The sequence below is a fragment of the Pseudomonas spelaei genome, from assembly GCF_009724245.1.
Classification (GTDB): Bacteria; Pseudomonadota; Gammaproteobacteria; order Pseudomonadales; family Pseudomonadaceae; genus Aquipseudomonas; species Aquipseudomonas spelaei.
The window spans coordinates 1-445,375 of the sequence record NZ_WNNK01000002.1; the positions used below are offsets into that span (position 1 = coordinate 1).

Consider the following 445,375-nt stretch of genomic DNA (forward strand, 5'->3'; position numbering starts at 1 on the left):
GATGGCCCATTGCGGCGGCCCACGGAGCAATGCCGGAGAGAAGGCATGCCGAGCCTAGGCGAGGCACCGAGTGGTGGGGCAAGAGCCTTTTGGTTACTTTTGGGCTCTTTTCAAAAGTGACCCGCTGTAAGAGCGGAACCCATAGCAGCCGTAACCGCAGCAACAGATATGTACTCCTCCTTGCCAGCTACCCCCCACCAAATCCCAAACAAAAAAAGGGCGACCGAAGTCGCCCAAAATGCCTTGCGTGCTCATGTAACCCGGAAAGACCTAAGGCTTCTTACGCTTGTTAGCGTCCTTCCAGATAAAAATTCCAAACCCTACAAAGAACATCACCATGAGGCCAACCGTCAGCACTCCGGCAAATACCACATTATCGAAAAACATGACCGGCCTCCTGCTCTTGCCCTGTTGCGATAGGGCTAAGTTAACCAAGAAGACGAGAGGAGAAATTGACAAGGATCAATGTCGCCCGCAACGGGGCGTAAAGAAGGGAAATAACTGACCTGCATCAATAGATGCAGACCATTTCAACGCTTTTTCGGTTTGTTTTTCGACTTTTTCTTGGCTTTTCCCAACGGCATCGCCTGTTCAAACGCCTGGCGTACTTCATTCAGGCGCTTGTCATTGAGGTCATGCACACGTTTGGCCCGTTCGGCATTCAGGTCAATCAGCTTGTCATCGTCACTCATGGCTCGGCTTACACAGTGGCTGGAATATCTCAATAATGCGGCCTGACCCGCCGTGCCGCAAATAACCCGTCAACAAAATCCATGTCATCGGCCCGATTTGCCTGCAAAATCGAATGCCTCCACTGACCAAACGGACCCTCAACGTGTCACTGCACAAGGATCTTCCGCCCTTGCTGGCCCTGCGCGCCTTTGAAGCCGTGGCCCGCCATTTAAGTTTTATCAAAGCGGCGAACGAATTGTCGGTGACCCAAAGCGCCCTCAGCCATCAGGTGCAAAAGCTCGAGCAGCACCTGGGCAAATCGTTATTTGTCCGACGTACCCGCGCCATTGATCTGACCGAGGACGGTCAACACTACTACGACGAAATCCGTCCCGCGCTCCACGCCATTGCCGCTGCCACCCGAAAACAGCAGGCACCTTGCACCACAACCGTATTACGAATCGGCCTGCTTGCCTCCTTCGCCACCTTATGGCTCGCGCCGCGCCTGGCCGGCTTTATCAGCCGCTACCCGCAGATCCAGGTAGAACTGCGACCGGCCATTCAACTGGCGGACGTGGCCGGCGACGAGGTTGACCTGGCGATTCGTTATGGCAAGGGCGACTGGCCCGATGTCCAGGCCACATGCCTGATGCGGGAAAAAATCTCACCGGTATGCAGCCCCGAGTTCAAGGCCAGCAGGCTGGATAATGGCCCATTGCTGATGGCCACCTCACACCGGCCATTCGAGTGGACCGACTGGTCCCATCATTACCAAGTGGATATCGAGCACAATCCCCGCATCTTGTTGCACGACTACAACATCGTGGTTGAGGCCGCAGTCGCCGGCCAAGGCATCGCCATGGGCCGCCACCGTTTGATCGAGCGCAGGCTAAAGGATGGGTCCTTAGTAGAAGCCTTCGACTGGCCACCCTATCAAAGCCAGATCGGTTACTGGCTGATCGCCCCGAACGGCCCCACCAGCGCCGCCACCACCTGTTTCAGTCAATGGCTACAAGAACTCTGTGCCGACGCGTGAGTTATTTAGATACGTCGAATGAAATCTATCCGTTTGTCGGTAATCACCCCACCTCACATGCTCAACCCTCTTTCCCCGAGGATTCGACATGAGCCACTCCCTCTCCCAACGCGTGCAAGCCCTGGGTTTGATCTTGCCAGTACCCAGCCAGCCGATTGCCAACTACGTCAATTACGTCGTCAGCCAGAATCAACTGTTCATCTCCGGACAAATCCCCCTGCTGGACGGAAAACCGGCCTATATCGGCCGGCTGGGCGAATCCCTCGGCGAGGACGAAGGCGCTCAGGCCGCCGAGCTGGCGGCATTGGGTTTACTGGCACAACTGAGTGATGCCTTGGGCGATGACCTGTCGCGACTGGTGAGAATCGTCCGGCTGGGGGTATTTATCGCGAGTAGCAGCGACTTTCAACGCCAGGGAGTGGTGGCCAATGGCGCGTCGAACCTGTTAGTCAATGCTCTCGGCGACAAGGGCCGGCATGCACGCACCGCGGTGGGTGTCTCCAGTTTGCCGGGCGGCGTAGCAGTGGAGATCGACGGGATTTTCGAGCTGCAGCCGTGACTGCGTTAACCCTGGCAGAAGTCCAGCAACTGCGGGACGAAACACCCGGCTGCCTGTCCGGCATTATCCACTTCAACCACGCCGGCGCGTCGCTGCCCAGCCAGAGCACCCTCGACGCGATCATTGATCAATTGCAACGTGAAGCCCGCGATGGCCCGATGGAGGCTGGGGAACAGGGTGCAATTCTGGCGGAAAACGCCCGCAGCGCTGCCGCCCAGTTGCTCAACGCGCCCACCTCATCCATTGCCTTTGCCAGCAGTGGTTCGACCGCCTGGAGCATGGCGTTCCAGGCCTTGGGCCCATGGCAACCAGGCGACCGCATTCTAGTCGGCCGCCACGAATGGGGTGGCAACCTGGCGAGCATGCAGACAGCAGTGCAAGCAGGTGCGCAGGTGGAAGTCATTCCCTGTGATGAAACCGGTGCTGTGTCCCTCGCCGGCCTGGAATCCATGATCGACAAAAAGGTGCGGCTGATCGACCTGAACTGGCTCCCCGCCAACAGCGGCCTGATCAACCCTGCCCAGGCCATAGGCCAATTGGCCAAGCGTCACGCCATCCCATACTTCATCGACGCCGGACAAGCCCTCGGCCAGTTGCCGGTGGATGTGCAAGCGCTGGGGTGCGATGTGCTTAAAGGCTCCGGACGCAAACATCTACGCGGGCCGCGAGGCACAGCCCTGCTGTATGTGCGCCCGGGCTTTCTCAAGCACCTCAACCCCGCCCAACGCGATGTATTTTCTGCGCCCTGGAGCCCTGATGGTTTCGACCTGCGCAACGACGCCCGGCGCTTTGAAACCAGCGAAGTGTCATTCGCCTTGCTGGCAGGACTGGGTAATGCGTTGCAGGAAATCAATCGTTTGGGGGTTGAACGAGTACGTCAGAGGATCCAGCTATTAAGCCGCATCGTTCGTGATGAGCTGCACCAGATCGACGGGATTACCCTGCACGAGCTTGGCATTGCGGAGCATCAATCAGGCCTGATTGCCTTCAACCTCGCAGGCGTCGATGCCTTTGAGCTCAAGCGCCGCCTGGGGCTCAAGCGGATCAATATTGGCGCCAACGGCGTGCCTTATACCCCGCTGGATATGCAAGCGCGGGGCCTTGAGAGCATTGCGCGAATCTCCGTCAGCTACTTCAATACAATCGAAGAAATCGAGCATTTGGTAGAGACGTTGCAACTACTGGCCAAAGAACCATGACGCTGTAGCCGCTGCCGAATGCGCGTCCGCAGGACCGCCCTCAGGGTCTGCTACGCAGCCCATCGCAGCCTCGTGCCTCGGCAGCGGCTACAACAGTTACACCTCGACATCCACCCACAGCCCTTGCCGGGGCGCATCCTCAATCAGCGGCGCCACCGGCACCGTGTTGTCGGCATTGAGTTCATCTCCAGGAATGGCCAGGTGCTGTTCCGGACCTTCGCTGGCCTCACGCCGACGCTTCTGCTGTTCCTGCTGACGTCGCTGTTCCTCGCGCAGCAGCAAAGTCGACTGCTCGGCATCGCCTTTTTTCAAGTCGATGGTGCTTTGGTTGGAGCCCGGCTGGACCGGCACCACGGGCGGGATATCAGGTTTCTGGCGTGCCGGATCGAGTTGCGATGTCACGGGCACAACACTCAAGGGCAGCATGGGTGGCAGCATAATTATCGGTCTCCTGTCAGCAAGCTGTCGGCTGGCGAGGTAGCGACTTGAGTCTACGCTCGTCAACTTGTGAACCAATCGTCATCTATCTGACGAACGCACCGCCCTTTTTCTTGCCGCTTACCGCTTAAAGCTCGAAGCTGCACCTATTCCTTTTGGTCTGGAAGCCGTGTTCCGTTAGAATAGTCGGCTTTTTCACGGCGGGAGTCAGGCAGCATGGCGCAGCAGTATCAACCGGGGCAACGCTGGATTAGTGACAGCGAAGCAGAGCTGGGGTTAGGCACCGTTCTCGCACAGGACGGCCGCTTGTTAACCGTGCTCTATCCGGCCACTGGCGACACCCGCCAGTATGCGCTACGGAATGCGCCCCTCACTCGTGTGAGGTTCTCGCCGGGTGACACCATCACCCATTTCGAAGGCTGGAAAATGACCGTGCGCGAGGTCGACGATGTCGACGGACTGCTGGTCTACCACGGCCTCAATGGGCAGAACGAGCAGGTCACCCTGCCAGAAACCCAACTGTCGAACTTCATCCAGTTCCGTCTGGCCAGCGACCGTCTGTTCGCCGGGCAGATCGACCCGCTGGCCTGGTTTTCCCTGCGCTACCACACCCTGGAACACACCAGCCGCCAGTTGCAATCCTCGCTCTGGGGCTTGGGTGGCGTACGCGCGCAGCCTATTGCGCACCAACTGCACATTGCCCGTGAAGTCGCCGACCGTATCGCGCCACGGGTTTTGCTGGCGGATGAAGTGGGCCTGGGCAAGACCATCGAAGCCGGCCTGGTGATCCATCGCCAGTTGCTGTCGGGTCGTGCCAGCCGCGTGCTGATCCTGGTCCCGGAAAACCTGCAACACCAATGGCTGGTAGAGATGCGTCGCCGTTTCAACCTGCAGGTTGCACTGTTCGATGAAGAACGCTTTATCGAAAGCGATGCCGCCAACCCGTTCGAAGATACCCAGCTCGCGCTGGTGGCCCTGGAATGGCTGGTGGACGACGAAAAAGCCCAGGACGCGCTGTTCGCAGCCGGCTGGGACTTGCTGGTGGTCGACGAAGCCCACCACCTGGTTTGGCATGAAGAAAAAGCCAGCCCTGAATATTCGCTGGTCGAACAACTGGCCGAGGTCATTCCCGGTGTGCTGCTGCTGACCGCTACCCCGGAGCAACTGGGCCAGGACAGTCACTTCGCGCGTCTGCGCCTGCTGGACCCGAACCGCTTCCACGACCTGCACGCCTTCCGCGCCGAGAGCGAAAACTATCGCCCGGTGGCCGAGGCCGTCCAGGAGCTGTTGGACAAGGGCCGTCTGTCCCCGGCTGCACATAAAACCATCCAGGGTTTCCTCGGTAACGAAGGCGAAGCACTGTTGGCCGCCGTCAACGATGGCGACGCCGAAGCCAGCGCCCGTCTGGTGCGCGAACTGCTGGACCGCCACGGCACCGGCCGCGTGCTGTTCCGCAACACCCGCGCCGCCGTGCAGGGTTTCCCGGAGCGCAAACTGCACGCCTACCCGCTGCCATGCCCGGACGAATACCTCGAACTGCCGCTGGGCGAACACGCCGAGCTGTACCCGGAAGTCAGCTTCCAGTCGCAGCCAGATGTCGATGAAGAACAACGCTGGTGGCGCTTCGACCCTCGCGTCGAGTGGCTGATCGACCAGTTGAAAATGCTCAAGCGCACCAAGGTCCTGGTGATCTGCGCCCACGCCGAAACCGCGATGGACCTGGAAGACGCCCTGCGCGTACGTTCCGGCATCCCGGCCACGGTATTCCACGAAGGCATGAACATCCTCGAGCGAGACCGCGCGGCGGCTTACTTTGCCGATGAAGAGTTCGGTGCCCAAGTGCTGATCTGCTCGGAAATCGGCAGTGAAGGCCGCAACTTCCAGTTCTCTCACCACCTGGTGCTGTTCGACCTGCCGTCCCACCCGGACCTGTTGGAACAGCGGATCGGCCGTCTGGACCGGATCGGCCAGAAGCATGTGATCGAACTGCATGTGCCGTACCTGGAAACGAGCCCGCAAGAACGGTTGTTCCAGTGGTACCACGAAGCGCTGAACGCCTTCCTCAACACCTGCCCGACCGGCAACGCCCTGCAGCATCAGTTCGGCCCACGCCTGCTGCCGCTGCTGGAAAACGCCGATGACGGCGAGTGGCAAGCGCTGATCGATGAAGCCCGCACCGAGCGCGAGCGTCTGGAAGCCGAACTGCACACCGGTCGCGACCGTCTGCTGGAGCTCAACTCCGGTGGTGCCGGCGAAGGGGATGCACTGGTAGAAGACATCCTTGAGCAAGACGATCAGTTCGCCCTGCCGATCTACATGGAAACCCTGTTCGACGCCTTCGGCATCGACAGCGAAGACCATTCGGAAAACGCGCTGATCCTCAAGCCCAGCGAAAAAATGCTCGACGCCAGTTTCCCGCTGGGCGACGACGAAGGCGTGACCATCACTTACGACCGTAACCAGGCGCTGTCTCGCGAAGACATGCAGTTCATCACCTGGGAACACCCGATGGTGCAGGGTGGCATGGACTTGGTGCTGTCCGGCTCCATGGGCAACACCGCCGTGGCGCTGATCAAAAACAAGGCGCTCAAGCCCGGCACCGTGTTGCTGGAACTGCTCTACGTCAGTGAAGTGGTTGCCCCGCGTTCGCTGCAACTGGGCCGCTACCTGCCGCCGGCAGCGCTGCGTTGCCTGCTGGATGCCAATGGTAATGACTTGTCGGGCCGTGTCTCGTTCGAGACGTTGAACGACCAGTTGGAAAGCGTGCCGCGTGCCAGCGCCAACAAGTTCGTCCAGGCCCAGCGCGACCAACTGACGCCACGGATCAACGCCGGCGAAGAGAAAATCTTCCCGCGCCACGCCGAGCGTGTGGCCGAGGCCCAACGTCGCCTGGCAGCGGACACCGACGAAGAACTGGCCCGCCTGACCGCCCTGCAAGCGGTCAACCCGACCGTGCGTGACAGCGAACTGGTTGCCCTGCGCCAACAACGCGAGCAAGGCCTGGCCATGCTCGACAAGGCGGCGCTGCGACTGGAAGCAATTCGGGTGCTGGTGGCGGGTTGATTACAGCCCTGCCCTGCTGAATAGAAAGGCCCGCACAATGCGGTAATGCCGATCAGTTAAGGAGTGGGGATCCAGCAACCGAAGCAGATTCAGTGTGGGAGCTGGCTTGCCTGCGATGCAGACACCTCGATACTTCAGGTATATCGAGTTGATCCAATCGCAGGCAAGCCAGCTCCCACATTCGTTCTTCTCTGCCTTGAGCACCGCGTTCGCTTAACTGACTGGCATTACGCACAATGCGGGCCTTTTTTATTCACTTAATTCCAGCGCTGGCCTTGATGGCCTCATCGCGGGCAAGCCCGGCTCCCACAGTTGACCGAATTGCCCCAGTTATCCTCGGTCAACTGTGGGAGCTGGCTTGCCTGCGATAGCCTCACCTCGGTCTCAAGCCGTAACTGCCGGGCTCGGCACCTCCTGCGCCACCAACCCGTCCTTCATCCGCTTGGCATCCTTTACAAAACACCGCGACGCCTGGAACAGAAACAGCATGGTCAAAAACAACGCCACCGGGATCAGGTACATGGCGTCATGCAACCCCACAGCTTTAAATGCCTCGGTCATCTGCTCGGCACCCGCCGCGTACATCGCCGAGTGAGCGAAGTGGTCAGACAAACCACCCACCACCACCGGCCCCAAACCACCCCCCAACAAATACAACCCGGCAAAATACAGCGCCATGGCCGTAGCCCGCAGGCGCGGCTCCACCACATCCTGGATAGCGGTGTAGACGCAGGTGTAAAAGTTGTAGGCAAACAACCAGCCGACGCTGAACAGCGCCACAAACACCCCGATTTCAATCCGCCCGGCATGTAATGCCCAGGCAGTGGTGACGGTAGAGATAACCAAGCTGCATGCCGCGAACAACAGTCGACCATTAGCCACGCGCTGATGGATCTTGTCAGCAATCCATCCGCCCAGGGTCAGCCCCACCAAACCCGTCACGCCAACAATGACTCCGGTCGCGACAGCCGCTTCCTGCAACGGCATCAGAAAGTAACGCTGCAACATCGGCACCAGAAACGAGTTGCAGGCATACGTGGCAAAGTTGAAGCACAGCCCGGCCAACACCAGCCAGAGAAAGGTTGGGATGGCCAACACCCGGCGAACCGGGCGGTCCACCTGCTCCTGGGAAACCTGCACGGTTTCCGCCGCACCGCGCTTGGGCTCTTTGATAAAGAACATGAACACCGCAAGAATCAGCCCCGGCACGGCGGCAATAAAGAATGGCGCGCGCCAGCTGTCGAACGCCTTGACCATCGCGCCGATGGTAAAGAACGCCAGCAACAGACCCAAGGGCAGGCCCAACATGAAAATGCCCATGGCCCTGGCCCGACGGTGGGCCGGGAACAGGTCGCCAATCAGCGAGTTGGCCGCTGGCGCATAGCTGGCTTCACCGATACCGATACCCATGCGTACCAACAGGAAGGTCCAGAAACTGCCCACCAGGCCATTGACCGCCGTCAGCCCGCTCCAGGCCGCCAGGCCCCACCCCATCAGTTTGCTGCGCGAGCCGGTATCGGCCATGCGCCCCAGGGGCAAGCCGGCAATGGCATAGACGATGGTAAAGGCGGTACCGATGATACCCAGCTGGAAGTCGCTGAGGTGCCACTCCATACGGATCGGTTCGATGATGATCGCCGGGATGGTGCGATCGAAGAAGTTAAACAGGTTGGCCAGGAACAACAGGAACAGAATGCGCCAGGCATTCGCCGCTTGGGTCGAGTTCTGCATGGGTCCGTCTCTTTTATTGTTATAGAGCTGCGATGCCCGACGCATCCTGCCCGGAACCTGCAATCTAGTCAGCCACGCCCCGCTTGTCTGTAATGATTCGTAAGGCTGATAGGGCGTAATTTCATTCCCGCAGACAAGGCTTCGTCCCACAGAAATATAAGCGCTTGCCCCCCTTCCCAAGGCTTGCAACACGATTAGAATGGCGAGCCTTCCGTTTCCCCCCTCCCTTGCCTTTCTTATTGAAGACGCCCATGTCCGAAGCCAGTCCGTGTCTGAGTTGCGGTGCCTGCTGTTCACACTTTCGCGTGTCTTTCTTTTGGGGCGAATGCGCCTCATCGGGTGGAACGGTGCCCGATGACCTGGTGGTACAGATCAACCCCAGTCGGGTAGCAATGATCGGTACCGACAGCAAACCCGCGCGTTGCTGCAGTCTCGAGGGAGAAGTGGGCAAAAGCACGAGTTGCTCGATCTATCACCAGCGCTCCAGTGTCTGCCGCGAGTTCGAGTCGTCCTGGAGTCAGGGCGAGGCCAATATCGATTGTGATGCGGCTCGAGCGGCATTCGGGTTGCCACCGCTTCTGGAGCCCATCTACGCGTTCGAGCTGCCCATCAGCGCTTAGCACTAAACGTTATCGCCAGCATGCCAAAATAATTGCAATCAAAATGCCATCATCCCCCTTGCGATTCGCCCGAGGCTTCTATACTGGACGTCATAGGTCATAGCCGCTGGCAGTGACACGAGATGATTCTGTAACGGGACATGCTATGGAATGGCTTGGTTTGCATTTTTTTACCGACCTTCCAGAGAACGGGCATTTATTACTCAATTGCAGTCATAACCCCTTTCTGGTGCTACTGGCGTATCTGGTGGCCTGCGCGGCGAGTTTTGGCACCCTCGACATGGCCGAACGGGTCGGCCATGTCGACAACCCTACGGCACAGCGGCGTTGGCGCTGGCTGGGTGCGGCGTGCCTGGCAGGCGGCATCTGGTCCACCCATTTCATCAGCATGCTGGCCTTCCAGACGCCCGTTGCCATTCACTACGAATTGACCATGACGTTCGCCTCGTTGCTGATCGCCCTGGTCGCGTCGTTGTTCGCCATGCAAACCCTCAGTCATGCGCAACTGCATTGGCACCAATACCTGCTGGCTTCGGTATGGATGGGACTGGGCATTGCGCTGATGCACTACGTCGGTATGGGTGCCATGCGTTCCGAGGCCGTGCCGTACTTCGAGACCGGATTACTTGTGTTGTCCATTGTGATCGCAATGGGCGCCAGCCTGGCGGCGCTCTTGCTGTCGCGCTATTTGCGCAACGGCAGCGGCATGTTCCATCAGTGGCTCAAATACGCCGCCTGCCTGGTACTCGGCGCCGGTATTCTCACGATGCACTTTACCGGCATGGCCGCGATGAAGCTGATGCTCCCCACTGGCGTAGCCCCCACGGTGCCTCTGGATAACAACCCTATGCAATTGGGACTGATGATGGCCGTGATCACCCTGCTGGTGATCGGCAGCAGCATCAGCGCGGCCTTGGCCGACAAGAAGCTGCAACACAAGGAAACTGACCTGCGACGAGTCAATGCGCTACTCAGCGAACTGGACCAGGCCCGTGTTTCCCTGCAACAAGTGGCGCATTACGATGCGTTGACCAGCTTGCTCAACCGTCGCGGCTTCAATCAGATCTTCGCCGAGAAGCTCGCTGAAAAAACACAGAATGAAGGCATGCTCGCGGTAATCTTCCTCGATATCGATCACTTCAAACGCATCAACGACAGCCTCGGCCATGACGCCGGTGATCAACTGCTCACCGTCCTCGCCAACCATATCAAATGCTCAGTGCGCAGCCACGATGACGTGGTCGCCCGTTTTGGCGGCGACGAATTCTGCATCCTGATCAGCATTCACCATCGCGACGAAGCGCGGCATATGGCTCAGCGCATCATGCAGAAAATGAAAGACCCCATTGAATTGGCAGGCCGGCGCATGGTGATGACCACCAGCATCGGTATCAGCCTGTTCCCCGAAGACGGCAAAACCAGTGAAGAGCTGCTGAAAACCGCTGACCTTGCGCTCTACCAGTCCAAGGAGACCGGCCGGAACAGCCTGAACTTCTTCAGCTCAAACCTGAAAACCCGGGCCTTTCTTGAACTGCAACTGGAAGAAGAACTGCGCAGCGCCCTGCGCGGCAGGAACGAGCTGGTGCTGTACTACCAACCCATCCTTGATCTGCAAAAAGGCAAGATCACCCGGCTCGAAGCCCTGGTACGCTGGCAACATCCGCAACATGGGTTACTGGCACCCGATCGATTTATCAGCATCGCCGAAAACAACGGGTTGATCGGTGAACTGGACAACTGGGTACTCCGCCAGGCCTGTGCCGACTTGAGCCTGCTCTCCGAGCGGGGCTACCCCGAATTGACCATGGCCGTGAACTGCTCGGCGCTCAACCTGGCCCGGGATGAGCTGGCCGATGAAATCGAAAGCGCCCTGCGCAGTAGCGGAGTCGCCGCCAATCGCCTGGAACTGGAAGTAACCGAGAACGCGCTGATGGGCAATATCAGCAGCACGCTGGTGCTGCTGCGGCAAATCCGCGCCTTGGGCGTCTCACTGTCCATCGATGACTTCGGCACCGGTTATTCATCCCTTGCGTATTTGAAACGCCTGCCGCTGAACACCTTGAAAATCGATCGTTCGTTCATCCAGGACATTCCCAAATCCACTGCGGACATTGAGATTGTCCAAGCGATCATCGGCATGGCCCACACGCTGCACCTGCAGGTGGTCACCGAAGGTGTGGAAACCGTGCAACAGCTGGAGGTATTACAAAAACACGGCTGCGACTTCGTCCAGGGTTACCTGCTCAGTGCTGCGGTGCCGATCAGTGAAATCGCCGCGGTTATCGCAGGCCTGGATCAGCGCAACCTGTTCAACCCGTTAAGCCTGGCGGGAGGTAAAGATGTCACGTTGCCGAAGGACCCCGTGCCCGGTCGTTCAGGTCCAACCTCTGTGGTAAGGACAATTCGCTGATTGCCTGGTTAGCCATTCGCCTGCTGCCGATCGACTGGGAAGGCCAAGGTGATTTCGTTGAATAGCCATACCGGGAAGACTGCCTGGACCACGTCGCGACCTTCGACTTGCAGCCTGGTAGACACCCGATATCCAGATCGTCGCCACACCAGGGAAACAATTCCCACAGCCCTCGGCCACAGCCGGAACTGTTCCCATGACGCGCACGTCACCCTGGGCTGTGACCTTTCTTCACGGGCAAGATGCCATCACTGTGAAAGCGGTTACTCCGCTACACACTTGCTGCCGGAAAATTAGCGCACTGTTTTTGTGCGGGCATTTCTTACGACGCCCTTTCCTGGATCAGAATCCACGGCGAAACCACCACCGCCCACAGTGCCGGATCACGCTCAACCAGATCCAATGCCCGCGTCGCAGACACTTCGCCAAAGATCTCTGAAGCCAGCCAGCCCGTGACTTTCTCACGATTATCTTCAGCCATCGCCTCGGCGGCCTCGATCAAATCCAGGCTGGCATCGACCCACAATAGGGCACCCTTGGCAAAGAACGGTTCAAGCTCCTTCCAGGAGATTTCGGCGGTCTCACCGAGCAGCTTGGCATAGAGGGTGCTAGGTTCTTGAGTCATGGGAGTCCACCTGAGGAAAAAATCGGCGCAATCATACCGTCGTGCGTCAGGTAGAAAAACCCAGTTGCAAATGAGGTCCCGATAGAAAGTGCCAGGAAAGCCAAGGATTGCCCGAAACGCTGGCATGACCACGCCGCAATTCTGTCTCTTTCTTTCATTTAAGCGACATCCCCGGGTTTTGCCCCCAGCAGCTAGCTTTTCAAGCGATCAACCGGCGCTCTACACTGTACCGGTACAGTTGCCAGGCCGCTGCCGGGGGATATCCAAGATATCTGATCCGGTTCTGTAGCCCACAAGGCCGCTAGAACTATAAAAAATACAACAGTAAGAGTGGAGCACTATGAATAAGGCTACTAAGCAGATTTCCAAACTGTTTGCCGCTATGGTTCTGGCCGGGGTTGCCAGCCATTCGTTCGCAGCTGACACCATCAAGATCGGTATCGCCGGCCCCAAAACCGGCCCGGTAACCCAGTACGGCGACATGCAGTTCATGGGTGCCAAGCAAGCCATCGCCGATATCAACGCCAAGGGCGGCGTAGATGGCAAGATGCTCGAAGCCAAGGAATACGACGATGCCTGCGACCCTAAACAGGCCGTTGCCGTAGCCAACAAAGTGGTCAACGACGGCGTCAAGTTTGTCGTCGGTCACCTCTGCTCCAGCTCCACTCAGCCAGCGTCCGATATTTACGAAGACGAAGGCGTCATCATGATTACCCCGGCGGCCACCAGCCCGGAAATCACTTCCCGTGGCTACAAGCTGGTCTTCCGTACCATCGGCCTGGACAGCGCCCAGGGCCCTGCCGCCGGCAACTACATCGCCGACCACGTGAAGCCCAAAGTCGTTGCCGTGATCCACGACAAGCAGCAGTACGGTGAAGGCATCGCCACCGCCGTTAAACAGACCCTCGAGAAGAAAGGCGTGAAGGTTGCCCTCTTCGAAGGCATCAACGCTGGTGACAAAGACTTCGGCTCGCTCATTCAGAAGCTCAAGCAAGCCAACGTCGACTTTGTCTACTACGGCGGCTACCACCCTGAGCTGGGTCTGATCCTGCGCCAAGCCAAGGAAAAAGGCGTGAACGCCAAATTCATGGGCCCTGAAGGCGTCGGCAACGACTCCATCTCGCAAATCGCCCAAGGCGCTTCCGAAGGCCTGCTGGTCACCCTGCCGAAGTCTTTCGACACCGATCCGGCCAACAAGGCAATCGTTGAAGAGTTCACCAAGAACAAGCAGGACCCAACCGGTCCGTTCGTGTTCCCGGCCTACTCGGCTGTTGAAGTGATCGCCGGTGGTATCGCTGCCGCGAAGAGCGAAGACACCGCCAAGGTGGCAGCTGCCATCCACGCCGGTACCTTCAAGACCCCGACCGGCGACCTGAGCTTCGACGCCAAGGGCGACCTGAAGGACTTCAAATTCGTCGTCTACGAATGGCACTTCGGCAAACCAAAAACCGAAGTCTCCCCTCAGTAAGCCAGGCGTTACTGGTCAACAAGCCCACTGTGCAAGCAGTGGGCTTTGTTTTACGAGGTTTATGGGCCTGTCACCCGTGATCCGGGCGCTGGCTCACCTGAAAATCTTAAAACCGTCACCAGCGGTTCGCTGGCAAACGCTTCGTGCAACCTGATCACAGAACAGGGCACCGAGCCGGAAATTGACTCCACCAGTGAAATGCGTATCGGGTTTTTAGGAGCGCTGTAATGCCTGAGATCTATCATTTTTTCCAAACGCTGGTTAACGGCATGACCGTTGGCAGCACCTATGCCTTGATAGCCATTGGCTACACAATGGTTTACGGCATCATTGGAATGATTAACTTCGCCCATGGCGAGGTGTACATGATTGGTTCCTACGTGGCCTTCATCGCCCTTGCCGGGCTGGCCATGATGGGTATCCATTCTCTGCCGCTGTTGATGACCGCCGCGTTCATCGCGTCGATCGTCGTGACCAGTGCCTATGGCTACAGTATCGAACGCGTCGCTTACCGTCCCTTGCGCGGTAGTAACCGTTTGATCCCGCTGATCTCTGCGATCGGCATGTCGATTTTCCTGCAGAACACCGTATTGCTGTCCCAGGACTCCAAGGACAAGTCCATTCCCAACCTGATCCCGGGGAGCATCTCCTTTGGTCCAGGTGGTGCACAAGAAGTGCTGATTTCCTACATGCAGATCCTGGTCTTCGTCGTCACCCTGGTGGCGATGCTGGGCTTGACCCTGTTCATCTCCCGCTCCCGACTGGGGCGCGCCTGCCGTGCCTGTGCCGAAGACATCAAGATGGCCAACCTGCTGGGGATCAACACCAACAATATCATCGCCCTGACCTTCGTCATTGGTGCCGCACTGGCCGCCGTCGCTGCCGTGTTGTTGAGCATGCAGTATGGCGTGATCAACCCCAACGCCGGTTTCCTGGTAGGCCTGAAGGCCTTTACAGCGGCGGTATTGGGCGGCATCGGCAGCATTCCGGGCGCCATGCTCGGTGGGCTGGTGCTGGGAGTGGCCGAAGCCTTTGGCGCCGATGTGTTCGGCGACCAGTACAAGGATGTAGTGGCGTTCGGTCTTTTGGTTCTGGTGCTGTTGTTCCGGCCGACCGGCATCCTGGGCCGTCCGGAGGTTGAGAAAGTATGAGTAAATATCTTAAACAGGCGCTGTTCAGCGCCTTGCTGGTGTGGGCCGTAGCCTTCCCGGTACTCGGGCTGAAACTGAGCATTGTCGGGATCAACCTTGAAGTGCATGGCACCGGTCCTCTGACCCTGTCCATCATTGCCCTGTGCTCGGTGCTGATGTTCCTGAGAGTGCTGTTCAGCCAGCAGGTCGGTACTTTGTTCAAGTCCAACCGTGGCCCGCTGGTCTCGCCCAAGGTTGGCCAGTTCCTGACCCTGCCCCGCACCCAGCGCTGGATCATCATCGGCTTGATCGTGGCGGCACTGGTCTGGCCATTCTTTGGCTCCCGGGGCGCCGTCGACATCGCGACCCTGATCCTGATCTACGTACTGCTCGGCCTGGGCCTGAACATCGTAGTCGGCCTCGCCGGCTTGCTGGACCTGGGTTATGTGGGCTTCTACGCCGTGGGTGCCTACACCTACGCGCTGCTGTCGCACTACTTCGGCTGGAGCTTCTGGGTCTGCCTGCCACTCGCCGGCCTGATGGCGGCCACGTTCGGCTTTCTGCTGGGTTTCCCGGTGTTGCGCTTGCGGGGTGATTACCTGGCGATCGTGACCCTGGGTTTCGGTGAAATCATCCGCCTGTTCCTGCGTAACCTCACCGACCTCACGGGCGGCCCCAACGGTATCAGCAGCATTCCCAAACCGACGTTTTTCGGGCTGTCGTTTGACCGTACAGCCGCAGAGGGCATGCAGACGTTCCATGAATACTTCGGGCTGGATTACAACCCGGTGAGCAAAGTGGTGTTCCTGTACCTCGTGGCCCTGTTGCTGGCCCTGGCGGCGCTGTTCGTGATCAACCGCTTGCTGCGCATGCCTATCGGGCGTGCCTGGGAAGCACTTCGTGAAGACGAAATCGCCTGCCGCGCCTTGGGTCTGAACCCTACCATCATCAAGCTCTCGGCCTTCACCCTCGGCGCCGCGTTCGCGGGTTTTGCCGGCAGCTTCTTTGCCGCACGCCAGGGTTTGGTGACACCGGAGTCGTTCACCTTCATCGAGTCGGCGATCATCCTCGCCATTGTGGTGCTGGGCGGCATGGGCTCGCAGTTGGGCGTGATCCTGGCGGCGATCGTGATGATCCTGCTGCCGGAAATGATGCGTGAGTTCAGTGAATACCGCATGTTGATGTTCGGCGCCATGATGGTGCTGATGATGATCTGGCGACCTCAAGGCTTGCTGCCCATGCAACGTCCACACATGGAGCTGCGCAAATGAGCCGCGATATCCTGAAAGTCGAAAACTTGAGCATGCGCTTCGGCGGCTTGCTGGCGGTCAACGGCGTGGCCCTGACCGTAAAAGAAAAACAGGTCGTGGCGCTGATCGGCCCCAACGGCGCCGGCAAGACCACGGTCTTCAACTGCCTGACCGGCTTCTACAAACCCAGCGGTGGCAGCATCCTGTTGGACGGCCAGCCGATCCAGGGCCTGGCCGGCCATCAAATCGCCCGTAAGGGTGTGGTGCGTACCTTCCAGAACGTGCGGTTGTTCAAGGACATGACGGCGGTCGAAAACCTGTTGATCGCCCAGCATCGTCACCTGAACACCAACTTCTTTGCAGGCCTGTTCAAGACTCCATCGTTTCGCAAGAGCGAGCGCGAGGCCATGGAATATGCCGAGTACTGGCTGGACAAGGTCAACCTCACCGAGTTTGCCAACCGCCCTGCCGGGACCCTGGCCTATGGTCAGCAACGTCGCCTGGAAATCGCCCGTTGCATGATGACCCGCCCGCGGATCCTCATGCTCGACGAACCGGCTGCCGGCCTGAACCCTCGCGAAACCGAGGACCTCAAGGCACTGATCGGTGTGCTGCGCGAAGAAAACAACGCCACCGTGCTGCTGATCGAACACGACATGAAATTGGTCATGAGCATTTCCGACCATATCGTGGTGATCAACCAGGGCACACCGCTGGCCGACGGGACACCGGAACAGATCCGCGACAATCCGCAAGTGATCAAAGCCTATTTGGGGGAAGCGTAAATGCTGCAATTCGAAAACGTTTCCACTTTCTACGGCAAGATCCAGGCCCTGCACGACGTCAACGTCGAAGTACGCCAGGGCGAGATCGTCACGCTGATCGGTGCCAACGGTGCCGGCAAGTCCACCTTGCTGATGACCCTGTGCGGTTCGCCCCAGGCTTACAGCGGCAGCATCCGCTACCTGGGCGAAGAACTGGTGGGCCAACACTCCTCGGACATCATGCGCAAGAGCATCGCCGTGGTGCCGGAAGGGCGTCGCGTGTTTGCCCGCCTGACCGTGGAAGAAAACCTGGCCATGGGTGGTTTCTTCACCGACAAGGGTGACTATCAGGAGCAGATGGACAAGGTGTTGCACCTGTTCCCGCGGCTCAAGGAGCGCTTCAACCAGCGCGGCGGCACCATGTCCGGCGGGGAGCAGCAAATGCTCGCCATCGGCCGGGCGCTGATGAGCAAGCCCAAGCTGTTGCTATTGGACGAGCCATCCTTGGGCCTGGCACCGATCATCATTCAGCAGATCTTCGACATCATCGAGCAACTGCGCAAGGACGGTGTCACGGTGTTTTTGGTGGAGCAGAACGCCAACCAGGCGCTGAAAATCGCCGACCGTGCCTACGTGCTGGAAAACGGTCGGGTGGTGATGCAAGGCAGTGGTGAACAACTGCTGACTGATCCGAAGGTGCGTGAGGCGTACCTGGGCGGTTAATACTGCTCGGGAGTAAAAGCAGGCTTGTGTGGGAGCTGGCTTGCCTGCAATAGCATCGCCTCGGTATTTCAGATACACCGAGGCGCTGCTATTGCAGGCAAGCCAGCTCCCACATTTGTTTTATGTGAACCAAAAAATTTTACGAAACCCAAAATTATTTTCGCCTGGTTTGTAACGAGCCCCTTCCCCCCTTCTCTAGTGGTGTAAGCAAGCACAAACGCTTCCTTACTCAACCCCACTGCTGGAGAAACACCATGACTACCACCACTCGCTCCCTGTCCGCTGCCACCCTCGTCCTGGCCCTGGGCTCCGCCCTGAGCCTGTCGGCCCTGACCACCACCGCCCACGCTGCCGACGACATGCAGAAATGCTTCGGCGTTGCCGAAGCCGGCAAAAACGATTGCGCGGCGGGTGCAGGTACTTCCTGCGCGGGCACCTCGAAAACCAAGGATCAGGCGAATGCCTGGAAACTGGTTCCGGCCGGCACCTGCCTCAAAACTCCAAGCACCACCTCGCCGACAGGTTTCGGCCAGGAAGCCGCCTTCACCGCCAAGTCCTGAAACAGCCCTTCGCCTGAGTACTGATGATGACACTTTCATCCCCACACTCCGCCTCCCAGACTCAGGCGCCCGGTCTTCCCCGCCGGGCAGGGTTGGGCCTCAAGAACCAGCACTTCACGCAAGTGCTCAAAACCTTGCCCGATGTGGGTTTCTTTGAAGTCCACGCCGAAAACTACATGGTGGCCGGCGGGCCTTTTCACCACTACCTGGGTTTGATTCGCGAGCAGTACCCGCTGTCGCTGCACGGTGTCGGCCTGTCCATTGGCGGCGAAGGTCCGCTGAACCGCGAACACCTGGCACGCCTGGCGATGCTGATCGAACGTTATCAACCCCACTCTTTTTCCGAACACCTGGCCTGGTCCAGTCATGGCCCGGTGTTCCTCAACGACTTGTTGCCCCTGGCCTATGACCATGAAACCCTGATCCGTGTGTGCGAGCACATCGACCAAGTGCAAACCGCCCTCAAACGGCCAATGCTGCTGGAAAACCCGTCGACTTATCTGCAATTCCAATCCTCCACCCTGGATGAAACGGTCTTCATCAGTGAGGTCATCCGACGCACCGGTTGCGGCCTGTTGCTGGACGTCAATAACGTCTACGTCTCCTGCATCAACCACCAGCGTGATCCGATGGGCTACATCGACGCCTTGCCACTTCACGCGGTGGGTGAGATTCATCTGGCAGGTTTTGCTGAAGACACCGATAGCCTTGGTGACCGCCTGCTGATCGATGACCACGGCGCGCCCATCGACAACGCCGTATGGCACCTGTACCAGCAAGTGCTGGAACGGACTGGACCGGTGGCCACACTGATCGAGCGGGATAATCAAGTGCCGGCTTTCAGCGTGCTGCATGCAGAAGCACGCCAGGCCGACCGGCATCTGATGGAGGTGTGCTCATGAGCCATCAAGATGAGTTTGCCAATGCGCTGCTGGCACTCGACGAGCCCTGCCCCGACGGCCTGTTCAGCAGCAACGGCGCCGATCCGGCCAGCCGTTTTGCGGTCTATCGCAACAACGTTCACAGCTCATTGATCAACGCCTTGGCCACCAGTTACCCGGTGACCTTGCAACTGGTGGGAGAAGCGTTTTTCCAGGCCATGGCGGGGCTCTACGTCCAGGCGTTTGCGCCAGGCAGCCCACTGATCAATGAGTACGGCGGTGATTTCGCCGACTTTATCCAGGGCTTTGCACCCGCCGCGAATGTGCCGTACCTGGCCGATGTAGCGCGGTTGGAGCGTCTGCGGGTGAAGGCCTATCACGCGTCTGATGCGTTGTCCCTGGATCAGCAGGCCGTTATCACCGCCTTGCAACAACAGTCCACTCTGGGCGAGTTGCGCCTGCAACTGCATCCCAGCGTTGCGACCCTGAACTCGGCCTACGCCGTGGTGGGGTTGTGGGCGGCGCACCAGACAGGAGAGTCCCTGGCCACGCTCAATCCTCTGCACGCCCAAAGTGCTCTGGTTTTGCGCAACGGCCTGGAGGTCAAAGTGTTCGTCATCGACAGCGGTTCGGTGGCCTTTATCAACAGCCTCAACAACGACTGGCCATTGGAAATGTCATTGGCCTACGCCCTGGACGCTGCCGCCGAATTCGACCTGCACCAATGCCTGGCCCTGCTGATCGGCCACGGCGCCATCACTCATTTACACACCGAACAAAAGGTATCGCCATGAACACTGCCCGACCGTGCCTGATCCAAAGGGTCATCCAGCGTTTCGAAAAAATCCCCTACAGCCTGATTGCCTTCATCGCACGCTTTTCGATTGCGGCCGTGTTCTGGAAATCCGGCCAAACCAAGGTTGAAGGCTTTGCAGTGGACCTGATCAACGGCACCTTTGAACTGGGAGTGCCACGCCTGGCCAATTCCACCCTGCCACTGTTTCGCAGCGAATATCACGTGCCGTTGTTATCGCCGGAAGTGGCGGCTCATATGGCGGCCTTCGCCGAGCACTTTTTCCCGATCCTGATCCTGGTGGGTTTCGCCACCCGTTTTTCGGCACTGGCATTGCTGGGCATGACGCTGACCATTCAACTGTTCGTCTACCCGGACGCCTACCCCACCCACGGCACCTGGATTGCCCTGCTGCTGCTCTTGATGGCCAAGGGGCCGGGCCGCCTGTCCGTTGATCACTGGATTGCCCGGCATTATCGCTAAAGCCGATCCAGCGCTTCGCCGCTGCGCTTGAACCAGTGCACCAGATAATCCGCCAGCACTTGAGTTCGGCGCGGCAGGCCCCCTTGGTAAGGGTGAACGAGGTACATCGGCATACTCCGGGTCTGATAGTCACGCAGGAGCCAGCGTAGCCGGCCGTCAGCCAACTCTGCCTGCAACACGTAGGACGGCAGTCGTGCAATGCCAGCACCCACCAAGGCAGCCTTTTTCAGCAGGTTGTAGTGGTTGGAAGCAAACGTCCCGCAAACCCGGACCCGCAACAGTTCGTGCTGTTGGTGATACAGCCACTCTTCGCGGCCGCTGTAATGGCTGTTGAGCAAGCAGCGATGCCCCGCCAATTCCGCTGGCGTCGCCGGCTCGCCGTACTGTTCCAGATAGGCCGGGCTGGCGCACGTCATTTCATGCCAGGCCAGAAGTGGCTTGGCCACCAGCCGCTCGTCGTCAGCGGCCCCAGAGCGTACCGCCAGATCAAAGCCATCCCGGGCCAGGTCTCGATAACCATTGTTGAGCTCCAGCTCGATCTGCACCTGCGGGTACTGTTTAGAAAACTCTAGCAACAGGCCATCGAAGAAGGTCTCACCCAGGGAAACCGGAACGGTCATACGCACCGGCCCAGCCAAGTCATCCTTGAGCCGGGCCAGTGCCTGACGAGCTCGTTCGACCTGGGCTACCAACGCCTGAGCCTGAGGTAACAAGGCCGCACCCGCCGCGGTCAGGCTGATCCGCCGGGTAGTACGGTGCAGTAACACCACGCAATACTGCGCCTCCAACTGGCTGATGCGCTTGGACAGCTGCCCCTTGCTGCACCCCAGTTGCTCGGCCGCCAAGGTAAAGCTGCCCGCTTCGATCAATACGGCAAAGGCTGCCAGGTCATCCATTTCGCTCATGGATTGTTTCCATTTGAAAACCAAAGGTTGCCTATTAGCACGTTTATCCAACGAAAAAACCACTCTAGACTGAAATCTCACCTACATCTCTGGAGGAACGGCACGATGAAAATCCTATTGATTGGCGCCAGCGGCACCGTGGGTTCGGCGATCAAGGCAGAACTGTCCCAGCGCCATGAAGTCATCGCCATCGGTCGCAAGAGCGGCGACTTCCAGGTCGACATCAGCAGCAGCGCCTCAATCCGCAAGCTCTTCGAGCAAACTGGCAAATTCGACGCCCTGGTCTGCGCGGCCGGCAGCGTCAACTTCGTGCCCCTGGCGGACATGAGCGAAACCGACTTCGACCTTGGCCTGCAAGACAAGCTGATGGGCCAGGTCAACTTGCTGCTGATCGGCCGTGAATTCGCCAATGATGGCGCATCATTCACGTTCACCAGCGGCATCCTCAACCGTGACCCGATTCGCACCGGCGCCTCGGCCGCGCTGGTCAATGGCGCCCTTGATGCCTTTGTGAAAGCGGCCGCGATTGAACTGCCACGGGGGCTGCGCATCAACTCGGTGAGCCCGACCGTACTGTTGGAGGCCATGGGCAGCTACGCGCCATACTTCCGTGGTTTCAAACCGGTTCCGGGAGCGGATGTGGGGTTGGCCTACGCGAAAAGCGTGGAAGGCCTGCAAACCGGGCAGACCTATATCGTTGGGTAACGGGCTTGTGATGCACCGCCAGCCTGCGTAACGTGGCGGCACTTATCAGGAGACCCGATAATGCGTGCCGCCCGTTCCCTACTGCTGATTGCCCTGCTCCCCCTGTTCACCGCCTGCCAGATGCTCGAAAGCGAGCCGGCCAAGCCGTCCCTTGCAAGCCTGACCCGTATGCAGGGTGAGCTGACAGCCGTCGGTGGCAAGCTGCTGTTTCAGCCCTGCCATGACCAACGCAACTATGTGGTCAACGACACCGGCGGCACCAGTATTCTGCAGGAAGCGGCCTCCCTCGCTGGCCAGCAAGGTGCCCTGTTTGCCGACTTGCGCGGCAAATTCTCCGGTGTCGCCAGTGGCACCCAAGGCCAGGTTGACCTGCAACAGCTCTACCGTGTCGAACGCTCGACCTCCGCCTGCGATGACCCCGACTTCAAGCGCATGATTCTGCGAGCCAACGGCCACAAGCCGGCCTGGGCAATGAATGTCACCGCCAAGGGCATGGTCCTGGAACGTGAAGGCCAACCTCCGCTGGCCGTGCCTTATGTAGAAGAGCAGTCGGGTGATGGCCGCTTCAACCTCATGACCGAAGCCAATAACCAGCACATCGAACTGTGGGTTGCCCCGCAACGATGTGTCGACAGCGTCAGCGGCAGCCTGCAACACATGAGCGCCGAGTTGCGGGTCAACGGTCAGGTACAACGTGGTTGCGCGGCGTTCGGCGGCTCCCGGGACGACTGATTCAGTCCAAGACTGTTTTAACATGACCGGAAACCGCTATTGGGGCTTATAATCGCCGGTTTGCAAAACCGCCGGCCGCAACCAACGCCGCATACCGGATCCTGTCATGTTACGAATCACCGAACTCAAGCTGCCCATCGACCATCCCGAAGAAGACCTGCGGCCTGCCATCGTGCAGCGCCTGGGCATCGCCAGTGATGACCTGCTCGATTTCACTTTGTTCAAACGCAGCTACGACGCCCGCAAGAAATCGTCGGAGCTGTGCTTCATCTACACCGTCGACCTGAACGTCAAAGGTGAAGCGGCCCTGCTGCTCAAGTTCGCCGATGACCGCAACATCAATCCGGCACCGGACGTCAGCTACAAGGTGGTCGGTCAGGCGCCGGAAGGCTTGACTGAACGGCCAATCGTGGTGGGTTTCGGTCCTTGCGGGATTTTCGCCGGGCTTCTGCTCGCGCAGATGGGCTTCAAGCCGATCATCCTCGAACGCGGCAAAGAAGTGCGCCAACGTACCAAGGACACCTGGGGCCTGTGGCGCAAAAGCGTGCTCAACCCGGAGTCCAACGTGCAGTTCGGCGAAGGCGGTGCCGGGACCTTCTCCGACGGCAAGCTGTACAGCCAGATCAAGGATCCGAAGTTTCACGGGCGTAAAGTCCTGCACGAGTTCGTCAACGCCGGAGCCCCGGAAGAAATCCTCTACGTCAGCAAGCCACACATCGGTACGTTCCGGCTGACGGGCGTGGTGGAAAACATGCGCCAGCAAATCATCGCCCTCGGTGGTGAAGTCCGTTTTGAACAACGGGTGACTGACGTGCTGATCGAAGACGGCCAACTGAATGGCGTGGTCATCGATGGCGGCGAACAGATTCTGTCCAGACACGTGATCCTCGCCCTCGGCCACAGCGCTCGCGACACGTTCCGCATGCTGCATGGCCGCGGTGTGTACATGGAAGCCAAACCGTTCTCGGTGGGGTTTCGCATCGAGCACCCGCAATCGCTGATCGACGCCGCACGCCTGGGCAAATACGCCGGGCACCCAAAGCTCGGTGCCGCCGACTACAAACTGGTACACCACGCCAAGAACGGGCGTTCGGTCTACAGCTTCTGCATGTGCCCGGGCGGTACGGTGGTAGCGGCGACCTCCGAGCCAAACCGTGTCGTGACCAACGGTATGAGCCAATACTCGCGTAACGAACGTAACGCCAACTCCGGGATCGTGGTGGGCATCACCCCGCAAGTGGATTATCCGGGCGGCCCGCTGGCCGGGATCGAGTTGCAGGAGCGCCTGGAGTCCCACGCGTTCATCCTCGGTGGCAGTAACTACGAGGCCCCGGCGCAGCTGGTGGGTGACTTCATCGCCGGCAAGCCGTCCACCGCCATCGGGACTGTCGAACCGTCTTACAAGCCAGGGGTAGCCCTGGGTGACCTGGCCCTGGCCCTGCCGGACTTCGCCATCGAAGCCATCCGTGAAGCCTTGCCCGCGTTCGAGAAGCAGATCAAGGGCTACTCGTTGCACGACGCGGTATTGACCGGCATCGAGACCCGCACTTCATCGCCGCTGCGGATTACGCGCAACGAAACGATGCAGAGTTTGAATGTGAAGGGCCTGTTTCCAGCCGGTGAAGGTGCCGGTTATGCCGGTGGGATTCTGTCGGCGGGTGTCGATGGGATTCGGATTGCCGAGGCCGTGGCACGGGATATGTTGGGCATCGAGGCCTGACGCTGCGTTTGCAGGAGCTGGCTTGCCAGCTCCTGCAAAGGTTCAGATATTCGCGCGCAACACATTGTCCGGCAGTGCTTCTCCTCGCTCCACGCTGGCCGCCACAGCCGCCATCAATCCGTCCAGTTCATACCCCTGCGCCGCCAGCCACGCTGGATCGTAATAAGTGGTGGCATACCGCTCACCGCCATCACACAAGATCGCCACGATCGACCCACTCTCCCCAGCCGACTTCATCTGCTGCGCCGCCATCAAGGCACCAATCAGGTTGGTCCCGCTGGAACCGCCCACACGCCGCCCTAAACGCTGCGCCAGGTAGTGCATGGCTGCCAGCGACAACGCATCCGGCACCTTGACCATGGCATCGATCACCTTGGGCAAGAACGACGCCTCAACCCGTGGCCGGCCAATACCCTCGATACGCGAGCCACAGTCCAGGCGCAACGTCGCGTCCCCGCTCAGGTAATAGTCAAAGAACACTGAGCGCTCGGCATCCGCGCACAACACACGGGTGCAATGTTGGCGATAACGCACATAACGCCCCAGGGTTGCCGTGGTGCCCCCGGTGCCTGGACTGGAAATCAACCAGCTAGGTTCCGGGTACCGTTCGAAGCGCAACTGCTGGAAGATCGACTCGGCGATATTGTTGTTCGCCCGCCAGTCGGTGGCGCGTTCGGCGTAGGTGAACTGGTCCATGAAGTGACCGCCGCTTTCCCGGGCCAGGCGTTCGGACTCGGCGTAAATCTGCGTCGGGTCCTGTACCAGGTGGCTCTTGCCGCCGTAAAAGGCAATCTGGGCAATCTTTTCCTGGGAGGTGGTTGCCGGCATCACCGCAATAAACGGCAACCCCAGCAGACGGGCAAAATACGCCTCGGAAATCGCCGTGGAACCGCTGGACGCCTCGATCACCGGCGCACCGGGTTTGAGCCAGCCATTACACAGTGCATAGAGAAACAACGAACGGGCCAGCCGATGTTTGAGGCTGCCAGTGGGGTGACTCGACTCATCCTTGAAGTACAACTCGATACCCGGCAGGCCTGGTAATGGCAATGGGATCAGGTGAGTGTCGGCGCTGCGCTGGAAGTCCGCTTCAATAATGCGAATGGCTTCGCGGGCCCAAGGTCGGTTGTCGCTCATGGTTGGCTTCTCTAAGGTTTTCAATCTCGATCTTAGGATGTTTCCTATGCTTCACACAGATACAGTCCAGACTCAATTGGACACACAATTGCCGGGCTGTGGTGGAACGCTCACTCAATCTTCTTCTTATAACAAAAAAGAATATAACTTTTGTTTTAACAACTAACGGTACGGGTTAGGGTACCCATCTATTGAACCTTGATTGGAGAGCATCCCTTGCCTCTGCGTAGCACTGTCACCCGTTTCTTCCAGCTGGAAGCCGCCAGCGGTCTGTTATTGATCGCCGCTGCGGCGCTGGCCCTGATCATCAATAACTCACCGTTGTCGCACCTGTACGCCGGTTTCCTCGATGTGCCGGTAGTGGCACAGATTGGCGCGCTGAAAATCGCCAAGCCGGCGCTGTTATGGATCAACGATGGCCTGATGGCCCTGTTTTTCCTGCTGATCGGCCTGGAGGTCAAGCGCGAGTTGCTCGACGGCCACCTGTCCAAGCCCTCGCAGATCGTACTGCCGGGCGCAGCCGCTATCGGCGGCATGGTCGTTCCGGCGCTGATCTACTGGGCGTTGAACAAGGACAACCCGGCGGCTCTCGGTGGCTGGGCGATCCCCATGGCCACCGATATCGCCTTTGCCCTGGGCGTTCTTGCCCTGCTGGGCAAGCGGGTACCCGTATCGCTGAAGCTGTTCCTGATGACCCTGGCCATCATCGATGACCTCGGTGCAATCATCGTCATCGCGATCTTCTACTCCAGCGACCTGTCCGGAGCCTCGTTGGCTGGCGCAGGAGCTTGCCTGATCGCCTTGATTGCGATGAACCGGCTGGGAGTGGTCAAGCTCGGGCCCTACATGATCATCGGCCTGATCCTGTGGGTGTGTGTGCTCAAGAGCGGCGTTCACGCCACATTGGCGGGTGTCACCCTGGCGTTCTGCATTCCGCTGCGCACCAAAAATGCCGAACCCTCGCCGCTGCTGAACCTGGAGCACGCCCTGCATCCCTGGGTGGCCTACGGCATCCTGCCTTTGTTCGCTTTCGCCAACGCCGGCGTATCGCTGGCCGGGGTCAACCTGGAAAGCTTCACCCACCATGTGCCAATGGGCATTGCTGCCGGCTTGCTGGTGGGCAAGACCGTCGGCGTCTTTGGCCTGACCTGGCTCGCCGTGAAAGCCGGCCTCGCAGCCCTGCCCAGCGGCGCCAACTGGGGCCAGGTGCTGGGGGTCGCGATCCTGTGTGGTATCGGCTTCACCATGAGCCTGTTTGTCGGCTCCCTGGCGTTCATACCAGGCAGCAGTGAATACGCCGGCATGGACCGCATGGGTATTCTTACCGGCTCCATCCTGGCTGCACTGATCGGTTATGCAGTGACCGCGATGGCCAGTCGCAAACAGGCAGTGGTTCAGCCTTAAACCCGTTCCGGTGTGGGCGCACTTGCGTTCACACCGGAGCACTTACCTTTTCAGCCAGTTCACCACCTCCTCGCAGAACCCTCCTACATCCCTCTCCCTGTACCTCCAATAACGTCGTGCTCCCGGCATTGAGCCCGGATTTCGTTATGAAGCCAGGAGGGCGCGATGGCAAACAACAAGGATGTACCCCAGGTCTGGCGATCCTATGGAACCGGGACCGGGGGCTATCGACGCCTCGAACACATGAACGCGCGCGAACTGGCGGACAGTGAGGACAGGCAAAACGCATACGACGCCATGCTTGCCCGCCAGGAGGCTTACGAGACTCGTATCAAGGTTGAGCCACAACCTACCCTGCCACCTATTGTGGGTTGCGTATTCGCCAAGTCCTGCAACCTGCCGAACGCGATCATCAACTACAGCAACCCTTCCGGTTTCATACCTACTGATCGTTTGGCGGACTACGGTGAGCATGTCCTGCTTGGCGGCCGCGAAACGGATGACGCAGGGCTACTGCATCTCAAGAAAGTAAGTGGCAGCACACTACCAGCCGGTCTGGGAACCCTCGCCCTGAGCGGTTCGAGTATTACCTCCGCTGCCGGAGCAGCAGGGGCTGTCGCAACAGGGTTGATGGTGGGCCTGGTGGCGCTGATCTGGCCTTCCAGCCTCGGTGACGGTGCTCTTTATAACGATGAACAACTTCGCGCCCTGCCTCGGGCCCGCACACGGGTTCGTTTGCATATCGAGCAACAGGCCGGAGGGCGTATCAAAGGCTACGCGTTCTACACCGGGAAGAACCCCGATTGGGAAATGGTCGATGTTGTGCAGTTTGGCCTGCGTGGCACGCAATACGTGGCCGATCTGGGCGAGGGCGTTGAGCTGATCTGGACACCCGCTCTTGATCCTGCTGACACCCTCGGCATGCCTGCGCTGGAGTCTGCGCCGCAGTCTCCTCATATCTGGGTCTATCCCCCGAATGAGGCGGCTGCCAACATCATCGTCGATCCGGTCTATCCGCCGGAGTACCGAGATTTCATTCTGGTGTTTCCGGCGGATTCAGGAGTTCGGCCGCTATATATCGTCGTAAGCCTGAGGTATGAGGATGCTCCCTATCATGGAACAAAAGATAACTCCGTTAAAAGCAAAAGACCGACTAACGGCCTGGAAGCTCTTAACAACTCTGTACAGGTGAAGCCTACCGCTCCACGTCGAATCGGTATCGACCCGCAAACGCAAGAGTTCGTAGTCATTGATTTCACAGAAGATGGCATTTATCACGGTCATGTACGGCCATGGGAGGCGCTTCATCAGGATATGAAGAATGCTTTAATAAAAGCTAATAAAACCAACCGAAAAGGAAAAGTCTTAGGAGCGAAAAAATGAACATGCGTTACCACGACCCCCTTATGAGTCACGATGAAGCAGCAAGCGATCTCACCACCGGGGATCAGAGCAAAATCACAACAGCACTGATTTCAGTTGGCCTTAACGAAACAGATAGCATCTGGGCGCAAGAAGTTTGCCTACAACATATGAACGACAACAACCCGGCAATCGCCTCGGCGGGAATAGTTGCCATAGGTCATATTGCACGTCGGTTCGGAGCTCTGGATATGGCGAGAGTTTCTCCGGCGCTACAACAGGTGCAGAGAAAATTTCCATCGCTGAGTGGTGTCGTAGAGAGCGCGCTTGACGATATCGAGATGTTCACCTGACACGCCCAGAATAGCGGCCAACAAAAAACCCCAACCAGTCACCCGGTTGGGGTTTTCTTTTCCCGCTGCTTTTACCCTTAACGAGTAACGCGGCTGGTCCCGTCAACGGTCATGATGCGAACACGATCACCGATACGGAAGATTTCATTTTCCTGAACGGCCTGAACGTAGGCGCGCATGCTGCCATCGTCTTCGCGAACAGTGATTTCCACGCCTTGGGTGCGGGTCAGGCCTTCTTCGGTAGCCGAACCAATCAGCCCGCCTGCTACGGCACCGATGACTGCAGTGACGATGCTGCCACGACCGCCGCCGATGGCGCTGCCGCCAACACCACCGATGACTGCGCCAGCAGCGCCGCCGATTGGGGTCTTGGTGCCTTCGATTTTCACCGGACGCAGGGCTTGGATGGTACCCATGCGTACGGTTTGCACACGACGCGCTTCGTCACGGGAGTAGGAGTCGCCCGTCAGACTCGAGGCGCAGCCACCCAGCAGCAACGACATGGTGGTAAAGCAGGCAACCAGTAAAACAGACTTACGCATAGCATCAACTCCAAAGGACAAGTGGCCATTAAACTCCGCAGCTTGACGCCTGTCACGGCCAGCCCGGCATAAAATTGCTTTCATTCAGCCCTAGTACAGACTGCCTGTACCGCAAAACTCGACGAACGGTAGCACGTTGCGCCGCCTGCAGACAGTTGGCCAAGGTTTGGGATGAGAAGGTCAAACGCAACGATTTGCCGCCATGACTGCAGGACGCAGCACATGATTATGAGGTCCCGTAGCCGCAAACGGCCACGGGCGATGCAAGTATTACGGTGCCAAACGCTCACGGGTCCAGTCGGCGCCCTGCAAGCGGTAGTTCAAGCGATCATGCAGACGGCTCGCGCGGCCCTGCCAGAACTCGATGCGCTCCGGCAACAGGCGATAACCGCCCCAATGTTCGGGGCAGTCCGGCTGGGTGTCACTGAATCGCTGCTCGGTGGCCTTGAGCAAGTCTTGCAACTCCTCGCGATCCTTGATCACCCGGCTCTGCGGGGACGCCCAAGCGCCCAGGCGGCTACCCAGCGGGCGGACCTGATAATAAGCATCCGACTCCTGCGGCGTAACTTTGACCACCCGCCCCTCGATCCGCACCTGACGTTCCAGGGTTGGCCAAAAGAAGGTCATGGCAGCAAAGGGCCGTGCCGCAAGCTGTTCGCCCTTGGCACTCTGATAATTGGTGAAGAAGGTAAAGCCCTGTGCATCCAGCCCCTTGAGCAGCAGGATCCGGCAGTGCGGGCGACCGTCCTGGTCGACCGTGGCCAGAGTCATGGCATTGGCCTCCACCGGTGGCTGCTCGGTTTTCAGCGCATCGCTGAACCACTGGTGGAACAAGGCAAACGGTTCGGCCGGGGCCTGAGCCTCGCTCAAACCGTCCCGTGTGTAGTCACGGCGCATATCGGCCAGTGCCTGGGTCATGCGGCTTTATCCTTCTCGCTCAGCAGATCAGTTTTTTGCCTGGTCGTTCGAAACCGCTGGCGCAGCAGCCTTGGCCGGTGCTGGCTTTTTCGCGGCGGTTTTTTTGGCTGGAGCTTTTTTAGCTGCAGTCTTGGCGGCAGCCTTCTTGGCCGGTGCCTTTTTCGCTGTAGCCGCTTTTTTCGCAGCCGGAGCAACAGGTGCCGGAACGTCCTGCACAGCCACCATTTCAGCCTTCGGCGGGTTCGCCGAGTTGTACTTGCTGAGCAAGGCCAACATGGTGGTGCGCTGGGTGAACATGATTTCCATACGACGGTTCAAGGCACGGCCCTGGGTGCTGTCGTTGGCGGCACGCGGCATCAGGTCACCCATGCCACGCAACATCAGGCGATCCTGTTTCAAGCCGCTCAGGCTGAAAATCGAAGCGATGGATTGTGCGCGCTCTTTAGTCAGGGCCTGGCTCTGAGGGCCAGTACCGGTGCCATCAACATGGCCCAGGACCAAAACAGCAGTCTTCGGATCGCTTTCAACCGCCTTGGCTACACGGGTGAACGGACCAAGGGTCACTGGCAGCAACATGGCTGGACGCTTCGGGTTGTAGGAACCATCAACCGGGGCAATCACCACCAGAACGTTGTCGCGACGTTCAAGTACCAGATTGGTGCCCTTGATGGCCGTGCGTAGACGCGGCTCATAGTCGTCCAGCCAGGCCTGGGTGATTTTCGGGTCCGGCATCGGGACGTTGGTCACGTCTACCTTGGCCAACGGCTTTGGCTTGCTTTCGAACGGCCACCACCAGCGAGGCTCGGCATCGGTCTTGGCAACCGGCGCGGCAGTCGATGCCGGGGTTGCAGCCGCGAGATCGGCTTTCAGATCAGCTTTGGCATCAGCAGCTTTTTCGTCAGCGCTTTTCGCGGAGAAAGGCCACCAGCTGTAGCTGGTGTCCGCCTTGGCAACCGGCGCAGCAGCGTCGGCTTTTACAGGAGCATCAGCCTTGGCTGTAACGCTAGGCTTGGCATCTGGTTTGGCATCCGGCTTAGCGCCGGCTACGACTGAGTCGTCCTTGGAAGCAGTCTTGTCGGAACCGAATGACCACCAATGCCCACCTTGCGCATCATTCTGCGGAGTTTGTGCGCAACCGGTAATAGTGAGGCAGAGCGCCAATGCCAAGGACTTGTTCGATAACATGAGATTTCCACAAAATGAGAAAAAACCAAGGGTCTAGATGACCCGTTAAACAGACGCTTCTAGAACATTAAAGTTACAGCATTTCGTCCGGCGTCTTTTTGAGCAACGCTTTATAGACGCCTTTGTAACAAAAAACCACGTAACAGCAAGCTATTTACAGACAACCGGCCAATATTCTTACTAACTTTTGCGCTCTTGGGTCCATCAATACATAAGGTCCCAGGGTATTAGTCACAAAACCGAAGGCTACATCATGTTCCGGATCCGCAAACCCCACTGAGCCGCCCGCCCCCGGATGGCCGAACGCCCGTGGGCCAAGGCCGAAAGTCGCATTCGGCACCTGGGGTTGATCCAACATGCAGCCCAGGCCAAACCGGGTTTGAGTCAATAAGGTCTTATCCGGGCCAAGACTGTGTTCGCGGGTCAACTCTTCGAGCATATCCGCCTCCAGCAAACTACCGTCCAGTAACCCGCTATAAAAGCCCGCCAGGCTACGGGCATTACCGTGACCATTTGCCGCTGGCTGCTGCATGCGTCGCCATTCGGGTTTATTAGTGCTGGTGAGAATAGACGGTGGATTGGTAAATGCACGCGTAGTCATCGCCTGGGGCTCACGCATTGTTACTTGCAGTAAACGCTGCGCCGCCTCATCACCCATATTGCCCTTGCCCCGAGCAATATGCGCGACTCTATAAAACTCCTCATCGGCCAGCCCGACATGAAAGTCCAGGCCCAATGGCCGAGCAACCCTGGCCACGATGGACTCTCCCGGCCCGCGACCGTCGGCCCGGCGCAACAGCTCCCCAACCAACCAGCCATAGGTAATCGCGGCATAACCATGGCCCTCACCCAGTTTCCACCACGGAGCTTCGGCGGCCAGAGCATCGACCATCATCTGCCAGTCGTACAGGGCTTCGGCAGGAAGCGTCTCACGCAGCGCTGGCAACCCGGCCTGATGGCAGAGCAGATGGCGCAGGGTGATGGATTCCTTGCCGGCCGCAGCGAACTCCGGCCAATACCTGGCCACCGGCGCGTCGAGTTGCAACTTCCCCTCAGCCACCAGTTGCAGGGCGGTGACGGCGGTAAAGGTCTTGGTGCAGGAGAACAGATTGGCAATGGTGTCGCTGTGCCAGGCCTCACTGCCATCCTTGTCGGCAGTGCCCGCCCACAGGTCAACGACAGTCTCACCGCCGATTTGGATACACAACGCGGCGCCACGCTCCTGAGGGTCATCGAACAGCGCGGCAAAGGCTTCACGCACCGCTTCGAACTTAAGCTCGTAATGACCCTGAATCTGCACCGAAGCCCCCTGGAAAAAGTACCGCATAAAGTGGCCGACATTGTTCCAGCGATTGTGGGATTTGGAAACCCGTTACCGATGAATCAATGACCATTTCCCGAATGCCCGCCAGCATGTCCAGCCCCCTGCCCTGCGCCTTTACCTTCATGCCCAGGCTTGCCACCGTCACCGGCGTGGGCGGCGCTGACCGCCTTGGCTTTTTCGGCTTCCTTGCCCAACTGGTCGACTGCTGCCAGGTTGCTTTTGCGCACACTGTCGACAAAGCCCTGGAACGGCACATCGGTGATGCCCACCAGGCCAAAGTGGCCGTTTTCACCGTCCAGCAGCCGACCGGTGACAGGCTGGTCGAGGTACTGGAACCAGTGCACACCCACAATCGACGGTTCGACCATGGCCTGCTTGAGGAAGTTGGCGTACGCCGGGCCACGGTCTTCTTCCCGGGCCAATTGGGTCACGCCGCCCCAGAACGGGCCACGATCGTTCGAGCCGAAGTTGAATTCGGTAATCAGCACGGGTTTGTCCAGCGCGCGCAAGGCGGCAAAGTCATAACCATCCTGGGGTTTGAGGGTGTACATGTTAAAGCTCAACACGTCGCAATACTGTACGCAGGACGCCACGGCCTCCGGCGTGCTCACGGCAAAGCGGCCGCCCAGCAACAGCTGGTTGGGTGCATGCCATTTCAGCGCGTCGGAGATGGTCTTGAAATAAGCATCGGCGAAGGTCTTCTGGAAGTATTTGAAATCCGCTTCGATTTCCGGGTGTTCAGGACTCGGCATTGGCGGCACGAAACCCGGGTCTTCCATCAGCTCCCAAGCCGGCAAGTCAATGCCCCACGCCCGCGACAAGCCTTCCTGGTTGCGATACTTGTCCCGCAGTTGCTTGAGAAAGGCCCGCTTGGCCGGTACGTCGGTGGTCATGCGCAAGGTGCCATAGGCCAGGGCGTAACGGGACTTTGCGTCGTCTCCAGGACCCGCCCAGGCCAGTTCGTTATCGGCAAAAAAGCCGATCAGCCATGGATCGTCACGATGGTCGCGGGCAGCAATCGCCACCGCACGTTCGGTAGCCATGGCAAAGCGCGGATCGAAGGGATCAGGCATTCCACCCCACCAATCGGTACCAGTGCTGATGCTGGCGTAATCGCCGACGATCGACAGCGGCAAGGTGTACGGCACACGGCCAGCGGTTGCCAGTTCAGGAGAGCTCCAGTTGCCAACCGTGTTGAATCCCCAGGCTTGCAGGCGGTCCAGGGTGTGATTGACCCAGCGTTTCTGGTCGAAACCTTCTGGCGTGCAAGGCGCAGCCGCCTCGGCTTTCGCTTCACCGGCCTGGTGTACGGCGGGCACGCAAGGCTGGCCGTAAGTGCGCTGCAAGTTAGCACCATAGAAGTCGTACCAGCGGCCGGCGTTGAAGCCGCGCCCTTGATCGGCGCCGTTGCCGCTACGGTTGTCGCCACTGCCGTAGTACTTGTCGAACGGCTCACCGGCCTTGGGCAGTGCGGCAAACATCCATTCGCGTCCTGCCACATAGGTCTGGTTGTTATCCGGAGCGACGGTATTGACCCCCAGGGAGTAGAACGGATGACCTTCCGGGGTCACCAAATACCAGCGACCATCACGCTTCTCGGTGCGGAAAAAACCACTGGCCTCGAAGGCCGGGCCTTTGTTCCAGCCACCAAACTTGTCCAGGGAGGAACGATCACGCTCAGCGAGCCACCCCTTGAGTTGTTGCTGCTCCTTGGTCGCGGCGGCTTTCAACTGCTCATCGCTGCTGATTTTTTCAGGCCACCTGCCACGACTGGACTGCCCATAGGCATCAACCAAGTCGCTGTAGACGGCCTTGAGCACCGGTTCGCTGTCCTGCACGCCGAAGCGTTCCAGCAGGATGCTTTGGGCCACGTTGGGCTGGATCATCGACAGCGTCACCGACACGACCTGGCTGCGATCGACCTCCCCTGCACTGCTGGCCAACAACACACGCTGGCCCTCCACCGTCATCGGCATCAAAGGCCCCGCTTTCATCCCCTGACTCAGGGGCGAGTTGGCTTGCAGCGGGATCAACAGGGTCTGCGCCGGGCCTGCCGGCAAGTCGATACGGCTGACCAGGGTCTTGCCATCATTGCTCTGGACTTTGACGTATAGGGTCAACGCCCAATCCATCGCGCTTTGGATACGCAAGCTCATGGCGCTGGACTGGGACCAGTCCCAGACGCCGCTCTGCGGGCTGAGCACCAGGCTCGGCTCTGCCGCCGGGTTGAAGGTGATACGGCGCAGCACTTCGCCTTCCGGGGTTTGTTCTGCGTTGTATTGCGGCAGGCTGGCGTCCTGGGTCGCCACTTTGACCACGTCGGCAGGCCGGACAAAGTTGAACAGTGTTTGCTGTCCGGCAGGCGCAGCCAGCAACGGCGCGGCGAACAACAAGGCAAAAAGAGCGGGCAGCGTGCGAATCATACGAACAAGGTTCTCCCAAACGGCCGATGAATGGCCTGATGACATAAATCAATAATAACGGTGAGATAGACCACGAAGTGGGCGGTTTCGCCCACGGTGGTTCAAGATATTTCGCGACGGAACGGCGGCAACGCGTTCAGGATCGCTTTGCCGTAACGCTGGGTGACCAGGCGTCGGTCAAGCAAGGTGATGGTGCCGCGATCCTGTTCGGTACGCAGCAGGCGACCGCAGGCCTGAACCAATTTCAAGGACGCGTCCGGCACCGAGATCTCCATGAACGGGTTACCTCCCCGAGCCTCGATCCACTCGGCCAATGCAGCTTCCACAGGATCATCCGGTACCGAGAACGGGATCTTGGCGATCACCACGTGCTCACAGTAGGCACCGGGCAAGTCCACACCTTCGGCGAAACTCGCCAGGCCGAACAACACGCTGGAGTCACCGCCATCAACCCGCGCCTTGTGCTTGTTCAGGGTTTCCTGTTTCGACAGGTTGCCCTGGATAAACACCTGCTTGCGCCAATCGCGATCGAGGCCGTCGAACACATCCTGCATCTGCTTGCGGGACGAGAACAGCACCAAGGTACCTTTGGAACCTTCGACCAATGACGGCAGATCACGGATGATCGCCGCCGTGTGGGCCGGTGCGTCCCGTGGGTCGGCCTTGAGGTCAGGGACACGGAGTACGCCGGCATCGGCATGATGGAATGGGCTCGGCACCACCGCAGTGACGGCCGTTTTTGGCAGGCCGGCGCGCATACGGAAGCGGTCGAAGGTACCCAGCGCCGTCAGCGTTGCCGAGGTGACCAACGCTCCGTAAGCCACGTTCCACAAGTTACGCCGCAGCATTTCCGCCGCAAGGATCGGGCTGGCGTTGACCTCGATGTCGAACAATGCACCGCTTTCCGACAAGGTCAACCAGCGGGCCATGGGCGGGTTGTCTTCCGGGTCTTCGGCAGTGAAGGCGGTCCACAGCTCCCAGTTGCCCTGGGAACGGGACAACAGGCTGCCGAACAGCGGGTACCACTCTTCGGCCTGATTGCTGGCGATGCCGATGTTGACCTCACCATCCATGCCTTCCTTGAGCAGATCGGTCAGGCGGGTGAACAGGTCGGTCAGCCGGGAAAAGCCCTTCTTCAGTTCAATGCCCATTTCCCGCATATGTTCGGGAATCATTCCACCCACGAAACGGTGACGCGGGCGCTCGCGGCCTTCCACATCTTCGCCGGGCTTGAAGTCCGCCACCTGCTCACAGGCGCTGAACATGAACTGTTGCTGGGTCTTGATCTCTCGCGCCAGTTCCGGGACTTGCTCGATGAACTTGCCGAGGTCGCCGGGCAGCGGATGCTGGGCCAGCAACTTGGTGAGGTTCTTGGCGGTGGTTTCCAGCCAGTCGGCAGTGGAACGCAGCCGGGTGTAGTGGGCAAAGTGGCCGATGGCCTTGTCTGGCAAGTGGTGACCTTCGTCGAATACGTAAAGCGTGTCGCGCGGGTCCGGCAGCACGGCGCCGCCGCCCAGGGCCAGGTCCGCCAGGACCATGTCATGGTTGGTGACGATAACGTCGACCTTGCCCATGCCTTCACGCGCCTTGTAGAAGGCGCACTGGCCGAAGTTGGGGCAGTGACGGTTGGTGCATTGGCTGTGGTCGGTGGTCAGGCGTGCCCAGTCGGAATCTTCCAGGGCATTGGGCCAGCTGTCACGATCGCCGTCCCATTTATTACCGGCAAGTTTCTCGATCATGCTGGTAAACAGCTTCTGACTGGCCTCATCCACCTCGATCTTGAAGCCTTCTTCTTCGAACAGCGACGCCGTGGCGGTTTGCGCGTGACCTTCCTGCAACAACACGTCGAGCTTGGACAGGCACATATAACGGCCACGGCCCTTGGCCAGGGCGAAGGTGAAGTTCAGACCGCTGTTGCGCATCAAGTCGGGAAGGTCTTTGTAGACGATCTGCTCTTGCAGGGCCACGGTGGCCGTGGCAATCACCAGGCGCTTGCCCGCGGCCTTGGCGGTGGGGATCGCAGCCAGGCTGTAGGCCACGGTTTTCCCGGTACCGGTGCCGGCCTCGACGGCCACCACCGCCGGGTCGCCACTGCGCCGGCCTTCGTCGTCGGTGTCGATATCCCCGAGGACCTTGGCGACTTCAGCGATCATCAGGCGCTGACCGTAGCGCGGTTTCAAGCTCTTGGCTTCGAGAAAACGCGTGTAGGCGCCCTGGATCGTGGTTTTGAGTTCAGTGCTGATCATGGATAGTCGGGCGCAAAAAACGCTGGATAAATTTTCAGTGGTTCGGATCGGCCGCTATCATACCCCGCTAATTAATCCCGCGCAGAACGGAGTACCCCAATGACCGTCTTTAGCCTCGCTTACACCCTGCATGTACTGGCCGCCCTGATCTGGGTCGGCGGTATGTTTTTCGCCTGGATGATCCTGCGCCCGGCCGCCGTGGCCGCGCTTGAGGGCCCTGCCCGGCTGAAACTGTGGGTGAATGTGTTTCAACGTTTTTTCGTGTGGGTCTGGGTGGCAGTGCTGATATTGCCGATCAGCGGCGTCGGCCTGCTGCAATTGCGCTTCAACGGGTTTGAGACCGCGCCGCGTTATGTGCAGATCATGATGGGTTTGTATCTGGTGATGACGGCGCTGTTTATCCGCATCCAGGCGCTGAAATTGCCGGAACTGCGCACGGCAGTGGCGGCTGAGGATTGGCCGGCAGGCGCAGCTGCCCTGGGGCAAATCCGCAAGTTGGTGGGGATCAATCTGATTGTCGGGTTGGTGCTGGTGGCAGTGGCGTCGGCACGGCCGATGTTCTGAGGCGCCCCATACACCGCCTTCGCGGGCTTGCTCGCGAAGGCGTCAGATCATTCGATTCACAACCGCTGAACGGTCACAGAACCCGCAGGCCCCGCCACACCCGGTTGCCCTTCAAGCCCCGGCCGGCCTTTCTCGCCGCCATCGGCGCGATACACCAGGCAACCCTTGGACTGCCCGCCTTTCCCCGGCTTGCCCGCGGTGCCCGCCAAGCCACCGGCACCACCCTCCACCCAGACCTTGATCTGCTCGCTCGGATAATCCTGAGGCAATTCGACCCGCACTTGCGCGCCCGCCGCACCTGCCAGCCCGTCACCGCCATTGTCGCCATTGGCACCGCGTCCGGCAGAGCCCCAGGTGCAACCCGGGTCTTCGCCGTTGGCTCCGTCGAGGCCAGAATAACCCTGGGCTCCAGCGCCGCCACGGGCGTCCACCGACAGTTCATTGGCATTCAGGGATTCGATACGCAAGCTCAGGTCACGCCCCGGCTTGGCCGGTTTCTCGTGGGTCCCGGGGGCGCCGCGAGAGGTGATCTGGCTGCCGTGCTCCAGTTGTGCATGACGCACCTGCAGTTGCAGGCCAACAGTGCTGGGCACGATGGCGATTCGCGCTTCGCGGCCCAGATGCAATTCGTCGACATTGACCTGAGTAACCGTGGAAGGAATCAGCAAAGTGCCGTAGTCAGCCACGTCCAGCCGTTCCAGTTGCAACACGCTGCTGCTATTGGGCAGGCGCATCAATGAGTTGGTCTCGACACTGACGCTCTGGGCCATGGCCATGGGGCTGGCCAGCAGGGCCAATAGAAAAACCTTACGCATGATTGGCCTCCTCATTTACATCAGCAACGGGTGCGGGCGCCGGAAGGCTCTGCAAATGGAACATACCCACCAGCAAAATCTGCAAACGGTCACGCCAGGGATGGGCACGGTTTTTCACGCTGCCGTTGAATAACAGCAACTCCAACAGATGGGTCACAAGCAAAAGACTGCCGGCCAGGTTGACCAACAGATGAAACGGATTGATCAGTGGCTTGAACAAGTTGATCACCACCACAACCCAGAACAACAACGTCAGGAACTTCCCCAACCCCCAAAACACCTTCATCCCGCACGCTCCCCTTGCACATTATTCTTTGGGCGCACAGTAACGACTTCTACAGGCGATTTGCCAGTGAAGGATAAAAAAACTTGATGGCAGGTCGTCGCCAGCAAAGCCCCTGTGGAGCCCACAGGGGCAATGGATCTGTCAGCGGTTGATCTGAATCTCAACCCGACGATTGAGGGCGCGACCTTCGGCGGTTTTGTTGTCCGCCACCGGATGGCTTTCACCCGCACCGGTTACCGAAACGAAGCTGCTGCGGGGCACACCGGAACTGACCAGATAATCAGTCACTGAATGGGCGCGCTTTTCCGAGAGTTTCTGGTTATAGGCATCTTTGCCGACGCTGTCGGTATGTCCGCTAACCCGCAGTTGTGCACTCGGGGCTTCTTTTTTCAGACGAGTGGCGATGATGTCGAGCTTGGTTTTATCTGCCGCAGTGAGTTTGGCCGAGTCGAACTGGAAGTGAACATCGCGAATCACGATGGTTTCTTCCTTGACCACCACCACTTCCTCGACCACCGCTACAGGTACCGGTGGGCAGCCATTGGCATCCACCTGCACGCCTTTGGGAGTACCGGGGCACTTGTCGCGGCTGTCCGGCACGCCGTCGCCGTCTTCATCACCATCGCCATGAACCCAGCACCAGGCGCCAGCCATACCACCAATCAACAGTGCGCCACCGCCGGCCCATGATGAGCTTTCGGTCGCGCCGAGGGCGGCGCCGGTCACACCGCCCACCGCGGCGCAGGTGGGCCAATCGGTTTTCTGCAAGCCTGCGCAACCTGTCAATACTCCGGTTAGCAGAACCAAGGGGAGAGCTGTCCGCATGATGCTCATCTGATTTCTCCTGAGGGGATCGGCCGGGAGCCGATGGCTGGAGTAAAGACCGCTCCTTTCATCTGCGCCAGCGTGTCACACCCCTGTATTCATTGGCCGAAGTTGCTTTTCTCAGACTTTATCCAGCGCCCCGCTCTAGGCCCGCACGCTCAGGCAGGCTAGTCTCTACGGTCCAGATGTGAGGATCTTCGATGACCGCCGGTATTTCTTCCCGTACACCTCAGCAAGCGCTCGCCGCCTTGCTCGATCTGCATGCCCCAAAACGCCTGCTGCTATTGGGTGCGAGCCAATTCGGGGCCCTTGATGCGTTCAAGGAGGCACATCCCGATACCGTCGTGTCGTTCGCCGAGCCTGAACCTTTGCCTGAAACATTGGCGGCCCAGCGCTTTGACCTGGCACTGGTGGTCGATTGCCTGGAGCACCTGTCAAAACCTGCGGGTCTGACGCTGCTGGGTGGCATCCGCAACCTCAATGCCAGCCGCATCGCGGTACTGGTCGACCTCGGCGCCTGCGACTGGAAAGACACCGATTTTTTCTCCCTGGCCCTGCAAGCCAGCGAGCGTTTTCAGCGCGATGATCAGGTATTGACGCTGTTTACCTACGATCTGCTTGACTATAAACAGGTGCCGGACTGGCTGAACGCCCGCTTCTGGGCCAACCCGGAAAATTTCGGAAAGTATTGGTGGTAACCCGATGAGTACATCCATTTGCCCATGCGGCAGCGGCAACCTGCTGGATGCCTGCTGCGGTCATTATCACGCTGGCCACCCCGCGCCTTGCGCCAGCGCTCTGATGCGTTCGCGCTACAGCGCCTATGTATTGGGGCTGGTGGACTACCTGGTGGCCACGACACTGCCTGCGCAACAGGCCGGCCTGGACCGGGAGGCCATCAGTGCCTGGAGTGCCCAAAGCACTTGGCTGGGTCTTGAGGTGGAAAGCTCGGAGGTATTCGGTGGGCAACCCGAGCACGCCTTCGTCACCTTTACCGCCCGCTGGCATGACAGCACCGGCGAACACAGCCACAGAGAACAGTCATCCTTCGTACAAAATGACGGGCGCTGGTACTTCATCGATCCAACGGTGGAAGCAAAGGCTGGACGTAATGATGCTTGCTTGTGCGGCAGTGGGCAGAAATTCAAGAAGTGCTGCTCAAGCTACCTCTGAACAGCCTCGCAGAAATTTCGTCGATACCCTGCAGGCTCGCCCTTGCTATGCTGAAACTTCTCACGGAGTAACGGCATGGTTTCTCAGGCACGGATATTCAGGACTTTCAGCCTTCTGCTGGTGATCACCTTCGGGCTTGGCGGTTGCGCGTCGTGGTTCGCCGATGACGCACCAGAGCCCCAGGTGCAGTTGGTCAAGGTCGAGCTGGTCCGGGCCAAGTTGCTCGAGCAGAAGTTCAAGCTGTACTTTCGCGTCGATAACCGCGACGACTCGGACCTGACGGTTCGGGGCCTGATCTACAAAATCACCCTGGACGACCTGTTGCTGACCGAAGGTGAGTCCAACGAATGGCTCACCGTACCGCCCCGCGGCCACAAGTTTTTCAAGATATCGGTACGAACCAACCTGTGGCCTCAGGTCCGCGAAGTCGTGGCCATGCTGAAGAATCCCAGCCAGCCCATCCCCTACCGCCTGGAAGGCGAGTTGAAAACCGGATTATTCATCGGTAACGACGTGCACGTGCTGCGTAATGGCGAGATAATCCCCGGCGATTTTATTCCGGAGCGACATCAATGACTCAGCAACCCCATGTCCATGGTCCTGACTGCAACCACGATCACGATCACCATGATCACGACCACGGCCATGTCCACGGCCCGAACTGCGGCCACGCTCACCAGGAGCCAGTGCGCAACACGTTGAAAGACGTGGGCCGCAACGATCCATGCCCGTGCGGCAGCGCGAAAAAATTCAAGAAGTGCCACGGGGCGTGATGCCTCGGCGGCGAGGGAGTCAGCGCCCTCGCCGCCCCCACTGCGGGGCCTGTGTTCAACCCAAGAAACTGCGCTAAGCCAACAGTTGCCCGGACGAGATAACCGTCGCGTATTCACCGTGCAGGTTACCCAGGGACATGGCATGCACCGTCTCGGCGGAACGCAGTTCGCCAAAGAAATCCGCCTTGTCAAAGGTGTAGCAAGCGTCCTCAATCACCCAGGTCTCGAATCCCAGGTTGCCGGCAGTACGGGCAGTGGACTCCACCGAGTTGTTCGTCGCCACCCCCACCAGCACGAGTTGCCCGATATCGGCATCGCGCAAACTCGTCTCCAACTCTGTACTGCAGAACGCATCGGGCACACGCTTCTGAATAAGCCTCTCACCTGCCCGGGGAACAAACGCGTCCTGAAACTCCACCCCCGACTGCTCAGGCCAGAACACCGACTCCGGTGAATGGGACAAATGCTGAACGTGAATCACCGGCCAACCGTTGCGGCGCCAATGGGCCAGCAGCGCGCGCATCCGTTCCTCAGCATGAGGGTTATTACGCCGCCCCAACTTGGGATGATGGATACCTTTTTGCTGATCAATGATGACCAGCGCTGCTCCGGCTCGAACTTCCATATCGATAGATCCAAATGTTTCATTGAATTTTCGATACTTGAACATCACCTATTCCTACAGGCAAGTCATCGGGAGTAAAACAGCCCACTCATCTGTTTGCTATCCGCTCAAGTGTTACCACCCCTGGAGAGCTTCATGATCGACCTGTACTACTGGACCACCCCCAACGGCCACAAGATTTCGTTGTTCCTGGAAGAAGCCGGCCTGCCTTACGAGGTGCACCCCATCAATATTGGCCAGGGCGATCAGTTCAAACCTGACTTCCTGAAAATCGCGCCTAACAATCGTATCCCGGCCATCGTCGATCAAAACCCGACCGACGGCGGCGCTCCGATTTCGCTGTTTGAATCCGGTGCGATCCTGCTGTACCTGGCGGAAAAAACCGGCCAGTTCCTGCCCAAAGACCTGCGCACTCGCCAGGAAGTCCTGCAATGGCTGTTCTGGCAAATGGGTGGACTGGGGCCGATGGCTGGACAGAATCACCACTTCAGCCAGTTCGCACCGGAAAAAATCCCCTACGCAATCAAGCGGTACATCGACGAAACCGCCCGTTTATATGGCGTGCTGGATCGGCGCCTGGCCGACCGCGCGTTTGTAGCCGGTGAGGACTACAGCATCGCCGACATGGCGATTTACCCGTGGATTGTTTCCCACAAGTGGCAGAGTCAGAAGCTGGAAGACTTCCCACATGTGCAACGCTGGTTCAACCACATCAAGGAACGGCCGGCGACGGTCAGGGCTTATGAACTGGTGGCAAAAGTGAATCCGCCGAAATCCTGATGCTTTGTAGCCGCTGCCGAGGCACGAGGCTGCGATGCGTGTCCGCAGGACCGCCCTCGAGGGTCGCTTCGCTACCCATCGCAGCCTCGTGCCTCGGCAGCGGCTACAAGATCAAACTGCAAATAAGCACTGCCTCCCGCTTGCGTCGTTTCGCCGCGCTCACTAACGTAGCGCCTTTACTGACGCTACCCCCCGCAGGAGCTTTGCCATGGCCTCGCCAGCCCTCTCACATTTTCTTCCCCGGTTCGGCGTTGCCGCGGCAGTGGTCAGTGCCTTGGGCCTGGCCGGTTGCCAGTCACTGAACACCCAGGACACCCTGCCCCCGGTATCCGGCGTGCAGCCGCTCAAGGGCCTGGCACAAAACGTTTCCGTGCGCCGCAACAGCCAGGGCATGCCGCTGATCGAAAGCAGCACCTTCCATGACGCACTGTTCACCCTCGGTTACGTACACGCCAGCGACCGCATCAACCAGATGGTCACCCTGCGCCTGCTGGCCCAGGGCCGCCTGGCGGAGATGTCCGGGCCCCAGGCGCTGGATGTCGACCGCTTCATGCGGGCGGTCAACCTGAAGAAAAGCGCCGGCGAGCTGTATAACGCCTCGTCGCCGCGTCTCAAGCGCTTCTTTGAAGTCTATGCGCGCGGGGTCAACGCTTACCTGTTCCGTTACCGCGACAAGCTGCCGCCGGACCTGGCCCAGACTGGCTACAAGCCGGAATACTGGAAGCCGGAAGATTCGGCGCTGTTGTTCTGCCTGCTGAATTTCAGCGAGTCGACCAACTTGCAGGAAGAACTGTCATCGCTGGTACTGGCGCAAAAAGTCGGCGCCGACAAACTCGCCTGGCTGATCCCAAGTACTCCCGACGAGCCGCTGCCCCTGGGCGAGACCGAGAAACTCAAGGGTGTGAACCTGAGCCAGATTGCCGGCCTGGCCGCACTGGACATCGTCACCCAGCAAGTGAGCGCCCTCAATAGCCTCGGCGTAACCACCTCCAGCAACTGGGCCGTCGGCCCTCAACGCAGCCGCAGCGGCAAAAGCCTGCTGGCCAATGACCTGTCGGCCAAGCCTCAAGCCCCATCACCGTGGAACTACGTGCAAATCCGCGCCCCCAAATACCAGGCCGCCGGCGTCTCGATTGCCGGCTTGCCGACACTGTTTTCCGGCTTCAACGGCAAAGTGGCCTGGAGCATGAGTGCGGTCAAAGGTGACACCCAGGACCTGTTCCTGGAAAAGGTCAAACGCCAGGGCAGTGCGCTGTACTACGAAAACAACGGAAAATGGCTACCCGCAGTGGTGCGTAACGAAACCTTTTTCGCCAAAGGTCAGCGCCCGATTCGCGAGGTGGTGTACGAAACCCGTCATGGTGCCCTGCTCAACAGCAGCCAATCCCTGAACACTGGCTACGGCGTGGCCCTGCAAACAGCAGACTTCAAGGACGACAAGAGCCTGGATGCGTTCTTCGACCTGTCCCGGGCGCAAAACGCCGGCAAGGCCTCGGACGCGACCCGAGAGATCCGCGCCATTGCCCTGAACATGATCTTCGCCGACGCCAGCAATATTGGCTGGCAAGTCACCGGCCGCTTTCCCAACCGCCGCGAAGGCGAAGGCCTGCTGCCATCGCCAGGATGGGATGCGCGTTTTGACTGGGACGGTTACGCCGACGCGATGCTGCACCCCTACGACCAGGACCCGGCCCAAGGCTGGCTCGGCACCGCCAACCAACGCACCGCCCCACGGGGCTACGGCATGCAGCTGTCCAACTCCTGGGACGCCCCGGAACGCAGCGAACGCCTGGCGCAACTGGCCGGTGCCGGCAAGCACGACACCCGCAGCATGATCGCCATGCAGTACGACCAGACCACCACATTTGCCGCCAAGCTCAAGGTGATGTTCAAGGCTCCAGGCATGGCCCAGCCACTGAAACAGGCCATCGACGCCCTGCCTGCTGCCGAACGGGCCAAGGCTCAAGAAGCGTTCAATCGCCTGATGGCGTTCGATGGGCGCCTGGCCCCCACGTCCAGCGACGCAGCGATTTATGAGCTGTTTCTGCAGGAAAGTGCCAAGCAGATCTTCCTCGACGAGTTGGGCCCGGAAAACAGTGCTACCTGGAAAGCCTTCGTCGCCAACGCCAGCCTGTCGTATTCGGCCCAGGCCGATCACTTGCTGGGGCGCGAAGACAGCCCGTTCTGGGATGACGTGCGCACTGCGCAAAAAGAAGACAAACCGGCGATCCTCGCCCGTAGCCTTGCCGCCGCGATGACTGCGGGCGACAGTCAATTGGGCGCGGACCACAAGGGCTGGCAGTGGGGCAAGCTCCACAGCTATACCTGGAAAAACGCCAACGGCCAGACCATCCGCGGGCCACTGGCGGCGGGCGGGGATCACAACACGCTCAACAGCTCACCGTACAACTGGGGCCAAAGTTTCGACACGACCCAAACTCCTGCTCTAAGGATGATCGTCGACTTCGGCCAAGTGGAGCCGATGATGGGTCAGAACGGCATTGGCCAATCCGGCAACCCTGCCAGCCCGAACTACGCAAACGGCATCGACCCTTGGCTCAAGGCGCAATACCTGAGCTTCCCGATGCAACCGCAGAACTTTGACAAGGTATACGGCAAGACGCGGTTGACCTTGGTGCCCGGCAAGTAAAACGGTTTCGCTGTAGAAACCGAATCGAAATGTGGGAGCAACCCCGCTCCCACATTTTTTCTCCGCCCGCCCCAAGATGACGCACTCAACAATCGACGCCCGATTTCGGGCATTTCTGACGTACTCCCTTCCCAGATCCCACCTTTTAAAACGACCATCCGGAACTATGGTGCAGAAATTGCTACCGGGGTTACGTCTGACACCGTTCAGTAACAGTCCTAAACGCGCCACAAGCGCTTATCTTGGTTTCCAGGGAATACATAATGAAAAAAGCATTGCTGACCCTTTCTGCACTGGCTCTGTGCATGGCCGCAGGTTCCGCGTTGGCCAAGGAATACAAAGAATTGCGTTTTGGTGTCGACCCGTCCTACGCGCCGTTTGAATCCAAAGCCGCCGACGGCAGCCTGGTGGGCTTCGATATCGACCTGGGCAATGCCATCTGCGCTGAGCTGAAGGTCAAGTGCAAGTGGGTGGAAAGTGACTTCGACGGCATGATTCCAGGCCTCAACGCCAACAAGTTTGATGGCGTGATTTCCTCCATGACCGTCACCGCAGCCCGTGAAAAGGCGATCGACTTCTCCAACGAGCTGTTCTCCGGCCCTACCTCCCTGGTGTTCAAAAAAGGCGCTGGCTACTCGACCCCTGAATCCCTCAAGGGCAAATCCGTCGGCTACGAACAAGGCACCATCCAGGAAGCCTACGCCAAGGCCGTACTGGACAAAGCCGGTGTCACCACCAAGGCCTACGCCAACCAGGACCAGGTTTACGCCGACCTGACCTCGGGCCGTCTGGACGCTTCGGTGCAGGACATGCTGCAAGCCGAACTGGGCTTTTTGAAGTCGCCAGCAGGCGCTGACTACGAAGTCAGCAAGGCCATTGACGATCCTTTGCTACCGTCCAAAACTGCAGTCGGTATCAAAAAAGGTAACAAAGACCTGAAGGCCTTGTTGGATAAAGGTATCAAAGCGTTACACGATGATGGCACCTACGCCACCATCCAGAAGAAACACTTCGGTGACCTGAACCTGTACAGCGGTAAATAACACACTGGCGCCCATCTTCCGGATGGGCGCTTTTTTATCGTCATAGGTCCTGAATTCATGTTCGAAGATCTTTTGCAAACCCTGGGGCTCAGTGCCTTCAGTCTGAAGGGGTTCGGCCCACTGTTGCTGCAAGGCACCTGGATGACCGTCAAGTTGTCAGTCGCATCCCTGGCCGTCAGCGTGTTACTGGGCCTGCTCGGCGCCACCGCCAAATTGTCCAGCCTGCCGTTCCTGCGTATTCCCGCCCAGCTCTACACCACGTTGATCCGCGGCGTGCCGGACCTGGTGCTGATGCTGCTGATTTTCTACAGCCTGCAAATCTGGCTGACCGGCTTTACCGACTTCATGGAATGGGAATACATCGAGATCGACCCATTCAGCGCCGGGGTCATCACCCTGGGTTTTATCTACGGTGCCTACTTCACCGAAACCTTTCGCGGCGCGATCCTCGCCGTGCCTCGTGGCCAACTGGAGGCCGCCACAGCCTACGGACTCAAGCGCGGGCAGCGCTTTCGCTACGTGACCTTCCCGCAGATGATGCGCTTTGCCTTGCCGGGCATCGGTAATAACTGGATGGTGATGCTCAAGGCCACTGCGCTGGTGTCAATCATCGGTCTGGCGGACTTGGTGAAGGCGGCTCAGGACGCGGGCAAGAGCACCTATCAACTGTTCTACTTCCTGGTACTCGCCGCCTTGATCTACCTGCTGATCACCAGTGCGTCCAACTTCGTTTTGCGCAGGCTTGAACGCCGCTACTCCACCGGCGTACGGGAGGCCGTGCGATGATCGAACTTCTCCAGCAATACTGGCGGCCCTTCCTCTATAGCGACGGCCAGCACATCACCGGCCTGGCCATGACCATGTGGTTGCTCAGCGCCTCGATCTTCATCGGGTTTCTGGTGTCGATTCCCTTGTCTATCGCCAGGGTTTCGCGCAATCGCTGGGTGCGCTGGCCAGTACAGTTTTATACCTACCTGTTTCGCGGCACGCCGCTGTATATCCAGTTGCTGATTTGCTACACCGGGATCTACAGCATTGCGGCAGTTCGGGCACAACCGGTGCTGGATGCGTTTTTTCGCGATGCGATGAACTGCACCATCCTGGCCTTCGCCCTCAACACCTGCGCCTACACCACCGAGATCTTTGCCGGGGCAATCCGCAGCATGGCCCACGGTGAAGTCGAAGCGGCCAAAGCCTACGGTCTGAGCGGGTGGAAGTTGTATGCCTATGTGATCATGCCGTCGGCACTGCGCCGTTCATTGCCGTACTACAGTAATGAAGTGATCCTGATGCTGCACTCAACCACAGTGGCCTTTACCGCAACGATCCCGGACATTCTGAAAGTCGCCCGGGACGCCAACTCGGCCACCTATATGACCTTTCAATCATTCGGCATCGCTGCGCTGATCTACTTGACCGTGACCTTTGCCCTGGTCGGTCTGTTTCGTCTGGCGGAGCGCCGCTGGCTGGCCTTTCTCGGGCCCAGCCACTAAGGAGCTTCCATGCGTCATCAGATTCATCCCTTACTGGCGCCGGTGCCTGGCACCGCGCGGCAGATCCACAGCTTTCACTTCGGCCCCGAACAGGCCGAAGGCAAGATCTACATCCAGTCCTCGCTGCACGCCGACGAACTGCCCGGCATGCTGGTGGCCTGGCACCTGAAAGCCCGCCTGGCCGAGCTGGCCGCCGCCGGGCGCCTGCGCAGTGAAATCGTGCTGGTGCCGATCGCCAACCCGGCGGGCCTGGAACAGGTCTTGATGGACATCCCCCTGGGCCGCTATGAGCTGGAAAGCGGGCAGAACTTCAATCGGCTGTTTGTCGACCTCAGTGAAGAGGTCGGCAATCAGGTCGAAGACTTGCTGGGGGAAGATCCACAGCACAACCTTGAACTGATCCGCGACGCGCTGGCCCTGGCGTTGGCTGCACAAACACCCGCCACTCAGCTGCAATCTCAGCGCCTGGTGCTGCAACGCCTGGCGTGTGATGCCGACATGGTGCTGGACCTGCATTGCGACTTCGAAGCCGTGGCCCACCTGTACACCACACCCGAGGCGTGGCCACAGGTCGAGTCGTTGGCCCGCTATATCGGCGCCGAAGCCAGTCTGCTGGCCACCGACTCCGGTGGGCAGTCTTTCGATGAGTGTTTCACGCTGGTGTGGTGGCAATTGCAGCAACGTTTCGGCGATCGTTTCGCGATTCCCATGGGCAGCTTTTCCGTGACCGTCGAGCTACGCGGTCAAGGTGACGTCAACCACGGCCTGGCGAGCCTCGACTGCCAGGCGATCATTGATTACCTGATTCGCTTCGGGGCGATTACCGGTGAGCCTGCACCGCTGCCGGAACTGTCCTACCCCGCCACACCCTTGGCGGGCGTTGAACCGGTGGCCACGCCCGTAGGTGGCTTGCTGGTGTTCTGCGTGCTACCGGGGGAGTACATGGAAGCCGGGCAGTTGATCGCCGAAATCATTGACCCCATTCACGACCGCGTAACGCCTGTGCATTGCCGCAATGCCGGCCTGCTTTACGCCCGCTCAGTACGTCGCATGGCCACTGCCGGGATGGTCATCGCCCATGTCGCAGGCCATGAGGCCTATCGCAGCGGTTATCTACTTTCGCCTTGAGGATGCATGCCCCATGTACAAATTGACCGTTGAAGGCCTGCATAAATGTTATGGCGACAATGAAGTGCTCAAAGGTGTTTCGCTCAAGGCCAAGACGGGCGATGTGATCAGCCTGATCGGCGCCAGCGGCTCGGGCAAAAGCACCTTTTTGCGCTGCATCAACTTTCTCGAACAACCCGATGACGGCGCCATGACCCTGGATGGCCAGCAAATCCGCATGGTCAGCGACCGCCATGGTATGCGCGTGGCTGATGAGGCCGAGCTACAGCGCATCCGCACACGATTAGCGATGGTGTTCCAGCACTTCAACCTGTGGAGCCACATGAGCGTGCTGGAAAACATCACCATGGCGCCACGCCGGGTGCTCGGCTGCAGCAAGAAGGACGCCGAGGACCGTGCCCGTCGCTACCTGGACAAAGTAGGTCTACCGGCGCGCGTCGCCGATCAATACCCCGCGTTTCTCTCGGGCGGCCAGCAACAGCGGGTGGCGATTGCCCGGGCGCTGGCGATGGAACCGGAGGTGATGCTGTTCGATGAGCCCACCTCGGCCCTTGACCCGGAGCTGGTAGGCGAAGTCTTGAAGGTGATTCAGGGCCTGGCGGAGGAAGGTCGGACCATGATCATGGTCACCCACGAAATGAGCTTCGCCCGCAAGGTGTCGAGCCAGGTGCTGTTCTTGCACAAGGGACTGGTAGAAGAGGAAGGCACGCCGGAGGACGTACTGGGAAATCCCAAGAGCGAACGCCTCCAGCAGTTCCTCAGTGGCAATCTGAAGTAACGCCCCCTTGCTGCACGCCCACTACTTATCGAGCACTCAGAAGCGCCCTGGGTGGCTCAGGCGACTGGGGCTGGTGGTGGTTCATCTGGCAGGGTTGGCTCGCCGGGTTCGGCGGGCTGGGGGTAATCTTCGTCAGGCTGGCCGGGAATACCGCCGTCGCTGACGGACGGATGCGCCATCAAGGACCAGGCCATGACACCAATCTGGTTGGGTTCAAGCCGGGCAAGTTCGGCGCAGATTCGCGGATCGAGCTTCATAGGGGACTCCTCAAGCGTGGCCCGGAGCGTTTTGCACGATCCGGGGCAGTACACTCAATAGAGTGTCTGCCCGCTGACAAATTCCCTTAGCGTGTAAGACGTTTCGATCAGGTACGTGGCAGCGTGACGCCGCGCTGGCCCTGATACTTGCCGCCACGGTCCTTATAGGACACTTCGCACTCTTCGTCGGATTCGAAGAACAGCATCTGTGCCACGCCTTCGTTGGCGTAGATCTTCGCCGGCAAGGTGGTGGTGTTGGAGAATTCCAGGGTTACGTGACCTTCCCACTCGGGTTCCAGCGGCGTCACGTTGACGATGATGCCGCAGCGCGCGTAGGTGCTTTTGCCCAGGCAAATGGTCAGGACATTACGCGGAATGCGGAAGAACTCGACGGTACGCGCCAGGGCGAAGGAGTTCGGCGGGATGATGCACACGTCACTCTTGACGTCGACGAAGCTTTTTTCATCGAAGTTTTTCGGATCAACGGTGGCCGAGTTGATATTGGTGAAAACCTTGAACTCATCGGCGCAACGTACGTCGTAACCGTAGCTGGAAACCCCGAACGAAATCAGCCGCTCGGTGCCTTCGCCGCGCATCTGGCGCTCTACGAAGGGCTCGATCATGCCGTGCTCTTGCGCCATGCGGCGAATCCACTTGTCCGATTTGATGCTCATGGCGGGTGTCCTGAATAGCGAGGTGGAAAAATTCTGTTGGGCATCTTACCGGGGCCAGCCCTGCGGTTCAAAGGGCCACAGGTTTTTCTTGCAGGCTGTCAGGCCACAGCCCGTGGGGCGAGGCTTGAATTGAGGCGGCCAAAACCCTTACAGACCACCGCCAGTCACGAAAATAGAGAAACCTTCGGAAATATCATTGGCACGTCCCGGAAAAAGGGTTAAGGTGGCGCCACTGTGCTGCTTGTGTCACTGAGAATCTCTACACGATGTTGAATTTCGATCCAACCATCTCCAAGAATTTTTCCTGCTCTTTGCACTCAGTCTCGGCCAGGGCTTTTCCTGAGTCGCAGTTAACTTTGTCCAAGGAGATACACCATGTCTAATCGCCAAACTGGTACCGTTAAGTGGTTCAACGATGAAAAAGGCTTCGGCTTCATCACTCCACAATCCGGTGACGACCTGTTCGTTCACTTCAAAGCTATCCAATCCGACGGCTTCAAAAGCCTGAAAGAAGGCCAACAGGTTTCTTTCATCGCTACCCGCGGTCAGAAAGGCATGCAAGCTGAAGAAGTTCAAGTTATCTAACTTGTACTGATCCAGTCAAAAAGCCCCGCCCTTAAAAGCGGGGCTTTTTTACGCCTGGCGTTTGGGGATACCCAAATGCCAGGCATAAAAAATGTGGGACTTGCTCATGTGGGAGCCGGGCTTGCCCGCGATAGCATCACCTCGGTCTGTCAGTTACACCGAGGTGATGCTATCGCGGGCAAGCCCGGCTCCCACACAGGCCTGCTCCCACATTTTGTCTTGCGTCGTTACTGGAACAACGACTCACTCGACAAGCCATTCTTCTCCAGGATCTCCCGCAAGCGCTTGAGGCCCTCCACCTGGATCTGCCGCACTCGTTCACGGGTCAGGCCGATCTCCAGGCCAACATCCTCCAGGGTGCTGCTTTCATGGCCACGCAGCCCGAAGCGGCGTATTACCACCTCACGCTGCTTGTCTGTCAGCTCTGACAGCCACTGGTCAATGCTTTGTGACAGGTCATCGTCCTGCAACAGCTCACAAGGATCCGTAGGACGATCATCAGTCAGGGTGTCCAGCAGGGTTTTATCCGAATCCGGACCCAGCGAGACATCGACCGAAGACACCCGCTCATTCAGGCCGAGCATGCGCTTGACCTCACCTACCGGTTTTTCCAGCAGGTTGGCGATTTCTTCAGGCGAAGGTTCATGATCGAGTTTCTGTGTCAGCTCACGCGCCGCCCGCAGGTAGACGTTGAGCTCCTTGACCACATGGATCGGCAACCGGATGGTGCGGGTCTGATTCATGATCGCCCGCTCGATGGTCTGACGAATCCACCAGGTGGCGTAGGTCGAAAAGCGGAACCCCCGCTCCGGGTCGAACTTCTCCACCGCCCGGATCAAGCCGAGGTTACCCTCCTCGATCAGGTCCAACAGCGACAGCCCACGATTGACATAGCGTCGGGCGATTTTCACCACCAGTCGCAAGTTACTTTCAATCATGCGCTTGCGCCCAGCCGGATCGCCTTTTTGCGACAAGCGCGCAAAATGGACTTCTTCTTCGGGGGTAAGTAATGGGGAAAAGCCGATTTCATTGAGATACAACTGGGTCGCATCAAGCGCCCGCGTGTAATCAATGTATTTGTGCTGTTTTAACGCGGTGGAGTTCTTGGATTTGGTACGAACTGAAGGTGTAGCGGATCCCTCATCATTCGACATCGAATCCATAGCGATGCCGGTCTCCATAAGGAGAACCTCATCGTCGATGTCAAACTCCGGCGCTTCTTTACTGAGAGCCATTGTTATAGTCCTTTGGTGAGTTCGACCTCAAGCTCAAGCGACGCCTTTATCCTTGGCAACGCTGGAGCCTGTTCCTTCTACGTGAGGGAACAGGCTGGCAACACATCAACGCCGGGGAAGGAATTGCAGTGGATCAACAGGTTTACCTTGGCGGCGAATCTCAAAGTGAAGTTTCACCCGGTCTGTACCAGTCGACCCCATTTCGGCAATTGTCTGTCCGACTTTGACCTGCTGCCCCTCCCGAACCAACAGCCTGCGGTTATGACCGTAAGCACTGACGTAGGTATCGCTGTGTTTGATGATGACCAGCTCGCCGTAGCCCCGTAAACCACTCCCGGCGTACACCACTGTCCCATCAGACGCAGCTAAAACAGGCTGTCCCAAATCCCCGGCGATATCAATGCCTTTATTCAAACTACCGTTTGAAGAGAATTTTCCAATAAGAATGCCATTTGAAGGCCACCCCCAACCGGTCGGTGCAGGCCCTGGGGGAGGCAGCGGTGCAGGTGCCGGTTTACTCGCAACCGCAGGCGCAGCGGTGCCTGCAGGCCGAGTGATGATGGTGGTTTTGCTCGAGGATGACGCTGAAGAACCGGAATACTTGACGACTGCAGTTGGTGTTGAACCGGTGCGCCCATCGAAACGAATGGTCTGACCCGGATGTATCGTATATGGCACAGGAATGTTGTTACGCGCGGCCAGTGCCTTGTAATCCCAACCATAACGGAAGGCAATCGAGAACAGCGTATCGCCCTTGCGCACGACATATTGCCCGGTGGTGACCGTCGGCTTTTGTGGAACCGCATTATTGCGATCAACAACCCGCGCACCGCCACTTGGCGTGCTGGAACAAGCCGTCAATAAGGAACCCAAGACAAGGCCAATCACCAGTCGCTGAATGCTTGTTTTACTCATACGCTGCGCAATGACCGTGAGACTCACCCGCCGCTCCCTTTGTGGTGGCTGAAACTGAATGCCTGTATCAGGCTTGAAATATGTCGCAAGTATAACGGGCAGTAGAACTTTTACCGAAAACACGACCTTAAAGAAAAATTCATCATGTTTAACACCCATTACCAATCATGTTTACTTAATACACCCCGCTGTAAGACACATACCCAGCAATAGAATTCAGTGCCCTACTCATAAATGATCAGGCCAGCGGACCATTAAGTAGCGGGACAAAGCGTACGGCACCCAATACATGCCGAGAAAAGCCTTCCTCCTCACGAATGATCAACATCAATTGCTGCACTTCGCCTGACCCGACGGGAATCACCAGGCGCCCGCCTGGTGCCAGTTGATCCAGTAATGCCTGGGGGACATCCGTGGCAACGGCCGTCACGATAATCCCGTTGTAGGGTGCCAACGCCGGCCATCCCTCCCAACCATCCCCCCAGCGGAACACCACGTTACGCAGGTTCAATTCCACCAGACGTTCCTTGGCGCGGTCCTGCAATACTTTGATCCGCTCGACGGAAAACACCCGCTCCACCAACTGCGAGAGCACGGCGGTCTGGTAGCCGGAACCCGTGCCGATCTCCAGCACCTTGTCCAACGGCCCCGCCGCCAGCAGCAACTCGCTCATCCGCGCCACCATGTAAGGCTGGGAGATGGTCTGGTTGTGGCCAATCGGCAACGCCGTGTCTTCATAAGCGCGGTGTGCCAGGGCCTCATCGACAAACAGGTGTCGCGGAGTACGTCGGATGACTTCCAGCACCTGGGCGTTGGACAAGCCTTCTTCATAGAGCCGCTGAATCAGACGCTCGCGGGTGCGCTGGGAGGTCATCCCGATGCCCCGGCGCAGCAGGTCGTCTTGTTCACGAGCCATCAGCGCAGCCCCTCCAGCCAGCCATCGAGACTACTGAAGGCATCACTGAAGGTGCGATCAAGTTGCAACGGAGTAATCGATACATAACCTTGCATCACCGCATGAAAGTCAGTGCCCGGCCCGCCGTCTTCGGCGTCGCCTGCTGCAGCAATCCAATACCCTTCCTTGCCACGGGGATCGACCACCTTCAGCGGCGCTGCCGCACGGGCACGGTGGCCCAGGCGCGTCAGCTGAATCCCACGAATGTGGTCCAGGGGCAAGTTGGGAATATTGACGTTGAGCACCGTACGTGGCGGCAGGACCAGGGATTCATGGGCCTCCACCAACTTGCGGGCGAAATGGGCCGCCGTCGGCAGGTTGTCCAACTGACGGGAGGCAAACGAAAAGGCGAACGACGTTCGACCCAGGAATCGCCCCTCAAGGGCGGCCGCGACCGTACCGGAGTACAACACGTCATCCCCCAGATTGGCACCCAGGTTGATACCGGACACCACAAGATCCGGCTCCCGGTCCAACAGGCTGTTAATAGCCAGGTGTACGCAGTCGGTGGGGGTGCCGTTCAGGCTGATAAAGCCATTGGCCAAAGTCTGCGGGTGCAACGGACGGTCGAGCGTCAGCGAACTGCTGGCGCCACTTTTGTCCTGGTCAGGGGCAACCACCACGCACTCGGCGTAATCCGCCAGCGCAGCATAAAGCGCGGCAAGGCCGGGGGCGGTGACCCCGTCGTCATTAGATATCAGAATACGCATGGGCTGTCCGTCTGCCCCACCGGCACCAGATCTACAAGCTCGCGCACCAATACAGTGGCGAAGCATCCGGCCGGCAGGACGAATTCCAATTGCAGAATGTCCAACGAGGGATAATGCCACGTCAACCCGCCAATGGGCAGTCGCAGAATGCGACGTTCCTGGCTCATGCCGGCATTGACCAGCCAATCCCGCAGGTCCGCTTCACTGGCCGCGACTGCCTGCTCCAGAGCCTGAGTGGCACCCGAGGCCGGAGAGTCACCCTCGCCCCACTGTGGGCCTGTAGGGTGCAAATCCAGGATTGCCAGACGTGGGTCGCTGCATTCAGCCTCCCCTGCCGGGAAAAAGCTGCGGCTGTCGGTGAACGCCAGCAAATCGCCAACCTGGGCGCGCTGCCATGAACCATCAGCCACCCGCGCCGCCAGCACTTTATTGAACAGAAAGCTACGAGCAGTGGACAGCAGGCGCGAACGCACATTGCGCTGCTCCGGCAGGGCCTTGCGGGCCGCCCAATCCCGAGCATCGACGACATTGCCGCCGTTATGACCAAAACGCTGGGCACCGAAATAGTTGGGAATGCCCTGCTTGGCGATCAGTTGCAGACGGGCGTCGATGGCCGCGCTGTCGCCGGCAAACTGGGTCAGCCGCAAGGTGAAACCGTTGGCCGAATGCGCGCCACGCTGCAGCTTGCGCTTGTGGCGGGCACTCTTGAGGATCTTCAGGGTGTCGTTTTCTGCTGCGCTCAAGTCAGGATCGGCCTTGCCCGGTAGCTGCACGCTGAACCACTGGCGAGTCAGTGCCTGACGATCCTTGAGCCCGGCATAGCTGACCGTGCGCAACGGCACGCCGGCCGCCTTGGCGATGCGTCGCGCCGCCTCTTCGGTGTTCAAACCGCGCTTTTCCACCCAAAGCCACAGATGTTCACCCTCGCCGGTCAGCGGGATGTCCAGCACTTCATCCACCTGGAAATCTTCGGCAGTGGCCTTTAGTACCGCACTGCCCAAGGCCTCGCCATAGGCACGCGGGCCCAGTAGTTGCAGATCATTCATGCGCGCAGCAACAAGGCAACGGAGTGCACCGCAATGCCCTCTTCGCGACCGGTAAAGCCGAGTTTTTCGGTGGTGGTGGCTTTTACGTTCACTTGATCCAACTCAACTTGAAGATCCGCGGCAATCAGTGCGCGCATCGATTCGATATGCGGGGCCATTTTCGGCGCCTGGGCCACGATGGTGTTGTCGACATTACCGACCTTCCAGCCCTTGGCATGGATCAACCCAACCACGTGACGCAGCAGAACGCGACTGTCCGCACCCTTGAAGGTCGGGTCGGTGTCCGGAAAGTGCTTGCCGATATCCCCCAACGCTACCGCGCCGAGCAAGGCATCGCTCAAGGCATGCAAGACAACGTCGCCGTCAGAATGAGCCAGCAACCCATGGTGGTGCGCGATCTGCACGCCGCCCAGGGTGATGAAGTCGCCTTCGGCGAAACGGTGAACATCATAGCCGTGGCCAATACGCATAAAAAAACGCCCCGATTTAATTCAGGGCGTGATTCTACCTACTTTTGCCGGACATTAACCGAGCAAAGCGCGTCCATGGTGTCGCAAATGGTCTTCAATGAAGCTGGCGATAAAGAAGTAGCTGTGGTCATAGCCTGGTTGCAGCCGCAGCTCCAGCGGATGGTTGGCCGCCTTCGCCGCCTGTATCAGGGCCTCAGGCTTAAGCTGCACGGCGAGAAAATCGTCGCGGTCGCCCTGATCCACCAATAACGGAAGCTTTTGCGTCGCTTCGCTGATCAGCACACAAGCGTCCCACTCGCGCCACTTCGAACGCTCATCCCCCAGATAACGGGAAAACGCCTTCTGCCCCCATGGGCAATCCATCGGGTTATTGATCGGCGAGAACGCCGACACCGACAGGTACCGCCCGGGGTTGCGCAAGGCGCAGACCAGCGCACCGTGTCCGCCCATGGAGTGGCCACTGATACCGCGCTTATCTGACGCAGGGAAATGCGCTTCGACCAATGCCGGCAATTCCTGCACCACATAGTCATGCATCCGATAATGCTTGGCCCAGGGTTCCTGGCTGGCATTCAGATAAAACCCGGCGCCAAGACCGAAATCCCACGCACCGTCAGGGTCACCCGGCACACCCGGCCCGCGCGGGCTGGTGTCCGGCGCCACAATAATCAACCCCAACTCAGCCGCCATACGCTGGGCACCGGCCTTTTGCATGAAGTTCTCATCGGTGCAGGTCAGCCCCGACAGCCAGTACACCACCGGCAGCTTGCCGCCCTGCTCCGCTTGCGGTGGCAGGTACACGGCGAACGTCATGTCGCAGCCCAGCACATCGGAATAGTGTTTATAGCGCTTGTGCCAGCCGCCGAAGCTTTTCTGGCAGGACAGGTTTTCCAGACTCATGGCCGACCTCAGAAGTGAATGACGGTACGAATGCTCTTACCTTCATGCATCAGCTCAAACGCTTTGTTGATATCTTCCAGACCCATGGTGTGGGTGATGAAGGTATCCAGCGGGATTTCGCCGGTCTGGGCCATTTCGACATAGCTTGGCAGTTCGCTGCGACCGCGCACGCCACCGAAGGCCGAACCGCGCCAGACGCGACCCGTCACCAGCTGGAACGGACGGGTGGCAATTTCCTGGCCGGCACCGGCAACACCGATGATCACCGACTCACCCCAACCCTTGTGGCAGCACTCGAGCGCCGCACGCATCAGGTGGACATTGCCGATGCATTCGAAGGAAAAGTCCACGCCGCCGTCGGTCAGATCAACAATCACGTCCTGGATCGGGCGGTCGTAGTCTTTCGGGTTGATGCAATCAGTTGCCCCCAGTTGTTTAGCAATTTCGAACTTGGCCGGATTGATGTCGATGGCAATGATTCGGCCAGCCTTGGCCTTCACCGCACCGATCACTGCTGACAAGCCGATACCACCCAGGCCGAAGATGGCTACCGTGTCCCCCGGCTTGACCTTGGCGGTGTTGATCACCGCACCAATCCCGGTAGTAACACCACAGCCCAGCAGGCAGACTTTTTCCAGCGGCGCGTCTTTAGGAATCTTGGCCACGGAGATTTCCGGGAGCACGGTGTATTCGGAAAAGGTCGAGGTGCCCATGTAGTGGAAAATAGGCTGGCCTTTGTAGGAGAAACGCGTAGTGCCGTCCGGCATCAGGCCCTTACCCTGGGTGGCGCGAATGGCCTGGCACAGGTTGGTCTTGCCCGACAGGCAGAATTTGCACTTGCCGCATTCCGGGGTGTACAGCGGAATCACATGGTCGCCAACGGCTACCGAGGTCACGCCTTCGCCAATGGCCTCAACCACCGCACCGCCTTCATGACCAAGGATCGACGGGAAAATGCCTTCCGGATCTGCACCCGACAAGGTGTAGGCATCGGTATGGCATACGCCGGAGGCAACCACCCGCAGCAGCACTTCGCCGGCCTTTGGCATGGCGACATCCACTTCAACAATCTCAAGGGGCTTCTTGGCTTCAAAGGCTACGGCAGCGCGGGACTTGATCATCCGGTTTCTCCATGGAGTAAAAAACTGAGGATGGCAGTGTAAAACATGCCTGATTGATTAATAATCCAGCGAAAAGCAAAACTTTATTGCTGTATAGGGATAATCACCGTGCAGGAAAACCGCTGGGAAGGCATCGACGAATTCGTCGCCGTGGCTGAATGCAGTCAATTTACGGCGGCCGCCGAACGCCTCGGCGTTTCGTCATCCCATATCAGCCGCCAAGTGGCGCGACTGGAAGACCGATTGCAAACCCGCCTGCTCTATCGCAGCACCCGCCGCGTGACCCTGACCGAGGCAGGCCAGACCTTCCTTCAGCACTGCCAACGCTTGCAGGATGGCCGCGAAGAGGCCTTGCGAGCAGTGGGCGATCTCACCAGCGAACCCAAAGGCATGCTACGCATGACGTGTGCGGTGGCCTACGGCGAACGTTTTATCGTGCCGTTGGTGACGCGCTTCATGGGGCTTTATCCACAACTGCGGATAGACATCGAGCTGACCAACCGCCAACTGGACCTGGTCCACGAAGGCCTGGACCTGGCGATTCGCCTGGGACGCCTGCAAGACTCACGGATGGTTGCCAGCCGCCTGGCACCACGACGCATGTACCTGTGCGCATCACCTTCCTACCTTGAACGTTATGGTCGGCCACACAGCTTGTCGGAATTGACTCGGCATAACTGCCTGATTGGCAGCTCCGACATTTGGCAACTCGCTCAGGACGGACGAGAGTTTTCCCAGCGAGTGCAGGGAAATTGGCGCTGCAACAGCGGGCAAGCCGTGCTCGATGCCGCGCTGCAAGGGGTGGGATTGTGCCAGTTGCCGGACTATTACGTGCTGGAGCATTTGCACAACGGGGCGCTGGTGTCACTGCTGGAAGCGCATCAACCGCCGAATACTGCGGTGTGGGCGCTGTATCCGCAGCAGCGGCATTTGTCGCCCAAGGTTCGCAAGCTGGTGGATTTTTTGAAGGAAGGTTTGGCCGAGCGGCCGGAGTACAGGGGTTGATTGAGTCTTTTGTACCTCGGCAGCGGCTACAACCGGTTAGCCCAGCGCAACCGGAGCCACTCCAAGTCCTCAGGCCGAGTCACCTTGATATTGTCCGAGCGCCCTTCAATCAGGCGCGGTGCCTGGCCGGACCATTCCATGGCGGATGCTTCGTCGGTGATCACGGCATCGGCTACCAGACTGTCAGCCAAGGCCCGGTGCAAGGCGCCCAGGCGGAACATCTGTGGCGTGTAGGCCTGCCAGATCAGGCTGCGATCAACAGTTTCCACCACACGCCCATGTTTATCGACCCGCTTGAGAGTGTCGCGGGCCGGCACCGCCAGCAAGCCACCCACCGGATCATCCGCGAGTTCCGCCAGCAGTTTGTCCAGGTCGTCGCGACTCAAATTGGGACGCGCCGCATCATGCACCAGCACCCAGTCCTCATCACTGGCGCCTTGCTCATGCAAGTGCAGCAGCGCATTGAGCACCGAGCCGGAACGCTCCGCGCCGCCCTCCACTCGCTGGATGCGAGGGTCGCCAGCACACGCCAGGCGTGGCCAATACGGATCATCAATAGCAAGACTGACCACCAACCCCTTGAGGTCAGGATGGTCGAGAAAACAGCCAAGGCTGTGTTCGAGAATAGTGCGCCCGCCCAGTTGCAAATATTGCTTGGGACGGTCCGCAGCCATACGGGCACCGACGCCCGCGGCAGGAATCACGGCCCAGAAGGCCGGCAAGCGGCTGCTCATTGGGCCAACTGGTAGAGGGTCTCGCCCTCCTTGACCATGCCCAGCTCATGACGAGCCCGTTCTTCAACGGTCTCCGTGCCCTTTTTCAACTCAAGCACTTCCGCATCGAGCACGCGGTTGCGCTCCAGCAGACGCTCGTTTTCGGCGTGCTGGTCAGCAATTTGCTGGGTCAGGTCCTTTACCTGCGCCATGCTGCCATTCCCCACCCATAGGCGGTATTGCAGGCCAGCCAGCAGCAAGAGCAAGACGAGGAACAACCAATTGGGACTGCGCATCGAATATCGGGTATCCAGTGAAAAAAGACAGCCAAGCAAACACTTTTGGAGCAACTGATAGCACGAAGCCTGGAAGAACCAGGCTTGTGCTTGATAGGCATCAGATTAGTGGGAAAATTCACCGCATAGTAAATTTTCCGACACGACCTGCTGTCTTTTTATCATCAACTGTTCAGCCGCGAAACTCGCTACGACCGTTGTACTTGGCTTTACCGCCCAGTTGCTCTTCGATACGCAGCAATTGGTTGTACTTGGATACGCGGTCGGAGCGGCACAGGGAACCGGTCTTGATCTGGCCAGCCGAAGTGCCCACGGCCAGGTCGGCAATGGTCGAATCTTCGGTTTCGCCGGAGCGGTGGGAGATCACGGCAGTGTAACCCGCGGCCTTGGCCATCTGGATCGCTTCCAGGGTTTCGGTCAGGGTGCCGATCTGGTTGAACTTGATCAGGATCGAGTTGGCGATCTTTTTGTCGATGCCTTCTTTCAGGATCTTGGTGTTGGTCACGAACAGGTCGTCGCCTACCAGTTGGATTTTCTCGCCGATCTTGTCGGTGAGAACTTTCCAGCCAGCCCAGTCGGACTCGTCCAGGCCATCTTCAACGGAGATGATCGGGTAGCGTTCGCACAAGCCTTTCAGGTAGTCGGCAAACCCTTCGGAGGTGAACACGTGGCCTTCACCGGACAGGTTGTACTTGCCGTCTTCGTAAAATTCGCTGGCCGCGCAATCCAGGGCCAGGGTCACGTCGGTGCCCAGCTTGTAGCCAGCGTTGGCCACGGCTTCGGAGATCACTTTCAGTGCATCTTCGTTGGACGCCAGGTTCGGTGCAAAACCACCTTCGTCACCCACCGCAGTGCTCAGGCCACGCGCCTTCAGCACAGCCTTGAGGTGATGGAAAATCTCGGTACCCATACGCAAGCCTTCGGAGAAGGTCTTGGCGCCCACCGGCTGCACCATGAATTCCTGGATGTCGACGTTGTTATCAGCGTGCTCGCCACCATTGATGATGTTCATCATCGGAACCGGCATCGAGTACACACCCGGAGTGCCGTTCAAATTGGCGATATGCGCGTACAGCGGCAGGTCCTGGTCCTGTGCGGCAGCCTTGGCAGCCGCCAGGGACACGGCGAGGATCGCGTTGGCGCCCAGGGTCGCTTTGTTTTCGGTACCGTCGAGCTTGATCATCGCGTGATCGAGGGCTTTCTGGTCCAGCGGATCCTTGCCCAGCAGCAGGTCACGGATCGGCCCGTTGATGTTGGCTACAGCCTTGAGCACGCCCTTGCCCAGGTAACGGCTCTTGTCGCCATCACGCAGTTCCAGTGCTTCACGGGAACCGGTGGAAGCACCGGACGGCGCGCAAGCGCTGCCGATGATGCCGTTATCGAGAAGCACGTCGGCTTCGACGGTGGGGTTGCCACGGGAGTCGAGAACTTCACGACCTTTGATGTCGACGATTTTTGCCATTGTTGTAAACACTCCAAAGTTGACGAAAACGACGCAGCTGTAGGAAATCTTTTGACCGACCGCAAGGGTGGAACAACGGGGCAGGCTTGCAGGCGACAAGGCTCAGGCCCGGGGGCCTGAGCATTAAGCGTGGGATACTTTACCGGAGAAATCGCTGTTACGCGGTCTCTACTGTCGGAAAACTCTTGACCAGTTCGTCCAGTTGCTTGAGCTGGGCCAGGAATGGCTCCAGCTTGTCCAGGCGCAGGGCGCACGGACCGTCGCATTTGGCGTTGTCCGGGTCCGGATGAGCTTCCAGGAACAGGCCGGCCAGAGACTGGCTGATGCCGGCCTTGGCCAAGTCCAATACCTGGGCACGACGCCCTCCGGCGGAATCGGCGCGACCACCGGGCATTTGCAGCGCGTGAGTCACGTCGAAGAACACCGGGTATTCGAACTGTTTCATGATGCCGAAACCGAGCATGTCCACCACAAGGTTGTTGTAGCCGAAGCTCGAACCACGCTCGCAGAGGATCAACTGGTCGTTACCCGCTTCCACGCACTTGCTCAGGATGTGTTTCATTTCCTGGGGGGCGAGGAACTGGGCTTTCTTGATATTGATCACTGCGCCGGTCTTGGCCATTGCGACGACCAGATCGGTCTGGCGCGACAGGAAGGCCGGCAACTGGATGATGTCACACACCTCGGCGACCACGGCAGCCTGCTCAGGCTCGTGGACGTCGGTGATGATCGGCACGCCAAAGGCTTGCTTGATGTCCTGGAAGATCCGCATGCCTTCTTCAAGGCCTGGGCCGCGATAGGAAGTCACCGACGAACGGTTGGCCTTGTCGAAGCTGGCCTTGAACACGTAAGGGATACCCAGTTTCTGGGTGACCCGCACATACTCTTCACAGACCTGCATCGCCATGTCGCGGCTTTCCAGCACGTTCATGCCGCCGAACAGCACCATGGGCTTGTCGTTGGCAATCTCGATATCGCCTACGCGAATGATCTTCTGGGCCATCAGGTTTACGCCTTCTTCTGATGTTGCGTCAGTGCAGCTTTGACGAAGCCGCTGAACAACGGGTGACCGTCGCGCGGGGTCGAGGTGAACTCAGGGTGGAACTGGCAAGCGACGAACCATGGATGATCCGGAGCTTCAACCACTTCAACCAATGCACCGTCACCGGAACGACCGGAGATTTTCAGGCCGGCTTCCATGATTTTCGGCAGCAGGTTGTTGTTCACTTCGTAGCGATGACGGTGACGCTCGACGATTACGTCCTTGCCGTAGCAATCGTGAACCAGCGACCCCGGCGACAGCAGGCAATCCTGCGCGCCAAGGCGCATGGTGCCGCCCAGGTCGGAGGTTTCAGTACGGGTCTCGACTGCGCCGGTAGCATCTTCCCACTCGGTGATCAGGCCCACGACCGGGTGACCGCTGGTGTGGTCGAATTCGGTGGAGTTGGCGTCTTTCCAGCCCATCACGTTACGGGCGAACTCGATGACCGCCACTTGCATGCCCAGGCAGATACCCAGGTACGGCACCTTGTTTTCCCGAGCGTACTGAACCGCGGTGATCTTGCCTTCCACGCCACGCAGACCGAAGCCGCCTGGCACCAGGATCGCATCCACACCTTCGAGCAGAGCAGTGCCCTGGTTCTCGATGTCTTCGGAGTCGATGTAGCGCAGGTTGACCTTGGTACGGTTGCTGATGCCGGCATGACTCATTGCTTCGATCAGCGACTTGTAGGCGTCCAGCAGTTCCATGTACTTGCCGACCATGGCGATGGTGACTTCATGCTCAGGGTTGAGCTTGGCGTCGACCACGGCTTCCCACTCGGACAGATCGGCACCGCCACACTGCAGGCCGAAACGCTCGACAACAAAATCATCCAGACCCTGGGAATGCAGGATGCCCGGAATCTTGTAGATGGTGTCGGCATCTTCCAGGGCGATCACCGCACGCTCTTCAACGTTGGTGAACTGGGCGATCTTGCGACGCGAGGAGATATCGATCGGGTGATCGGAGCGGCACACCAGTACATCCGGCTGCAGGCCGATGGAACGCAGTTCCTTGACCGAGTGCTGGGTAGGCTTGGTTTTGGTTTCGCCCGCGGTGGCGATGTACGGCACCAGGGTCAGGTGCATCAGCATCGCGCGCTTGGCGCCGACCTCGAAGCGCAACTGACGGATGGCTTCAAGGAACGGTTGGGATTCGATGTCACCCACGGTGCCACCGATCTCGACCATGGCCACGTCGGCATCGCCGGCGCCCTTGATGATCCGGCGCTTGATTTCGTCGGTGATGTGCGGGATCACCTGGATGGTTGCCCCCAGGTAGTCACCACGGCGCTCCTTGCGCAGCACGTGCTCGTAGACACGGCCAGTGGTGAAGTTGTTGTTCTGGGTCATGGTCGTGCGGATGAACCGCTCGTAGTGGCCCAGGTCCAGGTCAGTTTCGGCGCCGTCGTGGGTGACGAACACCTCACCGTGCTGGAACGGGCTCATGGTGCCCGGGTCAACGTTGATGTACGGGTCCAGCTTGAGCATGGTGACCTTAAGTCCCCGCGCCTCCAGGATGGCCGCCAATGAAGCGGAGGCAATGCCTTTCCCCAATGAAGAAACAACACCGCCCGTGACGAATATGTAGCGCGTCATGAAAAACCCTAGAAGTCTGCGTTAAAGCGGTCCGAGCCGCCGGGGAAAGCGAAGGAAGGCCGAAGCCCCCGATCACCTGCATTAATCACAGTGCACCTTTCAAAAAAACCGCCGCGTTGTGACAGACCAGCAATGGAACACCGGTACGTTGATCGCTACACATTTTTTGGAATCGCCCAGCAAAGACTGCTTGGTAATCGGCAACTGCTGCGATTCAGGCGAATCCACAGAAGTTGTATCAAGAAGGGAGCGTAGTCTACCGGAAAGGCGCTATCAGCTCAAACCTTGATCGCAGGTTGGTGGCATCCAATGCAATTGCCAGTCGCCACGGGCATCTGCCGCCAGCCCCGGCAGGTTGGGCACCGCCAGCAATTGCTGGCCCTGGTACAGCAGCGGCAATCTGCCACGGACAAAGCCTGGCAAACCACTTTCGTTAAGCAAACGCTTAAGGTCGCGCCGACCTCGGCCTGGGACTTCCATGACTTCGCCGCCCTGACGGTAGCGGATGCTCAGTAAACCTGCGGGCGGGTTGCCGCTGAAATGCAGATGGCCGTTGCCGGGTAACTGTAGTGGGTTTTCGGGTTGTGGCCAGCTCGAGGGAGCGTGGGAAAAATCCGACCAACTGGCAGGCAACCACCAAATATACCCGCTGCAACGGTGCAATTGGCCGTCGGCCAGACACCACAGTGGCTGCGCATCGCTCTTGGCATCACGCAATGTGTTCCAACCCGCCCAGTGATCGCTGTCGGGCAAACGCGTCAGTGGTGCGAGCCAGTACCGTAAGGCGTTGCGTTGACGGGCCTCAGAGAGCACACAGAGCGCTGCAAGGGATAAGGATGGCAGCGGCAGCCAGGGAAACGCCGAAGGCTGGCTGGCGGCCATCAGGTCCATCCGGGCCAACTCATCGAGCAAGCCCTGGGCCTCACTCAGATGCTCGGCGCTGCGGGCCAGGGTGCCAACGGCCTGAGGCCAGCGATCGGTCAGCAGCGGAAGCACATGATGGCGCAAGAAATTGCGGGAGAAGCGCGAATCAGTGTTGGAAGGGTCTTCAATCCAGGCCAACTGATGCTCGCGGGCGTAGGCTTCCAGTTCGGCCCGCGAGATATCCAGCAGAGGCCGGAGCAAATGCCCGCCACCCAGTGGACGCTGCGCGGGCATGGCGCCCAGCCCGCGCACGCCGGCTCCACGCAACAAGCGAAACAGCAAGGTTTCAGCCTGGTCGTCACGGTGCTGAGCGGTTAGTAGCAACTCCCCGGCCCCAGTGAGCTGGGCGAACGCCTGATACCGCGCTTCACGGGCCGCACGCTCGATGCTGGCGCCAGGCTGAACCTGCACACGCACGATCTTCAGCGGCACATCCAAGCTGTCACAGATGGCCTGACAATGGACCGGCCACGCATCAGCCGCAGCCTGAAGACCATGATGAACGTGGATAGCGCTGAGTGGTGGGAGCGGTTCGGTCTTGGCCAGAGTGGCCAGGAGATGCAGCAGGACGGTGGAATCGAGGCCGCCAGAGAAAGCGATATGCCAGGCTGGGGCGTTGCGCCAGGGGGGCAGGGTTTGCAGGAGTTTGGCGGGTAGAGTTGGTTTGAAGGGTTTCATCGAACAGTACCGCCCGAACTGAATCACTGCCTTGAAGCTTATGAAGATCAAATGTGGGAGCGGGCTTGCCCGCGATAGCGCAGTATCAGACAACAGCCTCGTTGCCTGTCAGCACCTCATCGCGAGCAAGCCCGCTCCCACATTTTAGTACTGCGTCGACTTACAGACCGTAGCTCATCAAGCGCTCATAACGACGAGCCAGCAGCGCATCGTTGTCGAACTTCTTGAGCATTGCCAGTTGCGCGCTCAGCTCCGCACGGATTGTCGCGGAAGCCGCTGCCGGGTCACGATGGGCGCCGCCCAGTGGCTCGGCGATCACTTTGTCAACGATACCCAGGCCTTTCAGGCGATCAGCGGTGATGCCCATCGCTTCAGCTGCATCCGGGGCCTTCTCGGCGGTTTTCCACAGGATCGAGGCGCAACCTTCCGGCGAGATCACTGCGTAGGTCGAATACTGCAGCATGTTCAGTTGGTCGCAAACGCCGATGGCCAATGCACCGCCGGAACCACCCTCACCGATCACGGTGGCGATGATCGGGGTTTTCAGGCGCGACATGACCCGCAGGTTCCAGGCAATCGCTTCACTCTGGTTACGCTCTTCAGCATCGATACCCGGATAAGCACCCGGGGTGTCGATGAAGGTCAGGATCGGCATCTTGAAGCGCTCGGCCATTTCCATCAGGCGGCAGGCCTTGCGGTAGCCCTCTGGACGAGGCATACCGAAGTTGCGGCGAACTTTCTCGCGCACTTCACGGCCTTTCTGGTGACCGATGATCATCACTGGCTGGTCATCCAGACGAGCAATACCGCCGACGATGGCAGCGTCATCGGAGAAGTGACGGTCGCCGTGCAACTCGTCGAACTCGGTGAAGATGTGCTGAATGTAGTCCAGGGTGTACGGACGGCGCGGATGGCGAGCCAGGCGCGCGATCTGCCAACTGGTCAGTTTGCCGAAGATATCTTCGGTCAGCGTCTTGCTCTTGTCTTGCAGGCGGGAGATTTCATCGCCGATGTTCAGCGAATTGTCATTGCCGACCAGGCGCAGCTCTTCGATCTTGGCTTGCAGGTCAGCAATCGGCTGTTCGAAATCAAGAAAATTCGGGTTCATAAGCGTCCGTCTTGGGTCGACGGCCAAGGGAATGCCTGGCCAGCCGGTTGTCTATTCGCGCCCACCTTAAGGGAGAGGCGCGTCAAGGTCGAGATTAAATGTTTAGTCGAGATCAGGGCATTGTCCATGCCCCTGACCGTCAACGGTATTGGAGGAAGACGTTGTCACGCCCGAACTGGTCACGCAATGCTTGAATCAAGCCATCCGCCGGGTCAATGCGCCATGTCTCGCCGAACTGCAGCATGGCCTTGGCATCGTTGCCGGTGTACTCCATGGTCACCGGGCAGGCGCCACGATGGCGCTTGAGCAGATCCCCCAACCAGCGTAGCTGATCGCCTTTAAGTGCTTCAGTGCGCACTTTCAGACGCAGGCTTTCCGCCAGGTTGGTACGCGCATCCTCCATGCTCATCACCCGCTTGATCCGCAAGCGCAGCCCGCCGGAGAAGTCATCATTGCTGACCTCCCCTTCCACCACCACCATGGCATCGGTCTGCAACAGCGACTGTGCGGAATGGAACGCATCGGCAAACAGCGACGCCTCAATGCGGCCGGAGCGATCGTCGAGGGTGATAAAGCCCATCTTATCGCCCTTTTTGTTCTTCATGACCCGTAGGGCGATGATCATGCCGGCGACGGTTTGAGTATCCCGCGCAGGCTTCAGGTCGATGATGCGCTGACGGGCAAAACGACGGATTTCCCCTTCGTACTCGTCAATCGGGTGCCCCGTGAGGTACAGGCCCAGGGTATCTTTCTCGCCCTTGAGGCGTTCCTTGAGGGTCAGCTCCTTGGCCTTGCGATGATTGGCATAGACATCGGCGTCTTCTTCGACGAACAAGCCACCAAACAGGTCGGCGTGGCCACTGTCATGGGTGCGGGCGGTTTGCTCCGCAGCCTTGATCGCTTCTTCCATGGCCGTCAGCAACACCGCACGGTTACGGTCGATGTTGGCCTGGTAAGCCTTCGGCTCATCATGGAAGTACGGGCCCAGACGATCCAGGGCACCGCTACGAATCAGGCCATCGAGGGTGCGTTTGTTGATGCGCTTGAGGTCGACCCGGGCACAGAAGTCGAACAGATCCTTGAACGGGCCGTCCTGTCGCGCTTCGGTAATTGCCTCCACCGGGCCCTCGCCCACCCCCTTGATCGCGCCGAGACCATAGATGATGCGCCCTTCGTCGTTCACCGTGAACTTGAACTCGGATGTGTTCACATCCGGCGCGTCGAGGCGCAGCTTCATGGTCCGCACTTCCTCGATCAAGGTCACGACCTTGTCGGTGTTGTGCATGTCCGCCGACAGTACCGCGGCCATGAACGGCGCCGGGTAGTGGGCTTTCAGCCAGGCAGTCTGGTACGACACCAGGCCGTAGGCGGCGGAGTGGGATTTGTTGAAGCCGTAACCGGCGAATTTCTCCACCAGGTCGAAGATGTTACCCGCCAGGTCGGCGTCGATATTGTTGGTGGCGCAACCCTCAATGAAACCGCCACGCTGCTTGGCCATTTCCTCGGGTTTTTTCTTACCCATGGCCCGACGCAGCATGTCCGCACCACCCAGGGTATAACCAGCCATGACCTGGGCAATCTGCATCACCTGTTCCTGATACAGGATGATGCCGTAGGTCGGCGCCAGTACGGGCTTGAGGCCCTCGTACTGGTAATCGGAGTGCGGGTACGCCAGCTCGGCGCGACCGTGCTTACGGTTGATGAAGTCATCCACCATGCCTGATTGCAGAGGCCCCGGACGGAACAGGGCCACCAGTGCGATCAAGTCTTCCAGGCAGTCGGGCTTGAGCTTTTTGATCAGCTCTTTCATACCGCGCGACTCAAGCTGGAATACGGCCGTGGTTTCGGCTTTTTGCAGCAACTGGTACGTCGGTTTGTCGTCCAGCGGGATAAAGGCGATGTCCAGCGGCGCCTCATCAACCTTGGCGCGCTCGCGGTTGATGGTCTTCAGGGCCCAGTCGATGATCGTCAGGGTACGCAGGCCGAGGAAGTCGAACTTCACCAGGCCGGCCGCCTCCACGTCGTCCTTGTCGAACTGGGTTACCAGGCCGTCGCCTTCTTCATCGCAGTAGATCGGCGAAAAGTCAGTCAGCTTGGTCGGCGCGATAACCACACCACCGGCGTGTTTACCGACGTTACGCACCACACCTTCGAGCTTGCGCGCCATGTCCCAGATTTCGGCCGCTTCTTCATCGACCTTGATGAAGTCCCGCAGGATTTCTTCCTGCTCGTAGGCTTTTTCCAGAGTCATGCCGACTTCGAAAGGAATCATCTTCGACAAGCGGTCAGCCAGGCCATAAGACTTACCCTGGACTCGGGCCACGTCGCGGATTACCGCTTTCGCCGCCATGGAACCGAAGGTGATGATCTGGCTTACAGCGTTGCGGCCGTACTTCTCAGCTACGTATTCAATGACTCGGTCGCGACCGTCCATACAGAAGTCGACGTCGAAGTCGGGCATGGATACCCGTTCCGGGTTCAGGAATCGCTCGAACAGCAGGTCATATTCCAGCGGGTCGAGGTCGGTGATCTTCTGCACATAGGCCACCAGTGACCCCGCACCCGACCCCCGGCCAGGCCCTACCGGCACGCCATTGCTTTTGGCCCACTGGATAAAGTCCATTACGATGAGGAAGTAACCGGGGAACCCCATCTGGATAATGATATCCAGCTCGAAATTCAGCCGGTCGACATAGACCTGACGCTTGGCCTCGTAATCTTCAGTGGTGTCCTTGGGCAGCAGAACGGTCAGGCGCTCTTCCAGCCCATCGAAAGAAACCTTGCGGAAATACTCATCGATGGTCATGCCATCGGGAATCGGGAAGTTGGGCAGGAAGTGCTTGCCCAGCTTCACTTCAATGTTGCAGCGCTTGGCGATTTCGACGGTGTTTTCCAACGCCTCGGGCAAGTCACTGAACAGCTCGGCCATTTCCTCGGCGGTCTTGAGGTATTGCTCTTCGCTGTAGTTCTTCGATCGACGCGGATCATCGAGGGCCCGGCCCTCACCGATGCACACACGAGTTTCGTGAGCCTCGAAGTCTTCCCTCTTGATAAAGCGCACGTCGTTGGTCGCCACCAGCGGCGCACCCAGCTTCTCGGCCAGGGCGACTGCGGCGTGCAACTGTTCTTCGTCATTAGGGCGATTGGTGCGCTGGATTTCCAGGTAGAAGCGGTCGGGGAAGACGTCCATCCATTCACGGGCGAGGACTTCAGCCTCGTGAGGGTTGCCGCCCAACAGCGCAATGCCGATTTCACCTTCCTTGGCTGCCGAGAGCATGATCAGCCCGTCGCTGGCTTCGGCCACCCACTCGCGCTCGATGATGATCGAGCCATTGCGCTGACCGTCGATAAAGCCACGGGAAATCAATTCGGTGAGGTTGCGATAACCGACCGCATTCATCGCCAGCAGGCTGATGCGACTCAGGGGGTTATCCGGGTCCTTGTTCGACAGCCACAGGTCGGCACCGCAGATCGGCTTGATGCCGGCACCCATGGAGGCCTTGTAGAACTTGACCAGGGAACACATGTTGTTCTGATCGGTGACCGCCACGGCCGGCATATTCATGCCCACCAGGGTTTTGACCAGCGGTTTGATCCGTACCAGGCCGTCGACCAGGGAGTATTCAGTGTGCAGGCGCAGGTGAACGAATGAAGCCGGCATAGTGATCCTGTCTAATACGTGGAAACAACAAGGCCCGGATTGTACCGGGCCTTGAGCAAAACATCAGCCTCGCGACTAAACCTCGCCAAGACTCTCCCGCGCCTCGTAAGCCAGGCGTACCGGGGCAAACGAGCGGCGATGAATCGGGGTCGGGCCCAGTCGAGCCAAGGCTTCCAGATGAACGGGCGTCGGGTAACCCTTGTGCCCGCCGATGCCATAACCGGGGTAGATCAATTCAAAAGCGGCCATTTCACGGTCGCGGCTGACCTTGGCCAGGATCGACGCAGCAGCGATCGCCGGCACCTTGCTGTCGCCCTTGACCACGGCCTCAGACGGCATTGCCAGTTTCGGGCAACGGTTGCCGTCGATCATCGCCATTTTTGGGGTGATGTGCAGGCCCTCGACGGCGCGCTGCATGGCCAGCATGGTGGCGTGGAGAATGTTCAACTCGTCGATTTCTTCGACTTCGGCTCGGGCGATATGCCAACTCAGGGCCTTCTCGCAGATTTCGTCAAAGAGTTTCTCACGACGGGCTTCGGTGAGTTTCTTCGAATCGTTGAGACCGAGAATCGGGCGGTTCGGATCAAGAATCACCGCTGCCGTGACGACAGCCCCACACAGCGGGCCACGACCGACTTCATCAACACCGGCAACCAGTTCATGAGCTTCGGCGACCAGGCTGAAATCCAGGCCCATTTGCGTCTTCATAGGGCTTCCTGTTTTTGGCCAATCAGGCTCAGAACCGCATCGGCAGCCTGGTTTGACGCATCGCGGCGCAAGGTCCGGTGAATTTCGTCAAAACCACGCGTTTGCTCTTCGCCGCCGTCAATCAAGGGGAGCATGGTCTGCGCCAAGGCCTCAGGCGTCGCATCATCCTGTAGCAACTCAGGCACCAGCAGACGCTGGGCCAACAAATTAGGCAAGGAGATGTAAGGGCTTTTGACCATACGCTTGAGAATCCAGTAGGTCAGCGGTGCCAGGCGATAAGCCACGACCATCGGGCGCTTATAGAGCAAGGCTTCAAGGGTCGCTGTGCCGGAGGCGATCAGTACCGCATCGCAAGCCGCCAAGGCCAGGTGTGAACCACCGTCGAGCAGGGTCAACGGCAGGTTACGCCCCACCAGCAACGCCTCGATTTGCGCACGACGCTGGGGGCTGGCACACGGCAACACGAAGCGCACACCGGGCTTCAAGGCTTGCAGGCGCTCGGCGGCATCGAAGAACAACGCACCGAGACGACCGACTTCACCACCACGGCTGCCAGGCATCAGCGCCACCAGCGGACCGTCAGGCAACCCCAGCTCGGCACGAGCGCCGGCCCGGTCAGCTTGCAGCGGGATGGTGTCAGCCAGGGTATGACCGACGAACCGTACCGGCACGCCCTTCTCTTCGTAAAACCTGGCCTCGAAAGGCAGCAGAGTCAACATCAGGTCGCAGCCTTCACGGATCTTCAGCACACGCTTCTGCCGCCACGCCCAAACGGACGGGCTGACGTAATGCACGGTCTTGATCCCGGCCTGTCGTAGCTTCAGTTCGATATTAAGCGTGAAGTCCGGAGCGTCGATTCCGATAAAGACGTCGGGCTTTTCTTCGATCAGGGTCTGGATCAGCTTTTTGCGGCGAGCCAGCAGCTCACGCAAACGCCCCAGCACCTCCACCAACCCCATGACCGACAGGCGCTCCATGGGGAAGTAGGACGTCAAGCCTTCGGCCTGCATCAGCGGACCGCCAACCCCAATAAACTCGACAGCTGGGTGCTGAAGCTTGAGTGCTCGCATCAGGCCCGCACCCAGGATATCGCCGGAAGCCTCCCCGGCCACCAGCGCAATACGTAACCTGGCCATGATTAGCGGGTGATGCCGCGAGTCGAGGACTGGATGGAGTCACGAAACACCGCGACTTCCGGGTACAGCGACGCCGGCTCTGCCAACTCTGCCAAGGCCTGGTCGACTGTCAGCCCCTGACGATAAACCACCTTGTAGGCGCGGCGCAGGGCGTGAATCGCATCCTCGCTGAAACCACGGCGACGCATGCCTTCGAAGTTCATGCTGCGAGCTTCCGCAGGATTACCGAATACCGTAACGAATGCCGGGACATCCTTGCCAATAGCGGTGCCCATGCCGGAGAAGCTGTGAGCGCCAATATGGCAGTACTGATGAACCAACGTGAAGCCGGACAGGATCGCCCAATCATCAACGTGCACATGGCCAGCCAATGCGGTGTTGTTGACCAGGATGCAGTGATTGCCGATAACACTGTCATGCCCGATATGGGCGTAGGCCATCACCAGGTTGTGGTCACCCAATGTGGTTTCCGCGCGATCCTGGACAGTACCCCGGTGAATGGTCACGCCTTCACGGATGATGTTGTGATCACCGATTACCAGGCGTGTCTCTTCACCCTTGTACTTCATGTCAGGCGTGTCTTCGCCTACCGAGGAAAACTGGTAGATGCGATTGTGTTTGCCAATCCGCGTCGGGCCTTTGAGGATCACGTGCGGCCCGATGACTGTTCCTTCGCCGATTTCCACACCTGCACCAATGATCGACCATGGGCCAACCTCGACGTCGGCGGCCAGAATGGCCGTCGGATCGATGATTGCACGAGGGTCAATCAAACTCATAGTTTGCGTTCCGCGCAGATGATTTCAGCGGAGCACACAGGTTTGCCATCGACCGAAGCCTGGCATTCGAATTTCCAGATCTGGCGCTTGCAGCTCACAAACTTGGCTTCCAGGATCAACTGGTCACCCGGGGTGACCGGGTTGCGAAAGCGCAGCTTGTCGGAGCCCACGAAATAGTAAAGCGTGCCATCGGCAGGCTTCAGGTCGAGCATTTTGAAACCAAGGATACCGGCAGCCTGGGCCATTGCTTCGATGATCAATACGCCCGGCATGATTGGATGCGCAGGGAAGTGACCATTGAAAAATGGTTCGTTGATGCTGACATTCTTGTAGGCACGAATGCGCTTTTCCTCAACATTCAATTCCACTACACGGTCCACCAGCAGGAACGGGTAACGGTGAGGCAGGTATTCGCGAATCTCGTTGATGTCCATCATTTCGGGGGGAAGCCTGTAATAAAGATTGGGAGCGCGCGGACTAAGGCACGCTCCTCTAGCAAATCAAGGAGGCAGTCTAGCGGCTGTGCACACTTGATATGGAAATGGTATCAGCCATCTGATGAAGCATTACCGCCAGGGGTCACGTCCCCAACACGCTTTTCCAGATGTTTCAGGCGTCGAGCAATATCGTCGAGTTGCCTCAGACGAGCTGCGCTCTTGCGCCATTCGGCCGCAGGCTGCATGGCCGTACCGGAAGAATAGGACCCAGGCTCGGTAATCGAATGGGTCACCATGGTCATTCCGGTGATGAATACGTTGTCGCAAATTTCGATATGACCTACCAGGCCAACACCACCCGCGAGCATGCAATGCTTGCCAATCTTGGTGCTGCCGGAGATTCCCACACAGGCGGCCATGGCGGTGTGATCACCAATCTGCACGTTGTGGGCGATCTGAATCTGGTTATCCAGCTTCACACCATTACCGATGACGGTATCGGCCAAGGCACCGCGATCAACAGCAGTGTTGACGCCAATTTCCACATCATCGCCAATCAGCACGCCGCCGACCTGAGCAATCTTGTGCCAAATACCCTTCTCGGTGGCGAAGCCGAAGCCTTCACCGCCAATCACGGCACCGGACTGAATCACCACGCGCTCGCCAATACGCACATCGTGGTACAGGGTCACGCGAGGTGCGAGCCAGCCGCCCATACCAATTTCGCTGCGGGCACCGATAAAGCAGTGAGCACCTACCGTCACGCCGGCAGCGATACGCGCGCCACTCTCGATCACCACAAAAGCGCCAATGCTCGCAGCTGGATCAACCTGCGCATCATCGGCGATCACCGCCGAGGGGTGAACCCCAGCCGGCGCCTTGGGTTTGGGATCAAACAGGTGCGATACCCGCGCATAAGACAGATACGGGTTAGCTACGATCAGTGCATCCCCCACAAACCCTTCGGCATCAGCGGCCTTCAGCAATACAGCTGCGGCCTGGCTGTCGCCCAGGAATTTACGGTATTGGGGATTTGCCAGAAAGCTCAACTGAGCTGGGCCAGCCTCCTGCAAGGTGGCTAGCCCAGTGATTTCTTTCTCCGGGGAGCCACGCAAGGAGGCCCCCAGGAACTCGGCCAATTGGCCGAGTTTGATAGTCGCAGTCATGGTTTACTTCAGCTGATTCATGCGCTCGATCACCTGACGGGTGATGTCGTACTGAGGTTTGACGTCAATCACAGCGCCACGCTCGAAGACCAGGTCGAAAGCACCTTTCTTGATGACTTCTTCAACAGCGCTGTCGAGTTTCGGCTTGAGCTGCTTGAGCATTTCACGGTCGGCAACAGCCTTGGCTTCGTTCAGCTCCTTGGACTGGAACTGGTAATCACGAGCCTTTTGCTTGAATTCAAGCTCCAGACGCTCGCGCTCGCCTTGCTGCATTTTGTCACCACCGGCAACCAGACGATCCTGGATACCCTTGGCACTGCTTTCCAGCGTCTTGAGCTTGGTCAGTTGTGGACCGAATTTTTTCTCGGCATCCACGGCGTACTTCTTGGCCGCATCGGATTCCAACAGGGCCATCTGATAGTTCAGGACGGCGATTTTCATTTCGGCAAAGGCCGGGGTCGCTACCAGGACAGTCGCCAGGAGAACCAATTGAGTCAACTTACGCACGATGCACTCCTACAAATCCGTTGTCGTTATCTTGGGTCAGACTCTTAGAAAGTCTGGCCGAGGGAGAATTGGAAGATCTGGGTTTCAGCGTTATCCGGTTTCTTCACCGGCATGGCCAGAGCAAAGCTCAATGGACCCAAGGCGGTAACCCAGGTCACACCTACACCAACGGAGCTGGCCAGGTTGCTGAAACTGACGTCGTTACACTGGGTGTTGGACTTCAAACCGCTCGGGTTGATGATCTGCTCGCACTTGGAATCGAACACGTTACCCACATCCCAGAAGAGCGAAGTCCGCAGAGAACGTTGATCCTTGACGAATGGCAGAGGGAACAGCAGCTCCGCACCACCTTGAATCAGCACGTTACCACCGAATGGCAGCGGCTTGTCGTCGGTATCTACTTGCGTCCCGACGTTGCCGGTCTGACCGACGCCACGGCTCGGCGTACCACGAGGTCCGAGGGTGCTGTCCTTGAAACCACGTACCGAGTTGAAACCACCCGCGTAGTAGTTCTCGTAGAACGGTAGACCACTGGTCGAACCATAGCCGTCGCCATAACCCAATTCCGTATGGAAGCGCATGGTGTAGTTATCGGTCAGAGGCGCGAACACCTGGCCACGATAATCAAGCTTGAAGAACGACAGGTCGCTACCCGGGGTAGTGGCTTCCAGGGTCAAGCTCTGAGAGTGACCACGCGTTGCCATTACCCCTTTGTTCAGGGTCGACTCCGACCAGCCGGCCGAGGCCTTGAAGTTCAGGAACTGATCACCTTCTTTACGCACGAAGTCGAAGATCTCGTCCACGGTGTAAACACCGGTCTTGATCTTGTCTTGTTGCGCGGTCAGGCCGAAGGTCAGACGCGAAGTCTCGCTGATCGGGTAACCGATGTTGACGCCCGCACCCAGGCTGTCGATTGCATAGCTTGCTACGTCGACATCGAGGTCTTTGTAGTCAGTGGTGCGATAGAAAGCGTTATAGCCCAGGCTCACGCCGTCAGCGGTCCAGTAGGGGTCGACATAACCAAAGTTATAGCGGCTCTGGTATTCGCTTCGGGTCAAGCCAATGCTGACCTTGTTACCGGTACCCAGGAAGTTGTTCTGGGTGATCGAGCCACCGAGGATCAGGCCCGCGCTCTGGGCGAACCCGACGCTGGCGGTGATCGAACCGGAAGCTTGCTCTTCCACGGCATAGTTCACATCAACCTGGTCATCCACACCCGGTACGGCCGGGGTCTCGACGTTGACTTCCTTGAAGAAGCCCAGGCGCTCAAGACGGGTCTTGGACTGGTCGATCAGGTAAGTCGAAGCCCAACCACCTTCCATCTGACGCATCTCACGACGCAGCACTTCGTCCGCAGACTTGGTGTTGCCACGGAAGTTGATGCGGTTGACGTAGGCACGCTTGCCAGGGTCGACGACAAAGGTGATGTCCACGGTGTGATCATCATCGTGCGGGGTTGGCACGCCGTTGACGTTGGCGAAGGTGTAACCCTCGTTACCCAGACGGCGGGTGATCAGTTCGGACGTGGTGGTCATCAGCTTGCGCGAGAACACCTGATCTTTCTGCACCAGCAGCAGGGACTTGACCTGGTCTTCAGGCACTTTCAAGTCGCCGCTGAGCTTGACATCACGAACGCGGTACTTCTCGCCTTCGTTGACGTTAACGGTGATATAGACGTGTTTCTTGTCCGGGGTGATAGACACCTGGGTCGAGGCGATATCCATGTTGATATAGCCACGGTCCAGATAGTAGGAGCGCAGACGCTCCAGGTCACCGGAGAGTTTTTCACGGGCGTACTTGTCGTCATTCTTGAAGAACGACAGCCAGTTGGTGGTCTTGAGCTCGAACAGGTCGATCAGGTCTTCGTCAGCAAACTTGGTGTTACCCACCACGTTGATGTGCTGGATGGCCGCCACGGTCCCTTCATTGATCTTGACCTTCAGGCCGACACGGTTGCGCGGTTGCGGCACCACTTCGGTTTCCACGGAAGCGGAATAACGGCCTTGGGCAACGTACTGGCGTTGCAGTTCGTTACGCACACCCTCGAGAGTGGCACGCTGGAAGATCTCGCCTTCGGCAAGGCCAGATTGCTTGAGGCCTTTCATCAAGTCCTCAGTGGAGATCGCCTTGTTGCCTTCGATCTCGATACTGGCGACCGAAGGTCGCTCGACCACGGTGATAACGAGGACGTTACCTTCGCGACCCAGTTGGATGTCTTGAAAGAAACCGGTTTTGAACAGCGCACGAGTGGATTCCACCAGGCGACGGTCATCAGCCTGTTCCCCGACGTTCAACGGCAAGGCACCAAAGACGCTACCCGCGGAAACCCGCTGGAGGCCGTTGACGCGAATATCGGAGATGGTGAAGGACTCGGCGTGAACTTCGGCGATCATCAATACGGTGAGAACCGCAGTTAGCAGCAGACGTTTCATGAAGTCCTTTCTTATTCCAACTGGCAATAAACAAACTGCCGCAAAATGCGGCAGATTCGCAATTCAGCGAAGCGTTACAGTCGTCCCAGATCGTTGACCAGAGCTAACAACATCACTCCGACCACCAAACTGATACCGATCTGTATCCCCCAACCCTGCACCCGATCCGACAAGGGGCGACCACGCACCCACTCGACCAGATAAAACAACAGATGTCCCCCATCCAATACTGGAATGGGCAACAAATTCAGAACCCCCAGGCTAATACTCAGATAAGCCAGGAAATTCAGGAAATCAGCCATGCCCGACTGGGCAGAAGCGCCCGCCACTTTAGCAATGGTTATCGGTCCACTCAAGTTTTTTACCGAGAGCTCGCCGAACAACATTTTCTTGAGGGAATCGAGGGTCAGCACACTCATGGTCCAAGTGCGCCGCGCGCCCTCGCCAATGGCTGCCAAAGGCCCGAAACTGACCTCTCGCACCATCGACGGTGGCCACTCGACACCTTTCACCCCGGCGCCCAGATAACCCCCGGCGGCCTTGGCCTCCCCGCGAACCGCCAGGGTCACTGGGACGTCGATTTGAGCACCGTCACGCTCAACTTTCAGCACAATTTTGGTATCAGGACGTACACGAACCTGATCAACCACTTGCTGCCAGTCATCCAATGCCTGGCCATCAAGGGCCAGCAGTCGGTCACCGGTTTTCAGACCAGCAGCCTGGGCCGGCCCCTTGGGATCCAGCTCTGCCAGCACGGGCGGCAAGGCCGGACGCCACGGACGAATCCCCAGGGACTTGATCGGATCAGGCTCATCGGCCCCCTTGAGCCAATGGTCCAGGGTCAGCTCGCGCGGGGTCTCAGCCGTGGAGTCCTGCTCGCGGACCACCAGCTTCACGATGCCGCTTTCACCCAGGCGACGTACCAACTGCAGATTGACCGCTCCCCAACCAACGGTAGGCTCACCGTCAATAGCGACAATTTCCTGGCCCGCGCTGAGGCCGGCCTTGGCTGCAATACTGCCCGCCTCGACCGCGCCAATGACCGGGCGCACCTGCTGGCTGCCCAACATCGCCAACACCCAGAAGAACACCATGGCCAGCAAGAAATTGGCGATAGGGCCAGCGGCAACGATGGCGATACGCTGACGAACGGTCTTGCGGTTAAAGGATTGGTCTAATTGATCGGCCGGCACTTCACCTTCGCGCTCGTCAAGCATCTTGACGTAACCGCCCAAGGGAATGGCCGCAATCACAAACTCGGTGCCACGGCGGTCGTGCCAGCGCAGCAACGGCATGCCGAAGCCGACGGAAAAGCGCAATACCTTGACGCCGCAACGACGCGCCACCCAGAAGTGGCCGAATTCGTGGAAGGTGACCAGCACACCCAGAGCAACCAGGGTGCCGACAATCATGTAGAGCGCACTCATCTAATTTCTCCGCATTCCAATCCAGTGCCTTGCAGGCCCAAGCACACCCCCGGGCTAACGCGCGTTGCGGCTCAACCATTGTTCGGTCAGGGCCCGGGCCTTTGTATCAGCCTCGAACACAGCACTCAATTCATTCACAGCAACCACTGGCTCACGACTCAGAACGTCCTCGATGATACTCGCGATCTCCGGGAAACGGATGCGCCGTTCGAGAAACGCCGCTACCGCCACTTCATTGGCCGCATTCAGCATCGCCGGCGCGCTGTTACCCGCCTCGGCCGCTTCTCGCGCCAGACGCAAGCAAGGAAAGCGCTGCTCATCGGGCGCCTCGAAGTCCAGACGGGCGATAGCGAACAAATCCAGGGGCGCCACGCCAGAATCAATGCGTTCCGGCCAAGCCAAGGCATTGGCAATCGGCGTACGCATGTCCGGGTTGCCCAATTGAGCCAGCACCGAACCATCCACATAGTCGACCAGGGAATGAATCACACTTTGCGGGTGGATCACCACCTCGACCTGATCAGGTCGCGCATCGAACAACCAGCACGCCTCGATCAGCTCCAGGCCTTTGTTCATCATGCTTGCCGAATCAACCGAGATCTTGCGCCCCATGGACCAATTGGGATGGGCACACGCTTGATCAGGAGATACGTGCTCCAGTTCGGCCAAGGGTGTCTGGCGGAACGGACCACCGGAAGCGGTCAGCAGGATACGGCGCACACCCACCTGGCTCAGGCCACGGGCAAAATCCCCGGGCATGCACTGGAAAATCGCGTTGTGTTCACTGTCCAGCGGCAACAACACCGCGCCGCTCTTGCGCACCGCTTGCATAAAGAGTGCGCCAGACATGACCAACGCTTCCTTGTTGGCCAACAAAATCTTCTTGCCCGCATCGACCGCAGCGAGGGTCGGACGCAAGCCGGCAGCGCCGACAATCGCAGCCACGACCGTGTCGACCTCAGGATCGGCCGAGACCTGACACAGCCCTGCCTCTCCCACCAGCACCTGAGTCGACAGGCCCGCCGCTCGCAGATCATCCTGCAAGCCCCGCGCAGCTACGGCTTCAGGCACCACGGCGTAGCGCGGCACATGACGAACACACAACGCCAGCAACTCACTCAAACGGCTAAAACCGGTCAAGGCGAATACTTGATAGCGTTCGGGATGACGCGCAATCACATCCAGAGTGCTCAACCCCACCGAGCCGGTAGCGCCCAGCACGGTCACTTGTTGCAGACGGCTCACGAGGCGGCCATCCACAACAACACGGCAAAGATCGGGATGGCCGCGGTCAGGCTGTCAATGCGGTCCAGAACACCACCATGACCTGGCAGCAGGTTACTGCTGTCCTTGATCCCGGCCTGGCGCTTGAACATGCTTTCGGTCAGGTCACCCACCACGGAAATCAGCACGACCACCGCTGCGCCAATCAAGGCCAGGAGCATCTCCTTGACGGTCCAATCACGCACAACACCCACAACAACGGTAATCACCAGGGTCAGCGCCAAGCCACCGTATACACCTTCCCAGCTCTTGCCCGGACTGACCGCCGGCGCCAGCTTGCGCTTGCCAAAGGCACGACCGGAGAAGTAGGCGCCGATATCAGCCCCCCAGACCAGCACCATCACCGCCATGATCAACCAGTTGCCCATAGGGGAATGCTTGATCTGCACCAGGCCTTGCCAGGCCGGCAGCAGGATCAACAGGCCAATCACCAACTTGCAGGCGACGCTGGACCAATGACCACTGGTCTGCGGATACGTCAGCACGAGGAATGTCGCCAAGCCCCACCACAGGACCGCCGCGCCCAGCACCCAGGGCGCCACGTCCGGCAGGATGTACATCAGGAACAGCAACAAGGCCACGACTGCGGCATACACCACACGTGGCAGTTGTTCCGCAAACCCTGCCAGGCGCGCCCATTCCCAGGCACCCAAGGTGACAACCAGGCCTATGAACAGCGCAAAACCGGAACCCTCGAGCAGGAAGAACCCGCACAAGGCGATCGGCAACAGGATCAGTGCCGTGATGATTCGTTGTTTAAGCATTAAACCCGGGCTCCAGCTTCAATCTGATCGCTCGTTTTACCGAAGCGACGCTGACGGGAAGCGAAATCGGCCAGCGCGTTACGCATGGCATCGTGTTTGAAGTCCGGCCAGAACAGGTCGGAGAAGTACAATTCGGTATAGGCCAACTGCCACAACAGGAAGTTGCTGATGCGGTGTTCGCCACCGGTACGGATACACAAGTCCGGCAGCGGCAGATCACCGGTTACCAGACAGGTTTGCAGCAGTTCGGGCGTAATATCTTCCGGCCGCAGATGACCGGCCTGTACTTCGCGAGCCAGACGCTGGGCAGCCTGGGCGATATCCCATTGGCCACCGTAGTTGGCCGCGATCTGCAGCACAAAACGGTTACTGCCAGCGGTGATCGCCTCAGCTTCACGCATCGCCGTTTGCAGCTCCGGATGAAACCGCGAGCGATCGCCGATAATGCGCAAGCTGATGTTGTTCTCGTTCAGGCGCTTGGCCTCACGACGCAAGGCCTTGAAGAACAGGTCCATCAAGGCGCTGACTTCTTCCGCCGGACGCTGCCAGTTTTCACTGGAGAACGCGAACAAGGTCAGCACTTCGACCTTGGCCTCGGCACACACCTCGATCACCGCACGCACCGCATCGACGCCCGCTTTATGCCCGGCAACACCCGGCATAAAGCGTTTTTTCGCCCAGCGATTATTCCCATCCATGATGATCGCGACATGGCGCGGCACCACGGAGGGCACAGTCTGCTTGGTCTTTTCCATGAAGGCTTCCTGACCCCTTATACGGCCATCAGGTCCTTTTCTTTATCTTCCGTGGCCTTGGTGATCTGGGCCTCGGCGTCTTTGGTCAACTTGTCGATATCAGCGACAGCACGGCGCTCTTCGTCTTCGCTGATTTCCTTGTCCTTGACCAGCTTCTTCAGGTCACCCAAGGCATCGCGACGAATGTTGCGCACAGCAACACGAGCATCTTCGGCCGCGCTACGCGCCTGCTTGGTGAAGCCCTTGCGGGTTTCTTCGGTCAGGGCAGGCATGGAAATCAACAGCAACTCGCCCAGGTTGGTCGGGTTGAGGTTCAGACCAGCACTTTGAATAGCCTTGTCGACGGCGCCGAGCATGTTGCGCTCAAAGGCCACGACTTGCAGGGTGCGGGAGTCTTTTACAGTGATGTTGGCTACCTGGGTGATAGAGGTGTCCGCGCCGTAGTACGGCACCATCACGCTGCCCAGAATGCTTGGGTGGGCCTTGCCGGTACGAATCTGACCAAATGCATGGTTCAGAGAGTCCAGGGATTTCTGCATGCGCTCTTGAGCGTCTTTCTTGATTTCGTTGATCATTGCTCGACTTCCTCGATCAGAGTCCCTTCCGCGCCGCCATGTACGATATTCAGCAGGGCGCCGGGTTTGTTCATGTTAAATACGCGCAGCGGCATCTTGTGGTCGCGGCACAGGCAAATAGCTGTCAGGTCCATCACACCCAGCTTGCGATCCAGCACTTCATCGTAGGTCAGATGATCGAACTTCTCGGCATGCGGGTCTTTGAACGGGTCAGCAGTGTAAACGCCATCAACCTTGGTTGCTTTAAGCACTACGTCTGCATTGATTTCAATGCCACGCAAGCAGGCTGCCGAATCAGTGGTGAAGAACGGGTTACCGGTACCCGCAGCAAAAATCACCACTTCCTTGGCGTCCAGGTGACGCATGGCTTTGCGGCGGTCATAGTGATCGGTTACACCCACCATGGAAATAGCCGACATCACGATCGCCGTGATATTGGCCCGCTCCAGGGCGTCGCGCATGGCCAGGGCGTTCATCACAGTGGCCAGCATGCCCATGTGGTCGCCAGTGACCCGATCCATACCGGCCGCGCTGAGCGCCGCACCGCGGAACAGGTTACCGCCGCCGATCACCAGGCCGACCTGAACACCGATGCCGACCAGTTGGCCGACTTCCAGTGCCATGCGGTCGAGCACCTTGGGATCGATCCCGAACTCTTCCGAACCCATCAGGGCCTCGCCGCTAAGCTTGAGTAGAATGCGTTTATAGCGAGCCTGATAACCACTGCCCTGCTGAGCCATTGCGAATCTCTCCTGCGGCGTATTTTTAAAAATTCTTGGCAAGCCGTTTACGGCCTGCGTTTACTCTAGCTGGACGCTATCACAGCGCCATCGGAACACGGCTTTGTAAGCCAGTTCCGGAGGGAAACCAAATAAAATTGATCATCCCATTTGAAAAGAGGCTGCGCGCGTGAGCGGGCAGCCTCTTTTGGGCGACAGTTGAAAACCGTCTTATTGCTTGGCGGCAGCCAGCTGGGCAGCAACTTCTTCAGCGAAGTTGTCGACCGGCTTCTCGATGCCGTCGCCTACTTTGAAGTAGGTGAAGGAAACGATTTCAGCACCGGCTTTCTTGGCCAGTTCGCCAACCTTGATTTCAGGGTTCTTGACGAACGCCTGCTCAACCAGGCTCGCTTCAGCCAGGAACTTGCTGATACGGCCTTTGATCATGTTTTCAACGATGTTTTCCGGCTTGCCGGCGATCTTGTCAGCGTTGAGGCTCAGGAATACAGCCTTCTCGCGCTCGACCGCTTCAGCGGACACTTCCGATGGCAGCAGGAATTCAGGGTTGCTGGCCGCTACGTGCATGGCGATGTCTTTGGCCAGTTCAACGTTGCCACCTTTAAGGGCAACCACAACGCCGATCTTGTTACCGTGCAGGTAACCACCAACCACATCACCTTCAACGCGAGCCAGGCGACGGATGTTGACGTTTTCGCCAACCTTGCCGACCAGTACCAGGCGAGCAGCTTCTTGAGCTTCGATCAGCGGAGCGACGTCAGTCAGCTTGTCGGCGAACGCTTTTTCAACGCTTGCAGCAACAAATGCCTTGAAATCGTCCTGCAGGGCCAGGAAGTCGGTCTGCGAGTTCACTTCCAGCAGAACGGCGGTTTTACCGTCTTCCTTCAGAGCGATAGCGCCTTCAGCAGCTACGTTGCCTGCTTTCTTGGCAGCCTTGATGGCGCCCGAAGCGCGCATGTCATCAATGGCTTTTTCGATGTCGCCGCCGGCCTTGGTCAAGGCCTTTTTGCAATCCATCATGCCTTCGCCAGTACGCTCACGCAGTTCTTTGACCAACGCTGCAGTAATCTCTGCCATTTCAAAATCCTCTTGGATAGGTTATCAACCATTCCACCCGATCAAACGGGCGTTCAATTCTTCCCGAATCACCCTTGTAGACCGCTGCACGTTACAGTCGCAATGTTGCGCTGCCACAAGTGGGCGCCGACAAATGGTTTTCGAGGTGGCAAAAAGGGGGCCAAGCCCCCTTTTTGCTTACTGAGTCAACGCCAAGGCGTCAATTACTCAGCTGCTGCTACCGGAGCTTCTTCAACGAACTGCTCGGTGCCGCCAGCAACGTGGTTGCGGCCACGGATTACAGCGTCAGCCATCGAACCCATGTACAGCTGGATAGCGCGGATTGCGTCATCGTTACCTGGGATGATGTAGTCAACGCCTTCCGGGCTGCTGTTGGTATCGACTACGCCGATAACCGGGATGCCCAGCTTGTTGGCTTCGGTGATCGCGATGCGCTCGTGATCAACGTCGATAACGAACAGTGCGTCAGGCAGACCGCCCATGTCCTTGATACCACCCAGGGAACGATCGAGCTTTTCCAGGTCACGGGAGCGCATCAGCGCTTCTTTCTTGGTCAGCTTGGCGAAAGTACCGTCTTCGGCTTGCACTTCAAGGTCACGCAGACGCTTGATGGAAGCACGGATGGTTTTGAAGTTGGTCAGCATGCCGCCCAACCAGCGGTGATCGACGTACGGCGAACCGCAACGTGCTGCTTCTTCAGCAACGATCTTGCCAGCGGAACGCTTGGTGCCGACGAACAGAATCTTGTTTTTGCCCTGGGCCAGGCGCTCTACGAAAGTCAGAGCTTCGTTGAACATTGGCAGGGTTTTTTCAAGGTTGATGATGTGGATCTTGTTACGCGCGCCGAAAATGTACTTACCCATTTTCGGGTTCCAGTAACGGGTCTGGTGACCGAAGTGCACACCGGCCTTCAGCATATCGCGCATGTTGACTTGGGACATGATAGTTCCTTAATAAGTCGGGTTTGGCCTCCACGTATCCCAATGACCAACCAGCGGCATCAAGCCTCCGGCACCCAGGTCATCGTGTCGACACGTGTGTGGATTTAAGCTTTGCGGGGTATCCCCGGAAAGCGGCGCATTTTATACCACACGAAGGGCAAAAACGAAACCCGCAATCACATTTGCCGGCAACCGCTTTTGCGCAAGCCTTTGAATAGAGCCAGAATGCCCTCATCTTAATAGAGAGAAGCGATAGCCAGACGCTCATGGTTTGCCCCCTGCGTCTGTTAGAATCGCGTTTTTTGGGCTTGTGCGAATTCAGCAACCTTTTGTCGCACACCCGTAAACCGTATTGATTTCAGCGCGTCGCGCTAGAGAGAGCCTGTATGACCGTCACCCTCAAAACCGCCGAAGACATCGCTGGCATGCGCGTTGCCGGCAAACTGGCTGCCGACGTGCTGGAAATGATTGCCGAACACGTCAAGCCCGGCGTTACTACTGAAGAGCTGGACCGCATCTGCCACGACTATATAGTTGATGTGCAAAAGGCCATCCCTGCACCGCTGAACTACAAGGGTTTCCCCAAGTCGATCTGCACCTCGATCAACCATGTGGTCTGCCACGGGATTCCCGGCGACAAGCCACTGAAAGACGGCGACACCCTGAACATCGACGTCACCGTGATCAAGGATGGCTACCACGGCGATACCAGCCGCATGTTCCACGTCGGCACCGTGCCCGTGTGGGCCGAGCGTCTGTCGCAAATCACTCAGGAATGCATGTACAAGGCCATCGAGATCGTCAAGCCCGGCTGCCGCCTGGGTGACATCGGTGAAGTGATCCAGAAGCACGCCGAAAAGAACGGTTTCTCGGTGGTTCGCGAATTCTGCGGCCACGGCATCGGCAAGGTGTTCCACGAAGAGCCGCAGATCCTGCACTACGGCCGTGCCGGCACCGGCATGGAACTCAAGGCGGGCATGACCTTCACCATCGAGCCGATGATCAACCAGGGCAAGGCCGACACCAAGGTGCTGGGCGACGGCTGGACCGCTATCACCAAGGACCGCAAGCTCTCGGCTCAGTGGGAACACACCCTGCTGGTGACCGACACTGGCTACGAGATCTTCACCCTGCGCGCTGACGACACGATCCCTCGCGTTTCGGCCTGATTGTTGCGTCGGTTTTCGCGCAAAGCGTGTGACTTATAGATAGAAAGGAAAGCCGATCGATGCCCCAGGTGGATCCCGAACTCTTCGACCGTGGCCAGTTCCAGGCGGAACTGGCGCTGAAGGCAAGCCCCATCGCCGCCTTCAAGAAGGCCATCCGCCAGGCCCGGGAAGTGCTCGATGAGCGCTTTCGCAGTGGCCGGGACATCCGTCGGCTGATCGAGGACCGCGCCTGGTTCGTCGATAACATCCTGCAAAAGGCCTGGGAACAGTTCAGTTGGAGTGAAGACGCCGACATCGCCCTGGTGGCCGTCGGCGGCTACGGTCGCGGCGAACTGCACCCCTACTCCGACATCGACCTGCTGATCCTGCTGGACAGCGCCGATCATGAGATTTTTCGCGACTCCATCGAGCGTTTTCTGACGTTGTTGTGGGATATCGGCCTGGAAGTCGGCCAAAGTGTACGTTCGGTGGATGAATGCGCCGAAGAGGCCCGCGCCGACCTGACCGTCGTCACCAACCTGATGGAAAGCCGTACCATCTGCGGCCCCGAACGCCTGCGCCAGCGCATGCTGGAAGTCACCAGCACCGCCCACATGTGGCCGAGCAAGGATTTCTTCCTGGCCAAGCGCGCCGAACAGAAGGCCCGGCACCACAAGTACAACGACACCGAGTACAACCTGGAGCCCAATGTCAAAGGCTCCCCTGGCGGACTGCGGGACATCCAGACCATTTTGTGGGTCGCGCGGCGCCAATATGGCACGCTGAACCTGCGAGCCCTGGCCGGCGAAGGCTTCCTGGTGGAGAGCGAAAACGCCCTGCTGGCTTCCTCCCAGGAATTCCTGTGGAAGGTGCGCTACGCCCTGCACATGCTCGCCGGACGCTCCGAAGACCGCCTGCTGTTCGACCACCAGCGCTCTATCGCGACACTGCTGGGGTTCGAAGGGGAAGACGCCAAGACCAGCATCGAAAGCTTCATGCAGCAGTACTACCGGGTGGTCATGAGCATTGCCCAGCTCAGCGACCTGATCATCCAGCACTTCGAAGAAGTGATCCTGGCCCCGGAAGACGAAGCACCACCGCAGCCGATCAACTCGCGCTTCCAACTGCACGATGGCTATATCGAGGCGCGCAGCGACAACGTGTTCAAACGCACGCCCTTCGCCATGCTGGAAATCTTCGTCCTGATGGCCCAGCAGCCGGAGATCAAAGGCGTACGTGCCGATACCATTCGTCTGCTGCGGGAAAACCGACATCTGATCGATGACGATTTTCGCAACGACATCCGCAACACCAGCCTGTTTATCGAACTGTTCAAGTGCAAGATCGGCATCCACCGCAACCTGCGGCGGATGAACCGTTACGGCATTCTCGGGCGCTATTTGCCGGAGTTCGGCTTTATCGTCGGGCAAATGCAGCACGACCTGTTCCACATCTACACCGTGGACGCCCACACCCTGAACCTGATCAAACACCTGCGTAAGTTGCAGTACACCCAGGTGTCAGAGAAATTCCCGCTGGCCAGCAAGCTCATGGCACGCCTGCCCAAGCCCGAACTGATCTACCTCGCCGGCCTTTACCACGACATCGGCAAGGGCCGTCACGGCGATCACTCGGAAATTGGTGCCGTAGACGCCGAAGCGTTCTGCCAGCGTCATCAGTTGCCCCTGTGGGACAGCCGCCTGATCGTCTGGCTGGTGCAAAACCACTTGGTGATGTCCACCACCGCCCAGCGCAAGGATTTGTCCGACCCGCAGGTGATCCACGACTTCGCGCAGATCGTCGGCGACGAAACCCGTCTCGACTACCTGTACGTGCTGACCGTCTCCGACATCAACGCCACCAACCCGACGCTGTGGAACTCCTGGCGCGCCAGCCTGTTGCGCCAGCTCTACACCGAGACCAAGCGCGCCTTGCGTCGCGGTCTGGAGAACCCGGTGGACCGCGAAGAACAGATCCGCCGCACCCAAAGCGCGGCCCTGGACATTCTGGTACGCGGCGGTAACGACCCGGACGACGTCGAGCAGCTCTGGTCGCAACTGGGAGACGACTACTTCCTGCGCCACACCGCCGGCGACGTGGCCTGGCACAGCGATGCGATCCTGCAGCAGCCGGCCGATGGCGGACCACTGGTGCTGATCAAGGAAACCACCCAACGCGAGTTCGAGGGCGGTACGCAGATTTTCATCTATGCGCCGGACCAGCACGACTTCTTCGCCGTGACCGTGGCCGCCATGGACCAGCTCAACCTGAACATTCACGACGCCCGGGTTATCACGTCCAGCAGCCAGTTCACCCTCGATACCTACATCGTGCTCGACACGGAAGGCGAGTCCATTGGCGACAACCCCGCCCGCGTGAAGAAGATCCGCGAAGGCCTGACCGAGGCCCTGCGCAACCCCGACGACTACCCGACCATCATCCAGCGCCGGGTACCTCGCCAGCTCAAGCACTTTGCCTTTGCGCCCCAGGTGACCATTCACAATGATGCACAGCGCCCCGTGACCGTATTGGAACTCAGTGCACCCGATCGCCCGGGCCTGTTGGCACGGATCGGCACGATCTTCCTGGAGTTCGACCTGTCGCTGCAGAACGCCAAGATTGCGACCCTGGGCGAACGAGTAGAAGACGTGTTCTTTATCACCGACGCTGACAACCAGCCGCTTTCCGACCCTGAACTGTGCCTGCGTTTGCAGGAGGCGATCGTGCAGCAGTTGAGCGTGACCCAGGAACCCGGTGTCGAGCTGACGCGCCTGACGATTTGAATTTTTAACTTTGTGCACACGATTCGTGTGGGAGTTGGCTTGCCTGCGCTTATGGCAAACCGAGGTGATGCCATCGCCGGCAAGCCAGCTCCCACAGGGTCCGTGCTCACCGTGATAGAGGCTTATATGAACAACGCCCTGAACCAGCTGCAGCCCTACCCGTTCGAGAAATTGCGCGCCCTGCTGGGCAGTGTCACGCCGAACCCGGACAAGCGCCCAATCGCGCTGTCCATCGGCGAACCCAAGCACAAATCCCCGGATTTCGTCGCCCAGGCCCTGGCCAACAATCTGGACCAGATGGCGGTGTACCCAACCACATTGGGCATTCCCGCATTGCGCGAGGCCATTGGCGCCTGGTGCGAACGCCGCTTCAACGTGCCCAAGGGCTGGCTGGACCCGGCGCGCAACATCCTGCCGGTCAATGGCACCCGTGAAGCGTTGTTCGCCTTCACCCAGACCGTGGTCAACCGTGGCGACGATGCACTGGTGGTCAGCCCGAACCCGTTTTATCAGATCTACGAAGGTGCAGCTTTTCTGGCGGGGGCCAAGCCACATTACCTGCCATGCCTGGACGAAAACGGCTTTAACCCGGATTTCGACGCGGTCTCGGCCGACGTCTGGAAACGCTGCCAGATCCTGTTCCTGTGCTCGCCGGGCAACCCGACCGGCGCGTTGATTCCCGTCGACACCCTGAAAAAACTGATCGCCCTGGCCGACGAACATGACTTCGTGATCGCCGCCGACGAGTGCTATAGCGAGCTGTACTTCGACGAACAGACCCCGCCGCCTGGCCTGCTCAGCGCCTGTGTCGAACTGGGCCGCCAGGACTTCAAGCGCTGCGTGGTGTTCCACAGCCTGTCCAAGCGCTCCAACCTGCCAGGCCTACGTTCGGGGTTTGTCGCGGGTGATGCCGAGATCCTCAAGGCCTTCCTGCTGTACCGCACCTATCACGGCTGCGCGATGCCGGTGCAAACCCAGCTCGCGAGCATTGCAGCGTGGCAGGACGAAGCCCATGTACAGGCCAACCGTGACCTGTACCGGGAGAAATTCGATGCTGTGCTGGCAATTCTCAAGCCCGTGCTGGACGTGCAAAACCCGGATGGCGGTTTCTATCTGTGGCCGAATGTCGAAGGCGACGACGCCGCATTCTGCCGGGACTTGTTCGTGGAAGAACACGTGACCGTAGTGCCGGGCTCTTATCTGTCGCGAGAAGTGGACGGTTTCAACCCTGGCGCCGGGCGTGTGCGCATGGCGCTGGTTGCGCCACTGGCCGAGTGCGTGGAAGCCGCCGAGCGGATTCGCGATTTCATCCAGCGCCGTCGATAAACCCTGGGGCCGCTCCCACGCCAGGGGAGCGGCCGTTTGAGATGCAATCTGCAACCAATCAATCTGGAACAGACGTTCATAAAAACTCCACCAAGGCCTATCTGGCATTAACTATCCGGTGGAAACCCATGACACTCACTATCTCGCCCATTTCTACTTCTGCATATTCCGTGCATACCCCTCTCGCCGAACCAATCGAAAACCCGGCTTCCCCACTCAACAGAAAAAAGCGCGGCGTAGCGGACCACAACAAAACATGGCCTCAACATTCAGTACTGAAGATTTCCTTACTGAACATGACACAGGAGCAAAAAAACTTAACAAAACACAACATTAACAAATGGACTCCCCACACCAACCTCTATTTCAAGTTCATTGACGGTCCCAACGGCGACATAAGAATCACCGCGAATAATGACACCAGTGCCGCATGGTCGAGGGTTGGCACCGACGCAAGAAATATCCCCGTATCCGAGCCCACGATGAGTGTTGGCTTTGCAAACTCGTCAGCCGCTATAGCGGCCAAGATACAGCATGAGTTCGGCCACGCTTTGGGCTTGAGGCACGAGCACAAGCACCCAGATCGCACGCTGAACTTGCACAAAGAAAATATTTATAAAGAGTATGAGTCACGAAGTAAAACAAAACGCCAGGCCAACCATGACATCATCCACAAGTTCCAACGCAACGAAGTAATAATCTCAGCCTATGATGAAAAATCCATCATGCACTATGGGTTTTCGGCATCCGCACTGCGGGATGAAAAATCAATCCCCGGCAACATACAACTGTCCGAAGGCGACAAACGCTTTATACAATCGCTTTATCCAATGGATAGTTCACCTTTAGGAAAACTTCTTAATACGGCTATCAAGGTATTGATCAAGTCTTGAATTAAAAGCTCGCATCAGCCCCAACAAGATAAACATCAGCCCATTAAAGGTAAATACCAACAGCGATCAGACACAGTAAATACCGTTCTCTGCAAAGAAGTTTGGACATTGGAAAGTTAGAGCAAATCCACTGTAACAAGTCGCCACGGAACAGATTCCCCACCTTGGCCACCAAAAGAAAATCCCTGGCCTGAGGTCTGAAAAGTCATGATATCGCCCATGTCCGCCACCCCCTCACACACCCTCCAACTTACTCCCTCTGCGGAAGAGGAGGCTGACGCCGCGGCCCCTGTATCACGGTCCAAGAGAAATGTGGGTGATCGCGAAAAGTACTGGCCCCATGGGAAAACCCTGAAGATCGCTATGTACGATGCCGATAACTCTTTTATTGAAGCGGTGAAAAGCGCTGCCAGCAAGTGGCTGCCCCATATCAATATAAAGTTTGATTTTGTATCCGGTGAGGAAGGCGACATTCGAATCGCGGAAAACTTCATCAGCAACCAAGGCAGTTCAATGATTGGCACCGATGCGCTGAAAGTACCCCAGGGGCTCCCGACCATGATGCTCCCTTACGATCACCTATCCCCCCGATTCGCCTATGTCGTCATGCACGAGTTTGGTCACTTGCTGGGGGCATTGCATGCCCACCAACATCCGGATACGGAAATACCCTGGAACAGATCCAAGGCGTATGAGCTTTACAAGGCCCAAGCGGGGCAGACAAAAAGCAATGTCGATGAGCAGGTCCTGCCTCTGCCTCGAAGCAACACTCGTCACTACGAGCCTTATGACCGTCACTCCATCATGCATTACGACATCAGCGAACATACGACACTTGGCCATTGGAAACAGGCGGAGAACCCACAGATCAGTGCTGGAGATATCGCGTTGATGCGCAAGGCTTACCCCAAGACAGCCGATACTCCACAACAAGTCACTTCACCAGCCCCAAGTTCGCCTCGCTCATATCGAGTTCCGCCAACACTTCCCGAAGAATATCGTCGCCTATGGCGTGATGTCGGCTGAGACTGTACAGCTCAAGACGCTGGGCTCTCAGCGCCTTGAGCCTGAGCCGGCGCTCCAATTGATCCATCTGGAACGCCAACACCTGGGCCTCGGCCGAATCGTTGAACACCTCCAGTTGATGACGATATTCGGACATGATCCGCGCCTTGAGCTCCGCGGACAAAGCAGCTTGGGCAGCATCTTGAGGTACGGTATCGGCAGGCTCTTCGGCCTCCAGCGCATGAATGGCCGCTTCGGCCGTCTTCTTCCAGGCATCGCGCACCTCGCCACGACGCTTGCTGTCCGGGCTCTTTTCAATGCCCCGTAGCAACAGCGGCAAGGCAATACAGGCGACAACCAGCGACAGCAGGATCACCCCGGCGGCAATAAAGATCAGCAGATCGCGTTCCGGGAAGTCCTCGCCCGGGCTCAACAACAGCGGCACCGACATCACACCTGCCAGAGTCACGGCCCCGCGCACGCCGCCCACGGTCAGCAGCCAGCAGGAACGGGCCGTCGGCACCAGCGTCAGGGCCCCTTTTCCTCGCAGTCGCCGCAGCAAGCCTGACAAGCGCCAGATGCTTTGCACCCAGATAAACCGCAGCACTACCAGCACCAGGAAGATCGCGACCACCTCCAGGCAGCGATACATCAAGGTCGGCCACAGCGTGGCCTCGTGACTGGTCACCGCCTTGATGATGTCCGGCAGTTGCAGCCCCAACAGCAGGAAAATCAGGCCGTTGAAGGCAAACTCCAGCAGCGACCAGACGCTTCGATTCAACAAACGAGTGCTGGTCTGGCGCGGCAACAGGTCCAGCCAACTCTGCATCATCCCCGCCGCGACCGCCGACAGGATGCCCGACGCGCCAAGACGCTCAGCCAGCACGTAAGCGGCAAATGGCAGCAGCAACATGAATACCACGTGGGTGGCCGGGTCATCCCAGCCCCGGGCGATCATCCAGGCCCGCAAGCGGCCTACCAGCCAACTCAAGGCCACACCGACGGCCAGGCCCCCCACTGCCACCAGCACGAAGGTCAGGCTGGCATTGGCCAGGGAAAATACCCCGGTGACCGCCGCCACCAGGGCAAACTTGAACGTCACCAGGCCCGATGCATCATTCATCAAGGCCTCGCCCTGGAGCATATGCATCAAGGGTGTCGGCAGGCGGTTCTGGGAAATTGCCGACACCGCCACGGCATCTGTCGGCGACAATACCGCCGCCAGGGCGAAGGCCACCGGCAGTGGAATAGACGGCAATAGCCAGTGAATGAAGTAACCGGCGCCCACGACCGTGAACAACACCAGCCCCACAGCGAGCGTCAGGATTGGCCCGCGCAAGCGCCACAGTTCGCGCTTGGGCATTCGCCAGCCGTCGGAGAACAGCAGCGGCGGCAGAAACAGGAAAAGAAACAATTCCGGGTCCAACGCCACATGCAGCCCCAGGGTCGGCCAGGCCAGCAAGGCCCCGGCGGCGATCTGCACCAGCGGCAACGGCAAAGGAATGACACGCCCCACAAGGCGCGAAACGCTGACCAGCATCAGCAGGATTAGAACGGTGTAGGCGGTTTGCATAACGCGGAATTCCCGGACAATCGACTTGCAATAACACACATCAGGCAACAACTCGCCGTTGAAGTGCCATATTAGCCGCCTATGCTGCCCTCTGGCCGTTGCACAAAAGTCGCAACCGTTAATGCCATAGGGTGACGAGCGGCGCCGAATCCTTCCGGTCGTGGCATAATCCGTGGTCTTTCATTTTCAGCGACCCAAAGGGGGCAATTCCTTGACCGCTTCAAGCAAAACCTTGCACCTTTTCGGCATCAAAGCCTGCGACACCATGAAAAAGGCGCGCACCTGGCTCGATGAACACGCTGTCAGCTATGAGTTTCATGACTACAAAACGGCCGGTATCGACCGCGAACACTTGACCCAATGGTGCAATGAGCACGGTTGGCAGGTGGTTTTGAACCGTGCGGGCACCACCTTTCGCAAACTCGAAGACGAACGCAAAGCCGATCTCGACCAGGCGAAAGCCATTGAATTGATGCTCGCACAACCCTCGATGATCAAGCGCCCAGTGCTCGATCTCGGTGACAGAACCCTGATTGGCTTCAAGCCAGATAGTTATTCGGCGGCCCTCAAGTAGGCCAGCCCACTCCATTTGTAGAGGTAACAGCATGTCCAATTCCCTGTTCAGCCTGGGCTTCGGCGTCGGCACTCAGAACCGCCAAGGTGCTTGGCTGGAAGTGTTTTACGCACAACCCCTGCTCAAGCCATCGGCTGAAATCGTCGCGGCCATCGCGCCGATCCTCGGCTACAGCGAAGGCAACCAGGCAATCACCTTCACCGTCGCCCAGGCTTCGCAGCTGGCTGACGCACTCAAAGGCGTCGACGCAACCCAGGCCGCCCTGCTGACCCGCCTGGCTGAAAGCCACAAGCCGCTGGTTGCCACGCTGCTGGCCGAAGACGCCGCGCTGACCTCCACCCCTGAGGCCTACCTCAAGCTGCATTTGCTGTCCCATCGCCTGGTCAAGCCCCATGGCCTGAGCCTGGCCGGTGTGTTCCCGCAACTGCCGAACGTGGCGTGGACCAGTCAAGGCGCCATTGACATCGCCGAACTGGCCGAACGCCAACTGGAAGCCCGCCTGCGTGGCGAGTTGCTGGAAGTGTTCTCGGTGGACAAGTTCCCGAAAATGACCGACTACGTCGTGCCAAGCGGCGTGCGTATCGCTGACGCTGCACGGATTCGCCTGGGCGCCTACGTCGGCGAAGGCACCACCGTGATGCACGAAGGGTTCGTCAATTTCAACGCCGGCACCGAAGGCCCGGGCATGATCGAAGGCCGCGTGTCGGCTGGCGTGTTCGTCGGCAAGGGCTCGGACCTGGGCGGCGGTTGCTCCACCATGGGCACCCTGTCGGGCGGCGGCAACATCGTGATCAAGGTCGGAGAAGGCTGCCTGATCGGCGCCAACGCCGGTATCGGTATTCCATTGGGTGACCGCAACACCGTGGAATCCGGCCTGTACGTGACAGCCGGAACCAAGGTAAAGCTGCTCGACGAGCAGAACCAACTGGTCAAGGTGGTCAAGGCGCGCGAGCTGGCGGGTCAACCTGACCTGTTGTTCCGCCGTAACTCCGAGACCGGTGCCGTGGAGTGCAAAACCCACAAATCGGCCATCGAACTGAACGCAGCGCTGCACGCTCACAACTAAGCAGCGACTCGATGCCACTGGCGGGCTGCACCTTTGCGGTGTAGCTCGCTTATACGAGTCTTGATCACCATGCTAGTGCCCTCTCCCTGGCGCGCCGACTTTCCGGCCATCGCCACCCTGCAACGGCAAGACCAGACCTACCTGGACAGCGCCGCCACCACGCAAAAACCTCAAGCCCTGCTGGACGCCATCAGCCATTACTACGCCAATGGCGCAGCCAATGTGCACCGTGCCCAGCATTTGCCGGGCGCCCATGCAACCCAGGCCTTTGAGGACAGCCGCAACAAAGTGGCGCAGTGGCTCAATGTCGGCGACGACGGGCAGATCATCTTCACCCACGGCGCGACGTCTGCGCTGAACCTCCTGGCCTATGGCCTCGAACATCTTTTCAAGCCCGGCGACGAGCTTGTCATCAGCGCCCTGGAACACCACGCCAACCTGCTGCCCTGGCAGCAACTGGCCAAACGTCGGGAGCTTGAGCTGGTGGTGTTGCCGCTCGACAACGACGGCCTGATCGACCTGGAAGCCGCCGCCCGACTGATCGGCCCGCGTACCCGACTGCTGGCAGTGAGCCAACTGTCCAATGTGCTCGGCGCCTGGCAGCCGTTGCCACAGTTACTGGCGCTGGCCAAGGCTCACAACGCCATGACCGTGATCGACGGCGCCCAAGGCATTGTCCACGGTCGCCATGATGTGCAGGCCCTGGGCTGCGACTTCTATGTGTTCTCCAGCCACAAACTCTACGGCCCGGACGGCGTCGGCGTGCTTTACGGCCGCACCGAGGCGCTGCACCACCTGCGCCATTGGCAGTTTGGTGGCGAAATGGTGCAACAGGCCGACTACCACAGTGCCAGCTTCCGGCCGGCGCCTCTGGGTTTCGAGGCAGGAACACCGCCGATTGCCGGAGTGATTGGCCTGGGGGCGACCCTCGACTACCTGACCTCACTGGATCAACCAGCGGTGATGGCTCACGAAGCCGCACTGCATGACTATCTGTTGCGTGGCTTGAAAGCGCGCAATGGCGTACGGCTACTGGGTTCACCGCACGTGGCCCTGGCCAGCTTCGTGGTGGAAGGCGTGCATAACGCCGACCTCGCCCACCTGCTGACCGAGCAGGGCATTGCGGTGCGGGCCGGTCATCATTGCGCGATGCCGTTGCTCAAGGCGATGCAGTTGTCAGGCGCGATCCGTGTGTCCCTGGCGCTGTACAACGACTCCGACGACCTGGAGCGTTTCTTTGAAGCGCTGGATCAGGCACTGGACATGCTGCGATGAGCCTGCCCGCGGATGCGGTTGCCGCGCTGGAAGCCTTTCAGGCAGTCACCAGCTGGGAGCAACGTGCGCGCATGCTGATGCAATGGGGCGAGCGGCTACCGGCCTTGGCGGACGAAGATAAGGTCGACGCCAACCTGGTGCAGGGCTGTGAAAGCCTGGTGTGGTTGGTGGGGCGTTTACACAACGGCCATTGGCAGTTTGCTGCCAGCAGTGATGCACGGCTGATTCGCGGGCTGGTGGCGCTGTTGCTGGCACGGGTCAACGGGTTGTCTGCCGCTGAACTGCAGGCCGTTGACTTGCCGGGCTGGTTTGAGCAACTGGGCCTGTCGCGGCAGTTGTCACCGTCGCGTAGCAACGGCCTGAATGCAGTATTGCAGCGCATGCGGGAATTAAGCCGTACGCAACACTAAATGTGGGAGCTGGCTTGCCTGCGATGGCGGCGGGTCAGTCAATACTGCTTTAACTGATACACCGCCATCGCAGGCAAGCCAGCTCCCACATTTTGATTTGCATCCGGCAGTGAGGCTCAGGTTGCCTTGACCCGCTCCGAAGGCCTGCGCACCCCAGCCACAATCTTGTCCACCGCCTTGGTGGCTGCCACCATGCCAAACGTCGCCGTCACCATCATCACCGCGCCAAACCCGCCGGCGCAGTCCAGCTTCACGCCATCGCCGACAAAACTCTTCTGCAAACAGATGCTCCCGTCCGGCTTCGGATAGCGCAGTTGCTCCGTGGAAAACACACACGGCACGCTGTAATGACGGGTCACTGTACGGGAGAAGCCGTAGTCACGACGCAAGGTCGAACGCACTTTCGACGCCAGCGGATCATTAAACGTACGGTTCAAGTCACACACCTGAATCAACGTCGGATCAATCTGCCCACCCGCGCCGCCAGTGGTGATGATCTGGATCTTGCGCCGCTTGCACCAGGCAATCAGCGCCGCCTTGGCGTTGACGCTGTCGATGCAGTCGATCACGCAATCGATGGTGGGGGTGATGTACTCGGCCATGGTGTCGCGGGTGACGAAGTCCGTCACCGCGTGCACGGTGCAATCAGGATTGATCCCACGCAGGCGCTCGGCCATGACTTCGACCTTGGCCCTGCCCACAGTGCTGTCCAGCGCATGCAACTGGCGGTTGCTGTTACTGACACAGACATCATCCAGGTCAAACAGCGAAATCTCGCCCACGCCACAACGGGCAATGGCTTCCGCCGCCCAGGAGCCGACACCGCCGACGCCGACGATCGCCACATGGGCCGCCTTCAAGCGTTCCAGGCCTTCAATGCCATACAAGCGGGCGACGCCGGCAAACCGTGGATCTTCTGTACTCATGACCATTACCCCAAAAACCGGCGCGTATTATAGGGCGTTGCCGCGACAAGTTCGAAGCTTCCAGCTACAAGTTAAGAACTTAGATGGACTTTCGCTGCCCAATGACCGGTTTTTCTCGGCTTGCTGTACGGTCAGTGAAAGGCCGGTGTAGGATGCGCGCCGTTCGGCGCAAGCCGACACCTCTTTTCGTTCCACACCCTTTGGAACCCGAAATCGCCATGTCATCGCGTAAATTTGGACTCAACCTGGTGGTGGTGCTGGCAATTGCCGCGCTGTTCACCGGCTTCTGGGCGCTGATCAACCGCCCGGTCACTACCCCTAACTGGCCTGAGCAGATCTCCGGTTTTTCCTACTCGCCGTTCCAGCAAGGCCAGTTCCCGCAGAAAGACCAGTACCCGACCGACGACCAGATGCGTCAGGATCTTGCGATCATGAGCAAGCTGACGGACAACATCCGTACCTACTCGGTCGACGGCACCCTGGGGGATATCCCCAAGCTGGCAGAAGAGTTCGGCCTGCGGGTGACCCTGGGGATCTGGATCAGCCCGGACCTTGAGCGCAACGAGCGCGAGATCCAGCGTGCCATCGAGATCGCCAACAGCTCCCGCAGCGTGGTACGGGTAGTGGTGGGCAACGAAGCCCTGTTCCGCGAAGAAATCACCCCTGAAGCGCTGATCGTGCTGCTGGATCGAGTGCGTGCCGCCGTCAAGGTGCCGGTGACCACCTCCGAGCAATGGCACATCTGGGAAAAGAACCCGCAACTGGCCAAGCACGTCGACCTGATCGCCGCCCACATCCTGCCGTTCTGGGAATTTATCCCGATGGATAAGGCTGGCCAGTACGTACTCGACCGTGCCAGGGACCTGAAGAAATTGTTCCCGAAAAAGCCGCTACTGCTGTCGGAAGTTGGCTGGCCGAGCAACGGACGTATGCGCGGTGGCAATGAAACGTCGCCGGCAGACCAGGCGATTTACCTGCGTACGCTGGTGAATAAACTGAACCGCCAAGGCTACAACTACTTCGTGATCGAGGCCTTCGACCAGCCTTGGAAAGTCAGTGACGAAGGCTCCGCCGGCGCCTATTGGGGCGTTTACAACGCCGCACGCCAACAGAAATTCAATTTTGATGGCCCGGTCGTCGCGATCCCGCAATGGCGGGTACTGGCGATCGGCTCGGTGGTGCTTGCGCTGCTGTCCCTGACGTTGCTGATGATCGACGGTTCGGCCTTGCGCCAGCGTGGCCGGACTTTCCTGACTTTTATCGCGTTCCTCTGCGGATCGGTACTGGTGTGGATCGGCTACGACTACAGCCAGCAATACAGCACATGGTTCAGTTTGACGGTAGGTTTCCTGCTGGCACTCGGTGCCCTCGGGGTGTTTATCGTGTTGCTGACCGAGGCCCACGAACTGGCGGAAGCGGTCTGGACTCACAAGCGCCGGCGTGAATTCCTGCCGGTTGAAGGTGATTCGGACTACCGCCCGAAGGTCTCGATCCACGTGCCTTGCTACAACGAGCCACCGGAGATGGTCAAACAGACCCTCGATGCCCTGGCCGCCCTCGACTATCCGGACTACGAAGTCCTGATCATCGACAACAACACCAAGGACCCGGCTGTGTGGGAGCCGGTGCGCGACTACTGCGAAACCCTGGGCCCGCGCTTCAAGTTCTTCCATGTCTCGCCCCTGGCCGGTTTCAAGGGCGGCGCGCTGAACTACCTGATCCCGCATACCGCCAAGGATGCCGAAGTGATCGCGGTGATCGACTCCGATTACTGTGTTTCGCCGAACTGGCTCAAGCACATGGTGCCGCACTTCGCCGACCCGAAAATCGCCGTGGTGCAATCACCGCAGGATTATCGCGACCAGAACGAAAGCACCTTCAAGAAGCTCTGCTACGCGGAATACAAAGGCTTCTTCCATATCGGCATGGTCACCCGTAACGACCGCGATGCAATCATCCAGCACGGCACCATGACCATGACCCGTCGCTCGGTGCTTGAAGAGCTGGGCTGGGCCGACTGGTGCATTTGCGAGGACGCCGAACTGGGCCTGCGCGTATTCGAGAAAGGCCTGTCGGCGGCGTACTACCACGACAGCTACGGCAAGGGCCTGATGCCCGATACCTTTATCGACTTCAAGAAACAGCGTTTCCGCTGGGCCTACGGGGCGATTCAGATTATCAAGCGGCACACCGCCAGCCTCTTGCGCGGCAAGGACACCGAACTGACCCGTGGCCAGCGTTACCACTTCCTCGCGGGCTGGTTGCCGTGGGTAGCGGATGGCATGAACATCTTCTTCACCGTGGGCGCCCTGTTGTGGTCGGCGGCGATGATTATCGTACCGACGCGGGTTGACCCGCCGCTGCTGATTTTCGCGATCCCGCCGTTGGCGCTGTTTGTGTTCAAGGTCGGCAAGATCATCTTCCTCTACCGTCGTGCGGTGGGTGTGAACCTCAAGGATGCGTTCTGCGCGGCGTTGGCCGGGCTGGCGTTGTCCCACACCATCGCCAAGGCGGTGCTGTACGGTTTCTTCACCACCAGCATTCCTTTCTTTCGCACACCGAAAAACGCCGATAACCACGGTTTCTGGGTAGCGATTTCCGAAGCACGGGAAGAGATGTTCATCATGCTGCTGTTGTGGGGCGCGGCGCTGGGGATTTACCTGGTGCAAGGCCTGCCAAGCAATGACATACGCTTCTGGGTAGTGATGTTGCTGGTGCAATCGCTGCCGTATGTGGCGGCCTTGATCATGGCGTTCCTGTCATCGCTGCCGAAACCTTCGGCACCGGAGCCGGAACCCGCTCCAGTGGGCTAAAAACCTGCGCAATGCACTAAACGGCGGCCTCTGGCCGCCGTTTTGCTATAAGATAACGGCCATTTTGTGAGACTTGGCCCAGGCTAATGCTTTATGTGGGAACGGGCTTGCCCGCGATAGCGTCATGTCAGGCGGCATCTCATTTGAATGTGCCGCCGCCATCGCGGGCAAGCCCGCTCCCACATTGACCTTCGTCGACCCAAGCCTCTATCCACATTCGTCCTGCGCCCACCACATGCTTTCCGGAGTTATTTACATGACGGCCCACGCCGACCTTTCGCCGACCCTCCAACTCGCTATCGACCTGATCCGTCGCCCGTCGGTGACGCCGATCGACGCCGATTGCCAGAAGCTGATGATGCAGCGCCTCGGCGACGCCGGTTTTGCGCTTGAGCCAATGCGCATCGAGGATGTGGATAACTTCTGGGCCACCCACGGCAAACACGAAGGCCCGGTGCTGTGCTTCGCCGGTCACACCGACGTGGTGCCAACCGGTCCGGTAACGGCCTGGCACAACGATCCGTTCGACGCATTGATCGACGAACACGGCATGCTCTGCGGCCGTGGCGCGGCGGACATGAAAGGCAGCCTGGCCGCGATGCTAGTGGCCTCGGAGCGTTTCGTCACTGACTACCCGGACCACAAGGGTTCCGTCGCCTTTCTGATCACCAGCGACGAAGAAGGCCCGGCACACCACGGCACCAAAGCCGTGATCGAACGCCTGGCAGCCCGCAAGGAGCGTCTGGACTGGTGCATCGTCGGCGAGCCGTCGAGCACCACCCTGGTGGGCGATGTGGTCAAGAATGGCCGTCGTGGCTCCCTCGGTGCCACCCTGACCGTTCGCGGCGTACAAGGCCACGTCGCTTACCCGCACCTGGCGAAGAACCCGATCCACCTGGCGGCCCCGGCCCTGGCCGAACTGGCCGCCGAGCATTGGGACGACGGCAACACCTTCTTCCCGCCGACCAGCTTCCAGATTTCCAACCTCAATTCCGGCACCGGCGCTACCAACGTGATCCCCGGTGACCTGACGGCGGTGTTCAACTTCCGCTTTTCCACCGAGTCCACCGTCGAAGGCCTGCAACAGCGGGTTGCGGCGATTCTCGACAAACATGGCCTGGACTGGCATGTGGAGTGGGCGCTGTCGGGCCTGCCGTTCCTCACCGAGCCCGGCGCGCTGCTCGATGCCGTGTCTGCGAGCATCAAGGCCATCACCGGTCGCGAGACCAAGGCATCCACCAGCGGTGGCACCTCCGACGGGCGCTTTATTGCGACCCTCGGTACTCAAGTGGTGGAACTGGGTCCGGTCAACGCGACCATTCATCAGGTCAACGAGCGCATCCTCGCCAGCGACCTCGACGTGTTGACCGAAATTTATTACCAGACCCTGATCAAGTTGCTCGCCTGATGCTTGCTTGCCCCATTTGCAGTGCGCCACTGAACGAAGTGGACAATGGCGTGGCCTGCCCGGCCGGGCACCGTTTCGACCGGGCGCGCCAGGGTTACCTGAACCTGTTGCCGGTGCAGCACAAGAACAGCCGTGACCCCGGTGACAACCTGGCCATGGTTGAAGCCCGCCGCGACTTTCTCAACGCCGGACATTACGCCCCAGTGGCCAAGCGCCTTGCGCAATTGGCCGCTGAACGCAAGCCCCAGCGCTGGCTGGACATCGGCTGTGGCGAGGGTTACTACACCGCACAAATCGCCGATGCCCTGCTGCGCGCCGATGGTTATGCCCTGGATATTTCCAAGGAAGCGGTCAAGCGTGCCTGCAAGCGTAACCCGACGCTGACCTGGTTGATCGCCAGCATGGCCCGGGTGCCGTTGGCCGATGCCAGCTGCCAATTCCTCGCCAGCGTGTTCAGCCCGCTGGACTGGCAAGAGGCCAAGCGCCTGCTCAGCCCGGGCGGCGGTTTGATGAAGGTTGGCCCGACCAGCGGTCACCTGATGGAGCTGCGCGAGCGCCTGTACGACGAAGTGCGTGAGTACACCGACGATAAGCACTTGGCGTTGGTGCCCGAAGGCATGAGCCTGCAACACAGCGAAACCCTGGAGTTCCAGCTCAGCCTGGCCGACCCCAAGGACCGCGCCAACCTGCTGGCCATGACGCCCCACGGCTGGCGCGCCAGTGCCGAACGGCGAGCGCAAGTGATTGAAGACCCGGAGCCGCTGCGGGTCACTGTTTCGATGCGCTACGACTATTTCGTGCTTCAATAAGCCTTTGTTTTTTGGCCTCTTGGGCCGACCCTGAACCCGCGAATGGATTTTCGAAATCCCGCAACGAGGAACATCCATGCGCCAACCTGATATCGAGATTTACCTCAAGGACGCCGACGTCGACCACAAGGCCATCGCCGCCTGGCTGGGTGCCGCGCTGGGCCCATGCACCGATTGGGTCCAGCGAGGTCAGACCTACAAGTGCAAGGCCGGCAGCGTGCCAGTCACCTGGCTGCCGAAAGCCGTCGGCAAGTGGAACAGCCTGTACCTGGAAAGCGACCAGACCCCATGGGAAGACGACATCGCCTGCGCCCGCGCCGCCTTTGCCGCGCTGAACGTCGAAGTGCGCTGCGCACCGGGTAGCTGGGTCGAGGAAGAAGGCGAAGAAAGCGCTGACACCTGGATTCGTATCAGCGAAGACGGTGAAGAGCAGATCACCTGGAAAACGGCCTGATCTAAAGCTGCGAACCCGTTTAAAAATGTGGGAGCTGGCTTACCTGCGATAGCATCACTGTGGCCTGTCTGATAGACCGCGGTGTCTGCATCGCAGGCAAGCCAGCCCCCACATTTGATCGGGTTACCAGAACAAGATCTGCTCAGGCTTACAACCCCACCACATCCTCAGCCTGCAAGCCCTTCTCACCGCTCACCACGGCGTATTCAACTTGCTGGCCCTCGGCCAGGGAACGGTGCCCTTCACCGCGAATGGCGCGATAGTGCACAAACACATCCTTGCCATCTTCACGCTGGATAAAGCCATAACCCTTGGCGTCGTTGAACCACTTCACATTGCCGGTCTCGCGCGTTGCCATCTGTTTTGCTCCCATGGTTTTTATTGTTGAGTCAGTAAGCATTGAACTGCCGAGTATAAGACAGGCTCAAAAACTCTCAACTCAAGATTACTTCGCTGCTTTTTTGCCGATTTTCGGTGAATACGGCACACTAGTCGCCCGAGCAACTGCTCGGTTTTCCTCACTCAAAGCAGAAGCCGTATGACCCGTTCTCCATTTCGCCGTCTGGTATTTGGCACCTTGCGCCGACTGTTGTACCTCTGGGTTCGCTCGGAGACGATCAACCAGTCGTCCCTTACCCTGAATCTCGACCGCAGCCGACCGGTGTTTTATGTCCTGCAATCCCCCTCCCTGACCGAATTGGCCGTGGTCGATACCGAGTGCACCAAGGCCGGCCTGCCGCGCCCGGTGCTGCCCGTGTCGGTTGGCGCACTGCTGGAACCCGCTGCGTTCTTCTACCTGACGCCAGACCCGGATTGGCTCGGTCGCCAGGACAAGCGCGGTGCACCACCGACCCTGACCCGCCTGGTCAATGCCCTGACCGAGCACCCCGAAGAGAATGCACAAATCATTCCGGTCAGCGTGTTCTGGGGCCAGTCGCCGGACAGCGAATCCAGCCCGTGGAAACTGCTGTTCGCCGACAGCTGGGCCGTCACCGGCCGCCTGCGCCGCCTGCTGAGTATTCTGATCCTCGGCCGCAAGACCCGGGTGCAATTCTCCGCCCCGATCAACCTGCGCGAGTTGATCGAGCACAATAAAGGCCACGAACGCACCGTACGGATGGCCCAGCGGATCCTGCGGGTGCATTTTCGCAACCTGAAGACCGCCGTGATCGGTCCCGACCTGTCCCATCGCCGCAATCTGGTAAAGGGCCTGGTGAACATGCCGCTGGTACGCCAGGCGATCCTCGATGAAGCCGAACGGGAGAAGATCACCCCGGAGAAAGCCAAGGCCCAGGCCCTGCGCTACGGCAACGAGATCGCCTCGGACTACACCTACACCGCGATCCGCTTCCTGGAAGTGGTGCTGAGCTGGTTCTGGAACAAGATCTACGACGGCATCAAGGTCAACAACATCGAAGGCGTGCAAAAGGTCGCCCAAGGTTATGAAGTCATTTATGTGCCGTGCCATCGCAGCCATATCGACTACCTGCTGCTCTCCTATCTGCTGTTCAAGAACGGCCTGACCCCGCCGCACATCGCGGCCGGGATCAACCTGAACATGCCGGTGATCGGCAGCCTGCTGCGGCGTGGCGGGGCGTTTTTCATGCGCCGCACCTTCAAGGGCAACCCGCTGTACACCTCGGTGTTCAACGAATACCTGCACACCCTGTTCACCAAGGGCTTCCCGGTGGAATACTTCGTCGAGGGTGGGCGCTCCCGCACCGGGCGCATGCTGCAACCGAAAACCGGGATGCTGGCGATTACCCTGCGCAGCTTCCTGCGTTCCTCACGCATGCCGATCGTGTTTGTGCCGGTGTACATCGGTTACGAGCGGGTGTTGGAAGGCCGTACCTACCTGGGCGAACTGCGCGGTGCCAGCAAGAAGAAAGAATCGATTTTCGATATCTTCAAGGTCATCGGCGCGTTGAAACAGCGCTTTGGCCAGGTCGCCGTGAACTTTGGCGAACCGATCAAGCTCGCCGAATTCCTCGACCAGGAACAACCCGACTGGCGGGCCCAGGAGCTGGGACCGAACTACAAGCCAGCCTGGCTCAACGAAACCACCAACCGCCTCGGCGAGCGGGTGGCACAACACTTGAACGAAGCGGCGGCGATCAACCCGGTCAATCTGGTGGCGCTGGCACTGCTGTCCACCAGCCGCCTGGCCCTGGATGACCAGTCCATGGCACGGGTGCTGGATTTGTACCTCGCGCTACTGCGCAAGGTGCCCTACTCACCGCACACCACGTTACCCGAAGGCGATGGCCAGGCGCTGATCAAGCACGTCAAGGACATGCAACTGCTGTCGGAACAGAGCGATGCCCTGGGCAAGATTCTGTACCTGGACGAGCAGAACGCCGTCCTGATGACCTACTACCGCAACAACGTGCTGCACATCTTCGCCCTGCCGGCGTTGCTGGCCAGTTTCTTCCAGAGCAGTTCGCGCATGAGCCGCGAACAGATCCTGCGCTACACCCGCGCGCTCTACCCGTACCTGCAATCAGAGCTGTTTATCCGTTGGTCCCTCGACGAACTGGATGCGGTGGTCGACCAGTGGCTCGAAGCCTTTGTCGAACAAGGCCTGCTGCGCTTTGAGAATGAGGTCTACCTGCGCCCGGCCCCAAGTTCTCGGCACTTTGTGCTGCTGACGCTGTTGTCCAAGAGCATCGCCCAGACCCTGCAGCGCTTCTATATGGCCATCTCGCTGCTGCTCAACAGTGGCCAGAACAGTATCAGCGCCGAAGAACTGGAAGACTTGTGTACGGTCATGGCCCAGCGCCTGTCGATCCTGCATGGCCTGAATGCACCGGAGTTCTTCGATAAAAGCCTTTTCCGACACTTCATCCAGACCCTGCTGGAGCAAGATGTGCTGCGCCGCGATGAAGCTGGCAAGCTGAGCTATCACCCATTGCTCGGCGAGCTGGCCGAAGGCGCAGCCAAGCGCGTGTTGCCGGCGGAGATTCGCCTGTCGATTCGCCAGGTGGCGTTACATCGCAATGAAGAACTGACCGAGAAGCCCTCCGTACCTGAAGAAACCCGCTAGATTTACCGAGGCGCCAGGGTGTTTCTGGCGCCGTTGACAAGGAGCTGTACCATGAAAAAACTCATCCTGCTGGGCCTGACTGCATTGCTGGGAGCCTGCCAAACCATGAACCCTACTCCCAAGGCCAGCCTCGACGGCGAAGTGTTCTACCTGCAACGCATCGCCCTGCCACCGGCCGCGACCTTGAGTGTCAGCCTGCAAGATGTCTCCCTGATGGACGCACCCGCAGTGACCCTGGCCGAGCAGAAAGGCCCGGTCAAAGGCCAGGTGCCGCTACCGTTTCACCTGAGCTACGACCCTGCCCAAGTCAAACCTGGCCATAGCTATTCGGTCAGCGCTCGCATCGAACTGGATGGCAAGCTACTGTTTATCACCACCGAGCGGCATTCAGTGCAGTTGAACGGCCAGGATCCCCAGCCGTTGCGCCTGCGCGTCGATGCGGTTGCCCACTGACTCCCTCAGACAAAAGGAAGCACCCATGCTCCGTAACTCTCTTCGCTTGACCGCCCTGTGTGCCGGCCTGCTGCTCGGTGCCAACGCCATGGCCCTGTCACTGGGCGACCTGTCCCAGGGGGACGCCACTGGCGGCCTCAAGGACGCCTTGACCCAAGGTGCGCAGATTGCCGTCAAACAACTGGGCGTACCCGGTGGTTTCAGCAATAACCCCGAAGTAAAAATCGGCTTGCCGGGCAAGTTGGACAAAGCCGCCGGCGCACTGAAAATGCTCGGTATGGGCGACCAGCTCACGCAACTTGAAACCAGCATGAACAAAGCGGCCGAATCCGCGGTGACCCAGGCCCAGCCGATTCTGGTGAATGCCGTGAAAAACATGAGCGTGAGCGATGCCAAAGGCATCCTCAGCGGCGGCCAGGACTCGGCGACCCAGTACCTGGACAAAAGCAGCCGCGAGCAGATCCGCGCCAAGTTCCTGCCCATCGTCAAGCAATCCACTGACAAGGTCGGTGTCGCTCAGCAGTACAACGCCCTCGCCAAAAAAGCCCCGATGGGTTTGCTGGGTGACAAGGGGTCCAGCATCGAAAACTACGTGACCGAGCAAGCGCTGGATGGGTTGTTCAAGATGATTGCCCAGCAGGAAGAAAGCATTCGCAAGAATCCGGCGGCGGCAGCTACCAGCTTAGCCAAGAAAGTCTTCGGGGCGCTGTAGAAACATAACAGGCAGCCACCAAGGAATGTTTACGACATCTATAAAAGCGCCCTAAATAACTCAGGGCGCTTTTATATGAACTTTGATTACTAACACCGGAACAGAACGTTATCAACGCCAACCGAAACAATGTATTTAGTAGCGAATAGCTCGATTAAAGTTAGAACTTGAACTTATCGAGACCCCATTACTATTGTTGTTCAGGTTGTTATTTTCGTTATTAATATGGATATTCACGTCAGGCTTGTGATTTCTATGATTGCCACACCCTCTTCCCATACCCATGCCCATCAGCTGTAAAGGCAACGTCAACAAACTAAGTAACATACATACCCCTTAACATCATTTTTAGAGTTAATCTTCCGCGACCTCATCGCCAGAAGAAACAACCTGTTTATCAGGTAATCCTAAGTGGCATGGAGGCTAAAAAGGTTCCTTGACCCGACGCATTACAACTCCACGCTCTGCACAGGGGCACCGCCTACGTCGTGAAACACCGCCCCTGGATTATTATTGGCCTTGCCCGTCGGTAGCTATCTGGCCCAAATCGCTAGCCGAGCCGCTGACGACTAAATAGGCAAAGAAGTGAGCGGCATCGCTGGAGGTACGCCAGCCAGCACTGCGGGGCGCGCAGAGGGCTGTGCGACGGGAGATTCAGCTTCAGCAAAAGGGGTATGGGGTACCTGCTCGGCAAGCTTTTCGCGGGGCACTGGTACCGCAAATGCTGTGCGGGGAGCAAGGGTTGCGCGGGTTGCAATCTCTGCTGATGCATCAGGGGCCGGTACCGACGCGGGAAGGGTATTATCGGGCTGCGCTACAACCTCTCCTACTGTCGTTTGAGTGTCGGCCAAGCCAATAGCCATCTTAACGGGAGGATCATCCTCTTTGGTCGGGCTGGCGGGCTCACTCTTGGTGATTGCTTCCATCGCCTTGGTTGCACCAAAAGCTGCTGCGCCACTGACTACCCCCACTCCTATGGCCTTAAGAACCGGCGCAGCAATAGCCGCCAAGAGAGGTAAGAAAAAAGCCATGATCGTATTCCTTATGTCTGGTTTGTTCCTGACGACAGGGCTCAATGACCAGGGAAGGCAGTGAAACCCTGCTGAAAACGCCGCCGCTGAACGGGCACGCTTTCTTGTGTGCTAAAAGCATCGTCGTCAGTTCCAATGCGTCGACATTTTCTTCCGACGGCCCCCTACAAAGTCGATGGTTTGATCCTGAACCACGCCGCATACAGCGCCGGCAGAAACAACAGCGTCAACGCTGTCGCCACAATCAATCCACCCATGATAGCCACCGCCATCGGCCCGAAGAATACGCTGCGCGACAGCGGGATCATCGCCAGTACCGCCGCCAGAGCGGTCAGCACAATCGGCCGAAAACGTCGGACGGTCGCTTCAATAATGGCCTGCCATGGAGCCAACCCTGCCTTGATGTCCTGCTCGATCTGGTCCACCAGGATCACCGAGTTGCGCATGATCATTCCCGACAGTGCGATAGTCCCCAGCATCGCCACAAAACCAAACGGCTGACGGAATATCAGCAGGAACAATGTGACGCCGATCAGACCCAATGGCGCGGTCAGAAAGACCATGGCCGTGCGTGAGAAGCTGCGCAGTTGCAGCATCAGCAAAGTCAGCACCACCACGATAAATAGCGGCACCCCGGCCTTGACCGAGTTCTGCCCACGGGCGGAATCCTCTACCGTGCCGCCGACCTCCAGCAGGTAGCCATCCGGCAGCTCGGCACGTACGCCTTCCAGGGTCGGCAAAATCTGCTGGACCAGGGTCGCCGGTTGTTCCTTGCCGTAGATATCAGCGCGAATGGTGACCGTCGGCAGCCGGTTGCGGTGCCAGATGATGCCTTCTTCAAAGCCGTATTCCAAGGTCGCGATCTGCGACAGCGCGACGCTTTTACCGTTGTCGGTCGGAACCGCCAGGCTCGGCAGCAACGACAGCTCGGTGCGTTCATGCACGGTGCCGCGCAAGAGGATTTCGATCAACTCGTTGTCCTCCCGGTATTGGCTGACACTGGAACCGGTGAGGGAACTCTGGAGAAATTTCGACAGATTCGCGGTGCTGACACCCAAGGCGCGCGCGCGATCCTGATCGACATTGAGATAAACGATCTTGCTCGGTTCCTCCCAGTCCAGGTGCACGTTGACTACGCGAGTATTTTCGCGAACCTTGGCCGCCACTTTGCGCGCCAATACGCGTACTTCCTCGATGTGTTCACCTGTGACGCGGAACTGCACCGGGTAACCAACGGGTGGACCGTTCTCAAGACGCGTGACACGTGAACGCAAGTCCGGGAATTGTTCATTCAGGGTTTCGATCAGCCAGGTGCGCAGGCTTTCACGCTCCTCGATGGTCTTGGCCAGGACCACAAATTGGGCAAAACTCGCGGCCGGCAATTGCTGATCCAGCGGCAAGTAGAAACGTGGCGACCCTGTGCCAACGTAAGCCACATAGTTTTCGATCTCGGCGTGTTCTTTAAGCAGGCCTTCCAGACGCTTGACCTGGTCAGCGGTGTTGCTCAAGGAGGCGCCTTCGGCCAATTTCAGGTCGACCATCAGCTCCAGTCGCCCGGAGGCCGGAAAGAACTGCTGGGGCACAAAACGAAACAGCGCCACCGAGCCGATAAACAGCAGCAGCGTCAGCACGATCACCGTTTTGCGGCGCCGCACACACCACTCCACCAAGCGTCTTACCCGCTGATAAAACGGTGTGCCGTAGGGATCCGGGCCATCGGCACCCTGTTTGGCTGCATGAATCTTCGCCAGGTCCGGCAGGAGCTTCTCCCCCAGGTAAGGCACGAACACCACGGCGGCAACCCAGGAGGCCAACAGCGCGATGGTCACCACCTGGAAGATCGAACGGGTGTATTCGCCAGTACTCGACTGCGCAGTGGCAATCGGCAGGAAGCCAGCAGCGGTAATCAGGGTGCCCGTGAGCATCGGAAAGGCAGTACTGGTCCAGGCGAAACTGGCGGCCTTGAGCCGGTCGTAACCCTGTTCCATTTTGATCGCCATCATCTCCACGGCGATGATCGCGTCATCCACCAGCAATCCAAGGGCCAGCACCAACGCACCGAGAGAGATCTTGTGCAAGCCAATCCCCAGGTAATACATCGTGGCAAAGGTCATCGCCAACACCAGTGGAATCGCCAGTGCGACCACCATGCCAGTACGTACGCCCAACGAGAAGAAACTCACCAGCAACACAATGGCCAGGGCCTCGGCCAGAACCCGGACGAATTCGCCGACGCTGGTTTTCACCGCCGCTGGTTGGTCAGACACTTTGCGCAGCTCCATACCTGCGGGAAGGTTCTTCTGCAGACGCGCGAATTCATGTTCCAGGGCTTTGCCCAACACCAGAATGTCACCACCGTCCCGCATAGCCACTGCCAGGCCGATCGCGTCGTTACCCATGTAACGCATGCGCGGTGCGGGTGGATCGTTGAAGCCACGGTGGATCTCGGCCACATCGCCGATGCGGAAAGTGCGGTCACCCACACGAATCGGGAAGTTGCGGATTTCTTCCACGGTCTTGAAATTGCCGGACACACGCAGCTGCACGCGCTCGCTCGGTGTTTCAAAGAAGCCGGCGGTAGACACCGCGTTCTGCTCTTGCAATGCCTTCTGCACGGCGGCCAATGGCAAGCCAAGGGTCGCCAGCTTGAGGTTCGACAACTCGATCCAGATCTTCTCGTCCTGCAAACCGAGCAATTCAACCTTGCCCACATCCGGCACTCGTTGCAGCTGAATCTGGATGCGATCGGCGTAATCCTTGAGCACGGCATAGTCGAAACCGTCACCGGTCAACGCGTAGATATTGCCGAAGGTAGTGCCGAACTCATCATTGAAAAACGGGCCCTGAATGTCCGGCGGCAGGGTCTGACGAATGTCGCTGATCTTCTTGCGCACCTGATACCACAGGTCAGGAATTTGCGCCGAATGCATGGAGTCCCGGGCAATAAAAGTGACCTGGGATTCCCCTGGCCGCGAGAAGGAAACAATGCGCTCGTACTCGCCAGTCTCCATCAGTTTCTTTTCAATGCGCTCGGTGACCTGGCGCGAAACTTCCTGGGCCGTAGCACCCGGCCAATTGGTCTTGATGACCATGGCCTTGAAGGTGAACGGCGGGTCTTCGCTTTGCCCCAACTTGGTGTAGGACAAGGCGCCCACTACGGCCAGCAGGATCATCAGGAACAGTACGATCTGGCGATTACGCAACGCCCATTCGGAAAGATTGAAACCCATCGGGGACTACTCCTTGGCCGCCAGATTCACTACCCGATTGGAGCGATCCACCGGGCGCACTTGCTGGCCCTCATGGAGCACATGGACACCAGCAGCAATTACCCAGTCGGTGGGGTTCAGACCTTCCAGCACCGGTACGTTTTTCTCGCCGAAGGCGCCGATCCGCACCGGTACCCGCTTGAGGGTGTTGTCGGGCTGTACCCGCCAGACGTAGGACGCACCGTTCTCCGCACTCAAGGCAGACAGCGGTACGGAAAGAGGAATAACGCCGTCGGCTTGTATGAATACTCGGGCGCTCTGCCCCAGCTCCGCCGGGACTTTGCCACCGGTAAAGGCGACACGCGCGGCGAAAGTCCGCGACTTGGGATCCGCCGCTGGCGACAGCTCGCGGATCCGCCCGTTGAAACGCTGGTCCGGCTGGCTCCACAACTCCACGGAAACCGGCTGGCCAATCTTGAAGCGGCCAAAACTTTGTTCCGGCAGGCTGATGAGCACTTCCCGCTCACCGTCGGTGGCCAGGGTGAACACCGTCTGGCCGGCGGACACCACCTGACCCACTTCCACCGCACGTTTGGCCACGACCCCGTCCTGGGGCGCCCGCAGCACGGCGTAACCAGCCTGATTGTTGGCCACGTCGAACTCGGCCTTGATCTGCTTGAGGCGTGCCTCGCCTGCGCGGTACATGTTTTCGGAATTGTCGTACTGGGAGCGGCTGACCATCTGACGATCCATCAGGGTCTTGTAGCGATCACGTTCAGCACGCACCAGACTCAGGTTGGCCTCAGCGGCAGCGACCTGGGCGCGGGTGGCTTCCAATTGCAGGCGCACGTCCTGGGGATCGAGTTCTGCCAGGGACTGGTTAGCCTTGACCCGCTCGCCCTCCTCCACCAGTCGGCGATTGACTTTGCCACCAATGCGAAAAGCCAGGTCTGGCTCGTAACGAGCGCGCACTTCACCCGGGTAGCTGTCCATCGCCTGGGCCGAAGGCTGTGGCTGAACCACCATGGCCGGGCGGATGGAGGCTTGGGTCGCTTCTTCATGGCCGCAGGCAGCCAATAGAAATGCCAGGCTGACAGGCAACGCGAGGGGCAGGACAAGGCTGCGCATGCTGAAGGACCTTTCGCTAATAGTGCTAGGAATAATTATACTGGCCGGTATGTTATTAATACCAAACTCACCAGTCCAGTATTAAAGTGAAAATGTCCGACAATCTTGTAAACACCAATAGCCCCGGGCGTCCCAAGGACATGGCAAAGCGCCAGGCAATCCTTGAGGCAGCGAAAATCCTGTTCTTGAGCAATGGTTACGCCAGTACCAGCATGGATGCCGTGGCCGTGGAAGCCGGCGTCTCAAAACTGACGGTCTACAGCCACTTCACCGACAAAGAGACGCTGTTCTCCGCGGCCGTGGTCGCCAAGTGCGAAGAGCAGCTGCCGGTGATGTATTTCGAGTTGCCGGACGGCGTACCCGTGGAAAAGGTGCTGCTAAATATCGCTCGCGGCTTTCACGTGCTGATCAACAGCGATGAGTCGGTGAACCTGCATCGTTTGATGATGACCTCCGGCAGCCAGGACCCAAAGCTGTCACAGATCTTTTTCGAAGCCGGGCCCCTGCGGATGTTGCAGGGTATGGAACGCTTGCTGGCCAGGATTGACCAGAGCGGCGCCCTGAGCATCGACAAACCGCTGACCGCCGCCGAGCATTTTTTCTGCCTGCTCAAAGGCACGGCGAATTTTCAGTTGCTGTATGGCTGTGGCGGGCAGCTGAGTGACGCAGCCGCCGAGGAGCACGTGCAGGACGTGGTGGGGTTATTTATACGGGCGTATCGCGCCACCTAAGACTTGAGCGCCTTCTTCGGATAAATGTCATACCGGCTGGACTTGCCATCCAGCGCATGGCTCGGCTTGGGGCCTTCAATGCACGGGGCCTTTCGCGGGCGCTTGACCACCACCCGGTGGCTGGCCAGGGCCAACGCGGCAGCCAGCAACGCTGGTGCGTCGGGATCGTCCCCCACCAATGGCCGGAACAGGCGCATTTCCTTCTTCACCAAGGCGGTTTTCTCACGATGGGGAAACATCGGGTCCAGGTAAATCACCTGTGGCGGCTCACCTTCCCAGTTGCGCATGACATCAATGGAATTGCCCTTGAGCAAAGTCATCCGCGCGACAATCGGTGCCACTTCAAAATCGTCTGCGCCACGGGCCAGGCCATCTTCCAGCAAAACGCCGATCAACGGCTGACGCTCGATCAGGCTCATCTCGCAGCCCAGGCTGGCCAGCACGAACGCATCCTTGCCCAGGCCGGCCGTGGCATCCAGAACGCGCGGGCGCACGCCCTGGGCGACGCCGACGGCCTTGGCAATCATCTGCCCGCTGCCCCCCCCGTATAAGCGCCGGTGGGCCGCGCCACCTTCGACAAAATCCACTCGCACCGGCCCTGGCGCATCAGGCCCAAGCTGTTGCAGTTGCAAACCGTGCTCACCGACTTGCAGGGCAAAGTCAGCCTCCTCCAGTTGCAAAGGCAGCCCAAGCTGCTCGGCCCACTGCTGAGCCCGGGCTTGAAAGCCTTCGGTCAGGGCCTCGACCCGAATGCGGCTGGCCGCTGGTTGTTCGTTCATCAGTCGCTACGCTCAAAAATATTAAGGATCGGCAAAAAGCGGCCGATAAAAAAATGATCAGGCATTTTGCCAGAGCTGAGCGTCGACCGAGAGAAATGTCAGACATTCATTCCCTACCCATCGGTGTACTGCCGACCCACAACCACTACGGCCTGCGCAATACCCAAGCGCTGGCCGGGGTCAGTCATGTGTGGCAGGACTTCTTCGCCCGGGCGCTGGCCGAGCAGTTAGGTGAGGATGCGGGGACGCTCTCCAAAAAAACACCGGCACCGGTGGATGCTTCGGTAGAGCCTCGGGAAGGCAGCGACCTGCTGAGCCAAATCGTCACCCAACGCCAATGCGACGTGCAGGACACCGAGATCGCCCCGCCTGAACCGCTGTTCCTGCCGATTGCCGAATTCGAACTGGACCTGCTGCCACCCGCCGCTGTGCCATTCCCGCCGGATGAAATCGTGGCCCAGCAGCGCCAGCAGAACTTCGAAAGTGGCTGGGTTCGCCCTCTCGTACTGACCGCCGGCCAACCCCTGCCAGAACCCGGCCCGGCACCGCAACCACAGCCGCTGCACTTGCCAATTGCCGAGTTCGAACTGGACCTGCTGCCGCCCGCTGCCGAACCATTCCCGCCACAAGAACTGGTCGAACAGCAGAAGCAACTGGACTACGACTGCCAATGGGCGCGTCCACTGATCCTCAATAACCTGCGCCTGGCCGCCTGATTCTCGTTACCTGACCAACTGGCTGGCCTGTTGATACGACATCGAACGCTCGGTGAAGGTAAACGTGCCGAGGTCGTGAATCTCCTGGGCCGCCCTAAAGAACTCACCATAGGCCGCCAGCGCCATGGCCGAACCGACACTGATGCGTTTGACGCCCATCTCACTCAACTGCGCCACCGTGAGCTTGAGCCCGCCCGACATCAACACATTCACCGGTTTGGGCGCCACCGCCCGTACCACCGCCAAGACTTCCTCGGCACTGCGTAACCCTGGCGCATACAGCACATCGGCACCGGCCTCGGCGTAGGCTTGCAAGCGGCGAATAGTGTCAGGCAGATCCAGCTTTCCATGCAGGAGATTTTCCGCACGGGCCGTCAGCATGAACGGGAATGGCAGACTGCGAGCGGCGGCAACAGCAGCTTCAATACGCTCGACCGACAAATCAAAGGGATAGATCGGATCGACGGCTATGCCGGTGGCATCTTCGATAGATCCACCGACGATGCCTGTGGCAGCCGCCCGAAGAATAGTTTGAGCGCAACCGTCAGGGGTATCGCTGAAACCGTTTTCCAGGTCGGCGGCCACCGGCAGTACCGTAGCTTGGGCAATCATTACGGTGTTGTGCAGCGTGTCCTCCAGGGACAACGCGCCTTCGGCATCCGGACGCCCGAGGCTGAAGGCATAACCGGCGCTGGTGGTGGCCAAGGCCTCGAAGCCGAGGCTGGTGAGCATTTTCGCGGAACCGGCATCCCAGGGATTGGGCATGACGAACGCACGGTCACGCTCATGCAGGGCCTTGAAAGTTTCAGCACGCTGGATTTGTGGGTCCATTGCTCGCTCCTTGTAAGAAAGGCGCTCAGAGCAACCCCAGTTGCTCCGCAGCAGGTTCCCTGTATAGCTCAGGCAAGGCTGGCAAGCCAGGCAAACGCGCCATCAGCTTTTCATGGAAACGCAGGGCCAATTGCGCCGCCAGGCGATTGTCCGAGGTGTGCAGGAACACATAGGGCGTGCGGCCCTCTTCAATCCAGAAGGCGACCTTTTCGATCCATGGCACCAGGAACGGGTCGTTGGCTTCCAGTTCGGGGTGACCGATAAATCGCACCTGGGGGAACTGGGTCAATGCGGCCGGACGAGGCGGCACCTTGGGCTTCTTCGATTGGGCATGCAGCACTGCCGCCGAAGTGGACGTGCAACTGAACAAGGCACGGGGATCCAGGCAAATGCGCTCGACGCCGCGGTCGCGCAACAGACGGTTGAGCATCCGCTCGGCATCGCCCCTGGCAAAAAAATCCGGGTGACGCACTTCTACCGCCAGCGGTCGCTCCAACCCATCAATAAACCCGGCCAGTTCCGCCAGCCGTTGTGGCGCAAAACTGGCCGGTAATTGCAGCCATAACGGTGAAACTCGCTGCCCCAAAGGGCTCATCAGCCCGAGGAAACTCTCCGCTGCCGGCAGTTGCTCACGCAGATCCCCGCCATGGCTGATATCGCCGGGGAACTTGGCGGTAAAACGAAAGTGTTCCGGCATGATCTCCGCCCAGCGCTGCACGGTGGCCGCCGAAGGGCGGGCGTAAAACGTGGTGTTGCCTTCAACCGCGTTGAAGACTTGGGAATAGAGAGCGAGGTAGTCGTTGGGGCGGGCGTCTTGGGGGTACAGGTAATCGCGCCAGGCGTTTTCACTCCAGGACGGGCAACCCAGGTAGTAAGGCAACGGCATCAGATATGGATATCGAGACCCAGCACTTCCATATCCCATTCGACAAAGCCGGCGGTGGTCAGGTAGCTGGCCAAGGCGTTGGCAACGCTTTTGCTCATTGAGCGCGGGAAAATCATGTCTTGCTGGCGGGCCGGAACAGCGCCGATGCGGGCACCGGCAGAACCTTGGGAGCGCGTAGAAACAGTTGAACCTGACGGCGTTTCGGACTGGACTTCAACGAAGTCAGGCGAGTCCTCGACGGACTCGTCTACCATCACGTTAGCCTTGCGTGGCTTACGCTTGAGGGGGTAGGACTGAGAGGAGAAGCCGTCTATACGCATGCATGCAAACCCGGTATCAATGATGGCAATTTAGCGGCACTTTCCTTGGCGCGCAAATGCTCTGGTGATAACTAGAACACATAAATAGACAAAGGTTTAAAAGCGCGTGGGAATTTCTGACGGTTGGTGGTGTTTGGGAGCAGCCTGGCTCCCCTATTCGTAGGGTCCATCAAAGTTGGCGTTCAGCCTTGGTCTGCGCCACTTTATCGCGCAAATACACCGGTTGCGCCTGATCCGCCGGAATCGCCTCGCCCCGCGCCCAGGCAAATCGCGCCAGGGCCAGCAAGTCTTCAGCGTGAGGCAACATGCCCGCATCCTGGCCACTGAGTTTCACGCCGATGCGCTCGGCATAACCCCAGCCAGTGCCAGCACCAAACCATTCTCCGCTGGCATCGTCTGGCAACGCGGCTACTTCGGGCGGCTGCACGGCTTCAACACCCACCAGGCGCATCTCGCCAGCGGTTTCCCGATAGCAGCCCCAATAGACCTCATCCATGCGTGCATCGATAGCCGCCGCGACCTGATGCGCGCCGTGCTCACGAAACGCTCGTTGCGCCAACACCGCCAGGTTCGACACCGGCAACACCGGGCGCTCCAAGGCAAACGCCAGGCCCTGGACCACGCCGATGGCAATCCGTACACCGGTGAACGCACCCGGACCGCGGCCGAAGGCAATGGCATCGACCGCCGACAAGGTGGTGCCCGCATCGGTCAGCAACTGCTTGATCATCGGCAACAGCTTTTGCGCATGCAGGCGCGGAATCACCTCGTAGTGGCTCGTTACCTTGCCATCGTGCAGCAAGGCAACGGAGCAAGCTTCAGTCGCGGTGTCCAGGGCCAGCAAGGTGCTCATCGGTGTTTGCGTCCAAGTTGAAAAAAAGTGCGCCAGTATAAACAACAACGGCCCGCAAGCGGGCCGTTGTCAGTCAAGCGGAGACAGGATCAGCTCAACGCGTTCAGTACTTTGCCAGTAATGGCTTCCACCGAACCCACACCTTCGATGTGGCTGTACTTCGGCTTGCCCTGGGCAGCCGAGAGTTTCTGGTAGAAATCCACCAGCGGTTTGGTCTGGGAGTGGTAGACCGACAGGCGATGACGCACGGTTTCTTCAGTGTCGTCCTTACGCTGCACCAGGTCTTCACCGGTGACGTCGTCCTTGCCTGCCACTTTTGGCGGGTTATAAACGATGTGGTAAACGCGACCCGACGCTTCGTGAACACGACGACCGGCAATACGCTGCACGATCTCTTCGTCTTCGACGGCGATTTCCACCACGTGGTCCAGTTCGACGCCGGCCTTCACCAGGGCTTCAGCCTGAGGAATGGTGCGCGGGAAACCGTCGAACAGGAAACCGTTCTTGCAGTCGTCCTGGCTGATGCGTTCCTTGACCAGGTTGATGATCAGGTCATCGGACACCAGGCCACCGCTGTCCATCACGCTCTTGGCGATCAGGCCCAGCTCGGTGCCGGCCTTGACGGCAGCACGCAGCATGTCGCCGGTGGAGATTTGTGGAATGCCGAATTTTTCAGTGATGAACTTTGCCTGAGTACCTTTACCGGCCCCGGGAGCTCCCAGCAGAATGACGCGCATCGATGTGCTCCTCAATTTTTTATAGAGATGACGCTCGGATTCGCCTCATGGGGCCAATCTCGGAAAAAAGGGTCATGGCCGCACAAACGGCCAAAGGCTGATCAAGATACACAGCAGGCCTTAACCACACAAGCCGCCAAAAGTAGGAGGAATCCGCGCCGCACAGGCCTCATAGCGCGGGTATCGCCAGGCGCAGCCCGGCTGCAAAACCCAGCGCCACCCCTTTCCCGGCAACGCTGGGCTTTATCTGCAAGCCCTTGAGAACCCTTCAGAATTGTCAGCCGGTATTACGCAAACCGGCGGCAATCCCCGCCACGGACACCAGCAACGCCTGTTCCAGAGGGCTGTCCTGCGCCGCTTCCTGTTGTCGAGACCGTGCCAACAGTTCGGCCTGCAAAAGGTGCAATGGGTCAAGGTAAGTGTTGCGCAGGCGGATGAACTCCAGGGTGTCCGGACTATGGGCCAACAGCTGCGACTGGCCGGTCAGGCCGAGCACCACACTGCATGCCTGCGACAATAGGTCGCGCAAGTGCACACCCAGTGGCAGCAGATCAGGTTGTACCAGACGTTCGTCATAGAGCCGGGCAATATCGGCGTCGGCCTTGGCCAGGACCATCTCCAGCATATCGATGCGGGTACGGAAGAACGGCCACTGCTCGCGCATCTGCTCCAGCAACTCGCCTTCACCGCGCTCCAGAGCCTTGCTCAAGGCCGCTTCCCAGCCGAGCCAGGCTGGCAGCATCAAGCGGGTCTGGGTCCAACCGAAAATCCACGGAATCGCCCGCAAGCTTTCGATGCCGCCAGCGCGGCGCTTGGCTGGCCGGCTGCCCAAAGGCAAGCGGCCCAGTTCCTGTTCGGGGGTGGACTGTCGGAAATACTCGACGAACTGCGGATTTTCCCGCACCACTGCGCGATAAGCGCTGACGCCATCGGCTGCCAATTCATCCATCAAGTTGCGCCATGCGGGTTCAGGCGGCGGCGGCGGGAGCAAGGTCGCCTCCAGCACGGCCGCCAGGTACAGGTTCAGATTCTGCTCGGCGATGTCTGGCAGGCCGAACTTGAAACGGATCATTTCACCTTGTTCGGTGGTGCGAAAACGCCCGGCCACCGAACCCGGCGGCTGCGACAGAATCGCCTCGTGGGCTGGACCGCCGCCACGTCCAACGGTGCCGCCGCGGCCATGGAACAACAGCAGTTCCACCTGCTGTTCACGGCAGATGTCCACCAGCCGCTCCTGGGCCCGGTATTGCGCCCAGGCTGCAGCCGTAGTGCCTGCGTCCTTGGCCGAATCGGAGTAGCCGATCATCACTTCCTGCGGCCCCTGCAAGCGCGAGCGATAGCCTGGGAGCAGCAACAGGCGTTCGATCACCGGGCCTGCGTTATCCAGGTCGGCGAGGGTCTCGAACAACGGCACCACGCGCATCGGCCGCTGCACGCCGGACTCCTTGAGCAGCAGTTGCACCGCCAGAACATCGGAGGCGGCACCGGCCATGGAGATCACATAAGACCCCAGGGACGCTGCCGGCGCGGCAGCAATTTCCTTGCAGGTATTGAGCACTTCGGCAGTGTCGGCGGACGGTTTGAAATAGGCCGGCAGCAGCGGCCGTCGATTGGCCAGTTCGCGCATCAGAAAGCTGATGCGTGCATCCTCATCCCAATCCTCGTAACGCCCCAGGCCCAGGTAATCAGTGATTTCAGTCATGGCCGCGCAATGACGACTGGAATCCTGACGCACATCCAGACGCACCAGGAACAGGCCAAAGGTCACCGCACGCCGTAGGCAATCAAGCAACGGGCCGTCGGCAATCACCCCCATGCCGCAGGCATGCAGGGACTGGTAACACAGCTCCAGCGGCTCCAGCAGGTCGCGATTATTTTGCAGGACCTCAGCGGGCGCCGGGGTGCTGCCGGCCAACGAGGTGTGAGCCCATTGGCGCGTAGCACGCAGACGCTCACGCAGTTGTTTGAGTAGCGCCCGGTAAGGTTCAACGCTGTCACCGACCTTGGCCTGCAACTCAGGGCTGGCCTGTTGCATCGACAGTTCGGATGCCAGGTGATCGATATCGCGCAAGTACAGGTCAGCGGCCATCCAACGGGCCAGCAGCAGCACTTCGCGGGTGACCGGTGCGGTAACATTCGGGTTGCCGTCACGGTCGCCGCCCATCCACGACGCAAAGCGAATCGGCGCTGCTTCCAGGGGTAAATGCAGGCCTGTGGCGGCGTGCAAGGCAAGGTCGGCCTTGCGCAAGTAATTAGGGATGGCGTGCCACAGGGAGTGCTCGATCACCGCAAAGCCCCACTTGGCTTCATCTACAGGGGTCGGTCGGGTGCGGCGAATTTCTTCGGTGTGCCAGGCCTCGGCGATCAAGCGTTGCAGGCGTTGGCGGATCTGCTCGCGCTCGGCCGTGGTCAAGTCGCGGTGATCCTGCAAGGCCAATTGTGCAGCGATGGCGTCGTATTTCTGGATCAGGGTACGGCGGGCGACTTCAGTAGGGTGAGCAGTGAGGACCAGTTCGATCTCCAGGCGGCCCAACTGGCGCGCCAGGGATTCGCTGCTGTGGCCTTCACTCTGCAGACGCGCCAGCAGTTCAGGCAATACCCGTGACTCGAAGGGCGCAGGCGTCGACTCGTCGCGACGGTGGATCAACTGGTATTGCTCGGCGATGTTGGCCAGGTTGAGGAACTGGTTGAAGGCCCGTGCCACTGGCAGCAGTTCGTCTTCCTTGAGCTGATTAAGGCTGGCACTCAGCTCTTCGCCGGCGGCCTGCTCCGATGCAGCACCCCGTCGATCAGCCTTGGCGCCTTTACGAATCTGCTCGATCTTGTCGAGAAACTCGTCGCCGTACTGTTCTCGGATCGTGTTGCCCAGCAGTTCACCCAGCAGGTGAACATCTTCACGCAAACGTGCATCGATATCGCTCATCAGCCAATCTCCAGCCAGAAATCCGGGATGCTTTGACTCTCAAGAGTGCCGCCCACGCCGGCTTCTTACAAGGACCAGCAGAATTGACTTTAAACCTTGTGGCTTACAGCTAGTCTCAACTATGCGGTTCGCAGGATTGCCCGCTTACCTGAGCGCTTATCGAGGTCGTCATGAAAATCCGAGAATTGGCCCAGCATTGGGAAGAAAACGCCAAGGGTCGCCTGACCAAAACTGAATACGCCATCCATCTGGATGTAGAAGCCGCCGCCAGGCTCGCGGCACTCTGCGAGATGTACCCCAAACGGCACACCGAAGCGCTACTCGGCGAACTGATTGGCGCGGCACTCGAAGAGTTGGAAACCAGCTTTCCTTACATCAAGGGCCAGCATGTGATTGCCACGGATGAAGAAGGTGATCCGCTGTACGAAGACGTCGGCCCTACACCGCGCTTTCTCACTTTGTCTCGACGTTACTTGCACGATTTGTCGGCTCAACCCGATAAGCAAAAACACTGATAAACATCCGCTAAAAACCAATCTCCCCCAGGTATTACGGGCCTCTAAGAGGCCCGTAATACCTCTGTGCCTGACGAAAGTTCAAACTTTTAAACGCTGACTATTCAGTCAAAAAAATATTTAGGCAAAGCGCCATCTTCTCTGAACTATTCAAAAAACCCTCAGGTCACAGCCAGTAAGCCATCACTTGGAACAGCCGTTTGAAAGGCGTCCTGGAACTTACCGCCAGACCCTGCACACACAGCAAACCGGCGATGGATTTTGATGTTTTTGAGGAGTTACCCAATGGAGTTGAAGACCATGAAGACCAGCACTGCCAAATCCTCGTTTAACCACCTGCGCGGGCTCAAATTGGCCGCGTTGGCAATCGGTACCAGCTTCGTTTTGGCCGGTTGCGCCGGTAACCCGCCAACCGAGCAGTACGCCGTGACCCAGTCAGCGGTGAACAGCGCCGTCAGCGCCGGCGGTACCGAGTTTGCAGCCGTGGAAATGAAATCGGCCCAGGACAAGCTCAAGCAAGCCGAAATTGCCATGCACGACAAGAAGTATGACGACGCGCGTCGCCTGGCCGAACAAGCCGAGTGGGATGCTCGCGTCGCCGAGCGTAAAGCCCAGGCTGCCAAAGCTGAGCAAGCCGTGAAGGATTCCCAGAAAGCTGTTCAGGAGCTGCGTCACGAAGGTATGCGTCCAGCTGTTATCCAACAGTAAGTGACTGACCTCTGATTGCCTTGCACCCGAAATCGAATTGAAAGGACGACACCATTATGCGTAAACAATTGATGATCCCTGCCCTGCTGGCGATGAGCGTTGCCCTGGCGGCCTGTTCCACCCCGCCGAACGCAAACCTGGAAAACGCACGGACCAACTTCTCGGCCCTGCAAGCCAACCCGCAAGCCACCAAAGTCGCGGCACTGGAAACCAAGGATGCCAGCGACTGGCTGGACAAGGCCGACAAGGCCTATCGTGACAACGATGACGAGAAGAAAGTCGACCAGTTGGCCTACCTGACCAACCAGCGCGTTGAAGTCGCCAAGGACACCATCGCCCTGCGCACCTCAGAAGCCCAGTTGAAAAACGCCGGTGACCAACGTGCCCGCGCGCTGCTCGAAGCCCGTGACGCGCAGATCAAGCAACTGCAAAACAGCTTGAACGCCAAGCAGACTGATCGCGGTACCTTGGTGACTTTCGGTGACGTGCTGTTTGCCACCAACAAGTCCGATCTGAAATCCAGCGGCCTGGTAAACATCACCAAACTGGGGCAGTTCCTGCGGGAAAATCCGGACCGTAAAGTGATTGTCGAAGGCTACACCGACAGCACCGGCTCCAACGCCTACAACCAGAGCCTGTCGGAGCGCCGTGCGGCTTCCGTACAGCGTGCACTGGCTCAACAAGGCGTGGATATTTCGCGCATCGTGACCCAGGGCTATGGCAAGGAATACCCGGTTGCCGACAACGGCAGCGTTTCGGGCCGTGCCATGAACCGCCGTGTTGAAGTGACCATTTCCAACGACAACCAGCCGGTCAAACCGCGTTCGTCGATCCAGTAACGGATTGACAGGAAGCCCCACTGATTGATGGGGCTTCCAACAATGAGCCTCCTTCAGTGCAAGGGGGCTTTTTTACTTTATCCGAATTGAACTGGGTTATTGTTGTCCTGCGGCATCATACCCTGCAGGTTTTGTTGATTCATCGGGTCCATAGCTCCGGATTGGCCTCCTGCGTTGCCACCCTGACTGCCACCGCCACCTTGGGCACCGCCACCACCTTGAGCACCACCACCACCTTGGGCACCACCCATCATCATTTCCAGGAGTTTTTTAAGCATCTCAGGGTCCATGCCCTGCTGCTGCTCCTGCCCCAGGCCCATGTTCTGACCCAGCCCCTGCATGCCACCCATACCACCAACGCCCATACCCATATACACACCTCACAGTTAACTATTCATAAGTTTTTTATCAGCTGCGCTGACAATCCGTTCAGTGGTCTCTTACACGATATGGTTCCGAGCTTCTGATAGGCAGGTAGGAACCGAGCCTATTCCTACGGCTATTGCTCAAGCTGCGGCGTTTCCTGCCCCATGCACCGCACAGCCTGTTTCTTGCTGTTCACCAGCACACCGGTCAGGCCTTTCTGCTCGGTGTCGAACAGCACCAACACACCATCGACGCATTGCGCCACCTGGGCTGCCGGAGTCAGGGAGATTTTGTAATCCTCACCTGGCACAGTCTTGAGCATGGTGAAATCACTGAGCAGCAACGCATCCTCCGGCTTGGCGAAATGCAGATAGCCGTAGTACCACAAGCAGCCCACGGTGCCGATGATGGTGCCGATACCGGTGAGGATCAGGGGAATCATGTTGCGTTCTTCACTCATTGCGGGCTCTCTGATGATTCAACTTTGGAATTCGGGGCGGCCGGGTAATTGGGGATTTCCCCCAGGCGGCGCAGGCCATTGAAATGCTGCGGGTCGTCGAGGTAGCGCAGCATCACGGTTTGCCAGGTCTTGTCGGCAAATGTCTGCACATGCTCACCCCGGGTCAATTGCAGCACCCTCGGCGGTGGCGCAGCTTGATACAGGCGGATACCGTTGGAAAGCGGCACGATCGGGTCATCCAGACTGTGGAACAGCAATTTCGGCACGCCTGTCAGCTGCGGCATGGCGTTGATCGCGCTGTCGGCGTCCGGCACCAGCCACGACAACGGTACCTGGAACGGCCAGGTTAACCAGGAAGTGCTCAGGGCGAATTGTCCTACATCACGATAACTGGCCGGCACGCCGTCCAGGACAATGGCCTTGAGTTGTCGCTGACGCTCGGGATGCTCGGCCAAGTAATGCACCGCCAGTGCGCCGCCCAGGCTTTGGCCGAGGACGATCAACGGTTGACCCTGGGTTTCAGGGGCCTTATCGATCCAGTTGAAAGCAGCGTCCAGGTCTTGATAGATCGCGGGCAACGAAGGTTTGCCTTCGGACAGGCCATAGCCACGATAGTCCAGCAACAACACTTGATAACCCTGCCCCGGCAACCACCAGCTACCGCCCAAGTGCCAAGACAGGTTGCCACCGTTACCGTGCAGGTGCAGCACCGTGCCTTTGATGGGCACACCGGCTTTGGCCGGTAACCACCACGCATGAAGTTTGAGGCCGTCGGCGGTGGTCAGGGTGACGTCGCGGTATTGCAGGCGGGCTTGCTCTGGAGTGAACGGCAGGCCCGGTTCGGGGTAGAACAGCAACGAGCTGCAGCCGTTCAAGGTCAGTAGCAGGCAAATAATGCCGAGGATTCTCATCCGTTGAAGCCTCGCAATTGAATTGCACATCAACCTGTAGCCTGCGAACGCCTCGAAGAGGCGCAGGTTATCGAAATCGCTGAAGGTCTTCGGCCTTATCGCAGGCTGCGCCAGCGGCTACAGGAACGGGGTGCGGCTACAGGATATTGGAGTAATCCGCCTCGATCCGATCCAGGCTCAGGTGGTTGAGAAAGTTGGAGAAGCACATCCAGGCCGCCAGGGCATTCATGTCGCGGAACTGCTCCGGCAAATATTTGGGAGGCACCACCAGCCCTTCGTCCACCAACTGGCGCAAGGTACGCATGTCTTCCAGAGTGGTCTTGCCACAGAACAGCAACGGCACCTGCTCCAGTTTGCCTTTGCGCACGGCCAACTGAATGTAGTTGTAAACCATGATAAAGCCCTTGAGGTAGGACAAATCCTTGGTAAACGGCAGACCATTGGGCACCGAGCCACGGAACACACGACTGGCGTTGCCGTAGCTTTCGGCCATTTCAAAGCCCTGCTCGCGGAAGAATTCGTAGACCTGCAGGAAGTCTGCCCCCTCCTCCACCATGTGAATGGCGCGGGTACGGTTGGTCAATTTACGCAGGCGGCTGGGGTAAGAGGCGAAAGTGATGATCTCCATCAGGATTGCCAGGCCTTCCTGAGTGACGGTGGACGACGGTGGCCCCTTCGAGAGGAAGGTGCAGATCGGCTGGTTCTGGCCATTGAGGGTGGTGCCTACATGCACCAGGCCTTCGTGGACTTCCAGGGCACGCACGTCGCGGTCGTTGAACATCGCGTCGGCGCGAATCTTGATGTAGTCGGCCCCCGCCGCCGCGTCGGCCACGATGCCATCGGACTCGAACACCCGGATGGTTTCTTCTGCTTCGCCAAATACTTTGTTCAGGCGGCTTTGCAGCAAGTTGACGGCATCTTTGGCGGTCAAGGTCTTGGCTTCGTCCTTGAGATCGCCACGGCCATCAATGTTATTCAGGTAATCGGAGAGCATCAGGCCGAGGTCGGCCAGGGTTGGGTCACCGGCGTGGAACGCGTCGGAAGCGGCGCCATACAGTTCCTGGGAAATCAGGCCGAAATCCGCCGTGCCGCGGGCCTCAAGCATGCGCACCACCATGCGGTATTCCCGGCACATGCGTCGCATGATCTGCCCCACCGGGCTGAACTGGCCGAGGGTGCGAGTGATATCGCGCTCGATGTTCTGAAACTCCAGTTTCACCGCGCTGGAATCGAACGAGAGGGGGCGATTAAGGTAATAGTCGCGGTCAACCGCCGGCATTTCCTTGCCCTTGGCCTTGAGAAAACCCTTGCGAATATTCTCGTCCCACTTCACCGCATCAAGGACACGAATCGGTGTTTGCGCCAGCACAATGCGATCAGACAAGGTGCGTATCGTCTGCTGGTAATCGTCCACCCGATGCTCCCTCTTTAAACGTTATGTGTCCGCACGCCGGTAGCGCATGGTCTCAACGGTAGTACCTTTTGCGCGATCATTACACCGAAGCCAGCACCAGATGCATGTGACGCTTGAGAATTTCAAGCATCTCTTCGCCCGTCAGAGGCTCTGGCCCGCCAAGCAGGCCCTGATATTCCATCCGACCGATAATCGCCGTCAACACCCTGGCATCCTGTTGCGGCTCGCTGGAACCCAGCACCTGAAAAAACTGGCAAGTGCCCTGCAACAGGATTTGCTGGTGGGAACGTACCAGATCCGCCAGGCGCGGGTTCAACAGTGCTTCCTGGCGAAATGCCTGCTCGGCCATCAGGTGTTCACGACGATTGTGCAATTGCCGCTGGACATAGTCAGCGGTCAGCCGCGCAATGTCATCGGCCAACTGCGAACGTGACTGCGCACTGCCATCACCATAGGCCACCATTTCCCGCAGCAAGCCTTCGTTACGTACCCACAGTTTGCCCATGAAAGCCGCGCTGCGCTCCACATACTGGGCGAAGGTGTCGGTGAGCAGGTCATCAATGTCCTTGAAGTAATAGGTGGTGGCCGATAACGGCACCCCCGCCTCGGCAGCCACCGCCCGGTGCCGAACGGCGCGCACACCTTCACGCACGACAATCCGCATGGCGGCATCGAGGATATCTTGTCTGCGCTGTTCACTGCCCTGCCGGCTCGCCTTGCGGCCCTGATACTGAACACTTTCAACCACGGCAGCAGCGATGCCAGCGGCGCCTTCTTTAGCCAATACGCGGTTCACGACACACATCCTTGGAAGAGGTTAAAGCCAGGCGCTGGAAGCTTGACGCTTGTTCAGGCCACACAAAAAAGCCGCCTTATAAAAGGCGGCTTTTGATTCGCTACGGTTACGCTTGTGGCCGCATGTGCGGGAACAAGATCACGTCACGGATCGACGGTGAGTTGGTCAACAGCATCACCAGACGGTCGATACCGATACCTTCACCGGCGGTTGGCGGCATGCCGTACTCCAGGGCGCGGACGAAGTCGGCATCGTAGTGCATGGCTTCGTCGTCGCCGGCGTCCTTGTCGGCCACCTGGGCCATGAAGCGCTCGGCCTGGTCTTCCGCATCGTTGAGCTCGGAGTAGGCGTTGGCGATTTCACGGCCACCGATGAACAGCTCGAAGCGGTCGGTGACGTTCGGGTTGTCATCGTTGCGACGGGCCAGCGGCGAGACTTCGAACGGGTACTGGGTAATGAAGTGCGGCTGTTCCAGCTTGTGCTCCACCAGTTCTTCGAAAATCATCACCTGCAATTTGCCCAGGCCTTCGAAGCCCAGCACCTTGGCACCGGCTTTCTTGGCAATGGCGCGGGCCTTGTCGATGTCGTTCAGGTCATCGGCGGTCAGTTCAGGGTTGTACTTGAGGATCGAATCGAACACCGACAGGCGTACGAACGGCTCGCCGAAGTGGAACACCTTGTCGCCATACGGCACATCGGTAGTCCCCAGGACCAGCTCTGCCAGTTCGCGGAACAGCTCCTCGGTCAGGTCCATGTTGTCTTCGTAGTCGGCGTAGGCCTGGTAGAACTCCAACATGGTGAATTCCGGGTTGTGACGAGTCGAAACGCCTTCGTTACGGAAGTTGCGGTTGATCTCGAACACTTTTTCGAAGCCGCCCACCACAAGGCGCTTGAGGTACAACTCAGGCGCGATACGCAGGAACATTTCCATGTCCAGCGCATTGTGGTGAGTCTCGAACGGCTTGGCCGCAGCACCACCCGGGATGGTTTGCAGCATCGGCGTTTCCACTTCCAGGAAGTCACGCTTCATCAGGAAGGCGCGGGTATGGGCAATCACTTGCGAACGCACGCGGAAGGTGTGGCGCACGTCTTCGTTGACGATCAGGTCAACGTAACGCTGGCGATAGCGCTGCTCGGTGTCGGACAGACCGTGGTGCTTGTCCGGCAGCGGGCGCAGGGATTTGGTCAGCAGGCGCACGTTGGTCATTTCAACGTACAGGTCGCCCTTGCCGGAACGAGCCAAGGTGCCTTCGGCGGCAATAATGTCGCCCAGGTCCCAGGTTTTCACTGCGGCCAGGGTTTCTTCGGACAAGGTCTTACGGTTGACGTAGACCTGGATCCGCCCGGACATGTCCTGGATCACCATGAACGAGCCACGGTTGAGCATGATGCGACCTGCCACCTTGACCGGGATCGCCGCTTCTGCCAGCTCTTCCTTGGTCTTGTCGGCGTACTGTTTCTGCAAGTCTTCGCAGTAGGCGTCGCGACGGAAGTCGTTGGGGAAGGCATTGCCCTTGGCGCGCTCGGCAGCAAGCTTTTCCTTGCGCAGGGCGATCAGGGAGTTTTCTTCCTGTTGCAGGGCTTGCGGGTCGAGTTGTTGGTCGCTCATGTCTTTTGAAATTCCATCACAGGTTCGTTGCCCCCACCGGAGGCAGGGGACTTCAGGTCTTGGCTGACGGTTACAGGCCTTGTTTCAGGCTGGCCACCAGGTACTCGTCGATATCGCCGTCGAGGACTTTATCGCAGTCGCTGCGTTCAATGTTGGTGCGCAGGTCCTTGATTCGCGACGCGTCGAGCACGTAGGAGCGAATCTGATGACCCCAGCCGATATCGGACTTGGTGTCTTCCAGGGCCTGGGACGCGGCATTGCGCTTCTGCACTTCCTGCTCATACAAACGGGCCCGCAACATTTTCATCGCGGTGTCTTTGTTCGCATGCTGGGAACGTTCGTTCTGGCAACTGACCACGGTGTTGGACGGTACGTGAGTAATCCGTACGGCCGAGTCGGTGGTGTTTACGTGTTGACCACCGGCACCCGAGGAGCGGTAGGTGTCGATGCGCAGGTCCGAGGGGTTGATGTCGATTTCGATGTTGTCATCGATTTCCGGCGACACGAACACAGCCGAGAACGAGGTATGGCGACGGTTGCCGGAGTCGAACGGACTCTTGCGCACCAGGCGGTGTACGCCGATCTCGGTACGCAACCAACCAAAGGCGTATTCACCCTTGATGTGCACGGTCGCGCCCTTGATCCCGGCGACTTCACCAGCGGACAGTTCCATGATGGTCGCGTCGAAACCGCGCTTGTCAGCCCAGCGCAGGTACATGCGCAGCAGGATGTTGGCCCAGTCCTGGGCCTCGGTGCCACCGGAACCGGCCTGGATATCCAGGTAGGCGTTGTTGGCATCCATCTCACCGCTGAACATACGACGGAATTCGAGTTTTTCCAGGGCCTCGCGCAGGCGCTCGACTTCAGCGGCCACGTCATCGACGGCGCCCTGGTCTTCTTCCTCGGCAGACATCAGCAGCAGGTCCTTGGCATCGGCCAGGCCTGAGTGCATCTCATCGAGGGTTTCTACGATCTGCGCCAGCAGGGAGCGCTCGCGCCCCAGTTCCTGGGCATAGGCAGGGTTGTTCCAGACACTCGGATCTTCAAGCTCGCGATTGACCTCGGTCAGACGCTCATGCTTTTGATCGTAGTCAAAGATACCCCCGAATAGTTTCGGAGCGCTCGGACAGGTCCTTGATACTGTTAAGGATCGGGTTGATTTCCATGGCGGGCAGCACTCGTTGGCGAACTTTTGAAAGCCGGCGAGTATAACGGCAAACGGCTGGAAACGGCAGTCCGCTTGGCTGAAAAGGCGGGTTTGAGTGCGATCAGTGCATCAACACAGAACAAATGTGGGAGCGCGAATGCGGTTGTAGCCGCTGCCGAGGTACGAGGCTGCGATGCGTGTCCGCAGGACCGCCCCTGGGGCCACTGCGCAGCCCATCGCAGCCTCGTACCTCGGCAGCGGCTACACCGCATTTGCGAGCAAGCCTTACAAGGGTTTTGTGGTGTTTCGGCTATTCGATACCCACCTGATTGCGCCCATTATGCTTGGCCAGGTACAACCCCTTGTCTGCCGCCGAAATCAGCTGCCGGCAATCGGTGCCCTGCAGCGGCGTCATGGTCGACAGGCCAATGCTGATGGTCAGGCTCGCGCCTTCGGCCGGGGTGATGTGGGGGATTTTCAGGGCCGCCACGGCTTGGCGCAGTTTCTCGGCCACCAGCCGTGCACCACCCGGTGAGGTATTGGGCAGCACCAGGGCGAACTCTTCACCGCCATAACGGGCCGGCAGGTCCGAGGGACGACTGCTGGCGTCGCGAATGGTCGCGGCCACTTTGCGCAAGGCTTCGTCGCCTTCCAGGTGGCCAAAACTGTCGTTGTAGGTCTTGAAGAAGTCCACGTCGATCATCAGCAGCGACAATTGGGTCTGGTCGCGCATCGCGCGGCGCCATTCCAGTTCCAGATACTCGTCAAAGTGCCGGCGGTTGGACAGCCCGGTCAGGCCGTCGGAGTTCATCAGCCGCTGCAATACCAGGTTGGTGTCGAGCAATTGCTGTTGGCTGACTCGCAGCGCGCGATACGCCGCGTCCCGCTGCAACAGGGTCATGTAGGAGCGCGAGTGGTAGCGAATCCGCGCCACCAGCTCAATATTGTCCGGCAACTTGACCAGGTAATCGTTGGCCCCGGCCGCAAACGCCGCGCTCTTGATCAGCGGGTCTTCCTTGGTCGAAAGCACGATGATCGGAATATTCTGCGTGGCCGGGTGGTTACGGTATTCGCGTACCAGGGTCAGCCCGTCCAGGCCCGGCATCACCAGGTCCTGAAGGATTACCGTTGGCTTGATGCGGATCGCCTGGGCAATGGCCTGATGCGGGTCGGCGCAAAAGTGGAAGTCGATATTGTCTTCTTGGGCCAGGCCACGCCGCACGGCTTCGCCGATCATCGCCTGATCGTCGACCAGCAACACCATGGCGGCGTTCTCGTCGGTCTTGAAGTCATCGAGTTGTAAATCATTCATTTGCGGTCACCTGAATTACTGCTTTGCCGGCCAGGACGCGAGTTATATCGGTCATTTTGCGAATATCTCCAGCAATCGTGGCGCAATTCTGTCCAATGGGCGAATTTCAACAGCAGCGTCGATCGCGGCTGCCGCTTTAGGCATGCCATACACCGCGCTGCTTTGCTGGTCCTGGGCGATGGTCAGGTAGCCTTGCTGACGCATCAGTTTGAGTCCCTGAGCCCCGTCGCGCCCCATGCCTGTCAGCAATACGCCGACGGCATCGCCGCTCCAGTAACTGGCGACACTCTCGAAAAACACGTCGATGGACGGCCGGTAGATCTCGTTTACCGGCTCGGCGGTGTAAGCCAGCGTGCCGTTCTTCAATAGCCGAATATGATGATTGGTGCCTGCCAGCAACACCACGCCACTTTGCGGCGGCTCACCTTCCCGCGCCAGGCGTACCGGCAGGCCCGAAGCACTGCTCAGCCATTCCGCCATGCCAGCGGCGAACACCTGGTCCACATGCTGCACCAGTACAATGGCCGCCGAGAAATCTCGCGGCAAGCCCTTGAGCAGCACTTCCAGGGCGGCCGGACCACCGGCGGAAGAGCCAATGGCTACCAGCCTCTGGCGCTTACCCATGACCCGCTGCGGCGCGGGCTCGGCACGTACACGAGCGCCCCGCTGGCCAATCAGCCAACCGATATTGAGGATCTTGCGCAGCAACGGCGCCGCCGCTTCCTTGGCATCACCCACCCCCAGGGCCGGGGTATCCACTACGTCCAGAGCACCGTGCCCCATGGCTTCGAAGACACGGCTGACATTGGCTTGGCGGTCCACGGTGACGATAACAATCGCACACGGGGTCTCGGCCATGATCTGTCGGGTAGCCTCCACGCCATCCATCACCGGCATGATCAAGTCCATCAGGATCAGGTCCGGCGTCAACTCGGCACAACGCTGCACCGCTTCCAGGCCGTTGCTGGCCACCCACACCACTTCATGGGCCGGCTCCAGGCTCAAGGCCCGGCGCAACGCCTCAACGGCCAGCGGCATGTCATTGACAATAGCGATCTTCATGCCCTGGCACCTCCAATCAGCTCCACCACCGCATCCAGCAGTGCGTCATCATGGAAACTAGCCTTGGCTAGATAATAGTCGGCCCCAGCGTCCAGTCCACGGCGCCGGTCTTCTTCTCGATCTTTGTAGGAAACCACCATCACCGGCAACGACTGCAGACGGGTATCACGGCGCAAGAGTGTGACCAATTCAATACCGTCCATGCGAGGCATATCAATGTCAGTGATGAGCAGGTCAAAGTCTTCGGAGCGCAAGGCATTCCAGCCGTCCATACCATCCACCGCAACCGCCACGTCATAACCACGATTGAGCAACAGCTTGCGCTGCAACTCGCGCACGGTGAGCGAATCATCCACCACCAGAATACGCTTGCGCGCCACTTCGACGACGTGCTGATTGCGCCGGGCAATGCGCTCCAGACGACCGGTATTCAGCAATTTGTCGACCGAGCGCAGCATGTCCTCGACATCGACGATCAACACCACCGAACCATCATCGAGCAAAGCCCCGGCGGAGATGTCCTGGACCTTGCCCAATCGGTCATCCAGCGGCAACACCACCAGCGTACGCTCGCCGATAAAACGCTCCACGGCGATGCCATAGACCGCCTCCCGCTCGCGGATCACCACGACCTTGAGGGTCTCCTCATTGCTCTGCCCTGGCGGCCGATGCAGCAATTGACTGGCAGCCACCAGGCCAACATGCCGGCCTTCATGCCAGAAATGCTGGCGACCTTCCACCTGCACGATGTCATCGGGCTCCAGGTCGCACATGCGCTCGATATGGGCCAGCGGGAACGCATAGGCTTCATCCCCGACTTCCACCACCAGGCTGCGCACCACCGACAGAGTCAGGGGTACTTCCAGATGGAAACGACTGCCCTGCCCCGCCGTCTGTTCCAGCACCACCGCGCCGCGCAACTGACGGACCATGTGCTGCACCGCATCCAGGCCGACACCACGCCCGGAGACTTCGGTGACCTTGTCCCGCAGGCTGAAACCCGGCAGGAACAGGAACGTCAGCAGTTCTTCCTCACTGAGCCGCAGGGCAGTTTCCAGCGGCGACAGATTGCGATCAACGATGGTGGCCCGCAGGCGCTCGAGGTCGACACCGTTGCCGTCATCGCTCAGCTCCAGCACCAGCAGGCCCGCCTGATGAGAAGCCCGCAGGCGGATCAGACCTTCTGCCGGCTTGCCGGCCAGCAGACGTTGCTCGGGCGTTTCGATGCCGTGATCGACGGCATTACGCAATAAGTGGGTCAGCGGCGCTTCAAGCTTTTCCAGCACGTCGCGGTCAACCTGAGTCTTCTCGCCTTCAATCTCCAGGCGCACTTGTTTGCCCAGGCTACGGCCCAGGTCGCGGACCATGCGCACCTGCCCGGCCAACACATCGGCAAAGGGCCGCATGCGGCAGGCCAGCGCGGTGTCGTAAAGCACTTGGGCACGCTGCCCGGCCTGCCAGCCGAACTCATCCAACTCGGCGGTTTTTTCCGCCAGCAGCGACTGCGCTTCACTTAACAGGCGGCGTGTATCGGCCAGCGCTTCCTGGGCCTCCAGGCTCAGTTCCACGAGCTTGAGCTGGCCATCGAGGTTGTCCAGTGCCCGGGAGCTGTTGCTCTGGATGCGTTTAAGACGCTGCAGGCTGGCGAGATACGGTTTGAGCCGTTGGGTTTCCACCAGGGATTTACTGGACAGGTCCAACAGGCTGTTCAAACGTTCAGCAGTGACCCGCAATACCCGTTCGCCGCCTTCAGTCATGCGCTTGTTCTGCCGCGGCGCGTCGCTGCTGACTGGCAGCGCGGGCTCCGGTGGCAGGTCTTCGACGAGCGGCGCAGAGGCTGGCTCTGGTTGCAATGTGGGGGGCGCGACCTTGGCGCTCAATTGCGACGGATCGAGCAAACGCTCCATCAACGCCACATACGCCTCGATATCCGCCGGGCCCACCGTGTTGCCGGGGGTGGCAATGCGCATCAGCAAGTCGGTGCCCTGCAGCAACGCGTCAATATGCTCCGGTTGCAGGTAAAGCCTGCCCTCCTGGGCACTGACCAGGCAGTCCTCCATCACATGGGACACGCTGACCCCGGCATCCACGCCAACAATCCGCGCCGCGCCCTTGAGGGAATGGGCGGCACGCATGCAGGCTTCAAGCTGGTCGGCCTGGGTCGGGTTGCGCTCCAGGGCCAGCAGGCCAGCGCTAAGGACCTGGGTCTGGGCGTCAGCTTCCAGACTGAACAGTTCCAACAGCGACGCATCGCGCATCTGGTCGGGGGTCATGTGAGACTCCGGGTCACGGCGGACAACAATTGTTCTTCGTCCAGCCAGCGCAAGCTGCGGCCTTTGAACTGCAATACACCTTGGGTGAAGCGGGCGCTGGCTTGGGTACCGGACGCAGACGCCGCCTTCAAAGTGCGCACATCAATGGCATGGATACCGTCCACTTCATCCACCGGCACCACCACTGGGCCGTCTTGCGCCGCGATGATCAACATGCGCGGCATGATCCTCCCACCGCCGGGGCCGCTGCCGGAGCCGTCCAGCCCCAACAATTCCACCAGCGAAAGGCACGCCACCAAGGCTCCACGCACATTGGCTACCCCCAGCAGCGCCCGCGAGCGCTGGTGAGGCAAAGAATGAATCGGCTGCATCGGCGCCACTTCCACCAGGCAACGGGTGGCGATGCCCAACCATTCTTCGCCGAGGCGAAACATCAGCAGCGAACGCGTAACGATATCGCCATCAGCTTCTACCGTGGCCACCGGCCGACGGTCGTCCTGCTGCAAGGCATAACGGTCGAGCAGACGGGTGGCGGCGGCGGAGTACACCGAGCAATTACGGCAGTGAATGTGTTCGGCCAGCAAAGGGCAGGATTTGTCACCGTGGATACCGATACGGTTCCAGCAGTCGTCGATGGCCTGGGTGTCGGCCAGGGTCAGGTCCATACCGAGGTCCAGGGATACAGGATCAATCATCGTTTACGCTCACTGTCTGCTCGCTCGCTGCGGGCGGCACGGGCCTGCAAACGGCGGGCTCCCGCCACATCACCCTGGGATTCAAGCAACGCGGCCAGATGCATCAAGGCCTGCGGGTGCTGGGGCTCCAGGTACAAGGCTTTTCGATAATAGCCCTGGGCTTCCAGGGCGCTGCCGGCCACATCACTGAGCAGGCCCAGCCAATAAAACACCTGGGCCGCTGGTGGATGGCTCTGTAAATAACGCTCGCAGGCAGCACGGGCTTCGAGGCTTTTGCCTTCATTGGCCAGGATTGCGATCTGACTGAGTAAATCGGCAGCATCCGAATGCGCGGGTGCGGCCTTGATTGGCATTACCGGCGCACTGAATGAGCTGAAAGGCCGAGGTTTTGCAGGAATCGGTGCCGCGCTGCGCTGAGGTACCGGCGCGGGCATCGGCGCAAAGACCGGCTCGGGCACGGGCTCAGCATGCCGGCTGAACGCAAAAGATTGCGGCACACCAATCGAGCGCATGCCCAGACGCCCCAGCAAGCTGCCCTCGGCGGGGCCGATAAACAGCACACCGTCGGCATGGGTCAGGGTTTTGAGTACTTCAAATACCTGTTTCTGCGTCGGCTGATCAAAGTAGATCAGCAGGTTGCGGCAAAATACGAAGTCATAGGTCGGCTCATTGGCCAACAACGCCGGGTCCAACAAGTTGCCCACTTGCAGGCGCACTTGTTCGCGAACACGGTCCGAAACCCGGTAGCCATCGCTTTGCTCGGCAAAGTGACGCTCGCGAAAGTCGATGTCCTGACCACGAAAGGAATTCTTGCCATATACCCCTCGCCGGGCACGCTCCACCGACAATGGGCTGACGTCCATGCCCTGGACCTTGAACTGATGGGGCGCAAGCCCCGCATCGAGCAAGGCCATGGCAATTGAATAAGGCTCCTCGCCGGTGGAACACGGCAAGCTGAGAATGCGCAAGGCGCGCATCTGCTTGATCTCGGCCAGCCGCGACAGCGCCAGCCGACCCAAGGTGGCGAAGGATTCGGGGTAACGGAAAAACCAGGTCTCGGGGACGATTACCGCTTCGATCAGCGCTTGCTGTTCATCATGGGAGCCCTGCAAATGCAGCCAGTACTGGTCCGCGGTCAGCGCCTGCAGGGCCTGACTGCGCTGGCGCACGGCACGCTCAATAATGGCTTCGCCCACCGAGGCGACGTCCAGGCCGATACGTTCTTTAAGGAAGTCGAAAAAGCGTTGGTCACTGCTCATCACCCCTCCTCAGGCGTCATGTCGGCAGAAAACAGCAAGGCCCGTACCTCGGCCGTCAGCAGGTCAGCCACCCCGATCCATTGCATCAAACCCCGCTCATCCTCACGCACCGGCCCCAGGTACGGCGCCTGGCGATTGTCCAGGCCATAAGGCTGGAAGTCCGCCGGGTCACAACGCAGGGTATCGGTGGCCTGTTCAAGGATCAGCCCCAGCCAGCGCGCATCGACCCAAGGCTCGGGCCGATAGTTGACCAGCACCAATCGTGTGCTGGTTCGGGCCTGGGCCGGTGAACCAAAGGTCAGGGCACTGAGGTCGATGACCGGCACCATCACCCCGCGATGGGCAAAGATCCCGGCTACCCAGACAGGCGCATGAGCGATGGGTTTCAAAGGCAAACGCGGCAGCACCTCGGCCACCTCGGTGGCCTTGAGGGCATAACGTTCGCTGGCGATGTGAAACACCAGGAACAACGCTTTTTTCGCTGCCGTAACGGCGCCGCGTTTAGCCGCGAGGTCGCTCATCAGACTTTGAAACGCGACACGCCACTGCGCAGACCCACCGCGACCTGGCTCAGTTCATCGATGGCGAAACTGGCTTGGCGCAGAGACTCCACGGTCTGGCTGCTGGCGTCGCCCAATTGCACCAGAGCGTGGTTGATCTGCTCGGCGCCGGTGGCCTGGGCCTGCATGCCTTCGTTGACCATCAATACACGAGGCGCCAGGGCCTGGACCTGATGAATGATCTGCGACAGTTGCTCGCCCACTTGCTGCACTTCGGACATGCCACGGCGCACTTCTTCAGAGAACTTGTCCATGCCCATCACACCGGCAGACACCGCCGACTGGATCTCACGAACCATCTGCTCGATGTCGTAGGTGGCCACGGCAGTCTGGTCTGCCAGACGCCGTACTTCGGTTGCAACCACGGCAAAACCACGACCGTATTCACCGGCCTTCTCGGCCTCGATCGCGGCGTTGAGGGACAGCAGGTTGGTCTGGTCGGCGACCTTGACGATGGTCACCACCACTTGGTTGATGTTGCCGGCCTTCTCGTTGAGGATCGCCAGCTTGGCATTCACCAGATCGGCGGCGCCCATCACCGAATTCATGGTTTCTTCCATACGGGCCAAGCCTTGCTGGCCGGAACCGGCGGCGACCGAGGCCTGATCGGCAGCGGTAGACACTTCCGTCATGGTGCGCACAAGGTCCTTGGACGTTGCTGCAATTTCCCGGGACGTGGCGCCGATTTCGGTGGTGGTAGCGGCGGTTTCGGTGGCCGTGGCCTGTTGCTGCTTGGAGGTGGCGGCAATCTCGGTGACCGACGTGGTGACCTGCACCGACGAGCGCTGGGCCTGGGACACCAGGGCGGTCAGCTCGGTCATCATGTCGTTGAAGCCGGTTTCCACGGCGCCGAACTCGTCCTTGCGCTCCAGGTTCAGGCGCTTGCTCAGATCGCCGGTGCGCATGGACTCAAGGATATCGACGATACGGTTCATCGGCGCCATGATCGCCCGCATCAGCAGCAGGCCACACAGACCGGCAGCGAGGATCGCCAGGATCAGCGAGACACCCATGCTGATTTTCGCGGCGTTCACGGCATCGTCAATCGCGGCAGTAGCGTGATCCGCCACTTGTTTGTTCTCGTTGATGATGTCGTTGAGCTTCATGCGGCCTGCGGTCCAGGCCGGTGTCAGTTGCTCGTTAAACATCTTGACCGCATCGTCGTCATTGTTAGCCAAGTGCAAGTCCAGAACCTGAGCGAGGATTTTGTTGTAGGCCTGGTGCAGATTTTCGAAGGTATCGAACTCGCTCCGATCCTGGTCCAGGTTGATCGTGGCCGCGTAACTGGCCATGTGCTGCTCAAGGCGTGCTTCGAAAGATTTGTAGTCCTGCTTGTCGGCGTCAGAAATGCCCTGGTTTTTATGCAAACCAATCAATTCCTGGGTTTGCAGATAGCTGTCGACCCAGGCGCTGCGGATCATCGAGCTGAAAAACACCCCCGGTACGGCGTCGTCGCGGACCGATGTCTCGCTGACTTCGATCTTCAGCAACCGTGAGTACGAGACCACGACCATCAGCAACATGATGGCGATAATGACCGCAAAGCTCGCCAAAATCCTTTGGCGCAAAGTCCAGTTCTTCACAGTAATTCCTCGAGGGCCGATCAAATGGAGGGGAGTATAGCTGAGCAAATGCCATCATCTATCAATGGGTTGTGGGGTGGGTCTCAGGGAATGCAAAAAGATTGTGGGGGGGGGGCAGGTTGTTTGGTGTGCATATCCGTTTTTGCGGTGACGGCCGCTATTGGTTCCGCTCTTACAGCGGGTCACTTTTGAAAAGAGCCCAAAAGTAACCAAAAGGCTCTTGCCCCACCACTCGGCACCTCGCTCAGGCTCGGTGTGCCCGAACGCAGGCATTACTCCGTGGGCCGCCGCGACGGGCCATCCATGGCCCAACGCGGCTAAACCGGCGTCCTGCCGGTTTACCCACTCCGTAATACCTGCGTTCGGCCAGCGTGGTTTAACGGGGCGCCTAAGATCAACATCAAAAGCAGATCAAGAACACAGCGGCCTACCGGCCGGCTTGAGTGGTGTGAAGCAAAGGCAAGATCAAAAGCGGGCATGGTCGACTGTGGGAGCTGGCTTGCCTGCGATGGCATCACCTCGGTGTTCCTGAAAGACCGAGTTGTCTGCATCGCAGGCAAGCCAGCTCCCACAGAAAAGCAGATCTGCTTTCGCTCTGGCCCTTGCCTTTGCTTCTACCACTCAGGTCGGCTTTCAGGCCGCCGTGCTTTTGATTTTGATCTTAGGCGCCCCGTTAAACCACGCTGGCTGAACGCAGGCATTGGTCCGTGGGTAAACCGGCAGGACGCCGGTTTAGCCGCACTGGGCCAGGGATGGCCCATTGCGGCGGCCCACGGAGCAATGCCGGAGTGAGGGCATGCCGAGCCTAGGCGAGGCACCGAGTGGTGGGGCAAGAGCCCTTTGGTTACTTTGGGGCTCTTTTCCAAAGTGACCCGCTGTAAGAGCGGAACCAATAGCAGCCATTACCGCAAAAACGGATATGTACCCCATCACCCCGCAACCGCTTGCCTCACCTGCCGCTCCAACTCAACCTTCAACCCCGGCTCCAACTTAAGCTGCCGCGCCAGCTCATCAAGGTAGGCCTTCTCCATGAAGTTCTCCTCATCCACCAACATCACACTGGCGATATACATCTCAGCCGCCATCTCCGGCGTACTCGCCGCCCGCGCCACATCCGTCGGATCCAGGGGCTTGTTGAGTTCCGCATGCAACCACTGTTGCAACTCCCGATCGCTATCGAGTTTGGTGAACTCCCCTTCAATCAACGCCCGCTCACGCTCATCCACATGCCCATCCGCCTTGGCCGCCGCCACCAGCGCCTTGAGGATCGCCTGGCTATGCTGCTCAACCTGAGCCGCTGGCAAACGATCAATGGTCTGAGGTTCCCCCTGCGGCGCACTGGCCTGCTGCGCCTGCCAGTTGCCATAAGCCTTATAGGCAATCACCCCCAACGCTGCCAGACCACCATAAGTCAGCGCCTTACCACCAAATTTGCGGGCTTTCTTGTTACCCAGCAACAAACCCATAGCCCCGGCCGCCAGGGCGCCACCACCCGCCCCGCCCAGCAAACTGCCGAGCCCGCCACTGCCGAGCAACCCGCCCAGAGCGCCTTTGTCCTCGCTTTTACGCTGACCGCCAGCCTTGTTTTGCAACATGTCCTGACCGGACTTGAGCAACTGATCAAGCAACCCACGGGTATTCATCGCAGCCTCCAGAAACTTCAGTTCATAGGATTCATTCGGCCCACAGCGTAAAACTAAGTGCCAAAGTCCCACGCCCTAGAGTACTTCCAGATGTAACACCGCTCTTGTAACTTCAGGCTTGAGCCGACACGTCTTGTTTCACATACAAGGCCATCACCCCGCCATCAATCATTTTTCCTTCGACACCGAACGGCTTAAGCTATTTGGCATCTGTTTAATGTCCGTTGCGTTTGGCCGAAGGCATGTCCGAACCGTTATCTTTGATCCAGCACGTGCCAGGAACGGCACGGGATTGCTCACGACAGGTTGTATCTATGCACCGCAGGAATTTGCTCAAAGCGTCCATGGCCATCGCGGCTTATACCGGTCTGTCGGCCAGCGGTCTGTTGGCCGCCCAGGCCTGGGCAGGGAATCGTGCCGCGGATGGCGACGCCCTGGCCTTCGACTTCGAGGCACTGAAGGCCCAGGCCAAGCAATTGGCCAACACGCAATATCAGGACACCAAGCAGGTGCTGCCTCCCACCCTGGCCAACATGACCCCGCAGAATTTCAATGCCATCGGTTACGACGGCAACCATTCGTTGTGGAAGGAATTGAACGGCCAGTTGGATGTGCAGTTCTTTCACGTCGGCATGGGCTTCAAGACACCGGTGCGCATGCACAGTGTCGACCCTAAGACCCGTATGTCCCGCGAGGTGCATTTCCGGCCGTCACTGTTCAACTACGCAAAAACCACAGTCGACACCCAACAGCTCAAGGGCGACCTGGGTTTTTCCGGATTCAAGCTGTTCAAGGCGCCGGAGCTGGATCGCCATGATGTGCTGTCTTTCCTCGGCGCCAGCTATTTCCGCGCGGTGGATTCCACCGGCCAGTACGGGCTTTCCGCGCGCGGCCTGGCTATCGACACCTACGCGAAAAAACGTGAGGAGTTCCCCGACTTCACCCAGTTCTGGTTCGAGACCCCGGACAAGGACAGCACCCGTTTCGTGGTCTATGCCCTGCTGGACTCGCCGAGCGCTACCGGCGCCTACCGCTTCGACATCGACTGCCAGGCTAACCAGGTGGTCATGGGGATCGACGCCCACATCAACGCCCGCACCGCCATCGAGCAACTGGGCATCGCGCCGATGACCAGCATGTTCAGTTGTGGCACTCATGAGCGCCGGATGTGCGACACCATCCACCCGCAGATCCACGACTCGGATCGCCTGGCGATGTGGCGTGGCAATGGCGAGTGGATCTGCCGCCCGCTGAACAACCCGGCCACCCTGCAATTCAACGCCTTCGCCGACAAGGACCCAAAAGGTTTCGGCCTGGTACAGACCGACCATGAGTTCGCCAGCTACCAGGACACCGTCGACTGGTACAGCAAGCGCCCAAGCCTGTGGGTAGAGCCGACAACCGCGTGGGGCGAAGGCTCGATCGACCTGCTGGAAATTCCTACCACCGGAGAGACCCTGGACAACATCGTGGCCTTCTGGACCCCGAAAACACCCGTAGCCGCCGGCGACTCCCTGAACTATGGCTATAAGCTTTACTGGAGTGCCCTGCCGCCGGTCAGTACACCGCTGGCGCAGGTCAACGCCACCCGTTCAGGCATGGGCGGTTTCACTGAAGGTTGGGCACCGGGTGAGCATTATCCCAAGGTTTGGGCCCGGCGTTTTGCCGTGGACTTCAACGGTGGCGGCCTGGACCGCTTGCCCGAGGGCACAGGCATCGAGCCGGTAGTCACCTGCTCCCATGGTGAAGTGAAAGATTTCAGCGTGCTGGTACTCGACGCCATCAAAGGCTATCGAATCCTCTTCGACTGGTACCCGACCAGTGACAGCGTGGAGCCCGTAGAGCTGCGGCTGTTTATTCGCACCCAGGACCGGACCCTGAGTGAAACCTGGCTGTACCAGTACTTCCCTCCGGCGCCAGACAAGCGCAAATACACCTGACAGGCACGTTGATCGTTCCCACTACGCGGGAACGATCAACGCCTTTTTCAGAACCGCGAAATACTCTGCATTGCCCCAATCAGGTACCGCATCGCCACCTGATCGTTTTCGGTCAGGGCACGGTACTGCTCCAGCAATTGCGCCTCATCCGAACTCAACCAACGACGGCGTAACGACAACTTACGGGTCAGAAAAAACTCCAGAACACCCGCTAAACCATAGGTTTTGGCCATGGACTCTTTCTCCGTGTCATAAACATCGACTCCTTGTGCCCATAACCTCCTCCCGTGAAGCGCAATGCTTCCGTGGATAAACAGACTGACTTCCTGGGCCAGAAATCCGCCTTACTTAAAGCGTAGAAACTATCCAGGCGCATGTGAGATTTTTTTAGAGCAATCACTTAAAAAAAGCACTTATACGGCAACGACCTACAGCCTTTTCCGACTGATGTCATGGGAGCATCCGGAACAGATGAATATCCTCGGGCTCTTGGCGATACAACTCAGGATCGGGCTGACTGACTAAGCGGCAGCCGTGCCTGAGATAGAAATCCACGGTATTACGCGACCCGGTTGCCGATACATACAAAGCCTGGGCGCCGACGCTGACCCCGTGCTGACAGGCCAGGGCGAACAACCGTCCACCCAGACCAAGCCCACGAGCACCCTGGCTGACATGCAGGAATTTGAGCTGACGCATCTGCAGCCCCTGATTGTGGATAACCCGGGTGTCCACCACCACGGCCGCCACCAGTTGTTCACCGTCAAACACCCCATGCAACCAGCCGCCGCGCTTGAAGCAGGCATGCAAGGCCACGGCGTCCTGCTCCGCTTCACCCTCGGGCCAGCCGCGCATGTCATGGTGCTCGGGGTACAACAGCAGTTCGCCGTTTTCCAGGCGATAGCACTCGTTGATCAGTTCGGTGCGATCAATGAGTGCCAACAGAGAAATGTCGGTCTCTTTTAAAGCACGTTCAATCAGCATGATGGATTCCAGCTTTCGGATGACCAAGGATCACGACTTCTCTGACAACGAGCAAGAAAAAACCCACCGTTGTCAGCGGTGGGTCCTGATCGAACAAACAGCCTGTCAGTCCCGCAAGTCCGACTCATGAATCGGCTGGTCGCGGTGTGTCGCCCGTTGATACTGTGCCGGCCAGATCGCCTTTCGCCCACCCAGGTCATCGTCGGCGTGCAGCGGCCAATACGGATCACGCAACAACTCACGGGCGAGGAAGATGATGTCAGCCTGGCAGGTACGCAGGATGTGCTCGGCTTGAGCCGGCTCGGTAATCATGCCCACGGTACCGGTGGCTATCCCGGACTCTTTGCGCACACGCTCGGCGAAGCGTGTTTGATAGCCGGGGCCTATCGGGATTTCCGCATTGGCGGCGGTGCCTCCGGACGACACGTCGATCAAGTCAACACCCAGCCCTTTCAGCCGGCGCGCCAGCTCTACGGTTTCATCCGGGTTCCAGCCGTCTTCCACCCAGTCGGTGGCCGAGAGCCGTACAAACAACGGCAGTTCTTGCGGCCAGACCGCGCGTACGGCTTCGGTCACTTGCAGCACCAGGCGGATGCGGTTTTCAAACGAGCCGCCGTATTGGTCCTGCCGCTGATTGCTCAAGGGCGAAAGAAATTGATGCAACAGGTAGCCGTGGGCTGCGTGGATTTCCACCACTTTGAAACCGGCGACCAGGGCACGCTGGGCCGACGCAACAAAGGCTTCGATCACAGCCTGGAGTTGCTCTTCGTCCAATGGTTTCGGTGACGTGTGCTGCGGGTCGAAGGCAATCGGCGACGGGCCAACCGGCTGCCAGCCACCGTCGCCTGGCTTGACGCTGCCGTGCTTGCCGAGCCACGGCCGGTGGGTACTGGCCTTGCGCCCGGCGTGGGCCAATTGAATCCCCGCTACCGCGCCCTGGGCACTGATAAAGCGGGTGATGCGTTGCAAGGGTTCGATCTGTTCATCGTTCCACAGCCCCAGGTCCTGGGCGGTGATACGACCATCGGCGGTAACAGCAGTGGCTTCGGTAAAAATCAGCCCGGCGCCGCCCACGGCACGACTGCCGAGGTGCACCAGGTGCCAGTCATTGGCCAGCCCGTCTGTGCTTGAGTACTGGCACATCGGCGACACGGCAATGCGGTTGAGCAGGGTCAGTTGGCGCAGGGTATAGGGTTCAAGCAGCAGACTCATGGGGCACCTCTTCTCGTATCCGGTGGGCTGGCTCCAGGGTTCTGTTTGAAAGGTCGACGAAAATACCTACCCCCCGGTAGGCTGAAACAGGACAAGGTCACAAGACCAATCACACAGTGCTTAGAGCCTAGTCGACAACACGGGATCTTGGAGGGTTCAGCGCGGTTCGATATGCGCGATCATCAACTGCACGGTTTCCTGGCCCCGGAATTCGTTCACATCAAGTTTGTAGGCCAGTTCCACCCAGCGAATGGTCGGGTTTGGCCAGATTTCCCGATCAATGCCAAAAGCAATGCCATCGAGTTTCACTGAACCACATTCGCTCTTGAGCACGACTTTTAGATGCCGCTCGCCCACCACCCGCTGCTCCACCAACTGGAACACCCCGTGAAACAACGGCTCGGGGAAGTGTTGCCCCCAAGGACCGGCGTTGCGCAGGGCACGCGCCAGTTCCAGGTGAAACTCCTCGACCGCCAGGGTGCCATCAGACAACAGCCGCCCGGTGAGGTCTTCTTCGCGCAGTTGCCGACGCACTTCAGCGTCAAAGGCTTCGGCGAACAGCGGGAAGTTGGCCTCAGGCAAGGTCAGCCCCGCCGCCATGGCATGACCACCGTACTTGGCAATCAAGCTCGGATGCTGGCTGGCCACCACCGCCAGCGCATCGCGAATATGAAAGCCCGGCACCGAACGCCCCGATCCCTTGAGCAAGCCGTCGCCGGCATCGGCAAAGGCGATAGTCGGACGGAAATACCGCTCCTTCATCCGCGAAGCCAGAATCCCAATGACACCTTGGTGCCATTCCGGATCGAACAGACACAAGCCATAGGGCATCGACTCCACCGGCAAGTCCTTGAGCTGGGCCAGGGCCTCGCGCTGCATACCTTGCTCGATGGATTTGCGGTCCTGGTTCATGCCATCCAGTTGTGCAGCCATTTCCCGAGCGGCGGCAACATCACTGGTGAGCAGGCATTCAATGCCCAGGCTCATGTCGTCCAGGCGACCGGCGGCGTTCAGTCGTGGGCCGAGGATAAAGCCCAGGTCGGTGGACGTGATGCGGGCGTGATCGCGCTTGGCCACTTCGAGGATCGCCTTGATGCCCGGCCGGGCGCGACCGGCACGAATGCGTTCCAGGCCCTGGTGGACCAGGATGCGATTGTTGGCGTCCAGGGGTACCACGTCGGCGACACTGCCGAGGGCGACCAGATCCAGCAGTTCGCCGATGTTCGGCTGCGGTTTGCTGTCGTACCAGCCGAGGCTGCGCAAACGGGCGCGCAAAGCCATCAGCACGTAAAAAATCACGCCGACGCCGGCCAGGGCCTTGCTGGGAAATTCACAGCCTGGCTGGTTGGGGTTGACGATGGCATCGGCCGCCGGCAGTTCGTCGCCCGGCAAGTGGTGATCGGTCACCAGCACCTTGAGCCCCGCCGCTTTCGCCGCCGCCACGCCTTCGACGCTGGAGATGCCGTTGTCCACGGTGATCAGCAGCTGTGGCTGGCGTTGCAGGGCCACGGCGACGATTTCCGGGGTCAGGCCGTAGCCGTATTCGAAGCGATTAGGCACCAGGTAGTCGACGTGAGCGGCACCCAGCAAGCGCAAGCCAAGGGTACCCACGGTACTGGCGGTGGCACCGTCCGCATCGAAGTCGCCGACGATCAGGATCCGCTGGCGTTGCTCCAGCGCCGTCACCAGCAAGTCCACGGCGGCATCGATGCCCTTGAGCTGCTGATACGGAATCAACCGCGCCAGGCTTTTATCCAGTTCGGCTTCCGATTGCACCCCGCGCGCGGCGTAGAGACGGGTCAACAGCGGTGGCAGTTCACCGAGAAACGGCAGGATGGCGGGCAACGGACGGGGATCGATACGCATGGGATGACGGGGGCTTCTCTTTGATACAACGTTGAAAATGAAAACAGCAGTGATCCCGTGTGGGAGCTGTCGAGCTTTAGCAAGGCTGCGATGCAGGCGCTACGGTTTGGCAGATGCACCCAGGTGATCCCATCGCAGCCTCGCCAGGGCTCGACAGCTCCCACATTGACCTGCTTCGTTTCCCCGGACCGTATGCCTGACCAGGTAGCGAAATTTCAGTCGCGCTCGCCAACCAACCATTCCAGCTGGACTTCATGCTGACCACGGTCATCGGTCACGAAGATCGTGCCTTCGCTGATCATCACGTCCCACTTGATCACCCGTGGCATGTCCTTGGCCAGGGTTTCCAGAATTTCCTGGGGCACGGCAGCGATGTGCACGTTTTTCAGGTTCTTCGCCACCGGTACCACTTTGCCTTCCCAGACACGCAGGCTGCCATACGCCAACAAACTGGTGCGTTCGGTACGGCGCGAACACCAGGTCAGGCGATCTGCATCCGGCTGGCCGACTTCAATCCAGTGCAGAACACGATCATCCAGGCTTTTTTCCCACAGGGCTGGCTCGTCTACATCTGACAAACCACGACCAAAAGCCAACTGTTCGTTGTAGAAAAGGGCGTAGGCCAGCAAACGCACAGTCATGCGCTCTTCGGTTTCCGAAGGGTGGCGGGCGATGGTTTGTTTGACACTCTCGTACACCGAGCGATCAAGGTCGGTGAGGTTGAGTTCAAATTTATAGGTCGTGGACGGCTGGGCCATGAACGGGCTTCTAAAGACAGGGAAAGGCGGCAAGTCTAACCGATGGTGGGGTCATTCAACGAATCCTGCGCTGCATCATCCTTATCCCTGTGCCACTGGCCTATGTTAAAAGGCATCACAAACCTGCCCCGCGCCTGAAAGGATCCCCATGTCGTTTACCGCCAAACCGCTTGCCGGCCTGAAAGTCATCGAACTCGGCACCCTGATCGCCGGCCCTTTTGCTTCGCGTATCTGCGCCGAGTTCGGCGCCGAGGTGATCAAGGTCGAATCCCCGGACGGCGGCGACCCGCTGCGCAAGTGGCGCAAGCTCTATGAAGGCACGTCGCTGTGGTGGTTTGTCCAGGCGCGCAACAAGAAGTCTCTGACCCTGAACCTCAAGCACCCCGACGGCCTGGCAATCCTCAAGCAATTGCTGGCCGACGCGGACATCCTGATCGAGAACTTCCGCCCCGGCGTGCTGGAAAAGCTCGGCCTGAGCTGGGAAACCTTGCATGCCCTGAACCCGAAACTGGTGATGGTGCGCCTCTCCGGCTTTGGCCAGACCGGACCGATGAAGGATCAACCAGGCTTTGGCGCGGTCGGCGAATCCATGGGCGGCCTGCGCTATATCACCGGTTTCGAGGACCGCCCGCCGGTACGCACCGGGATCTCCATCGGCGACTCCATTGCGGCGTTGTGGGCGGTGATTGGCGCGCTGATGGCCTTGCGTCATCGCGAAGTCAATGGTGGCCTGGGCCAGGTGGTGGATGTGGCGCTGTATGAAGCCATCTTCGCCATGATGGAAAGCATGATCCCCGAATTCGACGTATTTGGTTTTATCCGTGAACGCACCGGCAACATCATGCCGGGGATTACCCCCTCATCAATCCACACCAGCCTGGACGGCAAGCATGTGCAGATCGGCGCCAATGGCGATGCGATCTTCAAGCGCTTCATGTCGGCCATTGGCCGTGAGGACCTGGCCAACGACCCTGAGCTTGCGAGCAACGACGGCCGGGACAGTCGTCGTGATGAGCTGTACGGGGTGATCGACCGCTGGGTCAATTCGCTGCCGCTGGAGCAGGTGGTCGAGCAGTTGAACAAGGCCGAAGTGCCCGCCAGCCGGATTTACAGTGCTGAAGACATGCTGGGAGACCCGCAGTTTCTTGCCCGGGAGATGTTCCTCAAGGCAAAGCTGCCCGGCGGCAAGGACTTCAAGATGCCGGGCATTGTGCCCAAGCTCTCGGACACCCCCGGCAGCTGCGAGTGGGTGGGGCCGCAGCTGGGGGAACATAACAATCTGGTGCTCAATGCATTGGGCTACGACGCCGCCGCTATCACCCGACTGCGCACAGATGGCGCGATCTGAAACGGGTTTTCAGGGGAACACTCAAGACAATGGCCTGTTGCTTCAAACGCCGATTCATTCGGCTGTGCTTCATGACCTCGCTGCTCAGTGCCCTGCCACTCTCGGGGCACGCCGAAGAAACCTTGACCTGGCTGGTCCGTGACTTGCCACCGATGACGATTTTCGAAGGCCCGCAAAAAGGCCGGGGTGCCGTGGACCAACTGCTGCCGATACTCATCGAGCGCCTGCCGGAATACCGACATCAGATCCTGCACGTGAATCGCGCCCGTGGCCTGCAAATGCTTCAGGCGCCCTCGTTCACCTGCGATCCATCCCTGCTGTGGACACCCATGCGGGCGAAGTCGATTGTGTTTTCCACCCCGGCCTTCGCGGTGGTGGCCAATGGAGTGACGATCCGCCAAAGCCAGCAGGCGGTGCTGGCACCGTTCATCGTCGGCGAGCAGTTTGATCTGGGGGCGTTTCTGGCGACTCGGGAAGCGCGGCTCGGAATCATCGCCGAACGCAGTTACGGCCCATTCATTGACGAGCGGCTGCATCAGGCCGACCCTCACACGCTGGCAGCACACTACGGCAATAACGCCATCGGCAGCCTGTTGCAAATGCAACAACGGGGGCGCCTGGAGGTGGTCTTGGGGTATTGGCCGGAAGTTCGCTATCAGGCCCAGCAGCAGAATATCGACCCCAAGGGCCTGATCTTCTATCCGATCATAGGAAGCGCGCCTTACCAGCGCATCCATATCGGTTGTTCTGACACGCCCCATGGGCGCAATGCCATGACCCGCATCAACCAGGTACTGCGTCGTATCCCTCAGGACAAGCTGTTGCAGTCCTACGCCTCATGGCTCGACCCGGTAACGCGAGCGCATTACTTGAATGACAACCCGCAGTTTTTCCAGGACTCCCCGGATCAATGACAAATCGCAGGCAAAAAGAAACCCCGAGCAGTGGGGAGACAACTCGGGGTTAAACATGGCCTACAAAGACCAGTAACAAAAGGCTACAAGCACCGGAGCACAATGCTTGATCCCGTTGTTACAAAGTCTGACTCGTCTTGGTCTAGGAAGGTTCCAAACAAAAATAAATCTTCATGTACAGACTGTGGAACGGGTCAGGGCCGCATTGCGTAGCGCCGCGATCACCGAAGGCTCCAGTCGACCTTCGGCAATCATCAGGTCGCGGTGCAGACAATCCACCACATCCACCAAGGTGCGTTTATCGCTCAGTTGGGCCTGATCGACTTCACGTTCGACAACGATGGCACCGCTTGGGCTCTTCACCGTCACCAGGCATTCGCCCTTCACGCCCGAGGGGGTCAGCGTAACCTGATAAGGGCTCAGTGCTTCACCGAGCAATAGGCTGATACTTTCCATCTCGATCACCCTTCAATAGTTCGAAAACAGTCATGTAAACGGCAGATGCATCGCACTTAAGTGACTACTTTTTGCGTAGGAAAGTTCGCCTTTTCGTCTTTTTGGGCTGTCGGGGAGTGACTGCGACCAGCATGCACTTGCAACATGACAACGAAAAAACGGCTGCACATAAATGCTTACTCATTGGCCTGGAATCTGGCGACACAGCCGCCAATGACGTGATTGGCCAGACCTATACTCGGTAAGCGCGCTTCACTCCACCAGACAGGTAGAGGCGCATGTCACAAGGCCCAACCCCGAAGGATGAACCCCATGCTGGAACACACCAAAGAACAGGCTGAACTGGAGAAGGTTCACGTAGAAATAAAAAAGCTGGTAGCCGAGCAACGTAAATACAACGCAGAAGTAGGCAAGATTAGCCGCGAGATTTTCTGGTATCCCGTGGGCATCGTATTGGCCATGATTGCCACGATTTCCACCGCCACTGCGCTGCTGATCAAATTGATCACCTAAACGAAGACCCGGGTGCCCCCAACACCGGTCAAGGCCTTCAGAACGAAAAACGCCGCAGTCCCAAGCAGGGAATGCGGCGTTTTTTTGAGCATCGTCAGGCCATACCTTCAGGCCACATCCTCCATTAACAGGCTAGAATCCCCTAATTATCCTGGGAGGCCACCTTGAAAGCCGCGTCTGAAAAGCCATTGCGCATCGTCCTCGCCGATGATCACCCGATTTTCCTGATCGGCTTGCGCGCGGTGCTGGAGCGCGACGCACAAGTGAGCATCGTCGGCGAAGCCAGTTCGCCCCAAGCCCTCACCGAGCTGCTGCAACACTGTACCTGCGATGTGCTGGTGACCGATTTCATGATGCCCGCCGAGCCCCAGGCCGATGGCCTGCGCCTGATTGAGCAGCTGCGCCGGCATTACCCGAGCCTGCCCATCGTAGTGGTGACGATGCTCAATAACGCCGGACTGTTTCATTCCATTCTGGAGCTGGGGGTCATGGGCTTGCTGAGCAAGGCCAGCCTGGCCGATGAGCTGCCCGAAGCCATCCGGCAAGTGCGGCTACAGCGCTGCTATGTGGCCCACACTATTCGTCAGGCACTGAGCTTCGCCGGTGAAGTGGGTCCCGATCGCCTGCAGTCCCAGGAGCAACTGTCACCCCGCGAGCTGGAAGTGATCCGCCTGCTGGCCGCTGGGCTGACGGTGGGCGAAATCGCGGCGAACCTCAATCGCAGCAAGCAGACCGTCAGCACGCAAAAAGTCAGTGCCATGCGCAAACTCGGCCTTTCCAATGATGCCGCACTGTTCATCTATGGGCAGGAACACGGTTTGGCCTAAGTCGCAAACTCCGGGCATTGCGCAATCCACTGCCTCAACGCCTGGGCATTCATGGGGCGAGCGATGAAACAACCTTGCAACCAGGCTGTGCCCAGCGCGCAAACCGCTTCACGGTCAGCTGCGGTTTCAATGCCGGTCACCACCACGCCCACGCCCAAGTGCCCCGCCATACTCATAGCTCCCGCTACGACCGCTGCCTTGCGCTCGTCATCAGCCATCCCACAGGCGAAGGCTGGCGGGATTTTCAACTCAGTGAACGGCAACTCCAGCAAACGCTGCAAGCTGGTACCACCGACACCGAAGTCGCCGATAGACAGCTTGCAGCCGATCATACGCAGGCGCAGTAAACCGGTGACATGGGTGCTGTCGGTCTTCAAGCGGGAAGTCTCGACCAGTTCCAGAGTGAGGCTGTGGGCAGGGATCGCGAAGCGTTGCAACAAGCCTTGCAGTGTCTGGGGAAAGTGCCCGTGCTCAAGCATCCGTCCGGGAATGTTGACGGCCACCGGCAGCACCTTACCCGACTCCTGTAACACTTGAGCGGCGATGCCAAGCACCTCTTCCAACACGTGCCAGGTAAAGGCTTCTTCCAACCCGCCAAACTCCAACACCGGTAAAAACTCATCGGGCAACAACAAGCCACGCTCAGGGTGCTGCCATCGGGCTAATGCCTCGACGCCTTGCAGCGCTCCCGATTGGCTGACGATAGGCTGGAACCAGGCACTGGCACAGCGTGCAATGGCTGCCTGGCTGGCCTCCAGGGATATGGGCTGAGCCTGGACCTCACTCGTTCCCAGCAATTGGCACACCCGCTCCCAGGACATCACCGGCGGCCCTGGACGCAAGCGCTGCTGACACGCCGTGAGCAATTGCCCAATCAATGTCGCCGAGGCCGGCTTGGGCAAGCACCCCAACACGTTGAGCCCGGCCTGACGCGCCATGTTCGCCACGCCCTCCAGTACGTCGGGCTCGGCATTGCTCAACAGAATCAACACCTGGGCCTGTCGGTGTTCGGCCAGCTCACGGATCAACTCCAGGCCGTCGCCCTGCTCCAGGTACAGATCGCAGATGGCGATATCCACCGGCCCCTTGCTGGCCAGTGATTGGCGGGCCGCTTCGACACTTTCCGCCGTCAGCACATTGAACACGCCGTTGGCATTGAGCATCTGGTGCAGGGCCATCAGTTGAAACGGGTTATCTTCGAGGATCAGGACTTTGAGTGAACGCATGGGAAACTCTGTGAGCACGAGCAAGGCTGCCCACACTAGTCAAAATCCGCTCAATTCCCCATAGGACGTGTCCTATTCAGCCGCAAGCAAATAAGGCTCAATATCTCGCCGCAACTGCGCCAATGCGCCAGACAATGTCAGCCATTGCGCCGACAACTCATCGCTGCGCCGCTCACGCACACTGAGGTCAAGTGCCACACAGGCCTTGGCCAATGGCAGCGCATCCACCAGGCAACAAATGCCCTTGAGGCGATGCAAGGAGGCTGTCAGCCGCGTCAGGTCCTGATCGGCCATGGCAACGGACAAGGCCTTGTGTTCGTGCTCAAGGCTCTTCACCAACTCCTGCAACATCCGCTGCAGGACTGGCCCGTCCGCCTGGGTCATGGTGCGCAGGGTATGGATATCAAAGGAACGCGGGGGCACCACGCGGGCCAACACCTGGGCCCATTGCTCCAGGGTCACGGGCTTGACCAGCAACTCGTCCATTCCAGCCTGCCGGCAACGCAGGCGTTCGTCATCAAACGCATTGGCCGTGCAACCCACCAGTGCACAACGCGGGCGTTGCTCCTGAGCCTCGATCTCGCGGATGGCCTGGCTCAAGGCATAACCCGACATCCCTGGCATCTGGCAGTCAGTCACCAGCAGGTCGAATGCCTCGACACGCCAGCGCCGCAGGGCTGCCTCGGCGGTATTGAGGGACACCACCTGGTGGCCGAGGAACTGTAATTGCTGCGCCAGCACCAGGCGGTTGGCCGGCAGGTCATCGACAATCAACACCGACAGCGGTCGAGCGGCAGGTTGCGGCGGGGCGGCTGTGGGCACGTCGTCACTGCTGACCCGGTCCAGGTACAGATCAATACACACCGTCGTGCCTTCGCCCAGCACGCTGTGCAAAGTAATTTGACCGCCCATCAGCTCCACCAATTGCTGGCAGATGCTCAAGCCCAGCCCCGTCCCACCGTGCTCGGCGGCCGTGCTTGGGCTGACCTGAATAAACGGTTTGAATACCCGGGCCTGTTGTTCGACACCGATCCCCGGGCCGCTGTCTTCAACACACAGGTGCAAATACTCTGCGCCGGCCTCATCGACCTTGCACGCGACGCTGACACGGACCTCTCCCTGCTCCGTGAACTTGAGCGCATTGCCCAGCAGGTTATGCATGACCTGGCGCAGGCGCAGCGGATCGAACCAATAATGCCCCTGTGCCTGCGGATCGAAAGCCAGGGTCAGGTGCAGGCCCTTTTTCTGCGCGGTCGCTTCAAACAGCCGCTGAATGCCTTCGAAAAACACTTTCAGGTCGGTAGTCTGTGGCGCCAGTTGCAAATGGCCCGCTTCGATCTTGGCCAGGTCCAGGCTGTCACCCATTAACGCGATCAACTCGCGAGCCGAACGATGGGCCACTCGCAGCGCTTCGGACACCGGCTTGCCTGAGGCCGTCGCGCGTTCCTGCTCCAACTCCAGCAAACCGATGATGGCGGTCATCGGCGTACGAATTTCGTGGCTGAGGGTCGAGAGGAAGGCACTTTTTGCAAAGTTCGCCTCGTCGGCAGCCTGGCGCGCATCCATCAACTGAGTTTCCAGGACCTTGCGTTCGCTGATATCAATCCAGCCTCCAAGCAGACCTTGCAGTTCGCCCTGGGCGTCGAAGAACGGCACTGTCCACTGATAGACATGGAAGGTTCCACCGTTGAACTCCAACTCCCGATCAACAAACAATGACTGCTGCCTGGCCAATTGCTCCATGTGGCCTGCGTGCAAGTGTGCCGCAGTGGCTTCGGGTAACAGGCCCGTTTCCATCAGGGTCAGGCCCTGGATCAGCTCAAGTCGAGTGGCCAATTGTTGTTCATAACTTTTGTTGCAGGTCACCAGGCGGCCGGCCAGGTCGCGAACAAACACCGGGTTGGGCATGCCATCGAGCAAGGCACGCTTGAACGCCAATTGGTCATTGAGCCGTTGCTCAGCCGTCAGGCGTTGACGGATCTGGCGCTTGAGCCGGCTGTTCCAGACCAGGGACACCAATACGAACAAGATGGCCGTGGCGACCGTCCAGTAGGCCCAAGGCGGCACGCGTTGCCAGACCGGCATCGGAATTGCCACAGCCCCCAACCAGCGCAAACGCAAGGCGCTCAACTCTGCCACCGGTAACGCTTCCAGGGCCTTGTTCAGAATACTCAGCAGCTCAGGCTGGTCCTTGCGCACCGACAGGCTGTTGGCCGACCATTTGCCGTCAACGCTACGACCAATGCGCAACTCATCGGTCGGGTAGCTTTGCACTTCCACTTCACTTTGTATGGTCGCGGCTGCATCACCGCGCATCACCAACTCACGCGCCTGGGCGTAGTTGTCCACCAGCTGCAGCTTGATCGTGGGGTGCTCACGACGGATATAACGTTCCAGGACATGCCGTGCAGGGAGCGCCAGCACCTTACCGGAAAGTTCGCTCAAGCTTGTCACCGGCGGCGCCTCGACACGCTCGACAAACACCCAGCCGGAACCGCCAAAACCATGGCTGAAATTGAGGAATCCCTTGCGTTCCTGATTCTCGACCAACGTGGTGTTCATGTCCGCCCTGCCCGCCTCCAACAACTCCAGGGTCTGTGCAGTGGAAAATACTTCTTCGAACACGAACTGCAAGCCGGTCATCCGCGAGATGCGACTGAGCACGTCGACATTCAGGCCGACCCACACACCGTCCTTATCCTTGAATACGTAGGGCGACAGCTGCTGGGTCGACACCACCACATGGGGATGGCGCAAGAGCCAGGCCTGCTCCGAAGCCGATAACTCAATGCGCTCACTGGCAAGACCAACGCCCAGGCCCGTGGTCCAGCGTGCGAGGATTTCCCGTTGCACCGACTCATCGATGCTCGACAGCGCGCGATCCATCATCGTCCCCAACAACGGATCGGCCTGACGCGTGGCAAAGGCAAAGCCAATCGGCGCCAGCCTGCTCTCCAACCGGATCTGCAGACCCAGGTAGGGGCGCAGGGATTTGTAGGCCCGCACAATCACTTCATTGCCGATAAAGGCATCGGCATCACCCTGCTTCAGGGCTTCCAGGCCGCTGTAGAGATTGGGGGCCAGCATGATATGGCTGTCGGGGTAGGCCGCGTGCACGTTGTTGACGTTGGCGTAGCCCTCCAGCAACACCACTTTCTTGTCCTTGAGGTCTTCGTTTTGTGTGTTGTCGTCCCGCCGCACAACCACCACCGAACGGTCCGGCATGTAGTCCCGGGTAAACGCCAGCCCAGGCACGTCGCGCTCGTAGCCATTGGCACTGGTGAGAATATCGATCGCCCCGGCACGCAAGGCTTCCACCGCCTGCGCCCGCTCGGCGAAACCCAGCACTTGCATCGGCACACCCAGGCGCGCGCCCACCAGGCTCAAGTAGTCGGCGCTGATGCCTTGGTAGCGATTACGATCACGGGTGATATCTATCGGCTGATAGTCATCTATGGAGATACCCACTCTCAGCGTTCGGTGGGCTGCCAACCACTGCTGTTCGGCAGGCGCCAGGGGCATGGATGCCAGCGGGATAAACGCCGGCACCAACTTGAAGGGCAAGCTGACCGCAGCCAGGCTTGGGGCCACGTGGCAGAGCCATAGCACGCACATTAGCCACAAACGCCATCGGGTCGAGAACCACACCGTGTCGATTTCCTTGATTGTTATTTTTGCCAACTGGCCCGCTGAAAAGCAGGCCTTAGCGAGTATGGCTCGCTAAAAAGAAAAAGCCCGTCACGAGGACGGGCTTGTACAACGCTGTAACGCCTTGAGGTCAGAGCGGCTTACCGCGATTGCCGTGCTGGCTGACAAACGCCTGCACGGTTTTCAGGTCATTGGCCAGGACGGTGCAACGCTCTTCGCGCTCGAACAGGTCCGCCAGGTGCGGCGGCAGTTCCAGGGCTTTACCGACACCGGCCTTTTCCACCGCTTCCGGGAATTTGACCGGGTGGGCGGTGCCAAGGATCACCATCGGGATGTCCAGGCTACGACGGCATTCACGCGCGGCCTTGACGCCAATGGCAGTGTGCGGGTCCAGCAGCTCGCCGGTCTGGGCGTAGACTTCGGCGATGGTTTCGCAGGTTTGCGCGTCATCCACAGCCAGGGAGTCGAACAGCTTGCGGGTTTCGGTCCAGCGCTCTTGCTCGACGCTGAAACCGCCACCTTGCTTGAAACTCTCCATCAGCTCAGCGAGTGCCGCGCCGTTGCGACCGTGCATGTCGAACAACAAGCGTTCGAAGTTCGACGAGACCATGATGTCCATGGACGGCGACAGCGTGGCGTGCAGGGTTTCCTTGACGTACTGGTTGCCGCTCATGAAGCGGTGCAGGATATCGTTGCGGTTGGTGGCGACGATCAACTGGTTGATCGGCAAGCCCATGTTGCGCGCCAGGTAACCGGCGAAAATGTCACCGAAGTTGCCGGTTGGCACCGAGAACGACACCGAGCGTGCCGGGCCGCCCAACTGCAGGGAAGCATGGAAGTAGTAGACGATCTGGGCCATGATCCGCGCCCAGTTGATCGAGTTCACCGCGACCAGGCGCGTGCCCTTGAGGAAACGCTGGTCGGCGAAGCTCGCCTTGACCATTTCCTGGCAGTCATCGAAGTTGCCTTCGATGGCGATGTTGTGGATGTTCTCACCGAAGAGGGTGGTCATCTGCCGACGCTGCACTTCCGACACGCGGTTGTGCGGATGCAAGATGAAGATGTCGACGTTTTCGCAATGCTTGCAGCCTTCAATCGCCGCCGAGCCTGTATCACCGGAGGTGGCACCGATGATCACCACGCGCTCGCCACGTTTTTCCAGCACGTAGTCCAGCAGGCGACCCAGCAGTTGCAGGGCGAAATCCTTGAACGCCAGGGTCGGGCCGTGGAACAGCTCCAGGACCCATTCGTTGCCGTTCAACTGGCGCAATGGGGCGACGGCATTGTGGGAAAACACGCCGTACGTCTCTTCCAGAATCTTCTTGAAATCCGCATCCGGGATGCTGCCAGTGACGAACGGGCGCATGACCCGGAACGCCAACTCGTGGTACGGCAGGCCGGCCCAGGAAGCGATTTCTTCCTGGGTGAAGCGTGGCAGGTTTTCCGGCACATACAGGCCGCCGTCGGTGGCAAGACCGGCCAGCAGGACGTCTTCGAAATTCAGGGCCGGTGCCTGGCCGCGGGTGCTGATGTAACGCATGACTGGCTCCTCTACAACATTCTCGAACAGAGGCCACCGAACACGCGGGGCCCCTGGAAAAATCGGTTAGTTCAGGTGTTCAACGCGAATCCGCACCACCGGCCCGACCACACCCTGCAGGGCTTCCAGCGCAGTAATGGCATCGTTCATGTGCTGCTCCAGCACACGGTGGGTCAGCAGGATCATAGGCACCAGGCCGTCGTGTTCTTCGACTTCCTTCTGCATGATCGATTCAATGTTGATGCCGCGTTCCGACAAGATGCTGGCGACCTGGGCCAACACGCCTGGATGGTCCTTGGCCTGGATTCGCAGGTAGTAGGAGCTTTCGCAGGCTTCGATCGGCAGGATCGGATGGGCCGACAGCGAGTCCGGTTGGAATGCCAGGTGCGGCACGCGGTTTTCCGGGTCGCTGGTCATGGCACGAACCACGTCCACCAGGTCGGCGATCACCGAGGAGGCGGTCGGCTCCATGCCGGCACCGGCGCCGTAGAACAGGGTCGAACCGGCGGCATCGCCGTTGACCATCACCGCGTTCATCACGCCATTCACATTGGCGATCAGGCGGTCGGCCGGGATCAGCGTCGGGTGTACGCGTAACTCGATACCGGCGGCGGTGCTGCGGGCCACGCCCAGGTGCTTGATGCGGTACCCCAGCGCTTCGGCGTAGTTCACGTCCGCGGTGGTCAGCTTGGTGATGCCTTCGGTGTAGGCCTTGTCGAACTGCAGCGGGATACCAAAGGCGATGGACGCCAGGATAGTCAGCTTGTGAGCAGCGTCGATACCTTCAACGTCGAAGGTCGGATCGGCTTCGGCGTAACCTAGCGCCTGGGCTTCGGCCAGCACGTCTTCGAAGGTACGGCCCTTCTCGCGCATTTCGGTGAGGATGAAGTTACCGGTGCCGTTGATGATCCCGGCCACCCAGTTGATGCGGTTGGCGGACAGGCCCTCACGAATCGCCTTGATCACCGGGATACCGCCGGCCACAGCCGCTTCGAAGGCGACGATCACCCCCTTCTCACGGGCCTTGGCGAAGATTTCGTTACCGTGTACGGCAATCAACGCCTTGTTGGCGGTGACCACGTGCTTGCCGTTTTCGATGGCCTTGAGCACCAGCTCGCGAGCCACGGTGTAGCCGCCCACCAACTCGATGACGATATCGATTTCAGGGTTGGTGGCAACGTCGAAGACATCGTTGGTAATCGCAATACCGGTCGTTTGGAACTGAGGCTTTGGCGTACGCGTGGCAATTTGAGCCACTTCAATCCCACGCCCTGCACGGCGGGAGATTTCCTCGGCGTTACGCTGAAGTACGTTGAAGGTGCCGCCACCGACGGTCCCTAACCCACAGATGCCTACTTTGACCGGTTTCACTGAAGAACTCCCCATGAAACGGCCGACTCGAGGTCGGCCGTGGAAAACAGCCGCACAACTGCGGCTCTCTATTAATGGCGCGTCGACCACTGTCGTCGCGCCATGATCGTCAAAGGCTCGACGATACTGTTTATTTGGCACCCAGCGCCAGTTTGGCAACTTGTGGTGCAGGCTGGTAGCCCGGGATGACCTGACCGTCGGCCAAGACGATAGCCGGCGTACCATTCACTCCGATCGACTGGCCAAGGGCGAACTGCTTGGAAACCGGGTTGGCACACTTGGCCGCCTTGATTTCCTTACCGTCGACCATCTTGTCCATGGCCGCTTTCTTGTCAGTCGAGCACCAGACCGCTTGCAACTGCTCGTCGCCAGGTGAACCCAGACCTTGGCGCGGGAATGCCACATAACGCACTTCAACGCCCATCTTGTTCAGCTCAGGCACTTCGGCGTGCAGCTTGTGGCAATACGGGCAGGTGGTGTCGGTGAACACGGTAATGTGGGTCTTGGTTTCGCCAATCGCCGGGTAAACCACGGTTTCGGCAACCGGGATACCATTGATCAGCTTGGACACGCCCAGGCGCTCGGCTTTCTCGGTCAGGTTGACCGGCTTGCCGTCCTTGAGTTGGAACAGGTAGCCCTGGACGATGTACTGGCCATCGGCACTGGCGTACAGCACGCGGCTGCCCTTGAGTTTGACTTCGTACAGGCCGGCCATCGGGCTGGCGCTGATGCTTTCCACCGGGGTATCAAGCTTGAGGTTTTGCAGGCTCTGGCGAATAGCCTTCTCGGCGGCATCATCGGCAACGGCAAAGGTTGAGACCAACGCAATAGCTGCGGCGGCAAAAATCTGGGTCAAGCGCATGGGAACTCCTGAAGGCAGAGGCAGGGACGGAGGCAAGAACACCACACTGAAAACACGGGTTGGGGCCGTCCCCTTTGCGAACCGGCAAAGCCTACCACAGTTGGGCGGGACGGCCGACTGTGGTGGGTAAATTGGCGCTTTTCAGCCGCGCGGATGGTGCTTGGCATGCAGGTCCTGCAAACGTGCCCGCGCCACATGTGTGTAGATCTGGGTGGTGGACAGGTCACTGTGGCCCAACAGCATTTGCACCACCCGTAAATCCGCACCGTGGTTAAGCAGATGGGTGGCGAAGGCATGCCGCAGCGTGTGGGGCGACAGCGACTTGCCGATCCCGGCGACCTTGGCCTGGTGCTTGATGCGGTGCCAGAACGTTTGTCGGGTCATTTGCTCACCCCGCAAGCTGGGGAACAGCACGTCGCTGGGACGCCCGCCCAGCAGTTCGCTGCGCGCATCGCGCATGTAGCGCTCGACCCAGACAATCGCTTCCTCCCCCATCGGCACCAACCGTTCCTTGCTGCCCTTGCCCATCACCCGCAACACCCCCTGGCGCAGATTGACCTGCTCCAGGGTCAGGCTGATCAACTCCGTGACTCGCAGGCCGCAGGCATACAGGACTTCGAGCATGGCGCGATCACGCTGGCCGATGGCTTCACTCAAGTCGGGAGCCGCCAGCAAGGCTTCAACGTCGGCTTCTGACAGAGATTTGGGTAATGGCCTGCCCAGTTGCGGCATGTCGACTTGCAGGGTCGGATCGACGGCGATCAATTTCTCCCTCAGCAAGTAGCGATAGAAGCCACGCACGCCGGAAAGAAAACGCGCCGTGGAACGCGGCTTGTAGTTTTGCTCCAGACGCCAGGCCAGATGGTCGAGGATCAGCTCGCGGCCGGCGTTGATCAGCTCCAGGTGCTTCTCCTGCAACCAGCCATTGAACAGCGCCAAATCACTGCGGTAGGCCTGGCGGGTGTTGTCCGACAGGCCCTTTTCCAGCCAGAGGGCGTCGAGGAAGCGGTCTATCAGGGGATGATCGATGGCAGGCATGGGCACTCAGGTAGCGCTGGCATGGGGCTTTGCGCAAATTAATAGTGAACTGTGAAGAAGGTCACTAGTCTTTCATAGCCAGCTATTTCAAGGAACAGGGAGCTTCAATGAACGAACAACAGATTCTGTTGGCTTTTGGCGGCATCGGCGTGGCCGCGCTGGGATGCCAGTGGTTGGCCTGGCGCCTGAAACTGCCAGCGATCCTGTTTCTGCTGGTGACCGGGATTCTGGTGGGGCCGGTGCTGGGCTGGCTCGACCCGCAAGAGATGTTCGGGCCGTTGCTGATGCCCCTGGTGTCCCTCGCGGTGGCGCTGATTCTGTTTGAGGGCAGCCTGACCCTGCACCTCTCGGAATGGCGGGAAATCGGCAGCGTGGTGCACCGACTGGTAACGATCGGCGCTCTGTCGACCTGGGCCGTAATCACCCTCGCCACCCACTGGCTGCTGGGTTTCGACTGGATGCTGGCCTTGCTGTTCGGCACCCTGACGCTGGTGACCGGGCCGACGGTGATCGTGCCCATGCTGCGCGTCGTACGCCCCAAAGCCTCCATCGCCAACATCCTGCGCTGGGAAGGCATTGTTATCGACCCGATTGGCGCACTGCTGGCGGTGGTGGTCTACAGCTTCATCATCGCCCGCGCCTCAGGCGACGGCTTGAACCACAGCCTGCTGACGTTTGGCGGGGTGATTCTGTGCGGCAGCCTGTTCGGTATTGCCGGCGGCTGGGTACTGGGGCAGATCATGCGCCGGCAATGGCTGCCGGAGTACTTGCACAACCTGGCGACCCTGGCGGGCGTATTGGGGGTCTTTATCGCCTCGAATCAGGTGATGCACGAATCCGGCCTGCTGGCGGTGACGCTGATGGGCATGTGGATGGCCAATATGAAGGGCGTCGATGTGCGACACATCTTGCACTTCAAGGAGAACCTCAGCGTCTTGCTGATCTCCGGGCTGTTCATCCTGCTGGCGGCGCGCCTGGACCTGAACGCATTGATCGCCCTGGGGCCGTTCGTGCTGATCCTGTTGTTGATCATTCAGTTTATTGCACGGCCATTGAATGTCGCCCTGTCGACCTTTGGCTCGAACCTGAATTGGCGCGAACGGGCGCTGCTGGCGTGGATTGCACCACGAGGGATTGTGGCGGCGGCGGTGTCAGCGATTTTTGCGATTCGTCTGGATGAAGCGGGTCATGAAGGTGCACTGCTGCTGGTGCCCCTGACCTTCGCGGTGATTATCGGTACGGTGGTGCTGCAAAGTGCCACGGCACGTCCACTGGCCCGCCTGTTGAACGTGGCGGAGCCTGCGCCCAGCGGTTTTCTGATAGTCGGTGCCAACGGGCCGGCACGCATACTGGGTAAAGCCTTGCAGCAGTTGGGCTGCCGAGTGCTGTTGACCGATTCAAGCTGGGAGAATATCCGCGCCAGCCGGATGGAAGGTTTGCCGACCTATTTTGGTAACCCGGCGTCGCAACATGCCGAGTCACATCTGGATCTGGTGGGCTTGGGGCACTTGTTGGCGCTGTCGCCATCAGGCGAATTGAACACCTTGGCCGCCATGCGTTTTCGCCATGAATTTGGCCAGCGGTTGTTTGCCCTGGCCAGCAGTCAGGAAAGCCGGCGAACCGACAAGCACCGGGCCAGCCATGAGCATCGTGGGCATCTGCTGGGGAGCCAGCCGCTGAGCTACACCAAGCTGGCCAGCCTGTTGGGGCAAGGGGCCGAGCTCTACAGCACTAACCTGACGGACGGTTTTGGCTGGGACGACTATCAAGCGCTGCACGGCGAGCGCGCGATCTTGCTGTTTGCCCGGGACACCAGCGGCTGGGTGCATGTGGTGACGCCCGAAAGCGGCTTGAAGCCGGTGGCAGGCTGGACGTTGCTGGCCGTGATTCAGCCGGAACAATAGACAAATCCCAGGCAACAAAAAAGCAGCCCGTAGGCTGCTTTTTTCTGCATCGGGAAGCTGGACTTAAGCCAGTTTTTCCTTGATGCGAGCTGCTTTACCGGACAGGTCACGCAGGTAGTACAGCTTGGCTTTACGTACGTCACCGCGACGCTTAACGGCCATGCTGTCGATTTGCGGGCTGTAGGTCTGGAAAGTACGCTCTACGCCAACACCGTTGGAGATTTTACGAACAGTGAAAGCACTGTTCACACCACGGTTACGCTTGGCAATTACCACGCCTTCGAACGCTTGCAGACGCGAACGGTCGCCTTCCTTCACTTTCACCTGAACGACAATGGTGTCGCCCGGGGCAAAGGTAGGGATCTCTTTGGTCATCTGCTCTGCTTCGAGTGCAAGGATGATTTTGTTAGTCATGCTGTGCTCCTAAGGTAAGTCGTCGGACCTACCATCGATACGTTGTTAACTATCGTCCCGCGCGAGGATGTATTCCTCGAGCAGCTTCTTCTCTTCTCCAGAAAGCGAGCGGCTTTCCAGAAGATCGGCGCGTCGTTCATAGGTCCGCCCGAGGGACTGCTGTAAACGCCAACGCCGGATGTGTGCGTGATTGCCACTTAGCAATACGTCGGGAACACGCTGATCCGCATACACCTCCGGTCGGGTGTAGTGCGGGCAATCCAGCAAACCATCCGTGAAGGAGTCTTCCTCCGCGGAGTCCGCATGCCCTAAAGCTCCGGGCAGCAGTCGTGTAACCGCATCTATCAGGACCATCGCCGGCAGCTCGCCGCCAGACAGAACATAGTCCCCAATCGACCACTCTTCATCGACATGAGCTTCAATAAACCGCTCGTCAATGCCTTCATAGCGACCGGCAATCAGGATTAAGCTTGCCTGATTCGCCAACTCGCGCACCGCCGACTGATTCAGCTGACGGCCTTGAGGGGACAGGTAAATTACCTTCGCCTTCTCCCCGGCTGCTGCCTTGGCCTGAACCAGAGCGTCTTCCAGGGGCTTGATCTTCATCACCATGCCCGGGCCACCGCCAAATGGGCGATCGTCCACAGTGTGATGTCGATCCGTCGTGTAGTCTCGCGGATTCCAACAGGTGAGCTGCAAGAGCCCCTGTTTCACCGCACGACTGGTGATGCCGTACTCGCTGATGGCGGAAAACATCTCGGGAAACAAACTGATCACTTCTACGCGCAGATTAGCCACGTTTAGAAGTCCGCGTCCCATTCCACCTTCATCTCGCCCGCTGCCAGGTCGACGGCCAACACACATTGCTCGGTATACGGCAACAAGCGTTCGCGATCATCCAGGCTGCCAGCGCAAGGCTTGACCACCATTACATCATTGGCGCCGGTTTCCAGAAGATGATCGATTTTCCCGAACAATTGTCCAAGTTGATCAATGACCTTCAGACCTTCGAGCTGGTACCAGTAGTACTCGCCGTCGGTCAATTCAGGGAACAGGTTGCGTGGCACGCAGATCTCATAACCGGCCAGAAGACGAGCTTCTTCACGATCATCAAGACCCTTGAGCTTTGCGACCAGGAACTTGTCGCTCCCGCGTCCACTGACCAGCTCAACCTGTTTAACGCTGCCTTCACGCTTGAGCGTCCAGGTTTTGTATTGCAACAGGTTTTCAGTCGGATCAGTAAAGGAATACACCTTCACTTCGCCGCGAACGCCGTGAACAGAGTAGATCTTGCCGATAACGATCAAATCATCAGCAATGGCAGGCGTCGCGTTCATATTGCTCAGGCCGCAGCCTTAGCAGCGTCCTTCAGCAACTGAGCAACACGCTCAGAAGGTTGTGCACCAACGCTCAGCCAGTAGGCTACGCGCTCTTGGTTCACGGACAGACGAACTTCTTGACCACGAGCAACAGGGTTGAAGAAACCAACCTGTTCCTTGTGCGAACCGTCGCGCGGGTTGCGGCTGTCGGTTACGGTCAAGTGGTAAAACGGGCGCTTTTTGGAGCCGCCAAGGGCAAGACGGATTGTTAGCATGTGAACATCGTTCCTGTAGTCGGTGCTGCAAATCTAAATGCACAGCGGGCATGGGTGCCCGAAAGGCCGCATATTCTAAGGAATATCCGGACTTTTGCAAATGTCTTTTTCCGGCACCTACCTGTGTGCCATTCAGATCTGCTATAGAGCCGTCGGTTAAAACGGCCAGTCAGCTCCCGCCAAGTGCGGGTTTGCTGGAGATCCCACATCCTTGTGGGTCGGAGCAGAAGCGAACTTCCGCTCGAATACTTTACATCTTGGGCATGCCGCCGCCGGGCAACATACCGCCCATGCCGCGCATCATTTTGGCCATTCCGCCTTTTGCGGAGAACTTCTTCATCATTTTCTGCATCTGCTTGTGCTGCTTGATCAAGCGACCGATGTCCTGCACCTGAGTGCCGGAACCCATGGCGATCCGGCGTTTGCGCGAACCGCTGATCATCTCAGGGTCGCGGCGCTCGGCCGGGGTCATGGAGTTGATGATCGCTTCCATCTGCTTGAATTGCTTCTCTGCCGCGCCCTGGGCGTTGCCCATTTGCGCCAGGTTCACACCGCCCATGTTCGGCAGCTTGTCCATGAGGCCGCCGAGGCCGCCCATGTTCTTCATCTGTTGCAGCTGGTCACGGAAGTCTTCGAGGTCGAAGCCCTTGCCCTTCTTCAGCTTTTTAGCAAGCTTATCGGCTTTGTCCTTGTCGAGCGTCGCTTCGGCCTGTTCGATCAGGCTGAGCACGTCGCCCATGCCAAGGATCCGCGAGGCGATCCGCTCAGGGTGGAACGGTTCGAGCGCTTCGCTCTTCTCGCCCATACCAATGAACTTGATCGGCTTGCCGGTGATGGCGCGCACTGACAGCGCGGCACCACCACGGGCGTCGCCGTCGACCTTGGTCAGGATCACACCGGTCAGCGGCAGCGCATCACCAAAGGCCTTGGCGGTGTTGGCCGCATCCTGGCCGGTCATGGCGTCGACCACGAACAGCGTCTCGACCGGGTTGATCGCGGCATGCAGCGCCTTGATCTCGCCCATCATCTCTTCGTCGATGTGCAGACGACCGGCGGTATCGACGATGACCACGTCGATGAATTTCAGTTTGGCTTCTTTAATAGCCGCCTGGGCGATGTCGACCGGTTTCTGACTCAGGTCGGACGGGAAGAAGGTCACGCCCACTTCGCCCGCCAGCATTTCCAGCTGTTTGATAGCCGCCGGGCGGTAAACGTCGGCAGAAACCACCATCACGGACTTTTTCTTGCGCTCTTTAAGGAAGCGCGCCAGCTTGCCGGCGGTGGTGGTTTTACCCGCACCTTGCAAACCGGCCATCAGCACAACGGCCGGAGGCACGGCACTGAGGTTCAAATCTTCGTTGGCCGCGCCCATCAGGCTTTCGAGTTCGGCCTGGACGATCTTCACAAAGGCCTGGCCCGGAGTCAGGCTGCGGGACACTTCGGTGCCGACCGCACGTTCCTTGACCGAGTTGACGAAGTCCTTGACCACAGGCAAGGCAACGTCGGCTTCCAGCAACGCCATGCGCACTTCACGCAGGGTGTCTTTAATATTGTCCTCGGTCAGCTTGGCCTTGCCGGTGACATGGCGCAGCGTCTGCGAGAGACGGTCAGTCAGGTTTTCAAACATGCGCGATCCTTTCAGGCCCTATTCATCGAAGTGCATTGGTAGACCGAGGTAATGGCGGCCCAGGCTGTGGTAAATCGCTATTAAAAACAGCGCTCGGCGAGCCTGCGGCGTGGGCAGGTCGCGGATTATAGCGAAGACTGTCGACATGCACACCCGCTGTCTGGCCCAGTGGTCTTTCGTGGAACGCAGGTGTATGCCAAACTCATCGGCTTTCGGGCTTGCTTAACAGGATTTATGCTCCCTTTGTCACCCAGTTTGCTCACCAGTCTCGCCGCCGCCCTCTTGTATGCCGCTGCGACTATCTACCAAGGCACACGCCTGGCCCAATGCGCCAAGGCGGATAAGCGCCTGCTGGCCAGTCTTGGCGTGCTCGCCCTGCTGGCCCACGCCGCCAGCCTGTTTACCCATCTGATGACGCCGGTCGGCCTGGGCCTGGATTTTTTCAGCGCCGCCAGCCTGATTGCTGCGGCAGTGATCGCCCTGACCCTGCTGGCCTGTTCGCGGATTCCCGTGGAAAACCTGCTGGTGTTGCTGTTCCCGTTGGGGATGCTGACCGTGCTGCTGGCGCAGTTCGCGCCATCAGGCACGGTGCAGGTGATTGATGAAGAGCCGGGCATCCTGGCCCACATCCTGCTGTCGATCCTCGCCTACGGTATGTTCACCATTGCAGTGTTTCAGGCCTTGTTGCTGCTCTTGCAGGACCACCAGCTCAAACACAAGCACCCCTCCGGGCTGATCAAGAACTTCCCGCCGCTGCAAACCATGGAAAGCCTGCTGTTCGGCTTCCTCTGGGCCGGCTGGACCTTGTTGTCACTGTCACTGATCTCCGGCTGGCTGTTCGTCGAGAACCTGTTCGCCCAGCACCTGGTGCACAAAACCCTGCTGGCGTGCCTGGCCTGGGTAGTGTTCAGCGTGCTGCTGTGGGGCCGCAACCGCCTCGGCTGGCGCGGGCACAAGGCGATCCGCTGGACCCTGGCCGGCTTCTGCCTGCTGATGCTGGCGTATTTCGGCAGCAAGCTGGTTCGTGAATTCATCCTGCATATCTGACGGGCAGTAATAATGGACAACTTGCCCCTGGGGCCGATGCTCGCGGTAATCGCCTTGCTGATTTTGTGGTCGGCGCTATTTACCGCCATCGAAGCCGCCCAACACCATTTACTGGCCCTGCGCCCTGGCACTCGCCAAAGCGACAAGGCCGACGCCCGCCTGAGTTTCCCGCGCAACAGCCTGATCCTCTGTAACACCCTGTGCCGTGCCGTGGTGGTGATTCTCTGCACCTTGCTGGCGATCTACGCGTGGGCGGAAAACGGCCCCTGGCTCGGCTGGGCAATCTCTTGCGCCGCGCTACTGGTGCTGGCCGATTACCTGCCGCGCACTCTGGCTACCCGCCACCCCCACGCAGTGCTGGGGTTTGGTAATACGCTGCTGGGCGTGCCGCTGAAAATCCTTTATCCGCTGGCCTGGCTACTTAACGGCATCAGTCTGTTATTACTGCGTCCGTTTGCCCGCAAGGCCGGCATCGTCAAGAAAAGCGACGAACCACAACTGGATCACGACGATGAGCCGGAACCCGAAACCTCCAACGGCCGGGAAGCAGGCATGCCGGGTATCCACGCCCTGGACAACATCACCGTCAATGACATCCTGGTCCCCCGCAGCGAAGTGGACGGCATCAACCTGGATGACCCCATCGAAGAGATCATCGAGCAGTTACACACTTCCAAGCGCACCCGACTGCCGGTGTTCCACAGCGACATCAACCAGGTCGAGGCGGTGCTCAATACCCGCCAGATCCAGCACCTGCTGCCGGACGCCAGCCTGACCAAGGACGCGTTACTGGCGGCCTGCCATGAACCCTACTTCGTCCCCGAAAGCACGCCCCTGCAACTGCAACTGCTGAACTTCCATAAACAGCAGCGACGCCTGGGCATGGTGGTGGACGAATACGGCGAAGTGCTGGGCATCGTGACCCTGGAAGACATTCTCGAAGAAATCGTCGGGGAATTCGAAAGCGAGCACAGTGTGGATAACCCGCACATTGAGCCGCAACTGGACGGCCGCTACGTGATCGACGGCGCGGCCTCGATTCGCGAGCTGAACAAAAGCCTGGGCTGGCACCTGCCCAGCGACGGGCCGAAAACCCTCAATGGCCTGGTGACCGAAGCGTTGGAGACCATTCCCGATTGCGCGGTGTGCCTGAAGATTGGCCGCTATCGCCTGGAAATCGTCGAAACCGAAGACAACCGCGTGAGCAAGGTGTTGATCTGGCACACCAGCACGGTGCCAGTGGCCGCCTGAACGCGATCCGTGTGGGAGCTGGCTTGCCTGCGATACAGGCGCCCCGGTATATCAGGTGTACCGAGGTGCTGCTATCGCAGGCAAGCCAGCTCCCACACCAATCCGACTCATTCCCAAAGATCCGTGCCTGGACCCTTGTTTACCTCTCAAACCCCTTCCTATAATCCCCACGGCTTACCAAACCCCGTCCGACCGGTGCTCGCTCCCATCCCGAGCCGCTCCGCGCATAACCCTGATCCATGGGTGCAAGACCAATAATAATCCGCGCTCAAGCGCGCAATGACTTCAGGGATACTCCATGAGCACCGCCTATAACGAGGCCGCGACCGCCGCCCCGACCAACTCGACCGCCCGTGTCGCCACCGCAAGCATCATCGGCACCGCCATCGAGTTCTACGACTTCTATATCTACGCCACCGCCGCCGCACTGGTGATCGGCCCGGTGTTCTTCCCACAGACATCCGGCACGGCGCAGATGCTCGCGTCATTCCTGACCTTCGGTATCGCCTTTATCGCTCGCCCACTGGGATCGGCATTGTTCGGGCATTTCGGTGACCGCATTGGCCGCAAATCGACACTGGTGGCGTCCCTGCTGCTGATGGGGGTCTGCACCACGCTGATCGGCTTGCTGCCCGGCTATGACAGTATCGGCGCCTGGGCACCGATTCTGCTCTGCGTACTGCGTTTCGGCCAGGGCCTGGGCCTGGGCGGGGAATGGGGCGGCGCGGCATTGCTGGCCACCGAGAACGCACCGAAGGGTAAACGCGCCTGGTTCGGCATGTTCCCACAACTGGGGCCATCCATTGGCTTCCTGGCCGCCAACGGGCTGTTCCTGATCCTGGCCATGAACCTGAACGATGAACAGTTCCGCAGTTGGGGCTGGCGCATCCCGTTCATCCTCAGCGCAGCGCTGGTGATGGTCGGCCTGTATGCACGCCTGAAGCTGCATGAAACCCCGGTCTTCGCCAATGCCGTGGCCAAGGAAGCGCCAGTGAAAGTGCCATTGGTGGAGCTGTTCAGCCAGCATTGGCTGCCGGTGCTGCTGGGCGCGGCCTCGATGGTGGTGTGCTATGCGCTGTTCTACATCACCACGGCGTTTTCCCTGAGTTACGGTGTTTCGACACTGGGCTACAGCCGCGAGACCTTCCTCGGGTTGCTGTGCTTTGCGGTGCTGTTCATGGGCCTGGCCACACCGCTGGCAGCTTTGGCCAGTGATCGATACGGGCGCAAACCCGTGCTGATCGTCGGCGCGGTCCTGGCGATCCTGTCGGGCTTCACCATGGAGCCGTTGCTGACCCATGGCTCGACCTGGGCCGTGGCATTGTTTCTGGCCCTGGAGTTGTTCCTGATGGGCATTACTTTCGCCCCGATGGGCGCGATGCTGCCGGAACTGTTCCCGACCCGCGTGCGTTATACCGGTGCTTCAGCGGCGTATAACCTGGGTGGAATCGTGGGTGCGTCGGCCGCGCCCTTCTTCGCTACCAAGCTGGTGGCGATGGGTGGCCTGAGTTATGTCGGCGGGTATGTGTCGGCGGCAGCGTTGCTCAGCTTGATTGCTGTGCTGTGCCTGAAAGAGACGCGGGATAACGATTTGAACAAGGTCGACTGATAGACCGCTTTCGCGAGCAAGCCCGCTCCCACATTTGACCGTATTTCCACAGTTGGAATGCAGTTAAATGTGGGAGCCGGGCTTGCCCGCGATAGGCGCGCTGCGGTTACAGCTCGACTACAACAGCCTTGGAAGCACGCACTGCTTTAGCCCGAGCAGCCTCGATCGACTCATCCCGTGCCAACGCCACGCCCATGCGGCGCTGGCCGTTCACTTCCGGCTTACCAAACAGACGCAGCGCCGTATCCGGCTCGCTCAGTGCAGCACCGAGGTTGGCGAACGCCGTCTGGGTCGACTGCCCTTCCACCAGAATCACCGCCGAAGCCGATGGCCCGAACTGACGGATCAATGGAATCGGCAAGCCCAGAATCGCCCGTGCGTGCAGGGCAAACTGCGACAAGTCCTGGGAAATCAGGGTCACCAGACCAGTGTCGTGCGGGCGCGGCGACACTTCGCTGAACCATACCTGATCGCCTTTGATGAACAGCTCAACGCCAAACAAACCGCGGCCACCCAGCGCTTCAGTCACCGCCTTGGCCACACGCTCGGACTCGGCCAGAGCGATCGGGCTCATCACCTGAGGCTGCCAGGACTCCTGGTAATCACCCTTCTCCTGACGGTGGCCCACCGGCGCGCAGAAGGTGGTGCCGCCCACGTGGCGCACGGTCAGCAGGGTGATTTCGTAGTCGAAGTCGATAAAGCCTTCGATGATCACCCGACCTTTACCGGCACGGCCGCCTTCCTGAGCATAATCCCAGGCTTTCTGCACATCATCGGCACTGCGCAGCAGGCTCTGGCCCTTGCCCGACGAACTCATGACCGGCTTCACAACACACGGGAAACCGAGGTCTTCGACCGCCTTGCGGTAGTCTTCCACGGTGTCGGCGAAGTGGTACGGCGAGGTCGGCAGGTCCAACTCTTCGGCGGCCAGACGACGAATGCCTTCGCGATTCATGGTCAGCAGCGCGGCGCGAGCGGTAGGAATCACAGTAAAGCCTTCGGACTCCAGCTCCACCAGGGTGGACGTGGCAATGGCTTCAATTTCCGGGACGATGTAGTGCGGTTTCTCCGCCTCGATCACCGCACGCAGGGCGGCGCCATCGAGCATGTTGATCACATGGCTGCGGTGGGCAACCTGCATGGCCGGCGCGTTGGCGTAGCGATCCACGGCAATCACTTCAACGCCCAGGCGTTGCAGCTCGATTACCACTTCCTTGCCCAGCTCACCGCAGCCACACAGCAAAACGCGGGTCGCGGTTGGCGACAATGGAGTTCCGATTCGGGTCATCTCAGGTCCTCAGGGGAGCGGATCGTAGGGAGAAAGGCCGGCATTTTACATGAACTGTAAAGATTGGCCTCAGTTGGCGACACGCTGCTTGCGTATCCGCCAGGCCATCGCCAGCCAGACCACCGTCACCCCGGCGAATTTCGAGACCAAAGCGGTCCCCGCAACGGCGGGTGTCAGGGCGCCGATCAGGCCGAAAAAGATAAAGGTATCGAGGGGTATGCTCAGTGCCGAGCTTATCCACAGCCGATCGTGCAATGGACGCTTGGTGATGCTGAACACCAGCCAGTCAATGCACTCGGAGACCGCGAAGGCCGTGGCGCTGGCCAGGGCGATGGCGGGGTCGGAGGTGACATAGGACAGCACCAGCGCTGCCAGCATGGCGATGATCGCGCCATGACCGAAACGGGTTTGCACCATGTCACGCAAGACAAACACCAAACCACCCCAGGCGGACCAGATTATGTCCAGGTGCGGGGCGGTGGAAAAAGCGAAGTTGATCAGCACGACGCTGCTGATATAGGCGATCAGGAAAAACATGGGGCGAGGGACCTGTGGGCAAGGGCCACAGGGTACTGCACATTGAGAAAGATGTCGTCTGGGCGGGCCTCATCGCAGGCAAGCCAGCTCCCACATTTGACCGAGTTGTCAGGTAGCGCACAGAGCAATGTGGGAGCTGGCTTGCCTGCGATAGCGCACCATCAGGCGCCAGACTTACCCGGGATCATCCACATCATCCCGCTCGCCTTGGCCCGCTCATGACACAACCCCAACACCACCCGCCGCTCGGCATTGTCCATGCGACTCCAGCGCGTGATTTCATCCACCGTGCGCTGGCAGCCGGTACAAATATCATCGTCATCCAACGCACAAATATTGACGCAAGGCGAAGCCACTGGGCGTTCCGGTGTATTCATTCTTCCTGCTCAACCAGATCACGGGCATAACGCTGAGCGTTATGCACATAGTGCGCGGCGCTGGCTTCGAGCATGCGTTTCTGCGCATCGGTCAGTTCGCGCACCACTTTGCCCGGCGAACCCATCACCAGCGAACCATCCGGAATTTCCTTGCCTTCACCAATCAGCGAGTTGGCGCCAATGATGCAGTGTTTGCCGATCTTCGCGCCGTTAAGGATGACCGCATTGATGCCGATCAGGCTGTAATCGTCGACGGTGCAACCATGCAACATGGCGTTATGGCCAATGGTCACGCCGGTGCCCAGGGTCAGTGGGTAGCCCATGTCGGTGTGCATCACGCTGCCGTCTTGCACGTTGCTGTTCTTGCCAATCAGGATCAGCTCGTTATCGCCGCGCAATACCGCGTTGAACCAGACGTTGGCGCCCTCTTCCAGCTTGACCTTGCCCACCAGCGTGGCGTTGGGCGCTACCCAGCTGTGGGGATGGGTCTCGACTCGGGCGTCGCCCAGGCGGTATTTCATGGTGTGGCCCTCACGGCGTGCCATACGAAACGATGGCTTATTAAGTATTGATAAAGCTTTTTGGCGGACGATGCAGGCTGATGTCAGCGTCGTCATAGAGCAGATTGATCAGCTCGACGATCATGATCGCCGTCAGCCCCCAAATCTTGTACTCGCCAAACCGATAGCTGGGTACGTACCAACTGCGACCCTGATAATCGATACGGTGGGTGTGTTCACGGGGATCCTGGCGGAAAAATTCCAGGGGCACACTGAAGACAGCGGCGATTTCCGCATCGTTGGCCAGGTATTCCACGTAATCGGGGATGATACCGACATAAGGTGTGACACGAATGCCATGCAGGGAAATCAAGGGACTTAGCGGGCCGATCACTTCCACCAGACCCGGTGGCAGGCCGATTTCTTCTTCGGCCTCGCGCAAGGCGGTGAATATCAGGTCCGGGTCTTCGGGATCGCGCCGCCCTCCGGGAAACGCTACTTCACCGCCATGGGTCGACAAACCGCTGGCCCGCAACGTCAGAATCAGCTCTGGTTCGTCGCTGCGGGTGATCGGTACGAGCACGGCCGCCTCCGGGAAACGGCCGTCAGTCTCCAGCGTGTGTGGCGTATGATTGCTTACCCGGCGAAGTAGCTCGTCCAGCATGAGTCATCTCGATCTGTTGGCTACCTTGCATCATGCACCAAAGCGTGCAGGCGCCCAACCCCAAAACCCGGGCGGTGTCGCTAAACGACAACTTGCAGGCCCAACCCTGTCACGCCAAGATAGGCGCACTCGTCAGGAACCCCAGCATGAACTTCTGCAGCCAGTGCGGTAAACCAGTCACACAGCGCATTCCCGAAGGCGACGCACGCCTGCGTTTCGTCTGCGATCACTGTCAGACCATTCACTACCAAAACCCTAATATTGTCGCCGGCACTGTGCCTGTCTGGGGTGACCAAGTGCTGCTGTGCCGCCGCGCCATCGAGCCGCGCCTGGGCTTCTGGACACTGCCCGCAGGCTTCATGGAAAACGGCGAGACCGTGGAACAGGCTGCCATGCGCGAAACCATGGAAGAAGCCTGCGCCCGAGTGCGCAATCTGAGCATCTATACCCTGATTGACGTGCCGCACATCAGCCAGGTGCATATTTTCTACCGCGCCGAGCTGGTTGATCTGGATTTTGCCGCCGGTCCCGAGAGCCTGGAAGTACGGCTATTTGATGAAGCCGACATCCCTTGGTCCGAGCTGGCTTTCCGCACGGTCGGGCGTACCCTAGAATGCTTTTTCGCTGACCGTCGGCAACAGTCGTACCCGGTGCGCAGCGAATCGGTACCGCCACTGACTGCGTTGGCCAAATAACAATCCAGACAGTCCGTAGTCTTCTAAGGGATATCGCTTGATGCGTTGGTTGCTTGCTCTGATTTGCCTGTCGTTCGCCACGCTGTCGCCGGCCTCCACCCTGGAGACCCTGAACGGTAAACCTGTCGAAAAGATCCTGGTTCTCAAATCCGCCCGTCAGTTGCAGCTGATCAATGACGGCAAACCACTCAAGACCTACCGCATTTCCCTGGGCAGAAACCCCAAGGGTACCAAGCTGATGGAGGGCGACCGCAGAACCCCGGAAGGCCTCTACTGGATCGACTGGCGCAAGACCAGCGACCGCTTCAACCTGTCCATGCACATCTCCTATCCCAACATTACCGACGCTGCCCGTGCGCGCCGCGAAGGGGTACTTCCGGGCGGCATGATCATGATCCACGGCACCCCCGACGCCGAGGATTACCCGGAAGAATGGTTCCACACCCTGGACTGGACCGACGGCTGTATCGGCATGCGCAATGTCGACATGCGCGAGGTCTGGAACCTGGTCAAGGACGGCACGTTGATCGAAATCCGGCCGTAACTTTCGACCGCTGGTAAAAATCAGCTAAAAAACTCAAAAAAAATCCCAGCCTCAAGCGATGCCCGCCAGTGAATACCAGTTCACCTGCCAGGCATGACTGGAGGCTGCGCGCCTCTGCCACAAAGAAAGACCTCTCTAATACCACTTGATTCAGCGCACTATAAAGGCGCCCGTAAACGCTTGCCTGCACCATTTTCGTGGCATTGACATGGTATTTAAGTGGTATTAATTTCCGACCACTACCGGGCGACAACACTCCAATAACCGCATCGGAAACCCTACAGATGAACCCCATCCTGGCCTTGCGCCCTGACGACAAACAATCCACGCCGTTGTACCTGCAACTGGCCCGTAATCTGGAGGCCGCGATTCATGCTGGCCAGTGGAAATCCGAACAAGCGTTGCCGTCGGAACGCGCCCTCAGCGAGCAGTTGAGTATTTCCCGGGTGACCGCCCGCAAGGCGCTGGAAGTGCTGTTCGCCCAAGGTCTTATCCGCCGCAGCCAGGGTTCCGGGACATTCATCACGCCGCGCCTGGAACAGCCGCTGTCGCGCCTCTCCGGTTTCAGCGAAATGCTGCGGCTCAAGGGCTTTGTCCCAACCTCTCAATGGCTGGAGCGCGACATCACCCCGCCGACCCACGAAGAATTGATCCGCCTGTGCCTGTCGCCCACCGACAAAGTGGCGCGCCTCAAGCGCCTGCGTAAGGCCGACGACACGGTCATGGCGATCGAAATGACCGCCATGCCGGCCTCGGTGCTGCCGCAACCACAAGCCATCGGCAACTCGCTCTACGAATACCTGGAGAGCATCGGCAAACCCATCGTGCGCGCCCTGCAGCACATCCAGGCGATCAACGCCTCGGATGAGTTCGCCGCCCTGGTGGGCATCGCCCCCGGCGCCGCCATGTTGCTGATGACGCGTGTCGGCTACACCGCCGACAACACGCCCATCGAAATTACCGACACCTACTGCCGCAACGATTACTACGACTTTGTCGCAGAGCTGCGCCGTTATGACTTTTCCGCTGAACTGCGGCCTTAGAGATCTGCCCATGTCCGAAGACAACATCCTCACGCCTCAAGGCTGGATTCGCGGCCACCTGGTGCACCAGCACGGCAAGGTCATTGCCGTTGAAGGTGTGCCCTGCGACCCGACCGAAAATGACCTGCCCTACCTGCTGCCGGGCTTTATCGACCTGCATGTTCATGGCGGCGGCGGCAAAGACATCATGGAAGGCACCGAGGCCTTCGAGACCATCACCCGCACCCACGTGCGATTTGGCACCACCTCGCTGCTGGCCACCACCATGACTGCGCCGGTGGACGAAATTTCCAGTGTGCTGGGTGCCCTCGGCCGCTTCTGCGAAAAACGCCCGACAGGCAGCGCCCGCGTCCTCGGCGTGCATCTGGAAGGTCCGTACATCAACCCCGGCAAACTCGGCGCACAACCGAACTTCGCCCACACCGCGTTGATGGCCGAAGTGGAAGCGTATTTGCGCCTGGCGCCGATCCGGGTGATCACTATTGCCCCGGAAATCGCCGGCCACGATGTGTTGATCCGCGCCCTCAGCGATCGGGGTGTGCGTATGCAGATCGGCCACACCCTGGGCAGCTATGAAGAAGGCGTCGCCGCTCTCGCCGCCGGTGCTACCAGCTTCACCCACTTGTACAACGCCATGAGCCCGCTGCATCACCGCGAGCCGGGCATCGTCGGTGCGGCCCTGGCCCATGCCCAATATGCCGAACTGATTCCAGACCTGTTGCACGTGCATCCGGGCGCCATGCGCGTGGCCCTGCGCTCGATCCCGTGCCTGTACTGCGTCACCGATTCCACCGCCGCCGCCGGCATGCCCGACGGTGAATACAAGCTGGGCAGCCATACCGTGACCAAATGCCTGGGCGGTGTACGCCTGGCTGACGGCACCCTCGCCGGCAGCACCCTGACGATGGATCAGGCGCTGCGCAATCTGGTGAAGATCGGCCTGCCCATCAGCGAAGCCTCACAACGCCTGTCGCAATTTCCGGCGGACTACCTGGGACTTACAGAACGCGGCCGCCTGCAACCCGGCAGCTTTGCCGACTGCGTGCGCCTGGACCGCTCCCTGAACCTCACCGACGTAATGGTCGAAGGAGAAACCATTGACTTCAAAAATGCTTGAAGAGGCCCTGTCCTCCTGTGTGGCCGTCGAGGCTCAACTGCAACGCCTGGACCCGCTGCTGGAGGAAGTCGCCGGCCGCCTGCGCCGCCAGCCGCCGCAAGTAGCGATGACCATCGCCCGCGGCAGTTCGGACCACGCCGCCAGTTACTTCGCCTACCTGACCATGCAGCACCTGGGGATTCCGGTGGCGTCGTTGCCGATGTCCGTGGTGACCATGTTGCAATCGCCGCTGAAAGTCAGCGGCCAGGTGGCGTTCGGTTTCTCCCAGTCGGGGCAGAGCCCGGACCTGGTCAACAGCCTGCGCCTGTTGCGCAAGCGTGGCGCCCTGAGCATTTCGATGGTCAACGCTGAAGATTCGCCCCTGGAAGCCGCGTGCGAGTTCCACGTACCGCTGTGCGCCGGGCCGGAAAACAGCGTCGCTGCTACCAAAAGCTTTATCGCCACCCTGAGCGCCAGCGCCCAATTGATTGGCCACTGGAACCAGGAAGACGGTTTGCTGGAAGCCTGCCATGCCCTGCCGGATGGCTTGCGCGAAGCCGCCAAACAGGATTGGCGCCTGGCCATCGACGCCCTGCGCGACTGCCAACGCCTGATGGTCATCGGCCGTGGTGCCGGCTTTGCCATCGCCCAGGAAGCCGCACTCAAGCTCAAGGAAACCTCGGCGATCCAGGCCGAAGCCTTCAGCAGCGCCGAAGTACGCCACGGGCCGATGGCCCTGATCGATGAAAACTACCCACTGCTGGTCTTCGCCCCACGCGGTGCCGAGCAAGCCGGCCTGCTGACACTGGCCGCCGACATGCGCCAGCGCGGCGCCCGCGTATTACTGGCCGCGCCGGACGATATCGCCGAACGCGACCTGACGCTGAGCCGCGCCGAACACCCGGCCCTGGACCCGATCCTGGCAATCCAGAGCTTCTACGTGATGGCCGCAGGCCTGGCTGAAGCCCGGGGCATGGACCCGGACCAGCCGCGCCACCTGAGCAAAGTCACCCGTACCCACTGATGTTGATTTCTGCCGTTTCCTGATGAGTACCGTGCCCATGTCCCACAATAATAATGACCTCACCCTCAGCGCTCCCCTCAGTGGGCCGGTGCTGACCCTGGGCAACGTTCCTGACGAAGTGTTTGCCAGTGGTGCCATGGGCGACGGCATTGCCATCGACCCGCTCAACGACTGCCTGCATGCGCCGTGCGACGGCGTGGTGATCCATGTCGCCCGCACCGGCCACGCCCTGACAATTCGTGCCGACAACGGTGCCGAAGTGCTGCTGCACGTAGGCATCGACACCGTTGAATTGAAAGGCGAAGGCTTTGCCCTGCTGGTCAAGGAAGGCGCACGGGTCAGTAATGGGCAGGCGCTGGTGCGCTTCGACCTGGACCGTATCGCTCGCCAGTGCAAAAGCCTGATCAGCCTGATCATCGTCACCAATGGCGATCAGTTTGAGCTGCAACCGATTGCCTCACAGACGATCAAGGTTGGCGAGCCTATGCTGCGAGTGGTTTCCCGCCACGCATCCACCGCACGCACGCTGGTGGCCGACAACGCTCATACCGAAGCCAACGCGAGCATTCGCATCACCCACCGGGGCGGCCTGCATGCGCGGCCTGCCGCCTTGATTCGCAAGACCGCCCAGGGTTTCAGCAGCCAGTCACACCTGCATTTCGCCGGCAAATCGGCGTCGTGCGACAGCCTGATTGGCTTGATGGGACTGGGCATCGGTGAACAGGATGAGGTGCAAGTCACGTGCCGTGGCAAGGATTGCGACGCTGCGTTGCAGGCACTGATTGCCGCGCTGTCGGTCGCCGTCAGCGAGGAGTCTCATGCACCGGTCGCCGTCACCCCACGCCCGGCCAATACCGAAGCCGGTGTACTGCAAGGCGTATGCGCCGCACCCGGTCTGGTGTGCGGGCCGCTGTTCCGGCTGAACGGGATTGAGTTGCCGCAGGACCCAGGCAACCACTCGGCCGACGAGCAATTGCAACACCTGGACAGTGCCCTGGAACAGGTACGCAGCGAAATCCGCAACACCCTGGACCACGCCCGCCAGCGCAAGGCCGTCGAGGAAGAGGAAATCTTCGCCGCCCACCTCGCCCTGCTGGAAGACCCAACGCTGCTGGAAGCCGCCACGGGTTCCATCGAACAAGGCAATGCCGCCACTCACGCCTGGCGTGATGCAATCCAGGCCCAGTGCGCCGTACTGTTGGCCTTGGGCAAACCCTTGTTCGCCGAACGCGCCAACGACCTGCGGGACTTGCAACAACGCGTGCTGCGAGCGCTGTTGGGTGAGGCCTGGCATTTCGAATTGCCCGCCGGCGCCATTGTCGCCGCCCATGAATTGACCCCCTCGGATCTGCTGCAACTGAGTGCGCAAAATGCCGCCGGTATCTGCATGGCCGAAGGGGGCGCGACCTCTCATGTGGCCATTCTCGCCCGAGGCAAAGGCTTGCCGTGTGTGGTCGCGCTGGGCTCGGAGGTACTCGACGTGCCGCCAGGCCAACGGGTGGTGCTGGACGCCGTCAATGGTCGCCTGGAACTCACGCCGGACGATGCACGCCACGCCCAGGTCCACCAGATTCGCGACGCGCAAAAACTGCGGCGTCAAGAACAACAGGCCCAGGCTCAAGCACCGGCCAAGACCCTTGATGGTGTGAGCATTGAAGTGGCGGCCAACGTTGCTTCCAGTGCCGAAGCGCAGATTGCCCATGAAAACGGCGCCGATGGCGTTGGCCTGTTGCGGACCGAATTTCTGTTCGTCGACCGCCGTACGGCACCCGATGAACAGGAGCAGCGCCAAGCCTATCAAGCGGTACTGGATGCCATGGGTGACAAATCCGTGATCATCCGCACCATCGACGTCGGCGGCGACAAACAGCTCGACTACCTGCCTCTGCCCGCCGAAGCCAACCCGGTGCTCGGCCTGCGCGGTATTCGCATGGCCCAGGTGCGCCCGGAACTGCTGGACCAGCAACTGCGCGCGCTGCTTCAGGTCAGCCCTCTGCAACGCTGCCGGATCCTGTTGCCGATGGTCAGCGAAGTCGACGAATTGCTGCACATCCGCCAGCGCCTCGACGAGCTGTGCGCCGAACTGGAACTGACTCAGCGCCCGGAACTCGGGGTGATGATCGAAGTGCCCGCCGCCGCGCTGATGGCCGAACAATTGGCCGAGCACGCGGACTTCTTGTCCATCGGCACCAACGACCTGTCCCAGTACACCTTGGCCATGGACCGCGACCACGCCGGCCTCGCTGCCCGCGTCGATGCAATGCACCCTGCACTGTTGCGGCTGATCGCCCAGACCTGCATCGGCGCGGCCAAGCATGGGCGTTGGGTCGGTGTGTGCGGCGCCCTGGCTTCCGATCCATTGGCCACGCCGGTACTGATCGGCCTGGGCGTCAGCGAGCTGTCCGTCAGCCCGCCGCAAATTGCTGAAATCAAGGACCGCGTCCGCCACATGGACGCGGCTCAATGCCGGCAACTGAGCCTTGGCCTGCTTAACCTGAGCAGCGCCAAAGCCGTTCGCCAAGCCTGTCAACACCACTGGCCGCTGAGCTGACAACAACAAGAAAAAAGGAGACACGCCATGTACCAACTATTTATCGAAGGGCTGCAACGCCTGGGCCGTGCGCTGATGCTCCCCATCGCCATCTTGCCGATTGCCGGCCTGCTGCTGCGACTGGGTGACACCGACCTGTTGAACATCGCGGTGATGCACGACGCAGGCCAGGCGATCTTCGCCAACCTGGCGCTGATCTTCGCCATCGGCATTGCCGTGGGTTTTGCCCGGGACAACAATGGTACGGCAGGGCTTGCCGGTGCCATTGGCTATCTGGTGATGGTCTCCACGCTCAAGGTGATGGACACCACCATCAACATGGGCATGCTCGCCGGGATCGTCAGCGGCCTGATGGCCGGCGCCCTGTATAACCGCTTCAAGGACATCAAGCTGCCGGAGTACCTGGCGTTCTTCGGTGGGCGACGGTTTGTGCCGATTGTCACCGGTTTTTCGGCGGTGGGATTGGGGGTGATCTTCGGGCTGATATGGCCGCCGATCCAGCACGGCATCAATAGCTTCGGCGTGTTGCTGATGGAAAGCGGCAGCTTCGGCGCCTTTGTCTTCGGCGTGTTCAACCGCTTGCTGATCGTCACCGGCCTGCACCACATCCTCAACAACATGGCCTGGTTTGTGTTCGGCAGCTTCACTGACCCTGCGACGGGTGCGGTCGTGACCGGCGATCTGACCCGCTACTTCGCAGGCGACCCGAAAGGCGGCCAGTTCATGACCGGCATGTTCCCGGTGATGCTCTTCGGCCTGCCCGCCGCGTGCCTGGCGATGTACCGCAACGCCCTGCCGGAACGGCGCAAGATCATGGGCGGGATCTTCCTGTCGATGGCCCTGACCTCGTTCCTTACGGGGGTGACCGAGCCGATCGAATTCGCTTTCATGTTCCTCGCGCCGTTCCTGTACCTGCTGCATGCGCTGCTGACCGGTTTGTCGATGGCCATTACCAACCTGCTGAACATTCACTTGGGCTTTACCTTCTCCGGTGGCTTCATCGACATGGTCCTCGGCTGGGGCAAGTCCACCAATGGCTGGCTGGTGCTGCCGGTGGGCCTGGCCTACGCGGTGGTCTACTACACGGTGTTTGATTTCTGCATCCGTCGCTTCAACCTGAAGACGCCGGGCCGTGAAGATATTCAGGTCGTACCGACCGAAGCCATGACCGATAACCAACGCGCCGGGGCCTACATCCGCGCCCTCGGCGGTGCCGACAACCTGCTCAGCGTCGGCGCCTGCACCACCCGCCTGCGCCTGGACATGGTGGACCGCAACAAAGCCGTGGACGCAGAACTCAAGGCGCTGGGTGCAATGGCCGTGGTTCGTCCTGGCAATGGCGGCAGCTTGCAGGTGGTAGTGGGGCCAATGGCTGACAGCATTGCCGATGAAATCCGCCAGGCCATGCCGACCGCAAGCAACACGCCGGTTACCGCCGTCGTCACGAAAACCCAGGCGCACACCGTCGCAACGCCCGAAGCCGAACAGTGGCTGAGCGCCTTGGGTGGCAGCGACAATGTGCTGCAACTGGACTGCGTCGCCATGAGCCGCATTCGCCTGCAACTGGCCGATGATAAGGCGCTGTCGGAGCAGCAACTCAAGGCCCTGGGTTGCCAGGGTGTGAGCCAGCTCGAAGGCGGCATCTGGCACCTGCTGGTGGGCGACTCGGCCCAGGGATTGAGCGCTGCTCTGAAGGCGTTGTCGAGCCGAGACCCGATCCGCACCGGCGTCTGACCCCTACTTATCTACCGCCCTTGCGAGGGCACCGCTCCCCATGCTGATGGCTCTTACCCTCAGCATGGAGAGCGTGCCTGTGAGCACTACACCCACGTCCTTTGAAGACATCGAAGGCGCCCTTAACCCGATTGGTCATCACCTGCTCAACGCCGAAGCACCGTTGCTGCCAGAGCAGAAACCTTCTACCGAACTGGCCTATCTGGAACACCTGAACGGCATCCTCAAAACCTACCACCAGCCGCTTTTCCAGAAGAGCCGAGCACTCTATCAATCGCTGGAACACAGCGACCTGGCAACCCCGGAAGGCCAGGCCCAACTCGCCACGCTCAAAGCCACACTCAATACTCAGTTGCAGCGCCTGGATGACTACGAGCCCGTCGGTGGCAAGGCGCGCAAATCCTTCATGACCTTTGAGGCAGGGTTCTCCGCCCTGACCCACGAGGCAGCCCTCGGTACCCAGGATCGCCTGTTACACCCACAAGAACGCGCGACTCTCGAACGTGTCCCCCTGGGATTGACCCTGCGTCCAGGCCTGTACGCGCTGACCTTCAGCTATCAGAACCGCACCCTCGAATTGGCCGGAGCCTTTGTGCTCACCGAAAAATCCAGCCCGGTGGTGGCCAGCCTGGCGTCAACGCAGGCCGTCGGCGCAGTGATGTTGTTTACCCCAACGCGGGGGATCGAGACATTCGACTCGCTGGCCGAACTGAACGCCCACCTGCTACAGAACATGGAAAGCGCCACCGAACATAACGCTTTCATGAACCTGCTGCCCGCCCGCTATCGCGCCTTGTCGCCAGGGGCGATCTGGCCGCTGGAACTATCGCCCATCGACGGCGAACCGCTGTTTGAACACACCTACAACGCCGTAATCAACAAGCGCACAGAGGACGTCGAGCGAGCCCTGAGCCTCGCGGATAACCCAGACCAAGATGTCAGTCAGTTGCTCAGCGCCCTCGACCGGGCAATCGAAGCCGCCCAGCCCGACCTCACCCCACGCCTGGCGTGGCGCGCCCAACGCTTGCTGGAGCGCTACCTGCGCCATAGCGCCCCAGACTGGTACCGCAGCGCCAGCGAAGCCCGCCGAGTCGCGCTGGCCGGTAACCTGGCGGACTACAACGAAGCCCGCCAGAACCTGCTCGATCTGCTGGGCCCGGTCACCACGCCTGAAACCCTGGCCCGCTATCAACTGCTCGAACGACTGAGCGACGACCTGGATATCCACGACCTGACGCCGGAACACCTGGTGATCAACACCCGTCGCTACGTCTCCCCCATCGGCGAATATGAACACAGTCGTACGCTGATTGACCTGGCCCTGCGCGGGCTGCAAGCCGGTGATGAACAGACGGGCTCGGACTTCCTGAGCAAAACCACACTCACCTATCAAGGGATCCCACTGCCCAAGGCCTACAAAGACCTGACTGTGGCCTGGCTGGTGCAATTGCTCAGCACCTTGCAGCCGCGCATCGACTTTGCCGACGTGCAACAACAGATGCATGCAAAACCCGAAACCAGCCACGCGATCGAACAAATGCTCGACCAGCGGATCAACGCGCTGGCCTATACCGCCCTGCTTCAGGGCCACCTCAGTGAAGATGACTTCCAGTTGGTGCAGAACCTGCGCCGAGGCACCGACACCCGTCTGAGCGCCGCCACCCTGTCGCTGCACGAAGCCCAGTTGCAGGACATGTGGGTACTGCGCCAAAGCGATGCCAACGGCACAGTCACCCGCCTGCTGCTGTGTACCCCGGAAGCACCTCGAGAGCAGCAATTCAAGGCATTCGACAGTGAGATCGCCTGCCAGAACCACATCCTCGGCTGGAGCCTGGACAACGGCACCAAAAGTCCACCAGGCAGCCTCACCGACTACCTGATCAAGCGGGTTGCCCTGCGCTTTCGCGCGGCAATGAAACAAGTATTGATCGGCCTGAGCTTCAAGCCTCATGCCCAGGAATACAAAGAGATCCGCTTTGACAACATCGGTAGCCACGCCAACTGCCTCAAGGCCATGTCAGCCCATGTGCTGGCGACCCGCATCGACGACTATGACTTCAGCACGCCAGGCTGGTATCGCTCCACCAGCACTGCCAACCGCCAGAAACTGCTGAAACTGTCTGAAGATGCCGAAGGTGCATTGCACACCTACAACGACTTCCCGTTATCTGACGCGCGCTTCCCCAGCTTCTCCAGCTACCTGCATGAGCAGGCGAAAAAACGCCTGAACGAGCTGCTGGGGCGCCGCCAGAACGACGTTGACCCCGATACCGTCTGGGCCTTCTCACCTGCGGCGCTGCTCGGTTCGACCCCGCCGCCCCTGACCTACACCCAGCTGTACCGTGACGGCTATGCCGACGGCGTGGGCCTTCTTGACGAGAAGTTCTCTCGCTCTGCCCGCTTCAGAGGCCCGAAAGACGTTGATCTGAGCCCGCTGACCGCTGAAAAGGTCGCTCGTTCGGTCACCGGTATTTGGATCGGCCAACGTTACATTAACGAGGTCAAGGCCCGGCTGTTGAATGCCGGCAGCGCAGATTATGAGTTTCGACGCAATGCAACCCTGAGCATTACCCAGTGCCAGATGCAAAGCGCAGCCCTGGCGTGCCGCCTGCAAGGGTATATCGCCGGGGCCGATTGGGAATGGCTGGAGCGCAGTATCGCCAGCATGGACAATACCGCCGCCGAAACGCGCAGCTCCTACGCCATCCATCGGCTACTGGTCGACGGTGAATGGGTGATCGACAACTTTCTCTTCAGTCACACCGGTTTCCCGACGTTGCTTTACACCCCCAATGCACCGGACGGCATCAGCTTTCGTGAGGCACGGCAGTTCAATTACCTGCTGAAAAAGACCCCCGACATGATCGGTTATTTCACCCTACGGGTAGGTGCTCCGTCCCAAACCCGGGTGCGCGCCTTTCTGGAGAGCGCCAAGGCGCAATTGCCCGAAGACCTGGACAAAACGTCTGCCAGCCCTGCACGGTACGACTCGACCCGCGCCCAATCTCCGCTCCTGGATTTGCGCCAGGCCCTGTACAACATGAAGCTGCAACGCAAGGTCGACGACGTTGAAGGCACCACCGCCAACCGCAGCCAAATGATCATGAGTATTGCGTGGACCTGCGTGGAATGGGTCACCGCCGTTGCCACCGCGCCGTTCCCCATCCTCAGCCTGAGCCTGGGCATGCTGCTGGCGTTCAAGGACGGCATGCTGGCGTTGCACGCCTATCAGCAAGGCGATATTGGCGCCGCCGTGGAGCACTTGATCGGTTACGTGCTCAACAGTGCCGGTGCGGCATTCACCGATCTGCGCCCGGCGTTGGTATCGCTCAAACAACTGGCAAAGCCAACCCTGCGTCAGGTCGCCAAAAGTACCGCCTTGCCAAGCGAGGCCTTGAAACTGATCCAGCCACTGCAACCCAAGCCGCTGGCGCTTGAAGACATGCAAGCGGTGCTGTTCGGTGGCGAGGGCCTTTGGGCGAAAAAGACCCCGGATGCGATTGGCCGCTACTTGCTGTACCGACTGGACCCGGTCACCGGCAAACTGGTCTCCACCACACGTGTGGCAGCCCCCGATGCGCAAGGCGTCTGGAGCCGTACCGGCATCACCGGTGGCGCCCCCAAGTATGAAAAACTGCCCGATACACCGAAACCGCTCAGTCCTTATGAGATTCCGGCGAAGTACGCCAGCAAAATGGAGCTGGCCCTCAACCCGGATGTGCGGGAAGGGATGCTGCAGCAGTCTGAATGGCTATTCGGCTCGCGGAACGTGGTTCTGGGCAGTATAGCCAGTGACCTCAATGCCTTGCGCACGACCTACCTGCAACAAGTCGAACGCCTGACCAGCGACGCCCAGGACTTCTTCAAGAACCTCATCCCGCTGCCGGCCCGCGCCGAAACCCCGGCGATCGAGGCCAGCACCTCATTCTCGCAACTGATCACCAGCGACGCCTTCAGTGGCAACAAAAACCTGGTCATTGGCGCGATACCGGGCTCCATCGCCAGTAAACAACTGCTGATCACCCAGATGGATGCCTTGATCAGCAAGGGGTTCAAGCATCTGTATATCGAGTACCTGCCCACCGATGTCTTCCGCCCCAAACTGGAGAAACTCAACAGCGGCAAATCCTGGCTGCATATCGAACAGCACCTCAAGGCCGTGGATAAAGCCTTAGGTTTTGTCGAAGGTGCCGAGTACTCCTATGTTGCCCTGGTGCGCAAAGCGCAAGAAAAAGGCGTGAAGATCAAAGCCCTGGACGCCTCCACCGCTTATCAACTGGACGATGCCCTGCAATTGGGTGACACCCCGACCACCACGCCCCGGGATAACGCGGTCAGGAACTTCTATTCCCACAAGGCTATCGAGACCGACGCCATCGACGAGCCAGACGCGCGCTGGATTGCGTTGGTGGACTCGTCCCGCCTGCGCACCTTCGATAAGACGCCAGGCCTTGCAGACTTGCAGGACGCCGTCGCATTACGCGTGGAAGATGTGGGCCCGGAGCAGACAGTGGGCCTCTGGCTCGACACGCCCGGCGGCATAGCGGGTGACCCGTTGGCCAAGGCCGATTATCGGTTGACCTTACACACCCCGTACAAAGTTGCGGAGCAAGCCGCGTCGTCCAGCACCGCAGTAGCGCATTACAACAAATACGATATTGATCTGCCCTTCAGTGAAGCCATGATTCGGGAGACCTCTACACAGCATGGACTGGACGCCAGCTATGGCCTAAAAACTCCTGCCCGCAAGGCCTTCCAGAACGCCAGAGAACGCCTGAACACCGATGCCGAAACTTACCTGGCCAACCACCTGCCGCCGGCCAGGCCCGATACATCCGTACTGGCCTCGTCGAAAAGCCCGGAATCATTCTTGGAAAAACTACGCGAAAGCGAGTTTTCGGGACTCGTCCTCGGTGAAGAACACTCTGCACAATCAAGCAAACGGTTACTGCGCGAACAGATGGGAAAACTCAAGGAGCTGGAGTTCAAGACACTGTATGTCGAACAGTTGCTAACCGATCTGCATCAAGCGGACCTGGATATATTCTTGCGTACCCAACGGCTGACGGACAACCTCAAGCGCTATCTCAAGCAGTTGGACAAGCGCTGTATGCCGAACTACCCAGGAAACGATACCTATACTGAGGTCATTCAGGCAGCAGCCAGGCATGGCCTGCGCATTCGAGCACTGGACTGCACCGCCAGTCACATCGTCACGGGGCTGGGGGACACGAACCTGGCGCGCAAGCAGATGTTCAGCTACTTCGCCTCCGAGGTGATCAAGGCCGACCAGGCAGCACATGGGCCTCACAAGTGGGTCGCCTTGGTTGCCAGTGCACATACCAATAACAACCTGGGTGTGCTTGGCCTGGCAGAGCTGCAAGGTGCGGTCAGCCTGCATGTCAGGGATACGGCTCCCGAACTGGCGAAAAATATTCACTCCGGAACCTGGGAGACATTTGCCGAGGGCATGGACCCTTTTGCAAGCGCATTGCGCAGCGACCTCACCCTGGAGGCCGGTATCAAAGGGACAAAAGCCCCCACGCCCTTTACACCGGTGGACCAGAAACGATTGAAGCGGCCAGGCCTGTTTCTGATCGAACGCCCATCGCCGGCGCAGAGCAATGTGCTGCACCGCTCCCGCACCGGGGAAATCGTGTCGACACCGATCAAGGTCGACGACAAGGGCATGTTTTACGTCGAACGCTGGGAACCGATGCAGGGCAAGCGCTTCAGGTACGCAAGCACGTTGATAGGAGCGCTGCGGGCGGAAGTGGGGTTGGTACCCGCGCCTTGAGTCATTGAGGGTTTAACCTTGATTTCATGACTGCCAACAAAAAACCCGCTGGGCCAATGTGGCCCAGCGGGTTTCTTGTTTTTACAGTCGTTCGATCAGAAATCTGCCAACTGCCAAACCTCGTACGCTGGTGTTTCATAGGGGTGACTGAGCTTCAATGCGGCCACAACGACCTTGATCAACTCATCCGCCACCACCAGCTCAACCTTCCATTCTTCAACCCTTTCAACCTGGCCCACCTGACCAATAAAAGGCTGGCTGCCGTCCATCGGTCGGAACTGGCCCTGGCCCAGCACTTGCCAGGCACAGCTGTCGTAGGTGCCGATGCGCCCGCCGCCCGCTGCGAAGACGGCGGTTTTCACCGTCTCCACATGGCTGTCGGGCACAAAGAAGCTGAGCTTGTACACCGGCTTAGTTCACCCACACGCGAGCGTTGCGGAACATGCGCATCCACGCGCCGTCTTCGTTCCACTCTTCCGGGCGCCACGAGTTCTGCACGGCGCGGAACACACGCTCCGGGTGCGGCATCATGATGGTGACGCGACCGTCGCGACTGGTCAGCCCGGTGATCCCGCGTGGCGAGCCGTTCGGGTTGGCCGGGTAGTTTTCGGTGACCTTGCCATGGTTGTCGACAAACCGCAGGGCCACGGTACCGGACAAGTCGGCTTCCAGCAGTGCTTCTTCGCTGGAGAACTCGGCATGACCTTCGCCGTGGGCAATGGCGATTGGCATGCGCGAACCGGCCATGCCTTGCAGGAAGATCGAGTTGGATTCCTGCACCTGAACCATTGCAACACGGGCTTCGAACTGCTCGGAACGGTTACGCACAAAGTGCGGCCAGAACTCGCTGCCCGGGATCAGTTCGCTGAGGTTGGACATCATCTGGCAACCGTTGCACACACCCAGGGTAAAGCTGTCGTTACGCTCGAAGAACCCCTGGAACGCGTCGCGGGCACGGCTGTTGAACAAGGCCGACTTGGCCCAGCCTTCACCGGCACCCAGTACGTCGCCGTAGGAGAAACCACCGCAGGCCACCAGGCCTTTGAACTCGTTGAGGTCAACGCGACCGGCGAGGATATCGCTCATGTGCACGTCGATCGCATTGAAACCGGCCCGGTCGAACGCAGCTGCCATTTCCACCTGGCCGTTGACGCCCTGCTCACGCAGTACGGCAATTTGTGGGCGGATGCCTTTCTTGATGTAAGGCGCAGCGATGTCCTGGTTGACGTCGAAGCTGAGCTTGGTGCTCAGGCCCGGGTTGTCTTCTTCCAGGATCACGTCGAATTCCTGCTCGGCGCAGTCAACGTTGTCCCGCAGGCGCTGGATCTGGTAGCTGGTCTCGGCCCATTGGCGTTGCAGCAGACGGCGTTGGCCTTCAAACACGGTATCGCCGTTGAAGACGATGTTGATTTCGCCGTTGTTGATCGGCTGGCCGACCACCGCCACGCAGTCACCCAGGCCAGCGGCGCTGAACTGTGCAAGCACGTCTGGAGTGGCGTCCTGGCGAACCTGGATCACCGCGCCCAACTCTTCGTTGAACAGGATCGCAGCGATGTCGGCGGAAGTTTCCGCCAGGCCGTCGAGGTTCAGGCTCAGGCCGCAGTGACCGGCAAAGGCCATCTCGACCACACTGGTCAGCAGACCACCGTCGGAACGGTCATGGTAAGCCAGCAGGTGACCGTCGGCATTCAGGCCCTGGATTACGGCGAAGAAGGCTTTCAAGTCTTCGGCGTCGTCGACGTCCGGAGCGTGTTGGCCGAGCTTGCCGTGCACCTGGGCAAGGATCGAGGCGCCCATGCGATTCTGGCCGCGACCGAGGTCGATCAGGATCAGGTCGGTGGTGCCCTTGTCCATGCGCAGTTGCGGGGTCAGGGTCTGGCGGATATCGGTGACAGGCGCAAAGCCGGTGACAATCAGCGACAACGGTGAGGTGACGCTCTTGTCCACGCCTTCATCGTTCCAGCGCGTGGCCATGGACATGGAGTCCTTGCCCACTGGAATGGTGATGCCCAGCTCAGGACACAGCTCCATGCCGACTGCTTTAACCGTGTCGTACAGGCGCGCATCTTCACCTGGGTGACCGGCAGCGGACATCCAGTTGGCCGACAGTTTAATGTCAGAGATCTTGCCGATACGCGAAGCCGCGATGTTGGTCAGCACTTCGCCGATGGCCATACGGCCCGACGCCGGAGCGTCCAGCAGTGCCAGCGGTGTGCGCTCGCCCATGGCCATGGCTTCACCGGTGTAGACGTCGAAACTGGTGGCGGTGACGGCAACGTCAGCCACCGGAACCTGCCACGGGCCAACCATTTGATCACGGGCAACCAGACCGGTAATGGTGCGGTCGCCAATGGTGATCAGGAAGCTTTTGCTGGCAACGGCCGGGTGGTGCAGGACGCGCTCCACGCAATCGGCGATGGCCAGGGTCGACGGATCAAAATCGTCGCCCAGTTCGTTTTCACGCACGGCCGAACGGTGCATGCGCGGGGCTTTGCCCAGCAGCACTTCCAGCGGCATGTCCACCGGGCTGTTGCCGAAGTGGCTATCCGTGACAGTAAGCTGCGGCTCGGCAGTGGCTTCGCCAACCACGGCAAACGGGCAGCGCTCGCGCTCGCAGATCGCCTGGAAGCGTTCGAAGTCTGCAGGACCCACCGCCAACACGTAGCGCTCCTGAGATTCGTTGCTCCAGATTTCGTGCGGGGCCATGCCCGGCTCGTCGTTTGGAATGTTGCGCAGTTCGAAGCGGCCGCCACGGTCGCCATCGTTGACCAGTTCCGGGAAGGCGTTGGACAAACCGCCCGCGCCGACGTCGTGGATGAAGCTGATCGGGTTCTTGTCACCCAACTGCCAGCAACGGTCGATGACTTCCTGGCAACGGCGTTCCATCTCAGGGTTTTCGCGCTGTACGGAAGCGAAGTCCAGGTCTGCCGAGCTGGTGCCGGTAGCCATGGAGGAAGCCGCGCCGCCGCCCAGGCCGATCAGCATCGCCGGGCCACCGAGGACGATCAGCTTGGAGCCGACGAGAATTTCGCCCTTCTGGACGTGATCTTCACGGATGTTACCCATGCCACCCGCCAACATGATCGGCTTGTGGTAGCCGCGCACTTCATCGCCATGCGGGGTGGTGATGGACTGCTCGAACGTACGGAAGTAGCCGGTCAGGGCCGGGCGACCGAACTCATTGTTGAACGCGGCGCCGCCCAGCGGGCCTTCGATCATGATGTCCAGCGCGGTGACAATGCGCTCAGGCTTGCCGTACGGCACTTCCCACGGCTGCTCGAAGCCCGGGATCTGCAAGTTGGAGACGGTGAAACCGGTGAGGCCAGCCTTTGGCTTGGCACCACGACCGGTTGCACCTTCGTCGCGAATCTCGCCGCCGGAGCCGGTGGCTGCGCCCGGGAACGGGGCAATCGCGGTCGGGTGGTTGTGGGTCTCGACTTTCATCAGGATGTGCACCGGCTCCTGCACCGCGCCGTACTGGCGGGTTTCAGGGTCCGGGAAGAAACGACCGGCCACGCTGCCGACGATCACCGAGGCGTTGTCTTTATAAGCCGACAGAACGCCTTCGCTGTGCATCACGTAGGTGTTCTTGATCATGCCGAACAGGCTTTTTTCCTGGCTCTGGCCGTCGATGTCCCAACTGGCGTTGAAGATCTTGTGACGGCAGTGCTCAGAGTTGGCCTGGGCGAACATCATCAGTTCGATGTCGTGCGGGTTGCGCTTGAGACCGTTGAAGGCGTTGACCAGGTAGTCAATTTCGTCTTCAGCCAGGGCCAGGCCCAACTCGGTGTTGGCTTTTTCCAGGGCGGCGCGACCACCACCGAGCACGTCAATCGCAGTCAGCGGCTTGGGTTCGGCGTGGCTGAACAGACCGGCGGCCTGCTCCAGCTGGCCCACGATAATCTGGGTCATGCGGTCATGCAGGCTACTGGCGATCAGCTCGGCCTCGGCATCGCTGAATTGGCCGGCGACGTAGAAGGCGATCCCGCGTTCCAGGCGCTGGATTTTTTCCAGGCCGCAGTTGCGGGCGATGTCGCTGGCCTTGCTCGACCAGGGCGAGATGGTGCCGAACCGTGGCAGAACCAGGAACAAGCGGCCACTAGGCTCTTGGACTGGGACGCTGGGACCGTACTTCAGAAGGCGCGCCAGCACTTGCTGCTCGTCGGAAGTCAAAACGCCGGTAACGTCGGCGAAGTGAGCAAATTCGGCATATAAGCCACTGACAGCCGGGACTTTCTGGCTCAGTTGCTCAAGGAGTTTGCTGTGGCGAAAGGCAGAAAGGGCAGGAGCGCCGCGCAGGATCAACATCTTCGGGACAGCCTCGGGAAGGGGTGTGCTTTGAGGCCGTGCATTCTAGCGTAAACCGCCGCCAACGGCACCCGAAACGGCACCGGTGGCCGCTGCCGGACGTCAGTTGGCATAAATTGCACCGTATCAGAGGGCCATCAGGGTTATTCGCGACAGTTATTTTAACCGTCACAATGGCTCGCCAGGCCCCGTTTCTACGGCCTCCAGCCCGGCTTGCGGGGCGCTAGCAGACAACGCCCACGCTGTCGAGATATGGCGCCGAGGGTCCTTTGCGTATACTGCGCAGATGTTTTCCCCAACTGCTTTGCGCCCGCGATGCGCCAAATGGCTCATCGTCACCGGACTCTTCCTGATGCTCAGCGCCTGTGTTGATAAACCCAGCACGCTCGAGCGAATCAAGGAGGATGGCGTATTGCGGGTGGTCACCCGAAACAGCCCGGCCACCTATTTCCAGGACCGCAACGGCGAAACCGGTTTCGAATACGAACTGGTCAAGCGCTTTGCCGACGAACTGGGCGTGAAGCTGGAAATCGAGACCGCCGACAACCTTGATGACCTGTTCGCACAGGTGGGTAAACCCAATGGCCCGGTACTGGCCGCCGCCGGCCTGGTCAGCAGTGAACAGCGTCGCCAGCAGGTGCGCTTCTCTCATCCTTATCTGGAAGTCACGCCACAGATCATCTACCGCAACGGCCAGTCTCGTCCCACCACGGCGGCGGATCTGGTGGGCAAGAAGATCATGGTGCTCAAGGGCAGCACCCACGCCGAGCAATTGGCCGCGCTGAAAAAGCAATTTCCCGCGATTGAATATGAAGAGTCCGACGCCGTTGAGGTGGTCGACCTGTTACGCATGGTCGACGAAGGGCAAATCGACCTGACGTTGGTGGACTCCAATGAAGTGGCGATGAACCAGGTGTACTTCCCCAACGTGCGGGTCGCCTTTGACCTGGGGGATGCCAGCCACCAGGCCTGGGCCGTGGCCCTTGGCGAAGACAACAGCCTGCTCAATGAGGTCAACAGCTACCTCGACAAGGTAGAGAAGAACGGCACCTTGCAGCGTCTGAAAGATCGCTATTACGGGCACGTCGATGTACTCGGCTATGTCGGCGCCTATACCTTTGCCCAACATCTGCAACAGCGCCTGCCAAAATACGAAAAGCACTTCAAGACCTACGCCAAGGAAGAAAAGGTCGATTGGCGCCTGTTGGCAGCCATTGGTTACCAGGAGTCGCTATGGCAACCGGCAGTCACATCCAAGACCGGCGTACGCGGCCTGATGATGCTGACCCAGAACACCGCCCAGGCGATGGGCGTGTCCAACCGCCTGGACGCCAAACAGAGCATCATGGGCGGCGCCAAGTACCTGGCCAGGATCAAGGATGAGCTGGACGACAAGATTGCCGAGCCGGATCGCACCTGGTTCGCCCTCGCCGCCTACAACGTCGGCACCGGTCACCTGGATGACGCCCGCAAGCTGGCCGCAAAAGAAGGACTGAACCCGAACAAGTGGCTGGACGTGAAGAAAATGCTGCCGCGGCTGTCGCAGAAGCAGTGGTACAGCAAGACCCGCTACGGCTATGCCCGAGGCGGTGAGCCGGTGCATTTCGTGGCGAACATCCGGCGCTACTACGATATCTTGACCTGGGTGACCCAGCCGCAGTTGGAAGGCAACCAGGTGGTGGAAGGCAATCTGCATGTGCCGGGCGTGGACAAGACCAAGCCCACCGAAGAAACGCCGCAGTTGTAACTCGATCGCCCCAACACTGCAAAAAACCTGTGGGAGCCGGGCTTGCCCGCGATGACGTTGTGTCAGTCAGCCCATGTATTACTGACCCACCGCTATCGCGGGCAAGCCCGCTCCCACAGTTGATCTCCTGTGTTTTATAGGCCGGTGATCAGATGCACCACCCCACCCGCCAACACCATAACCCCCGGCACACCTGCCGCCCGTAGCGCCACCGCATCCAGTCGCCCCGGTTCGTGCAGTTGCACCCGCACTCGAGTCAACGCCACCCGTTGTTGCGACTTGAGATTGCCCGCACCACCCAGCGCACTCAACACCCCTGGCGCCAGGGGTGCTTCGCCCGTCGGCACAGCAACCGCCTCGACAATCAAATCCGGCGTCAGGGCCTTCCAGAACGCTCGCTGCAATTTCTCGAACATGCTCAGTTCTCCACAACCAAAGAGGTTTCGACGGTCGCCGCGTGGTACAGGCGCAAGGCCTCGCGTACTTGCGCGGCTTCTTCCAGGCCCAGCACTTGGCGGGCGATCAACTGGCAGTCCGCCAGGTTCAGCTCACGCACGGTGGCCTTGATGGTCGGGATCAGCGGCACGCTGACCGACAACTCATCCACCCCCAGCCCAATCAACATCGGCACTGCCAGTGCCTCCGAAGCCAAAGCGCCGCAGACACCCACCCATTTGCCATGAGCATGGGCAGCCTTGACCGTGCTGGCGATCAGGCGCAACACCGCCGGATGAAAGCTGTCGGCCTGGCTGGCCAGACGCGGGTGATCACGGTCCATCGCCAGGGTGTATTGGGTCAGGTCGTTGGTGCCGATAGAGAAAAAATCCACCTCCGGCGCAAACAGATCCGCCATCAAGGCCGCCGAGGGCACCTCGATCATGATCCCCAGTTTCGGCAGCTCCGTAAGTCCCAGGGCTTGTGCTTCCTCTTGCAGAATCTTGCGCGCCAGGCGCAGCTCCGACAGCAGGCTAACCATCGGCAACATGATATGCAGACGAGTCAGGCCCACGCTGGCGAGGATCGCCCGAAACTGTTCGCGCAACAGCTCAGGGCGCTCCAGACACAGGCGAATCCCGCGCAGCCCGAGGAATGGATTGGTCTCGCTGTCCATCGGCACATAGGCCAACGGCTTGTCGCCACCCACGTCCAGGGTGCGGACCACCAGATTGCGGTCCGGCCCCAACGCCCTGGCGATGGCGCTGTAAGTGCCGGCCTGCTCTTCAGGGCTCGGCGCACGATTGCGATCCAGGTAGAGGAACTCCGAACGCAGCAGGCCCACGCCTTCACCGCCCAGGGCCAGCGATTGCTCGACCTCTTGCAGCGAGGCAACGTTGGCCGTCACTTCCACGTGATGACCGTCACGCGTAGTGGCGGCCAGTGAAGCCTGCTCCACTTCCCGTTGGCGGCGTAGCACTTGCTGTTGGCGAGTGGCCTGCAATTGCTCGATTTCGGCTACGTCCGGGCTCAGGTGCAACTCACCCTTGTCGGCATCCAGTAGTACCTGTCTACCGTTGGCCAACGTCAGCACTTGCATCGGTACGCCGCAGATCGCAGGCAGGCCAAGGGCACGGGCGAGAATCGCGACATGGCTGGTGGCGCCACCACCGACCGTGACAAAACCCAACACCTTGCGGGTATCAAGGCTGGCGGTTTGCGAAGGAGTCAGTTGTTCGGCGATGAGGATCGCTTGCTCCGGCACATCCCAGGCGCTGTCCTTGACCCCGAGGATCAGCTTCAGCACCCGCTGGCCGACGTCTGCCAAGTCGGCGGCGCGCTCGGCAAGCAGCGCGCTGCCCAAGCCCTGGAATAGCGTGGCCGTGGCAACCGTGGCACTGTTCCAGGCGAACGCAGCGCTCTTGCCCTGGGCCAACAGAGCGTGGGCCTGCTCCAGCAACGTCGGGTCTTCCAGCAACTCTTGATGAGCACGGAAAATTTCCGCCTGAGCGCTGCCTACAGCCTTGGCCTGCAACGCTTGCAGGGCCTCGGTGGCCTGCAACAGGCCGCTCACCAGCGCGACACGTTCGACGGCTTCGCCGGCGCCCGCTTCAGTGATGCTCAGTTCCGGTTCGGCCACCTGCACCACTTGGCCAAACGCCGAACCCGGCGACGCACACACGCCTCGCAGCAGGTTCGCCGATGACGCCGGCGCGACCGGTTCGACGGTCTCGGCATGGGCAACCACCACCGTCTCGCCGCATCCTTCGGCCAGCAACGCCACCAACGCCTTGATCGCCGCGTCAGCATCATCCCCCGCCGCACTCACCTGTAAGGTATCGCCCTGCACCGTCTGCAGCGCCATGATCGCCACCAGCGATTTGGCATTGGCGCTCTGGGTTTGTTTGTGCAGATAAATACTTGCCTTGAAGCCCTTCGCCGCCTGGGCAAACACCGCCGCCGGCCGGGCATGCAGGCCATTGGCATTGGGCAGCGTCAGGGGCTTGGAAAACAGCGCATCGCCCTCTTCTTCCGCCACGTCATCAGCACCCGCCACAGGCGTCACCCGCAGCAACGCTTGCCCCTCCGCCACCACACCAGCGCCCGGCGTCAGCAGCACAAACGGTTCGCCACTGACCACCAGCATCAGGGTCAGCAAACTGCGAGCATTGAGCGCGATAAAGTCGGCATCGAATTCGATCAGCGGCTGGCCGGCCTGTACCCGCTGGCCTTCCTCGACCAACCGGGTAAAGCCCTTGCCGGCCAGGTTCACAGTGTCCAGGCCGATGTGCATCAGCACCTGAACGCCGTTGTCGCCGGTGACACTCACCGCATGGCCACTGTCCTGGATATTGCTGATCACCCCGGCCAGGGGCGCACAGAGTGTCTGCGATGTCGGGTCGATACACAGGCCATCGCCAATCAGCCGGCTGGAGAACACCGGATCGGGCACCTGGTCCAGGGGCAGCAGCACACCGGACAAGGGCGCCAGCAGTTCCAGGGGTTGGGTTGTGGTCATGACTTCACCTGCTGTTTTGTTCTGTAAAAATCATCGAGCAAACGATGGAGATCCAATGTGGGAGCTGGCTTGCCTGCGATGGCGGTAGGTCCGCTACCTTATCGACCAACTGACACACCGCAATCGCGGGCAAGCCCGCTCCCACATAAAGCCCATTTATTTCCACCAGTATTCGACTTGCACACCAAAATTCGATCCATGCCGCGCCGTGCCGTAGGCGCCGGTGTCGGACAACGCCGAACCCGCCGCCAGTTCATTGGCCGCACGCTTGGCTGCTTCGTTCCAGGTCGCGTACGTGTAATACAAACGCACTTCCGGCCGCGCCCAGAAATCCGGGCCTTTAGGCGACCAGGTCGGGGCGAAGGTAAATTTGCTCAACTTGCGCGTACCACCGGTGGCCTCAACCTGATCATGACCCAGCTCGGTCACCAGCTTGAACTGCTCGGTGATCGCATAGGCCGGGCGCACACCGATGGACATCCAGGTCTGATCCTGGCTGCCCGGGCGAATGTCTTTCTGGTACACCGCCTCGACCTGGCCGCCAAAACGCGGCGTCACTTGCCAGTCGAAAAACTCCACGGCGCGGTAGCTTTTGCTGCTGTTATCCAAGGCCGTATTGCCGGTGTAGCCGAGGCCTGTGCCCGGGCCTTCGCCATATTGCAGCGCGAACTTGTTCCGCCCGCCGAGGAAAGGTTTCTGTACGTGCTGGGCGGTGATGGCCCAGCCACTGTTGGCGTCGCGACCACCGGCCTTTTCGATGTAACTCAACCCCAGCTCAAGCTCGCCGCCAGGGTTGGTCTTGAAGCCGGCTACGTTGAAGTCATGACGAGTGGCGTATTCCTTCTGGTACAGGTTGTCCTTGCGGGAAATCGCGTAGCTGTATTTCAGGTCGCCAATTTTCACGTCCTCAATACCGCCACCCGTGGCGCTCTGGTTCCAGTAGTAGAAATCGGAAATATGGATGTCGTTACGTTTGTAGTAACGCCGACCGGCCCACAGCGAACCACCGTTGAGGTTGGGCAGATTCGACCACTGCGCATACATCTGCGGCATACGCGCCGAGCCGTTGTTTTCGCCCTGGAACTTCAGCTCGCGGTCGTACTGGTTATACAGCGAGGCCATGGCATCAACGCTGAGCACCGAACCATCGTCGAGGGTCAACAGGTCCTGGCGCAACTCCAGCTCGGCGTACTGTTCGCATTCGTTACCCAGACGGTATTTCGATGGCGCACCGGGCAGTTGAAAACACTGCTGCTTGCCACTGCCCGTCGAGGTCCCCGCACCACTGCGCAAGTAACCGGCAAACTCCAGTCCCTGGGCAGCAAAAGGTAAAGACAGACAAGAGGCGACGAGGCCCAGTTTTATTGTTGTTTTCATACAGCGCTCCGATATTTTTATTATGTTTTTGGCTCATTTTTTTGTACCCCCCTGTAGCCGCTGCCGAGGAACGAGGCTGCGATCCAGTGCGCAGCACTGGTAAACGGTCATCACGGTTTCTCCCAAGACGCCACGGTGATCCATCGCAGCCTGGCAGCAGCGGCTACAGTTCTGCTCTTCAGTCCTTGAGGTGCAGCACAAAGGACTCATAAGGACGCAACGACACCAGACTCGTACGCCGCGGGCAGTCGGGGTAGTTACTGATCAGCAGGCGTTGTTCGATCCCCTGATTGAAAAGTCTTTGCGGCAATTGGACCTGGCACGGTGTGCCGTAGAAGTTGTTCACCACCAGCAAACGCTCGCCGTGGCCTTCGCGCAGATAGGCCCAGACCTGCAGGTGATCCGGCAGCAATTGGCGGTAAACGCCTTCCTGAATCAGCGGCTCATGGCGGCGCAGGGCGATCAGCGTGCGGTAGTGATGCAGCACCGATTCCGGGTCATCGAGTTGGCTTTCGACGTTGATCTGCGCGGCATTGGCCGGGATGCCGATCCACGGTTTACCACTGCTGAAACCGGCGTTGGCCCCCTCATTCCATTGCATCGGTGTGCGGCTATTATCCCGGGACTTCTGCATGATCGCCGCCATGCTTTCAGCTTCGGACTCACCGGCATCGCGCTTGAGCCGATAGATGTTCAGGGTCTCGACATCACGGTACTGCTCGATCTTGTCGAAACCGGGATTGGTCATCCCCAGTTCTTCGCCTTGATAGACAAAGGGCGTGCCTTGCAGGAAGTGCAGCGCAGTGGCGAGCATCTTCGCCGAGACCACGCGGTGCTCGCCGTCGTCGCCAAAACGCGAGACCACTCGCGGCTGATCGTGGTTACACCAGAACAGCGCGTTCCAGCCGCCACCGGCCTGCATGCCCAACTGCCAGTCGGAAAGAATCTGCTTGAGCTGCAAGAAATCGAAGTCGGCCCGCACCCACTTTTGCAGGTTCGGGTAATCCACTTTCAGGTGATGAAAGTTGAAGGTCATCGACAGCTCTTTCGACTCGGGACGCGAGTAGCGAATGCAGTGCTCAAGGCTGGTGGAAGACATCTCGCCGACGTTGATCAGGTCATGGCCTTCAAAGACTTCGCGGTGCATTTCCTGCAGGTACTCGTGCACGTTCGGGCCGTCGGTGTAGAAACGACGACCGTCGCTGTTGTCTTCCGGGAAGTCTTTCGGCTTGGAGATCAGGTTGATCACATCCAGGCGAAAACCTCCCACACCCTTGTCACGCCAGAAACGCATCAGCTTGAATACTTCGGCGCGAACCTTGGGGTTATCCCAATTGAGGTCGGCCTGGGTGTGGTCGAACAGGTGCAGGAAGTACTGGCCGGTCTGCGCCTCATACTCCCAGGCCGAGCCACCGAACTTGGACTCCCAATTGTTCGGCTGGTCGCGCCAGATGTAGAAATCGCGGTACGGGTTGTCGAGGCTGCTGCGGGCTTGCTGGAACCACTCGTGTTCGATGGAGGTGTGGTTGACCACGATGTCCAGCATCAGCTTGATCCCGCGCTTGGCGGCTTCGCTGATCAGCAGGTCGCAGTCGGCCATGGTCCCGTAGCTGGGGTCGATGGCGTAGTAGTCGCTGATGTCGTAGCCATTGTCGCGCTGGGGCGATCGCAGGAACGGGGTGATCCACAGGCAATCAACGCCAAGCCACTTCAGGTAATCAAGTTTGTCCACGACACCCAGCAAGTCACCGGTGGCGTTACCCGCGTGGCTGTGGAAGCTTTTGGGGTAGATCTGGTAGATCACCGAGTGTTGCCAGTCTTGCATGGTGGTTTCCTTCAGTTTTTGTATTGGCCCTGAGGGCCTCATCGCAGGCAAGCCAGCTCCCACACTTGAGTGTGTTCACAAAACAAATGTGGGAGCCGGGCTTGCCCGCGATAGCGATCTATCAGGCAACCCTGTACCCAGGCCGAACAATCTTCATGCTCAACCCACAGGTCAGCACAAACGGCACCACGATCGCGATGACCATGCCGATGACAAAGCTTGGGATGTACTGCGGAATGATCGAGATAAAACCAGGCAAGCCACCCACCCCGATGGCCGAGGCCTGGACCTTGTTCAGCGAGAGGAAAATACTGCCCAGCGCCGAGCCGGTCAGGGCCGCATAAAACGGAAACTTGAAGCGCAGGTTGACCCCAAACATCGCCGGTTCAGTGATGCCGAAATAAGCGGAAATCGCCGAAGTCGAGGCCATGCTTTTATCCCGCGCATTACGGCTCATGTAGAACACACCGAGCGCCGCGCTGCCCTGGGCCAGGTTGGACATGACAATCATCGGCCAGATAAACGTGCCGCCCTGGGTGGAAATCAGCTGCAGGTCCACCGCGAGGAACATGTGGTGCATGCCGGTGATCACCAGCGGCGCATACAACAGGCCGAAGATCGCCCCGCCGACCATTGGCGCCAGGTCAAACAGGGTGACGACACCTTCGGTGATCAGGATGCCCAGGTGACGGGTCACCGGGCCTATGATCGCCAGCGCCAGCACACCGGTGACGACGATCGTGGTGATCGGTACCACCAGCAGTTGAATGGCATTCGGCACGCGGGCCCGCAGCCATTTTTCAATCACGCTCATGACGTAGGCCGCCATCAGGATCGGCAGGATTTGCCCCTGGTAGCCGACCTTCTCGATCTTGAACCAGCCGAAAATATCGAAGTACGGCAGGCTCTGGCCGTCGAGCCCGGCCACCGCCTTGCCGTAGTTCCAGGCATTGAGCAGGTCCGGGTGCACCAGCATCAGGCCAAGGACGATGCCGAGGATTTCACTGCCGCCAAAGCGCTTGGCCGCCGACCAGCCCACCAGCGCCGGCAGGAACACGAACGAGGTGTTGGCCATCAGGTTGATCAGGCTCCACAGACCATCCAGGTTCGGATAGGCCTCAAGCAAGGTCTTGTCCGCAATGAACATGCCCTTGGCGCCCATCAGGTTGTTCACGCCCATCAACAGGCCGGCAATGATCAGCGCCGGCAGGATGGGCATGAACACATCGGAGAACACCCGCACCAGACGCTGCATGGGGTTGGTTTTTTCGACGCCCTTTTGCTTCACGTCGGCAATGGTCGAGGCGGCAAGACCGGTCTGTTCGCGCAGGGCGGCGTAGACCTTTTCCACTTCGCCGGGGCCGATCACGATCTGGAACAAGCCGCCGGTGAAAAAGGAGCCCTTGACCAGATCGATCTGGTTCAGCTCGCTGCTCTTGACCAGGCTCGGGTCCTTGAGGGCCAGGCGCAGGCGGGTCACACAGTGGGCCGCTTGCTCAAGGTTGTCGCTGCCCCCGAGGCTCTGGAGAATCTCGCGGGCAATAGTCGGATAGTCGTGGCTCATGCTTGGTTTCCACTTGGTTTTTTTGTTATTCGGGCAGTCATTGGCAGCACGCCGAGGGCAAAAGTACTCGTACAGACGAGTTAAAGCAACAACTCGTACAGACGAGTTTGGAATTAATTGATTTTCTGTTTTTCGGGTCAGATATTTCCGTGATTAGCCAATAGGTTGAATGGACAAACCCCACCTCTGGCTCTAAGGTTCCTGCCTTGAACGCAAACGCGGCACAGAGCCCTCCCCATGAGCAAATACAACCAGATCTACACCGATCTGCTTGCCAGCATCACCACCGAACGCCTGCAACGCGGCACTCGCCTGCCCTCCGAAACCGAACTGATGGACGCCTATCAGGCCAGCCGCGGCACCGTGCGCCGGGCTATCGAGCAGCTGCAGGAGCGTGGGTTCGCGCAAAAGATTCATGGCAAAGGCACCTTTGTACTGTCGCCCAACCCCATCGAGTTCCAGTTGGGCGGGATTGTCAGCTTCCGCGAAACCCATGCCGACCTGGGGGATGACGTGCGCACCGACGTCGTCGAGTTCTCCCAGTTCCCGCTGGAAGGCGCGCTGCTGGAACACATCGAGGCCGAAGCCGGCAGCCTGATCACCCGGATCAAGCGGGTACGGCGCATCGGTGGCAAACGGGTGATCCTCGACATCAACCACTTCGTCGCCGAGCTGATCCCGGGGCTGGATCGAGACATTGCCGAGCAGTCGATCTACGCGTTTATCGAGCAGACATTGCAGCTGCAGATCAGCTACGCCCAGCGCACCATCGAAGCGCTGCCGCGGGGCAAGGATGATCAACTGCACCTGGACCTGGAGGGTCAAAGCCATGTGATCGTGGTGAGTAACCAGACGTTTTTGCAGGACGGGCGGCAGTTCGAGTACACCGAGTCGCGGCATACGCTGGATAAGTTTTACTTTTCGGATATTGCGCGGCGGTGAAGCGAGAAAGGGAAAAGCACAGTGGATATTCCGAACAAATGGCGTGAACAATTCCCGCATGCGCTCATTGAGCAGCAAGCCATCGGTGAATCGCGGGCTGACGTCTTTCGCCTACGCCAGGACAGCGGTGCGGATCTGTTCCTGAAGGCCGAGCCCCTGATAGAGTGGGGAGAACTTGCGGACGAAATCGAACGCCTTCGGTGGCTCCGGCAGGTTGATTTACCGGCACCTATCGTTCTGGATGAGCTGACAGAAAACCATCGCCACTGGTTGCTGATGACTGCCCTACCGGGGCAGGACCTGGCCAGCGTCAACACGCTCTCTGCCGCGCAAATCATCGACATCCTGGCGACTGCCCTGCGTACATTGCATCAGATACCCCTTGCGCTATGCCCGTTCGATCACGCGCTTGAGCAGAGGATCGCGGTCGCGCAGGAGCACGTCAGCGCCGGTCTGGTTGACGAGACGGATTTCGACGATGAACGATTGGGACGAAGCGCCACAGATGTATTCGCAGAACTCATATCAACCCAGCCAAAGGCTCATGACCTGGTGGTGGCCCACGGTGACGCCTGCCTGCCAAATTTCATGGCAGCAGACGGTCGCTTCAGCGGCTTCATCGACTGCGGACGCCTGGGGATCAGTGACCGTTATCAGGACCTGGCCCTCGCGGCACGCAGCATCGAACGCAACCTTGGGCCGGCATGGGTAAAACCATTCTTTGAGCTTTACGGTGTAGAACCCGATGAGCAGCGCATGAAGTTCTACTGCCTGCTGGACGAGTTCTTCTAACCTGGCCTGTAGCCTCAAATGCAAAACCCCGGCACATGGCCGGGGTTTTGTTATTCAGCGATCACCTGCTACGGCAGGATCACTCCCACTCAATGGTCGCCGGCGGCTTGCTCGACACGTCATACGTGACGCGCGAGATGCCTTCGATTTCATTGATGATACGGCCGCTGACGGTTTCCAGCAGTTCGTACGGCAGGTGCGCCCAACGGGCGGTCATGAAGTCGATGGTTTCCACCGCACGCAAGGCCACGACCCAGGCGTAACGACGGCCATCGCCTACAACACCCACCGATTTCACCGGCTGGAACACCACGAACGCCTGGCTGACCTTGTGGTACCAGTCGGCCTTGCGCAGTTCTTCGATGAAGATGTGGTCGGCGCGACGCAGCAGGTCGGCGTATTCCTTCTTCACTTCACCCAGGATCCGCACGCCCAGGCCCGGGCCCGGGAATGGGTGGCGGTAGACCATGTCGTACGGCAGGCCCAGTTCCAGGCCCAGACGACGGACTTCGTCCTTGAACAGTTCGCGCAACGGCTCAACCAGCTTGAGGTTCATCTCCTCAGGCAGGCCACCCACGTTGTGGTGGGACTTGATCACGTGGGCCTTGCCGCTCTTGGCGCCAGCTGACTCGATCACGTCCGGGTAGATGGTGCCCTGGGCGAGGTACTTGATGTTGTCCAGTTTGTTGGACTGGGCATCGAATACGTCGATGAAGGTGCGGCCGATGATCTTGCGCTTCTTCTCCGGGTCGGACTCGCCGGCCAGGTTGTTCAGGAACTGATCTTCAGCGTTGGCGCGGATCACCTTGACGCCCATGTTCTCGGCGAACATGGCCATCACTTGCTCGCCTTCGTGCAGGCGCAGCAGGCCGTTGTCGACGAAGACGCAGGTCAGTTGGTCGCCGATGGCTTTGTGCAGCAGCGCCGCTACCACCGAGGAGTCAACGCCGCCGGACAGGCCCAGCAGGACGTTGTCGGTGCCGACCTGGGCACGGATGTTGGCGATGGCGTCTTCAGCAATTTTCGACGGGGTCCACAGCGCTTCGCACTGGCAGATGTCGAGGATGAAGCGCGACAGGATGCGACCGCCTTGCTTGGTGTGGGTCACTTCCGGGTGGAACTGCACACCGTAGTAGCCGCGCTCGTCGTTGAACATGCCGGCGATCGGGCAGCTCGGGGTGCTGGCCAGGATGTGGAAGTCTTCCGGCATCCTGGTGACCTTGTCACCGTGGCTCATCCACACGTCGAGACCGAACAGGCCGTCGGCGTCGATGTGGTCTTCGATACCGTCCAGCAGGCGGCTCTTGCCGACGACATCAACGCGGGCGTAACCGAATTCACGCAGCTCGGAACCTTCGACCTTGCCGCCCAGCTGCTCGGCCATGGTCTGCATGCCGTAGCAGATACCGAAGACCGGCACGCCCAGGTCAAACACGGCTTGCGGGCAGCGAGGGCTGTTGGCTTCGTGTACCGACTCGGGGCCACCGGCGAGGATGACGCCTTTTGGAGCGAATTCGCGAATCGCTTCGTCGTCCATGTCGAACGGATGCAGTTCGCAGTACACGCCGATTTCACGCACACGGCGGGCAATCAGTTGGGTGTACTGGGAACCGAAGTCGAGGATCAGGATGCGGTGGGCGTGAATGTCGAGGGCCATGAGATCAGTCTCGTCTAATGAATCAGAAACAACTCGGGGCTGAATAAGACAGCCCCGGTTACTTAACTATTTGCTTGAAGCATCAACCTACGCGGTAGTTCGGCGCTTCTTTGGTGATCTGTACGTCGTGAACGTGGGATTCGGCCATGCCGGCACCGGTGATCCGCACGAACTCAGGCTTGGTGCGCATTTCTTCGATGTCGGCGCTGCCGGTGTAGCCCATCGAGGAACGCAGGCCGCCCATCAGTTGATGGATGATGGCGCTCAGGGTGCCCTTGTACGGAACACGCCCTTCGATACCTTCCGGTACCAACTTCTCGGCGCCTGCCGAAGAGTCCTGGAAGTAGCGGTCGGAAGAGCCTTGAGCCTGGGACATGGCGCCCAGCGAACCCATGCCACGGTAAGCCTTGTAAGAACGGCCCTGGAACAGTTCGATCTCGCCTGGCGCTTCTTCAGTACCGGCGAACATCGAGCCCATCATCACGCAGGAAGCACCGGCCACGATGGCCTTGGACAGGTCACCGGAGAAACGGATACCGCCGTCGGCGATCAACGGTACGCCCGTACCTTCAAGGGCCGCGGCGACGTTGGCGATGGCGCTGATTTGCGGCACACCTACACCGGCAACGATACGGGTGGTGCAGATCGAGCCAGGGCCGATACCGACCTTGACTGCGTCAGCGCCCGCTTCAACCAATGCCTTGGCGGCAGCGCCGGTGGCAATGTTGCCGCCGATCACTTGCACGTCAGGGAAATTCTGTTTGACCCAACGAACGCGGTCGATCACACCTTTGGAGTGGCCGTGGGCAGTGTCGACCACCACCACATCAACACCGGCGGCGACCAGGGCCGAGACGCGGTCACCGGTGTCTTTACCGGTACCGACCGCAGCACCTACGCGCAGACGACCTTGATCGTCCTTGCTGGCCAGCGGGTAAGCCTTGGCTTTTTCGATATCGTTGACGGTCATCATGCCTTTAAGGGCGAATTTGTCATCGACAATCAGTACGCGTTCGATGCGGTGTTTGTGCAGCAATTCACGCACGTCGTTCTTGTCAGCGCCTTCCTTGACCGTGACCAGGCGCTCTTTAGGCGTCATCACTTCGCGGACGGTGACTTCAAGACGGTTCTCGAAACGCACGTCACGGGAGGTGACAATGCCGACCAGGTCGCCATCGTGCAGCACCGGAACGCCGGAAATGTTGTGCAGGCGGGTCAGGTCGAACAGGTCACGCACGGTGGCGTCGGCCTCGATGGTGATCGGGTCCTTGACCACGCCGGCTTCGTAACGCTTGACCTTGCGCACTTCGGCAGCTTGCTGCTCGATGGTCATGTTCTTGTGGATGATGCCGATGCCGCCTTCCTGAGCCATGGCGATGGCCAGACGGGCTTCGGTGACGGTGTCCATGGCAGCGGAAACCAGAGGAATATTCAGCTCGATGCCACGGGTTAGGCGGGTCTTGAGACTGACTTCGTTAGGAAGCACCTCGGAATAACCGGGCACTAGGAGAATGTCGTCGAATGTCAGAGCTTCTTGGCTGATACGCAGCATCGCGGGGGCTCCCGAGCGGGAAAATGGAAGCGCGCCATTATAGTCAGACACCCCCTCGGGTTCAATGTAAAACTCTGACAAACTTGGTAATACTGATAGAAGGGTTAAAGCTCGACTTTGACCCAACTCATCTTCTGGTCCAACCAATCGGCAAATTCGTCGATAAAACTCTGCTTGAACCCCGCCTCCGCCCAGTTATTGAAGATGAACCCAAGGTTGGAAAAGCCGCACTCCTGCAGGTACAGGAAGCCGTTGATGTCGTCTTCATGACCGCACAACGGGCACGTGAAGTTATCGGTGTGGCCGGGCATCCAGTCTTCCAGGCTTTCGAACAGCGCTTCGCCGACTTCTTTCAGGCACTCCGGGCAGCCTGCTTCCTCGAGAAAACCCTTGGCCGGCGTGTAGATGCAGCGTTTGTAGATGATTTCCAGGCCATTGACCGGTTCGTTGAACGGCAGCGCCTCGGGGTGCAGCACCACGGCGCGGGCGCCGTCAGCCAGGGCATAGGCCATGCGGTTGCCGGTACGGCCGCAAGTGGTCAGCTCTTCCTTGACGATGTTCTTGCGCACCAGCCAGCGCACAATCGCCCGGGCCCGGGGTTCGTGGACGGGCAATGTGGAGATCTTCGGGACAAGGATGCTTTGGGAGTTCATGAGGCCTGGGTGTCCTGCGGTGTGGCTTCTGGCCTCATCGCGGGCAAGCCCGGCCCCCACATTGGAATGCAATCAACTGTGGGAGCCGGGCTTGCCCGCGATGAGGCCCGGGAGGACGGCAGCTTAATCCCTGAAAAAAACAGGTCAAGTACTCAAGTACCGGGCAATCAACGCAATGCCACTGGCCAGCACCAGCCAGGTCACCAGCCGCACGAACGCCTCACGGGACATACGCAGGGTCAGCCGCCGACTGACCCACAGCCCCAAGGCCATCGCCGGCAGCAAGCACACCGCCAACACCAGCAACGGTAGCTCGGCATACACCCCGGCGAGCAAAAACAGACTCAAACGCACCACCGTGCTGCAACTGATCAAGGCACTCTGGGTCGCCCGCGCCGGGTCTTTGGGCAAACGACTGTTGAGGTAGATCGCATATAAAAAGCCGCCGCTGCCAAACAACGCCCCAAACAAGCCACCGACAGTGCCCATGGGAATGGCCCAGCCGGCCGCCAACTGCGTGGGGCGAGCTTTCACCAACAGGCTATAGATCGCGTAGGCACTGATGAACAGTCCCATCAGCAGCAGTAAAAGGTTCGAGTGGAGATTGAGCAGAAAGATCACGCCCAAGGTGCAACCGATCATCATGCAGGGCAGCAGCCGTAACAGTTCCGGCTTGTTCACGTCCCGCCGCGACTGCAGGAGGTTGCCAAAGGCGGCAACAAAATCCAGCAGCACCAGCAACGGGATGATCTTCGACAACGGCATGAACAGAATCAGGATCGGCCCCGCCACCAGCGCCGTACCGAACCCGGCGATGCCAAACACGATATAAGCCACGACAATCCCGACACCGATCACCAGCCAGTCGACACCACTGAAAGCCCATTGGTTAAGCAGTTCGACCCAGTTCATGAGGCATTCCTTGAAGATGACGGCAGTCACTTTAGCCATCACCGCGAGTTGCGACTAATATCTTCAAAGCCACTCACCCATCTCGAAAAGGCATGACTTGTGATTTCCACCCGTCAACTGCGCTACTTCGTCGAAATCGCCGAGAGCGGCAGTTTCAGCGCCGCTGCCGAACGGCTGTTCGTCGCGCAATCAGCCCTCAGCCGGCAGATCAAGGAGCTTGAAATCCTCCTGAAAACCCCGCTGTTCGAACGCACGGCCCGCCAGCCACGGCTGACGGCGGCCGGGGAAGCCTTTTACCCACGCGCACGCAACCTGCTGGGCGAACTGCTCAAAGCCAGTGAAATGGCCACCCAAGTGGGCAATGGCCAACTCGGCACCTTGCGCCTGAGCCATTCCAGCACCGTGCCCATGAGCGGCCGCCTGTTGCAAGGGATCAGTACTTATCTTGAGCGGTGCCCTGGCGTGTCGATGGACATCGTCAAACTGTCCTCCGAAGCGCAGCTGGAAGAAATCGCCGACGGTAGGCTGGATGCAGGGCTGTTGCGCTTGCCGGTATTGCGCCAGCGCGAAGGTGTGCGAATCGTGCCTTTATACAGCGAACGGCTGTTACTGGCAGTGCCGCCGAATCACCCCTTGGCCCAAGACACACCGGCCGGCGGTATCGACTTGGCCCAGTTACGGGACGAAGCGTTTATTTCGATCCCGCACCCCCAGCGTGGTGGGCTGAGTTATCTGTCCGCCGAATTGTGCATGCGTGCCGGATTTTTCCCCAAGGCCGCACGAGTGATGTCGCGCAAGACCACCCAATTGCAGTTGATCCAGGCCGGGTTCGGGATCGCCTTGCTGCCCGAGTCGATGCAGGACATTGCGCCCGCCAACATCCATTTCTTGCCGCTGGCCGATCCCGACAGCCAAAGCACCATCGCCCTGGCCTGTCGACAAGCGCCGACGGCGTTGGTGGAGCAATTCTGTCAAACCCTGCACGAATGCCTATAAACTGCCGCCCATGATTAAAGATCCCTTTGCCCGTCTGGGCCTGGACCGCGAAGTCCTGACAGTCAGCCAGCTCAACGGCCGCGCGCGGGTGTTGCTGGAAGACGTGTTCACCAATATCTGGGTCGAAGGCGAAATCTCCAACCTCGCTCGCCCGGCCTCCGGCCACGTGTACTTCACCCTCAAGGACAGCGGCGCCCAAGTGCGTTGCGCGCTGTTTCGGCAGAACGCCGCGCGGGTGCGACAGGCATTGAAGGACGGCCTGGCGGTCAAGGTACGGGGCAAGGTCTCGCTGTTTGAAGGCCGTGGCGACTATCAGTTGATCCTCGACACGGTGGAGCCGGCCGGCGATGGCGCCCTGCGCCTGGCCTTCGATGCGTTGAAGGAGAAGCTCAGTGCCGAAGGGTTATTCAGCGCCGAACGCAAAGTGCCGCTGCCCGCTCATCCGCGACGCATTGGTATTATCAGTTCGCCCACCGGCGCAGTGATTCGCGACATCATCAGCGTGTTCCGCCGCCGTGCGCCGCAAGTGCAATTGACGCTGATCCCCACGGCAGTCCAAGGCCGTGAAGCGGTGGCACAAATCGTCCGCGCCTTGAAGCTGGCCGATGCCCGTGGCTTCGACGCGCTGATCCTGGCCCGTGGCGGTGGCTCTCTGGAAGACCTCTGGTGTTTCAACGAAGAGGCCGTGGCCCGCGCCGTGGATGCCTGCGTGACGCCGATTGTCAGCGCCGTCGGCCATGAAACCGATGTGTCCATCAGCGACTTTGTGGCCGATGTACGCGCACCTACGCCGTCTGCAGCCGCCGAGTTGCTCGCGCCGGACGCCAACGACCTGGTGCGCCAAGTTGAAAGCCTGCACCGGCGCCTGGTGATGCGCATGCGTAACCGCCTGATGCATGACCGTCTGCGCCTGGAAGGCATGGCTCGTCGCCTGCGTCACCCTGGCGAACGCCTGCGTCAGCAAGCCCAGCGCCTGGACGACCTGGACATGCGCCTGCGCCGCGCCTTCGAGCGCAGCCTCAATACCCGTCGCGAACGCTTGATCCGCCTCGAAACCCGCCTTGCCGGCCAGCACCCCGGCCGTCAACTGGCCCTGTTGCGCCAGCGCCTGGACAGCCTCGCCGAACGCCTGCCCCGCGCCATGCGCGAAGGCCTCAAGGCACGTCGCCTGCAGCTGCAAAGCCAAGTGCAAACGCTGCAAGTGGTCAGCCCACTGGCAACCTTGGGCCGTGGCTACAGCATTTTGCTGGATGAGCGCGGCCAGGCGATTCGTAATGCCGCGCAAACCCACACCGGCCAGCGCCTCACCGCGCGTCTCGGTGAAGGCCAACTGCAAGTGCGGGTGGAAGACAACCACCTGACACCCGTCACCCTTTCGCTACTGGATTGATGCATGCCACGTTTTCTAAGCTTGTTGATGCTGTTGTGCCTGACCTTCAATGCCCATGCCGACAGCTACATCACCCGTATACTGAATAAGCCGGTACCCGGTGGCGTTGCGGTGGTTGACCTGGGTGTTTCGGCGACGGCGCCCAAGGCTACCTATCAAGGCAAACCGGTACTGGTGGTCAAGGAACAGAACAACTGGCTGGCGATTGTCGGCATCCCGCTGACCGTCAAGCCTGGCAGCCAGCAGATCAGCAGCGGTGCGCGCAACTTGCCGTTCACGGTGGGCAACAAGAAATACCCGGAACAGCACATCACCTTGAAGAACAAAAGCCAGGTGAACCCGGACCCGGCGCAGTTGAAACGCATCGAAGGTGAACTGGCGGTCCAGCTCAAGGCGTACCGCAGCTTCAGCCCGAACACACCGAGTAACCTGGTGCTGGACAAACCGGTCAACGGGCCACTGTCGAGCAAGTTTGGTGTGCGCCGGTTCTTCAATGGCGAGGAACGCAACCCGCATTCGGGCCTGGACTTTGCGGTCGGTGCTGGCACGCCGATCAAGACTCCGGCAGCGGGCAAGGTCATTCTGACCGGCAACTACTTCTTCAACGGCAACACTGTATTTGTCGACCATGGCCAGGGCTTCATCAGCATGTTTTGCCATATGTCGAAGATCGATGTGACCGTGGGCCAGCAATTGGCGCGTGGTGCCGTGGTCGGCAAAGTAGGCTCCACCGGACGGGCGACCGGGCCGCATATGCATTGGAATATCAGCCTGAATGATGCGCGCGTGGATCCGGCGATTTTTATCGGGGCGTTCCAGCCTTAAGCAGTAAATCACCTCAATTGCGCGCCCAGCAACGGGTGCGCAAACAAAACCAATCTATCCCCCATTCCCAACCATAAAATCTTGTTTCAGACGGTAATAGAAGAACTTCTCTCAATTTTTTTCAACAGCTTGCCATCTTTCACCCCCGCGGTTAGGGTTGAGCTTATGAAAACCTCTCACACCCTCATTCAGCTTCGCCAGCACCGCAGCCTGTGCCTTGTCAGCGCACGACTGCCAGGCTGAATCGAACGGCCTCGTCCCCGGTTTTATCCCTAAACGCTTTCCGGCAGGCCGCCTCTTCTCGGCCCTACAACAAGGATTTTTCTGATGAGCATGCTCAAAGACCCGTCTTCGAAATACCGCGCGTTCCCGACCATCGATATCCCGGACCGCACCTGGCCGTCGAAGACCATCACTGCCGCGCCGATCTGGTGCAGTTCCGACTTGCGCGATGGCAACCAGTCGCTGATCGAACCGATGGACGCAGTGAAAAAGCTGCGCTTCTGGAAAACCTTGGTGTCGGTCGGCGTGAAGGAAATCGAGGCCTCGTTCCCTGCCGCTTCGCAAACTGACTTCGACTTCGTGCGTACCCTGATCGAAGACAACCATATCCCCGAGGACACCACCATCCAGGTGCTGACCCAGGGCCGTGAAGACTTGATCGCCCGCACCTTCGAATCCCTGCGCGGGGCGAAGAAAGCTATCGTTCACTTGTACAACGCCACTTCGCCGTCGTTCCGCCGCATTGTCTTCAACCAGGACAAGGACGGGATCAAGGCCATCGCGGTCAACGCCGCCAAACTGTTTGTCAAATACGCCGCCCAGCAGCCGGAAACCCAGTGGACCTTCGAGTACTCGCCAGAGACTTTCAGCGCTACCGAACTGGAGTTCGCCAAGGAAGTCTGCGACGCCGTGATCGAAGTCTGGAACCCGACGCCCGAGCACAAGGTGATCCTCAACCTGCCGGCGACCGTCGAGTGCGCCACACCGAATATCTATGCCGACCAGATCGAATGGTTCGGTCGCCATATCAACCGTCGTGACAGCGTGATCATCAGCCTGCACACCCACAACGACCGTGGCACCGGCGTGGCTGCCACCGAGCTGGGCCTGATGGCCGGCGCCGACCGTGTCGAAGGCTGCCTGTTCGGCAACGGCGAGCGCACCGGCAACGTCGACCTGGTGACCGTGGCGCTGAACCTCTACACCCAGGGCGTGAACCCTGAGCTGGACTTCTCCGACATCGACGGCGTGCGCAAGGTCGTCGAGGAGTGCAACCAGATTCCGGTGCACCCTCGCCACCCGTATGTCGGTGATCTGGTTCACACCGCCTTCTCCGGCTCCCACCAGGACGCGATTCGCAAGGGCTTCGCCCAGCAGAAATCCGACGCACTGTGGGAAGTACCGTACTTGCCGATCGACCCGGCCGACATCGGCCGCAGCTACGAGGCGGTGATCCGCGTCAACAGCCAGTCGGGCAAGGGCGGTATCGCTTACCTGCTGGAACAGGAATACGGGATCAGCTTGCCGCGTCGCATGCAGATCGAGTTCAGCCAAGTGGTACAAGCTGAAACCGACCGTGTCGGCCTGGAGATGACCGCCTCGCAGATTCATGCGTTGTTGCAGCGTGAATACCTGCAAGCCAACACCCCGTACGCGCTGGTCAGCCATCGCTTGCAGGAAGAAAACGGCAACAGCTCGGTGGAAGTAGAAGTCTCTGGCAAAGGCCAGGGCGAGACCAACCTGCGCTGGAACGGCAAGGGCTACGGCACCCTGGAAGCACTGGTTGCGGCCCTGCCGATCAAGGTTGAGATCATGGACTACAACGAACACGCGATCGGTGCCGGGACCAATGCCAAGGCAGCGGCCTACATTGAACTGCGTGTGAACGGCGAACGTCCGGTGCACGGCGTGGGGATTGATGAAAACATCACCACGGCGAGCTTCAAGGCCGTGTTCAGCGCGCTGAACCGCTCGTTGAGCCAGTTGGAAGCTAAAGCGGCATAACCCGCCGCTGAAATGCAAAAGGCCCCTGGATGCGAATCCAGGGGCCTTTTTTGTTGGGTTAATTTCAGCGCTGGCCTTGATGGCCTCATCGCGGGCAAGCCCGGCTCCCACATTGGGTCTGCATTGTCTGGAAAAATACATACCCAATGTGGGAGCCGGGCTTGCCCGCGATAGCCATCTCTCAAGCAATAAAGATCTTTCAGATGAACTCGAAAGTGTCGGCATCCAGATTCGCCGGAAACCTGGCACGGTACGCCGCCAACTCCGCCGCTTCCAGGCATACCTGAAACACCCCGTCCGCCTCCCCCGCGCTCAGCAGGCTCTCACCCTGGAAGTCCAGGACCTGACTGTCACCGGTATAGGCAAAGCCCTTGCCATCCGTCCCCACTCGATTCACCGCCGCTACATAGCAGAGATTTTCGATGGCCCGGGCCGGCAGCAGGCGGTTCCAGTGCTGACGCCGTGCGCCAGGCCAGTTGGCGGTGTACAGCAGCAGATCAGTGTCCTGCGCATCGCGGCTCCACACCGGGAAGCGCAAGTCGTAGCAGATCAGCGGACGGATCCTCCACCCCTTGAGCTCGAACTGCACCTGTCGCTCGCCGGGGGTGTAGTGGTCGTGTTCACCGGCCATTCGAAACAGATGGCGCTTGTCGTAGTGCCACACTTCGCCGTCCGGCCGCGCCCACAACAAACGGTTGCGATGGCTACCATCGGCTGCCTGGATCATCACGCTACCGGTGATGACCGCGTTGTATTTTTTTGCCTGGGCCTGGAGCCATTGATGGGTAGGGCCGTGCTCCGGCTCGGCGAGGGTTTGCGACTCCATCGAGAAGCCGGTGGTGAACATCTCCGGCAGGACAATCAGGTCAGCACCTTGGGCCTGTTCCAGCAGCAGTTCAAAATGCTCGAGGTTGGCCTGGCGGTCATGCCACACCAGGGTGGTCTGCACCAGGGCGATATTCAGGTTGGGCAGTGCAGTCAGATCACGCATAGCTTTTCTGCTGCTTGACGCAGCGTCTCCTCGCGTTTGGCAAAGCACAGACGCACCAGGCGCTGGCCTTGCGGTGGGCTCTGGTAGAACACCGAGACCGGGATCGTCGCCACGCCGTGTTCGCGTGTCATCCACAGGGACATGGCGACGTCATCCAGGTCAGGGCGAATCTGCGAGTAATCCACCAATTGGAAGTAAGTGCCGGTCACCCGGGTAAAGCTGAAACGCGAGGGTGCCAGCAGGTCACAGAACAGGTCGCGCTTGGCCTGATAGAACGCCGGCAGCTCTTCGACATGTTCCGGGTGTTCGGCCATGAAGTCCGCCAGAGCGTACTGCAACGGGGTCACGCCACAGAAGCTGACATATTGATGCACCTTGCGCAGCTCGGCGCTAAGGGCCGGTGGCGCGACGACGTAGCCGGTTTTCCAACCGGTGACGTGGTAGGTCTTGCCGAAGGAGCTGACCACGAAGGCGCGCTGGTAGAGCTCTTCGTGGGCCAGCACGCTGACGTGAGGCACGCCGTCGAATACCAGGTGCTCGTAGACCTCATCGCTGACCAGGTAGACATCACGGCCGCGGATCAACTCGGCCAACTGGTCCAGCTCAGCGCGGCTGATCAGGGCGCCAGTGGGGTTGTGCGGGCTGTTGAGGATGATCATGCGGGTACGCGGTGACAGCGCGGCTTTGATTTGCTCGAAATCCAGGGCGAAGCCATCCAGGCCCAGTTGCACATGTACGCAGCGACCGCCCGCCAGTTCTACCGAGGGCTCGTAACTGTCGTAGGCGGGATCAAAGACGATGACTTCGTCGCCGTTGCGGATTACCGCCTGGATCGCGCAGAAAATCGCCTCGGTGGCACCCGGGGTGATGGTCACTTCGGTGTCGGCATCCACCGTGGCACCATAGCTGCGAGCAATCTTCGCCGCCACCTGCTCGCGCAACACTGGCAAGCCGGTCATGGGTGCGTATTGGTTATGGCCGAGGGCGATATGCTTGCCCACCGCGTCGAGCAAACCTTGAGGCCCATTGAAGTCGGGAAAGCCCTGAGACAGGTTGAGCGCGCCAGTTTGGGCGGCGAGTTGCGACATGGTGGTGAAAATAGTAGTGCCGACATTCGGCAGTTTGCTGGTGATCATCGGTGAGTCCCTGCTGAACACCCGGCTCTACGGCGGCACGGGAAGCCCCCGAGGATAGCCCATACGGCGGGCATGAAAAAGGGCGCCAGAGGCGCCCTTTTGACAGATCAGGATCAGCGTTTGTCGCGACGCTTCTTATCGGCCTTCTTGTGGTGAGTCATCATCCGACGCTTCTTGTTTACCTGGCGATCGGTGAGGCTGTTCTTGTTGCCCTCGTATGGGTTCTCGCCACCTTTGAACTCGATCCGGATCGGCGTGCCGACCAGTTTCAAGACACGGCGGTAAGTGTTTTCCAGGTAGCGAACGTAGGATTTTGGCACCTTCTCGATCTGGTTACCGTGGATCACGATAATCGGCGGGTTGGCACCACCCAAGTGGGCGTAACGCAGTTTGATCCGACGGTTATTGACCATCGGTGGTGCGTGCTCGCCTACGGCGTCTTCGAGAATCTGGGTCAGACGGTTGGTCGGCCAGCGGGTTACCGCAGACTTGAACGAGTTCTGCACCGAGGCGTAAAGGTTGCCCACGCCGGTACCGTGCAGTGCCGAGATAAAGTGAATATCGGCAAACTCGACGAAGAACAGGCGACGCTGCAGCTCGATCTTGACGAAGTCGCGCTCGCTCGGCGTCATGCCGTCCCACTTGTTGATCGCGATCACCAGCGCCCGACCCGCTTCCAGGGCAAAGCCCAGCAAGTTGAGGTCGTGGTCAACCACGCCTTCACGGGCGTCCATGACGAAGATCACCACGTTGGCGTCTTTGATCGCCTGCAGGGTTTTCACCACCGAGAACTTTTCAACTTCCTCGTGGATCTTGCCGCGCTTGCGCACACCGGCGGTGTCGATCAGCGTGTACTTCTCGTCGTTACGTTCAAACGGGATGTAGATACTGTCGCGGGTAGTACCGGGCTGGTCATAAACGATTACCCGGTCTTCACCGAGCATGCGGTTGACCAGGGTCGACTTGCCGACGTTCGGCCGGCCGATGATGGCGATCTTGATACCGTCTTTTTCGCTCGGGCCAGGAATGCGCTTGGCTTCCTCACCTTCGGCAACGATCTCTTCTTCGCCGTCTTCTTCCTCGACGTCATCCCGAGGGAAATCACGCAGGCAGATTTCCAGCATCTGGGTGATGCCGCGACCGTGGGCACCAGCGATCGGAATTGCATCGCCCAGGCCCATCGGGCTGAATTCAGCACGGGCCAGTTCCGGATCGATGTTATCAATCTTGTTGGCCACCACGTAGGAACGCTTGTTGCGCTTACGCAAGTGCTCGCCAATCATCTGGTCAGCAGCGGTGTAGCCCGCACGGGCATCCACCAGGAACAACACGACATCGGCTTCTTCAATGGCCAGCAGCGACTGCTCGGCCATCTTTTCGTCCATGCCATGCTCGTCACCGGAGATACCGCCGGTGTCGACAAGAATGTAGGAGCGCCCTTGCCACTTTGCCTCACCGTATTGGCGATCACGGGTCAGACCGGACAAGTCGCCGACGATGGCGTCGCGAGTCCTGGTCAGGCGGTTGAACAAGGTGGACTTGCCGACATTGGGTCGGCCCACCAGGGCGATTACGGGAACCATGCGGCTCTCCACTTCGTTATTTCAGAAAATACAAAAGCCGCTGCAAGGCAGCGGCTGGTGCTCGGGGCAGCACCCGAAGGTGCCGCATGCCCTGCCGAAGCAGGGCCGCCTGGGGGTTACCCCAAGCATAGTTCTTTACTTGATGGTCAGGGCTTCCAGCTTGCCACTGTTACCAAACACGTAAAGCATATTACCTACCACCAGCGGACGGACACGCAGGCCGTCGCTGTCAATGCGTTCGCGACCGACAAAACGACCGTCTACCTGGCTCAGCAGATGCAGGTAACCTTCAAAGTCACCTACCGCTACATAGCTGGAGAACACTTCCGGTGCCGACAACTGGCGGCGAGCCAGAGAGTCGTTGCTCCACAGTGCTGTGGTGGAACGCTCGTCGACACTTTCAACAGTCCCGGACGCCAGGCTGACATAGACGCTGCCAAACCCTTGGGCGACACCGGCGTAGCTGGAGGCATCACGCTGCCAGTTGATCCGGCCGCTTTGCAGGTCCAGCGCAGCCACACGGCCCTGGTAAGTCGCGACATAAATGGTTTCACCCGACAGCAGCAAGCCACCGTCGATGTCCACCACGCGATCCAGTTCCGAGCGACCCTGTGGAATCGCTACCCGGGTTTCCCAGGCCGGCACGCCGTTCTGGATATTCAGGCCGACCACTTTACCGGTCGACAAGCCTGCCACTGCCAGGTTATTGGTCACAATCGGACCGCTGGTACCGCGCAAGGTCAGGACTGCCGGGGTGCTGTCGTACAACCAGCGCTGGGTGCCGGTGGCGGCATCGAGGCCGATCACGCGGTCATCCTGAGTCTGCACAACAACGACATCGCCATTGTTGGCAGGTGCTGCGAGCACTTCACTGGTCACGCGAGCGCGCCATTTCTCTTCACCGTTGGTCGAGTCCAGCGCAATGATCTCGCCTTTCAGCGTACCCACCATCACCAGGCCGTAACCCACACCAACAGCGCCGGACACCGGCACGTCGAGGTCTTTCTTCCACTTGACGTCGCCGTTCATGCGGTCCATGGACATCACCACGCCAGTGGAGTCAGCAGCCACAATGTTGTCACCGTCGATTGCCGGTACCAACAGGTTGTAGAGGTCGCCCTGACCGTCACCGACGGAACGGCTCCACTGCTTTTGCAGGACCACTTCTTCCTTGAAGCTGGTCAGCTCGGCAGGAGGCAGTTCTTTTTTGCTGTTGCTGCTGCAACCCGCGGCCAAAACGGCCAGAGCCAGCAATGCTGCATGTTTCCAACGGATCACGTCATGCATCCCCTTTGGCCAAGTCGTCCAGCTTGATTTGTAAGCCACCGACCGCCGCTTCATCAGACAGCGCAGCCTTGGCTTTTTGGTACGCAGCATTGGCTTCGTCGGTACGACCCAATTGGACCAACAGGTCGCCCTTGAGCTCTTCACGAGTAGCCAGGAATGCCTTGTCAGCATCGCCGTCGAGCAGTTTCAGTGCATCGTCAGGCTTGTTCTGTGCCGCCAGTACCTGTGCCAGGCGCTGACGTGCGATTTCACCCAGAGTCGGGTTGACCGGCTTGTCGGTGATGGCTTTCAGCTCGGAAGCTGCGTCATCCAGCTTACCGGTATCGACCGCAACTTTTGCGACGAACAGGCTGCCGTACTGGGCGTAGGCGCTACCGCCAAATTCGCTTTTCAGCTTGCCGGCCAGGTCCGCTACTTGGGCAGGATCAGGCTTGCCATCCGGCGTCAGCGTGGTTTCCAACAGTTGCTGATAGAGGATCGAGGCACCTTGGGACTGGTTGCCCTGATACTTGTGCCAGGCTTGCCAACCGAACACCACCACTAAAGCCAGCAAGCCGCCAGTGACCAGGGGCTTGCCGTTGCGCTGCCACCAGTCTTTCAACTCGGCCAGCTGGTCATCATCAGTACTCGACACCCCAATACTCCTTAATCGCTAAATCGGCTGTTTGACAGCTTCAACCCTGCACGATGCAGGTGGCCAAGTGCGCTGCAAGCGCATCAAAGGCAATGCTTTGTTGTTCGCCCTGGCCACGCAGGGGTTTGAAACCTACCACTTGCTGGGCCAACTCGTCATCGCCCAGGATCAGCGCATACAACGCGCCGCTCTTGTCGGCTTTCTTGAACTGGCTCTTGAAGCTACCGGCGCCGGCATTGATCTGCAGGCGCAGGTTAGGCAGTTGGTCGCGGACCTTTTCGCTCAAGGTCAGGGCTGCCAGTTCGGCGGCCTCGCCAAAGGCGCACAGGTACACATCCACCTGACGGGAAATTTCTTCGGGGATCTGCTCCAGGGTTTCCAGCAGCAGGATCAGTCGCTCGATACCCATGGCAAAACCGACACCCGTGGTCGGCTTGCCGCCCATCTGCTCGACCAGGCCATCGTAACGACCACCGGCACACACGGTGCCCTGAGCGCCGAGTTTGTCGGTGACCCACTCGAATACGGTCTTGCTGTAGTAATCCAGGCCGCGCACCAGTTTCGGGTTGATGACGTAAGGAATGCCGGCCGCATCCAGGCGAGCCTTGAGGCCCTCAAAGTGCGTACGAGATTCATCGTCCAGGTAGTCGGCCATTTTCGGCGCATCTACCAGCACCGCCTGAGTATCGGCGTTCTTGGTGTCCAGTACCCGCAACGGGTTGGTTTTCAGACGGCGTTGGCTGTCTTCATCCAGCTTGTCCAGGTGGGCCGACAGGAATTCCACCAGGGCTTCGCGGTAGCGGCCCCGTGATTCGCTGGTGCCCAGGCTGTTGAGTTCAAGCTTGACGGCGTCGCGGATGCCCAACTGGCCCCACAGGCGCCACGTCAGCACGATCAACTCGGCGTCGATGTCCGGGCCGTCCAGGTTGAACACTTCGCAACCGATCTGGTGGAACTGGCGATAACGGCCTTTCTGTGGGCGCTCGTGGCGGAACATCGGGCCGATGTACCACAGCTTCTGAGTCTGGCCACCACCGGTGATGCCATGTTCCAGAACAGCGCGTACGCACGCGGCAGTGCCTTCCGGACGCAAGGTCAGGGAGTCGCCGTTGCGATCTTCGAAGGTGTACATCTCTTTTTCAACGATGTCGGTCACTTCACCGATAGAGCGCTTGAACAGCTCGGTGAACTCGACAATCGGCATGCGGATCTGCTTGTAACCGTAGTTATCCAGCAGGCGCGCGACCGTCGCCTCGAAATAACGCCACAAGGGCGTCTGCTCGGGCAGGATGTCGTTCATGCCACGAATGGCTTGCAGAGACTTGCTCACATCAAATCCTTAAATTCGTTCGATCAGCCGCGCGCGATAACCGCAGCGTCAGCTTCGACCTTTTCGGCCGCTTTCTGGCGGATCAGCCGTTCCAGCTCATCCACCAGATTGTCATTCGTCAATTTCTGCGACGGTTTGCCGTCGATGTAAATCAGGTTCGGCGTACCACCCGTCAGGCCCACATGAGCCTCTTTGGCCTCACCCGGCCCGTTGACCACACAACCGATCACGGCAACATCCAACGGCACCAGCAGGTCTTCCAGGCGCACTTCCAGTTCGTTCATGGTTTTCACCACGTCGAAGTTCTGCCGCGAGCAACTCGGGCAGGCAATGAAGTTGATACCGCGGGAGCGCAAATGCAGGGATTTCAGAATGTCGTAGCCGACTTTCACTTCCTCTACCGGATCTGCCGCCAGGGAGATGCGAATAGTATCGCCAATCCCGTCGGCCAGCAGCATACCGAGACCCACCGCAGATTTCACTGTGCCTGAACGCAAACCACCGGCTTCAGTGATGCCCAGGTGCAATGGCTGGACGATTTCCTTGGCCAGCAGACGGTATGCCTCTACGGCCATGAACACGTCGGAAGCCTTTACGCTGACCTTGAAGTCCTGGAAATTCAGGCGTTCGAGGTGTTCAACGTGGCGCAACGCGGACTCAACCAGTGCCGCCGGAGTTGGCTCGCCGTATTTCTTTTGCAGGTCTTTTTCCAGGGAACCGGCGTTGACACCGATGCGGATCGGGATCCCGCGATCACGGGCGGCATCCACCACGGCGCGCACCCGGTCTTCGCGACCGATGTTGCCCGGGTTGATCCGCAGGCAATCGACGCCCAACTCCGCCACGCGCAGGGCAATCTTGTAGTCGAAGTGAATGTCGGCCACCAGCGGTACCTTGACCAGCTGCTTGATGCGGCCGAAGGCTTCGGCAGCATCCATGTCCGGAACGGAAATCCGAACGATATCGACGCCGGCCGCTTCCAGACGGTTAATCTGGGCGACGGTGGCCGCCACATCGTTGGTGTCGCTGTTGGTCATGCTCTGCACCGCGATGGGGGCGTCGCCACCCACCGGCACCGAGCCGACCCAAATTTTGCGCGATACGCGACGTTTGATTGGAGATTCGCCGTGCATGACTATTGTCCCAACTTCAGGCGAGCAGTCTCGCCACTGGTGAACGGCGCCACGTCCACAGGCTGGCCGTTGTAGGCCACTTGCGCACCACGGGCAAAGCCCAGACGCAGCGTCAAAGGAGGCTTGCCGCCCTGGTCAAGCGTATCTCCCTTACGCTTCAGACCGCTAAACAGCACTTTGCCATTGCCATCGGTGACTTGCGTCCAGCAGTCAGCGACATAGGTAATCTGCACACGTCCGTCACCGGCGATAAGCGCTGGCGCTGTTGGCGCGGCGACCGTCGGTGCTACTGGAGCGACCGGAGCCGTTGTAGCTGGGGGCTGGACTGGAGTTGTCGGGGCATGAGTCGGGGCCACAGGCGTTGCAGGCACAGCCGGAGCTGGCGCAACCACCGTGGCGACCGGGGCAACGCTGGCTTCGGCAGCCGGCTGACCCGCTTGCAGATCCAGGTTGGCCTGGCCCTCAGCTGTCGTTTGGGTCTGAGTCACGGCCGGCTCTTCCGGTTCATCCAGCGGATGAATCTGGGTAGTACCGTCGGCACTTTCGACTTCAACATGCTCCATGGCGTTGCTGACCAGGTCCTTGGAGCGCAGGGACGTCTGGTCCTGCCACCAGACAAAGCCGCCGCCGATCACGGCAATCAACAGCAACAGGCTGACAATTCGCAAAATAGTGTGGGAAACCCGAACGGGCTCTTCAATGCGGCCCAGGCCGTGGACATTGCTGCCCTGGGAGTCGGTACCGGTGAACTGGTCGAATTCCTGGACCAGAACGGTCTGGTCGATGCCCAGCAGTTTGGCATAGGCACGGATATAACCCCGGGCAAAGGTATGCCCTGGCAGCTTGTCGAACGCGCCGGCTTCCAGGTTACCCAATGAAGTGGCGGTCAAATTGAGCTTGAGGGCCACTTCTGCCAGCGACCAACCATTACTCTCGCGGGCCTGACGCAAGGTCTCGCCTGGGTTTATGCGATTAGCTGCTACAACTTCCGGGTGCGCCGCTTTCATCATTGCTCCGACAGGTATTGCTGATATTCCGGCGTACCGGGATAGAGTCGTTCTAATTGCTGGCCAAAACGTGCGGCTTTGTCGCGTTCTTCATGAACCGTCGCCAAGCGCACACCGAGCAATAGACTACGTGCATTTTGCCCGCTGAGCAGGCTAAAACGCTCGTAATAGTCACGTGCCGGCACATAATGCCTGTCTTCGAAGGACAACTCAGCCATTTCGAGCAACGCTCGTGGCTGGCGCTGGTTCAGGTGCAGGGCTTTTTCCAACTGCTGGCGAGCGGTATCGCGCTGGCCGAGAAGCATTGAGGTCACCCCAAGGTTCTCGAAAACCCGCGAGCGTTCAGGGTAGAGGGTATCGGCCGCAGCCTGCTGGAAATAATCGGACGCCAGATCATAACGTTTCTGCTGAAACAAAAAGCTACCGTAATTATTCAGCAACCGTGGATCGGCAGGACGTGAAGCCAGGGCCTTTTGGAAATATTGGGCGGCCAGCTCAGGTTCGGCCTGGGCCTGGAATACCAGGGCCAATGCCGCGTTGGCGTCGGCATCGTTGCTATCCAGCTCAAGGGCCTTCTTCAACGGAGCCTTGGCCCGCTCGGTCATCCCTTGCTGCAAGTAGCCCAAGCCCAACTGCACATAAGCTGCACGCGCCTCGTCACGGCCCTTGCCGGTGTGCAAAGGGCTGTCATAGCCCGATGAAACACAGCCAGTCGTGAGACTGGCAACCAGCAACAGCAGCGCAAGGCGCAAGGGCATAGAGATCCTCTCTCAGGTTCGAGTCGCGGCGCTTTGCGGCATATCGTCGGCGGCGCTCAACTCACGCACGGCGATATAACGTTCGCTACGACGGGTGCGATCCAGCACCTGTCCTACCAATTGGCCACAGGCCGCATCGATGTCTTCGCCGCGGGTGGTGCGTACGGTGACATTGAAGCCTGCATGGTGCAGTTGATCCTGGAAACGACGGATGGCGTTGTTGCTCGGCCGCTCGTAGCCAGAATGGGGAAACGGGTTGAACGGAATCAGGTTGATCTTGCACGGTACGTTCTTGAGCAGCTCGATCATCTCGACCGCGTGCTCGACCTTGTCGTTGATGTCCTTGAGCATGGTGTACTCAATGGTCAACACACGCTTCTCGCCCAAGGTCGCCATGTAGCGCTGGCAAGACTCGAGCAGCATCTTAAGCGGATACTTCTTGTTGATCGGCACCAATTGGTTACGCAATGCGTCATTCGGTGCGTGCAGCGACAACGCGAGGGAGACGTCGATGTGCTTGGCCAGCTCATCGATCATCGGTACCACACCGGAGGTCGACAGGGTCACGCGGCGCTTGGAAATGCCGTAGCCCAGGTCGTCCATCATCAAATGCATGGCCGCAACAACGTTGTCGAAGTTCAGCAGCGGCTCGCCCATGCCCATCATCACCACGTTGGTGATGGCACGGTCGGCGGTCGCCGGGATGCTGCCGAACGATTTATTGGCAATCCACACCTGGCCGATGACTTCGGCGGCGGTGAGGTTGCTGTTGAAACCTTGCTTGCCGGTGGAGCAGAAACTGCAATCCAGGGCACAGCCTGCCTGGGACGAAACGCACAGAGTGCCGCGCTTGCCCTGGGGAATGTAGACGGTCTCGACGCAGCTGCCGGACGCCACGCGCACCACCCACTTACGGGTGCCGTCGCTGGAGATGTCCTCGCTGACCACTTCGGGGCCGCGAACTTCGGCAATGGTCTTGAGCTTGTCGCGCAGGGCCTTGCTGACGTTCGTCATGGCGTCGAAATCATCGACGCCAAGATGGTGAATCCACTTCATTACCTGAGCGGCACGGAAACGCTTCTCCCCGATTGAGTCGAAGAATTTTTCCATTTCCTGTTGAGTCAGACCCAGCAGGTTGGTTTTTGCAGTCAATGTAGTCATGGATTCACCTTCACTCTTAAGCCAATGCTTAGCGAGTGGTTACTTCAGTAGCTGCGAAGAAGTACGAAATTTCGCGAGCAGCAGCGGCTTCGGAGTCCGAACCGTGTACAGCGTTGGCGTCGATGGAGTCAGCGAAATCAGCGCGGATGGTGCCGGCAGCTGCTTCTTTAGGGTTGGTAGCGCCCATCAGCTCACGGTTCAGAGCGATAGCGTTTTCGCCTTCCAGAACCTGAACAACAACAGGGCCGGAGATCATGAAAGCAACCAGGTCGCCGAAGAAACCACGGGCACTGTGCTCAGCGTAGAAGCCTTCAGCTTCAGCTTTGGACAGTTGCTTGAGTTTCGAAGCTACAACCTTCAGGCCGGCTTTTTCGAAACGAGTGGTGATCTCGCCGATGACGTTTTTTGCAACAGCGTCAGGCTTGATGATGGAGAAAGTACGTTGAACAGCCATGGTGTAACTCCAGAAACGGTAATTTACGAAAAATTAAACCCGCGAATTATACGCGGGTTCTTGGGTATTGCCTAACCTGCGGGGATGATCAGTCTATTTCTTCGATCCAGAGCGCCTGGACTGCCTCCAACACCTTCTCGCCGCAGCGACCGGAGGTATTGTCAAAATCAGGCAGCTCCATGATCCATCGCTGCAGGTCGACGAAGTTGACCGTCAGCGGACTGACATCCGGCTTGGCTTCAGCCAGTTCTTCAGCAATGCGTTGTACATCATTCCAACCGTAACTCATGACAGTTCTACCAGTCAGTGCGGCGCTTCGGCGGCATGGTTAAGCGAGTATTTCGGAATTTCGACGGTAAGGTCTTCTGTTCCCACTTTTGCCTGACAGCTCAAGCGCGATGTCGGCTCCAGACCCCACGCCCTATCAAGATAGTCCTCTTCCAGCTCATCAGCCTCTTCAAGGCTATTGAAACCTTCACGGATAATGCAGTGACAGGTGGTGCAGGCGTTGACGCCGCCGCAGGCGCTTTCGATCTCGATGTGGTTGTCGTGAGCGACTTCGAGAATGGACTTGCCGGTCTCAGCCTCCACAACCATACCGTCCGGGCAATGCTCGGCGTGTGGCAGAAAAATGATCTGCGGCATCAGTTAATCCTCAAGTTCGTTCAAGTTGCGGCCCGCCAGGGCGGCTTTCACCGTCTGGTCCATACGACGGGCGGCAAAGGCATCGGTCACTTGCGACAGGCGCTTGGTCTGCTGCTCAATGGCGTAACCATCGGTGCCTTTCATCAGTTCGGCCAAGTCCTGCATCTGCAGGTTGATGACCAGGCGCTCTTCAGCATCCAGCAGACGGTCGCCATCAGCCTCCAAGGCGCCCTGCACCGCTTCGAGCAGGCGCTGGGCATCGACTTGCTGCTCGCGCAGTACACGGGCGACCTTGTCGTCACCGGCGTACTGGAACGAATCCTTGAGCATCTTGGCGATTTCCCCGTCGGTCAAACCGTAGGACGGCTTGACCTGGATGCTGGCTTCAACACCTGAAGCCAATTCACGAGCGGCCACACTAAGCAAGCCGTCAGCGTCGACCTGGAAGGTCACGCGAATCTTCGCCGCACCGGCAACCATGGCCGGAATGCCACGCAACTCAAAGCGCGCCAGGGAGCGACAGTCGCTGATCAGCTCACGCTCGCCCTGCAACACATGAATCGCCATGGCCGTCTGGCCATCTTTGTAAGTGGTGAAGTCCTGGGCACGGGCGACAGGGATAGTGGTGTTACGTGGAATCACCTTCTCCATCAGGCCGCCCATGGTTTCCAACCCCAGGGACAACGGAATCACGTCAAGCAGCAGCAGTTCGCCACCATCGCGCTTGTTACCGGCGAGGGTATCGGCCTGGATCGCGGCACCAATGGCCACCACTTGATCCGGATCGATTTCGGTCAGCGGCTGGCGACCAAAGGCTTCGGCAACCGCTTCACGAACACGCGGCACCCGAGTCGAACCACCCACCATGACCACAGCGCCGACGTCTTCCAACTCGATACCGGAATCACGAACGGCGCGGCGGCAGGCTTTCAGGCTGCGGGCGACCATTGGCTCGATCAGCGCATCAAAGGCATCGCGCGTCAGTTGGGCCGACCAGCTACCGTAGGAAACCTCAACCGACGCGGCATCAGTCAGCGCTTCTTTGGCGGCACAGGCGGTTTGCAGCAAGTTACGTTGCGCACCCGGATCCAGGTCGGCAGACAAACCGGCGCTGGTGATGATCCAGCCAGCAATGGCGTGGTCGAAGTCGTCACCACCCAAGGCACTGTCACCACCGGTAGCCAGAACCTCAAAGACACCGCCGGTCAGGCGCAGAATCGAGATATCAAACGTACCGCCGCCCAAGTCGTAAATAGCGACCAGGCCTTCGGCGTGTTGATCGAGGCCGTAAGCCACAGCCGCAGCGGTCGGCTCGTTGAGCAGGCGCAGCACGTTCAGGCCGGCCAGCTTCGCCGCATCCTTGGTGGCCTGACGCTGAGCGTCATCGAAATACGCAGGAACGGTGATCACCGCACCGACCAACTCACCACCCAAAGTAGTTTCGGCGCGCTGGCGCAGAACCTTGAGGATATCCGCCGAGACTTCCACCGGGCTTTTCGGGCCCTGGACGGTGTCGATGAACGGCATATGGGATTCGCCGCCGACAAAACGGTACGGCAGTTGGTCGCCCAATTGCTTGACGTCGGACAGACCGCGACCCATCAAGCGCTTGACCGACAGCACGGTATTCAGGGGATCAGTGGATGCCGCCAGCTTGGCCGATTCACCCACTTCAGTGCGGTCAGCGTGATAACGCACGGCAGACGGCAGGATGACCTGGCCATCTGCGTCGGGCAGCGGCTCGGAAAGACCGCTGCGCAACGCAGCGACCAACGAATTGGTGGTGCCCAAGTCAATCCCGACCGCCAGACGACGCTGGTGCGGTTGAGGACTTTGGCCGGGTTCGGCGATCTGCAGTAGGGCCATGGTAATCAGGTCTTATCTGTCTATCAGGCGTGCAACATGGGCAGCACTGGGTTAATCGTCGAGGCGCTCTTCTAACTGGCGCACTTCGTAGGTGAGCTTGTCGAGGAACTGCATGCGCCGCATCAGGCGTTCGGCCTGTTCGCGTTGCGCCGCATCATCCCAACAAGCCGCGAAGCTTTCATTGAGTTCATCCTGGGCCACTTTCAGACGGCGCTTGAAGACCGCGACGCCAGCCAGATCGGCCTCGTCCTGCAGATCTTCGAGCTCTTCACGCCATTGCATCTGCTGCATCAGGAAATCAGGGTCTTGAACCGTGACCTCAAGTGGCAGCTCGCGACCACCCATGGCGAGCAGGTAGCGCGCGCGTTTGGGAGGGTTTTTGAGCGTCTGATAGGCTTCATTGAGGCTGGCCGACTGCTCCAGCGCCAGGCGCTGCTCACGCTCGGAAGCGTCAGCGAAGCGGTCCGGATGCACCCCACGCGCCAATTCACGGTAGCGCGTGGCAAGCTGTTCAAGGTCCAGGCGAAAACTCGGCTGCAGCTCGAATAAAGCGAAATGACAAGGAGTACCCACAATCAGCCTCAGATGTTGAAGCTTTCGCCGCAGCCACATTCACCGCGTACGTTGGGGTTGTTGAACTTGAAGCCTTCGTTCAACCCTTCCTTGACGAAATCGAGTTCGGTGCCGTCCAGGTAGGTCAGGCTTTTCGGGTCGATGATCACTTTCTCGCCGTGACTTTCGAACACCTGATCTTCCTCAACCACCTCGTCGACAAACTCCAGCACGTAGGCAAGACCGGAACAGCCCGTGGTGCGAACACCCAGACGAATCCCCTCACCTTTGCCGCGCCCGTCAAGGGAGCGTCGCACGTGTTTAGCCGCCGCTTCTGTCATGCTGATAGCCATCGTGACTCCTTACCCGTCGCCAAATGCTTAGATCAAGCCTTTCTTCTGCTTGTAGTCGCGAACGGCCGCCTTGATGGCGTCTTCTGCGAGTACCGAGCAGTGGATTTTCACTGGCGGCAAGGCCAGTTCTTCGGCCAGTTGTGTGTTGCTGATGGTGACAGCCTCATCCAGGGTCTTGCCTTTCATCCATTCGGTCGCCAGGGAGCTGGAGGCGATGGCCGAACCGCAGCCGTAAGTCTTGAACTTGGCGTCTTCGATGACGCCCTGATCGTTGACCTTGATCTGCAGGCGCATAACGTCGCCGCACGCCGGAGCGCCGACCATGCCGGTGCCCACATCTGGGTCTTCCGCGTCCATCTTGCCGACGTTACGCGGGTTTTCGTAGTGGTCGATGACCTTTTCGCTGTAAGCCATGGTACTGAATCCTCACTCATCAGGGCCGCTCTGGAACCCTGCAAAAACGCCTGCGTTTTCCGCCACGTTTTTACAGAGCCTTTGGGTGGCGGCTTCTATATTTAGTGTGCCGCCCACTCGATCTTGGAGATATCGACACCGTCTTTGTACATGTCCCACAGCGGCGACAAGGTGCGCAGCTTGGTAACAGCCTCGCAGACTTTCTGCGCGGCGTAGTCAACTTCTTCTTCGGTGGTGAAACGGCCGAACGTAAAGCGGATCGAGCTGTGCGCCAACTCGTCGTTGCGGCCCAGGGCGCGCAGGACGTAGGACGGCTCAAGAGAGGCCGAGGTGCAGGCCGAACCGGACGAAACCGCCAGATCCTTGAGCGCCATGATCAGCGACTCGCCTTCGACGTAGTTGAAGCTCAAATTCAGGTTGTGCGGTACACGGGCAGTCATGCTGCCGTTGATGTACAGCTCCTCAAGGTTTTCGACCTGCTTGTAGAAGCGATCGCTCAGGGCCTTGATACGTACGTTTTCGGCAGCCATGTCTTCCTTGGCCACACGGAACGCTTCGCCCATGCCGACGATCTGGTGGGTCGCCAGGGTGCCGGAACGCATGCCGCGCTCGTGACCGCCGCCATGCATGGTGGCTTCGATGCGCACGCGAGGCTTGCGGCTCACGTAGAGAGCGCCGATGCCTTTAGGGCCGTAGGTCTTGTGGGCAGAGAACGACATCAGGTCGACTTTCAGCTTCGACAGGTCGATATCGACCTTGCCGGTGGACTGAGCGGCGTCAACGTGCAGCAGAACACCTTTGGAGCGAGTCAGCTCGCCGATGGCCGCGATGTCGTTGATGGTGCCAATTTCGTTGTTCACGTGGATGACGGAGACCAGGATGGTGTCTTCACGCATCGCCGCTTCGATCATCGCAGGGGTCACGATACCGTCGGTGGTTGGCTCGAGGTAGGTGACCTCAAAGCCTTCACGCTCCAGTTGGCGCATGGTGTCGAGGACAGCCTTGTGCTCAATCTTGGTGGTGATCAGGTGCTTGCCTTTGGTGGAGTAGAAATGCGCGGCGCCCTTGATTGCCAGGTTGTCGGACTCGGTGGCACCGGAGGTCCAGACGATTTCACGCGGATCGGCATTGACCAGGTCGGCGACCTGGCGACGAGCGTTTTCCACGGACTCTTCGGCTTTCCAGCCGAAAACGTGGGAACGGGACGCAGGGTTGCCGAAGTTTCCGTCAACCAGCAGGCATTCGCTCATCTTTTGCGCGACACGCGGATCAACCGGGGTAGTCGCTGAGTAATCAAGGTAAATCGGCAATTTCATGGACTTTCTCCTAAATCAGGCTGGCTGGCGCGCCGTTAGCTCTGCGGCTGTCACTCGACGGCGGACGCTTCAATCTTGTCCAGACGCGGCGCCTTGGTGTTGCAACGGCGCTGGTCCTGACGCTGGGCTACTTCTTGCACCTCACGGCGAGTCACAAGATCAGCCAAGCTGATACCACTCAAAAATTCATGGATCTGCAGGCTCAAATCACACCACAAGTGGTGGGTCAGGCAGGTGTCGCCGGCATGGCAATCACCCAGGCCCTGGCATTTGGTGGCATCGACGGATTCGTTGACCGCGTCGATCACCTGGGCCACCTGGATGCCCTGCATGTCGCGGGACAATTGATAACCACCACCCGGACCACGAACACTGGAAACCAGATTGCTGCGGCGCAATTTGGCGAACAGTTGCTCGAGATAGGACAGGGAAATGCCTTGGCGCTCGGAGATATCGGCCAGGGACACCGGCCCATTTTGCGCGTGCAAGGCCAGGTCAAGCATGGCGGTTACCGCGTATCGGCCTTTTGTAGTCAGTCTCATGGACAAGTACCAAGGTGTTTCAGAATGGAAGCAAGTATGCGATTCCCGAGTATTTAAGTCAACTATAAGACCTAGTACTTTAGTCGGGATTACCCGTAAAAAGGGCGCGCGAATAATAGCAGGATGGGGCGGCATGGACCAGCGGGAACAAGGCCAAGCCCCCAGCCTCAAGACCAATGGAGATCAAATGTGGGAGCTGGCTTGCCTGCGATGACGGTTTGCCAGCCAACTTATTTAGCACCGAGACACCGCCATCGCAGGCAAGCCAGCTCCCACACGGACCGCACCCGACTCAAAAGTCAGCCGGCTTTGGTAGCGCTTTCGTCCTTGATCTCGGCAAAGTCTTCTTCGCGCAACTCAGGCAGGTCCTTGGCGCAGTAGCTGCTACCCAGCTCCTTCAGCGCCCCGCACATGCCGTCCAGCTTGCCGTCCACCGCCTGCAGATGGTCAAGCAACTGGCCAATGGCACGAGCCACCGGGTCGGGCATGTCTTCGCTGACACCGTAGGCATCAAACCCGATCTTCTCGGCCATGGCCTTGCGCTTGGCTTCCTGCTCATCACCCACTTGTGGCTTGACGATGATCCGCCCCGGAATACCCACCACAGTTGCCCCAGGTGGCACAGCCTTGGTAACCACAGCATTGGAGCCAACCTTGGCCCCTGCACCGACAGTAAACGGACCAAGCACCTTGGCGCCCGCCCCCACTACAACACCATCTTCCAGGGTCGGGTGGCGCTTGCCCTTGTTCCAGGTGGTACCACCCAGGGTCACGCCCTGATACAGGGTCACATCATCGCCAATTTCGGCCGTCTCACCGATCACAATGCCCATGCCATGGTCGATAAAGAAGCGACGCCCTACCTTGGCCCCCGGATGAATCTCGATCCCGGTCAACCAGCGCCCGAAGTTCGACACCAGCCGCGCCAGCCACTTCCACCCCATATTCCACAAGGCGCCGGACAGACGATGAATCCAGATGGCGTGCATGCCGGGGTAGCAGGTCAGTACTTCAAAGGCGTTGCGCGCTGCCGGGTCACGGTGGAAAACACTCTGGATATCTTCTCGCAAACGCTCGAACATTTTTAATCCTTCCGCTTAAGAAGCTCGCCACGGGCCGCTTTCTGGGTTTCCGTGAGGATGCCACGCAATATATTCATTTCCGCTCGGCTGACCGAGCTGCGTCCGTACAACCGACGCAGGCGCGCCATCAAGTGCCGTGGCTTTTCAGGATCGAGGAATTCAATGGCCACCAGGGTTTGCTCCAGGTGCTCATAGAACCGCTCCAGTTCGTCCATGGTGGCCAATTCGCCACTCTTGGTCGATGCAACCTCGTCCTTCTCAACCTTGCTGGGCTGGCCTTCAGCCGCCAACCAGGCCATGCGCACCTCATAACTCAACACCTGCACCGCCGCCCCGAGGTTCAGCGAGCTGAACTCAGGGTCTGAGGGGATGTGCACGTGGTAATGACATCGCTGCAGCTCGTCATTGGTCAGGCCGGAATCCTCGCGACCAAAGACCAAAGCGATTTCAGCACCACCAGCGGCCTCCTCGACCACCTTGGTCCCACACTCGCGAGGATCCAACAGCGGCCAGGGAATACGACGGTCACGAGCGCTGGTGCCGAGCACCAGATTGCAGCCCACCAGAGCGTCTTCCAGGGTGGCGACGACCTGGGCTTTTTCAAGGATGTCATTGGCGCCAGACGCACGGGCATCGGCCTCGTGGTGCGGAAACACACGCGGTTCGACCAGCACCAGGCGCGTCAGCCCCATGTTTTTCATGGCTCGCGCCACCCCACCGATGTTGCCGGGATGACTGGTATTGACCAAGACGACACGAATGTTTTGCAGCAAGGGAGGCGCTCTCGGACACGGGAAAGGGGAGCAAATCTTACAGAACAGCCTAAGGTTATGCCATGAAAGCTAACGTCGTCCTTCACCTGAAGAAAGTTTCTGCTAGAATGCTCGGCTTTCTTTAACAACCTTAGGTGACACATCCATGCAGCCCATGCTGAATATCGCGCTGCGCGCCGCCCGCAGCGCCAGTGAATTGATCTTCCGCTCCATCGAGCGCCTGGATACCATCAAGGTCGACGAAAAAGACGCCAAGGATTACGTATCCGAGGTGGATCGCGCCGCCGAACAGAAAATCATCGACGCCCTGCGCAAGGCCTACCCTACCCACGGCATCCTCGGTGAAGAAACCGGCCTGCACAAAGGCAGCGGCGAAGGCGAAGACTACCTGTGGATCATCGACCCACTGGATGGCACCACCAACTTCCTGCGCGGCATCCCGCACTTTGCCGTGAGCATCGCGTGCAAATACCGTGGCCGCCTGGAACACGCTGTTGTTCTGGACCCGGTTCGCCAGGAAGAATTCACCGCCAGCCGTGGCCGTGGCGCCCAGCTCAATGGTCGCCGCCTGCGTGTCAGCGGTCGCACCAGCCTGGACGGCGCCCTGCTGGGTACCGGCTTCCCGTTCCGTGACGACCAGATGGACAACCTGGAAAACTATCTGGGCATGTTCCGCGCCCTCGTAGGCCAGACCGCCGGCATCCGTCGCGCCGGCGCGGCAAGCCTGGACCTGGCTTATGTGGCCGCTGGTCGTTTCGACGCATTCTGGGAGTCGGGCCTGTCCGAGTGGGACATGGCTGCAGGCGCCCTGCTGATTCAAGAAGCAGGCGGCCTGGTGAGCGACTTCACCGGCGGTCACGACTTCCTGGAGAAGGGCCACGTGGTTGCCGGCAACACCAAATGCTTCAAGGCAGTACTGACGGCGATCCAGCCGCACCTGCCGGCCTCGCTGAAGCGCTAAGCGAGCGAGCACAAAAAAGCACCGCTGGGGGTGCTTTTTTTATGCCTGGTTTTTGAGTGAGCCCTGAAGAACACTCAATCAAGGCGACTTATTGGCCCGGTTGATTCTGACCCAGTACCAACTGCCCTTCTTTGTTCACCGGAATCTGGCCGCCTGGATCACGATCCATGCGCACGGAACCTTCCTTGCCATCCAGCAGATACCGCACGTCATACCCGACAACCTTGTCACTGATGTCATTCACAGTGTTACAGCGGGTTTGAGTCGTGGTGTAGGTATCACGGTTCTGCATGCCTTCCTGAACCTTGTTACCGGCATAACCACCACCGACCGCACCCGCCACGGTGGCCAGCTTCTTGCCATTACCACCACCAACCTGATTACCCAGCAGACCACCGGCCAGCGCACCGACCACCGTACCGACGATCTGATGCTGGTCCTGTACCGGCCGCTGCCGGGTCACTGCGACGTCCTTGCAGACCTCACGCGGGGTTTTGATCTGGGTTTTCACCGGCTGCACCGCCAGCACTTGCGCATACTCAGGGCCGCTTTTTACCAGGCTGTAGGTGGCAACAGCGCCCCCGGCAGTCACACCGACAGCACCCAATACCGCACCAACCAGCAACGACTTGTTCACATGAACCTCCTGACCATCACAAACGGACCGATACGTCCGCGCTATACCCAGCCTTGGAGCAAAAAAAAAGGCGCGAGTTCAATACTCGCGCCTTCTTTGTAACAGCAGATCAACAAACGCCCATCAAGGACGGTCGTCGACCTCCTTGCCAGTGCTGGCCGGAGGGATCAAATCTTCGCTGTTGAGATTCAGCCAGATCAGCACCACGTTGGCGATGTAGATCGACGAGTAGGTACCTGCCAGCACGCCGATAAACAGCGACAGCGAGAAGCCCCACAGGTTGTCACCACCAAACACCATCAGCGCGGTAATCGCCAGCAACGTCGAGATAGACGTCGCCATGGTGCGCAGCAGGGTCTGGGTGGTGGAGATGTTGATGTTCTCGATCAACGTCGCCTTGCGCAGTACGCGGAAGTTCTCGCGAACCCGGTCGAATACCACAATGGTGTCGTTGAGGGAGTAACCAATGATCGCCAGCACTGCCGCCAATACCGTCAGGTCGAAGGTGATCTGGAAGTACGCCAGAATACCCACGGTCACCACCACGTCGTGAATCAGCGACACAATGGCGCCGACCGCGAACTTCCACTGAAAGCGGAACGCCAGGTAGATCAGGATGCCGCCCAGCGCCATCAGCATGCCGAGGCCGCCCTGGTCGCGCAGCTCTTCACCCACTTGCGGGCCGACAAACTCGACACGCTTGACCGTCGCCGGGTTATCGCCACCCGCCTTCTGCAAGGCCTCGGCTACCTGGTGACCCAATTGCGGGTCTTCGCCCGGCATACGCACCAGCAGGTCGGTAGTCGCACCGAAACTCTGCACGATGGCCTCGTGGTAACCGGCCTGGTTCAGCTCGGTCCGCACTTGGGTAACATCGGCTGCCTTCTCGTAGGTCAGCTCGATGAGCGTACCGCCGGTGAAGTCCAGACCATAGTTCAGGCCCTTATGGAACCAGCTGAACAACGCCAGGACGGTAAGGAGCACAGTGACGCCGAACGCAACGTTGCGAACGCCCATGAAGTTGATTGTACGTAACATGGCAGCCCCTTAAATCCACAACTTCTTGAAGTCACGCCCGCCAAAGATCAGGTTGACCATTGCGCGGGTCACCATGATGGCCGTGAACATCGAGGTAAAGATCCCGAGGGACATGGTCACCGCAAAGCCTTTGACCGGGCCTGTGCCCATGGCAAACAGGATGCCGCCGACCAACAGCGTGGTCAGGTTGGCGTCGAGAATCGCGGTAAATGCCCGGCCGAAGCCTTCGTTGATTGCCCTTTGTACGGTCATGCCGGCGGCGATCTCTTCACGAATCCGCGAGAAGATCAGCACGTTGGCGTCCACCGCCATACCCATGGTCAGTACGATACCGGCGATGCCTGGCAGGGTCAGCGTAGCCCCCAGCAGCGACATCAAGGCCAGCAGCAGCACCATGTTCACCGCCAGTGCGACCGTGGCGATCAAACCGAAGAAGCGGTAGATGGCCATGATGAACAGCGACACGAACAGCATGCCCCACAAGGAAGCATCGATACCCTTGGTGATGTTGTCAGCACCCAGGCTCGGGCCAATGGTGCGCTCTTCAGCGAAGTACATCGGCGCCGCCAGACCACCGGCACGCAGCAGCAGTGCCAGCTCGGACGATTCACCCTGGCCGTTCAGGCCGGTGATACGGAACTGAGCACCCAGCGGCGACTGGATGGTCGCCAGGCTGATGATCTTCTTCTCTTCCTTGAAGGTCTGTACCGGCACGTCTTTCTCGACGCCGTTGACCATCTGCTTGGTGTAGGTGGTAACCGGACGCTGCTCGATGAAGATCACCGCCATGCTGCGACCGACGTTGCTGCGAGTCGCGCGGTTCATCAGCTCGCCACCATGACCATCCAGACGGATGTTCACTTCAGGCGTGCCATGCTCGCCGAAACCCGCCTTGGCATCCGTCACCTGGTCACCGGTGATGATCAGGCCACGCTCGATCTGAGCCGGAGGACGGTTGCCTTCACGGAACTCGAAGGTTTCGGAAGTGGCTTTCGAAGCACCCGGCTCTGCAGCCAGACGGAACTCAAGGTTGGCGGTCTTGCCGAGTATCCGCTTGGCTTCAGCGGTGTCCTGCACGCCTGGCAGCTCAACCACAATGCGGTTGGCACCCTGACGCTGAACCAGCGGCTCGGCCACACCCAGCTCGTTGACGCGGTTACGTACCGTGGTCAAGTTCTGCTTGATGGAGTATTCACGGATTTCCGCCAGCTTGGCCGGGGTCATCGCCAGACGCAGTACCGCCTGACCATTGAGGTCGGCCGGAACAATGTCGAAATCGTTGAAGTTCTTGCGGATCAGCGCACGGGCTTGTTCGCGACTGGCTTCATCAGCAAAGCCCAGCTGGATAGCGCCGTTGAGCTGCGGCAGGCTGCGATAGCGCAACTTCTCTTTACGCAGCAGGCTCTTCACATCGCCTTCATAGACTTTCAGGCGAGCGTCGAGGGCCTTGTCCATGTCCACTTCCAGCAGGAAGTGCACACCACCGGACAAGTCCAGACCCAGCTTCATCGGGTGCGCGCCAATGCTGCGCAGCCATTTTGGCGTGGTCTGTGCCAGGTTCAGCGCGACGACGTAGTCATCACCCATGAACTTGCGCACAACGTCTTTGGCCGGCAATTGGTCTTCTTGCTTGGTCAGGCGCAACAAGCCGCCCTTGCCATCAGCTGCCAAGGTTGCCGCTTTAACCTGGATACCCGCGTCGGTGAGCGCTTTGCTCGTGCGGTCCAGATCAGCCTGATTAACCTGCAACGCAGTGCTGGCGCCAGTGATCTGGATCGCCGGGTCATCAGGATAGAGATTGGGAGCGGAATAAATAAAACCGATCGCCAGCACCGCCAGGATCAGTACGTATTTCCACAGAGGGTATTTGTTCAGCATCACGCCGCCCGCTTATAACGCGGGGCGCCTTGCGCGCCCCGTCGATTGGTAAAGGTTGGAACTTAGATCGCTTTAAGCGTGCCTTTTGGCAGCGTGGCGGCGATGGCGCCCTTCTGGAACTTCATTTCTACGGTGTCGGAGACTTCCAGAACCACGAAAGCGTCGGAAACCTTGGTGATCTTGCCAGCGATACCGCCGGTGGTCACAACTTCGTCGCCTTTCTGCAAGCTGCCCAGCAGGTTCTTCTGCTCTTTGGCGCGCTTGGCCTGTGGACGCCAGATCATCAAGTAGAAGATGACCAGGAAGCCGACCAGGAAAATCCACTCAAAACCACCACCCATAGGACCGGCAGCGGCCGGTGCAGCGGCATCAGCCATGGCATTAGAGATAAAAAAGCTCATTTAGCACTCCAGTTGCAAATAGTGAATCTTAGGGTCGGAAAACTCAGTCCAAGGGCGGCACAGGCAGCCCGCGCTTGGCATAGAAGGCATCGACGAAGGCGGCCAATGTACCCTGTTGAATAGCCTCGCGCAAACCAGCCATCAGGACTTGGTAGTGACGCAAATTGTGGATGGTATTCAACATGCTACCCAGCATTTCCCCACACTTGTCCAGATGGTGCAGATAAGCACGGGAGAAGTTCTGGCAGGTGTAGCAATCACAGGTGGGATCCAGCGGCGAATCATCATGGCGATGGAACGCGTTACGGATCTTCAGCACGCCTGTATCGATGAACAGATGCCCATTGCGGGCATTACGGGTTGGCATCACGCAATCGAACATGTCCACACCGCGGCGCACACCCTCTACGAGATCTTCCGGTTTGCCAACGCCCATAAGGTAACGAGGTTTGTCAGCCGGCATCAGGCCCGGCAGGTAATCCAGCACCTTGATCATCTCGTGCTTGGGTTCGCCCACCGACAGACCGCCGATGGCCAGGCCGTCAAAACCGATCTTGTCCAGGCCTTCCAGGGAACGCTTGCGCAGGTTTTCGTGCATGCCGCCCTGCACAATGCCGAACAAGGCCGCAGTGTTGTCACCGTGGGCATTCTTCGAGCGCTGGGCCCAACGCAACGACAGCTCCATCGAGATCCGCGCCACTTCTTCATCGGCCGGGTACGGCGTGCATTCGTCAAAAATCATCACGATGTCGGAGCCCAGGTCACGCTGGACCTGCATCGACTCTTCCGGCCCCATGAACACCTTGGAACCGTCCACCGGCGAGGCGAAGGTCACGCCCTCTTCCTTGATCTTGCGCATGGCACCCAGGCTGAACACCTGGAAACCCCCGGAGTCGGTCAGGATCGGGCCTTGCCACTTCATGAAGTCATGCAGGTCGCCGTGCTTCTTGATCACTTCCGTGCCCGGGCGCAGCCACAGGTGGAAGGTATTGCCCAGGATGATCTCGGCGCCGGTGGCGACGATATCCCGTGGCAGCATGCCTTTCACCGTGCCGTAGGTACCCACCGGCATGAACGCCGGGGTCTCGACGGTGCCACGCGGAAAGGTCAGGCGACCGCGACGGGCCTTGCCGTCGGTGGCCAGCAGTTCAAACGACATACGACTCATACTTGTTCCTCTGGGCCGCGCGGCGCCGGATTGCGGGTGATAAACATCGCATCACCGTAGCTGAAAAAACGGTATCCATGCTCGATGGCGGCCTTATAGGCGGCCATGGCTTCGGGATAACCCGCGAACGCCGACACCAGCATCAACAGCGTGGATTCCGGCAAATGGAAATTGGTCACCAGGGCATCGACCACATGAAACGGCCGGCCTGGGTAGATAAAGATATCGGTGTCACCACTGAACGGCTTAAGCACGCCATCACGCGCCGCACTCTCCAGGGAACGCACGCTGGTCGTACCGACCGCCACCACACGACCACCGCGCGCCTTGCACGCGTTGACCGCATCCACCACCTCCTGGCTGACTTCCAGCCATTCGCTGTGCATGTGATGGTCTTCGATGTTATCCACACGCACCGGCTGAAACGTCCCGGCCCCCACGTGCAGGGTCACAAAGGCAGACTCGATGCCCTTGGCGGCAATCGCTTCCAACAACGGCTGATCAAAGTGCAGCCCCGCTGTCGGCGCCGCCACCGCGCCCAGGCGCTCGGAGTACACCGTCTGATAGCGCTCGCGGTCCGAGTCTTCGTCCGGACGGTCTATATAAGGAGGCAACGGCATATGCCCGACCCGCTCCAGCAGCGGCAGTACTTCCTCGGCAAACCCCAGCTCGAACAACGCATCATGGCGCGCCAACATTTCAGCTTCACCACCGCCGTCGATGAGGATCTTCGACCCTGCTTTCGGCGACTTGCTGGAGCGCACATGGGCCAGCACACGATGGCTGTCCAGCACCCGCTCCACCAGAATTTCCAGCTTGCCGCCGGAGGCTTTCTGGCCAAACAGCCGTGCCGGAATCACCCGGGTATTGTTGAAAACCATCAAATCGCCCGGGCGCAAATGCTCAAGCAAATCAGTGAATTGACGGTGTGCAAGGGCACCGCTGACCCCGTCCAGGGTCAGCAGTCGACTGGCGCGACGCTCGGCCAAAGGGTGGCGAGCGATCAGCGAATCAGGGAGCTCAAAAGTAAAGTCAGCAACGCGCATGATGGGGTTCGTCTAGCAGGGCCGGGAAGTCTAGCGGAAATAGTGAAAATAGACCATGAAACGTGATTGACCAACGGTAATCTCATCTCTATACTTCGCCGCCATTGAGCCCTGATGGCGGAATTGGTAGACGCGGCGGATTCAAAATCCGTTTTCGAAAGGAGTGGGAGTTCGAGTCTCCCTCGGGGCACCATCTTAAAAAAAGACCTTGAAATTCAAGGTCTTTTTTTTCGCCTGTAGAAAAGTGCCGGTTGGCGGCCGCACGAGACAGCAGAGGAACCTGGACCATGGAGTTGACGCTGGAGACGGTGGCGCTATTCGCCCTCAAATTGGCTTATGAGACAGACGGTGGCAGCCCGGTTTTGCGGGACGATCTGATCATGAGCGAGTATGAGAGGGAGGTGTTTGGGTTGCTGGTGCGCAAAGGCGACCTCGGTGCCATTCAACTCAAGCTCGATGAGTGCATCGCGCAGGCATTGCACGCCTTAGGTGCCGACACCGTGCTGGGTCGCGAGCTGCAAAAACTGGCGACTGAGGTTCACCAAGCCTCAACGCTCGAGGAACTCAACACGCCACTCGACGCACTCAAGGACTACCTCAAAGCCATCCAGTGACACCGTTCCCCTGTGGGAGCCGGGCTTGCCCGCGATGGACGTCAACGATAACGCGCCCTCACTGGCTCACCACAAGGACCGTCAACATGATCGACTTCAACAACAAAGGCTTCTTCAAGCTCAAGCAAAACAACGAATACGCCGAACGCGTATCGTCCCTGCTGCTGGATGACGAGCACGTCATCGACGCCTACAAAGCCATGCGCGACGGCGTGGTCTTCACCACCAAGCGCATCATCGCCGTGAACGTGCAAGGCATCACCGGCAGCAAGAAAGACTTCACCTCCCTGCCCTATAAAATATCGTCGCGTATTCGGTGGAAACGTCTGGCACGTTTGACCTGGATTCGGAGTTGGAGATTTACTTTTCGTCGGTGGGGAAGGTTAAGTTTGAGTTCACCGGGAAGACGTCGATTGTTGAGATATCGAAGTTGATTTCCAGGCATGTGCTCTGACTCCACCGAAGCCGTCAGACGCCCAACAAAAAAGACCTCGAATAACGAGGTCTTTTTTTGCCTACGGAAAAGTACTCCTGGATAAACTCAATCAAATGTGGGAGCTGGCTTGCCTGCGATGACGTCCTCCCACACCCTGCAAAACCAACTACCTAACCACCAACCACCCTACTCAACCGCCCCATTCGGCAACATCCCGTTCGCCAAATCATCCACCACCGCCTTCGCCATCTCCCCCAAATAATGCGCAGCCCAAGCGTAGCGATCAGCGCCCTTATCCATGGCTGCGTCCAAGGCCAGCATTTTTGAGCAGTGGAGCAGGACAGAAGCGTGCTCTAGAGCATCGCGAATGGGTACGCCGGAATTGACGCGGAAGAGGTGGTGAAGATCCGACTGCTCGCCGCAGGTGGAAAAGGTGATAACGCCGAGGGTTTTGTTGAGAGGTGGATTGATCATTGGGCACCTCCGGAATGGACCGGAGCGTGAATTGCAAAACAGCAAAGATACGACCTGGCAGAAACGCTCATTGGCTTAGCTCCTAATGTAGAGAGCTGCCACATTCGTTTCTCATGCGAATGGGTGGCAGCTATGCGCGGGCTGAGAAACCGGGACAATAGGAAAACCCGGCAGACCCGAAGGTCTCCCACGCATAGCCGCCATGACACAGATATGCGGGCACAAAAACAGCGCCAGCAGTCTAATGGATGGTGGCGCCTATGCGCCTATTGTTTCGGATTCTCAAGCCCGGCCGCTGAATTGGCAGCGACGGAACAGACAGTAATGCCGTAGGAAGCAGGCTGAAAGTCGCACTTTGTGGCGAGATCTTTCTAAAGCAGGGAAACACCGAAAAAACAAAGGTTTGAGTCTCTTCCTGCAAAAAATGGACTTCCGGTGAGGTCGCACCTGACCATACCTTCTCCTATAGCCGAGATCAGCCCCCTGAGGGGGCGGATTTATTTACTACCCCCTCTGCGTTAATAAAAATGGCCAGCCGCTTCATCCGTCATATCCCATCTCAATTCCTGCGCTTGCTACGTCAATGCCATCACCTTCCGACTGCCCTCACCACGCAGCCTCTTGAACGCAATCAAACGGTGAGCCGGACTCGCCAATGGAGCCAGTCTTGGCAAATTGAACAACACTCCCAAAGAGCAAATGCTTCAAACCCGCCCCCTCCGCAGCCGTCTAAGATACGAAACCACACCCCCCACAGCCGCAACGACAATCACAACAGCATTCCCCAACAACCAGATCCCAAAGTTGCGACTCTGCTCCCCATCCCCCTCGTAAAACGGCCCAAAGTAGACAGAAGCTGCTACGAACACCCCGTTGAACACAACCACCGCCAAAACAACCACCAAAATGACAAACAACGTGCCTTTGACAATGCTCATATAACCTTCCAAAACCAGATTTCCCTAGACTCGTGATAATCCGAGAATGTGCCTTCAATCGAGAAGCCCAGTTGAATACGAGGGTAGCTCAACCAGTCCGTCAGTCTGCGCCCGTTCCACAAGTCGATGTGGTCGCCGCTGCGGTTACCGAAGGTTTCATTGCCTCGGCGCCAGAAGTCTTTGAAGAAGATGATGCCTTGCTGCCCTGACAGTGTGTCTTCGAAGTGTTCGGGCTTTATCTTTTTCACTGGTTGTACACCAGGAATGCTCGCCAGGCTTAAGGCTTTAGCCATTTCCTCCGCCGCCAGGATATGGCCTTCACTTTTGGGGTGATGCCAACAATAGCGCACGCCTTTCAATTTACTGAGGTCGGCGCCTGCTCTGCGCATGGCCACACCAAGGTTGATGGCGCATTGATCACTGAAGTTTTTGGCCCCGTTGGTTCTACACGGAGCAGCATCTCCAAAAATTTCCGGATGGTTTTTCCATAACGTGTTGAATGTGAGCATTCTGCTTTTCCCTGGCGTTTTGTGCTTGCGCACCGTAACAAACGGCTCACATTCGATGGCGGTTACCTCGAAGCCCGAATGAAAATCGGAAGGGTCCTACTGACGTGTAGGCTTTGATTGCAAGAATGCAGGGACAAACCACAATTTGCGCACTCTCAAATCCAGTCGAACTCACACTTCCCCCACAGACCTTACATCCGGTGAATAAATGGCCAGATTGCCAGTAATAAAAATCGACTTGAGCCCCATCAACGAATCCAACCAACTCCACTCAACCCTAAGCAACGCACTCGGCTTCCCCGACTGGTACGGCCAAAACTGGGACGCGTTCTGGGATGCCATCACCAGCCTGGTAGAGATGCCAATAAAGCTGGAGCTTGTTGGCTGGAGTATTTTCTCGGAACGCTTGCCCCGCGACGCGAGGCTCATGCGGCAGTGCCTTACGGATATGACGATCGAATACCCGGATCTTGCGCCAGAGATTCATTACCTAAGCTGATTGAGCCCTGCGCGCCCTGAGCTGAGTTATAGGAGCCCATTGCTCAAAATGACTTTTCCCACGTACACCATCGAACAACGAGAATTTCAGCCTCTCCCCCGCTCTCATAGGCTCACTCCCCTGCACAGGGAAGTGATCCAGTCATGCCAGAACGCGCTTATCCGATACAGCTGAGACGGCGAATTTTGACCCCGCAGCCTTCGCGGGCGCCTTATTCATCGTTCATTGATTTGCCCGACGTTGTTCCCGCTTCCACGCCTGAGCCCGCCAAGGTTCCGGGCTACGTATTCGCCAAGTCGTGCCAACTGCCCAACGGCATCATCAGTTACAACAACCCTACCGGTGACGCATTTGATCCCTATACCGCCGAACGTCGAGGGCCAGCAAAAAATAACCGCCGAATTTATAGATAGCGTGGAGCGTCCAGAATGGTTATGAAAGTCAGATTGCGATGGTATGACAAGTACAGCAATTACGTTAAAGCGGATGAATATTCGGCAGAATTTGATGATGACAACAGCTTTTTTGAGGCGTTAGGTTTGAACCAAGAACCTGCGATATATGCCGATGTGTTCAACGTTCTTCCAAGCTGGATAGCGATTATCCAACCACATTTTCAGCATGTAATTGAACCCGAACAGTTCGATTACCAAATATCTTTCCGCTACCAAGGTAAATGGCCGCCCCAACCCACCAAGCTGCCATAAAAGGAACCCAATGAAAAAGCCCCCTCTCTATCGCTCAGTCAATACCCGAACACACAATGTGCGCCATGGTAGTTGTGGCGCTTATCGGTATGAGCGCCACAGCAAAAGCGAAAAGAGCTCACTCTCCAACCGTGGCTCGATGCACAGCCATCACCGACACGGTTTTGATTACACACCGCTATTCAGCTTTCTACTGTCCAAGGTCGGTCATCAATGGGATGACGTTTTCAGCGAGGCCAATGCCCGCCTGGATCGGCCGGAGCCGGTATTCTGGATGGTTGCCCTGCATGACGCCGACAAAACAGAGTACGTAAGAGTAGGCGAATCGACCTACTACAGCGGGCTGTACGTCGATAACACAGGTCTGCTGCAGAAGGTCAATCCGCAGTTAAATGCAGAGCGTATGAAACCGTTTTGCGACTGCTGCACTCACACCTTCAACGGCGTGGTATTTCCCCAGGCTCTACCGCGCAGGAGCTAAAACTCACCCGAGCACACAACCCACCCGCCTCCAGGTTATACAACTCCAACCCACAACCAATCTTCCCCACAATCATCTCCACAATCGCCAACCCCAACCCTGCGCCATTGGCGTTGCCCTGGCTATAAAACCGCTCAAACAACCTTCCCATTTCCCCCTCTTCAATCCCCGGCCCCGCATCCTCTACACACAGATGCACCACCCCGGAATCCAGCACCTTGACCACCACCCTCACCTCACTTCCCACCGGTGAGAAATTCAGCGCATTGGTCACAAGATTCTGCAGCGCAATCGCCAACGCCATCGGTTCGGTTTCGACCCAACACGCTTCATCCCCTTCCAGCACCAGCTCAACGCCTTTTTCCATCGCCAGAGGTGTCAGCTCTGCCAGTTCCTCTCGCACCAATGCCGTCAGTTGCACGCGGACGCGAACCGGGTTGTTCAACTGCGGCTCAATGCGCGCCATGGTCAGCAGTTGGCTACCAATGCGTGTCGCCCGGTCCACGCCGTTCACCAGAAAATCCAATGCTTCCCGACGCTGTTCTTCAGTCCCGGCGCTCTGGGCGTTCTGTGCGTGAATACGCAATATCGCCAGCGGCGTACGCAACTCATGTGCTGCATCGGCAATGAACCGCCGCTCGCGCTCCAGCAAATTATCGATCTGCACCAGCAACTGGTTCAGTGCGGTTTGCATCGGCTCCAAGTCCGCAGGCAGCGGCTCAAGTTGCAGGGGTTGCAGGGTATTGGTATTACGCCCGCGAATGGCCTGGGCCATGGCGCATAAGGGTTTGAGGCCCCAGCCGATGGACAGCCAGATGAGCACGGCCAACAGGGGCACGCCGATAAGGCTCGGCCATAATGTGTGCCGCACGATGCGCTCGATCACATCCTGACGAATGTCGTCGCGCTCACCCACCCAGATCAGCACGCCTTGTTGCGGATCGGCCAGGAGGAACGCGCACCAGTCGTTGCCGTTTTCCGTGATGTCGTGGGACCCGAAGGTGGTGGGCGGTGCATCGAGGATCGGCGCTTCGGCGGAGCGCACGAGCAACTGGCCGTCGGTGCGCCACACCTGGAACGTCAGGCGGGTTTCGTAGGGATGTGCAGCACCGTCTTCACCCACGCGGCTCATGGCGTGGTCGAAGGCCTGATAGAGGCGGTCCCAGTCGGCGTCGCCAGGGTCGCGCTGGCGCAGCACGCTTTGCAGCAGGCGAGCACTTTGGCCAAGTTGGGCGTCGTAGACTTCTTCGATTTCGTGGTGACTGTCTCGCAGTACCAGCCAACTGATCAGGGCATCACCCAGCAGAATCAGCACCAGCACCGGGATGAGGATGCGTGCGCGGACCGAGTTCATGGCTTGAGTTCCATCACATAGCCGACGCCGCGCACGGTGCGGATCAACTCGGTGGGGAGCTTTTTGCGCAGGTTGTGGATCAGCACTTCCAGGGTGTTGCTCTCAACGCGGTCCTGCCAGCCATACAGCGCGCGGGACAGACGCTCGCGGGTGACGACTTTGCCGGGGCGCACCATCAGTTGGTGGAGCAACTGGTACTCCATGGGCGTGACGACAATATTCTGGCCCTGGTAGCTGACTTGCTGGGTCGCCGGGTCGAGGCTGACACCCGCGTGTTCCAGCAACGGCTGCGCCCGGCCCTGGCTGCGGCGCAACAGGGCGCGGACACGGGCCTTGAATTCTTCGACGTCGAAAGGCTTGATCAGGTAATCGTCGGCACCGGCATCGAGACCGGCGATGCGATCAGCGGTACCGTCGCGGGCGGTGAGGATCAGTACCGGCAGGTCCTGTTGTTCCGCGCGCAGTTGTTGCAGCAATGCCAGCCCGTCGAGGCGCGGCAGGCCGAGGTCGAGCAGCAGCAAGTCAAAGCTTTCGCTGCGCAAGGCATGCAGCGCGCTGACGCCATCTTGCAACCAGTCCAGGGTGTAGCCTTCGGCGCTCAAGGCCACACGAATGCCCTGGCCGAGAGCACGGTCATCTTCGACGAGGAGCAGGCGCATAGCGGATTCTCTGTAGGAAACGGCCGCATCATGCCGGGTTCCGGCGACGAGGATTTGGAGAAAGGTGTTACCGCTCGTTGCCAACTAAGCTTTCACTAAGGTTGGTTTTGCACAGTGGAACATCCCACGTCTGTTGAGAGTGTTTCCGTGTGCAGTAAGCCTTTTTTCGACAAACGCTCCCTGCGTGCGCTTTTACTGATCAGCGGCCTGCTAACGGTATTTTTCGCTGCCTGGCAAAGCCATCCGCCCCATGTGTTGGCACCGTTTGCCCAAGCGAGCCAGACCGCCTCAACCGTGGCATCAGCCCCGCAATACAGCAGCCGCTTCGTCTCCTCGCAGCTCACAGACTTTGTCCACTCCTCCTCCGTGACCGCCCTGCCCGGCGGCGATCTTATGGCAGTGTGGTTTGCCGGCTCCCGTGAAGGCGCCGCCGATGTGCAGGTGCGTACCGCACGCTTTGACGCCAACAGCGGCGAATGGGGTGCGGAGCAGGTGTTGGCCACTCGGGAAAGCACTCGCGACGGCACTCAGCGCTACATTCGCAAACTGGGCAATCCGGTGATCGCCCTGGCGCCAGATAATCGACTGTGGATGTTTTATGTCTCGGTGTCGGTCGGCGGCTGGGCCACCAGCGCGATCAATGTGATGGTCTCCGACGACCTGGGGACGAGTTGGTCGGCGCCTCGGCAATTGATCACGTCGCCATTCTTCAACATCAGCACCCTGGTGCGCGCCGCACCGGTGTTTCACGCCGACGGTTCCATCGGACTGCCGGTGTATCACGAGTTCATGGGCAAGTTTGCCGAGTACCTGTATTTGAGCGCCGACGGTGCGGTGATCGATAAATTCCGCATCAGCCGTGGGAAACATTCACTGCAGCCGACCATCGTCGCGCAGGATGGGCAGCGCGCCATCGCCATGCTGCGTTACGCCGGCGAGACCCATCACCGCATACTCGCCAGCCGTACCGAAGACGCCGGGCAGACCTGGAGCGAGCCGTATCCGCTGGAGCCGTCCAACCCCAACTCGTCCCTGGCGGCGGTGGGCATGGCCAACGACGGATTGCTGGTAGCCCTCAATGACCTGCAGGACGGGCGCTTTAAGCTCAGCCTGTATGGCACCAACGCCGGGCTCAATCAGTGGCGCAACCTGATAGAACTGGATCAGTCGCCGGACCCGCTGGGCCAGCCGTTCTCTCCAGAAGCCTACAAGGAAATCATCGGCGAAGGTTTCCGCGCCTCCAGCGGCGCCCTGCGCTTGCCCATGGAGCAACGCTTCCTCAGCAGCCTGGATTACCGCGTGTGCAAACCCCGAGGCTGCGAATTCGAATACGAGTATCCCTATTTCAGCCGCAGCCCGGACGGCATGTACCACCTGGTCTACTCGTGGAATAACACCTTTATCAAACATGTCAGCTTCAACGAGGCCTGGCTGGCGGAGCGTCTGTGATGGTTTCCTTGTGGCAAGCCCATTTGAGTTTTGTCCTGCTGGGCTTTGTGCTGTTGAGCGCGTTGCGCTTTACCGCGCCCTGGCGTCCGTGGTTGTTGCCGCTGCTGGCGGCGGTGAGTTTTATCCCGATCAATGAGTTGCCGCTGGCGGCTTATGTGCGCAGTTTTACCGATGACTTGGCCATCAGCACCTTGGTGCTATTGGCGTGGGTTGGCCTGTGCCGGTTGGGTGTGGTGCAACCGCTCAATGGTCGTCACCGGCTGCAAGTCCTGCTGCTGTTTGGTGCGCTGAGCCTGATGCTGTACCCCGCCACCCTGGGCCTGACTTATTTCGACCCTTACCGCTGGGGCTTCAACCCACGGCCGATGATCGTGCTGATGGGCGTGGCGGCGCTGGTGATGCTGGCACTGCGTAACACCCTGGCCGTGTGGATGCTGGCGGCGGGCACCCTGGCGTTCGCCTTGCGGCTCAAGGCGTCGGAGAACTATTGGGACTATGTGGTTGATCCGCTGCTGGCGGGTTACTGCCTGGTCGCTGGGGTGTGGATGTTGGCGATAGCGGCTTGGCTGCGGGTACATCAAAGCCCACGCCGAGCACTCCCGGTAAAACAATGAAGATCAAATGTGGGAGCAGGCAAGCCAGCTCCCACACTGGATCTGCTGCGTGCTATAGAAAACTGGAAAAAACAGAGGTCAATAATGGGATGGTTGCAATCACGCCGCCTGCGCTACGGCGTGGGCGCGATCGGGCTGGTATTTGCGCTGTTGGTCGGGCTGCGGCTGATATTTTTGCTGGGGTTTTCCGGCGTTGATCTACGCACACCTGCACTGCTGGAAACCCTGGGCATCGGCCTGCGTTTCGACCTGCGCCTGGCGGTGCTGATGCTGCTGCCGCTGGCCCTGCTCGCCTGGCTGCCACGCTGGAATTTGCTGACCCTACCGGCGTTGCGCTGGTTGGCGCGGGGTTACCTGTTGCTGGTGCTGAGTGTCGTCGGGCTGGTGTATATCATCGACTTCGGCCACTACGCCTACCTCGGCGTGCGTATCAACGCCACCGTGCTGCGTTACCTGGAAGATGCGCAGATCTCCCAACAGATGGTTTGGGAAACCTACCCGGTGCTGTGGATAACCTTGAGTTGGCTCGCCGCCGCCACGCTTTGGACCTGGGCGCTGATTCGCCTTGAGCGGATCACTCTGGACCGCGAACCTCAGGCTATTGGCAAGCTGGCGCTCGCGTCTGTCGCCGTGGTCGGTGTGATCGCAGTCCTGCTGGCTCTGCTGGGGCGCGTCGCCAATCTGAATCTCGAAAACCCGGTGCCCCTGCGCTGGAGCGATGCGTTCTTTTCCGGCAACAACCAGATCGCGGCCGTGGGCCTGAATCCGGTGCTGTTTTTGTATGACACGCTCAAAGCCGGCCAGTCGCAATTCGACGAGGCCCAGGTGCGCGAGCATTACCCGCAGGTCGCTCGCTACCTGGGTGTAAACCAACCGGATGCGCAGCAACTGAACTTCGTTCGCGAGCAAGGCGTGCAGCCTTATCGGTTTGCCGGCGAACGCCCGCCCAACGTGGTTTTCGTCATGCTCGAATCCCTGGGCACCAGCGCCGTGGGCGCCTACGGCAACCCGCTGAACCCGACGCCGAACCTCGACAAACTGGCCACCGAAAGCTGGTTCTTCAAGCACTTCTACGTGCCCGTGACCGGCACCGCCAAAACCGTCTGGGCCAGCATCACCGGCGTGCCCGACGTCACCCGCCAGGAGACCGCGACACGTCACCCGCTGATTACCCGGCAACACACGCTGATCAATGCGTTCGAGGGTTATCAGAAGTTCTACATGATCGGTGGCAACGCCGGCTGGGCCAACATCAATGCATTGATCCGCCAGAGCATCGACGGCGTAAAGCTGTATGAGGAAAGCAACTGGCGTTCGCCACGGGTGGACGTATGGGGCATTTCCGACCTGGACCTGTTCAAAGAGGGCGACCAATTGCTGCAAGCCGTGCCCAAAGACCAGCCGTTCTTTGCCTACCTGCAAACCTCCGGCAACCATCGGCCATTCACCATCCCCAAGGACAACGATGGCTTCGTGGCCCATGACTTGACCCTGGAACAGGTTCAGGCCGCAGGCTCGCGCAGCGTCGAGCAATACAACGCCGTCCGTTTGCTGGACTTCAACATCGGTCGCCTGATGGAGATCGCCAAGGCCGGTGGTTACTACGACAACACCATCTTCGTGTTCTTCGGCGACCACAACACCCGCATCAGCCAGATCCCGCACATGGCGCCGGCTTTCGAACAGTTGGGGCTGGAAAGCAACAACGTACCGCTGCTGATTCATGCGCCTGGGCGCTTGCAGCCCAAGGTGATTGAAGAGGCCGTGGGCCTGGCGGACTTGCTGCCCACGGTGGCCGGGATGGCGGGTATACCCTTTCGTAATGGCGCCATGGGCCGCGATATCCAGCAACCAGCACCGGAAGGTGAGCGCGTGGTGCCGCTGGTCTTGCGTGAGGGAACCTTCCCGGTAATTGGCGGCGTGACCCAGGACTTTTTACTGCAGATGGAACACGATGGCAGTTCACCGACCTTGCATGACCTGGCCTCGCAAACACCCCGCGAGGATGTGGCGCAGCAGTACCCGGAGGAATTTCAACGCTTGCAGGCACTGACGCGCGGGCTGCATGAAAGTGCGCGGTTGATGTTGTTTCGCAATGTCCGCTGAAGGTATTCAGCGGACATTACTATCGGCTCAGCCAATCCATCCCCCCAATCTATCGATTTGAGCTCTTCCTCACCCTCCCCGACCATGGCGCGACTTCCAATAACAAAAATCAGGAAACCGCCATGACTGCCCGATTCCACAACCCGGTAGACACCCGCTTCGGCTGGGGCTGCCTGCAAGAACTGGCCACCCTCACCGAACACCAGACCGTCGCCCTCGTGACCTTCCCCGAAGCGCGTGGGCTGGGTTTGGTGGAGCGCATCCAGGCGCTGCTGGGCGACCGCCTGGTGTACGTGATCGAAGACGTACAGCCCAATCCCGATGTTGCTCAATTGCGCGCTACCTATGAGCGTTTCTGGCAACAGGCCGCAGACTGCCAAGTGGTGCTCGCAGTCGGCGGAGGTAGCGCGATTGATACCGCCAAGGCATTAATCGTCGGCACCGAGACCGGCGATTTCGATGAGTTGCTGGCCTTGCTGGCCACCGGCAAGCCCTTCGTGCCCGCCTACAGCAAACTGTTGATTGCCGCGCCCACCACGGCGGGCACCGGCAGCGAGGTGACGCCATGGGCGACGATCTGGGATAGCGCCAGCCACAAGAAGTACTCGCTGCACCTGGACTGTACCTGGCCGAAAGTCGCCATTATCGATCCACAGCTGATGTTGACGGTCCCCGCCGGAGTCACCGTCTCAACGGGGCTCGATGCCCTGTCCCATGCACTGGAATCGATCTGGAACATCAATGCCAACCCGGTTTCCGACACCTTCGCGATCTCGGCCATCGAGGACATCCTGGAATGCCTGCCGCAGCTACGGCGTGACCTGGGCAATCAGGAACTGCGCTCGCGCATGGCGTTGGCAGCATTGAAGGCTGGTTTGGCATTTTCCAATACCAAGACCGCGCTGGCTCACTCCATTTCCTACGAGATGACCCTGCACCACGGCTTGCCCCATGGCATCGCCTGTTCTTTCACCTTGCCGCTGGTACTGGGGCTGGCGTGGGGGCATGACGCGGCGCGGGATCGCACGTTGCAGCGGGTGTTCGGCAGCGACTTGCCCAAGGCCCAGGCGCAGTTACGTGAATTCCTCCACAGCCTGGAAGTGAAGACCGAATTTGCCGACTACGGCGTGACCGCCCCAGAGGCTGAAGCGATGATCCGCTTCGCCATGCAGGGCGCACGCGGCAAAAACTTTATCGGCTCGCAAGCGGCCTAGACTCATATCATTCGGTCGTTTCCTGTTGCACCTGTAAAGCGTGCCCCCCTGCGGCTGTGGTCGCCGGGGCGAATAACAATAAGGAAAACATCATGAATCGTGCACATGCCCTGCCAGTTCCTGCCGTGCGTACCTCATCGTTTCGTGTCGCCCAGTGGCGCATGCTGCTGGCCGCAATGTTCTGCTATCTGTTTTTCTACACCGGTCGCCAGACCTTCGGCTTTGCGATTCCGGGGATCCAGGCCGAGTTCGGCCTGACCAAGGAAACCCTCGGCTGGGCTTCCGCCGCGATGCTCTGGTCCTATGCCATTGGCCAGGCGATCAACGGCAACCTGGCGGACAAGTTCGGCGGGCGCCGCATCATGACCCTGGGCGCGGTACTGTCTTGCGCCGCCAACTGGGTCACCAGTTTTGCCAGCGGCTTTGCCGGGCTGATCCTGCCGTGGGGCATCAACGGGTATTTCCAGGCCTTGGGCTGGGCCCCCGGCAGTCGGCTGATCTCCAATTGGTGGAGCGCCGGCGAGCGCGGCAAGGTGTATGGCTTTTATGTGTTTGCCGCCGGTTGCGCCTCGGTCCTGTCTTACGTGACCTCCATCGTGGTGCTGGAAGTACTGCAACTGGAGTGGCGCTGGATCTTTCGCTTGCCGGTACTGCTGATGCTGGCGGGCGGGATCATTTTCTACCTGGTAGCCCGCGAGCGTCCTCAGGATCTTGGCTTCGAACCGCTTGCCGATACCGGTGTGGCGAATGCTGATGACAAGAACCATGAGATTGCCCACGGTGAAGTCGAAACCTCGGTGCAACGCTACAAGGCGGTGCTGAAGAACGCCCGGTTGATCATCGCCGCCGTGTCCCTCGGTTTCCAGAATGCCGCGCGCTACGGCTTGATCGTCTGGGTGCCGGTGCACTTCCTGGGAGCCAACTGGAAAAGCGGCGACAGCATGATCGATCCGAAGTGGATCACCGTCGCTTTGCCCGTAGGCATGGCCATCGGCGCCCTGAGCAACGGTTGGGTGTCAGACAAGCTGTTCGGTTCCAAACGCTACCTGGCGATCATGCTGTACATGTTCCTCGGTGCCGCCACCAGCCTGTGGATGTGGAGCCTGCCGCCCCATAGCGCAATCGGCCTGGTGGCGTTGTTCCTCTGCGGTTTCTTTGTGTACGGGCCGGCGTCGAGTTTCTGGGCACTGTGCCCGGACCTGGTCGGGGCCAAGCGTGCCGGTACGGCCACAGGCGTGATGAACTTCTCATCCTATCTGTTCGCCGGCCTGGCGGAACCGCTGATCGGCAGTATGCTCGACAGTACCGGCAATACGTCGTTGATCTTCATCGTCGTGACCTCGGCCTGCCTGTGCAGTGCGGCGGTGGCGTTGTTCATCCGGCGTTGATGGCTCGGCACCGCGAACCTCGGGAACAGGACTTTTTATGTACCAGTACCACAAGTGGCTGCGCTCCTTTCATGCGGTGGCGAAGACCGGCAGTTTCACCCTCGCCGCCGACTACCTGAGCATCGGCCAGCCGACTATCAGCGAGCAGGTCAACGGGCTGGAGAAGCAGTTTTCCGTGGAGCTGTTCCACCGTCGCGGCCGCTTTATCGAAATGAGCGCAGCCGGCCACGCACTCTACGCAATCACCCAAGGGCTGTTCGGCCAGGAGGATGAAGCCATGCAACTGTTGCAGAGTTTCAAACAGCGCAAGACCGGCCTGTTGCGCCTGGGCGCGGTCTCCCCGCCGATTGCGATGAACCTGACCTATGAGCTGATGCAGCGCCATCCGGACATCGAACTGGAAACCTCGTTTTCCCCGGAAAGGGAAACCCTGGACCGCCTGTTCAACTTCGACATCGACGTGGCGATTCTGGCGCTCTCGGAGTTCGACCAGCGCTTTGATACCCAGCTGTATCGGCGCTACCCGATCATTGCCGTGGTGCGCGATGACCATCCGTGGGCGAGCCAGAAGGCAGTGCACGTCGAGCAGATCAGCGGTGAGAAGTGGGTAATGCGCGAAAAGAGCTCACGCACGCGGCAACTGGTGGAGGAAAGCTGCAAGCGCCTGGATATCCACCTCAACTGCGTCATGCAGTTGAACAGCCGCGAGGCTATCGTGCATGCCATTACCAAAGGCATTGGCATCGGCTTTGTCTCGGCGGTGGAGTACGCCGAAACGCCGGGGACCACACCGATCACTTTCGTCGATCATCCGTTCTCCATCGACTACCACCTGTGTTGCCTGGGTATTCGGCGCAACCGCCCGATGATTGCGGAGCTGTTCGAGGCCAGCCCGATCCCGGCCACCTGATTGCACCACCCGTTTAAAACACTCACCAGGCTTACCTCTGTTTCAGCAGAGGGACGGCCTGCTCACATCTGAAACCGGAGACTTACCATGCACTACCAACAACCTTCCAAGCTGCAAGCCGTGGTCCTGGATTGGGCCGGCACCGTCGTCGACTTCGGCTCCTTCGCCCCCACACAGATTTTTGTCGAGGCCTTCGGCGAGTTCGGCGTAGCCGTTTCCCTGGAAGAAGCACGCGGCCCGATGGGCATGGGCAAGTGGGATCACATCCGTACCTTGTGCAACCAGCCGCAGATCGCCGAACGCTACCGCGCAGTGTTCGATCGACTGCCGACCGATGATGACGTCACGGCCCTCTATGAGCGCTTCATGCCGTTGCAGATCGAGAAAATCGCACTGCACTCGGCGATCATTCCCGGTGCGCTTGAAGCTATCGAAGCGTTACGCGGCAAGGGCCTGAAGATCGGCTCCTGCTCCGGTTATCCGGCGGTGGTCATGGCCAAGGTGGTCGAACTGGCTCGGCACAATGGCTACGTCGCCGATCATGTGGTGGCGACTGACGAAGTGCCCAATGGTCGCCCACACCCGGCCCAGGCCCTGGCGAATGTGATTGCCCTGGGGGTCAGCGACGTCGCCGCGTGCGTGAAGGTCGATGACACCTGGCCCGGGATTCTGGAGGGTCGCAGCGCCGGTATGTGGACCGTCGCCCTGACCTGCTCGGGCAATGCCCTGGGGTTGACCTATGAGCAATACAAGGCGCTGCCCGCCGATAGACTGGCGCAAGAGCGTGTACGCATCACTCAAATGTTCGAGGGCTCGCGGCCGCATTACTTGATCGACACCATCGTCGAACTGCCGGCGGTGATCGAGGATATCAACGCGCGTCTGGCACGAGGGGAGACGCCGCAGGGTTCTTGATACGCCCTTTGGGACGTTGCAGCCGCTAGTGCGGCTGAAACGTCTCAAGGTACGCCAGCAAATTCTCGATCTTCTCCGGATCGCTGATCCCCCAGAAAATCATCCGGGTGCCACTCACGACTTTTTTCGGGGCCTCGATATAGGCCGCCAGTTTTTCCCGCGTCCACACGACACCCGAATTTTTCATCGCGTCCGAATACTGATAATCCGTGGTGGTCCCAGCCGGTCGCCCGATAATCCCATTGAGCTCTGGTCCAAAGCCGCCGCGGGCGTTAGCGCCGATGCTATGGCAGCCGCCGCAGGTTTTGCTGAACAGTTTCCCACCCGCCTCAGCATCACCGGCCGCCAATAACGGGGCGCTGGACAACCCCGCCATGAGCGTCAGGGCGCAGGTCAATAGAGCGGCATGTTTCATGGGTGACTCCCGATCAGGTAGTACTGGCAACAAAGTACCGCCGATTCTATCGCGATACGCGCCACACCATGGCGCAACGACTGCCCGGCGTAAAACCATGGCCATATTCATCACACAGAATTGCTGCCAGACGCGGATCCGGCGTCGCCAACGAATCCTGCTCAAATCCCAGCCGCCGGTAGAAGGGAGCATTCCAGGGTACGTCGCAAAAGGTCGTCAAGGTGACGGCGCGCAGATGTCGTGACCGTGCTTCGTTCATCGCGGCCTCGATTAGTTGCCGCCCGGCGCCCTGACCTTGCAGGGCCTGCATGACGGACAGTTCATGGATGTGCAGGTCCTCGCCATACAGCTGCGCACTCAAGAATCCCTGGGGCTGATCATTAGCGTCGACCGCCACCCAGCAGGTAGACAGCATGATCAATTGAAGATGGCGATCAACGCTCATCACCTCAGCCTCGGCAAGCCAGCTCACCTCCTTGATGAGACGGAAGGTCAGCGCGGCCGAACGCTCAATCGCAGGCAGAAACGCGGCATCATCGGGTGTGGCAAGGCGAATCACGACAGGCATAGGGTGTGTGCGGTCTATCTTCGGGTGGCGACGCTATCCTGACGTATCCTGCATCGGGCCTGCAAGCCATGTTCCCCGTGGGTTGAAAGCCAGCCGAACGACCATCCATCCAATAAAAAACATTCAATCGAACCTATTCCATCATGCCCGACTCCACCCTACTGAACCCCGATGGTGGAGTAATGATCATGGCTCAGCCATCGATTTTAGTGCTGGAAGACGACGAGATCATTCGCGCGTTGATGGTGGAGGTGCTGGAAGACTTCGGCGCGCACGTCACGTCCTTTCCCTCGGCGGACGAAGGGATGACCTTTCTGGAGCGCACGAGCGATCCGGTGGATTTGATTGTCAGCGATATCCAGATGCCTGGTCTGCTCAATGGCTATGACTTGAGCAAGGTAGTTGCCCACCGCTGGCCCTCTTTGCCGGTGGTGCTGACCTCCGGTAACACGGCGATGGCCGCGCAATTGGGCAGCACCGTACGGTTCCTGCCCAAACCGTGGAGCGTCGAGGGTTTGCTTGATTACGTGCAGTCAGCGCTGACCCACCCTTGATAACCTCGCGTGCCCTACACCGGTAATACCACCACCACTTCCAGCCCGCCGCCCTGGCGATCCGCCAGCGTCAGCGTGCCACCATGCTCCAGCACAATCGCCCGCGCCGTGGAAAGCCCCAGCCCAACCCCGCCGGTGCTTTTGTTGCGCGAGCCTTCCAGGCGGAAAAACGGCAGGAACACTTGCTCGTGAAAAGCCACGGGAATTCCAGGGCCTCGGTCCAGCACGCGAATGAGGACCTCACCCGCACGTTGGTGCAGTTCAATTTCGGGTGCATGCCCATAGTGAATGGCATTGTCCATCAAGTTGGTCATGACCCGCTTGAGCCCCAGAGGCCGGCCGAAGTACACCAGGCGCGGCGGCCCACTGAAGGTGATGTCGATAGACTGATCGCGATAGTCGTCCACTAACGTCTGCAACAGTTCCGCCAGGTCCAGATGGGTGGCCTGTTCGAGGCGAGCGTCGTCGCGGAAGAACTCCAGCGCGGTGTTGATCATGGCCTGCATCTCATCGACGTCACGGAACAGCTTCTGCTGCTGGTCGCGGTCTTCAATGAATTCCCCCCGTAATCTCAAGCGGGTCAAGGGCGCCCGCAGGTCGTGGGAAATTGCCGCGAGCATCTGCGTGCGGTCCTGGATGAAGTGTTGCAACTGGGCCTGCATGCCATTGAAAGCCAGGATCGCCTGACGAATTTCATGGGGGCCGACCGGTTCGATGGGCGGTGCCCGAAAGTCCGCACCAAAACGCCGGGCACCCAGGGCGAAATGCTCCAGAGGCCGGGCCAGGCGGCGAGTGGCAATCAACGTCACCAGCGCGGTGGAAATCAGTACCAGGACCAGCACGATCACACTGCGCGGCCCCTCGGCCAGGCCCCAACTGCGGGAGGGTGCGCTGAACATCAACCAGGAGCGGTCGGTCAGTTCCACCAGCAAAGCGTAGTGCCCGCCGGGACCTGGCCAGTCGTCCGGCTCAAAGCCTTCCACTCGCCGTTGTGGCCACGTGAGCGAATGCCCGAACACCTCTTCACTGGAGTGGAAAGCCTTGTCCCTGGCGGGAGGCAGCCCGAAACGCTCACGATTGGGTGACCAACTCACGCTGAAACTGTCATCTGCGGCTGACTGAGCCAAGCTGGAACGCTGGACCGGATCTGCCGCTTCGACCACTCGAACGATCACCGCCAACTTGTCTAACAAACCGGTTTCACTCAGGGGCGGCCGCGCCCATACGCCTGCCAACTGAGCGAACAACGCGTTAAAGGCCAGGGCCGTGAGCATGGCGATCAGGATGGTCAGGGCAATCCAGCGGGCTACCGTGTCCCGGGGGCGACGGCCCATCATGAGCGGGTCACGCTGACGGTGAACTGGTAACCGCCATTGCGCACGGTACGAATCATCGCCGGGCGCTTGGTGTCGTACTCCAGCTTGCGCCGCAGACGGCTGACCTGGACGTCGATGCTGCGGTCGAAGGCGTCGTGACGGTTGCCACGTGCCAGGTTCAACAACTGCTCACGGGTCAGTACCCGCTGCGGGTTTTCGACAAACACCAACAACAGGTCGAATTCACCGGACGACAGCGGAATCATCACCTGATCCGGCGAGCGCAGCTCACGACGGGTCAGGTCCAGTTGCCAGCCGTCGAAGCGGATCAACGGTCGCATGGCATCGCCCACGGGCGGGTGGTTTTCACCCGCGCGACGTAACACCGCGCGCACCCGGGCCAGCAGTTCGCGGGCGTCGAAGGGTTTGCTCAGGTAATCATCGGCGCCCATTTCAAGGCCCACCACCCGGTCACTGAGCTCGCCCATGGCGGTCAGCATGATCACCGGGGTCGCGTATTGCTGGCGCAGGCGCTGGCACAGCAGCAGGCCGTTATCCCCCGGCAGCATCAGGTCGAGAATAATCAGGTCCGCAGGCTGGCGCTCCATGGCCGCCCACAGGTCGGTACCGCTGGCGGCGGTTTCGACCGTATAGCCATGTTGCAGGAAGAATTTCTTCAGCAGCGCGAGGACTTCAAGGTCATCGTCGACAATTAAAAGGTTGCTCACCGGTGCGCATCACTTGGGGTTGTAGGGCCGCTATCTAAAACCATTCGGCGCGGCCCGTCATATATTTCAACCGTGCAACAAAGCGTCAAGGGCGTAATAAAGCAGACATCTTTGCGCAAGCCGCGAATGCCAGCATCGGCCTCCCTTTTTCGGAGACCGTACTAATGCACTCGCTGACGTATTCCCCACGCCTGGCCCGCCAGGCCGCGTTGCTATTGACCCTGTCTTACCTGGCGGGTTGCACGAGCCCGGCCCCGGTGGCGAGTACAACCCGTTGTGCGCAGGTTTCCTATCCGGTATATGACCCTGCCGAGCCGGTCAACCGGGGCGTGTTCGTCTTCAACCGGGCCGTGGATGACTATGCCCTGGCCCCTGTAGCCCGTGGATATCGTTATCTGCCGGATTTTTTCCAGAAGGGTGTGCATAACTTCGCCAGCAACTTCAGCGAGCCCAAGGTGTTTATCAACGATCTGTTGCAGGGCAACCCGCGACGTTCGGTCAATACCCTGGGGAGATTCGCCGTGAACACCACGGTGGGGATCATCGGTTTGATTGATGTCTCCGACCCGCTGGGCATTCCCCGTCACACTTCCGATTTCGGCCAGACCTTCGGCGTCTGGGGCATCGGCAACGGGCCAATCGTCGAATTGCCGCTGCTGGGCACCGGCAACAGCCGCGATTCGGTGGGCAAGGTGTTGAACTTGCTGGTATCGCCGCTGGGAAACAGCGACACCGTGAAGACCCTGAACACCGTCAGCCTGGTGGGTGGCACGGTAGATACCCGGGCATCTTTGCTGCCGCTGACTGACAGCCTGCAACAGTTACCGGATTATTACAGCGCACTGCGCAACGTCGTAGCTGAACACCGCGCCGCTTATGTGCTGGAAGGCAAGCAAGGGCTTACGACACCCCAGGCAAACCATTGCGCGAAGGAGACTGAGGATGATCTCTGAACCCGGCTCACTGCTCCTGCAACATCATGTGCGCAAACGCGGCACCCACGCCTTGCTGTGCCGTGAAACCCGCCTGCACCTTTCCTCGGACCAGAATCGACTGGTGCTCAGTCGGTACATGGAACAGTACAGCCCACAGGGTGTGCGCTGGGTCGAGCGTCAGTACAGCGTCGCGCTGGAGGACGTATTGCGCTGGCTGATTGACCAGGGAGAGACCTCGGCTACCGCGATAAGCAACCGTTCCGACGCCCGGCGTCTAGCGTCATAATTTGACGCGAGGCGTTTATAGCTCGGCCCTCCTCCCCCTCTGTAAGTTCACGCTTTTGCTTCATGGAGCCGCTTAACAAAACACTGACATCCCCTGCGCTACTCTTGTTGACCACTCCTTGCACAGAGCCACTTCCTGTATGTCTCAACCCGACACACTGCCCGCCGTGCTTGCCGGCCCACTGCTGCGCCGCCTGGAACCCGGGCGTCTGGTGCTGTGGCTGGTAGGGTCTCGGGCGCTGGCGTTGACCCTGAGGCTGCAACTGCCTGAACAGGCGCTCGATATCGAACTGGACGCTACGCTCTGCCAAGTGGTTCCCGTCGGGCGCCAAGCCTTTATCCACCTGATCGACGTGGCGTTCGCCGATGCCCTGCCCCAGGACGTGAGCATCGGCTATGACCTGCTGATCACCGAAGCCCACGGGCGCTCATCCGGCATCGCCCAATGGGCGCCGCACCTGCTCTACGCAAATGCGCAAACTCCCAATTTTGTCCTGTACAGTCACATTCACCAACTGATGCACGGTTCCTGCCGTAAACCACACCACCCCGCTGCCGAAGGTTTGTTGTGCGTGGACCGCTTGTTGGGCGAAGCCCGCACGCCGGCTGAACGTCCGGCTTTATTGATAATGAGCGGCGATCAGGTCTATGCCGATGACGTGGCGGGGCCGATGCTGCGGGCCCTTCACCACTTGATCGAGCGTCTTGGCCTGTTCGACGAACATCTGGACGGTGCCGTCGTGGACGACAGCACCAAACTCTACGAGCACCCGGCCAGTTACTACCATCGCGCCGACCTGCTCCCCGCCCTGAAGCACAATGAAACCCTGCGCGAGCGATTTTTCGGTGGCGTGAAAAAACCGATCTTCACCAGCAGTAGCGCGGACAATCATCTGGTGACCTTTGCCGAAGTGATGGCCATGTACCTGCTGGTGTGGTCGCCAACGCCCTGGGCCCTCATCACGCCACAAGCGCCGCAACTGACGCCCGAAGAACAGGCGCGTTATGCCCGCGAGCAAGTGCAGATCGATACATTCCGCGACGGCCTGAACGGCGTGTCCAGGGTATTGGCTCACCTGCCTTGCCTGATGATCTTCGACGATCACGACATCACCGACGACTGGAACCTCAGCGCACAATGGGAAGAAACCGCCTACGGCCACCCCTTCTCCAAGCGCATTATCGGCAACGCTTTGCTGGCCTATATGCTGTGCCAGGGCTGGGGCAATAACCCGGATGCCTTCAAGGAAGTGCTAAGCCGGACCTGCGCTCTCACCGCACAGGTTCGCGATAACTACCTGGACGCTCACGCCCAGGACCAACTGATTGATGAGCTGCTGAAGTTCCAGCAATGGCATTACGTACTGCCCACCACCCCGGCGCTGGTGGTACTCGACACCCGCACCCGGCGCTGGCGCAGCGAGTTCAACCTCAAGCAACCGTCCGGCCTGCTGGACTGGGAGGCCCTGAGTGAGTTGCAACAAGAACTGCTGGACCACCCTTCGGCGATCATCGTTTCACCAGCCCCGGTGTTTGGGGTGAAGCTGATCGAGACGGTGCAAAAAGCCTTCAGCTGGTGCGGCTACCCGCTGCTGGTGGATGCCGAAAACTGGATGGCCCATCGCGGCGCCGCCCAGGTGATCCTGAATATTTTTCGGCACTCGCGCACGCCGGGCAACTACGTGATCCTGTCGGGTGACGTGCACTACTCATTCGTCTACGAAGTGTTGATCCGCCACCGCAACGCCGGACCAAAGATCTGGCAGATCACCAGCAGTGGCATCAAGAACGAATTCCCCAGACGCTTGCTGGACTGGTTCGACCGCCTCAACCGCTGGCTCTACTCGCCCCGCTCGCCCTTGAACTGGCTGACCCGGCGCCGGCCCATGCAAGTGGTGCCACATATTCCGGAACACGCTCGGGCGGGTGAACGGTTGTGGAATTCGGCAGGAGTCGGCCAAGTGTTTTTCAATGAGCAGGGGCAGCCAGAGGCGATCTATCAACATAACGCCGATGGAACGCCTCGGACGAAGATGGAAGCACCGCAGTAAGCTTTCCTACCCCTGCTCTGCCAGCTTCCCGCGCCCTCTCCGGAAACCACTGAATACCCGGTTTTCAGCGCCATTTTTGGCAACATTTCAATCCCCACCGTTGACAGAACAACGTGCGAATCTCTGGCCGCTTTTTGCGAAACGGCCTCACTCATCGCCGATTGTCAGATGAACCTTTTTTGGTACACTCGCCTGTGAACGATATCTGTCTTGTCTTGAACGTACGCTTCTTTTGCACTGACGCGGGGAACGAGCCCGTTCGTGACTGGTTGATGGAACTGCCACGGGATTCGAGAAGACTCATCGGCACGGACATCAAGACTGTCCAGTTCGGCTGGCCGTTAGGGATGCCATTGGTGCGCAAGCTTGAGGACCGGCTCTGGGAGGTTCGGACAGATCTGGGTAACAACATCGCTCGAGTGATATTCACACTGGTTGACTGCGACATGGTGCTACTCCACGGGTTCGTCAAGAAGAGTCAAAAAACACCAATGGCCGAGCTGTACACCGCCAGGCAACGCAAGGCCAGACTATGAGGCATACATCATGAACAACCCTATCGGCTCCGACTTTGACGACTTTCTTGATGAACAGGGGCTCATTGAAGAGGTTTCCGCCGCAGCCTTGAAACGTGTCATCGCCTGGCAATTGGCCGAAGCGATGAAAGCCCAACGAATCAGCAAGAAAGCACTGGCAGAGCGCATGCACACCAGCCGTACTGCCGTGGACAGAGCGCTGGATCAAAATGATGCCGGCATGACCCTGGCCACCCTGACAAGTGCTGCCCGGGCATTGGGGCAACGCGTTGAAGTACGGCTGGTGCCGAATCTCCATGCTACGCGAGTGATATAGCCTGAAACAGTGAGCACGGATGCCCGCAATAGTGGCTCATAGCCACACCCTTCTAACCCAAAAAGCCCCGTTGTACAGTACGTCCAGCCACGGAGTATCGGCGTTAACACTTGACTGGCCATTTCGAGCCAGCCCCTCGCAGGGAGCGCGCAGATGTGCGATACATCCGATATCGGACCCTTGAACAATAATTTTTCCGACCTGAACGCCGACATGTTGCATGCCGTCATGGAGTTGGTCAGTGATGGCATCTGGGACTGGAACGCCAATACCGGATTTGTCTATCGCAACCCAGGTTGGTACGAGATGCTCGGATACGCCAACCACTCCCTGGAAAACAGCGTCTTCACTTGGGAAAACGTCATTCATCCCGACGACTACCCGCAGGTGATGAAGGTGTTTGATGACTACCTCCACCATCGCACAGCCCACTATCAAGCCGAATACCGCTGCCGCAAGAAAGACGGCACCTTCCTGTGGATTGAAGACCGAGGCTACGTGATTACGCGTAATGCCGATGACAGCGTGGCGCGAATGATCGGTGCACACCGCAATATTCAGGCGCGCAAACACTCTATCGAACAGCTTGAACGCCGCAATAAATCACTGGAAGCCCTGGTGGCCGAGCGCACCCTTGAGCTGTCTCGGGTCAATCAGCAGCTTCAACTGCAACTGAACGAAAACCGCTCCCTTGCCGAGAGCGATGCTCTCACCCATATCGCCAATCGGTACCGCCTGGAGAAAGTACTGCTGGAAGAGTGTGAGCGCGCGCAGCGATTCCGCCTGCCCCTGTCGGTGATTGCGATGGATATCGATGACTTCAAGCCGATCAATGATCGGCACGGCCATGCGGTAGGCGATGAGACACTGGTGCGGGTGGTGGAATGCCTTGCAGCCTGCGTGCGCCACGGCGATTTGCTGGCCCGTTGGGGCGGTGATGAGTTCATGGTCGTCCTGCCCAAAAGCACCCTGGAAACGGCAAAAGCCCTGGCGGAGCGCATGCGCCAGGCGCTGAGAAACCTGCCAAGCGTGGGCGAATTCAAGGTGACCCTGAGCCTGGGAGTCGTGCAACGCGTCAATGACGAGTCGCCCACCCGCCTGATGGCCCGGGCGGACCAGGCGCTGTACCGCTCCAAGGCGGCGGGAAAAGACGGGGTCTCGGAGTGACGCAGGAGCGAGCAAGCCCGCTCCTTTCACCGTTTAACGAACCGGCGGCGCGTATTGAATACCGCCGTTGCTCCACAAGGCATTAAGGCCACGCTTGATCTTCAGCACGCTGCCCTGACCGATGTTGCGCTCGAACACTTCGCCATAGTTGCCCACCTGTTTGACAATCTGCACCACCCAGTCCTTGCGCAGCTTCAGGTCCTTGCCGTACTCACCGTCCGCGCCCAACAAGCGAGCGACATCGGGGTTCTTCGTGCTCCTGGCCTGCTCTTCAACGTTCTGCGAGGTAATGCCCATTTCCTCGGCGTTGAGCATCGCGAACAGGGTCCATTTGACGATGCTGAACCATTCCTCATCGCCCTTGCGCACCAAGGGGCCCAACGGTTCTTTGGAGATCACCTCCGGCAGCACCATGAACTCATCCGGATGGGCCATTTTGATCCGCTGGGCGTACAGGCCCGACTGGTCGGTGGTCAGCACGTCGCAGCGGCCGGCCTCCAGGCCCTTGGCACTTTCATCGGCGGTGTCGAAGGTGATCGGCGTGTACTTCATGCCGTTGGCGCGGAAGTAGTCGGAAACGTTCAACTCGGTGGTGGTACCGGCCTGGATGCAGATGGTCGCACCGTCCAGCTCTTTGGCATGGGCCACCCCTAGCGTGTTGTTCACCAGAAAGCCGATGCCGTCGTAGTAGGTGATCCCGGTGAACACCAGGCCCATGCCTGCATCCCGTGAGCTGGTCCAGGTGGTGTTACGCGAGATCAGGTCGATTTCCCCGGACTGCAACGCAGTGAAACGCTCCTTGGCGGTCAACTGGCTGAACTTTACTTTCGAGGCATCGCCGAACACGGCAGCGGCGACAGCATGGCAGACGTCCACGTCGATACCGGTCATCTTGCCCTTGGCATCCGGCACGCCGAAGCCAGGTAAACCGTCGCTGACGCCACACTGGATAAAGCCTTTCTTCTGGATGGCATCCAGCGTCGCGCCTGCCTGGGCGGCTCCGGTCAGGCCCAATAACGCAGCGGCGCTGAATGCGGCCAGCGTGTGTTTCACGTTTTTCATGCAAAGCTCTCCTTGTCGATTTTTATTATTCGGCGCCGCAAACCCGCGCCGGTTGATCGTGAGCGATGAGTATCAACTGCTTTACACCTTGGCCACAAACAACCTTTAGCCATCAATGACAGTCAGTTAAGCCAACGCAATGTTCAGCAGAGAAGAACAAATGTGGGAGCTGTCGAGCCCCAGCGAGGCTGCGATGGCGTCGGCACAGTAAACATTGATGTTGCCTGACCCACCGCTATCGCAGCCTCGCTGGGGCTCGACAGCTCCCACATTTATTCTTCGCTGGCAGGAACACTGTGCCCGCGTAACTGATCCGTATCAGAGCAAACCCACTCGCGACTACCGCACATCCCGACTTTTAATAATGACCCGGCGACTTTATTTCGTTTGCGGGGCAGTGCGGCTCACGGCTTAGATAAAAAGAAGCACCCCACTTGCGAGTCCGAGATCCATGAGCCGTGAAACCATTAGCCAGTCGATTTCCATCGTCCACCCCATCAGCCTCAGCCACGGCAAAAACGCTGAAGTCTGGGACACCACCGGCAAACGCTACATCGACTTTGTCGGCGGCATCGGCGTGCTCAACCTCGGCCACTGTCACCCGCACATCGTCGAGGCGATTCGCGAGCAGGCGACAAAACTCACCCACTACGCCTTCAACGCCGCGCCCCACGCACCCTATATCGAGCTGATGGACCGCCTCACCGCATTCATCCCGGTGGATTACCCAGTCAGCGGCATGCTCACCAACAGTGGCGCGGAGGCGGCGGAAAATGCCTTGAAAATCGTCCGTGGTGCCACCGGCCGTACAGCGGTCATCGCCTTCGACGGCGCCTTCCACGGCCGCACGTTGGCCACGCTGAACCTCAACGGCAAGGTCGCGCCCTACAAGCAAAAAGTCGGTGTGCTGCCGGGCCCGGTGTATCACCTGCCCTTCCCCAGCAAGGACAATGGCGTGACCTGCGATGAGGCGTTGAAGGCCATGGAGCGGCTGTTCAGCGTAGAAATCGATGTGGATGACGTTGCCTGCTTCATCATCGAACCGGTGCAAGGCGAAGCCGGTTTCCTGGCCCTCGACGTAGCGTTCGCCCAAGCCCTGCGACGCCTGTGCGATGAGAAGAAAATCCTGCTGATTGCCGATGAAATCCAGTCCGGCTTCGGCCGCACCGGCCAGCGCTTTGCCTTCTCGCGTCTGGGCATCGAACCGGACCTGATCCTGCTGGGCAAAAGCATTGCCGGCGGTGTGCCGCTGGGAGCGGTGGTGGGTCGCAAGTCGTTGCTCGACACCTTGCCGAAGGGCGGCCTGGGCGGCACCTATTCCGGCAACCCGATAGCCTGCGCGGCGGCGCTGGCTACCCTGGAGGTGATGACCGATGAACAGTTGAAGCACTGGGGCGTACAGCAGGAAGAAGCGATCGTAGGCCGCTACCAATCGTGGCGAGCCAGGCAGCTCTCACCGTACCTGGGCCGCTTGACTGGCGTCGGCGCCATGCGCGGCATCGAGTTGGTCAACAGCGATGGAACACCTGCCTCCAAACAACTGACCCAACTGCTGAGCCTGGCGCGGGATGCCGGTTTGCTGCTGATGCCCAGTGGTAAATCCCGGCACATCATCCGCCTGCTGGCGCCGTTGACCATCGAACCCGCCGTGCTGGAAGAAGGCCTGAATATTCTTGAAGCCTGCCTGGCTGCACTGGATTGAACCGCTAAACCCAGGATGACCTCAGGGACTGACATAGCGAATTATGGTCACTTGTCGTGGGCAATTTTGCCCGGCAATACTGGCCGATATCCCCTCTACCCGACGAGATCAGTACCCCTGATAAGCCAGAGGCATTCATGTATCACGACAATATAATTTATAAAAAGAAGTCCAATGATCCTCGGTTCCTGCTCGGCGTAGCCGTGGTTTTATTTCTCGGCGCATACCTGATGAACCTGGGTAACAGCGCCCTGAGTCACGCCCTGCAGCCCCTGCTGGGCAACGCGCCGGACAGTTTGACCGCGCGCAATATCGCCATCGGCCTGGGCATTGCGGTGCTCGGCACACTCAACTTTCATGTCCTGGGACGCTTGAAGCTCAAGGTGCAGACGACGGTGGTCTGGGTCGAGTTGCTGCTGCTGTTCCTGGCGTTCTTCGACACCTTCAACCTCTCTTACAGCTTCATCCTCGACAAGGTGGGTTTCCTGATCATCCAGGGCGCAGCCACCACGCTGTATATCTCGGCCATCGCCATCGTGCTGGCCTTCGTCCTGGCGCTCATCGGCGCGGTGGCCAAGCTGTCGAACAACGGTGTGGCCAACGCCCTGGCCTCGTTCTACACCTCGTTCTTTCGCGGCGTGCCGCTGCTGATCCAGATCTACCTGATTTACCTGGGCCTGCCACAACTGGGCTACGTGGTCGACGCGGTGCCCGCCGGCATCCTCGCCTTGTCGCTGTGCTACGGCGCCTACATGACGGAGATTTTTCGCGCAGGCATCCAGAGTATTCCGGTGGGCCAGTGGGAAGCATCCCGAGCCCTGGGTATCAGCCCGTTCAAAACCCTGAGCCGAGTGATCATGCCCCAGGCCTTGCGAGTGATTATTCCACCCACCGGCAACCAGTTCATCGCCATGCTCAAGGACAGCTCCCTGGTCTCGGTGATCGGCGTCTGGGAGTTGATGTACCTGGCCAAGACCCAGGGCCGCGCCGACTTCCGCCACCTGGAAATGCTGATCACCGCCGCAATGATTTACTGGGCGATGTCCTTCATCCTCGAACGGGTGCAGGCGCGGATCGAAAAACGAGTCAACCGATCCACGGCGAGGGGCTGAACCATGACCACTCAGATTCATATCACCGAGCGCCAGACCCTCGCCCCATCGATGATCACCATCACTGGCCTGAACAAGTGGTATGGCAATTTCCATGCGCTGCGTGACGTCGACCTGAACGTTGCCAGCGGCGAAATCCTGGTGGTGTGCGGCCCGTCGGGCTCGGGCAAATCCACGATGATCCGCTGCATCAATCACCTGGAAAACTTTCAGAAGGGCCATATCCAGGTCAACGGCATCACCCTCACCAGCGAAGCGGAAAGCGTCAGCGCAGTGCGCCGGGAAATCGGCATGGTGTTCCAGAGTTTCAACCTGTTCCCCCACCTCAGCGTCCTGGACAACCTGACTCTGGCCCCGCAACTGGTGCAAGGCGCGTCCTCGGCCGAGGCAAAAAAACGCGCCCAAGTTTACCTCGAACGCGTGCGCATTGCCGAACACGCCCACAAGTACCCGTCCCAATTGTCGGGTGGCCAACAACAGCGAGTCGCGATTGCCCGGGCGCTGTGCATGAACCCCAAGGTCATGCTGTTCGACGAGCCCACCTCAGCCCTGGACCCGGAGATGGTGCATGAAGTGCTGGAAGTGATGGGCGAGTTGGCCACCGACGGCATGACCATGATCTGCGTGACCCACGAGATGGGTTTCGCCAGCAAGGTTGCCGACCGGGTGCTGTTCATGGATCAGGGCCAGGTCATCGAACAAGCCACCCCCGCCGAGTTTTTCAATAACCCACAGACCGAGCGCGCGCAGAAATTCCTCTCGCAAATCATCGGTCACTGAGTGCCGCTTTACCCATAACAATAATCAGACGTGGAGATGGACATGCTCAGCAAACAACGCGCAATGACTCTGGCGGCAACCCTGTCGCTGCTGTTCATCGGCACGGCCAACGCCGGTGCAGTACTGGACAAGATCCAGAGCAGCAAACAAATGACCGTGGCGACATCGGCGATCTGGCCGCCCCAGGGTTTTATCAACGACAAGAATGAAATCGACGGCTTCGACATCGACGTCTCCAAGGAGATCGCCAAGCGCCTGGGCGTGGAGGTCAAATTCATCACGCCGGACTGGGACGTGATCACCGCCGGCAAGTGGAATGGGCGTTGGGACATGTCCGTGGGCTCGATGACGGCGACCAAAAGCCGCGCGCGAATTCTCGATTTCCCGGCCACTTACTACTACGTGCCCTATGTGTTCGCGGTGCACAACACGTCCACCGTCACCGACCGCCAGGCCCTCAATGGCAAGACCATTGGTGTGGAAGGCGGCACCACCTCAGAAGACTGCTTGAATCAGGCACTGGCGATCGAAACCAGTGATATTCCGCCGGCCTCTTGCGACGTCAAGGCCGGCAAACTGAAGACTTACGCCGGCTCCCTCGCACCTCTGGACGACCTGCGCCTGGGGGACGGCGTGCGCCTGGACGCGATCCTCACCCAGCGCAGCACCCTGGAAGCTGCGATCAAGAAAAACTACCCGCTCAAGGCGGTCGATGGCGTGGTGTTCTACGAGCCGCTGGCCATTGCCACCGACAAGGGCGACCCGGAACTGAAGGCCAAGCTTGCCGACATCGTCGGCGCCATGCATGACGATGGCACGCTGACCAAGCTGTCGACCAAGTGGTATGGCGTGGACTACTCAACCGTCAAATAGCACGGTTCCTGTTGATCAGGACGAAGATCAAATGTGGGAGCTGTCGAGCCCTGGCGAGGCTGCGATAGCGTCGGCACAGCACACATTGATGCTGCCTGACCCGCCGCCATCGCAGCCTCGCCAGGGCTCGACAGCTCCCACAGTAGATCTTCAGTGTTTTTGAGAGGGGCCCGGCTCCCTCACAATCCGTGTCTGAGAGAAAGAGATCGCAAGGAATGACCATGCCCACCACCTGGTACTCGCAAACCTCACTCCCGCGCACACCGCGCCCCAGCCTGAGCACCGACGAAACCTGCGACGTGTGCATTATCGGCGCGGGTATCGCCGGCCTCACGGCGGCGCTGGAACTGACCCGGCGCGGCAAACGGGTGATCGTCCTTGACGCCCATCACATTGCCTGGGGTGCTTCCGGACGCAATGGTGGCGTGGTTTCGCCAGGCTGGGCCGAAGGCTCGGGGGCCATCCGTAAAAAACTCGGGCTGGAACACACCCAGGCCTTGTTCAACCTGTCGGCCGAAGGCGTCGAGATCGTACGGCATAACATCGTTGATCTGGCACTTCCCGGTTGTGATCCCGCACCCGGCACGATTCGGGTCAAGCGCTACGACGACAGCGCCAGCGTGAAAAACCATATCGAAAGCATGCGCCAGAACTTCGGCTATGAGCTCAACTACCTCGACACTCGCCAGGTCCGCGAGCGAGCCCACACCCAGCGTTATTACCAGGGCATCGAAGACCCCAGCGCCCTGCATTTCCACCCACTGAATTATTGCCTGGGCCTGGCCCAGGCTATCGAAGCTGTTGGAGGACGAATTTTCGAACAATCGAAAATGCTCGCCTGGCATCGCGACGGCAATGACCGCATTGTCCAGACCGCCGACGGCACGGTGTGCTGCAAGGACCTGGTGTTATGCGCCGGTGGCTACGGTGGTGCAGAGTTGCAAGCACTCAGCCGCGCCTACCTGCCCATCGCCACCTATGTGGTACTGACGGAACACTTGGGCGATCGCATCAAAAACGTCCTCGACTCCAACGCCGCCTTCTCCGACGACCGTCGCGCCTCAGACTATTACCGCGTCGTGGAAGGCGATCGCCTGCTGTGGGGCGGGCGCATCACCACCCGCAACGAACAGAACGAACACGCCCTGGCAGCCATGCTCAAGGCCGATATGGTCGCGGTGTACCCACAACTGTCCCCCGTAAAGATTGAGCTCGCCTGGTCTGGCCTGATGGGCTACGCGACCCACAAAATGCCCAACCTGGGCTTGCTGGAACCGGGCGTGTGGGCCTGCACCTCGTTTGGCGGGCATGGCCTGAACACCGGCTCCATCGGTGGCCGGGTGATTGCCGAGGCCGTCTGCGGCGAGACCCGCAGGTATGAGCTGTTCAAGCCCTACCTGCTGCCCTGGAATGGCGGGCCGTTTGGGCTGGTCGCGGCGAATGCGATCTATCGCTCCTTGAAAGTGATGGACTTCGTGCAGGAGCGGTTGCGCTCTTAGTACCAACCCTTTGCATCAGGCTATGGATGAAGATCTAACCGGCAATGTGAAACCCTTGTGGGAGCTGTCGAGCTTTAGCGAGGCTGCGATAGCGGTGGGTCAGACACCCTCAATGTTGGCTGTGCCGACGTCATCGCAGCCTCGTTAAAGCTCGACAGCTCCCACCGTTGATTTTCACTACCCTGAGCGGAGTGTTTCAACCGTATTGGGCTGCGCTCTCAAAGACCTTGAAAGGCCTGGCTCTTAGTACCGCGCATCCACCGGCTTGCCGCCGTTCGGCCAGTCCTTCACCTTGTCCGGGAAATCCGGGCGCGGTTGGCCGGAGAAGTAGGCGGCGACATCCACCGCTTCCTGATCCGACAAACCACCCTGCCCCAGCGGGAATTTCTCGTGGAAGCCAATCGGCATGTTGCGTTTGACGAAAGCCGCAGCGGTGTAGGTGCGGGCCATGCCTGCGCCGATATTGAAGGAGCGTTCGCCCCACAGCGGTGGGTAGACAAGACTGCCGTCGGCGCGCGCCAAGCCTTCACCGTCATTGCCGTGGCACACCGCACACTGCTTGGCATACACCTGCTTGCCGTTGGCCAGGTCGGGCTTGATTGCCGGATCGATCTTGCCGACGCCACGCCCGGCCACTTTGTCTTCGGGCTGGGTGTTCATTTTCATCCAGTCGAAATACGCGACCATCGCCTGCATATCCGCCGATTGCGGTGGCAGCGGTTTGCCGTTCATGGAGCGGCGGAAACAACCGTTGATCCGTTCCTCCAGGCTCACCACCTTGCCCGCACGCGGCGCATAGCTGGGGAAAAACGCAGAGACGCCGACAAAGGGCGAACCGTCCGCTACGGTACCCGCGTTCAAATGGCAACTGGTGCAGTTCAGCGAGTTGCCGACATTGCCCGGCAGCAGTTCCCTGGTTTGCAGGTGCAGGCGCATGCCGCGCACCACTTGATCGGCATTCGGCGCGGCCAGCAAGTTGGCCAGCCGCGGGGTTTCAAAGGCCGATGAATCGGTGCTGGCCGGGTTGAGTTGGCCGCGCAGCTTCTTGACCTGCGCGGCGCTGATAGGTGTGCCTTCATTGCCCCAGCGGGTGCGGACAAAACTGAGGATTTCAGCGATTTCCTGATCGGCCAACCGGGCGAAACCCGGCATGGTGTAGACCCGTGGATGGGTCGCCGTTTCCGCAGTTTCCCAACCGGTGAGGGTGATGTGCAACAGCGAAGTCGGGTTGTTCGACGCTACGCTCGGGTTGCCGGCCAGCGGCGGAAACAGACCTTTCACGCCACCGCCGTCGCTGCGGTGACAGTCGCTGCAAAACTGCATGTAACCCAAGCCGCCACGACTGGTGAACAAATCCTTGGGCGGTGCTGCGGGCGCCTGCGCCACAGCCGGCATCGTCAAGTCGTCTTTGCCCGCAGGCAGAGACTTCAGGTAGCTGGCAATGGCAGTCAAATCGTCGTCGGTGAAGTGCTGCGTGCTGTGGTGAATCACATCGGCCATGTTCCCGGACACCGTGGCAAACCGATTTTGTCCGGTCTTGAGCAACTGCACGGTGTCGTCCACCGTCCACAGGTTGCGCAGGCTCAGGGCACGCCAATGCTCGACGGTTTCCCCCGCCAGGTAATGTTGGCCGCCGCGCCCGGCGTCGCTCATGGCTTTTTCCTGGAAGGCAATGCCGCGTGGTGTGTGGCACGAACCGCAATGCCCCAGGCCCTGGACCAGATAGGCGCCACGATTAAGCACTTCATCCCGGGCCGAATCCGGCGCAAACGGCTGCTTGTCGAGAAACGCAAAATTCCACAACGCCAGGCCCCAGCGCTGATTGAACGGGAACCCCATGTCCGCTTCCAGATTGGCCTGGCGCACCGGTTCCACGCCCTGCATCAGGTAGGCGAACAAGGCGCGCATGTCGGCTTCGCTCATCTTCGCGTAGGACGGGTACGGCATTGCCGGGTACAGATTGCCCCCCGCCGGCGTCACGCCTTCCCGCATGACCCGGTCGAATTGTTCGAAACTGTATTGGCCGATTCCGGTGTCACGGTCCGGGGTGATGTTACTGGAGAAGATCGTGCCCATCGGCGTCTTCAGTTCCAGCCCTCCAGCCATCACCGGGCCCTCTTTGGCGGTGTGGCAAGCAATGCAGTCGCCCAGTTGAGCAACGTATTTGCCATGCTCCACCAGGGGGGTATCGGGTTCGTTGGCGTGCACGGGGTGCGCCAACAACAGCGTCGCCCCCATCAGGGCCAGACGTAACAGGGAAAGGGCCATCACATTATTCCTTTAATAACCGGGCCTGGAGTGGTCTCCTCGGCACAGGTCTGCAATCGTTGTTATGAGGTCATCAGGCGGATAACCGGGGCAAGGTCAGCCCCGGCTTCGTTGTAGCGGATTTTCGGTAGCAGCCAATTGATATGAGTCAGCGCTATTTACGACAGCGCTGATTAACGGCATAACAGCTGCTTCACGCACAAGGAGTGCCCATGTCCCAAGAGTTAACCTATCGCCAGGCCACCGTGGCTGATCTGCCGACGCTGTGCGAACTCGGCCAGCCGCTCAATCGCTTGCACCACCAGGAGCGGCCCGATATCTATCGCGAGGCGACCGAACACGTGGAGCGCGACCAGACCCACTGGCGACCCTGCTTGACCAGCCGGCTTCAGACGGTGTTTCTTGCCGAACAGGAAGGTGCCGGCGTGGGGTTCATCACCGTGCAAATCATCGAGACCAGCAGCCCATTGTTGCAGCCGCTGCGCGTCGGCCGGATCGGCTCGATCTGTGTCCTTGAGGCACAGCGTGGCCAGGGCATTGGCCGCACCTTGATGGAGTTCGCCGAGCGCTGGGCTATCAGGCAAGGCGCCGGTGATTTGCGCCTTACCGTGTGGGCATTCAACGAACCGGCACAGCGGCTTTACAGGGAACTGGGTTACGAAACACGTGCCTTCGAAATGGGCAAGCGCCTCGATTAAACCGATGGACAGCTCGCGCTCACGCCGTTGAGTGGCAATGAAGGCAGAGTGCTGCCTTGACCTGATCCGCCTCCCCGCTGAAAATGCCCGACGCTTTTCCCGTCTCCCCGTTTAACGAAGTAGTGAAATTTCAATGTCTGATGCCCGTATCGAAGAATCCGTAGCCACCTTGCAGTCCAAAGCTGAATACGAAAACGCCATCAACCTTTCACAACACGTGCCAGTGGCCAAGAGCATCAGTGAAATGGTGCTGGACGCGTTCCACACCTCCAAGGAAAGCGACCAGATCCGCGAGTTGCGCGTTGCCATCCGTCAGGCCCACGACGCCTTCGACGACGACAAGGCCTACGACCTGATGGGCCAGCTCAAGCAGCTCAAGGACGCCGAAGCCGCCGACAATGCTGCCCTGGAAGACCTGAACAGCCAATTTTCCATCAGCCGCATCCTGTCCAGCTTCAAGGACGACCCCGAGTTCCAGGAGCTGGTCTACGGCCTGGCCCTCAAGGTGCTGAACCAGACGCACCAGGCCATCAGCAACCCGAGCGCCGGCAAAAGCAAGGCGGCCCGGGCCAAGAAGGAAGTCGAAGTGTTCGCCATCAGCAAGGACGGCATCAGCGTTACCTTGCCCATGCGCTCGCCGCGTGCCAAGCCGAATGTCGACCGTGAAGCGTTTGAGTTCCTCGGCTTCAGCTTTGTCGGTGAAGGCGATGAAGCGGAACTGGAAGTCGAAACCTTTGTGGATAACGCCGGTAACGAGCAGCCGCTGACCCGCAAAAGCATCGTGACTGCGTTGCAACAGCAGACCGCGTTTGACGGCTACAGCATCGCGTAGGCGCTCACCACCACCGTCGCGCCTGACGCAGCCTCGCTAAAGCTCGACAGCTGCTACGGGCTGGTGTGTTTGCCGGGTGAGGTTCAAGACGGTATCTACGCAAAGTTCGAGTCATAAAAAAGCCCCGCGCTTCTCACGAAGGCGGGGCTTTTTACTGGCCGTTACTTTGAATGTAGCCGGCGATTCAACGCAATGCGCTTGGCCTCCAGCGCCTGCACCTGTGCGCGGCGACGCCGCCACACCACCAGCACTACCATCAGCAGCAACACCAGCAATCCTCCACCCCACAACAGATACGGCATGGCCGTGATCAACAGTGGCGCGTCCCCGCCGCGACGCATACTGGCCACGTCTGCCGGGCTGACACTCAGTGCCGGGTTGCCAAAAGTTTGCAGGCTGTAGTTGGCGATGGCAGCAATTTGCGCGTCATTCAGGTCACCGCCCAGCGCCGGCATGCTGACCGCTGCGTCAGCGCCCTTGCGGTCGATACCGGCAATGATCGCCATCACCAGGTTGTTGGCCTGGTTGCCGTTCAGCGCGCTGTTGAGGCTCAGGGACGGATAGAACGCATCCGAGGTGCCTTGCCCATCACGACCATGACAACTGGAGCACGCCGAGTTGTAGAGGCGCGCGCCATCGGTGCCGCTGGCGTCGGCCAGTGAGGCTTGATCACCCTGGCCGGTTTCCAGGGTGCTCATGTCCACCGGCTTGACCTCACGCACCACCCGCTCGGTCTGCTGCGGATCGCGGATCGGCGGGACCGTGCGCAAGTAGGCGGCCATGGCGTGCAGGTCGCTGTTACTGAGGTGGCGAAAGCTGTTTTCCACCGCCTCGGCCATGCCACCAGCGGCTTGGGCCTTGTCGGTCAGGTGACCGTTTTTCAGGAAGTCGACCAGGTCGTCCTCGCTCCAGTCACCCAGGCCACTGACCTTGTCCGAGGTGATGTTGGGCGCAACCCAACCGCCCAGCTTTGCCCCGGCCAGGTACTGGCTGTTGTCTTCGGCCATCAACACGTTGCGCGGCGTATGGCAGGCGCCACAGTGGGCCAGGTTGTCCACCAGGTACTGGCCACGGTTGACCTGCTCACTGGCGCCCGGCTTGGGCACAAAGCCCTGGCTATCGAGGAACACCAGGTTCCAGCCGAACATCAATTGGCGGATGTTGAAGGGGAACGCCAACTTCGTTTCCGGCACCGGCTGGTCCACCGGTTTGACACCGTGTTGCAGGTACACATACAGCGCGTGGATGTCCTGATCGCTCATGCCCTGATAGGACGTGTATGGCATCGCCGGGTACAGGTGCCGCCCCTTGGCGTTGATGCCTTTGCGCAAGGCATCCGCCAGTTGCTGCTCGGTGTAGTCGCCGATGCCGTAGGCCTTGGACGGCGTGATGTTGCTGGAGATGATCTTGCCCATGGGCGAGTCGATCACATAGCCGCCGGCCATTTCCGGACCGCCGTGTTCGACGGTTCGGTGACAGGCCACACAATCCCCGGCCCGCGCGACATAAGCCCCTTGCTCGATCAGCGCCGCATTGTCTTCAGCGGCGAAGGCCGGCAGCGCAGTCGCCAACAGCGCCAGCAATGGAAATTTCAGTAATCCCATGACCTAGATCTCCCGCGCAATGATGTCGGCCATACGGATACTCAGCGCCACACCCGCGAGGGTCGGGTTGATGGTGCCGGAGGCCGGAATCACCCCGGTGGTGGCCAGGAACAGATTGCCGTGGTCGTGGGTGCGACACTCGTGGTTGACCACCGAGTCCTTGGGGTCGGTGCCCATGATCACGGTGCCCATCAGGTGGTCGCGGTTCTGGTAGCCGGTGTTGTCTTCCACCACCGTGCCGCCCATCAGGCGCACAAAGTGCGCGTAGTCTTCATCGACGTCGGCCTTGGCGGCCTTGACGTAATCCCCCACATCGTAATTGACCACCAGCATCGGAATACCGAGAGCGTCCTTGCGGGTGCGGCTCGGGCGCACGGTGTTGGTGGGCAGCGGCAGGGTTTCATAGACAGTGGACACATCGACCCAGCGGGCCGCGTCGTGGCGGATGCGCTCGTCCAGTTCCTTGCCGTAGACGCCCTCGGCGATCAACCGCTTGGCCACGGCAATGTTGGGCACGTTGTTGGAGATCGAGTGCTTGACCGAAGCCCGTTCCTTACGGAACTCACCGTCGCGCCGGTTGAAGATCCCGCCCTGCTGCACCGCTCCGCGCCCCGGCCACAACGGCTCGTCGGCGAGAAACTGCAGGCCCATGCCAGTGTGGTCCATCAGGTTGCGCCCGACCTGGTCGGAGGAGTTGGCAACGTCGGAAATCAGCAGCAACTTGGGGGTTTCCAGGCCATGGGCGGCGACCACGAAATACTTGGCCGTGAGCCGCACATCGGCACCGGTGGAACTGCGGTAATGGACGGCGACGATCTTGTCGTCCGCGCCCTTTTCCAGTTTATACGCGGTGGCGTCGGTGAGCAGCTTGGCGCCGGCCTGTTCCGCGTGACGAGCGTGAACGTCGCCGCTGTACATCGCACCGATGGGGCACACCGGCATGCAGTTGTTATTGCCACTGCACGCCGGGCGGCCATCGTAAGGTTCGGTGGCACGGCCGTTGGGCTCATGAATGAAGTGATAACCGGCCGGTGACATCCGCGCCCGCAGGCGCTGGAACAGGTAGGTGTCGCCTTCCGGTGCCATCGGGTAAGGGGCCGAGCGCGGAGGGAAAGCACCGCCGCCCTGCCCGCTCTGGTCCTGAGTGTCGTTGCCACACACGCCCAGGGCAATTTCCGCCCTGACGTAATAGGGTTCCAGCTCGCTGTACTCCAGTGGCCAGTCACGACCGACGCCATACAACGTCTTCAACTTCATATCGTTAGGCAAATAACGCCAGCAGGCTGCCGCCCAGTGCCAGGTAGTACCGCCCACCAGTTTCAACATGCCGGGGCGAAATTCGAAAGAACCGGTGTTCTCGATATATTGCTCATCATAAGAATGATGAGCCCACGGTTCATTGGGATACGGTGAGTTGTAATTGCTCTTGTTTGACGAATTACGGAAGTTCTCGACGATCTTCCAGCGGGGAATATGCTCACCCGCTTCCAGAATAATCACTGACTTGCCGTGTTTGGCCAATTCAAAAGCGGCATTACTGCCTAACGCGCCGGAGCCAACCACAATGACATCGGCGTCATAATCCTGATTCATAAAGGTGCCTTGTCTTAGTCGTTGGCCAGCGTGGCCGGAGGATCAACCCAGTAATTGGTTTTTCCACGGGAATAGGTCGGGATCACCGTGGCGTCCCGAGTCGGCTCATAAGCCAACGCACCGGTAAAGGTCACCAGCCGCGTGTTGTCCGTGGCACGCCAGGAAACCGGGGTGCCGGTGTAGCCCAGGTACCAGGCCGAGACGATTTTTTGCACGGTGTCTTTAACCACCGGATCGCGATAGAACGGGCTGCCGGACAATTGGCTGACGCTGTGCAAGTGCTGCTGGCCGACCTTGCTCCACAACGCTTTCATCTTGTCCGGGAATGTTGGATCGTTCTGCGTGCACTGGGCCAGGATCCGCAGGGACAAGGTGGCGTCCAGGGTCTGGCGTTCGGTAAGGAACATCGATAACTGACGGAAGGATTCAACATCGTCACTGGCTGCGCTGCGAACATCCTGCGCCAGCACAGAGCCCGCCCACAAAGGGGCGAACAGGCCGGCGCCGGTCAAGGCTGCACCTGAATAAAGGAGTTTTCTTCTGGTAATCACGGGGTATCTCCACATGAGTCGAGCAATGATCGGCGGATAGATCAATTTCGACTTCACTGCAAAAGGCTAATTACTTCGGTCACTGAAGTTGATCGGACTTTAAGAGCCCTTTTTATAACTGCCTGGAGAACATCAAGCTGCCGGACAGCTTGCTTATAATAAGAATGAGAAGTAAGACGAGCAGGTATGACAGTTGCCGAACCACCCTACAGCAATTCATCCCGTAATCACATGAAACATCAGTGTTCCATATAGTCGGTGATGGGATACATCGCGCACAACGCTTCGACCTGAATACGGAACCGCTCTTGTAACGCAGGTTCCAGCCTGTATTCCTGCTCACCGAGCGGCGTCACCTCATCGAGTATCCGGCAAACCAAATCGACAACTCGGCGACATCCCTCAGGGTCGATGTAACGTTGCGCCATGGATCCGGTACCAATACACAACCCGCTGGTGACGAGTGACGATCGGGTCTCGCCGGGTACGCGATTTTTATTCACGATGATCCCGCAGCACTCCAGCGCTGACTCCGCAATAGCGCCGGTGATGCCTCCACGCAAGCGAATCAGGACCGTGTGGTTTTCACTGCGCCCGCCTACGACCTCATAGTCATAGGCCTGAAACGCGCTGGCCACCGCATCCGCCGTGATCCGAATCCGTTCCATCCAGGCGTCGAACGCTGGAGACATGGCGTAACCCAACGCAGCCGCCTTTGCCGCAATCATGTTGACGGCCGGCGCCCCCTGCATGCGAGGGAACACGGCTTGATCGAGCACGCGGCTGAAGGTCGACTTCAGGCCAGGCACCTTTGTGTGGGCGTCACGGCCGGAAAGGATCAGGCCTCCGCGCGGCCCCGCGAGTTGCTTGTGCGTGCATGTCGTCGTGACGTGTGCAGCGTCGATCGGGCTCGGATGCCGCCCAGTGGCAACCAGCCCGGCGATATGGGAAATGTCAGCGAGCAGGATGGCCCCGGCTTCATCGGCAATCGCGCGGAACCGCTCGAAATCGATGACCCGTGAGTAAGCCGTCGCACCGCAAATGATGATGCGCGGACGATGAGCAAGCGCGAGCTGGCGCACCTGGTCGTAATCGATGAGGCCGTCAGATGTCGTACCGTAGCGGATGACCTTGTAGTAGGCGCCGGTGAAAGCGACGGGGCCACCATGGGTAAGATGCCCACCGTGATCGTGGGCCATTCCCAGCAACGTATCCCCAGGCTCAAGCAGGGCGGCGAGCACTTGGGCATTGGCGTTCGAGGCCGAGTGTGACTGCACGCCTGCGTACTGGGCACCAAACAGCTCTCGCGCTCTGCGGATCGCCAGCGACTCAACCCGATCGACATTCTCGCAGCCTGCGTGATAGCGCCGGCCCGGCGTGCCCTCTACCGTGACGTTGACCAGCGCCGAGGCAGATGCCGCCAGGGTTCCAGGCGTGACTGCGCAGGAAGAAGAGACCAGTGACAGTGTGTGGTGCTGGCGCGTGACTTCTGCGTCCAGGATTCCCGCCAACTCGGCGTCTTCTGCTCGCAGATCCGCCATGCCTCGTCGCAGCAGGTCAGCCTGGTTCTTCAGTGGTTCAGTATTGGCTGCCATTATTCTGTGCCCCTTCCTTGGTGATTGCGTGCTACGAACGACAGCACGTTTTCCTGGGTTTCACGTTCGTGTGTGCGTATGAAGCCTTGGTGCAGACTGCGCCCTACGCAGGGCAATTAAACAGAAAATTAAACACTTTCCAAATTAAATGATGCTTTTTTTGAACGGCCGGGGGCTACGATCGCGGGAAAACCATGATGGCGAGCACCCGGACCTTTATTCTTATAGCTGGCGCATGCAACACTTCCGTCAGCGGCGGCCCCCGAAACGCAAACCCGAATCGGACTTTCCCACGATTTGATCGCCCAGATTTGCGTCGGGTATTGAATGACACTCCCAGGGTGCGAGCGCTGTAAAAACTCGACGTGTCACGACTATAAGGAAATGGTGGGCATTTGATGCACAAAAGAGAAAGAACCGAGTACTTGAAGAGCAACATTAAGTACTTGATAAAAAGTCGCGGAGAGACGCAACTGTCTTTGTGCAATTCCAGCGGCCTGACCAGAACCACCATCTATAATATTCTGGAAGGCAAGGTGGTTAATGTACAACAGTCGACCATTCGCAAGATCTCTGATTTTTTCGGGGTGTCTTACACGGAAATAGAAACCGTCGACTTTGAAGAGAAGGAGATAATCGAGAGTAGCGTTTCCCTGCAAGGCAACATGAACCCGGCGGCAGTCCCGATCATCAAAGAAAGCCTGCTTATTTCAAGCATGGATAAGCGAATTGGCGAGTTGGCCACTCTTTATCCACTGACCTATTACTTCGGCACATCCTACAATTTGATCGCGGTACTTCTGGAGAACGATATCAGCGGAATAAACGAGCCCGGTGATCTGTTGATCATACAAAAAGGCGCGTCGAGCGACGACAAGGAAAAGCTGGTGTACGACAGAGTAACAAAAAGACTGTTTATCACGAATGACGTGTGTGCCAGCTCAGAACGCATGTGTGTCGTCGGCGATATCATTGAGGAGCGATTTAATGACGGCGTATGAGGGTGATATCGAGAACAGCAAATATAAACTGCTGGGATTCGAAAACGACAAGAGTTTGGCCGTCATCATGATCATCGCCACGGGCAAGATCATCAGGATAAAACTGAGCGAAGTAGTGAACAGTGAAATAATGGACAACTTAAATAAAACGGAAATTAAGAACTTGTATAAGAAATTCTATTCTCAAGGCGGAACACTTACTGCCTACGATATAAATGACCGTCATGAAAACTCATGGATGATCTATATCATTCTCAACCTGCTGCTCTTTACATTTTATATTTTCACCAGCATTGCCGCGACCAAGCCTATTTATCTGGAGTCGCTCGATATCATTGTGACTCCGGGCACCTTTCTGTACCCCCTGACATTTTTAATCGTTGACTTGCTGAATGAGCAATTCGGCCTGAGGCTGGCGAGAAGAGCCATCCTGTTTGCGTTTGCCAGCAACGCGATGATCATCATTCTGCTCTATGGCTCGACCTTCCTTCCCGGCTTGCCCGGCTGGAAGCTCGACGGGCCTTACAACGATGTGATCGTTCAAGTGTCATCGGTGTTGATCGCCTCTTCGGTTTCGTTTCTTGTTTCGGAAAACATAAACTCGTACCTGCTGTGCAAAATCAAGGAGCTGACCAACTCCAAATACCTGTTTTTGCGCATATTCCTGAGCACGTTGTTTGCGGTGATCATTGACAGCTTCGTGTTTTGCTTCATCGCCTTCTACTGCGCCATGCAAACCAATGACATCCTCAACATGATTTATGTGCAGATCGCGATCAAAGTCTGCTTTGCCTTTTTCAACATCCTGCCAGCCTATGGTGCCCGCTCGCTGTTCAAGCGCTATATAACGGGCGATAGCCAGGCCCAACAACAAACCACCTGACGGTTTCCAGGCCAATGGGTTCAATAACATGAACCCATTGGCAGGCAACGCTATCAGGCCAGTTTGCTTTTCAGACTTGCCATGACGTCTGCTTTGTTTCCCAGATAATCGTTCAGCCCTTTGGCACGAAGATTACAAGCATCACAGTTACCGCAACCACTGCCGATAATGCCGTTGTAGCAGGTCAGCGTCTGATCACGAATCAAGTCCAACTGGTTGTGGTAATCCGCCAGCGCCCACGTCTCTGCCTTGTTCAGCCACATCAGCGGTGTTTCAAGGCGCACGTTATATTCCATGCCCAGTTGAAGGGCTTTATTCAGCGCTTTGACAAACTCATCCCGGCAATCCGGGTAGCCGGAGAAGTCGGTTTCACACACACCGGTGATGACCGTCTCAGCCTGCACCTGATAGGCATAAATAGACGCCAGGGTTAAGAACAGAATGTTTCGTCCCGGTACAAAAGTGCTTGGCAAACTTTCACCTGAACTGTTTACCGTCGGCACCGGGATGTTATCGCGGGTCAGGCTGCTGATCGCCAACTCGTTCAACAAGGAGGTATCCAGTACTTTGTGCACGGTAGCCCCCAGTTGTTTTGAGAGCTTCTGTGCGACTTCGATTTCGGCGATATGACGTTGGCCATAATCAAACGTAATACAGTGCACTTCATCGTACAGGGGCAGCGCCTGGATCAGACAGGTCGTCGAATCCTGCCCGCCGCTGAAAACGATAACGGCTTTTTTCTTCATTATTCTGCTTCCTGCATCAGTCAGTAGGGTCATTTCAACATTTTAAACGGCCCACCGCAGGGCACTCAATAAAAAACCCCGCACTTCTCTCGAAGGCGGGGTCTTTTGACTGCGTTACCACTCAGTGCGCGTAGGTCACCAGCAGTTCACTCGGCACCCGAAAATCCAGGGACATCGCCACGCTCAAGGCGGTGATGGTGAAGATCGAGAACACGAACAGCTTGCGCGCCCAGACGGTGTCATCCACCGCCTTGTAGCCGGTCCAGGCCATGTACAACCAGTACATGCCCATGGCGGCCGCGACGGCGAGGTAGCTCATGCCGGCGTAGCCACTGAAGGTCAACATCAAGGTCGCCACGAGGAAGGCCAGGATGTAGAGCAGGATGTGTTTCTTCGCGACCTGGATGCCGCGCTTGACCGGCAATACCGGAATCGAAGCCGCCAGGTAGTCGTTGAAACGGAAGATCGCGATGGCGTAAGAATGCGGCATCTGCCACAGGCTGAACATCACCAGTAGCACCAGCGCGGCCATGTCGAAGCTATTGGTCACCGCGACATAACCAATCACCGGCGGCATCGCCCCCGACAGACTGCCCACCAGCGTGCCGTGAACCGACTTGCGCTTGAGGTACAGGCTGTAGAGGCCGACGTAGATGACGAAACCGATCACGGCAAACAGCGCCGCCAACGGATTGGCCACCTTGTACAACAGCACCACACCGGCAACACCCAGGACGGTCGCGAAGATCAGTGCCAGTTTCAGGGAGATAAGGCCCTGGACCAGCACACGATTCTTGGTGCGCTCCATCTTGATGTCGATGTCGCGGTCGATGCAGTTGTTGAATACACAACCGGAAGCCACCACCAGGGACGTGCCGATCATCGCAGCCAGGAAAATGGCCAGATCGACATGCCCCTTGGAGGCCAGGAAGAAGCCGCCTGCCACAGAAAGCACGTTACCGAAAATGATCCCCGGTTTGGTGATTTGGATAAAGTGCTTAAGCGACATCGGGTCTTACCTCACTTCGCCATCATGAACGTATGGATGCTGAACATGATCCATACCGACAGGCCAACCAGCAGGAGGATTACCAACCCTGCGAACACGAATGCAATCACGTTATCGCGCTGAGCCTTCGAACGGTCCAGGTGCAGGAAGTACACCAGGTGAACCAGAACCTGAATCACCGCGAACGCCAGAACGATCATCAAGGTGATCGATTTCGGCAGGGTCGGGTACATCACCAGGCCGAACGGGATCAGCGTCAGGATGACCGACAGGATGAAGCCAATGGCGTACGACTTAACGCTGCCGTGACTATCATCATGGCTGTCATGGGAATGTGCATTAGCCATTACAGAGTCCCCATCAGGTAGACAACGGTGAAGACGCAGATCCAGACCACGTCCAGGAAGTGCCAGAACAGGCTCAGGCAGCTCAGGCGGGTCTTGTTGGTGTTGGTCAGGCCATGCTTGTTGACCTGATACATCATCACCGCCATCCACAGCAGACCGGCGGATACGTGCAGGCCGTGGGTACCGACCAGCGTGAAGAACGCCGACAGGAAACCAGAGCGGTGCGGGCCGTAGCCTTCGGAGATCAGCAGATGGAACTCGTTGATCTCCATGCCGATGAAGCCCAGGCCGAACAGGAAGGTCAGGGCCAACCAGCTCAGGACGCCTTTCTTGCTGCCCTTGTAGAAGGCCAGCATGGCGAAGCCGTAGGTGATCGAACTGAACAACAGCAAGGCGGTTTCGCCGAGCACGTAAGGCAGTTCGAAGATGTCGTGGCCCGACGGGCCACCCGCTACGTTGTTTACCAGTACCGCGTACACCGCGAAGATCGACGCAAACAAGATGCAGTCGGTCATCAGGTAGAGCCAGAAACCGAAGACGGTCATTGGCCCCGAGTCGTGGTGATGGTCATCGTGCCCATGGTCATCGACATGGGCGTGTCCAGCATTGGTCACTAAGTTCGACATGGTTTAAGCCTGTTCCAACGAGGTTTCAACACGGTTGGCCGGGATCTTCTTCTCGGCTACCAGGCGAGCGTGTTGCTCGGCTTCGATGCGTTCGATCACGTCGACCGGCACCATGTAGCCTTGATCGTCACGGGCAGCGTGGACGATGAAGTAACCGATGGTACCCACCAGACTCACGATGGCCAGCCACCAGATGTGCCAGATCATCGCGAAACCGAACACGGTCAACAGCGCGCCCATCACCACGCCAGTGGCGGTGTTGTTAGGCATGTGGATCGGTTCGTAGTGAGCCGGTTTCTGGTACGCAGTACCGTCTTCCTTGGCTTCGGTGAACGGATCGATGCTGTTGGCTTTGGGCAGTACAGCGAAGTTGTAGAACGGAGGTGGCGAGGAAGTCGACCATTCCAGGGTGTGTGCATTCCATGGGTCGCCGGAGTCACAGGCGTTCAGCTTGCGATCACGTACGCTGACATACAGCTGGATCAACTGGCAGGCGATACCGACAGCAATCATCACCGCACCGAACATGGCGACGTACAGGTACGGCACCCACTCAGGGTTGGTAGTGGCGTTCAGACGACGGGTCATGCCCATGAAGCCCAAAGCGTAGAGCGGCATGAACGCGACGAAGAAGCCCGAGATCCAGAACCAGAATGCAGCCTTGCCCCAACCTTCGTGCAGCTTGAAGCCGAACGCTTTCGGGAAGTAGAAGCTGAAACCTGCGATGTAGCCGAATACCGCGCCGCCGATGATCACGTTGTGGAAGTGAGCGATCACGAACAGGCTGTTGTGCAACACGAAGTCAGCACCCGGGATGGCCAGCAGTACGCCGGTCATGCCGCCGATGGCGAAGGTCACCATGAAGCCCAGGGTCCACAGAACCTGGCTGGTGATGCGCAAACGGCCGTGGTAAATGGTGAATAGCCAGTTAAATAGCTTCACCCCCGTCGGGATAGAAATCAGCATCGTCGCCAGGCCAAAGAAGGCGTTGACGCTGGCCCCCGAACCCATGGTGAAGAAGTGGTGCAGCCAAACCATGAAGCCCAGCACCGAGATCGCGCCCGAGGCGTAGATCATCGAGTGGTGACCGAACAGGCGCTTGCCGGAGAAGGTCGAGATCACTTCAGAGAAGATACCGAACGCTGGCAGGATCAGGATGTACACCTCAGGGTGACCCCATGCCCAGAACAGGTTCACGTACATCATTGGATTGCCACCAAGTTCATTGGTGAAAATGTGGAAATCCAGGTAACGGTCAAGCGACAGCAACGCCATGGTTGCAGCCAGGATCGGGAACGAAGCAACGATCAGTACGTTGGCCCAGGTGCAGGTCCAGGTGAAGATCGGCATGTCCATCAGCTTCATGCCAGGGGTACGCATTTTCAAGACGGTGGCCAGGAAGTTGACCCCCGTCAATGTCGTCCCGAGTCCTGATAGCTGTAGCGCCCAGATGTAGTAGTCCACACCCACGCCCGGACTGTATTGCAGGCCCGACAATGGCGGATACGCAACCCAACCGGTCTTGGCGAACTCGCCGACGCCCAGGGACAGGTTGATCAGCACCACGCCGGATACCAGCAACCAGAAGCTCAAGGAGTTCAGGAACGGGTAGGCAACGTCACGCGCACCAATCTGCAGCGGCAAGGCAAGGTTCATCAGGCCGGTGAAGAAAGGCATCGCCATGAAGATGATCATGATCACACCGTGGGCGGTGAAGATCTGGTCATAGTGTTCAGGTGGCAGGTAGCCAGGCGAACCTTCGGTGGCCATGGCCAACTGGGTACGCATCATGATGGCGTCGGCAAAACCACGCAGCAGCATGACCATGGCAACGATGACGTACATGACGCCGATTTTCTTGTGGTCGACCGATGTCAACCACTCGGTCCACAGGTAGGTCCACTTCTTGAAGTAAGTGATACCCGCGACCAGCGCCAGACCACCGAGGATGATCATGGCAACCGTCACCATGACAATCGGCTCGTGATACGGGATCGCGTCCAGACTTAATTTACCAAACATCGTTTACTCCTCTGCCCCAGCAGCTGAATTCGAGCTCATGTCAGTACCTTCAACCGCGGCCACTTCTTTCTTCTCGTGCTTGACCGGCTTGCCTGGTTTCATGCCTTCGTACTTGTCGACGATTTTCTGAAACAGGTCCGGCTCGTACGTGGAGTACAGGGCGACAGGGTTGTTTTGGCTTGGTTTGGCAAGGGCTTCGTATTCAGCTTGATCAAGCTGTTTAGGTGCGGCCTTGACTTCGGCTACCCAGGCGTTGAAGTCTTCCTGGCTCGTCGAGATCGCTTTGAATTTCATGCCGGTGAAGCCAGCGCCGCTGTAGTTGGCGGAGATGCCTTCCATTTCAGCTTTCTCGTTCGCGATCAGGTGCAGGCGGGTCTGCATGCCTGCCATCGCGTAGATCTGGCCACCGAGAGCAGGGATGAAGAACGAGTTCATCACGGCGTCGGAGGTGATCCGGAAGTTAAGCGGGGTGTTCTCCGGGAACTGGATCTCGTTCACCGTGGCGATACCCAGGTCCGGGTAGATGAACAGCCACTTCCAGTCCAGCGCGACCACTTCGATGTTGATCGGCTTGACGTCGGAGTCCAGCGGACGGTAAGGGTCCAGCTCGTGGGTCGACTTATAGGTGATGTAACCCAGGGCGATGATGATGAGGATCGGGACCAGCCACACCGCGATTTCGATCTTGGTGGAGTGCGACCACTTCGGCGCGTACGTCGCGCTGGTGTTGGAGGCACGGTATTTCCAGGCGAACGCGAACGTCATGATGATCACGGGCACCACGACCAACAGCATCAGCAGGGTGGCGGTGATGATCAGGTTTCGTTGATCCAGACCGACTTGACCTTTGGGGTCGAGCAAGGTCCATTTGCAGCCTCCCAGCATTAACATCATGCCAAGCAGCGGCAAAAAGCCTAGTAATCGGGGGTACCTGTTTTTACTCATCTCACGACCTCTAAAGCAGCTTGCGCAATGCAGTTGGGTTTTGATCGCCAACACTTCACCCTGCCAAGGGTTGGCATTTCTCTTCGATTGAATAAGGGCCCGCTCGCCGCGCTATACGCGATCGACACGTCCGGGTTAGCGGTGAGTTCTTATTCGAATTCGTGGGTCAAAGGCCTTGTTACAGACCAATTCCATTTGGTGCGGATAGTTGAAGGCTGCCGGCACCTGGGGGTCGCATGAAGCAGTTCCTTCGCCTCTCGACCGCCCTAATGCTCATGGGATGAGCAGCACCGGACATTCAGTGCGGGCGATTGTAGATAGGTAAGGAGGTAGAAACCATGTCTTATCCAGAAATAATTTTTATCGTTTCCAGCAATAATCCTTCACCATTATTGCAAAGGTGCGTGATCGTATCGCGTTTGATTCTCAACAAAAACCCCAAAAAGTACCGTGTTATAGGGCATTGCGCCGCATCCCCTACACTGCGTAAGGGAATAGCAAACGCATCCAAGTCCCCTAAAAACAAGGCATTCGGACATCAGGCAATGTCATCGGCGGCACGTGGCTCGCGGCGTTGGCCAAACGACGAACTGACAGCCAGAATTCTTGCGCGGATGCAAATTTACATAGCCGCCTAAGGGGTGGGAAACGTCCTGCGACATCGCCACTGTGACAACATGTCGCATGCTGCGCGCACCCAATATTGCTCTCCGTCACGCCCCCTTCACAAAATTCCTACAAACAAAAACGCCCCGGCCTGCCTGTAAGGAAGACTGGGGCGTTCTTGATTAACGGGTCAGGCTTTGCTGTGACGATTGCGGTAAATGCCCAGCGGCACCAGGATCACCGTCAGCACAAAGGCCACCAGCGCCCATTGCGCCAGGGACAGGCCGAGGATCGGCGGGTAAGGCGTGCTGCAGAAACCGTCGACCTGGAAACCAAGGGGGAAGATCGTCGCCAGGGGCAGGCCATCGACAATCGGCTGCAGCACATCAATGCCACAGCTGACCTGAGGGTAGAACTGGGTGTACACATGATGCCCGGCGGCGGCGACGCCACCGATGGCACTGAGGACCACCAACACTTCAAAGAGCGTGACGCTGCGGGTGGTGCGCATGGCGGCACCGATAAAGGCGAAGATCGCAATCAGCAGCAAGGCATAACGTTGCAGGATGCACAGCGGGCATGGCGCCTCGCCCAACACCACCTGCATGTACAGCGCCCCGCCGATCAGCGCCAGGCAGATGATGCCCAGCAACACCAGAAAGCGTCGTTCCCGTCCCAAACGCATTTCGTCACTCATCCCCGTTTCCCTTTGCCAATAATGGTTGTTGTCGACCGTGTCGATGCCAATGGCCGCAAGTTTACACGCAGAGCGTGAACGTTGAGCAGTTGGCGTCAGGAGGTTTAAACAGCAAGGGTTAACAGCGGATTAATCGTTGAACAGGTTGTGACTGTGCTGACGCCATCGCGGGCAAGCCCGGCTCCCACAGTTGACCGAGTTGCTCAAGCAAACACCGTTCAACTGTGGGAGCCGGGCTTGCCCGCGATGAGGCCGACCCGGTGTATGGGTTAAACCTTATTCCAAGGCCGCCGCCGGCCCAAAGAACTCGTACCGGCTCTGCTTCTCCGGCACACCCAGCGCTTTCAGATGGCGTTTCATCGCCGCCATAAACCCTTTGGGCCCCAGGAAATACGCATCCAGGTCCCGCTGCTCAGGTAGCCACGCCGCCAATTGCTCCTGGCTGAGCATTCCCACCTTATCCGCCGCCGGGCTCACGCCATCGTCCTCGGCGTAGCAATAGAAGCGCTGCAGCTGCGGATGACGTTCGGCCAGCGCGTCCACCCAATCACGGAACGCATGCACCCCGCCGTTACGGGCGCAGTGGATAAAGTGCACCGGACGCTCGGTGGCCAGCGCCGCTTCCAGCATCGGCAGGGTTGGGGTAATGCCAACACCACCGCTGATCAACACCAGCGGCTTGTCGCTGGCCACCAGGGTGAACTCGCCCGATGGCGGGAACAAGTCGATGGTTGCGCCGACCTGAAACTGATCATGCAGGTAGTTGGACACCCGTCCACCGTCTTCACGCTTGACGCTGATGCGGTACTGACCCGCATCGCTAAGCGCCGACAATGAATAGTTGCGGCGCACTTCTTCGCCATCGAGCAACACTTTCATACCGATGTACTGGCCAGGTTCGGCGGCCAGGATCGGGCCTTTATCCACAGGTTCAAAGTAGAAGGAGATGATTTCGCTGCTCTCCTCCACGCGCTTGACCAAAGTGAATGGCCGTGCACCGCGCCATCCGCCCGGGGCCTGGGCTTTCTCGTCGTAAATGGCGGCTTCGGCACCGATCAGGATATCGGCCAACTGGCCATACGCGGCCCCCCAGGCGCTCATCACTTCAGGCGTGGCAATCTCGCTGCCCAACACTTCGGAAATCGCCCGCAGCAGGCAGTTGCCCACAATCGGGTAATGCTCCGGCAGGATTTGCAGGGCCACGTGTTTATTGATGATCTTCGCCACCAGGTCACCCAACTGATCCAGTTGGTCGATGTGCCGGGCGTACATCAGCACACCGTTAGCCAAGGCGCGGGGTTGATCGCCACTGGTCTGGTGGGCCTGGTTGAACAGTGGGCGTACTTCAGGGTATTCGGACAGCATCATCCGGTAGAAATGAGTGATCAGGGCTTCACCGCCGCTTTCCAACAGCGGTACGGTGGACTTGACGATGGCACGGTCTTGAACGCTAAGCATGGGGACACTCCTGAGCTTTGGGCTTCTAACTGATTACCCTGTGTTACTCAGGAATCATGCCAACAAATAAATCGTTATTTTTTAATGACTTAAATTATATGTAGTCAGTATGACTTCTTACGAACTATAGTCATTAGGACTACAAGGAGTCATTATGACTGCACAATCACTGCTCACCACCCTGCTGCCCCTGGTCGCCGACCTGTCCCGCGAACTGCCCGAGGGCGAACGCTATCGGCGCTTGCTTCAGGCCATGCGCGCCCTGCTGCCGTGCGACGCCGCCGCGTTGCTGCGCCTGGACGGTGAATGGTTGGTGCCCTTGGCAGTGGATGGATTGAGCGTCGATACCCTGGGACGACGCTTCAAGATCAGCGAACACCCGCGCTTCGAAGTGCTGCTCGGCAACCCCGGCCCTACCCGCTTTGACAGCGACAGCAAACTGCCCGACCCCTACGACGGCCTGGTCGATGGCCTCCACGGTCATTTGGAAGTCCATGACTGCATGGGCTGCCCGCTGTTTATTGACGACCGGCCCTGGGGCCTGCTGACCCTCGATGCCCTCGACATCGAGCGTTTCGAACGAGTCGAACTGGACGCCTTGCAAGCCTTCGCCAGCCTCGCCGCCGCCACGGTCAATGCTGCCGAGCGAATCGAACGCCTGGCCATCCGCGCCGAAGATGAGCACCAGCGCGCCGAGATCTACCGCCAGGCCAGCGGCCAGCAGCACAAGGAAATGATCGGCCAGAGCAAACGCCACAAGCGCCTGGTGGAGGAGATCAAACTGGTGGGCGGCAGCGACCTGACGGTGTTGATCACCGGCGAAACCGGCGTCGGCAAGGAGCTGGTGGCCCAGGCCATCCACGCTGCCTCGCCCCGGGCCGAAAAACCGCTGATCAGCCTCAACTGCGCGGCGCTGCCGGAAACCCTGGTGGAAAGCGAACTGTTCGGCCACGTGCGTGGCGCCTTTACCGGCGCGCTGAATGAGCGCCGGGGCAAGTTCGAACTGGCCAATGGCGGCACGCTGTTTCTCGATGAAGTGGGCGAGTTGTCGCTCACGGTCCAGGCCAAGCTGTTACGGGTGCTGCAAAGCGGGCAGTTGCAGCGCCTGGGCTCGGATCAGGAACATCAGGTAGATGTGCGCCTGATCGCCGCCACCAACCGCGACCTGGCCGAGGAAGTGCGCAACGGTCGTTACCGCGCCGACTTCTACCACCGCTTGAGTGTGTACCCGCTGCAAGTCCCGGCCCTGCGTGAGCGTGGCCGCGATGTGCTGCTGCTGGCTGGCTTTTTCCTTGAACAGAACCGCTCACGCATGGGCCTGGGCAGCCTGCGGCTGACGAGCGACGCTCAGGCGGCCTTGCTGGCGTATGCCTGGCCGGGCAACGTGCGCGAGCTGGAACACCTGATCGGCCGCAGCGCCTTGAAGGCGCTGGGCAATTGCCGGGAACGGCCGAAGATTCTCAGCCTCAGTGCCCAGGATCTGGATTTACCGAATGTCTCGGCACCGCTGCTCGAAGAGCAACCGGTTGCGGCCATACCAGAGGTAACAGGCGATCTACGCCTGGCCACGGAAAACTATCAGCGCCAGGTGATCGGTGCTTGCCTGGAACGGCACCAGCACAACTGGGCCGGCGCCGCCCGGGAACTGGGACTGGACCGGGCGAACCTGGGCCGGATGGCCAAGCGATTGGGGATGAAATAACCCCGTACCTCGGCAGCAGCTACAGGTTCATGCCAGGGTTCGAGCCCCAACTACCACCGGCTTGGGCTTACGAAACACCAACACGTTCCCCAACATCACCAGCACCAGTCCCGCCAACGCCGGCGCCGTCCATTGGTAACCTTCGGCAAAGGCCGAGACGTTCAGCGCCACCACCGGGAACAGTACCGTGCAATACGCCGCACGCTCCGGCCCCATGCGCCCCACCAACGTCAGGTAAGCCGTAAACCCGATCACCGAACCCGGGATCACCAGGTACAGCAGCGAACCGATATAACGGGTGTTCCATTCCATGTCGAAAGGAATCCCCTGGAACACGCAGTACAGCGCCAGCATCGAGGCGCCATAGGCCATGCCCCAGGCGTTGGTGGTCAGCGGCTTGAGCCCGGCTTTCTGCTGCAGGCTCGACAACATATTGCCCGCCGAGAAACACATCGTTCCCAGCAGCGCCAACCCCAGGCCGAGCAAGGTCTGCGGGCTGGCGGTATGGCCGGCCAACTCCGGCCAGAACAGCAGCCCCAAACCCAATAGCCCGAGACCGCCGCCCATCAACACGTTGCGGGCGACTTTCTGGCCAAAAAACACCCGGGCGTTCAGGGCGTTCCACAAGGTTGCCGTGGAGAACACCACCGCCACCAACCCACTGGGGATCCATTGGCTGGCGGTCAGGAAGCACATGAAGTTGACGCAGAACAGGCATAAACCCTGAGCCAGGCAGATCAAGTGCCCACGCCGGTTCATCACCTGCAGCTTGCGGCTGACCAGCAGCAGCACGAACAACACCAGCGCCGCCAGGCCGAAGCGATAGACGATGGACACAGGAATCGCCACCACGCCCAATTGCAGCTTGAGGGCAATCCAGGTGGTGCCCCAGATCAGCACGGTGAGTAAATACAGGGAAAGGTTCATGGCGCACTCCGGTTGTTGAACCACAGTGTCGCCCCGCAGCGACCGGCGCCTCTTGCACATTCTTGCGCTTTTGTCGGCTGGCGGGATCACAGCGCCCGCTGTGGGGAGTAGGATGCAAGTCGTCAGAGAGAACCGCCATGCCGCCACTGGAAACCCTGCAAGTCTTTCAATCCCTCAACCGCTCGCCCAACGCTCGCCTTGAGCGGTGCGCCGAGCTCGGTGACGGCTTGTCTGCAGCCTTGTGGAGCAACCATCACGATGCCCAGGATTATGAAGCGCCCAGCCACCACACCTTGTCCTGCTACGTGGGCGGCGGCACCGGGACGTTCCGGCGCGACCAGCCCGGCACCAAGGGCGGCCCGGACAAACTGTGCATCCTGCCCGCCGAACATCAGTCAGCCTGGGTGATCAACGGCGAGATCCGCCTGGCTCATGTGTATTTCAGCCCGGAACAGTTTGCCCTCGGCTGCGTCACCCTGCTGGACCGCGAACCCCGCGAACTGCAACTGCGGGAAAACACCTTTCTGGAAGATGCCCGGCAAGCCCATCGCTTCCACCAGTTGATCGGCCTGAACTGGCACGAGCCCGCCGAACGCTTGCTCACCAGCAGCCTGGCCCACGAAATGCTCAGCCACACCTTGCTCAGCCAAGTGGGCATGCGCGAGGGCTTGCGCTTGAAGGGCGGATTGGCCGCCCACCAGCGCCGGCAATTGGTGGAGTACATCGACCAGCAACTGGCCGAGCCCATCAGCCTTGGGCAACTGGCGGGAATGTGCGCGTTGTCGGAGTACCACTTTGCGCGGATGTTTCGTGAGAGTTTTGGCTTGCCGCCCCATCAATATTTACTGGCACGTCGGGTGAACCGGGCCAGGGAATTGCTGCGCAGCAGCTCACTGCCCTTGAGCGAAATTGCCCTGGCCTGTGGGTTCTCCAGTGCCAGTCATTTCACCAATCGGTTTCGCCAGGCGATGGGGGCAACGCCGGGGGAATACCGCCAGGCGTTCTTGGCCTGAAATACACTTCGAATAATCACACAGATCAAAGGTGGGAGCTGGCTTGCCTGCGATTAGCGGTGGGCCAGCCGATGAATCTGTTGACTGATACTCAGCCATCGCAGGCAAGCCAGCTCCCACCTTTGATCTGTGTGATATTCAGAAGGCTATCTTTTTATCAGTGCGCCCATTGCGCCAACGCAGCGGCCAATCGATCTTCCAGCACTTTGATCCGCGCCCCCTCGACCACGTAGTTATTGGTCACCATCGAAAACACCAACTGTCGTCCCTGCGCATCAGTCACGTACCCGGTCAACGACGAAACCCCGCCCATCGACCCGGTCTTGGCGTGCAGGTTGTTCTCGGCCGAGGTGCCTCGCAAGCGATAGCGCAGGCTGCCACCGGTCATGCGGTCCTGATTACCGGCAATCGGCAAGGCGTTGTACCAGGCGTTGAACCACGGTTGTTTGCTCGCCGCCAACAACAGGTCGGTGAGGTTTTGCGCCGACACCAGGTTACGCCGGGACAAACCCGAACCGTCCACCTGGTTCAACGTCGCCGGGTCCACTCCCTGGCGCTTCAGAAAACCAGCCACCGCCGCCGTACCCGCAGCCGCTGTCCCGGCATTGGCGGTCTTGCGGCCCATGGCCTTGAGCAGCGCTTCGGCCATGCTGTTATTGGAGAGTTTGAGCAGCGGCGTGATCAATTCCTGCAACGGCGCCGATTCATGCACCGCCAACACCGTCGCCGTGGTTGGACGGGTGCCACCGATCACGCGGCGCCCCTGAACGCTAATCCCCTGCTCCGCCAATGCCCGTTCAAACAGGTTGGCCACCAGTTGGGTCGGCTCCCAGACGCTGACCGCTTGCTGGCTTTGCTTGCCCGGCGCCACCGCACCGCTAAGCCGCAGCAGATTGGTCCCGTGCTGGCGGTTGAGGCCATAACTGTTGCCCGGCCCGCTGACCGCCCGGTTGCTGATCTGCACATAATCGGTAGCAGGGCTGATCTCGACACTCACCGGTTGGCCGACAACCGCCGGAGCCTTGGCGATAACCAGCAAGGTGCCTGCATCAAAATCCATATCGGGCGACACGGTCAGCGCCGAAATCTGCGCGCCGTAGTAAGTGCTTTCGTCGTCATGGGCCCAATCGACGCCCAGGCGCTCGGCGTCAAACCAGGTGTCGTCGAACACCAGGTCGCCCTGGACCTGACGAATACCCTGACCCGCCAATTGCGCGGCCAGTGCCTGGTAATCCGCCCACTGAATCGTCGGATCCCCAAGACCACGCAGGTACAGATTGCCGTTCAGGCGCTCACCCTGGCGAGCACCGTTGCTCAACAGTTGCGTGGAAAACCGGTACTGCGGCCCGAGGACATCCATCGCCGCTGCGGTGGTCAACAACTTGAGGCTCGACGCCGGAGTCAACCGGCTGCGCGGGTTGTGCTGGTAGAGCGTGCTGCCACTGCGAGCATCACGCACCATCAGCGAAACGCTGGCACCGTTCAGTGCCGGGTCGGCCAACAGGCGGTCAAGGGCCTGGCGGGTTGAAGGTGTCGGCGCCGTGGCGCAACCGCCCAGCAATAAGCTCAAGCCCAGCAGCATGCCACTGGCGTGTGTCCATCGTCCCAACCGCATAAACCGTGTGTTCCTTGATGTGCGAGAGTGCGCAGCTTGGTGAATTCACCTCGCTCAATCAAGTGCCAGGGTCGTCACCGAGAACGTATCGGCCTGAAACAACGGGTCCGGCTTGGGCTCTGCCAGGCTCGGCGCCGGTTGAATGAAGTCCATGGTCGACAGGAAAACCCGCCGGGTCTGCGGATCGAACGCCATGTTGTAGGCCATCGGCAAGGTGCTGATGCTGGCGCGCAGCACATAGCGATCGGCGTCGTGTTGCTCGATCACCGTCAGGCTGGCGTCCACGCCGCTGGGGATCAACAGGCGGCGATGCGGCACGTCATAAGCCAGGGCGTTGACGTCGCGGGTGATCGGCAAGCGGGCTTTCACTTCGCCGGTTTCACGGTCGGCGACGATCAACTGCGGCGCCTCCCCACGACAGGCGATGAACAAGCGCTGACGCTCCACATCCTGGGCCAGGGCGCTCGGCTTGGGGCAATCGGCAAACTGCCAGGTATCGAGTACGGCAAAGGTCTTCGCATCGAAGCGGGCCACCTTGCCTTCATCTCGCATCGGCAGGAAGAAACTGCCGTCACCCTTGACCAGCAACGGGTCGATTTTCTTCACCGCCAGCTCATGGGCCCCGGTGATCCGCTCCTGCTTCGGATCGAATTCAAACAGCGTCGAACGATCCGCCCGCCGTCCGCTGACAATAATCACCTTACCGGTGGTGGGCTCGTACACCGCACTGTTGAGGTTGCTTTGCGCCACCGGGATGCGCTTCAACAGTGTGAGTGTGGATAACTGCACCACACTCAAACTGCCGTCGGTGTTGAGCACAAACACCCGGTCCACTTCCGGCACAAACACCACGCCATTGGCGCCTTCGGACTGTTCCACCGTTTTGACCAGCCGCTGTTGCCGGGTATCGAACACGCTCAAGCCGTTTTCGCGTCGAGCCAGGAACAGATAGGGCCGAGTCGGGTCCAGCGCGACAAACCCCCAACTGTGGCCGGAACCGGGCAATGTCACCCGGTGTTCACGGTGATACAACGCATCATCCGCCAACGCTGTCCCGCTGATCAGCAGGAGTGCCACTAGCCAGTTTTTCATCAGAACTCCAGGGTGCTCGAGACCGACACCTGCCGTGCATCGCCAATCGATACAAAGGACGTGCTGACGGCGGAGGTGTAATAGGTGCGGTCGAACAGGTTTTTCACGTTGAGCTGGAACTTGACCTTCTGCCCGTCAACCTTGGTGTCGTAGGTGGCAAACACATCGGCCACGGTGTAACCCGGCAGCTCGAAGCTGTTGGCGGCATCACCCGCACGCTCACCGACGTAGCGCGCACCGGCGCCGACGCGCAATTGGTCGCCACCGACAATGCTGCCGAAGTCATAGACGGCCGACAGCGAAGCGGTGTTCTTCGCCACGTTCTGCAGGCGGTTGCCCTGGTATTTCGGGTCTTGGGTGACTTCGGCATCGGTATACGCATAGCTGCCGATCAGGCTCCATTGATCGGTCAATTGGCCGCTCACATCAAGTTCCAGGCCACGGGAACGTACCTGGCCGGCAACGCTGTACACCGAGGTCAAACCGTCGCCGACGGACACCAAAACATTGCGTTTTTCGATATCAAACACCGCCGCACTGGCAGTGATGCGCCCAGGAATGTCCAGCTTGCCTCCCAATTCCCAGGACTTGGACTGTTCCGGCTCAAGGCTGCCGTCCAGCACGCTCTTGTTGGCCAGCGGCGCGATGGTCGAATTGGGTTTGAATGACTCGGTATAGCTGCCGTAGAACGACAACTCATCGGTGTAGCGGTACACCAAGCCAACCCGCGGCACCCACTTCTGGCCATTGTTGTCGGTATTGGCGGTGAACGGCACGCCTTTGCCGGCGTACTGGTCATATTTCTGGAAGCGTGCGCCGCCCACCAGGATCCACTGGTCGGTCAGGTGAATGGCGTCCTGGAAGAACAACGAGTCACTGCGCAGCAAGTCGGTCTGGTTGCTGTCCGGAGCGCTGACGGTGGTGCCGGCCACTTCCCGGCCATACACCGGGTCGATGTAGCTGAAAACGCTGCGGCTGGCCTGGCGGATCAGGTCGGCGCGGTAGATCTTGCGGTACTCGTCATCCAGGCCGAACACCAGGTCATGGCGCATGCCGAACACATTCACCTTGCCTTGAAGGCTGGCGGTCGTGAAACGGTCGGTCGTCAGTGCGCCCTGGGTGCCGTCCATGCTGCGGGTCAGGGTGCCATTGGCGTTGACCTTGCTCACACGCACCTGGCTGGCGTCGTAGGTTTCACGGTTCCAGCTGTAGCCGAAGTGGGCTTTCCAGTCATCGTTCAGGTCGTGATCGGCTTCGAAGCGATACAGGTCGGAGCGGCCTTCCATATTATTGAAAGGCTCATCCAGGCGGTGGGTGGCCGGGATGTCCAGCGGGTGGTTGGTCTTCGGGTCGATGGCGGTGCCACGGTCGAAGGGTGAGAGAAACTCCCGGTGTTCATACGCGAACAACAGCTTGGTGTTCTCGCCATACCAGGCCAGGGACGGCGCGATCAGGCTTTCACGGTAGGTGCCGAAGTTGCGCCAGTAATCTTCATCTTCATGGTCGACAATCAGGCGGTATGCCAGGCCCGAATCACCGATGGGGCCGGTGGTATCGAGGTTGCCGCCGCTGCCGTTCTTGCCGCTGCCGAAGGTCGAGCCGCGCACGGTCAGGGCCGTGGACTGGGTCAATTCCGGCTTTTTGCTGACGATATTGACCACACCGCCCGGGTCCTGGATACCGTACAACAACGACGCGGGGCCCTTGAGCACTTCGACCCGCTCCGCCGTGGAGTTCAGCGCCCTGCCCTGCACCACCGGCATGCCGTCGCGCATGATCGAACCGTTACGGTTGTCGCCAAAACCCCGCAGCATCACGGCGTCCTGGGTACTGCCGAGGGTGTTGGCTTGAGTGATACCGCTGACGTTGGCCAAGGCATCGTCAAGATTACGCGGCACCTGATCGCGAATGACCTGAGCCGGTACCACGTTGACGGTTTGCGGGGTTTCCAACAACAAGCCCTGGGAGCGCATCACCGAACTGGTGGGCGGTGGCTGATAGCTGGTGGTTTCCTCGGATTGGCCCAGGCCACTGATGGTGGTGGCGCCCAGGTTCACCGCACCTTCAGTGGGTTGCGGCTCCAGGGCCAGGGTACGGGCATCGATCTGGCGGAAGGTAAAACCGGAATTGCCGAGTAAATGCTGCATGGCCTGGGCCGCGCTCATCCGCCCATTGACCGCCGGGGCCTTGAGGCCATAAGGCGCTTCATCGGTGTAGACCACGCTGATCCCGGTGACCCGGCTGAAATCGCTCAACGCCTGAGGCAACGGCTTGGCTGCCAGGGCAAAGCTGAACACGGCGCTTTGCTGCTCCGACTCCGCCGCCCGCGCCACCGACAGGGGCAACAACGCCAGCCCCGATACCACCATCACCGAGGCTCCCAGCCAATGCTTAACCAAACCACCTGCCGCCGACTTTGCCCTGGACTTCATGCTTGAGAACCCGTGTAGAGAAGCGCTGTTAATGCGAATTAATCGCAGTTTCAAGCACTACACGGATGAGGGGTGGGTTTACCTCATGGGAAACTGAAAATATTTTTCAGAACCGCTGATAAGGAGGCCGTTCATGTAGGAGCGAGCTTGCTCGCTCCTACAATAGTGCTTAGAAATTGGCTTCCAGAGAAACCATCGCTGTACGCTCCTCACCCACGTTGTAAAACGCCGTGCTCGCCGCCAGGCCGTTGACCGGCGCCGAGTTGAACGACACGGTGCGCGCCGAGCTCAGGTATTCCTTGTCGAACACGTTGAGCATCGAGAAACGCAAGGTCGCCGACTTGATGACTTTTTTGTCCACCGGCAGGTAGATACCGGCGTTGAGGTCAAACACCGTGCGGCCTTCGATTTTCTCGTTGTTGGTCAAGTCGCCATAAAAGCTGCCGACGTACTTGCCCGCAATGTTGCCGTAGAACCGCGCATCGTCATAACCGAAGACCAGGTTGAACATGTTTTCCGGCACGTTGGCCAACTGCTTGCCCGAGGTCGGCAACAGCACGTTCTTGCTGACGAAGTCGTCTTGCTGCTCGGACTTGGTGTAGGTGTAGGACGCGTAGTAGTTGAAGTTGTGCGGCAGCAGGCCGCTCCACTCCAGCTCCAGGCCCTTGTTGGTCACGTCGCCGACGTTGGCCATCACGAAGTCACCGTTGAGGTCGGTGGTCGACAGTTGACGGTCCTTGAAGGTGATGTAGAACAGGGTTGCGTTCAGCGCCATCTTCTCTTCGGTGTAGCGCCAGCCCAGTTCCTGGTTCCAGCTCAACTCGGGGCTGAGGCTTAATGAATCACCCTTGTTGTACAGCACGTAGTTCGGCGGCGTCCGCATGTTGCGCGTGACGTTGTAGAACGCCTGGTTACTCTCATCGACCTGGTACTTGGCGCTGAAGTTGGGCAGGAACTGGTGGTAGCGGGCGTTACGTTTTTCCGCCTTGTCGTACAGGCTGCCCAGGTTGTTGCCGTCACGCTCGACATACTGGTAAGCCACACCGCCGACAAAACTCAAGTCCGGCGTTGCTTGCCAGCTGTCCTGGACCCAGAGCTTCTGCGACGGCGTCTCGGTGTAGTAGTGGCGGCCCTGGACGGTCGCGCCGTTCTTGTCGACCACCTGATTGCCACTGTTGTAGTCACCCCACACGTCGTTGGGTGCGCCTTCACTGTTGATCCCGATAAACGGCTGGGTCTGGCGCTGGCGTGCGCGTTCGTACCAGTAGCCGTAGTCCAGGCTGTGCTCTTCGTTGATGTCCCATTTCATTTTGGCGGTGACGCCAGGGCGCCAGGTCTCGGTCCACGATGGGCGGTAATAGTTAGCCGATCGCAGGTTACTCAGGTCGTAGTTGCCGGCCTTGTCGGAGTTCGGCCCCAGGTTGGAGGCGGTCTGGCCGCTGAAGCTGCCGCCGCTGGCCCAGTAGTAATACGGCGTGACGGTCAGGGACAGGTTGTCACGCAGTTGCCAGCGCTGGTTGAGCGTCGCGTTGACGCTTTCAAACGGGTTGCGGTTGAGCTTGTAGGACGATGACAGCAAGCCGCCCTTGTAGACCGGTGTTTCAGCATAGTCCAGCTTCCGTCCCTGCTGCTGGAACTGCGCCTTGCTCAAGCTGCTGTAATTGTAGTTTTCCTGCTTGTTGTATTTCACAGTAGCCAGGGTGGAATTGCCGTTGTCATCTTCGAACAGGCCGCTCCACTCAACCTTGTTACTGCGCATGGTGCCCTCGCCACGCCACTTGTCACCTTCAAGATGGGACGCCGAAAGCCAGGACTTGAACCCACCCATCTCACCGGTGTTGATCCGCGCGAAAGTCTTGCGCAGGGCATTGGCGCCGACGATCTGTTTGACGAAAACCCCGGACTCCTTGGTCGGCCTAACGGTGATCATGCCGATGTTGCCACCGCTGGAACCGATGTGCGGACCGTCTGCCTCCGAAGAACCCTGGGTGACAAACACTTCTGCCAGGTTTTCCGGGTCGCCAAACTGGTTTGAATAAACGTTGTAGTTGCCGGAGTCGTTGATCGGCACACCGTCCATGGAAACCCCGACCTGATCGGAGTTCATGCCACGCATGGTGAAGTTGGTGCCGCTGGTACCGCTGGCGTCATCACTGGAAACGTTGATGCCCGGCGTGTATTTGAGTTTGTCGATGGCGTTGGCCGTGGCCGACATTTCGTCCATGGCTTCCTTGGTCACCGTCGACCGGGCCTTGGCGCTTTCTTCCCGGATCATGTGGCCGTTACCCAGGGTTTGTTTACCGGCCACATTCACCGAGCCAACGTCTTGGGTGTCGTCCGCCAGAACCAGCGGCGCAAAGCTGCCCAGGCCCGATGCTAAAAGCAGGGCAGAGAGTGTGTTGATCTTCACGAGTAGATCCCTTGCTTACATTTTTCTGTTGTAGAGAGGAATTTGCGTCGGGACTGAGCTGACAGATGACGCCAATCTTCCTGACCATCCGCTCAGGAATCCGGCGATCATCCGCGCCTCGTGTAACGGTTTGGTGACAGGTCTGGGTGATTGCGATGAAGGTTAGATGAAAAGTCTGCAGACGCCGTACGGCCTGACCTGTAGCGATAGGCGAAAGAGGAATGCAGGAAAAGTATTGGTGTGCACGGGGTGCCTGCGCGGCAATTGATGTCTAACGCAACACAATCACACGACCCAGCACGGTGTGCTGCTCGAACCCTAAAACCGCTTGCAAGGCGCTGATGACCGACTGCGGATCCTGGCTCGGAAAGCTGCCACTGACGCGGCGGTTGCCGAGCTCGTCATTGAGCAGCAGGATGCGCCCCGGGTAGTAGCGGCGCAGGTCCTGGACCACATCGGCCAGGGGCGCCTTGTAGTAGTTGAGCCAGCCGTCACGCCAGGCCAGGCGTGATTCGCTGTCGACCGCGTGCAGTTCATCGGCGACGCCGTCGGCGTAGGCCACTTGCTGGCCGGCGGTGAGAATCTGCTGCTGCCCGCTTTTGGACGGCGTGACGCCAACACGCCCGGACAACACCGTTACCTGGGCGCCCGTCGGTTGCAGGCGCACTTCGAATTGCGTGCCCAGCACCCGCGCTTCACCACTGCCCGCCTCCACCACAAAGGGTTCGCCGGTGTGGGTCACGCTGAAAAAACCGGCACCACGGCGCAGTTGGATATGGCGTTCGCCATGGCTGAAATCCACCGCGATGGCACTGTCGGTATCCAGGGTCACCCTGGATTGATCCGCCAACGTGAAGGTCTTCACCTCCCCCGGCGCCGTCACGTAATCGGCACCGAACTCGTCGACCCAGCGCGACGGCTGCCAACCGGTGCCGAGGGCCACCATCAACAGCAGGCACGCGGCCATGGCCAAGGCGCCCGACCAACGCCGTACGCTTGAGCGTTTTGAACGGTCCATCGCCTTCAGGTAGCCCTGCAACGCCACGGCCTCTTCATCCGCGAGCGTGCTCGCCGGCACTTCGCTCAATTCCCACACCACCTGGGCCTGCGCGTAGGCACAAGCGTGAGCCGGATCGGCCCGCAACCAACGGCTGAACGTGGCCTGGTCACCGCTGCTGGGCTGGTCGTGGAGCAGACTCAGCCAGGCCAGCGCGGCCTGTTCCTGTTCGGGCGTCGGGGTGACGCTGGCAGTGGTGATCACGGTGCTTTCCCTGGCGAGCGCGGCAATGAAGGTTCCCGAAGGCTGGCCTTGCAGGCTTCGAGGGCACGCATCATATGTTTTTCCACGGCGCTTTGGGACAAGCCCATGGCCTTGGCGATCTCTACATACTTGCGTCCGTGAATGCGGTTGAGCAAAAAGATCTGCCGCGTACGTTCAGGCAAGCTGCGCAAGGCGGCTTCTACATGACGCAAGTCGTTGCCGGCTTCCAGTGCAGCCTGGGGTTCACAACTCTGGTTATGCTGTTGCTCCGGCAACCAGCCTTCGTTGCTGCGCACCCGCGCGCCTTCGCTGCGCAGGTGGTCGATGGCGATATTGCCGGCGCAACGCAGCAGGTAGGTGCTGAGTTCTTCGACCTGTACCAGTGGCCGGCGCCAGAAGCGCAGGAACAAGTCCTGCACCAGATCCGCCGCCGTCGCCCGGCAACCCACGCGACGGCTGACCAGCGCTTCCATCTGCGAACGCTGGGACAAAAACACTTGCAGAAAATGCGCACGTCCACCCGCCGATTCAGCGTGTTGGCGATTCTGGGATTCAGGTGGCGTGGTAATCATCAAGGCCTGCTCACAGTGCCGCGAACGCCGCAACCGGGCTGGCCAGCAGGCTGACGCCCGCCAGGATCAAGGCCAACCTTGGCCGGTATGGCAACAGCAACACCAGCAGCAAAGCGCTGCACATCAGCACCGCGCACCACTCCACCAGGCCCTGGCTCCAACCGATAACGCGCACCGCTGGCCAGATCGACACGATCAGTAGCAACCACCCCCCAAGACGCAAGACCAGTCGCCGTTTCGGCGAGGGTTTGCTGTGCAGTAACTCGCCATGGTGGCGGTCGGTGGACAGGCACAACGCGGTGAATCCGAGGTAACACAACAGCAGCGCCAGCAGCATCAGTTCACCTCGCCCTTGAGATGCATCGCTCGAACGCGTTCAGCGTTGGGTTGCGCCACAACGCGATGCTGCATCTTCCACGCAGCCCAGGCGAGGAACACACCGCTGCCCAGGCAAGTCAGGTCGAAGCCCGCCATCGCCCAGTCGCCCTGAACCAGCGACACCCCAAGGTGCTGGGAAGTGGTCAAGGCGTTAAGCAGCGGCACGCTGATAAACAGCAATGCACCCAGGCTCAGTTGCTCAACCCACCCCTGGCGACCGCGCCTTACCATGGCGTGCAGCACGGTCAGGCCCCAGGCAATAAAGAAGCTCTGCACTTCCCAATTAGAGCGTTCGGCAAACCCGACCGGCAGCAGCCGATTAGCCCAGAAGAACGCGCCGATAGCGATCATCAACCCGGACATGCTGGCGATGTTCAGCACTTCCACCAGCCGCAACTCGAAGGGCATGACACCGGTTTTGGCATGCTTGAGCTGACGCTTGCCCAGCCAGATCACCAGCCCGGTGCCGATCATCGCCGTGCCCGCCAGGCCACAAATGAAATACAACCAACGCAACACCGGGCCGGCGAAGTGCCCCATGTGCAAGCCATAAAAACTGCCACTGATGGCCATGGGCAGGGACTGTTCGGTGCTGACCCGCACCACTTCACCACTGGCGCCGTTAAACGATACGACGCTGCCAAAGTCATGCACCACTCGGTCGGAACCGGCGCGGATCACATTGACTGAAGCGTTCACATCCCCGGGATTGTTCACCACCAACCGTTCGACGTGACCGCCGCCCCATTGTTTGCGTGCTTCGTCATACATCGGGCCCAGCGCCAGCAACGGCGCTGGCTGACCCAAGGCGGGCGCATTATTGGTGGCCGGGAACAGGTCATCGAAGAACGCGTCGGTACTGCCATAGGAGGCCACGATGGTTGCCGGCATCACCATGCTCATGAAAATCACCAGGCTGCTGTAGGTGATCATCAAATGAAACGGCAGCACCAGCACCCCCACCGCGTTATGTCCATCGAGCCAGGAGCGCTGGCCCTTGCGCGGGCGAAAGGTGAAGAAGTCCTTGAAGATTTTCTTGTGGGTGATGATCCCGGTGATCAACGCGATAAACATCACCATCGCCGCCATGGTCGACAGCCAGCGGCCCCACGGGTAAGGCATTTGCAGTTGGAAGTGGAAGCGGTAGAAGAACTCGCCGCCCATGCTTTCCCGGGCCTGGACCTCACTGCCGGCGAGTGAGTCGAGGCGTTTGCGGATGAAATTGCCGCGTTTACCGGGGTCGACCTTGTCTTGCCACATCACCGACAGGCCTGGCTGGCGGCTGTCAGGCAAGGTGATAAACCAGCGCGCGGCATGGGGCGCCTGTTGTTGCAAATAGGTCTGGGCCATCGCCAGGCTGCGGGCGTTGTCCAGAGGATGGGCTTGCACCTCGGGCTGCATCCAGTGGGTAATTTCATCCTTGAAATAGGACAAGGTGCCCGTCAGGAAAATCGCGAACAGCAGCCAGCCGAAGATCAGCCCAACCCAGGTGTGCAACCAGGCCATGGCCTGACGGAAACCCTCTTTCATGGCCGGGCCATCCAGTAGCTGACACCCGCCAGCGTCGCCAATACCGCACCGGGTACCAGGATGCCAAACCAGGCACGCCAGGCACTGCGGCAGGCGAAACACCAGATCACCGCCAGCAGGTAGAACACAAAGGCACTCATCATCGCGCTGACCACCGCATCAGCCCGTGAGATGGGCAGCCAGAAGGCCATACAGACACTGGCCAGGGATGCCAGCAGGTAGCCGCCGAAGACAGCCGCCAACGCGCGCGACGTCACGGCGAGACGGTAGGAGACGGGAAGTGAGGCCTTACGTTTCATGCGGGCAACGCCTGATTTATCAGGGCGCAATATTAATGATAAATATTCTCATAAGCAAAAGAGAACGGATGCATTCGCATTCCATCGGTCTGTCACTGATTGCCGAATGCCATTCGCCACCACTACAATGCGAACAATTCTTGTTCTCTAAAGCATGCAGATGCTGCCGGAGTATCCACGTTGCGGCCGTCCACTACCGTCGAAGTCCTCTACCACGACCATCACAACTGGCTTACCGGCTGGTTGCGACGTAAGCTCGGCTGCCCGGACAGTGCCGCCGACCTGGCCCAGGACACGTTCATCAAAGTGCTGACGGCACCGCAAACACCGACACTCATCGAGCCCCGCGCGTTCCTCACCACCATTGCCAAGCGCGTGCTGTTCAACCATTTCCGCCGTCGCGACCTGGAGCGCGCCTACCTCGACGCCCTGGCGCAAATGCCGGAATGCGTGGCGCCCTCGGAAGAAGACCGGGCGATCATCCTGCAAACCCTGATTGAGCTTGATCAATTGCTGGACGGCTTGCCCACGGTGGTCAAGCGCGCCTTCCTGCTGGCCCAGCTCGACGGTTTGACCTACGCGCAAATCGGCGCCGAACTGAAAATCTCCATCGCCACCGTCAAACGTCATCTGAACAAGGCAGCCCTGCGCTGTTACTTCGCCCTATGAACCCGGCCACGAACTTCTCCACCCACGTCGCCGAACAGGCAGTGCATTGGCTGATGGAAATGCAGCAAGCGCCGCTCAACCCGCGTAAACAGGCGGCCTGGCAGCAATGGCTAGACGCCCACAGCGAACATCAACGGGCCTGGGAGCATATTCAACGGGTCAACCAGCGGTTGCGCGGCATGCCCTCGCCCTTGGCCCACGCGGCATTAAATGCACCGACGTCCAGCAGCCGGCGCCACGCCTTGAAGCTGTTGCTGATCCTCGGCGCCGGCTCGGCCGTGACCTGGGGCCTGCGGGACAAACACCTGCTGCCACCGTTAAGTGCCGATTACCGCAGCCCCGTCGGTCAGCGCCGCAAGGTGCAACTGGCCGACGGCAGCCAGTTGCAGCTCAACACCGGCAGCGCGGTGGATGTGCATTTCGACGGCCAACAGCGCCTGATTCGTTTGCTCGAAGGCGAGATTTTACTCACCAGCAACGCTGGCACCACCCCACTGCGCGTCCTCACCGGCCAAGGGCTGCTCAGTGCCCAGGCGGCGCGACTGAATGTGCGGCAATTCAGCGATCACACCCAACTGGCGGTGTTTGACGGCCACGTCGAGGTCACGCCCAAGGCCTACTCCGGCCTGCCGCTGATGGTAGAGAAAAACCGTCAGGTGAACTTCACCCGCAAAGGCTGGGACACCGCACAACCCGTCGATGCCGGCAGCGGCGCCTGGGCCGACGGCATGCTGGTGGCGGCTCACATGCGCCTGGCGGACTTCCTCGACGAGCTGGGCCGCTATCGCCGTGGCCAACTCAACTGCGACCCGCAAGTGGCCAACCTGCTGATCTCCGGCAGCTACCCGCTGGACGACAGCGAGCGAATTCTCGACCTGCTGGAAATCAGCCTGCCGGTGAAAGTGCGGCGTTTTACCCGCTATTGGGTGACGGTCGAAGCCCGCGCCTGAATTATTTTTTGCACCTGTGAGCCGTTTTCCACACCTCGCGTGACAGAGAAGGAAAGCCACCCAGACTTCCTCCTTCTCAGGACCGCCTTCCATGCCCCAGCAACCGACTCGCCTGACGCCACTCGCTCGCACCCTGCGCCACCTGCTGCTGGGCGCCAGCCTCAGTTTCACAGTCCTGCCACAAGTCATGGCGGCCGAGACCAAGCCCTACCGCATCGCGCCCTCCTCCCTGGAAGCGGCGCTGAACCAGTTTGGTCGTGAAGCCGGCGTGTTGATTTCCTTTGGCTCCCAAGTGACCGCTGGCGTGCAGAGTCATGGTTTGTCGGGCAACTACACCGCCGAAGAGGGTTTGCAAAAGCTGCTGGAAGGCACCGGTTTGCAGGCGCGTGCCGAAGGCGATAACGCCTACAGCCTGCAATCGATCAACGCACCGGCCACCCTGGAGCTGGGCACTTCCAGCGTGGTCGGCGACTGGTTGGGCGATGCCGCCCAGACCAATGTCTTCGAACACCCAGGCGCCCGGGACGTAATCCGCCGCGAAGAGTTCGAACGCCAGGGCGCGACCCAGGCCCGTGACGTGCTCAACCGCATCCCCGGCGTGAATGCCCCGGAAAACAACGGCACCGGCAGCCACGACATGGCGCTGAACTTCGGCATTCGCGGGCTCAATCCACGGTTGGCATCGCGCTCTACGGTCTTGATGGACGGCATCCCGGTGCCCTTCGCGCCGTATGGCCAGCCACAGTTGTCCTTCGCCCCGATCAGCATGGGCAACATGGACGCCGTGGACGTGGTGCGCGGCGGCGGCGCGGTGCGTTACGGCCCGCAGAACGTCGGCGGCATCGTCAACTTCGTGACCCGCGCGATTCCCGATGCGCCCACGGTCAAAGGTGGCATACAGACCGAAACCAGCCCGTCCTCAAGCCACGATGGCTTCAAGACCACCGGCAACCTGCTGGCGGGTGGCACCGCCGACAACGGCCTGGGCGGCGCGATCCTGTACTCCGGCACCCGCGGCGGTGACTGGCGCGAACACAGCGACACGCAAATCGACGACCTGATCCTCAAGGGCAAATACCAACTGGATGAAGCTAACAGCTTCAACGCTATGGCCCAGTACTACGAAGGCCAGGCCGATATGCCTGGTGGTTTGAGCGCGGCGGACTACAAGGCTGATCCGTATCAGTCCACCCGTCCCAACGACAAATTCTGGGGCCGGCGCACGATGTTCAACTTCGGCTATCGCTACCAGGAAGATCGCCGGGAGTTCACCGTCAACAGCTTCTTCACCAAGACCCTGCGCAGCGGTTACCTGGACCAAGGCAATTTCCTCTCGCTGTCACCCCGCGAATATTGGGTGCGTGGCCTGGAAACCCGTTTCGCCCAAGGCTTCGACCTCGGTGCAACCAGCCACGAAGTGGGCGTCGGCTACCGCTACATCAACGAAGCCGGCCACGAATTGCGCTACCGCACACCGATTACCGCCAACCAGCAACTGCCTACCACCAACAGCCGCAACGACCGCGACACCCGCGGTGGCACTGAAGCCCATGCGTTCTTCATTGATGACCGGATTGATATCGGCAAGTGGACCATCACCCCCGGCGTGCGCTACGAGATGATCCAATCGCAGCAAACCAACAACCTGACCAACGTCAAATACAAGGGTGACTACAACACGGCCTTGCCGGCTCTGAACGTGCTCTATCACCTGACCGACGACTGGAACCTCTACGCCAACACCGAAGGTTCCTTCGGCAGCGTGCAATACAGCCAGATGCCCAACCGTGTGAACAGTGGCGAAGTGAAGCCGGAAAAAGCCCGCACCTGGGAACTGGGCACCCGCTATGACAACGGCACCCTGCGGGCGGAAATCGGCGCGTTCCTGATCAACTTCGACAACCAGTACGACAGCAACCAGACCAACGACACGGTGATCGCCCGCGGTGAAACCCGCCATCAGGGCATCGAGTCCAGCATCAACTATGCCCTCGACGGGTTGAGCCCGGCGCTGGCCGGTTTTGATGTGTACGCCACCTACGCCTACGTCGACGCGACCATCCGCGAAGACGGCCCGAACAAAGGCAACCGCGTGCCCTTCTCGTCCAAGCACAAAGGCACCCTGGGCGTCGGCTACACCGAAGGCGCGTGGAAACTGAATGTGGACAGCAGCTACCAGAGCAGCCAGTTCGCCGACAACGCCAACACCCAGGCGCAAAGCGCTGACGGCAGCACCGGACGAATCCCTGGCTACCTGTTGTTCAGCAGCCGGGCGGCGTATGACTTTGGCCCGCAGCTGTCGGATTTGAATGTGGCGATTGGGGTGAAGAACATCTTCAACAAGCAGTACTACACGCGCTCGTTTGACGATAACAACAAGGGCAAGTACGTGGGGGAACCGCGGACGGTGTATGTGCAGACGTCGGTGGCGTTCTAAATCACCGGAACCGTCCAAAGGAAAACGAAGATCAACTGTGGGAGCTGGCTTGCCTGCGATGGCGGTTGTAGCCGCTGCCGAGGTACGAGGCTGCGATGCGTGTCCGCAGGACCGCCCTCGGGGTCTGCTTCGCAGCCCATCGCAGCCTCGTACCTCGGCAGCGGCTACAGATCGCATTGACGACGGTACTCCAGCCAGAAAACCAAAACGGGCCTGCATCTGCAGGCCCGTTTTCAGTTGGCATTGAAAAAACCATCAGCTATCAGCCGTTAAGCGCAGCCTGTTCGTTTTCCAGGAATTCCTCTTCAAGCTCAGCCTCGTCAGCCTTGGTATTCGGCAAGCCTTGACCGGCGGCGCGCGGTTTGCCGCGCAGTTTGCCGTACAAGTGCTCCAGTGCATGATCCAGCTTGGTGGCCGCACCATCGATCGCTTGTTCCAGCGTATCGGCTTTATGGCAGACCGAAACCGGTTGATGGCCCTTTGGCCGTGCTTCCAGTCGGCAACTTAAATCGTGGGGACCGGGCTTGTCGCCGTTTTCATCCCGCAAGTAGACCTCTACGCGGGTCAGGTCTTCTTCATAACGTTCGAGCGTGCTCTCAATGGTCGTACGTACCCACTCCTCCAGTCGGATGCTGCTTTCAATATGGTTATCGCTATTGACTTGGATTTGCATAGTTCTTCCCTTATTTCAGCTAGCTCGCGGGAGGTCACTCCTGCTTCACCGCAGCGGTGAAAACCATGACCTCCTGATGACACAATTGAGCAGACAGAGGAACAATTCAACCCCTTTGCGAAGATAAATCCCACATTACAAATTAAGTCTGACAACCGCCGAAAGCGCTGTTAGGGTGGGGAGTTAGTTACATCTTCTTACGCCCGTATTCCTTACAGTTGCCCCTCTCCCAACGGGTGCAATCCACGAAAATTCTCTGCTTCCTCCACCAGCCAGTCATGCACCGCCCGCACGCCCGGATGGCTCAGCGCGCCTGGGGCATACAGCAGCACATAACGCTTGTGGTTGGGCACGGCCACGCCGAAAGGCACGATCAAGGTGCCGCGTTCCAGTTCGTCATTGAGCAGGGTGCGCCGGGCAATCGCCACGCCCATGCCGGCGATGGCGGCTTCGATGGTCAGGTGGTTACGGTTGAAGGTATGCCCACGACGCACGTCCGCCGCGTTGTAGCCGATGGCATTCAGGTAGAACTCCCATTCCGCGTACTCATAACTCCCACGCCAGGCGGTGATGTCGTGCAACAGCGGGAAATGCACCAGGTCCGCCGGACCGTGGAGCGGTGGCCGACCTCGCAGCAGGCTCGGCGCGCACACCGGGAAGATCTGCTCATCCAGCAAGGCTGTGGATAACAAACCGGGGTAGCTGCCGTCATTGAGGTCGATGGCCAGGTCAAAGTCGCCCTCGTGCAGGGCCACGCTGCTGTCTTCGGCCACCAGGCGCAGTTGGATGTCCGGAAAACGCTGTTGCAGGCGCGGCAAGCGCGGGGTCAGCCACTTGCCCAGGAACGAGGGAATCGAGCGCAGGCGCAGGGTACCGCTGATCATTCCGGCGTCCAGGCGCTGCAACTCGGCGTCGATGCTGCCGTACGCCTCACCCACGGTAATCGCCAACCTCTGGCCTTCGGCGCTCAATTCCACCCCACGCGCCCGTCGATGAAACAAGCGAAAACCCAAACGTTCCTCCAACTGGCGAATCTGCTGGCTGACCGCCCCCGGCGTGATGTGCAGTTCTTCGGCGCATCGGGTGAACGACAAATGCCGTGCGGCGCACAAAAACACGTGCAGCCAAACGTAAGTCTGGCCATGAAACGGGCGGCTCATAGGGTTTAGTCCTGCTAAAGGGTGTCTTAGGATAATTCGTTGGTCAGTGCCGATCCAGAGGCTCAGTATCGCGCCGATTGCGCTTGTCCTACAAAACATGGCAGCGATTCCTACTCCATTGCTTGTAAGGCTTTAGCATGGCTATCAGTGTTTTCGATCTATTCAAGGTGGGCATTGGCCCGTCCAGCTCCCATACCGTCGGTCCGATGCGTGCGGCGGCGACCTTCGCCCAGGCCCTGGCTGACCAGCAGCTGCTGAGTGACACCCGCCGCGTGGAAGTCCGCTTGTACGGCTCCCTTTCCGCCACGGGTGTAGGACACGCTACCGACCGCGCCTGCGTCATGGGCTTGATGGGCGAATGGCCTGATAGCGTTGACCCCACCAGCATCGGCCCGCGTATTCAGCAGTTGCGTGAGTCGGGCCAACTGCTGCTGGCAGGCAAAACGTCGATTGCCTTCAACTGGCAACACGATCTCCTGCTGCTGGACGAAAGCCTGCCCTACCACCCCAATGCCATGTCCCTGCACGCCTATGGGGAAAATGGCCTGCTGACCGAGCAGACCTATTACTCGGTGGGCGGTGGCTTCATCATCGAGGCTGCCGAAGCCGAATCAGGTATTGCGCCCGCCAGCGACGTGCAATTGCCCTACGACTTTTCCAGCGCCGCCGAATTGCTGAGCCTGTGCAAAAAGCACGGCCTGCGCGTCTCGGAACTGATGATGGCCAACGAACGGGCCTGGCGCAGCGATGCCGAGATTCGCAGCGGCCTGCTGCATATCTGGTCGGTGATGCGCGAATGCGTCGAGCAGGGCCTGCGGGATGAAGGCATCTTGCCGGGTGGCCTGGATGTGCCACGGCGCGCGGCGAAATTGCACCGCAGCTTGTTGGAAATCGGCAAACCCAACGTCATCACGTCGACCTTGTCAGCCATGGAATGGGTCAACCTGTTCGCCCTGGCGGTCAACGAAGAGAACGCGGCCGGCGGGCGCATGGTCACCGCGCCGACCAACGGTGCGGCGGGGATCATTCCGGCAGTGCTGCACTACTACATGAAGTTCAACGCCGATGCGTCGGACGATGATGTCGTCAATTTCTTCCTCGCGGCGGCGGCCGTCGGCATTCTCTGCAAGAAAAACGCCTCGATCTCCGGCGCCGAAGTCGGCTGCCAGGGCGAAGTCGGCTCTGCCTGCGCCATGGCCGCTGCCGGTCTGGCCGACATCCTCGGCGCCACCCCGGAACAGCTGGAAAACGCCGCCGAAATCGGCTTGGAACACAACCTCGGCCTGACCTGCGACCCGGTCGGCGGCCTGGTCCAGGTACCGTGTATCGAGCGCAATGCAATCGCCGCCGTCAAAGCCATCAATGCAACGCAAATGGCCCTGCGTGGTGACGGCAAACACTTCATCTCCCTGGACCGAGTGATCCGCACCATGCGCGACACCGGTGCCGACATGCACGACAAATACAAAGAAACTTCACGGGGCGGCCTGGCGGTCAGCTGGGTGGAGTGCTGATCGGAGCACTTCTACCCGCCCCAACGTGAGCCCGCGCAAAAATAATAACGAGGCAATATCGATGACCGATGTACGTACACCTGCTGCCGAAAATCCCGCTGTAGACCTGACTGCAAGCACCGTTACAAAAGGCTGGAACAAACACGACACCACCTGGATGCTTGGCCTCTACGGCACGGCCATTGGGGCTGGCACCTTGTTCCTGCCGATCAACGCCGGCGTCGGCGGTTTTTGGCCGCTGATCGTGCTGGCGCTGCTGGCCTTCCCGATGACCTTCTTCGCCCACCGTGGGCTGACGCGCTTTGTGCTGTCAGGCAAATCCGGTGATATCACCGAGGTGGTGGAAGAACACTTCGGCGTCGGCGCCGGCAAGCTGATCACCCTGCTGTACTTCTTCGCGATCTTCCCGATCCTGCTGGTGTACAGCGTGGCACTCACCAACACCTTGAGCAGTTTCATGGAACACCAACTGCACATGGCGCCGCCGCCCCGGGCGATCCTGTCCCTGGTGCTGATCCTCGGCCTGATGGCCATCGTGCGTTGCGGCCAGGGCGTGATCGTCAAGGCCATGAGCGTGCTGGTCTACCCGTTTGTCGCCGCCTTGCTGCTGTTGGGCCTGAGCCTGATCCCCAACTGGAACGGCGCATTCTTCGCCTCCGCCAGTGAAGGCATGCCGCTGCCACTGTTCTTCAAGACCCTGTGGCTGGCGATTCCGGTGATGGTGTTCTCCTTCAACCATTCGCCGATCATCTCCGCCTTTGCGGTCGACCAGAAACGCGTCTACGGCCCGCAAGCCGAGCGCAAAAGCAGCGGCATCCTGGCCATGGCCCACAGCATGATGGTGCTGACGGTGATGTTCTTCTGCTTCAGTTGCGTGCTGGCCTTGTCCCCGGCAGACCTGGCCGCTGCCAAGGAACAGAACATCTCGATCCTGTCTTACCTGGCCAACCACTTCCAGACCCCGGTCATCGCCTACGCCGCGCCGTTGATCGCGCTGGTGGCAATCACCAAGTCGTTCCTGGGCCATTACATCGGCGCCAGCGAAGGCTTCCAGGGCCTGATCGTCAAATCCCTGCGCGGGCGCAACCGCTCGATGTCGGCCAAATGGCTGGAGCGCAGCACCGCGCTGTTCATGGTCCTGACCTGCTGGGCCGTCGCCACCTTCAACCCGAGCATCCTGGGCATGATCGAAACCCTGGGCGGGCCGATCATCGCCTGCCTGTTGTTCCTGATGCCCATGTACGCCATTCGGCGCGTGCCCTCTTTGCGCCAGTACTCGGGTCAGGCATCGAACGTGTTTGTGGTGTTGATCGGGCTGATTGCGCTGTCTGCGATCGTTTTCTCGTTTATGCCCTGAAACGGAACACAAACCTCAAGAACAGCGCCCATCCAATGTGGGAGCCGGGCTTGCCCGCGATAGCGTCATGGCAGGCAATATTTCCGGCGCCTGACACACCGCTATCGCGGGCAAGCCCGGCTCCCACATTGGGTATTTGTCGCATTGGAGAGCGGACCTACTGCCTAAACGGCACGGCCCTTGCTCTACCCCTCATGAGGAAAACGGACCTTGTGAAAACCTCAGCGAGCGAATGGCCGGTGGTCTGGAGACCCGAACTAATCCCGACACCGACCGTCAATGACTGCATGCTCTTATCAGGCGGTAGCGCACCATGGACAATCCTTTTCAGATCATCACCGACACTTTTACCCCCCAATACCGGGTCAATTTGAGCATTCAACGCCTGGATGGCAGCATCATGCTGACCCTTTCCGACGATAACGGCGTGGTGGCCAAACGCATGATCAGCGCCGCACAACGCAACGATCCGCAACGGCTCAGGCGCCTGGTGCAAAGTGTGCAATTTGGTATTGCCATCGAACAGGGCCACAGCGCCATGGAAATCCTTGCGGTGATGACCGATGGCGATAGCCCTCCAGCTCTTCAACGGCCGCCCAACAGTCGAGCACCCTTAACCACCGGCTTTTAAAGCTCGCCCTTCTCCGTCTCCTGGCTCGCCTGGCCTTTGCGCCGCGGGCCTTCAACCTTCACCGACGGAAACGCCGACGAGGCATAACGCACCACCAGAATTGCGAAGGCCAACAGCAGAATCCCGCCGCACAGGTAGATGATGCCGATGTCCGGCGGGTTGTGGTGGGAGACGTTGGAAATCAGCAGGCGGGTCAGCGCGGTGATCGCCACATAGATCAGGAACCGCACCGGCATGTGGTTGGTCTTGAAGTAAATCCCGACCATCGCCCCCAATTCCAGGTAGATGAACAGCAGCAAGATGTCATCGATCTTGATGTGCCCGTTTTCGAGCATCCCCAAAAACTCCATCACTGCCGCCCAGGCCGTCACCGCACCAATGGCGAACAACGCCAGATAATGGAACGACTCGACGAACAGATTACCCAGGGACTCGGCCAGTTGGTGCACGTTATGCCGCAGTTTTTCGGCCCAGTTGATTTTCACGATGATGCTTCCTTAGGTCGGCTCGACCGGATAATGCGGGTTGGACGTGACGGTTTCTCTGCATGCAGAAAAAAGGCCAGGGACAGAGTGTGAGAAGGTGGCAGGATGAGATGAGGCACTTCAATCGGTCGCACGCAGTAGAAGTTTGGCGATTAACAGATCACGCATCTCTGACATGACTTGATCATGGGGGATACCTGGGACGTGATCGTCCAGCGCCAACTGCACCTTGCTGCGAAACCAACGATCATAGGAGACATCTGAATCTTCGTTCTCTGCTACATGGGGTAAATCATGATTGTTCATGGTGACTCCATAGATGATTGTCCCCACATGGGTGCATAAATATCTACACAACGTTGGTGCTCTGTAGCCGCTGCCGAGGTACGAGGCTGCGATGCGGGCCGCAGGACCGCCGCCCGGGGCCGCTACATCGGAATACCACCCAACCCCATCGCAGCCTCATACCTCGGCAGCGGCAACAGGGTTTCGCTCGCTTCACCCTCAAGTGGGGGTGGCTTGCTCCAACGCTCGATCGACCAACAAGCCGCTCATTTCCACCAACTGATGGATGGCCAGCAACAGGCTTCGTTGCGAGCCCTCAAGTTCAAAAGCCAGACTGCTTGCCATTTCACGGGCACTGTTCAAGGTTTCGCTGGCATTGACCAGTAACGTTTGCGTATCAGCTCGAGGCGTAACGCTGAAAAGCGTCGCGGGCGATTCGGGTGAAGGTTGAGATAATTCAGCTCGCAGGCAGTGATCAATGGCTCGATTGGCGGCAGCTTGGAGCCGACCATCATTGCGCGAGTTGTCAGGGGGATTGGGGGAGTGCTTTTTCATGGCGTATCTCTTCTTAAATGGAAGGGAATCCACCACCGTCTGCCGCCAAGCAGATTGGGTGACGGATTGCACAAGGTTGGCGGACCGGTAAGAAGCAACCCAGCACCCCGAAGGGTCCTTGCGCAACCCGCCATAACACAGGAATGCGGACGTAAAAAACGTCTGCAATCTTGTTGGGGGGCAGTTGCGCCATCTTACACCGGGCCGCCAAGCCCGTTTGCTGCCTGTGCAGCGAACGGCGAAGGTAAGCCACCGGACGAAACCGGCGCAACCCCGGCAAGTTGTCAGAAATTTCTTCTGCTGCAAACCCCCATTTACCGACTACATTAAAAAGCTGCTACCCAAAACCCGTGGATTGGCTTATCCTTTTTGCTGTATATAAATACAGTAGTCGCAAAAGACAACTATCGTGAAGGCATGTGAGGTGGTGAATGGCCGTCGAAGTGGTATACCGCAGCAGCCGAGATCTGGAGCGTTTGTTCATGGATAAAGCCGAAGCTGACCGTCATGACAAGATGCTTGAACTCGCTGAGTTGCTGGCAGAAGTGTTGCAAAAAGCCGTGCCGTCCCTGAGCGAGCAGCAGGTGGAGGAAGCCGGGATCTACATGGCGAAGAATCGCGATGTGTTTGCCAAGGCGTTCAAGAGCCAGCCGGACGCGCTGTCCGAGTTGCTGAACCCAGCGGCGGAATAAAGCCCGAATTGAACAGGCCCTGAATCATTGGTTCAGGGCCTTTTTAATGCCTGTTTATCGGTACAACAACCGCTCGGCCAGCTCATCCGCCACTCGCGCAGGCGAACGTTTTTCAGCCTGGGCATGGGCGAAGATTTCGGTCAGCCGCGTGCCGATATTCGACAAGTGCGCCGTGATGGTCGCCAGCTCCGCGCCGCTGTGCTTGAGGGCGACGTAGATCAGCCCGCCGGAGTTGATGACGTAGTCCGGGGCGTAAAGGATGCCGCGCCCCTCCAACTGGTCGGCCACTTGCAGGTTGGTCAACTGGGCACTGGCGGAACCGGCCACGGCAGCACAGCGCAACTGGGCAACGCTGTGGCGGTTGAGCACGGCGCCCAGGCCGCAGGGCGCGAGAATGTCGCACGGGGTACTGAGCAAGGCTTCGTTGGCAATCGGGTGAGCGCCCAACTGCTCCATGGCCAATTGCACCTTGCCGTGGTCGATATCGCTCACCAGCAATTCAGCCCCCGCCGCATGCAGTTGCTCGGCCAAGGCGTAACCGACGTTGCCCAGGCCCTGGATCGCCACGCGCAGGCCTTCCAGGTTATCGCTGCCCAGGCGGGCCATGGCGGTGGTGCGGATGCCCGCGAATACGCCCATGGCGGCATGGGGCGAAGGATCGCCAGCAGCCGTGGTGCTGGTGACAAAGCGGGTTTGCTGGGCGATGCAGTCCATGTCGGCGACGGAGGTGCCGCTGTCGATGGCGGTGATGTAGCGGCCGTCGAGTTGCTCGATGCAGCGGCCAAAGGCTTCGAACAGCGCAGCGCGGCTTTCCACGTGGGCCGGGCGGATGATCACGGCGTTACCGCCGCCGACCTGTAAACCGGCCAAGGCAGCCTTGTAGCTCATGCCCTGGGCCAGGCGCGCAGCATCCGCGACGGCGCTTTCGTCGTCCGGATAGGCCAAGTAGCGACAACCGCCCAAGGCGGGGCCCAGACGGCTGCTGTGGATGGCAATGACCGCCTTCAACCCCGTCACCGGGTCGATACTCAGGTGCAGCGATTCAAGGCGTGAGCTGTGCATGAGCGCAAACATCGTCGGGCTCCCGAATCACTTCTTGTAATCGCCAAGTATAGGCCCGCGGTAAAAGCTTGCCGAAGTACGCAGGAATAAGCCCGCCGGTTTTACAGGCTTTGCGACATAACCAAGTGGGGCGTTTCGTATAAGGCACTGGACGAAAGTGCTCTGCAAGGCTAAAACGAACCATCCGCCGGAGACCGCAATGAATCCCCGCCAAGCCTTTTTCGCCTGTCTGGAACGTTCACCCCCCGCGCTGTTTGAAGCCGCGCTGTGGATGGCTGCCGAGCACGACCCCGCCGTCGAACCTCTGGTCATCCTGCACGACTTCAAATGGCTGGCGCAGCGGATCAACCTCGGCATGCCCACCTTGCCGCCCGATGAACTCGGCCAACCGCTGCTGCGGCGCATGAATGACCTGGGCTTCGCCCAGGACGACTACACCCCGTTACGCCCGGCTGCCGCCCTGCTGGACAAGGTGCTGCAACGCAAGCGCGGGCAACCGCTGGCCCTGGGCCTGATCGCCCTGGAGCTGGCGCGTCGCCTGGATATTCCCATGGTCGGGGTCAACTTTCCGGGGCACTTCCTGCTCCGCGTGCCCGGCACCGATCATCTGCTGGACCCCTGTGGCGGTCGGCGCCTGTACCCCAACGATTGCCGCGAGCTGCTGCAACGCCAGTACGGGCCGAACCTCAAGCTGCAGGCCGATCACCTGCACACTGCCGAGCCTCGGGAGATCCTGCAACGGCTGTCACGCAATCTGCGCCAGTTGCACCTGTCCAACGACGATCACCTCGCCGCCCTGGTGGACGCCGAACGCGTGCTGGAACTGGGCAATGCCAGCGCGGCCGACTACCTGGCCCGCGCCAGCCTGTACCAGCGCCTGGACTGCCCGAATGCCGAGCGCTTTGATCTGGAACACGCCCTGATGCTCAGTGAAGACCCGATCCAGCGGCTGCGCCTGACCGAGCGGCTGGGGCATCTGCCGCCCAATTCAGTGGTGCATTGAAGCCACCGTTCACAACTTTGTCGGCACTTTGAGAATGTCGCTGTACAGCGGATCCTTCGGTACGTCGCTGCCCGGCGAACGAACTTGAATGATCAACAGCGCCGCAATCACCGCTGGAATCGCACAGAAGAAGAAAATCTGCTGCACCGGAATATGCATCGCCAACAGCATGCTCCCGAACAGCGGCCCCAGGATCGAACCAAATCGCCCCACACCCAGCGCCCAACCGGTTCCGGTGGCACGTACATGGGCCGGGTAGAAGTTGCTGGCGAACGCATTGAGGGTCAGTTGCCCGCCAATGATGCAGAAACCGGCCGCGAACACGCTGGCCACCAGATAACGCGGGTTGTCGTGGTTGAGCCCCAGCAGGATCGTGCACACCGCGGCAGCCGCCAACACGCCAGACAGCAGCCGCACTTTGCTTTTCAGTCGGTCGGCAAACCAGGCCATGCCGATAGCACCCAGGGTCCCCGCAAACAGGAACATCGAGGTCACCAGATTGGCCTCATTCATGCCCAGGCCACTTTCCAGCAGCAACGACGGCAACCAACTGATCATGAAATACAGCAGGATCAGGCTGACAAAAAAGGTCGCCCAGATCAGCAGTGTCGGGCGGGCGTAACCATGGCGGAACAGTTCCACTACGGTCAGTTTACTGCCCTGTTCCTGACGGTTTTCTGCCTCGCTCGCCGCCGGTGGCTGCCAGCCGGGCAGCATGCGTGCGGTGACTTTTTGCAGGCGCGCATAGGGGGGTGCGTCACGCAGTAAGCGCGGCAGTGACTCCGGCAGCATCCAGGCCAGGAACGGGAACAGCAGCAACGGTGTGATGCCGCCGGCCAGGAACACCGCTTGCCAGCCGAAGCTGTCGATAAACCCCGCCGCGACAAACCCACCCGCCGCGCCACCGAACGAAAAACCACACGCCGCCAACGTCACCATCAAGGTGCGCAGACGCGGCGGTGAGTATTCCGACATCAAGGCCATGGCGCTCGGCATCGCGCCGCCCATGCCGATGCCGCAGATGAACCGTGCGGCCATCAAGGTATTCAGGGAGTTAGCGAAGACCATCAGCACCGTGAGGCTCGCGTAGATCAGCACACAACACAGCAGGATGCGCCGCACCCCGAAGCGATCCGCCAGCGGTGTCACCGCCAGAGAGCCAAGGGTCAGCCCCAACAGGTTGGCGCTGAACACCGGACCAAACGCGGCTTTCTCCAAGCCCCAGTCCCTGGCCAACGCTGGCACCACGTAACCCAGGACCTGAGCGTCGTAGCCGTCGGTGACCAGCAACAACGCCAGCAACAGGAGAATCAACCACTGGTAGCGCGACACCGGACGGGCGTCGAGTGCCGCGCGAAAGCTGGCAATCTGATTGTGCATCGCAAGGTACCTGTGTTGTTTTTTAGGTATCCGCCTTCAGGCGAGGCGGTTTCTGACTGGGAAAATCCAATCGAAACAATCGCAGGTGTAGCCGCTGCCGAGGTACGAGGCTGCGATGCGGGCCGCAGGACCGCCCCCGGGGGCCGCTGCGTCGGAATGCCGCACCAAACCCATCGCAGCCTCGTACCTCGGCAGCGGCTACACCCATCGCTGGCAAGCCAGCTCCCACATTGATTTAGGGGGTATCTGGCGTATCCGGCTGGTTTGCCGGGTGCGCCTGGATAAACGCCGGATGCTTCGCTGCCAGCTCAGCCACGCGCCGTATACGTGGGTAGGCATCCAGCGGCACCTTGAAGCGCTCTGCCGCGTACAACTGCGGAATCAGAAACGCATCCGCCATGCCTGGCTGATCACCAAAGCAGTAACCCTGATCACCAATCAACTGCTCAACCGCCGCCAATCCCTGGCTGACCCAATGACCAATCCACTCCAGCACCTGCGCCTCGTCGTGCCCCCACTGTTTGAGCAGGTTCTGGGTGCTGGAGTTGTGCAGCGGATGAATATCGCAACCGATGATCGACGCCACCGCCCGCTCATGAGCCCGGGTTGCCAGTTCCTTGGAAAGCAACGGCACCTGTGGATAACGTTCTTCCAGGTACTCGATGATCGCCGGCGACTGAATCAACAGCTCGCCGTCATCGGTGCGCAAGGCGGGCACGCGACCTTGCGGGTTGATGGCCAGGTACTCGGGCTGGCGATTGGCGCCGCCCTTGGGCACCAGCAAGTTAACCGGCACCGCCGTAAAATCCAGGCCCTTGAGCGCGAGCGCGATACGCACCCGGTACGACGAAGTGGAACGGTAGTAGGTATAGAGTTCCATGGCCCTGCCCTCTCAGCGCGCCGCGATCACAGTGCCCCGGCATTCGCCGAAGCCGATGGAAGCAAACCCTTCACGCGTACAACGGGCCTGCAGGATGATTTCGTCGCCATCTTCGAGGAATTTACGGACTTCACCGGACGCCAGTTCAATCGGCTTTTTACCGCCTTCGGTGATTTCCAGCAGGCTGCCGAACTGGCCCGCTTCTGGCCCCGACAACGTGCCCGAACCAAACAGGTCGCCGGCTTGCAATTGGCAACCGTTGACGCTGTGATGTGCAACCATCTGCGCCACGGTCCAGTACATGTACTGGGTGTTGCTCAAGGTCAGGCGATGGGCCGGCAGGTTCTGCTCGCGCATCGAAGCGGTGGTCAGCAGTACTTCCAATTCGATATCGAACGCGCCGCCTTTCTGGTCACGCGTGTCCAGCAGGTACGGCAGCGGTTGCGGGTCACCTTCAGGGCGTGCCGGTTGTGCCTTGCGAAATGGCGCCAGCGCTTCGGCCGTCACGACCCAAGGCGAGATGCTGGTGATAAAGCTTTTCGAGAGGAACGGCCCCAGCGGCTGGTATTCCCAGGCCTGAATATCTCGCGCCGACCAATCGTTGAGCAGGCAGAACCCGGCGATGTGATCCGCCGCATCACCAATGGCAATCGAGTCGCCCATGGCGTTGCCCTGACCGATCCAGATCCCCAGTTCCAGTTCGTAATCCAGGCGCGCGCACGGGCCGAAGGTGGGTTCGGTCTGACCCGCAGGCAATGTCTGGCCCTTGGGACGGCGCACCTCCGTGCCGGACGGGCGAATCGTCGACGCACGGCCGTGATAACCGATGGGCACGTACTTGTAGTTGGGCAGCAACGGGTTGTCGGGACGGAACAGTTTGCCGACGTTTTGTGCGTGTTCGATGCCGACGTAGAAGTCGGTGTAATCGTTGATCTTCGCCGGCAGGTGCATCTGGCAATCGGCGGCCAACGGCAGTACTTTCGCGCCCAGCACTTCAAGCTTGCCGCGCAGGCTGCTGTCTTCAGCCAGCAGTTCCAGCAGGCGTTCACGCAGAGCCACCCGAGGACCCCGACCCAGTTCAAAGAAGGCATTCAATTGGCCGCCTGCGGTGGCCTCCACGGCACGACGGGCCTCGCCTTCAAAGAAATCCAACGCCGCGTGCAGGTCGAAAATATGCTCACCAATGGCCACGCCACTGCGAGGTGCCGAACCGTTAACGCTGAACACACCCAAAGGCAGATTTTGCAGCGGGAAGTCACGATGACCGTTGGCCGAGGCCACCCAGCTGCGGGTGATGGTGGACTGAGTCATGGGTTATCTCCGATTCGGGTTGAAGGTTGCGGGCAGCGAGGCCCAGCAAGCATCGTAATTGTTTTGCAGTTGCGTGCATTCCAGGGCGAACCGGGTGGGACGCAGCACCTGGCTGGTCTCGAACATGAAGGCCATGGTGTTATCAATCTTGTGCGGCGCCAGGTCCGCGGCGATGGCCTTGGTGCAGCTCTCTCCGTCCGGACCATGGGCGCTCATGCAACTGTGCAGGGACGCGCCGCCCGGCAGGAAGCCTTCGGCCTTGGCATCGTAGGCGCCCTGGATCAGGCCCATGTACTCGTTCATCAGATTGCGGTGGAACCACGGTGGCCGGAAGGTGTTTTCGGCGACCATCCAGCGTGGCGGGAAGATCACGAAGTCGAGATTGGCCAAGCCGTGGACGCTGGTGGGCGAGGTCAATACGGTAAAGATCGACGGGTCCGGATGGTCGAAGCTCACGGTGCCAATGGTGTTGAAACGTCGCAGGTCGTATTTGTACGGCACGTTATTGCCGTGCCAGGCCACCACGTTCAAGGGTGAATGATCCAGCTCGCAGCCCCACAGTTCGCCGAGGAACTTCTGCGTCAGCATCGTGGGTTGCTTGAGGTCTTCGTAATGGGCCACAGGGGCCAGGAAGTCTCGTGCATTGGCCAGGCCGTTGCTGCCAATAGGCCCCAGGTCCGGCAGGCGCAGCGGCGCGCCGTGGTTTTCCGCGACATAACCACGGGCTTGTGCATCCAGCAGCTCGACACGGAATTTCAGGCCGCGCGGCAGCACGACGATTTCCAGCGGCTCGACTTCCAGCACGCCCAGTTCAGTGGCGATGCGCAGGCGGCCTTGCTCGGGAACGATCAGCAGCTCGCCGTCAGCGTTGAAGAACACCCGGTCCATGGATTGGTTGGCGCGGTAGTTATAGATGCTGATGCCGGCGGGTTTTTCCGCCCCGGCGTTGGCAACCATGCACACCAGGCCGTCGATGAAATCGGTCGGCTCGCTCGGGATATCCAACGGGTTCCAGCGCAGGCGGTTGGGGGTTACGGCGCCCAGCGGGCCACCGGCCAATTGCCGTTCAAGCTTGGCGAACGCCGGGTGGTTGGCCGACGGCTGGATGCGGTACAACCAGGTACGCCGCGCTTCGCTGCGGGCCATGGTGAAAGCCGTACCGGAGAACAGTTCGGTGTACAGCCCGTAGGGCGCTTTTTGCGGGGAGTTCTGGCCGACGGGCAGCGCGCCTGGCAAGGCTTCGCTGGCGAATTCATTGCCAAAGCCAGATTGATAATTGAGGGTCATGGATCTTCCTCTGCGTAGAAGTTATTTTTATCGTAATCCAATTACGCATAACGTAATTTGATTGGTATTGACCGTCAAGCTATAAAGACCGCCATTCGTCTTGGGATACACGCCTTCCATGGAAAAGCCGCCCGCTACCCGCGACACCGGTAAACAGAAAGTCCGCTCGGCCGAGGTCGGCACCGACATCCTCAAGGCCCTGGCCGAACTGTCGCCGGCTACGTCGCTGTCGCGCCTGGCTGAGCACGTGCAAATGCCGGCGAGCAAGGTCCATCGCTACTTGCAGGCCCTGATCGCCAGTGGCTTCGCCGAGCAGAACACCGCCACCAACCATTACGGCCTGGGCCGTGAAGCCTTGCGTGTGGGGTTGGCCGCACTGGGCAGTATGGACGTGCTGAAAGTCGCGGCCCTGCCCCTGGCAGAGCTGCGGGACGAGTTGAATGAAACCTGCTTCCTCGCAGTGTGGGGCAATCAGGGCGCCACCGTGGTGCACATCGAACCAGCCGTACGGGCCGTGACGGTGGTGACGCAACTGGGCTCGGTGCTGCCGCTGCTGAGTTCATCCACGGGGCTGGTGTTCAGTGCCTTTCTACCGTCGCGGGAAACGGTCGAGTTGCGTGAGCGGGAAATTCAGGCGGGGATTGCCCATGCGCTGGTGGATGACCAGGCGTATGCCGACACCTGTGAGCAGATTCGCCAGCGCGGGCTGCATTTTGTCCACGGCCTGCTGATGCCGGGCGTGGATGCGCTGTCAGCGCCGGTGTTCAACGCGATGGGGCAAGTGGTGGCGGTGTTGACGGTGGTGGGGCCGACGTCGTTGTTTCATGCCGATGAGGATGGGCCGGCGGCCAAGCGATTGCTGGCGGCGAGCCAGGCGGTGAGTTGGCGGATGGGGTATCAGCCCTGATTGAGTAAACATCTGAGCGGGCTTGTGTGGGAGCAGGCTTGCTCGATCGTTCAGGCCATCAACCCCAACGTCTTGGCCTTCGCCACCGCCTGAGTCCGCCGCTCCACCCCCAACTTGCTATGAATCCGTCGTGCATGGGTTTTCACCGTGTGCAGCGAGATAAACAGTTGGTCAGCGATCTCCAGATTGGAGTTACCCAGAGCGATCAACCGCAACACTTCCAGCTCCCGCTGGCTGAGTGGATTATCCCCGGCGCACACCACTGACTCCCGAGGCTCCAACCCCAACTCACTCAACAACCCCGGCTGACGCAAACGCAACTCGCGAATCGCCTGCTGCACCTGACAACGGCCCGCCAGTTCCAGCCCGGCTTCCAACGAGCGCAGGGCCAACGGCCGGTCCGCCATTTGCCAGGCCACCTCCCCCACCACCAGGTGCAATTCAGCCTCAAGGCACAGCATGCCCCGTTGCCGTGCGCTCTCAAGCAAGGCGTTAAGCCGCACGATGGGCGCATCAAAACGGCTTAGTTTCACCTCGGCCAGTACCTGCAAATACTCAAGACGCGGGATCAATTCCAGTGTGGCCGGCGGCGCTTGTTTGGCCTGTGGCCCTCGATAGTGACGCAACACCCGGCTGACGGCTTCCAGGGTCAATTCAGCACGGCCTTGCTGCAACCAGAAATGCCCGCTGAGCAACAACAGCACGGCCCGGTACACCGTGTCCGGCACCTGCCGCTGTTGCATCAGGCGTTCGGCGTCCCGCAGCTGGATAAACGCCTGGGCATAATCACCCTTGTTGGCCGCCAGCAACGCCAGGCCGAGAAAACCGTACAACACACGTTTGTCCTGGCTGTACAGGCAGATGCCCAACCCCGCCTCGAAGCATTCGGCGGCCATGGCGTCGTGGCCTTGGCGCAAGGCCAGATGCCCACGCCGCAGAGCAATTCTTCCCACCAACGGCCCCGCCTTGAGGCGCTGCCCAGCCAGCATCGCCTGGACATTTTCCAGCAGGCTCTGGGCTCGATAAGGCGCACCGCGCTGTTCCAACAGCTGCGCGTGGTCGAGTTCCAGCAATGCCTCCAGCAGCAATGACCCATGAGACCTGGCCAGGCACAGTGCCTCCCGGTTCAGACCTTGGGCCACGTCCAGTTCACCTCGCAACAAGGCCTGTTGAGTCAGCCCCGACAAGCACATCAAGCGCGATGTCCAGGCACCTTCCGGCAAGTACGCCAGGGCTTCGAGAAAGTGCTCACGGGCGCGCAACGCCTCGCCCCCCAGATGCAACAACCACCCCCACTGCGCCTGCCAGCGGGCCAACAACTGACGCTGTAAATGCGCTGTAGGCTGTGGTGTGAACCGCGCCAACTGGTCGATACATTGCGCCGCCTGATCGAAGCGCCCGGCAAACAACAACGCCGCTGTCACCAACCCGACTAACTGCGCCGAGCCCAACATCAGCTCATCACCATGCTGCTCATGCAGACGCAGCAACAACACCGCGTTTTGCTGGCGGAACAGGTCCTCAAAACTGAAATGACGCAGCAGGCTGACGGCAACTTCATATTCTTCGGCCAACAACGCCTGTTCGAACGCCACCTGCCAGTCTTCAGCGACGGTAAACCATTGGCACGCGCGCCGGTGCCAGGAGCGCTTGGCCGGCCAGGGTTCGTCTTGCAGCAATTTCGCCAGCGGCGGGAAGACTTGCAACCAATCGGCAGAGTCCTCCCACGGTTCGATGAAAGCCCCCAGCGCCAGCAAGTCCCGCAGGTGGTCGGCCCCCTCACCAAAACCGAACAGGTGCTCACACAAACCGGGATTGAAACGCGGTAAGTGCGCCAACACGCGCCAGGCTTCGGCCAGTTCGGGCATCAACGTGCTGAATAGCTCGTGTTGCAGGTAATCAAGCAGCGTTTTTTCCGGATGCCCATCCGCTTCAAGCAGGGCAATGCGTACGCCGGCACACCAACCGCCACTGAAGTGCCGCACCTTATCGGCGGTTTGCCCGACATGGGGACAACGGGTGGTCAATTGCTGGATTTCGGCCTGATCAAAGGCCATTTCCGCGCAGTTGCATTCCCACAACTCATCATCGAGCAGCAGCCGTGGCCAGTTGCACATCGGCCGTCGTCGCGCCCCCAACCACCAGGTCAGGGCCGGGCTGCTGGTGACCAGCAAGCGGTCGAGCAACGCATCCAGTTCAGGTGCAGGGGACCGGCAATAGTCATCGAGAAAGACCCAGGCCGCACTCTGCCAGCGACTGAGGTCCATCGACAACGTCGCTTCATCGACAAACACCAAACCGAGGCTTTGCGCCAGGCGCTGGCAGAAATCGCGGACGCCCAGAGCAGCACCGTTCAAGGGCAGCCAATACACCTGGCAGGCAGTGGGCGCCTGTAACGCACATTCGGCGAGCAAGGCACTCTTGCCACTGCCGGCCGGGGCACAGAGCAACTTCACCCGCGCCTCTGCGGTGAGCAAAGGCTCAGTCAGGCGTGGGCGCAATAAATGATGGGAAGACAAACGGGGCATGAATCCAGGACGATCCAGACAACGGGTCATGGCGGTCATTACTGCGTCCCTGTTTTTTATTATTAGGCTGCGTGCCTCCTACCCTAGTCCTGTGGTTGGCGGTTGTTGAGGAGTATTCAGCAGGCTGATTGCCGGGCATAAAAAATGCCGGAAGCCCGAAGGGGCCCGGCATGAAACCTGAAGGTTGAACGCAGTCAAATGTGGGAGCTGGCTTGCCTGCGATAGCGGTATATCCGGTTAGACATCTGTAACTGATACACCGCTATCGCAGGCAAGCCAGCTCCCACATTTTGATCGCATTTCAAATAAGGATCAGCGCACGCCAGCCGAGCGCAACGCCGCCGGCGTGTAGTCCGCCGCCTTGGCCGCAAAGCCAAACTCGAAGCTGTGCTTCTCTTCGTTCTTCATCCCCAGCGCGATGTAGCGACCGGCGATGATGTCGTACAGGGTTTCGACCGTGTAGGCCGGCACCTGGTGGTCATAATAGAACTGGGCATGACCTTCAGCCACGCGCCACAGTTGGCCACGGCCGTCATAGTGATCCACCAGCGCCACTTGCCAGCTGTCTTCGTCGATGTACATGTGGCGCTTGGCGTAGATGTGCCGCTCACTCGGCTTGACCGTGCCGATGACTTCCCAGACCCGGTGCAGTTCGTAACGCGTCAGGTCCTGGTTGATATGCCCGGCCTTGATGATGTCGTCGTACTTGAGGGTCGGCGAGTCGAGTTTGTAGCTGTTGTAGGGGATGTACATTTCCTTCTTGCCCACCAGCTTCCAGTCGTAGCGGTCCGGGGCACCGGAGAACATGTCGAAGTTGTCGGTGGTGCGCAAACCATCTGCCGCCGTACCCGGCCCGTCATAAGACACTTGCGGCGCACGGCGAACACGGCGCTGGCCAGCGTTGTAGATCCAGGCCAGGCGCGGCTCCTTGACCTGATCGAGGGTTTCATACACCAGCAGCACGTTGCCCGCCAGGCGCGCCGGAGCGGTCACCGACTGCTTGAAGAAACTCAACACGTTGGCGCCTTTGGCCGGGTCCAGGTCCGGCATCAATTGCGGTACAGCCACTTCTTCTTCGAAGCGGATCGACGTGTAGCTGCCGTTGGTCTGCGGCGTGGCTTGAGTGATGATGCGCCGCAGGTTGCCGCCGTGGTAACGGGTGATGTGGTTCCACAGTACCTCGACGCCACTCTTCGGAATCGGGAATGCGTAGTAGCGGTTACCGGTGAAGTTTTCCAGGCCGTTGCCGTCGTTGATGGCATGCACGTTCAGCGCGCTACGCTTGATCGACTCGTAAATTTCCGGTGGCAGGTTGACCGTGCGGTGAGTCGGGTAGACCGGGATCTTGTAGGTCTCGGGATAGCGCTTGAACATCGCCACCTGGCCTTCGGACAACTTGTCCTTGTACTTGTCGACGGTGGCGGCGGTGATCACGAACAGGGGTTTTTCATTGGCGAACGGGTCGGCCAGGAAGCCCTTGCTGTCCACTGCGCCAGCGTTCTTCGGGATGCCGCCGGTCCATGGCGGGATCGAACCGTCGGCGTTGCCGGCTTTCTCGGCCCCCACCGGCGTCAGGGTGGTGCCCAGTTTCGCCGCTTCTTCCGGCGACACCGCCGCCATCACGTTGGCCGCCAACAGGCTCAACGCCAACATCCCACACTGCAAAATCATCTTACGCATAGTCTCTTGTCCTTCTTTAAGCCAAATCAGAAGTTCACGCCGAAGCTGAGGGCGAGGAAGTCGCGGTCGGTCAAGGTGTTGTAGTCGCCACCAAAAAAGTCGGTGTAGCTCAGGCTGGCGGTGTAGGTGTTGCGGTAGTCGGCATCGACGCCAACGCTGATGGCCTTGGCGCCCTGGTTGAACAAGCCGTTGGGGCCATAACCGCTGACGTCGTGGGACCAGGACAGGTTGGGCTTGAGGTTGATCCCGGCGAACACGTTGTTGTAGTCGAGGATTGCCCGGGCGCGATAACCCCAGGAGTTCGCCGTGACGAAACCGTCGGTGTCGCCGCCAAAACCGTATTGCCCGTAGACCGAATCACGGCCATAGCGCAGCTTGGATTTCGCCTCCAGCCCACCCACGTGGACGAAGGCCGCTTCACCCACCAGGGTCAGGCGTTCGGCACCCAGCACCTGGTCAAAGAACTGGGTCATGGTGCTTTGGATCTGGGTAATTTCCTTGCGGCGGTAGCCGGAGTTGTCGGCGCCGAAGGTGCTTCTGATCGGGGAGGCCGTAGGTGACAACGGGGTTACCAGCGCCAGGGTCAGGTCCGTGGTGTTGAGCTGTACCGGAGCATTGGGCCGGTAGCTGATTTCTCCGGTCCACGCAGTGCCGGTGGGTAAGGTGGTGGAGAAGCTCGCGCCAAACAGGCGGATGTTTTCCGGGTAATCGAGGTAGTACTGGCCGTTACCAAGCAGCGCGCTGGTCGCCAGGCCAACGCCATTGCCAGGGGCTAGCGCGTTGCCGGTGTTGATGATTCTTCCGAGCGTCGCCAGGTTGGTATTGGCGGTGATGGTGCCCACGGTCGGTGTACGGCTGTGGTAGTTCATGAAGTACAGGCCGTATTCCGTGTCATCCCCCAACCAGCGCAGGGCCGCACCGAACTGCCCACCATCGCGCGCTTCACGGTCCGGCGCACGCTGTACCACGACGCCTTCGCGCGTCACCTGGAAGCCTTGGCCAAACGCCGCCGCCACCGGTTGCAACGGCGCAATCGCCGGGCTGCCAACCGTGTAGTTGCTGTTGCAGCCGTGGGCCACCACATCGTTGCCGAAGAAAGTGCCGCAGTTATCCACCACGGTGTTTTGCCAGTTCAACTGGTAGAAGCCTTCGACGCTCAATTGGTTGGTCAGGCTCTGGGAGGCAAACACCATATTGACTGGAATCAAGCCTTCCTTGATTTCCGCGCCCGGGCGGCGAAACGCGGAAACGTCGATCGGGTTGATGCTATTGATGGAGTTGCCGATGAACGTGCTCTCGCCCCAGCTGACCACTTGCTTGCCGACGCGCACGTTGCCGGGCAAATCACCGATGGAATAGTTGTGGTAGATGAACGCATCCAGCAACTGGTAACCGGAAGAACGCGCACCTTCGTCACGGTGGTTATTGCTGATCTGCTTGAACTCGCGGTCTTCATCCTGCAGTTCAAAGTCGTACCAATATTTGCCACGCACGAACACGCCGCTGTCGCCGTACTTGAGCTCCAGGTCATGGATCCCCTTGAAGATCTTGGAAAAGGTCTCGCCCTTTTTGAAGTTCAGGCGCCCGTCATCGCCCGTGGAGGCCTGGCCCGTACCGCCATTGGGAATACCCACCAATTTCTTGTCGGCATCGCGCATGCCCCAACTGGCGCCCACCGAGAGAGAGGAATCGAATTGCCCTTCGATTTCCCCGATGTTGAACGAAACAGCCTGCGCCTGGGCGCAGCAACCCAAAGCAACCGCAGCGGCCAGCGCCTGTGGTCTGAAGATGGCGCGCATTGTTGTTTTTGTCATGCGTCTTCCCCGGTGGTGTGACAGAAGCCCCCACCCTACTGCCCCACATCAGGAGCGATAAGCGCACCAAGGAGGTATTCGTGTTGTCGCTCGAAAGGATGAGCGGGGGCGCCGGGTGGGGTTTTGCCGGGGGTATCGATTGGGTGGATAGCGGGCTATCAAGGGAATGAATTAAGAATGGGAACCCTTCACGACTGTTGCTACTTTGGTAACAGTCCTTGTCTCGAATCGGTGTTTTTCATTCTGTAACAAACGACTATTCTTACTTGGCTTTCACGGCAAACGAATGCTCCACAGTGTACGTCCGCCATGCAACAGAAAGTCGATTTCAAACAGATTGACCATTGTTTTCAATCTGTTACCGGTGTTCACTGACGTTGATTTATCGCTCCTTGATCCAACGTCTTACTTCGGCCGCTGCTTTTGCAGCGGCCTTTTTTATGTCTGAAATAAAGCGAGGCGCCCTACGCGCCCCGCTTTATTAAACAATCTTCATGCAACGATCAAAGGGCGTACTTCTGTAAGTTCGCCATCATTTCCTTCAAAGCTTCGATATTGTCCTTGGGGTGAGCGGCGCCTTCGAAGTCGCAGATTTGCTGCCAGTGCGCGGCCACATCGTCCGGCGAGAAACCGGCTTCAGGGTCAAACCCCACCCCCAGGCTGCGCTCCCAGCGAGTCTTGCCGATCCAGCCGCCACCGACCTCAAACAGACCAGAGGTTTCCTGGCAAGCCTCGCTGCCCAGGTACACCACCAACGGGCTGACCAACTCCGGTTTGAGACGTTCGAACACTTGCGGCGGGATCAGGCCTTCGGTCATGCGCGTGCCGCCAGTGGGTGCGATGGCGTTGACCAGAATGTTGTTCTTGCGCCCTTCCAGGGCCAGGGTACGAGTCAAACCATACAGCCCGAGCTTGGCCATGCCGTAGTTGGACTGGCCGAAGTTGCCGTAGATCCCGGACGTTGACGCCGTGAAAATCACCCGCCCATAACCTTGCTCGCGCAGGTGCGGCCAGGCGGCACGGGTGACTTTGTAGGCACCTTCGACATGCACCCGGTAAACCAGGTCCCAGTCGCCGTCTTCCATTTTATGGAAGGTCTTGTCCCGCAGAATCCCGGCGTTGTTCACCACCACGTCGATGCGGCCGAAAACGTCGAGGGCGTTCTGTACGATCTTGTCGCCGTCGGTGACCGAATCATGGTTGGCCTCGGCAATGCCGCCGGCCTCACGAATCTCGGCCACCACACGGTCTGCTGCCGACGCATTGGCACCTTCGCCCTGGGCCGAACCACCCAAGTCGTTCACCAGCACCTTGGCCCCATGCTTGGCGAACAGCAGCGCATGAGCCCGACCCAATCCACCGCCAGCTCCCGTGACGATCACGACCTTATCCTTGAATTGCACAGACTCACTCATACGAAACTCCAGGGGCGACAGGGGGAATGGGATGAGTGTCCAGCACCGGGCTTGTGGTCACAATAAACACGGCAGGGGCTGAATGGTGCGCAATAAGGCGCGGGGATGATCGTCAGGAGTAGGCCAGGTGCATCAGGACTTGTATCCCGGATCCAGCGTGTCCAGCTTGCGCAGCAGCGCCGGCCAGGCCAATGCGCCGCCCATGCCCTGGGCGCTTTTGGTCACGCCTGCGATCATTGCCTTGGCACCTGCCAGGATCTGCGGTTCGATGGCGATCAACTCGGCGGCGCCGTTTTGCGCCAGCACCTGAATGTCGCAGGCCCGCTGGAAGGTGAACATCCTCAGGAAGGTATCGGCGATAGTGCCGCCGCAGGTCAGCAAGCCGTGGTTGTGCAACATGAGGAAGTTGTTTTCCCCAAGGTCAGCCTGCAACCGGGCTTTTTCTTCGTGGTTCAACGCCACGCCTTCATAGGCGTGATAGGCCAGGCTGGACAACACGAATATCGACTGCTGGCTGATGGGCAACACGCCCTGTTTCTGCGCCGAGACGGCGACGCCGGCCGCGGTATGGGTGTGCAATACACACACCACGTCGTGCCGCACCTCATGCACTGCGCTGTGGATGGTGTAGCCCGCCGGGTTGATCTCGTAGGGACTGTCCATCAGCTTGTTGCCAGCCTGATCGACCTTGACCAGGCTCGACGCGGTGATCTCGTGGAACATCAGCCCGAACGGGTTGATCAGGAAGTCTTCAGTGCCCGGCACTTTAGCCGAGATGTGGGTGAAAATCAGATCGTCCCAGCCATGCATGGCCACCAGGCGGTAGCAGGCGGCCAGGTCGACGCGGGTCTGCCATTCGGCGGCACTGACCTGGTCTTTTACACTCTGTGTCGATTGAACGGGGGCTAGGCTCACGGCAATGACCTCGACGGTGTGGTTTTCTTATTGTTTTGAGGATGACGGGCCAGTCTAGTCAGACCTGAGAGCTGGCGTAGTTGCATTGCCAGCCAGCTTGATGACCGAGCGGGTCAGCCATCAGCATAGTTTCAATTTGTTCGATGCGTGCCAGAGAAACAAGGCCCGTCTGACCGGGCCCGCCGGGGATCGTGCGCGAGTAACCGGTCAGCCGCGCAGAGCAGTGACCAACTCGGCCAGCCAAGGCTCGGCGTCGGTTTCCGGGGTCACGCTTTCGCTGGCGTCGAGGCGCAGCATCGGCAGCACTTCGCGCACACCTAACTCGGCAAACAGCTCAAGCATTTGCTCGCCGCCGCCGCAGAACGTGTCGCCGTAACTGGAGTCGCCCAGGCCGATCACCGCACCCGGCAAGCCGCGCCAGGCGGCGGGTAATTGATCGCGGATCATCGAATACAACGGTTGCAGGTTGTCCGGCAATTCGCCCATGCCGGTGGTGGAAGTCACAGCCAGAAAGGCATCCGGGGCGAAGGCCTGCACGTCCGCCAACGTGGCACGGGCGTTATGCCAGGCTTCAAAACCTGCTTCATTAAGGATGCCTGCGGCATGCCGGGCGACTTCTTCAGCCGTGCCGTACACCGAGCCGGAAAGGATGGCGACTTTCATCAATCTGATCCTGTAGCTGACTAAAAGCCTGGGATATTAGCAGCTACGGCAACTTTTTCAGCCAATGTCCTAGACTGCACACTCCCAAAACATGCCATGGACAGCTTTATGATTAACGCCAAGTTGATGCAAATGGTGATCAACGCCTCCAACGACGGGATCGTCGTCGCCGAGCGCGAAGGCAAGGACAAACCGCTGATCTACGTGAACCCGGCCTTTGAACGCCTGACCGGCTATACCCTCGATGAAATCCTTTACCAGGATTGCCGTTTCCTGCAATCGGGCGACCGTGACCAGCCCGCACTGGCGGCGATTCGCGAAGCACTGGACAGCGGGGGTGCCTGCCGGGAAATCCTGCGCAATTACCGCAAGGACGGCACTCACTTCTGGAATGAACTGTCGTTATCAACGGTTTACAACGACGCCGATAAACAGACGTACTTCGTCGGTGTGCAGAAAGACGTCACGGTTCAAGTCAAAGCTCAGCAGCGCGTGCTGCAATTGGAAGCGCAATTGGCCGAGGCCCAGGCTGAGTTGGCCGCGCTCAAGGCGACGAGCGGATCTAACAAAACTTAGAAAATGTGGTCTTTTTAAGGTGATAATTGCCTTTTGCCACCTTTCCTTGAGCCAGATCAATGCAACGCGACGCGCTTTTGACGCAGGACGAGCTGGATTTCATTCAGACCATGCACCATAACCCGCAACTCAACGTGCGGGATGCGTCGTCGAGCCTGACAGTCAATGGCGGTGCGCAGATTCGCGACCTGCTCACCCGCCTGGCCGCCCACGAACATGTCACGATCCAGGCCCAATTCGACAACCAGCAAATGACCTTTCCGCTGCAACTGGTGGAAGACGAGTTCCATGCGGTGCATTTGCGCCTGGGCGTACCGAGCATTTTCGAAGACGGGCCGATGATCCGCCCGTGGCGCCTGGTACTCGAGGAGCCAGTAGCCCTGGAGAACATCAAGGGCCAGCCAGGTTCGTTGTGGGTGCGTGAAGTGTCATTCAAGGGATTGCTGCTGGAGGTTCGCGGCCGGGTCAAGGCGCCGAAAACCTTTTCCCTGTGGTTCAGCCCTTCCGGTTACGAGCGCATCGCCGTGCGCGGCACCCTGGAGCGCGAAAACGCCAAAGGGCTGTTTGCCTATCGCCTGAACCAGGGGGATGCGGATGAAATCGAGCGCCTGCGCCAGTTCATCCTGCAGCAGCACCGCCTCGCGCATCCTGAAGTTCACGCCTGATCTCAGGTATCCAGAGTACCGTTGAGAAACCCCTGCAATCGCCGCTGCATCAAGTGCCCGTCATTGCCCTGGCAGCCAATAGGCGAACCTGCCAGGGACTTCTGCGCCAGATCCGAGGCGTCACCGGCCAGCAGCAGCGGGCATTCGAGGGTCATCGCCAGACGAGTCAGGCGCTGAGGCAGGTCATGGGTCGGTGAGTGGTTGGAGAACACCACCAGCGCTTGAGGGTGGGTCTTTTCACAGATCAGCGTCAGCTCATCAAAGGGTTGGCCCATACCCAGCACCTTCGTGACCAGCGCGTCACTGCTCATTAATACAGCAGCTACCAGCAACTCAAGTTTGCGGCATTCCCCAGGCAACGCCGCCAGTAGCACCCGTGGCTTCTCCGAGGCACACGCCAATTGCAGGCGCTGCAATGCGCGGACCCGCAGGAAGGCGTCGAAAAACAGCCACTCACTGGCTTGGCCATATAGACCTTGGTGACGCAAAAACTGGTTCCAGAGAGGCATCAGGATTTCCTGGAACACCACAGTCGTCGGATAGGCCGCAAAAATCTGGTTGTACAAACGGTCCAATTGCCGGTCGTCAAAGGCATTGACGGCCTGCCTCAGCTGAATTTGCCACTGAGCCCACTCGTGCCCTTCGGTCTCTTCTTGTGCAGCCCGCACCGACTCGGCTTGCTGATCGTCACGCGCCAGGATCTTTGCGACCTTGCTCACCGCGACCCCACGCTCGATCCAGTCGACAATACGATGAACGGTGTCGATATCAGCTTTCGAGTAGAGGCGATGCCCGCTTTCGGTGCGTGTTGGCTGGATCAGGCCATAACGCCGCTCCCAGGCGCGCAGGGTGATCGGGTTGATGCCTGTCAATCTCGAGACTTCGCGGATCGGAAACAGCTCATCAGAATCAGCCGCATCGGGGAGCCTTGAGCCATCAAGCGAAGCAATAATCACAGCCATTTAGAAGCCCAACACATCCTTGTGAGTTTGGATCCCATTTAACGCCTATACACCTGTCCTTTTCAAGGTTGCTACCTAATAGACCAACGTCGCTGGTGTATTTCGTCAATTCAGGAATAATCCTTGCACGCGTCTAGAAACGAACAACTTGCACAGTTGCCCACCCCGTGACTGTGTCTGGCACGCCTCCTACCCGGAAAAGCGCGCCCTACATTTGGAGATACACAATGTCTACCTCCCCCGTCACCTTGATGGTCGCGCGTCGCGTGGCCAAAGGTCGTTATGAAGATTTGATCACCTGGTTGCGTGAAGGCGAGCAGTTGGCCACTGACTTTCCCGGTTACCTGGGCTCCGGCGTACTCGCACCGCCGCCGGGCGATGATGAATTTCAGATCATTTTCCGCTTCGCCGATGAGCAAACCCTGCACACCTGGGAGTTTTCCGCTTCCCGCAGCGCCTGGTTGGGACGCGGCAGTGATTTGTTTGCCGACCCGTCGGAGCATCGAGTTCGCGGGATCGACGGCTGGTTTGGCGCCGTTGGCCAGCGCCCACCGCGCTGGAAACAGGCGGTTGCCATCTGGCTGGCGTTTTTCCCGGTATCGCTGCTGTTCAACTTCGGGCTTGAGCCGCTGCTCGCCGAGCTGGGCCTGCTCAGCCGCGTGCTGGTCAGCACCTTGGCGCTGACGCCGCTGATGGTTTATTTCTTTATCCCATTGTCGACCCATTTGTTGGCGAACTGGCTGCACCCCGCACCGGTTCGGGTCAAAGCCACTGAAGCTGCGGCGTAACCGACGCACAGCGGGTAAGGCGGGCCGGTCGCTGGTATAGTTTTCGCCTACCCGCGATTCGAGCCTGTCATGACTCCCACTCCTGCCCCGATCCTGATCACCGGCGCCAGCCAACGCGTCGGCCTGCATTGCGCGTTGCGCCTGCTGGACGAGGGGCAGCCGGTAATTTTCAGTTACCGTAGCGAACGTCCCGGCGTGCAGACCCTGCGCGAGCGCGGTGCGATCGCCTTATTCGCCGATTTTTCCAGCGAGGCAGGCATCCTCACGTTCATCGATGAACTCAAAGCGCACACAACCCGCCTGCGAGCAATCATCCACAATGCCTCGGCCTGGGAAGCGGAAACGCCCGGCGAGGAAAGCCGCGCCTTCACCGACATGTTCAGCGTGCATATGCTTGCGCCGTACCTGATCAACCTGCATTGTGCGGACTTGCTGCAACGCTCTCGACCTGCCGATATTGTGCACATCAGCGACGACGTCACCCGCAAGGGCAGCCGCCAACACATCGCCTATTGCGCCACCAAGGCCGGCCTCGACAGCCTGACCTTGTCCTTTGCTGCTCAACTGGCACCCGATATCAAGGTCAATGGCATCTCCCCGGCCATGGTGATGTTCAATGAAGGCGACGATGCGGCGTATCGCGCCAAAGTGCTGGCCAAGTCGGCACTGGGCATCGAGCCTGGGCCCGAGGTGATTTACCAGAGTGTGCGTTACCTGCTGGACAACCCATATGTCACCGGTACCACCCTGACCGTCAACGGCGGGCGGCATATCAAGTAAGCCGTTTGCGAGGATGTTGTATGACTTTGTCCCTGCCCCACCACTACCGCGAGATTCTCAAAGGCCTGGGTGAAGACCCGGAGCGTGAAGGCTTGCTCGACACCCCCAAACGCGCGGCCAAGGCCATGCAGTATCTGTGTCATGGCTACAGCCAAAGCGTGGAAGAGATCGTCAACGGTGCCCTGTTCGCCTCCGACAATGACGAAATGGTGATTGTCGCCGACATCGAGCTGTACTCCCTGTGCGAGCACCACCTGCTGCCCTTTATCGGCAAGGCGCACGTCGCCTATATGCCGACGGGCAAGGTGCTGGGCCTGTCGAAGATAGCGCGCATTGTCGACATGTTTGCCCGTCGCCTGCAGATCCAGGAAAACCTCACGCGGGAAATCGCCGATGCCATCCAGGAGGTCACCCAGGCCGCCGGCGTGGCGGTGGTGATTGAAGCCAAACATATGTGCATGATGATGCGCGGTGTCGAAAAACAGAATTCAACCATGAACACCTCGGTGATGCTCGGCGCCTTCCGCGAGTCGAACACCACCCGCATGGAGTTCCTGCAACTGATTGGACGGAGCAAGTAGCAATGCCACAACTTCAACCAGGCATGGCGCGCATCCGGGTCAAGGACCTGTGCTTGCGCACCTTTATCGGGATCAACGAGGACGAAATCCTCAACAAGCAGGATGTGTTGATCAACCTGACCATCCTCTACGCGGCCCAGGAAGCGGTGCGCGACAACGACATCGACCATGCGTTGAACTACCGCACCATCACCAAAGCCATCATCGCCCACGTGGAAGGCAATCGTTTTGCCCTGCTGGAGCGCCTGACCCAGGAGCTGCTGGACCTGGTGATGAGTAACGAGTCGGTGCTGTACGCCGAAGTCGAAGTCGACAAACCCCATGCACTACGTTTTGCCGAGTCGGTGTCGATCACCCTCGCGGCGAGCCGCTAACCCCTTACATTCGCAGTGAGCACTATGAACGATCAACAACGCCTCGAACTCGAAGCCGCCGCCTTCCGCCGGCTGGTGGCGCACCTGGACAGCCGCAAGGATGTACAGAACATCGACCTGATGAACCTCGCCGGCTTCTGCCGTAACTGCCTGTCCAAGTGGTACAAGGCCGAGGCCGACGAGCGCCAGATCGACGTCAGCCTCGATGACGCCCGTGAAGTGGTATACGGCATGCCGTACGCCGAGTGGAAAGCCCAATACCAGCAAGAAGCCAGCGCCGACCAGCAAGCGGCGTTCGCCAAAGGAAAAACCCATGACTGACCTGAACACCCTGCGCGCCAGCCTCAACAGCGGCGAGCATGCCTTCACCGAGACCCTGGCCTTTGTTGCCGCCGGTTACGACTACCAGCCACAGGCCTTCACCAACGGCGGCGTGGAAAACGCTGCTGGGCAGAACGAAGGTTCGTGCAAGACCCTGGGCCTGGCGCTGTTGGAAGGCTTGAGCGATCAAGAAACGCTGTTGGCGTTTGGTGAGCATTACCGTTCGGTACTGGCTACGCCGGAGGGCAGTGATCACGGCAATATCCGGGCGTTGATCGAACATGGGCTGGCCGGGGTGAAGTTCACTCAACAGCCACTGACCCACCGCTGATTCAATTTGATAACCCGGTTTAATGTGGGAGCTGGCTTGCCTGCGATAGCGGTGTGTCAGCCAACGCCGCTATCGCAGGCAAGCCAGCTCCCACAGTGATTGGGTTAACACTTCTGGACTGCGGTGCGGCAATAAATCGCAGACATAAAAAAACCGGCCTCGCAGCCGGTTTTTTCATTTCAACGGTTTAGAACGAAGCGTCCTTCAACCCGTCGAGGTAACGCTCGGCATCCAGTGCCGCCATGCAACCCGCACCAGCGGAGGTAATCGCCTGGCGGTAAACGTGGTCAGCCACGTCACCGGCGGCGAAGATGCCTTCGAGGTTGGTCGCAGTAGCGTTGCCTTCACGGCCGCCCTGCACGATCAGGTAGCCGTCTTTGGCATCCAGCACGCCTTCGAACAACGAGGTGTTCGGCGTGTGGCCGATGGCAATGAACACACCATCGACGGTCAGTTCGTCGAAGCTGCCGTCGTTGTTCTTCAGGCGAGCACCGGTCACGCCCATGTTGTCGCCCAGGACTTCGTCCAGGGTGGCATTGAGCTTGAGGATGATCTTGCCTTCGGCAACCCGGGCGTGCAGCTTGTCGATCAGGATCTTCTCGGCGCGGAAGGTCTCGCGACGGTGAACCAGGGTCACGGTGCTGGCGATGTTGGCCAGGTACAGCGCCTCTTCCACAGCAGTGTTGCCACCGCCGACTACAGCAACCGGTTTGTTGCGATAGAAGAAACCGTCGCACGTGGCGCAAGCGGAAACGCCCTTGCCCATGAATGCTTCTTCCGACGGCAGGCCCAGGTAGCGAGCGCTGGCGCCGGTGGCGATGATCAGCGCGTCACAGGTGTAGACGCCGCTGTCGCCGGTCAGGCTGTAAGGCTTTTTCGAGAAGTCGACGGCGTTGATATGATCGAAGACGATTTCGGTCTCGAAGCGCTCGGCGTGTTCTTTCATGCGTTCCATCAGCACCGGGCCGGTCAGGCCATGGACATCGCCCGGCCAGTTGTCGACTTCGGTGGTGGTGGTCAACTGACCGCCCGCCTGCATGCCGGTGATCAGCAGCGGCTTGAGGTTGGCCCGGGCCGCGTAGACCGCAGCGCTGTAACCGGCAGGGCCGGAACCGAGAATAATCACTCGCGAATGACGGGTATCAGACATGACTCACTCCTATCGACCGTCCGGACAACAGAACGGCTGGAATAAAAAAGGACCGCGAAGCACTTGGGGAAGGCTTGAACTCGCAGGCCCTGAAAAATAATGGGTGCAGCGTATCGAGGGGGGCAAGATTAAGGAAATACGGAATAACAATCCAGCTCATAGGTGGTCTCTATGCAGTCACCTCTATTAATCGACGCCTTTGTTACCGTTAGTGTCGACATGTCGACCCCGCTTTCGCCGTTCAGGCAAAGCCGGTAAGGTCGGCGCGTTCGTCCCTTTGACCGGAGTTACCCATGCCCGCCCCCGCTCTCTCAGGCCCGCAATACCTGCGCGAAGGCCTCAAACTGGTGCTCAGCCCCGGCCTGCGCCTGTTCGTGCTGCTGCCGTTGGCTATCAACCTGATACTGTTCGTCGGATTGATCTACTTCGCCGGCCATCAGTTCAGCCTGTGGGTCGATACGCTGATGCCGACCCTGCCGAGTTGGCTGAGCTTCCTGAATTATCTTCTGTGGCCATTGTTCGTGGTGCTGGTGGTGCTGATGGTGTTTTTCACCTTCACCATGCTCGCCAACATCATCGCCGCGCCATTCAACGGGTTTCTCGCGGAAAAGGTCGAAGTGGTGGTGCGCGGCACCGACGACTTCCCACCGTTCAGTTGGGCTGAGTTGGCGGCCATGGTCCCTCGCACCCTGGCTCGGGAAATGCGCAAGCTGGGTTACTTCCTGCCGCGAGCCATCGGCCTGTTTATCCTGTCGTTCATTCCAGTGGTCAACCTGGTGGCGGCGCCGCTGTGGTTGCTGTTCGGGGTGTGGATGATGGCGATCCAATACATCGACTACCCGGCGGATAACCACAAGCTGGGCTGGAACGAGATGCTCGCCTGGCTGCGGCAGAAACGCTGGCAGAGCATGAGCTTTGGCGGGATCGTTTACCTGGTACTGCTGGTGCCCGTGGTCAACCTGCTGATGATGCCGGCGGCAGTGGCTGGAGCGACGCTATTCTGGGTGCGCGAGCAAGGCGCAGAAGCCATGGCGGTGAAGAAGGTCTGAGCCGTCACAAATCCATCATCCAGATGACACAATGACGACATGGCCCGCGCCGACACTGGGGCCATGACGAGCGCCTTCCTGCATATCACCCTGATTACCGAAACCTTCCCGCCGGAGATCAACGGGGTGGCCAATACCCTTGGACGCTTGTGTGACGGATTGCGCGCACGCGGCCATCAAGTGGAGCTGATCCGTCCTCGCCAGGGCGGCGATCAAAGCCAGATCAGTGACGAGGGCCTGATGCTGTGCCGTGGCTGGCCGCTACCTGGTTATCCAGGTCTGCAATGGGGCCAGTCGTCGATGCACAAGTTGCTGCGGCGCTGGAAACGCCAGCGCCCCGATGTGTTGTACATCGCCACCGAAGGGCCGCTGGGGCTATCGGCACTTCGGGCCGCGCGGCGCCTGGGGATCAGCGTGGTCAGCGGCTTCCACACCAATTTCCAGCAGTACTCCAACCAGTACGGCCTGGGCATGCTGAGTCGGGTGCTGACCCACTACTTGCGTTGGTTTCACAACCGTTCGACCTTGACCCTGGTGCCCAGCGCCAGCCAACGGATCGAACTGGAGCGCCGCCACTTCGAGCGGTTGGGCATGCTGGCGCGAGGTGTCGACAGTCAGCTGTTTCATCCGGCCAAACGCGACAACGAGTTGCGCGAGGAGTGGGGGCTGGGCAACGACGATATCGCCGTCCTGCATGTTGGGCGCCTGGCTCAGGAAAAAAACCTGGGCGTACTCAAGCGCTGTTTCGATTCACTGCAAGCCACTTATCCACAGCGTCACTTGAAACTGATCATCGTCGGCGATGGCCCGCAACGGGTGACGTTGGAGAAAGCACTGCCAGAGGCCGTTTTCTGCGGCACTCAACGTGGCGAAGAACTGGCCAGGCATTACGCCTCGGGCGATGTGTTCCTGTTCCCCAGCCTCACCGAGACCTTTGGTAACGTGGTACTGGAGGCCATGGCCTCGGGGCTCGGCGTGGTGGCCTACGACCAGGCGGCCGCGACCCAGCATATCCGCCATGGCTACAACGGCGTACTGGCGATGCCCGGGGATGAGGACGCGTTTTGTGAGGCGGCCAACTGGCTGCTGGCCGAGCGTGAGCACTTGCGGCGGGTGCGCCTTAATGCCCGGCAACACGCCAGCCGTCAGGGATGGCCGGCGATTATCGAGCAGTTTGAACGCCAGTTACGCGGGGTGTGCAAGAACGGGCAACCGGTACCCGCCTTCCCGCCGCTTGCACCAGGGTCATCAACGCTTCACGACTGAAGGAAGGATCCTTAACACCGTCAGGAACTCATTACCCACTTCGGGCCACATAATGAGCTCTCCCCTGACGATGCTCCATTTTGTCAGCCCTCTCGATGCTCCAAACGATCGGTGCCAATCCATGATGATTAACAACTTCAATCCAGCCCCCATGATCCAGCCTCAGCCACATCCTGAAAAAAATCAGCCGAAAAAGACGGCTGCTTCCAACCTGAGCGACCAACAGATGTGGGGAGAGGGTGTGTCTGCAGAGAAAGCGGCTATTTACAGGGATCTGACCACCCCATGGTGGGAAAAGGAGGAGAACCTCTTGACCTCTGTGGATGATCTGCTGGAGATGACTGATGTGCAGGAAGACGTCGAATAGCGTCGGCATCACTTCCCAGGTACAGCGTTTTAACGATCAGGTTACTTCTGGCATGGAACCGTCAATCAGCTTACGACCATACATGAGGTGCAACAGCACATTCAGGCATACCTGCACAGGTAAGGGCCTGATCAGATAACCACATGATGGAGCCATCAACCATGTCAGTTAATCTCAATCATCAGATGTTCCAAGCTTTTACGCCCGACATCAAAGACCCCAGCAGCCATCAAGATCCAGCGCAATATGAACAATTATGGCAAAAGTACGGTAAAGATCAGGAACCCCTCAGCGCCGACGAACAGAAACTGCTAAACAGCCCGCGATTTAACCGACGCACACGTGAGGCAGATGCCCCCGATGAAACAGCCCTGAAAGACAAGATGGGGCGCAATGAGCTCCGCCAGCAACTGGGCGTTTCCTCGCGTAAGTATCCAGACTTACCTGGCCACGCCTCGACGGTTTCTTACGACTTATTGCACCGTATCGAACACGATCGCCCCGACCTCCTCCCCACCATTCATCATTTTCTCAAGGATTTGCACGAATCCACGGTCCATCCGGACAACGGAGCTCTTCCTAGTCATATAAACGCTCGACTGCCGGGCAAGGCGCCAAGTTCCTTGAGGAGCTTCGGTTAACGGGACCACCTCCCCACCGCTAAGTTGCGCTGAGGCCATTTGCAGATGAGCCGAGCAAGACGGCTCATCACATGGTGATCAAGTAAACCGGTTTCTTCATACCAGAGCGGCCAACGCCTCACGACTGAACGGCAAGATATCCCCTTCACGCCCTTCACGGACCTTCACTGCCCAGTCCGGATCCACCAGCAACGCACGACCGACCGCCACCAGATCGAACTCGTCGTTGTTCAGGCGCTCCAGCAGTTTTTCCAGGCTCGCCGGTTGCGCGATCTTGTCGGTGTTGACCATAAATTGCAGGAACTCACCATCCAGGCCGACGCTGCCCACGGTAATGGTGGGTTTGCCGGTGAGCTTGCGGGTCCAGCCAGCCAGGTTCAGGTCCGAGCCTTCGAACTCCGGCTCCCAGAAACGGCGAGTGGAACAGTGGAAGATATCCACGCCGGCATCGGCCAGTGGCTTGAGGAACTCGCCAAGGGTTTCAGGGGTTTGTACCAGGCGTGCGGTGTAGTCCTGCTGCTTCCATTGCGAGAAACGCAAGATGATCGGGAAGTCCGGGCCCACGGCAGCGCGGACGGCTTGAATCAACTCAATGGCAAAGCGTGAGCGGTTGGCCAGGCTGCCGCCGTATTCGTCAGTGCGCTGGTTGCTGCCGTCCCAGAAGAACTGGTCCACCAGATAGCCATGGGCGCCGTGGATTTCCACGCCGTCCATGCCAATGCTTTGGGCATCCTTGGCGGCCTGGGCGAAGGCAGAGATCACTTCCTTGATGTCCTGGACCGTCATGCCGTGAACCACGACCTTGCCGTCCTTGAGTTTCTCGGTCGGGCCATAACCCGGAACGCTGGCATCCGGCTCGGTGCCGATGCGACGCACACTGCCCACATGCCACAGTTGCGGGACGATCCTGCCGCCTTCGGCGTGCACGGCGTCAGCCACTTTCTTCCAGCCGGCCAACGCGGCCTCACCGTAGAAATGCGGCACGTTCGGGTAGCCATTGGAGGCCTGATGGCCGACCACGGTGCCCTCGGTGATGATCAGGCCCACACCGGCCGCAGCACGGCGACGGTAGTACTCGATAACTTTGGAGTTGGGCACACCGCCCGGGGAAAACGAGCGGGTCATGGGTGCCATGACTACGCGGGTCGACAATTGCAGTGCACCGAGCTGGAAGGGTTTGAACAAAGCTTGGACAGGCATGGGAGCACTCCACGGGAAAGGGGTTTTATGACGTAGATAATATGGAGAGTGCGCAGTACTGGATAGCACTATTGATTGCGGTGATTAAGGGGTAAAAGCAGGAAAGACGATGGGCTTGTTGTGGCAAGGGGCTTGCCCCCTCGCCACAACAAGCCCCACTACAACAACGGTATCAGCTCAGCGCCTTTTCGATGGCCTGAACAATGGTCGGATCATCCGGAGCAGTACGCGGCGAGAAACGCGCCAGCACCCGACCATCCTTGCCCAGCAGAAATTTTTCGAAGTTCCAGGTGATGTCCCCGGGAAACTCGGCCCCCTCGCCCGCCAGCAAACGGTACAACTGGTGACGCTCAGGGCCATTGACCTCAAGCTTGCTGCCCAGGGGAAAGCTCACGCCATAGTTAAGGCTGCAGAACGCCTGGATCTCCTCCTCGGTACCCGGTTCCTGGCCCGCAAACTGGTTGCACGGCAGGCCCAGCACGGTGAAACCCTGGCCCCTGTATTGCTGATAGAGGTTTTCCAGCGCCGCATACTGCGGTGTCAGCCCGCATTTGGAGGCAACGTTGACCACCAGCACGACTTGCCCCTTGAAGGGCGCCAGAGGCAGCTCCTGACCATCCAGAGCTTTGAGTTTAAGGTCGTGGAAAGCACTCATGACGAACTCCAGATATCCCATGTTCTTCGCATAACAGCGGTTCGAGATTACAACCGCCCAGTCGGCAATAATAGCTGCCGATCAAAAAAGGCGCCCGAAGGCGCCTTTTTCCAACTGACAGACCTTAGTCCATCAATTAATGGTGATGACCGCCTTCACCGTGGACGTGACCGTGGGCCACTTCTTCCTGGGACGCGTCGCGGATAGCCACGATCTTGACCTGGAAGTTCAGGCGCTGGCCAGCCAACGGGTGGTTGCCGTCGACGGTGACGTCGTCGCCGTCCAGATCACGGATGGTAACGATCTGCATCTGGCCGTCTGGAGCGGAAGCGTGGAACTGCATGCCCACTTCCAGCTCATCAACGCCTTCGAACATGCTGCGGCTCAGGGTGCTGACCAGTTCGGCGGAGTATTCACCGTAGGCATCTTCAGGTTCTACGGCAACGGTCAGTTCGTCACCGACCTCTTTGCCTTCCAGGGCCTTTTCCAGGCCCGGGATGATGTTACCTGCACCTTGCAGGTAGACCAGCGGCGCGCCGCCGGCAGAACTGTCGATGACCTCACCAGCGTCGTTGGTCAGGGTATAGTCAATGGAGACAGCCTTATTGGCGGCGATCGGCATGGGGCGAGACCTTTTGCATAAGAATGAAGAACGGACAAGTCTAAACAAGGATTTGCCCGAAAGCGAACAGAACCCGGACAGACGGGGTCGAACAAGCGACTCGACGGTCATGGGTTTTCATCAGGATGAAGACCAACACTGGGTCGTCGAGCTTTCCTGCGGCCACACCCAACACCTGCGCCACCAGCCGCCGTGGCAATCCCGGGCCTGGGTCAATGACCCTGCGCAACGCCTTGAAAAAATAGGCCGGCCCTTTGCGTGTGGCTGGTGTGCGCAGGGCTCAGATAGAGATAACCTTGGCACTTGATTCCCCCGGTAGGCCATCAGCTATAGACAGCCACCGAAGCCATGCACCTCCAGAGAATTCGCATGCAGACTTTTTTTATCGCGCCCACCGATTTTGGTGTGGGTCTGACCTCCATCAGCCTTGGGCTGGTGCGTACCCTTGAGCGGGCCGGGCTGAAAGTCGGCTTCTTCAAACCCATTGCCCAGCCACACCCCGGCGACACGGGGCCGGAGCGCTCTACCGAACTGGTAGCTCGCACCCACGGCCTGAAACCGCCACAGCCGCTGGGCCTGGCGCACGTCGAGCGCATGCTCGGCGACGGCCAACTCGATGAGTTGCTGGAAGAAATCATCACCCTTTACCAGCAAGCAGCCGTGGGCAAGGACGTGCTGATTGTCGAAGGCATGGTGCCGACCCGCAGCGCCAGCTATGCGGCACGGGTCAACCTGCACCTGGCGAAAAGCCTGGATGCCGAAGTGATTCTGGTCTCGGCGCCGGAAAACGAAGTGCTGACCGAACTGTCCGGCCGCGTGGAACTGCAGGCCCAACTGTTCGGTGGCCCGAAAGACCCGAAGGTCCTCGGCGTGATCCTCAACAAGGTGCGTACCGAGGAAAGCATGGAGGCGTTCTCCGCACGCCTCAAAGAGCATTCGCCCTTGCTGCGCAGTGGCGATTTCCGCCTGCTGGGCTGCATTCCGTACCAGCCGGAACTCAACGCCCCACGCACCCGCGACGTGGCCGACTTGATGGGCGCGCAAATCCTCAACGCCGGCGACTACGAAACCCGGCGCATGACCAAAATCATCATCTGCGCACGCACCATGCGCAACACCGTGGAGCTGCTCAAACCCGGCGTGCTGGTGGTAACGCCGGGGGATCGTGACGACATCATCCTCGCCGTCAGCCTCGCCGCCATCAACGGCGTGCCGTTGGCCGGCCTGCTGCTGACCAGCGACACCCTGCCCGACCCACGCATCATGGACCTGTGCCGTGGCGCCTTCCAGGCCGGGCTGCCAGTGTTGTCGGTGAGCACCGGCTCTTACGACACCGCCAACCTGCTCAATAACCTGAACAAGGAAATCCCGATTGATGACCGCGAACGTGCGGAGATCATCACCGACTTCGTCGCCAGCCACCTCGATGCCCGCTGGCTGCACCAACGCTGCGGCACACCACGGGAAATGCGCCTGTCGCCGGCGGTGTTCCGTTATCAATTGATCCAGCGCGCCCAGGCCGCCAACAAGCGCATCGTCCTGCCCGAAGGCAGCGAGCCGCTGACCGTACAGGCCGCCGCGATCTGCCAGGCGCGAGGCATCGCCCGTTGCGTGTTGCTGGCCAAACCTGCGGACGTGGAAGCAGTGGCCCGTGCACAAGGTATCGAGCTGCCCGAAGGCCTGGAGATTCTCGACCCGGATTTGATTCGCCAACGCTATGTCGAGCCCATGGTGGCCTTGCGCAAAAGCAAAAGCCTCAACGCGCCGATGGCCGAGCAGCAACTGGAAGACACCGTGGTGATCGCCACCATGATGCTCGCGCTGGATGAAGTCGACGGTTTGGTCTCCGGCGTCATCCACTCCACCGCCAACACCATCCGCCCGGCCTTGCAGCTGATTAAAACCGCACCGGGCTGCACCTTGGTGTCGTCGGTATTTTTCATGTTGTTCCCCGAGCAAGTGCTGGTCTACGGCGACTGCGTGATGAACCCGCACCCAAGCGCTGCGGAACTTGCGGAAATTGCCCTGCAAAGTGCCGACTCGGCTGCTGCATTCGGCATCACGCCACGGGTAGCGATGATCAGCTATTCCAGTGGTGATTCGGCCAGCGGAGAAGAAGTGGAAAAGGTTCGTGAAGCCACCCTGCTTGCCCACGAAGCCCAAAGCTCGCTGCTGATCGACGGCCCGTTGCAATACGACGCCGCCGCCAACGAAACCGTCGCCCGACAATTGGCCCCCAACAGCCTGGTCGCCGGCAAGGCTACGGTGTTCGTGTTCCCCGACCTGAACACCGGCAACACCACCCACAAGGCCGTACAACGCAGCGCCGATTGCGTCAGCCTGGGGCCGATGCTGCAAGGCCTGCGCAAACCGGTGAACGACCTGCCCCGTGGGGCCCAGGTGGACGACATCGTGTACACCATCGCCCTGACTGCGATTCAAGCCGCCAACCGACCTATGGATGCCTAAATGCTGGATTTTCTACCTGCCGCCGTACGCGGAGTGATCGCCTCGCTGTTGCTGGCGCTGAACACGATCCTGCTGTGTTCGTTCCTGTTTATCGTGGCGCTGTTCAAGCTTCTTCCGTTTGCCAAGCGCTTCAGCGAATGGCTGATGAACCACACCCACGAGGCGTGGATCAGCAACAACAAGGCCTGGATGAACCTGGTGCGCCGCACCCACTGGCACCTGAAGGGCCTTGAGGGCCTGGACTACGAGCATTCTTATCTGGTGACCAGCAACCACCAGAGTTGGGTCGACATCATGGTGCTGCAATACGTGCTCAACCGGCGTATTCGTCCGCTGAAGTTTTTCCTCAAGCAGGAGTTGATTTGGGTCCCGGTGATCGGTCTGGCCTGGTGGGCATTGGGCTTCCCGTTCATGAAGCGCTACACCAAAGCCTACCTGGAGAAGCACCCGGAGAAGAAAGGCAAGGACCTGGAAACCACCCGCAAGACCTGCGCGAAGTTTCGCGACAACCCGGTGGGGATTTTCAACTTTGCCGAGGGCACGCGGTTTACCGAGGGTAAGCACGCCCAGCAGAAGTCACCGTTTCGCTATTTGCTCAAGCCCAAGGCCGGCGGCATTGCCTTTGTGCTGGATGCCATGGGCGAACAACTGAAGTCGCTGGTGAACGTGACCATTCACTATCCTGGCGGGCGTCCCGGTTACTGGGATTTGCTGTGCGGGAATGTGAAGGACGTGGTGGTGCAGTTTGAAGAAGTGCAGATTCCGGTGCAGTTCATTGGCAAGAACTATGAGCAGGATGCGGAGTATCGGTTGGCGTTCCAGGGGTGGATCAATGGGTTGTGGGAAGAAAAGGATGTGTTGCTGGAGCAGCTTCACAAAGACTTCCCTGCCAGCCGCTAATCAACATGTGGATGCAATTTAATGTGGGAGCTGGCTTGCCTGCGATAGGATCGCCTCGGCTCAACTGACAGACCGAGTTGCCTGCATCGCAGGCAAGCCAGCTCCCACATTAGAAAATGAAAAGGCCCGCTACCGAGTGATCGGTGGCGGGCCTTTTTGCGGCTGTGACGCTTAGATCACGCCGCGCTGACGCAACAGCTCCAGCACTTGCTTGACGCTTTCTTCCAGCGACAGCACCTGGGTGTCGATCACCAGATCGGCATTCAGCGGCACGTCATACGGGAAGGACTCGCCCGGGATGTTATCCCCGCCTGCGGCATACAAGCCTTGCGGATCACGCTCGGCACACACCAACGGCGAAGCCTGGACATACACCGTCAGCAGCCGATCATCACCAATCAATGCCTTGGCCTGTTCACGACCAGCTGCATCCGGGGCAACAAACGCGGCCAGGGTCAGCAAGCCGGCTTCGTTGAACTGACGCGCCACGTGAGCAGCACGACGCCAGTTCTCGGCACGCCCGGCACGGTCTTGCAGCAGACCTTTATTCAGGTCATGGCGCAGGTTCTGACCGTCCAACACAAACACCGCACGGCCCATGTCGAACAGCTTGCGCTCTACCGCGTAGGCCAAGGTACTTTTGCCGGCGCCGGACAAGCCGCTGAACAGCACGGTAGCCGGTTGCTGGCCGAAGCGCTGGGCGCGCTCCTCAGTGGCTACATGTGCAGACTTGCCATGTTGCACAGCACTGCCATGACTGGCCGGTGGCGCGATGATCATCCCCGCTGCCACGGTGCCGTTGGTCAAGCGATCGATGACGATAAAAGCACCGGTGGTGCGGTTGCTCGCATAGCCGTCCAACGCAATCGGAGCGTCGAGGCTGACCTTGACCCGACCGATCTCGTTCAGTTGCAAGGCACTGGCTGGCCCTTCAGCCAAGGTGTTCACATCCACGCGATGCACGATGCTGGTAATGGAACCCGGCACGTAGCTGGTGGCGCGCTTGATGTCGTATTTCTTGCCCGGCAGCATCGGCTCTTCGGCCATCCACACCAGCATGGCGTCAAAGGCGTCGGTCACTTGCGGCACGTTGTCGGCATGCACCAGCAGGTCGCCACGGGAGATGTCGATCTCGTCTTCCATGGTCAGGGTCACGGCCTGGCCGGGACCTGCGTGCTCCAGTTCACCTTCGAAGGTGACGATGGATTTGACGCGGCTACTCTTGCCCGACGGCAGCACCACGACTTCGTCGCCTTTATGCACGATACCGCTGGCCAGGGTCCCGGCAAAACCTCGGAAGTTCAGGTTCGGACGGTTGACGTACTGCACCGGGAACCGCAGGTCGGTGTAGTTGCGATCGTTGGCGATCTCGACGGTTTCGAGGATCTCCATCAGCGACTGGCCGGTGTACCAAGGCGAACGCTCGCTCTTGTTCACCACGTTGTCGCCCTTGAGCGCCGACATCGGCACAAACGCCATGGTGCTCGGCTTGAACGCGATACCTTCGGCAAACTTCAGGTAATCGGCCTTGATCGACTCGAACACGCTTTGGTCAAAGCCATTGATGTCCATCTTGTTGACGGCCACCACGATGTGTTTGATGCCCAGCAACGAGGCGATAAAGCTGTGGCGACGGGTCTGGGTCTGCACACCGTAGCGGGCGTCGATCAGGATGATCGCCAGGTCACAGGTGGACGCACCGGTGGCCATGTTGCGGGTGTACTGCTCATGGCCGGGAGTGTCGGCGATGATGAATTTGCGCTTGGCAGTAGAGAAGTAGCGGTAGGCGACATCGATGGTGATGCCCTGCTCACGCTCGGCCTGCAGGCCGTCGACCAGCAATGCCAGGTCGATGTCGTCACCGGTGGTGCCGACTTTCTTCGAATCGCGGGTGATGGCTTCCAGATGGTCTTCGTAGATCATCTTGGAGTCGTGCAGCAAGCGCCCGATCAGGGTGCTCTTGCCGTCGTCGACGTTGCCACAGGTCAGAAAGCGCAGCATTTCCTTGCGTTCGTGCTGGCCCAGGTAGGCGAGGATGTCCTCGCTGATCAAATCAGATACGTGCGACATGACAACCCCTTAGAAATAACCCTGACGTTTTTTGTCTTCCATGGAGCCTGCGCCATCGTGATCGATGACTCGGCCCTGGCGCTCGGAAGTTCGCGTCAGGAGCATTTCCTGAATGATGTCCGTCAGGCTTTCAGCCTCGGACTCCACCGCGCCCGTCAACGGGTAGCAGCCAAGGGTACGGAAACGCACTTTCTTTTTGACGATACGGGCTTTTTCTTCGTCGGACAGGTGCTCGAGGATGCGCTCGTCGTCGATCATGATCAGCGTGCCGTTCTTCTCGATCACATCGCGTTCGGCGGCGAAGTACAGCGGCACGATCGGGATGCCTTCAAGGTAGATGTACTGCCAGATGTCCAGCTCGGTCCAGTTGGACAGCGGGAACACACGGATCGACTCGCCCTTGTTGACGTTGCCGTTGTAGACGTTCCACAGCTCCGGGCGCTGGTTTTTCGGGTCCCAGCGGTGCTTGCTGTCGCGGAACGAGTACACGCGCTCTTTGGCGCGGGATTTCTCTTCATCACGACGGGCACCGCCGAAAGCTGCGTCGAACCCATACTTGTCGAGGGCCTGTTTCAGGCCTTCGGTCTTCATGATGTCGGTGTGCTTGGCGCTGCCGTGGGTAAACGGATTGATGCCCTGCGCCACGCCGTCCGGGTTGACGTGGGTGATCAGCTCCAGGCCGAGTTCTTCAACCATACGGTCGCGGAACTTGTACATCTCCTGGAATTTCCACTGGGTGTCGACGTGCATCACCGGAAACGGCAGCTTGCCCGGGAAAAATGCCTTGCGCGCCAGATGCAGCATCACGGCGGAGTCTTTACCGATCGAGTAGAGCATCACCGGGTTGTCGAACTCGGCGGCGACCTCGCGGATGATGTGGATGCTTTCCGCCTCCAGCTGTTTCAGATGCGTCAGTTTGTCGACCATGGCTACTCACGGAAAAACGATCTTATGGACGGCCATCGGGCCGTGTTCGAGCGGGGCATGCTAGCACAGCACCTTCTTCTATTCAGGGAGCCGACTAGAACGAAACGGTATATGAATATACCGGTGGGTTTGGCCCTACTCGGTCGAAGGTGGGAGCTGGCTTGCCTGCGATCGCGCTGTAGCCGCTGCCGAGGTACGAGGCTGCGATGCGTGTCCGCAGGACCGCCCTGGGGGCCGCTACGCAGCCCATCGCAGCCTCATTCTTCGGCAGCGGCTACAACCGCATTCGCGATGCACGTCGAATCGTCGCACCGCTGCTCCCACATTTGTTCGGCGATGCTCATCAGATCGGATTGGGACAATCGATGAATAGATGTTCAAGGGCAAAGCGCCGCGCCAGATAGTCCCCCAGCGCCTGCACACCATAACGCTCAGTGGCGTGGTGACCGGCGGCAATGAAGCTGATGTCATTTTCCCGCGCACTGTGGAAGGTCTGCTCCGAGGCCTCACCGCTCAGGTACAGGTCAACACCGGCCAATACGGCCTGATCGATATAGCCCTGGCCGCCACCTGTGCACCAGCCAATACGGCGGATCATCTCGCTGCCTTCAATCAGCAATGGCTCACGGCCCATGGCGTCCTGCACGCGACGGGCGAAGTCGCGGGGTGACACCGGCTCAGCCAGCGAGCCCACCAGGCCGACGACCTTGAGGTTATCCGGGTCCAGCGGGCCTTCGACGGTGATGTCCAGTTGCCGAGCAAGCTGCACGTTGTTACCGACGTCGGGGTGCAGGTCCAGGGGCAAGTGGTAGGCCAGCAAGCTGATGTCGTGCTTGAGCAGGGTTTTCAGGCGGCGCTGCTTCATGCCGGTGATGCACGGGCTTTCGCCTTTCCAGAAATAGCCGTGGTGCACCAGCACCAGGTCGGCCTGGGCTTCGACCGCCGCGTCCAGCAACGCCTGGCTCGCCGTGACACCGCTGACAATGCGCCGCACCTGGGGGCGGCCCTCGACCTGCAGGCCATTGGGGCAATAATCGGCAATTTTCGCGCTGTTGAGGTAGCGGTCTGCTTCCTCGACTAAGGTGCTCAGGGCGACGGCCATAAAAGACTCCTAAATATCCCGTTCAGAGGCGCGCTCGGCCTCGTATAATGCGCGACATTATGGGCGCTCTTGTGCCCCCTGCAACCTGTCAGGATTTTTCTTAATGCTCAAGGCACTGCGTTTTTTTGGATGGCCATTGTTGGCTGGCGTGCTGATCGCGATGCTGATTATTCAGCGTTATCCACAATGGGTCGGCCTGCCGACCCTCGATGTCAACCTGCAACAGGCACCGCAAACCAGCGCGGTGGTACAAGGCCCGGTGACCTATGCCGATGCCGTCGTCATCGCAGCGCCTGCGGTAGTCAACCTGTACACCACCAAGGTCATCAACAAACCGGCCCACCCCCTGTTTGAAGACCCGCAGTTCCGGCGCTTTTTCGGTGATAACTCGCCCAAGCAGCGGCGCATGGAGTCGAGCCTGGGCTCCGGGGTAATCATGAGCCCGGAAGGCTACATCCTCACCAACAATCATGTGACCACCGGCGCCGACCAGATCGTTGTGGCCTTGCGTGACGGCCGGGAAACCCTGGCCCGCGTAGTCGGCAGTGATCCGGAAACCGACCTCGCGGTGCTGAAGATCGACTTGAAGAGCCTGCCGTCGATCACCATCGGTCGCTCCGAAAGCTTGCGCGTCGGTGACGTAGCACTCGCCATCGGCAACCCGTTCGGCGTCGGCCAGACGGTGACCATGGGCATCATCAGTGCCACAGGGCGCAATCAGTTGGGCCTCAACAGCTACGAAGACTTTATCCAGACCGACGCAGCGATCAACCCCGGCAACTCCGGCGGTGCGCTGGTGGATGCCAACGGCAACCTGACCGGGATCAACACGGCGATCTTCTCCAAGTCCGGCGGCTCCCAGGGCATCGGCTTCGCGATCCCGGTGAAGCTGGCGATGGAGGTGATGAAGTCGATCATCGAACATGGCCAGGTGATTCGTGGCTGGCTGGGGATTGAAGTGCAGCCGTTGACCAAGGAACTGGCGGAGTCCTTTGGGCTGACCGGTCGCCCTGGCATCGTGGTCGCAGGGATCTTCCGCGACGGTCCGGCGCAGAAAGCCGGGCTGCAATTGGGTGATGTCATCCTCAGCATCGACGGCGAGCCGGCGGGTGATGGGCGCAAATCGATGAACCAGGTGGCGCGGATCAAACCCACTGACAAGGTCACCATCCAGGTCATGCGCAATGGCAAAGAGCTCAAGCTGTCGGCAGAAATCGGCTTGCGACCACCGCCTGCACCGGTGAAAGAAGAGGAATAACCTGCGGCTTGCAGGAGCCTGTGTGCAGGCTCCTGTAACCCAATATTTCAAAAAGCATTGATTCTCATCAGTTATGTTATGTTGTTTCAATATCGCTATTGGAACGCTCTACCATGCCGTCTCGAAAATTTGCCCCACTGGCCGGAATCGCCTTGGGTTTACTGGTGGACCCGGCCTACGCCGAAGACGCCTCCACTGTTGAACTGGACACCATCAGCGTCACCAGTGAGGCATACGAATCCGCCACCAGTCCCGTCAAAGGCTATCGCGCCACCCGTTCGGCCAGCGCTACCAAGACTGACACCGCCATACGCGACATCCCACAGTCCATCAGCGTAATTCCCGCCACGGTGCTTAAAGACCTCGGCAGTACCAATGTCGAACGCGCCCTGGAGTTTGCCGGCGGCGTGTCCAGGCAGAACAACTTCGGCGGCCTGACCCTCTACGAATACAGTGTGCGCGGTTTCACCACCTCGGAGTTCTACCAGGACGGTTTCAGCGCCAACCGCGGCTACCCAAGCACCCCGGACGCGGCCAACATCGAACGCATCGAAGTACTCAAGGGCCCCGCCGCCAGCCTGTATGGCCGTGGTGATCCCGGCGGCACCGTGAATATCGTCACCAAGAAACCCCAGGCCGAAGCCTTCACCACCGTGCAAACCAGCGCCGGCAGTTGGGATCGCTACCGCACCACCCTTGACGTCAACACGCCACTGGACAGCGAAGGCCGCGTGCTGTCACGGGTCAACCTGGCAGTGGAGGACAATCAGAGCTTCCGCGACCACGTGCAAAGCAAGCGCGTGTTCGTCGCACCGTCTTTCAGTTGGCAACTGGACCCGGACACCAGCCTGCTGGTGGAAAGCGAATTCGTGCGCCACAGCTCGACCTTCGACCGAGGTCTCGTCGCGCCCAACAACCGCTGGGGCGGCGTCTCCCGCTCGACCTTCCTCGGCGAGCCCAACGACGGCGATATCCGCAACCACAACAACCGCCTGCAAGCGACCCTTGAGCATCACCTCAACGATGCCTGGAAGCTGCGCCTGGCCAGCCATTACAAACAGGGCAGCCTGTGGGGCGACGCCTCGGAAAACCGTGCACTGAATGCTGATGGTCACACCGTCAACCGCCGCTACCGCGAACGCTCCACCGGTTGGCACGACAGCATTACCCAGCTGGAATTGCGTGGCCTGTTCGACATCGGCAGTTGGCAGCACGAACTGTTGATCGGCACCGAGTACGAGGATTACCGCAAGAAAGAACGAGTAACCGCCATCGGCGGCAGCGACTACGCGATCGACATCTATAAGCCGATCTACGGCCAGCCCAAGCCCAACGGCAAGCGCTCCGGCACCGACTTCTACGAGCACGTGAAAAGCCAGGCCCTGAACCTGCAAGACCAGATCGTCTTCACCGATCGCCTGCGAGGCATGATCGGCGCGCGTTTCGAGCACTTCGAACAAAGTACCGACGACTACACCCGCAACCACGCCAAAAACCGACAGACCCACGATGCCCTGACCCAACGCGCCGGGTTGCTCTACCAACTGACGCCACAAGTGGGCGTGTTCGCCAACGCCTCCACCTCGTTCAAACCCAACAATGGCCTGGACGCCGGCGGTAAATCCTTCAAGCCGGAAGAAGGTGTGGGTTACGAAGTCGGCATCAAGAGCGAACTGTTCGACGACCGCCTGAGCACCACCCTCGCCGCCTTTCATATCGAAAAGGAAAACGTCCTGGCCAGGGACCCGGCTACCGACACCGACCGCGCCATGGGCAAGGCCCGCAGCCAGGGCTTTGACTTGCAGCTCACAGGGCAACTGACCGACGCCGTACGGGTTATCGGCGCTTTCGCCTACATCGATGCCGAAGTCACCAAGGGTGACAAAACCATTCCGACCGGCAGCCGGATTCTCGGCGTGGCCAAGCGCAGCGGCAGTCTGTTGGGCGTGTATGAGTTCCAGGACGGCCTGCTACGAGGATCCGACCTCGGTGCCGCCTTCACCTACGTCGGTGATCGCTCGGGTGAAGCGGGCGGCAGCTTTGAGTTACCGGCGTACCACACCGTCGACCTGCTGGCTCATTACAAGGCCAGCGACAACGTCACCGTGGGCCTGAACCTCAACAACCTGTTCGATGAAAAGTACTACGAGCGGTCCTACAGCAACTACTGGGTCATGCCCGGGGAACCGCGCAACCTCACCGTCAGCCTGACCCTCAACCTGTAAAAGGACGTCACCATGCTCCCTCTCAAATCACTGGCAGTGCTCGGCCTGCTGTTTGCCACCCAGGTCTGCGCCCATGGCCTGTGGACCGAACAACGGCGCGGCAATATCGAAGTCATCTACGGCCATGGCGCCGAGGACGATGCTTTCAGGGCTCAAAAAATCAGTGGCGCCTGGGCCTATGACACGGGCGGAAGAATGATCCCGGTGACGGTGCAACGTCTGGACGATCATGCTCGACTGCAACCGCTCAAACCACCGGCCGTGCTGGCGGTCGCGCTGGATAACGGGATGTGGTCGAAGACTGCGGATAACAAGTGGATCAACCAAGGCCGCAGTAAAGTGCCTGGCGCGGTCGAGTCGACCCAGACCTTCAAATACAGCCTGGCGATTTACCAACCCGGAGCGAAATTGCCCAAGCTGGATCAGATCAAGCTGCTGATCCTGCCTGAAGTCGACCCGTTGACCGTAGGCCCGGGCAAGTCACTGCCGGTACGGGTGCTGCTGGATGGCAAGCCCGTGGCGGGAGTCAAGTTGATTGGCGACTACCGTAATGCACCGAACACCTTGAGCACCGAGACTGACGCTGAAGGCCGTGCCCAGGTGCTGGTGCGTAATGAAGGGTTGAATGTGATTGCGGCACAGGTGGAAGTGCCGCTCAAGGACAACGCTGATGTGGCGACACGAGGATTGTTCAGTTCGCTGACGTTCCTTGGCGAACCGCATCACGAATAAACACCACAAAACAATGTGGGAGCCGGGCTTGCCCGCGATGGCGGTGTATCAATCACCAGATGTATCAACTGACACATCGCCATCGCGGGCAAGCCCGGCTCCCACATTGATATTCATTATTTCGAGCGGGTAATTACAACGCCACGGGGGCCCGCTCACACAACGTATTAAGCGCCACCGCCCACTGCTCCTCATCATTCAAACACGGCACCAACACCAACTCCTCGCCACCCGCTTCGCGGAACTGCTCCAACCCACGGTCACCAATCTCTTCCAGGGTCTCGATGCAATCGGCCACAAATGCCGGGCACATCACCAGCAATTTCTTCACCCCTTGCCGAGCCAACGCTTCCAGCCGCGCTTCGGTATAGGGTTCGATCCACTTCGCCCGGCCCAGACGTGATTGGAACGCCACCGACCACTTGCCCTGCGCCAACCCCATGCGCTCGGCAAAATCCCGGGCAACACTGAAACACTGCCCGCGATAACAGGTGGCTCGCACTTGCGGCGAGGCGTTGGCGCAGCAATCGGTGGCACCGTCGAACTCATGACCCGGGTTGAGTTTTTTCAGGTGTCGCTCGGGCAAGCCATGGAAGCTGAACAACAAGTGATCGAAGTCCTGCTGCAAATGCGGCTTGGCACTGGCTACCAAAGCGTCGAGGTATTCAGGCTGGTCGTAGAACGGCTGCAAAATCGAAAACTGGATCGCCAGCTTCTTGTCCCGTACCACACGCTTGGCCTCTTCAACCACTGTGGTCACGGTGCTGTCGGCAAATTGCGGGTACAGCGGCGCCAGGGTGACTTTCTTGATGCCCCGGGCAGCCAGCCGAGTCAGCACGCTCTCAATGGACGGCTCGCCATAGCGCATCGCCAACTCCACAGGCCCCTGAGTCCACTGCGCCGTCATTTGCTGTTGCAGGCGGCGACTGAGGACCACCAGAGGCGAGCCCTCGTCCCACCAGATCGAGGCATAGGCATGGGCCGATTGCTCGGGACGCTTGATCAGGATCAGCGACACCAGCAACCGTCGCACCGGCCACGGCAGATCGATCACGTAAGGGTCCATCAGGAATTGATTGAGGTAGCTGCGCACATCGGCCACCGAAGTGGATGCCGGTGAACCCAGGTTGACCAGTAACAACGCGTGATCCGTCATGCAACATCCTATCTCTAGAGGCGGCTGGACAAGTCGTCCAGGGCCGCATGCAACTCAGTAAACTGAAAAGTGAAACCGGCTGCCAACAACCGCTGCGGGACCGCCCGCTGGCCACCCAGCAACAAGCCAGACAACTCGCCCAGGCCGATACGCAAGGCGAAGGCCGGCATAGGCATGAACGCTGGACGATGCAGCACTTTGCCCAGCGTCTTGGCGAATTCAAGATTGCGCACCGGCTGCGGCGCACAGGCATTATAAGGACCCCGGGCGTCAGTCTTGTGCAGAAGAAAATCAATCAGGGCGATTTGATCCTTGATATGCACCCACGGCATCCACTGCCGGCCATTGCCGATAGGCCCGCCCAGCGCCAGTTTGAACGGCAACAGCAGCCGCGACAAAAAGCCGCCCTCGGCCGCCAGCACCAGCCCGGTTCGCACCAGTACCACGCGTACACCGAAAGACTCTGCTCGCTGGGCGGTTTCTTCCCAGGCGATGCATAACTGGCTGGGGAAGTCGTCCTGCACCGGGCCACTGTCTTCGGTCAGTTCGCGCTCACCGCCATCGCCGTACCAACCCACCGCAGAACCGGAAATCAATACCCCCGGTTTGTGCTCGAGGCCATCGAGCCAGGCAAGCAGGGTTTCAGTCAGGCCGATCCGGCTGCTCCACAACAATGCCTTGCGTTTATGGGTCCAGGGCCGGTCGGCAATGGGTGCGCCGGCCAGGTTAATCACCGCGTCCACCGGCTGGTTAATGTCCTGCAGACGGGCGACACCTTGCACCTGGCCACCGCAAAGTTTGGCCACTTGCTCCGGATGACGGCTCCACACACTCAGGCGATGCCCTTGGGCCAGCCAGTGTTGGCAGAGCTGGCGACCGATCAGTCCCGTACCGCCCGTCAGCAAAATATGCATGAGTTTTTCCTCGTGTAACGTTCGCCGTCCAACACTGGTCTATTTTATAGACAGGGATCTTTTAAATCGGGCGCAACGTTGGTTTAACCCTCATGTTTAACCATAGGACACGCCAAACGATCAGGCATGCCAAAACTTATACCAAAAAACAATATTGTACAGCTATTGGTGTCGGCGTAGTCTGTACCCAACGGTAAAACGAGGCCTCCCATGACTGTTCCCATCGCGATCATTGGTACCGGCATCGCCGGGCTCTCCGCCGCTCGAGCGTTGAAAGACGCCGGGCACGTTGTACAACTCTTCGATAAAAGCCATGGCAGCGGTGGCCGTATGTCCAGCCAGCGCAGCGATGCCGGCGCACTGGACTTGGGGGCCCAGTATTTCACCGCCCGTGACCGGCGCTTCGTCAATGAAGTGCAGCGTTGGCAGGCCAATGGTTGGGCCGCAGAGTGGGAACCCCAGTTGTACAACTTCAAGTCCGGGCAATTCAGCCCCTCACCCGATGAACAGACCCGCTGGGTCGGCACCCCACGCATGAGCGCTATCACTCGGGCGTTGCTGGATGACCTGCCAGTGGAGTTTGGCTGCAGGATCACTGATGTGTTCCAGGGCACACAGCACTGGAACCTGCTGGACGCCGACGGTAGTAACCATGGCCCGTTCAGCCACGTCATCATCGCCACCCCGGCACCTCAGGCTACCGCACTGCTGGCCGCCGCACCGAAACTGGCAAGCGCCGCCGCCGGCGTGAAGATGGACCCCACCTGGGCCGTCGCCCTGGCCTTCGACACCCCGCTGGACACCCCCATGGAAGGCTGTTTTGTGCAGGACAGCCCACTCGACTGGCTGGCCCGTAACCGCAGTAAACCTGGGCGCGACACCAGACTCGACACCTGGGTACTGCACGCCACCAGTGCCTGGAGCAAGCAGCATCTGGACTTGCCCAAAGAGGCGGTGATCGAACAACTGCACGGTGCCTTCGCCGAACTGCTGCACAGCGCCATGCCTGCCCCGATCTTCAGCCTGGCCCACCGCTGGCTCTATGCTCGGCCGTCCGGCAGCCACGAGTTTGGCGTATTGGCCGATGCCGACCTAGGGCTGTACGTGTGCGGCGACTGGTGTCTCTCAGGCCGAGTCGAAGGCGCCTGGCTCAGTGGCCAGGAAGCGGCACGGCGTTTGATCGCACATCTGTAGCAACTGTCGGCTCGTCAGGACGTTGTCTGGGCTGGTGCGGGCTACGTAGCCTCGCTGGTGCTCGACAACTACTACGGGGGTATGTCCTGGGTCAGCCTCTCGCCGCCAATACCTATACAGAATATTTGACTTGTACAGCATCAAACCTATGATGAGATTTAGTTGTACATAAAAATAATTATGTACAGGAATTTTGTAGAGGTTTACCCATGCCCAGCACCCCGTCCGCCACCCGCCAACCAAATATCGTGCAGCAGGCCTACCTGCAACCGCATCCGGAAAACCTCAGCCTGCGTAATGCGGTCTAACCCATGAGTACTTCTGTGCAAGACCACTGCGCCCAGGCCCTGGAACAAGGCTGGTTGCCGATCCGTGAAGTGGCGCGCCAGACTGGCGTCAACGCCGTGACTTTGCGAGCCTGGGAACGGCGCTACGGCCTGATCGTGCCCCTGCGCACACCCAAGGGGCACCGCCTGTTTAGCCTCGAACATGTGCAGCGCGTCCATTCCATCCTCACCTGGCTCAACCGTGGCGTGCCGGTCAGCCAGGTTAAAAAACTGATCGACACCGCACAAACCAGCAACGACGAAACCCCAAGTGAATGGCACAGCCTGCGCCAGCATCTGCTGCAAGCCATCAGCGAACTGGCCGAACACAGGGTTGACGCAACCTTCAACCAGGCCATGGCGCTGTACCCGCCGCGCACCTTGTGCGAACAGCTATTAATGCCACTGCTCGCAGACCTTGAACTGCGCTGGCAAGGCCAATTTGGCGCACAGATGGAGCGGGTGTTTTTCTATTCTTGGTTGCGCAGCAAGTTCGGCGCACGGATCTATCACAACAATCGCCAGCTCAAGGGCGCGCCGCTGTTGCTGATCAACCAGTCCGACCTGCCCCTGGAGCCTCACCTGTGGCTCACCGCCTGGCTGGTCAGCAGCGCCAACTGCCCCGTGGAAGTTTTCGACTGGCCATTGCCCATCGGCGAATTAGCCTTGGCGGTGGAGCATTTGCAACCCCGCGCGGTACTGCTGTATTCGAGCAAGGCGATCAACGTGCAGGCGTTAACGAAACTTCTGGGCGGCGTCAGTTGCCCAAAATTGATTGCAGGGCCAACGGTCTGTATCCATCAGGCCGAGTTGGCCGTATTAGCCCATGACATTCCTGAGTTGCTCCTGGCCGAGAATGCCCTGTCGGCTCATCAGGCGCTGATCCAGCGCGGACTTGTCTAAACGATGAACAAGCAATTGATCTGGTTGCGCAGTGACCTGCGCCTACATGACAACACCGCCCTCGCCGCCGCCGCCGAGCGCGGGCCCACAGTGGCGGTCTACCTGATCACACCCGAGCAATGGCGGGCTCACGGTGACGCGCCGTGCAAAGTGGACTTCTGGCTACGCAACCTGCGCAGCTTGAGCCAGGCGCTGGACGAGCTGAACATTGCACTGCTGATTCGTCATGCCGCCACCTGGGACCAGGCCCCGCAAACCTTGGTACAACTGTGCAAGGAGTTGTCGATCGACTCGGTCCACGCCAACGACGAATACGGCATCCATGAAAGCCGCCGCGATGCCGCCGTTGCCAAGGCACTGGAAGCCGAGAACATCAGCTTCCATCGCTATCTGGATCAACTGTTATTCCAACCCGGCAGCATCCTGACCAAGACCGGCACCTACTTTCAGGTCTTCAGTCAGTTCCGCAAGGTTTGCTACGCCCGCCTGCATACGGCCCTGCCGCGCCTGGTGGCGACGCCCAAGCCTCAGGCGACGCTGGCGGTAAAAAGCGACTTGATCCCCGAACACATCAGCGGCTTCGCCGCGCCAAGTGAACACTTGCGCACCCTTTGGCCCGCAGGCGAAGACGAAGCCCTGCGTCGCCTTGAGCAGTTTGCCGACGAGCACATCAGCGACTACAAGAATGAGCGTGACTTCCCCGCCAAACCTGGCACCAGCCAGTTGTCCGCCTACCTGGCCGCAGGCGTGGTCTCGCCACGCCAGTGCCTGCATACTGCCCTGCAAAGCAATCAAGGCGAATTCGAAAGCGGTGATATCGGCGCCATCACCTGGATCAACGAGTTGCTATGGCGCGAGTTCTATAAACACATCCTCGTGGGCTACCCCAGAGTCTCTCGCCACCGCGCCTTTCGCCCAGAAACCGAAGCTGTCCCCTGGCGTAACGCTCCCGAGGACTTGGCCGCCTGGCAAGAGGCCCGCACCGGACTGCCGATCATTGATGCTGCCATGCGCCAATTGCTCGAAACCGGCTGGATGCACAACCGCCTGCGCATGGTGGTGGCGATGTTCCTCACCAAGAACCTGTTGATCGACTGGCGCGAAGGCGAACGCTTTTTCATGCGTCACTTGATCGACGGCGACCTGGCGGCCAATAACGGTGGCTGGCAGTGGAGTTCCTCCACCGGCACCGATTCGGCGCCCTATTTCCGGATTTTCAGCCCCTTGAGTCAGTCGGAAAAATTCGACGCAGATGGGCACTTCATCAAGCACTGGCTACCGCACTTGGCGACGCTGAATAAAAAAGAAGTACACAATCCAGCCACTGCAGGTGGTTTGTTTGGCGCCGCCGATTATCCTCGCCCCATCGTCGATCTGAAAAAATCCCGGGAGCGTGCCCTCGCCGCCTTCCGCAGCCTGCCCTCAAGGAATATGGGATGAGCCTTACGTCTGCACGCCGCTACTGGCTGACCGGCGCCAGCAACGGGCTCGGTGCTGCGCTGGCCGAAGAGCTGCTCAAGAGCGGTGCTCACGTGGCGCTCAGCTCTCGCTTCCAGGAACCACTGGAGCAGTTCGCACAACAGTATCCAGGACACGTACTGGTGGTGGCAGGCGACTTGACCAACAGCCAGACTGTGCGCGAAATCGGCGAGCACATTACCCAGGTCTGGGGTTCGCTGGACACGGTGATCCTCAACGCTGGCACCTGTGAATACGTGGACACCCAGCAGTTCGACGCCTCGATCATCGAGTACGTGGTGCGCACTAACCTGCTGGCCAGCAGTTATTGCATCGAAGCGGCGTTGCCACTGTTGCAGGTTGGCCGAACACCACATCTGGTGGGCATTGCCAGTGCCGTGACCTATTTACCGATGTCCCAGACCGACCCCAAGGCCGGCCTGCGCCACCTGTTCGAATCCCTGCGCGTTGACCGGTCTTCCAAAGGCGTGGATATCACCGTGGTCATCCCGGGTTTTGTCGACACGCCACCGACGCAGAGCAGTGATTTCCCGATGCCGCTGAACTGGCCTGCTGACAAAGCAGCGCGGCATATTTTCGCCAAGCTGCAAGGTCGCCCGCTGGAGATTGCCTTCCCCGCGCTGTTGCTCGCCGCCCTGTGGCCGCTGCCGACGCTACCAAACAGCCCACAGCTGAGCATCGGCAAACGCATGCTGCCCAACCCACCGTCGCAAAAGGATGATCTGTGAAAACCGCAATTATCGGCAGAGCATGACATCCGTCAGAGCTTTCACACGTACACACCCGCGTTGCCTTACACTGCGCGCCTATGACCAACATCCCCCACACCCAAATCGCCGAACCCGCCGTCACCTGCTCCACCTGCGCCGCATGTTGCTGTCAGTTGGAAGTCATGCTGATTACCGACACCGGCGTGCCCGATCGCTTTATCGACACTGACGATTGGGGCGGTGAAGTGATGCTGCGCCTGGACGACGGCTGGTGCGCCGCTCTGGATCGCGACACGATGATGTGCAGCATCTATGAGAAACGGCCGTTGATCTGTCGGGAGTTCGAGATGGGCGCGCCGGAGTGCATCGAGGAACGCCAGGGAATTGCGACGGTGTATCGCTGACTTTGAACATGGCGCCCCTTGGGGCTGGCCGTGTCACCCGTCAAAACTTCGCACAACGCCGGACGATGTCCATAGCGTGGGCAAGATATTCCTAAGATGCTCGGTATCACCACTGGTCCAGAATCGGGTGGCCTGGGGAGTCCCCCCTGCCAGCAACTCTCGCTCGCCCAGCAGCCGCTGCAACTGACGCGCCACCGCAGCTCCCGTGTCGATCAATATGACCGTCGGCGGTAGCATCCGGGCCAGCAACGGCTTGAGGAAAGGGTAGTGTGTGCAGCCAAGAATGATCGTGTCGCAACCGGCAGCGATCAGCGGTTCGACATAGCGTTGCAACAACAGGCGCAGGGCCGGGCTGTCCAGGTCGCCGGTTTCGATCAGCTCCACCAGGCCCGGGCATGGCTGGGTAATGACTCGTACGTCCGTCGCGAAACGATCGAGCAACGCCGCAAACTTGGCGCTTTGTAGCGTGCCGGTAGTCGCCAGCACACCGACCACGCCGCTGCGGGTGGCGGCGGCCGCCGGCTTTACAGCGGGCTCCATGCCCACCAGCGGCCAGTCGGGATAATCCCGGCGCAAATCAGCAACAGCAGCCACTGTCGCCGTATTGCAGGCGATCACAAAAGCCTTGGCGCCTTGCTCGCGGAAAAATCCGGCAACCCTGCGAGAACGTTCGAGGATGAATTCCGGGGTTTTCTCGCCGTAAGGGATGTGTCCGCCATCCGCCACATACAGCAAGGACTCATGGGGCAGCAGCCGCTGGATTTCAGCCAGCACCGACAGGCCGCCAACACCGGAGTCGAACACCCCAATCGGCGCATCCTTAACCATGGGCGGCGCCACACACGCTGCAGCCGGGGTCACGCTTGACCCGCAGTTCACGGAAGCGAGTGGTCAAGGCATCAATCAGCAACAAGCGCCCTACCAGTGGCTCGCCGAAACCGGCCAGCAGTTTCAGCGCTTCCAGGGCTTGCAGGCTACCCACCACCCCCACCAGTGGGCCGATGACACCGGCTTCGCTGCAGGTCAGTTCGGCTTCGCTGCCGTGCCCATATAAACAGTGGTAGCAAGGGCTTTCCGGGCGGCGTGGGTCGAAGACCGAGAGCTGCCCTTCCAGACGAATCGCCGCGCCGCTGACCAAAGGCTTGCCGGCGGCAACACAGGCAGCATTCACCGCTTCGCGGGTGGTGAAGTTATCGCTGCAATCGAGAACCAGGTCCACCGCTGCCACTGCTTGCGCCAGGGAATCTGCGTCCAGCGCGGTGCGATGGGCGACCAACCGGACGTCAGGATTGATGGCTGCCAGGCGGCCCATGGCCGAGTCAACCTTGGTCAGGCCAACACTATGAGTGTCATGGATAATCTGGCGTTGAAGATTGGTCAGGTCGACGGTATCGAAGTCCGCCAAATGCAGCTCGCCCACACCGGCCGCCGCCAGGTACAACGCCACCGGCGCGCCCAGGCCACCGAGGCCGACGATCAGCGCGCGGCTGTTTTTCAGGCGTAACTGGCCGTCGATGTCGACATGCTGCAACAGAATCTGTCGGCTATAGCGCAACAGCTCCTGGTCATTCAGCATGGCCGACGCCCCAGGCTGATCCGCTCATGGCCGCCGAGGTCGATGCGGCTGTGCACTTGCTCGAAGCCATGGCTCAGCAGTAGATCGCGCACCGAAGCAGCCTGGTCGTAACCATGCTCCAGCAGCAGCCAGCCACCCGCATCGAGGTGCCCTGGGGCCTGGGCGATGATCAGGCGAAGATCGTCCAAACCGTCATGGCCCGCCACCAAGGCGCTGGCCGGTTCGAAACGCACATCGCCGGTCACCAGGTGCGGATCGGTGTCGGCGATGTACGGCGGGTTGCTGATGATCAGGTTGTAAGTGTGGCCTTGCAGGGCGCTGAACCAGTGACTGTTCAGTACCGTGGCGTTTTCAAGGTGCAGGCGCTGGCGATTGCGCTCGGCCAGGGCCACGGCTTCCAGCACCCGGTCGACCGCTGTGACTTTCCACGCTGGGCGCTCGCTGGCCAGGGCCAGGGCAATCGCACCGCTGCCGGTGCCCAGGTCGAGGACCCTGGCGGGGGTGGCAGGCAGCAATTCCAGGGCGGCTTCCACCAGCATCTCGGTTTCCGGACGAGGAATCAGCGTATGCGGTGCGACTTCCAGGTCCAGCTTCCAAAAGCCCTGTTGGCCGAGAATATAGGCCACGGGCTCACCCGTGCGGCGCCGTTGCAGGTAGTCGGCAAAGGTCAGCGCGTCTTCACTGCTGACGATTTTCTCCGGCCAGGTGTGCAAGTAACTGCGGGACTTGCCTAGGGCGGCAGCCAACAGCAACTCCACATCCAGACGCGCAGTGGGCGAGTCCGGCAGGTCTGCGGCGCGTAACAGGCTGGCAATAATGGTCATTTATTCACCTATCGCCGCCAGTTGGTCGGCCTGATACTCGGCCAGCAAGGGCTCGATCACCGCATCAACGCCACCGGCGAGGATTTCATCCAGGGAGTACAGGGTCAGGTTGACCCGGTGGTCGGTGACCCGGCCCTGGGCAAAGTTGTAGGTACGGATGCGTTCGGAGCGATCGCCCGAACCCACCAGCAATTTACGCTCACTGGCAATCGCGTTGGCGGCGGCGCTGGTTTGCTGGTCGTTGAGTTTGGCCGACAACCAGGACATCGCTCGTGCCCGGTTCTTGTGCTGGGAGCGCTCTTCCTGGCACTCCACCACAATGCCCGACGGCAAGTGGGTGATGCGGATCGCCGAGTCGGTCTTGTTGACGTGCTGACCACCGGCGCCCGATGAGCGATAGGTGTCGACCCGTAAGTCCGCCGGGTTGATCTCGATGGTTTCCTGCTCGTCCGGCTCGGGCAATACCGCCACGGTGCACGCCGAGGTGTGGATACGGCCCTGGGACTCAGTGGCCGGCACCCGCTGTACGCGGTGCGCGCCAGATTCGAACTTCAACTTGCCGTAGACGTTGTCGCCTTCAACCCGGGCAATGACTTCTTTATAGCCGCCGTGCTCGCCCTCGTTTTCCGAGAGAATCTCGACGCGCCAGCCACGCCGCTCGGCATACCGTGAATACATGCGGAACAGGTCGCCGGAGAAAATCGCCGCTTCGTCACCGCCGGTGCCGGCACGGATTTCCAGGAATACGTTGCGCCCGTCGTTGGGGTCCTTGGGCAACAACATGCGTTGCAGGTCGCCTTCCAGCTCAACCAGTTTTTCCTTGGCTTCGCGGACTTCTTCCACGGCCATTTCGCGCATGTCCGGGTCGCTGTCCTTGAGCAGCGCCTGGGCGCCTTCCAGATCGGCCTGAACCTTGAGCAGGTGTTTATAGGTGGCCACAATGGGTTCAACTTCCGCGTATTCCTTGGAATAGGTGCGGAACTTGTTTTGATCGGAGATGACTTCGCCATCGCCAAGCAAGGCAGTCAGTTCCTCGAAACGATCCTGGAGAATGTCCAGCTTATTGAGCAGTGACGCTTTCATTACGGTTTTTTATCCGAAGAGCTTTCTGTCGCGCCCTCACCGAGGGCAAAGAGTTCCTGGGCCATGGCCAGCGCATCGAGGCGGCCTTCGGCAGTCAGCTTTTTAAGCTGTACGCTGGGGGCGTGCAGCAGTTTGTTGGTCAGGCCGCGGGCCAGTTGCATCAGCACGTCTTCGGCGCTGCTGCCATTGGCGAGCATGCGCTGGGCCTTGATCAATTCCTCATCCCGCAGGCGTTCGCCTTGTTGACGATAGGCCTTAAGCACATCCACCGCCGCCAATTCACGCAGGCGCACCATGAAATCATCGGCGCCGGTACTGACCATTTCCTCGGCGGCCTGGGCTGCGCCCTGACGGCTCTTGAGGTTTTCGGCGACCACTTCGTGCAAATCGTCGACGCTGTAGAGGTAAACGTCGTCCAACTCGCCGACTTCAGGCTCGATATCCCGGGGAACAGCAATGTCCACCATGAAGATCGGCTTGTGCTTGCGTAGCTTCAAGGCGCTTTCCACCGCACCCTTACCGAGAATCGGCAACTGGCTGGCGGTAGAACTGATGACGATGTCGCTGCGCACCAGTTCGGCAGGAATGTCCGACAGCAGCACCGCGTGGGCGCCGAACTGCTCGGCAAGGATACTGGCGCGCTCCAGGGTGCGGTTGGCAACGACGATCCGCTTGACCCCCAGCTCATGCAAATGGCGGGCGACCAGGGTGATGGTTTCACCGGCACCGATCAACAAGGCCTGGCTGCGTTGCAAATCACTGAAAATCTGTTTGGCCAGGCTGACGGCGGCGAAGGCCACGGAAACCGGGTTTTCACCGATGGCCGTGTCGGTACGCACCTGCTTGGCCGAGTTGAATGTGGCCTGGAACAAGCGCCCCAGCAGCGGGCCGATGGTGCCGGCCTCGCGGGCCACGGCGTAGGCCGACTTCATCTGGCCCAGAATCTGCGGTTCACCCAACACCAGCGAGTCGAGCCCCGAGGCGACACGCATCATGTGACGAACTGCCGCATCCTCTTCGTGCACATAAGCGCTGGCACGCAGGTCATCGAGGCTCAAATGGTGGAAATCCGCCAGCCAGCGCAGTACCCCATCCGCCGAAAGATGTTCCTGCTCTATATAGAGCTCACTGCGATTGCAGGTTGAAAGGATCGCAGCTTCGCGGCTGTCGGTGAGCCGGCAGAGCTGCTGCAAGGCCTCAACCAACTGCTCGGGCGTAAACGCCACGCGCTCGCGCACGTCTACGGAAGCAGTCTTGTGGTTAATACCGAGTGCAAGGAAGGCCATTCAATATCGCTGATGATGTCGAGAAGCCGACAATTGTCCTACTTCGTCTGATCCAGAACAACCACCGTAGTCTATTGTCCTAATGCCTTATGCCTATAAAGGCGCCAATTGAGACTCGGTTATGTTTGGCCGAAGGCTTGTGTCATGATGATCCGACCGCAGGTTAGTCGTCCTCTTCCTATATGAATAGATCTTCCGCGTTGCTCCTTGCTTTTGTCTTTCTCAGCGGCTGCCAGGCCATGGCACCCGTGTCGCCGGACGATTCGTCGCCGGTCGAAGACAGCACTCCCGCCCCTGAAAAGCCCAAGGTTTATTCCTCGTTCAGTGAAGAGACGGTCTTCAGCTTGCTGAGCGCGGAGCTGGCCGGCCAGCGCAATCGTTTCGACATTGCCCTGGATAACTACGTGACCCAGGCCATCAACACTCAGGATCCGGGGATTTCCGAGCGGGCATTTCGCATCGCCGAATACCTGGGAGCCGATCAGGCAGCACTGGATACATCGCTGATCTGGGCGAAAAACGCACCGGACGATCTTGAAGCCCAGCGGGCAGCGGCCATTCAACTGGCCCGCGCCGGGCGCTATGACGACTCCATGGTCTATATGGAGAAAGTCCTGCAAGGCAAGGGCGACACCCATTTCGACTTCCTCGCACTGTCGGCGGCCGACACCGATCAGGACACCCGCAATGGCCTGATGAAGAGTTTCGACCGCCTGCTGCAAAAACATCCGAACAATGGCCAGCTGATTTTTGGCAAGGCCTTGCTGCTGCAACAAGATGATGAAGCACAAGCGGCCTTGACGCTGCTGGAACAGAACCCGCCGGAAGACGGTGAAATCGCTCCGATTTTGCTGCGCGCACGCCTGTTGCAAAACCTGAACCGTGGCCAGGAAGCCTTGCCGCTGCTGGAAAAAAACATCAAGAAGTACCCGGATGACAAGCGCCTGCGCCTGACCTACGCCCGTATGCTGGTGGAACAAGACCGTATGGAAGACGCCAAGGTGCAGTTCGCCAATCTGGTCCAGCAATACCCGGACGATGACGAGCTGCGCTATTCCCTGGCACTGGTATGCCTGGAAGCCAAGGCCTGGGACGAGGCCAAGGGTTACCTTGAAGACCTGATTAGCCGGGAAAGCCACGTCGACTCGGCGCACCTGAACCTGGGCCGCATCGCCGAGGAACGTAACGACCCGCAAGGCGCGTTGACCGAGTACGCCCTGGTCGGCCCCGGCAATGACTACTTGCCAGCCCAGTTGCGCCAGGCCGATATCCTGATGAGCAATGGCCGCACCGATGAGGCTGAAAAACGCCTGGCCGCGGCCCGGGATGCCGAGCCGGACTACGCCATCCAGCTGTACCTGATCCAGGCTGAAACCCTGTCAGCCAACAAGCAAGGCGATCGCGCCTGGAAATTGCTGCAACAAGCGTTGCTGCAGTACCCCGACGACTTGAACCTGCTGTACACCCGCGCCATGCAAGCAGAAAAACGCAATGACCTGGCGCAGATGGAAAAAGACTTGCGCCTGATCATCAAGCGCGACCCGGACAACGCCATGGCACTGAACGCCCTGGGCTACACCTTGTCCGACCGTACAACGCGCTACGCCGAGGCCAAGACCCTGATCGAACAGGCCCACCAGCTCAACCCGGAAGACCCGGCCGTCCTCGACAGCCTGGGTTGGGTGAATTACCGACTGGGCAATCTGGATGAAGCCGAGCGTCTGTTGCGCCAGGCCCTTGAACGCTTTCCCGACCAGGAAGTCGCCGCTCACTTGGGCGAGGTGCTCTGGGCCCAGGGCAAACAGCGTGAAGCCAGACAAATCTGGGGCAAGTTCCTCAAGGAACAACCCGACAGCCCTATCCTGCGCAGCACCATCAAGCGCCTGACCGGATCCGAGACCCTTTAAGCTTATGTTTTTGCGCCACGTAATCGTTTTCAGCTTTATCGCCCTGCTCGCCGGTTGCGCGGGCTTTGGCGCTCGCGAGTCCGTTGAAGGCCAGGGCAACCCGGCGCAATGGAAACAGCACAAGGACCAACTGAGCAGCCTCGACGGCTGGCAGATCGAAGGCAAAGTCGGCATTCGCGCCCCGAAGGACTCGGGCAGCGGCACCTTGTTCTGGCTGCAACGCCAGGACTATTACGACATTCGTCTCTCCGGGCCTTTGGGCCGAGGTGCTGCACGCCTGACCGGCCGACCTGGGCAAGTGAGCCTGGAAGTGGCCAATCAGGGCCGCTATGAAGCGCCCACACCCGAAGCCCTGCTGGAAGAACAGATGGGCTGGAAGTTGCCGGTCTCACATTTGGTCTGGTGGGTTCGCGGCTTGCCTGCACCCGACAGCAAGAGTCGCCTGAGCCTCAATGGCGACAGCCGCCTGGCATCGCTGGAACAGGATGGCTGGCAGGTCGAGTATTTGAGCTATGTGCAACAGAACGGTTATTGGCTGCCCGAGCGCATCAAGCTGCATGGCACCGACCTTGACGTCACGCTGGTGATCAAGGATTGGCAACCTCGCAAGCTGGGGCAATGAGATGACTGTGCAACGCCTGACCCTGCCCTCCCCGGCCAAACTCAATCTGATGCTGCACATCCTCGGTCGCCGTGAAGATGGCTATCACGAGTTGCAGACCATTTTTCAGTTTCTCGACTACGGCGATGAATTGACCTTCGCCGTTCGCGACGATGGCGTGATTCAACTGCACACAGCATTTGAAGGTGTGCCTCACGACAGCAATCTGATTGTGAAGGCGGCGAAAAAACTTCAGGAGCAATCCGGCTGCTCGCTGGGTATCGATATCTGGATCGACAAGATCCTGCCCATGGGGGGTGGAATCGGCGGCGGCAGCTCGAATGCCGCCACTACCCTGCTCGGGCTGAATCACTTGTGGCAACTGGGTTGGGACGACGATCGCCTGGCTACGCTGGGCCTGACACTGGGTGCCGACGTCCCGGTTTTCGTGCGCGGGCACGCGGCTTTTGCCGAGGGTGTGGGCGAAAAACTCACCCCTGTAGACCCCGAAGAGCCGTGGTATGTCGTGCTTGTTCCGCAAGTATCTGTAAGTACAGCAGAAATTTTTTCAGATCCACTGTTGACACGTAACTCTCCTCCCATTAAAGTGCGCCCCGTTCCCAAGGGAAACAGTCGAAATGACTGCTTACCGGTTGTAGCAAGGCGTTATCCAGAGGTACGTAACGCTTTGAATTTGTTAGGTAAATTTACCGAAGCAAAATTAACCGGAACTGGAAGTTGTGTGTTTGGGGGCTTCCCAAGCAAAGCTGAAGCTGATAAAGTCTCGGCCCTTCTGACAGAGACCCTTACAGGGTTTGTAGCAAAGGGAAGCAACGTTTCGATGTTGCATCGCAAGCTGCAAAGTCTGCTCTAAAAGGAACCGAGTACTGGGTACTCGTTGCAACAGATACAGGGGCGTCGCCAAGCGGTAAGGCAGCAGGTTTTGATCCTGCCATGCGTTGGTTCGAATCCAGCCGCCCCTGCCATTTTCTATACTCATCCAGGTTACCCTCAGCCTCTAGGTACTGCGCGTGTCCAAGATGATGGTCTTTACGGGGAATGCTAACCCCGATCTAGCTCGGCGTGTCGTACGTCAGCTGCATATCCCTCTCGGTGACATCTCTGTCGGTAAATTCTCCGACGGCGAAATTACAGCCGAGATCAATGAAAACGTCCGCGGTAAAGACGTCTTCATTATTCAGCCGACTTGCGCTCCGACCAACGATAACCTGATGGAACTCGTCGTGATGGCTGATGCCTTCCGCCGCTCCTCAGCGACTCGAATCACAGCTGTAATCCCTTACTTTGGTTATGCCCGTCAGGATCGCCGTCCGCGTTCCGCACGTGTGGCTATCAGCGCGAAAGTCGTTGCTGACATGCTGACCGTGGTAGGTATCGACCGTGTTCTCACGGTTGACCTGCACGCTGACCAAATCCAGGGGTTCTTCGATATTCCGGTAGATAACATCTACGGCTCCCCCGTTCTGGTGGATGACATCGAAGACCAGCGCTTTGAAAACCTGATGATCGTGTCCCCGGACATTGGTGGCGTCGTGCGTGCACGGGCTGTTGCCAAATCCCTGGGCGTGGATCTCGGGATCATCGACAAACGCCGTGAGAAAGCCAATCACTCTGAAGTGATGCATATCATCGGTGATGTCGAAGGGCGCACCTGTATTCTGGTTGATGACATGGTCGACACCGCCGGCACCCTGTGCCACGCGGCGAAAGCCCTGAAAGAGCACGGTGCCGCAAAAGTCTTCGCCTACTGCACACACCCTGTGCTGTCGGGCCGAGCGATCGAGAACATCGAGAACTCAATGCTGGACGAACTGGTGGTGACCAACACCATCCCGTTGTCCGCTGCTGCTCAAGCCTGTTCGCGTATCCGTCAACTGGATATCGCACCGGTAGTTGCCGAAGCGGTTCGCCGCATCAGCAATGAAGAATCGATCAGCGCGATGTTCCGCTAAGGGTCAAACCTTCGGAGCACCTCACTGACGAAAAGCGCCCCGCCCCAGCATTCTGTTGGGGCGGGGCTTTTTTGCCCATATCGCCTTTAGCGCTGGTCGCAAACGCTGGGGCGAATGTGGTTATTTTGGAGATACAACATGAACGATTTTACTTTGAATGCTGAACTGCGTTCCGACCTGGGGAAAGGTGCGAGCCGCCGCCTGCGTCGTCTCGCTAGCCTGGTTCCAGCTGTAGTTTACGGTGGCGAAAAAGCCCCTGAATCCATCAGCATGCTGGCCAAGGAAATCGCCAAACTGCTCGAAAACGAAGCGGCTTACAGCCACATCATCGAGCTGAACGTTGGTGGTTCCAAGCAGAACGTCATCATCAAGGCACTGCAACGTCACCCAGCTAAAGGCCACGTGCTGCACGCTGACTTCGTACGCGTAGTAGCCGGTCAGAAACTGACCGCTATCGTGCCTGTGCACTTCGTTGGCGAAGCGGCTCCGATCAAGAAAGGCGGCGAAGTTTCGCACGTTGTTGCCGAGATCGAAGTGACCTGCCTGCCGAAGGACCTGCCTGAGTTCATCGAAGTCGACCTGAGCAACGCTGAAGTCGGTTCGATCATTCACCTGTCCGACCTCAAAGCTCCTAAAGGCGTTGAGTTTGTTGCTCTGGCTCACGGTGATGACAAGGCTGTTGCCAACGTCCACGCTCCACGTGTTGCTCCAGAAGCTGAAGAAGGCGCTGCAGAGTAACTCACTCTGTAATGCCGGAGCTTGAGGAAACATCGCGGACCGGAACGTAGCGAGAAAGCGGGCGACAACGCGAAGTTTATCTCTGGATAAGTTAGCTCTTGTCGTCCACTTTCGCCGCACCCAGGTTGCGGCGATGTTATCCACAACTCCAAAGGAAGGGCCCCTGTCGTGACTGCCATTAAACTGATCGTTGGCCTGGGAAATCCAGGCGCCGAATACGAACAGACCCGGCATAACGCGGGGGCCCTTTTTGTTGAGCGGATCGCCCACGCCCAAGGCGTCAATCTTGTGGCCGATCGCAAATATTTTGGCCTGACCGGACGCTTCTCGCATCAGGGTCAGGATGTTCGTCTGTTGATTCCCACCACCTACATGAACCGCAGCGGCCAGGCTGTCGCGGCGCTTGCGGGCTTCTTCCGGATCAAACCCGAAGAAATCCTGGTGGCCCATGACGAACTGGACCTGCCACCCGGCGTTGCCAAGCTCAAGCAAGGCGGCGGGCATGGCGGTCATAATGGCCTGCGGGACATCATCGCGCAGTTGGGCAATCAGAATACGTTTTACCGCTTGCGGCTTGGCATTGGCCACCCGGGCGTTGCCAGTATGGTTTCAAATTTCGTCCTGGGTCGTGCGCCACGCGCCGAACAGGAAAAACTCGATGCCAGCATCGATTTTGCCCTCGGCGTGCTGCCGGATATCTTCGCCGGTGAATGGAACCGTGCGATGAAAAACCTGCACAGCCAGAAGGCCTGACTCTTTACCCGAGGGGAAACACCATGGGATTCAATTGCGGCATCGTCGGCCTACCTAACGTCGGCAAGTCCACCCTGTTCAACGCCCTGACCAAGTCCGGTATTGCGGCGGAGAACTTCCCCTTCTGCACCATCGAACCCAACACCGGTATCGTGCCGATGCCCGATACACGCCTGGACGCCCTGGCGGCCATCGTGAATCCCAAGCGCATCCTGCCGACCACCATGGAGTTCGTCGACATCGCAGGCCTGGTGGCCGGTGCGTCGAAAGGTGAAGGCCTGGGCAACAAGTTCCTGGCCAACATCCGTGAAACCGATGCTATCGCCCACGTGGTCCGCTGCTTCGAAGACGAGAACGTGATTCACGTTTCCAACAGCGTCGACCCGAAACGCGATATCGAGATCATCGACCTGGAACTGATCTTCGCCGACCTGGACAGCTGCGAGAAGCAACTGCAAAAGGTCACGCGTAACGCCAAGGGCGGCGACAAGGATGCCGTGGTCCAGAAAGCCTTGCTGGAGCAATTGATTGCTCACTTCACCTTGGGCAAGCCGGCACGCAGCCTGATGAAGAGCATGAGCACCGATGAAAAAGCGGTGATCAAGGGCTTCCACCTGCTGACCACCAAACCAGTGATGTACATCGCCAACGTGGCTGAAGACGGTTTCGAAAACAACCCGTTGCTCGACGTGGTAATGGCCATCGCCGAAGAAGAAGGCGCGATGGTCGTACCGGTCTGCAACAAGATCGAAGCGGAAATCGCCGAGCTGGAAGACGGCGAAGAGAAAGACATGTTCCTCGAGGCCCTGGGCCTGGAAGAGCCTGGCCTGAACCGCGTGATCCGTGCAGGCTACGAAATGCTGCACCTGCAGACCTACTTCACCGCCGGTGTTGAAGAAGTCCGCGCCTGGACCGTCAAGGTCGGTGCCACTGCACCACAGGCCGCTGGCGTGATCCACACTGATTTCGAAAAGGGCTTTATCCGCGCTGAAGTCATCGCCTATGGCGACTTCATCCAGTTCAAGGGTGAAGCCGGTGCCAAGGAAGCCGGTAAATGGCGCCTGGAAGGCAAGGAATACATCGTCAAGGATGGCGACGTAATGCACTTCCGGTTTAACGTGTAAGCAACACCCACGGCCCATGCCGTAAAACAAAAAGCCGATGCATTGCATCGGCTTTTTTGTGGGCGACGGTTCTGTCCTTTAACAAAGGCGTACTACGAAACATTAACTAAAGATTTACGCCCACAGATATAAAAATCCAAATACAACTATTCATACACCAAAATGGCAAGCTTACGAAATCCACGAAAACTTTAAGACTATTCCCACCTATAACGAGGCAATCAAAAGCAGCGACCTCTTGCATATATTTAACTTTTCCAGTCTTAGTATTTTTGCACACTGTAAACATCTACCTCACACTTCCCACCACAATGACAAACCAGATAAATTCCGATCTACTTACCCACATTCGGAAGGACGCCCACGTCCAGTAAAGCGCCACGACACACAGTAGGAGCAACAGCAACATGTCGGCTTCCTATCAGGATGAGTTTGAAACGGATTATCCGGTCACTGAATGCCCGAACATTGAAACCACCGTAAACAACACTGCGACCTTGAACATCGATATTCTTTTGTTGGGGGAAACAGGGACCGGCAAGGATACCCTCGCCCAGAGAATTCATCGTTTGTCCCGCCGGCGCGGTAACTTCGTTGCCGTCAACTGTGCCGCTATTCCAGAAACCCTTGCGGAAAGCCAGCTGTTCGGCGTCAACAGCGGCGCTTATACCGGCGCGATGCAATCACGGGCAGGTTTTGTTGAAGCGGCGCACTTGGGGACGCTGTACCTTGACGAAATAGACAGCATGCCACTGACCTTGCAAGCCAAACTGTTGCGGGTTCTGGAATCCCGGGGTGTTGAACGTTTGGGTTCAACCCGGTTTATCCCAGTGGACATGCGGGTTATTGCATCTGCCCAGCAGTCGCTGCATGAAATGGTTGAGCAAGGGGAATTCAGGCGCGATCTGTATTTTCGCCTGAACGTGGTCAGCATCAAGCTTCCTCCGCTGCGGGAGCGCCGTGAGCGGATTATTCCGTTATTCTTGAGCATGATTCGGCAAGAGGCGGAGTACTTCAAGTGCCTTGCTCCCCCCCCGCCCAACACACTGCTTCAACAATTACTGTGTCATCCCTGGCTGGGTAATGTACGGGAGCTGCGCTCAACCGCCAAACGCTTTGTCTTAGACCTACCGCCGCTCTCGGAGCGGATAGAGGACACTCAAGCAACTCAAATGGGTCTTAAGGAACGGCTACAGTTTATTGAAAAATCAATGATCGAAGAGTCACTGTGTCGTCATTCTCACTGTGTAGATGGTGTAGCTGTTGAGTTAGGTATTGCCAAGCGAACACTCTATCATCGGATTAAACAACTGCACATATCACTAGCCTGAGGCTCTGTAAGATTGATGTCACACAAAGAAATATTTTGAATTATTTCTCAGGAATTTTATTGGGAACCTCATGGCTAGCTGACGCCACGTATCCTACGAGTCATAACCAGACTCATAGATAAAACTTATTGTGTGACTTTTAAATAAATTCGGAGTGAGACATATGTCATCCATTGGTTCTTATGGAAGTAACGCCAATTCATACAGCGGATTTGGTAGCGATTTGGGAGGTGGGTTGGATGCCGAGGTAGCAAAACGCGAAGCAAACCAGTTGAAAAACGCCAGAGAGGGCACAAGGATCGCCGACAATAACGCTAAAAAGCAAAACGCCGACAAGGTGCAATAACCCCCGGTCCTCCTCACCTATTAGCGGGGAGGGCCACCCTGTGATTAATGTGCACCCAATCACAGGGTTACTTTATCATTTAAAGCCCGAGACCTGACATGCGCATACAAGAGGACTCACACTCAGTCAAAAGTACTCCTGGAGGGTCTAACCAAAAATCAGGCACGCTGGCATCTCCAACTGAAGATGTAAATTTCTTCACTGCGGAAGTCATGCGAACTGAATCACAAGTTACTCCACTCAACAAAAACACAGCTTCTGCCTTCAATATATTTTTAGATCAGTCAAATAGACTGGCCGCGTCCAGAAAACATATCACCAACAGCCTGAAAGCCTACAGTACCAATAATGACGAAAAGCAGAAACGAAACTATGCCAGGTATCTTTCCGAGAATCAGTTACAAACACAATTTCTAGTAAAGACACTTAATAAAGCAACACAACTGGTTGAGAAAATTTCCAACCTTCAGTAGGTAAAAATGATTCGTTTCTATGGTTTCGCATTACTGCTATCCATCGTACTGATGCTGACTGGCTGTGGAGACAGTGTTGAACTTCATCGCCAGCTGTCTGAGCAGGAAGCTAACGAGGTTATCGCTGAACTGGCGGACAAACATATTCGTGCCCGAAAAGTTCCCGCCAAGGACGGTGTGGTTGTTCGCGTCGATGCCACCGATATCAGCCGCGCTGTTCGCACTCTGGAAGCTGTCGGACTGCCAAGGGTGGCACGTACAACCATGGGTGATACCTTTCGCAAGGAGGGCGTCATTTCGACGCCTCTGGAAGAGCGTGCCCGATATATCTACGCTCTATCCCAGGAGCTGGAGGCCACACTGTCAAACATTGATGGTGTCATTGTCGCTCGAGTACACGTCGTGCTACCCGAACGTGTTGCTCCCGGAGAGCCGGTACAACCCGCGTCGGCTTCGGTGTTTATCAAACACGATCCAAGGTTGGAACCAGACAACATCCGGGCTCGCGTTCGCAGGATGGTAGCAAGTAGCCTCCCCGGTATGACTACGGCTGTGGACAACTCACAAAAGCTGACCGTTGTGTTTGTACCTGCCACGGCCTATACCGAACAGCAACGCCTTGCCTTTCTCGGCCCCTTCTTGATACCGGAGGATAACCTCTTTTTTTGGAGAACCAGCGTCATACTGTCTTCATTAGGTTTGATAGCAGTCATTTTCGCAGTGCTCTTCTGGCGCAAGCGAACACAGTCAAATACGAGTTCCCAGGCCGAACCGAATGCCTTGTTCAATGAATGAACATATGTCATGGGTGCAATGGTGGACCGCACCTTGGAGTGTTTCGCACCCAGACTGGAAAATCTTCGATAACCATAACGGCGCAACGGCTCTTTATCGTAGCCAGCACCAAGCTCTGAGCAAGGCATTGGGGATCGCTCCCTGCTTGCCTTGCACTCCACACACGGCAGTCCTTCGTTTGGTTCTCGCCTCAACGGAACAGCTCAACCTGATGTTGACCCTGATAGAAAAAATTTGCCTCCCTGCAACCGAGGGCTTATTAAGCGAGGACCAATGTCTGTGGTGCTTGAGTCTATCAAAAGCACTGAAATCTGATGCATTACTGCCCAACGGTAATGACCCACTGCATCTATTGTCCGCGTGGCTCGACCCTGTCATTTGGCAGCGATTACGTTTGCGCTTTCCGCCACTCCGCGTTTTGAAACTGGAAAAGCAACCCCGCTTACTTGATGCGCAAGGTCGGCTAGACACAATCTGGAAAGCGGTTATCTGGCGTGCTTCGCCCTCAGACAGTAAAAACTTGTCTAATTGAGACCTCGAGGACGCTAACAATGTTATGCCGACGTAAAATCGAATTAAACAAGAATACACCCGGCCTGCCGCAAATCCTGATTCCACAGGAAACACTTGTAGACTGCGGTAAGGCCAACAAACTGCTGCAACACGCGCATGAACAGGCAGATGAGTTGCTGCGCCAAGCGACTGAAGAATGTAATCAACGGCTGGAAAATGCCGGCTTGGCGTTTTGGCAGAGGGCGAACGCCCAGCTCAGTCGCTGGGAGCACGAACGCCAGGACATGCTCCATCACCTCGAAAAAACCGCCGCCACGATTGTCAATCACGTCATTGGGGACCTGCTTAAAGAGGCGATACCGGAACAACGTCTGGCGATCTTGCTCAGACAGTTACTGTTGACTCAAATACCCGCCGTTAAAGCAACGTTGCTGTGCCATCCCTTGGAGCGCGAAGACTTGGAGCGATGTCTCGCCCATCACCCGCCTATGCCCTGGAATCTTCACTCCAACGAAGACCTTAAACCTCAAAGTTTAGTGCTGGAGACAGAAGAAGGGGCTTTTCACATCAACTGGGCTTCCATGATTGAGGCGTTATCAGTATCGGCTAAATAAGCAATACACGTATAGCTTAAACGAGATGCAAAATTCACCGGCTAGTTATTTAAAATTTCCGGTTGGGATGGAACTGGATGCTAAGTGGCCACCACAAAAAAGAAAATAACGGGAGCCCCCTCATGACATTCAACTATAATATTGCACAAAAACTCGAGAATAGAGCTCATGCACTAACAAAACAGCATGACGCTCTCACTCACGAAGACATGGAATACTTCGCCGGTCTCACCTATATGAAATCCAATGCCGAGTTCGCCTACAAGGAACTTTTCCGCGGACAACATATAAGATTTAAGTTAGTCATCGACGGTATGCAGTAAATTGAGAAATTTACTGTTGGGATGGTTGGATAGTGCTACAGAACAAATAACATTATTCGAAAACAACGACGAAATTATTCTGCGGCGTTGTGCGGGCACTCTTCTATTGAGTATTCAACTTACGCCAGATCGTCCATCTCACGTTCAATTGGAAGCCTGGGTGCGTCTGGGCAGCGCAAGCCTGAGTTTCTTTCAAGGCGCGTTGGCACAGGCACCCTCTAATGGGGTGCTCTGGCTGACTCAATGTCAGCGCGGTGAGCACACCATAGAGTCTCTTCTCGAATGTCTCGAAGCGTTGCTCAACCAACGTGACACCTGGCGCGCCATGGCTGCACGCTTGGCCAGGCCAACCCACAAATTCACACCCACGTCACTTCGCTCGCTGGCGCACTAAATTAAACAGAGAAATCTCCATGCATAACAAGATCGACAAGCACACCCGCTTGCGCCTCAACTCGCCTGCTACCACCGTAAAACGAGCCGATTGGCGTTACCTCATGTTCATGCCCTGGTTACTGATCCCCTTGGAAAGCACCCTGGCCGCCGTCCCCGCCGAATGGAAAAACACCGCCTACGCCTATGAAGCCGAGCACAAGCCCCTACGGGATGTACTCGAGGACTTCGCCCAAACCTTCGGCACGCAACTGCAAATCGACGGCCTCCTGGAAGGCAACGTCAATGGCAAGATACGCGCTAATACCCCGCAGTCGCTGCTCGATCGGCTGGGCGTAGAACACCGTTTCCAGTGGTACCTGTACAACAACACCCTGTACATCAGCACCCTGGACCAGCAAGAGTCTGCACGCCTGGAGGTTTCATCCGAAACCATCGCCGATCTCAAGCAGGCACTGACCGATATTGGCCTGTTGGATAGCCGTTTCGGTTGGGGCGAACTGTCCGACGATGGTGTCGTGCTGGTCTCAGGCCCCAAGCGCTATATCGAACAAATCAAGCAGTTCAGCAGCCAGCGTAAATCGCCCGATGAAAAGCAGAGCGTGCTGACCTACCCGCTGAAGTTCGCCAACGCGGCCGACCGCCAGATTGATTATCGCGGCGAAAAGCTGACCATCCCAGGCGTTGCCAGCATGTTGCGGGGGCTACTGGAACCTCGCACGACCTCAGCACTTTCGGGGATGAGCCAACGCCCCGTCACCTCATCACAACCCTCCCCCTTAACCCCGGCCTTTCCCCGCCTGAACAATCCGATGCTGGGGCAAATGCTCGGCCAGGGGATGAACCCCGGGCAGTTGGACACCGGCCTGTCACTCACGCCTCGGGCACCGGTTTCCACAAGCAAAATTCGCGTCGAAGCCGATGTACGTAACAACTCCGTACTGATCTACGACCTGCCAGAACGCCAGGCGATGTACCGCGAGCTGATCGCCCAGCTGGACGTAGCGCGCAAGCTGGTGGAAATCGACGCAATCATCCTCGATATCGAACGCACTCAACTGCGCGAATTCGGGGTCAACTGGGGCTTTCAAAACAGCCGTTTCCGAGGTGGCGTGAACATGGCGCCCGGCACCTCATCACAGTTGTCGATCGAACACCGCGACCGTTTCTACGCCGATGTGCGGGCACTGGAACAACGCGGCCTGGCCACCATGGTGTCCAACCCGTCGGTGCTCACCCTGGAAAACCAACCTGCAGTGATTGATTTCAACCGCACCCAGTACCTGACGGCCGGAACAGAAAACGCAACGATTTTGCCGATTACCGTCGGCACCAGTTTCCAGGTAGTGCCCAGGGTGATCACCACCCGGGGCCAACACCAGATCCATCTGGTGGTGGATATCGAGGACGGCAACTTCGACGAGTCCAACCCCGAGCGTATCGGCCCCGATGTACGCCGGGGCAAGGTCAGCACCCAGGCCGTGATGGCGGAAAAACGCTCGCTGGTGGTGGGTGGGTTCCATGTCACCGAAAGCACTGACAAGCAAAACAAGATCCCCTTGCTGGGAGATATCCCGTTATTGGGCAAGGCCTTGTTCTCCTCCACCGAGCGCCAGAACAATCGGCGCGAACGCCTGTTTATCCTGACCCCGCGCGTGATCGGTGATCAGGCGGATCCTTCACGGTACTTGCCACAGGAGGACCAGGTGGAACTGCAGGCCGCACTCAAGCCATTGGCCAGGCGTTATGCCGAACACCAACCGGTGATCAAGCGCAGCGACATCACCAGCACCCTGGCTCACCTCGTCACCGGGCAAGTGCCCAAGGCATTCAAGGTTGCACCAATGCCACTGGGCCTGGAGACCTTGTGTGCCACCCGTGATCTATTGGCACTCAATACCGAGCGTAGCCAGTGGTATGCCGGCCCGCAGTTCAACGTGGCCGTGGTGGTGCTGCGCAATCAATTCAACCGCAATGTGCGCATCGATGAAAAAGAATGCAGCAATTCGCAAACCCTGGCGGTCAGTGTCTGGCCGCGTGCCTGGCTCAAGCCAGGTGAAGAGGCCGAAGTGTTCATCGCCATGCGCCCTGTGATCAAAGATGAACACATCGGCGTGACCCGCCCCTCCCTGCTCACTCCTGCCCGGAACAACGCCCAATGAACCATCGACTGTCCTGCATCACCCTGGTCGGCCTGGCCCTACTCATCGTCGGTTGCACGCCAACGTGCAAGGGCGACTCCTGTTCACGCCCGCAATCGGGCGCCGATAAACTGGTGGTCTGGTGGCCACCGCAAATGCGCGTTGAACCCGGCCCGGCCGGGGAGCGGGCGGATTATCAGACGGTTTCACTGGAGCGATGAAGGCCATGGGATTGCCAGACGATGATCCGCATCGCCAGGTATTCCTGGACAACCTGGTGGGCGGCAATAACGCCCACCTGCCTCTTATTCCGGGTATTGGCCTGTGCTCATTGAAAGCCGGTGCCCAGCCGGGGCTGGCCTTGCAGATTCAACCAGAGGCATTGCAGGCCGGGCAGCTGGAACGCGTGCTGGAGCGGCGCTTTGAACAGGCGGTGGCGTTCGATGGTTGCTTTGTGTATCTCAACTCCAAGGGCGCCTTGGTGATCTGGCATGCGCTGCCGGCTGACGCCAACAGGCTCAATGACATCATCAGCCGGATGCTGTCACTGGCCACCCTGGAAGCGCTGGATACACGCCGAAATAGCTAACCTCGTAGCTGTCGAGCACCAGCGAGGCTGCGGCGGGGGCGATTCGGTGCCGCGGCTTGGACCGATGACGGCGGTGCGCTCAACGTAGCCTCGCTGGCGCTCGACAACTGCTACGTAGCGTCCTTAGCGCCGCTCCAGCTCCGGCAGCTCCAGGGTCTCACGCTTGGCTTCATCGTCGAGTTCACGCAGGGTGCGGTAGATGAACGCTACGGCTTGTAGCGTCTCCCTGGGAATGTTCGCCCCGAGATTTTTCTCATACAGCATACGTGCCAGCCACACACACTGGATGACGGGTACGTCGGCTGCCTTGGCCCTGTCTATCAGTTTGCGGGCGTCGGCGTCCGTGCCCTTGTCCACCAATAGCGGCAGCGGCGTCTTACCCGGCCGGTAGTACAGCGCGACGGCATAGTGCGTCGGGTTGACCACCAGCATGTCGGACTCTTCGAGCTTGGGCAGCTTGACCTTCGGCTCTTCCTGGGCCAGTTGATAAGCCAGAGCACGGCGCTGTCCCTTGACGTGAGGGTCGCCCTCCATGTCCTTGTACTCCTTGACGACTTCCACTTGAGTCATCCGCATGCTCTTGGCAAAGAAGTGCTTTTGCAACGCCATGTCGATCAGCGCCAGAACCAGCAACAGCCCCAGGCAAGCGTGCAGCAGATGGCGGAACAAGATGATCAACGCGAGGATATAGCTCTGCAGATCACTGGTGGCCAAGTTGATCAAGGCTCCCAGCGACGGACCGATCACGACATACAAAATCACGCCAAGGAGCAGCGCCTTGGCCACCCCCATCAACAGGTTCATCACCGACTTGGCAGAGAACATCTGCTTGACCTGGCTGAGGGGGTTCAAACGGCTAAAGTTCAGCTTCAGGCTTTCCGGTGCAAACAGGAATCCGAACTGTATCCAGCCGCTGATCAGCTTCACCGTAATCGCCAACCCGGCCATCAGCAGGGCGAACGAGAAAAACACCACCAAGCCCTCTGTGAGCACTTCTTCCAGTGCCCGCACAAAGGGCTGCCCGATACGTGACATGGGCATCACCATCAATTGCTGAAAGCGCTGCATGCTGGTTTCGGCGGTGAACAAGGCAATTTCGCTCAGGATAGTCAGCACCAGCAACTTGCCAATGTCCTGGCTTTGAGCGACCTGGCCCTTCTTGCGCTGATCCTTGAGTTTCTTGGGTGTGGCGGCGTGTTTTTTCTCGCCCGAATCGCTCATGGTGCCGCCCCCCTGAACATCAGGCCGAGGGAATGCTTGAGGTCCCCCAGCGATGCCAGGCGTGTGACGATCAAGTCCTGTAACAGCGGAAAGTAAAGCAGCAGAATCCCCAGCCCCACCAGGCTCTTGACCGGCGTCGCCAAGGTGGAGACTTGCAGTTGTGGGCTGTACAGCCCCAGCACGGCGAAGCCGAACTCCAGAAACAACAGCACCGCAATAAAGGGCGCAGCGTAGAGCATCATGTGGGTAAAGGTATCGCCGAGTATTCCGAGGAAAATACTGAAGCCATTGACTGCCGGCAGCGGCAGCCAGGCGGTGGCCGGCCAGATCAGGTAACTGTCCCAGATCACCTGGGTCAGGACGCTCAACCCCAGGACGGCGATCAGCAGGTAAATCACCAACTGTTTGAACAGATGCCCGATGGGAGTAGCGTCCGGCCCCAGCGAAGGGTTGAGCTGGCCACCCGCCAGGGCACCACGCTGGTTATCCAGCAGCGCCCCCACTGACTCGAACATCCAGAACGGCATGGCTAACAAGATGCCCAGCAAAAAACCCAAGGCAGCCTCCTTGAGCACCAGCCCGCTGATCATCAGCGCGGAATAATCCTGGCCCGCCAATACGGCATGAATGCCGGGCGTAGGAATCAAGGCCATGACCATCACGATGACGTGCCGGGGCATGCCGCGTATATGCTGGAAACTGAACGCAGGCACCAAAAAGGCACAGGGATAAATACGCGCCATGGCAACCAGCAGGCTTGGCAGAAATTCAAGATACAGCAGCACGCGTATTCCCTCAGTTCAGTGCCGAACGGGCGATCATGTCGAACATCAGGTTGATCAGTTGAATCAACTCCAGGCCGATCCAGCGGCCTGTCAATACCAGTGTGATGCCCACCGCCACCAGCTTGATGCCAAAGGGCAACGTCTGGTCCTGTATCTGCATCAGGGCCTGTACCAGCGACGTCAACACGCCGACGATCACCGCCACGATCAGCGGCGGCGCCGACAGCACCACCACCAGCAGCATGCCCTGCTTGAACAGCACGATCGGTTCCATAGGGCACTCAGAGATAAGAAAGGAACAGGCTGTCGAGCAACCGCGACCACCCGGAGACCATGACGAACAGCAGCAGTTTGAGCGGCAGGGAAATGGTCATGGGCGAGACCATTTGCATGCCCAGAGCAAGCAGCAGGTTGGAAACAATCAGGTCGATGACGATGAAAGGAATGTAGATCAGGAACCCGATCTCGAACCCCGCCTGCAACTGCGACAACACAAAAGCCGGGACCAACAGGATCAGGTCTTCGCGTTGGGTGCTTTGCGCCATTTCAGGCGGCCACATGCGCGCGCTGTTTTCCAGCAGGTGGGTCAATACATCCGGATCGGTGTTGCGCAACATGAATGCGCGCAACGGCTGTATGGCCTCAAGCCCCGTATCCAGCAGCCTCTGTACGCTGCTCGTGTCCACGGGCGAAGCCTTGATGTTCTGGGCAATCTCATACCCCACGGGCGCCATGATAAACAGCGTCGCGGCCAGCGCTATACCATTGATGGCCATGCTCGGCGGCACCTGCTGCACGCCGATGGCGTTGCGGGTGATCATCAGCACAATCACGATTTTCAAGAAAGACGTGCAGATGATCAACAGCATCGGCATCAACGACAAGGTGCCGAGAAACAGCGCCAGGACAAGGGGATCAACCCCCTGGAACGTCATCGGGAAAAAATCACGCGGGACAACTGCAATCCCAGGCGCCCATCCACTTCCACCAACTGTCCCTGGCCAATCGGCCGGTCGCCGTAATAGAGCCCGGCCATGCCGGGAGCGTACCCGGCGATACCCAACACCGTACCAGGGGCAAGATTACGCAGTTCACCCAGGGTCAGGCTCAAGGTTCCGCAGCGCACCGTCAGGGTCATGTTCAACTCGTCGAAAGGCTCATGGCCGAAGACATCCACCACGGGTTGATCATCCTCATCCTCTGGGTACTGCTGTGTTGCAAAGTCTTCGTCCACGGACGTTTCCTCGATCGAAATAAGCGTCAGGCACAACGGCCCGGATTCATCGTCAATACGCCCATGCAGCCGATGCCTGCCCATGTGCAAATGACCGTTGCCTTGCACATCGAAAAAAGGCTGTTCGAGCATCACCACGTCACCGGCACGTACGCTGCGCAACTGCGTGATCGGCAATTGCAGGCGCCCCAAGGTCACCGCCATTGCCCACTGAAACGACGCCGGCAGCGGGCCCGCTGTCGGTTGCCAAGGGCCGGCCTCGCACAACGCCAGCAAACTCTCGGGGGCCAGCCACAGGTAACCCACAACCCTCGAAGGCCCCAGGGTCACCGTGAAGCGACAGCCGAAGTTCGACTTCCTGGGGGCCGGCACCAACCGCAGGTAACCGAACAACGCCCGCACCTGAGGGCTCAAGTGGTGCTGGAACAATTCCCAGAACCACGAATCCGGATCATTGCCAGCCTCGGCCAACGTCACCGGGCATTCACCCAATAAACTGAACAGCGGCCCTGGTTCGGCGAACGCCAGCACCCCACAGGCGCTCTCAAAACACAGCGGCGCAACGCCCGTGGGGGCACGGCCGGGCTCCATCAGCAAGTCACCGCTCTGGTCTGCAACCTGAAACGGCATGCGCAATCCGCGCCCCAACCTGCGTCGCGCAACAACCGTGGCACCATCCACCACAGGCACAGTTAAAAACGGCACGATCATGCCGGGTCCACGTGGGCCAGGTGCACGCTGACAGGCTGTGCCAACACCCCGGCCAGTCCATCCTGGAGCCGTTGGCGCACACCCGGTAGCCAACGCGCCGTGTGCTCCTCTTCCGCCTCCAGTTCAACGTTCCAGGCACCTTGTTCCCGACGCACACTGGCGTTGATCCGCCCCAGGCGCGGCAGGTAAAGCGTGGCCTGCAGAGGCCATTGCGAGGCCCCCTGTATACGAGGCGCCAACTGCTCGGCCAGTGCCTCGATCATCAGGTGCTCAGTCGAGGCCGTCATGCCCGGCGGGGATGAACCGTAGCCGCCGCCCTCGCGGTCGGTGGTAAACAGCAGGGTAAATAACCGCCCCTGTTCCCAAGGCACGACTCCCACCATGCCGGGCTCACGCTCTTCCCGGGGCTCGCGCAGACGCGGGCGCTCAGGCTTGTTCGCTGGAACTTGCGTCATCGTTCTCTTCCTGCACCAACAAAAGGGATAACTCCTGGAGCTTTTCAACCTCGCGCAAACACTGGGTAACCTGCTTCTGCGCGCTGTCGATGTGGGTCAGTTGCTCCTCGCGCTGGCCGTGCAGCTCATGTAACTGCCCTTCTTCACGGCGGGTGTCGGCGGACAACGTGCGCTCCTGGGCATTCCAGGACTTGAGGTCCTGGAACGAGATCACTTGCCCTTGATGCTTGCCTAACAACTCTGCGGTTTTTCGGACTTCATCCAACCGGGTTTGCTCCAGTGCATCCTGTGCCTGCTGGATTTGCAGCAGCAACGCTTGCTGTTGCCTTTTGGCCGCGCGCAACGCGCGCTCGGCCCGGTCTGCCCGATGCTTGCGCAAGCGCCGCAAGGTATCGATTTCAGAAAGGGACATCGGTGGTCAACTCCATCAATTGGTCCAGGGTTATTTCCATCGGCACGGGCTCACGCAGGTCCTGACGCAGGAAACCATCCACCGCCTGACGGCTGTCCACCGCCAGATCGGTCAGGGCATCGCTGCCAGGTTGGTACTCGCCCAACTTGAGCATCAGTTCGATCTGCTGGTACGCCGACAACAGGCGTCGCAAGGCCGTACCGGCCTGGATATGCGCAGGCTCGGCGACGTTGCTTAAAATCCGTGAAAGGCTGGCCAACACGTCAACCGCCGGGTAGTGGCCGCGCTCTGCCAGCTTGCGTGACAGCACGATATGGCCGTCCAGCAGGGAGCGCACTTCATCCGCCACCGGGTCGTTCATCGAGTCCTGCTCGATAAGCACGGTGTAGATGGCCGTGATCACCCCGTCGCGAGTCAATCCGGCCCGCTCCACCAGACGCGGCATAAGGCTGTACACCGAAGGCGGCAAACCACCACGGCCCAGAGGCTCGCCGGCGGCCAGGCCGATTTCACGCTGGGCCCGGGCAAATCGGGTCAAGGAGTCAATCAGCAGCAACACCCGCTTGCCCTTGCGTCGGAACCCTTCGGCCAACGCTGTCGCGGTGAAGGCCGCCCGGGCGCGCTCCATGCTTGAGCGGTCAGACGTCGCGCACACCAACACGGCCTTGGCGCGCAATTGATCATCGAGCTCATGGTCGAGAAATTCACGCAGTTCCCGGCCACGCTCGCCAATCAGTCCAAACACGATCACATCACACTCGACGTTGCGGGCGATCTCAGCCAACAAGGTGGTCTTGCCACAACCAGCGCCGGCGAACAGGCCGATACGCTGGCCCTCGCCCAACGTGATCAACCCATCAATCGAGCGCACCCCCGTGGACAACGCTCGGTTGATCCGGGGCCGCTCGGTGGGTAATGGCGCCTCGCACAACACCGTGCTCGCCTCTGGTGTGTCGGCCTCGACAAAAGCACTGGGACCCTCGCCTGCAATCGGCCGTCCGAAACCATCGAGCACCTGACCCAGCAATTCATCACCGACCCGTACCCGATGTGGCACCCCCAGGCGTTGCACGCTGGCGCCTACTCGCACGCCTTCAAGATTGCCCAGAGCACTGAGCACAGCATCCTGTTGGTCGAAGCCGATAATCTCAGCCAACATGTATTCGCCAGCGGACTTTTCGACCTGGCACAGATCACCGATGCGCGCGTTTGGAAGGCGACATTGCAACAACATGCCATTGACGCGCTGGATGCGACCGCGCACCGCAACCGGTGCAAAGCTGGCCAGCGCACTCGACTGACGCTGCTGCCAGGCCTCGAGACGCGCTTGCATATCCTGGCTCACCAGCGCACCTCAAACCGTTGCTGGCCGTCGAATACCACCTTGGTGTTATCGATCAATACCAGTCGCAAGCCATCCACTTCATCGCCGACAAACAACCGACTCCCTTGCTCCAGGACGACATGGCCGTTTGGTCCACCGACAATCTGCAAAATTTTGAAAGGCAGTGCCCCGTCACGTACCTTGACTCGACTGATTACCGGTACGCCTGTTTCGAACTGTTCGCCAAATCGACTGAGCATGCGTGATACCAGTTCCACATCTTCTTGAGGAACATCGCCATCCAGTACCACTTGGCCGTTGATCACCTGAAGACTGATCCGGTTGGTCAGCTCGCGCTCACTGAGCATCCTCAGTAACTTCTGGCGCACGTCATAAGGCGAACCCAGTTCACTTTTCTGGCTTACCGGTGGCATCAATGACGCCTGGGCCTCACGCTCGCCCGTCGAGGCCATGCCCAACGCCGTGATGATGACCGCGACCACTGCCACCAAGCTGATCAGCCGCTTCTGCTGCGCCCCCGGGATTGAAGACAACTTCAATGCGGCGGGTGCATCGCTCATTGGCGTGGGCGCCTGACGGACAGGAGTGGGTGTTTCGGGCCAAGGTTGATCGGCATGCATGACACAGAGCCGAATGTTTCCAATCGAAAAGGCCCGGTTGAGCTCCAGGTCGGTAATCTGTGCCAGGATCAGGCCGTCGGCATCCTGCATCACCCCTTCCTCGGCCTGCACCGACCAACGCTGCTCGACACACCGTAACCGCACATGGCGTTCGGCAATCCCCGGATCGTAAAGTGCCAGGTCAGCGTCAGGGCGTGCACCAATGCTCCACTGCTCGCCGAATAACGGCAGCGCGGCCCCTTGGTGCAAGCCATCAAGTACTCGTAGCTCAAACATAGTCAGGCCCTCGTAGCCACTGGCGATAGCCTGACCCACACGGCACCGGCCGAGCGACAACAAAGCACAACCCTCAAAAGAGTACTCATGCCACGGCCCCAGTCAGTAGATCGTCCTGGCTCAGGTCAAACCGCCCCAGCACCTTGACCTGGGACGAACTGCCCAGCTCGGCAAACGACAGCACCGGTACATGGTTGAACTCTTCCAGCAGCAGGGTACGCAAAGGGCTACGCAGATCTTGCGCGACCAGCAGTACACTTTTGCTCTTGATGCGCACGGGAAAGGCTTGTTTAAGCAGGCTCACCAGCGTCGCGCTGTTGTCGTTGTCGAGGGAAAAGAACACCCCGGTCTGGGTCTGGCGCAGCGCCTCGCGCAGCACGTTTTCGGTATGGGGTGACAACAGCCAGGCATGCAAACCGTCAGCTTCGCTGTACTGATGAAGAATCTGTGCCTTGAGAGCGATCCGCGCATAGTCGGCCAGGGCTTCTGGTTCACGCTCATGCTGGCCGTACTCAATCAACGACTCGACAATCAACCGCACGGCCCGCAGCGGCACCCCCTCGCTGGCCAGGCGCTGCAACACCGCCGAAAAGCGCGAAAGCGGCATGATCCGCTGCAGCTCCTGAACCAGCTCCGGCTGATTGAACTCCAGCCAACTCAGGATCGACTTGCTCTCCTGGATGCCGAGAAACTGCGGCCCACTGAGCAGCATCGCCTTGCTCATCCGCTCGATGATCAAGCTGCTGGCAGTAAACCGCTCCAACTGCGGGTCGTCGAGCAAGGGGTCGTCGGCGGCCAACCACACCCAATGCTCTTCATCGCGCGCAGGCAGGCCCCTGACACCGTTATCCGGCTCGACGCTCAGCGCCCCGTGCTCCACGGCTACCTCATGGCCAAGCGTGGCCTTGAGCATCGGCACTTCATGCACGCAGAAGCGGAACTCATTATCAGCCAGCAACGGCTGATACTCGATTTCAAACGGCGGCAGCGTCAACCCAATGTAGGCAACAAGACCATTACGCGCCTGGCGAATCCCATGGATCAATTCAATCGCCAAGGGCGAGCCCTCCTGGGCGGGCGAAAACTGCAACAGGTAAGGCCGTGACGGATCAAAACCGCGCAGGTCTTCTACACCGTTGTCTTCCGGCGCAACGCTCTCGGCATCGGCATCGGCGCCTCCAGGTTGTTCTGCCTGTTTGCGCTGACGTGCCAGGTAGTACCCCAAGGCACCTGTCGTCAGCGAAATGAGGATAAACACCACGGTGGGCATCCCGGGAAGCGCCGCGAAAGCGAGCATACCGATAGACGCAATCATCCAGCTCTTGGGTTCGCTGGTCATTTGCCGGGCAATCTCGGCGCCCATGTTATTCGCGCCTTTGTTACGCCCGCTCGGCGCCACACGGGTGATGATCATGCCGGCGGTCAAGGAGATCAGCAGTGCAGGAATCTGTGCAATCAGGCCATCGCCAATGGTCAGTACCGAATACAGCGCCATGGAGTCACTGGCGCTCATGCCATGCTGAAACATGCCGGTGGAAAAGCCGCCCAGCAAATTGATGACTACGATAATCAACCCTGCCACCGCGTCGCCTTTGACGAACTTCATGGCGCCGTCCATCGCACCAAACAGCTGACTTTCACGGGACAATTGCTCGCGCTTATCGCGCGCCTGCTCGCCATCGATCAGACCAGCCCGCAAATCACTGTCGATCGACATTTGCTTACCAGGCATTGCATCCAGACTGAAACGCGCCGCCACTTCGGCAACACGCTCCGAACCCTTGGTAATCACCAGAAAGTTGACGATGGTCAGGATCATGAAAATCACCAACCCCACCGCCAGATTGCCCCCCACCACAAAATTGCCAAAGGCCTCGACAATGTCCCCGGCATCCTGCTCCAGCAGGATCAAACGCGTGGTGGCGATCGATAACGCCAAGCGAAACATGGTGGTCAGCAGCAGGATCGACGGGAACGAGGAAAAGGCCAATGGCCCCGGCAGATATAACGCCAGCACGATCAACAAACACGAAATACAGATATTGAGGGCAATCAGGATATCCACCAGCCAGGTCGGCAATGGCACGATAAAGATAAACACGATGCCCAGGATCACCACCGCACCCATTACCTCGGCACGTTGTGCAACCTTCAGCAGCATCGTATTGATTGCCCGTAGCACACTCATACCGCGTTGCTCGGCCAAGCTCCGATAGGCCGGGTACCTCGTTCGATGAGCGTATATTCGTCCATCACCAGCTTGACGTTGTGCAGCGCCTCCTGATGCCCCTTGTTATCGCGCCACAAGGCCATGGGCAGGCTCTTGAGCAGCGGATATATGGCATTCAGCGAAATCAATTGGCTAGGTGAGTCGGCGCCGCCCAACTCGCGTCCCAGACGCTGGACCTCAGCAGGCGCAATACCAGTGCTCGCATACCCCAGAAAACGCTGCACCAGCGCCACGGCGTCACGGTCAACAGCGGGATGCAAAGCCACCAGGCGCTCAATCAGCTTGCGGCAATCAGACAACACGCTGCCCAACTGACCACAGCTTCGCAAACCCAGTAGCAGGGTGCGAAGCTGGGCGCTGGGCACCGAAGGGGCATGCGCGGCAATATCATCAGCCAGGGCCCGACGCATCAACTTCAGCCCCTGATGAAAACCCTCACCACCGAATAACCCCAACAAAGCGTGCATCATGGCTGGCAACGACTGCCGGGTGACCACGCTGGCGTAATACAGACTGCGTACGGCCTGACGCAACTCCGGATCATCACTGCCGGCCTGTAGCGCCAGCGCAATGTTCAAGCCCGCCTGGATATGGGGTTTGAAGCGGATCTCCAGCTTTGCCAGCGCATCGCGGGCCAGCGCCGCCTCAGCAGTACGCACATAGGTTTGCGCCTCTGCGGCCACCGCCTTGAGCACCACATAGGCCCGGGCCGGATCGTTCCCCGTGAGGTCCAACAACTTTTCCAGATTGGGCTTAAGCAACAACTGAACCCGGACATTACGCACCATGGTCGCCAATGTCGCTTGAGCCGGATGCCCCAACTGCTCGTAGAGTTGTGACAGTTGCTCCACTGGCGTCACACGCGTCCCCAGTTGACGCCGGCTCAAACCCTTGCTGTTGAGATCGACCTCCTGGCTGAACAGCGCAGCCAGGTCATCGACGGCAGGCCCTGTCGTTGTTCGGGAGACTGGCTCCGTGTCAGTTCTCGCAGGCACAGGCTGATCCAGACGCTGGTTTTTTTGCACATCAAAATGGGGATCGACTTTCATGGGAGTGCCTGGGCAGGAAGTTTCGTTTCCTTGTGTGGCAGACGAACCCGGTACGGTTCCATATTTATTGGCAATGCCGACGTTTTTGAAAAAATCGGCACAAGCCGACAGTGGCTTGTGCAAGTTACTGCAAAAAAAACCACTCAAATAAAATATTTATCTATATATATCAATTAGATATGCAAGTTTTCTCCTTGGCACAAGCAGTGCTAACAGGGTTCCCGTCGAAACCATTTTCGACCGTGTCCACCCTGAGGAAAAAATCATGGATATTCCTATCGATGCTTTAGGTCACCTTTCCCCCGACTCGCACCAATCCATCCTCGATCTGTCGGACGACCATCAGAAAAAACTCCGTCGGTTCATTCATAAACGCGTACTCAACCCGGAAGATGCGGACGATCTTCTGCAACTGACGTATCTGGAGGCCTGGCGCAACAAGGATCGTTTCAGTGGGCAGGCCACACTCAGCACCTGGATGTGCGGCATCGCACAGAACCTGATCCGCAATCACTTTCGGCGCCTGTACGCCAAGCCTGTGCATTGCGAATTCGATGAAGCGCTATGGCATGGCCAGGAGGACAGCCACAATCTGGATTGGGAGTTCGAGGTCAACCGCAGGCTTGAAAGAACCCTGAAAGCCATCAAACACCTGCCGCTGGAAATGCGCAAAACGTTGTACGCCTCACTGCAGACCGATGGCAGCTACCAGGACACAGCTGACGTACTGGAAATACCCATCGGGACTGTCCGCTCGCGCCTATCACGCGCGCGTGAACAGCTCAAACGGGCTACTCACAATCCGCTGCATCCGTAAATCGGGGCCCCGGTATCACGCCGAAGCCCGTCGCAGGAGCACTCGATTTAATCTTTGATCGCACACGTTGGGCAGCAAGGATATCTGCCCGACCTGATCGACTTGAGATCAGGCCTTTTTCGAGCGCGGCAACAAGATGGCCAACACGCCGAACAGCGGCAAGAACGAGCACAGCGTATACACGTACTCGATGCCATGGATGTCTGCCAGGTGCCCCAGCAGCGCCGCACCAATCCCGCCAAAACCGAACATCAGGCCGAAGAACACTCCGGCAATCATCCCCACATTGCCCGGCACCAACTCTTGCGCGTACACCACAATCGCCGAAAACGCCGAGGCCAGGATAAAGCCGATCACCACACTGAGCACGCTGGTCCAGAACAGGTCGACATGGGGCAACAGCAGGGTAAATGGCGCAACGCCGAGGATCGAAAACCAGATCACCGCCTTACGGCCGATCTTGTCGCCAATCGGCCCACCGAAGAACGTGCCTGCCGCCACCGCTCCAAGGAACAGGAACAAATGCAGTTGGGAACTGGCCACCGACAGGTCGAACTTCTCGATCAGGTAGAAGGTGAAGTAACTGGTGAAACTGGCCATGTAGAAGTACTTGGAAAACACCAGCAGCCCCAGTACCACCAACGCACTCAGCACCCGGCCCTTGGACAGACCGTGGGTTGCCGCCTGGCCTTGCTTGAGCTTGAACAGGTTCAAGTGGTGGCTGTACCAGCGGCTGATGGCATACAGCACAAACAAGGCAAACACCGCGAACAGACCGAACCAGGCCACATTGCCCTGCCCGAAAGGAATGATGATCGCCGCCGCCAGCAACGGGCCAAAGGCCGAGCCGGCGTTACCGCCGACCTGGAACGTCGACTGTGCCAGGCCATAGCGCCCACCCGATGCCAGGCGTGCCACGCGGGACGCTTCCGGGTGAAAGGTCGAGGAACCTACCCCGATCAGCGCCGCTGCCAAGAGAATCAGCGGAAAACTGCCCACTTGGGACATCATCAAAATGCCCACCAGCGTACAGATCATCCCGCACGGTAGAAGGTACGGCTTGGGATGGCGGTCGGTGTAATAGCCGACCCACGGTTGCAGCAGGGACGCAGTGAGTTGGAACGTCAGGGTAATCAGCCCGACCTGGGTGAATGTCAGGCCATAGTTGGCCTTGAGCATCGGGTAGATCGACGGCAGCACCGACTGGATCAAGTCATTGATCAAATGCGCCAGCGCTACCGCGCCGATGACACGCATGACCAACGGGCTGGTTTGCCCGGCAGCAGGCGCCGTAGTCACAGAGGGCTGGGAATTGCTAAGAGCCATGGAGAGGATTTCCGTACAACAGATGGATGCACAGGTGCAGGTGCGACAATGTGCCACTTTTGGGGGCAGGAAGGCCATACCCTTAGGAGGCTAACGAGTAGATGAATTGATGCTGTGGTCATGGTTTGTAAAGGGCCAGCAAGATGAATCCCTTTAATTTGCGGGACGTTTCCTAGAGAATCTTTCGGCCTTGTGCCTGGGGGAGTCGGTGACTAGTCTTCGGTCCGTCGCTGGTTTTCAGTGATCGGGTTTAGTCGCCCGGACTTATATCAGGCGCATGCTCTCATGAGGTTTCATGGTGGCTGTGCGCAGGGCACCTTCGGGTGCGCCGGGTTTTCCTGATTAGCCGGTCGACTAACCTGCGTACAGCCGCCACCCTTCGTTTAGTCGCGAACGGGCCGGCTCCGAATTAATCAGGAGCTATGCCATGTTTAAGATCGTCCCCGATCCACCCCGTGATAAGACCAAAGACCGCGCCGCCTTCCACCGTGCGCTCGACCACTATTTGCCGACCAACCCACCGCAACCGTCGACCCACTTCTACGCCATCAGTGAAGACATCAGCTTCGAAGACTCCTTGCTCTACACCGCCGACCTGCTGCACAGCGCCTCGGCCACCGCGCTCGACTGCGGCGAACACCTGCAAAGCCCAGACCGCGCCAAAGTGCTCGCCGTGTGGCACCTGCTGGAAATCGCCAAGGCCATGGTCGATCGCTCGATAGAGTGCCTGCATCCGCGTAAAACCTGATGACTAACACCGATCAAATGTGGGAGCTGGCTTGCCTGCGATGGCATCACCCCGGTATCACTGATACACCGAAGCGCCTGTATCGCAGGCAAGCCAGCTCCCACAGAAGATTTTTGTGATGTTGAGAACGGTGAAAACCCCAAGCCACTCGTCGCCTTACCCACTGCTTTCCGTTAAACAGTTGATAGCGTAGATAAATTTTCAAAAAATCGCTTGACGCATTCCCGTTCTACGCGAATAATGCGCGCCACTTGGCTACATAGCTCAGTTGGTTAGAGCATAGCATTCATAATGCTGGGGTCCGGGGTTCAAGTCCCTGTGTAGCCACCAAGTACTAAAAACGGCTTACCGAAAGGTAGGCCGTTTTTTTATGCCTGAAAATCGGCCGTGCTATTTTCCCTGCCGCACAAAACACTGCTCAACCACCAACTTGCCCCACTGCTGCCCTTCCTGCTCCGTCTCCAGCACAAAGCCCGCGTCCTCATAGAGCTTGCGTGCCACATCAAGCCCCTTGAACGTCCAGAGGCGAACGGCAGAGAAGCGGTGCTCATCACAAAAGCTGATCGCCTCGCTCAACAGGCGTTTACCCAACCCGTGACCTTGCGCCGAGGGATCAAGAATGAAGCAGCGTAGTATTGCTTCGCCATTTTCGCCCTCACCATCAATCGCAATCGAACCGACGATCCGCCCACTATCCAGCACCGCCCACACCTCGTTGCGAGGATTGGCCAAGCGCCCCATCAACTGCGCCATATCCGCTGCCACCAGGCTTTCGAAGGGCTGGCCGAATTCGGCGTGCTTTGCATAGTAATGGGCATGCATTTCAGCAATGCGTCCGATCACACCCGGCCGGTAGCCTCGAACGAGGCTGAAGCGCTGTTGCGTAGAAGGCTCGCCCCCCAGTCGATGCACCCGCAATGCATCGCCATAGTGTTCGATGCCCTGACTCACCGCTTGTTGTTGTTCACCCGACAACAGCCCTAGGGCATTCCCCACCTGGCGCCTGGCAAACACTTCAATCTCTCCCAGGGTGTTCGTGCCTTGTGCCGTGAGGCGCAGTACTTTCGAGCGAGCATCGTCAGCGTTAGCGAACTCTTCAATCTCGCCCGCCTCGATCAGCTTGCGAACCATCCGGCTCACGGAGGACTTTTCCAACCCCAACAGCTCCACCAGTTCACCTGCGGTCAGTGACCCACGCTCGCCCAGTTCCACAAGTGTGTGCACCGATGAAGGCGGGTAGCTGGAAGCCGCCAACCTCGGTTGCATAAAGCCCAGCTCTCGCACCATGAGACGTGAGGCCGAACGGATTTGATCAATGAGGTCTGGTTGACAACGATTCATGGAGGACACCTTCGGCTGAATATGAGCACATAGTTGCATCGCACAACTATAAACGCCATCGACTCATGCCCACAAGGTCTCAGTGTTTATGACGATGATGGATGTCAGGAAAATGCGGGTGACTGTGCCGAATCGGCAAGTGTTCATGAGCATGGCTATGGGGCTCTGCGCCATCCCAATCGAAGTTGTGCTCATGCTGGTGATGCTCGTCATGGACATGACGGTGGCCGTGATTGAGGGCCGCATGCTGATGCTCGTGAGCATGGTTCTCCATCAGGTGAATCCACACACCCAGCGCCATCAACGCTGCCGCCACCAGGAACAGCAGCGACACCGACTCTCCCAGGATCACAATCGAAATAACCGCCCCCAGAAACGGCGCCGTGGAAAAGTAGGCCCCTGTGCGGGCACTGCCCAGCCCGCGCAGGGCGAGCACGAAGAGCACCAGGCTGATGCCATAGCCCAGCAACCCGACCAACAGAATCGGCACAACGGTCGTGAACCCAGGCAACTGCGCACCAAAGGCCAGTGCCAGGCCACCGTTCACAACGCCAGCCGCCAGGCCTTTGCTGCCGGCGATGAACAACGCATCGGAAGCGCAGACTTTACGGGTCAGGTTGTTATCGATGGCCCAGCACAAGCACGCAAACGCCACCGCCAGCGGCCCGGTCCAGTCATGAGCGGCTGCCGTTTCCTGAGGCCAGGACAGAACAATCCCACCCAGCACAATCGCGACCATGCCGAGGACGATTCGACGGTCTGCGTTCTCTTTAAAGACCAGCCAGGCCAGCACCGCCGTCAGCACGGACTCAAGGTTAAGCATCAGCGAAGCCGTGGCGCCCGTCGTGCGGCTCAGCCCGAACATCAGCGCAACCGGTGCGAGCACGCCGCCAAAGGCAATCGCGCCGATCAGCCAGGGCCACTCGGTGGCCGTCAGCCCGCTCTTGCGCCACCCTCGGTCGCGAACGAAACGAATAACCGTCAGGCCGACACCGCTGCCCAAGTACAACAGCCCGGCCAGCAGCACAGCAGAGACCTCCACGCCCAACCACTTGGCAAGAGGGGTACTGGCACCGAACAATGCCGCGGCCGCTAACGCATAAAAAACACTGGGGTTCATCTAGAGAGCGCCTGGGCAGAAGTTAACCAAGCAGAAATCATACGCCTTGAGCCATGAGGCCTCCTCATTTTGACGCTCGGCCACACCCACTGTTAGTGTCACCGTTTTCCCACAAGCGGATTTCCGGCAAGACCGTGCAGTACCTGCAAGGCATGATTTACCTGTAGAGCGTTACCCCAGGACAACAGATCATTCTCAAAATGAACGGAGTTCATCGCGTGTTTTCGATTCCCCGCCGTCAACGGCTTACCACCCTCTCGGTGATAGCCGCCGCCCTCACCCTCGCCGCCTGCCATAGCGCCACCGCCCCTGAGCTGCCACCGGCACCGGAGCTTGGCTCGGGCTATCGCACCGACATGAACCCCCGTCACGCCGAGCGCCATATGGCAGCGGCGGCGAATCCGCTGGCGGCCGAAGCCGGACGAGAGATCCTGCGCAAGGGCGGTTCGGCCATTGATGCGGCGATTGCCATGCAAGCCGTACTGACCCTGGTGGAACCGCAATCCTCAGGCATCGGCGGCGGTGCCTTTATCATGCTGTGGGATGGCAAACAGGTGCACGCCTACGACGGTCGCGAAACCGCACCGGCGGGCGCCACCGAGCGTCTGTTTCTGAAAGCTGACGGTTCGCAGATGTCGTTCCCCGAAGCACAGATTGGCGGGCGCTCGGTCGCAACACCCGGCGTATTGCGCGCGTTGGAGATGGCGCACAAGAAGACCGGCCGCCTACCGTGGGCGACGTTGTTTGAACCAGCTATTCGCCTGGCCGAACAGGGCTTCCCGATTTCCCCACGCCTGCACAGCCTGATCGCCGCCGACCGCTACATCACCCGCTCGCCGGAAATGTCCGCGTACTTCCTCAACGCCGATGGCACTCCCAAAGCCACCGGCACCCTGTTGAAAAACCAGCCGTTGGCCAATGTACTCAAGCGTATTGCCAAGGAAGGGCCGGACGCGCTTTACCATGGCGCGATTGCCGAAGAGATCACCCGCAAGGTCCAGGGCAACAGCAACGCCGGCAGCCTGTCGCTGAATGACCTCAAAGGCTACACCGCCAAAGAACGCGCACCGCTGTGTACCGACTACAAGCGCTGGCAAGTCTGCGGCATGCCGCCACCGTCTTCGGGCGGGATCGCCATTGCGCAAATCCTCGGCACCTTGCAGGCCCTGGAAACCCGGGACCCACGCCGGGCCCTGGGGCCTCTCAAACCGGTGAAAACCGACAGCCCGGCGGGCCTGGAGCCGGTGCCGGAGGCCGTCCACCTGATCGCCGAGGCCGACCGCCTGGCCTATGCCGACCGCGCCCTGTACGTCGCCGACTCGGACTTCGTCCCCGTACCCGTCGCCGGCCTGGTTGCACCGAACTATCTCGCCAGCCGCGCCGCGTTGATCGGCGATCGCAGCATGGGCGTCGCTAAACCCGGCAAACCGGCCGGGATCCAGGTGGCTTACGCACCCGACCGCTCACCGCTGCGCATTTCCACCTCGCAAGTGGTGGCCGTGGACGATCAGGGCGGCGCCGTGTCGATGACCACCACAGTGGAGGCGGCCTTCGGCTCTCACGTCATGGTCCAGGGCTTTTTGCTGAATAATCAGATGACCGACTTCTCGTTCATTCCAGAAGAAAACGGCCAGCCGGTTGCCAACCGCATCGAGCCCGGTAAACGCCCGCGTTCATCCATGGCCCCCACGCTGGTGTTCGACCGCCAGAGCGGCGAGCTGCTGGCCACCGTCGGCTCGCCGGGTGGTTCGCAAATCATCGAGTACGTCAGCAAATCCCTGGTAGCCATGCTCGACTGGAACCTGGACCCGCAAGCCGCCGTTGGCCTGCCCAACTTCGGCAGTCGCAATGGCGCCACGGAGCTGGAGCAAGGGCTGTTCAGCCCACAACTCAAGCAGGCGCTCAAGGACAAGGGCCACGCCCTGAGCGAGATCGACATGACCAGCGGCGCCCAGGCCGTCGTCCGGGTGCGTGATGCCCAGGGTAAGTCGTCCTGGAGCGGCGGCGCCGATCCTCGACGTGAAGGCGAAGCGCTGGGAGATTGAATACGCCAGGGTGACGATTGATCCCATCGGTCGCCGCCCTGTCTACGCGTTTTATTGAACGGAGAGAACAGCGTGCATCAGGCAAGTAACCTCGGCGCCATTCCCGGTGTTGACCACGGCTTTTGCTCGATCAACGACCCCTTGCGTCCTGACGAGGTGTTCTTCTGCAAGCAGGCGCATACCGCGACGATCATTGAATGGCACCGCGACCAGGTGGCCAATACCATCGAGGCCGACGGTGTTTTCACCCGTGACAAGCACTCCATCGCCGTGATCACCGCCGATTGCCTGCCGCTGCTGATTGCTTCGAAAGAGGGAGGGTTAGTGGCCGCGCTCCACGGTGGCTGGAAGGGCCTGCAAGGCGCAATCATCGCCAACGCCATGCAGCGTTTTGCCGCCGAGGGAGTTGCCCTGGACCAACTGCAAGTCGCCATCGGTCCATCGATCAAGCCCTGCTGTTATGAGGTAAGTGAGGCGTTCATCGCCCAGTTGCAAACGAGCCAAGGCCACTTGTGGCAAGACAGTAAAGCACCGTGGACATTCGAACAGCCGGCGCCGCTGCTGACGCCGACCATTACACCGCCTGAGCCAAGGCAGGCATTGAGTGCGTGGTTTGACCTAAGCCAATACGCGTTGATTCTGCTGCAAGCGGCAGGGATTGCGCGCCAGCAGGTTGAGGTCAGTGAGGTGTGCACTTACTGCACGTCAAACGCGTTTGCCAGCTACCGCAGACGGACTCATCACAGCGAGGAAAAGAAGACGTTATTGTATTCGTGGATTGCGCGTACAAAGTAACGAGAGATAGGCCTACAGCTCCCTGCGCTTAACTGCTGCTATGCCTCAATGCAAAGTGCCATGTCATTTTTTGCGGTGAAAAGTCCCTTGAACGCCCCCCTCCTCCCCTGACACTTTCTGGCCCCGCCACTTCTTGCCAGAGGCTACGTCAAAGACGTAGAATTTTGCGTGTTAACAATCATCGAATCTCCACTATTCAGCAAGCTATGGCCCGATTATTGGACCGAAGAAGAACGGGGTATTTTCATGGCATTTCTGGCCAACCACCCTGATGCGGGGACTGTTGTCCCAGGCTCTGGAGGTTGCCGAAAAGTACGTTGGAGCCTGGAAGGCCGGGGTAAGAGCGGCTCGGTCCGAATCATCTACACAACACAGCTGGCCTGCGGCGCACTGGTTACCTTGCTGATTTATGGCAAGGGCGCCACCGAGGACATTCCAGCGCACATCCTGTACAAAATCGCCAAGGAAATGAACCATGCCACTCACTGAGAAACAGCTCAAGCAACGTGACGCCAAGCGCAATATTGGCGAAGAATTGCTGGCGGCCATTGTTGACGTCAAAGCAGGTCGTCATGGCCAAACCCATCAGGTTGAAATCACCCAAGCCGCTGAGGCACGCAGCAAGACGGGGCTGTCGCAACCCAAATTTGCCGAGCTACTGGGAGTTTCTGTCCGCACCCTTCAGGAATGGGAACAAGGTCGCCGCTCACCTTCAGGCGCAGCACGTTCGTTGCTGCATATTGCAGCCATCAGACCGGACGTTTTTCGGGAGGTCCTCAGTAACGCCTGATGGCGCTACTGGCCTCCAAATTGTCTTAGCGACTGATCTTCAACCCCTTGCGCCCCGCATGCCGCTCCAGCGCCAAGTCAATCAACCGGCTGACCAATTCGCTGTAACTCATCCCGGCGGCCTGCCACAACTTGGGGTACATGCTGATACGGGTAAAACCCGGCAGTGAGTTGATCTCGTTGATCAACACTTCGCCGTCGTCGGTGAGGAATACATCGACCCGCGCCAACCCGGCGCAGCCCAGGGTTTCAAACGCCTCGATGGCCAAGGCACGAATACGCTCGCTGGCCTCGACGCTGATATCGGCCGGCACCACCACCTGGGCGGCCTGGCCGTCGATGTATTTGCTGTCGTAGGAATAGAACCCGTCACGCACCACAATCTCACCGCAGGCGCTGGCCTCAGGCCGGTCGTTGCCCAGTACGGCGCATTCGATTTCCCGCCCCTTGACCGCCGACTCCACCAGTACTTTTTCGTCAAAACCCAAGGCCAATTCAATCGCCGCAAGATACTCGGCTTCGTTGCCGACTTTACTCACGCCCACCGAAGAGCCCTGGTTCGCCGGTTTCACGAACAGCGGCAGGCCGAGCTTCTGCTGCGCCTGCTGGAACGAGGTACGCGCCGCGTTGCCACGGTTGAGGGTAATGAAGGGCGTGACGGCAATTCCGGCATCACGCAGCAGGCGTTTGCTGATGTCCTTGTCCATGCACACGGCCGAACCGAGCACGTCGGAGCCCACAAACGGCAAGTCCGCCATGCGCAGCAAACCTTGCAGGCAGCCATCTTCGCCGAGGGTGCCGTGGACGATGGGGAAGATCACATCGACGTGTTCCAGCATCGTCTGGCTGGAAGTTTCTACCAGTTGCTGGCTGGCCTTGCCCGGTACCACCGCCAGTTCGCGGTTGGACTGGTTGAGGGCGATCAATGCCGGATTTTCCTGGTTGATCAGGAAGTTCGAAGTGTCATTGAGGTGCCAGTGGCCGGCCTTGTCGATACCGATCAGGATCGGCTCGAAACGCGTGCGGTCCAGGGCGTCGACGATGTTGCGCGCCGACTGCAGCGACACCTCGTGCTCGGTCGAACGACCACCAAAAATAATACCTACCCGCAGCTTGCTCATGACCGGCCTCGCGTTGAACGTGTTCTGAAAAGTCACGCTACTTAACACGAGGCTCGCCCGGACTTAAAGAGGCAGCGCGATTTTCGCAGCCTGTGCCCGTTCGGAAAGCGTCACGCTGGCGGGCAACATCGACAACACATAAGCCCCCCGTTCTGGGCTGCCAAGGTTGGCGATGAAGGTCATGGGTGAGTCCCGGAACTCGAATATCAGGTTGAAGGTGCCATAGGCGCTACGCACGTCCACCTGAAGCACCGAAGACAGTAATCGTTGCTGCTGACGCAAGACTCGATACACCAGGTTTTCACCGTCAATACGCAACACCGGGTTGAGGTTGTTGCTGGCAAGTGCCACCCAAGGCAGTACGCGGATACCGACAAAGGTTGCCAGCACCGGGATGTTGGCGCCATTGAGACCGGTCCCTGGCGCATAGGGCGTGGTCGCGCAAGCCCGCTGCTTATTCAAGTGTTTCCAGAGCCGATAGACCATCCACAAGACAAAGGCCTGGAAGCCGATGACCAGCGGCGCTAACACAATGTATTCCCAATCCATGGTCCTGACTCCGTTTCAGCGAGTAGTCACCAGATGCGCCCCGAACAACATATAACAACTGCCGGCAAAGCGGTCCAGCCACTTGCGCGAGCGGCTATAGAGATTGGCCATGCGCTCGCTGGAAAACACCAGCGCCACACAGGAGTACCAACTGAACGACAGCGTCGCCATGGTGATGACGGCCAATGTCAGAAGCATCGGTGAGGGTGACGCCGGCATGGTGGAGGCAAAGATGGTGGCGACAAACAACGCCGCCTTGGGATTGGACAGATTGCCCAGCAAGCCCAGGCGCCAAGCGGAAAACAGCGAGCGCCGGGGCTCGTCCGGCAACAGGTTCTGATTCATGGCTGGCGTCGAGCGCTTGAACAGTTTCAACCCCAGGTAAATCAGGTAGCAGCCGCCAATGATTTTGAACGCCAGATACAGCATGGGCGCAGCGGTGAACAGTGACTTGATGCCCAAGCCACCCGCCAGCCCCCACATTACCGTGCCGGTGGCCACGCCTACGGACGCCACTACGCCGTGCCGGCGCGAACCGCTGGCCGCCAGCTGCGCAATATTGAAGAAGTTGGGCCCCGGCGTCACTACCGCGACGGTCCACAGCAATGCCAACGAGAGCAACGGTGCAATATACGGCAGGTTGGAAACAAGCATCGACGGTCCATCCACGGCGGGTTGAAAAACGTGTGCGGCTACAGATCGGGCTCGGGTGTATGCACCAGCAGGTCACCGGGCTGACAGTCCAGGTGGGTGCAGATGGCATCCAGTGTCGCGAGACGTATGCCCTTGACCTTCCCTTGCTTGAGCAGCGACAGATTTTGTTCGGTGATTCCTATGGCGGCCGCCAGGTCCTTGGATTTGACCTTGCGCCGGGCAAGCATAACGTCCAGCTCAATCACAATTGGCATGCTGATCTCAAACAAAGGTACGGTTTTCGGAATCCACTTCACTGGCCTGCCACAGGATACGCGCGATCACCGAGATACAGGCAGCGAGAAACAACGCAACGAAACTGGGCGCAGTGACACTCAAAGTGAGCAAACGCTGGCCCACCGGCTCATTCATGCTGACCCAGACGCTGAGCAACGGCTCACACAAAAAATCCAGCAACACCCACACCGCCACCGCCCGTCCCACTTTACCCAAGCGCTGCGCTGCGTCACTGGAGAAATATTCTCCCCTGGCGTAGCTCTGAAACAGTCGGCGCAGATGATTCAAGCCAGACACCAACGCCATCAAGGGAATGCTGGAGAGCACAATACAGCCCAGGATCTGCCACCCTGGAAACAGGGCCACCTGCCCGGCTCGCCCTTGAATCTGTCGATCACTCAAAGCGAAGCCAAACCCCAGCCCATCCGCCGATGAACCCAACACCGGAAACAGCCACAGAGCGGTATTGAGCAACAACATGGCAACAATCAGCAAGAGGGTGATCAGCGACATGCGCTGACTGAGCTGGGCAAGACGTTGGGAGTTCATAAGTAGCCTCATTGGAGAGAATGCGAGAGGCAAAATAATAGATTAATTATCGTAAAACAATAATTATTTAATGCTAATCGTTATCTCACACCAAAAACTCATCCGCATGATGACCTGCACGACATGCCTGGGACGCCGCACAATCGTTCAAGACCCCGGCAGACAGTGGATTCAGACTGGGTTAACGTGTTTCCACCTCACCTTGCGACAAGCCACCATGGGCAAACCGACTACCAACATCGACTGGCTGCACCGCGCGCCCCACGCCAGTGGCCTGGAGCGTATCGAGGCGTACTTTTCCGGGTTCGGCTTCGATCCCCATCGCCACGACACCTACGCCATCGGCCGCACCCTGTTCGGGGTGCAGAGTTTTCATTACCGCGGCAACAAGACCCACAGCCTGCCCGGCACCACCATGGTGCTGCACCCCGACGAAGTCCATGACGGTTGGGCCAGCAGCGAGGAAGGTTTCAAGTACCGGATGATTTATGTGGAGCCGGCACTGATCCAGCAGATCCTCGGCGGCAAGCCATTGCCGTTTATCCACAATGGCCTGTCACGCGATCCGTGGTTGTACCGGGCCAGTGAGGTACTGCTGCAAAGCCTGGATTGCCCGATTGATCCGTTGCAGGAACAAGACGCACTGTTCGACCTGGCCCAGGCCCTGAACAACGCCTCGGGGATCAACATCGTCCGCAAGACCTTTGACTACCAGGCCGCCGAACGTGCCAGGGAGTTTATCCACAGCGCCCTGGGTCGCCCCATCACGCTGGAGGAGATGGCCGCGCACAGTGGTCGCGACCGTTGGGCGTTATCGCGGGATTTTCGCCTGTTGTTCGGCACCAGCCCCTACCGCTACCTGACCATGCGCCGCCTGGACCTGGTGCGGACCTTGATCGGTCAGGGGCAATCGTTGGTGGATGCTGCGCTGACCGCCGGGTTTACCGACCAGAGCCACATGACCCGCCAATTTCATAGCACCTTCGGGTTGCCGCCATCACGGTGGGTGAAGATGCTCGGGCGCTGATGCGTGACTTGAAATACCGTCGAGTGTGGGAGCTGGCTTGCCTGCGATAGTGGTTTTCCCAGCACAACTTTTCCGTCTGACACACTGCAATCGCAGGCAAGCCAGCTCCCACAATTGACTCAGGTCGCTTCCAGACTCGGACTCGGCTTCAGAGCCACAGGCTTGAGCCGCAGCGCCAGCACCGCCCCCGCCAAGGCAATCGCCGCACTCCACCACATTGCCAGCTCAATGCCCGATGCCTGAGCCGCCCCCGTCCCACCACCGGCATTGGCCAACGACACCAGCAACGCCAACCCCAGCGCCCCGCCGATCTGCTGGCTGGTGGACGCCATCCCCGCCGCCACGCCCTGCTCCCCCGGTTTGATACCAAGGCCGGCAGAAACCCACATGGCAGTCCAGGTCATGCCCTGACCGACACTCAGAATCAATATCCCCGGCAACAGCGGCCAGAACCCCGCGCCCGTCGGCAACGCCAGGCACACCAACGCGATGCCCAAGGCACCGGCCAGCTGACCGCTGACCAGGGTGGTGCGCAAGCCAAACCGCACCAACGAGCGCTCGGCCAGCCAAATACCCAGGGTACACACCAGCGTCGCCGGCAAGAACGCCAACCCTGACGCCAACACGCTGTAGCCGTAGACCTGTTGGTAGTACACCGCCAGAAAGTAGTACTGCACGCCGAAGCTGCTCATGAACACTGCCGTCAGCACCATCGCCATGCGCAACTCGCGATAGCCGAGCAAACGCAGCGGCATCAGCGGGTCACGGCCCCGGTGTTCAATCCAGGCGAAGAGCCCGAGCAACGCCAGCGCCACCACCATGCAGCCCAGCGTGGCAGGCGCCGCCCAACCCCATTCCGGCCCTTGCACCAGGGCAAACACCAACAGGGTGCCGCCCACTGTCACAGTCAACGCGCCGCTGATATCAAAACTGCGTCCGCGAGCGCGCTCCCCGTCGGCGGGAATCCAGTGGCGGGCCGCCACCGCGCAACCCCCCGCCAGCGGCACATTGACCAAAAACACTGCCTCCCAGCCCCACCATTGTGTCAATACGCCACCCAGCAAAGCCCCCAGGGCCAGGCCCGCCGCCGACGCCGCGCTCCACACCGCAAAGGCCCGGTTGCGTGCCGGCCCTTCGGCGTAATAGGTGTTGATCAGCGCCAGGGTCGCCGGGAACAACAATGCGCCGCCGACACCCTGGACCGCCCGTGCCAACACCAGCAGCAACGCGCTGCCCCCCAGCACCGCCGCCAGCGACGACAGCGCATACAAGGACTGGCCGAGGATGTACAAACGCCGTTTACCCAACAGGTCCGCCGCTCGCCCACCCAAGAGCAGGAAGCCGCCAAACGCCACGGTATAGGCACTGACCACCCATTGCAGTTGCTGGGCAGAAAACCCAAGGTGGCTGCCGATTTGCGGCAGCGCAACAAACACGATGGTTGCGTCCAGGGCGATGATCAACTGCGCCGTCGCCAACAGCGCAAGCATCCAGCCCGAAGGGCGCGTCAAAGAAGTAGCGGGCATCACAGCGTCCTGTCCGAAAATGAAGTGCGGCCAGTGTCTTTCATGCGCAACAGATGATAAATAGCCACTTCACTCTTTCAGTAATGACTTTAATCATGGATCTGAACGCTGTTCGCTTGTTGGTTCGGGTGACCGAGACCCGTAGTTTCACCCGCGCAGCCGGTGACTTGGGCCTGACGCAATCAGGCTTGTCCCGGGCCATTTCCCGGCTGGAAAGCGAGTTGGGCGTGCGCCTGTTGCAGCGCAATACCCGCAGCGTCAGCCTCACGCCCGACGGCCAGATGCTGTACGAGCGCAGCGCACCGTTACTCGCCGAACTGGCGGAAGCCGAACGGCAGATGCTCGACCGCCGCTGCACGCCCTCCGGTCTGCTGAAGATCAGCACGCCGTCGCTGTTCGGGCGCAAGGTGGTGATGCCAGTGATTGGCGAACTGACCCAGCGTTTCCCTGACCTGTGCATCGAAGCGGTGATGACTGACCGGTTGGTGGACATCGTCGACGAAGGCTTCGACGCCTTGCTGCGCACCGGCGAAATCCAGGATCAGCGCCTGATTGCCCGGGCGCTGCCACCGCTGCGTTGGGTCACAGTCGCCTCGCCCGCGTACCTGGCGCGCTTTGGTACGCCACACACTGTTGATGCACTCAAGGATCACAACTGCCTGACCGTACGCAACCTGCGCAGCGGTCGGCTGGTGGACTGGCAGTTCATGTTCAATGGCAAGGTGCGCGATGTCAGCGTCGAGGGGCGGCTGATCTTCGATATCGGTGACGCCCTGGTGGACGGCGCGGTCGGCGGTTTTGGCATCGCCCAAGTGATGGACTTCGCCGTGCGCGAAGACCTCGCCGCCGGCCGGCTGGTGCCATTGCTGGAAGACTTCGCCGGCCGCAGCCGGGCGCTGTCGCTGGTCTATCCGCCCTCCCGGCAATATTCACCGAAGTTGATGGCATTTGCCGAGGCGTTGAACCAGGCGCGGTGGTAGGCCTCAGACGTCGAGCTGGTGCCCAACCACCGGCTGGCCAATCGTCAGGAAATGCCCGCCCGCCACATGGTGCAAGGTGCGCAGTGCGTCCTGGCCTTCGAAGTGCCAGCGGCCATCGCTGAACACTCGTTCGTCAGCCTGGGCGGCGATGACTTCGGCGAGGAACAGGTCATAGGTCTGCTGGTTATGGGGCTCGGGCAACAGGCGGCATTCCAGCCAGGCCACACAGCCTTCAAGCATCGGCGCCTCGGTGTGTTCGCCGGTGAAGGCCTGCAAACCATAGGCTTTGAACTTGTCCCGATCGCTGCCGGTGGTGTTACCCACGGTCTGCACAATATCGGCCTGGGCCACGCACGGTACGTTGAGCACAAAGCTGCCGGCCCCCTCAAGCAACTGCCGGGTCCAAGTGGCCTTGTCCAGTACCACCGCGACTTTCGGCGGTTCGAAATCCAGCGGCATCGCCCAGGCGGCCGCCATGATATTGCGTTGCCCATTGTGGGCGGCACTGACCAATACGGTCGGCCCATGGTTGAGCAAACGGTAGGCCTTGGACAGCGGGACGGGACGGCGATGGGTAAGGCTCATGGAGGGTCTTCCGAGGCTCGGGGAAAATCCAACGATACCTGAAACTTGAATCCACCGGCCGGATCATGAGATGAAGAAGGCACGAGTGACACTGACCGCGAGGCTTGCCAAGGATGAACCTGACATTGACGCCCCCACAGTGGGATGACATGCACGAAATGCTGGCATTCGAGCTGGCCAACCGGGCGTTTTTCGAAAGCTGGATCAACGCCCGCCCGGACGCTTACTACAGCGTCGACGGCGTGACCCGAGCCATCGAAACCGCCTTGCAGGAAGCCCGCGAAGATCATACCTATCAGTACCTGGTGCGTGAGAACGGCCTGCTGGTGGGACGACTCAACTTCACCCAGGTGCGGCGCCGCTACTACCATTGCGCGTCACTGGGCTACCGTATGGGCGCCGAGTACACCGGTCGCGGCCTGGCTCGGCAGGCGGTAGCCCTGGGATTACAGAAGGCCTTTCAAGACCATGGATTACTGCGTATCGAAGCCACGGTGCGCCCGGAAAACCTGGGCTCGGTCCGGGTGCTGGAGCGCAGTGGCTTTACTCAGTACGGCCACTCGCGCAAAAGCTTTCTGCTGCATGGACAATGGTTCGACATGCTGCACTTTGAAATCCATGGAAGTGCCTAAGTGGCCAACTGATTCGCAAACTGCCCTACGGCACTGACCACTTTCTGCACAGCCTCAACTGCCGTTATTACGGCACATGCCCATCACCTGATACTCCAGGGTATTGAGCTTGCCGGTGGAGTCTTCGTAGGTCATGCGTGACGGCACCACCTCGCACGCACGAATCGGCGGCGTCACGTTGACCACCTTGGCAATGTCCAGCTTCATGCCGTAGCGATAAGCCTGGACTTCGGGGGCTGGCTTGCCTTTTTTCTCGGCATACAGGGCCATGGCTTTCTGGTTGTTGTCCATCAACTGGCTGAAGGTACGGTCACCACCGCCCTCGGCCATTGCACCGAACGACAGGGCCAGGACCAACGCGCCTATTGTGACGTTTAGGGTATTCATGGGGTGTTCCTCGTCTGAAATATTCAGTACCGAGGTTAACGAACGAACCCTGTCAGGAGCGTCACCGAGAGATTACTTATCCGTTATGTACGGCCGAACTTCCAAAATTGTAATCCTTGCGCCACCTCGCCGTTATCTCGTGTTTGCAACTATCAATCTGGGCCAAACCAACAATAACGCCCACTTAATAAAAGGCTGATAGCTGCCAATACCGAGGAGCGAAACATGTGCACTAACCGCAAACTTTCCCTTTCATTCATTGCGGCCCTGGCGGGCTGTACGCCGCTGGCCGCCATGGCCGTGGAAGAGCAACCTGAGGGGTTTATCGAAGGCAGTACGTTGAACGTGCTGGCCCGTAACTTTTACTTCAACCGTGATGACCGCAAGGGCCAGTCCAGCCCCACCGGCAACGGGTATTCGGAAGCCTGGGCCCAGGGCCTGATCAGCAAGTTCGAATCCGGTTTTACCCAAGGCACGGTCGGTTTTGGCCTGGACGCCTTCGCCATGTACGGCCTGAAACTGGACTCGGGCACCGGTCGCAGCGGCGGCAAGGGATCGTTCGGCGTGCTGCCGGTGGACAGCGACAATCGTCCCGAAGACAACTACAGCAAGCTCGGCGGTGCCCTGAAAGTGCGCCTGCTGGACACCGTGATCAAGGCTGGTGATGTATTCCCGCAAACGCCGGTGGTGCATTACGGCGACTCGCGTTTGTTGCCGGAAAGCTTTCGCGGGGTCACCGCGCAAAACACCAGTTTCGACGGCTTGACCCTGCAAGGCGGACGCCTGCATGCCATGAGCCAGCCCAACGCCAGCGGCATGAACAATGGCTTCGCCACTTTCTATGCCGGCAAGGTGGATTCGCCTTGGATCGGCTACTTCGGTGGCGACTACGAGGTCAACCCGAATCTCAGCGTGAGCCTTTACAGCAGCCGCTTGAAGGACGCCTGGGATCAATATTACTTCGGCACGGCAGCCAGCTACCCACTGACGGATGAGGTGTCATTGTTCGGTGGCTTCAACTATTACAACGCTCAGGACGAAGGCAAAAAGCTGCTGGGGGAATTCAATAACAACATCTGGAGCGCCAAGGTGGGCGTGAAGATGGGCGCCCACAAACTGGCGCTGTCGCACCAGCGCAACAACGGTAATGACGACTTTGATTACCTGCGCCAGTCGGACTCGATCTTCCTCGACAACTCGATCCAGTACAGCGACTTCAACTCGCCCAAGGAACGTTCGTGGATGGTTACCTATAACCTGGACATGCAGCCCTTCGGCATTCCCGGCCTGTCCTTCATGACCCGTTATGGCAAAGGCACCGGAGGCGATTACAGCAATGCCAACTCGGTGTATATGCGACGTGATGCAGCCGGTAATCCGTTGACCGATCAACGTCGGTGGGAGCGGGATATCGAGGCCAAATACGTGGTGCAAGGCGGCAACCTGAAAGACCTTTCGCTGCGGGTTCGCCAGGCAACAGTGCGCTCCAGTGCCTTTGAATCGGACCTGGAAGAACTTCGCCTGATCGTCGAATACCCGCTGGCGATCCTCTGATACATCTCAGCGGCAAGTGCTTACATTCACTTGCCGTTGACCTACATCTGTTCACAGTTTGCAGCCTGTCAGAACTGTAATATCGCCCTCACCTTCTCGTTAAGTTGACCTTCATATACTGGCCGCATCGCCCAGCCGAGGTTTTTTTTCAACTAACGGCACAGGCCTTGTCTGGAGAGTATTAATGAAGCCATCTGACTTGTTATTGATCAGTTTCCTGGGCGCCATTTCAACCACAGCGTTGGCTGACGACGGCAGCGACCGCTCCAAGCAGTTCCTCGCTGAGTTTCGCCAGCAACAGCAGCAGGTTCATGGTTCAGAAGCGGTAGCCCAGACACCGTCCGCAGAGACAGATAAAACTTCGAAAGAGGCTATCTGAACGGCGTACACCGAGCACATTCATCTCTGAAGCTTTTGTGTAGCTCCTTTGGAAAGAGATGAATTTTTAACGCCCCGATTGGGGCGTTTTTTTTGGCTTGGCTTTTGCCCTTGAGGGTCGCTTCGCAACCCATCGCAGCCTCGTGCCTCGGCAGCGGCTACAGAAAATATCTACTCACTTTATGCCGCAGTTGTAAGCGATTTGTCGAACTAATGTGAATGGGTCGACAACAACAGTGAGTGCAAAGGATTGCCCATTCATTCAAACGGATACCGGCTTCTCAATGGTCGTTACTCCGAGCCAGGACGAATTTACGCAGTGACGGTTGTGACCGATCAGCGTCGGCCTATCTTTACCGATTTCCATTTGGGCCGGTTACTGGTCAAAGAGATGAAGCTCGCCCATGAAGAAGGGAGTGTTTCTTCCTTGGCCTGGGTGATCATGCCCGAGCATTTTCACTGGCTATTTGAACTGCAGGAAAAGCCCCTGCCTCAGGTAATGTGCAGGGTAAAGTCCAGAAGCAGCCTGTCCATCAACCAATCAACAAAGACCAGCGGACGGCTCTGGCAAAAAGGCTATCACGACAGGGCGATTCGCAAGGAAGATGACCTGCGAACCATTGCCCGCTACATCGTAGCCAACCCTCTACGCGCAGGCCTGGTCAGAAAGGCCGGCGAATACGCATTGTGGGACGCGAGTTGGTTGTAGCCTCTGCCACCAGGCTGAGGGCGGTTTCAAGACCCTGACGACTGCTGCGCAGCCGATCGCAGCCTGCGACAGCGGCTACAGGTCAGTTACTCACGGGCTCTTCGTCCCGCCGGTGCGCCCAGTAGTACAACGCCGGCAACACCAACAGGGTGAGGATCGTGGACGAGATAATCCCCCCGATCACCACCGTCGCCAGCGGCCGTTGCACCTCGGCACCGGTCCCCGTGGCCAACGCCATGGGAATAAACCCCAGGGAGGCCACCAATGCCGTCATCAACACCGGCCGTAACCGGGTCAAGGCCCCTTCATTGATCGCCACCGATAACGTGCGTCCTTCCTCCCGCAAGTTACGAATGAAGGCAATCATCACCAACCCGTTGAGCACCGCCACGCCGGACAAGGCAATAAACCCCACCCCCGCCGAGATCGACAGCGGAATATCCCGCAGCCACAAGGCCATGATCCCACCGGTCAACGCAAACGGAATCCCGGTAAACACCAGCAGCCCATCCTTGAGGTTGTTGAACATCATGAACAACAGCCCGAACACCAACAGCAACGCCACCGGCACCACGATGCGCAGGCGTTCGGAGGCTTCTTTCAATTGCTCGAACTGCCCGCCCCAGGTGGTCCAGTACCCGGCAGGGATTTTCACCTGGGTGGTGATAGCCGTCGCGGCCTCTTCGACAAACGAACCTATGTCGCGCCCGCGCACGTTGGCACTGACGATTACCAGGCGCTTTCCGTTCTCACGGCTGATCTGATTGGGACCAAGCACCAGGTCCAGGCTGGCAACTTCCGACAGGGCGATAAAACCAATCTGCCCCCCGGCATTACTGGCCAGCGCAGGAATCGGGATCAACAACCGTGATAACCCGTCGATATCGGTACGCAGGGCGTCGGACAAGCGCACGACCATGTCAAAACGCCGGTCACCTTCGTACATCGTACCGGCCTGACGCCCACCCACCGCAACCGCGATGGTGTCTTGCACGTCACCAACATTCAGGCCAAAACGCGCGGCTTTGTCACGGTCGATGTTGATGGTCAGCACCGGCAAGCCGGAGGTCTGCTCCACCTTCACTTCCGAAGCACCTTTAAGCCCCTGCAAGGTCTCGGCAATTTCCCCGGCGGTCTTGTTCAGCACCGCCATGTCATCGCCAAACACCTTCACCGCTACATCACTGCGCACCCCGGAAATCAGCTCGTTGAAGCGCAGTTGGATTGGCTGCGACAACTCATACACGCTGCCCGGCACAATCGCACTGGCGCGCTGGATATCGGCGATGATGGCTTCGCGGGATTTCTTCGGATCAGGCCACTGACCCTTCGGCTTGAGCATCACGTAGCTGTCGGAAATGTTCGGCGGCATCGGGTCCGAAGCAATCTCTGCGGTACCGGTACGCGCAAACACCCGCTCGACTTCCGGCACCTTGGCCAGCAAGGTTTTTTCCAACTGCTGCTGCATCTGCACCGATTGCGTGAGGCTGGTGCCGGGCACGCGCATGGCCTGCTGGGCAAAGTCGCCTTCACTGAGGCTGGGAATAAACTCGCTGCCCATGCGACTGGCCACCGCGCCTGAAACCACGATGGTCATCACCGCCAGACCGAAGGCCAGCGGACGGTGCGCCATCACCCAATCCAGCACCGGCGCATAGGCCCGGCGTGCGGTGCGCATCACCAGGTTTTCTTCTTCCTTGACCTTGCCGGTGACAAACAGCGCAATCGCCGCAGGCACAAAAGTCACCGAGAGAATCATCGCCCCCAGCAACGCAATCACCACCGTGAACGCCATGGGATGGAACATCTTCCCGGCCACCCCTGTGAGGGCGAAGATCGGCAGGTACACCACCATGATGATCAGTTGCCCGAAGATCAGCGCCCGACGGGCTTCCTTGGCCGCTGCAAACACTTCATGCAAACGCTCGCTGCGGGTCAACAACCGGCCATGGCGCTGCTGGGCATGGGCCAGGCGGCGGATGGCGTTCTCGACAATCACCACCGCACCGTCGACGATAATCCCGAAGTCCAGCGCCCCGAGGCTCATCAGGTTGGCACTGACCTTGTTGGTAAACATCCCGGTAAAGGTGAACAACATCGCCAGGGGAATCACCATCGCGGTGATCAGCGCTGCGCGGATATTGCCCAGGAACAGGAACAGAATCACGATCACCAACAGTGCACCTTCGAAGAGGTTTTTCTTCACGGTGCTGATGGCTTTTTCCACCAGGTTGGTACGGTCATACACGGTGACAGCAACAACACCTTCGGGCAGCGAACGGTTGATCTCTTCAAGCTTTTTTGCCACCGCCTGGGACACGGTGCGGCTGTTCTCGCCGATCAGCATGAACACCGTACCCAGCACGACTTCGCGGCCGTTTTCGGTCGCAGCGCCAGTACGTAACTCACGGCCGATATCGACCTGGGCAACGTTACGCACACGAATCGGCGTGCCGTCGACGGTATTGATCACGATGTTGGCAATGTCTTCGATGGACGCCACTTGCCCCGGCGCGCGGATCAGCAACTGCTCACCGCTGCGCTCGATATAACCGGCGCCGACGTTGGCGTTGTTACGCTCCAGCGCGGTGACCAGGTCGGTCAAGGTCAGGTTGTAGGCCGCCAGGCGCTTGGGGTCCGGGGCGATCTGGTATTCCTTGGCAAAGCCGCCGATGGTGTTGATCTCGGCCACGCCCGGGACGTTGCGCAATTGCGGCTTGATGATCCAATCCTGGATCACCCGCAGGTCTGTCGGCGTGTAGGCAGAGCCATCCTCCTTGCGGGCGCCGTCCTGCGCTTCCACGGTCCACAGGAAAATCTCGCCTAACCCGGTGGAGATCGGCCCCATTCTCGCCTCTACCCCCTCGGGCAATTGCTCGCGGGCCACTTGCAAGCGCTCGTTGACCAGTTGCCGGGCAAAGAACAGGTCAGTGCCGTCCTTGAAAATCACCGTCACCTGAGACAAGCCGGAGCGGGACAGCGAGCGTGTCTGCTGCAACCCCGGCAACCCCGCCATGGCGGTTTCGATGGGAAACGTAATGCGCTGCTCGGTTTCCAACGGCGAAAACCCGGCGGCGGCCGAGTTGATTTGTACCTGGACGTTAGTGATGTCCGGCACCGCGTCGATGGGCAGTTTCTGGTAGCTGGCGATGCCGACACCGGCCATCAACAGCACCGCCAGCAGCACGATGATGCGCTGCTCGATGGCAAATTGGATAAGGCGCTCAAACATGGGAAATCACTCGCAGAGAAGGCGTATCAATGGGCGTGCTCGGCCGAGCCTTTGCCCAATTCCGACTTGAGGATGAAGCTGCCGACGGTGGCCACCTGCGCGCCGGCGTCGAGCCCCTCGCGGACTTCGACGAAACCGTTTTCACTCACGCCCAGTTCGATATGGCGCGTCATGAAACCGTCCACCGTGCGCACGAACACCGAGGGTTTATCCTCGACGGTCTGGATCGCTTCCTGGGGTACGGTGACTTTGGCCTGGTAGGTGTCAGTCGCTACTTGCACGGCCACGAACAGACCAGGGCGCCACGAGTCATCGGGGTTGGGCACGGTGACTCGCACGGTCGCGGTACGGGTTTGCTCACCCAGCAAGTTGCCGACATACGCCACCTTGCCCATGACTTCGGTGCCCATTTCGGTGGAGCTGACCTTCACCGGCTTGCCTACCTGGACCTTGTTCAAGTCCTTGGGGAACACACCAAAGGTGACCCACACCTGAGACAAGTCCGACAGGGTGAAGGCGTTGCTGGTCTCGCTCACTACCTCACCGACGCCAAGGTGTTTTTCCACCACTACGCCGTCGAACGGCGCACGCAGTTCATAGCGATTGCCACCTGCCAATACAGTGCTGCCGCTCAGGGCATTCATTTTTTGCCGGGCGTTGTTCAGGGCAATTTCAGCTTCTTGCAAGGTCTGGCGCGCCAACAGGTAATCCTGTTCGGCAGAGATCTTGTCCTGCCATAACTGGCGCTCGCGCTGGAAGGTAGTGCGGGCCAGTTCGACCCGGCGCTCGCTCGCCGCCAGTTCACTGCGTTGGTCGGAGATCTGCTGGCTGGCGATGACCGCCAGCAACTCGCCTTTTTTCACCGACTGCCCCAGGTTGACCTTGACCGACTCCACCACACCCGCCGCACGGGGCACGATGTGAGAGGTGCGGTCTTCGTCAAAACGTATCTCCCCCGGCAGTGACAGCACGGTGCTGATCTGCCGAGGCTGGGCCTGAGCCAGTTGAATGCCCGCGGCCTGGATTTGCTGGTCGCTGAGTTCGAGCTTGCCTTCTTCTTCCGGTGCCTCAGCGGCGGCGGCTTTTTCCTCAACCGCAACACTGGGGGCAGGCCGGAACAGGTCGGTTGTGACCACCACTCCTAGACCAATGGCCACCGCAACGGCCAAAGCAATGCCTTGTTTCTTGTTCATCGGGTACTCCTGAAAAATCAAAACCGGGCGAGGTCGCCGTAAATCCGTTCGATACGTACCCAGGCGTCGGTGGCCTGGGCCAGCGCGGAGAGGTATTGGGTACGCGCCGCAATCAAGGTGCGCTGGGCATCGAGGACTTCCAGGAAGTTGAACTTGCCCATCTCGAAACCACGGGTGGCGCTGTCCACCGCGCTCTGGGCAGCCGGAAGAATCACTTGGTTGAAAGAGCGCACTTCGCTGTTGGCCGTCGACCACAGGTCCAGGGCCTGGCGGGTGTCGGTGCGCAGCCGCAGTTCGGCGGCGTTGCGCAGGTCCCGCGCCTGGTCAGCTCGGCGGCTGGCGGAGAGCACGTTGCCCTGGTTGCGGTTGAACAACGGGATCGGCATCGACACGCCCACCACGTTCACTCGCTCACGCACGCTGGCGTCGTATTGGCTGCCGATGGACACGTCGAGGTTGGGAATGCGCTCGGCTTTTTCCAGGCCCAATGCTGCTTCGCGCTGCTGGATTTGCAGTTCGGCCAGGCGCAGTTCGGCGGTTTGATCCAAGCGCGCCAGCAACTGTGAAGACGCTGGCAACGTCGGCGCCGCCATGGCTTGCGACGCGACGGATTGGAAGTCGGTGCTGGCCGCCCCGGTAATCGCGGCCAGACGGCGGTAGGCGTCAGTCAGGCCCATCTCGGCGCGGCTGAACTCCAGGCGAATCTCCGAGAGTTGCACCTGAGCACGAGTAGCCTCCACTGGCGACGACTTACCTGCCGTGACCCGGCCATTGGCAACCACCAGGCCGCGTTCGGCCAACGCCAGTGAGCGTTGAGCCAGATCAAGACGCTCCTGAGCCCGTAGCGCACCGTAAAAACCTTCGATGACATCGGCCCGCAACACGTTGCGACGCTGCTCCAGTGTCAACGCCGCCGCGTCCTGGGCCCGCGATGCCACATCAATGCGCGCGCCACGCTTGCCACCCAGCTCCAGGGTCTGGGTCAGCTTAATGGTGGTGGTGCGGGAGTTGCGCCGCGTGTCTTCGGCATCGAAAGAGGCGACTGGATTGGGGATCAAGCCGGCCTGTTGTCGACCGCCTTGGGCAATGTCGATTTCCCATTGCGCGGCGGCCAGGTCCGGGTTGTTGGCGAAGGCGGTTTGCAGGGCCGAATCGAGGGTCAACGTCTGGGCTTGAGCGCCTTGAACCGTCGCCGTGCTAAATAACAAAACAGCGGACAAAGCGCCCGCCATCCACAGTAATTTTCTTACGTGAGTTGGCATAACAAGAGTTCCACGCCCATGAAATAGCGGATAAATCCAAGCACGGGCAATGTAACTTTCGTTACTTATCAGAGGGGTGGCCAGAACATTACAAATCCGTTATCAACCGCTCTATTACGGACCTTTGCTTTAAGATCCGGGTCAATCGAAGGCGACCCACACTTTCAGAAAAAGTTAGTTTCCACTTTCACCTTCAACACACTTTCCAACTCAACTTTATCTTCTTCATTAAACCGAGGGACTTTACCCATGCGCATTCTGGTTATCGAAGACGAGCCTAAAACTGCCGACTATTTGCACCAGGGCCTCAGTGAAAGTGGCTACATCGTCGACTGTGCCGCCACCGGCGCCGACGGTTTGCACCTGTCACGCCAGCACGCCTACGACCTGGTGATGCTGGACGTGAACCTGCCGCTGATTGATGGTTGGGATGTGCTCAGGCGCATCCGCCAGAACAGCAGTACCCGGATCATGATGCTGACAGCCCAGGGCCGATTGGCCGACCGGATCAAGGGCCTGGACCTGGGCGCCGACGATTACCTGGTCAAGCCGTTCGAGTTCCCCGAGCTGCTGGCCAGGGTGCGTACCTTGATGCGCCGCAGTGTGCATTCGCCGGTACCTGATGTGTTGCGGGTCGCCGACCTTGAGCTGGATCAGGGCCGCCACCGGGCGTATCGCGGCCTGCAACGCATCGACCTGACCACCAAGGAGTTCGCCCTGCTGCACCTGCTGATGCGCCAGACCGGCGTGGTGCTGTCACGCACGCAAATCATCTCGTTCGTCTGGGACATGAACTTCGATTGCGACACCAACGTGGTGGAGGTGTCGATTCGCCGCCTGCGGGCCAAGATCGATGACCCGTTCGAGCACAAACTTATCCACACCCTGCGCGGTGTCGGTTATGTGCTGGAGGAACGGGAATAGCCGTCAAGCATGCACCTCGTCGTGGTCGTCGTGATGAAAATCTTCACCTTCGACCTGCAACGTGACGTGGGAAATATCGAATTGCTCATGCAGCATTTCCGTCACTTGGGTGAGGATCTGTTGTTCAGTGCCCACGGTGGCATCTGCTACCAAGTGACTGCTCAGCACATTCTTGCCACTGGTCAGCGCCCAGATATGCAGGTCGTGCACGTCCTTGACCCCTGGGATCGCGCGAACGGCTTGCTCTACCTGATCGATATCAACACCGTCAGGCACACCTTGTAGCAGGACGTTCATGCTTTCCTTGAGCAGGGTCCAGGTGCGTGGCAATACCCAGAAGCCAATGGCCGCTGCCACCACCGAATCGACCCAGCCCCAACCGGTGAACATGATCACCACCGCTGCAATGATCACGCCGACGGAGCCAAGCATGTCGCTCCAGACTTCCAGGTACGCCCCTTTGACGTTGAGGCTTTCGCCGCTCGCCGCGCTCAACAGGCGCATGGAAATCAGGTTGACGATCAGCCCCAACACGGCAATTACCAGCATGCCGGTGGACTGAATTTCGGCGGGTGCCTGCAGGCGCTGATACGCCTCATAAAGGATATAGAACGCCACCGCGAACAGCAGCAGCGCGTTAAAAGACGCCGCCAGGATTTCAAAACGGGCGTAGCCAAAGGTGCGCTTGCGGTCGGCTGCACGCTTGGCCACCTGGATCGCCACCAGGGAAATCGCCAGGGCCAGGGTGTCGGTCATCATGTGCGCGGCGTCGGACAACAGCGCCAGGCTGCCGGTGACAAAGGCACCGATGACCTCGGCAATCATGAAGCTGCCGGTCAGCCCCAGGGCCATCCATAACTTGCGTTCGTGTCCGGCGCGTACCTGGGCGTGGCTGTGTCCTGCGCTCATGAAATGTCCTCGTGACTGAATGTGCGATTGATCATAGAGCTATAGGCCAAAACCACCGGCATGGTTTGCAAAATTGTCATCTTCCGGCCAGTTTGACGTTAGTTGGTTGCACCAAAACTGCGCACGGACGCTCTGGCACGGCTCTATCAGGTATGCTTTTCGAGCAGGAAACAAAAAGAAACATATTAGCCAACCTGTTCGATAAGGAGTCCCGTTTTGGAGTTATCGACTGCCGCGTGGATGGTTCACGACACCCGCCTCATGTTCTGCGTCCTGCTGGCCATCGCCAGCATTATTGTGCTGATCAGCGCGACCAAGCTGCCGCCGTTCCTGTCGATCCTGATTGGCACCTTTATCGCGGGCGTCGGTGCCGGGTTGCCGCCTGAAGAGGTGGCAAAGGCGTTCAGCAAAGGCGCCGGGGCGATTCTGGGTGAGGCCGGGATCATCATTGCCCTGGGCTCGATGCTCGGCGCGCTGATGGCCGAATCCGGCGCTGCCGACCGTATCGCCACCACCCTGCTGGGGTTGGGCAAGGGCAAGTCATTGCCTTGGGTGATGGCGCTGGTGGCGATGGTGATTGGCTTGCCGCTGTTCTTTGAAGTGGGCCTGGTGATGATGGTGCCGATCATCTTCGTCATGGCCAAGCGCTCGAACCAGCCGCTGCTGAAAATCGCCATTCCGGCGCTGGCAGGGATGACCACCCTGCACGCGCTGATGCCACCGCATCCTGGGCCGCTGATTGCTGTAGGCGCGCTGCACGCCGACCTGGGCCTGACCATGTTGCTGGGTTTTTGCCTGGCGGTTCCGGCGGTGATCCTGGCCGGCCCGCTCTACGGCAACTGGCTGTCCAAGCGCATGCACGTTGACGAGCCCGCCGACATCGGCGCGCTGTTCAGCGCCCCGCCCAAGGCGCCGCGCCAGCCAAGTTTTGGCGTGTCGCTGCTGATCATCCTGTTGCCGGTGATCCTGATGCTGGGCAGCACCTTGGCCAAGGTCGCCATGCCAGCGGAAAGCACGGTCGCCCTGACCCTGAGATTCCTCGGTGAACCGCTGATTGCCCTGGGCCTGGCGGTGATTGCCGCAGTGATTTGCCTGGGTTGGGCCAGCGGCATGCCACGCGCCGATGTCGGCAACACGCTGCGCAAAGCCCTCGCGCCTATCGCCGTGTTGCTGTTGACCATCGGTGCCGGCGGCGGCTTGAAGCAAACCCTGCTGGACGCCGGCGTCAGCCAGACCATCAGCAAGTTCGCTGAAGGCGCCCACATGCCGTATCTGTTGCTGGCGTGGTTGATCGCCGTGGCCTTGCGCCAGGCCACCGGCTCGGCGACCGTGGCCACCACTACAACGGCGGGCATCCTGGCGCCGATGATGGCGGGGCTGGCGGCGACACAAAGCTCACTGGTGGCCCTGGCGATTGGCGCGGGCTCGGTGTTCTTTTGCCACGTCAACGATGCCGGGTTCTGGATGGTGCGCGAGTACTTTGGCTTGCAGTTGAAGCAAACGATTTGGGTGTGGTCGGTGTTGCAGACCATTGTCTCAGTCGTCGGCCTGGTCGGCACCTTGCTGCTCTGGCACTTTTTGACGTAACGCCCATCAAGCCAGGGTGTGGCGCCTGCCAAAGTGCGCCGCACTCAGCACCCCGACCGCGCCCATCACTACGCAATACCCGACGCATATCCACGGGCTGGTCGGCATCAGCGCGATCAACATCAGCGGTGTGGTACTCGCCCACAACGCGTAGGCAATGTTGTAGGTGAAGGAAATCCCCGATACCCGAATCTGCGCCGGGAACAGGCTGACCATCACCGACGGCACCGCACCCACGACGCCGCAGCTCAAGCCGGCAATCGCATACGCTGCGCCGAGCCAGACGCCGCCCGCGATGAGGCTGGCATACAGGATCGCAATGCCCACCGGCAGTAACAGGCTGTAGACCAGCACCGCGCGCCAGGCGCCGATGCGGTCCACCAGCAAGCCGGCCAGTACACAACCGATGTTCAGGAAGACGATGCCCAACGCGCTCAGGGCGAAGGTGTGGCTGGCACTCATGCCAAAGCTTTTCTGCATCATGGTCGGGGTGATGACCACCAGTACCACCACCGCCGAGGTGAGGACGCAGGTGAGGATCATCGCCGGCAAAAGAGCATGGCGGTGTTCGCGCAAGACGGTACGCAGCGGCAGTTCGGCGTCGGCTTGACGACGGGCCTGCATCGCCAGGAACACTGGGGTTTCGCTGAGCCAGCGCCGCAGCCACACACCGATCACGCCAAACACACCGCCCAACAGGAATGGAAAGCGCCAGGCGTAGTCGAGAATTTCAGCGGGGGTGAACACTTGCGCCAACAACGTTGCCGTCAACGCCCCGAGCAGGTAGCCGAAGGTCAACCCGGCCTGCAGGAACCCCAGGGCATAACCACGGTGATTGGCCGGCGCGTGTTCGGCGACAAACACCCAGGCGCTGGGCACTTCGCCGCCCACTGCTGCGCCCTGGAGGATGCGCAACGCCAGCAGGATCAGCGGCGCGAAATAGCCGATTTGCGCGTAAGTCGGCATGATCCCGATCAGCAGACAGGGCAAGGCCATCATCAGGATGCTCAGGCTGAACACCCGTTTGCGCCCCAGGTGATCGGCGAAATGCGCCATCAGGATTCCGCCCAGCGGCCGTGCCAGGTAGCCGGTGACGAAGATGCCGAAGCTTTGCAGCAGGCGCAGCCACTCGGGCATTTCCGGCGGGAAGAACAGCTGGCTCAAAGTCAGGGCAAAAAATACGAAGATGATGAAATCGTAGATTTCCAGGGCGCCACCAAGGGCGGCCAGGCCCAGGGTTTTGTAGTCGGAGCGGGAGAAACGCTGCGCCTGTGGATAAGAAATGGCAGTCATGGCGAAACTCTGAATATTGAAGAGATAACGGTATGCGGGGGCATGGTCTACGCAAACCCTGGCGCGATCAACCCGGTAAGCGGAGGTTCTTCCAACCGACAATCTCTGGCGGCATACTCGATCACCCTCACGGACGAATGCAGGCCCGCCATGACGACCCCAGTGCAGAGTCAGCAACAAGCCGCCTTTGAAAGCTCGATCAAGGCGCTGCAGGCTGAAGTCGCCAGCATCGGTACCCACCTGAGTATCGATGCCAGCGCACGCCTGGCCTATACCCAGCGCATCAAGCTGATGGCTGATGATTTGCGTATGCAGGTAGCCAGCGGCCGCCTGACCTGGACCCAAGCCGCGTCCCAGGCGCAAGAGGCGCGCAACGCCATCATGGAAATCATTCGCGCGCGCAGCACGCCGGTTGGCCGGGCCATGGCCCAGCAACTGAAGAGTGAGGGCAAGACGCTCAACGAGCTGGTGGCGCGCAAAACCCTGCAACTGCATGGGCCGACGGCGGATTTCAGCCGTTTGTCGGCGTCACAGCAGAACGCGGTGTACGCCGAAATCGTCAAATCGGCTGGCAAGTCCAACCCGCGGGTTACCGCCACGATGCGCAACCTATCCCGCTTCGGACGCGGGCTGATTGTGCTGTCGATCGCTGTTTCGGTTTATAACGTGATGAATGCCGAAGACAAGACCCAGGCGGCGGGCCGGGAGATTGCCGTGACGGGTGCGGGAATTGTCGGCGGCATGGCCTCGGGGGCCTTGGCCGGTTTGGCCTGCGGGCCTGGAGCACCGGTGTGCGTCACTGTCGGCGCCTTTGTCGGTGGAGCATTGGCCGCTTTTGGCATGGACATGCTCTTTTAAGGAGACGCAATGATGCGGTTGGCTTCAGAGGTCAGCATCCGGCATCAGCCCGACGCCGATGAAAACGTGATTCCCACCAGCGAAGTACTGTTGCAGGGCATCGCCAGTGGCACTCTCGTCAGTGGTGCGGTACTGGAAGCCGCCGTGCAATGGCGTAGCTTTTACCTGCTGTTTCTGACGGATGATGTGCCATTTGAAGAAGGCCTCAACATTCATCTGCTCGACAAACGTGGCGCGCTGCAGGACTCGGCGACCCTCGGCGGGGCGTACAGCAGCGGGCATTTTCATGATTTGCTGCTGGGTGATGGCGACACCCTGAGCTTTCGGTTTATCGGCGATACCATCTGGCACCTGGAGCTGTTGCAGCACCCACAGTTTCGCTTACCACTGGTGTCCGAACCCGCTGGCGTCAGTCGTCGGCTGGGGTTTTCCCGGCACTTCATCCTGCGGGGCAATCCCAAGCCTCAGGCCAGTTGAAACGGACTGCCATTTTCTCTCCGGTTTGATTTACTGTGGGCAACTGAACCCAAGGGCCCTCCTGCGGCCCTGCGCCCCACCATAATCATAAAAATCTGGAGTAGCTTCATGGCCGCTGATATCGAAGATAGCCGCTATGCCCGTTTCGCCCTGCGTTGCTCGAACTTCGCCGAGCGCTGGTTTCCTGACTCCTGGGTGTTTGCCGCCCTCGCCGTGATCATTGTCGCCGTGGCGACATTAAGCATGGGCGCCGCGCCGACCGAGGCTGCCAAGGCTTTTGGCGATGGTTTCTGGAGCTTGATTCCGTTCACCATGCAAATGGCCTTCGTGGTGATTGGTGGCTATGTGGTCGCCAGTTCACCGCCTGCGGTCAAGTTGATTGACCGCCTGGCGCGTATCCCGAAAAACGGCCGTTCCGCCGTGGCGTGGGTGGCGTTGATCTCGATGGTCGCCTCGTTGCTCAACTGGGGCTTGTCCCTGGTGTTCGGCGGCCTGTTGGTACGGGCATTGGCTAGGCGCACGGATTTGCGCATGGACTATCGCGCCGCCGGCGCTGCGGCCTATCTGGGTCTCGGTGCGGTCTGGGCCCTGGGGTTATCGTCGTCGGCTGCGCAGTTGCAGGCCAACCCGGCCAGTCTGCCGCCGTCGATCCTGTCGATCACCGGGATGATTCCCTTCACCGACACCATTTTTCTCTGGCAGTCCGGTGTGCTGCTGCTGGCACTGATCGTGGTCTCGCTGATCATCGCCTACGCCACCGCACCGGGGCCGAACAGCGCCCGTGACGCCAAGGCCTGTGGGGTCGATCCGGCCTTCAATCTGCCCAAGCCACAGCCGCCGAGCCGTCCGGGCGAATGGCTGGAACACAGCCCGTTGCTGACGATCCTGCTGGCGTTGCTCGCGGCCGGGTGGCTGTTCCATGAGTTCTCGACCAAGCCGGCGATCAGTGCCATCTCCGGGCTGAACACCTATAACTTCCTGTTCCTGATGGTGGGCGCACTGTTGCACTGGCGCCCGCGCAGCTTCCTCGACGCCGTGGCCCGCGCGGTGCCGACCACCACCGGGGTGCTGATCCAGTTTCCGCTGTATGGCTCGATCGCAGCATTGATGACCGTGGTCAAAGGCGGGGACGGCCAGACCCTGGCTCACCATATCTCGACTTTCTTCACCTCCATCGCGTCCCACGACACCTACGCCCTGCTGATGGGCGTGTACTCGGCGGTGCTCGGTTTCTTTATTCCGTCGGGCGGCGGCAAGTGGATCATCGAAGCGCCTTACGTGATGCAGGTGGCCAATGACCTGCAATATCACCTGGGCTGGGCAGTGCAGATCTACAACGCCGCCGAGGCGCTGCCGAACCTGATCAACCCGTTCTATATGCTGCCGCTGCTCGGAGTGCTGGGGCTCAAAGCACGGGATTTGATTGGCTTTTCGTTCGTGCAATTGTTGGTGCATACGCCGCTGGTGCTGTTTCTGCTGTGGGCCTTGGGAACGACGCTTAAATACCTGCCGCCCGTGATGCCGTAAACGCTTCTGTCACATTGCCCGCTTAAACTTCACAGCGAAGCCCGGCAATGCGTCCTTCACCTTGATCGATTCCCCATCCGATCAAGGCGAGGAACGCGTTGCAGCGCGGCCACGCTGCAACACCCATCAGTCACACACAGAACCCTTACGCCACAAGACCTCGCCTTATTGACTGAAGCGTTTAAGCTTTGCCATATTTCGCCCCTTTTCAACGAAACATCCAGTAATAAATAAATCAAAAATAGCCGCGAGAAGCCTCGGATGACCGACGAAACAGAAGACCAGAACGCCTCCAAAAACACCGCAGGCACCCTCCCCGACTCCAGCCGTCGACGCTTTCTGGGTGGGGTGGCCGTACTCGGCGCGGGGGCGACCCTCAGCGCCTGCGGCGGTGCCGCTGAGCAGCCTTGCACACCGGTGGACCGCGAGCTGTCTCCTGCCGAACTGGACAAGGCCCTGCACGACAACGTGAAAACCGTTGTGGTGATCTACGGCGAAAACCGCAGCTTCAACAACCTGTTTGCGGATTTCCCCGGCGTACAAAGCCCGCTCTCCGCGCTCAAGCCTGCGGACTATCAGCAACAGGATCGCGACGGCAGCTTGCTGGACACCCTGCCCGAGGTATGGGGCGGCGTGACTCAGCTTGGCCCGCAGACCATTGATGGTGTGGTCTACCCCATCGCGACCCAATATCAGGAACACCTGCCCAACGCACCTTTCGCACTGAAAGGTCCGAACGGCGAAGACCTGCCGTTAAGCCTGATCACCCGTGACCTGTGGCACGTGTTCTATCAGAACCAGATGCAGATCAATGGCGGCAAGAACGACCGTTTTGTTGCCTGGGCTGATTCGGGGGCGCTGACATTCGGCTATTACCCGCAAACGCGCTACTCCCTGCGCCTGTGGGATGTCGCCAAGGAGTTCGTACTCTGCGATAACTTTTTCCAGGGTGCCTTTGGTGGCTCGTACCTCAACCATCAATACCTGATCAGCGCTCAAGTGCCGTTTTATCCGGACGCGGCTAACTCGGTGGCCAAGTCGCAGATCGCCATGTTGCAGAGCGACGACCCGACCGACACACGCCTCAAGCCTTTGGACAAATCCCCCGCCAGCGCCATGACTGGCCCACCCCAGTTTGGCCCCAGCGCCCTGACCCCGGATGGCTATGCGGTCAACACCATGGCGCCGCCCTACTGGCCAACCTGGATCCGCGACCCGGAACGCCCGGATTACGCCAAGCCGGACCTGCCCAGCGTGCTGGTGCCACAGTCCCACGAACACATCGGTGACAAGCTGTCGAAGAAGAATGTCGACTGGGCCTGGTACGGCGGCGCCTGGCAGGCAACGATTGACGAGCACAAAGACTCGGTGGCCATTCCGAAAATCCCCAGCTTTCAGTACCACCACCAGCCGTTCAACTACTTCAAGCAGCAAGGCCCGGAAAACCCGGTGGAGCGCAAGAAACGCCTGCGCGACGGTGGCTTGGGCGACGAACCAAGTACCAACCACTTCCTGGCCGACGCCCAAGCGGGCACGCTGCCTGCCGTGTCTTTCTACAAGCCCCAGGGCAACCTGAACATGCACGCCGGTTACGCCGACGTAGCCTCGGGCGACCGGCATATCACGCGCGCCTTGAAGGTGCTGCAGGAAAGCCCGCAGTGGAAGAATATGGTGGTGATCATCACAGTCGACGAAAACGGCGGCTGGTGGGACCACGTTGCACCGCCAAAGGGCGACCGCTGGGGGCCTGGGACACGTATTCCGGCATTGGTTGTTTCACCGTTCGCGCGCAAAGGCACGGTGGACCATACGGTCTACGACACCGCATCGGTCCTGCGCTTGATCACACGGGTATTCCAACTGGAGAAGCTCGATGGCCTCAAGCTGCGGGATGAGTCGATGGTCGCCCGGGGCCAGAAACCCATGGGAGACCTGAGCAACGCGTTGCACTTCAAGGTGTAACCGTTTTTGCCGAATGCCCGGCAAAAAACCGCATTTAGCCACGCGCGTTTCCTGGTCAACCGCTACTGTGTGAGGGTGGGCATTCATCCCGCGCAGACGGGCATTCGCTGACAAGGAACCAAGCATGTTTAAACTGACCAGGTTGTCCTTCACCCTGGCCGCACTCACCTTAAGTGCGGTCGTACAAGCCGATGTCGAGGTACCGCTGGGCACCCCGCAACGGGTCACCCAGTTGTTCGCTTACCCCAACAACTGCAGCGTCATCTGTTTTCGTCCGATGACGTTGGAGCAGACCGTTGAGCACTACCTGAACCAGAGCTTGCAACGTGACGGCTACAGCCGGGCCAAAGTCAGCGTAAAAACCGATCAGGGCAATGTCCTCGCTACATTCAGTGGTGTACCGGACAGCTACGGCCAGCCGTTGACCACGCTGCTGAACACGGCCGACCTCGCCTACCAAGGCGCCAGCAAACTCAACAACGACGGCAAGTGGCAGTTCAACTGGTACTTGTTCCTGCCGTTGGGCATGGCGTTGGAAAACCGCAAAAGCATCGAACTGATGCACTTTCCGCCGGATTACTCCCTGACCCATTTCCAGGACTACCTGGAGTCGGCCACCACCGACCGTTGGGCCACCTTGCTCACCGCCAACGGTATCCCGGCGACCCAGACGCCGGAGTACCAGACCATCATCGATATCGCCCCGATTGCCGCCCCGTCCACGGCCGGCAAGGACCTGGAGGGCGTCTACAGCTACTTCACCGAGTACCAGACGCGGATGGTCAAGGAACTCAGCCAACAGGCCAGCGGCTCATTACCCATGGTGGCGTTTGGCGCGCCGGTGCGCAGCTGGATCAAACAGCAATACGGGCAAACGGTAGGCGTACTGGGCCTGGCACAAATCAGCCCGACTGAAGACAGCAAGGTGGCGGTACTGGGTGCCAACCACCCCAGCTACATCTGGTATGCCGCCAACCCGAACACCTATGACGGCGACGAGCAAAAGGCCGACGAAGCCGGTTTGAAAGTCATGGGCCAGGACTTGAGTGCTGCCTGCTGGCAAGCCGCAATGGGACAGCGACCGGCCAGCGATGCCAACGTGCAACTCAAGGCCTGCATGAACACGTGGCAGGTGACGCGCAAGGAGCAGACCTGCGAACTGTTCTATACCTCGATTCGCGAGCTGACGCCCGAACAGGCAAATGCCAAGTGCGCCACGCCAGGGGTCAAGGCTCAGCTGAAACAATTGAAGGGGGCAGTTCCCGCCCCGTCCATTGGCGCCCCTGCCCTTTAAGGATCGGAGTTGTCTTACGCACCAGTTAGCCAATATCTACTGTCAGATTTGACAGTAGATATTGGCCATCACTTCAGCGAACCTTGAGGCGAACCCATCAGTTGCATGACTGGCATGCCCATTGCTGCCAACAGGTCAGAGCAGCAAAACTCAGGAGAGTGATGAAAACTCAAGCCATGGATAAGGCATCTGCTGCAAGTGACTGCCTTTACCCCTTTGCGGCCCTTCTCGATAAGCCTGGCTATCCGTCGACGCGCGATTTTCAGGTAGTACAGACTCGCTACGGTGCGGGGATCAAATCCAGGACCGCTTTCGACAGCCGTATACGTATTGCCAAAGTGTCCGGCTATGCGCTGGGCGAGCGGCAACTGCACACGCTGCAGATTTCTGCTCGTATCCACCTGCACGACCTGTGGTTCAGCGGCTTGCTGTCGCACTCATGCAACCCAAACGTGTTCCTCGACATCAGCGAGCTTGAGTTGTGGTCGATCCTGCCCATCCCCCGCGGTACGTTACTGACCATGGATTACGCCAGCACTGAAGATGTGTTGTTCCAGCAGTTCGCCTGCCAATGCGGCGAACTCAACTGCCGAGGCTGGATCACCGGCATGAAGGAGACCTTGAATGCCGATGGCCAGCTGTTTATGGAGCAGTGGCGCCAACGCAAACGCCCTTAAACCGCGCCGACCGGGCGCAGACGATATTGCGGCGGCAATTGCTCGAAACCACTGATGGTGGCGTTCAAACTTTTCCAGCGCCCGTCCTTGATCCCGTAGATGCAACCATGGATCGACAGGCTCTGCCCGCGGTGCCAGGCATTTTGCACAATGCTGGTGTGGCCGACGTTGGCCACTTGCTGGATCACGTTCAGCTCACAGAGGCGGTCAACCCGCTCTTCTTCCGTGGGCAATTGCGCAAGCACTTCGCGATGTTCGTAATAGAGGTCACGGATCGAGCGCAACCAACCGTCAATCAGGCCCAACTGGCGGTCCTGCATCGAGGCGCGCACGCCGCCGCAACCATAGTGGCCAGTGACCAGGATGTGTTTGACCTTGAGCACGTCAACGGCGTACTGGATCACCGACAAACAGTTGAGGTCGGTGTGCAGCACCACGTTGGCCACATTGCGGTGCACAAACAGGTCGCCGGGCAGCATACCGACAATCTCGTTGGCCGGTACACGGGCGTCCGAACAGCCGATCCACAGGTATTCCGGGGTTTGCTGGCGGGCGAGCTTGGCGAAGAATTCGGGATCTTCCTGTTTGATCGCATCTGCCCAGCGTTCGTTGTTATCAAGCAGGTCTTGTAGTTCGTTCATCAGGGAAAGCCTCAGGAATGATGCGCAGCTTTGACAGACGACCGCCTGTCGGGGTCACGCCCGGGATGCAGAAAGGCAAACTGTAATTACCTTGAATCTTAGTGGGTAGTGCCTGTCCACACACTATAAGCCCCACAGTATGAGGAAGGGTCATGACTGAATCACGACGTCCCTACGGTGCCCCCCAACCGGAGCCGATTGATGACAACGAGGACCGCATGGGCTCGATGCGGGAGCTGGACTTTGACGAGGAGGAGCCGACGACGGAGATCGGTGATGAAACTCCACGCCGAGAGCGCAAACGCTTGATGCCCGACGAACGGTTTCAAGAGGCCGTCATGACCGAGGACTCAACCGATGATGACATGAGCCCGCAAACCCTGATTCGTGAGGACGGCGCGCGGGATGCTCATGAAGAAGGTGACGATGAACCGGCCGATTGGGACCTGAGTATTGTCGATGAAGATGAAATCGGCGGCGGAAACGGGTGGGATGAAGCGGAGATGGCGGAGCGGGATCCGGTAGACGGCAATCGCTGAGGCACCATCGTCCCGACTATGAAAAACAGCCCCTGTGGGAGCCGGGCTTGCCCGCGATGCAGGCGCTTCGGTCTTTCAGTAACACCGAGCTGATGCTATCGCAGCATAGGTATCTACACATTTTTTGAATCCTGCAAAAACCCTGTAGCCGCTTGCGATGGGCTGCGTAGCGGCCCCTGGGGCGGTCCTGCGGCCCGCATCGCAGCCTCGTGCCTCGGCAGCGGCTACAAAAATCAGGCTCCTGCGCAATGGTGTAGATACCTATGGCTATCGCAGGCAAGCCCGCTCTCACATGAGGTGGTGCGTTTAATCGACGAGGGTGCAGGCCATGACCACCGCATCTTCGCGGCCACCCACGGCGGGGTAATAATCCCGCCGGCGGCCGACCTCGTTGAAGCCGTACCGCTCATACAACCGAAACGCGCCGGTATTGCTGTCACGTACCTCCAAAAAGCATTCCCGCGCGCTGGCCGCATAGGCCCGGGACATCAGGTGCTCCAGCAACTTCAGGCCCAGGCCGCGGCCCTGGTTTTCCGGCTTGACGGTGATGTTCAGCAAATGGGCTTCATCGAGGATGATCTGCACCACCCCGTGTCCCACCTGTTGCTCCCCGTCAAACATCAGCCAGATCTGGTACTTGCCCAGCCCATCGAGAAAAATCCCACGGGTCCAGGGATGGCTGAATGCCGCGTATTCGATTTTCAGTACGGCGTCGAGGTCCGCCTCGGTCATCGGGCGAAAGGATACAGCGTCACTCATCGGTACTTTTCCAACGCGCCATCAGCCGGCGCATGGCTTGCCAGACATCAGCCTTACGCTGTGGCTCTTCCATTAATAATTCCAGGCCCGGCAAGGCCCAGACTGAACCCAGGCCTTCAACCTGCAGTTCGCGGTACCAGGCTTCGGCATCGGCTTCCCCGGCAAAACGCACGGCGGGCAAGCCGATCAGCCATAGGCAAACGCACGGCTCATCTTCCAGACGCGCCGACACAAATCCTTGTACGAAGTCCCGCGCGGCGTCCGGGCCCTGGTCCATCGTGCCGCGCACCAACAGCGGCCAGCGCACCGGCTCGCCGACGATTTGCGGGCTGTCCGGCAGGCCCGCGGCACGCAACATGTCCTTGAGCAACAGATAGGCCGGGTCGCGGGTCTGGAAGCGCTCGCCGGTGGGCAATTCCACCAGCAGCAGGCAACGCCCGGCCCGCAACAGTTGCAGGGCAAAGCGCGGCGGCGGCACGACCGGGGCCTTGACCACCGGTACCGCCTCTTCTGCAGCGGCAGGTTTGGCAAGCGGCGACGGGCGCGGTACTTCAACCTTGACCCGCTCCGAGGGCCGAGTCACGGCTTCCACTGCTGGTTTGACCACAGCCACCGGCACAGCCATTTCCTCACCCGACGCCTCGAAAGCCTCGAACGGTTCAAGGGCTTCCAGCATCTCGGGCCGCGAAGGCGCGGCAAAGGGCAGTTCGGTGCGCGGCAGCCAGTTGACCACCTGCATGGCGGTCAAATAGGCGCGGCGGCGGGACTCGATAAGCAAGGGTCGGCCACTTGTGGATAACTAAAGAAAGGGGATTCTACCGCCCTTCGACGAAGATCGCCCGTAGTTGATCGTTTAAAACATCTCCCGGTCGCGCCCTGACCGGCTGTGGATAAATCTCACCGAGGATGCAGTACAATCGCTGCTTTTAATTGCCAACCAGCCGGCCATTCCCATGATCGAACCCAAGCGCGTCTTGCGCGCCCTCGCCGAACACTGGGCCCTGCTTGAGCCACTGTGCGAACACTTCGACCAAGGCACCCTGAGCCTTGCCGAGCTGCGCGCGCAACTGGCCGCCCAACAACTGGACAGCACACCACAGGACATCACCAGCCTGCTGGACGTGTGGATTCGCCTGGATATCCTGGTGCCTGTCGCCAAGAGCCCGAACCGTTTCGAGCTCAACGCGCAGATCCACGACTTCCTCGCCTATCTTCGCAAGGAGCACCGGCTAGGCCTGTGCCTGGAAATCGAAGCCTACCTGCGCCACCTCGAGCGCCTGGCCGGTTATATCCAGGACGCCTTCGACATCCGTGACGGCCACGACCTGGCCCGGCAACTGCGCTTGCTGGACATGCGCGTGCGCGACGTGCTGAAAAAACTCGCCAACGACGAACAGGCCCTCGCCGCCGTGGCCGACCGGGCCAAGACCAGCGACCGGCAGATCCCGTTGCGCCAGCGTTACGCCGAAGTACTGGCGACCTGGGACGAATACGTCGAACCGATGATTCAACTGGTCAACGCCGACGGCGCCTTCGAACAAGGTGTGCGCAAGGTCGAAAACGTGCTGTTGCGCATGCTCACCGAGCAGCAACGCCTCGGCCACCTGGTGGACGACGACATGCTGCTGCGCACCCATGCGCGCATCCTCGAAATGCAGACCAGCGCCCAACTGACCTTGCGTCACGCCCGCGAACTGCTGCTACCGCTACGTGAAGAGGCGCGCCGTCACAACGCCGTAACCCGTGGCGCCGCGCTGGCCTTGTCGGCCATCCGCCGCAAGGGCCTGGACGCCGTGCCGCAAGCCGCAATGCCGATGTTTACCCGGCCGCAAAGTACCTTTCTTGGCAGTGCCAGCCAGGTCGAGGCTTACGTTTACGCCTTGGCGAACTTCGAGCCTAAACCGGCACGTTTCCCCAAGGCGCACAAATCCCACAAGGGCGAAGCCCCGCGTGCGCCACGCACGGTCAAGGAAATGCTTGAGCGTTGCGAAGACGCCCTGCCGATGCCAGACCTGATGACCTGGCTGCTGGAGCAGGAACCGGACGGCGCGACCGATGAGTTGCTGTACTGGTTCTCGCGCCTGTCGCGGGAAAAGCGCTTCAAGCGTGAACGTCTGGAACGACGGGATTACCACACTCACGAGCACCAGGTCAGCCTGCGCTCCTTCGCCCTGCTCCCGGCCAGCATTGATACGGCCGAGCATTCTGCGAGCACCCCTTATGCATCTTGATCTATCTGAACTGTCCCAGCTGGCGCCGATCTTTCGCGAGCTGTTCAAGGGTTACCACGTCAGCCGCCGCGATCCGGAGCTGTACGCACAGCTGTCGAACTTCCAGGACCAGTACCGCACGCTGTTCAAGGCCCTTGGCTTTGAATTGATATGCGATACCCGGGGGTTCTACTACTTCGTCCCGGACACCGCGGTTGCCGCCGCGCAGGTCAACAAGACCGCCCAGCGCCTGGCGTTGTTCACCTTCATCATCGTTGAACATTTGGCCGACCAGGGTCGCGACCCGATTGCCGTGCTCGACGGCGGCAGCCTGGGCCGCGATGAATTGCCGTCCTTGTTGGAAAAGTACCGCGACCTGTTTATCCAGGCCGAGGTGCAGACCCAGGAAGAGCTGGAAGAAAAAATCATGCGCCGCATGACCCAGCTCGGGTTTGCCAGTGAAGAGAACGGTATCTACCGCTTCCTGCCGCCGATGCATCGCTTCCTTGATGTGTGCCTCTCCGTGCAGCAAGACCGCGACCTGGCGGCCAGCCTGCACAGTGTGTTGCCTTTGCCGGTGCCCGTGCTGATCGACGAAGACAGCGATGAAAAACTGCTGAAAACAGACGATCCCTTGGATTTGAGTGACTTCGCTGAAGAAAGCGAAGAAGACGCCATGGCCCGCGCCATTGCCGAAGAACAGGAGACCGATGCATGAGCAAGGAACGCTACGGCATTCGCCGCTTCGCCCTTTTGAACACCGCCGGTTACAGCCTGGGCTTGTTCCCGCTGGAAGAACCACTGTCGGTGTATGGCGCGAACAACCTCGGTAAATCAGCGTCGATCAACGCCCTGCAGTTCCCGATTCTGGCGCGCATGTCAGACATGAGCTTCGGCAAGTACACCCTGGAGCAATCCCGGCGTTTCTACTTTGCTACCGACACCAGCTACATCCTCGTGGAAGTCGCCCTGCCTCACGGCCCACATGTAATTGGTGTTGTCGGTCGCGGCCCGGGCGGCGGTTTCGGGCACCAGTTCTTTGCCTACGCCGGCAAGCTGGACCTGGCTCATTACCAGAAGAATGACACCTGCCTGCGCCAGAAAGAGTTGTTCACCAACCTTGAGCGCGAAGGCCTGAAAGCCTATGAGCTCAAGCCCGACGAACTGCGCCGTTTGCTGGTGGGCGGGCACACCTCGATCCCGCTGGACCTGACCCTGATTCCGCTGCGCTCCACCAGCGAACAGAGCCTGAAGACCTTCCGTGCGCTGTTTATCAACTTGCTGCACATGCGCGAAATCACTGCGGCCAAGCTCAAACAGTTGTTCCTCGATGCCTTCGAACACAGCCTGCGCTCCGGCAGCGTTGATTACATCGCCGCGTGCGAAGAAGCCTTCCGCGATGTACGACGGATGGAGCAGGACTACAACTCGCTGGTGGCCGCTGGTCCGCTGGTGGAAGCGCTTTCCAACGGTGTGAAACAGCGGGAGATCCTGCGGGGCAAATTGCATCGCCTGTCGCCGTTGCTGGACTCGTTGCTGGGCACCTGGTCGGACTACGCCAGTGCACGCAAGGAAGAACTGACGATTCAGGCCGAGCATTACCGTAACGAGCAAGATGCGCTGCAGAACGATCAGCGCGGCGGCACTCAGGAACTGATGCGCCTGGAGCGGGAAATCAGCGGGATTCAGCGCTGGTTGGGCGAACTGTCGGTGCTCAAGCATCGTTTTGCGCTGGTGGATGAAGTCAAGGTTCTGGAACAGCAACTGCTGGCGGCCAAGGATGCTCACGATGAATTGGCGGGCGCCCTGGCGCAGTCCCGGCAGTTCAGCGCCGAGGATCTGGATGAGCGCCTGCGGGACCTGGAAAAACGCTTGAAGTCCGTCAAGCAGCAACTCGACCACGCTGATAACAACAGCTACGCCAAACTGCGCGAAGAGTTTTCCCAACAGGATGTCGAGCGCCTGATGCGCCTGTTCAACAGTTCGTTGTTCAGCTTGCCGCTGGGTGAACATGGCATCACGCTGGATGAGGACGGCCAGTGGGTCAAATCCCTGGAGCTGATCCTCGATGGCTTCAAGGGCGAACGTTTTGAAGTGCCGGGGCTATCCATCGATATCTCGCACATCGAGCCACCGGCGTTGCAGGCCCTGGCTGACCGCGCGGCATTGCGCGACCAGAAAGAACGTCTGGAAAAAGAACTCAAACAACTGAAAACCCAGCAAGCCGTCGCCTCTGACCGGGCAGCGAGCAAGACCCAGACCGAAGCGCTGTACCAGCAAGTACTGGATGCGCAGAAAGCCCTGGAAGACTTCCGTCGTGCCCAGACGCTGAGTGCGGAGGAAGGCGAGAAGCTGGAAAACCTGGCGCAGATGGAAGCCGCTCAGGACGAGTTGAAGCGCTCCAGCGATGCGTTCACTGAGCGCGTCCAGCAACTGTCGGCCAAGCTGCAGTTGGTGGGCCGGCAGATCGGCGACATGGAAGCCAAGCAACGCACACTCGATGACGCCTTGCGTCGTCGCCAGTTGCTGCCGGCAGACTTGCCGTTCGGTACGCCGTTCATGGACCCGGTCGACGACTCCATGGACAACCTGCTGCCGCTGCTCAATGACTATCAGGACAGTTGGCAGGGTTTGCAGCGCGCTGACGGCCAGATCGACGCGCTGTACGCACAGGTGCGCCTCAAAGGTGTGGCCAAGTTCGACAGCGAAGATGATATGGAGCGCCGCCTCCACTTGCTGATCAACGCGTATGCACACCGTACCGACGAAGCCCTGACCTTGGGCAAGGCACGACGTGCAGCGGTGACCGATATCGCGCGCACCTTGCGCAATATCCGCAGCGACTACGACAGCCTTGAGCACCAGTTGGCATTGTTCAACCGCGAGATCAACAAGCGTCAGGTCTCCAACCTGCAAAGCTTCCGTATCGTGCTGGCGCCGAACAAGGAAGCCCTCAAGCATATCGACCAGATCATCCACAGTGCCGGCCAGTATGAAGAAGGCGAAACCCTGTCGGTGTTCGACCTGAGCCAGAGTGCCGAGCAGGACAACAAGAACGAAGAGGCCAAGGAATACCTGGCACGCCTGGTGGCGGCGAATCATAACCAGTTGGGTCTCAAAGACCTGTTTGAGCTGGCGTTCGAGATCACCAAGGTCAATGGCCAGCCGATCATCCACACTGACATCGATGGTGCCGCGTCCAACGGCACCACCATGACCATCAAGGCACTGACCAACATGTACTTGTTGCTGCACTTGATGGACCGCGACCAGGCCGGTCGTGTGCGTCTGCCGTACTACCTCGACGAGGCTGCAGACATCGACGAGAAGAACCAGGCGGCATTGCTGGAAACCAGTTTGCAACTGGGCTTTGTGCCGATCCTGGCCAGTGTGAAGCCGCAGGTTTCCGCCCAGGTGGCGATTGACCTGGAAGGCGGCAGCGGGCCAAACGGGATCTACATTGATGAGGCGGACTGGAAGTACATTCGCCGGCATGATGTGGTGAAGGCGACCGTTAACGTGCAGGCAGATGAGCCGGAGCTGGATGAAGTCTGATCGGCTGCACTGAAACGCAAAAGGCCGCGATCCATTGGATCGCGGCCTTTTTTGTGGAGTTGTGTAGCGTTTTTCAGGGCCTCTTCGCGAGCAAGCCCGCTCCCACATTTTGAATGTTTTCACAGAGAAAAGTGTGGGAGCGGGCTTGCTCGCGAAGGCCGCGCCTCGGTCTATTTGCCGAGCGGGATTTTGGGTGCCCAGGTCAGCCACTCTTCCTCGAACTGGTCGAACAACGGGAACGTCTGCTCAGCACGGGCCGGGTTGCCCATGCGCTCACCGTCCGGAGTCGCAAAGGCGATGCCGCCCTGGATCAAGGTCTCCAGGGACTCGGTGCGCACCGTCGCGCCCTTGAACAGGCCGAAGTCGACACCAAAGCCGCTGGTGTTCCAGAAACGGCTGCCACTGCGAACCAACGGTGCGTACTTGGGTTCGATCAGCACATGGACCAACACCCGATCCGCAGTTTGGCCTAGCTCGTAACCGGTGACCTTGCCCACCGTGACTTCACGGTAGGTCACCGGTACCCCGATTTTCAGCGAGCCACGACGGGCGGCGCTGAGTACCAGGCTCAAACCGGCTTCCTGCACATTGGTCTCAGGCGGTTGCGCCAAGGCCACGAAGTCTTTTTGCGGCCCGCTACTTTTCACGGCGGGCTGGACCTCGATGTATTGGCCGGTGACCAGGGTTTCCAGGTTGGAGGTTTTCATTATCCCCAACTCTGGCTTAACCACCCAGAACTGGCTACCGATGCGGGCAATGCGCTCCGGCACTTCGGTGATCCGTGCTCTGAGCAGCACCGACTGCATATCGGCACTGAGGTCGACGCTCTCGATCTTGCCCACATCCAGGCCCTTGAAACGAACCGGGGTGCCCATGCTTAAACCGTCGGCGCGATCGACCTTGATGGTCACCAGGGTGCCTAGCTTGTGGGCGGCTTCACGGTCAGGGAACAAGCGGAACCGTGGGATACGCTTTTTCAGCGGCACGTTCGGCTCAGGGGTTTCGAAGGCGATACCACCCGCCATCAGGCTTTGCAGGGATTCACTCTTCACCTGGATGCCGCCGGTAAGACCGCCAGTGAGCGTCACGCCGCTGGCATTCCAGAAGCGGGTCGAACCATTAACCAGGCCTTCGTACTCTTTCTCGATGTGAACGCCGATCACCAGTTGCTTGTTCTTGCGGGAGAACTGATAGCTTTGCACCGAGCCGACCTTGACCTGTTTGTAGAGAATCGGGCTGCCGACCTCCAGCGAACCAAGGCTCTCGGTGAGCAGCACCATGTGCAGGCCGGGGGAACGCAGGTCCAGCGGTGGCGCCTTGGCTCGTGCGACGAATTCCCGTTGCGGGGCGCTGCCCTTGTCACCCGGACGGATGGCAATGTAGTTGCCTTTAACCAGCGCTTCGAGACCGGTGATACCGGCCAGGGAGATCGAGGGTTTGACCACCCAGAACTGAGTGTCCTGGACCAAGTAATCTTCGGCCAATGGATCCAGGGTCAACTCGGCATTGGCGTTGGAGAGGTCGGAGGCGACCTTCAATGTTTTCAGGCTACCGACCTGGATGCCCTTGTACATGACGGGTGTACGACCAGCCTGTAACCCTTCGAAGTCGCTGAGTTGGACCTTGACCCGGATGCCTGCGGCGGCGGCGTCGAAGTCTTCGTACAGACGGAACGGCAGGCTCGGATCGGTGGGAGGACTGTCCTTGCGGTTCTCCGGCGTAGCAAAGGCGATACCGCCGGCGACGATGCTGGAGAGGGATTCGCTGCGCACTTTTACGCCGGAGAGGTTAGCGTCGATGCTGATGCCGCTGGCATTCCAGAAGCGCGTATGTTTTCGCACCAGGTTGGCGTAAGTCGGTTCGATGTAGACCTTGATTTCGACGGTGGTCTGATCTTCGGAGAGCAGGTAGCTTTTGACCTGGCCTACCTGGATCTGTTTGTAGAACACTGGGCTGCCACGGTTCAGGGAGCCGAGCCGTTCGGCCTTGAGGGTCAGGTGCAGGCCCGGCTTGGCATCGGATAATGGAGGCTCTTCGGAGAGCGCCTTGAATTTGCGCGTTGGCTCGCCGTCACCAGGATTGGCCGCGATGTAGTTGCCTGAAACCAGAGTTTCAAGGCCGGTGATTCCCGCCAGGCTGACGCTGGGCTTGACCAGCCAGAAACGGGTGTTGGTCTTGAGGTATTGCTCGACGTCCTTGTTCATCTCGATGGTAGCAATCACCCCGCGATTATTGCCTTCATCATCCAACGCCAGGGTTTTGACCTTGCCCACGGACATGCCTTTGTAGACCACTTCGGTCTTGTTGGCCTGGATGCCTTCCCCGCTTTCAAAACGGACCTGGATCTCGATGCCTTGCTGATTATAGGCGCGCCATCCCAGCCAACCACCGATGATCAGAGCAATCAAAGGCAACACCCAAATGGCCGACCAGTTGGAAGCTGGGCGGGTTTTAGCCTTAGGCAATTCATTCATCGTCGTCGTCCGACTCCGTGTTATCCCAAATCAGTCGGGGATCGAAAGTTACTGCGGCAAGCATCGTCAGAATCACCACACTGGCGAAAGCCACGGCCCCGAGATTGGCCTCGACGCTGGCAAATCGCCCAAAGTTTACGACCGCCACCAGGATGGCAATCACGAAGATATCCAGCATGGACCAGCGGCCGATGAACTCGATAAAACGGTACATGATAATGCGTTGTTGCGCGGAAAGTGGCTGGCGGCGTTGCACCGAGAACAGCAGTAGGCCAATGCCTATCAGCTTGAAGGTCGGCACCAGAATACTGGCGATGAACACGACTGCTGCAATGGGGTACATGCCGTGTTGAGCCAGCTGAATCACCCCGGACATGATGGTACTGGGGTCACCTTGACCCAGGGAGCTGGCGGTCATTATCGGCAACAAGTTGGCAGGGACGTACAGAATGGCGGCGGTGATCAGCAACGCCCAGGTACGCATCAAGCTGTTTGGGCGACGTGCATGGACCAGAGCACCGCAACGGGTACACGTTTGCTCATCGGCGTCCGGGTCTTGCTTGTTCAGTTCGTGACACTCAGTGCAGATCAGGATCCCTGCATCAATCGCCCGCATGAGCATCCTCTCCTGACAATGCTCCCCATATCTGGTGAGGTGACATCACCACCTCCAGCAAGACCTGAACCATTAATAGACTGATAAAACAGGCCAAGCCCAAGCCTACGTTGATGGAAGCCATGTCCGACAGCTTTACGATCGCGACCAGGACGCCCATCAAATAGACCTCAAGCATCCCCCAATCCCGCAGGTGGTGATAAATGCGGTACAGCAACAAACCGTAGCTGCGGCCAATGTTCCAGCGGATGCTCAGCAGCACGGCCAGTTGGCACAGCAATTTGAGCAGGGGAATACCCATGCTGCAGAGGAAGACCACTGCGGCAACGCCTTCCATGCCAGTATCAAACAGACCGACAACGCCACTCCACACAGTATCCTGAGAGGACTGCCCGAGTAGATTGAGCTCCATGATGGGTAAAAAGTTCGCGGGGACGTACAACAACAACGCAGCGAGTACCAAGGCCAGGCTGCGTTCAACCACATTGTGGCGGTGAGCATACAGCTCATAACCGCAGCGCTGGCATTGGGCCTTCTCACCGCGAGCAAGCGTTGGCTTGCGCATCAGCAAATCGCACTCATGGCATGCCACCAAGTCTTCCAGCGGTAAATCTGACACCGCGAGGGCATCAACCGGATCGGGCATATCGGACTCAGACTCTAAAAAGGTTAGGCGCCTATTCTAGTGTTCTGACTCAGAAATAACTGTGCAAAATTGTCGGACTGTTAGGAGCTGTTCTTGG

The 445,375-nt window shown here is 59.3% G+C and carries 417 protein-coding genes, 3 tRNA genes and 1 pseudogene; 187 read left to right on the forward strand and 234 right to left on the reverse strand.

Annotated features, from left to right (window positions below):
* Positions 1-270: 270 nt before the first annotated feature.
* Together ccoM and GNF76_RS29295 are read right to left on the reverse strand one after the other, a co-directional pair.
* On the reverse strand, positions 271-387 hold the full coding sequence (ccoM, locus tag GNF76_RS29755; RefSeq protein ID WP_010176679.1) for a cytochrome c oxidase subunit CcoM: 117 nt from the start codon (positions 385-387) through the stop codon (positions 271-273).
* Positions 388-530: 143 nt separating this feature from the next.
* Positions 531-692 (reverse strand): hypothetical protein, encoded by a 162-nt coding sequence (locus GNF76_RS29295; protein ID WP_090408332.1) that lies wholly within the window; start codon positions 690-692, stop codon positions 531-533.
* A gap of 143 nt (positions 693-835) precedes the next feature.
* On the opposite strand from GNF76_RS29295, the gene GNF76_RS02125 reads away from it, so the two are divergent.
* From GNF76_RS02125 to GNF76_RS02135, 3 genes are all read left to right on the forward strand, one after another.
* Positions 836-1,708: a LysR substrate-binding domain-containing protein gene (locus GNF76_RS02125; protein WP_178123143.1), complete on the forward strand. Its 873-nt coding sequence runs from the start codon at positions 836-838 to the stop codon at positions 1,706-1,708.
* An 88-nt stretch (positions 1,709-1,796) separates the two neighbouring features.
* The gene (locus GNF76_RS02130) at positions 1,797-2,267 is read left to right on the forward strand and encodes a RidA family protein (protein ID WP_155581550.1); all 471 of its coding nucleotides are present in this window, start codon (positions 1,797-1,799) and stop codon (positions 2,265-2,267) included.
* Positions 2,264-3,466: an aminotransferase class V-fold PLP-dependent enzyme gene (locus tag GNF76_RS02135; RefSeq protein WP_178123144.1), complete on the forward strand. Its 1,203-nt coding sequence runs from the start codon at positions 2,264-2,266 to the stop codon at positions 3,464-3,466. Before GNF76_RS02130 ends, GNF76_RS02135 begins: the two co-directional genes overlap by 4 nt.
* A gap of 96 nt (positions 3,467-3,562) precedes the next feature.
* Here the strand turns inward: GNF76_RS02135 and GNF76_RS02140 are convergent, their stop codons facing one another.
* A complete protein-coding gene (locus GNF76_RS02140) occupies positions 3,563-3,904 on the reverse strand; it encodes an aspartate-semialdehyde dehydrogenase (protein ID WP_155581551.1) in 342 nt (113 codons plus the stop codon).
* A 216-nt stretch (positions 3,905-4,120) separates the two neighbouring features.
* Here GNF76_RS02140 and rapA point away from each other — a divergent pair, with 216 nt between their 5' ends.
* Positions 4,121-6,967: an RNA polymerase-associated protein RapA gene (rapA, locus tag GNF76_RS02145; RefSeq protein WP_155581552.1), complete on the forward strand. Its 2,847-nt coding sequence runs from the start codon at positions 4,121-4,123 to the stop codon at positions 6,965-6,967.
* 384 nt (positions 6,968-7,351) lie between these two features.
* On the opposite strand, the gene GNF76_RS02150 is transcribed toward rapA, so the two are convergent.
* Positions 7,352-8,698: a spinster family MFS transporter gene (locus GNF76_RS02150; protein ID WP_246211856.1), complete on the reverse strand. Its 1,347-nt coding sequence runs from the start codon at positions 8,696-8,698 to the stop codon at positions 7,352-7,354.
* Between the two features lie 251 nt (positions 8,699-8,949).
* Here GNF76_RS02150 and GNF76_RS02155 point away from each other — a divergent pair, with 251 nt between their 5' ends.
* Positions 8,950-9,318, forward strand: coding sequence for a YkgJ family cysteine cluster protein (locus tag GNF76_RS02155; protein ID WP_155581554.1), 369 nt, complete (start codon positions 8,950-8,952; stop codon positions 9,316-9,318).
* Between the two features lie 145 nt (positions 9,319-9,463).
* The gene (locus GNF76_RS02160; protein ID WP_155581555.1) at positions 9,464-11,728 is read left to right on the forward strand and encodes a putative bifunctional diguanylate cyclase/phosphodiesterase; all 2,265 of its coding nucleotides are present in this window, start codon (positions 9,464-9,466) and stop codon (positions 11,726-11,728) included.
* A gap of 322 nt (positions 11,729-12,050) precedes the next feature.
* Here GNF76_RS02160 and GNF76_RS02165 read toward each other — a convergent pair whose 3' ends face one another.
* Positions 12,051-12,353 (reverse strand): DUF2288 domain-containing protein, encoded by a 303-nt coding sequence (locus tag GNF76_RS02165; protein ID WP_155581556.1) that lies wholly within the window; start codon positions 12,351-12,353, stop codon positions 12,051-12,053.
* 340 nt (positions 12,354-12,693) lie between these two features.
* Between GNF76_RS02165 and GNF76_RS02170 the strand changes: the two genes are divergently transcribed.
* The 10 genes from GNF76_RS02170 to GNF76_RS02215 all read left to right on the forward strand — a co-directional run bounded on the left by GNF76_RS02170 (position 12,694) and on the right by GNF76_RS02215 (position 20,405).
* A complete protein-coding gene (locus GNF76_RS02170; protein ID WP_003211654.1) occupies positions 12,694-13,821 on the forward strand; it encodes a branched-chain amino acid ABC transporter substrate-binding protein in 1,128 nt (375 codons plus the stop codon).
* 45 nt (positions 13,822-13,866) lie between these two features.
* Positions 13,867-14,049 (forward strand): hypothetical protein, encoded by a 183-nt coding sequence (locus GNF76_RS02175; protein ID WP_155581557.1) that lies wholly within the window; start codon positions 13,867-13,869, stop codon positions 14,047-14,049.
* Complete coding sequence (gene livH, locus GNF76_RS02180) at positions 14,049-14,972, forward strand: high-affinity branched-chain amino acid ABC transporter permease LivH (RefSeq protein WP_155581558.1); 924 nt, start codon at positions 14,049-14,051, stop codon at positions 14,970-14,972. The genes GNF76_RS02175 and livH overlap by 1 nt, the downstream gene beginning before the upstream one ends.
* A complete protein-coding gene (locus tag GNF76_RS02185; protein WP_155581559.1) occupies positions 14,969-16,222 on the forward strand; it encodes a high-affinity branched-chain amino acid ABC transporter permease LivM in 1,254 nt (417 codons plus the stop codon). The genes livH and GNF76_RS02185 overlap by 4 nt, the downstream gene beginning before the upstream one ends.
* A complete protein-coding gene (gene livG / locus GNF76_RS02190; RefSeq protein WP_155581560.1) occupies positions 16,219-16,986 on the forward strand; it encodes a high-affinity branched-chain amino acid ABC transporter ATP-binding protein LivG in 768 nt (255 codons plus the stop codon). The genes GNF76_RS02185 and livG overlap by 4 nt, the downstream gene beginning before the upstream one ends.
* Positions 16,987-17,688, forward strand: coding sequence for an ABC transporter ATP-binding protein (locus GNF76_RS02195; protein ID WP_155581561.1), 702 nt, complete (start codon positions 16,987-16,989; stop codon positions 17,686-17,688).
* A gap of 254 nt (positions 17,689-17,942) precedes the next feature.
* A complete protein-coding gene (locus GNF76_RS02200; protein WP_155581562.1) occupies positions 17,943-18,248 on the forward strand; it encodes a BufA1 family periplasmic bufferin-type metallophore in 306 nt (101 codons plus the stop codon).
* A 23-nt stretch (positions 18,249-18,271) separates the two neighbouring features.
* Entirely contained in the window at positions 18,272-19,150 is an 879-nt protein-coding gene (bufB, locus tag GNF76_RS02205; protein WP_155581563.1) for an MNIO family bufferin maturase, read from the forward strand.
* Entirely contained in the window at positions 19,147-19,923 is a 777-nt protein-coding gene (locus GNF76_RS02210) for an HvfC/BufC N-terminal domain-containing protein (protein WP_155581564.1), read from the forward strand. Before bufB ends, GNF76_RS02210 begins: the two co-directional genes overlap by 4 nt.
* Positions 19,920-20,405 carry a DoxX family protein gene (locus tag GNF76_RS02215; RefSeq protein ID WP_155581565.1) on the forward strand — a complete coding sequence of 162 codons (486 nt, stop codon included), beginning with the start codon at positions 19,920-19,922 and terminating at the stop codon, positions 20,403-20,405. The genes GNF76_RS02210 and GNF76_RS02215 overlap by 4 nt, the downstream gene beginning before the upstream one ends.
* On the opposite strand, the gene GNF76_RS02220 is transcribed toward GNF76_RS02215, so the two are convergent.
* Positions 20,402-21,310, reverse strand: a complete 909-nt coding sequence (locus GNF76_RS02220; RefSeq protein WP_155581566.1) for a LysR family transcriptional regulator — start codon at positions 21,308-21,310, stop codon at positions 20,402-20,404. The genes GNF76_RS02215 and GNF76_RS02220 overlap by 4 nt on opposite strands.
* A 69-nt stretch (positions 21,311-21,379) precedes the next feature.
* Between GNF76_RS02220 and GNF76_RS02225 the strand changes: the two genes are divergently transcribed.
* The 3 genes from GNF76_RS02225 to GNF76_RS02235 all read left to right on the forward strand — a co-directional run bounded on the left by GNF76_RS02225 (position 21,380) and on the right by GNF76_RS02235 (position 24,467).
* Entirely contained in the window at positions 21,380-22,015 is a 636-nt protein-coding gene (locus tag GNF76_RS02225) for a short chain dehydrogenase (RefSeq protein ID WP_257034179.1), read from the forward strand.
* A gap of 60 nt (positions 22,016-22,075) precedes the next feature.
* Positions 22,076-22,747 carry a COG3650 family protein gene (locus tag GNF76_RS02230; protein WP_155581568.1) on the forward strand — a complete coding sequence of 224 codons (672 nt, stop codon included), beginning with the start codon at positions 22,076-22,078 and terminating at the stop codon, positions 22,745-22,747.
* Positions 22,748-22,853: 106 nt separating this feature from the next.
* Positions 22,854-24,467 carry an NAD(P)/FAD-dependent oxidoreductase gene (locus GNF76_RS02235; protein ID WP_155581569.1) on the forward strand — a complete coding sequence of 538 codons (1,614 nt, stop codon included), beginning with the start codon at positions 22,854-22,856 and terminating at the stop codon, positions 24,465-24,467.
* Between the two features lie 42 nt (positions 24,468-24,509).
* On the opposite strand, the gene GNF76_RS02240 is transcribed toward GNF76_RS02235, so the two are convergent.
* Positions 24,510-25,604: a PLP-dependent cysteine synthase family protein gene (locus tag GNF76_RS02240; protein ID WP_155581570.1), complete on the reverse strand. Its 1,095-nt coding sequence runs from the start codon at positions 25,602-25,604 to the stop codon at positions 24,510-24,512.
* 216 nt (positions 25,605-25,820) lie between these two features.
* On the opposite strand from GNF76_RS02240, the gene nhaA reads away from it, so the two are divergent.
* The 3 genes from nhaA (at position 25,821) to GNF76_RS02255 (ending at position 28,723) form a co-directional block, all read left to right on the forward strand.
* Positions 25,821-27,008: a Na+/H+ antiporter NhaA gene (nhaA, locus tag GNF76_RS02245; protein WP_155581571.1), complete on the forward strand. Its 1,188-nt coding sequence runs from the start codon at positions 25,821-25,823 to the stop codon at positions 27,006-27,008.
* Positions 27,009-27,173: 165 nt separating this feature from the next.
* The gene (locus GNF76_RS02250; protein ID WP_155581572.1) at positions 27,174-28,391 is read left to right on the forward strand and encodes an S-type pyocin domain-containing protein; all 1,218 of its coding nucleotides are present in this window, start codon (positions 27,174-27,176) and stop codon (positions 28,389-28,391) included.
* On the forward strand, positions 28,388-28,723 hold the full coding sequence (locus GNF76_RS02255) for a hypothetical protein (RefSeq protein ID WP_155581573.1): 336 nt from the start codon (positions 28,388-28,390) through the stop codon (positions 28,721-28,723). Before GNF76_RS02250 ends, GNF76_RS02255 begins: the two co-directional genes overlap by 4 nt.
* A gap of 77 nt (positions 28,724-28,800) precedes the next feature.
* Here the strand turns inward: GNF76_RS02255 and GNF76_RS02260 are convergent, their stop codons facing one another.
* From GNF76_RS02260 to dinG, 6 genes are all read right to left on the reverse strand, one after another.
* The gene (locus GNF76_RS02260) at positions 28,801-29,265 is read right to left on the reverse strand and encodes an outer membrane lipoprotein (protein ID WP_155581574.1); all 465 of its coding nucleotides are present in this window, start codon (positions 29,263-29,265) and stop codon (positions 28,801-28,803) included.
* A gap of 270 nt (positions 29,266-29,535) precedes the next feature.
* The gene (gene pdxH, locus GNF76_RS02265; RefSeq protein ID WP_155581575.1) at positions 29,536-30,183 is read right to left on the reverse strand and encodes a pyridoxamine 5'-phosphate oxidase; all 648 of its coding nucleotides are present in this window, start codon (positions 30,181-30,183) and stop codon (positions 29,536-29,538) included.
* Positions 30,184-30,210: 27 nt separating this feature from the next.
* On the reverse strand, positions 30,211-31,368 hold the full coding sequence (locus GNF76_RS02270) for an OmpA family protein (protein WP_155581576.1): 1,158 nt from the start codon (positions 31,366-31,368) through the stop codon (positions 30,211-30,213).
* Between the two features lie 154 nt (positions 31,369-31,522).
* Entirely contained in the window at positions 31,523-32,668 is a 1,146-nt protein-coding gene (locus GNF76_RS02275; RefSeq protein WP_178123169.1) for a serine hydrolase, read from the reverse strand.
* Positions 32,669-32,751: 83 nt separating this feature from the next.
* Positions 32,752-35,115, reverse strand: a complete 2,364-nt coding sequence (locus GNF76_RS02280; RefSeq protein WP_155581578.1) for a beta-galactosidase — start codon at positions 35,113-35,115, stop codon at positions 32,752-32,754.
* Positions 35,116-35,216: 101 nt separating this feature from the next.
* Complete coding sequence (gene dinG, locus GNF76_RS02285; protein WP_155581579.1) at positions 35,217-37,361, reverse strand: ATP-dependent DNA helicase DinG; 2,145 nt, start codon at positions 37,359-37,361, stop codon at positions 35,217-35,219.
* A gap of 99 nt (positions 37,362-37,460) precedes the next feature.
* On the opposite strand from dinG, the gene GNF76_RS02290 reads away from it, so the two are divergent.
* Positions 37,461-37,925 carry a CopD family protein gene (locus GNF76_RS02290; protein WP_155581580.1) on the forward strand — a complete coding sequence of 155 codons (465 nt, stop codon included), beginning with the start codon at positions 37,461-37,463 and terminating at the stop codon, positions 37,923-37,925.
* A gap of 56 nt (positions 37,926-37,981) precedes the next feature.
* Here the strand turns inward: GNF76_RS02290 and GNF76_RS02295 are convergent, their stop codons facing one another.
* The 3 genes from GNF76_RS02295 to GNF76_RS02305 all read right to left on the reverse strand — a co-directional run bounded on the left by GNF76_RS02295 (position 37,982) and on the right by GNF76_RS02305 (position 39,860).
* On the reverse strand, positions 37,982-38,740 hold the full coding sequence (locus GNF76_RS02295) for a collagen-like protein (protein WP_155581581.1): 759 nt from the start codon (positions 38,738-38,740) through the stop codon (positions 37,982-37,984).
* Positions 38,733-39,026, reverse strand: a complete 294-nt coding sequence (locus GNF76_RS02300; RefSeq protein ID WP_155581582.1) for a DUF1145 domain-containing protein — start codon at positions 39,024-39,026, stop codon at positions 38,733-38,735. Before GNF76_RS02300 ends, GNF76_RS02295 begins: the two co-directional genes overlap by 8 nt.
* A 141-nt stretch (positions 39,027-39,167) precedes the next feature.
* Complete coding sequence (locus GNF76_RS02305; RefSeq protein WP_155581583.1) at positions 39,168-39,860, reverse strand: PA1041 family peptidoglycan-binding anchor lipoprotein; 693 nt, start codon at positions 39,858-39,860, stop codon at positions 39,168-39,170.
* A gap of 191 nt (positions 39,861-40,051) precedes the next feature.
* Between GNF76_RS02305 and GNF76_RS02310 the strand changes: the two genes are divergently transcribed.
* From GNF76_RS02310 to GNF76_RS02325, 4 genes are all read left to right on the forward strand, one after another.
* Positions 40,052-40,549 (forward strand): DUF6231 family protein, encoded by a 498-nt coding sequence (locus GNF76_RS02310; RefSeq protein WP_155581584.1) that lies wholly within the window; start codon positions 40,052-40,054, stop codon positions 40,547-40,549.
* 4 nt (positions 40,550-40,553) lie between these two features.
* On the forward strand, positions 40,554-41,024 hold the full coding sequence (locus tag GNF76_RS02315) for a YchJ family protein (protein WP_155581585.1): 471 nt from the start codon (positions 40,554-40,556) through the stop codon (positions 41,022-41,024).
* 75 nt (positions 41,025-41,099) lie between these two features.
* Positions 41,100-41,600, forward strand: a complete 501-nt coding sequence (locus tag GNF76_RS02320) for an LEA/WHy family protein (protein WP_155581586.1) — start codon at positions 41,100-41,102, stop codon at positions 41,598-41,600.
* Positions 41,597-41,797, forward strand: coding sequence for an SEC-C metal-binding domain-containing protein (locus tag GNF76_RS02325; RefSeq protein ID WP_053254769.1), 201 nt, complete (start codon positions 41,597-41,599; stop codon positions 41,795-41,797). Before GNF76_RS02320 ends, GNF76_RS02325 begins: the two co-directional genes overlap by 4 nt.
* 73 nt (positions 41,798-41,870) lie before the next feature.
* Here GNF76_RS02325 and GNF76_RS02330 read toward each other — a convergent pair whose 3' ends face one another.
* Positions 41,871-42,422: a cysteine hydrolase family protein gene (locus GNF76_RS02330; RefSeq protein WP_155581587.1), complete on the reverse strand. Its 552-nt coding sequence runs from the start codon at positions 42,420-42,422 to the stop codon at positions 41,871-41,873.
* 135 nt (positions 42,423-42,557) lie between these two features.
* Between GNF76_RS02330 and GNF76_RS02335 the strand changes: the two genes are divergently transcribed.
* From GNF76_RS02335 to GNF76_RS02365, 7 genes are all read left to right on the forward strand, one after another.
* Positions 42,558-43,202, forward strand: a complete 645-nt coding sequence (locus tag GNF76_RS02335) for a glutathione binding-like protein (RefSeq protein ID WP_155581588.1) — start codon at positions 42,558-42,560, stop codon at positions 43,200-43,202.
* Between the two features lie 208 nt (positions 43,203-43,410).
* On the forward strand, positions 43,411-45,852 hold the full coding sequence (locus GNF76_RS02340; protein WP_155581589.1) for a penicillin acylase family protein: 2,442 nt from the start codon (positions 43,411-43,413) through the stop codon (positions 45,850-45,852).
* 263 nt (positions 45,853-46,115) lie between these two features.
* A complete protein-coding gene (locus GNF76_RS02345; RefSeq protein ID WP_155581590.1) occupies positions 46,116-46,895 on the forward strand; it encodes a transporter substrate-binding domain-containing protein in 780 nt (259 codons plus the stop codon).
* A 57-nt stretch (positions 46,896-46,952) separates the two neighbouring features.
* Positions 46,953-47,681: an ABC transporter permease gene (locus tag GNF76_RS02350; protein ID WP_155581591.1), complete on the forward strand. Its 729-nt coding sequence runs from the start codon at positions 46,953-46,955 to the stop codon at positions 47,679-47,681.
* A complete protein-coding gene (locus GNF76_RS02355) occupies positions 47,678-48,388 on the forward strand; it encodes an ABC transporter permease (protein ID WP_155581592.1) in 711 nt (236 codons plus the stop codon). Before GNF76_RS02350 ends, GNF76_RS02355 begins: the two co-directional genes overlap by 4 nt.
* A 9-nt stretch (positions 48,389-48,397) precedes the next feature.
* Positions 48,398-49,516 carry a succinylglutamate desuccinylase/aspartoacylase family protein gene (locus GNF76_RS02360; protein WP_155581593.1) on the forward strand — a complete coding sequence of 373 codons (1,119 nt, stop codon included), beginning with the start codon at positions 48,398-48,400 and terminating at the stop codon, positions 49,514-49,516.
* Between the two features lie 13 nt (positions 49,517-49,529).
* A complete protein-coding gene (locus tag GNF76_RS02365) occupies positions 49,530-50,294 on the forward strand; it encodes an ABC transporter ATP-binding protein (protein ID WP_155581594.1) in 765 nt (254 codons plus the stop codon).
* A gap of 56 nt (positions 50,295-50,350) precedes the next feature.
* Here the strand turns inward: GNF76_RS02365 and GNF76_RS02370 are convergent, their stop codons facing one another.
* Positions 50,351-50,551, reverse strand: coding sequence for a hypothetical protein (locus tag GNF76_RS02370; protein WP_155581595.1), 201 nt, complete (start codon positions 50,549-50,551; stop codon positions 50,351-50,353).
* 107 nt (positions 50,552-50,658) lie between these two features.
* Positions 50,659-51,225, reverse strand: coding sequence for a dCTP deaminase (gene dcd, locus GNF76_RS02375; RefSeq protein ID WP_093412595.1), 567 nt, complete (start codon positions 51,223-51,225; stop codon positions 50,659-50,661).
* Between the two features lie 375 nt (positions 51,226-51,600).
* Between dcd and GNF76_RS02380 the strand changes: the two genes are divergently transcribed.
* The gene (locus GNF76_RS02380; RefSeq protein WP_002554837.1) at positions 51,601-51,810 is read left to right on the forward strand and encodes a cold-shock protein; all 210 of its coding nucleotides are present in this window, start codon (positions 51,601-51,603) and stop codon (positions 51,808-51,810) included.
* Between the two features lie 227 nt (positions 51,811-52,037).
* Here GNF76_RS02380 and rpoS read toward each other — a convergent pair whose 3' ends face one another.
* The 8 genes from rpoS to GNF76_RS02420 all read right to left on the reverse strand — a co-directional run bounded on the left by rpoS (position 52,038) and on the right by GNF76_RS02420 (position 59,162).
* Positions 52,038-53,045: an RNA polymerase sigma factor RpoS gene (rpoS, locus tag GNF76_RS02385; RefSeq protein ID WP_155581596.1), complete on the reverse strand. Its 1,008-nt coding sequence runs from the start codon at positions 53,043-53,045 to the stop codon at positions 52,038-52,040.
* A gap of 105 nt (positions 53,046-53,150) precedes the next feature.
* Positions 53,151-53,987 carry a peptidoglycan DD-metalloendopeptidase family protein gene (locus tag GNF76_RS02390; RefSeq protein WP_178123170.1) on the reverse strand — a complete coding sequence of 279 codons (837 nt, stop codon included), beginning with the start codon at positions 53,985-53,987 and terminating at the stop codon, positions 53,151-53,153.
* A gap of 211 nt (positions 53,988-54,198) precedes the next feature.
* On the reverse strand, positions 54,199-54,834 hold the full coding sequence (locus GNF76_RS02395; RefSeq protein WP_010176736.1) for a protein-L-isoaspartate(D-aspartate) O-methyltransferase: 636 nt from the start codon (positions 54,832-54,834) through the stop codon (positions 54,199-54,201).
* A gap of 41 nt (positions 54,835-54,875) precedes the next feature.
* Positions 54,876-55,625, reverse strand: a complete 750-nt coding sequence (surE, locus tag GNF76_RS02400; RefSeq protein ID WP_155581597.1) for a 5'/3'-nucleotidase SurE — start codon at positions 55,623-55,625, stop codon at positions 54,876-54,878.
* On the reverse strand, positions 55,613-56,671 hold the full coding sequence (truD, locus tag GNF76_RS02405) for a tRNA pseudouridine(13) synthase TruD (protein WP_155581598.1): 1,059 nt from the start codon (positions 56,669-56,671) through the stop codon (positions 55,613-55,615). Before truD ends, surE begins: the two co-directional genes overlap by 13 nt.
* Entirely contained in the window at positions 56,668-57,141 is a 474-nt protein-coding gene (gene ispF, locus GNF76_RS02410; RefSeq protein WP_155581599.1) for a 2-C-methyl-D-erythritol 2,4-cyclodiphosphate synthase, read from the reverse strand. The genes truD and ispF overlap by 4 nt, the downstream gene beginning before the upstream one ends.
* A gap of 54 nt (positions 57,142-57,195) precedes the next feature.
* Positions 57,196-58,041 (reverse strand): S-formylglutathione hydrolase, encoded by an 846-nt coding sequence (fghA, locus tag GNF76_RS02415; RefSeq protein WP_155581600.1) that lies wholly within the window; start codon positions 58,039-58,041, stop codon positions 57,196-57,198.
* Between the two features lie 8 nt (positions 58,042-58,049).
* Complete coding sequence (locus tag GNF76_RS02420; protein ID WP_155581601.1) at positions 58,050-59,162, reverse strand: S-(hydroxymethyl)glutathione dehydrogenase/class III alcohol dehydrogenase; 1,113 nt, start codon at positions 59,160-59,162, stop codon at positions 58,050-58,052.
* A 108-nt stretch (positions 59,163-59,270) separates the two neighbouring features.
* Here GNF76_RS02420 and GNF76_RS02425 point away from each other — a divergent pair, with 108 nt between their 5' ends.
* Complete coding sequence (locus tag GNF76_RS02425) at positions 59,271-60,167, forward strand: LysR substrate-binding domain-containing protein (RefSeq protein ID WP_178123145.1); 897 nt, start codon at positions 59,271-59,273, stop codon at positions 60,165-60,167.
* A 26-nt stretch (positions 60,168-60,193) separates the two neighbouring features.
* Here GNF76_RS02425 and ispD read toward each other — a convergent pair whose 3' ends face one another.
* The 23 genes from ispD to rpsB form a co-directional block, all read right to left on the reverse strand.
* Positions 60,194-60,901 (reverse strand): 2-C-methyl-D-erythritol 4-phosphate cytidylyltransferase, encoded by a 708-nt coding sequence (gene ispD / locus GNF76_RS02430; RefSeq protein WP_155581602.1) that lies wholly within the window; start codon positions 60,899-60,901, stop codon positions 60,194-60,196.
* On the reverse strand, positions 60,898-61,176 hold the full coding sequence (gene ftsB / locus GNF76_RS02435; RefSeq protein ID WP_155581603.1) for a cell division protein FtsB: 279 nt from the start codon (positions 61,174-61,176) through the stop codon (positions 60,898-60,900). The genes ispD and ftsB overlap by 4 nt, the downstream gene beginning before the upstream one ends.
* Positions 61,177-61,348: 172 nt before the next feature.
* Positions 61,349-62,638, reverse strand: coding sequence for a phosphopyruvate hydratase (eno, locus tag GNF76_RS02440; protein WP_155581604.1), 1,290 nt, complete (start codon positions 62,636-62,638; stop codon positions 61,349-61,351).
* Between the two features lie 157 nt (positions 62,639-62,795).
* Positions 62,796-63,641, reverse strand: coding sequence for a 3-deoxy-8-phosphooctulonate synthase (gene kdsA / locus GNF76_RS02445; RefSeq protein WP_124366122.1), 846 nt, complete (start codon positions 63,639-63,641; stop codon positions 62,796-62,798).
* A gap of 5 nt (positions 63,642-63,646) precedes the next feature.
* Positions 63,647-65,278: a CTP synthase gene (gene pyrG / locus GNF76_RS02450; RefSeq protein ID WP_155581605.1), complete on the reverse strand. Its 1,632-nt coding sequence runs from the start codon at positions 65,276-65,278 to the stop codon at positions 63,647-63,649.
* Between the two features lie 273 nt (positions 65,279-65,551).
* Entirely contained in the window at positions 65,552-66,880 is a 1,329-nt protein-coding gene (gene tilS / locus GNF76_RS02455; RefSeq protein ID WP_155581606.1) for a tRNA lysidine(34) synthetase TilS, read from the reverse strand.
* Between the two features lie 160 nt (positions 66,881-67,040).
* Positions 67,041-67,988, reverse strand: a complete 948-nt coding sequence (locus GNF76_RS02460; protein WP_155581607.1) for an acetyl-CoA carboxylase carboxyltransferase subunit alpha — start codon at positions 67,986-67,988, stop codon at positions 67,041-67,043.
* A gap of 139 nt (positions 67,989-68,127) precedes the next feature.
* Positions 68,128-71,649, reverse strand: a complete 3,522-nt coding sequence (gene dnaE, locus GNF76_RS02465; RefSeq protein ID WP_155581608.1) for a DNA polymerase III subunit alpha — start codon at positions 71,647-71,649, stop codon at positions 68,128-68,130.
* A 75-nt stretch (positions 71,650-71,724) separates the two neighbouring features.
* Positions 71,725-72,357 (reverse strand): ribonuclease HII, encoded by a 633-nt coding sequence (rnhB, locus tag GNF76_RS02470; protein ID WP_155581609.1) that lies wholly within the window; start codon positions 72,355-72,357, stop codon positions 71,725-71,727.
* On the reverse strand, positions 72,354-73,493 hold the full coding sequence (gene lpxB / locus GNF76_RS02475) for a lipid-A-disaccharide synthase (RefSeq protein WP_155581610.1): 1,140 nt from the start codon (positions 73,491-73,493) through the stop codon (positions 72,354-72,356). The genes rnhB and lpxB overlap by 4 nt, the downstream gene beginning before the upstream one ends.
* Positions 73,494-73,495: 2 nt before the next feature.
* On the reverse strand, positions 73,496-74,272 hold the full coding sequence (gene lpxA, locus GNF76_RS02480) for an acyl-ACP--UDP-N-acetylglucosamine O-acyltransferase (RefSeq protein ID WP_155581611.1): 777 nt from the start codon (positions 74,270-74,272) through the stop codon (positions 73,496-73,498).
* Positions 74,269-74,709 (reverse strand): 3-hydroxyacyl-ACP dehydratase FabZ, encoded by a 441-nt coding sequence (gene fabZ, locus GNF76_RS02485; protein ID WP_029297270.1) that lies wholly within the window; start codon positions 74,707-74,709, stop codon positions 74,269-74,271. The genes lpxA and fabZ overlap by 4 nt, the downstream gene beginning before the upstream one ends.
* 110 nt (positions 74,710-74,819) lie before the next feature.
* Positions 74,820-75,875 carry a UDP-3-O-(3-hydroxymyristoyl)glucosamine N-acyltransferase gene (gene lpxD / locus GNF76_RS02490; RefSeq protein ID WP_155581612.1) on the reverse strand — a complete coding sequence of 352 codons (1,056 nt, stop codon included), beginning with the start codon at positions 75,873-75,875 and terminating at the stop codon, positions 74,820-74,822.
* Between the two features lie 3 nt (positions 75,876-75,878).
* A complete protein-coding gene (locus tag GNF76_RS02495; protein ID WP_003219314.1) occupies positions 75,879-76,382 on the reverse strand; it encodes an OmpH/Skp family outer membrane protein in 504 nt (167 codons plus the stop codon).
* 44 nt (positions 76,383-76,426) lie between these two features.
* Positions 76,427-78,814, reverse strand: a complete 2,388-nt coding sequence (gene bamA / locus GNF76_RS02500) for an outer membrane protein assembly factor BamA (protein WP_155581613.1) — start codon at positions 78,812-78,814, stop codon at positions 76,427-76,429.
* Between the two features lie 74 nt (positions 78,815-78,888).
* The gene (gene rseP / locus GNF76_RS02505; protein WP_155581614.1) at positions 78,889-80,241 is read right to left on the reverse strand and encodes a sigma E protease regulator RseP; all 1,353 of its coding nucleotides are present in this window, start codon (positions 80,239-80,241) and stop codon (positions 78,889-78,891) included.
* 54 nt (positions 80,242-80,295) lie between these two features.
* A complete protein-coding gene (gene ispC, locus GNF76_RS02510) occupies positions 80,296-81,486 on the reverse strand; it encodes a 1-deoxy-D-xylulose-5-phosphate reductoisomerase (RefSeq protein ID WP_178123146.1) in 1,191 nt (396 codons plus the stop codon).
* Complete coding sequence (locus GNF76_RS02515) at positions 81,483-82,289, reverse strand: phosphatidate cytidylyltransferase (RefSeq protein WP_155581615.1); 807 nt, start codon at positions 82,287-82,289, stop codon at positions 81,483-81,485. Before GNF76_RS02515 ends, ispC begins: the two co-directional genes overlap by 4 nt.
* The gene (gene uppS, locus GNF76_RS02520; RefSeq protein ID WP_155581616.1) at positions 82,289-83,044 is read right to left on the reverse strand and encodes a polyprenyl diphosphate synthase; all 756 of its coding nucleotides are present in this window, start codon (positions 83,042-83,044) and stop codon (positions 82,289-82,291) included. Before uppS ends, GNF76_RS02515 begins: the two co-directional genes overlap by 1 nt.
* 17 nt (positions 83,045-83,061) lie before the next feature.
* Entirely contained in the window at positions 83,062-83,619 is a 558-nt protein-coding gene (gene frr, locus GNF76_RS02525; RefSeq protein ID WP_010176756.1) for a ribosome recycling factor, read from the reverse strand.
* Complete coding sequence (pyrH, locus tag GNF76_RS02530; RefSeq protein ID WP_155581617.1) at positions 83,616-84,359, reverse strand: UMP kinase; 744 nt, start codon at positions 84,357-84,359, stop codon at positions 83,616-83,618. The genes frr and pyrH overlap by 4 nt, the downstream gene beginning before the upstream one ends.
* A 210-nt stretch (positions 84,360-84,569) precedes the next feature.
* Positions 84,570-85,433, reverse strand: a complete 864-nt coding sequence (gene tsf, locus GNF76_RS02535) for a translation elongation factor Ts (protein ID WP_155581618.1) — start codon at positions 85,431-85,433, stop codon at positions 84,570-84,572.
* 203 nt (positions 85,434-85,636) lie between these two features.
* Positions 85,637-86,374 (reverse strand): 30S ribosomal protein S2, encoded by a 738-nt coding sequence (rpsB, locus tag GNF76_RS02540; RefSeq protein ID WP_003189158.1) that lies wholly within the window; start codon positions 86,372-86,374, stop codon positions 85,637-85,639.
* Between the two features lie 386 nt (positions 86,375-86,760).
* Between rpsB and map the strand changes: the two genes are divergently transcribed.
* The 5 genes from map to GNF76_RS02565 all read left to right on the forward strand — a co-directional run bounded on the left by map (position 86,761) and on the right by GNF76_RS02565 (position 93,550).
* Positions 86,761-87,543: a type I methionyl aminopeptidase gene (gene map, locus GNF76_RS02545; RefSeq protein ID WP_155581619.1), complete on the forward strand. Its 783-nt coding sequence runs from the start codon at positions 86,761-86,763 to the stop codon at positions 87,541-87,543.
* A 59-nt stretch (positions 87,544-87,602) separates the two neighbouring features.
* On the forward strand, positions 87,603-90,305 hold the full coding sequence (locus tag GNF76_RS02550) for a [protein-PII] uridylyltransferase (protein WP_155581620.1): 2,703 nt from the start codon (positions 87,603-87,605) through the stop codon (positions 90,303-90,305).
* Positions 90,306-90,431: 126 nt separating this feature from the next.
* Positions 90,432-91,631: a succinyldiaminopimelate transaminase gene (gene dapC, locus GNF76_RS02555; protein ID WP_155581621.1), complete on the forward strand. Its 1,200-nt coding sequence runs from the start codon at positions 90,432-90,434 to the stop codon at positions 91,629-91,631.
* A 41-nt stretch (positions 91,632-91,672) separates the two neighbouring features.
* Positions 91,673-92,524, forward strand: coding sequence for a M12 family metallopeptidase (locus GNF76_RS02560; RefSeq protein WP_155581622.1), 852 nt, complete (start codon positions 91,673-91,675; stop codon positions 92,522-92,524).
* Positions 92,525-92,743: 219 nt separating this feature from the next.
* Positions 92,744-93,550 (forward strand): M12 family metallopeptidase, encoded by an 807-nt coding sequence (locus tag GNF76_RS02565; protein ID WP_178123147.1) that lies wholly within the window; start codon positions 92,744-92,746, stop codon positions 93,548-93,550.
* On the opposite strand, the gene GNF76_RS02570 is transcribed toward GNF76_RS02565, so the two are convergent.
* Positions 93,459-95,102 (reverse strand): Na+/H+ antiporter, encoded by a 1,644-nt coding sequence (locus GNF76_RS02570; protein WP_155581624.1) that lies wholly within the window; start codon positions 95,100-95,102, stop codon positions 93,459-93,461. The two genes, GNF76_RS02565 and GNF76_RS02570, sit on opposite strands and share 92 nt — an antisense overlap.
* Before the next feature lie 265 nt (positions 95,103-95,367).
* Between GNF76_RS02570 and GNF76_RS02575 the strand changes: the two genes are divergently transcribed.
* The 4 genes from GNF76_RS02575 (at position 95,368) to GNF76_RS02590 (ending at position 98,427) form a co-directional block, all read left to right on the forward strand.
* Positions 95,368-95,676 carry an arsenate reductase gene (locus tag GNF76_RS02575; RefSeq protein WP_237151353.1) on the forward strand — a complete coding sequence of 103 codons (309 nt, stop codon included), beginning with the start codon at positions 95,368-95,370 and terminating at the stop codon, positions 95,674-95,676.
* Between the two features lie 31 nt (positions 95,677-95,707).
* The gene (gene dapD / locus GNF76_RS02580) at positions 95,708-96,742 is read left to right on the forward strand and encodes a 2,3,4,5-tetrahydropyridine-2,6-dicarboxylate N-succinyltransferase (RefSeq protein WP_155581626.1); all 1,035 of its coding nucleotides are present in this window, start codon (positions 95,708-95,710) and stop codon (positions 96,740-96,742) included.
* 69 nt (positions 96,743-96,811) lie between these two features.
* Positions 96,812-98,017: an aminotransferase class V-fold PLP-dependent enzyme gene (locus GNF76_RS02585; RefSeq protein WP_155581627.1), complete on the forward strand. Its 1,206-nt coding sequence runs from the start codon at positions 96,812-96,814 to the stop codon at positions 98,015-98,017.
* Positions 98,014-98,427 carry a SufE family protein gene (locus tag GNF76_RS02590; protein ID WP_155581628.1) on the forward strand — a complete coding sequence of 138 codons (414 nt, stop codon included), beginning with the start codon at positions 98,014-98,016 and terminating at the stop codon, positions 98,425-98,427. The genes GNF76_RS02585 and GNF76_RS02590 overlap by 4 nt, the downstream gene beginning before the upstream one ends.
* A 116-nt stretch (positions 98,428-98,543) precedes the next feature.
* Here the strand turns inward: GNF76_RS02590 and tcdA are convergent, their stop codons facing one another.
* A complete protein-coding gene (gene tcdA / locus GNF76_RS02595) occupies positions 98,544-99,353 on the reverse strand; it encodes a tRNA cyclic N6-threonylcarbamoyladenosine(37) synthase TcdA (RefSeq protein ID WP_379652565.1) in 810 nt (269 codons plus the stop codon).
* 218 nt (positions 99,354-99,571) lie between these two features.
* Here tcdA and GNF76_RS02600 point away from each other — a divergent pair, with 218 nt between their 5' ends.
* The 4 genes from GNF76_RS02600 (at position 99,572) to GNF76_RS02615 (ending at position 104,837) form a co-directional block, all read left to right on the forward strand.
* Entirely contained in the window at positions 99,572-102,166 is a 2,595-nt protein-coding gene (locus GNF76_RS02600) for a glycosyltransferase (RefSeq protein WP_155581630.1), read from the forward strand.
* A 256-nt stretch (positions 102,167-102,422) separates the two neighbouring features.
* Positions 102,423-103,574 (forward strand): succinyl-diaminopimelate desuccinylase, encoded by a 1,152-nt coding sequence (dapE, locus tag GNF76_RS02605; protein WP_155581631.1) that lies wholly within the window; start codon positions 102,423-102,425, stop codon positions 103,572-103,574.
* A complete protein-coding gene (locus GNF76_RS02610) occupies positions 103,574-104,383 on the forward strand; it encodes a putative RNA methyltransferase (protein WP_155581632.1) in 810 nt (269 codons plus the stop codon). The genes dapE and GNF76_RS02610 overlap by 1 nt, the downstream gene beginning before the upstream one ends.
* Positions 104,384-104,459: 76 nt before the next feature.
* Positions 104,460-104,837: a hypothetical protein gene (locus tag GNF76_RS02615; protein WP_155581633.1), complete on the forward strand. Its 378-nt coding sequence runs from the start codon at positions 104,460-104,462 to the stop codon at positions 104,835-104,837.
* Between the two features lie 148 nt (positions 104,838-104,985).
* Here the strand turns inward: GNF76_RS02615 and GNF76_RS02620 are convergent, their stop codons facing one another.
* Complete coding sequence (locus tag GNF76_RS02620) at positions 104,986-105,195, reverse strand: cold-shock protein (protein ID WP_024073812.1); 210 nt, start codon at positions 105,193-105,195, stop codon at positions 104,986-104,988.
* Positions 105,196-105,375: 180 nt separating this feature from the next.
* Between GNF76_RS02620 and plsB the strand changes: the two genes are divergently transcribed.
* The 3 genes from plsB to GNF76_RS02635 are packed head-to-tail and all read left to right on the forward strand — an operon-like array spanning position 105,376 to position 109,045.
* Entirely contained in the window at positions 105,376-107,880 is a 2,505-nt protein-coding gene (gene plsB / locus GNF76_RS02625) for a glycerol-3-phosphate 1-O-acyltransferase PlsB (protein WP_155581634.1), read from the forward strand.
* A gap of 51 nt (positions 107,881-107,931) precedes the next feature.
* Positions 107,932-108,333 carry a YbaY family lipoprotein gene (locus GNF76_RS02630; RefSeq protein WP_155581635.1) on the forward strand — a complete coding sequence of 134 codons (402 nt, stop codon included), beginning with the start codon at positions 107,932-107,934 and terminating at the stop codon, positions 108,331-108,333.
* A gap of 25 nt (positions 108,334-108,358) precedes the next feature.
* Positions 108,359-109,045, forward strand: a complete 687-nt coding sequence (locus tag GNF76_RS02635; RefSeq protein ID WP_155581636.1) for a DUF4197 domain-containing protein — start codon at positions 108,359-108,361, stop codon at positions 109,043-109,045.
* Between the two features lie 569 nt (positions 109,046-109,614).
* Here GNF76_RS02635 and GNF76_RS02640 read toward each other — a convergent pair.
* The 3 genes from GNF76_RS02640 to GNF76_RS02650 all read right to left on the reverse strand — a co-directional run bounded on the left by GNF76_RS02640 (position 109,615) and on the right by GNF76_RS02650 (position 114,413).
* Positions 109,615-110,076, reverse strand: a complete 462-nt coding sequence (locus GNF76_RS02640; RefSeq protein ID WP_155581637.1) for a hypothetical protein — start codon at positions 110,074-110,076, stop codon at positions 109,615-109,617.
* Positions 110,077-110,240: 164 nt separating this feature from the next.
* Entirely contained in the window at positions 110,241-113,306 is a 3,066-nt protein-coding gene (locus GNF76_RS02645) for an efflux RND transporter permease subunit (RefSeq protein WP_155581638.1), read from the reverse strand.
* Positions 113,307-113,312: 6 nt separating this feature from the next.
* Complete coding sequence (locus GNF76_RS02650) at positions 113,313-114,413, reverse strand: efflux RND transporter periplasmic adaptor subunit (RefSeq protein ID WP_155581639.1); 1,101 nt, start codon at positions 114,411-114,413, stop codon at positions 113,313-113,315.
* A gap of 92 nt (positions 114,414-114,505) precedes the next feature.
* On the opposite strand from GNF76_RS02650, the gene GNF76_RS02655 reads away from it, so the two are divergent.
* Positions 114,506-115,144, forward strand: a complete 639-nt coding sequence (locus tag GNF76_RS02655; RefSeq protein ID WP_155581640.1) for a TetR/AcrR family transcriptional regulator — start codon at positions 114,506-114,508, stop codon at positions 115,142-115,144.
* Here GNF76_RS02655 and GNF76_RS02660 read toward each other — a convergent pair.
* Positions 115,141-115,923: a class I SAM-dependent methyltransferase gene (locus GNF76_RS02660; RefSeq protein WP_155581641.1), complete on the reverse strand. Its 783-nt coding sequence runs from the start codon at positions 115,921-115,923 to the stop codon at positions 115,141-115,143. The genes GNF76_RS02655 and GNF76_RS02660 overlap by 4 nt on opposite strands.
* 95 nt (positions 115,924-116,018) lie before the next feature.
* Between GNF76_RS02660 and GNF76_RS02665 the strand changes: the two genes are divergently transcribed.
* Positions 116,019-116,639: an energy transducer TonB gene (locus GNF76_RS02665; protein WP_155581642.1), complete on the forward strand. Its 621-nt coding sequence runs from the start codon at positions 116,019-116,021 to the stop codon at positions 116,637-116,639.
* Between the two features lie 6 nt (positions 116,640-116,645).
* Here the strand turns inward: GNF76_RS02665 and GNF76_RS02670 are convergent, their stop codons facing one another.
* From GNF76_RS02670 to ppc, 6 genes are all read right to left on the reverse strand, one after another.
* Positions 116,646-117,470, reverse strand: a complete 825-nt coding sequence (locus GNF76_RS02670) for an isocitrate lyase/PEP mutase family protein (RefSeq protein WP_155581643.1) — start codon at positions 117,468-117,470, stop codon at positions 116,646-116,648.
* Between the two features lie 25 nt (positions 117,471-117,495).
* A complete protein-coding gene (locus GNF76_RS02675; RefSeq protein ID WP_155581644.1) occupies positions 117,496-118,356 on the reverse strand; it encodes a DUF72 domain-containing protein in 861 nt (286 codons plus the stop codon).
* On the reverse strand, positions 118,356-118,676 hold the full coding sequence (locus tag GNF76_RS02680; protein WP_155581645.1) for a hypothetical protein: 321 nt from the start codon (positions 118,674-118,676) through the stop codon (positions 118,356-118,358). The genes GNF76_RS02675 and GNF76_RS02680 overlap by 1 nt, the downstream gene beginning before the upstream one ends.
* Before the next feature lie 169 nt (positions 118,677-118,845).
* On the reverse strand, positions 118,846-119,529 hold the full coding sequence (gene tsaB / locus GNF76_RS02685) for a tRNA (adenosine(37)-N6)-threonylcarbamoyltransferase complex dimerization subunit type 1 TsaB (RefSeq protein ID WP_155581646.1): 684 nt from the start codon (positions 119,527-119,529) through the stop codon (positions 118,846-118,848).
* Positions 119,530-119,618: 89 nt separating this feature from the next.
* Positions 119,619-120,266 (reverse strand): adenylate kinase, encoded by a 648-nt coding sequence (adk, locus tag GNF76_RS02690; RefSeq protein WP_155581647.1) that lies wholly within the window; start codon positions 120,264-120,266, stop codon positions 119,619-119,621.
* A gap of 277 nt (positions 120,267-120,543) precedes the next feature.
* On the reverse strand, positions 120,544-123,189 hold the full coding sequence (gene ppc / locus GNF76_RS02695; RefSeq protein WP_155581648.1) for a phosphoenolpyruvate carboxylase: 2,646 nt from the start codon (positions 123,187-123,189) through the stop codon (positions 120,544-120,546).
* A gap of 170 nt (positions 123,190-123,359) precedes the next feature.
* Between ppc and GNF76_RS02700 the strand changes: the two genes are divergently transcribed.
* The 3 genes from GNF76_RS02700 (at position 123,360) to lptF (ending at position 125,251) form a co-directional block, all read left to right on the forward strand.
* Positions 123,360-123,704, forward strand: a complete 345-nt coding sequence (locus GNF76_RS02700) for a pilin assembly protein (protein ID WP_155581649.1) — start codon at positions 123,360-123,362, stop codon at positions 123,702-123,704.
* A gap of 285 nt (positions 123,705-123,989) precedes the next feature.
* Complete coding sequence (locus GNF76_RS02705; protein WP_155581650.1) at positions 123,990-124,412, forward strand: DUF4398 domain-containing protein; 423 nt, start codon at positions 123,990-123,992, stop codon at positions 124,410-124,412.
* Positions 124,413-124,468: 56 nt separating this feature from the next.
* Complete coding sequence (gene lptF, locus GNF76_RS02710; protein ID WP_155581651.1) at positions 124,469-125,251, forward strand: lipotoxin F family OmpA-related lipoprotein LptF; 783 nt, start codon at positions 124,469-124,471, stop codon at positions 125,249-125,251.
* 77 nt (positions 125,252-125,328) lie between these two features.
* Here the strand turns inward: lptF and GNF76_RS29300 are convergent, their stop codons facing one another.
* The 15 genes from GNF76_RS29300 to GNF76_RS02785 form a co-directional block, all read right to left on the reverse strand.
* Entirely contained in the window at positions 125,329-125,622 is a 294-nt protein-coding gene (locus GNF76_RS29300) for a hypothetical protein (protein ID WP_178123148.1), read from the reverse strand.
* A gap of 128 nt (positions 125,623-125,750) precedes the next feature.
* Positions 125,751-126,077 (reverse strand): PA3694 family proteiin, encoded by a 327-nt coding sequence (locus GNF76_RS02720; RefSeq protein ID WP_003219233.1) that lies wholly within the window; start codon positions 126,075-126,077, stop codon positions 125,751-125,753.
* Entirely contained in the window at positions 126,074-126,988 is a 915-nt protein-coding gene (locus GNF76_RS02725) for an alpha/beta hydrolase (protein ID WP_155581652.1), read from the reverse strand. Before GNF76_RS02725 ends, GNF76_RS02720 begins: the two co-directional genes overlap by 4 nt.
* Before the next feature lie 136 nt (positions 126,989-127,124).
* On the reverse strand, positions 127,125-128,402 hold the full coding sequence (locus GNF76_RS02730) for a flavohemoglobin expression-modulating QEGLA motif protein (protein ID WP_169353161.1): 1,278 nt from the start codon (positions 128,400-128,402) through the stop codon (positions 127,125-127,127).
* A gap of 79 nt (positions 128,403-128,481) precedes the next feature.
* Entirely contained in the window at positions 128,482-129,198 is a 717-nt protein-coding gene (locus GNF76_RS02735; protein ID WP_178123149.1) for a TetR family transcriptional regulator, read from the reverse strand.
* 106 nt (positions 129,199-129,304) lie between these two features.
* Complete coding sequence (gene lysS / locus GNF76_RS02740; protein ID WP_155581654.1) at positions 129,305-130,807, reverse strand: lysine--tRNA ligase; 1,503 nt, start codon at positions 130,805-130,807, stop codon at positions 129,305-129,307.
* A gap of 70 nt (positions 130,808-130,877) precedes the next feature.
* A protein-coding gene (gene prfB, locus GNF76_RS02745; protein WP_155581655.1) for a peptide chain release factor 2 occupies positions 130,878-131,973 on the reverse strand; the annotation gives its coding sequence in 2 pieces (ribosomal slippage) (positions 130,878-131,900 and positions 131,902-131,973; 1,095 coding nt in all).
* 291 nt (positions 131,974-132,264) lie between these two features.
* Entirely contained in the window at positions 132,265-133,266 is a 1,002-nt protein-coding gene (locus tag GNF76_RS02750; RefSeq protein ID WP_155581656.1) for a diguanylate cyclase, read from the reverse strand.
* A 51-nt stretch (positions 133,267-133,317) separates the two neighbouring features.
* Positions 133,318-134,328 (reverse strand): chemotaxis response regulator protein-glutamate methylesterase, encoded by a 1,011-nt coding sequence (cheB, locus tag GNF76_RS02755; RefSeq protein ID WP_155581657.1) that lies wholly within the window; start codon positions 134,326-134,328, stop codon positions 133,318-133,320.
* Positions 134,325-136,601 (reverse strand): hybrid sensor histidine kinase/response regulator, encoded by a 2,277-nt coding sequence (locus tag GNF76_RS02760; protein ID WP_155581658.1) that lies wholly within the window; start codon positions 136,599-136,601, stop codon positions 134,325-134,327. The genes cheB and GNF76_RS02760 overlap by 4 nt, the downstream gene beginning before the upstream one ends.
* On the reverse strand, positions 136,598-137,296 hold the full coding sequence (locus tag GNF76_RS02765) for a chemotaxis protein CheW (RefSeq protein WP_155581659.1): 699 nt from the start codon (positions 137,294-137,296) through the stop codon (positions 136,598-136,600). The genes GNF76_RS02760 and GNF76_RS02765 overlap by 4 nt, the downstream gene beginning before the upstream one ends.
* Positions 137,293-138,555 carry a CheR family methyltransferase gene (locus GNF76_RS02770; RefSeq protein ID WP_155581660.1) on the reverse strand — a complete coding sequence of 421 codons (1,263 nt, stop codon included), beginning with the start codon at positions 138,553-138,555 and terminating at the stop codon, positions 137,293-137,295. Before GNF76_RS02770 ends, GNF76_RS02765 begins: the two co-directional genes overlap by 4 nt.
* Positions 138,555-139,076 carry a chemotaxis protein CheW gene (locus tag GNF76_RS02775; protein ID WP_155581661.1) on the reverse strand — a complete coding sequence of 174 codons (522 nt, stop codon included), beginning with the start codon at positions 139,074-139,076 and terminating at the stop codon, positions 138,555-138,557. Before GNF76_RS02775 ends, GNF76_RS02770 begins: the two co-directional genes overlap by 1 nt.
* The gene (locus GNF76_RS02780) at positions 139,076-140,698 is read right to left on the reverse strand and encodes a methyl-accepting chemotaxis protein (protein ID WP_178123150.1); all 1,623 of its coding nucleotides are present in this window, start codon (positions 140,696-140,698) and stop codon (positions 139,076-139,078) included. Before GNF76_RS02780 ends, GNF76_RS02775 begins: the two co-directional genes overlap by 1 nt.
* Positions 140,699-141,627: 929 nt before the next feature.
* The gene (locus GNF76_RS02785) at positions 141,628-142,341 is read right to left on the reverse strand and encodes a tellurite resistance TerB family protein (RefSeq protein ID WP_155581662.1); all 714 of its coding nucleotides are present in this window, start codon (positions 142,339-142,341) and stop codon (positions 141,628-141,630) included.
* 314 nt (positions 142,342-142,655) lie between these two features.
* Here GNF76_RS02785 and GNF76_RS02790 point away from each other — a divergent pair, with 314 nt between their 5' ends.
* A complete protein-coding gene (locus GNF76_RS02790) occupies positions 142,656-144,281 on the forward strand; it encodes a glucan biosynthesis protein D (RefSeq protein WP_155581663.1) in 1,626 nt (541 codons plus the stop codon).
* Between the two features lie 47 nt (positions 144,282-144,328).
* Here the strand turns inward: GNF76_RS02790 and GNF76_RS02795 are convergent, their stop codons facing one another.
* The 5 genes from GNF76_RS02795 to GNF76_RS02815 all read right to left on the reverse strand — a co-directional run bounded on the left by GNF76_RS02795 (position 144,329) and on the right by GNF76_RS02815 (position 149,101).
* Positions 144,329-144,514: a hypothetical protein gene (locus GNF76_RS02795; RefSeq protein WP_155581664.1), complete on the reverse strand. Its 186-nt coding sequence runs from the start codon at positions 144,512-144,514 to the stop codon at positions 144,329-144,331.
* Positions 144,515-144,731: 217 nt separating this feature from the next.
* Entirely contained in the window at positions 144,732-145,265 is a 534-nt protein-coding gene (locus GNF76_RS02800; RefSeq protein WP_155581665.1) for a GNAT family N-acetyltransferase, read from the reverse strand.
* A gap of 105 nt (positions 145,266-145,370) precedes the next feature.
* On the reverse strand, positions 145,371-146,477 hold the full coding sequence (locus GNF76_RS02805) for an NADH:flavin oxidoreductase/NADH oxidase (protein WP_155581666.1): 1,107 nt from the start codon (positions 146,475-146,477) through the stop codon (positions 145,371-145,373).
* 156 nt (positions 146,478-146,633) lie between these two features.
* The gene (recJ, locus tag GNF76_RS02810) at positions 146,634-148,343 is read right to left on the reverse strand and encodes a single-stranded-DNA-specific exonuclease RecJ (RefSeq protein ID WP_155581667.1); all 1,710 of its coding nucleotides are present in this window, start codon (positions 148,341-148,343) and stop codon (positions 146,634-146,636) included.
* 215 nt (positions 148,344-148,558) lie between these two features.
* Positions 148,559-149,101, reverse strand: coding sequence for a YaeQ family protein (locus GNF76_RS02815; protein ID WP_155581668.1), 543 nt, complete (start codon positions 149,099-149,101; stop codon positions 148,559-148,561).
* A 148-nt stretch (positions 149,102-149,249) separates the two neighbouring features.
* Here GNF76_RS02815 and GNF76_RS02820 point away from each other — a divergent pair, with 148 nt between their 5' ends.
* Together GNF76_RS02820 and GNF76_RS02825 are read left to right on the forward strand one after the other, a co-directional pair.
* On the forward strand, positions 149,250-150,449 hold the full coding sequence (locus GNF76_RS02820; RefSeq protein ID WP_155581669.1) for a CaiB/BaiF CoA transferase family protein: 1,200 nt from the start codon (positions 149,250-149,252) through the stop codon (positions 150,447-150,449).
* Positions 150,450-150,520: 71 nt separating this feature from the next.
* Positions 150,521-151,363, forward strand: a complete 843-nt coding sequence (locus GNF76_RS02825) for a TIGR02285 family protein (protein WP_246211857.1) — start codon at positions 150,521-150,523, stop codon at positions 151,361-151,363.
* A 171-nt stretch (positions 151,364-151,534) separates the two neighbouring features.
* Here the strand turns inward: GNF76_RS02825 and GNF76_RS02830 are convergent, their stop codons facing one another.
* Complete coding sequence (locus GNF76_RS02830) at positions 151,535-151,819, reverse strand: DUF3509 domain-containing protein (RefSeq protein WP_155581671.1); 285 nt, start codon at positions 151,817-151,819, stop codon at positions 151,535-151,537.
* Positions 151,820-152,131: 312 nt separating this feature from the next.
* Here GNF76_RS02830 and GNF76_RS02835 point away from each other — a divergent pair, with 312 nt between their 5' ends.
* Both GNF76_RS02835 and GNF76_RS02840 read left to right on the forward strand, forming a co-directional pair.
* A complete protein-coding gene (locus tag GNF76_RS02835) occupies positions 152,132-152,332 on the forward strand; it encodes a hypothetical protein (RefSeq protein WP_155581672.1) in 201 nt (66 codons plus the stop codon).
* A 164-nt stretch (positions 152,333-152,496) separates the two neighbouring features.
* Positions 152,497-153,159: a response regulator gene (locus GNF76_RS02840; RefSeq protein ID WP_155581673.1), complete on the forward strand. Its 663-nt coding sequence runs from the start codon at positions 152,497-152,499 to the stop codon at positions 153,157-153,159.
* Here GNF76_RS02840 and GNF76_RS02845 read toward each other — a convergent pair.
* The 6 genes from GNF76_RS02845 to xerD all read right to left on the reverse strand — a co-directional run bounded on the left by GNF76_RS02845 (position 153,156) and on the right by xerD (position 162,844).
* Positions 153,156-154,385 (reverse strand): EAL domain-containing response regulator, encoded by a 1,230-nt coding sequence (locus GNF76_RS02845; RefSeq protein WP_155581674.1) that lies wholly within the window; start codon positions 154,383-154,385, stop codon positions 153,156-153,158. The genes GNF76_RS02840 and GNF76_RS02845 overlap by 4 nt on opposite strands.
* 72 nt (positions 154,386-154,457) lie before the next feature.
* A complete protein-coding gene (locus tag GNF76_RS02850; RefSeq protein WP_155581915.1) occupies positions 154,458-158,000 on the reverse strand; it encodes a transporter substrate-binding domain-containing protein in 3,543 nt (1,180 codons plus the stop codon).
* Between the two features lie 163 nt (positions 158,001-158,163).
* Complete coding sequence (gene thrC, locus GNF76_RS02855; RefSeq protein WP_155581675.1) at positions 158,164-159,573, reverse strand: threonine synthase; 1,410 nt, start codon at positions 159,571-159,573, stop codon at positions 158,164-158,166.
* Between the two features lie 66 nt (positions 159,574-159,639).
* Complete coding sequence (locus tag GNF76_RS02860) at positions 159,640-160,944, reverse strand: homoserine dehydrogenase (protein ID WP_178123151.1); 1,305 nt, start codon at positions 160,942-160,944, stop codon at positions 159,640-159,642.
* Positions 160,945-161,074: 130 nt separating this feature from the next.
* On the reverse strand, positions 161,075-161,806 hold the full coding sequence (locus GNF76_RS02865) for a thioredoxin fold domain-containing protein (protein ID WP_155581677.1): 732 nt from the start codon (positions 161,804-161,806) through the stop codon (positions 161,075-161,077).
* A gap of 141 nt (positions 161,807-161,947) precedes the next feature.
* Entirely contained in the window at positions 161,948-162,844 is an 897-nt protein-coding gene (gene xerD, locus GNF76_RS02870; protein ID WP_155581678.1) for a site-specific tyrosine recombinase XerD, read from the reverse strand.
* A 107-nt stretch (positions 162,845-162,951) separates the two neighbouring features.
* Between xerD and GNF76_RS02875 the strand changes: the two genes are divergently transcribed.
* Positions 162,952-164,748: a cation:proton antiporter gene (locus GNF76_RS02875; protein ID WP_155581679.1), complete on the forward strand. Its 1,797-nt coding sequence runs from the start codon at positions 162,952-162,954 to the stop codon at positions 164,746-164,748.
* A gap of 63 nt (positions 164,749-164,811) precedes the next feature.
* Here GNF76_RS02875 and rplS read toward each other — a convergent pair whose 3' ends face one another.
* The 5 genes from rplS to ffh form a co-directional block, all read right to left on the reverse strand.
* Entirely contained in the window at positions 164,812-165,162 is a 351-nt protein-coding gene (gene rplS, locus GNF76_RS02880; protein WP_003175895.1) for a 50S ribosomal protein L19, read from the reverse strand.
* Between the two features lie 45 nt (positions 165,163-165,207).
* Positions 165,208-165,981 (reverse strand): tRNA (guanosine(37)-N1)-methyltransferase TrmD, encoded by a 774-nt coding sequence (gene trmD, locus GNF76_RS02885; protein ID WP_155581680.1) that lies wholly within the window; start codon positions 165,979-165,981, stop codon positions 165,208-165,210.
* Positions 165,963-166,499: a ribosome maturation factor RimM gene (gene rimM, locus GNF76_RS02890; RefSeq protein WP_155581681.1), complete on the reverse strand. Its 537-nt coding sequence runs from the start codon at positions 166,497-166,499 to the stop codon at positions 165,963-165,965. The genes trmD and rimM overlap by 19 nt, the downstream gene beginning before the upstream one ends.
* A 5-nt stretch (positions 166,500-166,504) precedes the next feature.
* Positions 166,505-166,756 (reverse strand): 30S ribosomal protein S16, encoded by a 252-nt coding sequence (gene rpsP / locus GNF76_RS02895; RefSeq protein WP_007944872.1) that lies wholly within the window; start codon positions 166,754-166,756, stop codon positions 166,505-166,507.
* A 250-nt stretch (positions 166,757-167,006) separates the two neighbouring features.
* Positions 167,007-168,383, reverse strand: a complete 1,377-nt coding sequence (gene ffh, locus GNF76_RS02900; protein ID WP_155581682.1) for a signal recognition particle protein — start codon at positions 168,381-168,383, stop codon at positions 167,007-167,009.
* A 234-nt stretch (positions 168,384-168,617) separates the two neighbouring features.
* On the opposite strand from ffh, the gene GNF76_RS02905 reads away from it, so the two are divergent.
* The 3 genes from GNF76_RS02905 (at position 168,618) to GNF76_RS02915 (ending at position 172,290) form a co-directional block, all read left to right on the forward strand.
* Positions 168,618-169,430 (forward strand): cytochrome C assembly family protein, encoded by an 813-nt coding sequence (locus tag GNF76_RS02905; RefSeq protein WP_155581683.1) that lies wholly within the window; start codon positions 168,618-168,620, stop codon positions 169,428-169,430.
* Between the two features lie 12 nt (positions 169,431-169,442).
* Positions 169,443-170,681, forward strand: a complete 1,239-nt coding sequence (locus tag GNF76_RS02910; protein WP_155581684.1) for a transporter associated domain-containing protein — start codon at positions 169,443-169,445, stop codon at positions 170,679-170,681.
* 298 nt (positions 170,682-170,979) lie between these two features.
* Entirely contained in the window at positions 170,980-172,290 is a 1,311-nt protein-coding gene (locus tag GNF76_RS02915) for an MFS transporter (RefSeq protein WP_155581685.1), read from the forward strand.
* 106 nt (positions 172,291-172,396) lie between these two features.
* Here GNF76_RS02915 and purT read toward each other — a convergent pair whose 3' ends face one another.
* The 5 genes from purT to GNF76_RS02940 form a co-directional block, all read right to left on the reverse strand.
* Positions 172,397-173,578 (reverse strand): formate-dependent phosphoribosylglycinamide formyltransferase, encoded by a 1,182-nt coding sequence (gene purT / locus GNF76_RS02920; protein WP_155581686.1) that lies wholly within the window; start codon positions 173,576-173,578, stop codon positions 172,397-172,399.
* A 69-nt stretch (positions 173,579-173,647) separates the two neighbouring features.
* The gene (locus GNF76_RS02925) at positions 173,648-174,115 is read right to left on the reverse strand and encodes a preQ0 transporter (protein WP_155581687.1); all 468 of its coding nucleotides are present in this window, start codon (positions 174,113-174,115) and stop codon (positions 173,648-173,650) included.
* A 161-nt stretch (positions 174,116-174,276) separates the two neighbouring features.
* On the reverse strand, positions 174,277-174,492 hold the full coding sequence (locus tag GNF76_RS02930) for a DUF1289 domain-containing protein (protein ID WP_155581688.1): 216 nt from the start codon (positions 174,490-174,492) through the stop codon (positions 174,277-174,279).
* A complete protein-coding gene (locus GNF76_RS02935) occupies positions 174,489-175,013 on the reverse strand; it encodes a gamma carbonic anhydrase family protein (protein ID WP_065939223.1) in 525 nt (174 codons plus the stop codon). The genes GNF76_RS02930 and GNF76_RS02935 overlap by 4 nt, the downstream gene beginning before the upstream one ends.
* Before the next feature lie 40 nt (positions 175,014-175,053).
* On the reverse strand, positions 175,054-175,656 hold the full coding sequence (locus tag GNF76_RS02940; protein ID WP_155581689.1) for a CoA pyrophosphatase: 603 nt from the start codon (positions 175,654-175,656) through the stop codon (positions 175,054-175,056).
* Between the two features lie 146 nt (positions 175,657-175,802).
* Here GNF76_RS02940 and GNF76_RS02945 point away from each other — a divergent pair, with 146 nt between their 5' ends.
* From GNF76_RS02945 to GNF76_RS02980, 8 genes are all read left to right on the forward strand, one after another.
* Positions 175,803-176,351: an NUDIX hydrolase gene (locus GNF76_RS02945; protein WP_155581690.1), complete on the forward strand. Its 549-nt coding sequence runs from the start codon at positions 175,803-175,805 to the stop codon at positions 176,349-176,351.
* A 40-nt stretch (positions 176,352-176,391) separates the two neighbouring features.
* On the forward strand, positions 176,392-176,895 hold the full coding sequence (locus GNF76_RS02950) for a L,D-transpeptidase family protein (protein WP_155581691.1): 504 nt from the start codon (positions 176,392-176,394) through the stop codon (positions 176,893-176,895).
* Between the two features lie 284 nt (positions 176,896-177,179).
* A complete protein-coding gene (locus tag GNF76_RS02955) occupies positions 177,180-177,938 on the forward strand; it encodes a GntR family transcriptional regulator (protein WP_155581692.1) in 759 nt (252 codons plus the stop codon).
* A 10-nt stretch (positions 177,939-177,948) separates the two neighbouring features.
* Complete coding sequence (gene nagA / locus GNF76_RS02960; protein WP_155581693.1) at positions 177,949-179,055, forward strand: N-acetylglucosamine-6-phosphate deacetylase; 1,107 nt, start codon at positions 177,949-177,951, stop codon at positions 179,053-179,055.
* Positions 179,036-180,058: an SIS domain-containing protein gene (locus GNF76_RS02965; RefSeq protein WP_155581694.1), complete on the forward strand. Its 1,023-nt coding sequence runs from the start codon at positions 179,036-179,038 to the stop codon at positions 180,056-180,058. The genes nagA and GNF76_RS02965 overlap by 20 nt, the downstream gene beginning before the upstream one ends.
* A gap of 37 nt (positions 180,059-180,095) precedes the next feature.
* Positions 180,096-182,609 (forward strand): phosphoenolpyruvate--protein phosphotransferase, encoded by a 2,514-nt coding sequence (gene ptsP, locus GNF76_RS02970; RefSeq protein ID WP_155581695.1) that lies wholly within the window; start codon positions 180,096-180,098, stop codon positions 182,607-182,609.
* Between the two features lie 27 nt (positions 182,610-182,636).
* Positions 182,637-184,343 (forward strand): N-acetylglucosamine-specific PTS transporter subunit IIBC, encoded by a 1,707-nt coding sequence (gene nagE / locus GNF76_RS02975; protein WP_155581696.1) that lies wholly within the window; start codon positions 182,637-182,639, stop codon positions 184,341-184,343.
* Between the two features lie 79 nt (positions 184,344-184,422).
* On the forward strand, positions 184,423-190,140 hold the full coding sequence (locus GNF76_RS02980; RefSeq protein WP_178123152.1) for a dermonecrotic toxin domain-containing protein: 5,718 nt from the start codon (positions 184,423-184,425) through the stop codon (positions 190,138-190,140).
* A gap of 95 nt (positions 190,141-190,235) precedes the next feature.
* Here GNF76_RS02980 and GNF76_RS02985 read toward each other — a convergent pair whose 3' ends face one another.
* Positions 190,236-190,547, reverse strand: coding sequence for a YqfO family protein (locus GNF76_RS02985; protein ID WP_178123153.1), 312 nt, complete (start codon positions 190,545-190,547; stop codon positions 190,236-190,238).
* Between the two features lie 4 nt (positions 190,548-190,551).
* Positions 190,552-194,448, reverse strand: a complete 3,897-nt coding sequence (gene purL, locus GNF76_RS02990; protein ID WP_155581697.1) for a phosphoribosylformylglycinamidine synthase — start codon at positions 194,446-194,448, stop codon at positions 190,552-190,554.
* A 286-nt stretch (positions 194,449-194,734) separates the two neighbouring features.
* Between purL and mltF the strand changes: the two genes are divergently transcribed.
* A complete protein-coding gene (gene mltF / locus GNF76_RS02995; protein ID WP_155581698.1) occupies positions 194,735-196,195 on the forward strand; it encodes a membrane-bound lytic murein transglycosylase MltF in 1,461 nt (486 codons plus the stop codon).
* Between the two features lie 134 nt (positions 196,196-196,329).
* Here mltF and GNF76_RS03000 read toward each other — a convergent pair whose 3' ends face one another.
* The 5 genes from GNF76_RS03000 to treP all read right to left on the reverse strand — a co-directional run bounded on the left by GNF76_RS03000 (position 196,330) and on the right by treP (position 203,914).
* Positions 196,330-196,611 carry a PTS sugar transporter subunit IIB gene (locus GNF76_RS03000; RefSeq protein WP_155581699.1) on the reverse strand — a complete coding sequence of 94 codons (282 nt, stop codon included), beginning with the start codon at positions 196,609-196,611 and terminating at the stop codon, positions 196,330-196,332.
* 2 nt (positions 196,612-196,613) lie between these two features.
* The gene (ptsP, locus tag GNF76_RS03005) at positions 196,614-199,148 is read right to left on the reverse strand and encodes a phosphoenolpyruvate--protein phosphotransferase (RefSeq protein ID WP_155581700.1); all 2,535 of its coding nucleotides are present in this window, start codon (positions 199,146-199,148) and stop codon (positions 196,614-196,616) included.
* A gap of 156 nt (positions 199,149-199,304) precedes the next feature.
* Positions 199,305-200,525, reverse strand: a complete 1,221-nt coding sequence (locus tag GNF76_RS03010; protein ID WP_155581701.1) for a maltoporin — start codon at positions 200,523-200,525, stop codon at positions 199,305-199,307.
* A 178-nt stretch (positions 200,526-200,703) separates the two neighbouring features.
* On the reverse strand, positions 200,704-202,350 hold the full coding sequence (gene treC, locus GNF76_RS03015; RefSeq protein ID WP_155581702.1) for an alpha,alpha-phosphotrehalase: 1,647 nt from the start codon (positions 202,348-202,350) through the stop codon (positions 200,704-200,706).
* Between the two features lie 121 nt (positions 202,351-202,471).
* Positions 202,472-203,914, reverse strand: coding sequence for a PTS system trehalose-specific EIIBC component (gene treP, locus GNF76_RS03020; RefSeq protein ID WP_155581703.1), 1,443 nt, complete (start codon positions 203,912-203,914; stop codon positions 202,472-202,474).
* Positions 203,915-204,151: 237 nt separating this feature from the next.
* On the opposite strand from treP, the gene treR reads away from it, so the two are divergent.
* Both treR and GNF76_RS03030 read left to right on the forward strand, forming a co-directional pair.
* On the forward strand, positions 204,152-204,856 hold the full coding sequence (gene treR / locus GNF76_RS03025) for a trehalose operon repressor (RefSeq protein ID WP_155581704.1): 705 nt from the start codon (positions 204,152-204,154) through the stop codon (positions 204,854-204,856).
* A gap of 21 nt (positions 204,857-204,877) precedes the next feature.
* On the forward strand, positions 204,878-205,648 hold the full coding sequence (locus GNF76_RS03030) for an APH(3')-II family aminoglycoside O-phosphotransferase (RefSeq protein ID WP_178123154.1): 771 nt from the start codon (positions 204,878-204,880) through the stop codon (positions 205,646-205,648).
* 79 nt (positions 205,649-205,727) lie between these two features.
* On the opposite strand, the gene guaA is transcribed toward GNF76_RS03030, so the two are convergent.
* The 4 genes from guaA to GNF76_RS03050 all read right to left on the reverse strand — a co-directional run bounded on the left by guaA (position 205,728) and on the right by GNF76_RS03050 (position 210,422).
* Complete coding sequence (guaA, locus tag GNF76_RS03035) at positions 205,728-207,305, reverse strand: glutamine-hydrolyzing GMP synthase (protein ID WP_155581705.1); 1,578 nt, start codon at positions 207,303-207,305, stop codon at positions 205,728-205,730.
* A gap of 82 nt (positions 207,306-207,387) precedes the next feature.
* Positions 207,388-208,857, reverse strand: a complete 1,470-nt coding sequence (gene guaB / locus GNF76_RS03040; protein WP_155581706.1) for an IMP dehydrogenase — start codon at positions 208,855-208,857, stop codon at positions 207,388-207,390.
* Positions 208,858-208,961: 104 nt separating this feature from the next.
* On the reverse strand, positions 208,962-209,510 hold the full coding sequence (locus tag GNF76_RS03045; protein WP_155581707.1) for a sugar ABC transporter ATPase: 549 nt from the start codon (positions 209,508-209,510) through the stop codon (positions 208,962-208,964).
* Between the two features lie 144 nt (positions 209,511-209,654).
* Complete coding sequence (locus tag GNF76_RS03050) at positions 209,655-210,422, reverse strand: sulfite exporter TauE/SafE family protein (RefSeq protein WP_155581708.1); 768 nt, start codon at positions 210,420-210,422, stop codon at positions 209,655-209,657.
* 99 nt (positions 210,423-210,521) lie between these two features.
* Between GNF76_RS03050 and GNF76_RS03055 the strand changes: the two genes are divergently transcribed.
* From GNF76_RS03055 to leuA, 4 genes are all read left to right on the forward strand, one after another.
* The gene (locus GNF76_RS03055; protein WP_178123155.1) at positions 210,522-211,418 is read left to right on the forward strand and encodes a LysR substrate-binding domain-containing protein; all 897 of its coding nucleotides are present in this window, start codon (positions 210,522-210,524) and stop codon (positions 211,416-211,418) included.
* Positions 211,419-211,428: 10 nt separating this feature from the next.
* A complete protein-coding gene (gene xseA, locus GNF76_RS03060; RefSeq protein ID WP_155581709.1) occupies positions 211,429-212,808 on the forward strand; it encodes an exodeoxyribonuclease VII large subunit in 1,380 nt (459 codons plus the stop codon).
* A 3-nt stretch (positions 212,809-212,811) separates the two neighbouring features.
* Positions 212,812-213,633 (forward strand): peptidoglycan DD-metalloendopeptidase family protein, encoded by an 822-nt coding sequence (locus tag GNF76_RS03065; RefSeq protein WP_155581710.1) that lies wholly within the window; start codon positions 212,812-212,814, stop codon positions 213,631-213,633.
* A gap of 327 nt (positions 213,634-213,960) precedes the next feature.
* Positions 213,961-215,640, forward strand: coding sequence for a 2-isopropylmalate synthase (gene leuA / locus GNF76_RS03070; RefSeq protein ID WP_155581711.1), 1,680 nt, complete (start codon positions 213,961-213,963; stop codon positions 215,638-215,640).
* Positions 215,641-215,839: 199 nt separating this feature from the next.
* On the opposite strand, the gene GNF76_RS03075 is transcribed toward leuA, so the two are convergent.
* From GNF76_RS03075 to trmJ, 21 genes are all read right to left on the reverse strand, one after another.
* Positions 215,840-216,631 (reverse strand): amidohydrolase, encoded by a 792-nt coding sequence (locus tag GNF76_RS03075; RefSeq protein ID WP_155581712.1) that lies wholly within the window; start codon positions 216,629-216,631, stop codon positions 215,840-215,842.
* Positions 216,619-217,767, reverse strand: coding sequence for a pyridoxal phosphate-dependent aminotransferase (locus GNF76_RS03080; RefSeq protein ID WP_155581713.1), 1,149 nt, complete (start codon positions 217,765-217,767; stop codon positions 216,619-216,621). Before GNF76_RS03080 ends, GNF76_RS03075 begins: the two co-directional genes overlap by 13 nt.
* 113 nt (positions 217,768-217,880) lie before the next feature.
* Entirely contained in the window at positions 217,881-219,350 is a 1,470-nt protein-coding gene (gene der, locus GNF76_RS03085; RefSeq protein ID WP_155581714.1) for a ribosome biogenesis GTPase Der, read from the reverse strand.
* 135 nt (positions 219,351-219,485) lie between these two features.
* Positions 219,486-220,637, reverse strand: coding sequence for an outer membrane protein assembly factor BamB (gene bamB / locus GNF76_RS03090; protein ID WP_155581715.1), 1,152 nt, complete (start codon positions 220,635-220,637; stop codon positions 219,486-219,488).
* On the reverse strand, positions 220,630-221,271 hold the full coding sequence (locus tag GNF76_RS03095; RefSeq protein WP_169353095.1) for a YfgM family protein: 642 nt from the start codon (positions 221,269-221,271) through the stop codon (positions 220,630-220,632). The genes bamB and GNF76_RS03095 overlap by 8 nt, the downstream gene beginning before the upstream one ends.
* Before the next feature lie 40 nt (positions 221,272-221,311).
* The gene (hisS, locus tag GNF76_RS03100) at positions 221,312-222,601 is read right to left on the reverse strand and encodes a histidine--tRNA ligase (protein ID WP_178123156.1); all 1,290 of its coding nucleotides are present in this window, start codon (positions 222,599-222,601) and stop codon (positions 221,312-221,314) included.
* A 23-nt stretch (positions 222,602-222,624) separates the two neighbouring features.
* Positions 222,625-223,734 carry a flavodoxin-dependent (E)-4-hydroxy-3-methylbut-2-enyl-diphosphate synthase gene (gene ispG / locus GNF76_RS03105; protein WP_155581716.1) on the reverse strand — a complete coding sequence of 370 codons (1,110 nt, stop codon included), beginning with the start codon at positions 223,732-223,734 and terminating at the stop codon, positions 222,625-222,627.
* Between the two features lie 2 nt (positions 223,735-223,736).
* Positions 223,737-224,741: a RodZ domain-containing protein gene (locus tag GNF76_RS03110; RefSeq protein WP_155581717.1), complete on the reverse strand. Its 1,005-nt coding sequence runs from the start codon at positions 224,739-224,741 to the stop codon at positions 223,737-223,739.
* Positions 224,741-225,499, reverse strand: coding sequence for a type IV pilus biogenesis/stability protein PilW (pilW, locus tag GNF76_RS03115; RefSeq protein WP_155581718.1), 759 nt, complete (start codon positions 225,497-225,499; stop codon positions 224,741-224,743). Before pilW ends, GNF76_RS03110 begins: the two co-directional genes overlap by 1 nt.
* Before the next feature lie 12 nt (positions 225,500-225,511).
* Complete coding sequence (gene rlmN, locus GNF76_RS03120; RefSeq protein ID WP_155581719.1) at positions 225,512-226,660, reverse strand: dual-specificity RNA methyltransferase RlmN; 1,149 nt, start codon at positions 226,658-226,660, stop codon at positions 225,512-225,514.
* 28 nt (positions 226,661-226,688) lie between these two features.
* Positions 226,689-227,114, reverse strand: coding sequence for a nucleoside-diphosphate kinase (gene ndk, locus GNF76_RS03125; RefSeq protein ID WP_017846179.1), 426 nt, complete (start codon positions 227,112-227,114; stop codon positions 226,689-226,691).
* Positions 227,115-227,202: 88 nt separating this feature from the next.
* The gene (iscX, locus tag GNF76_RS03130; RefSeq protein ID WP_155581720.1) at positions 227,203-227,403 is read right to left on the reverse strand and encodes a Fe-S cluster assembly protein IscX; all 201 of its coding nucleotides are present in this window, start codon (positions 227,401-227,403) and stop codon (positions 227,203-227,205) included.
* Positions 227,404-227,417: 14 nt separating this feature from the next.
* A complete protein-coding gene (gene fdx, locus GNF76_RS03135; protein WP_003209674.1) occupies positions 227,418-227,759 on the reverse strand; it encodes an ISC system 2Fe-2S type ferredoxin in 342 nt (113 codons plus the stop codon).
* A 3-nt stretch (positions 227,760-227,762) separates the two neighbouring features.
* Positions 227,763-229,625: a Fe-S protein assembly chaperone HscA gene (hscA, locus tag GNF76_RS03140; protein ID WP_155581721.1), complete on the reverse strand. Its 1,863-nt coding sequence runs from the start codon at positions 229,623-229,625 to the stop codon at positions 227,763-227,765.
* Between the two features lie 51 nt (positions 229,626-229,676).
* Positions 229,677-230,198: a co-chaperone HscB gene (gene hscB / locus GNF76_RS03145; protein ID WP_177083624.1), complete on the reverse strand. Its 522-nt coding sequence runs from the start codon at positions 230,196-230,198 to the stop codon at positions 229,677-229,679.
* Between the two features lie 8 nt (positions 230,199-230,206).
* Positions 230,207-230,530: an iron-sulfur cluster assembly protein IscA gene (gene iscA, locus GNF76_RS03150; RefSeq protein ID WP_017478657.1), complete on the reverse strand. Its 324-nt coding sequence runs from the start codon at positions 230,528-230,530 to the stop codon at positions 230,207-230,209.
* A 27-nt stretch (positions 230,531-230,557) separates the two neighbouring features.
* Positions 230,558-230,944 (reverse strand): Fe-S cluster assembly scaffold IscU, encoded by a 387-nt coding sequence (gene iscU / locus GNF76_RS03155; protein ID WP_155581723.1) that lies wholly within the window; start codon positions 230,942-230,944, stop codon positions 230,558-230,560.
* A 101-nt stretch (positions 230,945-231,045) separates the two neighbouring features.
* The gene (locus tag GNF76_RS03160) at positions 231,046-232,260 is read right to left on the reverse strand and encodes an IscS subfamily cysteine desulfurase (protein WP_155581724.1); all 1,215 of its coding nucleotides are present in this window, start codon (positions 232,258-232,260) and stop codon (positions 231,046-231,048) included.
* 50 nt (positions 232,261-232,310) lie between these two features.
* Complete coding sequence (gene iscR / locus GNF76_RS03165) at positions 232,311-232,802, reverse strand: Fe-S cluster assembly transcriptional regulator IscR (RefSeq protein ID WP_003210305.1); 492 nt, start codon at positions 232,800-232,802, stop codon at positions 232,311-232,313.
* A 299-nt stretch (positions 232,803-233,101) separates the two neighbouring features.
* Positions 233,102-233,884: a serine O-acetyltransferase gene (gene cysE / locus GNF76_RS03170; RefSeq protein ID WP_155581725.1), complete on the reverse strand. Its 783-nt coding sequence runs from the start codon at positions 233,882-233,884 to the stop codon at positions 233,102-233,104.
* Between the two features lie 2 nt (positions 233,885-233,886).
* A complete protein-coding gene (gene trmJ / locus GNF76_RS03175; protein ID WP_122720278.1) occupies positions 233,887-234,657 on the reverse strand; it encodes a tRNA (cytosine(32)/uridine(32)-2'-O)-methyltransferase TrmJ in 771 nt (256 codons plus the stop codon).
* Positions 234,658-234,802: 145 nt separating this feature from the next.
* Between trmJ and suhB the strand changes: the two genes are divergently transcribed.
* Positions 234,803-235,618 (forward strand): type III secretion system regulator SuhB, encoded by an 816-nt coding sequence (gene suhB / locus GNF76_RS03180; protein ID WP_003175971.1) that lies wholly within the window; start codon positions 234,803-234,805, stop codon positions 235,616-235,618.
* 88 nt (positions 235,619-235,706) lie between these two features.
* Here the strand turns inward: suhB and GNF76_RS03185 are convergent, their stop codons facing one another.
* The 6 genes from GNF76_RS03185 to queA all read right to left on the reverse strand — a co-directional run bounded on the left by GNF76_RS03185 (position 235,707) and on the right by queA (position 241,786).
* Complete coding sequence (locus tag GNF76_RS03185) at positions 235,707-236,255, reverse strand: glycine zipper 2TM domain-containing protein (protein ID WP_178123157.1); 549 nt, start codon at positions 236,253-236,255, stop codon at positions 235,707-235,709.
* A gap of 123 nt (positions 236,256-236,378) precedes the next feature.
* On the reverse strand, positions 236,379-237,293 hold the full coding sequence (gene secF, locus GNF76_RS03190; RefSeq protein ID WP_155581727.1) for a protein translocase subunit SecF: 915 nt from the start codon (positions 237,291-237,293) through the stop codon (positions 236,379-236,381).
* Between the two features lie 9 nt (positions 237,294-237,302).
* Positions 237,303-239,171 (reverse strand): protein translocase subunit SecD, encoded by a 1,869-nt coding sequence (gene secD, locus GNF76_RS03195; protein WP_155581728.1) that lies wholly within the window; start codon positions 239,169-239,171, stop codon positions 237,303-237,305.
* A gap of 62 nt (positions 239,172-239,233) precedes the next feature.
* Positions 239,234-239,572 (reverse strand): preprotein translocase subunit YajC, encoded by a 339-nt coding sequence (yajC, locus tag GNF76_RS03200; RefSeq protein ID WP_003175975.1) that lies wholly within the window; start codon positions 239,570-239,572, stop codon positions 239,234-239,236.
* Positions 239,573-239,615: 43 nt separating this feature from the next.
* Positions 239,616-240,731, reverse strand: a complete 1,116-nt coding sequence (gene tgt, locus GNF76_RS03205; RefSeq protein WP_178123172.1) for a tRNA guanosine(34) transglycosylase Tgt — start codon at positions 240,729-240,731, stop codon at positions 239,616-239,618.
* 5 nt (positions 240,732-240,736) lie between these two features.
* Entirely contained in the window at positions 240,737-241,786 is a 1,050-nt protein-coding gene (gene queA / locus GNF76_RS03210) for a tRNA preQ1(34) S-adenosylmethionine ribosyltransferase-isomerase QueA (protein ID WP_155581730.1), read from the reverse strand.
* A gap of 108 nt (positions 241,787-241,894) precedes the next feature.
* Between queA and GNF76_RS03215 the strand changes: the two genes are divergently transcribed.
* The 3 genes and pseudogenes from GNF76_RS03215 to GNF76_RS03225 all read left to right on the forward strand — a co-directional run bounded on the left by GNF76_RS03215 (position 241,895) and on the right by GNF76_RS03225 (position 242,854).
* Positions 241,895-241,979 (forward strand) — tRNA-Leu (locus tag GNF76_RS03215).
* 94 nt (positions 241,980-242,073) lie between these two features.
* Positions 242,074-242,400: a hypothetical protein gene (locus tag GNF76_RS03220; RefSeq protein ID WP_155581731.1), complete on the forward strand. Its 327-nt coding sequence runs from the start codon at positions 242,074-242,076 to the stop codon at positions 242,398-242,400.
* Between the two features lie 86 nt (positions 242,401-242,486).
* Positions 242,487-242,854 (forward strand): annotated as a pseudogene (locus GNF76_RS03225) (PH domain-containing protein).
* A 168-nt stretch (positions 242,855-243,022) separates the two neighbouring features.
* Here the strand turns inward: GNF76_RS03225 and GNF76_RS03230 are convergent.
* Together GNF76_RS03230 and GNF76_RS03235 are read right to left on the reverse strand one after the other, a co-directional pair.
* Complete coding sequence (locus GNF76_RS03230) at positions 243,023-243,310, reverse strand: DUF3077 domain-containing protein (RefSeq protein ID WP_155581732.1); 288 nt, start codon at positions 243,308-243,310, stop codon at positions 243,023-243,025.
* A 934-nt stretch (positions 243,311-244,244) separates the two neighbouring features.
* Entirely contained in the window at positions 244,245-244,757 is a 513-nt protein-coding gene (locus tag GNF76_RS03235; RefSeq protein WP_155581733.1) for a type VI secretion system amidase effector protein Tae4, read from the reverse strand.
* Positions 244,758-244,965: 208 nt separating this feature from the next.
* Between GNF76_RS03235 and GNF76_RS03240 the strand changes: the two genes are divergently transcribed.
* The 3 genes from GNF76_RS03240 (at position 244,966) to GNF76_RS03250 (ending at position 246,444) form a co-directional block, all read left to right on the forward strand.
* Positions 244,966-245,256, forward strand: a complete 291-nt coding sequence (locus GNF76_RS03240) for a barstar family protein (protein ID WP_155581734.1) — start codon at positions 244,966-244,968, stop codon at positions 245,254-245,256.
* A 428-nt stretch (positions 245,257-245,684) separates the two neighbouring features.
* Positions 245,685-245,963: a colicin E3-like toxin immunity protein gene (locus GNF76_RS03245; protein ID WP_155581735.1), complete on the forward strand. Its 279-nt coding sequence runs from the start codon at positions 245,685-245,687 to the stop codon at positions 245,961-245,963.
* Positions 245,964-245,973: 10 nt separating this feature from the next.
* On the forward strand, positions 245,974-246,444 hold the full coding sequence (locus tag GNF76_RS03250) for a hypothetical protein (RefSeq protein WP_155581736.1): 471 nt from the start codon (positions 245,974-245,976) through the stop codon (positions 246,442-246,444).
* On the opposite strand, the gene GNF76_RS03255 is transcribed toward GNF76_RS03250, so the two are convergent.
* Positions 246,401-247,798, reverse strand: coding sequence for an ATP-binding protein (locus GNF76_RS03255; RefSeq protein ID WP_155581737.1), 1,398 nt, complete (start codon positions 247,796-247,798; stop codon positions 246,401-246,403). The two genes, GNF76_RS03250 and GNF76_RS03255, sit on opposite strands and share 44 nt — an antisense overlap.
* Positions 247,795-248,457 (reverse strand): response regulator, encoded by a 663-nt coding sequence (locus GNF76_RS03260; RefSeq protein WP_155581738.1) that lies wholly within the window; start codon positions 248,455-248,457, stop codon positions 247,795-247,797. The genes GNF76_RS03255 and GNF76_RS03260 overlap by 4 nt, the downstream gene beginning before the upstream one ends.
* A gap of 195 nt (positions 248,458-248,652) precedes the next feature.
* On the opposite strand from GNF76_RS03260, the gene GNF76_RS03265 reads away from it, so the two are divergent.
* The 7 genes from GNF76_RS03265 to phnX all read left to right on the forward strand — a co-directional run bounded on the left by GNF76_RS03265 (position 248,653) and on the right by phnX (position 257,053).
* The gene (locus GNF76_RS03265; protein ID WP_178123173.1) at positions 248,653-249,906 is read left to right on the forward strand and encodes a sialidase family protein; all 1,254 of its coding nucleotides are present in this window, start codon (positions 248,653-248,655) and stop codon (positions 249,904-249,906) included.
* The gene (locus GNF76_RS03270; protein ID WP_155581739.1) at positions 249,906-250,520 is read left to right on the forward strand and encodes a hypothetical protein; all 615 of its coding nucleotides are present in this window, start codon (positions 249,906-249,908) and stop codon (positions 250,518-250,520) included. Before GNF76_RS03265 ends, GNF76_RS03270 begins: the two co-directional genes overlap by 1 nt.
* Before the next feature lie 84 nt (positions 250,521-250,604).
* Positions 250,605-252,626, forward strand: coding sequence for an LTA synthase family protein (locus GNF76_RS03275; RefSeq protein ID WP_155581740.1), 2,022 nt, complete (start codon positions 250,605-250,607; stop codon positions 252,624-252,626).
* Positions 252,627-252,748: 122 nt separating this feature from the next.
* Positions 252,749-253,840 carry an iron-containing alcohol dehydrogenase PsrA gene (gene psrA, locus GNF76_RS03280; protein ID WP_155581741.1) on the forward strand — a complete coding sequence of 364 codons (1,092 nt, stop codon included), beginning with the start codon at positions 252,749-252,751 and terminating at the stop codon, positions 253,838-253,840.
* A 92-nt stretch (positions 253,841-253,932) separates the two neighbouring features.
* On the forward strand, positions 253,933-255,228 hold the full coding sequence (locus GNF76_RS03285; RefSeq protein WP_155581742.1) for an MFS transporter: 1,296 nt from the start codon (positions 253,933-253,935) through the stop codon (positions 255,226-255,228).
* Between the two features lie 37 nt (positions 255,229-255,265).
* Positions 255,266-256,138, forward strand: coding sequence for a LysR substrate-binding domain-containing protein (locus GNF76_RS03290; protein ID WP_155581743.1), 873 nt, complete (start codon positions 255,266-255,268; stop codon positions 256,136-256,138).
* An 87-nt stretch (positions 256,139-256,225) separates the two neighbouring features.
* On the forward strand, positions 256,226-257,053 hold the full coding sequence (gene phnX / locus GNF76_RS03295) for a phosphonoacetaldehyde hydrolase (RefSeq protein WP_155581744.1): 828 nt from the start codon (positions 256,226-256,228) through the stop codon (positions 257,051-257,053).
* A 25-nt stretch (positions 257,054-257,078) separates the two neighbouring features.
* Here phnX and GNF76_RS03300 read toward each other — a convergent pair whose 3' ends face one another.
* Positions 257,079-257,468 carry a c-type cytochrome gene (locus tag GNF76_RS03300; protein ID WP_155581745.1) on the reverse strand — a complete coding sequence of 130 codons (390 nt, stop codon included), beginning with the start codon at positions 257,466-257,468 and terminating at the stop codon, positions 257,079-257,081.
* A 46-nt stretch (positions 257,469-257,514) separates the two neighbouring features.
* A complete protein-coding gene (locus GNF76_RS03305; protein WP_155581746.1) occupies positions 257,515-258,036 on the reverse strand; it encodes a GNAT family N-acetyltransferase in 522 nt (173 codons plus the stop codon).
* A 188-nt stretch (positions 258,037-258,224) separates the two neighbouring features.
* On the opposite strand from GNF76_RS03305, the gene GNF76_RS03310 reads away from it, so the two are divergent.
* A complete protein-coding gene (locus GNF76_RS03310) occupies positions 258,225-258,590 on the forward strand; it encodes a response regulator (RefSeq protein WP_155581747.1) in 366 nt (121 codons plus the stop codon).
* A 14-nt stretch (positions 258,591-258,604) separates the two neighbouring features.
* Here GNF76_RS03310 and GNF76_RS03315 read toward each other — a convergent pair whose 3' ends face one another.
* Both GNF76_RS03315 and GNF76_RS03320 read right to left on the reverse strand, forming a co-directional pair.
* A complete protein-coding gene (locus GNF76_RS03315) occupies positions 258,605-259,924 on the reverse strand; it encodes a sensor histidine kinase (protein WP_379652548.1) in 1,320 nt (439 codons plus the stop codon).
* Positions 259,924-260,634 (reverse strand): response regulator, encoded by a 711-nt coding sequence (locus GNF76_RS03320; protein ID WP_178123158.1) that lies wholly within the window; start codon positions 260,632-260,634, stop codon positions 259,924-259,926. The genes GNF76_RS03315 and GNF76_RS03320 overlap by 1 nt, the downstream gene beginning before the upstream one ends.
* A 164-nt stretch (positions 260,635-260,798) precedes the next feature.
* Between GNF76_RS03320 and GNF76_RS03325 the strand changes: the two genes are divergently transcribed.
* The 6 genes from GNF76_RS03325 (at position 260,799) to GNF76_RS03350 (ending at position 265,924) form a co-directional block, all read left to right on the forward strand.
* Positions 260,799-261,587: an MlaA family lipoprotein gene (locus tag GNF76_RS03325; RefSeq protein ID WP_155581749.1), complete on the forward strand. Its 789-nt coding sequence runs from the start codon at positions 260,799-260,801 to the stop codon at positions 261,585-261,587.
* Complete coding sequence (locus tag GNF76_RS03330) at positions 261,577-261,855, forward strand: hypothetical protein (RefSeq protein ID WP_155581750.1); 279 nt, start codon at positions 261,577-261,579, stop codon at positions 261,853-261,855. The genes GNF76_RS03325 and GNF76_RS03330 overlap by 11 nt, the downstream gene beginning before the upstream one ends.
* A gap of 139 nt (positions 261,856-261,994) precedes the next feature.
* A complete protein-coding gene (locus tag GNF76_RS03335; protein ID WP_155581751.1) occupies positions 261,995-263,905 on the forward strand; it encodes an alkaline phosphatase D family protein in 1,911 nt (636 codons plus the stop codon).
* Between the two features lie 194 nt (positions 263,906-264,099).
* On the forward strand, positions 264,100-264,441 hold the full coding sequence (locus tag GNF76_RS03340) for a type II toxin-antitoxin system RelE/ParE family toxin (RefSeq protein ID WP_343037804.1): 342 nt from the start codon (positions 264,100-264,102) through the stop codon (positions 264,439-264,441).
* A gap of 10 nt (positions 264,442-264,451) precedes the next feature.
* Positions 264,452-264,757, forward strand: coding sequence for a helix-turn-helix domain-containing protein (locus GNF76_RS03345; RefSeq protein WP_155581753.1), 306 nt, complete (start codon positions 264,452-264,454; stop codon positions 264,755-264,757).
* 153 nt (positions 264,758-264,910) lie between these two features.
* A complete protein-coding gene (locus GNF76_RS03350; RefSeq protein WP_178123159.1) occupies positions 264,911-265,924 on the forward strand; it encodes a sensor domain-containing diguanylate cyclase in 1,014 nt (337 codons plus the stop codon).
* A gap of 33 nt (positions 265,925-265,957) precedes the next feature.
* On the opposite strand, the gene GNF76_RS03355 is transcribed toward GNF76_RS03350, so the two are convergent.
* Positions 265,958-266,986, reverse strand: a complete 1,029-nt coding sequence (locus GNF76_RS03355; RefSeq protein ID WP_155581754.1) for an amino acid ABC transporter substrate-binding protein — start codon at positions 266,984-266,986, stop codon at positions 265,958-265,960.
* Positions 266,987-267,437: 451 nt separating this feature from the next.
* Between GNF76_RS03355 and GNF76_RS03360 the strand changes: the two genes are divergently transcribed.
* The 5 genes from GNF76_RS03360 to GNF76_RS03380 all read left to right on the forward strand — a co-directional run bounded on the left by GNF76_RS03360 (position 267,438) and on the right by GNF76_RS03380 (position 272,952).
* A complete protein-coding gene (locus tag GNF76_RS03360; RefSeq protein WP_155581755.1) occupies positions 267,438-268,688 on the forward strand; it encodes a 2-aminoadipate transaminase in 1,251 nt (416 codons plus the stop codon).
* A 137-nt stretch (positions 268,689-268,825) separates the two neighbouring features.
* Positions 268,826-269,800: an amino acid ABC transporter permease gene (locus GNF76_RS03365; RefSeq protein ID WP_155581756.1), complete on the forward strand. Its 975-nt coding sequence runs from the start codon at positions 268,826-268,828 to the stop codon at positions 269,798-269,800.
* Between the two features lie 51 nt (positions 269,801-269,851).
* Entirely contained in the window at positions 269,852-270,580 is a 729-nt protein-coding gene (locus GNF76_RS03370; RefSeq protein ID WP_155581923.1) for an amino acid ABC transporter ATP-binding protein, read from the forward strand.
* A 42-nt stretch (positions 270,581-270,622) separates the two neighbouring features.
* Positions 270,623-271,453 (forward strand): transporter substrate-binding domain-containing protein, encoded by an 831-nt coding sequence (locus GNF76_RS03375; protein WP_155581757.1) that lies wholly within the window; start codon positions 270,623-270,625, stop codon positions 271,451-271,453.
* A 215-nt stretch (positions 271,454-271,668) separates the two neighbouring features.
* Positions 271,669-272,952: an NAD(P)/FAD-dependent oxidoreductase gene (locus GNF76_RS03380; RefSeq protein ID WP_155581758.1), complete on the forward strand. Its 1,284-nt coding sequence runs from the start codon at positions 271,669-271,671 to the stop codon at positions 272,950-272,952.
* A gap of 243 nt (positions 272,953-273,195) precedes the next feature.
* Here the strand turns inward: GNF76_RS03380 and GNF76_RS03385 are convergent, their stop codons facing one another.
* Positions 273,196-275,220 carry a c-type cytochrome gene (locus GNF76_RS03385; RefSeq protein ID WP_155581759.1) on the reverse strand — a complete coding sequence of 675 codons (2,025 nt, stop codon included), beginning with the start codon at positions 275,218-275,220 and terminating at the stop codon, positions 273,196-273,198.
* A 212-nt stretch (positions 275,221-275,432) separates the two neighbouring features.
* Here GNF76_RS03385 and GNF76_RS03390 point away from each other — a divergent pair, with 212 nt between their 5' ends.
* Together GNF76_RS03390 and GNF76_RS03395 are read left to right on the forward strand one after the other, a co-directional pair.
* A complete protein-coding gene (locus GNF76_RS03390) occupies positions 275,433-275,918 on the forward strand; it encodes a GNAT family N-acetyltransferase (protein ID WP_155581760.1) in 486 nt (161 codons plus the stop codon).
* A 133-nt stretch (positions 275,919-276,051) separates the two neighbouring features.
* Complete coding sequence (locus tag GNF76_RS03395) at positions 276,052-276,750, forward strand: hypothetical protein (protein WP_155581761.1); 699 nt, start codon at positions 276,052-276,054, stop codon at positions 276,748-276,750.
* 161 nt (positions 276,751-276,911) lie between these two features.
* Here GNF76_RS03395 and GNF76_RS03400 read toward each other — a convergent pair whose 3' ends face one another.
* The 4 genes from GNF76_RS03400 to GNF76_RS03415 all read right to left on the reverse strand — a co-directional run bounded on the left by GNF76_RS03400 (position 276,912) and on the right by GNF76_RS03415 (position 282,093).
* Positions 276,912-278,354, reverse strand: coding sequence for a c-type cytochrome (locus GNF76_RS03400; protein ID WP_155581762.1), 1,443 nt, complete (start codon positions 278,352-278,354; stop codon positions 276,912-276,914).
* A gap of 3 nt (positions 278,355-278,357) precedes the next feature.
* Entirely contained in the window at positions 278,358-279,947 is a 1,590-nt protein-coding gene (locus tag GNF76_RS03405; RefSeq protein WP_155581763.1) for a GMC family oxidoreductase, read from the reverse strand.
* Between the two features lie 14 nt (positions 279,948-279,961).
* On the reverse strand, positions 279,962-280,498 hold the full coding sequence (locus GNF76_RS03410) for a sorbitol dehydrogenase family protein (protein WP_218585278.1): 537 nt from the start codon (positions 280,496-280,498) through the stop codon (positions 279,962-279,964).
* A 239-nt stretch (positions 280,499-280,737) separates the two neighbouring features.
* On the reverse strand, positions 280,738-282,093 hold the full coding sequence (locus GNF76_RS03415; protein WP_155581765.1) for a serine hydroxymethyltransferase: 1,356 nt from the start codon (positions 282,091-282,093) through the stop codon (positions 280,738-280,740).
* Positions 282,094-282,491: 398 nt separating this feature from the next.
* Between GNF76_RS03415 and GNF76_RS03420 the strand changes: the two genes are divergently transcribed.
* On the forward strand, positions 282,492-283,094 hold the full coding sequence (locus GNF76_RS03420) for a helix-turn-helix transcriptional regulator (RefSeq protein WP_155581766.1): 603 nt from the start codon (positions 282,492-282,494) through the stop codon (positions 283,092-283,094).
* On the forward strand, positions 283,081-283,977 hold the full coding sequence (locus tag GNF76_RS03425) for a queuosine precursor transporter (RefSeq protein ID WP_155581767.1): 897 nt from the start codon (positions 283,081-283,083) through the stop codon (positions 283,975-283,977). The genes GNF76_RS03420 and GNF76_RS03425 overlap by 14 nt, the downstream gene beginning before the upstream one ends.
* Before the next feature lie 53 nt (positions 283,978-284,030).
* On the opposite strand, the gene queC is transcribed toward GNF76_RS03425, so the two are convergent.
* The 6 genes from queC to cyoA all read right to left on the reverse strand — a co-directional run bounded on the left by queC (position 284,031) and on the right by cyoA (position 289,672).
* Positions 284,031-284,723 (reverse strand): 7-cyano-7-deazaguanine synthase QueC, encoded by a 693-nt coding sequence (gene queC / locus GNF76_RS03430; protein ID WP_155581768.1) that lies wholly within the window; start codon positions 284,721-284,723, stop codon positions 284,031-284,033.
* A gap of 121 nt (positions 284,724-284,844) precedes the next feature.
* On the reverse strand, positions 284,845-285,732 hold the full coding sequence (gene cyoE, locus GNF76_RS03435) for a heme o synthase (protein ID WP_155581769.1): 888 nt from the start codon (positions 285,730-285,732) through the stop codon (positions 284,845-284,847).
* A gap of 11 nt (positions 285,733-285,743) precedes the next feature.
* Positions 285,744-286,079 carry a cytochrome o ubiquinol oxidase subunit IV gene (gene cyoD, locus GNF76_RS03440; protein ID WP_003216374.1) on the reverse strand — a complete coding sequence of 112 codons (336 nt, stop codon included), beginning with the start codon at positions 286,077-286,079 and terminating at the stop codon, positions 285,744-285,746.
* The gene (locus GNF76_RS03445; protein WP_056858318.1) at positions 286,079-286,705 is read right to left on the reverse strand and encodes a cytochrome o ubiquinol oxidase subunit III; all 627 of its coding nucleotides are present in this window, start codon (positions 286,703-286,705) and stop codon (positions 286,079-286,081) included. The genes cyoD and GNF76_RS03445 overlap by 1 nt, the downstream gene beginning before the upstream one ends.
* A gap of 3 nt (positions 286,706-286,708) precedes the next feature.
* Positions 286,709-288,727 carry a cytochrome o ubiquinol oxidase subunit I gene (gene cyoB, locus GNF76_RS03450; RefSeq protein WP_155581770.1) on the reverse strand — a complete coding sequence of 673 codons (2,019 nt, stop codon included), beginning with the start codon at positions 288,725-288,727 and terminating at the stop codon, positions 286,709-286,711.
* 3 nt (positions 288,728-288,730) lie between these two features.
* Complete coding sequence (cyoA, locus tag GNF76_RS03455; protein WP_155581771.1) at positions 288,731-289,672, reverse strand: ubiquinol oxidase subunit II; 942 nt, start codon at positions 289,670-289,672, stop codon at positions 288,731-288,733.
* A gap of 338 nt (positions 289,673-290,010) precedes the next feature.
* Here cyoA and GNF76_RS03460 point away from each other — a divergent pair, with 338 nt between their 5' ends.
* The gene (locus GNF76_RS03460) at positions 290,011-290,310 is read left to right on the forward strand and encodes a hypothetical protein (RefSeq protein WP_155581772.1); all 300 of its coding nucleotides are present in this window, start codon (positions 290,011-290,013) and stop codon (positions 290,308-290,310) included.
* A gap of 158 nt (positions 290,311-290,468) precedes the next feature.
* Here GNF76_RS03460 and GNF76_RS03465 read toward each other — a convergent pair whose 3' ends face one another.
* Complete coding sequence (locus GNF76_RS03465; protein ID WP_155581773.1) at positions 290,469-290,975, reverse strand: disulfide bond formation protein B; 507 nt, start codon at positions 290,973-290,975, stop codon at positions 290,469-290,471.
* 276 nt (positions 290,976-291,251) lie between these two features.
* The gene (gene hmpA / locus GNF76_RS03470; RefSeq protein WP_155581774.1) at positions 291,252-292,433 is read right to left on the reverse strand and encodes an NO-inducible flavohemoprotein; all 1,182 of its coding nucleotides are present in this window, start codon (positions 292,431-292,433) and stop codon (positions 291,252-291,254) included.
* Positions 292,434-292,587: 154 nt separating this feature from the next.
* On the opposite strand from hmpA, the gene norR reads away from it, so the two are divergent.
* Complete coding sequence (gene norR / locus GNF76_RS03475) at positions 292,588-294,135, forward strand: nitric oxide reductase transcriptional regulator NorR (protein ID WP_155581775.1); 1,548 nt, start codon at positions 292,588-292,590, stop codon at positions 294,133-294,135.
* Positions 294,136-294,162: 27 nt separating this feature from the next.
* Here the strand turns inward: norR and GNF76_RS03480 are convergent, their stop codons facing one another.
* Positions 294,163-295,062, reverse strand: coding sequence for a DMT family transporter (locus GNF76_RS03480; RefSeq protein WP_155581776.1), 900 nt, complete (start codon positions 295,060-295,062; stop codon positions 294,163-294,165).
* 137 nt (positions 295,063-295,199) lie between these two features.
* Here GNF76_RS03480 and GNF76_RS03485 point away from each other — a divergent pair, with 137 nt between their 5' ends.
* Positions 295,200-296,075 (forward strand): helix-turn-helix domain-containing protein, encoded by an 876-nt coding sequence (locus tag GNF76_RS03485; RefSeq protein WP_155581777.1) that lies wholly within the window; start codon positions 295,200-295,202, stop codon positions 296,073-296,075.
* Positions 296,076-296,232: 157 nt separating this feature from the next.
* Here GNF76_RS03485 and dacB read toward each other — a convergent pair whose 3' ends face one another.
* The 9 genes from dacB to GNF76_RS03530 form a co-directional block, all read right to left on the reverse strand.
* Positions 296,233-297,690: a D-alanyl-D-alanine carboxypeptidase/D-alanyl-D-alanine endopeptidase gene (gene dacB / locus GNF76_RS03490; protein WP_155581778.1), complete on the reverse strand. Its 1,458-nt coding sequence runs from the start codon at positions 297,688-297,690 to the stop codon at positions 296,233-296,235.
* 54 nt (positions 297,691-297,744) lie between these two features.
* Positions 297,745-298,782, reverse strand: coding sequence for a YncE family protein (locus tag GNF76_RS03495; protein ID WP_155581779.1), 1,038 nt, complete (start codon positions 298,780-298,782; stop codon positions 297,745-297,747).
* Positions 298,782-301,151, reverse strand: a complete 2,370-nt coding sequence (locus tag GNF76_RS03500; RefSeq protein WP_246211862.1) for a TonB-dependent siderophore receptor — start codon at positions 301,149-301,151, stop codon at positions 298,782-298,784. The genes GNF76_RS03495 and GNF76_RS03500 overlap by 1 nt, the downstream gene beginning before the upstream one ends.
* Before the next feature lie 232 nt (positions 301,152-301,383).
* Entirely contained in the window at positions 301,384-303,624 is a 2,241-nt protein-coding gene (locus tag GNF76_RS03505; RefSeq protein ID WP_178123160.1) for a TonB-dependent receptor domain-containing protein, read from the reverse strand.
* Between the two features lie 271 nt (positions 303,625-303,895).
* Complete coding sequence (locus GNF76_RS03510; protein ID WP_178123161.1) at positions 303,896-304,885, reverse strand: FecR domain-containing protein; 990 nt, start codon at positions 304,883-304,885, stop codon at positions 303,896-303,898.
* On the reverse strand, positions 304,882-305,460 hold the full coding sequence (locus GNF76_RS03515) for an RNA polymerase sigma factor (protein ID WP_379652546.1): 579 nt from the start codon (positions 305,458-305,460) through the stop codon (positions 304,882-304,884). Before GNF76_RS03515 ends, GNF76_RS03510 begins: the two co-directional genes overlap by 4 nt.
* A 7-nt stretch (positions 305,461-305,467) precedes the next feature.
* Positions 305,468-305,794, reverse strand: coding sequence for a DUF3325 domain-containing protein (locus tag GNF76_RS03520; RefSeq protein ID WP_155581783.1), 327 nt, complete (start codon positions 305,792-305,794; stop codon positions 305,468-305,470).
* Positions 305,794-307,365 carry a PepSY-associated TM helix domain-containing protein gene (locus GNF76_RS03525; RefSeq protein WP_155581784.1) on the reverse strand — a complete coding sequence of 524 codons (1,572 nt, stop codon included), beginning with the start codon at positions 307,363-307,365 and terminating at the stop codon, positions 305,794-305,796. The genes GNF76_RS03520 and GNF76_RS03525 overlap by 1 nt, the downstream gene beginning before the upstream one ends.
* Positions 307,362-307,664, reverse strand: coding sequence for a DUF3649 domain-containing protein (locus GNF76_RS03530; RefSeq protein WP_155581785.1), 303 nt, complete (start codon positions 307,662-307,664; stop codon positions 307,362-307,364). Before GNF76_RS03530 ends, GNF76_RS03525 begins: the two co-directional genes overlap by 4 nt.
* Before the next feature lie 180 nt (positions 307,665-307,844).
* Between GNF76_RS03530 and GNF76_RS03535 the strand changes: the two genes are divergently transcribed.
* From GNF76_RS03535 to fecA, 3 genes are all read left to right on the forward strand, one after another.
* A complete protein-coding gene (locus GNF76_RS03535) occupies positions 307,845-308,333 on the forward strand; it encodes a sigma-70 family RNA polymerase sigma factor (protein ID WP_155581786.1) in 489 nt (162 codons plus the stop codon).
* Positions 308,330-309,283 carry a FecR domain-containing protein gene (locus GNF76_RS03540; RefSeq protein ID WP_155581787.1) on the forward strand — a complete coding sequence of 318 codons (954 nt, stop codon included), beginning with the start codon at positions 308,330-308,332 and terminating at the stop codon, positions 309,281-309,283. Before GNF76_RS03535 ends, GNF76_RS03540 begins: the two co-directional genes overlap by 4 nt.
* Positions 309,284-309,374: 91 nt before the next feature.
* Positions 309,375-311,720 (forward strand): TonB-dependent Fe(3+) dicitrate receptor FecA, encoded by a 2,346-nt coding sequence (gene fecA / locus GNF76_RS03545; RefSeq protein WP_155581788.1) that lies wholly within the window; start codon positions 309,375-309,377, stop codon positions 311,718-311,720.
* Positions 311,721-311,982: 262 nt separating this feature from the next.
* On the opposite strand, the gene GNF76_RS03550 is transcribed toward fecA, so the two are convergent.
* Together GNF76_RS03550 and GNF76_RS03555 are read right to left on the reverse strand one after the other, a co-directional pair.
* Positions 311,983-312,393, reverse strand: coding sequence for an HPF/RaiA family ribosome-associated protein (locus GNF76_RS03550; RefSeq protein WP_155581789.1), 411 nt, complete (start codon positions 312,391-312,393; stop codon positions 311,983-311,985).
* 212 nt (positions 312,394-312,605) lie between these two features.
* On the reverse strand, positions 312,606-313,553 hold the full coding sequence (locus GNF76_RS03555) for a LysR substrate-binding domain-containing protein (protein ID WP_155581790.1): 948 nt from the start codon (positions 313,551-313,553) through the stop codon (positions 312,606-312,608).
* A 137-nt stretch (positions 313,554-313,690) separates the two neighbouring features.
* Here GNF76_RS03555 and GNF76_RS03560 point away from each other — a divergent pair, with 137 nt between their 5' ends.
* From GNF76_RS03560 to GNF76_RS03570, 3 genes are all read left to right on the forward strand, one after another.
* Positions 313,691-315,067, forward strand: a complete 1,377-nt coding sequence (locus GNF76_RS03560) for an L-serine ammonia-lyase (protein WP_155581791.1) — start codon at positions 313,691-313,693, stop codon at positions 315,065-315,067.
* Positions 315,068-315,128: 61 nt separating this feature from the next.
* Positions 315,129-316,424 (forward strand): serine/threonine transporter, encoded by a 1,296-nt coding sequence (locus GNF76_RS03565; RefSeq protein WP_155581792.1) that lies wholly within the window; start codon positions 315,129-315,131, stop codon positions 316,422-316,424.
* 313 nt (positions 316,425-316,737) lie between these two features.
* Entirely contained in the window at positions 316,738-317,055 is a 318-nt protein-coding gene (locus tag GNF76_RS03570) for a DUF3509 domain-containing protein (protein WP_155581793.1), read from the forward strand.
* Here the strand turns inward: GNF76_RS03570 and GNF76_RS03575 are convergent.
* From GNF76_RS03575 to GNF76_RS03585, 3 genes are all read right to left on the reverse strand, one after another.
* Positions 317,052-317,540, reverse strand: a complete 489-nt coding sequence (locus GNF76_RS03575) for a phosphate-starvation-inducible protein PsiE (protein ID WP_178123162.1) — start codon at positions 317,538-317,540, stop codon at positions 317,052-317,054. The genes GNF76_RS03570 and GNF76_RS03575 overlap by 4 nt on opposite strands.
* 120 nt (positions 317,541-317,660) lie before the next feature.
* Entirely contained in the window at positions 317,661-317,846 is a 186-nt protein-coding gene (gene relB, locus GNF76_RS03580) for a type II toxin-antitoxin system RelB family antitoxin (RefSeq protein ID WP_155581794.1), read from the reverse strand.
* Positions 317,847-318,044: 198 nt separating this feature from the next.
* Positions 318,045-318,380: a DUF6124 family protein gene (locus GNF76_RS03585; RefSeq protein WP_155581795.1), complete on the reverse strand. Its 336-nt coding sequence runs from the start codon at positions 318,378-318,380 to the stop codon at positions 318,045-318,047.
* A gap of 431 nt (positions 318,381-318,811) precedes the next feature.
* Here GNF76_RS03585 and GNF76_RS03590 point away from each other — a divergent pair, with 431 nt between their 5' ends.
* On the forward strand, positions 318,812-319,072 hold the full coding sequence (locus tag GNF76_RS03590; RefSeq protein ID WP_003188807.1) for a YebG family protein: 261 nt from the start codon (positions 318,812-318,814) through the stop codon (positions 319,070-319,072).
* Between the two features lie 54 nt (positions 319,073-319,126).
* Here GNF76_RS03590 and GNF76_RS03595 read toward each other — a convergent pair whose 3' ends face one another.
* Positions 319,127-320,146, reverse strand: coding sequence for a Glu/Leu/Phe/Val dehydrogenase family protein (locus tag GNF76_RS03595; protein WP_155581796.1), 1,020 nt, complete (start codon positions 320,144-320,146; stop codon positions 319,127-319,129).
* A gap of 187 nt (positions 320,147-320,333) precedes the next feature.
* On the opposite strand from GNF76_RS03595, the gene GNF76_RS03600 reads away from it, so the two are divergent.
* Entirely contained in the window at positions 320,334-321,137 is an 804-nt protein-coding gene (locus GNF76_RS03600) for a SirB1 family protein (protein WP_155581797.1), read from the forward strand.
* Positions 321,138-321,146: 9 nt separating this feature from the next.
* Here the strand turns inward: GNF76_RS03600 and GNF76_RS03605 are convergent, their stop codons facing one another.
* The 4 genes from GNF76_RS03605 to hmgA form a co-directional block, all read right to left on the reverse strand.
* Positions 321,147-322,517: an MFS transporter gene (locus GNF76_RS03605; protein WP_155581798.1), complete on the reverse strand. Its 1,371-nt coding sequence runs from the start codon at positions 322,515-322,517 to the stop codon at positions 321,147-321,149.
* 235 nt (positions 322,518-322,752) lie between these two features.
* Complete coding sequence (maiA, locus tag GNF76_RS03610; RefSeq protein ID WP_155581799.1) at positions 322,753-323,397, reverse strand: maleylacetoacetate isomerase; 645 nt, start codon at positions 323,395-323,397, stop codon at positions 322,753-322,755.
* Between the two features lie 12 nt (positions 323,398-323,409).
* The gene (fahA, locus tag GNF76_RS03615; RefSeq protein WP_155581800.1) at positions 323,410-324,708 is read right to left on the reverse strand and encodes a fumarylacetoacetase; all 1,299 of its coding nucleotides are present in this window, start codon (positions 324,706-324,708) and stop codon (positions 323,410-323,412) included.
* Between the two features lie 3 nt (positions 324,709-324,711).
* Positions 324,712-325,995, reverse strand: a complete 1,284-nt coding sequence (gene hmgA / locus GNF76_RS03620; protein WP_155581801.1) for a homogentisate 1,2-dioxygenase — start codon at positions 325,993-325,995, stop codon at positions 324,712-324,714.
* Between the two features lie 118 nt (positions 325,996-326,113).
* Here hmgA and GNF76_RS03625 point away from each other — a divergent pair, with 118 nt between their 5' ends.
* Positions 326,114-326,902, forward strand: a complete 789-nt coding sequence (locus GNF76_RS03625) for an IclR family transcriptional regulator (RefSeq protein ID WP_155581802.1) — start codon at positions 326,114-326,116, stop codon at positions 326,900-326,902.
* Positions 326,903-326,952: 50 nt separating this feature from the next.
* On the opposite strand, the gene GNF76_RS03630 is transcribed toward GNF76_RS03625, so the two are convergent.
* From GNF76_RS03630 to GNF76_RS03655, 6 genes are all read right to left on the reverse strand, one after another.
* Positions 326,953-329,469 (reverse strand): LuxR C-terminal-related transcriptional regulator, encoded by a 2,517-nt coding sequence (locus tag GNF76_RS03630; RefSeq protein WP_155581803.1) that lies wholly within the window; start codon positions 329,467-329,469, stop codon positions 326,953-326,955.
* A gap of 273 nt (positions 329,470-329,742) precedes the next feature.
* Entirely contained in the window at positions 329,743-331,110 is a 1,368-nt protein-coding gene (locus GNF76_RS03635) for a DUF1329 domain-containing protein (protein WP_155581804.1), read from the reverse strand.
* A gap of 26 nt (positions 331,111-331,136) precedes the next feature.
* Complete coding sequence (locus GNF76_RS03640; protein WP_155581805.1) at positions 331,137-332,924, reverse strand: DUF1302 domain-containing protein; 1,788 nt, start codon at positions 332,922-332,924, stop codon at positions 331,137-331,139.
* A gap of 503 nt (positions 332,925-333,427) precedes the next feature.
* The gene (locus tag GNF76_RS03645) at positions 333,428-334,339 is read right to left on the reverse strand and encodes an SDR family oxidoreductase (RefSeq protein ID WP_155581806.1); all 912 of its coding nucleotides are present in this window, start codon (positions 334,337-334,339) and stop codon (positions 333,428-333,430) included.
* 132 nt (positions 334,340-334,471) lie between these two features.
* The gene (locus GNF76_RS03650; RefSeq protein WP_178123163.1) at positions 334,472-335,254 is read right to left on the reverse strand and encodes a class II aldolase/adducin family protein; all 783 of its coding nucleotides are present in this window, start codon (positions 335,252-335,254) and stop codon (positions 334,472-334,474) included.
* Positions 335,255-335,461: 207 nt separating this feature from the next.
* The gene (locus tag GNF76_RS03655) at positions 335,462-335,917 is read right to left on the reverse strand and encodes a flavodoxin (protein WP_155581807.1); all 456 of its coding nucleotides are present in this window, start codon (positions 335,915-335,917) and stop codon (positions 335,462-335,464) included.
* Positions 335,918-336,025: 108 nt separating this feature from the next.
* Between GNF76_RS03655 and GNF76_RS03660 the strand changes: the two genes are divergently transcribed.
* On the forward strand, positions 336,026-336,493 hold the full coding sequence (locus GNF76_RS03660; protein WP_155581808.1) for a PAS domain-containing protein: 468 nt from the start codon (positions 336,026-336,028) through the stop codon (positions 336,491-336,493).
* A 59-nt stretch (positions 336,494-336,552) separates the two neighbouring features.
* Entirely contained in the window at positions 336,553-337,158 is a 606-nt protein-coding gene (locus GNF76_RS03665) for a hypothetical protein (protein ID WP_155581809.1), read from the forward strand.
* 2 nt (positions 337,159-337,160) lie between these two features.
* Here GNF76_RS03665 and GNF76_RS03670 read toward each other — a convergent pair whose 3' ends face one another.
* A complete protein-coding gene (locus GNF76_RS03670) occupies positions 337,161-338,120 on the reverse strand; it encodes a MerR family transcriptional regulator (RefSeq protein WP_155581810.1) in 960 nt (319 codons plus the stop codon).
* A gap of 227 nt (positions 338,121-338,347) precedes the next feature.
* Here GNF76_RS03670 and GNF76_RS03675 point away from each other — a divergent pair, with 227 nt between their 5' ends.
* From GNF76_RS03675 to GNF76_RS03700, 6 genes are all read left to right on the forward strand, one after another.
* On the forward strand, positions 338,348-338,908 hold the full coding sequence (locus GNF76_RS03675) for a putative antibiotic biosynthesis monooxygenase (protein WP_155581811.1): 561 nt from the start codon (positions 338,348-338,350) through the stop codon (positions 338,906-338,908).
* Between the two features lie 69 nt (positions 338,909-338,977).
* Positions 338,978-339,688, forward strand: a complete 711-nt coding sequence (gene folM / locus GNF76_RS03680) for a dihydromonapterin reductase (RefSeq protein WP_155581812.1) — start codon at positions 338,978-338,980, stop codon at positions 339,686-339,688.
* 20 nt (positions 339,689-339,708) lie between these two features.
* Positions 339,709-340,269, forward strand: coding sequence for a GTP cyclohydrolase I FolE (folE, locus tag GNF76_RS03685; RefSeq protein WP_155581813.1), 561 nt, complete (start codon positions 339,709-339,711; stop codon positions 340,267-340,269).
* A 2-nt stretch (positions 340,270-340,271) separates the two neighbouring features.
* Complete coding sequence (folX, locus tag GNF76_RS03690; RefSeq protein WP_003194073.1) at positions 340,272-340,643, forward strand: dihydroneopterin triphosphate 2'-epimerase; 372 nt, start codon at positions 340,272-340,274, stop codon at positions 340,641-340,643.
* Between the two features lie 24 nt (positions 340,644-340,667).
* The gene (locus GNF76_RS03695; RefSeq protein WP_155581814.1) at positions 340,668-340,964 is read left to right on the forward strand and encodes a DUF1244 domain-containing protein; all 297 of its coding nucleotides are present in this window, start codon (positions 340,668-340,670) and stop codon (positions 340,962-340,964) included.
* Positions 340,957-341,295, forward strand: a complete 339-nt coding sequence (locus GNF76_RS03700; RefSeq protein ID WP_155581815.1) for a HopJ type III effector protein — start codon at positions 340,957-340,959, stop codon at positions 341,293-341,295. Before GNF76_RS03695 ends, GNF76_RS03700 begins: the two co-directional genes overlap by 8 nt.
* Before the next feature lie 187 nt (positions 341,296-341,482).
* Here GNF76_RS03700 and trxB read toward each other — a convergent pair whose 3' ends face one another.
* Positions 341,483-342,445 carry a thioredoxin-disulfide reductase gene (trxB, locus tag GNF76_RS03705; protein WP_155581816.1) on the reverse strand — a complete coding sequence of 321 codons (963 nt, stop codon included), beginning with the start codon at positions 342,443-342,445 and terminating at the stop codon, positions 341,483-341,485.
* A gap of 293 nt (positions 342,446-342,738) precedes the next feature.
* Between trxB and cysZ the strand changes: the two genes are divergently transcribed.
* The 4 genes from cysZ (at position 342,739) to GNF76_RS03725 (ending at position 345,768) form a co-directional block, all read left to right on the forward strand.
* Positions 342,739-343,494, forward strand: coding sequence for a sulfate transporter CysZ (gene cysZ / locus GNF76_RS03710; RefSeq protein ID WP_155581817.1), 756 nt, complete (start codon positions 342,739-342,741; stop codon positions 343,492-343,494).
* 63 nt (positions 343,495-343,557) lie between these two features.
* Positions 343,558-344,760: a glycosyltransferase family 4 protein gene (locus tag GNF76_RS03715; RefSeq protein WP_155581818.1), complete on the forward strand. Its 1,203-nt coding sequence runs from the start codon at positions 343,558-343,560 to the stop codon at positions 344,758-344,760.
* A 121-nt stretch (positions 344,761-344,881) separates the two neighbouring features.
* Positions 344,882-345,127 (forward strand): hypothetical protein, encoded by a 246-nt coding sequence (locus tag GNF76_RS03720; RefSeq protein ID WP_155581819.1) that lies wholly within the window; start codon positions 344,882-344,884, stop codon positions 345,125-345,127.
* A gap of 161 nt (positions 345,128-345,288) precedes the next feature.
* Entirely contained in the window at positions 345,289-345,768 is a 480-nt protein-coding gene (locus GNF76_RS03725; protein WP_155581820.1) for a hypothetical protein, read from the forward strand.
* Positions 345,769-345,864: 96 nt separating this feature from the next.
* Here the strand turns inward: GNF76_RS03725 and GNF76_RS03730 are convergent, their stop codons facing one another.
* From GNF76_RS03730 to GNF76_RS03740, 3 genes are all read right to left on the reverse strand, one after another.
* Entirely contained in the window at positions 345,865-346,968 is a 1,104-nt protein-coding gene (locus GNF76_RS03730) for an NADH:flavin oxidoreductase (protein WP_155581821.1), read from the reverse strand.
* Between the two features lie 172 nt (positions 346,969-347,140).
* Complete coding sequence (locus tag GNF76_RS03735) at positions 347,141-347,623, reverse strand: glutathione peroxidase (RefSeq protein WP_155581822.1); 483 nt, start codon at positions 347,621-347,623, stop codon at positions 347,141-347,143.
* A gap of 136 nt (positions 347,624-347,759) precedes the next feature.
* Entirely contained in the window at positions 347,760-348,245 is a 486-nt protein-coding gene (locus GNF76_RS03740; RefSeq protein ID WP_017476012.1) for an FKBP-type peptidyl-prolyl cis-trans isomerase, read from the reverse strand.
* Here GNF76_RS03740 and GNF76_RS03745 point away from each other — a divergent pair.
* The 3 genes from GNF76_RS03745 to GNF76_RS03755 all read left to right on the forward strand — a co-directional run bounded on the left by GNF76_RS03745 (position 348,214) and on the right by GNF76_RS03755 (position 351,614).
* Positions 348,214-348,552 (forward strand): DUF3565 domain-containing protein, encoded by a 339-nt coding sequence (locus tag GNF76_RS03745; RefSeq protein WP_155581823.1) that lies wholly within the window; start codon positions 348,214-348,216, stop codon positions 348,550-348,552. The genes GNF76_RS03740 and GNF76_RS03745 overlap by 32 nt on opposite strands.
* A 62-nt stretch (positions 348,553-348,614) precedes the next feature.
* The gene (gene pta / locus GNF76_RS03750; protein WP_155581824.1) at positions 348,615-350,714 is read left to right on the forward strand and encodes a phosphate acetyltransferase; all 2,100 of its coding nucleotides are present in this window, start codon (positions 348,615-348,617) and stop codon (positions 350,712-350,714) included.
* Positions 350,715-351,614 (forward strand): acyltransferase, encoded by a 900-nt coding sequence (locus GNF76_RS03755; protein WP_155581825.1) that lies wholly within the window; start codon positions 350,715-350,717, stop codon positions 351,612-351,614.
* A gap of 171 nt (positions 351,615-351,785) precedes the next feature.
* Here the strand turns inward: GNF76_RS03755 and cysN are convergent, their stop codons facing one another.
* The 3 genes from cysN to GNF76_RS03770 form a co-directional block, all read right to left on the reverse strand.
* Complete coding sequence (gene cysN / locus GNF76_RS03760) at positions 351,786-353,684, reverse strand: sulfate adenylyltransferase subunit CysN (RefSeq protein WP_155581826.1); 1,899 nt, start codon at positions 353,682-353,684, stop codon at positions 351,786-351,788.
* A gap of 9 nt (positions 353,685-353,693) precedes the next feature.
* Positions 353,694-354,611, reverse strand: coding sequence for a sulfate adenylyltransferase subunit CysD (gene cysD, locus GNF76_RS03765; RefSeq protein ID WP_155581827.1), 918 nt, complete (start codon positions 354,609-354,611; stop codon positions 353,694-353,696).
* A gap of 343 nt (positions 354,612-354,954) precedes the next feature.
* Positions 354,955-355,713 carry a Nif3-like dinuclear metal center hexameric protein gene (locus tag GNF76_RS03770; RefSeq protein WP_155581828.1) on the reverse strand — a complete coding sequence of 253 codons (759 nt, stop codon included), beginning with the start codon at positions 355,711-355,713 and terminating at the stop codon, positions 354,955-354,957.
* Positions 355,714-355,816: 103 nt separating this feature from the next.
* On the opposite strand from GNF76_RS03770, the gene algW reads away from it, so the two are divergent.
* The 3 genes from algW (at position 355,817) to GNF76_RS03785 (ending at position 359,928) form a co-directional block, all read left to right on the forward strand.
* Positions 355,817-356,971, forward strand: coding sequence for a Do family serine endopeptidase AlgW (gene algW / locus GNF76_RS03775; protein ID WP_155581829.1), 1,155 nt, complete (start codon positions 355,817-355,819; stop codon positions 356,969-356,971).
* A gap of 113 nt (positions 356,972-357,084) precedes the next feature.
* Positions 357,085-359,196: a TonB-dependent siderophore receptor gene (locus tag GNF76_RS03780; protein WP_155581830.1), complete on the forward strand. Its 2,112-nt coding sequence runs from the start codon at positions 357,085-357,087 to the stop codon at positions 359,194-359,196.
* A gap of 12 nt (positions 359,197-359,208) precedes the next feature.
* Positions 359,209-359,928, forward strand: a complete 720-nt coding sequence (locus GNF76_RS03785) for a DUF4198 domain-containing protein (protein ID WP_155581831.1) — start codon at positions 359,209-359,211, stop codon at positions 359,926-359,928.
* Positions 359,929-360,061: 133 nt separating this feature from the next.
* Here GNF76_RS03785 and hemH read toward each other — a convergent pair whose 3' ends face one another.
* Complete coding sequence (gene hemH / locus GNF76_RS03790) at positions 360,062-361,084, reverse strand: ferrochelatase (RefSeq protein ID WP_155581832.1); 1,023 nt, start codon at positions 361,082-361,084, stop codon at positions 360,062-360,064.
* 14 nt (positions 361,085-361,098) lie between these two features.
* Positions 361,099-361,998 carry a TIGR01777 family oxidoreductase gene (locus GNF76_RS03795; RefSeq protein ID WP_155581833.1) on the reverse strand — a complete coding sequence of 300 codons (900 nt, stop codon included), beginning with the start codon at positions 361,996-361,998 and terminating at the stop codon, positions 361,099-361,101.
* A 210-nt stretch (positions 361,999-362,208) separates the two neighbouring features.
* Between GNF76_RS03795 and GNF76_RS03800 the strand changes: the two genes are divergently transcribed.
* The 5 genes from GNF76_RS03800 (at position 362,209) to GNF76_RS03820 (ending at position 367,014) form a co-directional block, all read left to right on the forward strand.
* Complete coding sequence (locus GNF76_RS03800; protein WP_155581834.1) at positions 362,209-363,192, forward strand: NAD(P)/FAD-dependent oxidoreductase; 984 nt, start codon at positions 362,209-362,211, stop codon at positions 363,190-363,192.
* 311 nt (positions 363,193-363,503) lie between these two features.
* Positions 363,504-364,421 carry a MerR family transcriptional regulator gene (locus GNF76_RS03805; protein ID WP_155581835.1) on the forward strand — a complete coding sequence of 306 codons (918 nt, stop codon included), beginning with the start codon at positions 363,504-363,506 and terminating at the stop codon, positions 364,419-364,421.
* 3 nt (positions 364,422-364,424) lie between these two features.
* Positions 364,425-365,861, forward strand: coding sequence for a deoxyribodipyrimidine photo-lyase (phrB, locus tag GNF76_RS03810; protein ID WP_155581836.1), 1,437 nt, complete (start codon positions 364,425-364,427; stop codon positions 365,859-365,861).
* Complete coding sequence (locus GNF76_RS03815; protein ID WP_155581837.1) at positions 365,858-366,628, forward strand: SDR family NAD(P)-dependent oxidoreductase; 771 nt, start codon at positions 365,858-365,860, stop codon at positions 366,626-366,628. Before phrB ends, GNF76_RS03815 begins: the two co-directional genes overlap by 4 nt.
* A gap of 80 nt (positions 366,629-366,708) precedes the next feature.
* Positions 366,709-367,014 carry a YkgJ family cysteine cluster protein gene (locus GNF76_RS03820; RefSeq protein WP_155581838.1) on the forward strand — a complete coding sequence of 102 codons (306 nt, stop codon included), beginning with the start codon at positions 366,709-366,711 and terminating at the stop codon, positions 367,012-367,014.
* 33 nt (positions 367,015-367,047) lie between these two features.
* Here GNF76_RS03820 and murI read toward each other — a convergent pair whose 3' ends face one another.
* Genes murI through hemA form a run of 5 tightly spaced genes read right to left on the reverse strand, consistent with a single transcriptional unit; the run spans position 367,048 to position 371,783 of the window.
* Positions 367,048-367,842, reverse strand: coding sequence for a glutamate racemase (gene murI, locus GNF76_RS03825; protein WP_155581839.1), 795 nt, complete (start codon positions 367,840-367,842; stop codon positions 367,048-367,050).
* A complete protein-coding gene (locus GNF76_RS03830) occupies positions 367,835-368,590 on the reverse strand; it encodes a molybdopterin-synthase adenylyltransferase MoeB (protein ID WP_155581840.1) in 756 nt (251 codons plus the stop codon). The genes murI and GNF76_RS03830 overlap by 8 nt, the downstream gene beginning before the upstream one ends.
* Positions 368,584-369,414 carry a peptide chain release factor N(5)-glutamine methyltransferase gene (gene prmC, locus GNF76_RS03835; protein WP_155581841.1) on the reverse strand — a complete coding sequence of 277 codons (831 nt, stop codon included), beginning with the start codon at positions 369,412-369,414 and terminating at the stop codon, positions 368,584-368,586. The genes GNF76_RS03830 and prmC overlap by 7 nt, the downstream gene beginning before the upstream one ends.
* Positions 369,415-370,497: a peptide chain release factor 1 gene (gene prfA / locus GNF76_RS03840; RefSeq protein WP_155581842.1), complete on the reverse strand. Its 1,083-nt coding sequence runs from the start codon at positions 370,495-370,497 to the stop codon at positions 369,415-369,417.
* Positions 370,497-371,783: a glutamyl-tRNA reductase gene (gene hemA, locus GNF76_RS03845; RefSeq protein WP_155581843.1), complete on the reverse strand. Its 1,287-nt coding sequence runs from the start codon at positions 371,781-371,783 to the stop codon at positions 370,497-370,499. Before hemA ends, prfA begins: the two co-directional genes overlap by 1 nt.
* A gap of 182 nt (positions 371,784-371,965) precedes the next feature.
* Here hemA and GNF76_RS03850 point away from each other — a divergent pair, with 182 nt between their 5' ends.
* The 16 genes from GNF76_RS03850 (at position 371,966) to GNF76_RS03925 (ending at position 386,397) form a co-directional block, all read left to right on the forward strand.
* The gene (locus GNF76_RS03850) at positions 371,966-373,690 is read left to right on the forward strand and encodes a tetratricopeptide repeat protein (protein WP_155581844.1); all 1,725 of its coding nucleotides are present in this window, start codon (positions 371,966-371,968) and stop codon (positions 373,688-373,690) included.
* Between the two features lie 4 nt (positions 373,691-373,694).
* The gene (lolB, locus tag GNF76_RS03855; RefSeq protein ID WP_155581845.1) at positions 373,695-374,312 is read left to right on the forward strand and encodes a lipoprotein insertase outer membrane protein LolB; all 618 of its coding nucleotides are present in this window, start codon (positions 373,695-373,697) and stop codon (positions 374,310-374,312) included.
* A gap of 1 nt (position 374,313) precedes the next feature.
* Entirely contained in the window at positions 374,314-375,165 is an 852-nt protein-coding gene (ispE, locus tag GNF76_RS03860; RefSeq protein WP_155581846.1) for a 4-(cytidine 5'-diphospho)-2-C-methyl-D-erythritol kinase, read from the forward strand.
* 37 nt (positions 375,166-375,202) lie between these two features.
* Positions 375,203-375,277: transfer RNA gene (locus GNF76_RS03865), tRNA-Gln, on the forward strand.
* A gap of 45 nt (positions 375,278-375,322) precedes the next feature.
* Complete coding sequence (locus GNF76_RS03870) at positions 375,323-376,264, forward strand: ribose-phosphate pyrophosphokinase (RefSeq protein ID WP_003208392.1); 942 nt, start codon at positions 375,323-375,325, stop codon at positions 376,262-376,264.
* A gap of 138 nt (positions 376,265-376,402) precedes the next feature.
* Positions 376,403-377,002 (forward strand): 50S ribosomal protein L25/general stress protein Ctc, encoded by a 600-nt coding sequence (locus GNF76_RS03875; RefSeq protein WP_155581847.1) that lies wholly within the window; start codon positions 376,403-376,405, stop codon positions 377,000-377,002.
* 168 nt (positions 377,003-377,170) lie between these two features.
* Positions 377,171-377,755 carry an aminoacyl-tRNA hydrolase gene (pth, locus tag GNF76_RS03880; RefSeq protein ID WP_003208389.1) on the forward strand — a complete coding sequence of 195 codons (585 nt, stop codon included), beginning with the start codon at positions 377,171-377,173 and terminating at the stop codon, positions 377,753-377,755.
* A 23-nt stretch (positions 377,756-377,778) separates the two neighbouring features.
* Positions 377,779-378,879 carry a redox-regulated ATPase YchF gene (gene ychF, locus GNF76_RS03885; RefSeq protein WP_155581848.1) on the forward strand — a complete coding sequence of 367 codons (1,101 nt, stop codon included), beginning with the start codon at positions 377,779-377,781 and terminating at the stop codon, positions 378,877-378,879.
* 407 nt (positions 378,880-379,286) lie between these two features.
* A complete protein-coding gene (locus GNF76_RS03890; RefSeq protein WP_155581849.1) occupies positions 379,287-380,210 on the forward strand; it encodes a sigma 54-interacting transcriptional regulator in 924 nt (307 codons plus the stop codon).
* Between the two features lie 163 nt (positions 380,211-380,373).
* Complete coding sequence (locus tag GNF76_RS03895) at positions 380,374-380,556, forward strand: hypothetical protein (protein ID WP_155581850.1); 183 nt, start codon at positions 380,374-380,376, stop codon at positions 380,554-380,556.
* A 98-nt stretch (positions 380,557-380,654) separates the two neighbouring features.
* Positions 380,655-381,029 (forward strand): hypothetical protein, encoded by a 375-nt coding sequence (locus GNF76_RS03900; RefSeq protein ID WP_155581851.1) that lies wholly within the window; start codon positions 380,655-380,657, stop codon positions 381,027-381,029.
* Positions 381,030-381,035: 6 nt separating this feature from the next.
* Positions 381,036-381,824, forward strand: coding sequence for a type III secretion system inner membrane ring lipoprotein SctJ (gene sctJ / locus GNF76_RS03905; protein WP_155581852.1), 789 nt, complete (start codon positions 381,036-381,038; stop codon positions 381,822-381,824).
* A gap of 551 nt (positions 381,825-382,375) precedes the next feature.
* Positions 382,376-382,951: a type III secretion system stator protein SctL gene (gene sctL, locus GNF76_RS03910; protein ID WP_155581853.1), complete on the forward strand. Its 576-nt coding sequence runs from the start codon at positions 382,376-382,378 to the stop codon at positions 382,949-382,951.
* 736 nt (positions 382,952-383,687) lie between these two features.
* Positions 383,688-385,829, forward strand: coding sequence for a type III secretion system outer membrane ring subunit SctC (gene sctC / locus GNF76_RS03915; protein WP_155581854.1), 2,142 nt, complete (start codon positions 383,688-383,690; stop codon positions 385,827-385,829).
* Positions 385,826-386,029 (forward strand): HrpT family type III secretion system protein, encoded by a 204-nt coding sequence (hrpT, locus tag GNF76_RS03920; protein ID WP_155581855.1) that lies wholly within the window; start codon positions 385,826-385,828, stop codon positions 386,027-386,029. The genes sctC and hrpT overlap by 4 nt, the downstream gene beginning before the upstream one ends.
* A 5-nt stretch (positions 386,030-386,034) precedes the next feature.
* A complete protein-coding gene (locus GNF76_RS03925; RefSeq protein WP_155581856.1) occupies positions 386,035-386,397 on the forward strand; it encodes a transcriptional regulator in 363 nt (120 codons plus the stop codon).
* Positions 386,398-386,520: 123 nt separating this feature from the next.
* On the opposite strand, the gene sctU is transcribed toward GNF76_RS03925, so the two are convergent.
* From sctU to sctW, 11 genes are all read right to left on the reverse strand, one after another.
* Positions 386,521-387,618 (reverse strand): type III secretion system export apparatus subunit SctU, encoded by a 1,098-nt coding sequence (gene sctU / locus GNF76_RS03930; protein ID WP_155581857.1) that lies wholly within the window; start codon positions 387,616-387,618, stop codon positions 386,521-386,523.
* On the reverse strand, positions 387,615-388,403 hold the full coding sequence (gene sctT / locus GNF76_RS03935) for a type III secretion system export apparatus subunit SctT (RefSeq protein WP_178123164.1): 789 nt from the start codon (positions 388,401-388,403) through the stop codon (positions 387,615-387,617). The genes sctU and sctT overlap by 4 nt, the downstream gene beginning before the upstream one ends.
* A 10-nt stretch (positions 388,404-388,413) precedes the next feature.
* A complete protein-coding gene (gene sctS / locus GNF76_RS03940) occupies positions 388,414-388,677 on the reverse strand; it encodes a type III secretion system export apparatus subunit SctS (RefSeq protein WP_010177045.1) in 264 nt (87 codons plus the stop codon).
* Between the two features lie 7 nt (positions 388,678-388,684).
* The gene (gene sctR / locus GNF76_RS03945) at positions 388,685-389,338 is read right to left on the reverse strand and encodes a type III secretion system export apparatus subunit SctR (protein ID WP_155581858.1); all 654 of its coding nucleotides are present in this window, start codon (positions 389,336-389,338) and stop codon (positions 388,685-388,687) included.
* Entirely contained in the window at positions 389,335-390,348 is a 1,014-nt protein-coding gene (gene sctQ / locus GNF76_RS03950) for a type III secretion system cytoplasmic ring protein SctQ (RefSeq protein ID WP_155581859.1), read from the reverse strand. The genes sctR and sctQ overlap by 4 nt, the downstream gene beginning before the upstream one ends.
* Entirely contained in the window at positions 390,345-390,803 is a 459-nt protein-coding gene (locus tag GNF76_RS03955) for a type III secretion system HrpP C-terminal domain-containing protein (RefSeq protein WP_155581860.1), read from the reverse strand. Before GNF76_RS03955 ends, sctQ begins: the two co-directional genes overlap by 4 nt.
* A complete protein-coding gene (gene sctO / locus GNF76_RS03960; RefSeq protein WP_155581861.1) occupies positions 390,775-391,215 on the reverse strand; it encodes a type III secretion system stalk subunit SctO in 441 nt (146 codons plus the stop codon). The genes GNF76_RS03955 and sctO overlap by 29 nt, the downstream gene beginning before the upstream one ends.
* Positions 391,202-392,560, reverse strand: a complete 1,359-nt coding sequence (locus GNF76_RS03965) for a FliI/YscN family ATPase (protein ID WP_178123165.1) — start codon at positions 392,558-392,560, stop codon at positions 391,202-391,204. Before GNF76_RS03965 ends, sctO begins: the two co-directional genes overlap by 14 nt.
* The gene (locus GNF76_RS03970) at positions 392,557-393,456 is read right to left on the reverse strand and encodes an FHA domain-containing protein (protein ID WP_155581863.1); all 900 of its coding nucleotides are present in this window, start codon (positions 393,454-393,456) and stop codon (positions 392,557-392,559) included. Before GNF76_RS03970 ends, GNF76_RS03965 begins: the two co-directional genes overlap by 4 nt.
* A gap of 85 nt (positions 393,457-393,541) precedes the next feature.
* A complete protein-coding gene (gene sctV, locus GNF76_RS03975; protein WP_155581864.1) occupies positions 393,542-395,644 on the reverse strand; it encodes a type III secretion system export apparatus subunit SctV in 2,103 nt (700 codons plus the stop codon).
* A complete protein-coding gene (gene sctW, locus GNF76_RS03980) occupies positions 395,641-396,735 on the reverse strand; it encodes a type III secretion system gatekeeper subunit SctW (protein WP_155581865.1) in 1,095 nt (364 codons plus the stop codon). The genes sctV and sctW overlap by 4 nt, the downstream gene beginning before the upstream one ends.
* Before the next feature lie 265 nt (positions 396,736-397,000).
* On the opposite strand from sctW, the gene GNF76_RS03985 reads away from it, so the two are divergent.
* Positions 397,001-397,552: an RNA polymerase sigma factor gene (locus GNF76_RS03985; protein ID WP_155581866.1), complete on the forward strand. Its 552-nt coding sequence runs from the start codon at positions 397,001-397,003 to the stop codon at positions 397,550-397,552.
* Between the two features lie 108 nt (positions 397,553-397,660).
* On the opposite strand, the gene GNF76_RS03990 is transcribed toward GNF76_RS03985, so the two are convergent.
* Positions 397,661-398,878, reverse strand: a complete 1,218-nt coding sequence (locus GNF76_RS03990; RefSeq protein WP_155581867.1) for an MFS transporter — start codon at positions 398,876-398,878, stop codon at positions 397,661-397,663.
* Between the two features lie 427 nt (positions 398,879-399,305).
* On the opposite strand from GNF76_RS03990, the gene GNF76_RS03995 reads away from it, so the two are divergent.
* The gene (locus GNF76_RS03995) at positions 399,306-399,626 is read left to right on the forward strand and encodes a DUF6124 family protein (RefSeq protein ID WP_155581868.1); all 321 of its coding nucleotides are present in this window, start codon (positions 399,306-399,308) and stop codon (positions 399,624-399,626) included.
* Between the two features lie 253 nt (positions 399,627-399,879).
* Positions 399,880-399,956 (forward strand) — tRNA-Met (locus GNF76_RS04000).
* 60 nt (positions 399,957-400,016) lie between these two features.
* Here the strand turns inward: GNF76_RS04000 and GNF76_RS04005 are convergent.
* Both GNF76_RS04005 and GNF76_RS04010 read right to left on the reverse strand, forming a co-directional pair.
* Complete coding sequence (locus GNF76_RS04005; RefSeq protein ID WP_155581869.1) at positions 400,017-400,967, reverse strand: bifunctional helix-turn-helix transcriptional regulator/GNAT family N-acetyltransferase; 951 nt, start codon at positions 400,965-400,967, stop codon at positions 400,017-400,019.
* A gap of 79 nt (positions 400,968-401,046) precedes the next feature.
* Positions 401,047-402,087, reverse strand: a complete 1,041-nt coding sequence (locus tag GNF76_RS04010; protein WP_155581870.1) for a DMT family transporter — start codon at positions 402,085-402,087, stop codon at positions 401,047-401,049.
* Between the two features lie 200 nt (positions 402,088-402,287).
* On the opposite strand from GNF76_RS04010, the gene ggt reads away from it, so the two are divergent.
* From ggt to GNF76_RS04030, 4 genes are all read left to right on the forward strand, one after another.
* Positions 402,288-404,132 (forward strand): gamma-glutamyltransferase, encoded by a 1,845-nt coding sequence (gene ggt / locus GNF76_RS04015; protein ID WP_155581871.1) that lies wholly within the window; start codon positions 402,288-402,290, stop codon positions 404,130-404,132.
* A 72-nt stretch (positions 404,133-404,204) separates the two neighbouring features.
* The gene (locus GNF76_RS04020) at positions 404,205-404,927 is read left to right on the forward strand and encodes a laccase domain-containing protein (protein ID WP_178123167.1); all 723 of its coding nucleotides are present in this window, start codon (positions 404,205-404,207) and stop codon (positions 404,925-404,927) included.
* A gap of 168 nt (positions 404,928-405,095) precedes the next feature.
* Positions 405,096-405,416, forward strand: a complete 321-nt coding sequence (locus GNF76_RS04025) for a transcriptional regulator (RefSeq protein WP_178123168.1) — start codon at positions 405,096-405,098, stop codon at positions 405,414-405,416.
* Positions 405,403-405,717 (forward strand): helix-turn-helix domain-containing protein, encoded by a 315-nt coding sequence (locus GNF76_RS04030; RefSeq protein WP_155581874.1) that lies wholly within the window; start codon positions 405,403-405,405, stop codon positions 405,715-405,717. Before GNF76_RS04025 ends, GNF76_RS04030 begins: the two co-directional genes overlap by 14 nt.
* A 25-nt stretch (positions 405,718-405,742) precedes the next feature.
* On the opposite strand, the gene ddlA is transcribed toward GNF76_RS04030, so the two are convergent.
* The 5 genes from ddlA to GNF76_RS04055 all read right to left on the reverse strand — a co-directional run bounded on the left by ddlA (position 405,743) and on the right by GNF76_RS04055 (position 408,865).
* Positions 405,743-406,837: a D-alanine--D-alanine ligase gene (gene ddlA / locus GNF76_RS04035; RefSeq protein WP_155581875.1), complete on the reverse strand. Its 1,095-nt coding sequence runs from the start codon at positions 406,835-406,837 to the stop codon at positions 405,743-405,745.
* A gap of 63 nt (positions 406,838-406,900) precedes the next feature.
* Positions 406,901-407,386 (reverse strand): hypothetical protein, encoded by a 486-nt coding sequence (locus GNF76_RS04040; RefSeq protein ID WP_155581876.1) that lies wholly within the window; start codon positions 407,384-407,386, stop codon positions 406,901-406,903.
* A gap of 15 nt (positions 407,387-407,401) precedes the next feature.
* Positions 407,402-408,040: a LysE family translocator gene (locus tag GNF76_RS04045; RefSeq protein WP_155581877.1), complete on the reverse strand. Its 639-nt coding sequence runs from the start codon at positions 408,038-408,040 to the stop codon at positions 407,402-407,404.
* 38 nt (positions 408,041-408,078) lie between these two features.
* Positions 408,079-408,294 carry a helix-turn-helix domain-containing protein gene (locus tag GNF76_RS04050; RefSeq protein ID WP_155581878.1) on the reverse strand — a complete coding sequence of 72 codons (216 nt, stop codon included), beginning with the start codon at positions 408,292-408,294 and terminating at the stop codon, positions 408,079-408,081.
* A 7-nt stretch (positions 408,295-408,301) separates the two neighbouring features.
* Complete coding sequence (locus GNF76_RS04055) at positions 408,302-408,865, reverse strand: DUF2975 domain-containing protein (RefSeq protein ID WP_155581879.1); 564 nt, start codon at positions 408,863-408,865, stop codon at positions 408,302-408,304.
* 217 nt (positions 408,866-409,082) lie between these two features.
* Here GNF76_RS04055 and GNF76_RS04060 point away from each other — a divergent pair, with 217 nt between their 5' ends.
* On the forward strand, positions 409,083-409,892 hold the full coding sequence (locus tag GNF76_RS04060; protein WP_155581880.1) for an AraC family transcriptional regulator: 810 nt from the start codon (positions 409,083-409,085) through the stop codon (positions 409,890-409,892).
* Between the two features lie 119 nt (positions 409,893-410,011).
* Here GNF76_RS04060 and GNF76_RS04065 read toward each other — a convergent pair whose 3' ends face one another.
* Positions 410,012-411,418 (reverse strand): MFS transporter, encoded by a 1,407-nt coding sequence (locus tag GNF76_RS04065; protein WP_155581881.1) that lies wholly within the window; start codon positions 411,416-411,418, stop codon positions 410,012-410,014.
* Between the two features lie 95 nt (positions 411,419-411,513).
* Here GNF76_RS04065 and GNF76_RS04070 point away from each other — a divergent pair, with 95 nt between their 5' ends.
* Positions 411,514-412,398 carry a LysR family transcriptional regulator gene (locus GNF76_RS04070; protein ID WP_155581882.1) on the forward strand — a complete coding sequence of 295 codons (885 nt, stop codon included), beginning with the start codon at positions 411,514-411,516 and terminating at the stop codon, positions 412,396-412,398.
* Positions 412,399-412,401: 3 nt separating this feature from the next.
* On the opposite strand, the gene GNF76_RS04075 is transcribed toward GNF76_RS04070, so the two are convergent.
* Complete coding sequence (locus tag GNF76_RS04075) at positions 412,402-412,983, reverse strand: flavin reductase family protein (RefSeq protein WP_155581883.1); 582 nt, start codon at positions 412,981-412,983, stop codon at positions 412,402-412,404.
* A 113-nt stretch (positions 412,984-413,096) separates the two neighbouring features.
* Between GNF76_RS04075 and GNF76_RS04080 the strand changes: the two genes are divergently transcribed.
* Positions 413,097-413,615, forward strand: coding sequence for a GNAT family N-acetyltransferase (locus tag GNF76_RS04080; RefSeq protein WP_155581884.1), 519 nt, complete (start codon positions 413,097-413,099; stop codon positions 413,613-413,615).
* A 54-nt stretch (positions 413,616-413,669) separates the two neighbouring features.
* Here the strand turns inward: GNF76_RS04080 and GNF76_RS04085 are convergent, their stop codons facing one another.
* Complete coding sequence (locus tag GNF76_RS04085) at positions 413,670-414,002, reverse strand: DUF2790 domain-containing protein (RefSeq protein ID WP_155581885.1); 333 nt, start codon at positions 414,000-414,002, stop codon at positions 413,670-413,672.
* Between the two features lie 225 nt (positions 414,003-414,227).
* Here GNF76_RS04085 and GNF76_RS04090 point away from each other — a divergent pair, with 225 nt between their 5' ends.
* From GNF76_RS04090 to GNF76_RS04100, 3 genes are all read left to right on the forward strand, one after another.
* A complete protein-coding gene (locus GNF76_RS04090; RefSeq protein WP_155581886.1) occupies positions 414,228-415,556 on the forward strand; it encodes an OprD family porin in 1,329 nt (442 codons plus the stop codon).
* Positions 415,557-415,740: 184 nt separating this feature from the next.
* Positions 415,741-415,935: a hypothetical protein gene (locus GNF76_RS04095; protein WP_155581887.1), complete on the forward strand. Its 195-nt coding sequence runs from the start codon at positions 415,741-415,743 to the stop codon at positions 415,933-415,935.
* A gap of 249 nt (positions 415,936-416,184) precedes the next feature.
* Positions 416,185-416,643 (forward strand): REP-associated tyrosine transposase, encoded by a 459-nt coding sequence (locus GNF76_RS04100; protein WP_155581888.1) that lies wholly within the window; start codon positions 416,185-416,187, stop codon positions 416,641-416,643.
* Positions 416,644-416,725: 82 nt separating this feature from the next.
* Here the strand turns inward: GNF76_RS04100 and GNF76_RS04105 are convergent, their stop codons facing one another.
* From GNF76_RS04105 to GNF76_RS04115, 3 genes are read right to left on the reverse strand one after another with little or no spacing between them, the layout of a single operon-like run.
* Positions 416,726-419,875 carry a CusA/CzcA family heavy metal efflux RND transporter gene (locus GNF76_RS04105; protein ID WP_155581889.1) on the reverse strand — a complete coding sequence of 1,050 codons (3,150 nt, stop codon included), beginning with the start codon at positions 419,873-419,875 and terminating at the stop codon, positions 416,726-416,728.
* A 26-nt stretch (positions 419,876-419,901) separates the two neighbouring features.
* The gene (locus GNF76_RS04110) at positions 419,902-421,068 is read right to left on the reverse strand and encodes an efflux RND transporter periplasmic adaptor subunit (protein WP_155581890.1); all 1,167 of its coding nucleotides are present in this window, start codon (positions 421,066-421,068) and stop codon (positions 419,902-419,904) included.
* Between the two features lie 17 nt (positions 421,069-421,085).
* Positions 421,086-422,300, reverse strand: a complete 1,215-nt coding sequence (locus tag GNF76_RS04115; RefSeq protein WP_246211865.1) for a TolC family protein — start codon at positions 422,298-422,300, stop codon at positions 421,086-421,088.
* 279 nt (positions 422,301-422,579) lie between these two features.
* Here GNF76_RS04115 and GNF76_RS04120 point away from each other — a divergent pair, with 279 nt between their 5' ends.
* Positions 422,580-423,254 carry a heavy metal response regulator transcription factor gene (locus GNF76_RS04120; protein ID WP_155581892.1) on the forward strand — a complete coding sequence of 225 codons (675 nt, stop codon included), beginning with the start codon at positions 422,580-422,582 and terminating at the stop codon, positions 423,252-423,254.
* Positions 423,255-423,257: 3 nt separating this feature from the next.
* Here GNF76_RS04120 and GNF76_RS04125 read toward each other — a convergent pair whose 3' ends face one another.
* Complete coding sequence (locus tag GNF76_RS04125) at positions 423,258-424,163, reverse strand: cation diffusion facilitator family transporter (protein ID WP_155581893.1); 906 nt, start codon at positions 424,161-424,163, stop codon at positions 423,258-423,260.
* Positions 424,164-424,379: 216 nt separating this feature from the next.
* On the opposite strand from GNF76_RS04125, the gene GNF76_RS04130 reads away from it, so the two are divergent.
* The gene (locus GNF76_RS04130) at positions 424,380-425,750 is read left to right on the forward strand and encodes a GntT/GntP/DsdX family permease (RefSeq protein WP_155581894.1); all 1,371 of its coding nucleotides are present in this window, start codon (positions 424,380-424,382) and stop codon (positions 425,748-425,750) included.
* 6 nt (positions 425,751-425,756) lie between these two features.
* On the opposite strand, the gene GNF76_RS04135 is transcribed toward GNF76_RS04130, so the two are convergent.
* Positions 425,757-427,043 carry an MFS transporter gene (locus GNF76_RS04135; RefSeq protein ID WP_155581895.1) on the reverse strand — a complete coding sequence of 429 codons (1,287 nt, stop codon included), beginning with the start codon at positions 427,041-427,043 and terminating at the stop codon, positions 425,757-425,759.
* A gap of 150 nt (positions 427,044-427,193) precedes the next feature.
* On the opposite strand from GNF76_RS04135, the gene GNF76_RS04140 reads away from it, so the two are divergent.
* The 6 genes from GNF76_RS04140 to GNF76_RS04165 all read left to right on the forward strand — a co-directional run bounded on the left by GNF76_RS04140 (position 427,194) and on the right by GNF76_RS04165 (position 433,838).
* Positions 427,194-427,901, forward strand: a complete 708-nt coding sequence (locus GNF76_RS04140; RefSeq protein ID WP_155581896.1) for a hypothetical protein — start codon at positions 427,194-427,196, stop codon at positions 427,899-427,901.
* A 12-nt stretch (positions 427,902-427,913) separates the two neighbouring features.
* Positions 427,914-428,378 (forward strand): hypothetical protein, encoded by a 465-nt coding sequence (locus tag GNF76_RS04145; protein ID WP_218585279.1) that lies wholly within the window; start codon positions 427,914-427,916, stop codon positions 428,376-428,378.
* Positions 428,379-428,486: 108 nt separating this feature from the next.
* Positions 428,487-429,905 carry a short-chain fatty acid transporter gene (locus tag GNF76_RS04150; RefSeq protein WP_155581898.1) on the forward strand — a complete coding sequence of 473 codons (1,419 nt, stop codon included), beginning with the start codon at positions 428,487-428,489 and terminating at the stop codon, positions 429,903-429,905.
* 261 nt (positions 429,906-430,166) lie between these two features.
* The gene (locus GNF76_RS04155; RefSeq protein ID WP_155581899.1) at positions 430,167-431,867 is read left to right on the forward strand and encodes an acid phosphatase; all 1,701 of its coding nucleotides are present in this window, start codon (positions 430,167-430,169) and stop codon (positions 431,865-431,867) included.
* 124 nt (positions 431,868-431,991) lie between these two features.
* Positions 431,992-433,161, forward strand: a complete 1,170-nt coding sequence (locus GNF76_RS04160) for a hypothetical protein (RefSeq protein WP_155581900.1) — start codon at positions 431,992-431,994, stop codon at positions 433,159-433,161.
* 161 nt (positions 433,162-433,322) lie between these two features.
* The gene (locus GNF76_RS04165; protein ID WP_155581901.1) at positions 433,323-433,838 is read left to right on the forward strand and encodes an SET domain-containing protein; all 516 of its coding nucleotides are present in this window, start codon (positions 433,323-433,325) and stop codon (positions 433,836-433,838) included.
* Here GNF76_RS04165 and can read toward each other — a convergent pair.
* Positions 433,835-434,479 (reverse strand): carbonate dehydratase, encoded by a 645-nt coding sequence (gene can / locus GNF76_RS04170; protein WP_155581902.1) that lies wholly within the window; start codon positions 434,477-434,479, stop codon positions 433,835-433,837. The two genes, GNF76_RS04165 and can, sit on opposite strands and share 4 nt — an antisense overlap.
* A gap of 152 nt (positions 434,480-434,631) precedes the next feature.
* On the opposite strand from can, the gene GNF76_RS04175 reads away from it, so the two are divergent.
* A complete protein-coding gene (locus GNF76_RS04175) occupies positions 434,632-435,018 on the forward strand; it encodes a serine kinase/phosphatase (protein WP_155581903.1) in 387 nt (128 codons plus the stop codon).
* A gap of 306 nt (positions 435,019-435,324) precedes the next feature.
* Here GNF76_RS04175 and rimI read toward each other — a convergent pair whose 3' ends face one another.
* The gene (gene rimI / locus GNF76_RS04180) at positions 435,325-435,777 is read right to left on the reverse strand and encodes a ribosomal protein S18-alanine N-acetyltransferase (protein ID WP_155581904.1); all 453 of its coding nucleotides are present in this window, start codon (positions 435,775-435,777) and stop codon (positions 435,325-435,327) included.
* Complete coding sequence (locus GNF76_RS04185) at positions 435,770-436,516, reverse strand: energy transducer TonB (protein ID WP_155581928.1); 747 nt, start codon at positions 436,514-436,516, stop codon at positions 435,770-435,772. The genes rimI and GNF76_RS04185 overlap by 8 nt, the downstream gene beginning before the upstream one ends.
* Positions 436,517-436,730: 214 nt before the next feature.
* Between GNF76_RS04185 and mksB the strand changes: the two genes are divergently transcribed.
* The 3 genes from mksB to mksF are packed head-to-tail and all read left to right on the forward strand — an operon-like array spanning position 436,731 to position 441,542.
* Positions 436,731-438,008 (forward strand): Mks condensin complex protein MksB, encoded by a 1,278-nt coding sequence (mksB, locus tag GNF76_RS04190; RefSeq protein ID WP_155581905.1) that lies wholly within the window; start codon positions 436,731-436,733, stop codon positions 438,006-438,008.
* Positions 437,998-438,705, forward strand: a complete 708-nt coding sequence (gene mksE, locus GNF76_RS04195) for an Mks condensin complex protein MksE (RefSeq protein WP_155581906.1) — start codon at positions 437,998-438,000, stop codon at positions 438,703-438,705. The genes mksB and mksE overlap by 11 nt, the downstream gene beginning before the upstream one ends.
* Positions 438,702-441,542 (forward strand): Mks condensin complex protein MksF, encoded by a 2,841-nt coding sequence (mksF, locus tag GNF76_RS04200; RefSeq protein WP_155581907.1) that lies wholly within the window; start codon positions 438,702-438,704, stop codon positions 441,540-441,542. The genes mksE and mksF overlap by 4 nt, the downstream gene beginning before the upstream one ends.
* A gap of 170 nt (positions 441,543-441,712) precedes the next feature.
* On the opposite strand, the gene GNF76_RS04205 is transcribed toward mksF, so the two are convergent.
* The 3 genes from GNF76_RS04205 to GNF76_RS04215 are packed head-to-tail and all read right to left on the reverse strand — an operon-like array spanning position 441,713 to position 445,278.
* Positions 441,713-444,016 carry a PqiB family protein gene (locus tag GNF76_RS04205; protein WP_155581908.1) on the reverse strand — a complete coding sequence of 768 codons (2,304 nt, stop codon included), beginning with the start codon at positions 444,014-444,016 and terminating at the stop codon, positions 441,713-441,715.
* Positions 444,009-444,632: a paraquat-inducible protein A gene (locus tag GNF76_RS04210; protein WP_155581909.1), complete on the reverse strand. Its 624-nt coding sequence runs from the start codon at positions 444,630-444,632 to the stop codon at positions 444,009-444,011. Before GNF76_RS04210 ends, GNF76_RS04205 begins: the two co-directional genes overlap by 8 nt.
* Positions 444,619-445,278, reverse strand: a complete 660-nt coding sequence (locus GNF76_RS04215) for a paraquat-inducible protein A (protein ID WP_155581910.1) — start codon at positions 445,276-445,278, stop codon at positions 444,619-444,621. The genes GNF76_RS04210 and GNF76_RS04215 overlap by 14 nt, the downstream gene beginning before the upstream one ends.
* Between the last annotated feature and the right edge of the window lie 97 nt (positions 445,279-445,375).

What these genes read in the sequence shown, in the direction of transcription:
- ccoM (WP_010176679.1), bottom strand. Translation starts at nt 387, where the DNA reads ATGTTTTTCGATAATGTGGTATTTGCCGGAGTGCTGACGGTTGGCCTC.
- GNF76_RS29295 (WP_090408332.1), bottom strand. Translation starts at nt 692, where the DNA reads ATGAGTGACGATGACAAGCTGATTGACCTGAATGCCGAACGGGCCAAA.
- GNF76_RS02130 (WP_155581550.1), top strand. Translation starts at nt 1,797, where the DNA reads ATGAGCCACTCCCTCTCCCAACGCGTGCAAGCCCTGGGTTTGATCTTG.
- GNF76_RS02140 (WP_155581551.1), bottom strand. Translation starts at nt 3,904, where the DNA reads ATGCTGCCACCCATGCTGCCCTTGAGTGTTGTGCCCGTGACATCGCAA.
- rapA (WP_155581552.1), top strand. Translation starts at nt 4,121, where the DNA reads ATGGCGCAGCAGTATCAACCGGGGCAACGCTGGATTAGTGACAGCGAA.
- GNF76_RS02150 (WP_246211856.1), bottom strand. Translation starts at nt 8,698, where the DNA reads ATGCAGAACTCGACCCAAGCGGCGAATGCCTGGCGCATTCTGTTCCTG.
- GNF76_RS02155 (WP_155581554.1), top strand. Translation starts at nt 8,950, where the DNA reads ATGTCCGAAGCCAGTCCGTGTCTGAGTTGCGGTGCCTGCTGTTCACAC.
- GNF76_RS02160 (WP_155581555.1), top strand. Translation starts at nt 9,464, where the DNA reads ATGGAATGGCTTGGTTTGCATTTTTTTACCGACCTTCCAGAGAACGGG.
- GNF76_RS02165 (WP_155581556.1), bottom strand. Translation starts at nt 12,353, where the DNA reads ATGACTCAAGAACCTAGCACCCTCTATGCCAAGCTGCTCGGTGAGACC.
- GNF76_RS02170 (WP_003211654.1), top strand. Translation starts at nt 12,694, where the DNA reads ATGAATAAGGCTACTAAGCAGATTTCCAAACTGTTTGCCGCTATGGTT.
- livH (WP_155581558.1), top strand. Translation starts at nt 14,049, where the DNA reads ATGCCTGAGATCTATCATTTTTTCCAAACGCTGGTTAACGGCATGACC.
- GNF76_RS02185 (WP_155581559.1), top strand. Translation starts at nt 14,969, where the DNA reads ATGAGTAAATATCTTAAACAGGCGCTGTTCAGCGCCTTGCTGGTGTGG.
- livG (WP_155581560.1), top strand. Translation starts at nt 16,219, where the DNA reads ATGAGCCGCGATATCCTGAAAGTCGAAAACTTGAGCATGCGCTTCGGC.
- GNF76_RS02195 (WP_155581561.1), top strand. Translation starts at nt 16,987, where the DNA reads ATGCTGCAATTCGAAAACGTTTCCACTTTCTACGGCAAGATCCAGGCC.
- GNF76_RS02200 (WP_155581562.1), top strand. Translation starts at nt 17,943, where the DNA reads ATGACTACCACCACTCGCTCCCTGTCCGCTGCCACCCTCGTCCTGGCC.
- bufB (WP_155581563.1), top strand. Translation starts at nt 18,272, where the DNA reads ATGATGACACTTTCATCCCCACACTCCGCCTCCCAGACTCAGGCGCCC.
- GNF76_RS02210 (WP_155581564.1), top strand. Translation starts at nt 19,147, where the DNA reads ATGAGCCATCAAGATGAGTTTGCCAATGCGCTGCTGGCACTCGACGAG.
- GNF76_RS02215 (WP_155581565.1), top strand. Translation starts at nt 19,920, where the DNA reads ATGAACACTGCCCGACCGTGCCTGATCCAAAGGGTCATCCAGCGTTTC.
- GNF76_RS02220 (WP_155581566.1), bottom strand. Translation starts at nt 21,310, where the DNA reads ATGAGCGAAATGGATGACCTGGCAGCCTTTGCCGTATTGATCGAAGCG.
- GNF76_RS02230 (WP_155581568.1), top strand. Translation starts at nt 22,076, where the DNA reads ATGCGTGCCGCCCGTTCCCTACTGCTGATTGCCCTGCTCCCCCTGTTC.
- GNF76_RS02235 (WP_155581569.1), top strand. Translation starts at nt 22,854, where the DNA reads ATGTTACGAATCACCGAACTCAAGCTGCCCATCGACCATCCCGAAGAA.
- GNF76_RS02240 (WP_155581570.1), bottom strand. Translation starts at nt 25,604, where the DNA reads ATGAGCGACAACCGACCTTGGGCCCGCGAAGCCATTCGCATTATTGAA.
- GNF76_RS02250 (WP_155581572.1), top strand. Translation starts at nt 27,174, where the DNA reads ATGGCAAACAACAAGGATGTACCCCAGGTCTGGCGATCCTATGGAACC.
- GNF76_RS02255 (WP_155581573.1), top strand. Translation starts at nt 28,388, where the DNA reads ATGAACATGCGTTACCACGACCCCCTTATGAGTCACGATGAAGCAGCA.
- GNF76_RS02260 (WP_155581574.1), bottom strand. Translation starts at nt 29,265, where the DNA reads ATGCGTAAGTCTGTTTTACTGGTTGCCTGCTTTACCACCATGTCGTTG.
- pdxH (WP_155581575.1), bottom strand. Translation starts at nt 30,183, where the DNA reads ATGACCCAGGCACTGGCCGATATGCGCCGTGACTACACACGGGACGGT.
- GNF76_RS02270 (WP_155581576.1), bottom strand. Translation starts at nt 31,368, where the DNA reads ATGTTATCGAACAAGTCCTTGGCATTGGCGCTCTGCCTCACTATTACC.
- GNF76_RS02280 (WP_155581578.1), bottom strand. Translation starts at nt 35,115, where the DNA reads ATGATTCGCACGCTGCCCGCTCTTTTTGCCTTGTTGTTCGCCGCGCCG.
- dinG (WP_155581579.1), bottom strand. Translation starts at nt 37,361, where the DNA reads ATGATCAGCACTGAACTCAAAACCACGATCCAGGGCGCCTACACGCGT.
- GNF76_RS02290 (WP_155581580.1), top strand. Translation starts at nt 37,461, where the DNA reads ATGACCGTCTTTAGCCTCGCTTACACCCTGCATGTACTGGCCGCCCTG.
- GNF76_RS02295 (WP_155581581.1), bottom strand. Translation starts at nt 38,740, where the DNA reads ATGCGTAAGGTTTTTCTATTGGCCCTGCTGGCCAGCCCCATGGCCATG.
- GNF76_RS02300 (WP_155581582.1), bottom strand. Translation starts at nt 39,026, where the DNA reads ATGAAGGTGTTTTGGGGGTTGGGGAAGTTCCTGACGTTGTTGTTCTGG.
- GNF76_RS02305 (WP_155581583.1), bottom strand. Translation starts at nt 39,860, where the DNA reads ATGAGCATCATGCGGACAGCTCTCCCCTTGGTTCTGCTAACCGGAGTA.
- GNF76_RS02310 (WP_155581584.1), top strand. Translation starts at nt 40,052, where the DNA reads ATGACCGCCGGTATTTCTTCCCGTACACCTCAGCAAGCGCTCGCCGCC.
- GNF76_RS02315 (WP_155581585.1), top strand. Translation starts at nt 40,554, where the DNA reads ATGAGTACATCCATTTGCCCATGCGGCAGCGGCAACCTGCTGGATGCC.
- GNF76_RS02320 (WP_155581586.1), top strand. Translation starts at nt 41,100, where the DNA reads ATGGTTTCTCAGGCACGGATATTCAGGACTTTCAGCCTTCTGCTGGTG.
- GNF76_RS02325 (WP_053254769.1), top strand. Translation starts at nt 41,597, where the DNA reads ATGACTCAGCAACCCCATGTCCATGGTCCTGACTGCAACCACGATCAC.
- GNF76_RS02330 (WP_155581587.1), bottom strand. Translation starts at nt 42,422, where the DNA reads ATGGAAGTTCGAGCCGGAGCAGCGCTGGTCATCATTGATCAGCAAAAA.
- GNF76_RS02335 (WP_155581588.1), top strand. Translation starts at nt 42,558, where the DNA reads ATGATCGACCTGTACTACTGGACCACCCCCAACGGCCACAAGATTTCG.
- GNF76_RS02340 (WP_155581589.1), top strand. Translation starts at nt 43,411, where the DNA reads ATGGCCTCGCCAGCCCTCTCACATTTTCTTCCCCGGTTCGGCGTTGCC.
- GNF76_RS02345 (WP_155581590.1), top strand. Translation starts at nt 46,116, where the DNA reads ATGAAAAAAGCATTGCTGACCCTTTCTGCACTGGCTCTGTGCATGGCC.
- GNF76_RS02350 (WP_155581591.1), top strand. Translation starts at nt 46,953, where the DNA reads ATGTTCGAAGATCTTTTGCAAACCCTGGGGCTCAGTGCCTTCAGTCTG.
- GNF76_RS02355 (WP_155581592.1), top strand. Translation starts at nt 47,678, where the DNA reads ATGATCGAACTTCTCCAGCAATACTGGCGGCCCTTCCTCTATAGCGAC.
- GNF76_RS02360 (WP_155581593.1), top strand. Translation starts at nt 48,398, where the DNA reads ATGCGTCATCAGATTCATCCCTTACTGGCGCCGGTGCCTGGCACCGCG.
- GNF76_RS02365 (WP_155581594.1), top strand. Translation starts at nt 49,530, where the DNA reads ATGTACAAATTGACCGTTGAAGGCCTGCATAAATGTTATGGCGACAAT.
- GNF76_RS02370 (WP_155581595.1), bottom strand. Translation starts at nt 50,551, where the DNA reads ATGAAGCTCGATCCGCGAATCTGCGCCGAACTTGCCCGGCTTGAACCC.
- dcd (WP_093412595.1), bottom strand. Translation starts at nt 51,225, where the DNA reads ATGAGCATCAAATCGGACAAGTGGATTCGCCGCATGGCGCAAGAGCAC.
- GNF76_RS02380 (WP_002554837.1), top strand. Translation starts at nt 51,601, where the DNA reads ATGTCTAATCGCCAAACTGGTACCGTTAAGTGGTTCAACGATGAAAAA.
- rpoS (WP_155581596.1), bottom strand. Translation starts at nt 53,045, where the DNA reads ATGGCTCTCAGTAAAGAAGCGCCGGAGTTTGACATCGACGATGAGGTT.
- GNF76_RS02395 (WP_010176736.1), bottom strand. Translation starts at nt 54,834, where the DNA reads ATGACCTCCCAGCGCACCCGCGAGCGTCTGATTCAGCGGCTCTATGAA.
- surE (WP_155581597.1), bottom strand. Translation starts at nt 55,625, where the DNA reads ATGCGTATTCTGATATCTAATGACGACGGGGTCACCGCCCCCGGCCTT.
- truD (WP_155581598.1), bottom strand. Translation starts at nt 56,671, where the DNA reads ATGAATGATCTGCAACTACTGGGCCCGCGTGCCTATGGCGAGGCCTTG.
- ispF (WP_155581599.1), bottom strand. Translation starts at nt 57,141, where the DNA reads ATGCGTATTGGCCACGGCTATGATGTTCACCGTTTCGCCGAAGGCGAC.
- fghA (WP_155581600.1), bottom strand. Translation starts at nt 58,041, where the DNA reads ATGAGTCTGGAAAACCTGTCCTGCCAGAAAAGCTTCGGCGGCTGGCAC.
- GNF76_RS02420 (WP_155581601.1), bottom strand. Translation starts at nt 59,162, where the DNA reads ATGATCAAGTCCCGCGCTGCCGTAGCCTTTGAAGCCAAGAAGCCCCTT.
- ispD (WP_155581602.1), bottom strand. Translation starts at nt 60,901, where the DNA reads ATGAGCAGCCGCTTGCCGGCCTTCTGGGCCGTGATTCCTGCCGCGGGC.
- ftsB (WP_155581603.1), bottom strand. Translation starts at nt 61,176, where the DNA reads ATGCGCAGTCCCAATTGGTTGTTCCTCGTCTTGCTCTTGCTGCTGGCT.
- eno (WP_155581604.1), bottom strand. Translation starts at nt 62,638, where the DNA reads ATGGCAAAAATCGTCGACATCAAAGGTCGTGAAGTTCTCGACTCCCGT.
- kdsA (WP_124366122.1), bottom strand. Translation starts at nt 63,641, where the DNA reads ATGGCCCAGAAGATCATTCGCGTAGGCGATATCGAGATTGCCAACGAC.
- pyrG (WP_155581605.1), bottom strand. Translation starts at nt 65,278, where the DNA reads ATGACGCGCTACATATTCGTCACGGGCGGTGTTGTTTCTTCATTGGGG.
- tilS (WP_155581606.1), bottom strand. Translation starts at nt 66,880, where the DNA reads ATGAAACCCTTCAAACCAACTCTACCCGCCAAACTCCTGCAAACCCTG.
- GNF76_RS02460 (WP_155581607.1), bottom strand. Translation starts at nt 67,988, where the DNA reads ATGAACCCGAATTTTCTTGATTTCGAACAGCCGATTGCTGACCTGCAA.
- dnaE (WP_155581608.1), bottom strand. Translation starts at nt 71,649, where the DNA reads ATGCCGGCTTCATTCGTTCACCTGCGCCTGCACACTGAATACTCCCTG.
- rnhB (WP_155581609.1), bottom strand. Translation starts at nt 72,357, where the DNA reads ATGAAGACGCAAATGGGCCTGGATTTCAGCCTGGTCGCCGAAGCTCAT.
- lpxB (WP_155581610.1), bottom strand. Translation starts at nt 73,493, where the DNA reads ATGGCCAGGTTACGTATTGCGCTGGTGGCCGGGGAGGCTTCCGGCGAT.
- lpxA (WP_155581611.1), bottom strand. Translation starts at nt 74,272, where the DNA reads ATGAGTTTGATTGACCCTCGTGCAATCATCGATCCGACGGCCATTCTG.
- fabZ (WP_029297270.1), bottom strand. Translation starts at nt 74,709, where the DNA reads ATGATGGACATCAACGAGATTCGCGAATACCTGCCTCACCGTTACCCG.
- lpxD (WP_155581612.1), bottom strand. Translation starts at nt 75,875, where the DNA reads ATGACTGCGACTATCAAACTCGGCCAATTGGCCGAGTTCCTGGGGGCC.
- bamA (WP_155581613.1), bottom strand. Translation starts at nt 78,814, where the DNA reads ATGAAACGTCTGCTGCTAACTGCGGTTCTCACCGTATTGATGATCGCC.
- rseP (WP_155581614.1), bottom strand. Translation starts at nt 80,241, where the DNA reads ATGAGTGCGCTCTACATGATTGTCGGCACCCTGGTTGCTCTGGGTGTG.
- GNF76_RS02515 (WP_155581615.1), bottom strand. Translation starts at nt 82,289, where the DNA reads ATGCTTAAACAACGAATCATCACGGCACTGATCCTGTTGCCGATCGCC.
- uppS (WP_155581616.1), bottom strand. Translation starts at nt 83,044, where the DNA reads ATGGAAAAGACCAAGCAGACTGTGCCCTCCGTGGTGCCGCGCCATGTC.
- frr (WP_010176756.1), bottom strand. Translation starts at nt 83,619, where the DNA reads ATGATCAACGAAATCAAGAAAGACGCTCAAGAGCGCATGCAGAAATCC.
- pyrH (WP_155581617.1), bottom strand. Translation starts at nt 84,359, where the DNA reads ATGGCTCAGCAGGGCAGTGGTTATCAGGCTCGCTATAAACGCATTCTA.
- tsf (WP_155581618.1), bottom strand. Translation starts at nt 85,433, where the DNA reads ATGGCAGAGATTACTGCAGCGTTGGTCAAAGAACTGCGTGAGCGTACT.
- rpsB (WP_003189158.1), bottom strand. Translation starts at nt 86,374, where the DNA reads ATGTCCCAAGTCAACATGCGCGATATGCTGAAGGCCGGTGTGCACTTC.
- map (WP_155581619.1), top strand. Translation starts at nt 86,761, where the DNA reads ATGACCGTCACCCTCAAAACCGCCGAAGACATCGCTGGCATGCGCGTT.
- GNF76_RS02550 (WP_155581620.1), top strand. Translation starts at nt 87,603, where the DNA reads ATGCCCCAGGTGGATCCCGAACTCTTCGACCGTGGCCAGTTCCAGGCG.
- dapC (WP_155581621.1), top strand. Translation starts at nt 90,432, where the DNA reads ATGAACAACGCCCTGAACCAGCTGCAGCCCTACCCGTTCGAGAAATTG.
- GNF76_RS02560 (WP_155581622.1), top strand. Translation starts at nt 91,673, where the DNA reads ATGCAATCTGCAACCAATCAATCTGGAACAGACGTTCATAAAAACTCC.
- GNF76_RS02565 (WP_178123147.1), top strand. Translation starts at nt 92,744, where the DNA reads ATGTCCGCCACCCCCTCACACACCCTCCAACTTACTCCCTCTGCGGAA.
- GNF76_RS02570 (WP_155581624.1), bottom strand. Translation starts at nt 95,102, where the DNA reads ATGCAAACCGCCTACACCGTTCTAATCCTGCTGATGCTGGTCAGCGTT.
- GNF76_RS02575 (WP_237151353.1), top strand. Translation starts at nt 95,368, where the DNA reads ATGAAAAAGGCGCGCACCTGGCTCGATGAACACGCTGTCAGCTATGAG.
- dapD (WP_155581626.1), top strand. Translation starts at nt 95,708, where the DNA reads ATGTCCAATTCCCTGTTCAGCCTGGGCTTCGGCGTCGGCACTCAGAAC.
- GNF76_RS02585 (WP_155581627.1), top strand. Translation starts at nt 96,812, where the DNA reads ATGCTAGTGCCCTCTCCCTGGCGCGCCGACTTTCCGGCCATCGCCACC.
- GNF76_RS02590 (WP_155581628.1), top strand. Translation starts at nt 98,014, where the DNA reads ATGAGCCTGCCCGCGGATGCGGTTGCCGCGCTGGAAGCCTTTCAGGCA.
- tcdA (WP_379652565.1), bottom strand. Translation starts at nt 99,353, where the DNA reads ATGAGTACAGAAGATCCACGGTTTGCCGGCGTCGCCCGCTTGTATGGC.
- GNF76_RS02600 (WP_155581630.1), top strand. Translation starts at nt 99,572, where the DNA reads ATGTCATCGCGTAAATTTGGACTCAACCTGGTGGTGGTGCTGGCAATT.
- dapE (WP_155581631.1), top strand. Translation starts at nt 102,423, where the DNA reads ATGACGGCCCACGCCGACCTTTCGCCGACCCTCCAACTCGCTATCGAC.
- GNF76_RS02610 (WP_155581632.1), top strand. Translation starts at nt 103,574, where the DNA reads ATGCTTGCTTGCCCCATTTGCAGTGCGCCACTGAACGAAGTGGACAAT.
- GNF76_RS02615 (WP_155581633.1), top strand. Translation starts at nt 104,460, where the DNA reads ATGCGCCAACCTGATATCGAGATTTACCTCAAGGACGCCGACGTCGAC.
- GNF76_RS02620 (WP_024073812.1), bottom strand. Translation starts at nt 105,195, where the DNA reads ATGGCAACGCGCGAGACCGGCAATGTGAAGTGGTTCAACGACGCCAAG.
- plsB (WP_155581634.1), top strand. Translation starts at nt 105,376, where the DNA reads ATGACCCGTTCTCCATTTCGCCGTCTGGTATTTGGCACCTTGCGCCGA.
- GNF76_RS02630 (WP_155581635.1), top strand. Translation starts at nt 107,932, where the DNA reads ATGAAAAAACTCATCCTGCTGGGCCTGACTGCATTGCTGGGAGCCTGC.
- GNF76_RS02635 (WP_155581636.1), top strand. Translation starts at nt 108,359, where the DNA reads ATGCTCCGTAACTCTCTTCGCTTGACCGCCCTGTGTGCCGGCCTGCTG.
- GNF76_RS02640 (WP_155581637.1), bottom strand. Translation starts at nt 110,076, where the DNA reads ATGGCTTTTTTCTTACCTCTCTTGGCGGCTATTGCTGCGCCGGTTCTT.
- GNF76_RS02645 (WP_155581638.1), bottom strand. Translation starts at nt 113,306, where the DNA reads ATGGGTTTCAATCTTTCCGAATGGGCGTTGCGTAATCGCCAGATCGTA.
- GNF76_RS02650 (WP_155581639.1), bottom strand. Translation starts at nt 114,413, where the DNA reads ATGCGCAGCCTTGTCCTGCCCCTCGCGTTGCCTGTCAGCCTGGCATTT.
- GNF76_RS02655 (WP_155581640.1), top strand. Translation starts at nt 114,506, where the DNA reads ATGTCCGACAATCTTGTAAACACCAATAGCCCCGGGCGTCCCAAGGAC.
- GNF76_RS02660 (WP_155581641.1), bottom strand. Translation starts at nt 115,923, where the DNA reads ATGAACGAACAACCAGCGGCCAGCCGCATTCGGGTCGAGGCCCTGACC.
- GNF76_RS02665 (WP_155581642.1), top strand. Translation starts at nt 116,019, where the DNA reads ATGTCAGACATTCATTCCCTACCCATCGGTGTACTGCCGACCCACAAC.
- GNF76_RS02670 (WP_155581643.1), bottom strand. Translation starts at nt 117,470, where the DNA reads ATGGACCCACAAATCCAGCGTGCTGAAACTTTCAAGGCCCTGCATGAG.
- GNF76_RS02675 (WP_155581644.1), bottom strand. Translation starts at nt 118,356, where the DNA reads ATGCCGTTGCCTTACTACCTGGGTTGCCCGTCCTGGAGTGAAAACGCC.
- GNF76_RS02680 (WP_155581645.1), bottom strand. Translation starts at nt 118,676, where the DNA reads ATGCGTATAGACGGCTTCTCCTCTCAGTCCTACCCCCTCAAGCGTAAG.
- tsaB (WP_155581646.1), bottom strand. Translation starts at nt 119,529, where the DNA reads ATGAGCACCTTGCTGGCCCTGGACACCGCGACTGAAGCTTGCTCCGTT.
- adk (WP_155581647.1), bottom strand. Translation starts at nt 120,266, where the DNA reads ATGCGCGTCATTCTGCTGGGAGCTCCCGGGGCCGGTAAAGGTACTCAG.
- ppc (WP_155581648.1), bottom strand. Translation starts at nt 123,189, where the DNA reads ATGAGCGATATCGATGCACGTTTGCGTGAAGATGTTCACCTGCTGGGT.
- GNF76_RS02700 (WP_155581649.1), top strand. Translation starts at nt 123,360, where the DNA reads ATGAAAATCCGAGAATTGGCCCAGCATTGGGAAGAAAACGCCAAGGGT.
- GNF76_RS02705 (WP_155581650.1), top strand. Translation starts at nt 123,990, where the DNA reads ATGGAGTTGAAGACCATGAAGACCAGCACTGCCAAATCCTCGTTTAAC.
- lptF (WP_155581651.1), top strand. Translation starts at nt 124,469, where the DNA reads ATGCGTAAACAATTGATGATCCCTGCCCTGCTGGCGATGAGCGTTGCC.
- GNF76_RS29300 (WP_178123148.1), bottom strand. Translation starts at nt 125,622, where the DNA reads ATGGGTATGGGCGTTGGTGGTATGGGTGGCATGCAGGGGCTGGGTCAG.
- GNF76_RS02720 (WP_003219233.1), bottom strand. Translation starts at nt 126,077, where the DNA reads ATGAGTGAAGAACGCAACATGATTCCCCTGATCCTCACCGGTATCGGC.
- GNF76_RS02725 (WP_155581652.1), bottom strand. Translation starts at nt 126,988, where the DNA reads ATGAGAATCCTCGGCATTATTTGCCTGCTACTGACCTTGAACGGCTGC.
- lysS (WP_155581654.1), bottom strand. Translation starts at nt 130,807, where the DNA reads ATGAGCGACCAACAACTCGACCCGCAAGCCCTGCAACAGGAAGAAAAC.
- GNF76_RS02750 (WP_155581656.1), bottom strand. Translation starts at nt 133,266, where the DNA reads ATGAATGATTTACAACTCGATGACTTCAAGACCGACGAGAACGCCGCC.
- cheB (WP_155581657.1), bottom strand. Translation starts at nt 134,328, where the DNA reads ATGAAGATCGCTATTGTCAATGACATGCCGCTGGCCGTTGAGGCGTTG.
- GNF76_RS02760 (WP_155581658.1), bottom strand. Translation starts at nt 136,601, where the DNA reads ATGACCCCCGACCAGATGCGCGATGCGTCGCTGTTGGAACTGTTCAGT.
- GNF76_RS02765 (WP_155581659.1), bottom strand. Translation starts at nt 137,296, where the DNA reads ATGATTGATCCTGTATCCCTGGACCTCGGTATGGACCTGACCCTGGCC.
- GNF76_RS02770 (WP_155581660.1), bottom strand. Translation starts at nt 138,555, where the DNA reads ATGAGCAGTGACCAACGCTTTTTCGACTTCCTTAAAGAACGTATCGGC.
- GNF76_RS02775 (WP_155581661.1), bottom strand. Translation starts at nt 139,076, where the DNA reads ATGAGCGACCTCGCGGCTAAACGCGGCGCCGTTACGGCAGCGAAAAAA.
- GNF76_RS02785 (WP_155581662.1), bottom strand. Translation starts at nt 142,341, where the DNA reads ATGAATACCCGTGGGTTGCTTGATCAGTTGCTCAAGTCCGGTCAGGAC.
- GNF76_RS02790 (WP_155581663.1), top strand. Translation starts at nt 142,656, where the DNA reads ATGCACCGCAGGAATTTGCTCAAAGCGTCCATGGCCATCGCGGCTTAT.
- GNF76_RS02795 (WP_155581664.1), bottom strand. Translation starts at nt 144,514, where the DNA reads ATGGCCAAAACCTATGGTTTAGCGGGTGTTCTGGAGTTTTTTCTGACC.
- GNF76_RS02800 (WP_155581665.1), bottom strand. Translation starts at nt 145,265, where the DNA reads ATGCTGATTGAACGTGCTTTAAAAGAGACCGACATTTCTCTGTTGGCA.
- GNF76_RS02805 (WP_155581666.1), bottom strand. Translation starts at nt 146,477, where the DNA reads ATGAGTCTGCTGCTTGAACCCTATACCCTGCGCCAACTGACCCTGCTC.
- recJ (WP_155581667.1), bottom strand. Translation starts at nt 148,343, where the DNA reads ATGCGTATCGATCCCCGTCCGTTGCCCGCCATCCTGCCGTTTCTCGGT.
- GNF76_RS02815 (WP_155581668.1), bottom strand. Translation starts at nt 149,101, where the DNA reads ATGGCCCAGCCGTCCACGACCTATAAATTTGAACTCAACCTCACCGAC.
- GNF76_RS02820 (WP_155581669.1), top strand. Translation starts at nt 149,250, where the DNA reads ATGTCGTTTACCGCCAAACCGCTTGCCGGCCTGAAAGTCATCGAACTC.
- GNF76_RS02825 (WP_246211857.1), top strand. Translation starts at nt 150,521, where the DNA reads ATGACCTCGCTGCTCAGTGCCCTGCCACTCTCGGGGCACGCCGAAGAA.
- GNF76_RS02830 (WP_155581671.1), bottom strand. Translation starts at nt 151,819, where the DNA reads ATGGAAAGTATCAGCCTATTGCTCGGTGAAGCACTGAGCCCTTATCAG.
- GNF76_RS02835 (WP_155581672.1), top strand. Translation starts at nt 152,132, where the DNA reads ATGCTGGAACACACCAAAGAACAGGCTGAACTGGAGAAGGTTCACGTA.
- GNF76_RS02845 (WP_155581674.1), bottom strand. Translation starts at nt 154,385, where the DNA reads ATGCGTTCACTCAAAGTCCTGATCCTCGAAGATAACCCGTTTCAACTG.
- GNF76_RS02850 (WP_155581915.1), bottom strand. Translation starts at nt 158,000, where the DNA reads ATGTGCGTGCTATGGCTCTGCCACGTGGCCCCAAGCCTGGCTGCGGTC.
- thrC (WP_155581675.1), bottom strand. Translation starts at nt 159,573, where the DNA reads ATGCGTTACATCAGCACCCGCGGCCAGGCACCGGCCCTGAATTTCGAA.
- GNF76_RS02865 (WP_155581677.1), bottom strand. Translation starts at nt 161,806, where the DNA reads ATGCGCTTGACCCAGATTTTTGCCGCCGCAGCTATTGCGTTGGTCTCA.
- xerD (WP_155581678.1), bottom strand. Translation starts at nt 162,844, where the DNA reads ATGCCTGCCATCGATCATCCCCTGATAGACCGCTTCCTCGACGCCCTC.
- GNF76_RS02875 (WP_155581679.1), top strand. Translation starts at nt 162,952, where the DNA reads ATGAACGAACAACAGATTCTGTTGGCTTTTGGCGGCATCGGCGTGGCC.
- rplS (WP_003175895.1), bottom strand. Translation starts at nt 165,162, where the DNA reads ATGACTAACAAAATCATCCTTGCACTCGAAGCAGAGCAGATGACCAAA.
- trmD (WP_155581680.1), bottom strand. Translation starts at nt 165,981, where the DNA reads ATGGGACGCGGACTTCTAAACGTGGCTAATCTGCGCGTAGAAGTGATC.
- rimM (WP_155581681.1), bottom strand. Translation starts at nt 166,499, where the DNA reads ATGAACGCGACGCCTGCCATTGCTGATGATTTGATCGTTATCGGCAAG.
- rpsP (WP_007944872.1), bottom strand. Translation starts at nt 166,756, where the DNA reads ATGCTAACAATCCGTCTTGCCCTTGGCGGCTCCAAAAAGCGCCCGTTT.
- ffh (WP_155581682.1), bottom strand. Translation starts at nt 168,383, where the DNA reads ATGTTTGAAAACCTGACTGACCGTCTCTCGCAGACGCTGCGCCATGTC.
- GNF76_RS02905 (WP_155581683.1), top strand. Translation starts at nt 168,618, where the DNA reads ATGCTCCCTTTGTCACCCAGTTTGCTCACCAGTCTCGCCGCCGCCCTC.
- GNF76_RS02910 (WP_155581684.1), top strand. Translation starts at nt 169,443, where the DNA reads ATGGACAACTTGCCCCTGGGGCCGATGCTCGCGGTAATCGCCTTGCTG.
- GNF76_RS02915 (WP_155581685.1), top strand. Translation starts at nt 170,980, where the DNA reads ATGAGCACCGCCTATAACGAGGCCGCGACCGCCGCCCCGACCAACTCG.
- purT (WP_155581686.1), bottom strand. Translation starts at nt 173,578, where the DNA reads ATGACCCGAATCGGAACTCCATTGTCGCCAACCGCGACCCGCGTTTTG.
- GNF76_RS02925 (WP_155581687.1), bottom strand. Translation starts at nt 174,115, where the DNA reads ATGTTTTTCCTGATCGCCTATATCAGCAGCGTCGTGCTGATCAACTTC.
- GNF76_RS02930 (WP_155581688.1), bottom strand. Translation starts at nt 174,492, where the DNA reads ATGAATACACCGGAACGCCCAGTGGCTTCGCCTTGCGTCAATATTTGT.
- GNF76_RS02935 (WP_065939223.1), bottom strand. Translation starts at nt 175,013, where the DNA reads ATGAAATACCGCCTGGGCGACGCCCGAGTCGAGACCCATCCCCACAGC.
- GNF76_RS02940 (WP_155581689.1), bottom strand. Translation starts at nt 175,656, where the DNA reads ATGCTGGACGAGCTACTTCGCCGGGTAAGCAATCATACGCCACACACG.
- GNF76_RS02945 (WP_155581690.1), top strand. Translation starts at nt 175,803, where the DNA reads ATGAACTTCTGCAGCCAGTGCGGTAAACCAGTCACACAGCGCATTCCC.
- GNF76_RS02950 (WP_155581691.1), top strand. Translation starts at nt 176,392, where the DNA reads ATGCGTTGGTTGCTTGCTCTGATTTGCCTGTCGTTCGCCACGCTGTCG.
- GNF76_RS02955 (WP_155581692.1), top strand. Translation starts at nt 177,180, where the DNA reads ATGAACCCCATCCTGGCCTTGCGCCCTGACGACAAACAATCCACGCCG.
- nagA (WP_155581693.1), top strand. Translation starts at nt 177,949, where the DNA reads ATGTCCGAAGACAACATCCTCACGCCTCAAGGCTGGATTCGCGGCCAC.
- ptsP (WP_155581695.1), top strand. Translation starts at nt 180,096, where the DNA reads ATGTCCCACAATAATAATGACCTCACCCTCAGCGCTCCCCTCAGTGGG.
- nagE (WP_155581696.1), top strand. Translation starts at nt 182,637, where the DNA reads ATGTACCAACTATTTATCGAAGGGCTGCAACGCCTGGGCCGTGCGCTG.
- purL (WP_155581697.1), bottom strand. Translation starts at nt 194,448, where the DNA reads ATGTTGATCCTGCGCGGCGCTCCTGCCCTTTCTGCCTTTCGCCACAGC.
- mltF (WP_155581698.1), top strand. Translation starts at nt 194,735, where the DNA reads ATGTTTTCCCCAACTGCTTTGCGCCCGCGATGCGCCAAATGGCTCATC.
- GNF76_RS03000 (WP_155581699.1), bottom strand. Translation starts at nt 196,611, where the DNA reads ATGTTCGAGAAATTGCAGCGAGCGTTCTGGAAGGCCCTGACGCCGGAT.
- ptsP (WP_155581700.1), bottom strand. Translation starts at nt 199,148, where the DNA reads ATGACCACAACCCAACCCCTGGAACTGCTGGCGCCCTTGTCCGGTGTG.
- GNF76_RS03010 (WP_155581701.1), bottom strand. Translation starts at nt 200,525, where the DNA reads ATGAAAACAACAATAAAACTGGGCCTCGTCGCCTCTTGTCTGTCTTTA.
- treC (WP_155581702.1), bottom strand. Translation starts at nt 202,350, where the DNA reads ATGCAAGACTGGCAACACTCGGTGATCTACCAGATCTACCCCAAAAGC.
- treP (WP_155581703.1), bottom strand. Translation starts at nt 203,914, where the DNA reads ATGAGCCACGACTATCCGACTATTGCCCGCGAGATTCTCCAGAGCCTC.
- treR (WP_155581704.1), top strand. Translation starts at nt 204,152, where the DNA reads ATGAGCAAATACAACCAGATCTACACCGATCTGCTTGCCAGCATCACC.
- guaA (WP_155581705.1), bottom strand. Translation starts at nt 207,305, where the DNA reads ATGGCCCTCGACATTCACGCCCACCGCATCCTGATCCTCGACTTCGGT.
- guaB (WP_155581706.1), bottom strand. Translation starts at nt 208,857, where the DNA reads ATGCTGCGTATCAGCCAAGAAGCTCTGACATTCGACGACATTCTCCTA.
- GNF76_RS03045 (WP_155581707.1), bottom strand. Translation starts at nt 209,510, where the DNA reads ATGAACTCCCAAAGCATCCTTGTCCCGAAGATCTCCACATTGCCCGTC.
- GNF76_RS03050 (WP_155581708.1), bottom strand. Translation starts at nt 210,422, where the DNA reads ATGAACTGGGTCGAACTGCTTAACCAATGGGCTTTCAGTGGTGTCGAC.
- xseA (WP_155581709.1), top strand. Translation starts at nt 211,429, where the DNA reads ATGATTAAAGATCCCTTTGCCCGTCTGGGCCTGGACCGCGAAGTCCTG.
- GNF76_RS03065 (WP_155581710.1), top strand. Translation starts at nt 212,812, where the DNA reads ATGCCACGTTTTCTAAGCTTGTTGATGCTGTTGTGCCTGACCTTCAAT.
- leuA (WP_155581711.1), top strand. Translation starts at nt 213,961, where the DNA reads ATGAGCATGCTCAAAGACCCGTCTTCGAAATACCGCGCGTTCCCGACC.
- GNF76_RS03075 (WP_155581712.1), bottom strand. Translation starts at nt 216,631, where the DNA reads ATGCGTGATCTGACTGCACTGCCCAACCTGAATATCGCCCTGGTGCAG.
- GNF76_RS03080 (WP_155581713.1), bottom strand. Translation starts at nt 217,767, where the DNA reads ATGATCACCAGCAAACTGCCGAATGTCGGCACTACTATTTTCACCACC.
- der (WP_155581714.1), bottom strand. Translation starts at nt 219,350, where the DNA reads ATGGTTCCCGTAATCGCCCTGGTGGGCCGACCCAATGTCGGCAAGTCC.
- bamB (WP_155581715.1), bottom strand. Translation starts at nt 220,637, where the DNA reads ATGCATGACGTGATCCGTTGGAAACATGCAGCATTGCTGGCTCTGGCC.
- ispG (WP_155581716.1), bottom strand. Translation starts at nt 223,734, where the DNA reads ATGCACGGCGAATCTCCAATCAAACGTCGCGTATCGCGCAAAATTTGG.
- GNF76_RS03110 (WP_155581717.1), bottom strand. Translation starts at nt 224,741, where the DNA reads ATGAAAGCGGCGCACCCGGAAGTTGTAGCAGCTAATCGCATAAACCCA.
- pilW (WP_155581718.1), bottom strand. Translation starts at nt 225,499, where the DNA reads ATGCCCTTGCGCCTTGCGCTGCTGTTGCTGGTTGCCAGTCTCACGACT.
- rlmN (WP_155581719.1), bottom strand. Translation starts at nt 226,660, where the DNA reads ATGACTACATTGACTGCAAAAACCAACCTGCTGGGTCTGACTCAACAG.
- ndk (WP_017846179.1), bottom strand. Translation starts at nt 227,114, where the DNA reads ATGGCTGTTCAACGTACTTTCTCCATCATCAAGCCTGACGCTGTTGCA.
- iscX (WP_155581720.1), bottom strand. Translation starts at nt 227,403, where the DNA reads ATGAGTTACGGTTGGAATGATGTACAACGCATTGCTGAAGAACTGGCT.
- fdx (WP_003209674.1), bottom strand. Translation starts at nt 227,759, where the DNA reads ATGCCGCAGATCATTTTTCTGCCACACGCCGAGCATTGCCCGGACGGT.
- hscA (WP_155581721.1), bottom strand. Translation starts at nt 229,625, where the DNA reads ATGGCCCTACTGCAGATCGCCGAACCCGGCCAAAGTCCTCAACCGCAC.
- iscA (WP_017478657.1), bottom strand. Translation starts at nt 230,530, where the DNA reads ATGGCTATCAGCATGACAGAAGCGGCGGCTAAACACGTGCGACGCTCC.
- iscU (WP_155581723.1), bottom strand. Translation starts at nt 230,944, where the DNA reads ATGGCTTACAGCGAAAAGGTCATCGACCACTACGAAAACCCGCGTAAC.
- GNF76_RS03160 (WP_155581724.1), bottom strand. Translation starts at nt 232,260, where the DNA reads ATGAAATTGCCGATTTACCTTGATTACTCAGCGACTACCCCGGTTGAT.
- iscR (WP_003210305.1), bottom strand. Translation starts at nt 232,802, where the DNA reads ATGAGACTGACTACAAAAGGCCGATACGCGGTAACCGCCATGCTTGAC.
- cysE (WP_155581725.1), bottom strand. Translation starts at nt 233,884, where the DNA reads ATGTTCGAGCGTTTGCGAGAAGATATCCAGAGTGTTTTCCACCGTGAC.
- suhB (WP_003175971.1), top strand. Translation starts at nt 234,803, where the DNA reads ATGCAGCCCATGCTGAATATCGCGCTGCGCGCCGCCCGCAGCGCCAGT.
- secF (WP_155581727.1), bottom strand. Translation starts at nt 237,293, where the DNA reads ATGTTACGTACAATCAACTTCATGGGCGTTCGCAACGTTGCGTTCGGC.
- secD (WP_155581728.1), bottom strand. Translation starts at nt 239,171, where the DNA reads ATGCTGAACAAATACCCTCTGTGGAAATACGTACTGATCCTGGCGGTG.
- yajC (WP_003175975.1), bottom strand. Translation starts at nt 239,572, where the DNA reads ATGAGCTTTTTTATCTCTAATGCCATGGCTGATGCCGCTGCACCGGCC.
- tgt (WP_178123172.1), bottom strand. Translation starts at nt 240,731, where the DNA reads ATGTCGTTTGAACTGCTGGCCACCGACGGCAAGGCCCGTCGCGGTCGC.
- queA (WP_155581730.1), bottom strand. Translation starts at nt 241,786, where the DNA reads ATGCGCGTTGCTGACTTTACTTTTGAGCTCCCTGATTCGCTGATCGCT.
- GNF76_RS03220 (WP_155581731.1), top strand. Translation starts at nt 242,074, where the DNA reads ATGGAGTTGACGCTGGAGACGGTGGCGCTATTCGCCCTCAAATTGGCT.
- GNF76_RS03230 (WP_155581732.1), bottom strand. Translation starts at nt 243,310, where the DNA reads ATGATCAATCCACCTCTCAACAAAACCCTCGGCGTTATCACCTTTTCC.
- GNF76_RS03235 (WP_155581733.1), bottom strand. Translation starts at nt 244,757, where the DNA reads ATGCTCACATTCAACACGTTATGGAAAAACCATCCGGAAATTTTTGGA.
- GNF76_RS03240 (WP_155581734.1), top strand. Translation starts at nt 244,966, where the DNA reads ATGGCCAGATTGCCAGTAATAAAAATCGACTTGAGCCCCATCAACGAA.
- GNF76_RS03245 (WP_155581735.1), top strand. Translation starts at nt 245,685, where the DNA reads ATGGTTATGAAAGTCAGATTGCGATGGTATGACAAGTACAGCAATTAC.
- GNF76_RS03250 (WP_155581736.1), top strand. Translation starts at nt 245,974, where the DNA reads ATGAAAAAGCCCCCTCTCTATCGCTCAGTCAATACCCGAACACACAAT.
- GNF76_RS03255 (WP_155581737.1), bottom strand. Translation starts at nt 247,798, where the DNA reads ATGAACTCGGTCCGCGCACGCATCCTCATCCCGGTGCTGGTGCTGATT.
- GNF76_RS03260 (WP_155581738.1), bottom strand. Translation starts at nt 248,457, where the DNA reads ATGCGCCTGCTCCTCGTCGAAGATGACCGTGCTCTCGGCCAGGGCATT.
- GNF76_RS03270 (WP_155581739.1), top strand. Translation starts at nt 249,906, where the DNA reads ATGGTTTCCTTGTGGCAAGCCCATTTGAGTTTTGTCCTGCTGGGCTTT.
- GNF76_RS03275 (WP_155581740.1), top strand. Translation starts at nt 250,605, where the DNA reads ATGGGATGGTTGCAATCACGCCGCCTGCGCTACGGCGTGGGCGCGATC.
- psrA (WP_155581741.1), top strand. Translation starts at nt 252,749, where the DNA reads ATGACTGCCCGATTCCACAACCCGGTAGACACCCGCTTCGGCTGGGGC.
- GNF76_RS03285 (WP_155581742.1), top strand. Translation starts at nt 253,933, where the DNA reads ATGAATCGTGCACATGCCCTGCCAGTTCCTGCCGTGCGTACCTCATCG.
- GNF76_RS03290 (WP_155581743.1), top strand. Translation starts at nt 255,266, where the DNA reads ATGTACCAGTACCACAAGTGGCTGCGCTCCTTTCATGCGGTGGCGAAG.
- phnX (WP_155581744.1), top strand. Translation starts at nt 256,226, where the DNA reads ATGCACTACCAACAACCTTCCAAGCTGCAAGCCGTGGTCCTGGATTGG.
- GNF76_RS03300 (WP_155581745.1), bottom strand. Translation starts at nt 257,468, where the DNA reads ATGAAACATGCCGCTCTATTGACCTGCGCCCTGACGCTCATGGCGGGG.
- GNF76_RS03305 (WP_155581746.1), bottom strand. Translation starts at nt 258,036, where the DNA reads ATGCCTGTCGTGATTCGCCTTGCCACACCCGATGATGCCGCGTTTCTG.
- GNF76_RS03310 (WP_155581747.1), top strand. Translation starts at nt 258,225, where the DNA reads ATGGCTCAGCCATCGATTTTAGTGCTGGAAGACGACGAGATCATTCGC.
- GNF76_RS03315 (WP_379652548.1), bottom strand. Translation starts at nt 259,924, where the DNA reads ATGGGCCGTCGCCCCCGGGACACGGTAGCCCGCTGGATTGCCCTGACC.
- GNF76_RS03325 (WP_155581749.1), top strand. Translation starts at nt 260,799, where the DNA reads ATGCACTCGCTGACGTATTCCCCACGCCTGGCCCGCCAGGCCGCGTTG.
- GNF76_RS03330 (WP_155581750.1), top strand. Translation starts at nt 261,577, where the DNA reads ATGATCTCTGAACCCGGCTCACTGCTCCTGCAACATCATGTGCGCAAA.
- GNF76_RS03335 (WP_155581751.1), top strand. Translation starts at nt 261,995, where the DNA reads ATGTCTCAACCCGACACACTGCCCGCCGTGCTTGCCGGCCCACTGCTG.
- GNF76_RS03345 (WP_155581753.1), top strand. Translation starts at nt 264,452, where the DNA reads ATGAACAACCCTATCGGCTCCGACTTTGACGACTTTCTTGATGAACAG.
- GNF76_RS03350 (WP_178123159.1), top strand. Translation starts at nt 264,911, where the DNA reads ATGTGCGATACATCCGATATCGGACCCTTGAACAATAATTTTTCCGAC.
- GNF76_RS03355 (WP_155581754.1), bottom strand. Translation starts at nt 266,986, where the DNA reads ATGAAAAACGTGAAACACACGCTGGCCGCATTCAGCGCCGCTGCGTTA.
- GNF76_RS03360 (WP_155581755.1), top strand. Translation starts at nt 267,438, where the DNA reads ATGAGCCGTGAAACCATTAGCCAGTCGATTTCCATCGTCCACCCCATC.
- GNF76_RS03365 (WP_155581756.1), top strand. Translation starts at nt 268,826, where the DNA reads ATGTATCACGACAATATAATTTATAAAAAGAAGTCCAATGATCCTCGG.
- GNF76_RS03370 (WP_155581923.1), top strand. Translation starts at nt 269,852, where the DNA reads ATGATCACCATCACTGGCCTGAACAAGTGGTATGGCAATTTCCATGCG.
- GNF76_RS03375 (WP_155581757.1), top strand. Translation starts at nt 270,623, where the DNA reads ATGCTCAGCAAACAACGCGCAATGACTCTGGCGGCAACCCTGTCGCTG.
- GNF76_RS03380 (WP_155581758.1), top strand. Translation starts at nt 271,669, where the DNA reads ATGACCATGCCCACCACCTGGTACTCGCAAACCTCACTCCCGCGCACA.
- GNF76_RS03385 (WP_155581759.1), bottom strand. Translation starts at nt 275,220, where the DNA reads ATGGCCCTTTCCCTGTTACGTCTGGCCCTGATGGGGGCGACGCTGTTG.
- GNF76_RS03390 (WP_155581760.1), top strand. Translation starts at nt 275,433, where the DNA reads ATGTCCCAAGAGTTAACCTATCGCCAGGCCACCGTGGCTGATCTGCCG.
- GNF76_RS03395 (WP_155581761.1), top strand. Translation starts at nt 276,052, where the DNA reads ATGTCTGATGCCCGTATCGAAGAATCCGTAGCCACCTTGCAGTCCAAA.
- GNF76_RS03400 (WP_155581762.1), bottom strand. Translation starts at nt 278,354, where the DNA reads ATGGGATTACTGAAATTTCCATTGCTGGCGCTGTTGGCGACTGCGCTG.
- GNF76_RS03405 (WP_155581763.1), bottom strand. Translation starts at nt 279,947, where the DNA reads ATGAATCAGGATTATGACGCCGATGTCATTGTGGTTGGCTCCGGCGCG.
- GNF76_RS03415 (WP_155581765.1), bottom strand. Translation starts at nt 282,093, where the DNA reads ATGGCAGCCAATACTGAACCACTGAAGAACCAGGCTGACCTGCTGCGA.
- GNF76_RS03420 (WP_155581766.1), top strand. Translation starts at nt 282,492, where the DNA reads ATGCACAAAAGAGAAAGAACCGAGTACTTGAAGAGCAACATTAAGTAC.
- GNF76_RS03425 (WP_155581767.1), top strand. Translation starts at nt 283,081, where the DNA reads ATGACGGCGTATGAGGGTGATATCGAGAACAGCAAATATAAACTGCTG.
- queC (WP_155581768.1), bottom strand. Translation starts at nt 284,723, where the DNA reads ATGAAGAAAAAAGCCGTTATCGTTTTCAGCGGCGGGCAGGATTCGACG.
- cyoE (WP_155581769.1), bottom strand. Translation starts at nt 285,732, where the DNA reads ATGTCGCTTAAGCACTTTATCCAAATCACCAAACCGGGGATCATTTTC.
- cyoD (WP_003216374.1), bottom strand. Translation starts at nt 286,079, where the DNA reads ATGGCTAATGCACATTCCCATGACAGCCATGATGATAGTCACGGCAGC.
- GNF76_RS03445 (WP_056858318.1), bottom strand. Translation starts at nt 286,705, where the DNA reads ATGTCGAACTTAGTGACCAATGCTGGACACGCCCATGTCGATGACCAT.
- cyoB (WP_155581770.1), bottom strand. Translation starts at nt 288,727, where the DNA reads ATGTTTGGTAAATTAAGTCTGGACGCGATCCCGTATCACGAGCCGATT.
- cyoA (WP_155581771.1), bottom strand. Translation starts at nt 289,672, where the DNA reads ATGAGTAAAAACAGGTACCCCCGATTACTAGGCTTTTTGCCGCTGCTT.
- GNF76_RS03460 (WP_155581772.1), top strand. Translation starts at nt 290,011, where the DNA reads ATGTCTTATCCAGAAATAATTTTTATCGTTTCCAGCAATAATCCTTCA.
- GNF76_RS03465 (WP_155581773.1), bottom strand. Translation starts at nt 290,975, where the DNA reads ATGAGTGACGAAATGCGTTTGGGACGGGAACGACGCTTTCTGGTGTTG.
- hmpA (WP_155581774.1), bottom strand. Translation starts at nt 292,433, where the DNA reads ATGCTTAGCGTTCAAGACCGTGCCATCGTCAAGTCCACCGTACCGCTG.
- norR (WP_155581775.1), top strand. Translation starts at nt 292,588, where the DNA reads ATGACTGCACAATCACTGCTCACCACCCTGCTGCCCCTGGTCGCCGAC.
- GNF76_RS03480 (WP_155581776.1), bottom strand. Translation starts at nt 295,062, where the DNA reads ATGAACCTTTCCCTGTATTTACTCACCGTGCTGATCTGGGGCACCACC.
- GNF76_RS03485 (WP_155581777.1), top strand. Translation starts at nt 295,200, where the DNA reads ATGCCGCCACTGGAAACCCTGCAAGTCTTTCAATCCCTCAACCGCTCG.
- dacB (WP_155581778.1), bottom strand. Translation starts at nt 297,690, where the DNA reads ATGCGGTTGGGACGATGGACACACGCCAGTGGCATGCTGCTGGGCTTG.
- GNF76_RS03495 (WP_155581779.1), bottom strand. Translation starts at nt 298,782, where the DNA reads ATGAAAAACTGGCTAGTGGCACTCCTGCTGATCAGCGGGACAGCGTTG.
- GNF76_RS03500 (WP_246211862.1), bottom strand. Translation starts at nt 301,151, where the DNA reads ATGGTGGTATCGGGGCTGGCGTTGTTGCCCCTGTCGGTGGCGCGGGCG.
- GNF76_RS03520 (WP_155581783.1), bottom strand. Translation starts at nt 305,794, where the DNA reads ATGCTGCTGGCGCTGCTGTTGTGTTACCTCGGATTCACCGCGTTGTGC.
- GNF76_RS03525 (WP_155581784.1), bottom strand. Translation starts at nt 307,365, where the DNA reads ATGAAAGAGGGTTTCCGTCAGGCCATGGCCTGGTTGCACACCTGGGTT.
- GNF76_RS03530 (WP_155581785.1), bottom strand. Translation starts at nt 307,664, where the DNA reads ATGAAACGTAAGGCCTCACTTCCCGTCTCCTACCGTCTCGCCGTGACG.
- GNF76_RS03540 (WP_155581787.1), top strand. Translation starts at nt 308,330, where the DNA reads ATGAACCCGGCCACGAACTTCTCCACCCACGTCGCCGAACAGGCAGTG.
- fecA (WP_155581788.1), top strand. Translation starts at nt 309,375, where the DNA reads ATGCCCCAGCAACCGACTCGCCTGACGCCACTCGCTCGCACCCTGCGC.
- GNF76_RS03550 (WP_155581789.1), bottom strand. Translation starts at nt 312,393, where the DNA reads ATGCAAATCCAAGTCAATAGCGATAACCATATTGAAAGCAGCATCCGA.
- GNF76_RS03555 (WP_155581790.1), bottom strand. Translation starts at nt 313,553, where the DNA reads ATGAGCCGCCCGTTTCATGGCCAGACTTACGTTTGGCTGCACGTGTTT.
- GNF76_RS03560 (WP_155581791.1), top strand. Translation starts at nt 313,691, where the DNA reads ATGGCTATCAGTGTTTTCGATCTATTCAAGGTGGGCATTGGCCCGTCC.
- GNF76_RS03565 (WP_155581792.1), top strand. Translation starts at nt 315,129, where the DNA reads ATGACCGATGTACGTACACCTGCTGCCGAAAATCCCGCTGTAGACCTG.
- GNF76_RS03570 (WP_155581793.1), top strand. Translation starts at nt 316,738, where the DNA reads ATGGACAATCCTTTTCAGATCATCACCGACACTTTTACCCCCCAATAC.
- relB (WP_155581794.1), bottom strand. Translation starts at nt 317,846, where the DNA reads ATGAACAATCATGATTTACCCCATGTAGCAGAGAACGAAGATTCAGAT.
- GNF76_RS03585 (WP_155581795.1), bottom strand. Translation starts at nt 318,380, where the DNA reads ATGAAAAAGCACTCCCCCAATCCCCCTGACAACTCGCGCAATGATGGT.
- GNF76_RS03590 (WP_003188807.1), top strand. Translation starts at nt 318,812, where the DNA reads ATGGCCGTCGAAGTGGTATACCGCAGCAGCCGAGATCTGGAGCGTTTG.
- GNF76_RS03595 (WP_155581796.1), bottom strand. Translation starts at nt 320,146, where the DNA reads ATGTTTGCGCTCATGCACAGCTCACGCCTTGAATCGCTGCACCTGAGT.
- GNF76_RS03600 (WP_155581797.1), top strand. Translation starts at nt 320,334, where the DNA reads ATGAATCCCCGCCAAGCCTTTTTCGCCTGTCTGGAACGTTCACCCCCC.
- GNF76_RS03605 (WP_155581798.1), bottom strand. Translation starts at nt 322,517, where the DNA reads ATGCACAATCAGATTGCCAGCTTTCGCGCGGCACTCGACGCCCGTCCG.
- maiA (WP_155581799.1), bottom strand. Translation starts at nt 323,397, where the DNA reads ATGGAACTCTATACCTACTACCGTTCCACTTCGTCGTACCGGGTGCGT.
- fahA (WP_155581800.1), bottom strand. Translation starts at nt 324,708, where the DNA reads ATGACTCAGTCCACCATCACCCGCAGCTGGGTGGCCTCGGCCAACGGT.
- hmgA (WP_155581801.1), bottom strand. Translation starts at nt 325,995, where the DNA reads ATGACCCTCAATTATCAATCTGGCTTTGGCAATGAATTCGCCAGCGAA.
- GNF76_RS03625 (WP_155581802.1), top strand. Translation starts at nt 326,114, where the DNA reads ATGGAAAAGCCGCCCGCTACCCGCGACACCGGTAAACAGAAAGTCCGC.
- GNF76_RS03630 (WP_155581803.1), bottom strand. Translation starts at nt 329,469, where the DNA reads ATGACCGCCATGACCCGTTGTCTGGATCGTCCTGGATTCATGCCCCGT.
- GNF76_RS03635 (WP_155581804.1), bottom strand. Translation starts at nt 331,110, where the DNA reads ATGCGTAAGATGATTTTGCAGTGTGGGATGTTGGCGTTGAGCCTGTTG.
- GNF76_RS03640 (WP_155581805.1), bottom strand. Translation starts at nt 332,924, where the DNA reads ATGACAAAAACAACAATGCGCGCCATCTTCAGACCACAGGCGCTGGCC.
- GNF76_RS03645 (WP_155581806.1), bottom strand. Translation starts at nt 334,339, where the DNA reads ATGAGTGAGTCTGTGCAATTCAAGGATAAGGTCGTGATCGTCACGGGA.
- GNF76_RS03655 (WP_155581807.1), bottom strand. Translation starts at nt 335,917, where the DNA reads ATGAAAGTCGCCATCCTTTCCGGCTCGGTGTACGGCACGGCTGAAGAA.
- GNF76_RS03660 (WP_155581808.1), top strand. Translation starts at nt 336,026, where the DNA reads ATGATTAACGCCAAGTTGATGCAAATGGTGATCAACGCCTCCAACGAC.
- GNF76_RS03665 (WP_155581809.1), top strand. Translation starts at nt 336,553, where the DNA reads ATGCAACGCGACGCGCTTTTGACGCAGGACGAGCTGGATTTCATTCAG.
- GNF76_RS03670 (WP_155581810.1), bottom strand. Translation starts at nt 338,120, where the DNA reads ATGGCTGTGATTATTGCTTCGCTTGATGGCTCAAGGCTCCCCGATGCG.
- GNF76_RS03675 (WP_155581811.1), top strand. Translation starts at nt 338,348, where the DNA reads ATGTCTACCTCCCCCGTCACCTTGATGGTCGCGCGTCGCGTGGCCAAA.
- folM (WP_155581812.1), top strand. Translation starts at nt 338,978, where the DNA reads ATGACTCCCACTCCTGCCCCGATCCTGATCACCGGCGCCAGCCAACGC.
- folE (WP_155581813.1), top strand. Translation starts at nt 339,709, where the DNA reads ATGACTTTGTCCCTGCCCCACCACTACCGCGAGATTCTCAAAGGCCTG.
- folX (WP_003194073.1), top strand. Translation starts at nt 340,272, where the DNA reads ATGCCACAACTTCAACCAGGCATGGCGCGCATCCGGGTCAAGGACCTG.
- GNF76_RS03695 (WP_155581814.1), top strand. Translation starts at nt 340,668, where the DNA reads ATGAACGATCAACAACGCCTCGAACTCGAAGCCGCCGCCTTCCGCCGG.
- GNF76_RS03700 (WP_155581815.1), top strand. Translation starts at nt 340,957, where the DNA reads ATGACTGACCTGAACACCCTGCGCGCCAGCCTCAACAGCGGCGAGCAT.
- trxB (WP_155581816.1), bottom strand. Translation starts at nt 342,445, where the DNA reads ATGTCTGATACCCGTCATTCGCGAGTGATTATTCTCGGTTCCGGCCCT.
- cysZ (WP_155581817.1), top strand. Translation starts at nt 342,739, where the DNA reads ATGCCCGCCCCCGCTCTCTCAGGCCCGCAATACCTGCGCGAAGGCCTC.
- GNF76_RS03715 (WP_155581818.1), top strand. Translation starts at nt 343,558, where the DNA reads ATGACGAGCGCCTTCCTGCATATCACCCTGATTACCGAAACCTTCCCG.
- GNF76_RS03720 (WP_155581819.1), top strand. Translation starts at nt 344,882, where the DNA reads ATGATGATTAACAACTTCAATCCAGCCCCCATGATCCAGCCTCAGCCA.
- GNF76_RS03725 (WP_155581820.1), top strand. Translation starts at nt 345,289, where the DNA reads ATGTCAGTTAATCTCAATCATCAGATGTTCCAAGCTTTTACGCCCGAC.
- GNF76_RS03730 (WP_155581821.1), bottom strand. Translation starts at nt 346,968, where the DNA reads ATGCCTGTCCAAGCTTTGTTCAAACCCTTCCAGCTCGGTGCACTGCAA.
- GNF76_RS03735 (WP_155581822.1), bottom strand. Translation starts at nt 347,623, where the DNA reads ATGAGTGCTTTCCACGACCTTAAACTCAAAGCTCTGGATGGTCAGGAG.
- GNF76_RS03745 (WP_155581823.1), top strand. Translation starts at nt 348,214, where the DNA reads ATGGAGACAGCCTTATTGGCGGCGATCGGCATGGGGCGAGACCTTTTG.
- GNF76_RS03740 (WP_017476012.1), bottom strand. Translation starts at nt 348,245, where the DNA reads ATGCCGATCGCCGCCAATAAGGCTGTCTCCATTGACTATACCCTGACC.
- pta (WP_155581824.1), top strand. Translation starts at nt 348,615, where the DNA reads ATGCAGACTTTTTTTATCGCGCCCACCGATTTTGGTGTGGGTCTGACC.
- GNF76_RS03755 (WP_155581825.1), top strand. Translation starts at nt 350,715, where the DNA reads ATGCTGGATTTTCTACCTGCCGCCGTACGCGGAGTGATCGCCTCGCTG.
- cysN (WP_155581826.1), bottom strand. Translation starts at nt 353,684, where the DNA reads ATGTCGCACGTATCTGATTTGATCAGCGAGGACATCCTCGCCTACCTG.
- cysD (WP_155581827.1), bottom strand. Translation starts at nt 354,611, where the DNA reads ATGGTCGACAAACTGACGCATCTGAAACAGCTGGAGGCGGAAAGCATC.
- GNF76_RS03770 (WP_155581828.1), bottom strand. Translation starts at nt 355,713, where the DNA reads ATGGCCGTCGCCCTGAGCACCTTAGTCGAGGAAGCAGACCGCTACCTC.
- algW (WP_155581829.1), top strand. Translation starts at nt 355,817, where the DNA reads ATGCTCAAGGCACTGCGTTTTTTTGGATGGCCATTGTTGGCTGGCGTG.
- GNF76_RS03780 (WP_155581830.1), top strand. Translation starts at nt 357,085, where the DNA reads ATGCCGTCTCGAAAATTTGCCCCACTGGCCGGAATCGCCTTGGGTTTA.
- GNF76_RS03785 (WP_155581831.1), top strand. Translation starts at nt 359,209, where the DNA reads ATGCTCCCTCTCAAATCACTGGCAGTGCTCGGCCTGCTGTTTGCCACC.
- hemH (WP_155581832.1), bottom strand. Translation starts at nt 361,084, where the DNA reads ATGACGGATCACGCGTTGTTACTGGTCAACCTGGGTTCACCGGCATCC.
- GNF76_RS03795 (WP_155581833.1), bottom strand. Translation starts at nt 361,998, where the DNA reads ATGCATATTTTGCTGACGGGCGGTACGGGACTGATCGGTCGCCAGCTC.
- GNF76_RS03800 (WP_155581834.1), top strand. Translation starts at nt 362,209, where the DNA reads ATGACTGTTCCCATCGCGATCATTGGTACCGGCATCGCCGGGCTCTCC.
- GNF76_RS03805 (WP_155581835.1), top strand. Translation starts at nt 363,504, where the DNA reads ATGAGTACTTCTGTGCAAGACCACTGCGCCCAGGCCCTGGAACAAGGC.
- phrB (WP_155581836.1), top strand. Translation starts at nt 364,425, where the DNA reads ATGAACAAGCAATTGATCTGGTTGCGCAGTGACCTGCGCCTACATGAC.
- GNF76_RS03815 (WP_155581837.1), top strand. Translation starts at nt 365,858, where the DNA reads ATGAGCCTTACGTCTGCACGCCGCTACTGGCTGACCGGCGCCAGCAAC.
- GNF76_RS03820 (WP_155581838.1), top strand. Translation starts at nt 366,709, where the DNA reads ATGACCAACATCCCCCACACCCAAATCGCCGAACCCGCCGTCACCTGC.
- murI (WP_155581839.1), bottom strand. Translation starts at nt 367,842, where the DNA reads ATGGTTAAGGATGCGCCGATTGGGGTGTTCGACTCCGGTGTTGGCGGC.
- GNF76_RS03830 (WP_155581840.1), bottom strand. Translation starts at nt 368,590, where the DNA reads ATGCTGAATGACCAGGAGCTGTTGCGCTATAGCCGACAGATTCTGTTG.
- prmC (WP_155581841.1), bottom strand. Translation starts at nt 369,414, where the DNA reads ATGACCATTATTGCCAGCCTGTTACGCGCCGCAGACCTGCCGGACTCG.
- prfA (WP_155581842.1), bottom strand. Translation starts at nt 370,497, where the DNA reads ATGAAAGCGTCACTGCTCAATAAGCTGGACATTCTCCAGGATCGTTTC.
- hemA (WP_155581843.1), bottom strand. Translation starts at nt 371,783, where the DNA reads ATGGCCTTCCTTGCACTCGGTATTAACCACAAGACTGCTTCCGTAGAC.
- GNF76_RS03850 (WP_155581844.1), top strand. Translation starts at nt 371,966, where the DNA reads ATGAATAGATCTTCCGCGTTGCTCCTTGCTTTTGTCTTTCTCAGCGGC.
- lolB (WP_155581845.1), top strand. Translation starts at nt 373,695, where the DNA reads ATGTTTTTGCGCCACGTAATCGTTTTCAGCTTTATCGCCCTGCTCGCC.
- ispE (WP_155581846.1), top strand. Translation starts at nt 374,314, where the DNA reads ATGACTGTGCAACGCCTGACCCTGCCCTCCCCGGCCAAACTCAATCTG.
- GNF76_RS03875 (WP_155581847.1), top strand. Translation starts at nt 376,403, where the DNA reads ATGAACGATTTTACTTTGAATGCTGAACTGCGTTCCGACCTGGGGAAA.
- ychF (WP_155581848.1), top strand. Translation starts at nt 377,779, where the DNA reads ATGGGATTCAATTGCGGCATCGTCGGCCTACCTAACGTCGGCAAGTCC.
- GNF76_RS03890 (WP_155581849.1), top strand. Translation starts at nt 379,287, where the DNA reads ATGTCGGCTTCCTATCAGGATGAGTTTGAAACGGATTATCCGGTCACT.
- GNF76_RS03895 (WP_155581850.1), top strand. Translation starts at nt 380,374, where the DNA reads ATGTCATCCATTGGTTCTTATGGAAGTAACGCCAATTCATACAGCGGA.
- GNF76_RS03900 (WP_155581851.1), top strand. Translation starts at nt 380,655, where the DNA reads ATGCGCATACAAGAGGACTCACACTCAGTCAAAAGTACTCCTGGAGGG.
- sctJ (WP_155581852.1), top strand. Translation starts at nt 381,036, where the DNA reads ATGATTCGTTTCTATGGTTTCGCATTACTGCTATCCATCGTACTGATG.
- sctL (WP_155581853.1), top strand. Translation starts at nt 382,376, where the DNA reads ATGTTATGCCGACGTAAAATCGAATTAAACAAGAATACACCCGGCCTG.
- sctC (WP_155581854.1), top strand. Translation starts at nt 383,688, where the DNA reads ATGCATAACAAGATCGACAAGCACACCCGCTTGCGCCTCAACTCGCCT.
- hrpT (WP_155581855.1), top strand. Translation starts at nt 385,826, where the DNA reads ATGAACCATCGACTGTCCTGCATCACCCTGGTCGGCCTGGCCCTACTC.
- GNF76_RS03925 (WP_155581856.1), top strand. Translation starts at nt 386,035, where the DNA reads ATGGGATTGCCAGACGATGATCCGCATCGCCAGGTATTCCTGGACAAC.
- sctU (WP_155581857.1), bottom strand. Translation starts at nt 387,618, where the DNA reads ATGAGCGATTCGGGCGAGAAAAAACACGCCGCCACACCCAAGAAACTC.
- sctS (WP_010177045.1), bottom strand. Translation starts at nt 388,677, where the DNA reads ATGGAACCGATCGTGCTGTTCAAGCAGGGCATGCTGCTGGTGGTGGTG.
- sctR (WP_155581858.1), bottom strand. Translation starts at nt 389,338, where the DNA reads ATGACGTTCCAGGGGGTTGATCCCCTTGTCCTGGCGCTGTTTCTCGGC.
- sctQ (WP_155581859.1), bottom strand. Translation starts at nt 390,348, where the DNA reads ATGATCGTGCCGTTTTTAACTGTGCCTGTGGTGGATGGTGCCACGGTT.
- GNF76_RS03955 (WP_155581860.1), bottom strand. Translation starts at nt 390,803, where the DNA reads ATGACGCAAGTTCCAGCGAACAAGCCTGAGCGCCCGCGTCTGCGCGAG.
- sctO (WP_155581861.1), bottom strand. Translation starts at nt 391,215, where the DNA reads ATGTCCCTTTCTGAAATCGATACCTTGCGGCGCTTGCGCAAGCATCGG.
- GNF76_RS03970 (WP_155581863.1), bottom strand. Translation starts at nt 393,456, where the DNA reads ATGTTTGAGCTACGAGTACTTGATGGCTTGCACCAAGGGGCCGCGCTG.
- sctV (WP_155581864.1), bottom strand. Translation starts at nt 395,644, where the DNA reads ATGAGTGTGCTACGGGCAATCAATACGATGCTGCTGAAGGTTGCACAA.
- sctW (WP_155581865.1), bottom strand. Translation starts at nt 396,735, where the DNA reads ATGAAAGTCGATCCCCATTTTGATGTGCAAAAAAACCAGCGTCTGGAT.
- GNF76_RS03985 (WP_155581866.1), top strand. Translation starts at nt 397,001, where the DNA reads ATGGATATTCCTATCGATGCTTTAGGTCACCTTTCCCCCGACTCGCAC.
- GNF76_RS03990 (WP_155581867.1), bottom strand. Translation starts at nt 398,878, where the DNA reads ATGGCTCTTAGCAATTCCCAGCCCTCTGTGACTACGGCGCCTGCTGCC.
- GNF76_RS03995 (WP_155581868.1), top strand. Translation starts at nt 399,306, where the DNA reads ATGTTTAAGATCGTCCCCGATCCACCCCGTGATAAGACCAAAGACCGC.
- GNF76_RS04005 (WP_155581869.1), bottom strand. Translation starts at nt 400,967, where the DNA reads ATGAATCGTTGTCAACCAGACCTCATTGATCAAATCCGTTCGGCCTCA.
- GNF76_RS04010 (WP_155581870.1), bottom strand. Translation starts at nt 402,087, where the DNA reads ATGAACCCCAGTGTTTTTTATGCGTTAGCGGCCGCGGCATTGTTCGGT.
- ggt (WP_155581871.1), top strand. Translation starts at nt 402,288, where the DNA reads ATGAACGGAGTTCATCGCGTGTTTTCGATTCCCCGCCGTCAACGGCTT.
- GNF76_RS04030 (WP_155581874.1), top strand. Translation starts at nt 405,403, where the DNA reads ATGCCACTCACTGAGAAACAGCTCAAGCAACGTGACGCCAAGCGCAAT.
- ddlA (WP_155581875.1), bottom strand. Translation starts at nt 406,837, where the DNA reads ATGAGCAAGCTGCGGGTAGGTATTATTTTTGGTGGTCGTTCGACCGAG.
- GNF76_RS04040 (WP_155581876.1), bottom strand. Translation starts at nt 407,386, where the DNA reads ATGGATTGGGAATACATTGTGTTAGCGCCGCTGGTCATCGGCTTCCAG.
- GNF76_RS04045 (WP_155581877.1), bottom strand. Translation starts at nt 408,040, where the DNA reads ATGCTTGTTTCCAACCTGCCGTATATTGCACCGTTGCTCTCGTTGGCA.
- GNF76_RS04050 (WP_155581878.1), bottom strand. Translation starts at nt 408,294, where the DNA reads ATGCCAATTGTGATTGAGCTGGACGTTATGCTTGCCCGGCGCAAGGTC.
- GNF76_RS04055 (WP_155581879.1), bottom strand. Translation starts at nt 408,865, where the DNA reads ATGAACTCCCAACGTCTTGCCCAGCTCAGTCAGCGCATGTCGCTGATC.
- GNF76_RS04060 (WP_155581880.1), top strand. Translation starts at nt 409,083, where the DNA reads ATGGGCAAACCGACTACCAACATCGACTGGCTGCACCGCGCGCCCCAC.
- GNF76_RS04065 (WP_155581881.1), bottom strand. Translation starts at nt 411,418, where the DNA reads ATGCCCGCTACTTCTTTGACGCGCCCTTCGGGCTGGATGCTTGCGCTG.
- GNF76_RS04070 (WP_155581882.1), top strand. Translation starts at nt 411,514, where the DNA reads ATGGATCTGAACGCTGTTCGCTTGTTGGTTCGGGTGACCGAGACCCGT.
- GNF76_RS04075 (WP_155581883.1), bottom strand. Translation starts at nt 412,983, where the DNA reads ATGAGCCTTACCCATCGCCGTCCCGTCCCGCTGTCCAAGGCCTACCGT.
- GNF76_RS04080 (WP_155581884.1), top strand. Translation starts at nt 413,097, where the DNA reads ATGAACCTGACATTGACGCCCCCACAGTGGGATGACATGCACGAAATG.
- GNF76_RS04085 (WP_155581885.1), bottom strand. Translation starts at nt 414,002, where the DNA reads ATGAATACCCTAAACGTCACAATAGGCGCGTTGGTCCTGGCCCTGTCG.
- GNF76_RS04090 (WP_155581886.1), top strand. Translation starts at nt 414,228, where the DNA reads ATGTGCACTAACCGCAAACTTTCCCTTTCATTCATTGCGGCCCTGGCG.
- GNF76_RS04095 (WP_155581887.1), top strand. Translation starts at nt 415,741, where the DNA reads ATGAAGCCATCTGACTTGTTATTGATCAGTTTCCTGGGCGCCATTTCA.
- GNF76_RS04105 (WP_155581889.1), bottom strand. Translation starts at nt 419,875, where the DNA reads ATGTTTGAGCGCCTTATCCAATTTGCCATCGAGCAGCGCATCATCGTG.
- GNF76_RS04110 (WP_155581890.1), bottom strand. Translation starts at nt 421,068, where the DNA reads ATGAACAAGAAACAAGGCATTGCTTTGGCCGTTGCGGTGGCCATTGGT.
- GNF76_RS04115 (WP_246211865.1), bottom strand. Translation starts at nt 422,300, where the DNA reads ATGGCGGGCGCTTTGTCCGCTGTTTTGTTATTTAGCACGGCGACGGTT.
- GNF76_RS04120 (WP_155581892.1), top strand. Translation starts at nt 422,580, where the DNA reads ATGCGCATTCTGGTTATCGAAGACGAGCCTAAAACTGCCGACTATTTG.
- GNF76_RS04125 (WP_155581893.1), bottom strand. Translation starts at nt 424,163, where the DNA reads ATGAGCGCAGGACACAGCCACGCCCAGGTACGCGCCGGACACGAACGC.
- GNF76_RS04135 (WP_155581895.1), bottom strand. Translation starts at nt 427,043, where the DNA reads ATGACTGCCATTTCTTATCCACAGGCGCAGCGTTTCTCCCGCTCCGAC.
- GNF76_RS04140 (WP_155581896.1), top strand. Translation starts at nt 427,194, where the DNA reads ATGACGACCCCAGTGCAGAGTCAGCAACAAGCCGCCTTTGAAAGCTCG.
- GNF76_RS04145 (WP_218585279.1), top strand. Translation starts at nt 427,914, where the DNA reads ATGCGGTTGGCTTCAGAGGTCAGCATCCGGCATCAGCCCGACGCCGAT.
- GNF76_RS04150 (WP_155581898.1), top strand. Translation starts at nt 428,487, where the DNA reads ATGGCCGCTGATATCGAAGATAGCCGCTATGCCCGTTTCGCCCTGCGT.
- GNF76_RS04155 (WP_155581899.1), top strand. Translation starts at nt 430,167, where the DNA reads ATGACCGACGAAACAGAAGACCAGAACGCCTCCAAAAACACCGCAGGC.
- GNF76_RS04160 (WP_155581900.1), top strand. Translation starts at nt 431,992, where the DNA reads ATGTTTAAACTGACCAGGTTGTCCTTCACCCTGGCCGCACTCACCTTA.
- GNF76_RS04165 (WP_155581901.1), top strand. Translation starts at nt 433,323, where the DNA reads ATGAAAACTCAAGCCATGGATAAGGCATCTGCTGCAAGTGACTGCCTT.
- can (WP_155581902.1), bottom strand. Translation starts at nt 434,479, where the DNA reads ATGAACGAACTACAAGACCTGCTTGATAACAACGAACGCTGGGCAGAT.
- GNF76_RS04175 (WP_155581903.1), top strand. Translation starts at nt 434,632, where the DNA reads ATGACTGAATCACGACGTCCCTACGGTGCCCCCCAACCGGAGCCGATT.
- rimI (WP_155581904.1), bottom strand. Translation starts at nt 435,777, where the DNA reads ATGAGTGACGCTGTATCCTTTCGCCCGATGACCGAGGCGGACCTCGAC.
- GNF76_RS04185 (WP_155581928.1), bottom strand. Translation starts at nt 436,516, where the DNA reads ATGCAGGTGGTCAACTGGCTGCCGCGCACCGAACTGCCCTTTGCCGCG.
- mksB (WP_155581905.1), top strand. Translation starts at nt 436,731, where the DNA reads ATGATCGAACCCAAGCGCGTCTTGCGCGCCCTCGCCGAACACTGGGCC.
- mksE (WP_155581906.1), top strand. Translation starts at nt 437,998, where the DNA reads ATGCATCTTGATCTATCTGAACTGTCCCAGCTGGCGCCGATCTTTCGC.
- mksF (WP_155581907.1), top strand. Translation starts at nt 438,702, where the DNA reads ATGAGCAAGGAACGCTACGGCATTCGCCGCTTCGCCCTTTTGAACACC.
- GNF76_RS04205 (WP_155581908.1), bottom strand. Translation starts at nt 444,016, where the DNA reads ATGAATGAATTGCCTAAGGCTAAAACCCGCCCAGCTTCCAACTGGTCG.
- GNF76_RS04210 (WP_155581909.1), bottom strand. Translation starts at nt 444,632, where the DNA reads ATGCGGGCGATTGATGCAGGGATCCTGATCTGCACTGAGTGTCACGAA.
- GNF76_RS04215 (WP_155581910.1), bottom strand. Translation starts at nt 445,278, where the DNA reads ATGCCCGATCCGGTTGATGCCCTCGCGGTGTCAGATTTACCGCTGGAA.